This window comes from Mesorhizobium sp. C268A (assembly GCF_040324475.1).
Lineage (GTDB): Bacteria > Pseudomonadota > Alphaproteobacteria > Rhizobiales > Rhizobiaceae > Mesorhizobium.
Genome location: NZ_JAMYVX010000001.1, coordinates 2,954,942 through 3,402,588, shown reverse-complemented (window position 1 = coordinate 3,402,588; position 447,647 = coordinate 2,954,942). Strand labels below are relative to the sequence as shown.

Annotated in this window: 441 protein-coding genes, 3 tRNA genes, 10 pseudogenes and 1 riboswitch (2 of these 455 running past the window's edge); of the genes and pseudogenes, 258 read left to right on the top strand and 196 right to left on the bottom strand. The window is 63.5% G+C overall.

The window, feature by feature from the left end:
* Both NKL06_RS16480 and NKL06_RS16475 read right to left on the bottom strand, forming a co-directional pair.
* Positions 1–530: the 5' portion of a cytochrome d ubiquinol oxidase subunit II gene (locus NKL06_RS16480; protein WP_023681260.1), read on the bottom strand. It extends 475 nt beyond the left edge of the window; 530 of the gene's 1,005 nt are visible here — the first part of the coding sequence; its start codon is at positions 528–530; its stop codon lies off the left edge, out of view.
* A gap of 108 nt (positions 531–638) precedes the next feature.
* On the bottom strand, positions 639–2,000 hold the full coding sequence (locus tag NKL06_RS16475) for a cytochrome ubiquinol oxidase subunit I (protein ID WP_023692969.1): 1,362 nt from the start codon (positions 1,998–2,000) through the stop codon (positions 639–641).
* 269 nt (positions 2,001–2,269) lie between these two features.
* On the opposite strand from NKL06_RS16475, the gene NKL06_RS16470 reads away from it, so the two are divergent.
* A complete protein-coding gene (locus NKL06_RS16470; protein WP_023692970.1) occupies positions 2,270–3,196 on the top strand; it encodes an ABC transporter ATP-binding protein in 927 nt (308 codons plus the stop codon).
* Positions 3,193–3,954 (top strand): ABC transporter permease, encoded by a 762-nt coding sequence (locus NKL06_RS16465; RefSeq protein WP_023681263.1) that lies wholly within the window; start codon positions 3,193–3,195, stop codon positions 3,952–3,954. Before NKL06_RS16470 ends, NKL06_RS16465 begins: the two co-directional genes overlap by 4 nt.
* 34 nt (positions 3,955–3,988) lie before the next feature.
* Here NKL06_RS16465 and NKL06_RS16460 read toward each other — a convergent pair whose 3' ends face one another.
* Entirely contained in the window at positions 3,989–5,020 is a 1,032-nt protein-coding gene (locus tag NKL06_RS16460) for a phosphatidylglycerol lysyltransferase domain-containing protein (protein WP_023692971.1), read from the bottom strand.
* A gap of 132 nt (positions 5,021–5,152) precedes the next feature.
* Here NKL06_RS16460 and NKL06_RS16455 point away from each other — a divergent pair, with 132 nt between their 5' ends.
* The 5 genes from NKL06_RS16455 (at position 5,153) to NKL06_RS16435 (ending at position 7,907) form a co-directional block, all read left to right on the top strand.
* Positions 5,153–5,584 (top strand): FAD-dependent oxidoreductase, encoded by a 432-nt coding sequence (locus tag NKL06_RS16455; RefSeq protein ID WP_155927226.1) that lies wholly within the window; start codon positions 5,153–5,155, stop codon positions 5,582–5,584.
* Positions 5,578–6,045, top strand: a complete 468-nt coding sequence (locus NKL06_RS16450; RefSeq protein WP_196814106.1) for an NAD(P)-binding domain-containing protein — start codon at positions 5,578–5,580, stop codon at positions 6,043–6,045. The genes NKL06_RS16455 and NKL06_RS16450 overlap by 7 nt, the downstream gene beginning before the upstream one ends.
* 29 nt (positions 6,046–6,074) lie before the next feature.
* On the top strand, positions 6,075–6,350 hold the full coding sequence (locus NKL06_RS16445) for an NAD(P)/FAD-dependent oxidoreductase (protein ID WP_155927222.1): 276 nt from the start codon (positions 6,075–6,077) through the stop codon (positions 6,348–6,350).
* Positions 6,351–6,744: 394 nt separating this feature from the next.
* Positions 6,745–7,230, top strand: a complete 486-nt coding sequence (locus NKL06_RS16440; protein WP_023692972.1) for a MarR family winged helix-turn-helix transcriptional regulator — start codon at positions 6,745–6,747, stop codon at positions 7,228–7,230.
* Entirely contained in the window at positions 7,227–7,907 is a 681-nt protein-coding gene (locus NKL06_RS16435) for a GNAT family N-acetyltransferase (protein ID WP_023692973.1), read from the top strand. Before NKL06_RS16440 ends, NKL06_RS16435 begins: the two co-directional genes overlap by 4 nt.
* A gap of 15 nt (positions 7,908–7,922) precedes the next feature.
* On the opposite strand, the gene NKL06_RS16430 is transcribed toward NKL06_RS16435, so the two are convergent.
* Entirely contained in the window at positions 7,923–8,147 is a 225-nt protein-coding gene (locus tag NKL06_RS16430; protein WP_023687518.1) for a hypothetical protein, read from the bottom strand.
* Between the two features lie 230 nt (positions 8,148–8,377).
* On the opposite strand from NKL06_RS16430, the gene NKL06_RS16425 reads away from it, so the two are divergent.
* Together NKL06_RS16425 and NKL06_RS16420 are read left to right on the top strand one after the other, a co-directional pair.
* Entirely contained in the window at positions 8,378–8,719 is a 342-nt protein-coding gene (locus NKL06_RS16425; protein ID WP_023681268.1) for a hypothetical protein, read from the top strand.
* A gap of 4 nt (positions 8,720–8,723) precedes the next feature.
* Complete coding sequence (locus NKL06_RS16420; protein ID WP_023692974.1) at positions 8,724–9,434, top strand: phosphatase PAP2 family protein; 711 nt, start codon at positions 8,724–8,726, stop codon at positions 9,432–9,434.
* Positions 9,435–9,450: 16 nt separating this feature from the next.
* Here the strand turns inward: NKL06_RS16420 and NKL06_RS16415 are convergent, their stop codons facing one another.
* Positions 9,451–9,642: a hypothetical protein gene (locus tag NKL06_RS16415; RefSeq protein ID WP_031210574.1), complete on the bottom strand. Its 192-nt coding sequence runs from the start codon at positions 9,640–9,642 to the stop codon at positions 9,451–9,453.
* A gap of 79 nt (positions 9,643–9,721) precedes the next feature.
* Between NKL06_RS16415 and NKL06_RS16410 the strand changes: the two genes are divergently transcribed.
* Together NKL06_RS16410 and NKL06_RS16405 are read left to right on the top strand one after the other, a co-directional pair.
* On the top strand, positions 9,722–9,991 hold the full coding sequence (locus NKL06_RS16410) for a helix-turn-helix domain-containing protein (RefSeq protein ID WP_023673276.1): 270 nt from the start codon (positions 9,722–9,724) through the stop codon (positions 9,989–9,991).
* 79 nt (positions 9,992–10,070) lie between these two features.
* Entirely contained in the window at positions 10,071–11,792 is a 1,722-nt protein-coding gene (locus tag NKL06_RS16405; protein WP_023692975.1) for a SulP family inorganic anion transporter, read from the top strand.
* A gap of 18 nt (positions 11,793–11,810) precedes the next feature.
* Here NKL06_RS16405 and NKL06_RS16400 read toward each other — a convergent pair whose 3' ends face one another.
* Complete coding sequence (locus NKL06_RS16400; protein ID WP_023692976.1) at positions 11,811–12,668, bottom strand: NHL repeat-containing protein; 858 nt, start codon at positions 12,666–12,668, stop codon at positions 11,811–11,813.
* 116 nt (positions 12,669–12,784) lie between these two features.
* On the opposite strand from NKL06_RS16400, the gene NKL06_RS16395 reads away from it, so the two are divergent.
* Positions 12,785–13,585, top strand: coding sequence for a helix-turn-helix domain-containing protein (locus NKL06_RS16395; RefSeq protein ID WP_023681272.1), 801 nt, complete (start codon positions 12,785–12,787; stop codon positions 13,583–13,585).
* A gap of 174 nt (positions 13,586–13,759) precedes the next feature.
* A complete protein-coding gene (locus tag NKL06_RS16390; protein WP_023681273.1) occupies positions 13,760–15,136 on the top strand; it encodes an adenylate/guanylate cyclase domain-containing protein in 1,377 nt (458 codons plus the stop codon).
* A 50-nt stretch (positions 15,137–15,186) separates the two neighbouring features.
* Here the strand turns inward: NKL06_RS16390 and NKL06_RS16385 are convergent, their stop codons facing one another.
* The 3 genes from NKL06_RS16385 to NKL06_RS16375 form a co-directional block, all read right to left on the bottom strand.
* Positions 15,187–16,014 (bottom strand): C40 family peptidase, encoded by an 828-nt coding sequence (locus NKL06_RS16385; RefSeq protein WP_023692977.1) that lies wholly within the window; start codon positions 16,012–16,014, stop codon positions 15,187–15,189.
* Between the two features lie 41 nt (positions 16,015–16,055).
* Positions 16,056–16,994 (bottom strand): CHAD domain-containing protein, encoded by a 939-nt coding sequence (locus NKL06_RS16380; protein ID WP_023692978.1) that lies wholly within the window; start codon positions 16,992–16,994, stop codon positions 16,056–16,058.
* Between the two features lie 85 nt (positions 16,995–17,079).
* On the bottom strand, positions 17,080–17,577 hold the full coding sequence (locus NKL06_RS16375) for a CYTH domain-containing protein (RefSeq protein WP_023681278.1): 498 nt from the start codon (positions 17,575–17,577) through the stop codon (positions 17,080–17,082).
* Between the two features lie 92 nt (positions 17,578–17,669).
* On the opposite strand from NKL06_RS16375, the gene NKL06_RS16370 reads away from it, so the two are divergent.
* The 4 genes from NKL06_RS16370 to NKL06_RS16355 are packed head-to-tail and all read left to right on the top strand — an operon-like array spanning position 17,670 to position 21,374.
* A complete protein-coding gene (locus NKL06_RS16370) occupies positions 17,670–18,374 on the top strand; it encodes a CerR family C-terminal domain-containing protein (RefSeq protein ID WP_023681279.1) in 705 nt (234 codons plus the stop codon).
* Positions 18,371–19,324, top strand: a complete 954-nt coding sequence (locus NKL06_RS16365; protein WP_023681280.1) for an HlyD family secretion protein — start codon at positions 18,371–18,373, stop codon at positions 19,322–19,324. The genes NKL06_RS16370 and NKL06_RS16365 overlap by 4 nt, the downstream gene beginning before the upstream one ends.
* On the top strand, positions 19,321–20,241 hold the full coding sequence (locus tag NKL06_RS16360; RefSeq protein ID WP_023681281.1) for an ABC transporter ATP-binding protein: 921 nt from the start codon (positions 19,321–19,323) through the stop codon (positions 20,239–20,241). Before NKL06_RS16365 ends, NKL06_RS16360 begins: the two co-directional genes overlap by 4 nt.
* On the top strand, positions 20,238–21,374 hold the full coding sequence (locus NKL06_RS16355; protein ID WP_023681282.1) for an ABC transporter permease: 1,137 nt from the start codon (positions 20,238–20,240) through the stop codon (positions 21,372–21,374). The genes NKL06_RS16360 and NKL06_RS16355 overlap by 4 nt, the downstream gene beginning before the upstream one ends.
* A gap of 4 nt (positions 21,375–21,378) precedes the next feature.
* On the opposite strand, the gene NKL06_RS16350 is transcribed toward NKL06_RS16355, so the two are convergent.
* The 3 genes from NKL06_RS16350 to NKL06_RS16340 are packed head-to-tail and all read right to left on the bottom strand — an operon-like array spanning position 21,379 to position 23,362.
* A complete protein-coding gene (locus NKL06_RS16350; RefSeq protein ID WP_023692979.1) occupies positions 21,379–21,978 on the bottom strand; it encodes a DNA-3-methyladenine glycosylase in 600 nt (199 codons plus the stop codon).
* A 17-nt stretch (positions 21,979–21,995) separates the two neighbouring features.
* Positions 21,996–22,376: a nuclear transport factor 2 family protein gene (locus tag NKL06_RS16345; RefSeq protein ID WP_023681284.1), complete on the bottom strand. Its 381-nt coding sequence runs from the start codon at positions 22,374–22,376 to the stop codon at positions 21,996–21,998.
* Between the two features lie 8 nt (positions 22,377–22,384).
* Complete coding sequence (locus NKL06_RS16340; protein ID WP_023673293.1) at positions 22,385–23,362, bottom strand: threonine ammonia-lyase; 978 nt, start codon at positions 23,360–23,362, stop codon at positions 22,385–22,387.
* Positions 23,363–23,559: 197 nt separating this feature from the next.
* Between NKL06_RS16340 and NKL06_RS16335 the strand changes: the two genes are divergently transcribed.
* On the top strand, positions 23,560–25,581 hold the full coding sequence (locus tag NKL06_RS16335; protein ID WP_023692980.1) for a hydantoinase/oxoprolinase N-terminal domain-containing protein: 2,022 nt from the start codon (positions 23,560–23,562) through the stop codon (positions 25,579–25,581).
* A gap of 377 nt (positions 25,582–25,958) precedes the next feature.
* A complete protein-coding gene (locus NKL06_RS16330) occupies positions 25,959–28,130 on the top strand; it encodes a malate synthase G (protein ID WP_023692981.1) in 2,172 nt (723 codons plus the stop codon).
* Positions 28,131–28,335: 205 nt separating this feature from the next.
* Here the strand turns inward: NKL06_RS16330 and NKL06_RS16325 are convergent, their stop codons facing one another.
* Both NKL06_RS16325 and NKL06_RS16320 read right to left on the bottom strand, forming a co-directional pair.
* Entirely contained in the window at positions 28,336–29,868 is a 1,533-nt protein-coding gene (locus tag NKL06_RS16325; protein ID WP_023692982.1) for a YifB family Mg chelatase-like AAA ATPase, read from the bottom strand.
* Positions 29,869–30,118: 250 nt separating this feature from the next.
* A complete protein-coding gene (locus tag NKL06_RS16320; protein WP_155927220.1) occupies positions 30,119–31,183 on the bottom strand; it encodes a glycosyltransferase in 1,065 nt (354 codons plus the stop codon).
* Between the two features lie 184 nt (positions 31,184–31,367).
* Between NKL06_RS16320 and NKL06_RS16315 the strand changes: the two genes are divergently transcribed.
* On the top strand, positions 31,368–32,441 hold the full coding sequence (locus NKL06_RS16315) for a glycosyltransferase family 2 protein (RefSeq protein WP_023673180.1): 1,074 nt from the start codon (positions 31,368–31,370) through the stop codon (positions 32,439–32,441).
* A 92-nt stretch (positions 32,442–32,533) separates the two neighbouring features.
* Here the strand turns inward: NKL06_RS16315 and gshB are convergent, their stop codons facing one another.
* The 3 genes from gshB to NKL06_RS16300 form a co-directional block, all read right to left on the bottom strand.
* Positions 32,534–33,487, bottom strand: a complete 954-nt coding sequence (gshB, locus tag NKL06_RS16310; protein ID WP_023673181.1) for a glutathione synthase — start codon at positions 33,485–33,487, stop codon at positions 32,534–32,536.
* A gap of 134 nt (positions 33,488–33,621) precedes the next feature.
* Positions 33,622–33,996: a GtrA family protein gene (locus tag NKL06_RS16305; protein WP_023673182.1), complete on the bottom strand. Its 375-nt coding sequence runs from the start codon at positions 33,994–33,996 to the stop codon at positions 33,622–33,624.
* 4 nt (positions 33,997–34,000) lie between these two features.
* A complete protein-coding gene (locus NKL06_RS16300) occupies positions 34,001–35,005 on the bottom strand; it encodes a glycosyltransferase (RefSeq protein WP_023673183.1) in 1,005 nt (334 codons plus the stop codon).
* 127 nt (positions 35,006–35,132) lie between these two features.
* Between NKL06_RS16300 and NKL06_RS16295 the strand changes: the two genes are divergently transcribed.
* The 9 genes from NKL06_RS16295 (at position 35,133) to NKL06_RS16255 (ending at position 44,313) form a co-directional block, all read left to right on the top strand.
* Positions 35,133–36,929 (top strand): GtrA family protein, encoded by a 1,797-nt coding sequence (locus tag NKL06_RS16295; protein WP_245267129.1) that lies wholly within the window; start codon positions 35,133–35,135, stop codon positions 36,927–36,929.
* A 100-nt stretch (positions 36,930–37,029) separates the two neighbouring features.
* Entirely contained in the window at positions 37,030–38,379 is a 1,350-nt protein-coding gene (locus NKL06_RS16290; RefSeq protein WP_023681311.1) for a putative bifunctional diguanylate cyclase/phosphodiesterase, read from the top strand.
* A gap of 169 nt (positions 38,380–38,548) precedes the next feature.
* Positions 38,549–39,316 carry an SDR family NAD(P)-dependent oxidoreductase gene (locus NKL06_RS16285; protein ID WP_023692985.1) on the top strand — a complete coding sequence of 256 codons (768 nt, stop codon included), beginning with the start codon at positions 38,549–38,551 and terminating at the stop codon, positions 39,314–39,316.
* A gap of 5 nt (positions 39,317–39,321) precedes the next feature.
* Positions 39,322–40,266 carry a 2-dehydro-3-deoxygalactonokinase gene (locus tag NKL06_RS16280; RefSeq protein ID WP_023692986.1) on the top strand — a complete coding sequence of 315 codons (945 nt, stop codon included), beginning with the start codon at positions 39,322–39,324 and terminating at the stop codon, positions 40,264–40,266.
* A gap of 22 nt (positions 40,267–40,288) precedes the next feature.
* Entirely contained in the window at positions 40,289–40,930 is a 642-nt protein-coding gene (locus tag NKL06_RS16275) for a 2-dehydro-3-deoxy-6-phosphogalactonate aldolase (protein ID WP_023692987.1), read from the top strand.
* Complete coding sequence (locus tag NKL06_RS16270) at positions 40,930–41,805, top strand: SMP-30/gluconolactonase/LRE family protein (RefSeq protein ID WP_031208463.1); 876 nt, start codon at positions 40,930–40,932, stop codon at positions 41,803–41,805. Before NKL06_RS16275 ends, NKL06_RS16270 begins: the two co-directional genes overlap by 1 nt.
* A 103-nt stretch (positions 41,806–41,908) precedes the next feature.
* The gene (locus NKL06_RS16265) at positions 41,909–42,970 is read left to right on the top strand and encodes a D-alanine--D-alanine ligase family protein (protein WP_023692989.1); all 1,062 of its coding nucleotides are present in this window, start codon (positions 41,909–41,911) and stop codon (positions 42,968–42,970) included.
* A 90-nt stretch (positions 42,971–43,060) separates the two neighbouring features.
* Positions 43,061–43,246 (top strand): hypothetical protein, encoded by a 186-nt coding sequence (locus NKL06_RS16260; protein WP_245267135.1) that lies wholly within the window; start codon positions 43,061–43,063, stop codon positions 43,244–43,246.
* A complete protein-coding gene (locus NKL06_RS16255) occupies positions 43,243–44,313 on the top strand; it encodes a low temperature requirement protein A (protein ID WP_245276555.1) in 1,071 nt (356 codons plus the stop codon). Before NKL06_RS16260 ends, NKL06_RS16255 begins: the two co-directional genes overlap by 4 nt.
* 18 nt (positions 44,314–44,331) lie before the next feature.
* On the opposite strand, the gene NKL06_RS16250 is transcribed toward NKL06_RS16255, so the two are convergent.
* The 4 genes from NKL06_RS16250 to NKL06_RS16235 all read right to left on the bottom strand — a co-directional run bounded on the left by NKL06_RS16250 (position 44,332) and on the right by NKL06_RS16235 (position 46,670).
* A complete protein-coding gene (locus NKL06_RS16250; RefSeq protein ID WP_023692990.1) occupies positions 44,332–44,619 on the bottom strand; it encodes a DUF1330 domain-containing protein in 288 nt (95 codons plus the stop codon).
* Positions 44,620–44,632: 13 nt separating this feature from the next.
* Complete coding sequence (gene pyrF, locus NKL06_RS16245) at positions 44,633–45,346, bottom strand: orotidine-5'-phosphate decarboxylase (protein WP_023692991.1); 714 nt, start codon at positions 45,344–45,346, stop codon at positions 44,633–44,635.
* Positions 45,343–45,945 (bottom strand): NADPH-dependent FMN reductase, encoded by a 603-nt coding sequence (locus NKL06_RS16240; protein ID WP_032905888.1) that lies wholly within the window; start codon positions 45,943–45,945, stop codon positions 45,343–45,345. The genes pyrF and NKL06_RS16240 overlap by 4 nt, the downstream gene beginning before the upstream one ends.
* Positions 45,946–46,058: 113 nt before the next feature.
* The gene (locus NKL06_RS16235) at positions 46,059–46,670 is read right to left on the bottom strand and encodes a LysE family translocator (protein ID WP_023687486.1); all 612 of its coding nucleotides are present in this window, start codon (positions 46,668–46,670) and stop codon (positions 46,059–46,061) included.
* Between the two features lie 121 nt (positions 46,671–46,791).
* Here NKL06_RS16235 and NKL06_RS16230 point away from each other — a divergent pair, with 121 nt between their 5' ends.
* Positions 46,792–47,700, top strand: coding sequence for a LysR family transcriptional regulator (locus NKL06_RS16230; protein WP_023681320.1), 909 nt, complete (start codon positions 46,792–46,794; stop codon positions 47,698–47,700).
* Positions 47,701–47,795: 95 nt separating this feature from the next.
* Here NKL06_RS16230 and pmtA read toward each other — a convergent pair whose 3' ends face one another.
* The 7 genes from pmtA to NKL06_RS16195 all read right to left on the bottom strand — a co-directional run bounded on the left by pmtA (position 47,796) and on the right by NKL06_RS16195 (position 55,805).
* Complete coding sequence (gene pmtA / locus NKL06_RS16225; protein WP_023687484.1) at positions 47,796–48,401, bottom strand: phospholipid N-methyltransferase PmtA; 606 nt, start codon at positions 48,399–48,401, stop codon at positions 47,796–47,798.
* A gap of 117 nt (positions 48,402–48,518) precedes the next feature.
* Positions 48,519–49,649 (bottom strand): molecular chaperone DnaJ, encoded by a 1,131-nt coding sequence (dnaJ, locus tag NKL06_RS16220; RefSeq protein WP_023681322.1) that lies wholly within the window; start codon positions 49,647–49,649, stop codon positions 48,519–48,521.
* A 219-nt stretch (positions 49,650–49,868) separates the two neighbouring features.
* Positions 49,869–51,785: a molecular chaperone DnaK gene (gene dnaK / locus NKL06_RS16215; protein WP_023673200.1), complete on the bottom strand. Its 1,917-nt coding sequence runs from the start codon at positions 51,783–51,785 to the stop codon at positions 49,869–49,871.
* A gap of 371 nt (positions 51,786–52,156) precedes the next feature.
* On the bottom strand, positions 52,157–53,155 hold the full coding sequence (locus NKL06_RS16210; protein WP_023673201.1) for an LLM class flavin-dependent oxidoreductase: 999 nt from the start codon (positions 53,153–53,155) through the stop codon (positions 52,157–52,159).
* 22 nt (positions 53,156–53,177) lie between these two features.
* Entirely contained in the window at positions 53,178–53,381 is a 204-nt protein-coding gene (locus NKL06_RS16205; protein WP_023681323.1) for an arylamine N-acetyltransferase, read from the bottom strand.
* 82 nt (positions 53,382–53,463) lie between these two features.
* Positions 53,464–54,633, bottom strand: coding sequence for an AI-2E family transporter (locus tag NKL06_RS16200; RefSeq protein WP_023681324.1), 1,170 nt, complete (start codon positions 54,631–54,633; stop codon positions 53,464–53,466).
* Between the two features lie 110 nt (positions 54,634–54,743).
* Positions 54,744–55,805, bottom strand: coding sequence for an LLM class flavin-dependent oxidoreductase (locus tag NKL06_RS16195; RefSeq protein ID WP_023681325.1), 1,062 nt, complete (start codon positions 55,803–55,805; stop codon positions 54,744–54,746).
* A gap of 234 nt (positions 55,806–56,039) precedes the next feature.
* Here NKL06_RS16195 and NKL06_RS16190 point away from each other — a divergent pair, with 234 nt between their 5' ends.
* Positions 56,040–56,468: a DUF6481 family protein gene (locus NKL06_RS16190; protein ID WP_023673205.1), complete on the top strand. Its 429-nt coding sequence runs from the start codon at positions 56,040–56,042 to the stop codon at positions 56,466–56,468.
* A gap of 85 nt (positions 56,469–56,553) precedes the next feature.
* Here the strand turns inward: NKL06_RS16190 and sugE are convergent, their stop codons facing one another.
* Together sugE and NKL06_RS16180 are read right to left on the bottom strand one after the other, a co-directional pair.
* Positions 56,554–56,868 (bottom strand): quaternary ammonium compound efflux SMR transporter SugE, encoded by a 315-nt coding sequence (gene sugE / locus NKL06_RS16185; protein WP_023681326.1) that lies wholly within the window; start codon positions 56,866–56,868, stop codon positions 56,554–56,556.
* Positions 56,869–57,081: 213 nt separating this feature from the next.
* On the bottom strand, positions 57,082–57,207 hold the full coding sequence (locus NKL06_RS16180; RefSeq protein WP_006200611.1) for a hypothetical protein: 126 nt from the start codon (positions 57,205–57,207) through the stop codon (positions 57,082–57,084).
* 213 nt (positions 57,208–57,420) lie between these two features.
* Between NKL06_RS16180 and NKL06_RS16175 the strand changes: the two genes are divergently transcribed.
* The 4 genes from NKL06_RS16175 to NKL06_RS16160 all read left to right on the top strand — a co-directional run bounded on the left by NKL06_RS16175 (position 57,421) and on the right by NKL06_RS16160 (position 60,664).
* Positions 57,421–58,230 (top strand): transglutaminase-like domain-containing protein, encoded by an 810-nt coding sequence (locus NKL06_RS16175; protein WP_023687480.1) that lies wholly within the window; start codon positions 57,421–57,423, stop codon positions 58,228–58,230.
* Positions 58,231–58,340: 110 nt separating this feature from the next.
* Positions 58,341–59,375 carry a cation diffusion facilitator family transporter gene (locus NKL06_RS16170; RefSeq protein WP_023692993.1) on the top strand — a complete coding sequence of 345 codons (1,035 nt, stop codon included), beginning with the start codon at positions 58,341–58,343 and terminating at the stop codon, positions 59,373–59,375.
* Positions 59,372–59,776 (top strand): GFA family protein, encoded by a 405-nt coding sequence (locus NKL06_RS16165; RefSeq protein ID WP_023692994.1) that lies wholly within the window; start codon positions 59,372–59,374, stop codon positions 59,774–59,776. The genes NKL06_RS16170 and NKL06_RS16165 overlap by 4 nt, the downstream gene beginning before the upstream one ends.
* 81 nt (positions 59,777–59,857) lie before the next feature.
* The gene (locus NKL06_RS16160; RefSeq protein WP_023692995.1) at positions 59,858–60,664 is read left to right on the top strand and encodes a class I SAM-dependent methyltransferase; all 807 of its coding nucleotides are present in this window, start codon (positions 59,858–59,860) and stop codon (positions 60,662–60,664) included.
* 61 nt (positions 60,665–60,725) lie between these two features.
* Here the strand turns inward: NKL06_RS16160 and NKL06_RS16155 are convergent, their stop codons facing one another.
* On the bottom strand, positions 60,726–61,979 hold the full coding sequence (locus tag NKL06_RS16155) for a DNA recombination protein RmuC (protein ID WP_023692996.1): 1,254 nt from the start codon (positions 61,977–61,979) through the stop codon (positions 60,726–60,728).
* A 104-nt stretch (positions 61,980–62,083) separates the two neighbouring features.
* Here NKL06_RS16155 and def point away from each other — a divergent pair, with 104 nt between their 5' ends.
* The 4 genes from def to truA are packed head-to-tail and all read left to right on the top strand — an operon-like array spanning position 62,084 to position 64,840.
* Positions 62,084–62,614 carry a peptide deformylase gene (gene def, locus NKL06_RS16150; RefSeq protein WP_023673213.1) on the top strand — a complete coding sequence of 177 codons (531 nt, stop codon included), beginning with the start codon at positions 62,084–62,086 and terminating at the stop codon, positions 62,612–62,614.
* A 5-nt stretch (positions 62,615–62,619) separates the two neighbouring features.
* Complete coding sequence (gene fmt / locus NKL06_RS16145) at positions 62,620–63,570, top strand: methionyl-tRNA formyltransferase (protein WP_023692997.1); 951 nt, start codon at positions 62,620–62,622, stop codon at positions 63,568–63,570.
* Positions 63,567–64,073, top strand: a complete 507-nt coding sequence (locus tag NKL06_RS16140; protein ID WP_023692998.1) for a GNAT family N-acetyltransferase — start codon at positions 63,567–63,569, stop codon at positions 64,071–64,073. The genes fmt and NKL06_RS16140 overlap by 4 nt, the downstream gene beginning before the upstream one ends.
* 11 nt (positions 64,074–64,084) lie before the next feature.
* Entirely contained in the window at positions 64,085–64,840 is a 756-nt protein-coding gene (gene truA / locus NKL06_RS16135; protein WP_023692999.1) for a tRNA pseudouridine(38-40) synthase TruA, read from the top strand.
* On the opposite strand, the gene NKL06_RS16130 is transcribed toward truA, so the two are convergent.
* Positions 64,837–65,442 carry a hypothetical protein gene (locus NKL06_RS16130; RefSeq protein ID WP_023673217.1) on the bottom strand — a complete coding sequence of 202 codons (606 nt, stop codon included), beginning with the start codon at positions 65,440–65,442 and terminating at the stop codon, positions 64,837–64,839. The two genes, truA and NKL06_RS16130, sit on opposite strands and share 4 nt — an antisense overlap.
* A gap of 2 nt (positions 65,443–65,444) precedes the next feature.
* On the bottom strand, positions 65,445–66,635 hold the full coding sequence (gene dapE / locus NKL06_RS16125; RefSeq protein WP_023673218.1) for a succinyl-diaminopimelate desuccinylase: 1,191 nt from the start codon (positions 66,633–66,635) through the stop codon (positions 65,445–65,447).
* 115 nt (positions 66,636–66,750) lie between these two features.
* Between dapE and NKL06_RS16120 the strand changes: the two genes are divergently transcribed.
* Positions 66,751–67,764 carry a 2-dehydropantoate 2-reductase gene (locus NKL06_RS16120; protein WP_023693000.1) on the top strand — a complete coding sequence of 338 codons (1,014 nt, stop codon included), beginning with the start codon at positions 66,751–66,753 and terminating at the stop codon, positions 67,762–67,764.
* Between the two features lie 58 nt (positions 67,765–67,822).
* Here the strand turns inward: NKL06_RS16120 and NKL06_RS16115 are convergent, their stop codons facing one another.
* The 3 genes from NKL06_RS16115 to dapD are packed head-to-tail and all read right to left on the bottom strand — an operon-like array spanning position 67,823 to position 69,870.
* On the bottom strand, positions 67,823–68,593 hold the full coding sequence (locus NKL06_RS16115; RefSeq protein ID WP_023693001.1) for a hypothetical protein: 771 nt from the start codon (positions 68,591–68,593) through the stop codon (positions 67,823–67,825).
* A 21-nt stretch (positions 68,594–68,614) separates the two neighbouring features.
* Positions 68,615–69,019 (bottom strand): DUF805 domain-containing protein, encoded by a 405-nt coding sequence (locus NKL06_RS16110; RefSeq protein ID WP_081725464.1) that lies wholly within the window; start codon positions 69,017–69,019, stop codon positions 68,615–68,617.
* The gene (gene dapD, locus NKL06_RS16105; RefSeq protein WP_023673222.1) at positions 69,016–69,870 is read right to left on the bottom strand and encodes a 2,3,4,5-tetrahydropyridine-2,6-dicarboxylate N-succinyltransferase; all 855 of its coding nucleotides are present in this window, start codon (positions 69,868–69,870) and stop codon (positions 69,016–69,018) included. Before dapD ends, NKL06_RS16110 begins: the two co-directional genes overlap by 4 nt.
* Before the next feature lie 148 nt (positions 69,871–70,018).
* Here dapD and NKL06_RS16100 point away from each other — a divergent pair, with 148 nt between their 5' ends.
* On the top strand, positions 70,019–70,864 hold the full coding sequence (locus tag NKL06_RS16100; RefSeq protein ID WP_023681343.1) for an LOG family protein: 846 nt from the start codon (positions 70,019–70,021) through the stop codon (positions 70,862–70,864).
* 64 nt (positions 70,865–70,928) lie between these two features.
* On the opposite strand, the gene NKL06_RS16095 is transcribed toward NKL06_RS16100, so the two are convergent.
* On the bottom strand, positions 70,929–71,648 hold the full coding sequence (locus tag NKL06_RS16095; protein ID WP_023681344.1) for a pyrimidine 5'-nucleotidase: 720 nt from the start codon (positions 71,646–71,648) through the stop codon (positions 70,929–70,931).
* 175 nt (positions 71,649–71,823) lie between these two features.
* Between NKL06_RS16095 and NKL06_RS16090 the strand changes: the two genes are divergently transcribed.
* The 3 genes from NKL06_RS16090 (at position 71,824) to NKL06_RS16080 (ending at position 74,369) form a co-directional block, all read left to right on the top strand.
* On the top strand, positions 71,824–72,585 hold the full coding sequence (locus NKL06_RS16090) for a GGDEF domain-containing protein (protein WP_023693002.1): 762 nt from the start codon (positions 71,824–71,826) through the stop codon (positions 72,583–72,585).
* Positions 72,586–72,762: 177 nt separating this feature from the next.
* Positions 72,763–72,933, top strand: a complete 171-nt coding sequence (locus tag NKL06_RS16085) for a hypothetical protein (protein ID WP_023681346.1) — start codon at positions 72,763–72,765, stop codon at positions 72,931–72,933.
* Entirely contained in the window at positions 72,930–74,369 is a 1,440-nt protein-coding gene (locus NKL06_RS16080; protein ID WP_023693003.1) for a GMC oxidoreductase, read from the top strand. Before NKL06_RS16085 ends, NKL06_RS16080 begins: the two co-directional genes overlap by 4 nt.
* A 196-nt stretch (positions 74,370–74,565) precedes the next feature.
* Here the strand turns inward: NKL06_RS16080 and phhA are convergent, their stop codons facing one another.
* Entirely contained in the window at positions 74,566–75,402 is an 837-nt protein-coding gene (gene phhA / locus NKL06_RS16075; protein WP_023693004.1) for a phenylalanine 4-monooxygenase, read from the bottom strand.
* Between the two features lie 139 nt (positions 75,403–75,541).
* Here phhA and NKL06_RS16070 point away from each other — a divergent pair, with 139 nt between their 5' ends.
* From NKL06_RS16070 to NKL06_RS16060, 3 genes and pseudogenes are all read left to right on the top strand, one after another.
* Entirely contained in the window at positions 75,542–76,018 is a 477-nt protein-coding gene (locus tag NKL06_RS16070; RefSeq protein WP_023687465.1) for an Lrp/AsnC family transcriptional regulator, read from the top strand.
* Between the two features lie 111 nt (positions 76,019–76,129).
* A pseudogene (locus NKL06_RS16065) lies at positions 76,130–76,462 on the top strand (cobalamin-dependent protein); the annotation flags it as partial.
* Positions 76,463–76,775: 313 nt separating this feature from the next.
* Complete coding sequence (locus NKL06_RS16060; RefSeq protein WP_023693006.1) at positions 76,776–77,174, top strand: RidA family protein; 399 nt, start codon at positions 76,776–76,778, stop codon at positions 77,172–77,174.
* Positions 77,175–77,216: 42 nt separating this feature from the next.
* Here the strand turns inward: NKL06_RS16060 and argB are convergent, their stop codons facing one another.
* Positions 77,217–78,110, bottom strand: coding sequence for an acetylglutamate kinase (gene argB / locus NKL06_RS16055; RefSeq protein ID WP_023693007.1), 894 nt, complete (start codon positions 78,108–78,110; stop codon positions 77,217–77,219).
* A 77-nt stretch (positions 78,111–78,187) separates the two neighbouring features.
* Positions 78,188–78,529 carry an amidase family protein gene (locus tag NKL06_RS16050; protein WP_023693008.1) on the bottom strand — a complete coding sequence of 114 codons (342 nt, stop codon included), beginning with the start codon at positions 78,527–78,529 and terminating at the stop codon, positions 78,188–78,190.
* A 301-nt stretch (positions 78,530–78,830) separates the two neighbouring features.
* On the opposite strand from NKL06_RS16050, the gene NKL06_RS16045 reads away from it, so the two are divergent.
* The 5 genes from NKL06_RS16045 to NKL06_RS16025 all read left to right on the top strand — a co-directional run bounded on the left by NKL06_RS16045 (position 78,831) and on the right by NKL06_RS16025 (position 83,278).
* Positions 78,831–79,370 (top strand): sigma-70 family RNA polymerase sigma factor, encoded by a 540-nt coding sequence (locus NKL06_RS16045; protein WP_023693009.1) that lies wholly within the window; start codon positions 78,831–78,833, stop codon positions 79,368–79,370.
* On the top strand, positions 79,367–80,089 hold the full coding sequence (locus tag NKL06_RS16040; RefSeq protein ID WP_023693010.1) for an anti-sigma factor: 723 nt from the start codon (positions 79,367–79,369) through the stop codon (positions 80,087–80,089). The genes NKL06_RS16045 and NKL06_RS16040 overlap by 4 nt, the downstream gene beginning before the upstream one ends.
* Before the next feature lie 224 nt (positions 80,090–80,313).
* On the top strand, positions 80,314–80,871 hold the full coding sequence (locus NKL06_RS16035) for a fasciclin domain-containing protein (protein ID WP_023693011.1): 558 nt from the start codon (positions 80,314–80,316) through the stop codon (positions 80,869–80,871).
* Positions 80,872–81,083: 212 nt separating this feature from the next.
* Positions 81,084–81,578: a peptide-methionine (R)-S-oxide reductase MsrB gene (gene msrB / locus NKL06_RS16030; RefSeq protein ID WP_023693012.1), complete on the top strand. Its 495-nt coding sequence runs from the start codon at positions 81,084–81,086 to the stop codon at positions 81,576–81,578.
* A gap of 152 nt (positions 81,579–81,730) precedes the next feature.
* Positions 81,731–83,278, top strand: a complete 1,548-nt coding sequence (locus NKL06_RS16025; protein WP_031208456.1) for an FAD-dependent monooxygenase — start codon at positions 81,731–81,733, stop codon at positions 83,276–83,278.
* A 117-nt stretch (positions 83,279–83,395) separates the two neighbouring features.
* On the opposite strand, the gene NKL06_RS16020 is transcribed toward NKL06_RS16025, so the two are convergent.
* On the bottom strand, positions 83,396–84,997 hold the full coding sequence (locus NKL06_RS16020; protein WP_023693014.1) for a DHA2 family efflux MFS transporter permease subunit: 1,602 nt from the start codon (positions 84,995–84,997) through the stop codon (positions 83,396–83,398).
* A 21-nt stretch (positions 84,998–85,018) separates the two neighbouring features.
* The gene (locus tag NKL06_RS16015; protein WP_023693015.1) at positions 85,019–86,200 is read right to left on the bottom strand and encodes an HlyD family secretion protein; all 1,182 of its coding nucleotides are present in this window, start codon (positions 86,198–86,200) and stop codon (positions 85,019–85,021) included.
* 146 nt (positions 86,201–86,346) lie between these two features.
* Here NKL06_RS16015 and NKL06_RS16010 point away from each other — a divergent pair, with 146 nt between their 5' ends.
* Complete coding sequence (locus NKL06_RS16010; RefSeq protein ID WP_023693016.1) at positions 86,347–87,090, top strand: TetR/AcrR family transcriptional regulator; 744 nt, start codon at positions 86,347–86,349, stop codon at positions 87,088–87,090.
* Positions 87,091–87,156: 66 nt separating this feature from the next.
* Here NKL06_RS16010 and yihA read toward each other — a convergent pair whose 3' ends face one another.
* The 6 genes from yihA to rpmH form a co-directional block, all read right to left on the bottom strand.
* Positions 87,157–87,816 (bottom strand): ribosome biogenesis GTP-binding protein YihA/YsxC, encoded by a 660-nt coding sequence (gene yihA / locus NKL06_RS16005; protein ID WP_023673242.1) that lies wholly within the window; start codon positions 87,814–87,816, stop codon positions 87,157–87,159.
* Positions 87,813–88,451 carry a CatB-related O-acetyltransferase gene (locus NKL06_RS16000; RefSeq protein WP_023673243.1) on the bottom strand — a complete coding sequence of 213 codons (639 nt, stop codon included), beginning with the start codon at positions 88,449–88,451 and terminating at the stop codon, positions 87,813–87,815. Before NKL06_RS16000 ends, yihA begins: the two co-directional genes overlap by 4 nt.
* Before the next feature lie 320 nt (positions 88,452–88,771).
* Entirely contained in the window at positions 88,772–89,338 is a 567-nt protein-coding gene (locus tag NKL06_RS15995) for a fasciclin domain-containing protein (RefSeq protein WP_023693017.1), read from the bottom strand.
* A 337-nt stretch (positions 89,339–89,675) separates the two neighbouring features.
* On the bottom strand, positions 89,676–91,490 hold the full coding sequence (gene yidC, locus NKL06_RS15990; protein ID WP_023807654.1) for a membrane protein insertase YidC: 1,815 nt from the start codon (positions 91,488–91,490) through the stop codon (positions 89,676–89,678).
* Positions 91,491–91,504: 14 nt separating this feature from the next.
* The gene (gene rnpA, locus NKL06_RS15985) at positions 91,505–91,858 is read right to left on the bottom strand and encodes a ribonuclease P protein component (RefSeq protein WP_023693018.1); all 354 of its coding nucleotides are present in this window, start codon (positions 91,856–91,858) and stop codon (positions 91,505–91,507) included.
* A gap of 16 nt (positions 91,859–91,874) precedes the next feature.
* A complete protein-coding gene (rpmH, locus tag NKL06_RS15980) occupies positions 91,875–92,009 on the bottom strand; it encodes a 50S ribosomal protein L34 (protein WP_008833937.1) in 135 nt (44 codons plus the stop codon).
* Positions 92,010–92,310: 301 nt separating this feature from the next.
* Between rpmH and NKL06_RS15975 the strand changes: the two genes are divergently transcribed.
* The 13 genes from NKL06_RS15975 (at position 92,311) to NKL06_RS15915 (ending at position 102,688) form a co-directional block, all read left to right on the top strand.
* Positions 92,311–93,843, top strand: coding sequence for an ATP-binding protein (locus NKL06_RS15975; RefSeq protein ID WP_023672265.1), 1,533 nt, complete (start codon positions 92,311–92,313; stop codon positions 93,841–93,843).
* A 195-nt stretch (positions 93,844–94,038) separates the two neighbouring features.
* A tRNA-Arg gene (locus NKL06_RS15970) sits at positions 94,039–94,115 on the top strand.
* 23 nt (positions 94,116–94,138) lie between these two features.
* Positions 94,139–94,951, top strand: a complete 813-nt coding sequence (locus NKL06_RS15965) for a hypothetical protein (RefSeq protein WP_023693019.1) — start codon at positions 94,139–94,141, stop codon at positions 94,949–94,951.
* A 91-nt stretch (positions 94,952–95,042) separates the two neighbouring features.
* Positions 95,043–95,240, top strand: coding sequence for a helix-turn-helix transcriptional regulator (locus NKL06_RS15960; protein ID WP_031210576.1), 198 nt, complete (start codon positions 95,043–95,045; stop codon positions 95,238–95,240).
* Positions 95,237–95,434, top strand: a complete 198-nt coding sequence (locus tag NKL06_RS15955) for a hypothetical protein (protein ID WP_023693021.1) — start codon at positions 95,237–95,239, stop codon at positions 95,432–95,434. The genes NKL06_RS15960 and NKL06_RS15955 overlap by 4 nt, the downstream gene beginning before the upstream one ends.
* Positions 95,431–96,354: a hypothetical protein gene (locus NKL06_RS15950; protein WP_023693022.1), complete on the top strand. Its 924-nt coding sequence runs from the start codon at positions 95,431–95,433 to the stop codon at positions 96,352–96,354. Before NKL06_RS15955 ends, NKL06_RS15950 begins: the two co-directional genes overlap by 4 nt.
* A complete protein-coding gene (locus NKL06_RS15945; RefSeq protein WP_023693023.1) occupies positions 96,354–97,226 on the top strand; it encodes a helix-turn-helix domain-containing protein in 873 nt (290 codons plus the stop codon). Before NKL06_RS15950 ends, NKL06_RS15945 begins: the two co-directional genes overlap by 1 nt.
* A 221-nt stretch (positions 97,227–97,447) precedes the next feature.
* Positions 97,448–97,732 carry a hypothetical protein gene (locus NKL06_RS15940; protein WP_023693025.1) on the top strand — a complete coding sequence of 95 codons (285 nt, stop codon included), beginning with the start codon at positions 97,448–97,450 and terminating at the stop codon, positions 97,730–97,732.
* A 75-nt stretch (positions 97,733–97,807) separates the two neighbouring features.
* Positions 97,808–98,329 carry a hypothetical protein gene (locus tag NKL06_RS15935; protein WP_023693026.1) on the top strand — a complete coding sequence of 174 codons (522 nt, stop codon included), beginning with the start codon at positions 97,808–97,810 and terminating at the stop codon, positions 98,327–98,329.
* Between the two features lie 151 nt (positions 98,330–98,480).
* Positions 98,481–99,134 (top strand): ATP-dependent Clp protease proteolytic subunit, encoded by a 654-nt coding sequence (locus tag NKL06_RS15930; RefSeq protein WP_023693028.1) that lies wholly within the window; start codon positions 98,481–98,483, stop codon positions 99,132–99,134.
* A gap of 130 nt (positions 99,135–99,264) precedes the next feature.
* Entirely contained in the window at positions 99,265–99,612 is a 348-nt protein-coding gene (locus NKL06_RS15925; RefSeq protein ID WP_156939150.1) for a hypothetical protein, read from the top strand.
* Positions 99,609–99,764, top strand: a complete 156-nt coding sequence (locus NKL06_RS15920) for a hypothetical protein (RefSeq protein WP_023693030.1) — start codon at positions 99,609–99,611, stop codon at positions 99,762–99,764. Before NKL06_RS15925 ends, NKL06_RS15920 begins: the two co-directional genes overlap by 4 nt.
* A 188-nt stretch (positions 99,765–99,952) precedes the next feature.
* Entirely contained in the window at positions 99,953–102,688 is a 2,736-nt protein-coding gene (locus NKL06_RS15915; protein ID WP_023693032.1) for a phage tail length tape measure family protein, read from the top strand.
* A 12-nt stretch (positions 102,689–102,700) separates the two neighbouring features.
* Here the strand turns inward: NKL06_RS15915 and NKL06_RS15910 are convergent, their stop codons facing one another.
* Together NKL06_RS15910 and NKL06_RS15905 are read right to left on the bottom strand one after the other, a co-directional pair.
* Positions 102,701–103,018, bottom strand: coding sequence for a hypothetical protein (locus tag NKL06_RS15910; RefSeq protein WP_023693033.1), 318 nt, complete (start codon positions 103,016–103,018; stop codon positions 102,701–102,703).
* Positions 103,019–103,030: 12 nt separating this feature from the next.
* Positions 103,031–103,412 (bottom strand): annotated as a pseudogene (locus NKL06_RS15905) (sunset domain-containing protein).
* 609 nt (positions 103,413–104,021) lie between these two features.
* Between NKL06_RS15905 and NKL06_RS15900 the strand changes: the two are divergent.
* Together NKL06_RS15900 and NKL06_RS15895 are read left to right on the top strand one after the other, a co-directional pair.
* Positions 104,022–104,450: a hypothetical protein gene (locus NKL06_RS15900; protein ID WP_156939151.1), complete on the top strand. Its 429-nt coding sequence runs from the start codon at positions 104,022–104,024 to the stop codon at positions 104,448–104,450.
* Entirely contained in the window at positions 104,447–104,896 is a 450-nt protein-coding gene (locus NKL06_RS15895) for a DUF3102 domain-containing protein (RefSeq protein ID WP_023693037.1), read from the top strand. Before NKL06_RS15900 ends, NKL06_RS15895 begins: the two co-directional genes overlap by 4 nt.
* A 696-nt stretch (positions 104,897–105,592) precedes the next feature.
* On the opposite strand, the gene NKL06_RS15890 is transcribed toward NKL06_RS15895, so the two are convergent.
* Positions 105,593–105,817 carry a hypothetical protein gene (locus tag NKL06_RS15890; protein ID WP_023693039.1) on the bottom strand — a complete coding sequence of 75 codons (225 nt, stop codon included), beginning with the start codon at positions 105,815–105,817 and terminating at the stop codon, positions 105,593–105,595.
* Between the two features lie 84 nt (positions 105,818–105,901).
* On the opposite strand from NKL06_RS15890, the gene NKL06_RS15885 reads away from it, so the two are divergent.
* The gene (locus NKL06_RS15885; protein ID WP_023693040.1) at positions 105,902–106,762 is read left to right on the top strand and encodes an ATP-dependent DNA ligase; all 861 of its coding nucleotides are present in this window, start codon (positions 105,902–105,904) and stop codon (positions 106,760–106,762) included.
* Positions 106,763–106,778: 16 nt separating this feature from the next.
* Positions 106,779–107,153 carry a hypothetical protein gene (locus NKL06_RS15880; RefSeq protein ID WP_352580554.1) on the top strand — a complete coding sequence of 125 codons (375 nt, stop codon included), beginning with the start codon at positions 106,779–106,781 and terminating at the stop codon, positions 107,151–107,153.
* Positions 107,154–107,181: 28 nt separating this feature from the next.
* Here NKL06_RS15880 and NKL06_RS15875 read toward each other — a convergent pair whose 3' ends face one another.
* The 4 genes from NKL06_RS15875 to NKL06_RS15855 form a co-directional block, all read right to left on the bottom strand.
* A complete protein-coding gene (locus NKL06_RS15875; protein WP_023693042.1) occupies positions 107,182–107,307 on the bottom strand; it encodes a hypothetical protein in 126 nt (41 codons plus the stop codon).
* A gap of 337 nt (positions 107,308–107,644) precedes the next feature.
* Complete coding sequence (locus NKL06_RS15870) at positions 107,645–108,058, bottom strand: hypothetical protein (protein ID WP_156939152.1); 414 nt, start codon at positions 108,056–108,058, stop codon at positions 107,645–107,647.
* A 159-nt stretch (positions 108,059–108,217) separates the two neighbouring features.
* Positions 108,218–108,388 (bottom strand): hypothetical protein, encoded by a 171-nt coding sequence (locus tag NKL06_RS15865; RefSeq protein ID WP_023693045.1) that lies wholly within the window; start codon positions 108,386–108,388, stop codon positions 108,218–108,220.
* 87 nt (positions 108,389–108,475) lie between these two features.
* Positions 108,476–108,610 carry a ribbon-helix-helix domain-containing protein gene (locus NKL06_RS15855; RefSeq protein WP_023693046.1) on the bottom strand — a complete coding sequence of 45 codons (135 nt, stop codon included), beginning with the start codon at positions 108,608–108,610 and terminating at the stop codon, positions 108,476–108,478.
* 148 nt (positions 108,611–108,758) lie between these two features.
* Between NKL06_RS15855 and NKL06_RS15850 the strand changes: the two genes are divergently transcribed.
* The 3 genes from NKL06_RS15850 (at position 108,759) to NKL06_RS15840 (ending at position 110,255) form a co-directional block, all read left to right on the top strand.
* Positions 108,759–108,974 (top strand): hypothetical protein, encoded by a 216-nt coding sequence (locus NKL06_RS15850; protein ID WP_156939153.1) that lies wholly within the window; start codon positions 108,759–108,761, stop codon positions 108,972–108,974.
* A 133-nt stretch (positions 108,975–109,107) separates the two neighbouring features.
* Complete coding sequence (locus NKL06_RS15845; RefSeq protein WP_352581210.1) at positions 109,108–109,575, top strand: antitoxin Xre-like helix-turn-helix domain-containing protein; 468 nt, start codon at positions 109,108–109,110, stop codon at positions 109,573–109,575.
* Positions 109,572–110,255 carry an RES family NAD+ phosphorylase gene (locus tag NKL06_RS15840; protein WP_023693049.1) on the top strand — a complete coding sequence of 228 codons (684 nt, stop codon included), beginning with the start codon at positions 109,572–109,574 and terminating at the stop codon, positions 110,253–110,255. The genes NKL06_RS15845 and NKL06_RS15840 overlap by 4 nt, the downstream gene beginning before the upstream one ends.
* A 2-nt stretch (positions 110,256–110,257) precedes the next feature.
* Here the strand turns inward: NKL06_RS15840 and NKL06_RS15835 are convergent, their stop codons facing one another.
* On the bottom strand, positions 110,258–111,526 hold the full coding sequence (locus NKL06_RS15835) for a tyrosine-type recombinase/integrase (RefSeq protein WP_023693050.1): 1,269 nt from the start codon (positions 111,524–111,526) through the stop codon (positions 110,258–110,260).
* Between the two features lie 245 nt (positions 111,527–111,771).
* Between NKL06_RS15835 and NKL06_RS15830 the strand changes: the two are divergent.
* A pseudogene (locus NKL06_RS15830) lies at positions 111,772–111,924 on the top strand (LysR family transcriptional regulator); the annotation flags it as partial.
* A 97-nt stretch (positions 111,925–112,021) separates the two neighbouring features.
* Here the strand turns inward: NKL06_RS15830 and NKL06_RS15825 are convergent.
* Positions 112,022–112,564 carry an autotransporter gene (locus NKL06_RS15825; protein WP_023693051.1) on the bottom strand — a complete coding sequence of 181 codons (543 nt, stop codon included), beginning with the start codon at positions 112,562–112,564 and terminating at the stop codon, positions 112,022–112,024.
* Between the two features lie 146 nt (positions 112,565–112,710).
* On the opposite strand from NKL06_RS15825, the gene NKL06_RS15820 reads away from it, so the two are divergent.
* A complete protein-coding gene (locus NKL06_RS15820; RefSeq protein ID WP_031198350.1) occupies positions 112,711–113,439 on the top strand; it encodes a GntR family transcriptional regulator in 729 nt (242 codons plus the stop codon).
* A gap of 30 nt (positions 113,440–113,469) precedes the next feature.
* Here NKL06_RS15820 and NKL06_RS15815 read toward each other — a convergent pair whose 3' ends face one another.
* Positions 113,470–114,360: a sigma-70 family RNA polymerase sigma factor gene (locus tag NKL06_RS15815; protein ID WP_023693053.1), complete on the bottom strand. Its 891-nt coding sequence runs from the start codon at positions 114,358–114,360 to the stop codon at positions 113,470–113,472.
* Between the two features lie 33 nt (positions 114,361–114,393).
* Positions 114,394–114,702, bottom strand: coding sequence for a hypothetical protein (locus NKL06_RS15810; RefSeq protein WP_023681378.1), 309 nt, complete (start codon positions 114,700–114,702; stop codon positions 114,394–114,396).
* Positions 114,703–114,849: 147 nt separating this feature from the next.
* On the opposite strand from NKL06_RS15810, the gene NKL06_RS15805 reads away from it, so the two are divergent.
* Together NKL06_RS15805 and NKL06_RS15800 are read left to right on the top strand one after the other, a co-directional pair.
* Positions 114,850–115,215, top strand: a complete 366-nt coding sequence (locus NKL06_RS15805; protein ID WP_023693054.1) for a VOC family protein — start codon at positions 114,850–114,852, stop codon at positions 115,213–115,215.
* Between the two features lie 106 nt (positions 115,216–115,321).
* Entirely contained in the window at positions 115,322–116,125 is an 804-nt protein-coding gene (locus tag NKL06_RS15800) for an alpha/beta hydrolase (RefSeq protein ID WP_023693055.1), read from the top strand.
* 86 nt (positions 116,126–116,211) lie between these two features.
* Here NKL06_RS15800 and NKL06_RS15795 read toward each other — a convergent pair whose 3' ends face one another.
* From NKL06_RS15795 to NKL06_RS15780, 4 genes are all read right to left on the bottom strand, one after another.
* Positions 116,212–117,198, bottom strand: a complete 987-nt coding sequence (locus NKL06_RS15795) for a Gfo/Idh/MocA family protein (RefSeq protein WP_023693056.1) — start codon at positions 117,196–117,198, stop codon at positions 116,212–116,214.
* A gap of 78 nt (positions 117,199–117,276) precedes the next feature.
* Positions 117,277–117,852 (bottom strand): YceI family protein, encoded by a 576-nt coding sequence (locus NKL06_RS15790; RefSeq protein ID WP_023681381.1) that lies wholly within the window; start codon positions 117,850–117,852, stop codon positions 117,277–117,279.
* A 68-nt stretch (positions 117,853–117,920) separates the two neighbouring features.
* A complete protein-coding gene (locus NKL06_RS15785; RefSeq protein ID WP_023693057.1) occupies positions 117,921–118,499 on the bottom strand; it encodes a cytochrome b in 579 nt (192 codons plus the stop codon).
* Positions 118,500–118,649: 150 nt separating this feature from the next.
* Positions 118,650–119,540 carry a LysR family transcriptional regulator gene (locus NKL06_RS15780; protein ID WP_023687444.1) on the bottom strand — a complete coding sequence of 297 codons (891 nt, stop codon included), beginning with the start codon at positions 119,538–119,540 and terminating at the stop codon, positions 118,650–118,652.
* 96 nt (positions 119,541–119,636) lie between these two features.
* Between NKL06_RS15780 and NKL06_RS15775 the strand changes: the two genes are divergently transcribed.
* Positions 119,637–120,632, top strand: coding sequence for an aldo/keto reductase (locus tag NKL06_RS15775; protein WP_023693058.1), 996 nt, complete (start codon positions 119,637–119,639; stop codon positions 120,630–120,632).
* A gap of 219 nt (positions 120,633–120,851) precedes the next feature.
* Here the strand turns inward: NKL06_RS15775 and NKL06_RS15770 are convergent, their stop codons facing one another.
* The 8 genes from NKL06_RS15770 to infC form a co-directional block, all read right to left on the bottom strand.
* A complete protein-coding gene (locus NKL06_RS15770; protein ID WP_023693059.1) occupies positions 120,852–121,454 on the bottom strand; it encodes a nucleotidyltransferase family protein in 603 nt (200 codons plus the stop codon).
* A gap of 136 nt (positions 121,455–121,590) precedes the next feature.
* Complete coding sequence (gene pheT, locus NKL06_RS15765) at positions 121,591–123,999, bottom strand: phenylalanine--tRNA ligase subunit beta (protein WP_023693060.1); 2,409 nt, start codon at positions 123,997–123,999, stop codon at positions 121,591–121,593.
* On the bottom strand, positions 123,999–124,448 hold the full coding sequence (locus NKL06_RS15760; RefSeq protein ID WP_023672279.1) for a GFA family protein: 450 nt from the start codon (positions 124,446–124,448) through the stop codon (positions 123,999–124,001). Before NKL06_RS15760 ends, pheT begins: the two co-directional genes overlap by 1 nt.
* On the bottom strand, positions 124,445–125,542 hold the full coding sequence (gene pheS, locus NKL06_RS15755) for a phenylalanine--tRNA ligase subunit alpha (RefSeq protein WP_023693061.1): 1,098 nt from the start codon (positions 125,540–125,542) through the stop codon (positions 124,445–124,447). Before pheS ends, NKL06_RS15760 begins: the two co-directional genes overlap by 4 nt.
* Positions 125,543–125,793: 251 nt before the next feature.
* A complete protein-coding gene (rplT, locus tag NKL06_RS15750; RefSeq protein ID WP_023672281.1) occupies positions 125,794–126,195 on the bottom strand; it encodes a 50S ribosomal protein L20 in 402 nt (133 codons plus the stop codon).
* A gap of 39 nt (positions 126,196–126,234) precedes the next feature.
* The gene (gene rpmI, locus NKL06_RS15745) at positions 126,235–126,438 is read right to left on the bottom strand and encodes a 50S ribosomal protein L35 (protein WP_006201248.1); all 204 of its coding nucleotides are present in this window, start codon (positions 126,436–126,438) and stop codon (positions 126,235–126,237) included.
* A gap of 184 nt (positions 126,439–126,622) precedes the next feature.
* Positions 126,623–127,261 (bottom strand): methyltransferase family protein, encoded by a 639-nt coding sequence (locus NKL06_RS15740; protein WP_023681388.1) that lies wholly within the window; start codon positions 127,259–127,261, stop codon positions 126,623–126,625.
* Positions 127,262–127,393: 132 nt separating this feature from the next.
* Positions 127,394–127,930 carry a translation initiation factor IF-3 gene (gene infC / locus NKL06_RS15735; RefSeq protein ID WP_023744911.1) on the bottom strand — a complete coding sequence of 179 codons (537 nt, stop codon included), beginning with the start codon at positions 127,928–127,930 and terminating at the stop codon, positions 127,394–127,396.
* 247 nt (positions 127,931–128,177) lie between these two features.
* On the opposite strand from infC, the gene NKL06_RS15730 reads away from it, so the two are divergent.
* From NKL06_RS15730 to NKL06_RS15715, 4 genes are all read left to right on the top strand, one after another.
* Positions 128,178–128,948, top strand: coding sequence for an alpha/beta hydrolase (locus NKL06_RS15730; RefSeq protein ID WP_023693062.1), 771 nt, complete (start codon positions 128,178–128,180; stop codon positions 128,946–128,948).
* Positions 128,949–128,954: 6 nt separating this feature from the next.
* Complete coding sequence (locus tag NKL06_RS15725; RefSeq protein ID WP_023693063.1) at positions 128,955–130,097, top strand: benzoate/H(+) symporter BenE family transporter; 1,143 nt, start codon at positions 128,955–128,957, stop codon at positions 130,095–130,097.
* Between the two features lie 117 nt (positions 130,098–130,214).
* Positions 130,215–130,700: a DUF2852 domain-containing protein gene (locus tag NKL06_RS15720; protein ID WP_023693064.1), complete on the top strand. Its 486-nt coding sequence runs from the start codon at positions 130,215–130,217 to the stop codon at positions 130,698–130,700.
* Between the two features lie 198 nt (positions 130,701–130,898).
* Positions 130,899–131,657 carry a M48 family metallopeptidase gene (locus NKL06_RS15715; protein ID WP_023693065.1) on the top strand — a complete coding sequence of 253 codons (759 nt, stop codon included), beginning with the start codon at positions 130,899–130,901 and terminating at the stop codon, positions 131,655–131,657.
* Between the two features lie 18 nt (positions 131,658–131,675).
* Here the strand turns inward: NKL06_RS15715 and NKL06_RS15710 are convergent, their stop codons facing one another.
* Positions 131,676–131,894 (bottom strand): hypothetical protein, encoded by a 219-nt coding sequence (locus NKL06_RS15710; protein WP_023672288.1) that lies wholly within the window; start codon positions 131,892–131,894, stop codon positions 131,676–131,678.
* A gap of 109 nt (positions 131,895–132,003) precedes the next feature.
* Between NKL06_RS15710 and NKL06_RS15705 the strand changes: the two genes are divergently transcribed.
* The 6 genes from NKL06_RS15705 (at position 132,004) to NKL06_RS15680 (ending at position 137,709) form a co-directional block, all read left to right on the top strand.
* Entirely contained in the window at positions 132,004–132,663 is a 660-nt protein-coding gene (locus NKL06_RS15705) for a phosphoribosylanthranilate isomerase (protein WP_023693066.1), read from the top strand.
* A 90-nt stretch (positions 132,664–132,753) separates the two neighbouring features.
* A complete protein-coding gene (gene trpB, locus NKL06_RS15700) occupies positions 132,754–134,004 on the top strand; it encodes a tryptophan synthase subunit beta (protein WP_023687439.1) in 1,251 nt (416 codons plus the stop codon).
* Between the two features lie 2 nt (positions 134,005–134,006).
* A complete protein-coding gene (gene trpA / locus NKL06_RS15695; protein WP_023693067.1) occupies positions 134,007–134,846 on the top strand; it encodes a tryptophan synthase subunit alpha in 840 nt (279 codons plus the stop codon).
* A gap of 101 nt (positions 134,847–134,947) precedes the next feature.
* The gene (accD, locus tag NKL06_RS15690) at positions 134,948–135,874 is read left to right on the top strand and encodes an acetyl-CoA carboxylase, carboxyltransferase subunit beta (protein WP_023672292.1); all 927 of its coding nucleotides are present in this window, start codon (positions 134,948–134,950) and stop codon (positions 135,872–135,874) included.
* A gap of 62 nt (positions 135,875–135,936) precedes the next feature.
* Entirely contained in the window at positions 135,937–137,262 is a 1,326-nt protein-coding gene (locus tag NKL06_RS15685) for a bifunctional folylpolyglutamate synthase/dihydrofolate synthase (protein WP_023687436.1), read from the top strand.
* Positions 137,263–137,289: 27 nt separating this feature from the next.
* Positions 137,290–137,709: a VOC family protein gene (locus tag NKL06_RS15680; protein WP_023693068.1), complete on the top strand. Its 420-nt coding sequence runs from the start codon at positions 137,290–137,292 to the stop codon at positions 137,707–137,709.
* Between the two features lie 370 nt (positions 137,710–138,079).
* Here NKL06_RS15680 and NKL06_RS15675 read toward each other — a convergent pair whose 3' ends face one another.
* The 14 genes from NKL06_RS15675 to NKL06_RS15610 all read right to left on the bottom strand — a co-directional run bounded on the left by NKL06_RS15675 (position 138,080) and on the right by NKL06_RS15610 (position 157,273).
* Positions 138,080–139,072 carry an IS481 family transposase gene (locus NKL06_RS15675; RefSeq protein ID WP_352580539.1) on the bottom strand — a complete coding sequence of 331 codons (993 nt, stop codon included), beginning with the start codon at positions 139,070–139,072 and terminating at the stop codon, positions 138,080–138,082.
* Between the two features lie 125 nt (positions 139,073–139,197).
* Positions 139,198–139,479 carry a cupin domain-containing protein gene (locus tag NKL06_RS15670; protein WP_023681396.1) on the bottom strand — a complete coding sequence of 94 codons (282 nt, stop codon included), beginning with the start codon at positions 139,477–139,479 and terminating at the stop codon, positions 139,198–139,200.
* A gap of 130 nt (positions 139,480–139,609) precedes the next feature.
* Entirely contained in the window at positions 139,610–139,933 is a 324-nt protein-coding gene (gene trxA, locus NKL06_RS15665) for a thioredoxin (protein ID WP_023672297.1), read from the bottom strand.
* A gap of 72 nt (positions 139,934–140,005) precedes the next feature.
* Positions 140,006–143,527: a double-strand break repair helicase AddA gene (gene addA, locus NKL06_RS15660; RefSeq protein ID WP_023694612.1), complete on the bottom strand. Its 3,522-nt coding sequence runs from the start codon at positions 143,525–143,527 to the stop codon at positions 140,006–140,008.
* Positions 143,524–146,661, bottom strand: coding sequence for a double-strand break repair protein AddB (gene addB, locus NKL06_RS15655; protein WP_023694613.1), 3,138 nt, complete (start codon positions 146,659–146,661; stop codon positions 143,524–143,526). Before addB ends, addA begins: the two co-directional genes overlap by 4 nt.
* Positions 146,658–147,362 (bottom strand): nucleotidyltransferase family protein, encoded by a 705-nt coding sequence (locus NKL06_RS15650; RefSeq protein ID WP_027049083.1) that lies wholly within the window; start codon positions 147,360–147,362, stop codon positions 146,658–146,660. The genes addB and NKL06_RS15650 overlap by 4 nt, the downstream gene beginning before the upstream one ends.
* Before the next feature lie 14 nt (positions 147,363–147,376).
* The gene (gene tsaE, locus NKL06_RS15645) at positions 147,377–148,888 is read right to left on the bottom strand and encodes a tRNA (adenosine(37)-N6)-threonylcarbamoyltransferase complex ATPase subunit type 1 TsaE (protein WP_023672299.1); all 1,512 of its coding nucleotides are present in this window, start codon (positions 148,886–148,888) and stop codon (positions 147,377–147,379) included.
* Positions 148,889–148,896: 8 nt separating this feature from the next.
* Positions 148,897–151,461, bottom strand: coding sequence for a sensor histidine kinase (locus NKL06_RS15640; protein WP_023687430.1), 2,565 nt, complete (start codon positions 151,459–151,461; stop codon positions 148,897–148,899).
* Positions 151,462–151,770: 309 nt separating this feature from the next.
* Positions 151,771–153,171, bottom strand: a complete 1,401-nt coding sequence (gene ahcY, locus NKL06_RS15635) for an adenosylhomocysteinase (protein ID WP_023681401.1) — start codon at positions 153,169–153,171, stop codon at positions 151,771–151,773.
* A 206-nt stretch (positions 153,172–153,377) separates the two neighbouring features.
* A complete protein-coding gene (locus NKL06_RS15630) occupies positions 153,378–153,668 on the bottom strand; it encodes an HPr family phosphocarrier protein (RefSeq protein WP_023672303.1) in 291 nt (96 codons plus the stop codon).
* Positions 153,665–154,066 carry a PTS sugar transporter subunit IIA gene (locus tag NKL06_RS15625; RefSeq protein ID WP_023672304.1) on the bottom strand — a complete coding sequence of 134 codons (402 nt, stop codon included), beginning with the start codon at positions 154,064–154,066 and terminating at the stop codon, positions 153,665–153,667. The genes NKL06_RS15630 and NKL06_RS15625 overlap by 4 nt, the downstream gene beginning before the upstream one ends.
* A gap of 164 nt (positions 154,067–154,230) precedes the next feature.
* Positions 154,231–154,692, bottom strand: coding sequence for an HPr kinase/phosphorylase (locus tag NKL06_RS15620; protein WP_023687429.1), 462 nt, complete (start codon positions 154,690–154,692; stop codon positions 154,231–154,233).
* 12 nt (positions 154,693–154,704) lie between these two features.
* Positions 154,705–156,486, bottom strand: coding sequence for a sensor histidine kinase (locus tag NKL06_RS15615; RefSeq protein WP_023672307.1), 1,782 nt, complete (start codon positions 156,484–156,486; stop codon positions 154,705–154,707).
* A gap of 85 nt (positions 156,487–156,571) precedes the next feature.
* The gene (locus NKL06_RS15610; RefSeq protein ID WP_010912942.1) at positions 156,572–157,273 is read right to left on the bottom strand and encodes a response regulator transcription factor; all 702 of its coding nucleotides are present in this window, start codon (positions 157,271–157,273) and stop codon (positions 156,572–156,574) included.
* 346 nt (positions 157,274–157,619) lie between these two features.
* Here NKL06_RS15610 and NKL06_RS15605 point away from each other — a divergent pair, with 346 nt between their 5' ends.
* The 5 genes from NKL06_RS15605 to NKL06_RS15585 all read left to right on the top strand — a co-directional run bounded on the left by NKL06_RS15605 (position 157,620) and on the right by NKL06_RS15585 (position 162,909).
* A complete protein-coding gene (locus NKL06_RS15605) occupies positions 157,620–159,230 on the top strand; it encodes a phosphoenolpyruvate carboxykinase (protein WP_023694616.1) in 1,611 nt (536 codons plus the stop codon).
* 86 nt (positions 159,231–159,316) lie between these two features.
* Complete coding sequence (gene arfB / locus NKL06_RS15600) at positions 159,317–159,751, top strand: alternative ribosome rescue aminoacyl-tRNA hydrolase ArfB (protein WP_023672309.1); 435 nt, start codon at positions 159,317–159,319, stop codon at positions 159,749–159,751.
* A 153-nt stretch (positions 159,752–159,904) separates the two neighbouring features.
* Positions 159,905–160,543: an alpha-ketoglutarate-dependent dioxygenase AlkB gene (locus NKL06_RS15595; protein ID WP_023755485.1), complete on the top strand. Its 639-nt coding sequence runs from the start codon at positions 159,905–159,907 to the stop codon at positions 160,541–160,543.
* Positions 160,544–160,622: 79 nt separating this feature from the next.
* Positions 160,623–161,711: a phosphatase PAP2 family protein gene (locus tag NKL06_RS15590; RefSeq protein ID WP_081725589.1), complete on the top strand. Its 1,089-nt coding sequence runs from the start codon at positions 160,623–160,625 to the stop codon at positions 161,709–161,711.
* Positions 161,712–161,769: 58 nt separating this feature from the next.
* Complete coding sequence (locus tag NKL06_RS15585) at positions 161,770–162,909, top strand: phosphatase PAP2 family protein (protein WP_023694619.1); 1,140 nt, start codon at positions 161,770–161,772, stop codon at positions 162,907–162,909.
* Here NKL06_RS15585 and coaA read toward each other — a convergent pair.
* The 9 genes from coaA to hisB form a co-directional block, all read right to left on the bottom strand.
* The gene (coaA, locus tag NKL06_RS15580; RefSeq protein ID WP_023672313.1) at positions 162,896–163,855 is read right to left on the bottom strand and encodes a type I pantothenate kinase; all 960 of its coding nucleotides are present in this window, start codon (positions 163,853–163,855) and stop codon (positions 162,896–162,898) included. The genes NKL06_RS15585 and coaA overlap by 14 nt on opposite strands.
* A gap of 132 nt (positions 163,856–163,987) precedes the next feature.
* Positions 163,988–164,311: a phosphoribosyl-ATP diphosphatase gene (locus tag NKL06_RS15575; RefSeq protein WP_023672314.1), complete on the bottom strand. Its 324-nt coding sequence runs from the start codon at positions 164,309–164,311 to the stop codon at positions 163,988–163,990.
* 8 nt (positions 164,312–164,319) lie between these two features.
* Positions 164,320–165,126 (bottom strand): imidazole glycerol phosphate synthase subunit HisF, encoded by an 807-nt coding sequence (gene hisF, locus NKL06_RS15570; RefSeq protein ID WP_031210748.1) that lies wholly within the window; start codon positions 165,124–165,126, stop codon positions 164,320–164,322.
* A complete protein-coding gene (locus NKL06_RS15565; RefSeq protein WP_023694621.1) occupies positions 165,123–165,959 on the bottom strand; it encodes an arginase family protein in 837 nt (278 codons plus the stop codon). The genes hisF and NKL06_RS15565 overlap by 4 nt, the downstream gene beginning before the upstream one ends.
* Positions 165,956–166,702 carry a 1-(5-phosphoribosyl)-5-[(5-phosphoribosylamino)methylideneamino]imidazole-4-carboxamide isomerase gene (gene hisA, locus NKL06_RS15560; protein WP_023694622.1) on the bottom strand — a complete coding sequence of 249 codons (747 nt, stop codon included), beginning with the start codon at positions 166,700–166,702 and terminating at the stop codon, positions 165,956–165,958. Before hisA ends, NKL06_RS15565 begins: the two co-directional genes overlap by 4 nt.
* A 3-nt stretch (positions 166,703–166,705) precedes the next feature.
* Complete coding sequence (locus tag NKL06_RS15555) at positions 166,706–166,996, bottom strand: DUF1330 domain-containing protein (protein WP_023694623.1); 291 nt, start codon at positions 166,994–166,996, stop codon at positions 166,706–166,708.
* Between the two features lies 1 nt (position 166,997).
* A complete protein-coding gene (gene hisH, locus NKL06_RS15550; RefSeq protein ID WP_023681413.1) occupies positions 166,998–167,648 on the bottom strand; it encodes an imidazole glycerol phosphate synthase subunit HisH in 651 nt (216 codons plus the stop codon).
* 1 nt (position 167,649) lies between these two features.
* A complete protein-coding gene (locus tag NKL06_RS15545) occupies positions 167,650–168,126 on the bottom strand; it encodes a DUF2628 domain-containing protein (protein ID WP_023694624.1) in 477 nt (158 codons plus the stop codon).
* 4 nt (positions 168,127–168,130) lie between these two features.
* Complete coding sequence (gene hisB / locus NKL06_RS15540) at positions 168,131–168,730, bottom strand: imidazoleglycerol-phosphate dehydratase HisB (RefSeq protein WP_023672321.1); 600 nt, start codon at positions 168,728–168,730, stop codon at positions 168,131–168,133.
* A gap of 236 nt (positions 168,731–168,966) precedes the next feature.
* Here hisB and hslV point away from each other — a divergent pair, with 236 nt between their 5' ends.
* The 5 genes from hslV to NKL06_RS15515 all read left to right on the top strand — a co-directional run bounded on the left by hslV (position 168,967) and on the right by NKL06_RS15515 (position 173,188).
* Positions 168,967–169,518 (top strand): ATP-dependent protease subunit HslV, encoded by a 552-nt coding sequence (gene hslV, locus NKL06_RS15535; RefSeq protein ID WP_023672322.1) that lies wholly within the window; start codon positions 168,967–168,969, stop codon positions 169,516–169,518.
* Entirely contained in the window at positions 169,508–170,035 is a 528-nt protein-coding gene (locus tag NKL06_RS15530; protein WP_023694625.1) for a GNAT family N-acetyltransferase, read from the top strand. The genes hslV and NKL06_RS15530 overlap by 11 nt, the downstream gene beginning before the upstream one ends.
* Positions 170,036–170,039: 4 nt before the next feature.
* Positions 170,040–170,639, top strand: coding sequence for a DUF2585 domain-containing protein (locus NKL06_RS15525; RefSeq protein WP_023694626.1), 600 nt, complete (start codon positions 170,040–170,042; stop codon positions 170,637–170,639).
* A 4-nt stretch (positions 170,640–170,643) separates the two neighbouring features.
* Positions 170,644–171,957, top strand: a complete 1,314-nt coding sequence (gene hslU / locus NKL06_RS15520; protein WP_023672325.1) for an ATP-dependent protease ATPase subunit HslU — start codon at positions 170,644–170,646, stop codon at positions 171,955–171,957.
* 274 nt (positions 171,958–172,231) lie between these two features.
* Entirely contained in the window at positions 172,232–173,188 is a 957-nt protein-coding gene (locus NKL06_RS15515; RefSeq protein ID WP_023694629.1) for a DUF1402 family protein, read from the top strand.
* Positions 173,189–173,315: 127 nt separating this feature from the next.
* On the opposite strand, the gene NKL06_RS15510 is transcribed toward NKL06_RS15515, so the two are convergent.
* The 3 genes from NKL06_RS15510 to NKL06_RS15500 all read right to left on the bottom strand — a co-directional run bounded on the left by NKL06_RS15510 (position 173,316) and on the right by NKL06_RS15500 (position 176,053).
* Entirely contained in the window at positions 173,316–174,533 is a 1,218-nt protein-coding gene (locus NKL06_RS15510; RefSeq protein WP_023694630.1) for an NAD(P)/FAD-dependent oxidoreductase, read from the bottom strand.
* 16 nt (positions 174,534–174,549) lie between these two features.
* The gene (locus tag NKL06_RS15505; RefSeq protein ID WP_023672328.1) at positions 174,550–174,864 is read right to left on the bottom strand and encodes a MocE family 2Fe-2S type ferredoxin; all 315 of its coding nucleotides are present in this window, start codon (positions 174,862–174,864) and stop codon (positions 174,550–174,552) included.
* A gap of 85 nt (positions 174,865–174,949) precedes the next feature.
* Positions 174,950–176,053: a fatty acid desaturase family protein gene (locus NKL06_RS15500; RefSeq protein ID WP_352580526.1), complete on the bottom strand. Its 1,104-nt coding sequence runs from the start codon at positions 176,051–176,053 to the stop codon at positions 174,950–174,952.
* A 174-nt stretch (positions 176,054–176,227) separates the two neighbouring features.
* Here NKL06_RS15500 and NKL06_RS15495 point away from each other — a divergent pair, with 174 nt between their 5' ends.
* The 12 genes from NKL06_RS15495 to NKL06_RS15440 all read left to right on the top strand — a co-directional run bounded on the left by NKL06_RS15495 (position 176,228) and on the right by NKL06_RS15440 (position 185,725).
* On the top strand, positions 176,228–177,259 hold the full coding sequence (locus NKL06_RS15495) for a LacI family DNA-binding transcriptional regulator (RefSeq protein WP_023694632.1): 1,032 nt from the start codon (positions 176,228–176,230) through the stop codon (positions 177,257–177,259).
* 375 nt (positions 177,260–177,634) lie between these two features.
* A complete protein-coding gene (locus NKL06_RS15490; protein ID WP_023684065.1) occupies positions 177,635–178,576 on the top strand; it encodes a sugar ABC transporter substrate-binding protein in 942 nt (313 codons plus the stop codon).
* A gap of 107 nt (positions 178,577–178,683) precedes the next feature.
* On the top strand, positions 178,684–179,760 hold the full coding sequence (locus tag NKL06_RS15485; protein ID WP_023694633.1) for an ABC transporter permease: 1,077 nt from the start codon (positions 178,684–178,686) through the stop codon (positions 179,758–179,760).
* A gap of 2 nt (positions 179,761–179,762) precedes the next feature.
* On the top strand, positions 179,763–180,545 hold the full coding sequence (locus NKL06_RS15480) for an ATP-binding cassette domain-containing protein (protein WP_027049093.1): 783 nt from the start codon (positions 179,763–179,765) through the stop codon (positions 180,543–180,545).
* 113 nt (positions 180,546–180,658) lie between these two features.
* Positions 180,659–181,654 carry an inositol 2-dehydrogenase gene (iolG, locus tag NKL06_RS15475; protein ID WP_023672333.1) on the top strand — a complete coding sequence of 332 codons (996 nt, stop codon included), beginning with the start codon at positions 180,659–180,661 and terminating at the stop codon, positions 181,652–181,654.
* Between the two features lie 30 nt (positions 181,655–181,684).
* Entirely contained in the window at positions 181,685–182,479 is a 795-nt protein-coding gene (locus NKL06_RS15470; RefSeq protein WP_023672334.1) for an SDR family oxidoreductase, read from the top strand.
* 71 nt (positions 182,480–182,550) lie between these two features.
* Complete coding sequence (locus NKL06_RS15465; RefSeq protein ID WP_023694635.1) at positions 182,551–182,814, top strand: type II toxin-antitoxin system Phd/YefM family antitoxin; 264 nt, start codon at positions 182,551–182,553, stop codon at positions 182,812–182,814.
* Entirely contained in the window at positions 182,811–183,233 is a 423-nt protein-coding gene (locus tag NKL06_RS15460) for a type II toxin-antitoxin system VapC family toxin (protein ID WP_023694636.1), read from the top strand. Before NKL06_RS15465 ends, NKL06_RS15460 begins: the two co-directional genes overlap by 4 nt.
* 257 nt (positions 183,234–183,490) lie before the next feature.
* The gene (locus NKL06_RS15455) at positions 183,491–183,616 is read left to right on the top strand and encodes a hypothetical protein (RefSeq protein WP_280940138.1); all 126 of its coding nucleotides are present in this window, start codon (positions 183,491–183,493) and stop codon (positions 183,614–183,616) included.
* An 89-nt stretch (positions 183,617–183,705) separates the two neighbouring features.
* A complete protein-coding gene (locus tag NKL06_RS15450; protein ID WP_023672337.1) occupies positions 183,706–184,797 on the top strand; it encodes a 3-deoxy-7-phosphoheptulonate synthase in 1,092 nt (363 codons plus the stop codon).
* A 75-nt stretch (positions 184,798–184,872) separates the two neighbouring features.
* The gene (locus NKL06_RS15445) at positions 184,873–185,232 is read left to right on the top strand and encodes an ArsR/SmtB family transcription factor (protein ID WP_023672338.1); all 360 of its coding nucleotides are present in this window, start codon (positions 184,873–184,875) and stop codon (positions 185,230–185,232) included.
* Positions 185,210–185,725 (top strand): SRPBCC domain-containing protein, encoded by a 516-nt coding sequence (locus tag NKL06_RS15440; protein WP_023672339.1) that lies wholly within the window; start codon positions 185,210–185,212, stop codon positions 185,723–185,725. Before NKL06_RS15445 ends, NKL06_RS15440 begins: the two co-directional genes overlap by 23 nt.
* A 115-nt stretch (positions 185,726–185,840) precedes the next feature.
* On the opposite strand, the gene NKL06_RS15435 is transcribed toward NKL06_RS15440, so the two are convergent.
* Positions 185,841–186,476, bottom strand: coding sequence for a LysE family translocator (locus tag NKL06_RS15435; RefSeq protein WP_023672340.1), 636 nt, complete (start codon positions 186,474–186,476; stop codon positions 185,841–185,843).
* Positions 186,477–186,602: 126 nt separating this feature from the next.
* On the opposite strand from NKL06_RS15435, the gene NKL06_RS15430 reads away from it, so the two are divergent.
* Entirely contained in the window at positions 186,603–187,301 is a 699-nt protein-coding gene (locus NKL06_RS15430; protein WP_023672341.1) for a helix-turn-helix transcriptional regulator, read from the top strand.
* Positions 187,302–187,312: 11 nt separating this feature from the next.
* Here the strand turns inward: NKL06_RS15430 and NKL06_RS15425 are convergent, their stop codons facing one another.
* A complete protein-coding gene (locus tag NKL06_RS15425) occupies positions 187,313–188,422 on the bottom strand; it encodes a Gfo/Idh/MocA family protein (RefSeq protein ID WP_023687403.1) in 1,110 nt (369 codons plus the stop codon).
* 213 nt (positions 188,423–188,635) lie between these two features.
* On the opposite strand from NKL06_RS15425, the gene NKL06_RS15420 reads away from it, so the two are divergent.
* The 9 genes from NKL06_RS15420 to phnN all read left to right on the top strand — a co-directional run bounded on the left by NKL06_RS15420 (position 188,636) and on the right by phnN (position 198,554).
* A complete protein-coding gene (locus NKL06_RS15420) occupies positions 188,636–189,481 on the top strand; it encodes a MurR/RpiR family transcriptional regulator (protein ID WP_023672343.1) in 846 nt (281 codons plus the stop codon).
* 152 nt (positions 189,482–189,633) lie between these two features.
* Positions 189,634–191,568 (top strand): bifunctional 5-dehydro-2-deoxygluconokinase/5-dehydro-2-deoxyphosphogluconate aldolase, encoded by a 1,935-nt coding sequence (locus NKL06_RS15415; RefSeq protein WP_023808065.1) that lies wholly within the window; start codon positions 189,634–189,636, stop codon positions 191,566–191,568.
* A 33-nt stretch (positions 191,569–191,601) separates the two neighbouring features.
* On the top strand, positions 191,602–193,452 hold the full coding sequence (gene iolD, locus NKL06_RS15410) for a 3D-(3,5/4)-trihydroxycyclohexane-1,2-dione acylhydrolase (decyclizing) (RefSeq protein WP_352580518.1): 1,851 nt from the start codon (positions 191,602–191,604) through the stop codon (positions 193,450–193,452).
* 145 nt (positions 193,453–193,597) lie between these two features.
* Positions 193,598–194,515, top strand: a complete 918-nt coding sequence (gene iolE / locus NKL06_RS15405) for a myo-inosose-2 dehydratase (RefSeq protein ID WP_023808067.1) — start codon at positions 193,598–193,600, stop codon at positions 194,513–194,515.
* Between the two features lie 9 nt (positions 194,516–194,524).
* Positions 194,525–194,773, top strand: a complete 249-nt coding sequence (locus NKL06_RS15400) for a hypothetical protein (RefSeq protein ID WP_023694642.1) — start codon at positions 194,525–194,527, stop codon at positions 194,771–194,773.
* A 191-nt stretch (positions 194,774–194,964) separates the two neighbouring features.
* A complete protein-coding gene (gene iolB, locus NKL06_RS15395) occupies positions 194,965–195,777 on the top strand; it encodes a 5-deoxy-glucuronate isomerase (protein ID WP_023694643.1) in 813 nt (270 codons plus the stop codon).
* 254 nt (positions 195,778–196,031) lie between these two features.
* On the top strand, positions 196,032–196,739 hold the full coding sequence (locus NKL06_RS15390) for a DUF1045 domain-containing protein (RefSeq protein WP_023694644.1): 708 nt from the start codon (positions 196,032–196,034) through the stop codon (positions 196,737–196,739).
* Between the two features lie 34 nt (positions 196,740–196,773).
* Positions 196,774–197,928, top strand: a complete 1,155-nt coding sequence (locus NKL06_RS15385) for an alpha-D-ribose 1-methylphosphonate 5-triphosphate diphosphatase (protein WP_023694645.1) — start codon at positions 196,774–196,776, stop codon at positions 197,926–197,928.
* Positions 197,925–198,554 carry a phosphonate metabolism protein/1,5-bisphosphokinase (PRPP-forming) PhnN gene (gene phnN / locus NKL06_RS15380; protein ID WP_031208993.1) on the top strand — a complete coding sequence of 210 codons (630 nt, stop codon included), beginning with the start codon at positions 197,925–197,927 and terminating at the stop codon, positions 198,552–198,554. The genes NKL06_RS15385 and phnN overlap by 4 nt, the downstream gene beginning before the upstream one ends.
* A gap of 2 nt (positions 198,555–198,556) precedes the next feature.
* On the opposite strand, the gene NKL06_RS15375 is transcribed toward phnN, so the two are convergent.
* The 3 genes from NKL06_RS15375 to NKL06_RS15365 form a co-directional block, all read right to left on the bottom strand.
* On the bottom strand, positions 198,557–199,543 hold the full coding sequence (locus NKL06_RS15375) for an ABC transporter permease (RefSeq protein WP_023684050.1): 987 nt from the start codon (positions 199,541–199,543) through the stop codon (positions 198,557–198,559).
* A gap of 44 nt (positions 199,544–199,587) precedes the next feature.
* Entirely contained in the window at positions 199,588–201,126 is a 1,539-nt protein-coding gene (locus NKL06_RS15370; protein ID WP_023672351.1) for a sugar ABC transporter ATP-binding protein, read from the bottom strand.
* A gap of 122 nt (positions 201,127–201,248) precedes the next feature.
* Positions 201,249–202,211 carry a sugar-binding protein gene (locus tag NKL06_RS15365; protein ID WP_023672352.1) on the bottom strand — a complete coding sequence of 321 codons (963 nt, stop codon included), beginning with the start codon at positions 202,209–202,211 and terminating at the stop codon, positions 201,249–201,251.
* Positions 202,212–202,791: 580 nt separating this feature from the next.
* Here NKL06_RS15365 and NKL06_RS15360 point away from each other — a divergent pair.
* Together NKL06_RS15360 and NKL06_RS15355 are read left to right on the top strand one after the other, a co-directional pair.
* Entirely contained in the window at positions 202,792–203,895 is a 1,104-nt protein-coding gene (locus NKL06_RS15360; RefSeq protein ID WP_023694648.1) for a LacI family DNA-binding transcriptional regulator, read from the top strand.
* Positions 203,896–204,113: 218 nt separating this feature from the next.
* On the top strand, positions 204,114–204,296 hold the full coding sequence (locus NKL06_RS15355) for a hypothetical protein (RefSeq protein WP_196814136.1): 183 nt from the start codon (positions 204,114–204,116) through the stop codon (positions 204,294–204,296).
* Between the two features lie 358 nt (positions 204,297–204,654).
* On the opposite strand, the gene NKL06_RS15350 is transcribed toward NKL06_RS15355, so the two are convergent.
* The 10 genes from NKL06_RS15350 to NKL06_RS15305 form a co-directional block, all read right to left on the bottom strand.
* Positions 204,655–205,248 carry a hypothetical protein gene (locus tag NKL06_RS15350; RefSeq protein ID WP_286461242.1) on the bottom strand — a complete coding sequence of 198 codons (594 nt, stop codon included), beginning with the start codon at positions 205,246–205,248 and terminating at the stop codon, positions 204,655–204,657.
* Between the two features lie 546 nt (positions 205,249–205,794).
* Positions 205,795–206,706, bottom strand: a complete 912-nt coding sequence (locus NKL06_RS15345) for an ABC transporter permease (RefSeq protein WP_023695009.1) — start codon at positions 206,704–206,706, stop codon at positions 205,795–205,797.
* Positions 206,703–207,803, bottom strand: coding sequence for an ABC transporter permease (locus tag NKL06_RS15340; RefSeq protein WP_023695008.1), 1,101 nt, complete (start codon positions 207,801–207,803; stop codon positions 206,703–206,705). The genes NKL06_RS15345 and NKL06_RS15340 overlap by 4 nt, the downstream gene beginning before the upstream one ends.
* On the bottom strand, positions 207,800–209,323 hold the full coding sequence (locus NKL06_RS15335) for an ABC transporter ATP-binding protein (RefSeq protein WP_023695007.1): 1,524 nt from the start codon (positions 209,321–209,323) through the stop codon (positions 207,800–207,802). The genes NKL06_RS15340 and NKL06_RS15335 overlap by 4 nt, the downstream gene beginning before the upstream one ends.
* 3 nt (positions 209,324–209,326) lie before the next feature.
* On the bottom strand, positions 209,327–210,424 hold the full coding sequence (locus NKL06_RS15330) for a BMP family ABC transporter substrate-binding protein (RefSeq protein ID WP_196814159.1): 1,098 nt from the start codon (positions 210,422–210,424) through the stop codon (positions 209,327–209,329).
* A gap of 26 nt (positions 210,425–210,450) precedes the next feature.
* Positions 210,451–211,830 carry an amidohydrolase gene (locus NKL06_RS15325; RefSeq protein ID WP_023695006.1) on the bottom strand — a complete coding sequence of 460 codons (1,380 nt, stop codon included), beginning with the start codon at positions 211,828–211,830 and terminating at the stop codon, positions 210,451–210,453.
* Position 211,831: 1 nt separating this feature from the next.
* Positions 211,832–212,491 carry a glutathione S-transferase family protein gene (locus NKL06_RS15320; protein ID WP_023695005.1) on the bottom strand — a complete coding sequence of 220 codons (660 nt, stop codon included), beginning with the start codon at positions 212,489–212,491 and terminating at the stop codon, positions 211,832–211,834.
* Positions 212,488–213,333 (bottom strand): aromatic ring-hydroxylating oxygenase subunit alpha, encoded by an 846-nt coding sequence (locus NKL06_RS15315; protein ID WP_023695004.1) that lies wholly within the window; start codon positions 213,331–213,333, stop codon positions 212,488–212,490. Before NKL06_RS15315 ends, NKL06_RS15320 begins: the two co-directional genes overlap by 4 nt.
* A complete protein-coding gene (locus NKL06_RS15310) occupies positions 213,330–213,983 on the bottom strand; it encodes a Rieske 2Fe-2S domain-containing protein (RefSeq protein ID WP_023808453.1) in 654 nt (217 codons plus the stop codon). Before NKL06_RS15310 ends, NKL06_RS15315 begins: the two co-directional genes overlap by 4 nt.
* Before the next feature lie 158 nt (positions 213,984–214,141).
* Positions 214,142–214,408, bottom strand: a complete 267-nt coding sequence (locus tag NKL06_RS15305) for an acylphosphatase (protein WP_031209248.1) — start codon at positions 214,406–214,408, stop codon at positions 214,142–214,144.
* 337 nt (positions 214,409–214,745) lie between these two features.
* Between NKL06_RS15305 and NKL06_RS15300 the strand changes: the two genes are divergently transcribed.
* Positions 214,746–215,933 carry a helix-turn-helix domain-containing protein gene (locus NKL06_RS15300; protein ID WP_023727784.1) on the top strand — a complete coding sequence of 396 codons (1,188 nt, stop codon included), beginning with the start codon at positions 214,746–214,748 and terminating at the stop codon, positions 215,931–215,933.
* 39 nt (positions 215,934–215,972) lie between these two features.
* Here NKL06_RS15300 and NKL06_RS15295 read toward each other — a convergent pair.
* The 3 genes from NKL06_RS15295 to NKL06_RS15285 all read right to left on the bottom strand — a co-directional run bounded on the left by NKL06_RS15295 (position 215,973) and on the right by NKL06_RS15285 (position 218,507).
* A tRNA-Arg gene (locus tag NKL06_RS15295) sits at positions 215,973–216,049 on the bottom strand.
* Between the two features lie 162 nt (positions 216,050–216,211).
* Positions 216,212–217,120 (bottom strand): DUF1003 domain-containing protein, encoded by a 909-nt coding sequence (locus NKL06_RS15290; protein ID WP_023723419.1) that lies wholly within the window; start codon positions 217,118–217,120, stop codon positions 216,212–216,214.
* 418 nt (positions 217,121–217,538) lie between these two features.
* Positions 217,539–218,507 carry a D-alanyl-D-alanine carboxypeptidase family protein gene (locus NKL06_RS15285; protein ID WP_023693070.1) on the bottom strand — a complete coding sequence of 323 codons (969 nt, stop codon included), beginning with the start codon at positions 218,505–218,507 and terminating at the stop codon, positions 217,539–217,541.
* Positions 218,508–218,773: 266 nt separating this feature from the next.
* Between NKL06_RS15285 and NKL06_RS15280 the strand changes: the two genes are divergently transcribed.
* The 4 genes from NKL06_RS15280 (at position 218,774) to NKL06_RS15265 (ending at position 223,261) form a co-directional block, all read left to right on the top strand.
* The gene (locus NKL06_RS15280) at positions 218,774–220,585 is read left to right on the top strand and encodes a methyl-accepting chemotaxis protein (RefSeq protein ID WP_023693072.1); all 1,812 of its coding nucleotides are present in this window, start codon (positions 218,774–218,776) and stop codon (positions 220,583–220,585) included.
* Positions 220,586–220,821: 236 nt separating this feature from the next.
* Positions 220,822–221,913, top strand: a complete 1,092-nt coding sequence (locus tag NKL06_RS15275; RefSeq protein ID WP_023693073.1) for a hypothetical protein — start codon at positions 220,822–220,824, stop codon at positions 221,911–221,913.
* Positions 221,914–222,183: 270 nt separating this feature from the next.
* Positions 222,184–222,804, top strand: coding sequence for a nucleoside triphosphate hydrolase (locus NKL06_RS15270; protein ID WP_023671222.1), 621 nt, complete (start codon positions 222,184–222,186; stop codon positions 222,802–222,804).
* An 85-nt stretch (positions 222,805–222,889) separates the two neighbouring features.
* Positions 222,890–223,261 carry a hypothetical protein gene (locus tag NKL06_RS15265; protein WP_023671223.1) on the top strand — a complete coding sequence of 124 codons (372 nt, stop codon included), beginning with the start codon at positions 222,890–222,892 and terminating at the stop codon, positions 223,259–223,261.
* Positions 223,262–223,286: 25 nt separating this feature from the next.
* Here NKL06_RS15265 and NKL06_RS15260 read toward each other — a convergent pair whose 3' ends face one another.
* The 3 genes from NKL06_RS15260 to NKL06_RS15250 form a co-directional block, all read right to left on the bottom strand.
* The gene (locus NKL06_RS15260; protein WP_023693074.1) at positions 223,287–223,991 is read right to left on the bottom strand and encodes a glutathione S-transferase family protein; all 705 of its coding nucleotides are present in this window, start codon (positions 223,989–223,991) and stop codon (positions 223,287–223,289) included.
* Between the two features lie 153 nt (positions 223,992–224,144).
* The gene (locus tag NKL06_RS15255) at positions 224,145–225,353 is read right to left on the bottom strand and encodes a beta-ketoacyl-[acyl-carrier-protein] synthase family protein (RefSeq protein WP_023671225.1); all 1,209 of its coding nucleotides are present in this window, start codon (positions 225,351–225,353) and stop codon (positions 224,145–224,147) included.
* Between the two features lie 5 nt (positions 225,354–225,358).
* Positions 225,359–225,613 carry an acyl carrier protein gene (locus NKL06_RS15250; protein ID WP_023671226.1) on the bottom strand — a complete coding sequence of 85 codons (255 nt, stop codon included), beginning with the start codon at positions 225,611–225,613 and terminating at the stop codon, positions 225,359–225,361.
* Positions 225,614–225,848: 235 nt separating this feature from the next.
* Here NKL06_RS15250 and NKL06_RS15245 point away from each other — a divergent pair, with 235 nt between their 5' ends.
* The 5 genes and pseudogenes from NKL06_RS15245 to NKL06_RS15225 all read left to right on the top strand — a co-directional run bounded on the left by NKL06_RS15245 (position 225,849) and on the right by NKL06_RS15225 (position 228,204).
* Entirely contained in the window at positions 225,849–226,670 is an 822-nt protein-coding gene (locus tag NKL06_RS15245) for an urease accessory protein UreD (RefSeq protein ID WP_081725398.1), read from the top strand.
* A 30-nt stretch (positions 226,671–226,700) separates the two neighbouring features.
* A complete protein-coding gene (locus tag NKL06_RS15240) occupies positions 226,701–227,003 on the top strand; it encodes an urease subunit gamma (protein WP_023693076.1) in 303 nt (100 codons plus the stop codon).
* A gap of 10 nt (positions 227,004–227,013) precedes the next feature.
* Positions 227,014–227,267, top strand: a pseudogene (locus NKL06_RS15235) (DUF1272 domain-containing protein).
* A 29-nt stretch (positions 227,268–227,296) separates the two neighbouring features.
* On the top strand, positions 227,297–227,890 hold the full coding sequence (locus NKL06_RS15230; RefSeq protein WP_023693078.1) for a HupE/UreJ family protein: 594 nt from the start codon (positions 227,297–227,299) through the stop codon (positions 227,888–227,890).
* 8 nt (positions 227,891–227,898) lie between these two features.
* Positions 227,899–228,204, top strand: a complete 306-nt coding sequence (locus tag NKL06_RS15225; RefSeq protein ID WP_023693079.1) for an urease subunit beta — start codon at positions 227,899–227,901, stop codon at positions 228,202–228,204.
* Positions 228,205–228,230: 26 nt separating this feature from the next.
* Here NKL06_RS15225 and NKL06_RS15220 read toward each other — a convergent pair whose 3' ends face one another.
* Positions 228,231–228,728: a hypothetical protein gene (locus NKL06_RS15220; protein WP_023693080.1), complete on the bottom strand. Its 498-nt coding sequence runs from the start codon at positions 228,726–228,728 to the stop codon at positions 228,231–228,233.
* 123 nt (positions 228,729–228,851) lie between these two features.
* Positions 228,852–229,214, bottom strand: a complete 363-nt coding sequence (locus NKL06_RS15215; RefSeq protein WP_023671233.1) for a hypothetical protein — start codon at positions 229,212–229,214, stop codon at positions 228,852–228,854.
* 174 nt (positions 229,215–229,388) lie between these two features.
* Between NKL06_RS15215 and ureC the strand changes: the two genes are divergently transcribed.
* From ureC to NKL06_RS15175, 8 genes are all read left to right on the top strand, one after another.
* Entirely contained in the window at positions 229,389–231,101 is a 1,713-nt protein-coding gene (ureC, locus tag NKL06_RS15210) for an urease subunit alpha (protein ID WP_031207718.1), read from the top strand.
* Between the two features lie 92 nt (positions 231,102–231,193).
* Positions 231,194–231,787: a hypothetical protein gene (locus tag NKL06_RS15205; protein ID WP_023693082.1), complete on the top strand. Its 594-nt coding sequence runs from the start codon at positions 231,194–231,196 to the stop codon at positions 231,785–231,787.
* A 42-nt stretch (positions 231,788–231,829) separates the two neighbouring features.
* Complete coding sequence (locus NKL06_RS15200) at positions 231,830–232,435, top strand: glutathione S-transferase family protein (protein WP_023683600.1); 606 nt, start codon at positions 231,830–231,832, stop codon at positions 232,433–232,435.
* Entirely contained in the window at positions 232,432–233,034 is a 603-nt protein-coding gene (ureE, locus tag NKL06_RS15195) for an urease accessory protein UreE (protein WP_023683599.1), read from the top strand. The genes NKL06_RS15200 and ureE overlap by 4 nt, the downstream gene beginning before the upstream one ends.
* On the top strand, positions 233,027–233,698 hold the full coding sequence (locus NKL06_RS15190; protein ID WP_023693083.1) for an urease accessory protein UreF: 672 nt from the start codon (positions 233,027–233,029) through the stop codon (positions 233,696–233,698). The genes ureE and NKL06_RS15190 overlap by 8 nt, the downstream gene beginning before the upstream one ends.
* Entirely contained in the window at positions 233,695–234,135 is a 441-nt protein-coding gene (locus NKL06_RS15185; RefSeq protein ID WP_023671239.1) for a DUF3995 domain-containing protein, read from the top strand. The genes NKL06_RS15190 and NKL06_RS15185 overlap by 4 nt, the downstream gene beginning before the upstream one ends.
* A 13-nt stretch (positions 234,136–234,148) precedes the next feature.
* Positions 234,149–234,781: an urease accessory protein UreG gene (ureG, locus tag NKL06_RS15180; protein WP_023671240.1), complete on the top strand. Its 633-nt coding sequence runs from the start codon at positions 234,149–234,151 to the stop codon at positions 234,779–234,781.
* A gap of 109 nt (positions 234,782–234,890) precedes the next feature.
* Positions 234,891–235,658 carry a class II aldolase and adducin N-terminal domain-containing protein gene (locus tag NKL06_RS15175; protein WP_023671241.1) on the top strand — a complete coding sequence of 256 codons (768 nt, stop codon included), beginning with the start codon at positions 234,891–234,893 and terminating at the stop codon, positions 235,656–235,658.
* An 81-nt stretch (positions 235,659–235,739) separates the two neighbouring features.
* On the opposite strand, the gene NKL06_RS15170 is transcribed toward NKL06_RS15175, so the two are convergent.
* Positions 235,740–236,372 (bottom strand): HAD family hydrolase, encoded by a 633-nt coding sequence (locus NKL06_RS15170; RefSeq protein WP_023693084.1) that lies wholly within the window; start codon positions 236,370–236,372, stop codon positions 235,740–235,742.
* Positions 236,373–236,591: 219 nt separating this feature from the next.
* On the opposite strand from NKL06_RS15170, the gene NKL06_RS15165 reads away from it, so the two are divergent.
* The gene (locus NKL06_RS15165; protein ID WP_023671243.1) at positions 236,592–237,551 is read left to right on the top strand and encodes a sugar-binding transcriptional regulator; all 960 of its coding nucleotides are present in this window, start codon (positions 236,592–236,594) and stop codon (positions 237,549–237,551) included.
* Positions 237,552–237,586: 35 nt separating this feature from the next.
* Here the strand turns inward: NKL06_RS15165 and NKL06_RS15160 are convergent, their stop codons facing one another.
* On the bottom strand, positions 237,587–237,772 hold the full coding sequence (locus NKL06_RS15160) for a hypothetical protein (RefSeq protein WP_023671244.1): 186 nt from the start codon (positions 237,770–237,772) through the stop codon (positions 237,587–237,589).
* A 110-nt stretch (positions 237,773–237,882) separates the two neighbouring features.
* Between NKL06_RS15160 and NKL06_RS15155 the strand changes: the two genes are divergently transcribed.
* The 10 genes from NKL06_RS15155 to NKL06_RS15110 all read left to right on the top strand — a co-directional run bounded on the left by NKL06_RS15155 (position 237,883) and on the right by NKL06_RS15110 (position 248,361).
* Positions 237,883–238,791, top strand: a complete 909-nt coding sequence (locus tag NKL06_RS15155; RefSeq protein WP_023693085.1) for a LysR substrate-binding domain-containing protein — start codon at positions 237,883–237,885, stop codon at positions 238,789–238,791.
* 112 nt (positions 238,792–238,903) lie between these two features.
* Positions 238,904–239,245, top strand: a complete 342-nt coding sequence (locus NKL06_RS15150; RefSeq protein WP_155923262.1) for a hypothetical protein — start codon at positions 238,904–238,906, stop codon at positions 239,243–239,245.
* A 242-nt stretch (positions 239,246–239,487) separates the two neighbouring features.
* On the top strand, positions 239,488–240,798 hold the full coding sequence (locus NKL06_RS15145; RefSeq protein WP_023671248.1) for an ABC transporter substrate-binding protein: 1,311 nt from the start codon (positions 239,488–239,490) through the stop codon (positions 240,796–240,798).
* Positions 240,799–240,917: 119 nt separating this feature from the next.
* The gene (locus NKL06_RS15140) at positions 240,918–241,790 is read left to right on the top strand and encodes a carbohydrate ABC transporter permease (protein WP_023671249.1); all 873 of its coding nucleotides are present in this window, start codon (positions 240,918–240,920) and stop codon (positions 241,788–241,790) included.
* An 11-nt stretch (positions 241,791–241,801) separates the two neighbouring features.
* Positions 241,802–242,626, top strand: a complete 825-nt coding sequence (locus NKL06_RS15135; protein ID WP_023693086.1) for a carbohydrate ABC transporter permease — start codon at positions 241,802–241,804, stop codon at positions 242,624–242,626.
* Positions 242,627–242,676: 50 nt separating this feature from the next.
* Positions 242,677–243,681, top strand: coding sequence for an ABC transporter ATP-binding protein (locus NKL06_RS15130; protein WP_023689168.1), 1,005 nt, complete (start codon positions 242,677–242,679; stop codon positions 243,679–243,681).
* Positions 243,678–244,448, top strand: a complete 771-nt coding sequence (locus NKL06_RS15125; protein WP_023693087.1) for an L-iditol 2-dehydrogenase — start codon at positions 243,678–243,680, stop codon at positions 244,446–244,448. The genes NKL06_RS15130 and NKL06_RS15125 overlap by 4 nt, the downstream gene beginning before the upstream one ends.
* A gap of 46 nt (positions 244,449–244,494) precedes the next feature.
* On the top strand, positions 244,495–245,973 hold the full coding sequence (locus tag NKL06_RS15120; protein ID WP_023693088.1) for a mannitol dehydrogenase family protein: 1,479 nt from the start codon (positions 244,495–244,497) through the stop codon (positions 245,971–245,973).
* 11 nt (positions 245,974–245,984) lie between these two features.
* Positions 245,985–246,644 (top strand): HAD family hydrolase, encoded by a 660-nt coding sequence (locus NKL06_RS15115; RefSeq protein ID WP_023693089.1) that lies wholly within the window; start codon positions 245,985–245,987, stop codon positions 246,642–246,644.
* 130 nt (positions 246,645–246,774) lie between these two features.
* Positions 246,775–248,361, top strand: a complete 1,587-nt coding sequence (locus NKL06_RS15110; RefSeq protein WP_023693091.1) for an FGGY-family carbohydrate kinase — start codon at positions 246,775–246,777, stop codon at positions 248,359–248,361.
* A gap of 54 nt (positions 248,362–248,415) precedes the next feature.
* Here the strand turns inward: NKL06_RS15110 and NKL06_RS15105 are convergent, their stop codons facing one another.
* From NKL06_RS15105 to NKL06_RS15075, 7 genes and pseudogenes are all read right to left on the bottom strand, one after another.
* Positions 248,416–249,510 carry an ABC transporter ATP-binding protein gene (locus tag NKL06_RS15105; RefSeq protein WP_023693092.1) on the bottom strand — a complete coding sequence of 365 codons (1,095 nt, stop codon included), beginning with the start codon at positions 249,508–249,510 and terminating at the stop codon, positions 248,416–248,418.
* A gap of 2 nt (positions 249,511–249,512) precedes the next feature.
* Entirely contained in the window at positions 249,513–250,559 is a 1,047-nt protein-coding gene (locus NKL06_RS15100) for an NAD(P)-dependent alcohol dehydrogenase (protein WP_023693093.1), read from the bottom strand.
* A gap of 15 nt (positions 250,560–250,574) precedes the next feature.
* A pseudogene (locus NKL06_RS15095) lies at positions 250,575–251,386 on the bottom strand (carbohydrate ABC transporter permease).
* An 11-nt stretch (positions 251,387–251,397) separates the two neighbouring features.
* On the bottom strand, positions 251,398–252,264 hold the full coding sequence (locus NKL06_RS15090) for a carbohydrate ABC transporter permease (RefSeq protein ID WP_023683583.1): 867 nt from the start codon (positions 252,262–252,264) through the stop codon (positions 251,398–251,400).
* Positions 252,265–252,361: 97 nt separating this feature from the next.
* Positions 252,362–253,633: an ABC transporter substrate-binding protein gene (locus tag NKL06_RS15085; RefSeq protein ID WP_023693095.1), complete on the bottom strand. Its 1,272-nt coding sequence runs from the start codon at positions 253,631–253,633 to the stop codon at positions 252,362–252,364.
* Between the two features lie 229 nt (positions 253,634–253,862).
* Positions 253,863–254,780 carry an AraC family transcriptional regulator gene (locus tag NKL06_RS15080; protein ID WP_023671262.1) on the bottom strand — a complete coding sequence of 306 codons (918 nt, stop codon included), beginning with the start codon at positions 254,778–254,780 and terminating at the stop codon, positions 253,863–253,865.
* Between the two features lie 94 nt (positions 254,781–254,874).
* On the bottom strand, positions 254,875–255,684 hold the full coding sequence (locus NKL06_RS15075) for a helix-turn-helix transcriptional regulator (protein WP_023693096.1): 810 nt from the start codon (positions 255,682–255,684) through the stop codon (positions 254,875–254,877).
* 113 nt (positions 255,685–255,797) lie between these two features.
* Here NKL06_RS15075 and NKL06_RS15070 point away from each other — a divergent pair, with 113 nt between their 5' ends.
* The 6 genes from NKL06_RS15070 to NKL06_RS15045 all read left to right on the top strand — a co-directional run bounded on the left by NKL06_RS15070 (position 255,798) and on the right by NKL06_RS15045 (position 262,196).
* Entirely contained in the window at positions 255,798–256,934 is a 1,137-nt protein-coding gene (locus NKL06_RS15070; protein WP_023693097.1) for an ABC transporter ATP-binding protein, read from the top strand.
* Positions 256,915–258,078: an ABC transporter substrate-binding protein gene (locus NKL06_RS15065; RefSeq protein ID WP_023693098.1), complete on the top strand. Its 1,164-nt coding sequence runs from the start codon at positions 256,915–256,917 to the stop codon at positions 258,076–258,078. The genes NKL06_RS15070 and NKL06_RS15065 overlap by 20 nt, the downstream gene beginning before the upstream one ends.
* A gap of 61 nt (positions 258,079–258,139) precedes the next feature.
* The gene (locus tag NKL06_RS15060) at positions 258,140–259,003 is read left to right on the top strand and encodes an ABC transporter permease (protein ID WP_023693099.1); all 864 of its coding nucleotides are present in this window, start codon (positions 258,140–258,142) and stop codon (positions 259,001–259,003) included.
* Positions 259,003–259,815 (top strand): ABC transporter permease, encoded by an 813-nt coding sequence (locus NKL06_RS15055; RefSeq protein ID WP_023693100.1) that lies wholly within the window; start codon positions 259,003–259,005, stop codon positions 259,813–259,815. Before NKL06_RS15060 ends, NKL06_RS15055 begins: the two co-directional genes overlap by 1 nt.
* Positions 259,816–259,843: 28 nt before the next feature.
* Positions 259,844–260,605, top strand: coding sequence for an SDR family NAD(P)-dependent oxidoreductase (locus NKL06_RS15050; protein WP_023693101.1), 762 nt, complete (start codon positions 259,844–259,846; stop codon positions 260,603–260,605).
* A 187-nt stretch (positions 260,606–260,792) separates the two neighbouring features.
* A complete protein-coding gene (locus tag NKL06_RS15045) occupies positions 260,793–262,196 on the top strand; it encodes an MATE family efflux transporter (RefSeq protein WP_023693102.1) in 1,404 nt (467 codons plus the stop codon).
* A gap of 232 nt (positions 262,197–262,428) precedes the next feature.
* Here NKL06_RS15045 and NKL06_RS15040 read toward each other — a convergent pair whose 3' ends face one another.
* Positions 262,429–262,863, bottom strand: a complete 435-nt coding sequence (locus NKL06_RS15040; protein WP_155927176.1) for a MerR family transcriptional regulator — start codon at positions 262,861–262,863, stop codon at positions 262,429–262,431.
* A 69-nt stretch (positions 262,864–262,932) separates the two neighbouring features.
* Between NKL06_RS15040 and NKL06_RS15035 the strand changes: the two genes are divergently transcribed.
* Positions 262,933–265,194 carry a heavy metal translocating P-type ATPase gene (locus NKL06_RS15035; RefSeq protein WP_023693104.1) on the top strand — a complete coding sequence of 754 codons (2,262 nt, stop codon included), beginning with the start codon at positions 262,933–262,935 and terminating at the stop codon, positions 265,192–265,194.
* Between the two features lie 150 nt (positions 265,195–265,344).
* Here NKL06_RS15035 and NKL06_RS15030 read toward each other — a convergent pair whose 3' ends face one another.
* The 8 genes from NKL06_RS15030 to speB form a co-directional block, all read right to left on the bottom strand.
* A complete protein-coding gene (locus NKL06_RS15030; protein ID WP_023693105.1) occupies positions 265,345–266,148 on the bottom strand; it encodes an ABC transporter permease in 804 nt (267 codons plus the stop codon).
* The gene (locus tag NKL06_RS15025) at positions 266,145–266,999 is read right to left on the bottom strand and encodes an ABC transporter permease (RefSeq protein ID WP_023693106.1); all 855 of its coding nucleotides are present in this window, start codon (positions 266,997–266,999) and stop codon (positions 266,145–266,147) included. Before NKL06_RS15025 ends, NKL06_RS15030 begins: the two co-directional genes overlap by 4 nt.
* Positions 266,996–268,033, bottom strand: coding sequence for an ABC transporter ATP-binding protein (locus tag NKL06_RS15020; RefSeq protein WP_023693107.1), 1,038 nt, complete (start codon positions 268,031–268,033; stop codon positions 266,996–266,998). Before NKL06_RS15020 ends, NKL06_RS15025 begins: the two co-directional genes overlap by 4 nt.
* 77 nt (positions 268,034–268,110) lie before the next feature.
* Positions 268,111–269,199 (bottom strand): ABC transporter substrate-binding protein, encoded by a 1,089-nt coding sequence (locus tag NKL06_RS15015; RefSeq protein WP_023671275.1) that lies wholly within the window; start codon positions 269,197–269,199, stop codon positions 268,111–268,113.
* Between the two features lie 68 nt (positions 269,200–269,267).
* Entirely contained in the window at positions 269,268–269,915 is a 648-nt protein-coding gene (locus tag NKL06_RS15010; protein WP_023683572.1) for an amino acid ABC transporter permease, read from the bottom strand.
* A complete protein-coding gene (locus tag NKL06_RS15005; RefSeq protein ID WP_023683571.1) occupies positions 269,912–270,568 on the bottom strand; it encodes an amino acid ABC transporter permease in 657 nt (218 codons plus the stop codon). Before NKL06_RS15005 ends, NKL06_RS15010 begins: the two co-directional genes overlap by 4 nt.
* Positions 270,569–270,574: 6 nt before the next feature.
* Entirely contained in the window at positions 270,575–271,369 is a 795-nt protein-coding gene (locus NKL06_RS15000) for a transporter substrate-binding domain-containing protein (RefSeq protein ID WP_023693108.1), read from the bottom strand.
* 83 nt (positions 271,370–271,452) lie between these two features.
* Positions 271,453–272,514, bottom strand: a complete 1,062-nt coding sequence (gene speB, locus NKL06_RS14995) for an agmatinase (RefSeq protein WP_023683569.1) — start codon at positions 272,512–272,514, stop codon at positions 271,453–271,455.
* Between the two features lie 212 nt (positions 272,515–272,726).
* On the opposite strand from speB, the gene gcvA reads away from it, so the two are divergent.
* The 8 genes from gcvA to NKL06_RS14955 all read left to right on the top strand — a co-directional run bounded on the left by gcvA (position 272,727) and on the right by NKL06_RS14955 (position 281,716).
* Entirely contained in the window at positions 272,727–273,695 is a 969-nt protein-coding gene (gene gcvA / locus NKL06_RS14990; protein WP_023671280.1) for a transcriptional regulator GcvA, read from the top strand.
* Between the two features lie 169 nt (positions 273,696–273,864).
* Positions 273,865–275,169, top strand: coding sequence for a nicotinate phosphoribosyltransferase (gene pncB / locus NKL06_RS14985; RefSeq protein ID WP_023683568.1), 1,305 nt, complete (start codon positions 273,865–273,867; stop codon positions 275,167–275,169).
* Positions 275,170–275,360: 191 nt separating this feature from the next.
* Entirely contained in the window at positions 275,361–276,803 is a 1,443-nt protein-coding gene (locus NKL06_RS14980) for a hypothetical protein (protein WP_023693109.1), read from the top strand.
* Between the two features lie 152 nt (positions 276,804–276,955).
* A complete protein-coding gene (locus tag NKL06_RS14975) occupies positions 276,956–278,260 on the top strand; it encodes an ABC transporter substrate-binding protein (RefSeq protein ID WP_023693110.1) in 1,305 nt (434 codons plus the stop codon).
* A 159-nt stretch (positions 278,261–278,419) separates the two neighbouring features.
* Positions 278,420–279,301, top strand: a complete 882-nt coding sequence (locus NKL06_RS14970) for a branched-chain amino acid ABC transporter permease (protein WP_023671284.1) — start codon at positions 278,420–278,422, stop codon at positions 279,299–279,301.
* Positions 279,298–280,260: a branched-chain amino acid ABC transporter permease gene (locus NKL06_RS14965; RefSeq protein WP_023689192.1), complete on the top strand. Its 963-nt coding sequence runs from the start codon at positions 279,298–279,300 to the stop codon at positions 280,258–280,260. Before NKL06_RS14970 ends, NKL06_RS14965 begins: the two co-directional genes overlap by 4 nt.
* Positions 280,257–280,982, top strand: coding sequence for an ABC transporter ATP-binding protein (locus tag NKL06_RS14960; protein WP_023693111.1), 726 nt, complete (start codon positions 280,257–280,259; stop codon positions 280,980–280,982). The genes NKL06_RS14965 and NKL06_RS14960 overlap by 4 nt, the downstream gene beginning before the upstream one ends.
* Positions 280,979–281,716: an ABC transporter ATP-binding protein gene (locus NKL06_RS14955; RefSeq protein ID WP_023693112.1), complete on the top strand. Its 738-nt coding sequence runs from the start codon at positions 280,979–280,981 to the stop codon at positions 281,714–281,716. Before NKL06_RS14960 ends, NKL06_RS14955 begins: the two co-directional genes overlap by 4 nt.
* A gap of 125 nt (positions 281,717–281,841) precedes the next feature.
* On the opposite strand, the gene NKL06_RS14950 is transcribed toward NKL06_RS14955, so the two are convergent.
* Both NKL06_RS14950 and pncA read right to left on the bottom strand, forming a co-directional pair.
* Complete coding sequence (locus tag NKL06_RS14950; protein ID WP_050587082.1) at positions 281,842–283,209, bottom strand: sodium:proton antiporter; 1,368 nt, start codon at positions 283,207–283,209, stop codon at positions 281,842–281,844.
* An 85-nt stretch (positions 283,210–283,294) separates the two neighbouring features.
* Entirely contained in the window at positions 283,295–283,909 is a 615-nt protein-coding gene (gene pncA / locus NKL06_RS14945) for a bifunctional nicotinamidase/pyrazinamidase (protein WP_023683560.1), read from the bottom strand.
* Between the two features lie 283 nt (positions 283,910–284,192).
* Here pncA and NKL06_RS14940 point away from each other — a divergent pair, with 283 nt between their 5' ends.
* The 6 genes from NKL06_RS14940 to NKL06_RS14915 are packed head-to-tail and all read left to right on the top strand — an operon-like array spanning position 284,193 to position 291,488.
* Complete coding sequence (locus NKL06_RS14940; RefSeq protein ID WP_023693114.1) at positions 284,193–285,056, top strand: FAD binding domain-containing protein; 864 nt, start codon at positions 284,193–284,195, stop codon at positions 285,054–285,056.
* An 11-nt stretch (positions 285,057–285,067) separates the two neighbouring features.
* Positions 285,068–288,031 carry a molybdopterin-dependent oxidoreductase gene (locus NKL06_RS14935; RefSeq protein ID WP_031207703.1) on the top strand — a complete coding sequence of 988 codons (2,964 nt, stop codon included), beginning with the start codon at positions 285,068–285,070 and terminating at the stop codon, positions 288,029–288,031.
* The gene (locus NKL06_RS14930; RefSeq protein ID WP_023693116.1) at positions 288,028–289,569 is read left to right on the top strand and encodes a hypothetical protein; all 1,542 of its coding nucleotides are present in this window, start codon (positions 288,028–288,030) and stop codon (positions 289,567–289,569) included. Before NKL06_RS14935 ends, NKL06_RS14930 begins: the two co-directional genes overlap by 4 nt.
* Positions 289,569–290,453 (top strand): UPF0280 family protein, encoded by an 885-nt coding sequence (locus NKL06_RS14925; protein WP_023693117.1) that lies wholly within the window; start codon positions 289,569–289,571, stop codon positions 290,451–290,453. The genes NKL06_RS14930 and NKL06_RS14925 overlap by 1 nt, the downstream gene beginning before the upstream one ends.
* Positions 290,446–291,030, top strand: coding sequence for an amino acid synthesis family protein (locus NKL06_RS14920; protein WP_023693118.1), 585 nt, complete (start codon positions 290,446–290,448; stop codon positions 291,028–291,030). The genes NKL06_RS14925 and NKL06_RS14920 overlap by 8 nt, the downstream gene beginning before the upstream one ends.
* Positions 291,027–291,488 carry a MarR family winged helix-turn-helix transcriptional regulator gene (locus tag NKL06_RS14915; RefSeq protein ID WP_023671294.1) on the top strand — a complete coding sequence of 154 codons (462 nt, stop codon included), beginning with the start codon at positions 291,027–291,029 and terminating at the stop codon, positions 291,486–291,488. Before NKL06_RS14920 ends, NKL06_RS14915 begins: the two co-directional genes overlap by 4 nt.
* Position 291,489: 1 nt before the next feature.
* On the opposite strand, the gene NKL06_RS14910 is transcribed toward NKL06_RS14915, so the two are convergent.
* Both NKL06_RS14910 and NKL06_RS14905 read right to left on the bottom strand, forming a co-directional pair.
* Positions 291,490–292,602, bottom strand: coding sequence for an aminomethyl transferase family protein (locus tag NKL06_RS14910; protein WP_023693119.1), 1,113 nt, complete (start codon positions 292,600–292,602; stop codon positions 291,490–291,492).
* A gap of 70 nt (positions 292,603–292,672) precedes the next feature.
* Entirely contained in the window at positions 292,673–293,443 is a 771-nt protein-coding gene (locus NKL06_RS14905) for an ABC transporter substrate-binding protein (RefSeq protein ID WP_023693120.1), read from the bottom strand.
* Between the two features lie 197 nt (positions 293,444–293,640).
* Between NKL06_RS14905 and NKL06_RS14900 the strand changes: the two genes are divergently transcribed.
* Complete coding sequence (locus tag NKL06_RS14900; protein ID WP_023689203.1) at positions 293,641–294,531, top strand: SGNH/GDSL hydrolase family protein; 891 nt, start codon at positions 293,641–293,643, stop codon at positions 294,529–294,531.
* 22 nt (positions 294,532–294,553) lie between these two features.
* Here NKL06_RS14900 and NKL06_RS14895 read toward each other — a convergent pair.
* Positions 294,554–296,238, bottom strand: a pseudogene (locus NKL06_RS14895) (hydantoinase B/oxoprolinase family protein).
* Between the two features lies 1 nt (position 296,239).
* Positions 296,240–298,324, bottom strand: a complete 2,085-nt coding sequence (locus NKL06_RS14890; protein ID WP_023693121.1) for a hydantoinase/oxoprolinase family protein — start codon at positions 298,322–298,324, stop codon at positions 296,240–296,242.
* 221 nt (positions 298,325–298,545) lie between these two features.
* Here NKL06_RS14890 and NKL06_RS14885 point away from each other — a divergent pair, with 221 nt between their 5' ends.
* The 5 genes from NKL06_RS14885 (at position 298,546) to NKL06_RS14865 (ending at position 305,254) form a co-directional block, all read left to right on the top strand.
* Positions 298,546–299,373 (top strand): ferredoxin--NADP reductase, encoded by an 828-nt coding sequence (locus NKL06_RS14885; RefSeq protein ID WP_023693122.1) that lies wholly within the window; start codon positions 298,546–298,548, stop codon positions 299,371–299,373.
* A 217-nt stretch (positions 299,374–299,590) separates the two neighbouring features.
* Positions 299,591–300,640, top strand: coding sequence for a deoxyribose-phosphate aldolase (gene deoC / locus NKL06_RS14880; RefSeq protein ID WP_023693123.1), 1,050 nt, complete (start codon positions 299,591–299,593; stop codon positions 300,638–300,640).
* A 225-nt stretch (positions 300,641–300,865) separates the two neighbouring features.
* On the top strand, positions 300,866–303,238 hold the full coding sequence (locus NKL06_RS14875) for an aldehyde dehydrogenase family protein (RefSeq protein WP_023693124.1): 2,373 nt from the start codon (positions 300,866–300,868) through the stop codon (positions 303,236–303,238).
* A 292-nt stretch (positions 303,239–303,530) separates the two neighbouring features.
* Positions 303,531–304,262 carry an SDR family oxidoreductase gene (locus NKL06_RS14870; RefSeq protein WP_023693125.1) on the top strand — a complete coding sequence of 244 codons (732 nt, stop codon included), beginning with the start codon at positions 303,531–303,533 and terminating at the stop codon, positions 304,260–304,262.
* Between the two features lie 146 nt (positions 304,263–304,408).
* Positions 304,409–305,254, top strand: coding sequence for a fumarylacetoacetate hydrolase family protein (locus NKL06_RS14865; protein ID WP_023693126.1), 846 nt, complete (start codon positions 304,409–304,411; stop codon positions 305,252–305,254).
* A gap of 81 nt (positions 305,255–305,335) precedes the next feature.
* Here the strand turns inward: NKL06_RS14865 and NKL06_RS14860 are convergent, their stop codons facing one another.
* Together NKL06_RS14860 and NKL06_RS14855 are read right to left on the bottom strand one after the other, a co-directional pair.
* Complete coding sequence (locus NKL06_RS14860) at positions 305,336–306,355, bottom strand: LLM class flavin-dependent oxidoreductase (RefSeq protein WP_023683546.1); 1,020 nt, start codon at positions 306,353–306,355, stop codon at positions 305,336–305,338.
* A gap of 82 nt (positions 306,356–306,437) precedes the next feature.
* Positions 306,438–306,635 (bottom strand): hypothetical protein, encoded by a 198-nt coding sequence (locus NKL06_RS14855; RefSeq protein ID WP_155927084.1) that lies wholly within the window; start codon positions 306,633–306,635, stop codon positions 306,438–306,440.
* Positions 306,636–306,699: 64 nt separating this feature from the next.
* On the opposite strand from NKL06_RS14855, the gene msuE reads away from it, so the two are divergent.
* Genes msuE through NKL06_RS14830 form a run of 5 tightly spaced genes read left to right on the top strand, consistent with a single transcriptional unit; the run spans position 306,700 to position 311,393 of the window.
* The gene (msuE, locus tag NKL06_RS14850) at positions 306,700–307,257 is read left to right on the top strand and encodes an FMN reductase (RefSeq protein ID WP_023683545.1); all 558 of its coding nucleotides are present in this window, start codon (positions 306,700–306,702) and stop codon (positions 307,255–307,257) included.
* A gap of 58 nt (positions 307,258–307,315) precedes the next feature.
* Entirely contained in the window at positions 307,316–308,692 is a 1,377-nt protein-coding gene (locus NKL06_RS14845; RefSeq protein ID WP_023693127.1) for an LLM class flavin-dependent oxidoreductase, read from the top strand.
* A gap of 24 nt (positions 308,693–308,716) precedes the next feature.
* Entirely contained in the window at positions 308,717–309,565 is an 849-nt protein-coding gene (locus NKL06_RS14840; protein WP_023693128.1) for an ABC transporter permease, read from the top strand.
* 40 nt (positions 309,566–309,605) lie between these two features.
* Positions 309,606–310,604 (top strand): ABC transporter substrate-binding protein, encoded by a 999-nt coding sequence (locus NKL06_RS14835; protein WP_023693129.1) that lies wholly within the window; start codon positions 309,606–309,608, stop codon positions 310,602–310,604.
* Between the two features lie 24 nt (positions 310,605–310,628).
* Positions 310,629–311,393, top strand: coding sequence for an ABC transporter ATP-binding protein (locus tag NKL06_RS14830; RefSeq protein ID WP_023683542.1), 765 nt, complete (start codon positions 310,629–310,631; stop codon positions 311,391–311,393).
* A gap of 49 nt (positions 311,394–311,442) precedes the next feature.
* Here the strand turns inward: NKL06_RS14830 and NKL06_RS14825 are convergent, their stop codons facing one another.
* The 3 genes from NKL06_RS14825 to NKL06_RS14815 all read right to left on the bottom strand — a co-directional run bounded on the left by NKL06_RS14825 (position 311,443) and on the right by NKL06_RS14815 (position 312,576).
* Positions 311,443–311,778 carry a hypothetical protein gene (locus tag NKL06_RS14825; protein ID WP_245260320.1) on the bottom strand — a complete coding sequence of 112 codons (336 nt, stop codon included), beginning with the start codon at positions 311,776–311,778 and terminating at the stop codon, positions 311,443–311,445.
* Positions 311,779–311,934: 156 nt separating this feature from the next.
* Positions 311,935–312,010, bottom strand: a tRNA-Ala gene (locus tag NKL06_RS14820).
* 173 nt (positions 312,011–312,183) lie between these two features.
* Positions 312,184–312,576 carry a TIGR02300 family protein gene (locus NKL06_RS14815; RefSeq protein WP_023683538.1) on the bottom strand — a complete coding sequence of 131 codons (393 nt, stop codon included), beginning with the start codon at positions 312,574–312,576 and terminating at the stop codon, positions 312,184–312,186.
* Between the two features lie 206 nt (positions 312,577–312,782).
* On the opposite strand from NKL06_RS14815, the gene aroA reads away from it, so the two are divergent.
* The 5 genes from aroA to NKL06_RS14790 all read left to right on the top strand — a co-directional run bounded on the left by aroA (position 312,783) and on the right by NKL06_RS14790 (position 318,342).
* Positions 312,783–314,141 (top strand): 3-phosphoshikimate 1-carboxyvinyltransferase, encoded by a 1,359-nt coding sequence (gene aroA / locus NKL06_RS14810; protein ID WP_023693131.1) that lies wholly within the window; start codon positions 312,783–312,785, stop codon positions 314,139–314,141.
* A 59-nt stretch (positions 314,142–314,200) separates the two neighbouring features.
* Positions 314,201–314,704 carry a hypothetical protein gene (locus NKL06_RS14805; protein ID WP_023693132.1) on the top strand — a complete coding sequence of 168 codons (504 nt, stop codon included), beginning with the start codon at positions 314,201–314,203 and terminating at the stop codon, positions 314,702–314,704.
* Positions 314,705–314,730: 26 nt separating this feature from the next.
* The gene (gene cmk, locus NKL06_RS14800) at positions 314,731–315,375 is read left to right on the top strand and encodes a (d)CMP kinase (protein ID WP_031195781.1); all 645 of its coding nucleotides are present in this window, start codon (positions 314,731–314,733) and stop codon (positions 315,373–315,375) included.
* A 205-nt stretch (positions 315,376–315,580) separates the two neighbouring features.
* On the top strand, positions 315,581–317,278 hold the full coding sequence (gene rpsA / locus NKL06_RS14795; RefSeq protein WP_023671316.1) for a 30S ribosomal protein S1: 1,698 nt from the start codon (positions 315,581–315,583) through the stop codon (positions 317,276–317,278).
* 242 nt (positions 317,279–317,520) lie between these two features.
* The gene (locus NKL06_RS14790; protein WP_023693134.1) at positions 317,521–318,342 is read left to right on the top strand and encodes an MOSC domain-containing protein; all 822 of its coding nucleotides are present in this window, start codon (positions 317,521–317,523) and stop codon (positions 318,340–318,342) included.
* 135 nt (positions 318,343–318,477) lie between these two features.
* On the opposite strand, the gene NKL06_RS14785 is transcribed toward NKL06_RS14790, so the two are convergent.
* The 4 genes from NKL06_RS14785 to NKL06_RS14770 all read right to left on the bottom strand — a co-directional run bounded on the left by NKL06_RS14785 (position 318,478) and on the right by NKL06_RS14770 (position 322,461).
* Positions 318,478–319,185, bottom strand: coding sequence for an SDR family NAD(P)-dependent oxidoreductase (locus tag NKL06_RS14785; RefSeq protein ID WP_023693135.1), 708 nt, complete (start codon positions 319,183–319,185; stop codon positions 318,478–318,480).
* A gap of 188 nt (positions 319,186–319,373) precedes the next feature.
* A complete protein-coding gene (locus NKL06_RS14780) occupies positions 319,374–320,954 on the bottom strand; it encodes a 5-guanidino-2-oxopentanoate decarboxylase (protein WP_023693136.1) in 1,581 nt (526 codons plus the stop codon).
* Positions 320,951–321,619, bottom strand: a complete 669-nt coding sequence (locus tag NKL06_RS14775) for a TetR family transcriptional regulator C-terminal domain-containing protein (RefSeq protein WP_023693137.1) — start codon at positions 321,617–321,619, stop codon at positions 320,951–320,953. Before NKL06_RS14775 ends, NKL06_RS14780 begins: the two co-directional genes overlap by 4 nt.
* Positions 321,589–322,461 carry a dimethylarginine dimethylaminohydrolase family protein gene (locus NKL06_RS14770; protein WP_023693138.1) on the bottom strand — a complete coding sequence of 291 codons (873 nt, stop codon included), beginning with the start codon at positions 322,459–322,461 and terminating at the stop codon, positions 321,589–321,591. The genes NKL06_RS14775 and NKL06_RS14770 overlap by 31 nt, the downstream gene beginning before the upstream one ends.
* Here NKL06_RS14770 and NKL06_RS14765 point away from each other — a divergent pair.
* The 8 genes from NKL06_RS14765 to NKL06_RS14730 all read left to right on the top strand — a co-directional run bounded on the left by NKL06_RS14765 (position 322,388) and on the right by NKL06_RS14730 (position 328,982).
* Positions 322,388–322,543 (top strand): hypothetical protein, encoded by a 156-nt coding sequence (locus tag NKL06_RS14765; protein WP_196813600.1) that lies wholly within the window; start codon positions 322,388–322,390, stop codon positions 322,541–322,543. The two genes, NKL06_RS14770 and NKL06_RS14765, sit on opposite strands and share 74 nt — an antisense overlap.
* 144 nt (positions 322,544–322,687) lie before the next feature.
* Positions 322,688–323,503: an ABC transporter ATP-binding protein gene (locus NKL06_RS14760; RefSeq protein WP_023693139.1), complete on the top strand. Its 816-nt coding sequence runs from the start codon at positions 322,688–322,690 to the stop codon at positions 323,501–323,503.
* Between the two features lie 54 nt (positions 323,504–323,557).
* Entirely contained in the window at positions 323,558–324,358 is an 801-nt protein-coding gene (locus NKL06_RS14755) for a transporter substrate-binding domain-containing protein (RefSeq protein WP_023671323.1), read from the top strand.
* Between the two features lie 139 nt (positions 324,359–324,497).
* Complete coding sequence (locus tag NKL06_RS14750) at positions 324,498–325,211, top strand: ABC transporter permease (RefSeq protein WP_196814080.1); 714 nt, start codon at positions 324,498–324,500, stop codon at positions 325,209–325,211.
* Positions 325,211–326,020 carry an ABC transporter permease gene (locus tag NKL06_RS14745; RefSeq protein WP_023693141.1) on the top strand — a complete coding sequence of 270 codons (810 nt, stop codon included), beginning with the start codon at positions 325,211–325,213 and terminating at the stop codon, positions 326,018–326,020. Before NKL06_RS14750 ends, NKL06_RS14745 begins: the two co-directional genes overlap by 1 nt.
* A 105-nt stretch (positions 326,021–326,125) precedes the next feature.
* Positions 326,126–327,127 carry an Ldh family oxidoreductase gene (locus NKL06_RS14740; RefSeq protein WP_023693142.1) on the top strand — a complete coding sequence of 334 codons (1,002 nt, stop codon included), beginning with the start codon at positions 326,126–326,128 and terminating at the stop codon, positions 327,125–327,127.
* A gap of 317 nt (positions 327,128–327,444) precedes the next feature.
* Entirely contained in the window at positions 327,445–327,897 is a 453-nt protein-coding gene (locus NKL06_RS14735) for a DoxX family protein (protein ID WP_023689223.1), read from the top strand.
* A 104-nt stretch (positions 327,898–328,001) separates the two neighbouring features.
* Positions 328,002–328,982, top strand: a complete 981-nt coding sequence (locus tag NKL06_RS14730) for a complex I NDUFA9 subunit family protein (protein WP_023693143.1) — start codon at positions 328,002–328,004, stop codon at positions 328,980–328,982.
* A 15-nt stretch (positions 328,983–328,997) separates the two neighbouring features.
* Here NKL06_RS14730 and NKL06_RS14725 read toward each other — a convergent pair whose 3' ends face one another.
* The gene (locus NKL06_RS14725) at positions 328,998–330,368 is read right to left on the bottom strand and encodes a cytochrome P450 (RefSeq protein ID WP_023693144.1); all 1,371 of its coding nucleotides are present in this window, start codon (positions 330,366–330,368) and stop codon (positions 328,998–329,000) included.
* A gap of 217 nt (positions 330,369–330,585) precedes the next feature.
* Here NKL06_RS14725 and NKL06_RS14720 point away from each other — a divergent pair, with 217 nt between their 5' ends.
* The 3 genes from NKL06_RS14720 to gyrB all read left to right on the top strand — a co-directional run bounded on the left by NKL06_RS14720 (position 330,586) and on the right by gyrB (position 336,479).
* A complete protein-coding gene (locus NKL06_RS14720; protein WP_023683526.1) occupies positions 330,586–331,155 on the top strand; it encodes an NADPH-dependent FMN reductase in 570 nt (189 codons plus the stop codon).
* A 76-nt stretch (positions 331,156–331,231) separates the two neighbouring features.
* Positions 331,232–333,862: a caspase family protein gene (locus NKL06_RS14715; protein ID WP_023683525.1), complete on the top strand. Its 2,631-nt coding sequence runs from the start codon at positions 331,232–331,234 to the stop codon at positions 333,860–333,862.
* A gap of 145 nt (positions 333,863–334,007) precedes the next feature.
* Positions 334,008–336,479: a DNA topoisomerase (ATP-hydrolyzing) subunit B gene (gyrB, locus tag NKL06_RS14710; RefSeq protein ID WP_023671333.1), complete on the top strand. Its 2,472-nt coding sequence runs from the start codon at positions 334,008–334,010 to the stop codon at positions 336,477–336,479.
* A gap of 36 nt (positions 336,480–336,515) precedes the next feature.
* Here the strand turns inward: gyrB and NKL06_RS14705 are convergent, their stop codons facing one another.
* A complete protein-coding gene (locus NKL06_RS14705; protein ID WP_023703663.1) occupies positions 336,516–337,961 on the bottom strand; it encodes a hypothetical protein in 1,446 nt (481 codons plus the stop codon).
* Positions 337,962–338,292: 331 nt separating this feature from the next.
* On the opposite strand from NKL06_RS14705, the gene NKL06_RS14700 reads away from it, so the two are divergent.
* Positions 338,293–339,210 carry a membrane protein gene (locus tag NKL06_RS14700; RefSeq protein ID WP_023693145.1) on the top strand — a complete coding sequence of 306 codons (918 nt, stop codon included), beginning with the start codon at positions 338,293–338,295 and terminating at the stop codon, positions 339,208–339,210.
* A 91-nt stretch (positions 339,211–339,301) separates the two neighbouring features.
* Here NKL06_RS14700 and NKL06_RS14695 read toward each other — a convergent pair whose 3' ends face one another.
* The 8 genes from NKL06_RS14695 to NKL06_RS14660 form a co-directional block, all read right to left on the bottom strand.
* The gene (locus tag NKL06_RS14695) at positions 339,302–340,699 is read right to left on the bottom strand and encodes an NAD(P)(+) transhydrogenase (Re/Si-specific) subunit beta (protein WP_023671337.1); all 1,398 of its coding nucleotides are present in this window, start codon (positions 340,697–340,699) and stop codon (positions 339,302–339,304) included.
* 6 nt (positions 340,700–340,705) lie between these two features.
* Positions 340,706–341,131 (bottom strand): proton-translocating transhydrogenase family protein, encoded by a 426-nt coding sequence (locus NKL06_RS14690; RefSeq protein WP_032885960.1) that lies wholly within the window; start codon positions 341,129–341,131, stop codon positions 340,706–340,708.
* Entirely contained in the window at positions 341,131–342,408 is a 1,278-nt protein-coding gene (locus tag NKL06_RS14685; protein WP_023671339.1) for a Re/Si-specific NAD(P)(+) transhydrogenase subunit alpha, read from the bottom strand. Before NKL06_RS14685 ends, NKL06_RS14690 begins: the two co-directional genes overlap by 1 nt.
* A gap of 101 nt (positions 342,409–342,509) precedes the next feature.
* Positions 342,510–342,734: an aa3-type cytochrome c oxidase subunit IV gene (locus NKL06_RS14680; RefSeq protein ID WP_023671340.1), complete on the bottom strand. Its 225-nt coding sequence runs from the start codon at positions 342,732–342,734 to the stop codon at positions 342,510–342,512.
* 166 nt (positions 342,735–342,900) lie between these two features.
* Positions 342,901–343,050 (bottom strand): DUF3096 domain-containing protein, encoded by a 150-nt coding sequence (locus NKL06_RS14675; protein ID WP_023671341.1) that lies wholly within the window; start codon positions 343,048–343,050, stop codon positions 342,901–342,903.
* A 104-nt stretch (positions 343,051–343,154) separates the two neighbouring features.
* Entirely contained in the window at positions 343,155–343,922 is a 768-nt protein-coding gene (locus tag NKL06_RS14670; protein ID WP_023671342.1) for an N-acyl amino acid synthase FeeM domain-containing protein, read from the bottom strand.
* Between the two features lie 167 nt (positions 343,923–344,089).
* Positions 344,090–346,432 (bottom strand): putative bifunctional diguanylate cyclase/phosphodiesterase, encoded by a 2,343-nt coding sequence (locus NKL06_RS14665; RefSeq protein WP_031205657.1) that lies wholly within the window; start codon positions 346,430–346,432, stop codon positions 344,090–344,092.
* Positions 346,433–346,544: 112 nt separating this feature from the next.
* Complete coding sequence (locus NKL06_RS14660; RefSeq protein ID WP_023693146.1) at positions 346,545–350,015, bottom strand: indolepyruvate ferredoxin oxidoreductase family protein; 3,471 nt, start codon at positions 350,013–350,015, stop codon at positions 346,545–346,547.
* Positions 350,016–350,213: 198 nt separating this feature from the next.
* Here NKL06_RS14660 and NKL06_RS14655 point away from each other — a divergent pair.
* Positions 350,214–351,409 (top strand): annotated as a pseudogene (locus NKL06_RS14655) (IS256 family transposase).
* Between the two features lie 173 nt (positions 351,410–351,582).
* Here the strand turns inward: NKL06_RS14655 and NKL06_RS14650 are convergent.
* A complete protein-coding gene (locus NKL06_RS14650) occupies positions 351,583–352,113 on the bottom strand; it encodes a hypothetical protein (RefSeq protein ID WP_023694704.1) in 531 nt (176 codons plus the stop codon).
* Positions 352,106–352,714: a CGNR zinc finger domain-containing protein gene (locus NKL06_RS14645; protein ID WP_023694705.1), complete on the bottom strand. Its 609-nt coding sequence runs from the start codon at positions 352,712–352,714 to the stop codon at positions 352,106–352,108. Before NKL06_RS14645 ends, NKL06_RS14650 begins: the two co-directional genes overlap by 8 nt.
* 89 nt (positions 352,715–352,803) lie before the next feature.
* On the opposite strand from NKL06_RS14645, the gene NKL06_RS14640 reads away from it, so the two are divergent.
* The 4 genes from NKL06_RS14640 to NKL06_RS14625 all read left to right on the top strand — a co-directional run bounded on the left by NKL06_RS14640 (position 352,804) and on the right by NKL06_RS14625 (position 357,349).
* Entirely contained in the window at positions 352,804–353,709 is a 906-nt protein-coding gene (locus tag NKL06_RS14640) for a branched-chain amino acid ABC transporter permease (protein WP_023808226.1), read from the top strand.
* Positions 353,710–353,906: 197 nt separating this feature from the next.
* Positions 353,907–354,512 (top strand): TRAP transporter small permease subunit, encoded by a 606-nt coding sequence (locus NKL06_RS14635; RefSeq protein ID WP_023683517.1) that lies wholly within the window; start codon positions 353,907–353,909, stop codon positions 354,510–354,512.
* Positions 354,509–356,287 (top strand): TRAP transporter large permease, encoded by a 1,779-nt coding sequence (locus NKL06_RS14630; protein ID WP_023694708.1) that lies wholly within the window; start codon positions 354,509–354,511, stop codon positions 356,285–356,287. Before NKL06_RS14635 ends, NKL06_RS14630 begins: the two co-directional genes overlap by 4 nt.
* Before the next feature lie 33 nt (positions 356,288–356,320).
* Positions 356,321–357,349 carry a zinc-dependent alcohol dehydrogenase family protein gene (locus NKL06_RS14625; protein ID WP_023694709.1) on the top strand — a complete coding sequence of 343 codons (1,029 nt, stop codon included), beginning with the start codon at positions 356,321–356,323 and terminating at the stop codon, positions 357,347–357,349.
* A gap of 251 nt (positions 357,350–357,600) precedes the next feature.
* Here the strand turns inward: NKL06_RS14625 and NKL06_RS14620 are convergent, their stop codons facing one another.
* A complete protein-coding gene (locus NKL06_RS14620) occupies positions 357,601–358,710 on the bottom strand; it encodes a TRAP transporter substrate-binding protein (protein WP_023671351.1) in 1,110 nt (369 codons plus the stop codon).
* Between the two features lie 294 nt (positions 358,711–359,004).
* Here NKL06_RS14620 and NKL06_RS14615 point away from each other — a divergent pair, with 294 nt between their 5' ends.
* Entirely contained in the window at positions 359,005–359,778 is a 774-nt protein-coding gene (locus NKL06_RS14615) for a gamma-glutamyl-gamma-aminobutyrate hydrolase family protein (RefSeq protein ID WP_023703661.1), read from the top strand.
* A 10-nt stretch (positions 359,779–359,788) separates the two neighbouring features.
* Here the strand turns inward: NKL06_RS14615 and NKL06_RS14610 are convergent, their stop codons facing one another.
* The 5 genes from NKL06_RS14610 to NKL06_RS14590 all read right to left on the bottom strand — a co-directional run bounded on the left by NKL06_RS14610 (position 359,789) and on the right by NKL06_RS14590 (position 364,318).
* Complete coding sequence (locus tag NKL06_RS14610) at positions 359,789–360,199, bottom strand: hypothetical protein (protein ID WP_023683514.1); 411 nt, start codon at positions 360,197–360,199, stop codon at positions 359,789–359,791.
* Between the two features lie 82 nt (positions 360,200–360,281).
* Positions 360,282–361,265, bottom strand: coding sequence for a 2-hydroxyacid dehydrogenase (locus tag NKL06_RS14605; protein ID WP_023671354.1), 984 nt, complete (start codon positions 361,263–361,265; stop codon positions 360,282–360,284).
* Entirely contained in the window at positions 361,262–362,284 is a 1,023-nt protein-coding gene (locus NKL06_RS14600) for a LacI family DNA-binding transcriptional regulator (protein ID WP_023671355.1), read from the bottom strand. Before NKL06_RS14600 ends, NKL06_RS14605 begins: the two co-directional genes overlap by 4 nt.
* Positions 362,285–362,349: 65 nt before the next feature.
* Positions 362,350–363,234 (bottom strand): DMT family transporter, encoded by an 885-nt coding sequence (locus tag NKL06_RS14595; RefSeq protein ID WP_032906353.1) that lies wholly within the window; start codon positions 363,232–363,234, stop codon positions 362,350–362,352.
* Between the two features lie 181 nt (positions 363,235–363,415).
* On the bottom strand, positions 363,416–364,318 hold the full coding sequence (locus NKL06_RS14590; protein WP_023694713.1) for a LysR family transcriptional regulator: 903 nt from the start codon (positions 364,316–364,318) through the stop codon (positions 363,416–363,418).
* Positions 364,319–364,445: 127 nt separating this feature from the next.
* On the opposite strand from NKL06_RS14590, the gene NKL06_RS14585 reads away from it, so the two are divergent.
* On the top strand, positions 364,446–365,234 hold the full coding sequence (locus tag NKL06_RS14585) for an alpha/beta fold hydrolase (RefSeq protein WP_023694714.1): 789 nt from the start codon (positions 364,446–364,448) through the stop codon (positions 365,232–365,234).
* On the opposite strand, the gene NKL06_RS14580 is transcribed toward NKL06_RS14585, so the two are convergent.
* Positions 365,231–365,638 carry a DUF2000 family protein gene (locus tag NKL06_RS14580; RefSeq protein ID WP_023694715.1) on the bottom strand — a complete coding sequence of 136 codons (408 nt, stop codon included), beginning with the start codon at positions 365,636–365,638 and terminating at the stop codon, positions 365,231–365,233. The genes NKL06_RS14585 and NKL06_RS14580 overlap by 4 nt on opposite strands.
* Before the next feature lie 47 nt (positions 365,639–365,685).
* On the opposite strand from NKL06_RS14580, the gene NKL06_RS14575 reads away from it, so the two are divergent.
* On the top strand, positions 365,686–366,549 hold the full coding sequence (locus NKL06_RS14575) for an AraC family transcriptional regulator (RefSeq protein ID WP_023694716.1): 864 nt from the start codon (positions 365,686–365,688) through the stop codon (positions 366,547–366,549).
* 26 nt (positions 366,550–366,575) lie between these two features.
* Here NKL06_RS14575 and NKL06_RS14570 read toward each other — a convergent pair whose 3' ends face one another.
* Entirely contained in the window at positions 366,576–367,046 is a 471-nt protein-coding gene (locus tag NKL06_RS14570) for a MarR family winged helix-turn-helix transcriptional regulator (RefSeq protein WP_023694717.1), read from the bottom strand.
* Between the two features lie 419 nt (positions 367,047–367,465).
* Between NKL06_RS14570 and NKL06_RS14565 the strand changes: the two genes are divergently transcribed.
* The 7 genes from NKL06_RS14565 (at position 367,466) to NKL06_RS14535 (ending at position 376,095) form a co-directional block, all read left to right on the top strand.
* The gene (locus tag NKL06_RS14565; protein WP_023694718.1) at positions 367,466–368,521 is read left to right on the top strand and encodes a CobW family GTP-binding protein; all 1,056 of its coding nucleotides are present in this window, start codon (positions 367,466–367,468) and stop codon (positions 368,519–368,521) included.
* Between the two features lie 249 nt (positions 368,522–368,770).
* On the top strand, positions 368,771–369,745 hold the full coding sequence (locus NKL06_RS14560) for a WD40 repeat domain-containing protein (protein ID WP_023689246.1): 975 nt from the start codon (positions 368,771–368,773) through the stop codon (positions 369,743–369,745).
* The gene (locus NKL06_RS14555) at positions 369,742–370,173 is read left to right on the top strand and encodes a hypothetical protein (protein ID WP_023694720.1); all 432 of its coding nucleotides are present in this window, start codon (positions 369,742–369,744) and stop codon (positions 370,171–370,173) included. Before NKL06_RS14560 ends, NKL06_RS14555 begins: the two co-directional genes overlap by 4 nt.
* 182 nt (positions 370,174–370,355) lie before the next feature.
* Complete coding sequence (locus NKL06_RS14550; protein ID WP_023808230.1) at positions 370,356–371,738, top strand: aspartate aminotransferase family protein; 1,383 nt, start codon at positions 370,356–370,358, stop codon at positions 371,736–371,738.
* Between the two features lie 35 nt (positions 371,739–371,773).
* Positions 371,774–373,159 (top strand): glutamine synthetase family protein, encoded by a 1,386-nt coding sequence (locus NKL06_RS14545; RefSeq protein ID WP_023683505.1) that lies wholly within the window; start codon positions 371,774–371,776, stop codon positions 373,157–373,159.
* Between the two features lie 231 nt (positions 373,160–373,390).
* On the top strand, positions 373,391–374,626 hold the full coding sequence (locus NKL06_RS14540) for a putative DNA modification/repair radical SAM protein (protein WP_023694722.1): 1,236 nt from the start codon (positions 373,391–373,393) through the stop codon (positions 374,624–374,626).
* Between the two features lie 2 nt (positions 374,627–374,628).
* On the top strand, positions 374,629–376,095 hold the full coding sequence (locus NKL06_RS14535) for a UdgX family uracil-DNA binding protein (protein ID WP_023694723.1): 1,467 nt from the start codon (positions 374,629–374,631) through the stop codon (positions 376,093–376,095).
* Between the two features lie 138 nt (positions 376,096–376,233).
* On the opposite strand, the gene NKL06_RS14530 is transcribed toward NKL06_RS14535, so the two are convergent.
* From NKL06_RS14530 to NKL06_RS14515, 4 genes are all read right to left on the bottom strand, one after another.
* Positions 376,234–377,514 carry a glycerate kinase type-2 family protein gene (locus NKL06_RS14530; protein WP_031209106.1) on the bottom strand — a complete coding sequence of 427 codons (1,281 nt, stop codon included), beginning with the start codon at positions 377,512–377,514 and terminating at the stop codon, positions 376,234–376,236.
* Between the two features lie 159 nt (positions 377,515–377,673).
* Positions 377,674–378,180 (bottom strand): heme-degrading domain-containing protein, encoded by a 507-nt coding sequence (locus NKL06_RS14525; RefSeq protein WP_023694725.1) that lies wholly within the window; start codon positions 378,178–378,180, stop codon positions 377,674–377,676.
* A 312-nt stretch (positions 378,181–378,492) separates the two neighbouring features.
* Positions 378,493–379,809 carry a guanine deaminase gene (gene guaD, locus NKL06_RS14520; protein WP_023694726.1) on the bottom strand — a complete coding sequence of 439 codons (1,317 nt, stop codon included), beginning with the start codon at positions 379,807–379,809 and terminating at the stop codon, positions 378,493–378,495.
* Positions 379,810–379,811: 2 nt separating this feature from the next.
* A complete protein-coding gene (locus NKL06_RS14515; protein ID WP_023694727.1) occupies positions 379,812–381,029 on the bottom strand; it encodes a urate hydroxylase PuuD in 1,218 nt (405 codons plus the stop codon).
* 135 nt (positions 381,030–381,164) lie between these two features.
* On the opposite strand from NKL06_RS14515, the gene NKL06_RS14510 reads away from it, so the two are divergent.
* From NKL06_RS14510 to NKL06_RS14500, 3 genes are all read left to right on the top strand, one after another.
* Complete coding sequence (locus tag NKL06_RS14510) at positions 381,165–382,085, top strand: LysR family transcriptional regulator (protein WP_023671373.1); 921 nt, start codon at positions 381,165–381,167, stop codon at positions 382,083–382,085.
* 107 nt (positions 382,086–382,192) lie between these two features.
* The gene (locus tag NKL06_RS14505) at positions 382,193–383,134 is read left to right on the top strand and encodes an LLM class flavin-dependent oxidoreductase (RefSeq protein WP_023703647.1); all 942 of its coding nucleotides are present in this window, start codon (positions 382,193–382,195) and stop codon (positions 383,132–383,134) included.
* Positions 383,131–384,390, top strand: coding sequence for an LLM class flavin-dependent oxidoreductase (locus tag NKL06_RS14500; protein ID WP_023694729.1), 1,260 nt, complete (start codon positions 383,131–383,133; stop codon positions 384,388–384,390). The genes NKL06_RS14505 and NKL06_RS14500 overlap by 4 nt, the downstream gene beginning before the upstream one ends.
* Here NKL06_RS14500 and xdhC read toward each other — a convergent pair.
* The 4 genes from xdhC to uraH form a co-directional block, all read right to left on the bottom strand.
* Positions 384,387–385,409: a xanthine dehydrogenase accessory protein XdhC gene (gene xdhC / locus NKL06_RS14495; RefSeq protein ID WP_023709629.1), complete on the bottom strand. Its 1,023-nt coding sequence runs from the start codon at positions 385,407–385,409 to the stop codon at positions 384,387–384,389. The two genes, NKL06_RS14500 and xdhC, sit on opposite strands and share 4 nt — an antisense overlap.
* A gap of 74 nt (positions 385,410–385,483) precedes the next feature.
* A complete protein-coding gene (gene xdhB, locus NKL06_RS14490; protein WP_023694732.1) occupies positions 385,484–387,850 on the bottom strand; it encodes a xanthine dehydrogenase molybdopterin binding subunit in 2,367 nt (788 codons plus the stop codon).
* Positions 387,850–389,331: a xanthine dehydrogenase small subunit gene (gene xdhA, locus NKL06_RS14485; protein WP_023694733.1), complete on the bottom strand. Its 1,482-nt coding sequence runs from the start codon at positions 389,329–389,331 to the stop codon at positions 387,850–387,852. Before xdhA ends, xdhB begins: the two co-directional genes overlap by 1 nt.
* Before the next feature lie 3 nt (positions 389,332–389,334).
* Positions 389,335–389,709 (bottom strand): hydroxyisourate hydrolase, encoded by a 375-nt coding sequence (gene uraH, locus NKL06_RS14480; RefSeq protein ID WP_023694734.1) that lies wholly within the window; start codon positions 389,707–389,709, stop codon positions 389,335–389,337.
* Between the two features lie 184 nt (positions 389,710–389,893).
* Here uraH and puuE point away from each other — a divergent pair, with 184 nt between their 5' ends.
* The 13 genes from puuE (at position 389,894) to NKL06_RS14415 (ending at position 404,428) form a co-directional block, all read left to right on the top strand.
* Complete coding sequence (gene puuE / locus NKL06_RS14475) at positions 389,894–391,312, top strand: allantoinase PuuE (protein WP_023739642.1); 1,419 nt, start codon at positions 389,894–389,896, stop codon at positions 391,310–391,312.
* Between the two features lie 32 nt (positions 391,313–391,344).
* Positions 391,345–392,202 carry a bifunctional allantoicase/(S)-ureidoglycine aminohydrolase gene (locus NKL06_RS14470; RefSeq protein WP_444849050.1) on the top strand — a complete coding sequence of 286 codons (858 nt, stop codon included), beginning with the start codon at positions 391,345–391,347 and terminating at the stop codon, positions 392,200–392,202.
* On the top strand, positions 392,199–392,699 hold the full coding sequence (locus NKL06_RS14465; protein WP_023694737.1) for an ureidoglycolate lyase: 501 nt from the start codon (positions 392,199–392,201) through the stop codon (positions 392,697–392,699). The genes NKL06_RS14470 and NKL06_RS14465 overlap by 4 nt, the downstream gene beginning before the upstream one ends.
* Positions 392,700–392,702: 3 nt before the next feature.
* The gene (locus NKL06_RS14460; protein WP_023694738.1) at positions 392,703–393,296 is read left to right on the top strand and encodes a nucleoside deaminase; all 594 of its coding nucleotides are present in this window, start codon (positions 392,703–392,705) and stop codon (positions 393,294–393,296) included.
* A gap of 97 nt (positions 393,297–393,393) precedes the next feature.
* Positions 393,394–395,379, top strand: coding sequence for a CocE/NonD family hydrolase (locus NKL06_RS14455; RefSeq protein WP_023694739.1), 1,986 nt, complete (start codon positions 393,394–393,396; stop codon positions 395,377–395,379).
* 154 nt (positions 395,380–395,533) lie between these two features.
* Positions 395,534–397,120 carry an ABC transporter substrate-binding protein gene (locus tag NKL06_RS14450; protein ID WP_023671387.1) on the top strand — a complete coding sequence of 529 codons (1,587 nt, stop codon included), beginning with the start codon at positions 395,534–395,536 and terminating at the stop codon, positions 397,118–397,120.
* 16 nt (positions 397,121–397,136) lie between these two features.
* Positions 397,137–398,096: an ABC transporter permease gene (locus NKL06_RS14445; RefSeq protein ID WP_023694740.1), complete on the top strand. Its 960-nt coding sequence runs from the start codon at positions 397,137–397,139 to the stop codon at positions 398,094–398,096.
* Positions 398,097–398,105: 9 nt separating this feature from the next.
* Positions 398,106–398,930, top strand: a complete 825-nt coding sequence (locus NKL06_RS14440; protein WP_023671389.1) for an ABC transporter permease — start codon at positions 398,106–398,108, stop codon at positions 398,928–398,930.
* Positions 398,930–400,585, top strand: coding sequence for an ABC transporter ATP-binding protein (locus NKL06_RS14435; protein WP_023694741.1), 1,656 nt, complete (start codon positions 398,930–398,932; stop codon positions 400,583–400,585). Before NKL06_RS14440 ends, NKL06_RS14435 begins: the two co-directional genes overlap by 1 nt.
* Positions 400,586–400,649: 64 nt before the next feature.
* Positions 400,650–401,489 carry an alkaline phosphatase family protein gene (locus NKL06_RS14430; RefSeq protein WP_023694742.1) on the top strand — a complete coding sequence of 280 codons (840 nt, stop codon included), beginning with the start codon at positions 400,650–400,652 and terminating at the stop codon, positions 401,487–401,489.
* Positions 401,490–401,776: 287 nt separating this feature from the next.
* Positions 401,777–402,343, top strand: a complete 567-nt coding sequence (locus tag NKL06_RS14425; RefSeq protein WP_023683483.1) for a sigma-70 family RNA polymerase sigma factor — start codon at positions 401,777–401,779, stop codon at positions 402,341–402,343.
* A gap of 14 nt (positions 402,344–402,357) precedes the next feature.
* Complete coding sequence (locus NKL06_RS14420) at positions 402,358–403,026, top strand: hypothetical protein (RefSeq protein ID WP_023711315.1); 669 nt, start codon at positions 402,358–402,360, stop codon at positions 403,024–403,026.
* Positions 403,016–404,428: a S8 family serine peptidase gene (locus NKL06_RS14415; RefSeq protein ID WP_023711314.1), complete on the top strand. Its 1,413-nt coding sequence runs from the start codon at positions 403,016–403,018 to the stop codon at positions 404,426–404,428. Before NKL06_RS14420 ends, NKL06_RS14415 begins: the two co-directional genes overlap by 11 nt.
* Positions 404,429–404,451: 23 nt before the next feature.
* On the opposite strand, the pseudogene NKL06_RS14410 reads toward NKL06_RS14415, so the two are convergent.
* Together NKL06_RS14410 and NKL06_RS14405 are read right to left on the bottom strand one after the other, a co-directional pair.
* Positions 404,452–405,797, bottom strand: a pseudogene (locus NKL06_RS14410) (NAD(P)/FAD-dependent oxidoreductase).
* 166 nt (positions 405,798–405,963) lie between these two features.
* Positions 405,964–406,986: a substrate-binding domain-containing protein gene (locus NKL06_RS14405; RefSeq protein ID WP_023684299.1), complete on the bottom strand. Its 1,023-nt coding sequence runs from the start codon at positions 406,984–406,986 to the stop codon at positions 405,964–405,966.
* A 363-nt stretch (positions 406,987–407,349) separates the two neighbouring features.
* Here NKL06_RS14405 and NKL06_RS14400 point away from each other — a divergent pair, with 363 nt between their 5' ends.
* The 5 genes from NKL06_RS14400 (at position 407,350) to NKL06_RS14380 (ending at position 413,974) form a co-directional block, all read left to right on the top strand.
* Positions 407,350–408,705 carry an ABC transporter substrate-binding protein gene (locus NKL06_RS14400; RefSeq protein WP_023690253.1) on the top strand — a complete coding sequence of 452 codons (1,356 nt, stop codon included), beginning with the start codon at positions 407,350–407,352 and terminating at the stop codon, positions 408,703–408,705.
* Positions 408,706–408,955: 250 nt separating this feature from the next.
* Complete coding sequence (locus NKL06_RS14395; protein WP_023668891.1) at positions 408,956–409,969, top strand: carbohydrate ABC transporter permease; 1,014 nt, start codon at positions 408,956–408,958, stop codon at positions 409,967–409,969.
* Between the two features lies 1 nt (position 409,970).
* Positions 409,971–411,125, top strand: a complete 1,155-nt coding sequence (locus NKL06_RS14390) for a carbohydrate ABC transporter permease (RefSeq protein ID WP_023668890.1) — start codon at positions 409,971–409,973, stop codon at positions 411,123–411,125.
* 5 nt (positions 411,126–411,130) lie between these two features.
* Positions 411,131–412,795, top strand: a complete 1,665-nt coding sequence (gene bglA / locus NKL06_RS14385) for a beta-galactosidase BglA (RefSeq protein ID WP_031198273.1) — start codon at positions 411,131–411,133, stop codon at positions 412,793–412,795.
* 66 nt (positions 412,796–412,861) lie between these two features.
* On the top strand, positions 412,862–413,974 hold the full coding sequence (locus NKL06_RS14380; protein WP_023668888.1) for an ABC transporter ATP-binding protein: 1,113 nt from the start codon (positions 412,862–412,864) through the stop codon (positions 413,972–413,974).
* A 72-nt stretch (positions 413,975–414,046) separates the two neighbouring features.
* Here the strand turns inward: NKL06_RS14380 and NKL06_RS14375 are convergent, their stop codons facing one another.
* The 3 genes from NKL06_RS14375 to NKL06_RS14365 form a co-directional block, all read right to left on the bottom strand.
* Positions 414,047–414,280, bottom strand: a complete 234-nt coding sequence (locus NKL06_RS14375; protein WP_023694259.1) for a DUF680 domain-containing protein — start codon at positions 414,278–414,280, stop codon at positions 414,047–414,049.
* A 71-nt stretch (positions 414,281–414,351) separates the two neighbouring features.
* Entirely contained in the window at positions 414,352–414,555 is a 204-nt protein-coding gene (locus tag NKL06_RS14370; protein WP_023668886.1) for a DUF680 domain-containing protein, read from the bottom strand.
* A 66-nt stretch (positions 414,556–414,621) separates the two neighbouring features.
* Positions 414,622–414,828: a DUF680 domain-containing protein gene (locus NKL06_RS14365; RefSeq protein ID WP_023668885.1), complete on the bottom strand. Its 207-nt coding sequence runs from the start codon at positions 414,826–414,828 to the stop codon at positions 414,622–414,624.
* A 499-nt stretch (positions 414,829–415,327) separates the two neighbouring features.
* Positions 415,328–415,529: riboswitch (cobalamin riboswitch) on the top strand.
* Between the two features lie 117 nt (positions 415,530–415,646).
* Between NKL06_RS14365 and NKL06_RS14360 the strand changes: the two genes are divergently transcribed.
* From NKL06_RS14360 to NKL06_RS14325, 8 genes are all read left to right on the top strand, one after another.
* On the top strand, positions 415,647–416,894 hold the full coding sequence (locus tag NKL06_RS14360) for an aromatic ring-hydroxylating oxygenase subunit alpha (protein WP_023668884.1): 1,248 nt from the start codon (positions 415,647–415,649) through the stop codon (positions 416,892–416,894).
* Between the two features lie 37 nt (positions 416,895–416,931).
* Positions 416,932–418,032: an FAD-binding oxidoreductase gene (locus NKL06_RS14355; RefSeq protein ID WP_023690258.1), complete on the top strand. Its 1,101-nt coding sequence runs from the start codon at positions 416,932–416,934 to the stop codon at positions 418,030–418,032.
* Between the two features lie 161 nt (positions 418,033–418,193).
* Positions 418,194–418,616, top strand: coding sequence for a PqqD family protein (locus tag NKL06_RS14350; protein ID WP_023684294.1), 423 nt, complete (start codon positions 418,194–418,196; stop codon positions 418,614–418,616).
* A 152-nt stretch (positions 418,617–418,768) separates the two neighbouring features.
* On the top strand, positions 418,769–419,818 hold the full coding sequence (locus tag NKL06_RS14345) for a hypothetical protein (protein ID WP_023694258.1): 1,050 nt from the start codon (positions 418,769–418,771) through the stop codon (positions 419,816–419,818).
* Entirely contained in the window at positions 419,815–420,558 is a 744-nt protein-coding gene (locus tag NKL06_RS14340) for a glycosyltransferase family 2 protein (protein ID WP_023668880.1), read from the top strand. The genes NKL06_RS14345 and NKL06_RS14340 overlap by 4 nt, the downstream gene beginning before the upstream one ends.
* A gap of 33 nt (positions 420,559–420,591) precedes the next feature.
* Positions 420,592–421,344: a glycosyltransferase family 2 protein gene (locus NKL06_RS14335; RefSeq protein ID WP_023668879.1), complete on the top strand. Its 753-nt coding sequence runs from the start codon at positions 420,592–420,594 to the stop codon at positions 421,342–421,344.
* Positions 421,329–422,021, top strand: a complete 693-nt coding sequence (locus tag NKL06_RS14330; protein WP_245260052.1) for a glycosyltransferase family 2 protein — start codon at positions 421,329–421,331, stop codon at positions 422,019–422,021. Before NKL06_RS14335 ends, NKL06_RS14330 begins: the two co-directional genes overlap by 16 nt.
* Positions 422,021–423,487, top strand: a complete 1,467-nt coding sequence (locus tag NKL06_RS14325; protein WP_023694257.1) for a nucleotidyltransferase family protein — start codon at positions 422,021–422,023, stop codon at positions 423,485–423,487. Before NKL06_RS14330 ends, NKL06_RS14325 begins: the two co-directional genes overlap by 1 nt.
* Before the next feature lie 46 nt (positions 423,488–423,533).
* Here NKL06_RS14325 and NKL06_RS14320 read toward each other — a convergent pair whose 3' ends face one another.
* The 6 genes and pseudogenes from NKL06_RS14320 to NKL06_RS14295 form a co-directional block, all read right to left on the bottom strand.
* Positions 423,534–424,274: an FAD-binding oxidoreductase gene (locus NKL06_RS14320; RefSeq protein ID WP_023694256.1), complete on the bottom strand. Its 741-nt coding sequence runs from the start codon at positions 424,272–424,274 to the stop codon at positions 423,534–423,536.
* Entirely contained in the window at positions 424,271–424,882 is a 612-nt protein-coding gene (locus NKL06_RS14315; protein ID WP_023694255.1) for a molybdopterin-dependent oxidoreductase, read from the bottom strand. The genes NKL06_RS14320 and NKL06_RS14315 overlap by 4 nt, the downstream gene beginning before the upstream one ends.
* Positions 424,883–425,016: 134 nt before the next feature.
* Positions 425,017–425,241, bottom strand: a pseudogene (locus NKL06_RS14310) (PDZ domain-containing protein); the annotation flags it as partial.
* Between the two features lie 21 nt (positions 425,242–425,262).
* Entirely contained in the window at positions 425,263–426,027 is a 765-nt protein-coding gene (locus tag NKL06_RS14305; protein WP_031210693.1) for an MBL fold metallo-hydrolase, read from the bottom strand.
* The gene (locus tag NKL06_RS14300) at positions 426,027–427,193 is read right to left on the bottom strand and encodes a diphosphate--fructose-6-phosphate 1-phosphotransferase (protein ID WP_023694252.1); all 1,167 of its coding nucleotides are present in this window, start codon (positions 427,191–427,193) and stop codon (positions 426,027–426,029) included. Before NKL06_RS14300 ends, NKL06_RS14305 begins: the two co-directional genes overlap by 1 nt.
* Positions 427,194–427,292: 99 nt before the next feature.
* Positions 427,293–428,060, bottom strand: a complete 768-nt coding sequence (locus NKL06_RS14295; protein ID WP_023668871.1) for a L,D-transpeptidase — start codon at positions 428,058–428,060, stop codon at positions 427,293–427,295.
* A gap of 228 nt (positions 428,061–428,288) precedes the next feature.
* Here NKL06_RS14295 and NKL06_RS14290 point away from each other — a divergent pair, with 228 nt between their 5' ends.
* From NKL06_RS14290 to xylB, 3 genes are all read left to right on the top strand, one after another.
* Positions 428,289–428,912 (top strand): LysE family translocator, encoded by a 624-nt coding sequence (locus tag NKL06_RS14290; RefSeq protein ID WP_023694251.1) that lies wholly within the window; start codon positions 428,289–428,291, stop codon positions 428,910–428,912.
* A 24-nt stretch (positions 428,913–428,936) separates the two neighbouring features.
* On the top strand, positions 428,937–430,262 hold the full coding sequence (locus NKL06_RS14285) for a tetratricopeptide repeat protein (protein WP_023694250.1): 1,326 nt from the start codon (positions 428,937–428,939) through the stop codon (positions 430,260–430,262).
* Positions 430,263–430,343: 81 nt separating this feature from the next.
* Positions 430,344–431,798 (top strand): xylulokinase, encoded by a 1,455-nt coding sequence (gene xylB / locus NKL06_RS14280; RefSeq protein WP_023694249.1) that lies wholly within the window; start codon positions 430,344–430,346, stop codon positions 431,796–431,798.
* A 191-nt stretch (positions 431,799–431,989) separates the two neighbouring features.
* On the opposite strand, the gene NKL06_RS14275 is transcribed toward xylB, so the two are convergent.
* Positions 431,990–432,352 carry a nuclear transport factor 2 family protein gene (locus NKL06_RS14275; protein WP_023689938.1) on the bottom strand — a complete coding sequence of 121 codons (363 nt, stop codon included), beginning with the start codon at positions 432,350–432,352 and terminating at the stop codon, positions 431,990–431,992.
* A 113-nt stretch (positions 432,353–432,465) separates the two neighbouring features.
* On the opposite strand from NKL06_RS14275, the gene xylA reads away from it, so the two are divergent.
* Positions 432,466–433,791, top strand: a complete 1,326-nt coding sequence (gene xylA / locus NKL06_RS14270; RefSeq protein WP_023684279.1) for a xylose isomerase — start codon at positions 432,466–432,468, stop codon at positions 433,789–433,791.
* A 205-nt stretch (positions 433,792–433,996) separates the two neighbouring features.
* The gene (locus NKL06_RS14265) at positions 433,997–434,200 is read left to right on the top strand and encodes a hypothetical protein (RefSeq protein ID WP_023668865.1); all 204 of its coding nucleotides are present in this window, start codon (positions 433,997–433,999) and stop codon (positions 434,198–434,200) included.
* Positions 434,201–434,261: 61 nt separating this feature from the next.
* Here NKL06_RS14265 and NKL06_RS14260 read toward each other — a convergent pair whose 3' ends face one another.
* Positions 434,262–435,242 carry a GlxA family transcriptional regulator gene (locus NKL06_RS14260; protein WP_023668864.1) on the bottom strand — a complete coding sequence of 327 codons (981 nt, stop codon included), beginning with the start codon at positions 435,240–435,242 and terminating at the stop codon, positions 434,262–434,264.
* Positions 435,243–435,320: 78 nt separating this feature from the next.
* Here NKL06_RS14260 and bcoG point away from each other — a divergent pair, with 78 nt between their 5' ends.
* The 7 genes from bcoG to NKL06_RS14225 all read left to right on the top strand — a co-directional run bounded on the left by bcoG (position 435,321) and on the right by NKL06_RS14225 (position 443,070).
* Positions 435,321–436,244, top strand: coding sequence for a 3-dehydrocarnitine:acetyl-CoA trimethylamine transferase BcoG (gene bcoG, locus NKL06_RS14255; RefSeq protein WP_023668863.1), 924 nt, complete (start codon positions 435,321–435,323; stop codon positions 436,242–436,244).
* A gap of 14 nt (positions 436,245–436,258) precedes the next feature.
* Positions 436,259–436,882 (top strand): HD domain-containing protein, encoded by a 624-nt coding sequence (locus NKL06_RS14250; RefSeq protein ID WP_023694248.1) that lies wholly within the window; start codon positions 436,259–436,261, stop codon positions 436,880–436,882.
* 2 nt (positions 436,883–436,884) lie between these two features.
* Positions 436,885–437,979: a carnitine 3-dehydrogenase gene (locus tag NKL06_RS14245; RefSeq protein ID WP_023694247.1), complete on the top strand. Its 1,095-nt coding sequence runs from the start codon at positions 436,885–436,887 to the stop codon at positions 437,977–437,979.
* A gap of 5 nt (positions 437,980–437,984) precedes the next feature.
* Positions 437,985–439,148, top strand: a complete 1,164-nt coding sequence (locus NKL06_RS14240; protein WP_023694246.1) for an acyl-CoA dehydrogenase family protein — start codon at positions 437,985–437,987, stop codon at positions 439,146–439,148.
* Positions 439,149–439,151: 3 nt separating this feature from the next.
* Entirely contained in the window at positions 439,152–441,230 is a 2,079-nt protein-coding gene (locus NKL06_RS14235) for an acetate--CoA ligase family protein (protein ID WP_023694245.1), read from the top strand.
* Complete coding sequence (locus NKL06_RS14230) at positions 441,223–442,005, top strand: carnitinyl-CoA dehydratase (protein ID WP_023694244.1); 783 nt, start codon at positions 441,223–441,225, stop codon at positions 442,003–442,005. Before NKL06_RS14235 ends, NKL06_RS14230 begins: the two co-directional genes overlap by 8 nt.
* Positions 442,006–442,128: 123 nt before the next feature.
* Positions 442,129–443,070 carry an alpha/beta hydrolase gene (locus tag NKL06_RS14225; RefSeq protein ID WP_023694243.1) on the top strand — a complete coding sequence of 314 codons (942 nt, stop codon included), beginning with the start codon at positions 442,129–442,131 and terminating at the stop codon, positions 443,068–443,070.
* 5 nt (positions 443,071–443,075) lie between these two features.
* Here the strand turns inward: NKL06_RS14225 and NKL06_RS14220 are convergent, their stop codons facing one another.
* Positions 443,076–443,330: a hypothetical protein gene (locus NKL06_RS14220; protein ID WP_023694242.1), complete on the bottom strand. Its 255-nt coding sequence runs from the start codon at positions 443,328–443,330 to the stop codon at positions 443,076–443,078.
* A 202-nt stretch (positions 443,331–443,532) separates the two neighbouring features.
* On the opposite strand from NKL06_RS14220, the pseudogene NKL06_RS14215 reads away from it, so the two are divergent.
* Positions 443,533–445,789: pseudogene (locus NKL06_RS14215) on the top strand (hypothetical protein).
* A 10-nt stretch (positions 445,790–445,799) separates the two neighbouring features.
* Positions 445,800–447,647, top strand: the 5' end (the start) of a protein-coding gene (locus tag NKL06_RS14210; protein WP_023694240.1) for a DUF7929 domain-containing protein. 2,010 nt of this gene lie beyond the right edge of the window; 1,848 of the gene's 3,858 nt are visible here — the first part of the coding sequence; its start codon is at positions 445,800–445,802; the stop codon falls past the right edge of the window.

The window sequence follows — 447,647 nt, the reverse complement described above, 5'->3', positions numbered from 1 at the left end:
GTCTTGTAGATGACCCAGGCCGCGCCCATCGCTGCATAGGCCGCCGACAGGCAGAGCGCCACCAGCGCGCCGAAAGCGATGCCACCAAAACCGACATCGAGGCCAAGCACATAGACGCCGAGCATATAGCCTTGCGCCACCGAGGCGATGACGGAACCGAGGAAGAAAATGCGGTTCCAGCGATGCTTCTTGCCGGCCGGCACCTTGGCGCGGAAATCAAAGGCGACGCCGCGCAGGATGAGGCCAACCAAAAGCACGAAGACCGGAATGTAGAGCGCGGTGAGGATGACGCCATGCGCCAGCGGAAAGGCGACCAGGAGCAGGCCGACGGCCAGCACCAGCCAGGTCTCGTTGGCATCCCAGAACGGGCCTATTGCCGCGATCATGGTGTCCTGCTCGGCATCTTCGGCGACCGAGAACAGGATGCCGATGCCGAGATCGAAACCGTCGAGGATGACGTAGATCAGGATGGCGAGGCCCATCAGGCCGGCGAAGATCAGGGGCAGCGCGGTTGGCCAGTCGAAGGTCATCGGTCTGTCATCCCTCTCATCAACGGTTCTGCCCTTCGCTATGGCTCCGGGCGTTCGTCATTCGAAAAGCCAAATCGTTGGCTTTTCGTCCGCTACGCGGACCATTCCTCACTTCGCTGCGGCCGGTTGCGACATCGCCGTCTTCATGACGCCCGGCAGCGGCGAGGTATCGCCGTCCTTGGCGGCCTTCAGCGCCAGGTGCACCAGCACGCCAAGATAGGCGATCAGCAGCAGCACATAGAGGATGAGATAGATGGCGAGCGTCAGCGCGACATGGCTGCCGGCGACCGGGCCGATAGCGTCGGCGGTTTTCAGCACGCCGGTGACCAGCCAGGGCTGGCGGCCGATTTCGGTGGTGTACCAGCCGGCCAGCGTCGCCAGCCAGCCCGACAGCGCCATCGGCACCATCAGCATGGCCAGCGGCCTCGGCAGGCTGTGGCGGCGCTTGAGGAAGAAGGTCGCCGACCACGAGACGATGAGCATCAAAATGCCGGTGCCGACCATGATGCGGAAGCCCCAGAACACCGGGAAGACCGGCGGATGCAGGCCGGGATAGTCGTTCAGCCCCGGCACGATGCCGCTGGTGGAATGGCGCAGCACCATGCTGGCGCCGTCGGGAATGGCGATCTCCAATTTGTTTTCCTTCGCCGCCTCGTCGGGCAGCGCAAACAGCACCAGCGGCACGTTGGGGCCGGTGTTCCAGTTCGCCTCCATGGCAGCGATCTTCTGCGGCTGGTGCTCCAGCGTGTTCAGCCCGTGCTGGTCGCCGGCAAAGATCTGGATCGGGATCAGGATGGCGGCGGTGAAGACCCCGGTGCGCAGCGCCTTCCACATCGATTCCGACCGGTCGCCGGTGAGATAGCGCAGCGCCGACAGGCCGGCGATCAGGAACGACACCGTCAGGCCGGAGGCAAGCAGCATATGTGTCAGACGGTAGGGCATGGACGGGTTGAAGACGATCGCCCACCAGTCGATGGGATGCGCCTTGCCGTCGATCATCTCGAAGCCGGCCGGCGTCTGCATCCAGGAGTTCAGCGCAATGATCCAGAAGGCCGACAGCGTGGTGCCGCCGGCGACCAATACCGTCGCCAGCGTGTGGACGCGGTTGGAGACGCGGCGGAACCCGAACAGCATGATGCCGAGGAAGGCCGCTTCGAGGAAGAAGGCGGTGAGGATCTCGTAGGCAAGCAGCGGCCCGGCGATGTTGCCTACATGCTCCATATAGCCCGGCCAGTTGGTGCCGAACTGGAAGCTCATGGTGACGCCCGAGACCACGCCCATGGCGAAGGACAGCGCGAACACCTTTACCCAGGTGAAATAGGCGCGCATCCAGGCGGAATCGCCGGTGGCGTTGTAGCGGAGCTTGAAGAACAGCAGCACCCAGCCAAGCGCAATCGTGATGGTCGGAAACAGGATGTGGAACGAGATATTCGCCCCGAACTGCATTCGCGACAGGATGAGCGGGTCCATGCGGGCTCCGGCTGCTGTTTGTTGGCGCAGAATAGGCGGCGGATGCGGTCCGGTCAAAGCGGCTTGGCGTCACGCGGGGCGCGTTGTCGCAGCAGATGGGATCAATCCGTCAGTGCCCCGATACCCCCATGACGAAACGGCAAAGGGGAACGTTTGTCCACAATTGTCAGCAGCGGCATTGACTTCCCGCCGTGCGCACCGACATTCAGCGCAATAATAATCCCCGCCTCTTTCAAACAGTCGTTTTCGGCCTCATGTCTTCCACTAATTTGCCTTCCATCATTTCGATTTCCGGGGTCACCAAGACCTACGCCACCGGCTTCAAGGCGCTGAAGGAAATCAACCTCGACATCGAACGCGGCGAGATTTTCGCGCTGCTGGGGCCGAACGGCGCCGGCAAGACGACGCTCATCTCGATCGTCTGCGGCATCGTCAACCGTTCGTCGGGAACGGTGACCGTCGACGGCCACGACATCAACCGAGACTACCGCGCCGCGCGCAGCCTGATCGGGCTGGTGCCGCAGGAGCTGACCATCGACGCGTTCGAGAGCGTCTGGGCAACCGTAACCTACAGCCGCGGCCTGTTTGGCAAGGCGCCCAATCCGGGCTTCGTCGAAAAGGTGCTGCGCGACCTGTCGTTGTGGGACAAGAAGGACGCCAAGGCGATCACGCTGTCGGGCGGCATGAAGCGGCGGCTGATGATTGCAAAGGCGCTGTCACATGAGCCGCGCATCCTGTTCCTCGACGAACCCACGGCCGGCGTCGACGTCGAACTGCGCCAGGACATGTGGGCGATGGTGCGGCGGCTGCGCGACGATGGCGTCACCATCATCCTCACCACGCACTATATCGAAGAGGCCGAGGCGATGGCCGACCGTGTCGGTGTCATCAACCGCGGCGAGATCATCCTGGTGGAGGGCAAGGCCGAACTGATGCGCAAGCTCGGCCGCAAGCGCCTGATCGTCGAATTGCGCAACCCGCTCACCGCCATTCCCGATGCATTCTCGCACTACGCCTTGGAGCTGTCGGGCGATGGCACACAGCTGACCTACACCTATGACAACCAGAGCGAACGCCCCGGCGTCGCATCGCTGCTGCGCGAACTCGAGACGGCCGGCATCCAGTTTCGCGACATGGACACGCAAAACAGCTCGCTCGAGGAGATCTTCGTCAATCTGTTGAGGCAAGAGCCATGAATTGGCGAGCAGTATGGGCGATCTACCGGGTCGAGATGGCGCGTGCGTTCCGCACCGTGCTGCAGAGCATCGTCTCGCCGGTGATCTCGACATCGCTTTATTTCGTCGTCTTCGGCTCGGCCATCGGCTCGCGCATCACCGAGATCGACGGCATCAGCTACGGCGCCTTCATCGTGCCCGGCCTGATCATGCTGTCGCTGTTGACGCAGTCGATCTCCAACGCCTCCTTTGCCATCTATTTCCCGAAATTCGTCGGCTCCATCTACGAGCTCTTGTCGGCGCCGGTGTCGTATCTGGAGATCGTCATCGCCTATGTCGGCGGCGCCGCGACCAAGTCGATCATCCTCGGCTTGATCATCCTGGCGACGGCCTCGCTGTTCGTGCCGCTCACCATCCAGCATCCGTTCTGGATGCTGGCCTTCCTTGTCTTGACGGCGGTGACCTTCAGCCTGTTCGGCTTCATCATCGGCATCTGGGCGAAAAGCTTCGAGCAATTGCAGCTGGTGCCGCTGTTGATCATCACGCCGCTGACCTTCCTCGGCGGCAGCTTCTATTCGATCAACATGCTGCCCGAGACCTGGCGCACGGTGACGCTGTTCAACCCGGTCGTCTACCTGATCAGCGGTTTCCGCTGGAGCTTTTACGGCAAGTCCGATGTCTCGGTCGCCGTCAGCCTGGGCATGACGATGGTGTTCCTCGCCATCTGCATCGCCATCGTCGCTTGGATCTTCCGGACCGGCTACCGGCTGCGCAACTGACCCGCGCCGCCCTAAAGCGCGTCGCGTTTTCTTGCTAGATCGCCTTGATGAGGCGCAGCAACCCCAGCATCTCGATCAGCCTGCCCTCGCGGAAGGCGATGTAGGTCGGTTCTTCGATGCCGTGGAAGCGGCGCTTGAACGCCGCCTGGCCCTTGAGGTTGAACTTGCTGCGGTTGACCCAGGGCGACTCATAGGCCCGCGCGAAGGCGTTGCGCCAGAAGCTCGATTCGGCAAAGCTGTTGGCTCCGACATCGAGCATCGGCGACAGGCCGAGCGTGACGACCGAAATGCCCTCATTGCGAAAGCGGTCGACGGCGAATTTGGTCAGCCCGATTTCGGCATGCGGCGAGGCATCGATGTGCTTGCGCTTGAACGAGGTGGTGTAGCCGATCACCTTGCCGCCGCTGAACATCGGATCGAAATCGAGCAAAGCGACGAGCTCGCCTTCCGGGCTGTAGAGCACGAAACGGCGCATATCGATGCCGAGATGATCGGCAAAGGGGCGGTTGAGGAAGGCCATCTCCCAGCGCTTGACGATGCGGTCGGCCCGCCAGTTCTGCGACAGGCGCTGGACCTCGTCGAGATAGACCGCTCCTTCGCCAAAGGAAAACCCCTTCTTCAAAAGCCAGCGTTCGGAATAGCGCACGGTTTCGTTGCGCTTGCCGGAAAAATCGTGAGCCGGCAGCTCCAGCCGCGTGTCGACGCCGAGGCGGTTGACCTGGTAGCCGAGCCCGGCCAGAACGTGCCCCGTCGGTTCGCCGATCTGCACGAACCACGGGCTGTCGGCGGCTTCGACAAAGCGCCTGATATAGTCGGGCCGATCGGCCGGATGGGCCACCGGGTCACCGAGCGCGAAATGGTGCTTCATCTTGGTCCCGAAGGCGATGTAGCCGTCGGCGTCGCCGAAATAGGACAGTTTTTGCTGCACGGCGGTCGAATAGGCCAGCGAGAAGTCGCCGTGGTGGCGGACAAGCGCCAGCCGCTCGACGTGCGAAAAATCCTGGCGCGGCACCTTGGCTGCGGCGCCCTCCAGCAGTCTGTCGAGAAAGATGCGCAAGGAGGGCATGGTCGAGCTTCCGCGTGCCGATGATAAACAGAGGCTTGCCCCCAGGGCCTCGAATCAGTCGCATTGACGCGACCTCATTATCGATCATATCGCCCCTGTGCCATATGCGACGTGCCATATAGGACGGTCCCCATGGCGCACCTGAAAGGGAATCTCGACCGAATGGCGGCTACGACAAGCGAAACGATGCCTATCGTCCTGGGGCCGAAAGGACCCGACTATACGGTTATCGTCATCGGCGCCGGAGCGGCGGGGCTGGCGGCCGCCGACGCGCTTGGCCGGCGCGGCGTGCGGGTCGTCGTGCTTGAAAAGGAGCCGCGGATCGCCGAACCGTGGCGACGGCGGCACGAGAAGCTGACCCTCAACACGCATCGCGCGCTATCGGCCCTGCCCGGCCTTGCCTATCCGCCACGCACCGCCGCCTTTCCGAACAAGGATGCCATCGTCGGCTATCTCGAGGATTTTGCCCGCGCGCGCGGCATAAGGGTCGAATTCGGCACCGCCTCGATCGGATCGAGCGCAGCGGCAATGGCTGGCTTGTTCATACCGGCCAAGGAGTGCTGAGCACCCGCAATGTCATCATCGCTACCGGCCGCGACCGCTTGCCATGGACGCCGGACTGGCCGGGCAAGGCCTCCTTTTCGGGCAAACTGATCCACGCCGCCGACTTCGGCACGGCGGACGACTACGCGGGCAAAAAAGTGCTGATAGTCGGGGCCGGAAATTCCGGCTTCGACGTCCTCAACCACCTCGCCCGCGCCGACGCGAAAGCCGTGTGGCTGTCGGCCAGGCAAGGTCCATCGCTGATGCCCAAGCGGATCGGCAAGGTTGCCGTGGCGCGCTTCGGCGGTTTCATGGCGATGCTGCCGACGTGGATTGCCGATGCCGCGATTGCCGCGACGCAGCGGCTGGTGTTCGGCGACCTCACCCGCTTCGGCCTGCCGCCAGCGCCGAAGGGCGGCGCCAGCCGGCTCGGCGTCGAGCAGATCGCTATTGCTGTGACGACAGCGCCGTCGCAGCGCTGAAGGCCGGACGGATTTCGGTGGTGGCGCCGGTGGCGGCTTTCGAAGGCGCCGCCGTGCGGCTGAACGACGGCACGGTGCTCGAGCCGGATGTGGTGATCGCGGCAACCGGCTATCGCACCGACCTGGAGGCCATGCTGGGCGATCTCGGCGTGCTCGACAAGGGCGTGCCGAAGGCCAATGGCGGCACCCCGAGCGGCCAGCCCGGCCTGTGGTTCATCGGCATGCGGCCAAGCCTGACCAGCTATTTCCACAGCGCCGGCCTGCAGGCCGAAGCGATTGCCCGTCAGATCGCCAAGGGGTTGTAGACGAGCGCTTCTGGACGGAGAACCACCGCACTTCGGGCTGCTGCTGTGGCGCGGACTGGTGGTTCAACGCATCTGCAAGACGGGATCGAATATCCTGGCGATTGGGCGAAACGCCATCCCGTCGTCATCCACGGGCGAAGCAAGGAGCGTAGCGACGCGGCGCAGACCCGAGGATCCATGCCGTGACTTCTGAGCTACGCTGCGTTGCAGGTTCTGCTCCGCTGCTTCCACGGCCAAGGCATGATCCCTGGGTCTCCGCGACGGAGCTTCGCTCCTGCTTCGCCCAAGGACGACGAAGTTGAGATGCTTGCAACCAACCTCCAAAGCAGGCGCTTGAACTCGTTCATTGCATCATTATATAACATGTTATACTTATCCAGGAGACGGACCACCCATGGAAGACATCATTAGATCCCTTGGCTACCTCACCCTCGGCAGCAGGCTGAAGCGTATCGGCGAGCAGTTGCAGGCCGATACGCAGCGCATGCTCGATGGGCTGGAGGTGCCGGTGCAGTCCAGCCAGTATCCTCTGCTGGCCGCGCTCGACCGGCTCGGGCCGCTGCCTGTCGGCGAGCTGGCGCAGTCACTGGGGATCACCCAGCCGGGGGTGACGCGCAGCGTGGCGCTGCTGGCCGAGTTGGGGCTGGTCGAGGCCGCGCCATCGAACGACGACCAGCGCCGCAGGATGATCTCGCTGACCGCGAACGGCCAGCGCCTGGTCGATAAGGCGAAGCGGGACGTTTGGCCGCGCATCGAGAACGCCGTTGCCGACTTGTGCAAAGGCCTTGCAGGGCCGCTTCTCGAACAACTCTCGGCAATAGAGGACGGCCTGGCGGCGGCCCCGCTCGACTGTCGTGTGAAACAGGATGTCGCGCCATGAGCCATGTCCTCGATCGTCCGGTCTGGAGCGCGCTCGACACGCGGCATCGGATCTTTGCGTATGGCGACAGGCTCGCCAGGCGCTATCCCTCCTCGATCGTCCCCTTCGCGGCTTCCGGGGCAGACGACGCTGAGAGCCTGCAGGCGCTCGCAAGCCTCATTCCTGCAGGTGAGAGCGTGTTCATGCTCCAGGCGGACCCCATTGCCTTGCCGCCGGAACTGACCGCGACCGTGACCGCCTTCGGCGTTCAGATGGTTGCCGAGGCGCCATTGCCTTCCGTGTCGGACGAGCGTGTACAGCAGCTGACGCAGGACGACGCGGCCGAGATGCTTGCTTTGGCGTCACTGACCAAGCCCGGCCCGTTCACGCTCAAGGCGCTGAGCCTCGGCGAGTTCTGGGGCGTGAAGATCGACGGCCGGCTGGCGGCGATGGCCGGCGAGCGCATGAAGCAGCCCGGCTACAGCGAACTCAGCGGCGTCTGCTCGCATCCCGAATTTCGCGGCAGCGGCCTCGGCCGGCTGCTGTCGGTGTTCGTGGCCAACCGAATTTTTGCGCGCGGCGAAGTTCCCTACCTGCATGCCTATGCCAGCAATGCCGGCGCGGTTGGGTTGTACGAATCCATCGGCTTCAGGCTGCGGACAGAGATGAATGTGGCCGTCGTGCAGCGCGCCGGATAGGCCGCCTTGCAGGCCTCAGGCTGATTTCGGCTCCAACCGGCGAAAACCCACGGTTTCCATAAGCATATCTTCCTCGACCATGCCGGCATTGTGCAGCGCAAGCAGGTTCAGCGCGATCTCCCGCGCATCCGCGGAATCGGGATGCACGTCGCGCCTGCGGCAGGCTTCGTCGAACACGCGTTGCAGCCTGGCGATGTCGTCGGGTTTCAGCAGGCCACGGTCATACACGGACTTTGGCATCGCAGTCTCCTCCAGAAGACGTAGGACGCCATGTTTAAAAGTCCATTCTTTTCCAATGCTTGAGCGCAGCTGCCTGGGTTTGCACGAATCCGACCGAGCGTGGCAGTCAGACCGCGATCGCGCTGCCATTCATTCAGCACCTCGGCCGTGGCCTGTTCCGCCGCAGTCTGCTTGACGTGCCGCCACGCTTGCGAAACAAGAGCTGCCACAAACGACAGCGAGGCACAAAAGTGAGTTTCTGGGGACTGGCGCAGCTCGTCATTTCGACGGTGATCTTCCTGCTGGCGGCCATCGCGGCCAAGCAATGGGGGCTGGCGCCAAGCCTTGGCAAGATCGTGCTGACACTGGCGCTCTATACGGCGGGCAATCTGATGATGCTGCGGCTGGTTCGTGAGTTCGGCATGTCGGTCTCGTTCAGCCTGTCGGCGGTGATCCAACTGGTGGCGGTCAATGTGGTGGCGCTGGTGTTCTTCGGCGAACGCGTCAATGCCTTGCAGGCGACCGGCATCGTGCTGGCCATCGCGGCGGTGGTGCTGATCTCGCTCGGGCCTTACCTGCAGGGGCGACTGTAATCCGATGAAGACCCCGCGTGCGTTCACCAACTGGCTTGAATTTCCGGTGCTGCTGGCCGGGCTGGTGATAGCCGCCGGGCTGTGGGGCTTCGAGGAACTGATGGAGGTGGCGCGGGCCACCACGCCGCACGCTTTCGATACTGAGATCCTGCTCGCTTTCCGAAAAGTGGGTCAGCCGGATGTTCCCGTCGGCCCGGCATGGCTGGAAGGCGCGATGCGCGACATCACCAGCCTCGGCAGCTCCAGCGTGCTGGTGCTGATCGTAACGGCGGTGATCGTCTACCTCCTGCTGATCCGCAGGCCGAGGACGGCGCTGCTGATCTTTGTCGCGGTGGCCGGCGGGCAGCTGCTGTCGACCTTGCTCAAGGCCGGCATCGACCGGCCGCGCCCCGATCTTGTCTCGCACCTGGCCAACGAGACGTCGCTGTCGTTTCCCAGCGGCCACGCCATGCTGTCGGCGGTGACCTATCTCACGCTGGGCTCGCTGGCAGCGCGCTTCCTGCCGGGACGAACGACGAAAATCTATGTCCTCAGCCTGGCGGTGCTGATAACGCTGCTGGTCGGCGTCAGCCGCGTCTATCTCGGCGTCCACTGGCCTTCCGACGTGCTGGCGGGATGGTGCGCCGGCTTCACCTGGGCGACGCTGTGCTGGCTGGCGGCGCGAATGCTGCAGCGGAACAAGGCGGTGGCCGATGGCAACGAGCCCGAAGACTGACGATCCGGAGCGACATTCAAATCAGCCGGTTGATCAGCCCGTGTCCGCAGCCTGCCAGCAGAAAAACCGCCGACAGCAAGGCTGCCGAAGTCGTCAAGGTCCTGAAAATCTTCAACTGATATTTCCCCGCCAGTAAGAGCCAAGGCGGTAGCGTAGCATGCTCATCCCGTATCCCGTCATCCGGCTTTGTGGAGAGATCATGTTTCATGTATGCTTTATGATGGTTGAAACATCACTATGATTGTATTACACGTCGTCTCCGCAGACTCAGACGGGGGTTCCGACCGATGATCACTGCCGCGCAGATGCGCGCCGCGAGGGCGCTGGCCGGCATCGATCAGAAGACGCTCGCCGAGCGTGCCGGCGTTTCGCTTCCGACAATCCAGCGCATGGAAGCGAGTGACGGCGTGGTCAGGGGCGTGGTCGATACGCTGATGAAGGTTATCCAGGCTCTCGACGAGGCCGGGGTGGAGCTCATCGGCGAGAACCAGACCAGCGAGCGCGGCGGCCGGGGCGTGCGCCTCAAGCCGGTCGCGCCGCCGAACCCGCAAGGCTGAGCCGGCATATAGTCGCGACGGCGACCGCCGACAGTCCTGCCGACGATCCCGCCGCCTTCACGCAAGCGGAAGGCAGTCCATGGATCAGATCCGGCGGGCAGTGCATCAACCGGCCCAGAAGTCGGCAAAGCCGACATTTTCAGAGCTGTTCACGCCCAAGCTGGTGACGGTCTGGCGCGAAGGTTACCGCCTGCCGCAGTTCAAGGCCGACTTCATGGCCGGGCTGACCGTCGCTATTGTCGCGTTGCCGCTGTCGATGGCGATTGCGATTGCTTCGGGCGTGACGCCGGAGCGCGGCCTGTTCACGGCCATTGTCGGCGGCTTCATCGTCTCGGCGCTCGGCGGCAGCCGCTTCCAGATCGGCGGCCCGGCCGGCGCCTTCATCGTGCTGGTGGCGGCGACGGTGCAGCGCGAAGGCGTCGACGGACTGCTGCTGGCGACGATGATGGCCGGCATTTTCCTGCTCGCCATCGGCTATCTCCGGCTCGGAACCTATATCAAATTCATCCCTTACCCGGTGACGGTCGGCTTCACCGCCGGCATCGCAGTCATCATCTTCTCCGGCCAGATCGTCGAACTGTTCGGGCTGAGGCTTGCCGGGCCGGAGCCCGGGCCGCTGCTGCCGAAGCTGATGGCGATCGGCCACGCGGCCGGCACGCTCAATATCTCGGCAACGCTGGTGGCGGCGCTGACCATCGCCACCATCGTGGGGGTGAAGCGCTGGCGGCCCGGCTGGCCGGGCATGCTGATCGCCGTCGGACTGGCCTCCCTTGTCGTGGCGCTGCTTTCGCTGCCGGCGGAAACGATCGGCACCCGCTATGGCGGCATTCCGCGCAGCCTGCCGTTGCCGGCACTGCCGGCACTCAACCTCGACAAGGCGCTTGCGGTGCTGCCGGATGCGGTGGCTTTTGCGCTGCTCGGCGCCATCGAATCGCTGCTCTCGGCCGTGGTCGCCGATGGCATGACCGGGCGGCGTCACCGTTCCAATTGCGAACTGGTGGCGCAAGGCTTTGCCAACATCGCGTCTGCCCTGTTCGGCGGCATCTGCACCACCGGCACCATCGCCCGCACCGCCACCAATGTGCGGGCCGGCGCGCATGGGCCGGTTTCCGGCATGCTGCATTCGCTTTTTCTGCTGGTCTTCATGCTGGTGGCCGCACCAATGGCGAGCTACATCCCGCTTGCCGCCCTTGCCGGGGTGCTGGCGGTTGTCTGCTGGAACATGTTCGAGAAGCAGGCCTTCGCCACGTTGCTGCGCGCTTCGCGCGGCGACGCCCTGGTGCTGATGGCAACCTTCCTGATCGTCGTCTTCCGCGATCTCACCGAAGGCATCGTCGTCGGCTTCGCGCTAGGCTCGATCCTGTTCATCGACCGCATGGCCAAGTCGATCGCCGTGGAGGCGGATTTGCCGCTGGTGCAGGACGATGTCGCCGACAGCAGCGGCCGCGCCTACGATGCAAGCGAGGCAAGCGACGCCGACACCGTCGTCTATCGCATCTCCGGCGCCTTCTTCTTCGGCGCCGCCTCGACTGTCGGCACGGTGCTCGACCGCATCGCCGACCAGCGCAAGAACTTCATCCTCGATTGCTCGGCGGTGCCGTTCTTCGATTCCACCGCGGCCAATGTCATCGAGGGCGCGGCGCACAAGGCGAAGCGCGCAGGGGTGCGTTTCATCATCGCCGGTGCCTCGCCGCAGACACGGCGCATGCTGATCAACCACGGCGTCAAGCGGCCGCTGGTGACCTTTGCCGCCTCGATCAAGGATTCGCGGGCGCAACTCAAAGCCGCGCCCGCTGGCTGAGCCGGCAAGTGTGCGCCGTCAGTCCAGGCTCAGCACCGCGATCTCGCCCTCGTTCATCAGCGGCACGAAGATCCGCGTGCCGTCTGTGCCGATATCGGCGCTGCCCGGCTTGAACTGCTCTACAGCCTTCGGCGCCTCGCCGACTTTGTACCGATAGAGCGTGCCGGTCATGAAGGCGGTGGCGTAGATGCTGTCGCCGATGGCGACGACGCCGTCGAGGTCGGCAAAGTTTTGTGCGCCAGGCAGCGGCGTCACGGCTTTCGTCGCGAGATCGACCGACAGCAGGCCCCCGGGCGCGGCAGTGCTGAAGTCCGGCTTGATGCCCTTGCCCCAGGACGCCACGATCAGCCGATCGCGATCGGCAAAGATGCCGTTGGGTGCGGCGAGCTTCGCATCCTTCACGAACAGTTCCGGCTTGTCGCCGTCAATGCGGTAGATCGCATCGGCCAGCATGTCGGTGACATAAACCTTGCCCGAACTGTCCGATGTCACGTCATTGAGGAAAACGGCGCCGGGCACATCGATCGTCGAGATGAGCTTGCCGCTGGCGAGATCGACGATGCGCACCTTGGTGATGTCGGCGACGTAGAGCTTGCCGCCAGAGATCGCCGAGCCCTTCGGTGCATCCATGCCGGCGGTCCAGTGCCGGCTAACGACCTTGCCGTCCAGCGACAGCACCGAGAGATAGCCGTTGCCGTCGGCCTCCCCGGGATTGCCGACGATGTTGGAGACGATAATGCGATTGTTGGCGGCATCGAACAGCGCCGATTCGGGTTGCTCGAAGCCCGAGGCGCGCCAGAGTTCGGCGGCCTCGGCCGCAGGCACGAGCGCGATACCGAAGGCGGCGAGACAAATAGAGGGGATGAGGGTTTTCACGGCCAGGTCTCCTGTGGTGGATGGCGGAGAGCTAGAGATGTCGATACTTTTCCGGAAGGGCGATTGCCGCTAGTATCGAAACGCGATACCAAACCGCGAGAAAAGAGGTGCATTCCATGAACGGCCTGATCTTCGAGGCGCTGAAGCGGACGCTGAAGGCCAAGGGCGTCACCTATCGTGAGCTAGCCGGGCGTATGGGCATTTCCGAGCCGACGGTGAAGCGCATCTTCCACGAGCGCAACTGCAAGCTCGACCGTCTCATCGGGATCTGCGCTGCCGCCGGCGTCGAGCTGGAAAACGTGCTGGGGTCGATGAACCGGGGGCCGGGACCGGTCAATCGCATCGCGCCGGAGATCGAGCGCAAGCTCGCGGGACGGCCGGCGCTGCTGTTCATCTTCGTCATGCTGTCGGAGAAGTTCACGCCCGAAGGCGTCATGCGCTCGCAAGGCTTGAGCGAAGCCTCGATGTTCCTTTATCTGCGCGATCTCGAAGCGATCGGCCTGATCGCATTGGGCAGCGGGCTGTCGGCACGGCTGCTGGTCGACACACCGATCCAGTGGAATTTCGAAGGGCCGCTCAGGCCGCTATTCGAGATGACAAACAAGAATTTCATCGGCTGGGCGATCACCCATCTGGAGCGGGAAGCGACCTTCGTCTCTTTCTCCAGGCGGATGCGGCCGGAGACGGCGGAGATGGTGAAGCGCGAGGCGGAGGAACTGGCCGAGCGCGCCAAACTGCTCGCCCATCACGACCAGCACACGACGCCGGAAGACGGGCTGACCGGCTACAAATGGACGTTTGCTTTTGGCGCAACCCCGTTTCCGGCGATCATGCCGATCGGCCCGCACCCCAGGGATGCCGGTGCGTCCGACCGGCCCACCGCTCCGGCAAAGGGACGCCGCCCGTTGCCGGCCTGACTGGGCCATCATCCGAGCAGGATTGCATCTGGCGGCTGAGCTTGTCGCGCTCCAGTCCGGAGGTGCTTCAAAAATGAAGCCACATTCATGATAGAGTTCGCGCGCTGATTTGCCAGACTGTACGGGGCGGGTTTGCCGAATGCGTGACCGTCCCCGCAAAATCGAAGTGATCCTATGCCGACCGCGCCAACACTTGAACTTCGCCGCTATTCGCGCCTGAAAAATTTGCGGGAGCGCGCAGAACGCCAGGGTGCTGCATTGCAGTTCTGGGCGCGCACGGCATCGCTCGCCGTGATCTCCTGCTTCTTTTCCTTGATCAGCCGCTGGGATGCCTCGCTGCTCTTCGTGCTGGCGGGCCTCGCGCTGTTCCAACTCGTCGGCCTGATCCAGTTTCGCTTTGCGCGCCGTCGCAACGCGCCATGGTGGATCGGTTACCTCGTCGGTACGCTGGACATCATTCTGTTGACCGTTCTGCTGGTAACGCCCAACCCGTTTTCCCTCGAGGTCGCGCCGGCCGCGATGCAACTGCGCGAGGGCAGCTTCAAATTCCTGCTGATTTTCGTATGCCTTGGCGCGCTGACCCTTTCGACACGATTGGCGCTCTATCTCGGCGCGCTCGCGGCCTTGACGTGGACGATCGGGGTGGGATGGGTGGTTTTTCATGCGGGAACCGTCATTCCGGCAACGAACCTCTATTCGCTGCCGCTGACAGAGCGACTGAATCTCTATCTCAACCCCAATTTCGTCGATACGTTCGCGCAGGCGACCAATGTGTTGGTTGTGCTGATTATCGGCGCGATCATGGCGCTGGTCGTCTCTCGTTCCCGACATCTGTCGGAAGACTATGTCAAGGCGGAGCGCGCCCGCGCCAATCTCGCCCGGCATTTTTCGCCCAATGTCGTCGACCAGCTCGCCACGGATGACGAGCCCTTCGGCCCGGTCCGCCGGCAGGATATCGCGGTGCTGTTCGCCGACATCGTCGGCTTCACACACTATTCCGAGGATCATCCGGCCGAAGCAGTGTTCGAACTACTGCGTCAGTTCCACCGTCGCATGGAGCAGGTCGTCTTCGACCACCATGGCACCGTCGACAACTATATCGGCGATTGCATCATGGCGACCTTCGGGGTTCCGCAAGCCAGCCATGACGACGCAACCCGGGCCATCCGGTGCGCTGAAGCGATGATCGCCGCTATCGAAGACTGGAATGTCCAGCGTGTGTCCAGAGGATATCCGCCGCTGGACGTTCGGATCGGTGCACAATATGGCGCCGTCGTCCTCGGCGCGGTCGGCAGCGAGCGCAACCTGTCCTTCGCGGTGGTGGGCGACACCGTCAACGTCGCCAGCCGTTTGCAGGCGCTCTGCCGGGAGCTTCAGGCGAATATTTGCTTTGGGTCACGACTGATCGAGGCCGCGAAGGCGGAATCGCTCGGGACACAGCTGAATGCGCGCGACCATGGGCCGGTGAGCATCCGCGGCCGGGACGAACCGGTCCATGTCTGGGTCGAACACAGGGCCGAAAACCAGGGCGCCATTGCGGTTTCGGCGTGATGCAGGCCGCCATGTGAGACGCCTGAACCTCATGACTCAGGCCGAAGCCATCACGTGTCTGAGGCGATTGCGCCAGCCTTCGCGGCTGCGGCGTCGGTGCCTGCCTTGTCCTCCCAGGTCACCGCCCGGTAGTCGAAACCATATTCCAGCGTCGGTTTGACGATGCGGAAGAATGGTGACAGGTCGAAGTCGCGCGGCGTGTAGAGCGAGTGGTGGCGGATGTGCAGGATTTCGCGGCGCGAATAGTTCGACTGCGCCGAGGCGCGGCCGGGCGCGCGGGTGATCTCGGGCAGGATCGGGTAGCGGATCTCGCCATAGGCTTCGGCGATCAGCGTCGAGCAGATGGCGCGGGTCGGATCGCCGGAACCGAAAGCCAGCATGCGGCGGCGCCAGCGCACCGGCACCGGTGGCGTCGGCAGGAAAAAGCGCAGCATGTCGAAAATGTTCTTGAGATCGTATTTCAGGCCGAGCTTGCCGATCATGAAGGCGACGACATGGTCGCGGTCTTCCGGGGTCAGCCCGCTCGCCCGGCAGATACGGGTATTGTAGGTGCGGTAGCGCGACAGCGGCACGGCGACACAGCCTTCGCCGAGCGTGACTTCGATCAGCCGACGCCGTTCCGATCCGTCCTCCGGCTCGGACAAGGCATCGCCGGTATAGAAAGCCGCATGCGACCAGGTCGACTGTGTCAGGTATTTGATTGCCGCCGAGATCTTCTGGTTGCCTTCGATGAGCAGGATGTCGCCGGGCTCGAGCGTGCGCCGCAACGTCTCGGCGTCGGACGGCGTGTAGGGCTCATAGCCGGAGGATTCGTCCTGCAGCCGGCCGGCAAGCCAGCGGCCAAGGCGGTCGAGAAGCGTGTCGCGCGGCGCGGTCATGGCAAAGTGTGACTAGCACGAGGTGACGTCCTCGGCCATGATCAACCGACCGGGACCTCTTCCGACGATGCCGGGCCGGCGAGGTCGTCGCGCGCATTGCGCGCGAGTTTCTTCGTCGAGCGCTTGGGGCTGTCGCCGAACAGCTCGGCCGCTCCGGCAAGGCAGCTCTTCTTCAGGCTTTTTTCCGAGCGCTTCAAAAGCTTGCCAAGAAGCCTTGTGTCCTGCGCATCGCCGAGCGGCTCACCGTCGGCCTCGAGCAACACGCGCATGACGAAGACGTCGTGCAGTTCGCCGAGTTTTTCGCCAAGTTCATCAACTGCCTTGCACCGCACCTTGATCGGCGTCGGCCACAGCCGGCCGAGCAGCGACAAATGCATCGAGTGGGTCTTGGCAGCCTTGCGCAGATCGTGGAAATCCTCTGCTTCGCCGCGCGATCCCGCCCGGTCCAGCGCCTTCCTGGCCCGGCGCAAGGTCTTGCGAGCGCCTTCCGCAAGCACATCGGCTGCATGCTCAGGCAGATCGGGGAGCAGCAGCCGCTCGATCCGGATCAGGCCTTCCTCGCAGGCGGCCGTGGCCGCGCCTATGGCGGCGTCGAGACCAGCCCCGGCATGCATTTCATGCTGGCGAGCGATAAGCCGGTCGCGCACGCTGTCGAGGCCGCCGCCGGCAACCTGCTCGGGAAAGGCGGCTGCCAGCCGGTCGACGGTCTCGACCAGCGCGGTCGCCTCGCGCGGCCCGGCAAGCAGCGCCGCCACCTGACGGTAGCATTGGTTCTCAGTCCGACAGAATGTTTCATTTCCGGAACGGACCAGCCGCAGCAAGGCGCGCGCGCTCTTCAGCCGCTTGCGGCATTTGTGCAATGCCTGCTCCGGCTGGTCGCGCGCGACGGCCAGATGGGCAAGCGCCTTGCCGATCTCCTCGCCAAGGATACGCCTGACCTCGCCGGTCAGCGGCAGGCGCGGATCGATGCGAAAGCTCATGCGGCGATCTCCGGAATCCCCCTAGAGCATGATGCCGAAAAGGTGAAGCGGTTTTCGGACGACATCATGCTCCATCTCTTTTGATTTAGAGCCGGATTCCGATTTTAGGTCGACCCGACCTAAAATCATCCGGCTCTAGGGCGAGCGACGCGTTGTAAAATCTCTGCTCGCCGGTCACTTCGCGGCCGAGCCAATCAGGCAGCATTTCGTCAGGTACATCCTCCGGCGTCTCCAGTTCGGCCACCACAAGGCCGGCTAGGATCCCGCCGAAAACATCGACTTCGTAGAGATAGCCGCGATGCCTAACATGGTGGCGTGTCTTCTCGATGACATGTCCGATGGCGAAGGCCAGCATCTCCTCGGCATCAGTCAGAGGAATTTCATATTCGTATTCGTCGCGCTCGCGGATCTTGCTGCCGAATTTAAGCGTCAGCTTCGCCGAACTGCCGTCGCTGATGCGTACGCGCACGGTGCGGCCAGGTGCTGCGGCAAGGTAGAACTGGCGAATGCGTATATTCGCCTCGGCCATTTCTAGCCATTCGGCGCTGGAGACCAGGAACTTGCGTTCGACTTCCTTGCCCATGGCCGCGCACTAAAGCGTCTGCGGCTCGACATGGCAAGCGGCCGTAGATAATCAATTTGACTTTAATCAATCGATTGATTAAAGAGGCCGACATGATCAAATCCGCGCCCGACAAAATGCCCCGCCAGGAGACATCGCCCGCCGAGCAGACGCGCGCCGCACTGGTGCTGGCCGCGCTCAAACTGTTCGGGCGGCAGGGCTTCGACGGCACCTCGACGCGCGAGATCGCGGCGGAGGCGAAGGCCAACATCGGCTCCATCGCCTATCATTTCGGCGGCAAGGAAGGGCTCCGCGGGGCCGCCGCCGACCACATCGTCGAGACCATCCAGGCGGTTGCTGGCCAGGCGCTCGGCGGCATGCAGCTGCAAGGTCAAGCCAGTTCAGAGACGGCGCGGGCGCAGCTCTCGACCGCATTGGAGCGGATGGTAGGATTTATCGTCGCCCGGCCGGAGGCGGGCGATATCGTACAATTCGTACTTAGAGAGTTGTCGCATCCGACGGCCGCCCTCGACCGCATCTATGACGGGGTGTTCGAACCGACGCATCGCCGCCTCTGCCAGATCTGGGAACAGGCGACGGGCGAGCCGGCCGAAAGCGAGGCCACCAAGCTCGTGGTCTTCACGCTGATCGGCCAGGTCATCTATTTCCGCATCGGCCGCGAAGCAGTGATGCGTCGTATGGGCTGGCGCGAGATCGGTAACGCCGAAGCCGCCAAGGTGGTGGCGGCGGTCACAAGCAATCTTGGCGCCATACTGGCGGCCCGAAATCCGGTCGCCCGCAAGGAGGGCAAGCGATGAGTTTTCTCTGTTCCCTGCCGCTCGCGGCCCAGCTGTTCGGCGCCTGCGCGCCGGCAGCGCCGCTTGCCGTCGGCTATGTCGAGGGCGACTATGTCTTGCTGGCGCCGATCGAAGTGGCGCAGGTCGAGACCGTCGCGGTCAAGCGCGGCGACCGTGTTGTATCAGGCACGCCGGTGGTGACTCTCGAAAGCGCCGACGCAAAAATCGCCGTCGCCCAGGCAGAGGCCGCGCTCGCCCAGGCGCAGGCGCAGCTTGCCGACCTGCAGATCGGCAAGCGGCCGGAGGAGATCGCGGTGCTGAAGGCCGAGGTCGACATGGCCAAGGCCCAGGCCACGGATGCCAAGCGCAAATACGACCGCGCCGCCGACCTGTTCAAGCGCGGTGCCGGCACGCAGGCCGACTACGACACGGCCGCCGCGACGCTGGAGACCGCCAATGCGCAGGTCGGCCAGGCGCAGGCCAACCTCGCCGTCGGCGGTCTGCCTGCGCGTCCCGAAACGATCAAGGCGGCAGACAATCAGGTCAAACAGGCGCAGTCGGCGTTGGAACAGGCTGAGTGGCGGTTGTCGAAGCGCGTGCTGGCGGCACCTTCGCCCGGCCGCATCAATGACGTCATCCGCAATTCCGGCGACACCGCCGGTCCGACCGCGCCTGTCATTTCGATGTTGCCGGACGGTGCGGTGAAGCTCAGCGTCTATGTCCCGGAAAGTGCGTTCTCGTCGATCAAGGTCGGCACGCTGCTTGTCGTCCATTGCGACGGCTGCGGGCCGGAGGTGAAGGCGCGCGTCAGCTATGTCTCGCCCGACCCGGAATTCACCCCGCCGGTGATCTACTCGCTCGAGAACCGGCAGAAGCTGGTCTACCTCGTCGAGGCGCGGCCTGAGGGCAAGGCGCAAGCGCTGCAGCCGGGACAGATCGTCGATGTCGAGCTGGCGGCCTCCGCAAAATGAACGCCATCGACGTTCATGGCCTGGTCAAGCGTTTCGGCGACAAGACTGTCGTCGACCATGTGACGATGACGGTGGCCGAGGGCGAGATCGTCGGCTTTCTCGGGCCCAACGGGTCCGGCAAGACGACGACCATCCGCATCATGTGCGGCCTGCTGACGCCCGACGAGGGCGAAGGTAGGGTGCTGGGTTTCAACATCCGCACCGAGTCGCTCCGCATCAAGCGCGAAGTCGGCTACATGACGCAGAAATTCTCGTTCTACGAGGATTTGACGATCGGCGAGAATCTCGAATTCGTGGCGCGGCTCTACCGGCTGAAGTCGGTCGAGGAGCATGTGTCGAAAACGCTGGAAGAGCTTGGCCTGACGAGCCGCCGCAACCAGCTCGCCGGCACGCTGTCGGGCGGCTGGAAGCAGCGGCTGGCACTGGCCGCCTGCATCATGCACAAGCCGAAGCTGCTGCTGCTCGACGAGCCGACCGCCGGCGTCGATCCGAAGGCGCGGCGCGAATTCTGGGACGAGATCCACCGGCTGGCGAGCGGCGGTCTGACCGTGCTGGTGTCCACCCACTACATGGACGAAGCCGAGCGCTGCCACCGCATCAGCTACATCTCCTACGGCAAGATGCTGGCCACCGGCACGGTGGACGAGGTGGTGACGAATGCCGGTCTGACCACCTTCGTGCTGCAGGGACCGCGCCTCGACCAGGTCGCCGATGCACTCAGGGACCGGCCCGGCGTCGACCAGGTGGCGCCGTTCGGCGCGACGCTGCATGTCGTCGGCTCCGACAAGGCAAAGCTCGAAAAGGCGCTCGCCGATGTCGAGAAGGAGCACAAGGGCGTCAGCGTAAAACCCGGCGAGACCAGCCTCGAGGACGTCTTCATTCAGTTCATGTCCGGCTCGAAGGACAATATGGCATGAACAGCGTCTTCTCCTTCGCCAGGCTCGGTGCGCTGCTGATCAAGGAATTCATCCAGATGCGGCGCGACCGCATCACCTTCGCCATGATGCTGGGCGTGCCGCTTTTGCAGCTGGTGCTGTTCGGCTACGCCATCAACAACGATCCCAAAAGCCTGCCTGCCGCACTGGTGGCGACCAGCAATGACCCCTACACCCGCGCCATTGTCGCGGCCCTGCAGACGACCGGCTACTACCGCTTCGACCATGTTGCGCAAAGTGCCGAGGCTGCCGAATTCCTGATGGCGCGCGGCGATGTCGCCTTCGTCGTCACCATCCCGGCCGATTTCGGCCGCCGGGTGGAGCGCGGCGACAATCCGCAGATACTCATCGAGGCCGACGCCACCGACCCGGCCGCCGCCAGCGGCGCCATCTCGACGCTAAGCAAAGTGGCCAGCCAGGCGCTGCTTCGGGCGCAAGGCATGCAGGAGGCGGCGAGTGAGGCCGCCAGGGGCCAGCTCGATGTGGTGGTGCACCAGCGCTACAATCCGGAAGGCATCTCGCAATACAACATCGTGCCCGGCCTGCTCGGCGTCATCCTGCAGATGACCCTGGTGATGATGACCTCGATCGCGCTGACCCGCGAGACCGAGCGCGGCACGATGGAAAACCTGCTCGCCATGCCGTCCAGCCCGTTCGAGATCATGCTGGGCAAGGTGCTGCCCTATCTTGTGGTCGGTGGCGTCCAGGTGGTGGTGGTGCTGGCGGCGTCGAAGCTCTTGTTCGCCATCCCCTTCACCGGTTCCATGTCGCTGCTGCTTACAGCGGTATTGGTGTTCGTGCTGGCGCTGGTGCTGCTTGGCTACACCATCTCGACCATCGCCCGCACGCAGATGCAGGCGCTGCAGCTGACCTTCTTCTTTTTCCTGCCGTCGATCCTGCTGTCCGGCTTCATGTTCCCCTATCGCGGCATGCCGGGCTGGGCGCAGACCTTCGGCGAGATTTTTCCGCTGACGCATTTTCTGCGCATCACCCGCGCGGTGATGCTGAAGGGCGCCGAACTGCCGGCGGTTGCGGGCGAGATCGCCTGGCTGGTCGGGTTCGTGGCCTTGTTTGCCGGCGTCGCATTGGTGCGGTTCAGGCGCACGCTCGACTGAGCGTTCAGGAATTGAGCGATCGCGGACCGCTGACGAACGGACTGCCCCTGACATAGAACCGCAGCGGGCGATCCGCATCCTTCGTGATGCCGATGCGGATGCCTTGGCCGATGTCGCCGGGCTCGTGCTCGTCGGCTGCCAGCCATAGCGGGCCTTGGCGGCACAGATCGAGGCCGTCCAGCGAACGGTCGATCCGCAATGCCTGTGCGAGCCGTCCCGGCCCGCGCGCCACGTCGCGCAGGCGTTCGACGCCCCGGTTCTGCCGCATGATGGCAATGCCTTCGAGCGGCTCCAGCGCCCGGATCAGCACACCGGTGCCGGTCCCTGGCCCCTCGCTCGAAACATTGAGCATCCAGGAGACGCCATAGGCGAGATAGACATAGGCGTGCCCGGCCTCAAGAAACATCGAACGGTTGCGCGGCGTCATCCCGCGATAGCCGTGACCGGCGGCGTCGCCGGTGACATAGGCCTCGGTCTCGACGATACGGCCGCCGACGATGCCTTCCGGCAGCTCCCGCACCACGAGCTTGCCGATGAGATAGCGGGCGAGATCGGCCGTATCATCAGGCAGTTCGGCACGATCGAGCGGATGGTGGCCGGTCATGCTACCGCCGCCGTGTTTCAAGGTATCCGTTCGACCCATTGCGCGCGCGACTGCCCCGGCTCGAACGGATCGCCGAAATACTGGGTCTCGCGAACCACTTTGCCATCGACGAACTCCATGATGCTCACCGTATAGGACGGAATCCCGTCATAGGTCAGGACATATTCGGTGATCCAGAGGTCGCCTGACCCGGTGATCCGCCGCACGGCAAAGCGCTTCCGGTTGGGCTGCGTGGCGCGCGACGACTGGATGTTGTGCCGTCCGCTGATGCGCTCGCCTGATTGCGGATAATCGAGCACCGCGTCCTCGCGATAGATCTGATGCTCCGTCTCGAGATCATTGGCATCGGAGGCAGCCCAATGGCGATCGAGAGCCGCCCTTATCTCAGCGTCTGCCATATCGGTTCTCAGGCCGCGGCCATGATCTCGGCATAGGTGGTGAAATCGACATTGCCGCCTGACAGCACGACGGCGACGCATTTGCCCGACAGTTCGATCTCGCCTGACGAGAGCGCCGCCAGCGCCACGCAGCCGCCGGGTTCGACCACCAGCTTGAGATGGGCCATGGCGTCGCGCACCGCCTGTGCGGCCGCCTTGTCGGAGACGGCGATGGCGCCGGCGAGGTTCTTGCGGTTGATCTCGAAGGTGATGGCACCGGGCTCTGCGGTGAGGATGGCATCGCAGATCGAACTGTGGCCGGGCTCGTTGGAAACCCTTTTTCCTTCGATCAGCGAGCGGCGGGTGTCGTCGAAATGCTCGGGCTCAACGGCCCAGACTGCTGTGGCCGGCGAGGCATCCTTGACGGCGATCGAAATGCCGCTCGTCAGGCCGCCGCCTCCACAGGGAATGACGACCGCATCGAGGCTGACGCCGAGCGCTTTTGCCTGGCGCATCAGTTCGAGACCGATCGTGCCCTGGCCGGCGATGATGGCCGGATCGTCGAAAGGAGGCACCAGCACCATGCCCTTGTCCATGTAGGGTCGCACCACCGTCATGCGGTCGTCGCGAAAGCGGTCGAACGGCACCACTTCTGCGCCCATCTTGCGAACATTGGCGATCTTCATCGCCGGCGCGTCGGCCGGCATGGCAATGACCGCCTTGACGCCGAACATGGCAGCCGCCGCGGCGACGCCCTGAGCATGGTTGCCTGAGGAGAAGGCGACGACGCCGCGGCTGCGCTCTTCTTCGCTCAGCGAAGACAGTTTGTTGTAGGCGCCGCGGAATTTGAACGAGCCGGTGCGCTGCAGCGTCTCCGGCTTGAACAGGATGCGGCCGCCGAAGCGTTTGTTGAGTTCCAGCGATTCGATCAGGGTCGTTTCGGCGATCAGGCCGGAGAGCCGCGCGGCGGCGGCATGGATGTCGGCGATGCCGGGAAGCGTGGTCATGGCGAAGTCCTGAAAGGGATGAGATCGGCGCATGGTGCACGCAAAGGCAGGCCACGCACCAATGAAAAAATGTGACCGTTACAAAGTTTGGGGGGCATGAGCGGCGACGAGGGTCAAACTGGCCCACCCCTCCCGCCTTTATCCGCCGGGCCGTATCGGCTAAGGGCGGGGGGAAGCAGAATTCCGGACCGCCAGAAATGACCGCCAAGCCAAAACCCCTGTTCCTCGGTATCGACACCGGTGGCACCTATACCGATGCCGTGCTGTGGTCGGAACAAGGCGGGCCAAAAGGCAAGGTGCTGGCCAAGGCCAAGGCGCTGACGACGCGGCACGATCTTGCCGTAGGCATTTCCGGCGCGGTCGATGCGGTGCTGGAAAAATCGGCCACTGATCCGGCCGCCATCAAACTCGTGTCGATGTCGACGACGCTCGCCACCAATGCGCTGGTCGAGGGCCAGGGTGGGCGTGTGGCGCTCATCATGATCGGCTTTACCGGGGCCGACCTTGCGCGCGACGGGCTGAAGACGGCGCTCGGCACCGATCCGGTGGTGTTTTGTCCGGGCGGCCATGACGTGCACGGCAATGCGGCCAAGCTCGATCTGTCGGGGCTGGAAGCAGCACTCCCTGAACTCGGCGCCTCGGTGTCGGGCTTTGCCGTCTGCGCCTATTTCGCCACCCGCAACCCGGCGCATGAACTCGCCGCGCGCGACCTCATCCGCGAAAAGACCGGCCTGCCGGTGACCGCCAGCCATGAATTGTCGGCCAAGCTCGGCGGTCCGCGTCGCGCGCTCACCACCTTGCTCAACGCCAGGCTGATCTCGATGATCGACCGGCTGGTGGCGGCAACCGACGGATTTTTGGAAGCCCGCAACATCGCAGCGCCCCTGATGGTGGTGCGCGGCGATGGCGCGCTGGTTTCGGCGGCGTTTGCCCGCCAGCGGCCGATCGAGACCATCCTCTCCGGCCCGGCCGCCAGCCTGGTCGGCGCCCGCCACATGACGGGCCTGGACAACGCCATGGTGTCCGACATTGGCGGCACCACCACCGATGTCGCCGTGCTCGATGGTGGCCGGCCCCGGCTCGACCCCGAAGGCGCCACCGTCGGTGGCTTCCGCACCATGGTCGAGGCGGTCGCCATGCGCACCTTCGGCCTCGGCGGCGATTCCGAAGTGGCGCTGGAAGATGGCGCGCTCAACCCGAAGATCCTGCTCGGGCCGCGCCGCCTGGTGCCACTGGCGCTGGCCGGCATGATGCATGGTGTTTCCGTGACATCGGAGCTCGAGCGCCAGCTCAGGGCGCCCAACCCCGGCCGCATGGACGGCCGCTTTGCGTTGCGCACCGGCGTGCCGGACAGGCTCGCCGCCGGCCTGACCGCGCCCGAGGCGAAACTGTATGAACTGATTGGTGCCGTGCCGCTCGCCATCGACAGGCTGCTCACCTCGAACGCCCAGAACGCCACGCTGAACCGGCTGGTCTCGCGCGGTCTTGTGCATATCTCGGGCTTCACCCCCTCGGACGCCGCCCATGTGCTCGGCAAGCAGGCCAACTGGGACCCGCTTGCGGCCCGGCTCGGCGCCGAACTGTTTGCCCGCAAGCGTGATGGGCGAGGCCAGTACATCGCGCCGTCTCCGGAGGTGATTTCCGAACGCGTGCTGCTGACGCTCACGCGCTGGTCGGCCGAATACATTCTGGAGACAGCCTTTGCCGAGGATGGGCTGGATGGCGCCGCCACCGTCGCGCATGCGCTGGTGCAGCGCGCCGTCGATTCCCATCCCGGCATCGCAAGGCTCAGCGTCGCGCTCGATCGTCCGGTCATTGGCCTCGGCGCCTCGGCGCCGCTGCACTATGCCGGCTTGGCCGAGCTGGTCGGTAATGAGTGCGTGGTGCCGGAGGATACCGACGTCGCCAACGCGCTCGGCGCTGTCGTCGGCCAGGTCCGCGTCTCCGCCGAAGCCCGCGTCAGCCAGCCCAGGGAAGGTTTGTTTCGTTTGGCGTCGGGGCAAACGGTGCGCGACTTCACGGACGAGGCCAAGGCGATCGCGGCAGCGGAGGCTGATGTGCGGGCGATCGTAGCCGAGCGGGCGAAGGATGCCGGCACGGATAATGCCGAGATCGACGTTTCGACCGAGTTCAAGGTGTCTACCGTTGAGGCCCAACGGATGTTTATCGAAGCGCATGTGGTGGCGGTTGCATCGGGTCGGCCGAGGATTGCGGTTTAATGCATGTCGCCCAGAAGTGTGCCGCGGTTCTGGGACAACGACATGCATCAAAACAAAGACTTAAAGCGCGTCGTATGAATCCGTTCAGCGCGACGCGCTTTAGGGTAATCTCCCCCCTTGTGGGGGAGATGGCCGGCAGGCCAGAGGGGGGCGCTGTCCCGCCGACCTCTCATCGACGCTCACCCCGCGACTCGGCCTGTTTCGATCGGTCATGGAAAGGTTTGCGTTCCTTCGCGCCCCCCTCTGCCCTTCCGGGCATCTCCCCCACGAGGGGGGAGATCAGCAGCTTCAAATTCCCCGCCTTCACCCTAAGCTGAATTGACCCTTCACCCCTGACATGCCAAAGGCCGCAAAGCCTTTCATCTGGAGAAGCCCTGATGACCGATCGCGTCGAGATCGCCGGATTGCGGATTGCCCGCGAACTGCATGACTTTGTCGGCGAAGCGCTGCCGGGTACCGGTATTGCCGCCGACGCCTTCTGGAACGGCTTTTCGTCCATCGTCCATGATCTCGCGCCGAAGAACCGGGCGCTGTTGGCCAAACGCGACGCCATGCAGGAACAGATCGACGCCTGGTACCGCGCCAATGGCGCGCCCATCGACATGGAGGCCTACAAAACCTTCTTGCGTGAGATCGGCTATCTCGTGCCCGAAGGGCTGGCCTTCTCCGTGTCGACCGACAATGTCGACCCCGAGATCGCCAGCGTTGCCGGGCCGCAGCTGGTGGTGCCGGTGATGAATGCGCGTTATGCGATCAACGCCGCCAATGCCCGCTGGGGCTCGCTCTACGATGCGCTCTACGGCACCGACGCCATTGCCGAGACCGGTGGCGCCGAGAAGGGTAAAAGCTTCAACCCCGTGCGCGGCGCCAAGGTGGTTGCCTGGGCGAGGAGTTTTCTGGACGAGTCCGTGCCGCTCACCTCGGGCAAATGGGCCGGCGTGAACGGGCTGACGGTTTCGGGTGGCACCTTGCGGCTCGGCGCCGGCGCCGGCGGCACCACGCTGGCCAACCCGAAACAATTTGCCGGCTATCGCGGCGACGGTGCCAACCCGGAAGCCATCCTGCTGGTCCAGAACGGCCTGCACATCGAGATCCTCATCGACCGCACCAACCAGATCGGCCGCACCGACCCGGCCGGCATTGCCGACGTGATCCTGGAATCGGCGCTGACCACCATCCAGGACTGCGAGGATTCGGTCGCGGCGGTGGATGCCGAGGACAAGGTCATCGTCTACCGCAACTGGCTCGGCCTGATGAAGGGCGATCTGGCGGAGGAAATCAGCAAGGGCGGCAAAACCTTCACGCGCAAGCTCAATCCGGACCGCGCCTGGACCGCGCCCAGTGGTGGCGCGCTGAGGTTGCCTGGCCGCTCGCTGATGCTGGTGCGAAACGTCGGTCACCTCATGACCAATCCGGCCATCCTCGACCGCGATGGCAACGAGGTGCCGGAAGGCATCTTGGATGCGGCGATGACGGCGCTGATCGCGCTGCACGATGTCGGCGCCAACGGGCGTCGGATGAATTCCCGCGCGGGCTCGATGTATGTGGTGAAGCCGAAGATGCATGGGCCGGAGGAAGTCGCCTTCGCAGTCGAGATTTTCGACCGCGTCGAAGCGCTGCTCGGTATGGCGGCAAACACCATCAAGATGGGCATCATGGACGAGGAGCGGCGCACCACCGTCAACCTCAAGGAGGCGATCCGCGCCGCCAAGGAACGCGTCGTGTTCATCAACACCGGCTTCCTCGACCGCACCGGCGACGAGATCCACACCTCGATGGAAGCCGGGCCGATGATCCGCAAGGGCGACATGAAGCAGGCCGCCTGGATCTCCGCCTATGAGGCGTGGAATGTCGATATCGGGCTCGAATGCGGGCTCGCCGGTCATGCCCAGATCGGCAAGGGCATGTGGGCGATGCCCGATCTGATGGCGGCGATGCTGGAACAGAAGACCGCGCATCCCAAGGCCGGCGCCAGCACCGCCTGGGTGCCGTCGCCGACGGCGGCGACGTTGCACGCCACGCACTATCACAAGGTCGATGTCCATGCCGTCCAGGCGGCGCTCAAGAGCCGGCCGAAGGCGAAGCTCGATGATATATTGTCGGTGCCGGTGGCGGTGCGGCCGAACTGGACCCCCGACGAGATCCAGCGCGAACTCGACAACAATGCGCAAGGTATTCTTGGCTATGTCGTGCGCTGGATCGACCAGGGCGTCGGCTGCTCGAAAGTGCCCGACATCAACGATGTCGGCCTGATGGAAGACCGCGCCACGCTGCGCATCTCCTCGCAGCACATCGCCAACTGGCTGCACCACAAGGTGTGCTCGCAGATCCAGGTGATGGATTCGCTGCGGCGCATGGCAGCGATCGTCGACCTCCAAAATGTCGGCGACCCGCTCTACCGCCCGATGGCCACCGATTTCGACAATTCCATCGCCTTCCACGCCGCCTGCGACCTGGTGTTTAGAGGCCGCGAACAGCCGAATGGCTATACGGAACCGGTGCTGCACGCACGGCGGCTGGAGCTGAAGGCGAAAGAGCGGGCGAATTAGCGCCTGCATTTCCCTCCCCCTTGAGGGGAGGGTGGCCCGAAGGGCCGGGTGGGGTCCTGCGTGAAGTGCGGCGACTCCCTTCGGACGACACTACAAGCAATGTCATTGCAGAGGCCCTTTCTCGGCTCGGCTCCAAAAAGATCGACCATTCTTCGGCGACCCCCACCCTGCCGCTTCGGGGCCACCTTCCCCTCAAGGAGGAGCGTTACGCCGCCTGCGCCACCCGCTCCGACATCATGCGGTAGGAAATCGCCTCGGCCAGGTGAATGCGGCCGACGGTTTCTCTCGCTTCGAGATCGGCCAGCGTGCGCGCCACTTTCAGCACCCGATGATAGGCGCGCGCGGAAAAGCCGAGCTTTTCGCTGGCGTCCTTCAACAGAGACAGGCCGGCGGCATCCGGCATCGCGATGTCCTCGATAACAGAAGGCGAGCAATGCGCGTTGGTGGTCGCGCTGGTCACGCCGAGCCGCTCGAACCGTTCGCGCTGGATGGTGCGGGCGCGCGCGACGCGCTGCGCAACGGCGGCACTTTTCTCCGCCCGATCCGGCCGGATCAGATCGGCGGCCGAAACCGCAGGCACCTCGATCCTGAGATCGATGCGGTCGAGCAGCGGGCCGGAAATGCGCGCCTGGTAGTCGGTGCGGCAGCGCTCACCGCGCAGGCAGCGATAGCCGGGCTCGCCGGCCATGCCGCAACGGCACGGGTTCATCGCCGCCACCAGCTGGATGCGCGCTGGATAGGTGACGCGGTGGTTGGCGCGCGCGATCATGCAGTCGCCGGTCTCCAGTGGCTGGCGCAGCGCATCCAAGGTCTGCGGCGTGAATTCGGGAAACTCGTCGAGGAACAGCACGCCGTTATGGGCAAGCGATACTTCGCCCGGCCGCGCCCTGATGCCGCCGCCGACCATTGCCGCCATCGAAGCCGAATGGTGCGGGGCGCGGAACGGCCGCCGGTCGGTGAGCTTGCCTTCGCCGAGCTCGCCGGCCACCGAGGCGATCATCGAGACTTCAAGAAGTTCCTTGGGCGCCAGTGGCGGCAGAATTGAAGGCAGCCTCTGCGCCAGCATCGATTTTCCCGAGCCGGGAGGCCCGACCATCAACAGATTGTGGCCGCCGGCCGCCGCCACTTCCAGCGCCCGCTTGGCGCTTTCCTGGCCCTTGATGTCGCAGAGGTCGGGCAGGTCGCGGGCCGAGACATGGATGCCGGGCTCGGGCCGCGACAGCACCTGCGTGCCGCGAAAATGATTGGCGATGGCAATCAGGCTGCGCGGCGCCAATATGTCGAAATCCTTGCCCGCCCAGGCCGCTTCCGGCCCGCAGCCGAACGGGCAGATCAGGCCCTTTCCCTCGGCATTGGCGCCGATCGCCGCCGGCAGCGCGCCGGCGACCGCGGCAATGGTGCCGTCGAGCGACAATTCTCCGAGCACGACATAGGAGGCCAGCATGTCGCCCGGAATGGCGCCGAGCGCGGCCATCAGGCCGAGCGCGATCGGCAGGTCGTAATGGCTCCCTTCCTTGGGAAGATCGGCAGGCGCCAGGTTGACCGTCACCTTCTTCGACGGCATCGACAGCCCCGACGCATGCAGTGCCGCCTGCACGCGCTCGCGGCTTTCGGCCACCGCCTTGTCGGCCAGCCCGACGATCTGCATGCCGACCTTGCCCGGCGCGATCATCACCTGGACATCGACCGGTACGGCCTCGATGCCCTGGAAAGCAACCGTGCGAACCCGCGCCACCATCTTGCTCTGCCCCCGGATATCGGCTCGCCTCGGCCTTGTGGTTCAGACCGCGAGCGACGTCAGGACAAGACAACCATAGATTTCAGGCCAAGGCAAGAACATTACAGGAACATGCATTCGTGGTGGCTGCAGCGCGCTGTGCCGGTTGCAAAAAAGGAAGATGGTCAAGCAAAATGGAACGGCTGCTCCGCCTCCTCGACCGCGTTTAACAAGGGCGACTAGGCCCTTCGGCGATCTGAGGGTGTTGCTTCTAAGCGGTGATGAAGGCATCGACCGAACCTGAAAGCGATCGATCGATCGCGACCTGCGGTGGAAGCCACTCCATGACAGGATATCTGAAAGGCCAAGGCAGGGCGATCCGGCGCGAAGAGCCGCTCTCCAGAAAAATCTCGTTTACAAGGTCTATGAACCGCCCGCGGTCTCGTTCGATTCGTTTCAAAGTTTGCGAACGAATGTAATCCCGGGGAATTCGTCGCTCCTTCAGCGCTAAGACAGCCTCCGCGATGGATCGAGGATCGGGTGGAACTGTGAGCGAATAGTCGTCATCCAGATAAAGGTCTCGGCCGCCATGGTTCGGCGTCGTGACCACTGGAAGGCCCGCGAGAAGATATTCCGTGCTGGCGAACATTGGTCCTTCCAGGTGAGAGAGACAGATTCCCACGGCTGCACGATTTAGATGCGTGTTCACCTGAGCCGGTGCCAATCGGACAGGCTTGCCGGTGCCGTCAAACTCGTTGATAAAGACGTGATGCGGCGCGAGCTCCCTATGCCGATTTATTCGCGCTCTTTCCGACTCCGTCGTGGAGGATCCGCTTGAATCTCGATAGAAGACAAATGCGCAACGCTGGATGCCAAGCGACAAGTCATGGCGCTTCCACGGAGCCAGTTGCGCATTGTAGATTGCATCAAATTCTACAGGGACGTCATCGAGAGGCCTGAATATGTGTTCGGAGGTTGTTGACGTCTTGTTGTGCAGGACGGCGGCCTCGCCGGACTGATTCAACAGATCAGTCTCGGCCTGAGTGTTGGATAGGAAGATTAGCGAGTGACGGGGGTTCTTGAGTCTATGCAGAACGGCATAGGTCCGGATGGTTTTGACGCTAGCACTGTTTTCGATGGACCAGGTTGGCGAGATGAGAAACCAGGCGCGGTGGCCGCGTGGACGGAAAGGCATATGACTTGCTAATCCGAGCGGCGTACCGGACATTCCCGAATAGGATATGAACGGATCGTCCGACAGCAAACTGGCCTGAAGAGCAGGTTGCGACTTCGCGGAAGGGTGCCCTTTTCTGAGGTTGTGGCCATGACGCAGCATGGCTCTGACAATCTCGAATTTGGTAGGAGGGCGATACCCGTGCTGTAGGGTCAACATGCGGCAATTGCGATCTTGAGTGCGGAGAAAAACTCGCTTCGATAGAGAGAAATTTGGCAAAGAAACACCGCCATTTGATCGACGGAATATCTCAGGCGATCAAATCTGGTGTACGGAGAAGCGCCTCTTGAAAGAAAACATCGTCCCAAGCGGAGCTGGTTCTCACATCGCGCTACCAACCGTATCCGTTTGCGTAGGCTGTTTCAATCAAGAGGCATTCATCGACACTGCGATCCGATCCGTAGCGGCGCAGACATACACTGCGTTCGAATGCGTGGTGGTCGATGATTTTTCGACCGACGGTTCCCGCCGAAGGATTGAAGAGTGTCTGTCCCAGCTTGGCGACAGTCGTTTCCGCTTTCTGCCCCGACTGCAAAATGGCGGGCAGTTGACAGCAATGATGACCGGGCTTGACGCGACAGCCGGGCCCCTGATCTCCTTTCTTGACGGTGACGATGCTTGGCATCCTGACTTCATAGAATGCCATGTGAGAGCGCATCTCAGCCAAACCCGTATCGCGGCAATGTCGAGCTCCGATGAGGTGGTGATAGATACGGCCGGCAACCTGCTTGCGGGCGGTCATCCCGTATTCCACCTGAACGACCCGCGATCGATGCCGAAAATGAGCGGCTACCTGCATGTCGACACCGAAGCTGACCCGACATTATTATTTATTGATCGGGGTACCGTGGGTTGGTTTTGGTCAACCACATCGGGGATGATGTTTCGTCGAGCTCCGCTTGAAATCATGCGTCCATCCGATCCGGACGAAATAAAGATATGTGCCGATGGTTATATGGCTCGTGCCGCCCATATGATCGGCGGAACCGTGAGGATTGGGCGGGCTCTTGGCAGTTATCGGCTTCACGGCGGCAATGGCTGGGCGGACGGGCGCATCCTGGGTACCGGAGTTGGCCTCGGCAGGATGTCGCCTGATACTGAAATAGCGATACGGCGGGCACTGGCCAATCGTTGGTGCGAAGTGGCGCCGGGACTGGCGCATTTAATCTCCCGCCACTCAATGCGCAGGACCTTGGTCGACCTGATCGGACTGTCTGCGGCTTTTGCATTGCTGGAAAAGAACTCCGATGCGGGTTTTCTGCTGAAAGACTGGGCAACACCACAGCGAAAATTGCAGACCAGACTTATCGGTCTCCTTCCTCCGAAACTGAGGCCTCGGCGCTTCCGGGACATAGTTTGATTTGATGAGCCGCTTGCTCGGCAGTCTTACCCGATAAAGAGCATCTTTCGATGCTTCTCTGGACCCACCAAAGTCCTCCGTAGCAACGCACACTACGCGGCCAAATTCCGCCGCTTCGCCTCTACCGCGTCCCAGAACAGGCTGGCGATATCCGCGCCACCAAAGCGTTGCACTTCGCGCACGCCGGTTGGCGAGGTCACGTTGATCTCGGTCATGTAGTCGCCGATCACGTCGATGCCGACCAGGATGAAGCCGCGCTCTTTCAGCGACGGGCCGATGCGGGCGCAAATCTCGCGTTCGCGCTCCGTCAGCTCAGTCTTTTCGGCGCGGCCGCCGACATGCATGTTGGAGCGAGAATCGTGGTCGGCCGGCACGCGGTTGATGGCGCCGACCGCCTCGCCGTCGATCAGGATGATGCGCTTGTCGCCCTTGCGCACATCCTTCAGATAGCGCTGGACGATATACGGCTCGCGTGACAGCTGGGCGAACATTTCGAGCAGTGAGGCGAGGTTGCGATCGTCTTCCTTGAGATGGAAGATGCCGGCGCCGCCATTGCCATAGAGCGGCTTGACGATGATGTCGCCGAATTCCTTGCGGAAGGCCGCGACCTCCTGGGGATCCTTGGTGATCAGCGTTTCGGGCATCAGATCGGGGAATTCGGTGACGAAGATCTTTTCCGGGCTGTTGCGCACCCAGGCCGGGTCGTTGACGACCAATGTCTTCGGGTGAATGCGCTCCAGAATATGCGTGGTGGTGATGTAATTCATGTCGAAGGGCGGATCCTGGCGCAGCAGGATCACATCCATCTCCGACAGGTCGGTGCGCACCTTGTCGCCCAGCGTATAATGATTGCCCTTCTCGTCGCGGAGCTTCATCTCTTCGATGCGGGCAAACACCTTGCCGCCCAGCATCGACAGCCGGTCGGGCGTGTAGTGGAACAATTGGTGGCCGCGCCGCTGCGCCTCCAGCGACAGCGCAAAGGACGTGTCGCCGGCGATCGAGACGGTGGAGACATGGTCCATCTGGACGGCGATCTTCAGGGTCATCTTCTGGTCTCCAGCGGGTCGAGCAAGTCCAGGAAAAGTGCGTAGTGGTTTTCCGTCCGGAATTGCGGCAAGGCAAGTCGCCGATATACGGAACTTGGCGGCTTCTGCCAATCGCGCTTGCTTGGCCCAGACCTTTACCGGTCGAAGACCAGCCGGGAGTAACCGAGGAAGGACAGCGCCATGGCGACCAGCGAGGCGACGGCAAGTGCCGCCAGCGGCGGCATTGCCGGCAGCGCGAACAGGATGGCGCAGTAGACGAGATAGTTGACAATGCTGGTGGCGATGCCGACGCCGCCATAGCGCGCGCCCTCCTGCGCCACGCCGCGGCTCGACGGCGAAAAGGTCAGGTGCCGGTTGATCTGCCAGGTGACGCACAGCGCAAAGCCGATCGACAGGACACGGGCGACGAAGGGACCGAGCGGCGTCACCGCCAAGAACAGCCAGAGCACCGCGGCATCGGCGACGAAACCAACGCCGCCGGCCAGGACGAAGCGGGCGAGCCGGCTCACGGCCTCAGGCGGCCCGGGGCGTCTTGCCCGGTTCGGCCTTCGCTGTTTCGCTCGTGCGTTCGCGCCGTTCGACCCGGCCCGACGGGACGGAGAGATAGAAAATGCGCTTCTGCTCGGCGCGTCCGCGCGATACCGAATCGAGGATCAGTCCGGTCACCATCGCAAGCATCGACAAGAGCAGCAGGCCGACCGACAGCACCCAGGTCGGCATGCGCGGCACGAGGCCGGTCTGGGCGAATTCGATCAGCACCGGCGTCATCAGGGTAAGGCTCGATGCCAGGAAGAAAATGGCGAAGGCGCCGAAGAAGCGCAGCGGCTGCGTCTCCTTCATCAGCATGGCGAACATCCACAGGATCCTGGCGCCGTCGCGATAGGTCGACAGCTTCGACGACGATCCCTCAGGCCGGCGGCCATAATCGAGCGCGATCTCGCTCACCGGCAGTTTCAGCTGCGAGGCATGCACCGACATTTCGGTCTCGATCTCGAAGCCGCCGGAAACGGCGGGAAAGCTCTTGACGAAGCGCCTCGAGAAGACGCGGTAGCCGGAGAAGATGTCGGTGAAGTCGGCGCCGAACAGCCGCTTGTAGAGGCTATTGAAGATGCGGTTGCCGAAGGCATGGCCGGAACGGCCGGCATCGTCGGTGACGCCGCGCCTGGTGCCTACCACCATGTCGCAGCGCTCGGTCTGCAGGATGTTGATCAGCAGCGAGGCATCTTCCGGCGCATAGGTGCCGTCGCCATCGGCCATCAGATAGATGTCCGCATCGATGTCGGCGAACATGCGCCGCACGACATTGCCCTTGCCCTGGCGCGGCTCGCGGACGACGATGGCGCCCGCTGCGCGGGCCTTTAATGCCGTCAGGTCGCGCGAATTGTTGTCATAGACATAGATGTCGGCCGATGGCAGCGTCTCGCGAAAGCGCCGCACCACCTCGGCGATGGTCAGTTCCTCATTGTAGCAAGGCAGGAGCACGGCAATGGCCGGCTCGTGGCGGACTTCGTGCGGCATTTCCGTCTCCCGACACCCGGCGGAGCCTCCGGCCGCGCTCATATGCGGACTCGCTCAGGCGACTTTACTATTTATTGAAGCTGTTAAGGCTAGGTTTAAGGCCGCAGTCTTTCCGACGAAGGTCATGATGATGAACGCAGCCAAGGCGGGTGCTTCCTCCTGGAAGTCCGATATGACGCTGGCGCTGCTTGCCATGCTGGTGGTGCTGGCCGTCAATGCCGCCACGGGCTTTCGCGAATTGAGCAATGCCGGCGGCGACAATGACAGCCTGCTGCGGCTGGTCGAGGTTCGCGACATGCTGGCCGGCCAGGGCTGGTTCGACCTGCATCAGTACAGGATGGGGCCGGAAGGCGGTTTCGTCATGCACTGGTCGCGGCTGGTCGACGCACCGCTCGCCGCCATCATCCTCGCCGCCTCGGCGCTGACCGGCAGCATGGCCATGGCCGAAGTGATCGCACAGGTGCTGTGGCCGTCGCTGCTGTTTTGCCTGGCGGTGTTTTTTACAGCCCGTGCGGCACGCAGCTTCGCCGGCGTCGGCGCCGTGCTGCCCGCTATCGTCATCGGCGCGGCGGCGCTGCATTTCATCGGCATTTTCTTGCCGGGTGCGCTCGATCATCACAATGTCCAGCTGACGCTGACCATGGCCAGCCTCAGCCTGCTGCTCGAGGCGCCGACGCGTCGCTGGGCGGCCCTGACTTCCGGCCTGTGCGCGGCCCTGACGCTGGCCGTCGGCATGGAAACCGCGCCCTATGTCGCCACCATCGGCGCCTGCATCGCTTTGCTGTTCGTCGTCGATCCCGGCGGCGAACGCCGGATCGCCAGGGATTTCGGTCTCGGCTTTGCCGGGAATTCAGCCCTGGTCTTCGTCAGCACCATCCCGCCATCGGCCTGGGGCCAGGCGCAGTGCGATGCCTTCTCGGCCGTGCAATTCGTCGTCGCGGCAATCGCCGGACTGGGCCTTGCCGCCGTGACGTCGCTCAAGGTGTCCAACGGCACGGCCGGACGCCGCCTGATTTCGCTCGGCCTGCTCGCGCTTGTGCTGGGCGCCGTTGTCGCGGCGCTGTTTCCGCAATGCCTTGCGGCTCCCTACGCAACTCTCGATCCGCGCCTCAAGGAATTGTGGCTCGATCACATCGACGAGGCGCAGTCGCTGTTCAGTATTGCCGTCAATGAGCCGGCCTCGCTGGCGGCGCGCTATGTCACGCCGCTGGTGGCGACCGCGCTGATGGCGCTTCGCCTGCGCGGACCATGGCGCCGCCAGGACAGCCTCCTCGGCGCCTTGCTGGTCGGCGCCTTCATCGTCAGCGCCTGGCAGGTCCGCGGCTCGACATTCTCGATCGCCTTTGCCGTCATCCCGCTGTCGGCCTGGATCGCAAGCTGGCGCGAACGGGCGAGGATCAGCCCTGCGCGCAGCGTATCGCTGCGCATGGCGGCGGTCTGGGTGGTGTCGGTGAATGCCGTCTGGGCCGGTGCTGCCGCCGCGACGTCGAGCGTATTCGAGGCCAACAAGGTCTCGGTCGAGGCACAGGACACCGACAGCGATCCGTCCTGCGAGCGCAAGGCCTCCTTCGCGGCGTTGGCCCGGCTGCCGGACACCACGGTGCTTGCCATTTCCAATCTCGGCTCGCCCATCCTGGCCTATTCCGGGCACCGCGTCTTTGCCGGCCCCTATCATCGCAACATCGCCGGCGATCTGCTTGCGCTCGATGCCTTCCTCGGATCGGCGGACCAGGCGAGGATGATCGCGGCGGCTCACCACGTCGGCCTGATGGCGCTCTGCCGCGGCAGCGCCGAAAGCAAGATGCTTGCCGCCAAGGCGCCGCAAGGCTTCCTGGCCAGGCTGATGCAGGGAAGCGTCCCCGATTGGCTCGAACCGGTGGCCGAAACGCGCGGAACCCCGGTCGAACTCTACCGCGTCCGCTAAAGCATCATTCGCCAGCGAAAAATCGATTTCGCGATACGCTTCCTAAACGCTTTGCTGCCAGTCTCAGCCTAAATTTCGGGCGTCACAAACAGGGATACCGATGCAAACGACGTTTGGCACCGGGCAGGCAAGCAGGGAAAACTCGGATCTGGCGTTCACCGATGCGCTGACCGGGCTTGGCAACCATCGCCGCTTCTTCGACAAGGTCGATCGCCTGATCAGCGACCGTGCAGACGATCCCGCGCCGTTCACGGTCGGCATTCTCGACCTCGACGGCTTCAAGCCGATCAACGATCTGTTCGGCCACAAGGCCGGCGACGACATATTGATCCAGGTGGCGATGCGGCTGCGCGCCTCGATGGACAGCCACTCCACCGTCTGCCGCATCGGTGCCGACGAATTCGCCTTCCTCTACCCGATGGTGTTCTCGGAGGAGGCGGCGGCCGAGAAGTCGCGCATGATGATCGAAATCCTGTCGGCGCCCTACGATGTCGGCGAACGCACCGCCAGGCTTTCGGCCTCGGTCGGCTGCTCGCTGTTTTATTCCGGCGACGAAACCACGGAAATCCTCGTCAACAAGGCCGAAACGGCGCTCTACCACGCCAAGCGTTCGGGCCGTGGCCGCGTCGTCGTCTACACCCGCGAAATGGAAGAGGCGGCCAAGCGCGTCACCCGCATCGAACAGGCGCTGCGCCGTGCCGTCTCGGCCGGTGAGGTCGAACCGCATTTCCAGCCCATCGTCGATTTGACCACCCGCCGCACCATCGGCTTCGAGACGCTGGCGCGCTGGACCGATCGCGACCTCGGCGTGGTGCCGCCGACCGTGTTCATCCCGATCGCCGAAGAGCGCGGCATCATCGGCCCGCTATCGCAGCTGGTGCTGCGCAAGGCGACCGAAGCGGCGCGCAGCTGGCCGAAGGACCTGTTCCTGTCCTTCAACCTGTCGCCCTCGCAACTCGTCGACCAGAACACCGGCCTGCACATATTGTCGATCCTCGACCGCACCGGCTTCGATCCGCGACGGCTGGAGATCGAGATCACCGAAACCGGCCTGATGAACGATCCGGCCTCGGCCGAGAAGATCGTCGAGGACCTGCGTCGCGTCGGCATCCGAGTCTCGCTCGACGATTTCGGCACCGGCCAGTCCTCGCTCGGCCGCTTGCGCGAATTCCATTTCGACAAGCTCAAGATCGACCGCGCCTTCGTCTCCTCGATCCTCGACGACCGCCCGTCGGAACACATCATCCGCGCCATTCTGGCCATGTGCGAAGGGCTCGGCATGGATGTCGTCGCCGAAGGCATCGAGGAGGAGGCGCAGGCCGACCGCCTCGTCCAGTTCGGCTGCGCCGGCGGCCAGGGCTATCTCTTCGGCAAACCGGTCGACGCCGACGCCACGCTCGGCTACCTCCGCGATTCCTATCGCGGCGCCCTCTACGCCAAGGCAGTCTGACCGGCGGTCTTGCCTGCGTCGAGCAAGTCAGCGGTGCGAGCCAAGATCGACTGTGGCCGCCATCTTGCGTCCTTTTGTCTGACATAAGCCAAACAAATCGCCGTTTTCGCCCTTGCTCCCCGGACTTGGCTGGATAGGATGCGCGCCGACCGGATCGGGAGAGAAAAATATGATGCCATCGGCCGATTTTGCCGACCTCAGGGGAGCCTCGGTGCTGATCACCGGCGGCGGTTCCGGAATTGGTGCGGCACTGACCGAGGGCTTCGTTCGCCAGGGCGCCCATGTCGCCTTCATCGACATCGCCGATGGCCTAAGCACGCTGCTTGCCGACCGCGTCGAAAAAGAACTTGGCCGGCGACCGCTCTACCTCAAGACCGATTTGCGTGACGTCGAGGCGTTGCGCGCTTCGGCCGCCAAAGCGGCTGAGGCGCATGGCGACGTCACCGTGCTGGTCAACAATGCCGCCTGGGACGAACGCCACGAGGTCGCCGACGTTACCGTCGAGTTCTGGGACAACAATCTCGCCGTCAATCTGCGCCCGCATTTCTTCACCGCACAGGCGGTCGCGCCGGGCATGAAGCGGGCCGGCGGCGGGTCGATCATCAACTTCACCTCAACCTCCTATCTCATCAACCACCCCGATATGCCGGCCTACACCGCCGCCAAGGCCGGCATACTCGGCCTCACCAAAGGTCTCGCGGGCAAGCTTGGGGTCGACGGCATCCGCGTCAATGCGATTGCGCCGGGCTGGGTGATCACCGAGCGGCAGCGGGAACTCTGGGTCACCGAGGAGAGGCTCGCCGCCCATGTCGCCAAGCAATGCATCAAGCAGGTCATGCAGCCCGACGACATCGTCGGCACAGTGCTGTTCCTGGCCTCCGACGCCGCGCGTATGCTGACGGCGCAGATGTTGATCGTCGACGGGGGTTTCCTGTGAGTCCGGTGAATCAAAATCCGGCAAAAGGCACGCCGGCAGTCGCCGCCGTCGACTGGGGCACGACCCGCATGCGGGTCTGGCTGGTCGACGGGGCGGGCGGGGTGCTTGCCGAGCGTCGCGGCGATGATGGGTTGATCACCGCGCAGCAAAAAGGCTTTTCGACCATCCTCGAGGGCCATCTGGCGGCGCTCGGCGCACCTGACACACTGCCGGTCATCATCTGCGGCATGGCCGGCTCGCGCCAGGGTTGGCTGGAAGCGCCTTACGTCACCGTGCCGGCGCCGCTCAGTGCCATTCTCGCGGGGGCCGCCCGCATTCCCGGCCAGAGCCGCGACATCCGCATCGTGCCTGGCCTGGCGCAGCGCCTGGAAGATGCGCCGGACGTAATGCGCGGCGAGGAAACCCAGCTTGCCGGCGCCGGTTTGCCGGCAAAAGGTCGCCATCTCGTCTGCATGCCCGGCACCCATTCGAAATGGGTTCTGGTCGCAGACGGCGCGGTCGACGGCTTCTGCACCTGGCCGACCGGCGAGCTGTTTTCGGTGCTGGCCACTCACTCTATCCTGCGCCATTCGCTGGGCGAGAGCCCGAAGCCGGTCACTCCGGACAATCCGTTCTTCCAGGAATGGTGCCGCAAGGCTTTGGCGGAGGGCGGCGATGTCACCTCGCGGCTGTTCTCGATCCGCGCCGCCGGCTTGCTGCAGAACCTCAAGGCCGACGATGCCGCCGCTTGCCTGTCCGGCCTGCTGATCGGCGGCGAGATCGCCTCGGCGGGCCGCCGCTATGGCGAAAGCACCACCGCAATCGTGCTGGTTGCGTCCGGCTCGCTAGCAGCCCTCTACCGCCAGGCGCTAGACCTTGCAGGGCTTGCCGTCAGGACGGTCGACGCCGACGAGGCGGTGCGTGCCGGCCTTATCGAGGCAGCGCGGGAAAATGGCATGATCGCCAAATGACTCACCAGAGTGGAGTAACAGCGTGACCCAGACCGCACCTTTCCCGAAGCTGAAGCGTGGTCTTGTCGCCATTCTGCGCGGCCTCAAACCCAGCGAGGCGGTTGCCATCGGCCAGGCGCTGTTTGACGCCGGTATCGAAGCCATCGAGGTGCCGCTCAATTCGCCGGAGCCGTTTTCATCGATCGCCAGCATTGTCACCGCATTGCCCAAGACGACGCTGGTCGGCGCCGGCACGGTGCTGACTTCAGCCGATGTCGACGCCTTGGCCAAGGCCGGCGGGAGGCTGCTGGTCAGCCCCAACATCGATGCCGACGTCATGGCCCGCGCCATGCACCACGGCATGGTGACGATGCCAGGCGTGTTCACCCCCACCGAAGCTTTTCAGGCGATTAGGCTTGGGGCTTCGGCGCTCAAATTCTTCCCGGCAAGCGTGCTCGGGCCTAGCGGCATTTCGGCGATGCGGGCCGTGCTGCCGGCCGATACCGTGGTCGGCGCCGTCGGCGGCGTTTCCGAGAAAGACTTTGCCGGCTACAAAGCCGCTGGGGTGACCGCTTTCGGTCTTGGCTCCAGCCTGTTCAAACCCGGCATGAGCGTCGACGAGGTGGCCACGCGTGCCCGGGCGGCGGTAATGGCCTGGGATGCGGCCTTCGGCGGAGCGGCATGATGGACAACGTTTCGGTTTTCTCGGACCATGTCTGCGAGCTCGGCGAGGGGCCGAGCTACGATCCCGCCACCGATACGCTGTTCTGGTTCGACATTGTCAACGGCCTGCTGCTGGAGCAGGGTGTCACGTCCGGCGCGCGGAAAGTCCATGAGCTCGGTCAGATGGCCAGCGCCATCGCCATTGTCGATGGCAATCGCCAGCTCATCGCCACCGAGACTGGCCTGCATGTCCGCGACGTCTCGACCGGCAAGCTGACGCTGCATACGGCCATCGAGGCCGACAATGCGCTGACCCGCTCCAACGATTCGCGCGTCCACCCTTGTGGCGCCTTCTGGGTCGGCACCATGGGCAAGGGTGAGGAGAAGGGCGCCGGCTCCATCTACTGGTTCTTCAAGGGCGAGCTGCGCACGCTTTACACCGGCATCACCGTGTCGAACTCGATCTGTTTCTCGCAGGATGGAACGATCGCTTACTACACCGATACCGCGACCGGCCTGTTGATGCGCGTCGCCTGCGATCCGGCAACGGGTCTGCCGATCGGCGAGTCCAAAGTGTTCGTCGACCATCGCTCGTCGAAGGGCTATGTCGATGGCTCGGTCGTCGACCGCGACGGCGTGCTGTGGAACGCGGTCTGGGGCGGCAAGGCGGTGAAGGCTTATGCGCCGGACGGCACATTGTTGCGCGAGATTGCCACGCCGGCGGGGCAGTCCTCGTGCCCGGCCTTTGTCGGCGCCAAGGCCGATCGGCTGGCGGTGACCTCGGCCTGGAACGGCAAGGACGACAAGCAGCGCAAGCTTGACCCACAGGCCGGCATGACCTTCCTGCTCGACATCCCCGTCAACGGCCGCTTCGAGCCGCGCGTGCTGATCGCCTGAGCGTACCGGTTGTCGTGCAGGCGTCGGGCGCGGGTCGATTTCGCGCAAGCCGATCGCATTGGCCGTGCGATGGTGTGGCTGCATCACCGAGAAGCTTTGACCCATGCCGCGCCCGACCTTGATCCTCGTCCACGAGCCGGAAAAGGCCTGTTTCGACAGGCTGGTCGCCGACGGCTTTCCCGCCGAGCGCGCCTTGGAAATCTCGTCTTATCTGGCGCAATCGACCGATCTCGCGCCCGAATTCGATGAAATCACCGCCGCTTGCGGGCGGCGCGGCCTCGCCTTTATGCCGGTTGCATTCGACGATGCGGCAAGCGCGCTGGCGAAGGCCGATCCCGCAACCACGCTGGTCTGGACGCTGACCGACGGCATTGCCTATTTCCGCGGTGCTGCAGCGCCCGCACTTGCCAGGCTGAATGGGCTTAGAACCATCGGAGCCGACGATGCGCTGTTCGCGCTTTGCCAGGACAAGTTCCGTTCCGGCGCCGTGCTTTGCGCGCTCGGCCTGCCGGCGCCGCAGGCAGGCCTGGCCCGCGACGGCCGCTGGCTGGCCGACCCGCCAGCTTCGGAAGCCGGCTGGTTCGTCAAGCCGAACCGGCTCGGCTCCAAGGTAGGCATCTGGCCGGATTCACGCTGCAACGACCTGGCCCATGCGCTGGAGCTTAGCCGGCGGGTCTATGCCGCTTATCGCGACGATGTCGTCGTCCAGCCCTATGTCGGCGGTCGCAATGTCCGCGCCAGCTTCCTTGGGCTGCAAACGGATGCCGGGGCGGAAGCGCTCGGCGTTGCATTCGTCGACTCCGGCGGCGATTTCCAGACCATGGCGGACTCGATGGCGCTTTACGGCGACACCGGCGAGGCCGCCAAGGCGGCTGGACTATACAGCGAGCCGGTGCTGGAGGCGGTTGCCGACACCCAGCCGGCAGCCGCGGCAACCATCCGCCGCATCGCCGAGCGGCTGGTCAGCGGGCTCGGCCTGCGAGACGTGTTTTCCCTCGATTTCAGGGTCGAGGCTAACGACCATGTCCACCTCATCGAGTTCGAGGTCTGTCCCGGCCTGCCCTGCTTCGATTTCCGCGCCTATTGCCTGATGCAATGGGGCATGACGCTGGCCGATGCGGTTGCCGAGACGGCGGCGAACCGACTGAACCGACAGGCGATCTGAACGGTCGAGGGACCAGCGCGACCTACCGCGCCTTGACGGCTTTTGCTCCACCTTTAGTGTCGCGGGACAGTCCTCAGGCAAGGCCGCGCGATGAGCACACCAGCAAGCTCCCTCCACCATCACATCAGGCGCATGGCCGGGCGCGATCCGCACGAGGCGCATCGCGTCGCCACGCCGCTCGAGCTGCTGTTCGATCTGACCTTCGTCACCGCCTTCAGCCTTGCCGCCGCGCAACTGGCGCACGCCTTGCCGAGGGCAACTACGCGGCGGCGCTGATCGGCTTCGGCTTTGCCAGCTTCGCCATCTGCTGGGCGTGGATCAATTTCTCCTGGTTTTCCTCCGCCTATGACACCGACGATTGGATCTTCCGCCTCGTCACCATGGTGCAGATGATCGGCGTGCTGGTGCTGGCCATCGGCCTGCCGCGCATGTTCGCCTCGATCGAGCATGGCGAACACCTCAACAATTCGGTCATGGTGCTGGGCTACGTCATCATGCGCGTCGCCATGATCTTCCAATGGCTGCGCGCGGCGCGGCAGGACCCTGGGCGGCGGCGTGCCTGTCTCACCTATGCCATCGCCATCGCGATCGCCCAGATCGGCTGGGTGGTGCAGATCCTGGTCGATTTCTCGCTGGCGACGAGCCTGGCTTTCGGCGCGGTCCTGCTTCTCATCGAGCTGGCCGGACCGGTCATCGCCGAACGCCGGGATGGCGGCACGCCCTGGCACGCGCATCACGTCGCCGAGCGCTACAGCCTCTTCGCCATCATCGCGCTGGGCGAAGGGGTGGTCGGCACGCTGGCGACGCTGTCGGCCGTGGTCGAGGAGCAGGGCTGGAACCTCGATGCCGCCTTGATTGGCATTGCCGGAATGGGTCTCACCTTCGGCATGTGGTGGGTCTATTACATGCTGCCCTCGGGGACGGTGCTGCACCAGCACCGCAATCGCTCTTTTGTCTGGGGCTATGGCCAGATGCTGATCGTGGCGGCCATCGTCGCCACCGGCGCCGGGCTGCATGTCGCGGCCTATTTCATCGAGCACAAGGCCCATATCGGCCCGGTAGCGACCCTGCTCTCGGTCGCCATTCCGCTAGGCGTGTTCCTGGGGGCGATCTACGCGCTGTATTATTATCTCGTCCAGCGCTTCGATCCCCTCCATGTCTGGCTGCTGGCGGGAACGGCTGCGGTCGTCGCACTTGCCATCATCGCCGCCCTTGCCGGCGTCGACATGGCGGTCTGCCTCATCTTACTCACGCTAGCGCCGGCCGTCACCGTTGTCGGCTATGAGCTGTCGGGGCACCGCCATCAACTGGAGGTGCTGGCGCAGGAGGAAGCGCCGCACTGAGCAGAGCAGCTTCGCGCGTCAGATACCCTCGACCAGCACGATCTCGCCATCGGCTACTTTCTGACGGATGGCGACGGCGCGCTGGTACTCCGGCGAGTGGTAGCAATCGTGCGCCGCGCTGAGCGATTCGAACTCGATAATGACATTGCGGGCGCGGCCAGGCCCCTCGGCCTTTTCATGCTCACCGCCACGGGCAAGGAACTTCACGTCGAAACGGTCGAAAGCGAGCTTGGCGGCAGCGACATAGTCCTTGTAGCCTTCGACGTCGCGCACATCGACGCGGGCCACCCAGTATCCCTTGGGCATTTTCTTCTCCTCGTTACGCGGCGCGCATCTCTTCCAGTATGGCTTCCGCCGCCGCGCGCCTGTCGCTTGCCGCCACGATTGGCCGGCCCACAACAAGATGGCTGGAGCCGTTGCGGATCGCCTGGCCGGGCGTCATCACGCGTTTCTGGTCGCCATGGTCGCTGCCCTTGGGCCGTATCCCCGGCGTCACCACCGCCAGGTCGGGTCCGACGATGCGGCGCACCGCTTCCGCCTCCTCGGCCGAGCAGACGACGCCGCCCATGCCTGCATGCAGCGCCTGTTCGGCGCGCCTCAGCACCAGCGTGTGCGGGTCGTATTCATAGCCGGCGTCGATCACGTCCTGCTCGTCCATCGAGGTCAGCACGCTGACCGCCAGCAGGCACAGGTCGCTGCCGCGCGACGCTTCCACAGCTGCCTTCATCGCCTTGGGATAGGCATGGATGGTCAGCATCGTCATGTCCATGCGCACGATGTTCTCGACACCCTTCGCCACGGTGTGGTCTATGTCGAGCAGCTTCATGTCGAGGAAGATCTTCGTGCCGCCGCTGGCCAACTCCCTGGCGAAGTCGAGCCCGCCGGCGAAGGCCAACTGATAGCCGATCTTGTAGAAGGAGACGACGCCGTCGAGTTCGCGCACCGCCTGTTCGGCCTCTTTCACCGTCGGCACGTCGAGGCCGACGATCAGCCTGTCTCTCATCGTATGGGCCTGCATGGCTGTGGAAATCATGCCCCGGTCCGGGTCGACAGCATGCGCGAGGTTTCGATCAGCGTGCGGCATAGGTGCTCCATCGATTTGGTCAGTCTATCATCCCTGAAATTGCCGTCGCCGTCGAAGGCATTGCCGCCATCGGATACCGAGCATTCCGGCGTCACCATCTCCAGCTGGCAGCGCACCAGCACGGCGCGCAGATGGTTGATGCAGCGGATCCCGGCGAAATGTCCGTTGGAAGACGAGCACAGGCCGGCGACCTTGCCGACAAGCGGCCTCACCGGCCGGCCGCCATCCAGGCGCACCCGGCTCACCCAGTCGATCGTGTTCTTGAGCAATGGCGGGATCGAGCCATTATATTCGGGCGTCGCGATCAGCAGCCCGTCATTGGCGGCGATCAGCCGGCCAAGCTTCACGGCGTTGTCGGGAACGCCTTTTTCCTTTTCGAGGTCCTCGTCGATGATCGGCAGCGGATAGTCGGCCAGCGAAATGCGCGTCACCTCGGCGCCTTGCATGGCCAGCTCCTTCTGCGCCACATCGGCGGTCCTGCCGCTGAAGGCGCCGCTGCGCACCGAGCCGGCAAAGACGAGGATTTTCGCGATCACAGCATTGGCCACTCTTGTTCCCGGACAGGTACAGCCAGAGGCTGCGCAAATCAACGCACTGGCTCAAAAAACGGAAACGATCGGGGGGCAAGCGCGCGAAGGTGTGCCGAGCAGCTGGGCTATTGCTAGTGGGTGACCGCAATTCTTGCACTCAGCGCGATGAGTGCAACTCCGAGCAAGGCATCTATCGGCCTGCGGACGCTGCCATATACCGACCGAACCCTTCTTGTGGAGAACATCAGCGCGACAAGCCCAAACCACGCCATCGCGACCAGCCCGATTATGGCCAGCGACACTGCCTGGACCCAGATCGGAGCCTGCATCGGCAATACCGATATGAACAGGCTCGCGAAGAACGCGGCCGTCTTCGGATTTGTAATTCCGACAACGAATCCGCTTCGCCAAGGAGCCGTAGTCTCTGCGCCACCGACGGCCAGCGGTGGCCGCGCCTGCCAAGCCGACAAAAGGATCTTGCTGCCCAGGTAACCGAGATACACGGCACCGGCGATCCGGACGGCAAGGTGAGCCCATGCAATCTGCGTCAGTACGAGGCCCAGGCCACACATCGCGAGAGCCGCCCACACCATGATCGCTGCGGCAATGCCAAGCGCCACATGGAACCCCGCGCGACGGCTGATCAGCGCATGGGAAGTCACGGCTACGAAATCGGGTCCTGGGCTCATGGCGCCGAGCAGGAAGACCGAAGCAAGGGTCAGGAATTGCGGAAGGTAGCTCATGCGATACTCCAGTTTCAGTCTCGTCGTACCGCACGCCTGCATGCCGGAGAGGCCAGTAAAGCCGCTCGCCGATTTCGAGGGTCGTTTCCCTCACCTTCACAAACCTACAGCGCTCTTTAATATGAGCGAAATGAAAGATATTTCGGCAGCCATGAACAAAGCTAATATCAACATCACGATGGTGCGCGTCCTGACATCGCTCAGCGAGACGCGCAGCTTCACCAAAACCGCCGAGCGGCTCTGTCTTTCTCAATCGGCCATAAGCCATGCAATGAAGGCGCTGGAGGAGATCGTTGGCGCGCCCCTCGTCATACGTGATCGGCGCGGTGTCGCTTTCACCGCAACCGGCGAGGCGGCTTTGGACGCGGCGCGCGCCGCTTTGCATGCTTTAGGCCGTCTTGTCGGCCTACGGGAACACTCCATCAAAGGCAGAGTACGGCTCGCGCTGGTCAGCAGCGCCTCGGTAAAGATTGCTCCATATGCGTTGAACATTACTTCCGTCCGGCACCCGGAGCTTGCTGTCGAACTGCTCTTGGGCACGGATACCGAGGTGGCGGAGTGGGTCGATCGCGGTGCCGCCGATATTGGACTGTCCTACATCGCCGGCAATTGCCAAGCCGAGGAACTTGTCGACGACGAACTCTTTGTGGCGTCATCGCAAAAGAACTCAGTCCAAGGGGGGTCATTTCCGATCCGCGCTCTCGACGGCCAGCCATTCATCATGTCGAGCGGCGGCTGCGGACCAATGCTTGCCGAATTGTTCCAGGATTTTGGCGTTGCGCCAGTTGTCATCCTGTCGGCGAGCGATATGGCGGCGCTGCTTGCTCTGGTTGGGGCCGGGCGCGGTTTGTCGATTGCGCCAGGCCTGGCGTTTCCGGCCGATTGGCAGCGAACCGTCGCGAGGCGTCCTCTTGAGCCGCGTGCGCGTCGGCCTCTGCTGCTTCTGTTCTCCAGCAGCGCCGAAGCAACGGCCGTGCGGGCCATGTGCGCGGCGATCAGAGAGGTCGCCACGAGTTTGCGAGGCGGATAACAGTCAAGGATGTGGATCGACCCTCAATCGAGCTTCCTTCGGGAGACGTCGATCCTCTACAAGGCGCCAGAGACTTCTCCCGCCCCCAATACCAGCTAATGCGCTTCGCGCCGGTAGATCCACAGCTGCGTCGGCGGGATGTTGCGGAAGATGAAGTCGAAATGCTTGACCGTGTAATTGCCGCGGCCGGGCGGGATCGGCGACAACGGCCCATAGGTCAGCTGCACGATCGGCCGTCCAACCGGGATGCGGTCTAGCAGGCTTTCAATATAGGCGATCCGCTGTGCGACCGGAAAATTGAGCAGCGGCACGCCGGAGACGACGGAATCGAAAACCATCCCGCTCTTCTCGCCAAGCGTGGCGTTGAGATTGAAGGCATCGCCCTCGATGACGTTGACGCCGGGATAGAGCTGGCGCAGATGGCGCACGAAATCGGTGGAATATTCGACCGCGTACAGGTTTTCGGGCTTAACGCCCTGGGCGAGGATTGCACGGGTGATGACGCCTGTGCCGGGTCCGACTTCAAGCACCGGCAGGCCGGACTTCGGATTGACGATGGAAGCCATCTTGCGGGCGGTGATAGAGCTTGTCGGCACGATCGAACCGACCGACTTCGGCTTGTCGATCCAGCCTTTGAAGAATTTGAGTTCGTCGTCGAACTTTTCCGCCAGCGCCTTCCGCAATCCCGGACCACGTGCCATGCAAGTTCTCCTCAACACTCCCCGAACGCTACTTAGCAGCTAACAGGTCCAAGGCAAGGCGCGATCTGGCATAAGATGTTGATGACGTTCGGGAAGCGTGGCGGCCTTGGCTTGGGTTCAGTGCTCGCCGAAGGATTCGAAAAAGTCCTTCATGCGGGCGAAAAAGCCGCTCGACTGGGGCGAATTGTCCTTCGACGACAGCTGCTCGAACTCTTCCAGCAACTCGCGCTGGCGGCGCGACAGGTTTTGCGGCGTTTCGACCGCGGTCTGGATATAGAGGTCGCCGACATTGGGCTGGCGCAGCACCGGCATGCCCTTGCCCTTGAGGCGGAACTGGCGGCCGTTCTGCGTGCCTTCGGTCACTTTCACCTTGGTCTGACTGCCGTCCAGCGTCGTCACCTCGAACGAGCCGCCAAGGGCGGCCGTCGTCATCGATATCGGCACCTTGCAGTAGAGATCGGCGCCGTCGCGCTGGAAGAATTCATGCGGCTTCACCGCCAGGAAAATATAGAGGTCGCCCGATGGGCCGCCGCGCAGGCCCGCCTCGCCCTCATTGGCAAGCCGGATGCGGGTGCCGTCCTCGATGCCGGCCGGGATATTGACCGACAGCGAGCGTTCCTCGGTGACGCGGCCCTGGCCGGCGCATTTCGGGCACGGGTCCTTGATCGTCTGGCCGCGGCCTTGGCATTGCGGGCAGGTACGCTCGATCGAGAAGAAGCCTTGCGTCGCTCGTACCTTGCCGTGGCCATGGCACATCGAGCAGGTCACCGGCTGGGTGCCGGGCTTGGCGCCGGTCCCGGAGCATTCCGTGCATGAGATCGAGGCCGGCACGCGGATTTGCGCGGTCTTGCCGGCAAACGCTTCTTCCAGCGTGATTTCCATATTGTAGCGCAAATCGGCGCCGCGTTCGCGGCCGCCCGACGAGCGGCGCTGGCGCCCGCCCATCATGTCGCCGAAAATATCTTCGAAAATGTCGGCGAAGCCGCCGGCGCCAAAACCTTGCGCGCCGCCATTCATGCCGCCCTGCTCGAAGGCGGCGTGACCGAAACGGTCATATGCCGCGCGCTTCTGCGGGTCCTTCAGCGTTTCGTAGGCTTCGTTGATTTCCTTGAACTTATGCTCGCATGAGTGATCGCCGGGATTGCGGTCGGGATGGAACTGCATGGCCAGCTTGCGGAAAGCGCTCTTGAGCTCCTTCTCGTCGGCGCCCTTTTGCACGCCCAGCGTCTCGTAGAAATCAGCTTTCATCTTTTCCCGCAGTCCGGATGCTCAACGTCTTGATGCATGTTGCGTCGTTTGCCGGCACGTTGTCTCGATTTAGGAGCGGTGCTGCCCGGATGCTAGGGCCGGCGCGCTTGTGCCTGTGTTTTTCAGTGACTTTTTCGGCAAGGCCCGCACTTTTTCAGCGAGGGTTGCAAAAAAGCCCGGCTTTGCGCCGGGCTTTCCGCTTTATTTGCCGTCAACCGGTCAGGCCGACTTCTTCTTCTCGTCGTTTTCGTCGATTTCCTCAAAATCGGCGTCGACCACATCGCTATCCTTGGCCGCGTCCGCCTTGGCGTCGGCTTCCGCCGCTTCCTTCTGCGAAGCTTCGTACATGGCCTGGCCGAGCTTCATGGATGCTTCGGCAAGCGTCTGCGACTTGGCCTCGATGTCGGCGGCATCGTCGCCTTCGGCAGCAGCCTTCAGCGCCGTGATAGCCTCCGATATCGCCGTGCGCTCGGTTTCCGAAACCTTGTCGCCATATTCCTTCAGCGACTTCTCGGAGGAGTGCACCAGCGCCTCGGCCTGGTTGCGGGCCTCGACCAAAGCACGCCGCTGCTTGTCGGTCTCGGCATTGGCTTCGGCGTCCTTGACCATCTTCTCGATGTCGGCGTCCGAAAGGCCACCAGAGGCCTGGATGCGGATCTGGTGCTCCTTGCCGGTGCCCTTGTCCTTGGCCGAAACGTTGACGATGCCGTTGGCGTCGATGTCGAAAGTGACCTCGATCTGCGGCACGCCGCGCGGCGCCGGCGGAATGCCGACCAGGTCGAACTGGCCGAGCGCCTTGTTGTCGGCAGCCATTTCACGCTCGCCCTGGAAGACGCGGATGGTCACGGCCGACTGACTGTCTTCAGCGGTCGAGAACACCTGGCTCTTCTTGGTCGGGATGGTCGTGTTGCGTTCGATCAGGCGGGTGAACACGCCACCCAGCGTCTCGATGCCGAGCGACAGCGGCGTCACGTCGAGCAGCAGCACGTCCTTCACGTCGCCCTGCAGCACGCCGGCCTGGATGGCGGCGCCGAGTGCGACGACTTCATCCGGGTTGACGCCTTTGTGCGGCTCCTTGCCGAAGAACTGCTTCACGATCTCCTGGATCTTGGGCATGCGGGTCATGCCGCCGACCAGGACCACTTCGTCGATCTCGCCAGCCTTCAGCCCGGCATCCTTGAGCGCCGCCTTGCAGGGCTCGATGGTGCGCTGGACGAGATCGTCGACCAGCTGCTCGAACTTGGCACGGGTCAGCTTCAGCGTCAGGTGCTTGGGGCCGGTCGCGTCGGCGGTGATGAAGGGCAGGTTGATTTCCGTCTGCGTCGTCGACGACAGCTCGATCTTGGCCTTTTCAGCCGCCTCCTTGAGGCGCTGCAGCGCAAGCTTGTCGTTCTTCAGGTCGATGCCCTGTTCCTTCTTGAACTCGGCCGCCAGGTATTCGACGAGACGCATGTCGAAATCCTCGCCGCCGAGGAAGGTGTCGCCATTGGTCGACTTCACTTCGAACACGCCGTCGCCGATTTCGAGCACCGAAATGTCGAACGTGCCGCCGCCAAGGTCATAGACGGCAATGGTCTTGCCATCCTTCTTGTCGAGGCCGTAGGCAAGTGCTGCAGCCGTCGGCTCGTTGATGATGCGCAGCACCTCAAGGCCGGCGATCTTGCCGGCGTCCTTGGTGGCCTGGCGCTGGGCGTCATTGAAATAGGCCGGAACGGTGATGACCGCCTTCTCGACCTTCTCGCCGAGATAGGCCTCCGCCGTTTCCTTCATCTTCTGCAGGATCATGGCCGAGATCTGGCTGGGCGACTGCTTCTTGCCGCCGGCCTCGACCCAGGCATCGCCATTGTCGCCCTTGACGATCTTGTAGGGGACAAGCTTCTTGTCCTTCTCCGTCACCGGGTCGTCATAGCGGCGGCCGATCAGGCGCTTGACCGCGAAGATGGTGTTTTCAGGATTGGTGACCGCCTGGCGCTTGGCCGGCTGGCCGACGAGACGTTCGCCGTCGCCCGAGATGGCGACGATGGAAGGCGTCGTGCGCGCGCCTTCCGCATTTTCAATGACCTTGGGCTCCTTGCCATCCATGATGGCGATGCAGGAGTTGGTGGTGCCGAGATCGATACCGATTACTTTTGCCATTTTTCTAGTCTCTCCGCTAAGCAGGCTCTCAGGACCCGTAAGGCGTTCCGACGAAAGCCCCTGTTCACAAGAAATTCCGCTCCGGCAACCGGCATTCCGGCACTGGGCGGCTTGGCGCGTATATAAGAACAGGCGGCATCGGGCGCAAGCATTCTGCGCATGGCATCCACCGCGCCGCGCTTGGCGCCTTTGAACAGCCGCCCGGCGGCCCGGATGTGCTCAAACCGCGCTCAAAACCCCAGGATCTGCGCGATCCCCCGGCGAAGCGCCCAGTCAGGGCTTCGAAACCACAAGAAAACGTCACCTATGCGTGAGAGAGGCGGCTCCTGGCTGAGGAAGGCGCCTGCCCACAGCAGACACAGGCAAAAGCGTCACGCGGCCTGCGACAGCGATTTATGCGCCTCGGCCAGGATTTCGAACGAGCGCACGCGTGCCGCATGGTCGAAGATCTGCGCGGTCACCATCAGCTCGTCTGCGCCGGTGCGGCGCACGAACGCGTCTATGCCTTGCCGGACGGTTTCGGGGGAGCCGACGACGGCGCAGGACAGCGCCTGCGAAATCATGGTTTTTGCCATCGGCTCGAGCGTCTGGTCATAGCCCTCGACCGGCGGCGGCAGGCGGCCGGCCCGCCCCGTGCGCAGATTGACGAAGGCCTGCTGCAACGAGGTGAACAGCAGTTTGGCCTCTCCATCGGTCGGTGCGGCGAAAACGTTGAGGCCGAGCATGACATAGGGCTTGTCCAGCTGTTCCGAAGGCTGGAAGCGCGAACGGTAGATCTCCAGCGCATGGTCGAGTTCGGCCGGCGCGAAATGCGAGGCAAACGCATAGGGCAGGCCGAGCATGGCGGCGAGCTGCGCGCCATAGAGGCTGGAACCGAGGATCCAGACCGGCACCTTCTGGCCTTCGCCGGGCACGGCGTGGATACGCTGGCCTTCCGCGGCCGGCTGGAAATAGCCCATCAGCTCGACGACATCCTGGGGGAAATTGTCTGACGCCTCGAGATTGCGGCGCAGCGCGCGCGCTGTTCCCATATCGGTGCCGGGCGCGCGGCCGAGGCCGAGGTCGATGCGGCCGGGGTGCAGTGCCGCCAGCGTGCCGAACTGCTCGGCAATCACCAGCGGCGCATGGTTGGGCAGCATGATGCCACCGGCGCCAACGCGGATGGTCTTGGTGCCGCCGGCGACATGGGCGATGACCACGGCGGTCGCCGCGCTGGCGATGCCCGGCATGTTGTGGTGCTCGGCCAGCCAGTAGCGCCTGTAGCCGAGCCGCTCGGCATGGCGGGCCAGGTCGAGCGAATTTGCCAGCGATTGCGAGGCGTCGCTGCCTTCGACGATCGGCGACAGGTCGAGAACGGAAAGTGCGGTCATGGGCCTCAAGCCTTTACGATGTTCAACTGCCTGACCCTGGTTTCGAAGGCGCGGTCGGGAATGACGATGTCGAGCTGGCACCAAGCAACGGGTCCAGATTCTCGAACGGGATCGCCTGCGGATGCTGGCGATGCAGCGCGCTCAGCGTGTCGAGCGACGCATCGATCGGACCGCGATAGCCGATGCGGTCGAAATAGGAATCGAGGTCGAAGGAGGCATCGTTCATCGCAGGGTCCGGCTTGACCGGCTCGATATAGGCACTCCGCCTGAAGACAACAAATGCGGGATGACGGACAGGCGCGGCAAGCTTATGGCGCGGCCTTTCCGTTCTCTTCGGCCGCTTCCTCCTCCACCACGGCCGTCTGCTGTGCGGCGAGAAAATTGCCGACATGGCTGAGGCCATCGAAATGATCGCAGAACACTTTGACGACGACCAGCAGCGGCACCGCCATCAGCGCGCCGACAAAGCCCCAAAGCCAAGACCAGAAGGCGATGGCGATGAAGATCGCCACGGCGTTGATCTCGAGGCGTCGGCCGACAACCATCGGCGTAACGAACTGGCCTTCGACGATGTCGCACAAAAGCACGAAGCCCGGCGCCAAAAGCGCGTAGGTGATCGAGTCGAAGCTGATCATCGCAATGACGCTGACCAGCACGATGGTGATCAGCGCGCCGACATAGGGCAGGAAGTTGAGCAGCGCCGCCATCGTTCCCCAGACGAGCGGGTTGGGCATGCCGAGCGCCCACAGGCCAAGGCCGATAACCGCGCCGAGACCGGCATTGATGACGGTGACGGTGAGCAGATAATGCGAGATTTCGCGCTCGACGTCATAGACGACGCGCAAGGCCCGCTTCTTCTCACTGAGGCTGGCGAAGGACTGGATGATCTTCTCATAGAACATCGTGCCTGACGCCAGCAGGAACAGCGACAGCACGAAGATAATGGTCAGGCTTGTCCCCGCCGACAGGACGTTGCTGGCGGCGGCCGACAGGACGCCGGACTGCGCCATCGCCACCTTCTGGATGCCCGGCTCCTGCGAGGTCTCCGTCATCTGTTCGATCTGATGCGAGATCTGCATGATCCTCTCGAGCGGACGCCGTAACTGCGCCAGCCGTTCGGTAAGTTGTTGGCCGATCGACGAGGTGTTGTTGAGAAGGTCGATGACCGGGCCGCTGAGCAGATAGCCGGCAACGCCGAAGACGCAGATCGACAGCACGACCAACATTGTCGCCGAAACCACTTCCGGAATGCCGCGCTTGCGCAGGAAGCGGACGATTGGTGTCAGCGTCAGCGTCAGCAGGAAGGCGAGGATGACCGGCATGAAGAAAGCACGCGCGAAATACAGCGCGTAGATGGCCATGAACAGGAAGATCCCGATGAGCAGCGAACGCATCAGATGCGTGTCGGCACGCGCCACAACTCTCGCCTCTTCGGTCTCGGCAAGGCCAGCACCCAAAGCGGCGGGTTCGGCTTTCATGATTTTCCCTCAGCGGCGCACCGCAATTGGTGCATTCCCCTGACGGAAACGCCTCTGCAAGCCCAAGGTTCCGTTAGCCGGCAAGGCCCTCAATCCGGGCCGCCCGTCGCTCAGGCGGCTGGCGCTGCGACGGCGACGCCGGGCTTGGCGGTCTCCTTGCGCACGATCGGCGCCACCTTGGTGCCGTACAGTTCGATCGCCTTCATGATCTTGGCGTGCGGCATGGCGCCGATCGCCATCTGCAGCAGGAAGCGGTCATTGTTGAAGATCTTGTGCTGGGCGACGATCTTTTCCGCCACCTGCTCCGGATTACCGACAAACAGCGCGCCGTTCGGACCACGCGACTGATCGAAATGCGCCCGCGAGGTCGGGCCCCAGCCGCGCTCGCGGCCGATGCGGTTCATCACTTCGGCCTGCGGGCCGTAGAAATCGTCGGCCGCCTGTTCAGTGGTCCCGGCGATGAAGCCGTGCACATTGATGCTGGTGGCAAGGCCCGAGGGGTCGGTACCGGCCCGCCTGGCGGCATCGCGATAAATGTCGAACAGCGGTGCAAACCGCGCCGGCTCGCCGCCGATGACGGCCAGCGCCAGCGGCAGGCCGAGCACCCCCGCGCGGGCCGCAGACTGCGGCGTTCCACCTATTGCGATCCAGATCGGCAATTTGTCCTGCAGCGGCCGCGGATAGACGCCGCGGTCGTTGATGGGCGCGCGCAGATTGCCGGACCAGGTGACCTTGACGCTGTCGCGTATGGCCAGCAGCAGGTCGAGCTTTTCGGCGAACAGCTCGTCATAGTCCTCGAGATTGTAGCCGAACAGCGGGAAGGATTCGATGAACGAGCCGCGCCCGGCCATGATCTCGGCCCGGCCGCCCGACAAAAGGTCGAGCGTTGCGAACTGCTGGAAGACACGCACCGGATCATCGGAGGACAGCACGGTGACCGCGCTGGTCAGCTTGATGCGCTTGGTGCGTTCGGCGGCAGCGGCCAGCGCCACCACCGGCGCGGACGCGGCATAGTCGGGGCGGTGATGTTCGCCCAGACCAAAGACGTCGAGGCCGACCTGGTCGGCCAGCTCGACCTCCTCGATCAGATTGCGTAGTCGCTGATGCGGGCCGATCGCGCCGGGGCCGGGCTCCGGGCTGACGTCGGCGAAAGTGTAGAGACCGAGTTCCATGGCATGTCATCCAAATGTTCTGATTTGCCGCTAGAGGTAGCGGCGAGCCGCCCCGGCCGCCAGAGGGGCGGATGGTGAACAGTGCATGTCGGTTTCGGCCGGCTTTGTTTCAGGGGAAACGCGTCTCCCGGCTGCAACAGCATAAACTTTCATGGCTGGCATACCGTTTTGGCGCTTGAACTCTCGGTTTTCGCGCGTATGTAAGCGTCGCGAATTGACTTCAGGGAAGTGGACTTGGCTATCTACAGGGAAAAAGACATTTTCGAGCGGCGCAATGCCGCGAACGAGGCAAAGAAGGCGCTTCTGGAGCGCTTCAAGTCAAAGCCGGCGGCTGATGATCCTGCGGTTCTGGCCAAACAGGCCGAACGCAAGGCGATTCTTGAGGCTCGCGAGATACGCGAGGCCGAAAAGGCCAGGCTGAAGCAGGAAAAGCTGGCACGCGAGGCGGTCGAGAAGGCCGAGCGCGAGGCAGCAGCCGAAGCGGCGCGTATTGCGGCCGAAGAGGCAGCGCAGGCTGAAGCGAAGATCAAGGAAGCCGAAGAAAACGAGCGCATCGCCCGTTTGCTGGCCGACGAAGCCGAACGCAAGGCCAAGCGCGACGCACGCTATGCGGCGCGCAAGCAGCGTACCGGCAGGACGCCTCCGGGCTTCTCCGCCCGCTAACGCTTCGATCGAAACGATCGGACATCAGGGTCGCCTTCAAGCGGCCCTGAATGTGTTTGTGCGTCGATTTCCTTGGTTGCTTTGCTCAGGCGGCGAGCTTCAGCCCCATAATGCCGCAGACGATGAGCGCAATGCAGGCGAGCCGGATGGCCGTCGCAGGCTCGCCCAGCAGCCAGATGCCAAGCAGCGCCGTGCCGACCGTGCCGATGCCGGTCCACACCGCATAGGCCGTGCCGACGGGCAGCGTCTTCAGCGCCAGGCCCAGCAGGCCCAGGCTGATGATCATCGAGGCGACGGTTAGCACCGTCGGCAACGGCTTCGAGAAGCCGTCGGTGTATTTGAGGCCGATCGCCCAGCCGATTTCGAACAGACCGGCGAAGAACAGAAAAATCCACGACATCGGGATGCACTCCTTCCATGAGGATGGCGGGGCGTCCCGGCCGGACTTTTGAGAAAGGCGCGAGGTCGTCCTCGCCGCTTCGGTATAAGCGGCTGCGCCGGTCCGATCAACAAAACACCGGCAGCATCGTTCATGCCGCCGGTGTCAAAATCTGCGCCGAAACGGTTTGCCCGGATCTCAACCGTCCCAAGATATTGACGACCTAAGGCGGGCTCACTTTTCCTTGAGCCTCATCGCCTTCACGGGCGGCGCCTTCAGCGCCGGAGCCGCGGCGGGCTTCTTGGCGTCTTTTTTCGGCTTCCGAGCTTCCTTGCCCGCCTTCATCGCACCTTTAGCCATGATTCGTTCCTCCAGTTGCTGGGAGGCCAAGTGAAACAAGAGAAACGCCGGACTGCAAGGGGGCGGGCGTCCGTCGCCGGCGCCGGCGGGCCGCTTTCAACCGGTTTCTAATTTGCTCGTAAACCATTCCGGTCCGTGCCATGGTTGCCTTCGCACTGCAGCATCGGCCATGCCTTCGCCCGGCGATGATCAGGAAGTGCGGTCAGGACGACAATGCGAATCCGCATCGGCAGCGAGATGAGTTTCGATTTTCCGCAGGAAACGCCGCTGATCGCGATGCTCAATGTCCACTACTCCAGGGCCTCCGATCTCGAGCGCCCGGATTTCCTGACCTCCAACCCGCCGGTGCCGATCCAGAGCTACCGCGACAGTTTCGGCAATTGGTGCAACCGTTTCGTCGCCCCGCCCGGTCGCTTCACCTTCGGCACCGATTCGGTAATCCGCGACCCCGGCACGTTCGAGATGGGCGACCTGATGGCCTGGCAGCACGAGGTGCGCGATCTGCCGTCGGACACATTGCTCTTCCTGTTGCCGAGCCGCTTTTGCGAGAGCGATCTGCTGGCCAGCGAAGCCTGGCGGCTGTTCGGGCATACGCCGCTTGGCATTGCGCGCGTCCAGGCGGTCTGTGATTTCGTCCACAACCACATCGTCTTCAGCTACGGCAATGCGCGGCCGACCCGCACCGCGGCGGAAGCCTATCGCGAGCAAAGCGGCGTCTGCCGTGACTTTGCCCACCTCGCCGTCACCTTCTGCCGTGCGCTAAACATCCCGACCCGCTACTGCACCGGCTACATCAGCGACATCGGCCTGCCCAAACCTTGGGCGAGCATGGATTTCGCAGCCTGGATGGAGGTCTATCTCGGTGGCCGCTGGCATGTCTTCGATCCGCGGAACAATTCGCCACGCATCGGCCGCATCCTGATCGCGTCGGGTCGCGACGCCGCCGACGTGCCGCTGACCCACATCTTCGGACCGGGCACGCTGGCTGGTTTCAAGGTGTGGACGGACGAGATCATCGAATAGGGGCGTGTTTCCGCAAGCTGGCCTACAAGACCCTGAACGACCGGGCGATTCGTGCGTTGTGATGCCTGTGGAGCTCAGGGGCGTTACATCAGGTTCCTTGGAGGGACAGCATGGCAGCACATGGCGGGTCGAAGACGGTCATCTACGCGGCGCTCGCCGGTAATCTCGCTATTGCTGTGACCAAATTCGTCGCCGCCTTCTTCACCGGCAGCTCGGCGATGCTGTCGGAAGGCGTGCACTCGCTGGTGGATACCGGCAATGGCGGGCTGCTGCTCTACGGCATGCACCGCGCCGCCCGTCCGCCGGACCGCACGCATCCGCTCGGCCATGGCCGCGAGCTTTATTTCTGGAGCTTCATTGTCGCCCTGCTCGTCTTTGCGCTCGGCGCCGGCGTGTCCTTCTATGAAGGCGTCGTCCACATCATGGCGCCTGAGCCGGTCGCCAATCCCAAAATCAACTACATTGTGCTGGGCCTCTCAATGCTGTTCGAGGGCAGCTCCTGGTACGTGGCGCTGAAGGAGTTCCGCCAGCAGAAGGGCAAGCAAGGCTGGCTGCAGGCTGTGCAATCGAGCAAGGATCCGAGCGTCTACACGATCCTGTTCGAGGACAGCGCCGCCCTGCTCGGTCTGTTCGTCGCCTTCGCCGGCATATTGGCGGCCGAACTCCTCGACATGCCCGAACTCGACGGCGTCGCCTCGATCGGCATCGCGATGATCCTCGGCGCCACCGCCATCTTTCTGGCGCGCGAAAGCAAGGGATTGCTCATCGGTGAGCCGGCGTCGCCGGAAGTGCAGGCCAAGGTGCTGGCCATCGCCCAGCAGGATCCGGCGGTGCAGCGGGCCAACGGCGTTCTCACCGTCCATCTCGGCCCGCAACAGATCGTCGCTGGGCTGAGCATCGAATTCGAGGACCATCTGACGGCGCCTGAGATCGAAGCCTGTGTCGAGCGCATCGAGGCGCTCTTGAAAAAAGAAATACCGGAGATCACCAGACTGTTCGTCAAGCCGCAGACGACCGGAACCTGGGAGCACCGGCGCAAGCAGGTCGAGGCGGCGTCGGACTCGTTCTGGACCAGCAGTCCACCGTTGGCCCCGTCGCCTGGTCCCGCTAAGATCACCCGACGGATTTCGGAGAATCAACCATGAAAATCGATGGTGGGTGCCATTGCGGCGCCATAACTTATGAAGCAGACGTCGACCCGGAAAAGACCTCTATCTGTCATTGCACCGACTGCCAGCAACTGACCGGTACCGCCTTTCGTGTCACTGTTCCCGCGCCTGAGGATCATTATAGGATCACAAAGGGCACACCGAAGGTTTATATCAAGACGGGATCGAGCGGCGCCAAGCGTGCCCAGGCGTTCTGCGGCGACTGCGGTTCGCATCTTTACGCAACGTCGGTTGGCGACGGGCCGAAGGTCTATGGGATCAGGGCGGGGACCGCGCGGCAACGCGAGGATCTCGTTCCGACCCAACAGAAATGGCACCGATCGGCCCTGCACTGGCTTCCGGATTTCGAGGGCGTAAGCATCGTAGAGGCGCAGTAGCACCTGCCTCCCGGTTAAACGCGGCCCAAACCAGCCAATAATGTGCTAGGCTAGCCATCAAACGGATGGCGGGGGATAGCAATGTCGGAAACGGACAAAGTGTTTGCCGGCTCGATTCCGGAAAACTACGACCGCTACATGGTGCCGCTGATCTTCGAGCCGTTCGCCGCGGATTTGGCACGACGGGCAGCGTCCTTGTCGCCCGGCGCCGTCCTGGAAGTCGCCGCCGGCACCGGCGTTGTCACCCGCGCATTGGCTCCAAAACTGTCTCCCGGCGTAAGCTATGTCGTGACCGACCTCAACCAGCCTATGCTCGACTACGCGGCCTCGCGACAAGCTCCCGACAGTCGTATACAATGGCGTCAGGCGGATGCTCTGGCGCTGCCGTTCGAAGATGCGGCTTTCGATCTCGTTTGCTGTCAGTTCGGCGCGATGTTCTTTCCCGACCGAGCCGCCGGCTATCGCGAAGCAAAGCGGGTCCTGAAGACCGGCGGCCATTTCCTGTTCAACGTGTGGGATCGCATCGAAGAGAATGTATTCGCCAATGATGTGACGAATGCTCTTGCGGAGATTTTTCCGAACGATCCGCCCCGCTTTCTCGCCCGCACGCCGCACGGCTACAATGACATTGCATTGATCCGCGGCGAGTTGGAAGCCGCAGGTTTCTCCCGTGTGGTGATCGACACGAGGGCCGAACAAAGCCGTGCCTCCTCGCCGCGCCTTCCGGCGGTTGCCTATTGCCAGGGAACTCCGCTTCGCAACGAAATCGAGGCTAGAGGAAAACTGGAAGCCGCAACCGATCACGCCGCGTCCGTGATTGCAGCCAGACACGGCAGCGGCGAGGTTGCGGCCAAGATCCAGGCGCACGTGATCGTGGCTACGGTCTAATGCATGGCGCCCAGAAGTGTGCCGCGGTTCTGGGACAACGACATGCATCAAAACAAAGACTTTAATCGTCGCCTTCGACGACACGTAGCCTGAGCTGCCCCGTCTTGGAATCCGCCACCCGCACCCCGGCTTCGGCCTTGGCGGGTCCGCCACCGCGCACTTCGGCTTCGCTTTCGCCAAACTCCAGCGCTTCGATCTTTTGGCCGCGCTTGGTCACCTTCGAGGTCGACACCAGTATCTCGTCGATATCCTTGGCCGACTGGCCAAAATGCGTCTGCAGCCGGCGCACGCGTTCGTCGACACGCGCGACGTCCTCCATCAGCCGGATCACCTCGCCCTGGATCAGATGCGCCTGTTCGCGCATGCGGGCGTCCTTGAGGATGGCCTGGATGACCTGGATCGACAGCATCAAAAGCGACGGTGAGACGATGATGACACGCGCCCGGTGCGCCTTCTGGACCACGGCGTCGAAATTCTCGTGGATTTCGGCGAACACCGATTCCGACGGCACGAACATGAAGGCGGTGTCCTGCGTCTCGCCCTGGATCAGGTATTTTTCCGAGATATCGCGGACGTGAATTTCGATGTCGCGGCGGAAAGCCTGGGCCGCGATCTTCTGTTGTTCGGCGCCATCGGCGGCGCGGATGGCGTTCCAGGCTTCCAGCGGAAACTTGGCGTCGATGGCAAGCTGCGGCGCACCGTTCGGCATCCTGACCAGGCAGTCGGGACGGCTGCCGTTTGACAGCGTTGCCTGGAACTCGTAGGCGCCCATCGGAAGGCCGTCGGCGACGATCGCCTCCATGCGCGACTGGCCGAAGGCGCCGCGCGTCTGCTTGTTGGACAGGATCGCCTGCAATTGCACGACCTGGCCGGCCAGCGACTGGATGTTGCCTTGCGCGGTGTCGATGACCGCCAGCCGTTCCTGCAGTTTGGCGAGGCTCTCATGCGTCGATTTGGTCTGTTCGGTCATGGTTTGACCGAGCCTGCCGGTCATGGCGTCGAGGCGCTGGCCGATCGACTGGTTGAGTTCGGCCTGCCTTGCGCCGAACACGTCGGCGATGGCGCCCATGCGGCCCTGCATCTCGGCCTGGCTTTGCAAAATGCCGGCCATCCGCGCCTCGGCGTCGCGGGCGTGGTCGGCGGCTTCCGCCGCGGCGATGGTGCGCGCCTTGGCCGATCGCCACAGCGCCACGACAAGCGCCAGGAACAGGCCGAGAAACACCAGCGCACCGAGGGCCAGTGCATGGCCGAGCGTGATCGTCGTGGCGCCAAGCCGGGCAACGGGTTCGGAAAGGATGGTGCTCAGGTCGTTCATCCCGCCAGCATAGCCGATTCGCAGACCTGGCACAGATCAAAACGTGAACGAGACCGATTCGCACCGGTTGACGCTTCTCCTGCGACGTTTTAGGTGAGGGCGCCATGTCGATCAAGCCGCTCATCATCCTTCCCGATCCTATCCTGCGCCAGGTTTCCAAACCGGTCGAACGCGTCGACGCGCCTTTGCGCAAACTGGCCGACGACATGCTGGCGACGATGTATGATGCGCCGGGCATCGGCTTGGCCGCAATCCAGATCGGCGAGCCGCTGCGCATGCTGGTCATCGACCTCGCCAAGGAAGACGAGCCGCCGGCGCCGCATGTCTTCATCAATCCCGAAATCCTCGAAAGCGCCGACGCTCGCTCGGTCTACGAGGAAGGCTGCCTGTCGATCCCGGACTATTACGCCGAGGTCGAGCGTCCCGCCTCGGTGCGCGTGAAATATCTCGACCGCGACGGCAAGCTGCAGGAGATCGAGGCCGAAGGCCTGATGGCGACCTGCCTGCAGCACGAGATCGACCATCTCAACGGTGTGCTGTTCATCGACCACATCTCGAAGCTGAAGCGCGACATGGTGGTCAAGAAGTTCAAGAAGCTCGCCAAGGACAAGGCGCCGGGCAAGCTGGTGGGATAGGGAAGATGCCGCTTCGCGTCATCTTCATGGGCACGCCGGAGTTTTCGGTGCCGGTGCTGCGCTCGATTGCCGAGGCCGGGCACGAGATAGCAGCCGTCTACACCCAGCCGCCGCGCGCCGCGGGCCGCCGCGGGCTGGAGCTGACACCGTCGCCGGTGCAGCGCGAGGCTGAGCGGCTGGGAATCGAAGTGCGCACGCCGCTGTCGCTGAAGGGCGAGGCCGAGCAAGCTGCTTTCCATGCGTTGCGTGCCGATGTCGCGGTCGTCGTCGCGTATGGTTTGCTGTTGCCGAAGGCTATTCTGGAGGCTCCGCGCCTCGGCTGCCTCAATGGCCACGCCTCGCTTTTGCCGCGTTGGCGTGGTGCAGCTCCCATCCAGCGAGCCATTATGGCCGGCGACGTCGAAACCGGCATGATGGTGATGCGCATGGAAGAGGGCCTGGACACCGGTCCGGTGGCACTGGTTGAAAAATGCGCCATAGAGCCCGACATGACGGCCGGCGATCTGCACGACCGCTTGATGAATATTGCTGCCACGCTGATGGTGGAAGCGCTGTCCCGATTGGAGACAAATACCCTGGCATCGACTTTGCAGGCGGCTGACGGGGTGACCTACGCCAGGAAAATCGATAAGTCGGAGACACGTGTGGACTGGACGCGCCCGGCTGCGGAGGTCCACAATCACATTCGCGGCCTGTCGCCATTTCCCGGCGCCTGGTGCGAGGCCGACATCGGCGGCCGCACGGAACGGCTGAAACTGCTTCGCTCGACGCTTTTGGAAGGCACGCTTTCTGAAAGCATGGGCGAGTCGGGAGGAATTCTCGATGACCGGCTGACGGTCGCCTGCGGGTCGGGCGCGGTCAGGCTGGTCGAAGTTCAACGGGCGGGCGGAAAGCCCGCTGCCGCGCAGGAGTTTCTGCGCGGGGCCAAGATCGAAAAAGGAATGAAGTTCTCATGAGCATGATGTCGATACGCGGCGCGACGCCGCGGGACCGCGAGGCCATACGCCTGGTCGAGGAACACGCATTCGGCCAGCAGGCGGAGGCCGGGCTGGTCGACGCTCTGGTCACCGGCGGCGACGCCGTTGTCGAACTGGTGGCGGAAGAAGACGGCCAGGTGGTCGGCCACATCCTGTTTTCCAGGCTGTTCGTCCAGAACGGCGGCAAGCAGTTCGCAGCCGTGGCGCTGGCGCCGTTGGCGGTGGAACCTTCGTTCCACGGCTCGGGCATTGGCGGTGCGCTGATCCGCGAGGCGCATATCCGCCTCAGGGATGGCGCCGAGACGCTCGCCGTTGTGTTGGGCGATCCGGCCTATTACGGCCGCTTCGGCTACAGCCATGCGCGCGCCGAAAAGTTCGAGAGCGAATATCAGGGCGAAGCGCTGCAGGCGCTGGCCTGGGGTGACGCACCCGAAAAAGGCAAACTGGTCTACGCCCAGGCCTTTACCGCACTCGCCGCCTGAACGAAGGGTGTATGCCGCGTTTTCGTCTCGATATCGAATATGACGGCAGCCTTTTCGCCGGCTGGCAACACCAGGCGGATCAGCCTTCGGTGCAGCAGGCGATAGAGCAGGCGATCGAGAAATTCTGCGGTGAGGCGGTGCGGATACGCGCCGCCGGCCGCACCGACGCCGGGGTGCATGCGACCGCCCAGGTGGCGCATGTCGACCTCGCCAAGGCATGGCCAAACGACAAGGTGCGCGACGCCGTCAACGCGCACCTGCAGGCGGCAGGCGCGCGCATCGCCATCCTGCAGGCGACGGTTGTCCCCAATGAGTTCGACGCCCGTTTCTCGGCCACCGGACGGCACTATCTCTACCGCATCCTCAACCGGCGCGCGCCTGCAGCGATGGAAAAGGGCAAGGTCTGGTGGGTGCCGAAGCGGCTCGATGCGGACGCCATGCACGAAGCGGCGAAAGTCCTGCTCGGCCGACATGACTTTACCACCTTCCGCTCGACGCAATGCCAGGCCAACAGTCCGGTGCGGACGCTGGAGCGGCTCGATGTAAGCCGCCAGGGCGACCTGATCGAAGTCAGGGCCTCGGCGCGCTCTTTCCTGCACAACCAGGTGCGCTCCATGGTCGGTTCGCTGAAACGCGTCGGCAACGGCGGCTGGACCGCCGCCGACCTCAAGGCCGCGCTCGCGGCGCAAGACCGCGCCGCCTGCGGCCAGGTGGCGCCGCCCGACGGGCTTTTTCTCGTCGGTGTAGACTATCCGGAAAAGTTCTAGGCCGGAGCGGCGGTCGGCACCGTGATGCCGAGCAGCGCCACCAGGCCGAACAAGACGGCCAGAGACACCACCAACATGCCTGCGAACACGGCGCTGCCGACAGCCGCGCCCTTGCCGATCGCGGCGTTGGTCATCCGCCAGGAGAGTACCAGCGACAGCACCACCAGAACCAGCCACACCAATTCGGCAACCGGGTTGCCGGACGGCAGGAAAAGCCTGATCAGCGCTGAAGGCAGCAGCATCCAGGCGGTGATCGCCGACGCCCAGTTGCTGGCGACGACATAGTGGACGAAGCGGTCGCCGATGCCGGCGCGCGATGCGACCAGGGCAAGCACAACCAGGGGCAGCAGCCACGAGCCGAGGTCGACGGTCGCCAGGCGAATCAACATGCCCAGCCGGCCGGCGAACGCATTGGGATCGCCGATCTCGTTGGCCGTGCCGACCCAGCCGACGATCATCGCCGGCGCGGCGACGACGATGGCGAAGAAGGAATTCCAGAAGCCGTCCGCCGACAGGTCGAGCAGCCGCAAGCCGTCGGCCTTCCCGAGCATCAGCCGCCAGGCGCCGTTAAGCGATGAAGAGGTCTCGTCAACCGAAAGCATGATCAGCCCTGCTCGAACCAGTCATCGATGAAGCGCTGGTAGATTTGGGTCAGCGTCTCGAGGTCGGCCAGTGCGACGCGCTCGTCGACCATGTGCATGGTCTTGCCGACCAGGCCGAACTCGACCACCGGGCAATAGTCCTTGATGAAACGCGCATCCGAGGTTCCGCCCGAGGTGGACAGCGCCGGCTCCTTGCCGACCGTCGCCTTGATCGAGCCGCGCAGCGTCTCGATCAGCTTGTCGTCGCGCGTCAGGAAGACATGGCTCGGCCGGTCGCGCCAGATCAGCTCGTAGTCGACCGGCGTCTTGCCGGTCCGGTATTTCTTGCGCTTCGCCGCCTGGTCGAGGCGGTTATGGATCTCGGCCTGCACCGTCTCGGCAGTCCATGTGTCGTTGAAGCGGATGTTGAAGGTGGCTGTCGCCTTGGCCGGAATAACATTGGTCGCCGGGTTGCCGACATCGATCGAGGTCACTTCCAGATTGGTCGGCTGAAAATCCTTCGTGCCCTTGTCGAAGACGGGCGACAGCAAGGCGTCGACCAGGCTGATCAGGCCGCGCACCGGATTGTCGGCGAGCAATGGATAGGCGACATGGCCCTGGCGGCCGTTGACCGTGACACTGCCCGACATCGAGCCACGCCGGCCGATCTTGATCATGTCGCCGAGCGTGTCCGGATTGGTCGGCTCGCCAACGATCGCGGCGTCCCATCTCTCGCCCCTGGCCGCCGCCCAGTCGAGCAGTTTTGTCGTCCCGTTGATCGCCGGCCCCTCCTCGTCGCCGGTAATCAGCAGCGAGACCGAGCCTTTCGGACCACCCTTTTTCTCGACATGGCGCGCCACGGCGGCGATGAAACAGGCGATGCCGCCCTTCATGTCGACGGCGCCGCGGCCATACATCTCGCCCTTGGCGATCTCGGCGGCGAAGGGCGGATGCGTCCACGACGCCTCGTCGCCCGCCGGCACCACGTCGGTATGGCCGGCAAACATCAGATGCGGCCCATTGCCGGAGCGACGCGCGTAGAGGTTCTCGATGTCGGGGGTGCCGTCTTCGGAAAACACCGGGCGTTCGACGGAAAAGCCGAGCGGCTTCAGCATGCCTTCCAGGGCAGCCAGCGCGCCGCCCTCGGCGGGCGTTACGGAGGCGCAGCGTATGAGGGTCGCGAGGTTGGCGGCGGGATCGGTCGGCAGTTTCATGGGCAAAGCGATAGTCGAAAGCGAAAGGCCTGTCACGGCCAGAGATGATGACCGGTCCTGCCGCCGACATTATGGTTTTCCTGTCGTATAGTGCAGGCCAACACGAGATAATCGCATGGCCAACGCCGAAAAGACCATCGTCATTGCCGGCGCCGGCAGCATAGGCTGCTATGTCGGCGGCTGCCTGGCGCTGGCCGGACGCAAGGTGGTGTTTTTGGCGCGGCCAAGCATCGCGACGGTCTTGCTGGACGGCGGCCTGCGCATCACCGATCTCGATAATCGCGACCGATCCATCCGGCCGGAGTCCGTCACCACTGATCCCGCCGCTGCCCTGGCCAGTGCCGACGTGGTGCTGGTGACGGTCAAGAACGGCGCTACCGAGGAGATGGCGTCGCTTGTTGCCGGACATGCGCGCGGCGAAGTCGTGGTGGTCAGCCTCCAGAACGGCGTCGGCAATGCCGACCGGTTACGCGCCGGGCTCGGTGGACGGACTGTGCTCGCCGGCATGGTGCCGTTCAATGTCGTCCAGTCGGCCATAGGCAATTTGCCGCTTCACGTGCATCGCGCCAGCAACGGCAAGGTCATGATCGAAGATGGCGTGACCGGCCTTGCCGGCCTTCTCGATGTCGAAGGGCTTGGCGTGGAAACCCATCCCGACATGAAAGCCGTGCAGTGGGGCAAGCTGCTGATCAACCTCAACAACGCGCTTGTCGCCTTGTCCGGCCTGCCGCTGGCGAGCGAACTTGCCGACCGCCGCTGGCGGCGGATCCTGGCCGGTCAGATCGACGAGGCCCTGGCGGCGATGAAGGCGTTACATATCGCGCCGGCACGAATCGGCGGCTTGCATCCCGTCCTGCTGCCGAAACTGCTCCGGCTGCCGGACTGGCTGTTCCGGCTGGTCGCCCGCCGCATGCTCGCCATCGACCCGCAGGCGCGTTCGTCGATGTGGGACGACCTCCAGCGTGGTCGGCCGACCGAGATCGGTGACCTGCAGGGGGCCGTCCTGAGCCTCGCCGAAAAGGCCGGCACGCCGGCGCCTCTGCTGAAGCGGGTCACCGTGCTGGTGCGGCAGGCCGAGCGGGAAAAGCGCGGCTCACCCGGGCTGACGCCGGAAACCGTCACTGGATAGTCTACTTGCCGCGAGCCTCGGGCGTTGGCCCGCAAAATAGGCGCGTGGGCCCGCCGCGTCACAGCTTTGGTGCGCGCCTCGGAGCCGGCGCTTTGCTCGCCGAGCCTGGCGCCGGCAGGGGCTGCGCAGCCGGGTGGTTCTCGATCAGCGTGATCTTCTGCCAGATCTTGCGCGACAGGTTGGACGCCAGGTTCTCGACGTCGTTGACGCCGTCGATGACCACATCGTCATTGACCGACTGCGCAAACAGCGCCGCGATCTTGCCGGTGATCGACAGCATCTCCGAGCAATAGTCGAGGTAGCGCGCCAGGTCGGCGGCATTGGTGATGCGCGCCGGCGAATGCGCGGTCGGCCTGAAATTGGCGGACAATGCTGCCGGATCCTTGGTCAGCTGGTGCATGTCGATGACATGGATCAGCGATCTCAACCCATGCAGCTGGCGAAACACCCGCTTGCGCTTGATGCGCTCCTCGGTGCGGATCAGCGCCAGCAGGCCGAGCACGGCAAGGATCATCATGTTGATCGTGGCTTCGATGCCTTGCACCGACTGCACCGCATCGTCGGCCTGCGAGATATGGATGAGCGGCAGGATGGTGCCGACGAACAGGAAGATCAGCGCGCCGGCGGCAACAGCGGCGACAATGGCGCCGCGCAGCCACCAGATCGGCGCTTCCAGCGCCTGCGCCGCCTTGGCCAGGTCGCGCGACAGCGACACCAGTTCGGCGGTGACGCCGCGCAGGCCGGCATCGGGAAAACGCTCGGCGACGCGCTCTTCCAGCCGCTCGGCGGTGTCGATGATCAGTTTCGGATCAAGCGTGCGGTAGCGCATGGCGAGATATCCGGTCGGCGCTCATGGTTCAGCCGGCGCGTTGCTGCGTTTGCCGTAGCGGTTCGGACCGGGGTCACCGCGGAAACACGCTAGAACGATGAGAAGAATGGGGCCGATGATAAGAGAGATCAACGCGTAATAAGTCGGCTTGCCGAAATCATGAAACCGCTTTGCGGTTACCGCAAAGCTCGACCATGTCGAGATCAGCAAAACGACCCAGAACACAAGTGCCCAGTTCTGGCTGGTTGCGGTGCCGGGTTCCAGTCTCGACAACTGGTAGAGCGGGAAAAACTGTGCAAGCACCAGCAGCAGCCCGGCGAGCACGTAGGCACTTGGGCTGACGCGCCCTGAGAGGCTGAAGAAAAGCCAGGGAAGTGGTGGTGTGTTGGGCAATCTGGAGCGCTCTGGTTGCTCGGACAGGATCAATCACGCAGCAGTTCGTTGATCGAGGTTTTCGACCGGGTCTTGGCATCGACGCGCTTGACGATGACGGCGCAGTAGAGGCCAGGGCCCGGCTCGTTGTTCGGAAAGGCCTTGCCCGGCATCGAGCCGGCGACGACGACCGAATTCGGCGGCACCTCGCCATAAAACACTTCGCCGGTGGCGCGGTCGACGATCTTGGTCGACTGGCCGATGAACACACCCATTCCGAGCACCGAGCCTTCGCGCACGATGCAGCCCTCGACCACTTCGGAGCGCGCGCCGATGAAGCAATTGTCCTCGATGATGGTCGGGCCGGCCTGCATCGGCTCCAGCACCCCGCCGATGCCTACGCCGCCCGAGAGGTGCACATTCTTGCCGATCTGGGCGCAGGAGCCGACCGAGGCCCAGGTGTCGACCATGGTGCCGCTATCGACATAGGCGCCGACATTGACGAAGGACGGCATCAGCACCGCGCCCGGCGCGACATAGGCCGAGCGGCGCACGATCGAAGACGGCACGGCGCGGAAGCCTGCCTTCTCGAAATCGACCGCGCTCCAGCCGTCGAACTTCGACGCCACCTTGTCCCACCAGACCGCCTGGCCGGGGCCGCCCTTGATGATCTCCATCGGATAGAGCCGGAACGAGAGCAGCACCGCCTTCTTCAGCCATTGGTTGACATGCCATTTGCCATCGGCCTGGCGCTCGGCAACGCGCACGGTGCCACGGTCGAGCAGGTCGAGTGAGGACTGGATGGCGTCGCGCGTTTCGCCCCGGGTCGCGGTCGAAATCGTGTCGCGCTCCTCGAAGGCCTTCTCGATCGTCTTTTCGAGGCTGGCCAGATCAGGCTTCGACATGAATTCGCTCCGTTACCACGCTGTTAAGGCCGTCGGCCTTAACCTTGTTTTGAAAGTCGCGCGGACCCTATGTTAAGGCGTATTGGGGGTCAATCGCGCGTGCGCCATGGGACGGCGCAAGTGAACTGTTGGGACGGGTAGAAAGCATATGACTCCTATGGAAAAGGCGGGATGGACGCCGCTGCCGCATTCGGACGAGGATCTGGAGCGCTCGAAAAGCGTTCCCGACACGCCGCAGACTCGCGCCGAAACCTACCGGCTGGCCTGGAACGATCCCGACTTCATGACGCGCCGGGAGTTGCGCGCTGTGCGCTTGCAGCTTGAGCTCTTGAAACCCGAAATGATCCTGGCCGAGCGCGGCATCCGCTCGACGGTGATCCTGTTCGGCGGCGCGCGTATTCCCGAGCCCGGCGGCGAGGCCTGGGCCGCCAAGAACGAGACGCAGAAGAAAAACCTCGAGGAAAACAGCAAATATTACGAGGAGGCGCGCAAATTCGCCCGCCTCTGCTCACAGCAATCGGCCACGTCCTACTACCGCGAATTCGTCGTCGTCACCGGTGGCGGTCCAGGCGTTATGGAGGCGGGAAATCGCGGCGCCGACGATGTCGGCGCGCCGTCGATCGGCCTCAACATCGTCCTGCCGCACGAGCAGGCGCCGAACGCCTATGTAACCCCGGAGCTGTGCTTCAACTTCCACTATTTCGCCATCCGCAAGATGCATTTCGTGATGCGCGCCAAGGCCGTCGCGGTGTTTCCGGGCGGCTTCGGCACCATGGACGAATTCTTCGAGACGCTGACGCTGATCCAGACCGGCCGCATGGAGCGCGTGCCGGTGATCCTGTTCGGCAAGGCGTTCTGGCAGCGCGCGATCGACCTCGATTTCCTGGCCGAACAAGGCACCATCACGCCCGGTGACCAGGATATCATCGACTTTGTCGACACCGCCGACGAGGCCTGGGGGATTATCAGCCGCTTCTACAAGTTGGGGGAGTAGGGGAACCGGGAATTGAAGAACTGAAGAACCGGATCGGTCTCCCTTTCACCAGTTCTTCAATTCTTCAGCTCCTCAATTCCTCTACCCCCTCCACTATCCCCGTCAGAAACGTCGCCAGATCGTCGGTGACGAAATCGACGTCGTCCTCATTGGCCGGATCGCGTTCCCAGATCTCGGCAAAGGTCGGCTCGAAATTGCGCGGCACCACCAGCACCGTGGTCATGCCCAGTGATTTCGGCACCTCGAGGTTGCGGGCGAGATCCTCGAACATCACCGCATTGTGACCGGTGACGGCGTGCAGTTCGGCAAACTTCTCATAGGTCTGCCGCGACGGCTTCGGCGTCAGCCCGGCGGCGACGATATCGAAAATGTCATCGAAATGGTCGAGTATGCCGAGCTGGCGCGCGGTGCGCTCGGCGTGCCTGCGGTCGCCATTGGTGAAGATGAACTTGCGGCCGGGCAGCTGGCGGATGGCGGTGCCCAGCACCGGATCCGGCACCAGCCACGAATAGTCGATGTCGTGCACCTTTTCGAGAAAATCGTCGGGGTCGATGCCGTGGCGCGTCATCAGCCCGTTCAGCGTCGTGCCATATTCCTGATAGAGTTCCTTCTGCAGCTTGCGCGCTTCCTCGCGCGGCAGCGTCAGCAGTTCTCCTACATAGGCCGTCATCTTGACGTCGATCTGCGAAAACAGATTCGAATGGTGCGGATAAAGCGTGTTGTCGAGGTCGAACACCCAGTCGGTGACATGGGCGAAGCGGGCGGGATCGGGCAGCGTGGTCATGGCGTCCTTATGGCATGAAATATCTGCCGTTCGAACCCCTTTCTGATGTAGAGCTTATCCACAACCTATGTGCATCTAGAGTTGTAAAAATGGGCTCACCATTCAAATTTTAGCCATCACGGAAAGGTGGCCTTCAGGGCTTGCTGGCACAGAGACGGTTCAGTGGGAGCCAGCGATGAGTCGCATAGTTTTAAAGTCCGCCGCCGTCGCATTCGGCTCGGTAGGCATCTCGCTTTTGCTGACGCTGATAATCGTTCCGGCCATGGGTTTTCCGGTCGACCGCACTGTCTGGCTGACATCGACGGTGTGCCCATTGGCGCTCGCCTGGATCGCCTGCGCCAGCACCTTCTGGCAGAGCGACCGACTGAAAAGCGCGCATCGCGATCTCGCCCGCGCGCATGCCCAGCTCGCCGCCGCGCATCGGCGCCTGTCGGCGAAGGCGAGCCGCGACGACATGACCGGCATGCTCAACCGCGAGAGCTTCTTTGCCGCGCTCGACGGTTCACGACGCAAATCCGATCGCGGCGCGCTGCTGATCATCGACGCCGACCATTTCAAGGCGATCAACGACAATTTCGGCCATCTGACCGGCGATGATGCGCTGCTATTGATCGCCAGCGCCATCGAGCGCGGCGTCCGCAGCGGCGACGTGCTCGGCCGCATTGGCGGTGAGGAGTTCGGCGCCTTCCTGGTCGGCGCTACGGAAGCCGAAGCCCGGCGCGTGGCCGAGCGCATCCGCCGTGAAGTCGAGCTGGTCCGCTTTCGTCCGGTCGACGAGCGCACGGTGCCGCTGACCGTCTCGATCGGCGGCATCACCTGTGCGCAAGATGCCGATGTCTCGGACCTGATGCGCGCCGCCGACCGCCGGCTCTACGAGGCCAAGCACCGCGGCCGCAATTTGTCGATCCTCGACCGGGACATTTCCGAAGCTGCCTAGGTGTTGGTGGTGGGGCTGTTAACGGTTCGCCAACATTGTTTCCACGCAACTGCGCCGTTTACCGGGTTGTAACTCGTTTACAGGCAAGGCTTGGCACGGGAATGGCATGTCTGGCCGGTACCTGTGCCGTTCAGGGAACGCCATGCGTGGATCGAAGCCCCCATCCAGAGACGTGTCATGAGTTTCTTCATCAGGAAAATATCGCGCCGCACCATCGTGCAGGCGCTGATTGCGATGCCGGCGCTACAGCTTTTTCGCAAGCAGCCTGACAGCGACCGCCCCCCGGCCGATCCCGACGAGATCGTCGTGGTCAATGGCTGGATCCTGAAGCGGAGCGACCTGGCATGATCTTCGACAGCTATGAGGCGTTTCGAGCCTCGGATTTCAAGCCCAAGGTCTGCATTCTCGGCTCCGGGCCGGCCGGCACCACCATTGCAAGAAAGCTCGGCGCCGCCGGCATTCCGGTCGTGGTGCTGGAGGCCGGCGCACGCGAATTCAGCGACGAGTCGCAGGATTTCTACCGCGGCTCCACGGTCGGCGATCAATATTTCGATCTCGACATCACCCGGCTGCGCTTCATGGGCGGGTCGTCGAACCACTGGGCCGGCTGGTGCCGCGTGCTCGACAAGCAGGACTTTGAGCCCAAGGCATGGGCGCCGGACACCGGCTGGCCAATCGCCCGGACCGACATCGAGCCCTATCTGTCCGAGGTGCACGACATACTCGAGCTTCCCGACTTCAAGCCCGATGTGCCGATTTCAGACGACATACGCTGGGTGCAGCTGATCAAGAGCCCGGCCGTGCGCTTTGGCGAGAAATTCTCCGACGAGCTCGACAAGAGCAAGAACATAGCGCTCGTCCTCAACACCTATGCCACCGAACTTGCCGGCGACGGCAAGCGAGTGACCGGCGCCAGGCTGTGGTCGAACGGCAAGGATGCTGGCGCTTTCAGCGCCGATTATTTCATCGTCTGCGCCGGCGGGCTGGAGAATTCGCGGCTGCTTCTATGGTCGAACCAGCGCTCGAATGGCGGCGTGGTGCCGAACGCCACGGCACTTGGCCGCTACTGGATGGAGCACCCGACCTTCGAGGGCGGCAATGCCATCCTGGCCGATTACAGCGAGTTCGAGGTCGATGCCGTCAACGAGGCGTTCTTCTCGCCGACGCTCGCCGCCATGGAGCGGCTGCAGATCATGAATTTCGGCATACGCCTGATCGAGACGCCCTATGCCGGCGTCAAGAGCCTGATTGCCGACCTTGCCTGCACCGCGCCCGAGGCCGCCGAATGGGTCGCCTACCAGCTCAGCCAGAACCTGCGCTGCGCCGCCCAGCTCTACGTCGCCTGGGAACAGGCGCCGCTGGCCTCGAACCATATCGAATTGTCGAAGACCGATGTCGACCGTGCCGGCGTGCCGCGCATCGAGCTGCACTGGAAGAAGTCGCCGTTGGAGCGCCGCACCATCCTCGAGGGGCTCAAGCTGTTCGGAACGACGCTGATCGAGAAGGACCTCGGCCGCGTCCGCATCATGGACTGGCTGACCAATGGCGAGGACTACCCGACGGATGAGGAACTGGCCGGCCACCACCACATGGGCGGCACGCGCATGGGCACCGATGTCGTCAAGAGCGTGGTCGACGCCAACTGCAAGGTGCACGGCATGGATAATCTCTATGTCGGTGGTTCCTCGGTATTCTGCACCTCTGGCGAATGCAATCCAACGACGACGATCACAGCGCTTGCCTGCCGGCTAGGCGACCATCTGACCAAAGTAATCACGGTGTGACGAAGTCATCCACGGTGTGACGAAGTCATTACCGTCTGATTGTCAAAAAAGCGAACGGCGCGACAGGATTGCTGCCGGCGCTACCCATGCCTTGGTGTCGAAACCCTCGGAAATCAGCGCCAACGAGATCTCCGTCCTCCTTTGTGGGGAGGGATTAAGGGTGGGGGTAGGTGCCGCGCAAACCCTTCAGGATTTGCTAAACCGTCGCTGGATCCAGCGCCGGCTGCCCCTTGCGGCGGGCGACGATCGCCTTGAAATCGGCGGTCCGGAACGCATCGCGCAACACGTCGAAGGACGGCAGCACGAAATAGGCGCGCTGGAACTTGTCGATCTCGTAGCCGGTGCGCATCACCGTTTCGAGGTCGAAGGGCACGTGGTGCGCGTCCGGGCTCGCGACGGCGAACTGCAATTCGGTGAACGACGACATCAGCCCGGCGCCGAAAGCTTTCCGCTTCTGGCCCTCCTCCTGTATCAGCCCGTATTCGGCGGTGTACCAGTAGAGCCGGGTGATCATCTCGTCACCGCCCAGTGCAATCACGCTCTCGGCCTTTTCGCCATACAACTGCATGAAGTCGGCAAACACCGGCTGTGTCAGGATGGGCACATGGCCGAAGAAGTCGTGGAACATGTCGGGTTCGACGATGTAGTCGAGCTCGTCCTTGGTGCGCAGCCAGTTGGTCACCGGAAAGCGCCGGTTGGCGAGATGGTCGAAGAAGGGCGCGGCCGGGATGAGGCCAGGCACTGCGACGATTTCCCAGCCGGTCAGCTTGCGCAGCTTGTCTGAGACCGCGCCGAAATCCGGGATCTTGTCGAGCAGGCCGAGTGCGGCGATCCCATCGAGATAGGAATGGTGCGCCAGCTTCTGCGTCAGCTTGGTCTGCCGGTCGCACAACGTGCGCCACACCGCCTGTTCGTCGGCGCTGTAGTTGTAGCCCTGCGCCACGGTGAAGTCGGAACGGCACACTGAATAGTCGCCACGCAGGCCTTGCGCCGCGCAATCACGGGCATATTCGGCAACGCTCATCGTCGTCATGGCTCTTCTCCCCTGATCGTGACACTTGAATCTGTCCGCAGAGTCTAGCGGCGGCCGGCGAGGCAATTCAGCTTTGATGATGGCTTGGGTCCATGATTTGAGGTAAAAATCACCAAGCAGAAGCTGAAAGAGAGTGAAAATGCCTCAGTTCGACGATTTCGAGATCAAGATGCTGGATGTTCTTCAGCGCGATGGACGCAAGCCCGTGTCCGAACTGGCGCAGGAGATCGGCCTGTCGACGACGCCTTGCGCCCGCCGCTTCGAGGCGCTGCAGGAGGCCGGCATCATCAAGGGCTTTGCCGCCGTGCTCAACCGCCGCGCCGTCGGCCTGATGGTCGAGGTGTTCATCCAGGTGCGCCTCACCAGCCACAGCGACGGTTCGCCCGAAACCTTCATCGCCGCCGTGCAACGCATGGACGAAGTGTCGTCATGCTGGACGATGACCGGCGACCACGATTTCCTGCTGCACGTCATGGTGCCGTCGGTCGACGAACTCAACGCCTTCGTCATGCACCGCCTGATGCGCCTTGCCGGCGTGCGCGACGTTCACACCCAGCTGGTGCTGCAGAACATCAAGGGCCCGGGCCACGTGCCGCTCGCCCACCTCAGGCGGTAGGACACGCATCGCCATTTCTGCGGAAAAGCTGCACGCAAACTGCTGAACGGAGCCCAAATGCGAAACTGAAACGCCGGCCACGCCATGCGGACCGTCGCTCAAAGGTCCGTCATGAACATCGTGCTGATCAATCCGCCGCACACCGCCATCGGCAGCCGCGTGCCCGATGACCATCTGCCACCGCTCGGCCTGCTGGCACTGGGCGGCCCGCTTATCGACGCCGGCCATAAAGTCCGGCTGGTCGATGCCGAATTCGGGCCGATGCCGTTGGAAACGCTGGTGCGCGATGCGCTCAGCGGCCAGCCCGATTGCATCCTGATCGGCCACTCCGGCTCGACCTCGACGCATCCCACCGCGCTCGCGATCGCCCGCATGGTCAAGGCGCTCGAGCCGGCGACGCTGGTGATCTATGGCGGCGTGTTCCCGACCTATCACTGGCGCGACGATGCGCTGGTACACGCAAATGGGCCGCCGCGTCTGGTTCCGCGAGGTCTGGGGTTTTCTGGCCCGCGACCGCCGCCTCAAGGATGGTCCGACGCTGGCTGAGTTCGGGGGCGCGCCGCAGGATGCCGATGAGGAATCCATGGTCGTCATGCGCCCGCCGCTCAAGCCGGCCGAAGCGGCTGTCGCGATCTCGGCCGGCGCCTGACGGGCTCGCTGCCCTTCATACCTACCGTATGCGTATTGACATACGCAGCGTATGTACCCACCTCATGCATACGGGACGTATGTGAGTGCCCCGGACAATGGAGTGAAAATGACCAAACGTGACGCGATCTTTCCTGCCGGCCGGCAGGCTCTCTACGAGATAAATCGCTATTCTGCTGCAATCCGATCAGGCGATCTTTTGTTTGTCTCGGGCCAGGTCGGCAGCCGCGAGGACGGGTCGCCCGAACCTGTCTTCGAAAAGCAGGTCCAGCTTGCCTTCGATAATCTCGCGGCAGTGCTGAAAGCAGCGGGCGCCACGTTCGACGATATAGTCGACGTGACCACCTTCCACACCGATCCGGCAACGCAATGGCCCGTGATCGATGCCGTTCGGCTGAAGGTGTTCGGTGAACCGCCCTACACCAATTGGACGGCGGTCGGCGTCAACTGGTTAGCCGGCTTCGACTTCGAGATAATGGTCATCGCGCGCCTGCCCCAGCCTGCCTAAGGGCTGGCCAGCCGACCAACTGGCCGCCAAGCCAGTTGCCGATCAGGGCACGATTAGCGTGCCGGCGCCGTGTTCGGTGAACAATTCCAGCAGCACCGCATGCGGCGTCTTGCCGTTGAGGATGACGACGCCTTCGACGCCGCGCTCGATCGCCTCGATGCAGGTCTCGACTTTGGGGATCATGCCGCCCGACACCGTGCCGTCCTTGATCAGCGCCTTGGCTTCGGCCACCGTCAGCTCGTCGATCAGCTTCTTGTTCTTGTCGAGCACGCCGGGCACGTCGGTCAGGAACAAAAGGCGCGTCGCCTGGCAGGCGCCGGCGATGGCGCCGGCAAAGGTGTCGGCATTGATGTTGTACGTGTGGCCGTCGCGGCCCGGCGCCACCGGCGCCAGCACCGGGATCATTTCCGAGCGTGCCAGCAGGTCGAGCAGGGTGCGGTCGACCTCGACCGGCTCGCCGACGAAACCGAGATCGAGCACACGCTCGATGTTGGAGTCCGGGTCGATCATGGTCCTGCGCGCCTTTTCGGCGAACACCATGTTGCCGTCCTTGCCGCACAGGCCGATCGCCCATTCGCCCTCGGCGTTGATCAGCGCGACGATCTCCTTGTTGATCGAACCGGCCAGCACCATCTCGACGATCTCGACCGTCTTCTGGTCCGTGACGCGCAGCCCGCCTTCGAACTTGGATTCGATTCCCATCTTGGCCAGCACGGCGCCGATCTGCGGCCCGCCGCCATGGACGACGATCGGGTTGACGCCGGACTGCTTCAGCAGCGCGATGTCACGGGCGAAAGCCTTGCCGAGCTCGATATCGCCCATGGCATGACCGCCATATTTTACCACCACCGTCTTGTGCTCGTAGCGCTGCATATAGGGCAGGGCCCGCGAGAGCAGGGCGGCCTGCATTTCGGCGGTGGCGGTGATCTCCGTCATCGGCATGGTTCCCTGGATGTGGGTAAGGACGGCGGCGTCTTAGCGGGAATTGGCGCAGGCCGCAAACAGCTTTGCTATCACGATGATGAAATCTGCCGGATCAGGCCGGCACCTTGAGCGGCGCCCGCCGCGTCAGTCACCCGGAAATCTTCTCCATCTGCGCGGCGAGCGACAAAAGCGTCCTGCTCGTCGCCGGGGCGGCCGACGGCCTGGATGCCGAGCGGCAGGCCGGCATCGGTGACATGGACCGGCAGCGCGATCGACGGCTGGCCGCTGACATTCTGGATCGCCGGCCGGTGGGTGAACCACAGGCTCTTGTCCATCAATTGCCCAAACAGGGATCTGATCTCCAAGAGACGGGTCAAATGCAATTTGTCGAGCAGGTTTTCGATGAGCTCGTCGGCCCCCTTCGGGTCCATGGCGCCTCAGGCAAGCGGCGGATGCGCAATGATCGGGTTGCCTCGGCGCGCGCGATCGCAGCATCGACAAGGTCCGGCGGCGAGATCTCGCCTCTATGCACCAGCTCCGCCAAGCCGGTTGCATCGTTCTCCCACAGCATCTGTTCGGCCGACATTGCTGTTCCCCTTTCTGCGGAGGCTAACGACAGCCGATTTCCTTGGCACCGACCGGCGATTACTGGCGATCGGGCGCGGACATCGTTTGCGTGGACAACAAGATTTCTGCCTTTGCAAATAAATCGTGATCGCTTAGCTTGTCCGTATGACGCCGCAGGATATCTCCACCCTGATTGTCCGGACCTCGATGAAGGATCGGACTGCGTTCGATCTGCTTTACCGGCAAACCAGTGCGAAACTTTTCGGCGTGTGCCTTCGTGTATTGAAGGATCGCGGAGATGCGGAAGAAGCGCTGCAAGAGGTCTTCGTCAAAGTATGGACGAAGGCGGACCGTTTCGCTGTTTCCGATCTAAGCCCAATCTCCTGGCTGGTGGCCATAGCACGCAATCATGCGATTGATCGCATCCGCTCGCGACGCAAGCCTGCTGCCGATATCGATGCCGCGCTCGACGTGGCTGACCCCGGTCCGGGGCCAGAGGCTATGGTTGTTGCGGGTGGTGAATCCGAGCGCATCTATCAGTGCCTTGAAGAGTTGGAACAAGACCGGGCGCAAGCCGTTCGGGGTGCTTATTTGAACGGCGAAAGTTACGCCGAGCTCGCGGTACGTCACAAGGTTCCGCTCAACACGATGCGGACATGGCTGCGCCGCAGCCTGTTGAAACTTAGAGAATGTCTGGAAAGATGACCCTGGCAGAAGAAAATGGACCGGAACGTGGAGGCGACGACCTGCTCGCAGCCGAATACGTTCTCGGCGTGCTGCCGGCGGATGAGCGCCAGATAGCCTCCGGACGCATCGACGCGGAGACCGGCTTTGCCAGTCTCGTCGATTCCTGGGAAGTGAACCTCTCGCCGATGGCTGCCGCTTATGCTGAGGTAGAGGCGCCGGCCACCATCAAGCCGGCTATCGATCGCCGGCTGTTCTCCTCCACCGCGGCGTCGACGACGGCCCCGAGCGGCAGCCTGTGGTCCAGCCTTAGCTTCTGGCGCGGCCTCACCGCAGCGGCTCTCGCGGCCCTGGTGCTCTATGTCGCCGTGCCTTACGTCAGGTCGCCGGTCGTCGTGCCGCAGGAGCGCCTCGTCGCCTCGCTGGCTGCCGAAGGCAGCGATGTCAAATACCTTGTCGTCTACGACGCTTCCCGCCGCGATGTCGGCCTGTCACTGGTTTCGGGCGAACGCGCCGCCGGCAAGGACTTCGAACTGTGGATGATCGAAGGCAAGAATGCGCCGGTCTCGATGGGCGTCATTCCCGCCGGCCAGGTCACGCACATTCCGGTTACCCCGGCAGTGCAGCAGAAGCTGGCGCAAGGCGCCGTGCTCGCCGTCAGCGTCGAGCCGACGGGCGGTTCGCCGACCGGACAGCCGACCGGACCGGTCGTTGCCGCGGGCGACCTGAAGGGCATCTGATAGATCGTAAAACCATGACGTGATAATGAAGGCAGCGGAAGTACATCTTCCGCTGTTTTCGTTTTGGATACGCTGCTGGAGATTAGAGATTCGATCTCCGGAGATAGTTCGCCGACAAGATAAAGGATAAATTTTTCCCGGCGCGCGGAAACTCAGGCAGTTCTATTCCGTATCTCCTCATGTTCCCGAAAGAGGAAACAATAACCCCGAGGAGTTCGAACACTATGCGTAGAATCGCCACCCTTTTGCTCGCCGGTACCATTGCCGTCTCCGCCCTCGCCACAATCGCCTATGCCGAGAATCCGATGGTTGGCGGCGCCGCCATGTACGCCAACAAGAACATCGTTGAGAACGCCGTCAATTCGAAGGATCACACGACACTGGTCGCCGCCGTCAAGGCTGCCGGCCTGGTCGAGACGCTGCAGGGCGCTGGCCCCTTCACCGTCTTCGCACCGACCAATGAGGCCTTCGCCGCGCTTCCGGCTGGCACGGTCGAGTCGCTGCTCAAGCCCGAGAACAAGGACAAGCTCACCAAGATCCTGACCTGCCATGTCATCGGCGCCAAGGCGATGGGCGCCGATGTCGCCTCGATGGCCAAGGCCGATGGCGGCACCCATAAGGTCAAGACGGTTGGCGGCTGCGAGCTGTCGCTCAAGGCTGACGGCGGCAAGGTCACCGTAACCGACGAGAACGGCAATGTCGCCAATGTCACGATCGCCGATGTCGAGCAGTCGAACGGCGTCATCCACGTCATCGACAAGGTCCTGCTGCCGAAGATGTAACAAAGCCCCTGCCGCCGACGAACAGGCGGTAAGCTCCTGCAGATTGCGCGGCCCCGCCCCCGTGGGCCGAGCAAACGACCGAGCGCTCCATCCCGTCCGCAACAAGCGCGGAGCCGGTGTGGAGCGTTCGTTTGCAGGACAACCGTCACCGGCTTTTGATTTTCCAGTGGCGGCCAGATCTGGCAAAAACAACCCGCAGGAGGATTTCTGTCATGAACCGTCGAGATTTGCTTTTGAGCGGCGCCGCCATCGCTGCCGTGGCCGGCGCGGCGGCAACGTTGCGCATGGGCGGGCCGGCTAAGGCTGCCGAAACCTTCGAGGTCACCAAGACCGACGCCGAGTGGCACGCCATCCTGTCCGACGAAGCCTTCAACGTGCTGCGCAAGGAAGGCACCGAATATCCCGGCACCAGCCCGCTGCTCAACGAGCACCGCAAGGGCATTTTCGCCTGCGCCGGCTGCGACCTGCCGGTCTATTCCTCAGAGACCAAGTTCGATTCCGGCACCGGATGGCCGAGCTTCTGGCAGGAGATCGCCAACGCCGTCGGCAAGACCGAGGACCGTTCGCTCGGCATGACCCGTACAGAGGTCCACTGCCGCCGCTGTGGCGGCCATCTCGGCCATGTCTTCGACGATGGCCCGCCGCCGACCGGCCTGCGCCACTGCATCAACGGCGTTGCGCTCAGCTTCAAGCCGGCCACTGCCTGACCGTTCGGCGTCTTTAGCGGGGTGGGGATTTGGAGCCGGCGTGACGACCGCCTCTTATCTCTTGAAATGGGGCGAAAACAGTCAACTTCAAGAATTGGCAGACGGCTTTTTATGCGTAGATTCCGCAGCCCTTAACGAGAGGGCCAGAACCTATGCAACGAACTGAAGCACGGGCTCGCGACGGCGAGCCCAAATCGACCGCCAAATCGACCGACGGTGTTGATGCGGACCGGCCGCGAATATCCCATTCCGTGGTGATCGCCGGCGGCGGCCCGACCGGGTTGATGCTGGCCGGCGAGCTTTCCCTGGCCGGCATCGATGTCGCCATCGTCGAGCGGCGCGAGAACCAGGATCTCGCGGGCGCGCGCTCGGGCGGCCTGCATTCGCGCACCATCGAGATTTTCGACCAGCGCGGCATTGTCGATCGGTTCCTGTCGCAAGGCCAGACCGCCCAGGTCGCGGGTTTCGCCGGCGTTTCGCTTGACATCAGCGACTTTCCCACCCGCCACAATTACGGGCTGGCGCTGTGGCAAAAGCACATAGAGCGCATCCTTGCTGACTGGGCCGAGGAGCTTGGCGTCACGGTCTACCGTGGCCGCGAGGTGACTGGCTTGGTGCAGGATGGCGGCGGCGTCGATGTCGCGCTGAGCGATGGCAGGTCGCTTCGTGCCGATTATCTTGTCGGCTGCGACGGCGGCAGAAGTCTCGTGCGCAAGGCGGGGGGCATAGAGTTCCCCGGTTCCGAGCCGACAACCAGCAATTTGATCGCCGAGATCGAGGTAACAGAAGAGCCGCAATGGGGTATCCACCGCGATGCCATCGGAATTCACGGCCTCAGCAGACTGGAAGACGGTACGGTACGGGTGCTGGTGACCGAGCGCGAGGTCGGGGCTGGCGGCGAGCCAACTTTGCGCGATCTCAGCGAGGCGCTCATTGCCGTCTACGGCACCGATTATGGCGTCCACAATCCGACATCGCTGGCCCGCTTCACCGACATGACCCGGCAGGCAGCCGCATACCGCAAGGGGCGGGTGCTGCTGGCAGGCGACGCCGCGCACGTGCATCCACCGGACGGTGGACAGGGGCTGCAGACCGGCGTGCAGGACGCGGTCAATCTGGGCTGGAAACTTGCCCAGGTGGTCACGAAAACAGCGCCGGAAAGCCTGCTCGACACCTATCAGGCAGAACGCCACCCGGTTGCCGCGCGCGTGTTGAAAAACACCATGGCGTCAGTCGCGCTGCGTCGCGAAGACGAGCGTACCAAAACGTTGCGCGATACAGTGTCGGAACTGCTCGCTATGGAAGAGCCGCGCAAGCGTTTTGCCGGGATGTTGTCCGGCCTGGACATCCACTACGATCTTGGCGAGGGGCATCCGCTGCTGGGCCGTCGCATGCCGGATCTCGACCTCGTCACCGCTGCCGGTCCGCTGCCGGTTTTCGCGCTGCTGCACGACGCCCGGCCGCTGCTGCTTAATCTTGGTGAGCCCGGCGCTTTTGATATCGGCCCGTGGGTGGAGCGGATTCAGCTGGTCGACGCCAGGTACGATGGCGCATGGGAGCTTCCGGTGCTGGGGGCAGTCGAAGCTCCACGCGCAGTGCTGGTCCGGCCTGACGGTTATGTGGCCTGGGTCGGCGGCCCTGAAGCAGCCGGGCTTACCGACTCGCTGACCAAATGGTTTGGGTCGCCTGCCGCAGCATAGCGCGCCGGGTGTTCGACCAAGGAGCTTGATAACGATCGATGCTTAAGCGTGACCCCGGAAATCGGGGGTGATTTCCGGGGTCACACATGAGGGCGCCAGGCGGGGGGTCCGGCGCGCTCAATGGCCTCCGCCACCGCTGCCCGCGGGCGGCGCCGGCTTGGCGATGACCAGGGTGAAGACCGCCATGGTCGCGAACAGCACGGTCAGCATGGTGAACACATCCATGAACGACAGCAGCGACGCCTGCTGCTGGACCATGCCCGACAGTTTGGAGATCGCCGCCTTGGTGGCGTCGAGACCAGGCGTCTGCTGGAAGTCGAGCGTCATGTTCTGCAGCTTGGCCTGCGCCGCCGCACTGCCCCATTCCACATGCTCGGCCAGCCTGGCGTAGTGGAAGGCGCTGCGATCGATCAGCACGGTGTTGATGACGGCAAGGCCGACCGCACCGCCGAGGTTGCGGGTCAGGTTGAACAGGCCCGACGCGTTCTTCAGCCGGTCCGGCGGCAAGGTGCCGAGCGCAATGTTGTTGATCGGCACCATGCACAGCATCATCGAGCTGCCGCGCAGGATCTGCGGGATCAGCAATTCCCAGAAATCCCAGTCGGCGGTCAGATGCGTCATCCACCATGTGCCGGCAGCGAAACCGAACAGCCCGATCATCATCATGATGCGCAAATCCATCTTGCTCGACAGGATGCCGGAAATCGGCGCAGTGACGAACATCGCCAGGCCGCTGACGAACAGGGCTTCGCCGATCATCAAGGAATCGTAGCCGCGGATGCGTCCGAGGAACACTGGATAGAGATAGGTCAGACCGTACAGGCCGATGCCGATGACGAAGGAGAACAGCGAACCGAAGGCGAAATTGACGTTGGTGAAGGCCCTGAGATCGACGATAGGCTCCTCGGCGGTGAAGGCACGCCAGAAGAACAGCGCCGCACCGACAACCATGATGATGGCGCAGATGAACACGGCCTGTTCCTGCAGCCAGTCATGGTTAGGACCTTCCTCGAGCACATATTCCATGCAGCCGAGAAACGCCGCCATACCGGCAAGGCCCCACCAGTCGAACTTGCTGAACAGGCCGAGATTGGGCTTGTCGAAATCGATCAGGGTCCAGGTCGTAACCGTCACCAGAATGCCTGGAATGACATTGATGAGGAACAGCCAGTGCCACGACATGGCATGGCTGATATAGCCGCCGACGGTCGGGCCGATGGTCGGCGCCAGCGTCGCCACCAGGCCGATCATCGGCGACACCATGGCGCGGCGCGACGGCGGGAAGATGGTGAAGGCGGCGGCGAAAACGCTCGGGATCATGCCGCCCCCGATAAAGCCCTGGATGGCTCGGTAGACGATCATCTGGTCGATGTTGGTGGCGGTCGCGGCCAGCGCGCTGGCCGCCGTGAAGCCGGCCGCGGCGCCTGCAAACAGCACGCGCGTCGACAGCATCCGGCTGAGGAAGCCCGACAGCGGGATCATCACCACTTCGGCGATCAGATAGGCGGTCTGCACCCATGGGATTTCATCGGAACTGGCGCTGAGGCCGGCCTGGATCTCGGCCAGCGAGGCTGAGACGATCTGGATGTCGAGGATCGCCATGAACATGCCGAACACCATCGCCAGGAAGGCGATGAGGCGGCGCGTCGAGATGGTCGTCGGTACCGCCGGCATGGCAGGCACCGGCGCCGCTCCTGCTGTTATGGTTGCGGTTGCCATGGCTTTGCTCCCGGCGTTCGCTCAGTTAGCCGCGGCCGGAGCCGTGCGGCTGTCGACGGCGACAACGACGCTCAGGCCGGCGCGCAGCCTGCCTGCCTTCAGCACATCGGCCGGCACGTCGATGCGAACCGGGATGCGCTGCACCACCTTGGTGAAGTTGCCGGTGGCATTTTCCGGCGGCAGCAGCGAGAACACCGCACCCGAAGCCGGCGCCAGCGACGACACCGTGCCTTCGAAATCATGGCCGTCCGTGGCGTCCACCGAGACCCGCACCTTCTCGCCGGGCACCAGCTTGGCCAGCTGCGTCTCCTTGAAGTTGGCAACGATGTAGAGCTTGTCCAGCGGCACCACGACGGCGAGCTTCTGGCCGGGGCTGACGAGGTCGCCCTGCTCGACCGAGCGGTTGCCGACGACGCCGTCATAAGGCGCCTTGAGCACGGTGAAGGACAGATCGCGCGCGGCCTTGTCGCGGTTCAGCCGCAGCGAAGCCAGCGTGCTGGCCGATTCGGCGCGCTGCGCTTCGAACACGCCGATATTGGCCTGTGCGGCTGCAATCTGCGCGTCGGCGCCGACAAGGGCTGCATTGGCCTGGTCAAGAGCGGTCTGGGCATCGTCCAATTGCGCCTGCGTGCCGACATGCGTCTTGACCAGTTGCGCGGCGCGCTGCTGGGCGCGAGCGGCGTTGTCGGCTGCCGCCTGGTCGGCGACCTTCTGCGCCTGCGCCTGTTGCAGCGAAGCTTGCGCCGCCTTGGTCTGCGCGTCGATACGGTCGAGCGTCTTGGCCAGCGTGGCGATCTGCGCCTCCGCCTGGGCAACGGCTATTCTGTAGTCGCCGTCGTCGATCGTCAGCAGCGGATCGCCGGCCTTGACCTGCTGGTTCTCCGAGACCTTGACTTGATCGACATAGCCGGAAATCTTCGGCGAGACGAACGACATGTCGGCCTGGACATAGGCATCGTCGGTCGAGATCAGGAACCGGCCGTCGGTCCAGTAATTATAGCCATACCAGGCGCCGGCGCTGAGCAGAGCGAGGCCGATGATCGGCAGCATGAACGAGCGAGCCGACCGCTTTTTCTTGGCCGGCGCCTCGGCCAAAACTTCGGCGGCAGGCTTGATGGGCGCTTCCGGCGCTTCGATAACCGGCGAGACCTTGGCGTTGGGAAAGGGGCGGACTTCGGCGGTGGTTGGCGTGTTCGAGGACATGATATCTCGCTACCGTAGCTACATAAGGAAAATGTGTTATACTGAACCGTTCGGTTCGATGCGAACGTTGACATAGCGCTAAAGCAGGCCCATATCAAGAGCAATCGAACCGCTCGGTTCGAATTATTTCGCGAGGTGTGACTTTAATGGCCGACACGTTACCCGACGTCGAAAATGATCGGTGCGATGTGCTGGATAGTGCGCGTCGCGGCCGCCCGGCGGCGGGCCAGGATCCGGTCAAGCGCAGCCAGATCATTGAGGGCGCGCGGCGCGTGTTCATCGACAAGGGCTTCGAAGCGGCGTCGATGAACGACATTACCCGCGAGGCCGGCGTCTCCAAGGGCACGATCTATGTCTACTTCGCCAACAAGGAAGAGCTGTTCGAGGCGCTGATCGAGGAAGAGCGCGGCACCATCTTCAAGAACATGTACGACATGCTCGACCGCGCCGACGATCTGCGCCAGACGCTGGTGGAATTCGGCAAGGTGCTGTCGATGAAGATCACCTCGGCCAAGGTCATCCAGGCGCAACGCACCGTGATCGGCGCCTCCGACAGGATACCGGACATGGGCGCGCGGTTTTACGAACGTGGCCCCAAACGCGGCCACGACAAGGTGGTCAAGTTCCTCAATGCAGCCATCGAACGCGGCCTGCTCAAGATCGATGATGTCGATCTTGCCGCCTATCAATTCACCGAACTGTGCCTCGCCGGCCTGTTTCGCCAGTGCATCTTCGCCTACCGCACCACGGCGCCGAGCCAGGATGAAATCGACCACATCGTGCGGTCGGGCGTCAGCCTGTTCCTGAAGTCCTACGGCACCGAAAAGCTTGCCGAGGAAGAAAGCCATCAGATGATCGCGCTCGAGGCGAAGTCCAAGGCAAAGGCCTAGTTAGCCAAAGGTCTTTTTTCGCAACTCCGGACGGAAAACCGCTTCACACTTTTCCCGGAGTTACTTTTAACCGCCATTGGCCGCCAGCACGATCGCCGCGCGCAGTTCGTCCAGACCCTCGCCCTTTTCCGACGACGTGGCGAGCACGAACGGAAACGCCGCCGGCCGCTTCTTGATCTTCAGTAATGTCTCTTCGATCAGCTGCGGCACGCCGGCGGCCTTGATCTTGTCGGTCTTGGTCAGCACGATCTGGTAGGACACCGCCGCCTTGTCGAGCAGCGACAGCACTTCGTCGTCCTTGGCTTTGATGCCATGGCGGGAATCGATCAGCACATAGACCCGCTTCAGCGTCACGCGGCCCTTGAGATAGTCGAAGACCAGCTTGGTCCAATCGTCCACCTTTTCCTTCGGCGCGCTGGCATAGCCGTAGCCCGGCATGTCGACCAGCGCCATTGGCGGCAGGTCGGTGCCTTCGCCGGAAAACCCGCCCGGCACGAAATAGTTGAGCTCCTGCGTGCGCCCCGGCGTGTTGGAGGTGCGCGCCAGCCCGTTATGGCCGACGAGCGCATTGATCAGCGACGACTTGCCGACATTGGAGCGGCCGGCAAAGGCGATCTCAGGCGGCCCCTCCGGCGGCAGGAACTTCATCGCCGGCACGCCGCGGATGAAGATCCACCCCTTGGTGAACAGGTCGGTGCCGATGACGGTGTTGCCCAGCGCGTTCAAATTGCTGCCTCCAGCCTCGAAATATCGGCGCCCCGGATGGCGTTGAGGTTGCGGCCGATCTTGTCCACCGGCCAATTCCACCACGCCACAGCCAGCAACCGCCGCACCGTCCTGTCGTCGAAACGCATCTTCACCACCTTTGCCGCATTGCCGGCGACGATCGCATAGGCCGGCACGTCATGCGTCACCACCGATTTCGCCGCCACGATGGCGCCATTGCCGACCGACACGCCGGGCATGATCACCGCATCCATGCCGATCCATACATCATTGCCGACCACCGTGTCGCCGCGCACTTCCTGTGACCACGTCTTCGGGTCGAAGCCTTGCTCCCAGCCATGACCGAAAATGTTGAACGGATAGGTGGAAAAGCCGGACATGGCATGGTTGGCGCCGTTCATGATGAAGCGCGCGCCCTCCGCGATGGCGCAGAACTTGCCGATGATCAGCTTGTCGCCGATGAAGGGATAATGATGCAGCACGCATCGCTCGGCGAATTTGTCCGGTCCGTCAGGATCGTCATAGTAGGTGAACTCGCCGATCTCGATATTCGGCGCGGTGACCAGGGGCTTGAGGAAGCCGACGCGGGTGTGCATCGGGATGGGGTGTTTGATGTCTGGGTTGGGTCCGTCCATGGCGAGATCCGTCGAGAGTGGCGCAAATTTAAGCCGCCATTCTAGATGGCGTGATCCGCCCTATAGCACCAATCGCCCGATGAGCGAGCCCTGCTGGGCTTCGATGTTCAGTTCGTGCCGCGGCAGATCACGATCAGGTCGACCGCCGCCGTCGGCTAAGGCGCCCTGAAACCCAAAAAAAACGGGGCCCTGCGAAGGACAAGCAGGACCCCGGTGGTGTCGAAGACGGCTTCAAAAGAATGGCACCTCCTCGTGAGGTGGGGAAGGCAGACCGAGAAAGCCCGTCGCAGCCCGCCGTCATTCCCCGTTGCGTAAAGCCGTTACTTCGGCAACAGCACCTTGTTGACGACGTGGATGACGCCGTTCGACTGGTTGACGTCGGCGACCGTCACCTTGGCGGCGCCGCCGGACTCGTCGACGATGTAGAGCGAGCCGCCCTTGACCTCGGCGATCAGCGTGTCGCCGCTAACGGTCTTCATCTCATACTTGCCGCTCATCGCCTTGGCCTTGGTCATCATCTCCTTGGCCGAGATCTTGCCGGCCACGACATGGGCGGTCAGGATCTTGGTCAGCTTGTCCTTGTTTTCGGGCTTCACCAGCGTGGCGACGGTGCCGGCCGGCAGTTTCTTGAAGGCGGAATCGGTCGGCGCAAACACCGTGAAGGGTCCCGCGCTTTCCAGCGTGTCGACCAGGCCGGCGGCCTTGACGGCGGCAACCAGCGTCTTGTGGATCGGCGAGTTGAGGGCGTTCTCGACGATGTTCTTGGAGGTCAGCATCGCAGCGCCGCCAACGGCGGGATTGGCGAGCGTATAGGCCGTCGTAGCTGCGAGGCCCGATAGAGCCAGGCCGGCGGAAAAGCAGAATGCCTTGAGGATGGACTTTGCCATTGGAGAACCCTTCTGGTGCGACAATTGTTGATTCGATTGTCGGGAAGAGTTACGCGGCGATTGCGGGAAAGTTTCGGTGCAGAGTAAAAAACGATAATGATAACAAACACTTAAAGGCGAATGCCCATTCCACGCGCCGCCCCGCGATGGACATGACGGGGTCACGGATCAAAAACAGCGGTCTTCGGATTAGAGCTGATCGGTGTTGATCGGCCTTGGCGGTACAAGCAGCAGCCACGCCGGTTGCACGCCGCAAGTTTCGCGCCTCACGGGAACGTGATGCGCGCCTCGTCCACAAAAAACACCGGACGAGCCGGGGCGTTGATTGCCACGCCGTTTATTCAGCCGGCGAGGGTTTCTTTCGGAACAATGCCGTCAGATTGTCCCACAATTCGATCTTGGCGCCCTGGCGCTTCATGATCACGCCCTGCTGCAGGATCGACAGCGTGTTGTTCCAGGCCCAGTAGATGACGAGGCCGGCCGGGAAGCTGCCCATCATGAAGGTGAAGATCACCGGCATCCAGGTGAAGATCTGCGCCTGCGTCGGATCCGGCGGCGTCGGGTTCATGCGCATCTGCAGGAACATGGTGATGCCCATGACCACCGCCCAGGCGCCCATATGCGGCAGGAATGCCGGCGGCGCGAAGGGCAGCAGGCCGAACAGGTTGAAGACCGAGGTCGGATCGGGCGCGGCCAGATCCTGGACCCAGCCGAAGAACGGCGCGTGCCGCATCTCGATGGTGATGTAGAGCACCTTGTAGAGCGAGAAGAACACCGGGATCTGCAGCGCCACCGGCCAGCAGCCGGCGAGCGGATTGATCTTCTCGGTCTTGTACAGCTCCATCATCGCCTGTTGCTGCTTCATCTTGTCGTCCGCGTATTTCTCGCGGATCTCGAGCATCTTGGGCTGCACCTTCTTCATGTTCGCCATCGACGCATAGGATTTGTTGGCGAGCGGGAAGAAGAGGGTTTTGACGACGACCGTGGTGGCAAGGATGGCCAGACCGAAATTGCCGAAGAATTTGTACAGCGTGTCGATCAGGTAGAACATCGGCTTGGTGATCCAGATGAACCACCCCCAATCGATCAGCCGGTCGAACAGCCTGATCTGCCGGTCCTGGGCGTAGGCGTTGATCTTGTTGACTTCCTTGGCGCCGGCGAAGATCTCGGTCTCCACCGTCGCCGACTGGCCGGCGGCAATGGTGATCGGGTCCGTGAGGAAGTCCGACTGGTAGCGCGGGCGGCCATTGTCGTAATAGGCATAGTGCGGCTGGAACGGCTGCTTCTCGGTCGGCACCAGGGTGACCGCCCAGTATTTGTCGGTGATGCCAAGCCAGCCATCGGTCGATTTGCTCGGCGTATAGAGCTTGTTCTTCTCGATGTCGGCGTATTTGTGCTCCTGCAGGCCTTCCGAGCCGGTGACGCCGATCAGCCCTTCATGCAGCACATAGGAGCTGGCGACGGCCGGCTTGTCGAAACGGATGACGCGGCCGTAATTGGACAGCGTGACCGGGGCCGAGCCTGAATTCTGCACCGCATCGGAAACGGTGAACATGTAGTCGCCGTCGACGGAGATCGTGCGCTTGAAGGTCAGGCCCTTGTCGTTGGTGAAGGTCAGCGTCACTGGCGTCGCCGGCGTCAGAGTCGCATTGCCGTCGACGCTCCAGACCGTTTCCGGGCCCGGCACCGTGCCGGTCGTGTCGCTGCCGACAAAGCCGATCTCGGCATAATAGCCGGTGGGCAGCGCCTGCGGATTGAGCAGCTGAATCTGCGGCGATGTCTTGTCGACCGTCTCGGTGTAGTGCTTGAGCTTGAGGTCGTCGAGACGGGCGCCGGTGAGGTTGATCGAGCCCGACAGGCTCGGCGTGTCGATGTTGACGCGGGCCGTCTTGGCCACTTCCTGCGCGCGGCCTTCCGGCGTCGTAACATAGGTGCCGGGCGCGTTTGGAATGGCGCCGGGCGCTGCGGGCGCCGGCGTGCCGCCGGGATTGGCGGCCTCGGCCGCCTTCTTCTGCTCAGCCGCCCGCTGCTCTTCGATGCGGGCCGCCTCGCGCTGCTGTTCGCTGCGCGGCAGCACATAGAAATATTGCCACAGCCCGAGGATCAGCACCGACAAGACGATGGTGATGTAGAAGTTCCGGTTGTTTTCCATCGAAAGCCCTTGGCCTATCGTGTTCCGCTGAGACGGCGGGAGAGTTCGGCCTTCAACTGGCCGAACGGAATGGTGAGCACGTCTTCACGCCCGACGATGACATAGTCATTGCCGGGCGCCATGTCACTTGCGGCATGGGTGCGCACGGCTTCTTTCAGCCGCCGCCTGACGCGGTTGCGCACAACCGCATTGCCGACCCTCTTGGTGACGGTGAAGCCGACGCGCGGCGGCAGACCGTCTTTGCGGTCGAGAACTTCAACGAGAAAAAGCCGCCCGCGCCGCTTTTCACCGCGGCGGACGGCCAGGAATTCCGCACGTTTCAGAAGCCGCTTGGGGTTTGGTCCCACTGGCTTGCCGGTTGCGGGCAACGATCTCGTCTTCCGTTCAGGCGCTGAGCCGCTTGCGGCCGCGGTTGCGGCGAGCTGCGACGACGCCGCGACCACCCTTGGTGGCCATGCGAGCACGGAAACCGTGCCGGCGCTTGCGGACGAGTTTGGACGGTTGGTAGGTACGCTTCATTTGTTTTAATACCGCGGGGTGCGGCCCTTCTTGATTCTGTCACTGTGTAACAGGAGCTTTGCCGGGCCGGCATTGGCGCGATCGAAACCGCGCCGGGACGAATGGCCCGAGCGTGAGCGGCTTATAGAAAGAAGGGTTTTGGGAGTCAATCCAGCGCGAACTATGAGTTCGTCGCAGCGAGAACACCCAGTTCGAGGCGGTCTTTTATTGCTGGCACCATCGTCCAACGAAGGATGAAATTGGCAAAAAAGCCGCAATCGCCTAATCTCAACCGATCAAGCGTTTGTGAAGACAGGCCTTAATGAGCGAAGTTGCATCAGCGGATGAAGGGAGCGGCCCGGCGACAGCCGATGCCAGCCCGGCGACCGTTCGCCCGGTTGCGAGCCGTTCGGTGCCCAATCGTTCAGTGCCCTTGGCGCGCGGCCTGTCGACCAAGCTGCTCTTGCTCACCATTGTCTTCGTGCTCCTGGCCGAAGTCCTCATTTTCCTGCCCTGGATCGCCAGCTACCGCCTGGCCTGGCTGAAGGAGCGGCTAAGCACCGCTGCCGCGGTGTCGATCGTGCTGGTGCAGGGCGAGCCCAATTCGCTCTCCCGCGCCGCCCAGAACGACGTGCTGATGGCAATCGGCGCCAAGGCGATCGCGGTGCGCGACGGCGGCGTGTCGCGCCTGCTGGTGGTGGCCGAGATGCCGCCGCAGGTCGACGAGCATATCGATATCGCCAATGTCGGCATGATCAAGGGCATGACCGGGGCGCTGGATACGCTGTTCTTCGGCGGCAAGCGCATGCTCAGGGTGTTCGGCCCGGTCGGCGACAGCGACAAGGAATTCGAGCTGATCATGCCCGACTATTCCCTGCGCAACGCCATGCTGCGCTATTCGCGCAACGTCGCCTTCGTCTCGCTGCTGATCTCGTTGTTCACCGCAATGCTGGTCTATGCCGCGATCGACCTGATCATGATCGGCCCGATCCGCACCATGACGCGCTCGATGCTGTCCTTCTCCGAGGCGCCCGACGATCCAGGGCGCATCATCCACCCGGCCGCCCGCGCCGACGAGATCGGCGTTGCCGAGCGCGAATTGTCGCAGATGCAGGAACGGCTGCAAAAGATGCTGTCGGAGCAGAAGCACCTTGCCGACCTTGGCCTCGCCGTCTCCAAGATCAACCACGACATGCGCAACATCCTGGCCTCGGCGCAGCTGATGTCGGACCGCCTGCGCCTGGTCAAGGACCCGACGGTGCAGGCCTTCGCGCCAAAGCTGTTGCGCGCGCTCGACCGCGCCGTCTCCTATTCCGAAGGCGTGCTCCACTATGGCCGCACGCAGGAGCCGGCGCCCTCACGCCGCCGCTTGCGGCTGCGCCAGCTGGTCGACGACGTCCACGGCCTGCTCGACATCGAGGACGGCATCGAATTCGTCAATGCCGTCGAGCTCGCCTTCGAGGTCGATGCCGATTCCGACCAGCTGTTTCGCGTGCTCACCAATCTCTGTCGCAACGCGGTCCAGGCGATGGCGGCCGACGCCGAGAGCGCGCTGGTGCGCCGGCTCGCCGTATCGGCCGAGCGCATAGGCAGCGTAAGCCGCATCATTGTCACCGACACCGGTCCCGGCCTGCCGGCGAAGGCTCGAGAAAACCTGTTCGCGGCGTTTCGCGGCTCGGCCCGCAGCGGCGGCACCGGCCTTGGCCTGGCCATCGCGCACGAACTGATCCGCGCCCATGGCGGCACGGTCGAGCTGGTCGAATCGATCGGCGGCCGCACCACCTTCGCCGTCACCATCCCCGACCAGCCGGTCCGCCTCGACCAGGCCCGCAACGGCCTGCGCCGCCCTGCCTGAGCTGTATTTGATATTCAGCCGAAGCCGGACTGAGCTGAATCTCAGCACCCCTTGATCGGCACCGTCGAAAGCAGCTGCGACAAAACTTTTGCCGGATTGGCTTGCTTTTCGGAAATTCAGTCGCTAGGGAACACGTCTTGTCGCGGCCGGTCGTCAGGATCGGTTAGCGGGGCTATGTAAAGCATGGCCTGTTGCGCGCCCGTAGCTCAGCTGGATAGAGCACCAGACTACGAATCTGGGGGTCAGGAGTTCGAATCTCTTCGGGCGCGCCATTGTTTCCAAGGGGTTGAGGCGAATGGCCAAGCGCAGCCTAAACCTCGGGGGCACGCTGGGGGCACTTTATCCAAGTGGGTCGCTCGCCGCGGATTTGGCCGTCCAGTTCACGTTTGATGCCGATGCGCTGGCACAGATCAATGATCTAGCACCGCCTACTCAAGAGTGGCTGGCGCTCCAACGCGACATCACTTTTGACGAAAACTACGGCCCCGAGCAGGCTTTCACCATGGTCGCTCGTCGTTTTCTTAGACGCAAGATTGAGCGCATCAGCCGAGCCGAGCAGAGCGATTACCTACGGGCTCTCGATGCTAATTTGACTACACTGATGCATCTGCTGGTTGCTTATCCGCAGTTCAATCACACGGCCGCTGACCCACTCAAGTTCCTCGAAGAACTGGCGCGACGCCAAGGCAAGCCGGCTAGGCGCCGCGATCAGATATTGTCCGACTTGGCCGCACCGCTGATGGAGCTTCGAGCATTTGCGAAGGTCCACTTACATTCTCTTGGAAACGAGCCCAAGGAACAGCCGGAGGCGATCAGACGCCGAAAGGAGTTTCCACGGCTGGTGCTGATTGCCGATATCATAGCCACCTATCAACGCGTCACCGGGCAAGAACCGATGGCGACGGCGTCTGACGATGGGCACTTGCATCCAGCCGTGAAGCTGGTGACGGTGCTTGGCCCGCCAGTTCTTAAAGCGGCAAGGGTTGTCAAAACTCAAATCAACCCGCAGACCGCGAGAATTGAAATCGCCACCGTAAAAAGACTCTGGGCCGAGGGCAGACGGCCCGAGCAGGCGGGCGTCCTATCAAGCTGGGCGGAGTTAGGATAAACTTTTTATCCGATTTCGCGCAGAACAAATTCCTATTATCCGTGACGCCTCCGCCCTCTAATGCGCACCATCGCATAGGAGGCGAAGCAGCATGTCGATCCGTATCCTCCCGATTGAGCAGGTGCTCGACCGCACCGGCCTGTCGCGTCGGACCCTCTACACGGAAATATCTGAGGGCCGTTTCCCCAAGCCGGTCCAGTTGACCGCGCGCCGCGTCGGCTGGCCGGAAGCCGATGTCGAGGCTTTCCTCACCAGTAAGATCGCTGCGCGCGACGGGCTGGCTGCATGACCGCCGCCGACCTCACGCCGGCCGAGCACGAGACTTCCGCGATCGTCGATGAAGCGGCCGCTTGGTATTTTTCCAATTTCCGGACATGCGAGCGGCCGATCGTGCCGGCGCTTCGGCAACGGTTTGGCATGACAAGTCACCAGGCCATTTGCGCGATTCGACAGGTCACATTGATGCGGGCACGCGCCGCATGACTGAAATCACGTCTAGCCGTAAAACTGGTAGACCAAAGGGTTACATCGCCAATTACCAGCCTCAGACCAAGACGCTGGCGCTGCTCGATGCGGTCGACATGGTTCTCACCGAATACCGGGAACACTGGCCGCTCACGATCCGCCAGGTCTTTTATCGGCTGGTCGGCGCCTACGGTTATCCGAAGGACGAGTCGTTTTACTCGAAGCTGATCGACCATATCGGCAACGCGCGCCGCGGCCAGGTGATCCCGTTCGATGCGATCCGCGACGATGGCGTGGTCACGCACCGCATGGACCATTTTGACGACCAGGACCACTTCCTGCACCATGTGCGCGTGCTCGGCGAAAACTACCACCGGAACATGCTCGCCAACCAGAACCTGCACGTCGAGGTCTGGTGCGAGGCCGCCGGCATGCTCTCGCAGCTCTTCAAGGTCAGCCGGGAGTTCTCGGTGCAGGCCTACTCTTCCGGAGGCTTTGACAGCCTCACTGCAAAGAAGGATCTGGCCGACCGGATATGCGAGATCGCCAAGCCGACGGTGATCCTGCACCTGGGCGATTATGATCCGAGCGGCAAGTCGATGTTCGACGTCATTGCCGAAGACGTGTCGGCCTTTGTGCTGGCCGATCGCCCTTGGCAGTCGGTGACGGTCGATTTCAGGCGCATCGCCCTGACCGCCGACCAGGTGCTTCGCTATTACCTGCCGACTGTGCCGCCGAAGAAGACCGACAGCCGCACGGCGCGTTGGGAGGGCGGGACATGCCAACTCGAGGCGCTGTCTCCCGACAACATCGCCCATATCTTGCGAACGAACATCACTGACTTGTTCGACGTCCACCAGTTCCATGAGGACTTGGACGTCCAGGCGCGCGAGCGGCAACTGATCACCGCGGCTCTGCCGGCGCCGCGGAGTGTGTGATGAGCGAAGAATTTCACACCATCACCTTGCTGCCGCGCAATTTTGAACAGGTATCGAAAGGCATGACGCAGGCCGATGCTGACAAGGAATACGCCCGGCTGCGCAAGCAATTCTATGCCGACAAGGGGGAGTTTGCGGCATGGATCCGGAAGGACCGCGACTCCCGCATGGACGCCACGGCGAAGCTGGTTGCCACCTATCTGGTGGAATGCCTCAACTTTGAAACGGGCCGCTGTGACCCTTCCTATGAGGCGATCTCCGACGAGCTCGGCCTGAGTTATCGGACGGTTGAGCGTGTGGTGCCACGCATAGCAGCGGCTGGCTGGGTGGATAGAACCAGGCGAGGCAAGACGACCACGAACTTCTATACCATCCGGGTCGCTGTCTCGAAGGTGAAGGCGCTCGAGGAGCTTGTTGCCGGCCTTCGTCAGTTGCGCTCAGACAAGCGAGCGGAACGCCGCCAAGGCCCCAATAGCGACAGGAGTGACCTACGCGATTTGGCGGGTCACTCCCACAATGACCCGACACAGCCTGTAGGTCATGACCCGACACAGCCTGTAGGTCATGACCCGACACGGATGGGGGGTAAACCTATGAAGGGAACCTATGAAGCTGAACCTCTCAACGAGATTCTCAGCACTGACAGTGAAGGTATGGCTCTAGGCGGGTATGGAGCAGATCGAACTGACGAGCGGCACATACCGTTCACGATGCCGCAAACCGACGACGAGGCGGAGGAGATGGTGATGGCTTGGCTTGATGGCCGGCCGCCGCGAACCGTGATGGCGCTCTTCGACGATATCCGTGAACGCCTGTCCAGTGGTACACTCACGCCCGCTGAATTGGAGAAGTTGCTGCAGGTGGCTGCATGAAGTCGGAGCAACTTGACCTTTTCGATTGGGCTCAAAACAGGCCGATCGCCGAGGTGATCAACTTCATCCCGCATGTGGTCCGCCAGATTATTCGGCAGCGCGGCCAGCCTCGGATTGATCGCGGCGGAACGCTGGTCGACTTCCCGCGTGCCATGTCAATCACTCGGAGGTCGGCATGAAGCGCTGCATGACCGCCATCTCGGAAGGGGGCGACGATCGGCATGACCGACAACACCGACTGGGCGGATATCGAGCGACTGCTGCAGGAGCTGCGCGCCCGCGGCGCCTTCGTTGGCCCACTGACGATGTCGGCCGCGACACGCCAGACCACATGGCGAGCGCGTCAGCGGCGAAAGGAGATCGTGGTGCCCGTGGCCATAAACCTCGACGTTGTCGCTTGGCTGATTGAGACGGGCCGCATCGACGCTGTATGCAGCCGTGATGCCGTCCTGGTCGGTGAGGCCTTGCGCACTTTGGTGATCGAGCGTGTCGCAGCAAAGAAATAGTAACGCGTTACGGCCGGAAGCGCATAGGCCGCTGTATTCTCTTGGTGATCCACCGCCGACCAGGAGAGCCCCCCAATGCTCGCAAGAGTTCTTCCGACAAATGAGACGCCAGAGGCCAAGGTCGACCGACTTTGCGAAAGCCTGGTGCTGCCTCCGAAACCCAACCTTCTGAAGCTGGCCGAGTCAGGCGTCGAACAGGTCCGCACAAAGCGTGCTGAGCTGAAAGCCGACATCCATGCCGCTGTCCTTTCGGGCGGTTCGGAGAATAAGGGCCTCGTCCAGAAACTGACGGCCGAACTCGAGGCGTTGGAGCTCGGCGCCGGCCGCAAGGCCTTCGAGGAGCGCACCCGCCGGCGTGAGGAGTTCAGCAAGTGCGCCATGGCCAAGCTTGGTTCGGCCGTTGCCCAGTATCGCCAGGAGATGAACCGGCTGATCGATGAGATGGAGGCGTTGAACTCTGCAGCCGTCGAACTAATGGCGACCTCAAACGCGAATGGTATCGAGCCACTTTCAGGAGTCAGAGCATCACTGCCGGTGGCCAACCAAATCCGCCATCTGCGTCAGACGATCAGCAACAACGGATCGATGTACCTCTGATGACCGCCACACAAATCGTCGACGGAGAGGCGGCTCGCTTGGTCGCGCGCCAATCCGACGGCCGATCGCGCATTTTCGCGCGCGCGTCTGGGGCGGCGGCTCGTGCTGATGCCGCCGCCCCATTCAACCAAATTTCAGCGGGGCTGAGCTAATGGCCCATCGCCCCAACATTGCAGCTGCAAAGCGCATGATGGCCAAGATGCAGGCGGGTGCGCCCATCGCCGTCAAACGTGGTGACACGCTCTGGATGGATCTCGAGGGGCCGATAGGTGAGATCGATCGACGGACCGGCAAAGGCATCTTTGCTGATGATGTTGAGGCTGCGCTGAAGGCAAACGAAAACGTCAGATTCATCTCCGTGCAAATCGACAGTCCCGGTGGTCATGCCGGCCAGGCGGTCCGAATCCATCAAGCGCTGCGAAGGCACCGAGCCCATGTGTGCGTGACAGCCGGCGACACATGCGCGTCGGGTGCGAGCCTGATCCTGGCTGCCGGAGATTTGCGGATGTGTTACCGGCACACCAAGCTGCTTTTGCACGCGGTCTCGAACGATGCGCCCGCCAATGCGAAGCGTCGCTGGACAGCGGCCGAGCATGAGGGTCTCGCGAAGCACCTGCAGGCATTCGACAAAAAAATGGTCGACTTCTACACGGCCGCCGCCGGCGAAGGCAGCCGCGGCCACTTCGAGCGAGAGATCAAAAACGAGGCGCCGTTGCCCATCGGCGTTGCGATTTCATGGGGCTTGGTCGATTGCCTTGCCGGCGAAGAGCCTCGGCACGCCTACAGCGTCAAGAGGCGCACATGACCATGACCGGGCAGGGGGGTAGGTCGATCTCTGGGGGCCAACGGACACGTAGACCGCTCCGGGGTCACGGACAGATTTTTTATCGCTGGCCCGAATTTTTCGGCTGCCAAGGCTGTTTTGAGGGGATCTGATGGCTAGAGCGCCCGCAAAGCCGCGGAAAACCGCCACTTCGGACGCTCCGGCATGGATGAATGCCGCGCAGAAACGCGCGTTTTCGGCCATTTTGGCGATCGAAAAGGCATGGAAAGGCTATGCCACCGGCGTCGATAAAGCGCGATTTGCTGATTACCTCGACCTCCGCACCAGGATCGATGGTCTTCGGAAGATGATGCGGGCGGCAATGCGCGAGAAGGACGTCAGCCTCGCCATTTCCCTGAACGGCCAGATCAATGCCACCGTCGACAAAGCCCAGCGGCTCGAGCACGCCCTTCAACTTCACGATCGGCAAAAATCCACATTGGAAAGACAGAGACAATGACCGCCGCCCGGCACTTGCTCGCCGCTGCGCACGACCGCATGACACCGGCCGAGATCGCCGAGCACGCGCTCAAGATGGCCGACGAACTCGAAGCACTGGCGCGGATGATCACCAGTCAGAACGCCATCGTGGCATCTGTCTGCACGATCTAGCGCACGCAAACCAATACCATCCGTACGATCAACGCCATGCACCTCGCCGGCAGGAAGCGTGAGGCGCGCCGTGCGCTCGCGGCGGTTGCGGCGACTCCCGACCTTGAGCCTATGCCCGTCGCGACGATCACAATGGAGTGGTCGGCAGCCATGTTCAGCCCCACCGAAGCGCAGGAGGCGCGCCACTGATGGCCGACCAAGTCCTTGTTACAGAATTGACCATCGACGCTCGGCCAGCCGAGGCCGGTTCGGCAGCCTACGTCAAAGCCATGGCGAAAGCGGAGGCTGCCCAAGCCAAGTTCGTTGACCAGGAACAGGCGGCGGCTAAGGCGATCGAGAAGCAGGCCGGCGCGCTGACCATGCAGTCCGGCTCGATCTCTGCTACCGCGAAAGCATGGGAGCGATTGAAGGCGTCCGCCGACCCAGCCTATCGCGCGACCCGAGATATGGAACGCGCGATGATCACGGCCGATGCTGCGGCGCGCAAACTCGGCATAGATGAGGTCGAACGGGCGAGGGTTCTCGATCTTGTCAGACAGAAGACCGATGCTGTTTCCGCGTCCACGCGCGCCGGGGTGACCCATATCGCCAGCGTGGGGACCGCAGCCAAGCTAACGTCGAACCAGATGCTCAATCTATCGCGGCAGGGCAACGACGTCATCACCATGTTCGCGCTCGGCGCACCGCCGATGCAGATTTTCGCAAGTCAGGCGGGCCAGATTTTCGATGCGCTGGAAAGCGGTCCAGCGGGTGCGCTTGGCTCGCTCAAGGCAATCGGCGCAGGTCTGCTCAACTTTGTCGCCACGCCGCTTGGCGGCATCGTTGCCGCTGCTGGGCTCGCGGCCGGCGCCATCGCCACGTATGCCTTGGCCACGCGCGAGGACATAAAATCCGCTGACGAAGTGCTGAAGGGCCACAAGGCGCTGATCGACGGGATTGCCGCCGCTTACCCGGCGGCCGCAGCGGCGGCAAAGAAGTATGAGGATCAGGCCTCGCAATTGCCCAAGTCGGTGATCGCCGCTGACACTGCAGACAACAATGCGGACGCCCAAAAGACGCTCGCTAGAATCTTGAATGATACCCGCCGACAGCTGGATTTGCTCAATACCGGCGACGGAGATTTTGCCAGGATCGGCAAGGCAGGGCTCGATGCATTTGCGAACCTCTCGAAGGAACTCAAATCCAACGCGATCGATGCGGTTGATCTGCAAAGCGAGCTCGGCAGGATTCGCCTCGATCCGACCCTTTCGAAAAATGCCCACGACTTCGCCAAGGGTCTGCAGGACACTGCGGCTGAGGCGGCTAAAGTGGCGGCTGCGATTCCTGCCAACAAGGCCATAAAGGACATCGCCGTCGACGGCCAGAAGGCCACCAAGACGCTCGCCGAAGTCGCCGCAGGGCTCAAGAATGTCACCACCAACGCCGGCACGGCAGACACGACGATTTCCAACCTGTTTGGCAACATGAGCGGCGGCGGATCGGATGGTTTCGGCGTGACGCGATCTCTTCAAGGCGTCGTCGGCCAATTCGAACAAGCCGGCCAGGCCATCCAGAACATGCGGCGCGAGCAGGTGCAGAGCCAGCTGGACCTGACCGCGCAGTTCCGGGACACCACGACCCAAGTTGCTGAGCTCAAGCAGGCTATCGCCGGCGCCGCAAAGGACAGCGTCAAAGACTTCTTTGGCGGCGACGTCTCCAACATCGCCGGCGCCAATGCCGAACTGCAGCGGTCGGTCGATATCGTCAACAAGCTGTTCGACGCCCTAAGCACCGGCAGCACCAGCGCCAGCGCCGTTGCGACCGGCGTCGACATGATCCGGCAGACTCTGGTGCAGGACGGCTTTGGCGTTGATGCGGTCAATAAGTTCATCGACTCGCTGGTTCGCGCTCGCATGATGTTGGACGCCGACACTGCCAAAGTTCACCAATTGGGCGCGGCGGTAAACGCGCTGCGTGACAAGACAATCACGGTCACCGTCATGACCCGTCAGGTCGGAACCGGCACCCAGACGCAGTATCAAGTGCCGACCCATGATGGAAGTGGAACCGCAACCGTCGGTGTCACCCGCTATTCGTCAAATGGCCCAGCGGTCTCCTCGACCCCGATCTTCAACACCTCCACCAATTCGTGGGGCTACACGCAGCCCAAGACCTATCAAGACCCGAGGGTGCTTGCGCAGGTTAATGCCATGTACCCGCAGCGCGCGGCAGGCGGCCCAATCTCGCGGAACTCGCCCTATTGGGTTGGTGAAAAGGGTCCGGAACTCGTCCTGCCGCAATCGGCGGGGACGGTTGTTCCGCACGCGCAATCAATGGCGCTCGCAACGTCGTCCCAAACCACGGCAGATCAGGACAAACTCACTGCCGCGATCACCGATACCGCGGTGAACACCAAGAAGACGGCTCAGCTGCTTGATGACATCAAGACTTCTGGATCCGCTTCATTCGGTGGCGGCCCGTCGTCTGGTGGTGACTCGACTTCCTCGGGTGCCACAGAGCGCGACCCACAATATGCCGCTTACTTGAAAGCGCTCGCGACGGCAAAGTCTAACGCCCATAACGTCAGCGGCATCATCGGCTATGGCGCTCAGGGGCTATCCGCGACGCCGCAGCAGATCGCCCATCGTGCGGTCTACGGCTTCTCCACCGGCGGCATGATCGGCGGCGGACCCGGCGACACACAGAAGGTCGAGTTCTTCAAGAAGCCGCGCGAACACGTCATCATCGCCGACACCGACCAGATCAGCGATCAGCGCAGCGGCGGGTCGTCAAAGTCAGGCGGCGGCGATAGTCGGCCTGTGCAGGTCAACGTCAACGTCAAGGTCGAGGGCGGCACGACGATCTCAAAGGACAGCATCTCGGAAATGCGTCGCCAGATGGCGCTTGCCGGCCGGGACATGCAGAGATCGATCAACGGGCGATAGCCGCGCGGCGGGTCAAGGCATGCCGAAATAGTCGCGGGCGCGAGCCTCGCTCTCCTTGCGTGCCTGTTCCTCGGCAGGGGTGTACTCACCCATGAAGAGCCGACCACTTCGGCGCCCGTAACCAATGACGATCAACGCCAAACATAGCAACAATGCTGCCGTTGCGACGATCGCGGACAACAGATCGATTGAACCGCAAAACGCTATGAGGGAGCTCAAAAGGATGAACCCAGTCAAGGCCAGAGGGCCTGGCCTGAAGAACCATGAGCAAAACAAAACTGCCAAGTAGAGGAGGACTAGGGGAAGTGGATAGTAAACGTAGAGCCACATGGGACGTTCCTCCTACCTTCTCGCCTTGCGCCAACCCGCCGTCCGCGCTTCGGCCTCGCTGCAGAACCAGCGCTCACCGTACTGAGGACTGATCTTCGTCTCCCAATAGTGCCTCCTGCCCTGGGACGTGATAAATCCGCTCGCCGGTATTGATGGAAATGTTGCCCTTAATATCGCAGCTACCCGCGCCGGCCGTGCGGGTGCCACTCAGCCAGCCAGCTGGGACGAGCCCGACGACCTTATCGAGAGCTTGTGGGTTCACGGTGAAAAACGCCGTCAAGGGAACCATCACCAGCGCCGGCAGGTATTGCCATCGCCACAACCGCCGCCGCTTGGCGTTCTTGCGCCAGCGGTCGGCCTGGTTAGCCCCTCCATGACGCTGGACTTTGCCCACGCCCTCTCTCCCCCGTGGAAAGAATGCGTCCATTCCACGGTTGAGTCCATACATCAGAAGCCGCTAAACTTCGGGTGTTGTGCACGATCCGAGCTAGGCCATGAAAATACTTCGACCGAGAAACAAGCCAAAGAAGGCTTACCCGAACAGCGATAGATTCGGCGAGGACGGGCGGCGCATTTACAGCGCATATGCCGCTGCGGACGGGAAGAAGCCTGTCAATCGGCGCAAACAGCACCGCCGCCTCATGCTCATAGCCGGGGCATCAGTGGCTGCGGTTCTTAGCGCATTGTTTTACCTGATCGGGGCTGGCTAACCCGCGATCGCCATTGCGACGCCAACGCCCAGGCCTATGCGGCCCAGCTTGCCGGCCCCAGCATGGTCCCAATTTGGGACGAACATGTTGGCACCCATATTGCACCGAAATCTTCGCCGGCTTGATCCCCGGTCCTGATCGCGTACTCTGATCAGGTGTAGGCTCGCCGGGCTCGAGGTAGTTGGGGTCTTCGCCCGGCGAGTTGTCCACCAGCACGGAACGCACTGGCCGAGGCCTTGCCTATAAGCCGCGACTTATGCAATATCCGCGCACTCTCCACAGCGAGGCGCGGCATGCTGGCACGGACAGATCGTCATCCCTGCGATATCCACGCCATTGCCCGCACATGCGGCGTCACCCTGCACGACAGCGCCGATAATCGCTCGACCGGCCGGAAGCCTGGTCACTGCTACTGCAAACCCGCGGTCCGCGACATAGGGCGCCGGTACGGGGAATCTCACCTGGCTTTGGTGCTGAAGCTCATCAACTCGACGGGCAATGGCCTCGAGCTCCATGCAGCCACGCTGCAGGCAGTTTCCTATCTGGTCCGCATCGAGGTCATGCCGATCGGCTCGGGCTTGTTCGAGGCCTTCGACAGGATCGACCTTGGCCACGTCCGTCGGCTTGCCAGGGCGATGCCAGGCAGCACGGCAAACAACATGGTGGCGATGCTGTATCCGATGCTGGCCGGAACGTCGCTTTTCGATAAGGTGGCCGCATGAACGAGATCGAGGTCGAGGGCGTCGGCACCTATCGCCTTCCCAATCAATGGCAGGGGCAGCGGCTGAGGCGCCTTCGAGGCGATGAACGCCATACCGCTGTGCTGGCGATCGGTTGCGGGATGACCGTCAGGCAGTTCAACAAGCTCCCCGCCGACAAGCAGCAAGAAGTGTACAAGGCTTATCTGGCGCTGATGTCGCCATCCAATGTCGTGCCTCTGGCGGAGCCGGCGCCGGCCGCAACACGCGCCATCCCCCGCGGGCATCTATCCGACGGCCAGAAGCTCGCCATCGGCCGCTGGCTGCTGCACCACAAGGCCTCTCTGCCGCATGGGCACTTCGGGCCATGGGTGGCCAAGCAGGACGGGCTTTCCCAAAGCATGGCCCAGCAATGCATGCGGCTGGCGACAGGCGGGCGTCAGGACGCGCGGGGTGCTTTGGCGGCGTAAGACAGCGGCCGGCGGAAACGCGTGCTGGCGGGCTTCTGTGAGGCACCCACATTCAAAGGCGACAGGGCACCTGTTAACGAGCACATCGCCGCATGAGGTACGCAAAATCCTCGAACCGTTCTGTGAATTCTTTCAACGGCCCGAGCGCCTGATCTCTGGCGGCCACCATCGCGTCGAAAGCTTCAAGCTCCGTGCCGTGCAACTGGGGCCGCGCAGAGGCGTAGTCCACGCTTTCGAGCGCTTGAACAAATTTGCGGCTACCTCCAGCCGCCTCGTCCGACGGTCCAGCGAGGGCTTCACATATCCAGGTATCGGTCTGTGCGGCGGCGGCAGATAAGCCGGAAGCGACAATCAGAATTGCTGCTAGTATAGACGTCTTCATCCTATGCGGCACAGTAATACCCCTCCCGTTATTTCCCCGCTTCAGCATCGCGCAACTGGCAGGCGCGCGCAAGCGTCGCCTCGAAACACTTCGGGCGGTCGCACTGTTCCCATATCCGTGTCTCCCAAAACTGCCCACTACCTCAACGGTTGGTGGGCTTTTTTGTACATTAGCGGAACCTGAAATTTGGGGGCTTGTTGATAGAACGGCAGCGAGTGGGTGATCGCTGCTGGTCGAGGTCCCGCAAGACTCGGCCGGGCTCGCATCACCTGCCCCGGTCGGTGCGAGCCCACTGTTGGGACCTGCATCCGCCCCTATTTGATACTAGGGGACGGTGGTTTCACCATCACGCGCAATTGCATCTGGTCGATCGTTGCGACGATGGCAGCCGCCAGCGCTTCCGCCTCATCCATGAGCCCCGGCCCATAGAGACCGTTCACCGCTTCCTCGCTGGGCAGCACGCCGGGCGGGCAGTGATCCTCGATTGTGCGCCGGATGAGCGTCAGCGCTGCCCGGCATTCGTCGGCTTCGATCTTCATAACCATTGAAACATGCATTTGAGCTAAAATGTTCCGGAACCGATTTCGGGCTCGCGGCTTGAATCGCCGGGTGTGGGTCAGTGCATGCGTTTGAAGTTCATCGAGCCTTTGATGCCGACCTTGGTGGAGAAGCCTCCCGAGGGCGATGGATGGACTCACGAGGTGAAGTTTGACGGCTACCGTTCCCAGATGGTCATCGATGAGGACGGGACGCGGATCTACACCCGCCGCGGGCTCGACTGGACAACCAAATATCGCGATATCGTTGCGGCCAGCGCGGAGCTCGGCGCCGAGAGCGCAATCATCGACGGGGAGATCGTCGTGTTGAACGATGCTGGCCTGTCGGACTTCGGCGAACTGCGCAAGGCGATCACACGCAGGCAGCACGACCTCTATTTCGTCGCCTTCGATCTCCTCCACCTCAACGGCCACGATCTGCGCGACATGGCCCTGCAGGAACGGCGCGAGATCCTTGAAAGCATGATCCCCGCCAACATTCGCATCCAGTTCAGCCAGGCGCTGCCCGGAGACGCTAAAGCCATATTCCACCTGATCGATGATGCCGGCCTTGAGGGCATGGTGTCGAAGCGACGTGACAGCAAATACCGCAGCGGTCGGTCGACAGCCTGGCTGAAGATCAAGAGCTACATGGTGGAGGAATACGACCTGCTTGGCGTCGAGCGTGAACCCGGCAAGCCGGCCTTTGCGCTGATGGCCGACCGGAAGACCGGCCAGTATGTCGGCTCAGCGTTCATCAACTCCAGCCGACCAATTCGCGAACGGCTATGGAAGCGCGTCCAGGAGCACGCCGGGCCGGCGCCCAAGGGCATGAAGCGGCCGGCCACCCAATGGGTAAAGCCGGGGCTCATTGGCCGCGTGAAGCACTTGCGCGGCGAGGAAGACCTTAGGCATGCCTCGCTGCAGGATTTCCGCGAGGAAGATTGAACGCTATATCGGAGCCATGCCAGCAGATCGCCTTACCGTCCGCTTCGCCTATCAAATCGGCTTTCAGGTCCTCGACGGAAGCGCGATCCTCCAGACGTTCGAGAAACAGGACGAGGCGTTCAAGTTCGTGCTCGGCCGGGGTGCTCGCGTTTGGCTGGCGTGGTCGCGGACCGTCATAGGAGGGCAGACGGCGCCCTTCGATTTCGCCGCAGCATTCCAGCAGGAAAAGGTCGGCCGCATCATGAAGACGATGCACGGCCCAGCCGCAGGCACTTGGTTCTGGACCTGCCATGACGGCGGCGCGCGCGGAACAGTCCAAACGAAGGATGAGGCTGTTGCTGGGGTCGAGCGGGCATTCACGCGGCGCATCGCCGGGGCGGATCTACGCTAGCCGGCCAGTGCCATTCCAAAACCAACACCTAGCCGATAGCGAGGCCTAGGAACAGCTTGCCGGCAACATCGAGGGCGAAGGCGCGGACAGGTCGCCACGCGTCCTGGCGGGGCTCTCTGAGGGCGTTGGCGATATCATCGAAGATCGCTTCCATGGCATGATTCTAGATCGAACGGCGTTCCCCTTGGAACATTGTAGCCTCGAAACACTTCGGGCGTTGCACTGCCCCATCAGTGCACCGTTCCCTTCTGTTGGAACTGGCCGGCTGCCGAAAGGTGGCCGGCTTTTTCGAGCTTTTGGGAACACAGCGGGCCTTTTGCCGTTTGGTGCCATGGAACAGCTTCGCAGCCAGATGCGGGTATTCGCCGATCCGGGCATGTGGGTCGCCTTGGCGGCAGTGCTGATCCCTTATGCGATCGGTGTCGCACTGCTTCTGAGGGTAGCCGGTTGACCCTTCATCCCCGGTTGTTCACGGGGGCAGCCACTGCGGTTCATGGGCTCATGTAGTTGCCGTCAACGACGGAACCGAGGTTCTCGTTTAAGCTTCCCTTGATGATTGCCACGCCCTTACCCTGCGCGTCGGCGGCATCGCAATACGCGGCGATCGCAATGCTCAGTTGCCCATCGTGACCGGCAGCCTTCCACCTTTCGGTCGAGACTTGTACGAACATCGCAGGCCCGCTGAAATCGGTGGCGCCGGTGCGTCTTATGCTGTTGATCGTGTTATCCCATGAAACAAGCACGGCTTTCGCGTTGATCATGGGGCAGCCTTGGTGGACTGCAGCATTGACGCTCGAAGCGGTTGCAGATCCGTCGCTGCTATTCGTGCCCTCAGGGCCTTTGAACATCCAAACGAAGCCCATCGCGACGACAGCGACGGCCCCAATTCTTGCCCTTTCGCCCACTCTCCCAACTCCCCTTTTGGGGCAGAACATCACCTAAGAGGCGCACGCGCAAGCCGGCTCCGTTCGGGAGTGCTTGACCATTTCAGCGAATAAGCGGCTGATAGACCTGCCAGCGCGAAGCAAATCCGAGAGCGCCGAATTTGCGCACCCTCGCAAATTTCACAAGAACAGCTTGGCTACTTGGATCGCAAACCAAACAACAGCTAAAACTGTGCCCATCACGCCAAGCAGCATCGGACCGTATGGATAGAGGCGGCGACCCACCACTATCGGAAGAAACACCATGGCGACCAGAGCAAACGTGACCGCCAGTTCGATGTGATTAAGCACGGTTCCGCAACCTCACTCCGGCACCGCCGCCATTCTCGGGGATGAACTCGACACCGGCGAATTCGAGGGCCGAATGTCGGCCGTCTTTCACTCACCCTTCAACACCTGGTGTCTGATCAGCCAGTCACGAATGATCAATCGAACGGCTTCAGGTCGCGAAACATCGTGCTCAGCAACAAATTGATCAACGCCCGCGAGCATGTCGGGTTGAAGGCGAACCATGATCGGCAAGCCCTTTCCGGTGGGGGCTGGTCCCCGCCGTTTCTTTGATACCACGGTTTCTTGCTTTGCCATAAAAACCGTGATATCAGAATTCCCGTTCTTGCGGAAGCGCTAGAGCCATACACAAACCGAATTGGAGAAGAATCCGATGCCGAACAACCACGTTCCGGCGGCCGGCGAAGCTATGCCTGGCGCCGTCTCAGCAGCGACAGCGCCGAGCAACGACATGATCGTCATGCCGTTCCACCACGCTTATCGCAACGACTTCGGCATGATCCCTGTCCGCTCTGACGAACGCTTCATGCTCGTCTCGTCGACCAGCTACGACCCTGAGCACTATCCGCCGGGCTCTTGCATTCAATAGGAGCCGCCGACTGATCAAACCTGCAAACTTGCAGGATTTGCCCGCTGCCTCTCGGTGGCGGGCCTTGGCAGCAATTTTAACCAAGTGGTCACCTTTCTGGTTGCAACTTCTGCCAAATGGCAGCATTTGTAAGGTGATTCGCACTAGGGACAGGGAGGTCACAGTGCACATTGCTACACCATCGCCCGCCCCATCAGCCACTCCACGTCACATTCCTGACCTGAGTTTGGAAGGAACCCGGGCCGGCCTAACTGAGGCAGCACTGGAAGCTTTCGTCCGCCTCGCTGACATATGGCGGCTGACCAGTCGTCAAGCGAGCGCCTTGCTTGGTGAATCCGAACGGACTTGGTTCCGTATCAAATCGCGGACCTGGACAGGGGTGCTATCGCAAGACGCGCTTACTCGTATCAGCGCGACTGTTGGCCTGTACAAGGGCCTCCACCTGCTGTTCTCTGACCCGTTAGCGGACGAGTGGGTTCGACGCCCGAACACCGAAACAGTTTTTGGCGGGGATAGCCCTGTCGACTTCATGATCAAAGGCGGCATTCCAGCAATGCTGGAAACCAGAGGTTACGTCGACGCTCTTCGGGGCGGTCTTTGATCGATCTTAAACTGATATCCATAAGGGAGCGGACGGTCCGGCTCATCGCGTCCGCTCACCACAAGCCTCCCGTGCTCGAACCGCTTGCATCCTCCTTCGGCGCCAGAACGCTTCTGGAAGATCTGGAAAGCGTTACGAGCGGTAGACAAGTCGCGCAGCAAGTTGGCATCCCAGGGGTGGGGCCAGAGGCGCTGGCCCAAGGCTACGGCTACACGTACATCAACGCCGCATTTGCTTATCCGCGGCACGCCGGCAACCGGTTCAATTCCAAGGATTGGGGCGCCTGGTATTCAGCATACTCTGTCGATACCGCTCTTCAGGAGGTTGCTTTTCACCTCACTCGAGCGCTTGAAAGCGCTGGTGGAGAATATGACAACACCACCCAATACGTTGAACTTTTCGCCACGTTTCAGGCAGAGTTTCACGACATGCGCGGTTGCGAACCCAAGCCCGACTGCTTGGACCCCGATACATCAAAGGCATATCCGTTGGGGCAAAGCCTAGCCAGCGAATTGCGTGAGGCTGGGTCAAACGGGATCATCTATCCGTCGTGCAGATGTTCCAATAGCGGCTCTTGTTTGGTCGCCTTCTGGCCTGGCTTGGTCCAAGAGTTCCAAAAAGGACACACGTGGGCGCTTACCTGGGCCGGCAGTCCAACGCCGACAATCACAAAAACATAGGCCTAAGGCCGAACTATGCTGACCAACAGATCAGCCCATGCGTCGAGAGCGCGGCGTTTCTCGGGCAGATAGTCGTTGTGGTCATAGTGCTTGCCGGTGACCGCTGCCGCTCCGCCAGTGTCGCCGGCGTGGGCGATGATCTGAGACACGATGAAGCGAGGGAGGCCGATCCGCTCGCTGGTCAGCAGCGTGGCGCCGGTGCGCCGCAAGTCGTGCGGTGTGGCCTTGCCGATCTTTGTCGCCTCGACCAGCCGTTTCATCGCCCTTGAGAAAGCCCGACGGTCGAGCGGCTGGTCGTCTTCCGATCGTGGCGAGGGAAACACATAGTCGCTGCCGTTACCCTCGACCTCGGCCTGGGCCTCGTCGAGCAGCGCGATGGCCGAAGGGCTCAGCGGAACCATATGCGGTTTCTTCCCCTTCATCCGCTCGGCTGGGATGAGCCAGGTCTTGGCAACACGGTCTATCTCGGCCCACCGCATCCCGACCACTTCGCCGCCGCGCTGCAGGGTCACAGCGGCCATTCTAAGCGCGAGGCCCATCAGCACCGACATTGCGAGGTCTTCGATGTCCTGCGGCCTCTGGCAAGCCCGCCAGAAGGTTTTCAGATCATCATCCTTGATCACCGTCGTTCCGACCGACGGCATTGCCACAGCGATGTCGTGCGCCGGGTTGTAGTCGATGACGCCTTCCCGGACCGCGAAGCTCAACAGTTGGCGAATGATGTTTCGACAATGCCGACCATTGGACTTGGCGGCTCTGGCCTGCTTGGCCACAAAATCCCGTATCTCGATCCGCGTGATATTTGCCACGGCGCTCTCGCCGAACTTGGGCTTGACCAGCTTTTCGAATATCCGCTTTTCCTCGGCGATCGTGGTTGCGCGCTTCGGCGCCGCCTTCGGGCCGCCCTTGTGCGTTCCATCTGCTGCCGCAATGAAATAGGCATCGGCCAGCCCAGACAGCTTGTGGAGATGCTTGCGGCGCTCCTCTGCCTTGGTGGCTTTCTCCACGGCCACGACGTCGACCTTGGCCGCCACCGCTCCCTTTGCCTTCCGAGCCTCTTCCCGCGCCTTGGCAAGGCCGACAGAGGGGAATACGCCGAGGTTCTTCCGACGGTGCTCCCCGGCAGCGTTGCGGTAGCGAACCGACCATGAGCGAACGCCCTTTTCAGTGACCCGGAAAATCAGCCCAGCCTCAACGTCGTCGCGCAGCTCCAGCCGCTTGCCAGCCGCAGGCATTGCGTTCTTGACGACGTCGTTTGTCAGTTTCGCCATCGGGGGCAATATTCTCCGGGGGCACATCGGGGGCACAGAACAGTTGCGCTTTAGCGCGTTCTCTCGCACATTGCCGCACGCAAAGCAAATCAGAGAACGACCGGAATGCAAGGGTTTTGGAGAGTTACGGAATGTCCTCGCACAAACCCGCACGAAAGCTGTCCCAGACTACGAATCTGGGGGTCAGGAGTTCGAATCTCTTCGGGCGCGCCATTCCCGCCGAAACTGTGATTTCCTGCGATCCGCTAGCCGGTCCTGGGCTCGCATATGAAGAGCATGTTGCTGAGCACCGCCTCATCCGAGTGCTGGAGAACTGGACGCCGCCTATTCCGGGCTTCTTCATTTATTACCCCAGTCGTCAGCCTGACTGCGCTATAAACTCGCTGCGATGTTCTTGAAATGGCCGGTACGCGGGGACTGCTATCTGGGCGCGGCGACGCAGAACGCTCGCTCGCGCCGCCGCTCAGCAGGCTCACTTTTCTTCCGCTTTCCCGGTCAGGGCCCAATCGGCCTCGCCCCAGCCAGATACCGCTCATTGTCGAACGGCTCGGCGTGGGTGCTGTCCGGGCTCCACATGTGGCGGTGGGTCTCCGTCAGATTGCCGAGATAGACATGCAGTGCGCCCGAGCGGGCGCTGCCGGTGTTGGCCACCGCGTGCACAGTATCAGGGGTCATGTGCACCACCGCGGGCGCCGCGATGTCGTGGCGCTCCGGCGCATCGATCTCGCTGCCGTCGACGGGATAGATGAAGTTGGTCTCGCTGCCCTTGTAGATGCCGATCAGCGCATCCATCAGATGGTTGTGCGGCGGGTACTGCAGGCCGGGCGACAGCGTGATGTGGTAGATGGTCAAGTCAGGGCTGGCATGCAGCAGCACCTCATCGTCGTCTTCCTCATGCGCGAGCACGCCTGATGCATGGAAGCGATCGGTGTGTTCGCGCAGCACCGCCTTGACCCGTTCGAAGGCATGAGCACCTTTGGCTGCGTTGACGATACCGGAGGTTACGGCGTAGAGAGGCGAGTTGGCGGCAAGAGACATTTGTCGTCATCTCCATTGGGAAGCTCAACCAATACAACTGAGATGCTCAGGCTAGCGAATGCCGGCAGACCCGTCAACCGGATGGTCGAACGGGCAAGCAGACTACGCGGGCAGACCACGCGGGCAGACCACACGGGCAGGCAGATATGGCTCCTCCGAAATCAGTGTCACCGTCCGCCGTCAAGGCGCCGTCGACCGCCGACATATTGCGCAGCGAGGAAGCTTATGAGCAGCTGAAGAGCGACATCGTCGCCTGCGTCCTGCAACCCGGCGAAAGCCTGACCGAAAAGCAGATCGGCGACCGCTACCAGATCAGAAAGGCGACGATCCGCTCGGCTTTGGCCCGCCTGACGCAGGAAGGGCTGATCAAGAGCGAGCCGCGCCGCGGCTATGTCATCGCACCGCTTAGCCTGCGCGACGTCAACGAGATCTTCGACGTCCGCAGCCTGATCGAACCGGAAGTGTTCCGGGTGGCCGCGGCAAACCTCACCGAACGCGGGCTCGACGACATCAGGCTGGCGGCGCAGAAGGTGCTGAAGCCGGAGACGCTGCGCAGCCATGTCGCCTTTCTGGCGGCCGACCGCGCCTTTCGCCTGGCCCTGGCCGAACTCTCCGGCAATCTGCGCCTAGTTCGCCTGCTCGACCAAACGCTCGACCAGTCGGAGCGTGTCCTCCATCTCGGCTTCAAATCGCGCGACTTCACGCAAGCGATCATCGGCCAGCAGAAGGAGTTGGTGCTTGCCTGCGAGCTGGCCGAGGTCTCGGCCATCGCAAAGCTTGCCCGCTCGCAGTGCCTGTCGCTCAAGAAGCAGGTGCTCGAGACCTTGCTCGCCGGCTCCAAGCTGCAGGACGCCAATTTGCAAAGCTTCGCCTGAGGCGCGAAGCCTGCGCTCTCTGGCCGATGCTTACCCGTCGATGAAGCGGATGTCCGCATCGGCAAGGCAATAGGGCGCGTAGCGGAAATCGCGGATATGGCTGACCTTTCCATCCTGCCAGTCGACCAGCATGAAGCCGCGCACGGCGTCATCTCCCGCTTGCGGGTTGCGGATCAGGATGGCCGGCCTGCCGTCGACGAAGCCGAGCGACAGCGCCCAATCCTGGACACGGTCGTAATTGCCGAAATAGTTGGAAACCTGCGCTTTGCCGCGCATGCGGGTGCGGTTGACGACTTCAAGCTGGATATCCTCGGCGATCAACGCGCGCACGGCGTCGAAGTCGCGCGCGTTGAACAGGTCGACATAGCGGCGCAGGCGCCGCTCGTCACCGGCGTCGAGTTTTAGGGCAGGCGCCTGCTCGTCCTGTGACGCCAGCATGCGCAGCTGCGACCGCCCGCGATGTAGCGCTGCCTTGGTCGCGGCCAGCGTCGCGCCGGACACTTCGCAGGTTTCGTGCAGGCTGAGGCCAAGCACGTCGACAAGGATCACGGCGCTGCGCTGCACTGTTGCCAGCTGCATGAAGCTTCGCAGGCTGGCGGCGGTGGCGAGCCTCGCATCGGCGCTTGCGGAAGGGTCTTCGATCGTCGTCATATCGGTCTCGCTCATGCGCGCCTGCTCCCGCTGGCGCCGGCGCAGATGATCTTGCGCGGCATTGTGGGCTATGCGGAACAGCCATTGCTCCGGACGCTCGACGGCGGCGTCGCCGTCGATGGCCTGCAGTGCCTTGATCAGTGTCTCCTGGACGATGTCCTCGCCATCGATCACCGAGCCGGCCATGCGGGCGCAGTAGCGGTGCAGCTTCGGTCGCAAGGAGCCGAGCATCGCCTCCAGGGCAACGCGGTCGAGTTTCGCTGTGTTCATCCTGTCCGTTCCCAAAAATGCCGGTCTTTGCATTCAAGCAGGCACGACCTCGCCGGCCAGCATACGATAATTGCCGACGATCTTTGCCGGCGATCTGGCAAGCGGCGTCGAGCGGCGCCCGGCATGATCGGCGCTGAAGGCCTTGAAGGCTGCGAGCCCGGTCAGGCCGTCGCCATCCTGGCTGACAAGATGGATGAACTCGCCATTCTCCAGTTCCAGGACGAGGTAGCGCACGGATTGCGGCTTCGTGTCGTCGAGTGCCTCGAACACCTGTGCAACCAGCATACGGTTCTCGGCGATGCTTTCGTCCTTCACGCCGTAGCGGATGAGATTGTAGCCCATTGTCGTCTCCTGTTTTTCAACTCTGCACGGAGAAGACGTTTCGCGACCTCGAAAAGATTCGTCGCCCGGCGAATCTTTTCGATCATCCGGATCGTCTTTCCCGTGGACGGCTGCGCGGCAGCCGTCCAGGAGCAGGAGAGACCCATCATGCACATCCAGTTTGCCGAATTGCCGGTGTTCGACCAGGACCGCGCCAAGGCCTTCTACACCGGCCATCTTGCTTGCCAGGTGGCGGAGGACCAGCTGATGGGCGACAGCGGCTGGCGCTGGATCGAGCTGACATTTCCCGGCGCCGTCACCAATTTGCATTTCGTCAAACGCCCCGATGACACGCCGGGCACTGAGCCCGTGCTGGTGCTCGTTGATGGCGATGTCGAGGCAACGGTCGCGGGCCTGAAGGCGCGCGGCGTCGAAATCATCACCGAGCCGCAGGAAGCGCCTTGGCAGCGGGGCCGCACGGTCGCCGAATTCCGCGACAGCGAGGGCAACCGCATGGTTGTCACCGGCAAATGATCGGACCCGGCGCAAAGCCGAACTTTGACATGAGAACAACAGGAGAGATGGACATGACCCCCAAACGTCGACGCGGAAAGTACCGGGCGCCAGCCTCTATTATGAGATGCGCGGTTCCGGCCCCGTACTGTTGATAATCCCCGGCGGACCGCAGGACGCCGGCGTCTTCGCCGATGTCGCGGGCCACCTCGCCGACCGCTACACGGTGGTCGCCTATGATCCGCGCGGCAATTCGCGCAGCACCTTCGACGGAGAGCCGCAAGAGCAGGACCTCGACGTCGATGGCGACGATGCTGCGCGATTGATCGAGGCGCTTGGCGCCGGACCGGCCTATGTGTTCGGCACCAGCGGCGGCGCCCAGATCGGGCTCAACCTCGCCGCCCGCCATCCCGGCCGGGTTCGTGCGCTGGTGGCGCATGAGCCGCCCAGCATGATGCTGCTCGACGACCCGTCGCCGTCACTGGCCGGCATGCGCGACCTGCACGACACCTATCGCAGCCAGGGCGTCGAGGCGGCGATGCAGAAATTCTTCAGCGAGAACGGCCTGTCGGAAGGGCCGGACCAGGGTGAAGCCGGACCGCACGAGCCGCAAGACGGACCGCCTTCGTTCGAACCGTCGCCCGAGGAGGCCGAGACCTTTGCCAGGGTCAGCGGCAATTTCGAATACTGGCTGGCGCATGGCGTCATGCCGCTGTCGCTCTACCGTCCTGATATCGAGGCGCTGCGCGGCCGCCCGGTCGTGGTCGGCATCGGCGAAGAGTCCATCGGCCAGCCGATCGACGGCATGGGCAAGGCGCTGGCCGACAGGCTCGGCAGCAAGCGCGCCGCCTTCCCCGGCGACCATATGGGCTTTGCGCCCCATCCCGACCGCTTCGCCGAGACCTTGCACCTGACGCTCAGAGGCGCGTGAGATCGTCAGTCCAATAGGAAAGGAGCGTCCGCATGCACAATGCGGACGCCCTTCTCCCATGAAATCAACCGGCTAAGATTGCTGTATCAGACAGCCTCCCAGCCTTCCTTGCCGCCGGCGCGGAAGATGGCGTCGATGACCTTCTGGTTGAGCACGGACTCCTCCAGCGTGAAGACACGCTCCTTGCCGCCCTGTGCCGCCCTGGCAAACGTCTCGACCTCGCGCCGGTATTGCTGAGTGCCGGGAAAGCGGAACACCTGCGCCTCCGTATGGTTCTGGTTGTGCAGTTCGATGCGGTGATGGTCGTAGAGCCCGGCATTGAACGGCGAGAACACCTCGATGAAACCTTTCTCGCCGTGAAACACCATCACCTGCCGCGCCGCCATCTGCGTCGAGAGGTAGAAGGACAGTTCGAAGTCGCCGAAATCGGCGCGGATCGAGGAGTAGATGTCAGTGCCGAATTTTTTGTCGCGCTCGATCGTCGCCTGCACGCGGAGCGGCTCCTTGCCGGTTGAAAACCGCGTCGACACCGTCGGATAGACGCCGATATCAGGCAGCGCGCCGCCGCCGAGATCGAGCTGGTTGCGCATGTTGGTGGGATCGACATTGTAATAGGAGAAGGCGCCCTGCACATGGCGCAGCCGGCCGATGGCGCCATCGGCGATGAGATCGCGCACCTTGATCCATTGCGGGTGGTAGATGACCATGAAGGCCTCGCAGACCAGCACCTTCTTCTGGTCGCGCAGCTTGATCAGCGGCGCGATGTCCTTGGCGTCGAGCGCCAGCGGCTTCTCCACCAGCACATGTTTTCCCGCTTCGATGGCCTTGGCCGTCCATTCGACATGCTGCGAGGTCGGCAGCGGGATGTAGACGCCGTCGACGTCTTTCGAAGCGAGCAGCTCCTCATACGAACCAAAGGCATGCCTGGCGCCGAACCGCTCGCCCAGGGCCTCGGCCTTCGACAGGTCGCGGCTGGCGATCGCGGACAAAACGCCATTCTCGGCCTCGACGATTGCCGGCAACAATTGCTCGCGGCCGATCTTGGCCGTCGACAAAACACCCCATCGGAACATCAGGCTTCTCCTATCGATTTACAGGCGAGGAGGTTTGCCCGAAATTGCGGGAAAAGCCAATGCGGATCGCTGGTCCTGCTAGCCTCGCTTGCCCGTCAGCGTCATGTCGAAATTGACGATATTCGAATAGATCGGCGTGCCGACATCCATGCCGTACCGGGAGCGCAGCACCTTGCCGGTGACGTGGAATTTAATGACGCCGCCCTTCAGCCCGCCGAGCTCGGCAGTGAACTTTTCCGCAAACGTCTTGCCGCGCGCCGTCAGCCGGCCGCTGACCAGCGCCGTGGTGTCGCTGGTTCGGGTTACGCTGGTCGAGCGGAACTGGATTTCGGGGCTGTTGGCCACGTCGAACACCGCATCGGAGCGCAGGAAGGCGTCGATGCGGCCCTGGCCGGTGCCGACGCTTTCGGGATAGATGGTGAAGTTGACCGCGGAACGGCCGACATCGCTGTTGTCGATGCGGATGGAGCCCTTGAAGCGGCCAAAGGCGCCGTCGAGGCCGCCGCCACCGACCTTGCCGATGGAGAAGCGAATGCTGGAGCTGGCCGGGTTGACCGTGTAGCTGCCGGCGGCGTCGCCGAGGTCCACAGCGGCGGAGACAGGCATGGCAAGGCAAGCGGCAACAGCCGCCAATCCGAAGATGCGCGCATACATGGGTTTTGTCCTTCTGGGGCAGGCGAAGTGTTGCGCCCTCACTCCAATGAACGAATGCGCGGCGCGCGCTATTCCATGTCCTGATCTGACGAAGGCGTGATCATGTGCGTGAGCACGCTGTCGCGCAGCCAGAAATGATGCCGCAGCGCCGCCAGCGCATGCAGCGCAACCAAGGCAATGCCGGCATAGGCGAGATACCAGTGTGCTGCCGCCCAGAAGTTTTCCGCCGCATCGGACACGCCGAGCGGCAGGTTCGGCATCACGAAAAGGTTGAACGGCATGCTGGGGATCTCCAGCATCGACACCGAAACCAGTGCCCAGCCGGACAGCGGCACCGCGAGCTGGAAGCCATAAAGTGCCAGATGCGCCAGCGGCGCCGTCCGACGCTCCAGGCCTCCGACCGAGGCCGGCAAGGCCGGGGCCGCATTGCCGAGCCGCCAGGCAATGCGCAGGATGAGGAGGCCGAGCAGCAGGAAGCCGAAGGATTTGTGCAGCTGGATCAGCTCGAAGGCGGTGCGCTGGCTGGTCAACCGCACCATGATGAAGCCGAGCATGAACTGGCCGATGAACAGGATGCCGATCAGCCAGTGGAGGACGATCGCCGCCCAGCCGTAGCGGGTTGAGTTGTTGGTGATGAATGCCGGCATGGCTGGTGAACGAATTGCAGCTGGGCTTTCTTCCACCCTCCCCCTTGTGGGGAGGGTCGGCGCGAAGCGACGGGGTGGGGGGTAGCGCCCTACGAAGACTCCCACCCCGATCCGCTACGCGGATCGACCCTCCCCACTAGGGGGAGGTGGCTAAGCACCGACCTTGAAGAAATCCACAAACGCCCGCAGCGCCGGGCGCATCTGGCGGCGGCTGGGGTAGTAGACGAAGAAACCGTCGAAGGGCGGACACCAGTCTTCCAGCACGCGGATCAAGCGACCGTCGGCGAGCGGCGCGCGCACATAATCGTCGAAGACGAAGGCGAGCCCAGCGCCGTCGACCGCCGCCTGGGCGATCAGATGGTCTTCGTCGAGGATCAGCGGCCCTTGCGCCGCGATCTCGATCTCTTCGCCATCCTTCTCGAATTCCCAGCGGTAAAGAATGCCGCTGGAAAAACGGAAGCGGATGCAGCGGTGGTCGGCAAGATCGCGCGGATGACGGGGTCTTGGCATGGTCGCGAAATAGGATGGCGCGCCGACCACGGCGCCGCGAAGGTCCGGTCCGATGCGCACCGCGATCATGTCGCGCTGCAGGCTCTCACCGAGCCGCACGCCGGCATCGAAGCCGCCTTCGACGACGTCGGTGAAGCGATCCTCGATGACGATTTCCAGCACGATGTCGGGATAGGCCGCGGCAAAGCCGCCGAGCCTGGGCGTCAATGCCAGGTGGGCCGCGGTGCGCGGCACGGTCAGCCGCAGGTTGCCGGCCGGCCGGTCGCGCGCCTCGATCGCCGTTTCCAGCGCCAGATCGATCTCGGACAGCGCTGGTCGCAGCCGTTCGAGCAACTGCGCGCCCTCTTCCGTTGGCGCTACGCTGCGGGTGCTGCGCGCCAAAAGCCGCACGCCGAGCCGCGCCTCCAGGCTGGACACGGCATGGCTCACTGCCGAGGGCGCGATGGCCAGTTCGCGCGCCGCGCCACGAAAACTGCCGCATTGGGCGACTGTTGCCAGTACAGCGAGTTGAGAAAGATGCGCTCGGTTCATTGCTCTATTTTATAGAACAGCCCGTGCGAATGACAGCCAATTATCGAACGCCAGGCTAGGCGCTATCTCTCTTTCATCGCAACAAGGAGACGCGCCATGAAAACCCGCAAACTTGGTACTGAACTCGAAGTCTTCCCCGTCGGCCTCGGCTGCATGGGCATGAGCTTCGCCTATGGCGGTCAGGCCGAAGCGGACGCAATCGCCACGCTGCGCCGCGCTGTCGAGATCGGCGTGACGTTTTTCGACACCGCCGAAGTCTATGGTCCCTTTGAGAACGAGATCCTTCTCGGCAAGGCGTTGAAGCCGGTGCGCGACAGGGTGACGATCGCCACCAAATTCGGCTTCAAGATTTCCGAGGAAGGCTCAGGCCTCGAACGTATGGTTGGCGTCGATAGCCGCCCGGAGCGCGTCAAGGCAGTGGCGGAAGCCTCGCTGAAACGGCTCGATACCGATGTCATCGACCTCTACTACCAGCACCGCGTCGATCCCGGCGTGCCGATAGAGGACACGGTCGGTGCCATGGCCGAGCTGGTGCGCGATGGCAAGGTGCGGGCGCTGGGCCTGTCGGAGGTCAGTGCCGCCACCATCCGCCGGGCGCACGCCGTGCATCCGATCGCTGCCGTGCAGAGTGAGTACTCGCTTTGGAGCCGCGACCCCGAAGACGAAGTGTTCGATGTCTGCCGCGAACTCGGCATCGGCTTCGTCCCCTACAGCCCGCTCGGTCGCGGCCTGCTCACCGGCACCATCGCCAAGCCCGAGGCCCTCAGCGACGACGATTGGCGCCGCACCTTGCCGCGTTTCCAAGCCGACGCCATGGCGGCAAACGCCAAGGTCGTTGCGACGCTGGAAAAGCTGGCGGTGGAAAAAGGCGTCACATCGGCGCAGCTGGCGCTGGCTTGGGTGCTGCACCAGGGCGACTTCATCGTGCCGATCCCCGGCGCAAGAAAGATACGCCATCTCGAGCAGAACACGGCGGCGGTCGGGATCGAGCTGAGCGCGGCCGAGGTGGCGGCGATTGGCGACGCGCTGTCGCCGGATAAGGTGGTTGGCAAGCGCTATACGGAGGAACTGTTGGCGCTGGTGAATGGGTGAACAAGCGGGGGAGCTTGGCGCCCTGAGAAGTCAGCGCGCGGCACCCCCCTCTGTCCTGCCGGACATCTCCCCCCGCAAGGGGGAGATCGGCTGTCGTCGCTGTTTTCGCCAATCACCAACGTTGCAGAAAGTGCGCCAACGACGAAGGTGCCAATCTCCCTCCTTGCGGGGGAGATGGCCGGCAGGCCAGAGGGGGGTGCCTCGCGCCGCCATTTCGTATCACCAAGGCACCACCGTAATCTCCGGCCAGCACGCCTTCGCCCTCGCCCCCTTGGCCTCATGCGTGCGCCTGTTATCCATCAGCCGGTTGGGCGTGATGCGAAACGCGAAGAGGTCATCCAGCCCGAACGGCGCCACGACCTCAAGCTGCCCATCGGCATCGTATCGCACCCCGACCGCATGCGTCTTCGAAGCAAAATAGCTCACCGACTCGCTGGAACTCGTATAGCGCGGGCAGGGCTGGCCGAATTTCTGCGGATACCACAGATGCACCCGTGCCTGGTTGCGCACCTCGGCCGGCAGAGCCAGCCCCTCGAAATGCTGCGCCGCCCGGCGGATGACCGCGTCCTCGGCCTCGTAGGACAGGTCGCTGTTATCGAAGTAGAAGAGATCGACATCCTTGATGCCGTAGCCCGGCGGCTTGCCGGTCAGGTGGTTCCAGACGCTGTTGTAGAGCGCACCGGACACCACCAGCCAGTCCGGCAACGCCAGCGTCCGTGCCCGCTCCAGCGCGTCGCTGACGAGCGCATCCGCCAACACGATGGCGAGAAACGCTTCGCGCTGGGCTTCGAACGGCAGACCGGAATAGCGCAGATGGTCCATCGCCCTTTGGAGAGCGATTCGCCACCTGTCGGCAATCCTCAGAAGCAATTCCAGGAAAAGTGTGTAGCGGGAAAGCGCGCCGCGCTTTCCCTAAGAATTGCGTGAAGTCGAAATACGTAGGGCGGCGTTAGCCGCTCTACGTTCTCAGCATGCCGCCCGTTTGCTTGCCAACATTGTCGACGATGCGCTTGGCCAGCGCCTCGAAATCCTCGTCGGTGAGCGTCTTTTCAACCGGCTGGATAGATACTTCGATGGCAATCGACTTCTTGGCGGTCCCGAGAGATGCCCCCTCGAACACATCGAACACCGAAACGCCGGTGACCAGCTTCTTGTCGGCGGCGAGCGCCGCGCGCACCAGCGCGCCGGCCTCCACCGTCTTGTCGACGACGAAAGCAAAGTCGCGCTTCACCGCCTGGAAGGCGGACAGCTCCAGCTTTGGCTTGGTTTTCGTCGGCTTGGCCTTCGGCTCGGGCACGGCGTCGATATAGACCTCGAAACCGCAGATCGGTCCGGAAACGTCCAACCCCTCCAGCGTCTTCGGGTGGAACTCGCCGAAGGTGCCGAGCACTGTCTTCGGGCCGAGCTTGATCGTGCCGGAGCGGCCGGGATGATACCAGGCCGGATCGCCTGGCTCGATCTGCAGCCTGTCGACCGGCGCGCCGCAGGCTTCCAGCGCTGCAATCGCGTCGGCTTTGGCGTCGAACACGCCGACCGGACCGGAATTGCCGGCCCAACTGCGGCCGGAACCGTCGAGCTTGGCGGTGCCGCGGCGCACACCGGCGGCAACGCGCCGCTGCTGGTCGGGGCCGTCGCCCTCATAGGTACCGGAGACCTCGAACAGCGCGACATCGCCGATGCCCTTGTCGGCATTGCGCTGCGCGGCGACGATCAGGCCGGGCAACAGCGAGGGCCGCATATCGGACATGTCGGCTGCAATCGGATTGGCGAGCTTCAGCGCCGTCTGGCCGCCGCCGAACAGTTCGGCGTGTTTGGCCGGGATGAACGACCAGGTGAGAACCTCCAGCATGCCCCGCACGGCGAGCGAGCGCTTGGCAGTGCGGGTGCGAACCTGCAGCGTCGTCAGTATCTTGGAGTTGACCGCGTCATGCGCGCCGAGCGGCTGCGGCGCGATGTTGTCGACGCCGTGGATGCGCATCACTTCCTCGACCAGGTCGGCCTTGCCGTCGACGTCAGGACGCCAGGACGGCACAGCGACATCGACGACGTCGCCCGAGCCTGACGGCTTGAAGCCGAGGCGGGTCAGGATGTCGAGGCTTTCCGCCTTCGGCACCTCGATGCCGGTCAGCCGCTTCACTTCCGAGATCGGGAAGGAAACGATCTTCGGCTTGTAGCCGGCATAGCCGACCACCTCCGTCTCGGTCGGCTCTCCGCCGCAGAACTCCAGCACCAGCTTTGTCGCCAGCTCGACGCCGGGCACCATGAATTCCGGGTCGACGCCACGCTCGAAACGGTAACGGGCATCGGTGATGATGCCGTGCGTACGGCCGGTGCGGGCCGTGGTGATCGGATCCCAAAGAGCGGATTCGATCAGCACGTCCGTGGTGTTCTCGTCGCAGCCGGAATGCTCGCCGCCCATGACACCGGCGATCGATTCGACGCCATTGTCGTCGGCGATCACGCACATCTGCGGCGTCAGCGTGTATTCGCGCCCGTCAAGCGCCAGCACCTTCTCGCCGTCGCGTGCGCGGCGCACGACGAGATTGCCGGCGACCTTCTTGGCATCGAACACATGCAGCGGCCGGCCACGGTCGAAGGTGACGTAGTTGGTGATGTCGACCAGCGCGCTAATCGGGCGCAAGCCGATGGCGATCAGCCTTTGCTGCAGCCATTTCGGCGACGGCCCGTTCTTCACGCCTTTCACCAGGCGCAGCGCGAAACCGGGGCAGAGCTCCGGCGCCTCGATGGTCACCTTGACCGGTGTTTCACCTTTGCCAAGGACCGCTTCGACCGGCGCGGTCTTGAGCCGGCCAAGCCCGCTTGCCGCCAGGTCCCGGGCGACGCCGTAAATGCTGGTCGCATCCGGCCGGTTCGGCGTCAGATTGATCTCGATCACCGGATCGTCGAGATGCGCGTAAGCCGCGAAGCTGGTGCCGACAGGCGCATCGGCCGGCAGGTCGATAATGCCATTGTGCTCATCCGACAGCTCCAGCTCGCGCTCGGAACACATCATGCCATGGCTCTCGACGCCGCGGATCTTGCCGACGGTCAGCGTCACGTCGATACCGGGCACATAGGCGCCGGGCGCGGCGAAGGCGCCGATCAGGCCGGCGCGGGCATTCGGCGCACCGCACACCACCTGGACAGGGGCTGCGCCATTGCCGGTGTCGACGGTCAGCACCCGCAGCCGGTCGGCGTCGGGATGCTGCACCGCCGTCAGCACCTTGGCGATGACGAACGGCTTCAGGCCGGCCTTGTCGTCGACATGCTCGACTTCGAGGCCGATCGAGGTCAGCCTCTCGACGATCTCGTCGAGCGTGGCGTCGGTGTCGAGATGATCCTTGAGCCAGGAAAGGGTGAGTTTCATCACTGTGTTCCGTTTTGTCTGTACCCGCCCGGACCTTGTCCATCGGGTCTGGGCACGCTTGTCTTCAAATGGCGCGGCAAGTCGTCGGGCATATGCACGAAGGGCAGCTGCTCGCGCACATAGGCATGGTGCGTCGGCCGGAAATAGGCCGGCATGTCCATGGCGCCCAGCATGAAATAGATGTGGTCTTCCAGCCGCTCGTCGACATAGGCGATAGGCGAGCCGCAAATGCCGCAGAACGAGCGCGTCACCGGCCCGTTCTCGTACATCTTCAGCGCCTTGCCGGTGAAAGCCACCTGCTCGGTCAGGAAGCCGACAAAGGCCGACACCGGCGCGCCGCTGGCGCGCCGGCAATCGCCGCAATGGCAATAGCTGATATGGTGCGGTTCGACTGATGCCTCGAACCGTACCGCGCCGCAGCGGCAGCCACCCGTGTGCGGCGCCGTCATGCGGAAAGACCTCCGAACAGCGTCGGCATCTCGAGCGGCCTGAAACCGTAATGCGACAGCCAGCGCACATCGGCGTCGAAGAAGGCGCGCAGGTCCGGCATGCCGTATTTCAGCATGGCGATGCGGTCGATGCCCATGCCCCAGGCAAAGCCCTGATATTCGTCGGGATCGAGCCCGCCGGCGCGCAGCACATTGGGGTGGACCATGCCGCAGCCGAGGATCTCCATCCAGTCGGAGCCTTCGCCGAATCGCACTTCGCCGGGCCGCGAGCGGTCGCACTGGATGTCGACCTCGAGGCTGGGCTCGGTGAACGGGAAGAAGGACGGCCGGAAGCGCATCTTGACCTGCGGCACCTCGAAGAAAGCCTTGCAGAATTCTTCCAGCACCCACTTCATGTTGGCGACATTGGCCGATTTGTCGATCACCAGCCCCTCGACCTGATGGAACATCGGCGAGTGGGTAGCGTCGGAATCCTGCCGGTATGTCTTGCCGGGAATGACGATGCGGATCGGCGGCTTCTGCTTCTCCATGGTGCGGATCTGTACCGGCGAGGTGTGCGTGCGCAACAGCTTGCGCTCGCCCTTTTCGTCCGGCTGGAAAAAGAAGGTATCGTGCATCTCGCGCGCCGGATGCCCTTCGGGGAAATTCAGCGCGGTGAAATTGTAATAGTCGCTCTCGACATCGGGACCTTCTGCGATGGCAAAGCCGAGATCGCCGAAGATCGCCGCGATCTCGTCGATGACCTGGCTGATCGGATGGATGCGGCCGCGCTCGGCCGGCGATTGCCGCACCGGCAGCGTCACGTCGACCGTCTCGGCGGCAAGGCGCGCCGTGACCGCCACATCCTTCAGCTCGGCCTTGCGTGTCGTCAGCGCTTCGGTGACGCGGTTCTTCAGGCCGTTGATCGCGGGGCCCTTGACCTGGCGCTCCTCGGCGCTCATCGCGCCCAGTGTCTTCAGCAATTCCGAGATCGACCCCTTCTTGCCGAGAGCCGCGACGCGCACGGCTTCGATAGCAGCCTCATCGGCGGCCGACGCGACGTCGGCAAGCAGGGAGTTTTCGAGAGTATCCAAGCCGGTAGCTATGTCGTTCACGGTCAAACTCGCTGTGTTGGGAGTCAACTTTGAGGTGAAAGTCACTTTCAAGTTGAAAGTTCAGCCATAAGAAAAACCCGCGCCAGCCGTGCCAGCGCGGGTTCCCCAATCAGAATTGCGAATGCTGGGAAGCGCTGGGCTCGGAGCCCGATCCCGAAAAGTTGCAGACTTTTCGGAAAGATCGCGCTCCTCGCTAAATTTCCCTGAGCATGATGTTGTCCAAAAAGTCAGCAACTTTTTGGCATCATGCTCTAGGCGACAGCGCTTTCAAAAGCATTCGGGGTGGTGTTCTTCAGATATTCGAGCGCGACCTTGGCCTTGGCCACGAGTGCGGCGAACGCCTGCGGTTCATGGATGGCCATGTCGGACAGGATCTTGCGATCGATCTCGATACCGGACTTGTTGAGGCCGTCGATGAAGCGGCCATAGGTCAGGCCATGCTCGTGCGTCGCGGCGTTGATGCGCTGGATCCACAGCGCGCGGAACGAGCGCTTGCGGTTCTTGCGGTCGCGATACGCATACTGCATCGACTTTTCGACCGCCTGCTTGGCGATGCGAATGGTGTTCTTGCGGCGGCCGTAGAAGCCTTTCGCGGCTTTCAGGACCTTCTTGTGCTTGGCGTGCGAGGTGACGCCTCTTTTTACGCGTGCCATGTCATGATCTCCTTAAACGCTGTTCCTGAAACCGAATGCTCAGAGGCCGTTCGGCAGAAAATTCTTGATGACCTTCTTGCCATCCGGTTCAGCCAGAACCATCGTGCCGCGGGCATTTCGAATGAACTTGTTGGAACGCTTGATCATGCCGTGACGCTTGCCGGCCGCAGCCGACAGGACTTTACCCGTACCTGTGATCTTGAACCGCTTCTTGGCGGCCGATTTGGTCTTCATCTTGGGCATTTTGCTACTCCGTATTGGTGGCGCACAATCGCGCTTCTTGTTCGCTTCGGGCGGACCAAAAGCCCGAAAAGCAAATGAAACCGCCACGGCATGCCCTGCCGGGCGGTTTTCTTGGAACGGCGGTCCTATACGTCAAAGCGGGCTGGCGCGCAACACCCGAGCGGCTGCGACGCTCTCTCCGCGATCAGGGCAGCCTAAACAGCACCGGCAGAATGCCCGATTGCTGGGCACCATCGATGGTCTCGAACACCGGCAACGCCACCAGAAACACCAGCCCGTCGAGCAAGGTGGTCAGCAAGAGGCGCGGCTTGAAGCTGCCGGTGTCGCCTTCCTGGTAGAGCGACAGCTGGGGGAAGAAACGCGGCACCCGCGCCAGATAGGCTGTGTAGGGCGCGCCGAGAACCTCCTTGAGATACCGTTCCTCGCGCAGGATGACGATGTGGAAGGCGCCGGCGCACAAAAGCGCAAACAGGACGATGCCGGAGAACGAGCCGATCTGCGCCCCGACGCCGGCGGCGGCAACGGTCGAGAACACGTAGAGAGGATTGCGGGTGATCGAATAGGGTCCGCCGGTGACCACTTCGGAGGATTTGCGCCCCCCGATATAGAGTGTCGACCACAAGCGGCCGACGACGCCAAGGAAGATCAGCAGCACGCCGACCATCTCGATCGTTTCATGCACCGGGGTATCGGGCGGGAAGGTCGACTGGCCGAACAGCAGTGCCGCAAACAGCACCACCACCAGCACCGCAAGCACCATCCGGCGCATGTGCTGGTAGCCGCCCAGCTCCTTGATGGGCGCAGGGTTGATTTCATTGGCCATGTCGGGAATCCGATCGTCGAGAAGCTTTGCCGGCGATCGCGGCGTCTGGACAGGAGAATCGGCGTCCCGCCGATCGCCGGGACGCCATGAGACAGGATTCAGGCGGATTTAGAGCGCAACGCCCGAACTGATCTAGCGCGGGGCCAGCACCATCATCATCTGGCGGCCTTCCAGCTTCGGCTCGGCTTCGACCTTGGCGATGGTAGCCGTCTCCTCGCGCACCTTGTTCAGGAGCTGCATGCCGAGTTCCATATGCGCCATCTCGCGGCCGCGGAAGCGCAGCGTCAGCTTGACCTTGTCACCTTCCTCGAAGAAGCGCCGCACGGCCTTCATCTTGGTTTCGTAGTCATGGCTGTCGATGTTCGGGCGCATCTTGATCTCCTTGATCTCGATGACCTTCTGGTTCTTGCGCGCCTCGGCCGCCTTCTTCTGGTTGGCGTATTTCAATTTGCCGAGATCGAGAATTTTGACGACAGGCGGCACCGCATTGGGCGAGATCTCGACCAGATCGAGCCCTGCCTCTTCGGCGAGCAGCAATGCGTCGTTGATGGAAATATCGCCGCGGTTCTGGCCATCGGCGTCGATCAGTTGGACCCGGGGAACCCGGATATCACGGTTGGAGCGCGGGCCATCTTTGGTGGGCGCCGCTGCTTTGAAAGGTCTGCGAATGGTCGTGGTCTCCTTGGCCGTTTCGTTCAGGGTTTCAATCTAGAAATGTTCAGGACGCGCCAATGTGGTGAGCGCGCGGGCGGAGTCAATAGCACAGCGCTGACAGAAAATCACCCTGATCGCAGGCCTGCACCAAACAAAGGATGTCGCGAGCACTTTCCGCCTCGCCTGTGCCTGTGTCAAAAGACCGGCGAGTAAAATCAGGCTCCCGCAATCAGGCCCCCAGAACCAGGATTGATCCACAGCCATGACCGCGACCACCCCAACCCTGCTGGATGTCGACGGCATTGATATCGCGGTTCGCCATTCCTCGGGCGCAACGCCCGGCATCGTCTGGCTCGGCGGCTATAAATCCGACATGCTGGGCACGAAGGCGCAGACGCTATCGGATTGGGCGGCAAGGGAAGGCCGCGCGTATCTGCGCCACGATTATTCCGGCCATGGCGAATCCGGCGGCGCCTTTGCCGACGGCACCATTTCGAAATGGCTTGGCGAGAGCCTCGCCGTCTTCCGGCGTTTCACCGAGGGCAAGCAAATCCTGGTCGGCTCGTCGATGGGCGCCTGGATCGCGCTGCGCATGGCGCAGGAACTGCGCAAGGCGGGCGACAGCAATGTGGTTGGCCTGGTGCTGCTCGCGCCGGCGCCGGATTTCACCGCCGAGCTGGTCGAGCCGGCTCTGACGGAGGAACAGAGGCGCGACCTCCGGGAGAAAGGCTTTTTCGAAGAACCTTCGGACTATTCCGCCGAGCCTTACATCTACACAAGCGCGCTGATCGAGGACGGCAGGGCGAACCGGGTCATGACCGGGCCGATCGATACCCATTGCCCCGTCCACATCCTGCAGGGCCTGGCCGATGCCGATGTGCCGGCAAGCCATGCGCTGAAGCTGGTCTCGCTGCTGCCGGCCGACGACGTCACCTTGTCGCTCATTCCCGACGGCGACCACCGGCTGTCGCGGCCGCAGGATCTCGACATGCTGCTGAGGGCGGTGGGCGACATGGTTCAGCGGGCGGGGTAGGCAAGAATGCGCATTTCCATCCCGATATCCGCCTTTGTCGCGGCAATCGTCGGCTTCGGCGGCACGCTGGCCGTCGTCATTGCCGCCGCCAAGGCGGTTGGCGCCACGCAAGCCGAAACCGCGAGCTGGGTGACGGCAGTGTGCGTGGCGATGGCGATCGAATGCTTGTGGCTGTCCTGGCGCACGAAAATACCCATCATCACCGCCTGGTCGACACCGGGCCTGGCGCTGATGGCGGCATCGAGCGGGTTTACCATGGCTGATGCGGTCGGCGCCTTCATCGTCACCAGCTTGATGTTGATCGCCACCGGCCTGTTCAAGCCGCTGACCCAGCTGATATCAAGGATACCGGCGTCAGTCGCGTCCGGCATGCTGGCGGGCATCGTCGTCACCTTCGCGCTCAATGCCGTCAAGACCATTCCGGTCGATCCCTGGCTGATCCTGCCGCTGATCGCGGCCTTCTTCGTCATTCGCCTGTTCAACCCGGCGCTGTCGGTGCTGGCGGTGCTGATCGGCGGCGGCATCGCCGCATTCCTGACAGGCCGTGTCGGCGGACTGCCGGCGCCGGAACTGTCGACGCTGACGCTGATTGCCCCGCATTTCAGCGCCGCAGCTGTCATCGGCCTGGCGCTGCCGCTCTACCTCGTCACCATGGCGTCGCAGAACCTGTCGGGTCTCGCCGTCTTGCGCGCCGCCGGCTATCACCCCGAACCCGGCCCGCTGATCGGCGTCACCGGCCTGTTCTCGCTGCTGTCGGCGCCGTTTGGCGGCTCGACCACCAATCTGGCCGCGATCTCTGCGGCGATCTGCACCGGGCCGGACGTCCATCCCGACCCGGCCGAGCGCTGGAAGACCGGACCCTTCTATGCACTTGCCTATCTGATTTTCGCGGTTTTCGGCGCCTCGCTGGTGGCGATCTTCGCAGTGCTGCCGCAGAGCCTGATCGTTCTGGTCGCCGGCCTGGCGCTGATGGGATCGCTCGCCAACGCGCTGTCGATCGCGCTCAAGGACGAGGACCAGCGCATGGCGGCTACTGTCACCTTCGTTGTCACCGCGTCGGGGCTGACTTTGTTCGGCGTTGGCGCCGCCTTCTGGGGCCTGGTCGCCGGCCTCCTTGTGCTTTTCCTCGAAGCGCTCAAAAAGCGATAATCATTTCAGGCTGTTGTCCGGTTTTGGCGGGCGTTGTCTTGAATCGCCGTTTTTCTCATCCCATTTCGAATCCACGCAGCCGCTCTTGGCTGTCTCGAACCGAAGGAATGGGAGAAAATGAACACATCCGCATTGATCCGCCCGGCCTGGACGCCGGCGACCATCGCGTTGATGGTGATCGGCTTCATGGTGTTCTGGCCGCTTGGCTTCGCCATGCTCGCCTACATCATCCGGGGCGACCGGCTTGACGGCTTCAAGCGCGACGTCAACCGCGCCACGGACGGCATCTTCGCCGGCTGCCGCCGCGGTTCCGACAAGGCCGCGCGCTGGGGCCACGGTTCGGCCCGCACCGGCAATGTCGCTTTCGACGACTGGCGCGAGAAGGAACTCGAACGCCTCGCCGAAGAGCGTCGCAAGCTCGACGAGATGCTGAGCGAGTTCGATGAGTACGCCCGCGAATTGCGCCGCGCCAAGGACCAGGACGAGTTCGACCGCTTCATGGCCAACCGCAACAAGTCGACGGCGCCTGCGAAAACAGGCTCGGCCGAAACGGCCAAGCCCGCGACCCCCAAGCGCAAGGGCCCGAACCTGCTTGACGACTGAGGCTGCGCGCATGACCCCGAAAATCGGAACCGATTTTCGGAAAGGTTCATGCGCCAAATTAGAGTGCTACAGCGTCCTGTGCGCGTCAGAGACGCGCGGCGCTGTAAGACAGGCCTTGGCATGATGGACGGCGTCGCGCGAGCGGCGCCGTTTCTTTTTTGTTCTGGTCGTTTTCCTCGAATCGCGTATCGTTCAGCCATGTCCTTCGGCTTTTTCCGCAACCTGACCAAACCAAAACCCTCGCCTGTCGAAGAGCGAGAGCACGTCGTTGCCGGCCGCACACTGCCGCTCAGGATCGTCGAGAGCGCCCGCGCACGGCGGCTGACGCTTCGCATCGATTCGGGCGGCCAGGGGCTGCGCATCACCGTGCCGCCGGGCCTGCGCCGCGGCGAGGTGGAGAAATTCCTTCACCGCCACCAGGGCTGGCTGGAGCAGCGTCTGGCCAAGGTCCCGACACGGCCGCAAGTGCGCCCCGGCATCAAGATCCCGATACGCGGCGTCGCGCATCGCATCGTCCACGAACCGTCGAAACGCGGCACCGTCACCGTGTCGCGCGACGAGCGCGGTCCGCTGCTGATCGTCCATGGCGAGCGCATACATTTGCCGCGCCGCATCGCCGATTTCCTCAAGCGCGAGGCCAAGAAGGACATCGAGAAGCTGGTGGTCAAGCATACCGAAGCCATCGGCAAGCGCGCCAAGGCGATCCGCTTCAAGGACACGTCGAGCCGCTGGGGCTCCTGCACTTCCGACGGCAATTTGTCCTTCTCATGGCGCATCATGATGGCGCCGACGCCGGTGATAAACTACCTGGTCGCGCATGAAGTGGCGCATCTCAAGGAGATGAACCACGGCCCGAAATTCTGGAAACTGTGCGAGCAGCTCTGCCCCGACACCGACCGCTGCAAGGACTGGCTGAAGAGGAATGGTGGGGCGTTGCAGGCGATTGTGTTCGATTAGCCTGCGCCAGCGCCGCGCTCAATCATCATTGGCCGCATTAAGCTCTTCAGGCCGCAGCCCTTCGTCGCCATGGCGCGGCCATGGCAGGAAATTCTGCTCGAACGCATCGCTGCCGAAATAATCCAGGACCCGGTGCGCTTCTGCCCCGTCGAAGGCGGCCTTTTGCATCAGATGCGCGATGACGTCGCGCGCTTGCGCGATCTTCTGCCTGAGTTCGGCTATGCTCTGGTCGGCCATTCGTCTGCTCCGCCTTGCTTCTCCCATCAATAGGTAGCGCCTTTGGCGTTGCCGGCAAACAGCATGCTTTTTCTCGACTCTTGGCCGGTTTCGTGCCAAGCCCCGCGCCATGGCGCTCGATATCAAGATCTGTGGATTGAAGACCGATGAGGCAATGGCCGCGGCATTGGCCGGCGGCGCCAGCCATGTCGGCTTCATCTTCTTTGCTAAAAGCCCGCGCTATGTCGAGCCTGCGGCAGCCGGCCGCCTGCGCGAGGCGGCAATCGGCAAGGCCAGGGCGGTCGCCGTGACCGTCGATGCCGATGACGCGTTCCTGGATGAGATCGTCGCCAAAATGCGCCCCGACATCCTGCAGTTGCACGGCACGGAGACGCCCGAGCGGGTGGCAGAGGTGAAAGCTCGCTACGGCCTGCCTGTCATGAAGGTGTTCTCCGTCAGTGAGGTAGCCGATCTCGAGCGGCTAAAGCCGTTCATCGGCGTTGCCGATCGCTTCATGTTCGATGCCAAGCCACCAAAGGGCTCGCAACTTCCGGGCGGCAATGGCGTCGCCTTTGACTGGCGCATCCTGGCCGGCCTTGACGCCGGGCTCGATTACATGCTTTCCGGTGGGCTCAACGCCGCCAATATCGGCGACGCCCTGATATCAGCCAATCCGCCCGCGATAGACATTTCGTCGGGGGTGGAAAGCGGCCCGGGCGTCAAGGATCCGGCGCTGATCGAGCAGTTTTTCCGGGCCGTCAGGGCCGCGCGCGACGACCGCGCTGCCTGAGGCACTTCTTTCGAACCCGAGCATGTTCCGGAGAAGTGGGAACCGGTTTTCCGATAAGACATGCTCAGAACCAAGACCAGGAGATCGGCGATGAACAAGCCGGCGACACCCAATTCCTTCCGCACGGGACCCGACGAACAGGGCATGTTCGGCATCTTCGGGGGCCGCTTCGTGGCCGAGACGCTGATGCCGCTGATCCTCGACCTCGAGCGGCACTGGAACGAGGTCAAGAACGATCCGGACTTCAAGGCCGAGTTGACCAATCTGTCGACCCACTATGCCGGGCGGCCGTCGAAGCTGTATTTCGCCGAAGGCCTGACCAAGCATCTTCGTGAGGTTTCCTCGGCGAAGGGCCTCGGGGGCGGCGCCAAAGTCTACTTCAAGCGCGAGGATTTGAACCACACCGGTTCGCACAAGATCAACAACTGCCTCGGCCAGATCCTGCTGGCCAAGCGCATGGGCAAGAAGCGCATCATCGCCGAGACGGGCGCTGGTCAACACGGCGTTGCCGCGGCCACGGTCGCGGCGCGCTTCGGCTTTCCCTGCGTCGTTTACATGGGCGCCACCGATGTCGCCCGCCAAAGCCCCAACGTCTTCCGCATGAAGCTGCTCGGCGCCGAAGTGCGGCCGGTGACCGCCGGTCACGGCACGCTGAAGGACGCCATGAACGAAGCGTTGCGCGACTGGGTCACCAATGTCGAGGACACTTATTATCTGATCGGCACCGCCGCAGGTCCGCATCCCTATCCGGAGCTGGTGCGCGACTTCCAGTCGGTGATCGGCATCGAGGCGCGCGCCCAGATCCTCGAACAGGAAGGCCGGCTGCCCGACACCATCATCGCGGCTGTCGGCGGCGGCTCCAACGCCATCGGCCTGTTCCATCCTTTCCTCGACGACAGGCAAGTCCGCATCATCGGCATCGAAGCCGGCGGCCGCGGCCTCGACGGCATCGAGCATTGCGCCTCGATGAATGCTGGCGCGCCAGGCGTCCTGCACGGCAACCGCACCTATCTCCTGCAGAACGCCGATGGCCAGATCATGGACGGCCATTCGATCTCGGCCGGCCTCGACTATCCGGGCGTCGGCCCCGAACATTCCTGGCTGCGCGATTCCGGCCGCGTCGAATATGTGCCGATCCTCGACGACGAGGCGCTGGAAGCCTTCAAGCTGACGACACGCGTCGAAGGCATCATCCCGGCGCTGGAATCCGCGCACGCCATCGCGCATGCGGTCAAGATCGTGCCGGATATGGACAAGGACCAGATCGTCATCGTCAACCTGTCGGGACGCGGCGACAAGGATGTGCACACAGTGGCCTCGATGCTGGGCATGGAGATCTGATCATGGTGACCCGCATCGACCGCCGCATGGCAAAACTGAAAGCCGAGGGCCGCCCGGCGCTCGTCACCTATTTCATGAGCGGCGACCCCGACTATGACACCGCTTTGTCGATCATGAAGGCGCTGCCCAAGGCCGGCGCCGACATCATTGAAATGGGCATGCCGTTTTCCGATCCGATGGCCGATGGACCGGCGATCCAGGCCGCTGGCCTGCGGGCGCTGAAAGGTGGCCAGACCCTGGTCAAGACGCTGAAGACGGCGGCTGATTTCCGCGCCACCGACAATGAAACGCCGATCGTGCTGATGGGCTACTACAACCCGATCTACATCTACGGTGTCGATCGCTTCCTCAAGGACGCCATCGCCAGCGGCATTGACGGGCTGATCGTCGTCGACCTGCCACCGGAGATGGACGAAGAACTCTGCATTCCGGCGCTGAAGGCCGGCATCAACTTCATCCGCTTGGCAACGCCGACCACCGACGACAAGCGCCTGCCCAAGGTGCTGCAGAATACGTCGGGCTTCGTCTATTACGTGTCGATGACCGGCATCACCGGCTCGGCTTTGGCCGACACCGGCAAGGTTGCCGCCGCGGTCAAGCGCATCAAGGGCCACACCAACTTGCCAGTCTGCGTCGGCTTCGGCGTCAAGACCGCCGAGCAGGCGCGCATTATCGGCGCCAATGCCGATGGCGTCGTCGTCGGCACCGCGATCGTCAACGCGGTCGCCAATGTGTTAGGACCGAAGGGCGAGAAGACCGCCGACCCGGCCGAGGCCGTCGCCACCCTGGTCAGCGGACTGTCTCAGGGCGTGCGTTCGGCCCGCCTTGCTGCTGCCGAATAGTTTCCCTACTTAGGCCTTGTGCAAGTCGTTATCCCAAAACCGGTTCCCACTTTTGGGCGACATGCACGAGCCAACTCTTCGTCAGGACAGGAGCCGAAGCGATGAACTGGATCACCAATTACGTTCGCCCGAGGATCAATTCGATGCTCGGCCGGCGCACCGACATGCCCGAGAATCTCTGGATCAAGGATCCCGAGACCGGCGAGATGGTGTTTCACAAGGACCTGGAATCCAACCAGTTCGTCATCCCGTCATCGGGCCATCACATGAAGATTTCGGCCAAGGAACGGCTGAAATTCTTCCTCGACGACGGCAAATACGAGCAGCTTGAGAACCCCAAGGTCATGCAGGACCCGCTCAAGTTCCGCGACGAGAAGCGCTACACGGACCGGCTGAAGGACGCCAAGGCCAAGACCGGCCTGGAAGACGCCATCATCAACGCGCTGGGCACGGTCAAAGGCCTGCCGGTTGTGGTGACGGTGCAGGATTTCGCCTTCATGGGCGGCTCGCTCGGCATGGCCGCGGGTGACGCCATTGTGCACGGTTTCGAGGTCGCCTTGCAGCGCAAGCGGCCGCTGATCCTGTTTGCCGCCTCCGGTGGCGCGCGCATGCAGGAAGGCATTCTGTCCCTGATGCAGTTACCGCGCACCACGATCGGCGTCGACCGGCTGAAGGAAGCCGGCCTGCCATACATCGTCGTCTTGACCAATCCGACCACCGGCGGCGTCACCGCCTCCTACGCCATGCTGGGCGACGTGCATATCGCCGAGCCCGGCGCGCTGATCGGCTTCGCCGGCCCGCGCGTCATCGAGCAGACCATCCGGGAGAAACTGCCGGACGGTTTCCAGCGCTCCGAATATCTGATGGAGCACGGCATGGTCGACATGGTGGTGTCGCGGCTGGAACTGCGCGAGACGATTTCCCGGCTGTTGAAAATCCTGCTCAAACTGCCGCAGGAGCAAAAGCCGCTGGAGCCGGAAATCCTGCCGCCGTCGGTCATCCCGACGGAAGCCCGCCCGCAGGCTTGAGACGACATTTCTGGCCGCAAACCGCGATTGCGTGCACCTGCGCGCATGCGTAGGATTCGCTCATGACCACGCTTGCCGCAGATCGTGAAATCGAAGCCCTGATGGCGCTGCATCCGAAAGGCTTCGACCTTTCGCTCGACCGCATCACAAGGCTGCTCGAACGCCTCGGCAATCCGCAGGAGCGGCTGCCGCCGGTCATCCATATCGCCGGCACCAACGGTAAGGGCTCGTGCGCGGCCTTTTCGCGCGCGCTGCTCGAAGCCGGCGGCCACCTTGTCCATGTCCACACTTCGCCGCATCTGGTGAACTGGGCCGAGCGCTACCGACTGGCGGCCGAGGGCGGCGGCCGGCTGGTCGACGACGAGACCTTCGCCGAGGCCATCGCCCGCGTCGCCCGGGCTAATCAAGGCCAGAAGATCACCGTCTTCGAAATCCTAACCGCCGTCACCTTCATCCTGTTTTCCGAACATCCGGCTGCCGCCGCCATCATCGAGGTCGGCCTTGGCGGCCGCTTCGACGCCACCAATGTCGTTGCCCGGCCGGCGGTGTCGGTGATCATGCCGGTGTCGATGGATCACGAAGCCTATCTCGGCGACCGGGTCGAACTGATCGCCGCCGAAAAGGCCGGCATCATGAAGCGCGGCTGCCCGGTGGTCATCGGCGCGCAGGAGAGCGAGACGGCGCTGCAAGTGCTGATCGAAACCGCCGAGCGGCTGGATTGCCCGACCTTCGTCTACGGCCAGGATTTTCTCGCCTTCGAGGAAAACGGCCGCATGGTCTATCAGGATGAGGACGGGCTGATGGACCTGCCGCCACCGCGCCTGCCCGGGCGCCACCAGTTCGCCAATGCGGCGGCAGCGATTGCCGCCGTCAAGGCCGCCGGTTTCGAAATCAGTCATCGCGCCACTGAGAAGGCGATGGCGAGCGTCGCATGGCCGGGCCGCATGCAGAAATTGGCACAGGGCCGGCTGGCGGACCTCGCTCCCAAGGGCGCCGACATCTGGCTCGATGGCGGTCACAATCCGGGCGCCGGCGTGGTGGTGGCGGAAGCCTTGGCCGAGCAGGAGGAAAAGAACCCGCGGCCGCTGTTTTTGATTGCCGGCATGATCAACACCAAGGACCAGAGCGGCTATTTCCGCGCCTTCAAGGGCCTGGTCCGCCATGTCTACACCGTGCCGGTGAGCATGAGCGACGCCGGTGTGCCGAATGACGAACTGGCGATCCGGGCGACCGAGGCCGGCCTCACCGCCGAGCCGGTCAGCTCCGTCGCCAGCGCGCTGATGCTGCTGCGCGACACCTGGGACGGCCCGGCGCCGCGCATCCTGATCGGTGGTTCGCTGTATCTCGCCGGTGCGGTGCTGGCCGAAAACGGCACGCCACCGACCTGAATCCACACTTTCGCGAGGGAGCCGGTGATGATCAAGGTGAAGCAACTCGCCCATGTCTGCATCTTCGCGCATGATCTGGAAGCGACGCGGGCCTTCTACCGCGACGTGCTCGGCCTCGACACGCAGTTCAACTTCCTGCGCGACGGCAAGATCTTCGGCTTCTACCTCAATTGCGGCGATCGCAGCCATGTCGAGGTGTTCCAGAAGGACGGCACCAGCCATAGCGAGCTCAACCAGATCAACCATTTCTGCCTTGAGGTGGAAAACATCGATGCGGCGATCGCCCACATCAAGTCGAAAGGCATTGATATCACGGCCAAGAAGCATGCCTGCGACGACACGTTTCAGGCCTGGATCCGCGACCCCAACGGCGTGAAGATCGAGCTGTTCGAATACACCGCAAAAAGCGCGCAATTCACCGGCGGGGATCGCATCGCCGACTGGTAGTATTTTGGCCCGGGGAATCTATCGGGCGGTTGCCCCTCGGGCAGAAGCCCCGATATGCTTGGCGAAGCATGGAGGCAAGCTCGAATGGTTGTGAAGTGTCTTGTTACCGTCGACAACGACCCGCCGGAGGAGCTGATATTTGAATATGCTCCGCGGGTCGGCGATCATGTGATGTTACCGGGAGCCATCGAGCCACCGCACCCAATTGTTCGAGTGGCCCACAGACCGACGCGCCCCAATGATGCATCCGGCCAGCCCAGTGTCGCGTATTTCGTAAGCCGAGAGACGTTTCTCTATCGTGTGTATACGGGCGCTATAGAGGGATATGGGCAGGTCCTGAAGCCCGCGACCGGACGGAAGCCCGGCAAGCCTAGGTGTTTAGTCCCAAGGTTTGATGGGTTGGATCGAGCCTGAATCGTTCGGGCTCTTTTGTCCAGATTTTGCAGATGTATTCAAAGGGCGTGAGGCCCTTGAGGGTCTTCAGTCGACGGCCGAAATTATAGGCTAAGACGAAATCGGCGAGATGCTGGCGCAGTTTGTCATGGCTCTCGTAGTAGAAGCGTTTGACGGTCGCATCCTTGATCGTGCGGTTCATGCGTTCGACCTGGCCGTTGGTCCATGGGTGCCTTGGCTTTGTCGTTCGGTGGTCGATATCGGCCTTGGCGCAAGTATGTTCGAAGGCGTGCGCCCATATGATTTCTCCCGCCGCCATGGCTTCCTTGATCAGCGGAACGGCCGAGCCGCCGGCACCTGGGGTCGTGAACTGAATGCCGTTGTCGGTAAGCACTGTGTGGATCTTGTAAGGGACAGCATCAAGAAGATGGCGCAGGAAATCGGCGGAGACCGCTGTCGTTGCCTTCTCGTGCAGCTCGACGAAAGCGAACTTCGAGGTCCGATCTATGGCCACGAACATATGCAGCTTGCCCTGCTCGGTTCGGACCTCGGCGACGTCGATATGGAAGTAGCCGATTGGATAGGCCTTGAACTTCTTCCTTGCCGGCTTGTCGCCCTCGACATCCGGCAACCTGCCTATCCCGTGACGCTGCAGGCAGCGATGCAAGGATGACCGCGACAGATGCGGGATCGTCGGTTGGAGAGCATAGAGGCAATCGTCCAGTGGCAGCAGCGTATAACGCCGAAAGGCGACGATGACCGCCTCTTCCTCAGTCGATAGCACTGTCGACTTCGGATCTCTGGGGCCAGTCGGAAGATCGGCGGCCGACGTCCGGTTCCTCCACTTCCTAACCGTCTTCTGATTGATGCCGTAGCGCTTCGCCAGCGCCCTCAGGCTCTCTTGACTATGCTGTATCGCTCGACGGATCGCCTCTGTCGTCGTGGCGCTCCCATGAAGAACCTGGCCCATAGCGCATCCTTTGATTCGGACGAAAAGTATGCGCCATCAAAGCCTGGGATCAAACACCTAGGCAGGCCAAAAAAACCGTGGCTCAAACTAAATAGACATCGGCGGCCGCGGCACCAGTCTGAGGCCTATTTCAGCTCGATCTCGATGAAGGCGTATTCGCCGTCATTGGCGCTGATGACGTCGTGCTCGACGCCTTCCTTGCGGAAGTAGGGCGCGCCCTTCTTCATTTCAGCAAAACTCTCGCCGTCCTTGGTCACCAGCTTCACCTTGCCGTCCATCAGCGGCACCACGACGTAGTCATGGCCATGCCGGTGCCAGCCGGTGTTGTCGCCGGGCTGGAAGCGGTATTCGGTGACGATGACGCGCTCATTGTCGATGAAGACGGTGGCCTTGGCGGATCCGGTCATTCTGTTTCTCCTGTCCAGCCTCAGCAGAAGACATGGAGGCTTCAGGCGCGAGTGCCAGAGAGGTCAGGCGATAACGCCAAAGAAAAGCCCGGCGCGAGGGCCGGGCTTAACGTCTGAAATTTCTACAGGATCAGGCGAGGCTGCCATTGATCCAATGCGACAGCGCGGTCTTCGGGGCGGCGCCGACCTTCATGTCGGCGACTTCGCCGCCCTTGAAGATCATCAGCGTCGGGATCGAGCGCACGCCGAACTGGGCGGCAAGCTCGGGGTTCTCGTCGATGTTCAGCTTGGCGATCTTGATCTTGTCGCCGAGTTCGTTGGCGATCTCTTCCAGCGACGGACCGATCATCTTGCAGGGGCCGCACCATTCGGCCCAGAAATCCACGACGACGGGCTGCGAGGCGTTGAGCACATCGGCCTGGAAATTGCTCTTGTCGACCTTGACGGTGGCCATGCGAAATCCTTTCGAAATTTATCTCGCACCAAATGTGGTGGTTGAGCAGCCCTTCTTCAAGCAGAACTTGTGTCACGCTCCCGTGAGTCGGGCAAGGGCGTCATCCATCGCCTGCGCCGGCAGTTCGATAAGCCTCGGTGCCTCGGTGAACAGCAGTGCTGCCGTCACCGCGCGGCCGGGGTAAAGCGGCTGGAGCAGCGCGCGGTAGAGCGCCAGCTGCAGTATATAGGCCGGCGGCACCTGGGCCAGGCCTGCGGGCGCCGGCCGGTTGGTCTTGTAGTCGACGATCGATACGCGCCCGGGCGTCACCGCCAGCCGGTCGATCTTGCCGGAGATCGAGCGCAGCCTGCCCTTGACCTCGATACTGCCCATGACGGCCACTTCGGCGCGGGACGACGGCGAAAACAGCCCGGCAAAACGCGAATCTCTGAGGATCGCCATCACCGAAGCCAGCGCCTTGTTGCGCTCGGCCTCCGGCCAGTCGGCGCCGGCTCGAATGAGATACTGCGCCGCCGCGCCTTGCCGTTCGTCTTCGGCAAAACCGGGCAGCATCTGCAGCAGCTTGTGCAGCGCCAGCCCGCGCATCACGGCAAAACCGGGCTCCGCTTCGCTGTCCAGCACCGGCGAACGCGTATCGACGACCGCCTCCTTGCCCTCGTCGATCAGCGCCGAAGCGCCGGAAGGCGATAGCGGGCGCGGCAGTTCTTCATAAGGCGGCAAAGGGCGAAACAGGTTTGCCGGCAAGAACGGCAAAAGCGGTTGCGGCAGCCGCGCCTCGTCGGCGGCTGCCAGCGCCACCGGCGGCAGCTTGGTGATGACGAAGCGATGCACCGGCTCGCCGCTGGCGGGATGATGGCGCTCCGTGCTTTCCGGCGCTGCCAGCAGCGCGCGGCTGACGATCGAATGCCAGGTGCCGGTGCTGGGCTGACGCTTGCCGTGATAGCCGCAGACGATCAGCCGGTCCTCGGCGCGTGTCATGCCGACATAGAGCAGCCGCCGGTATTCGTCGTCGGCAAGCTCCCGCGCCCTGGCCGAGGCTGCCTTTGAGAAGCCGTTGGCGACATCGGCGGCTGAGCGCCAGAGATAGCCCTTGCCGTCGAAATTGCGGCCCGAAGCGTCGAACGGCATGAGCCGCGGCAGATGCTGGTCGCTGAACGGCGCCGACCCGCCATCGACCAGGAAGACAACAGGCGCTTCCAGGCCCTTGGCGGCGTGCACGGTCATCACGCGGACCTCGTCGCGCGTCTGGTCCATCTCGCGCTTGATCTCCGGGCCGGTGTTCTCCAGCGTCGCCAGAAAGGCTTCCAGCCCCGGCAGTCCGGTGCGTTCCTCGGCCAGGCAGAAACTCAGGAATTCGTCGAGGATGTCGCCGGCTTCCGGTCCAAGCCGGGCGATCATCTTCTTGCGCAGGCCGTCGCGCGCCAGCACCCCGGCGTAGAATTCGAACACGGGCCGGAACGCCGCCTCGTTGGCCCAGCCGTCGAGCCGGGCAACGACATCGGTCAGCGCGGTATTGTCGCCAGCATGCTGGCGTAGTGAGGCGATCAGCGATGTTCCGGCTGGCCGTCCGGCGCCAAGCGTAAAAAGCGTCTCCTCCGACACGTCGAAAACCGGGCTGCGGAGCACGGCGGCGAGCGACAGATCATCCTGCGGCTGGATGAGGAAATGGCCGAGTGCGATCAGGTCCTTGACCGCGATGTGGCCGGGCAGGCTCAGCCGGTCGGCGCCGGCGACGGGAATATCGCGGTCCTTCAGCGCGCGCGACAGCGCATGGACGAAGCGGTCGCGCTTGCGCACCAGCACAAGAATGTCGCCGGCCCTCAGCCTGCGTCCCTTGCCCTCGATGATCTCGCGGTCCTTGAGCCAGGCCTGGATGGTCGCAGCCACGTGCTCGGCCACCCGCACAGCCGGCGCGCTGGCATGATTGACCGGCAACGTCCAGTCGTCGGGCTCCTCGACGGCGTCAGCGCCGAGCGACGGCCAGACCTCGACATAGCCAGGCGCGTCGTTGCGGATCGCCTTGTGGTCAAGCGGATCGGGGTCATGGCTGATGCCGCGCCGCACGCCCGGATCGGCAAAGACGCGGTCGACGGCGGCAAGCACGTCGTCGGTCGACCGGAACGACCAGGTCAGTTTCAGGTCGGCAAACGAAGCATTGGCGGCGTTCACGCGTCCGGAAAACAAGAGCCGGCTGTCGGCGAAGGAATCCGGCGCGGCACCCTGAAAGGAATAGATCGACTGCTTTTCGTCGCCGACGGCGAACACCGTGCGATTGGTCGTGCCGCGCTGGCCGTGGCCGGCAAAGAACTCCTCCGCCAGCCGCTTCACCACCTCCCATTGGTCGGGGCTGGTGTCCTGCGCCTCGTCGAGCAGGATGTGGTCGATGCCTTGGTCGAGCTTGTACTGCACCCAGGGGCCGGCATCCGGCCGCGCCAGAAGGTTGACCGTGCGGGTGATGAGGTCGTTGAAGTCTAGAAAGCCGCGGCCGCGCTTCAGGCGCTCGTAACGCCCGATCAGCCAGTCGGCTATGGTCAACGCCGCGACCGTGCCTTCCAGCATTCGGAACAGCGCCAGCCGGTCGGAAACCTCTGATATCGCCTTGACGGCCGCCAGATAGCGCTCGGGAAGGTCGGGCAGCCGGTCGAGCAGCGCCTTCTTGAATGCCTTTGCCGGATCATAGGGGTCGCCATCGGCCTTGAGGAAGGCTTTGCCGAGCATCTGCAGCCGGCGGATCGGGTCCGTCTCGGCAAAGGCCAAGCGGGCATAGGGCAAGAGATTATTGAGCACGGTGCGGGCGTCGGCAGCTTCCGCGGCACTGGCGAACGCGGCAAAGAAATCCGGCGGGAAACCAGGCAGCGGCCACACCGATGCCGCTATGTCTTCGGCGCTCTGCCCGGGGCGGAAATGGAATTCGTCGAACAGGGCCTGAAAGCCGGCGCCGTCGCGCCGGACCGCATCGATGAAGCCGCGTAAGCCGTCGCGCTTGCGCACGATTTCGGCGAGCAGCGCATCGAGTCCGTGTTCGCCGCCGCGCTCCAGCACGGTGGCAAAGGCCTCGGCCAGTCCGGTGTCTCCGGCTGACGTGCCCGAAATCATGTCCCGGCGGGCGCCAGCAAACAGCGAGGCCTCCATCTGCGGATCGAGCATTTCGAAATGCGCCGGGATGTTGGCCTCCAGCGGAAACTGGTGCAGCACCGATTCGCAGAAGGCGTGGATGGTCTGGATCTTCAGCCCGCCCGGCGTTTCCAGCGCTTCGGCAAACAGCCGGCGCGCCCGCCGCATCGTGTCGCGGTCGGGTCGGCGGCCGTCCACCGCCTCAATCTTTGTGGCAAGCTCGGCATCGCCGAGCGCCGTCCATTCCGACAGGGTCGAGAACACGCGGTTCGACATGTTGGCGGCGGCCGCCCGCGTATAGGTCAGGCACAGGATCTTCGACGGATCGGTGCCGTTGAGCAGCAGCCGGATGACGCGCTGGGCCAGCACATGCGTCTTGCCCGAGCCGGCATTGGCGGACACCCAGGCCGAGTTCTTCGGGTCGGAGGCGCGCGCCTGGCTGGCGGCGGTTTCGCTGGGGATGGGATAGGCTTTTTTCATGCCTCCCCCGCCTCGTCATCGCTGTCGCCGCCGGCCGACCATTCGAGCACGCGCGCCAGATGGTCGTAATCGCCATCGCTCTCGCCCTCGCGAAAAGGCAGCGCCCGCGACAGATAGCCGGTCGTCGGATCGGCATAGTGGACCAGCAGCTTTTCCAACCGCGCCCAAGCCTCCTCGGCGAGGTCTTCGGCGGTCCGAGGCTGGCGGTTGTAGTCGAGGATGGATTCCTCGAACACTTCGCCATTCGGCTTCAGCCGCACGAATGCGAGCTGGGAGGGCTCGCGCGCGCCAAGCCCCTTGAAGGCGCCGCGCCGGAGCAGCGCCCCTTCGAGCGCCAGCTGTGGCGCCAGCAGCGTGTGGGCCTGCGCCTTGGACGGGGACGAGCCGGTCTTGTAGTCGAGAATGTCGGCCATGCCACCGGCCAAAAGGTCGACGCGGTCGGCATAGCCGGACAGCGTCACGCCGGTGCGGCCGACAGCGGTCTTTTCGGCGCGCTCCTCGGCATGCCGCCGGGCGACGGCGGGAGCGCGGCCGCGCTCCCATTCGATGATGTTGGCGGCAAGCTTTTCGAAGCGCGGCCACCACACAGCCTCGACATCGGCGGGCAGGGCGATCTCGGCAAAGCAGGTCCGGCCGGCGGCGATAAGGCGCTCCAGGGCTTCCGGCGCGCGCGGGTCCGCAACCTCTGTCGAGAACAGATGCAGGATGTCATGAAACAGCGTGCCGCGCTCGGCCGCGCCGGGATCGCGGATCACCGGCTCGAGCGGCAGAAGGCTCAGAATACGCCTTGCATAGACCGCATAGGGGTCGCGTCGCAACGTCTCGATCTCGGTCACCGAGAAGTGGGTGGGCCGCATGCTCAGCGGCGGTTTCGGCTGCGGTCGCGGCGCGAAATGCTGCCGCTCGCCGGCATCGAGCGCGCGCGCCCAGGCAAGCAATTCGTCGCCGCGTCCGCGCAGTGCGGCTGCAGGATCCTTGCCGATGAAGGTGAGGATGCGCTGCAGCCAGCGCGAAGGCACCGCCGGTGCGTCGCTGGCGCGGGCGGAGCGCGTCAGCACCACCTTTTTCGCCCCCATCGCCATCTGGAAGTCGTGGGCGGCAAGGCCGATACGGCGCTCTGGCGGCTCGAGATCGATGCCGGTCTTCATCAACCGCGACATGAAGCGATCGCTTTCCGGCTTGCGTGGCCACACGCCTTCGTTCAGCCCGCCAATGACAAGCGTGTCGACATTCTGCAGCCGTGCCTCCAGCGCGCCCCATATCGCGATGTTGCGGTCTGTGCCTTGCCCCGGCTTGACCGTTTCCGGTGCTACCAGCGCGTCCATCACATCAGGCCATTCGTCGGCCGGGAAGTCGAACGATGCAGACGCGGCGACCACACCGCGCAGCAGCTCGGCGAGTTTCTCGCCGGCGTCGCCGGCATAAAATTCAGCCAGGCTGCCCTCCGCCGTGCGGCCGAGATTTTCCAGCGCGGCGACGCTCGCTCTGGTCAACGCGACGAGATCGGCATTCTCTTCACCGCGAAAGGCGGTCAGCGGCGCCAGCGCCGCCACAAGCCGGCTCAGCAGCTCGCGGGCATCGTCGATGCCGCGCACGCTCAGGCGCGAAAACCAGAAGGGCTGGCGCTTGTCCCCGCTCAGCCCGGCGAGACGCTCCTCGAACAGTGCTGGCAAGGCGGCGATGTCGGGGCGTCCGGTGCCGCCGCGCAGCGCCACGAGTTCGATGAGCTCGGCGGCATGGCGCACGCCGGTGCGCTCAAGTCCGAGCCCGAGCAGCGGATGCTTGAGCAGCGACAAAAGGCCGACGGGATCGCCCGGCCGGAATACCGCGTGAAGTGTGAGCCGCAGCAGGCTGGCTGCAGGCGTGTTGGCGAGCGGCGTGCCGCCGGAATCGTCGGCGATCACGCCGAAGCGCAACAGCTCGGCCGAGACGCGCCGCGCCAGCCCGCGGTCTCCGGTAACGAGCGCTGCCCTGTGCCCCGGCTGTTCCACGGCGGTTTTCAGCGCGATGGCGATCGCCGCCGCCTCGTCGCGTTCGCTGGCGGCTTCGACCAGCGTCACGTCGGCGAAGGCCTCGGCGATGTCTACGGCGTTGAAGCATATGCGGGTCTCGGCCCATAATTCCGTGGTCTCGGCCGGCCGCAGCGCCTCGCCGACAAGGGCCGCGCGGAGCGCCAGTGCGGGCTCGGCGGAGACCACTTCCTCGACATCGCCACGCAGCACGCCAATCTTGCCGATCAGCTTGGCCATGCCGTATTGCGGGTGGCCAAGCAGTGCCGGCCGCGCACCGGGCGCCCCAATCGCGGCAAAAGACGGTTCGTCCAGCATCCCATCGAGCCCGGGCAGCACCACGGCGCCGTTGGGCAGGCTGGCGACCGTGGCAAGCAGTTCGGCCGTGGCGGGAATAGAGCCCGTCGAGCCGGCGGCGATCACCGGGCCTTTGGGCGGGTTGCGTTCCAGCCGCTTCGCCTCGCGCCGGATCAGCGCATTGCGGTGCGCGGCCGCGTTGGAGCGGTCGCGCTCCTCCAGCAATTTCGGCCAGGCCTCGGTGACGATACGGAGGAAATCGAGCGTCACAAGCCACCATCCGGCAAGATTGCCGGTGACCAGATCGGCAAGCCTGGTCCAGTCCGTGCCTTCGGTTTCGATCTCGTCCATCAGCCGGGCGAGGTCGCGCGCCAGCCAGATCGCATCGGCGGCGGAGGCCGGCACGACGATCTCTTCGTTGAACATATCAAGGACATGCGCCGGCAAGGTGCGCTTCCAGGCCCGCACCAGCGGCGCCAGTAGCAGCAGGCGTTCGATGGCTGCGATCGGCGGCGCCATTTCAAGCTCGGTCGGCGTGCCGGCGTCGAAGGCGGCTTCGTCCTCGTCGAACTCTCCGAGCGGGCGGATGACCGGCAGGATCGCCGAACGGCGGCTCCCCCCCGGTCCCGAAAGCGCGTCGACAAAAGCGCCGCGCAGCGCACGGGCCGCGCGCCGTGTCGGCACATAGATGGTGACATCAGCCAGCGCCAGCGGATCGCCGTCGAACCGGAAGCCGGGCACCAGCCGTCCGGCCAGCAAGGCCTCGGCCAGAGTCGGCAGGAATGGCGCTCCGGGCGGGATCGAAAGAACGCGGCGCGCGCCGCTCATACCACCTTCGCGAGAGCTTCGGCGGCGGCCGCTTCCGCCTGCGGAATGGCGTCGGGAGTGCCGACGGTGATCCAGCTTCCGCGCATCTGCATGCCGAACAGACGGCCAGAGGCGATTGCCTTGTCGAAATGGGTGTTGAGCGAATGCGCCCCGGCCGGCGCATCCCTGAAGATGGCGGGATTGACGATTGCCGCTCCGGCATAGATCAACCCGGCCGGATCGCCTTTCGAGCGCCGCAGGCCGCCATCCGGCGCCATCAGGAAATCCGTGCCGACACCGTGTCCGGTGGCCGAGTCGAGATCGGTAAGCATCAGCAGAATATCCATTTTCGCGCCGTCCCATGCAAGGGCAAGGCGCTCGAGGCTGGGCTGGCCGCTGTCGATCCAGAACGTATCGGCGTTGATGATGTAGAAGGGGTCGCTGCCCAGCAGCGGCAATGCCTTGACGATGCCACCCGCCGAATTCAGCAGTGCGTCGCGCTCGTCGGAAATGACGATCTTTGGCGCCCGCCTGTGGGCGATATGGGCGACGATCTGGTCCGGCAGATAGTGCACGTTGACGATGGCTTTCTCGACGCCGGCCGCTTCGAGACTGTCCAGCCCCCAGTCGAGCAAGGTCCTGCCGGCGATCCGCACCAGCGGCTTCGGCATGGTGTCGGTGATCGGCCGCATGCGCTTGCCAAGACCAGCCGCCAGCACCATCGCTGTGGTCAAGGTCACGGGAGCCGTTCCTCCAGCAGGCCATGTGCCATGTAAAACTCCTTCAACTGAGCCAGCGCCGGGTGCGCCAGCGCCCGCCTGAGATAATCGCGGATGCGCGGCAGGTGTCGGAGATAATAGGGCTTGCCGTCGCGCTTTTCGAGCCGCACGAAAATGCCGAGGATCTTCGAATTGCGCTGCGCCGCCATGATCGCATAGGCCGCGCGGAAGGCGTCCTCATCGAAGCCGCCGGCGGCGTGGCGCGCAGCGACATAGGCGTCCACGGTCCGCTGCTCGATATCGGGCGAAACGGTGACGCGGGCATCCATGGCCAGCGACGCAACGTCATAGGCCGCCGGACCCATCAGCGCGTCCTGGACATCGACGATGCCCAGCCGGTCGTGGCCTTTGCGGTCACCGCGCCAGATGATGTTGGGCGAATGGAAGTCGCGCAGCATCAGCGTGTATTCCTGTGTGTCCAGCCGATCGAGAACCGCGTTCCATTCCCTGTGATAGCCGGCGCGTAAAGCCTCGCTTGCCGGGCTGCCGGTCACCATCGGCACATACCAATCGACCAAGAGATCGGCTTCGATCAGCATGGCGGCGCGATCGAAGGGCGGCACCTCGTGGAAGACGCCCGGCACGGCCTCCATGCGCTGCGGCCAGGTCTTCCCATGCATCATCGCCAGCAATTCGGCCGCTGCCGCGTAGCGCTCGGCCACCGGCTCATCATTGCCGTCGAGAAAACCTTCCGAGCCCAGATGCTCCAGCAGCAGAAAGCCCCGTTCGAGATCCTCGGCATGGATTTTTGGGACACTGACACCTTGCGCCAGCAGCGCCTTGTCGATGGCGACGAAAGCGGTGACCGACTGCGCCGTGTGGGCGATCACGGCATAGGGCTTGCCGTCGCGCACCGGCGGCCCCAGCACCAGCCTTGGCGAATTCATCAGCACGCGCGGCGCAAGGCCGGCGAGCGAAACAATCTCGTAAGAGCGCGCCGAGGCGTCGCCGACGAAATGGCGCCGCGCGGCGTCGCCCCAACCGGCCGTTTTGAGGAAATCGCGCATCGCCAGCGATCGCGCCACGCGTTCGAAGGCAACGCCTTGGCCCGATAGTTTCGCCAATCGTCCTTCGTCCTGATGGACGAGTTCGATCCAGATCGACGTTCTCGGAAGAGCGGCCTCCGCCCGTTCCGGCCACTCGACAAGGGCAGCGCCCTGCAGCAGCGCCTCGTCGAAACCCAGCTCGTCCATCTCGCCGGCCGAGGACAGGCGATAGAGATCGAAATGGTGCACGGGGATGCGCGTGTCGTAGCTTTGCACCAAGGTGAAGGTAGGGCTCGGCACATCGAGGCCGGCATCATCGGCCAGCGCCCTGATCAGGGCCCGCGCCAGCGTCGACTTGCCGGCGCCGAGATCGCCCTTGAGCGCCAGCACGTCGCCCGGCCGCAGCGCCATGGCCAGGTCTTCGCCGAGCCTTGCGGTCGCAGCCTCGTCGGCGAGAAAACGCTCCAGCACAACAACAGTCATCGAGCGCGCTACTCGGCCGCGGCGCGGATGCCCGACGGTGCATCGGGGAAGGTGCAGATGACGGTGGTGCCCTTGTCCTTGCCGGTCTCGATGCGCACGCTGCCGCCGTGCAGCTCGACAAAGCTCTTGACGATCGACAGGCCTAAGCCCGCACCGCGCCGGCGCCCGCCATTGGTGCGCGGCTCGAAGCGGCGGAACACCGAATCGAGCAGGTCCGGCGGCATGCCGGGGCCGTTGTCATGGACGGAGAATTCCACACCTTGCTCCAAATGCCGGCAGGCAAGCGTGATCGTGCTCGCCTCCGGCGCGTAATTGGCGGCGTTGCTGAGCAGATTGTAGAGGATCTGGCGAACCCGGGTCTCGTCGCCGTGAAAACTCTTCGGCGCCGCAGCGGCGTCGATCCGGAGCTTGATCGAATGCTCTTGCAGCCGGTCGGCGACCAGTTCGGCCGCGGCCTCGATGGTGCGCTCGACGCTTACTTCCGAAATGTCGAGCTGCATGATACCGGCGTCGACGGTGGCGAGGTCGAGTATGTCGTTGACGATGGTGAGCAGCACCGAGGATGACGAGCCGACATGCTCGACATATTCGCGCTGCTTTGGGCTGAGCGGCCCGGTCGCCGGCAGCGACAGAAGCTCGGTGAAGCCGATGATGTTGGTCAGCGGCGAGCGCAGCTCGTAGGAGACATGCTGCACGAACTCGTTCTTCAGCTGGTCGGATTTCTGCAGCGCTTCGTTCTTGTCCTTCAGCGCGCGCTCGACATTGACGCTGTCGGTGACGTCCACAAAGGTCATCATCACCTGGCCGTTGGGCAGCGGGATGACGGCGTAGCTGAGCACTGTGCCGTTCTTCAGTTCGGTCTGGCCATGGCGGTCGCGGCGCTCGTCGTCGAAACCGGTGATGGCGGCGACGAACCCGCCCCACGGGCTGTCGACGGCGCGCTGGTCGCTGAGATCGCGGATCGCCGAGACATGGACGTTGGGCTTGATCACATCCTGGCTCAGTCCCCACAGCGCGACAAAGGCCGGGTTCGACAGGCGCAGCCGCCCGTCGGGACCGAACACGGCGACGCCTTCGGCCAGATTGTCGAGCGTTTCGCCCTGGACCCGCACCGCCGTCTGGTAGCGGCTTTCGAGGTCCATCTTCTCGGTCAGGTTCTCGAACACCCAGGTCACGCCGCCCTTCGGCTGGGGGTTGGCCACCACGCGGATGGTCTTGCCGTCGGGCAAATGCCACCAATGCTCTTGCGATTCCACCGCGCGGTAGGCGCCAAGCAGGCCTTCTTTCCAACGCCGCCATTCCGGCTGCTCGGCGATCTTGCCTTCGCTGCGCAGCCGGTCGAGCAGCAGCGCATTGTCGGGCGCGCTATGCAGGAAGCCCGGGTCCAGCCCCCACAGTTTCTGGAACGCCTGGTTGAAGAAGCGCAACTTCTCGTTGGCATCGAAGATCGCCACCGCCGTGTTGAGCTGGTCGAGCGTGTCGGCATGGCTGCGCACCGTGCGCTCATATTCGCCGCGAATGGTTTCGGTGGCGCTGGTGTCGCAGGCAAGGCCGGCCGAGCCGTCCGCACCGGCGAAGTCGGTGACGGCGAACACGCGGCGGTCGCCCTCGATCACTGTCGACAGCGTTTGTTCGAAGATTGGGCGCGATTTGTGCTGCGCGGCGATCTGTTCGCGCGCTTGGGCGCCGAGGAATTCCTTGGCTTCGCGCACGGCGGTCTCGGCGTTCGGTGCCTCGACCGCTCCGGCATAGGCACGGTTGACCCATTTCAGCCGCCCGTCGGTGGCGCGCAGCCAGGCCGGCATCGGCAAGGCGTCGAGCAGGCCGATCATGGTCTCGTAGTCGGCGGCCAGACGCTGGTTCTCGATCTTCAGCCTGGCTTGGCTCCTCTGAGTTTCCGACAGCGAGACGAAGCGCACCAGCACATGCGCGGCGCTCTTGCGGCCATGCACTTCAAGCGGCGCCCCGGCCTGCGATTCGATCACGAGATCAAAGGGTTTCGCTTTCTCGCGCAGACCAGCGACGGCATTTTCGAGCGCCGCCGCCGAGCGCGGCATCAGCCAGCGGCCGAAGGCGAGGAAGGCTGCACGGTCGTCCGGCGCACCGCTTTCCAGCGGCAGCGTGCCGATCAGCTCCGGCTTCTTGTTCTCGGACGCCCAGACGATGACGCGCTGGTCACGCAGATTGAGCAGCGCCTCGGAGCGCTGCAGCGCCGCATTGATGTCGGCAATGCGGGCTCTGAGTTCGACATTCTGCGCCGAGGTGCGGGCTCTTTCGCGGATCAGGAAGATGGCCGAGACCAGTGCCGCGCCCATGACGCCGACGAACATGGCGAGCTGGATGACTTCGACCGCGCTGACCGACAGTCCGGCCTTCTGCGCAATGGCCGGCTCGGCATGGGCTGCAAACGAGGTGAGCGGGCCGGCAAGAGCTGAGGTGGCAAGAAAGCCGGCGGTGCGGGCGCCGACACGCCTCTTCAGGCCACCGCCTGTCGTGACGGAGCCAGTGCTATCGGAATCGTCATGGCCGCCGGAAACGGCCGATCCCGCGCGAGGCGGGTTTTCCCCCGGCATGTCTTGGTCCTCTTCGCCGCCTGAATGCAAGACCGCCCAGATCAGGATCACGTTTGGTAGAAACGCCCTTCTGACCTAACTCTCTCTTGAAGAGCATGATCTTTTCCGAAAACCGCTTCCCACTTTTCGCTGACGCGGTCCTTCGGTTCGAATCATGCTCTCGATGCGTACGCCGGCCCTCGTCCCCGGCCCACGAATCAGCACAATAGCGCGTGCTGGAATCGGCGTGAAGAATCATCCGCGCAAAAAAGAAGTCGGGCGAAAAGTCAATCGCCCGGCTTCAATATCTAGTGGTAAACGCCGCTTTGGCTAATAGCGGTAGTGTTCCGGCTTGAACGGACCCTGCGGGGTCACGCCGATATAGGCGGCCTGTTCGCCGGACAGTTCGGTCAGGCGGGCTCCGAGCTTGTCGAGATGCAGACGCGCCACCTTCTCGTCGAGGTGCTTGGGCAGCACATAGACCTGGTTCTGGTACTGGCCGGGCTTGGTGTAGAGTTCGATCTGCGCCAGCACCTGATTGGTGAACGAGGCCGACATCACGAAGCTCGGATGACCGGTCGCGTTGCCGAGGTTGAGCAGGCGCCCCTCGGACAGCAGGATCATCCGCTTGCCGTCCGGGAAGGTTATCATGTCGACCTGCGGCTTGACGTTGGTCCATTGCAGGTTGCGCAGCGACGCGACCTGGATCTCATTGTCGAAGTGGCCGATATTGCCGACGATCACCATGTCCTTCATCGAGCGCATGTGGTCGAGGGTGACGACATCCTTGTTGCCGGTGGTGGTGATGACGATGTCGGCGGTTGGTGCGGCATCTTCCAGCGTGACGACTTCAAAGCCGTCCATCGCCGCCTGCAGCGCGCAGATCGGATCGACTTCCGTGACCTTGACGCGGGCGCCGGCGCCCTTGAGCGAAGCCGACGAGCCCTTGCCGACGTCGCCATAGCCGCAGACGACCGCAACCTTGCCGGCCATCATGGTGTCGGTGCCGCGGCGGATGCCGTCGACCAGCGATTCCTTGCAGCCATATTTGTTGTCGAACTTCGACTTGGTGACCGAGTCGTTGACGTTGATCGCCGGGAAGGGCAGCAGGCCCTTCTTCTGCAACTGGTAGAGCCGGTTGACGCCCGTCGTCGTCTCTTCGGTGACGCCGCGGATGGCTTCCTTCTGCTTGGTGAAAAAGCCGGGCGAAGCCTTCAGGCGCTTCTTGACCTGGGCGTAGAAGTATTCCTCTTCCTCGCTCTGCGGGTTGGACAGCACGTCCTCGCCGGCTTCGGCGCGGGCGCCGATCAGTATGTACATCGTGGCGTCGCCGCCATCATCGAGGATCATGTTGGAGAGGCCGCCATCGGCCCACTGGAAGATCCTGTCGGTGTAGTCCCAGTACTCCTCGAGCGACTCGCCCTTGACGGCGAACACCGGGATGCCGGCCTCGGCGATGGCCGCGGCCGCATGGTCCTGGGTCGAGAAGATGTTGCACGAGGCCCAGCGGATATCGGCGCCAAGCGCCTTCAGCGTCTCGATCAGCACCGCCGTCTGGATGGTCATGTGCAGCGATCCGGTGATGCGCGCACCTTTCAACGGTTTCTTGTCGCCGAATTCCTCGCGGCAGGCCATCAGGCCCGGCATTTCGGTTTCGGCGATATCGAGTTCCTTGCGGCCCCAGCCGGCAAGCGAGATGTCGGCGACCACATAGTCCTTGCTACCTGTCATGGCAGTGCTCCGGTGTGATTTGTCTTCAGAATGCGCCTGCGCCACACGGCGCGTCGAAGGGCGCGGAATGCCGGCCTGACTAGCAGATCGCCGCCAAGACGACAATGGGATATAAAGAAATCTTTATGCGCGTATGTGTTTACGGGGATGCATGCCGCCCAAAAGTATCCGGCGGTTTTGGGACAACGGCGTCCAAAGCAAAAACTTCAGCACTCTTCGCCGAAGCGCGAGGCGACCAGCTGCTCCAGCGCGTCCATCGCCGCTGCGGCTTCAGCGCCGCTGGCGGTGACGCGGATCGAATAACCGGGGCTCGCCGCCAGCATCATCAGCCCCATGATCGAGGTGCCGCCGACCTTGAGACCATCCTTCTCGACATGGACGGTGGCGTCGAAGCCGCTGGCGACCTGGACGAACTTCGCCGAGGCGCGCGCATGCAGGCCGCGCTGGTTGACGATCGGGAACTCGCGCACGATCTCACCGGGCGACAGCGCGTTCATTTGCTGCTCAGCAGCTGACTTGCGACGTTGATGTATTTGCGCCCCGCGGCCTGCGCCTCGTCGAGCGCGGTCGCCATGTTGTCGCCCTTGCGGATCGACGACAGCTTGATCAGCATCGGCAGGTTCATGCCGGCGATGACCTCGGTGCGACCGGATTCCATCACCGAAATGGCGAGGTTGGAAGGCGTGCCGCCGAACATATCGGTCAGAACGATGACGCCGGTCCCGGTGTCGACGCGGCCGACGGCGTCGACGATATCGCGCCTACGCTGCTCCATATCGTCGTCGGCGCCGATTGCCACGGTTTCGAAATTGTCTTGTGGCCCCACGACATGTTCCACGGCATGGCGGAACTCGGCGGCCAGTTGACCGTGCGTTACAAGCACGAGTCCGATCATTCTATGGTGGCTCCCGTCATCGCCGCTTCACAGGCGCTTTTTATGCTCGCCGGCCATCCCAGGCGGCGGGAGCGCTATCTTGTCGACGCGCGGCGCGTTGACAAGCCCAAAATTGCGTCGGCCATGGCCAATTTGACGCATTGCAGCAAAAAACCGGCGGCGGATCATACGAAAGGCGCAATCGCCAGCCGCGCCATTACCGCCGGCAAAGCCGCAGTGACGTTGCGCTGAACGAGGTCGATGCGCGGCACCACACAGCCGGCAATGGTCGCGCTCGACTCTTCCTGGAAACGCTCCACAGCGTTAGCGGCAACCAGCTGGATCGTAAGGTCGATGACTCCCACAGATTGGAACAAAAGCGGCTTCGGACCAAGTCCGGGCACCTCTGCGAGGCCGGCAATGCTGGCGGGCGCATGGCAGACCAGCCGCCCGAAACGCGCCGCGACAAACAGCTGGTCGTCGCCGATCAGCCGCGCAAACAGCCCGAGCCGGCTGAAATGGTCGATGAGCGCCAGCGCCAGCGTTGTCTTGCCCGAGCCGGACGGCCCGGTGATCAGGACGCCCCGCTCGCCAATCAGGACTGCGGTGGCATGGATGTTCTCGGGTTCCGCGGTGGGATCGGGCATGCGCAGCCGCGATCAGCCTTCGGCCGGCAGCGTAACGACGAAGCGCGCGCCCTTGATGTCGCCGGGCTTGGTGCCGGGGATGTTCTCGGCGGTCAGCGTGCCGCCATGGGCTTCGACGATCTGCCTGGATATCGACAGGCCAAGCCCCGAATTCTGGCCGAACGCCTCGCCGGCCGGGCGGTCGGTGTAGAAGCGCTCGAAGATGCGGTCGATGGCGTCGGCGCGGATTCCGGGGCCGTTGTCGTCGACGGTGACGATGTTGACCTTGCCCGAGCGTGCCAGGGAAATGGCGATATGGCCGTGGTCCTCCGGCACGAAGGAGCGGGCATTCTCGATCAGATTGGTGATGACCTGGCCGATCCTCAGATCATGGCCGGTGACGAAATAGCCTTTGACGCCTTGCGGCAGCTTGGCGGCCTTGAATTCGATCTCGACAGCCTTTTTGTTGCGCGTCGCTTCGCGCGACACGGCGACGAGATCGGTGATGAATTTCTTCAAATCGACCGTGGCGGCATCCTCACGCGCCAGTTCGGCGTCTAGGCGCGAGGCATCGGAAATGTCGGTGATCAGCCGGTCGAGACGCCGGACATCGTGCTGGATGATCTCCATCAGCCTGCCGCGTGAATTGTCGTTCTTGGCAAGCGGCAAGGTCTCCACCGCGCTGCGCAGCGAGGTCAGCGGGTTCTTCAGCTCGTGCGAGACATCGGCGGCGAAGCTTTCGATCGCCTCGATGCGGGCATAGAGCGCATTGGTCATGTCGCGCACCGCGACCGACAAATTGCCGATCTCGTCCTGGCGGTCGGAAAAGTCGGGGATCTCCTCGCGGCTCTTGACGCCGCGCCGCACCCGCACTGCCGCCGCCGATAGCCGGCGCAGCGGATTGGCGATGGTGGATGCGAGCAGCATCGACAGGATGGCGGTGACCAGGGCGGCGATGCCGAACACGCGCAAAATAGCCTTGCGCTCGGCGGCGACGATCTTGTCGATGTCGCCGCCTTCCGTCGACAGCATCAGCACGCCGAGAACGGCGCGGAAGCGCTGGATCGGCACCGCCACCGAAACGATCTGCTCGCCCTGTTCGCTCACCCGCACGATCGTCGACGGACTGCCGGTCAGCGCCTTGACCACTTCCGGGAAGGCCGCACCGTTGCCGCCGGGCTGCTCATGGTAGACGGGCAGGTCCTTGTTGCGGAAGAAGTCGAAGACGAATTTCTGCACGCGCTCCAGCATATCCGGCTGCTCGTCCTCGACCGGAGGCAGGTCGTAGCGCAGGATCTGGCCGCGCGAGTAGAGATGGCGCGAATCGAGCAGCAGATTGGCGTCGCGGTCATAGATGCGGGCCCGGGTGCGCGTCGGCGAAATCAGCCGCCGCAGCACCGGCGCGACGCGCTCGGGGTTGATCGGGAAATCCAGATTGTCGAGCTGGTCTGAGCCCGGCCCCAGGCTTTCACCGGCCTGCAGTTCGAGTAGTTTTTCCGGATCGATGCTGATCGAATCGGTCTCGACCGTTGCCGACGCGGCAATGGCGCCGGCGATGATCTCGCCCTGCGTCATCAGGCTTTCGACGCGGGCGTCGATCAGCCCGTCGCGGAAGGTGTTGAGATAGAGGATGCCGGTGACCAGCACGGCGAGGCCGGCCAGGTTGAGGAACAGGATGCGCCGGGTCAGGCTGGAAAAGATGTGGTGGCCGAGGAAGCGGCGCATCGGCACCGTCAACCTCGACAGGAATGCGGGCAGAATCCGCGACCGCCTGACAGCGCTCGTTCGTCTGCTCCGCTGTACATCCACTGCCATCGAATAGCAGCTCCCGCCTAGTCTTTGGTTTTATGCATGTCGTCGTCCCAAAAACCGCGACCACTTTTGGGCGACATGCATCAACTCAAGCTTCGCGGAACCGGTATCCGACTCCGTAAAGGGTTTCGATCATTTCGAAGTCGTCATCGACGGCTTTGAACTTCTTGCGCAGCCGCTTGATGTGGCTATCGATGGTGCGGTCGTCGACATAGACCTGCTCATCATAGGCGGAATCCATCAGCGCATCACGGCTTTTTACCACGCCTGGGCGCTGCGCCAACGAGTGCAGGATGAGAAATTCGGTGACCGTCAGCGTCACCGGCTCGCCCTTCCAGGTGCAGGTATGGCGTTCCTGGTCCATGACGAGCTGGCCGCGTTCCAGCGAACGGGCCTGCTGGCTGGGCGCCTTTGCCGCAGCTTCGCGGGCGCTGGCGCGGCGCAGCACGGCGCGCACCCGCTCGACCAGCAGGCGCTGCGAGAACGGTTTGCGGATGAAATCGTCGGCGCCCATCTTGAGGCCGAAAAGCTCATCGATCTCATCGTCCTTCGAGGTCAGGAAGATCACCGGCAGGTCGGACTTCTGCCGCATCCGGCGCAACAGCTCCATGCCGTCCATGCGCGGCATCTTGATGTCGAGGATGGCGAGATTCGGCGGCCGCGCCGCCAGGCCTTCCAGCGCCGACGCACCATCCGTGTAGGTCTCGACGCGATACCCCTCGGACTCGAGGGCGATCGACACCGATGTCAGAATGTTGCGGTCGTCATCGACAAGCGCGATTGTTGCCATTTCAAGCGGCTCCCTCATGAGCTGTCCCTTCTGTCTTAGAGAAGGGGCTTTTGCAGGACAAATTAGGTACAAAATGTGGCACAGGCTCCACCCGCTGTCGCGGACGGCTTGCCGGCGGCCCCATCGGAACCTCTACACGGGTTGGACGAACACTGTGTGCCAATCCTTTGGGCAACCACCGTGATTTTTTGCACATATAAACGATTTAAACAACTTTCAAAATTTTTAAATCGATTAATGATTTGATATCATTCGAGTTTTCTGGTTCTCACCGTCTCAGCCCCTAACGCGGGCTCGCCGGAAACGCGCCGGCAAAGTGCGGCGAATCCAGAAGAAGGGACCCTTGATGTCGGAAGTCGGCAAACGCAATTCTGCTTGCGCGATCGATCGTATCGGCCTGAAAACCACCGGCACGGTGCATTATAATTTTGGTGCGGCCGCCCTTTATGAGGCAGCGATCCGTCGTGGCGAGGGCCGGTTGACCGCCGGCGGCGCGCTGCTTGCCGAGACCGGCCAGCACACTGGCCGCTCGCCCAAGGACAAGTTTGTCGTCCGCGATGGCGCCACCGAGCCCCATGTCTGGTGGGACAACAACAAGGCGATTTCGGCGGGCCAGTTCGAAATGCTGCTCGCCGATTTCCTTGTCCACGCCGCGAATAGCGATCTCTATGTGCAGGACCTCGTCGGCGGCGCCGATGCCGAGCTGAAGCTGCCGACGCGGGTCATCACCGAATTCGCCTGGCACTCGCTGTTCATCCGCAATCTTTTGATCCGCCCGCAGGCCGCCGAGCTCGAGGATTTCTTGCCGGAGATGACGATCATCGACCTGCCGTCCTTCCGCGCCGATCCGGCCCGCCACGGCAGCCGCACCGAAACGGTGATTGCGGTCGATCTCACCCGCAAGATCGTGCTCATCGGCGGCACTTCCTATGCCGGCGAGATGAAGAAATCGGTGTTCACCATGCTCAACTATCTGCTGCCGGAAAAGGGCGTCATGCCGATGCACTGCTCGGCCAATGAGGGCGCGGCCGGCGACGCGGCGATCTTCTTCGGGCTTTCCGGGACGGGCAAGACGACGCTGTCGGCCGATCCGTCACGTACGCTCATCGGCGACGACGAGCACGGCTGGGGACCGCACGGCATCTTCAACTTCGAAGGCGGCTGCTACGCCAAGACGATCCGGCTGTCGGCCGAGGCCGAGCCGGAGATTTTCGCCACCACGCAGCGTTTCGGCACGGTGCTGGAAAATGTCGTGCTCGACGCCGACCGCGTGCCGGACTTCAACGACGGCCGGCTCACCGAAAACACGCGCTGCGCCTATCCGCTGGATTTCATCCCCAATGCCTCGAAGAGCGGACGGGCCAGCCACCCGAAAAACATCATCATGCTGACCGCCGATGCCTTCGGCATCATGCCGCCGATCGCACGGCTGACCCCGGCGCAGGCGATGTACCACTTCCTCTCCGGCTACACCGCCAAGGTGGCCGGCACCGAGAAGGGCGTTACCGAGCCGGAAGCGACGTTCTCGACCTGCTTCGGCGCCCCGTTCATGCCGCGCCACCCCAAGGAATACGGCAATCTGCTGCGCGAGCTGATCGCCCGCCACGGCGCCGATTGCTGGCTGGTCAACACCGGCTGGACCGGCGGCGCCTACGGCACCGGCAAGCGCATGCCGATCAAGGCGACGCGCGCCTTGCTGGCCGCAGCGCTTGACGGTTCGCTGAAGGCGTCCGGTTTCCGCACCGACGCCAATTTCGGCTTCGAGGTGCCGGTTGCTGTGCCTGGCGTCGACAGCGCCATTCTCGACCCGCGTTCGACCTGGGCCGACAAGGCAGCCTATGACCGGCAGGCAGCGCGATTGGTCGGCATGTTCGCCGTCAACTTCGAGAAATTCGAGAGCCATGTCGATGCCGTCGTGCTCGGCGCAGCACCCCGCCTGCAGGAAGCTGCGGAATAGTCGAGGCGTCTTCACCGAAGCATCCTTGAAAGGCGCGATCTCGATCGGGCCTTTTCTTTTTTGGTCCGCCGCGCCATGACTGCGGCATGCCTATCGACGACATCATCATATCAGACGAAGCCGTAATCCATCCGGGCGACCTGCACGAGGATTTCATCCGCTCGTCGGGTCCCGGCGGCCAGAACGTCAACAAGGTGGCGACCGCCGTCCAATTGCGCTTCGACGCCGCCAATGCGGCTGGCCTGTCCGAACGCGTGCGCGCGCGCACGATCAAGCTCGCCGGCCAGCGCGCCACCAAGGACGGCGTCATCGTCATCGAGGCCGGCCGCTTCCGCACCCAGGAGCAGAACCGGGCCGATGCCCGGGCAAGGCTGACGGCGCTGGTCGCCAAGGCCGCGGAACCGCCGCCGCCGCCGCGCAAGAAGACCAGGCCGTCGAAAGGCTCGGTGGAGCGGCGGCTGCAAAGCAAGGCAGGGCGCGGCACGATCAAAAAGCTGCGCGGCCGGGTAGAGAACGACTAAGGACCGCGCCGACTGCGTGCATAAAGCGGCCTCCCCTGCCGCAGCCGCAAGGTTTCACCATTGCCACAGAAAGGGAGGCCGACAACGGTGGCTTTCGGGTCGCCGTTTCTGATTGGCGGTGGCATGGTTTCAGTATCAACCGGAGGCGAAGTCATGCTCGTTCTGCCCAAAGGCGTCCGCCACATGCCTGGTTATCTGTCCCGCGCGGCGCAGGAAGCGCTGGTCGAAGAGGTGAGGACCATTGTACAGCGGGCGCCGCTGTACGTGCCGGCGATGCCGCGGACCGGCAAGGAGATGAGCGTGCGCATGACCAATTGCGGCACGCTCGGCTGGGTCACTGACAAGGAGCTGGGCTATCGCTACCAGCCAACGCACCCACTCACCGGAGAGCCATGGCCGCCGATCCCGGACGCGCTGCTGCAATTGTGGCGGGAGGTCGCCGCCTATCCGAATCCGCCGGAGGCCTGCCTGGTCAATTTCTATACGCAGGACGCCAAAATGGGTCTGCACCAGGATCGCGACGAAGCCGATTTCTCGGCCCCAGTGGTCTCGGTGTCACTTGGCGACGATTGCCTGTTCCGGGTCGGCCAAGTGACGGGCAGGGGGGCCACACGCGACGGCGGTACCAAATCGTTCCGCCTGAAAAGCGGCGACGTCGTCGTGCTCGGCGGCGAAGGCCGGCTCTGCTTCCACGGCGTCGACCGCATCTATCCGTCGACCTCGGCGCTGCTGAAAAATGGCGGCCGGATCAATCTGACGCTGCGGCGGGTCAACCGTACCCTGGAGCAGTAGAGGTATTCTTCGACTTACTGTTTGTTAAAGTATAGGTGCGACACAAAGGAATGTTCTCAAAAAGATTGGGGCCGTTCCTATGGCTTCCTCTGAAATCGTGCAAAGTCCTTCGCATGTGGACCGGTTTCCCGCATGGCTCGCGCGTGAGGGCCGCCGCAGTGCAATGATCTTCGCATTTGTCGTGTTGACCTTTCTCATCGCGACAATCAGGGGCGATTCGATCCTGCCCCATATTGTTGAATATACCGGTCGAATTGTGCGCTTTTTGCCTTTGCTGGGCTCTATCCTTGTTGCCGTGGTTGGTTCCTGCGCGCTCGTTCAGGGTCGCCATGGGTCACCAGTCAGCATCGCGGTCGCTTCCCTCGGAGGCATGTCGAATACCCTTGCGCGGGGTTTCTGCGCTAGCGTCGTGTTGGCTCTCTTCATGGCGGCATTCCTCTACAACAAAATGATGATTCCGATTGTCGCCCCCTTCCAGTGGGACGAAACTTTCTCCCACTGGGATGCAAATCTCCTGGGTGGGAATCAGGCGTGGCAAATCATTCAGCCGGTCGTCGGCATGCCTTGGGTAACTCGCCTGTTGGACATAGTGTACACTCTGTGGATGCTGCTGGTGTTCTTGTTCTGGGTGGGGTTGCTTGTCAGTCCGCGCGTGCCTGAGCGGATCCGCCTTCGCTACTGGCGGGCGACGGTCATTTCGTGGATCCTGATCGGCCTGGTCATAGCAACGTTGTTCTCCTCGGCAGGACCTTGTTACTTTGCGGAAATGGTGCCGGGCGCACCCTCGCCATATGCCGATCTGATGCGCTATCTCGACGAGGTTGCCTCGATCTATCCGCTGTCGTCATCCTTGACACAGGATTTTCTTTGGGAGGTCTATACTGGCCGTGTCGATTTGCCCGGTGGCATTTCGGCCATGCCCAGCATGCACAACGCGCAGGCGGCGCTGTTTGTGGCTGTCGCGTACTCAATTGATCGCAGGTTCGGTCACGCCATGCTGGCCTTTGGCGTCTTGTTGTTCTTCGGCTCGATTCACCTCGGGTGGCACTATGCCGTGGACGGAATTGTCGGCATTGCCGCGGCGCTCGCCATCTGGTGGGGCTGTGGCAAATTGGGGCTGGCGAATGACGACGCTTTCTTGAGCGAGCGCGTCCTCGCACAGCACTAACCGATTCTACAGATTTTCCTTATAAAGTGCCCGGACATTGCAACGTCGGCTCGGGACAATGACAAAGAGCAGTGTGGTTTTCCGTCAGTTGTGGGCAGTCATCAAACAAGCGATCCCGCTGATTCGCCGGGATTCAGGCGTTTATCTGTTCATCGTCGTCTACACATTGGCCGGACTGGTTTTTCTGTATGCAATAGGCGCGGCCGACCGCAGCGCGTATTCGATATATTTCGGGCGGTGGATATTGTTGAACGGCCTGATGCTGCCGACCTTCGCCATTATTGTTGACATAAGCCTGCTTATACATCGCACCGACATCAGGCGCCGTCTGGCGGCGAAATATGTGTTCTCGACATCGCGGCTGGCATATTCGCTCTCGGGTCTATGCCTCCTCATGGCGCTCATGATCTTTCAAGGCACATTCACCTCGGTGAAGAACGGAATGCCGGTCTGGCAGGACGGCTTTCCATTTGACGTGCTGCATGCCGACATCGATGCGTTCCTGCATTTCGGCGCCGATCCGTGGCGCTGGCTCTATCTGGTGGCCAAAAACGATTTCGTGCGGGCTGCCATCGAGTGGAATTACAACGTATTCTGGTTTGTCCTCAATTTTGGCGCCTTGTTCTTCGTCGCGACATCGCCCCGGACGGCGTCGGTTCGAACGCGCTATGTCATCTGCTTCATGGTGGTTTGGATCGTCGTCGGCAACATATTGGCTGGACTGTTCCTGTCGGCTGGTCCGGCGTTTTACGGGATGGTCACGGGCGACACGGCGCGGTTTGGCGAACAGCTCGCATTCTTGGCCCGCGGCGCCGAATCCTCCAATTCCGCTGTTTCCTACCAGCAATATTTGTGGAGGCTTCATGAGGCCAGGCAGACCGGTTTCGCGTCAGGCATTTCGGCCTTTCCCAGCGTGCATGTCGGCTTGGCGATGCTCAACGCACTTTTTGCATGGGAGTACAATCGCCGTCTCGGCGCTGTAGCGTTTGTCTATGTGGCCTTTGTTGCCGTCAGCTCGGTTTATCTGGCGTGGCACTATGCAATCGACGGCTATGCCGCAGCTGCTGTCTCGGTGATTGTCTATGTCGCGGCGCGCAAACTCGTCCCGGCCGACCGGCGCTATGTCCGGCGACCGGCGCAGGATACGCAATCGGCCGATATCGCGACCAGCCCGGAGGCGGCGGTCACAGTTTCCTGAGCGCCACTTCCTCGACCAGATGATTGGCGCCCTTGCGCAGGATGAGGTCGGCGCGCGCCCGTGTCGGCACGATGTTCTCGCGCAGGTTTTTCAGGTTGATGTTGGCCCACAAGCCTTCCGCAATGGCGCGCGCGGCGTCTTCCGAAAGCTGCGAATAGCGGTGGAAGAAGGAGTCCGGATTGCGGAAGGCCGTCTCGCGCAGCCGCATGAAGCGGGCGATGTACCATTGGTGGATCAGCTTTTCGTCGGCGTCGATATAAATGGCGAAATCGAAGAAATCCGACAGGAACGGCACTATCTTGCCGTCCTTCGGCAATTTGCCGGGCTGCAGAACGTTGATGCCTTCGAAGATCAGAATGTCGGGCCGGTCGATGGTGACGAACTCGCCGGGAATGACGTCATAGGTCAAATGCGAATAGACGGGCGCGCGGACATTGCGCTGCGCCGACTTGATGCCCGAGAGGAAACGCAGCAGCGCACCGACATCGTAGCTGTCGGGAAAGCCCTTGCGCTCCATCAGATTGTCGCGTCGCAACACCTTGTTGGGTAAGAGAAAACCGTCGGTGGTGATGAGATCGACCTTGGGGCTCGACGGCCAGCGCGCCAGAAGCTCCTTCAGCACGCGCGCCGTGGTCGATTTGCCGACCGCAACCGAACCGGCAATGCCGATGATGAACGGTGTCTTGACCACATCCAGCGCGTTGAAGAAGGCCTGGCGCTGGCGAAACAGCAACTGGCTGGCCTCGACATGCGCCGAAAGCAGCCGCGAGAGCGACAGATAGATGCGCTTGACTTCTTCCAGGTCGACCGGATCGTTCAGTGAGCGCAGACGGTTGATCTCGTCTTCGCCCAGCGTCATCGGCGTGTCGGCGCGGAAGTTCGACCATTGCTCGGCCGAGAAGAAACGATAGGGGGAATATTTCTCGGTCGGAGCGAGCTGGTCCATCGAGTTTCCTGCCCTCTAGAGCATGAGGCCGAAAAGTGTGAAGCGGTTTTCGGGCGACATCATGCTCCCTCTATCAATTTAGAGACGGATTCAGATTTAAGGCCTCGGCCCGAAATCATCCGGCTCTCGCGGTCAGCCTTTCGGCCGGGATGCCTTTTCAGTGACGCCCGAACGGCCGGTACGGCCCTCAAGCTCCTTCAGCACCTCGCCCAGCGAAACGCCGGCCATGCCAAGCACGACGAGCCAATGATATATGAGATCGGCACTTTCGGAAACGAGGGCATTTTTGTCGCCCTTGACGGCGGCAATGACGGTCTCGACTGCCTCTTCACCAAGCTTCTGCGCCGCCTTGTCGATGCCTTTGGCGAACAGTTTTGCCGTCCACGAGTCCGGGTCGCCGGAACGGGCGCGTTCGCCAATGATCGTTTCCAGATCGGACAGCGAAAATTCAGCCATGGCGCAGCCTACAGCCTTTGTGGAGTGGATTGAACCGGGTAGTCCAGCCGCATCGGTAGCCCGGCCTCGGCCATATGCGCCTTGGCTTCCGCAATCGTGTAAGTGCCGAAATGGAAGATCGAGGCCGCGAGCACGGCGCCGGCGTGGCCGTCGCGAATGCCCTCGACCAGATGGTCGAGCGTGCCGACGCCGCCCGACGCGACGACCGGCGCGCGCACCGCATCCGCTATCGCGCGGGTCAGCGCAATGTCGTAACCGGCCTTGGTGCCGTCACGGTCCATCGAGGTCAAAAGAATCTCGCCGGCGCCGCGATCGACCATTTTTCGCGCAAACTCGACCGCATCGATGCCGGTCTTTTCACGGCCGCCATGGGTGAAGATCTCCCAGCGGTCGGCTTCATTGGGTGCCGACACCTTCTTGGCGTCGATGGCGACGACAATGCACTGGTTGCCGAACTTGTCGGCGGCTTCCGCGACGAAATCGGGGTTCTTCACCGCCGCAGTGTTGATCGACACCTTGTCGGCGCCGGCCAGCAACAGTTTGCGAATATCGGCCACCTGGCGCACGCCGCCGCCGACGGTCAGCGGCATGAAGCATTGTTCGGCGGTGCGGGCGACGACGTCGAAGATGGTTTCACGGTTGTCGGACGACGCGGTGATATCGAGAAAGCAAAGCTCGTCAGCGCCGGCCGCGTCATAGGCTTTGGCCGCCTCGACCGGATCACCGGCATCGATGAGGTCGACGAAATTGACCCCCTTGACGACGCGGCCGTTCTTGACGTCGAGGCAAGGGATGACTCGGGCCTTCAGCATCAGCCCTTCTCCATCGTCGCCAGCAACTCGCTTAACAGTTCGCCGACCAGCGGCGGAACCTCGGCCTGCGCATCGAACGCCGGATCATAGGCGGAAATGGTAATGCCGGAAATCGGCAGCAGGCCGGCCATGCCGCAGACAGCCTGGCGCAGCTGTTTCGGCTCCGGGCCGCCGGGCGTGGTGTAGCGGTTGGCCTGCAGCGCCCCGGGGTCGTGCACGTCGAGATCGAGATGCAGGTGCACCCGCTTCGCGTCCGGCGCCTTCAGCCTGTCGCAGGCCGTGGCCCAGTCCGGGCATTCGGTGCGGATGACCGGCAAAGTCTTCAACAGCTCCGTTTCGACCGGATCGAGATCGCGCGCGTTGACCAGCACGCAGCGCGCCGGATCGATCGGCCTGAAGCCGGGGATGGCCGAGGCCATCGGCTTCCAGCACAGGCCGAGAACCGTGGCCAGCGCCATGCCGTCGAGAAAGCCGAAGATGGACGTCTCCGGCGTGTTGAGATCGCCATGCTGGTCGGCCCAGATGATCGCATCGGCATCCTCGCCGGCAACCGCACCGGCCGATGTCAGGCAATTGCCGGCCAGCACGATGGGAAACCGGCCGCGGTCTATGGCGATGCGGACCTCGCCGGAGACGGCACCGCACACGGCAAAGCCGGTGGCGATCTCGCGCTGTTGTTCGTCGCCAACCCTGCCGATATCGGTGACGACGACGTCATGCCCGGAGAGCGTCAGCGCGTCGACAAGCCCGCCGGCGATGAGTGCATCCGGGCCTCGGCCCATGCCGCCGTGATAGTGGCCGCTGTCATAGGAGGCCAGGATGATGGAGATTTTCACGGCCGGGTCTCCATCGCCTTGCCCTGCAGCACCGCCAGCGCCTCGGCCGGGTCGATGCGCCCGTCATAGAGCGCGCGGCCGGAGATGGCGCCTTCGAGTTTCTTCGCATCGGGCATGGTCATGCGCACGATGTCGGCGATCGAAGCCAGCCCGCCCGAGGCGATGACCGGGATCGAGACCGCGTCGGCGAGATCGATCGTGGCATCCCAGTTGATGCCGGTCAGAACGCCGTCGCGGTCGATATCGGTGTAGATGATGGCGGCAACGCCGGCGCCTTCGAATTTCCGCGCCAGTTCGATGACGCCGAGGCTGGAGGCCTCGGCCCAGCCTTCGACCGCCACCTTGCCGCCCTTGGCATCGATGCCCACGGCGATCTTTCCAGGAAATTCCTTGCAGGCTTCCCGGACCAGGTCGGGATCGCGCACCGCCACCGTGCCGAGGATGACGCGGGCCAGCCCGCGGTCGAGCCAGTCCTCGATCTGCGCCAGCGTGCGGATGCCGCCGCCGAGCTGCACCGGGTTTTTCGTCGCCTTGAGGATGGCGCCGACCGCCGCGCTGTTGACGCTCTGGCCCTTGAAGGCGCCGTTGAGGTCGACGACATGCAGCCATTCAAACCCTTGCTCTTCGAAGGCCTTGGCCTGGGCCGCAGGGTCGTCATTGTAGATGGTCGCGGTCGCCATATCGCCGTGCTTCAGCCGCACGCACTTGCCGTCCTTGAGGTCGATGGCCGGAAACAGGATCACCGTTCAGACCCCTTCCACAATGGCGAAATGCGAGGTCGAATAAGCGCGCCGGAATTTCACCGCTGCCTGGTATTCGGGGGAATGGAAGCAAGCCAGCGCGACCTCGTAGCTTTCGAACTCGACGATCACATGGCGATTGCCGGATGGCCCTTCCGGGCTTGACGACTGACCGCCTCGCGTCAGGAATTTCGCGCCGTATTTGTCGAACGCCGCTTTGTTGGCGGCGATGTATTTCGGATAGTTTTCCGGATCGGTCACATCGACCATCGCCATCCAGTAGCCCTTCTTGCTCATCTCAAGGCCTCCAGCGCAGGAAGTTGGTGATCAGTGCCAGGCCGAGCGCCTGGCTCTTTTCCGGATGGAATTGCGTGCCGGCAAGGTTACCGCGCGCGACCGCCGCCGTTACCGGGCCGCCATAATCGGCGACGGCCAGCACTTCGTCCGGCCTTGTCGCGTCGAGATGGTAGGAATGAACGAAATAGGCGTGCAGACCCTTAGGCCCGGTCGCAATACCCGAAAACAGCGGGTGCTTGCGCTCCAGATCGATGGTGTTCCAGCCGATTTGCGGGATCTTCAGTGCCGGATCGGCGGGCGTGATCTCCTTGACGTCGCCGGCAATCCAGCCGAAGCCCTTGGTCACGGTCTTTTCCAGGCCGCGCTCCGACATCAGCTGCATGCCGACGCAGATGCCGAGGAACGGCCGCGCCTTGGCGATCGCTACCTCTTCCACCGCTTCCCACATGCCGGCGACGCCGCGCAGGCCCGCCGCGCAATCGGCATAGGCGCCGACGCCGGGCAAAACGATGCGGTCGGCGCTGCGCACACGCTCGGCATCGGCGGTCAGCTCGATGGCAGCCGCAATGCCGGCTTCATGCGCGGCGCGCTCGAAGGCCTTGGTGGCCGAGCGCAGATTGCCCGACCCGTAATCGATGATCGCGACCCGCATCTCAGGCTTTTCCCGGCGTATGGCTCAGGCCCAGCGTCAGCCCGGTCTGCGCCGGCCGGGCCAGGCTGGCGTCCGGCACGATGCGCGGCAGCGGCGCCGGCTCGTCGGCAAGCGCCTCGGCGTCCAGTGTCTGGCGGATGTCGGCATCATCAGGATTGTCGGCTTCGACGACGCCCCATTCATGCCAGCCGCGGCGGCGCAGCGCTGCGATCCGCAGCCCTTGGCCTTCCAGCCCGATATAGAGCGAGACCAGTAAAGACAGTGCGGAGCCGGCCCAGTCCAGTCCCAGCCATTGGCCGAGCACCGAGATGAGCCCCATGGCGACGAAGGCGAGCGCCGCCTCGATCCAAAGCCGGTGCCAAGCGAGCCACAGCGGCGCCACCAGGAAAGCCAGCCAGGAAAAACCGTCGCGGACAAAAATGGTTGCGTCGGCCGCCTCGGTGCGGACTGGCGATTCCATCACGACATAGATGGCCATCAGCCTACCCTTTCAGAGATCCCTTGGTGGAGGGAACCGCTTCCGGCTGGCGCGGGTCGCGCTCCAGTGCGAAACGCAGCGCGCGCGCCACCGCCTTGAAGCAGGTCTCGGCAATATGGTGATTGTTGGCGCCATAATGGTTGGTTACATGCAGCGTGATGCCGGCATTCTGCGCCAGCGCCTGGAAGAATTCACGCACCAGTTCGGTGTCGAACGTGCCGATCTTGGGCGACGAGAAGGCGACATTCCAGACCAGGAACGGACGGCCCGACACGTCGATCGCGGCCCGCGTCAGCGTCTCGTCCATGGCAAGGTCGACAGAGGCGTAGCGCATGATGCCGCGCCGCTCGCCCAGCGCCTTGGCCAGCGCCTGGCCGATCGCAATGCCGGTGTCCTCGACCGTGTGGTGGTCGTCAATGTGCAGGTCGCCCTTGGCCTTCACCGTGATGTCGATCAGCGAGTGGCGCGACAGCTGGTCCAGCATGTGGTCGAAGAAGCCGACGCCGCTCGACATGTCGGATTTTCCGGTGCCGTCGACATGGACCGAGACGCTGATCTCGGTTTCCTTGGTCTTGCGGCTGACTTCGGCGGAACGGGACGCCATTACCTTGTCCTTGGCTGAGGGGTTCGAAACTCAAGACGGGGTTCCAAGCTGTCATTTGCTTGAAAACGAGTGCCTTCTAGCAGCATGAACCGGCGATTGCCAGTTGCGATGCGGACAGCCACCGGCCATGGCGGACGCCGTTTGCAATCACCCGCCCCATGCATACATATGGCCAATCGAATCACTCGTACCGCGCGCCAATCGCCTTATCGGGATCGCGCGAATCGGAGCTAAAAATGTCGAATGAACTGAGCATGCACGCCACGACCATCGTGACGGTGCGCAAGGGCAACAAGGTGGTGATCGCCGGCGACGGCCAGGTCAGCCTTGGCCAGACCATCATGAAAGGCAACGCCAAAAAGGTGCGCCGCATCGGCAAAGGCGGCAATGTCATTGCCGGTTTCGCCGGCGCCACGGCGGACGCTTTCACCCTTCTGGAGCGGCTCGAAGCCAAGCTCGAACAATATCCCGACCAGTTGACGCGCGCCTGCGTCGAGCTCGCCAAGGACTGGCGCACCGACCGTTATCTGCGCCGGCTGGAAGCGATGATGCTGGTGGCCGACAAGTCGGTTTCGCTGGCGCTGACCGGCACCGGCGACGTACTGGAGCCCGAATTCGGCGTCATGGCCATCGGTTCCGGCGGCAACTATGCGCTGGCCGCTGCCCGCGCGCTGATGGACAGCGACAAGGATGCCGAGGAGATCGCCCGCAAGGCGATGCAGATCGCCTCCGACATTTGCGTCTACACCAACAACAACTTTGTTGTCGAAACGCTCGATGCCGGCTAACCCGCCGGTGCTCTATGATTTTCGACCGGTTGCCGAAAAAGACCTGCCCATGATCGCCGGCTGGCTGGCCGAGTCGCATGTCGCCGAATGGTGGGACGATCCGGAGACGGAAATCGCCGAAATCCGGGAGCACATCGACTCTATTTCTGTAGAGCCGCTGATCGTCGAGCTCGACGGCAGGCCGATCGCCTATCTGCAGAGCTACGATCCGCATCTGGAAGACGGCCATCCCTATGCCGACCAGCCGTTCGGCACGCTCGGCATCGACCTGTCGATCGGCGTGCCGGACCTGGTCGGCAAAGGTCATGGCTCGGCTATCGTCAGGCAATTCGTCGAGCAACTGTTCGAGGAAGGCGCGCCGCGCGTCATCATCGATCCGCATCCCGACAATGGTCGCGCCATCCGCGCCTATGAAAAGGCGGGCTTCAGGGCTATCGATCGCAGGCACTCTAGATATGGGGACGTCGTGCTGATGGCTGTCGGTGCCAAAGAGAGCGACGCGGAAGAAGGGGAATGAGTTGATGGCGACACCGGGCACTGCCAAAAATTACTCGGCCTACGAAGACAGCTGGCGCATGGGGCTTCTGCTCGTGCTCGCTCTGCTCATCTTCCAGGCCGGCGCGCTTTACGGCATGGGCCGCACGCCGATCTGCACCTGCGGTTACGTCAAACTCTGGCACGGTGTGGTGAACAGTTCGGAGAATTCCCAGCATATTTCCGACTGGTACACGTTCTCGCACATCATCCACGGCTTCCTGTTCTACGCCTTGGCCTGGTTCCTCTTCCCGCGCTCGCCAATCGGTCTGCGCCTGGCTTTCGCCGTTGTCATCGAGGGCGGCTGGGAACTCCTGGAAAACAGCCCGTTCATCATCGAGCGCTACCGCGCCGGCACCATTTCGCTGGATTACTATGGCGACTCGATCATCAATTCGGTGTCCGACACGCTGGCCATGGTGCTGGGGTTTGTGATGGCCAGAAAGCTACCTATATGGGTGGTCGTCGGCCTCGCCCTCATCTTCGAACTGGGTGTCGGCTACCTCATCCGGGACAATCTGACGCTCAACGTGATCATGCTGCTGCATCCGTTCGAGTCCATCAAGCAGTGGCAAAGTGGAATCTAGTGATATGACCACCTTCTCTCCCCGTGAAATCGTTTCGGAACTCGACCGCTTCATCATCGGCCAGAAGGACGCCAAGCGCGCCGTGGCCATTGCCTTGCGCAATCGCTGGCGCCGCCAGCAGCTGGAAGGCCAGATGCGCGAAGAGGTGATGCCGAAGAACATCCTGATGATCGGCCCGACCGGCGTCGGCAAGACCGAGATCTCGCGCCGCCTGGCGCGACTCGCCGGTGCGCCTTTCGTCAAGGTCGAGGCCACCAAGTTCACCGAAGTCGGCTATGTCGGCCGCGATGTCGAGCAGATCATCCGCGATCTGGTCGAGATCGCCATCGGCCTGGTGCGCGAGAAGATGCGCGAGGACGTCAAGGCCCGCGCCCATCTCAACGCCGAGGAGCGCGTGCTGGAAGCCCTGGTCGGCAAGACGGCTAGCCCGGCGACCCGCGATAGTTTCCGCAAGAAGCTGCGCGACGGCGAGCTCGACGACAAGGAGATCGAGATCGAGGTTGCCGACACCGGCACCGGCGGCATGCCCGGCTTCGAGATCCCCGGCATGCCGGGCGCTAATATCGGCGTGCTCAACATCAACGACATGCTGTCGAAGGCGATGGGTGGCAAGAAGACCAAGGCGCGCAAGACGACGGTCAAGGAGTCCTACGCGCTGTTGGTCAACGACGAGTCCGACAAGCTGCTCGACCAAGACGAGGTGGTGCGCCGGGCGCTCGACGCGACCGAAAATGACGGCATCGTCTTCCTCGACGAGATCGACAAGATCGCCTCGCGCGAAGGCGGCATGGGCGCCGGCGTCTCGCGCGAAGGCGTGCAGCGCGACCTGCTGCCGCTGATCGAAGGCACGACGGTGGCGACCAAATACGGACCGTTGAAGACCGACCACATACTGTTCATCGCCTCGGGCGCCTTCCATGTCTCCAAGCCGTCCGACCTGTTGCCGGAATTGCAGGGCCGCCTGCCGATCCGTGTCGAGTTGCGGGCGCTGGAGAAGGACGATTTCATTCGCATCCTCACCGAGACCGAGGCCAGCCTCATCAAGCAGTATATCGCGCTGATGAAGACCGAAGGCGTCGACCTCACCTTCACCGACGATGCCATCGATTCGCTGGCCGGCATCGCTGTCGACCTCAACGCTAGCGTCGAAAACATCGGAGCGAGACGCCTGCAGACGGTGATGGAGCGCGTGCTGGACGAGATCTCCTACGACGCGCCCGACCGCAACGGCACCAGCGTCGCCATCGATGCCGCCTATGTGGAAAAGCATGTCGGCGACCTCTCGCGAAACACAGATTTGTCGCGATTCATCCTTTAAACGAGGGCGCCGGTTCATCCGGCGCCGGTATTAGAGCGCCGCGCGTCCTTTGGACGCGCAAAGGTCGCTCTAGCAGTATTGAATCGACGTATCGGACTTTCCAAAAATCGGTTTCGATCTTTGGGCCGATGCTTAGGCAACAATCCGGCTAACAGGTTGATGTGTGGCCGGATGGTATCATCGGACCACCTTTCGTCTTGCCGGCTGCAGGGGCGCTCTCGACTCGACCGGGAGCTTTACCTAGTTTGCGCGGCAATTCTCTAGGCGGCGGCGCATGAAAAAACTGATCCTGCTCATTCTCGGCTTGACGCTGGCGGCGACGCTGTTCGCGGCTGACGCGGCGACATTGGTGCCGGCGGGCAACCGCAATGCCGTGCAACCTGACATACCGGGCGCCTCGAGCCGCCGCACCCAGGCGACCAACACCACTTTCCAAGCCAAATACCGCAAGGTCTACGCCTTGCTTCAGAACGACGCCGAACTGCGCGCCAAGATCAGGAAGGCCGCCGCTGCCTACGGCATCAATCCTTTGCACATCGTCGGCGCCATCGTCGGCGAGCACACCTACAATGTCGACGCCTACGACCGGCTGCAGACCTACTACGTCAAGGCGATCTCCTACCTCTCCAGCAAGCTGTCCTTCGCCTATGACGGCGAGGACATCACCGATTTCGTGCAGCGGCCGGAATTCAAGAAATGCACGATGTCGGACAGCTACGACCTGTGGGAATGCCGCGAGCAGGTGTGGAACCGATCCTTCCGCGGCAAGACGGTCGGCGGCACAAGCTTTCCCAACGACCGCTTCGGCGCCACCTTCTTCCAGCCCTATTATGCCGGCCAGACCTTTGGCCTCGGCCAGCTCAACCCGCTGACCGCGCTGCAGATGAGCGATCTCGTGCACAAGGTGTCGGGGCTGCCCGAACTCGATGTCGGCGATCCCAATGGGGTCTACAAGACCATCATGGATCCGGATCTGACATTGCCCTACGTCGCAGCGACGATCAGGAAGTCGATCGACGCCTACAAAAACATTGCCGGCTTCGACATCTCAGGCAATCCGGGGCTGACCGCCACGCTCTACAATGTCGGCAATCCCGAGCAGCGCGCCTATGCGCTGAAAGCAGAGAACGACAAGCGCCGCGCCGCGGGTGAGACGGTCAAACTGCCCGAGGAGAATTATTACGGCTGGCTGGTCAACGACAAGCTGGACGAGCTGAAGGCGCTGTTTTAGCGGGCTTAGCTCAGCCGTCTACCTCCCCCTTTGTGGGGAGGTCGGACCGCAGGTCCGGGTGGGGCCGGTGCCGCACCCCCGCCCCGCTGCTTCGCAGCGACCCTCCCCACAAGGGGAAAGGTAAAACTTACGCTGCCAGCAACGACTTCAGCTTCACATCCGGCGACCCCAACGCCTCCGGCGCCGGCCTAGCCCGCTTGGCGATCAGCATCTCGGCCAGCCTGATGTCGCGCGCCACGGCATTGCCCGTACCGAGGCCGCTCGCCGCCACCAGCCTGCCATCCTCGGCCAGATGAAACAGAATAAAAGCACCGTCGCCGAGATCGCGGCGGACCGTGCTTTTGCCCTCGTCCGAAAGGCCGGCGATCTGCAGCGACAAACCATACTGATCCGACCAGAACCATGGCACCGCGGCATGCGCTTCGCGGGCGCCCAGCATGTTCTTCGCGGCCAGCGCACCCTGTTCCTGCGCATTGCGCCAGGCTTCCAGCCGCACCCGCCGGCCAGCATAGACAGCGAGCGGAAACGAGCAGCAATCGCCGGCGGCGAAGATGTTGGGATCGATTGTTTGGAGTTCGCCATTGACGGCGATGCCGTTATCGACGGTCAGGCCCGCTTCCGCGGCAAGCCCGGTCACCGGCACGGCGCCGATGCCGATGACGGCGAGATCGGCGACGATGTCCTGCCCATCGGCGAGCATGATGTGCACCTCAGCGCCGTCGTCGGCGATATCAGCGATGCCCTGACCGGTGAGCACGGTCACGCCTTCGGCCTCATGCGCCTGATGGATGATTTCAGCGATCTCCGCCGGCACCCCGCGCATGAGGATGCGCGGCTGCGCCTCAATGACCGTGACGCTGGCCCCGAGCTTGCGCGCCGAAGCGGCGAGCTCCAGGCCGATAAAGCCACCACCAATGATGGCGATGCGGTTTGCCGGGCTGAGGTGGGCGCGAATGGCCAGCGCGTCGGCAAAGGTGCGGAGGTAGACGCAGCGCGACCCCAATCCCGGCATCGGCAGCTTGCGCGGTGTCGAGCCGGTCGCCAGCAGCAGCTTGTCGTAGGGCAGGGCCGAACCGTCCGACAGCCGCACCATATGCGCCGGGCGGTCGATCGCCACCGCTTGAACGGAATGGATATGCCGGATCGATTTCTCGGCCAGAATTTCGTCGCTGGCGATCGTCTTGATCTCGGCCGCGTCGCTCGTCATTGCGTCCTTGGACAGGGGCGGCCGCTCATAGGGCAGATGGGGTTCGTCACCCACCAGCGTCACCGGCCCGTCATAGCCCAGTTCGCGCAGAGCAAGGGCTGCCCGCCCGCCGCACTCGCCGGCGCCAATGATGACCATTCCCGCCTGCATGGTCCTACCCGATCTGGATCAGCACTTTGCCGGCCTCGACCTTTACCGGATAGGTGGCGAGATTGACGCAAACCGGCGCGCCGCGTGCCGCCCCCGTCTTGTAATTGAAGCGGCCATTGTGCTTGGGGCACTCGATGATGTCATCCATCACCAGCCCGTCGGCCAGATGCACCTTTTCGTGCGTGCACAGGCCATCGGTGGCGAAGTAGTCGTCATCGGGGCTGCGATAGATGGCGAAGGTGCGGCCGCCATGATCGAAGCGCATCACATCTTCTTCGTCGATGTCGCCGGCAGCACAGGCTTCGATCCAGTCGCTCATGTGTTCCTCCCAAAAGCAATTCCAGGAAAAGTGCGTTGCGGTTTTCCGTTCGGAGTTGCGTCAAAACAAAAGCTTGATCGCGCGATCATTCCGCCGCGGCGGCGACGGCGTCGTTGTGGAGTTCCTCGCGGTACGGCCGCGCCGTCGGCGGCAGTTCGCGCTTGAGGAAATAGTCCTCGTTGCGCAGCTGGCGCAAAAAGGCCGGGATCATCTCGCGATAGCCCGCCAGGATCGACGGCGTCGGCGCCGGCAGATCGTGCTTGATCAGCGCATGCAGTTTAGGCAGCGCATGATAGGGCACCATCGGGAACATGTGGTGTTCGACGTGATAGTTCATGTTCCAGTAGATGAAGCGGCTGACCGGGTTCATGTAGACGGTGCGGCTGTTCAGCCGGTGGTCGACGACATTTTCCGCGAGCCCGCCATGCTGCAGCAGGCCGACCATGACATGATGCCAGGCGCCGTAGAGCCGGGGCAGCCCGACCAGCATCAGCGGCAGCCATGAACCGAAATACAGTGCGATCGCGATGGTGACGGCATAGATGGCCGTCCAGATTCGGGCGATGCGAATGGCTTTAGGCTGCTCCTGTTCGGGGATAAAAGTTTTTTCCGCCGCGCTGATATTGCCGGCGGCGTTGCGCAGCATGTCCGACATCGCCTTCCAAGCGTCGATCACGCCGACGAAAGCAAGCGCGACGCGCAACAGGTCCGGCGGGCGCATCACCGAGATTTCCGGGTCGCGGCCGACGATGATGGTGTCGGTGTGGTGGCGGGTGTGGCTCCAGCGCCAGGTCACCGGATTGCGCATGATCATGAAGCAGGCGATCTGGTAAACCGCGTCGTTCATCCACTGGGTGCGGAAGGCGGTGCCGTGGCCGCATTCGTGCCAGCGTGAGTCGGTGGAGGAGCCGTAGAGCACGCCATAGACGAAGAAGAACGGCACGCACCACCAGCTGCCCCAGAACCAGGCGCCGCCGGCGGCACTCAGGATCAGCGCGGCCAGCCAGATCGTGGTGTCGCGGATCGCCGGCCCATCGGAGCGCTGCATCAGCTCCTTCATCTGCTTGCGCGGAATATCGGTGTGATACCACTCGGCCGCCGACAGGCCGGTCTCGACGGCGAGCTTGGCGTCGCGGCCGATCAGGCTGTAGTCGCGCCGGGACGGTGGTGTGGATAGTGTCGCTTCCATAGGGGCTGCCTCCGTCGGCCACAGCATCCGTCAGGATGGATATGTCCATTACAGGCGCCTGTGTCCGAGCGCAAAATAGCGCCATGCGGTGATAGTCTCAATATCACAAAGATAGTTTCTATCATTTTGCATCAGAACGATGTAAGCAGTTGCAGGCACTCATGCGGGACAGTCATGGCAAAACGGCCAACCATCACCGATCTGGCGCGCATCTCCGGCGTTAGCGTCGCCACTGTCGACAGGGTGCTGAACAACCGGCTGCCGGTGCGCGAGGAAACCGCGCGCCGCGTCTATGAGGCGGCGACCGGCATCGGCTACCACGCCGCCGGGCTGATCAAGCGGCGCATGCGCCAGGAATTGCCGGAATATCGCCTCGGCTTTCTGTTGCTGCGGGGCAATGATGTTTTCTACGGCGATTTCGCGCGGGAGCTCGAAATGGCGTTCTCGCAATCGCAGCGCTTCCGCGGCGTCGCCACCATCGATTTCGCCAGCTCGCTAGCCGCCGACGAGATCGCCGCCCAGATGCGCAAGCTGGCAGCGAAATCCAGAGCAATCGCCGTTGTCGGTCCGGACCATCCGACGCTGACGGCGGTCGTGGAGTCGCTGAAAGCGAGGGGGCAACCTGTCTTCTCGCTGCTGTCCGACTTTGCCGCTGGCATCCGTGAGGGATATGTCGGCCTCGACAATCGCAAGGTCGGTCGCACCGCGGCCTGGATGATCGCCAGGGCGGCAAAGAACCCCGGCAAGGTCGCCCTTTTCGTCGGCAGTCATCGCTTCCACGGCCATGAACTGCGCGAGATCGGATTTCGCTCCTTCTTCCGCGAACATGCGCCGGACTTCACGGTGATGGAAACGCTGGTCAATCTGGAAGCCAACCAGGTCACCCACGATGCGATGATCGATCTCCTGGTGCGGTATCCGGATCTTGCCGGCTGCTATGTCGCCGGCGGCGGCATGGAAGGCGCGGTCTCGGCGCTGCGGGCTGCGAAGCCCGCAAGCATGCCGGTGGTCGTCTGCAACGAGATCAACGCCGAATCGCGCGCGGCACTCGCCGACAACATCCTGACTATGGTGATCTCGACGCCGCTCGCCGCCTTGTGCCGCGAGCTTGTCGACCTGATGGCGCATTCCATCGAGGCCGGCGCCGCCAACGCGCCGGGCCAGACCTTTCTGCCCTTCGACATCTATCTGCCGGAAAATATCTAACGCGTTCTGCCGCGCCGACCCGTTCGGCGTGGGCTCTCCCGGCGATGATAGAATCTATCAGAGTCTGCCTTCAGACTCGGCCTGGGCCGCTGTCGGCCTTGATTCGACGTGAAATTGCGGCGCGGCGACCGAAAATCCGCTTTCCGACTTAGGAATCGCTCTTGACGTCTCGCGAAAAAATGGAATAAATATTTCATCAGATTGGTATTTTGGTTCTTTCGTTCCGGAACATCTGTTTCAAACCGGGAGCTTGGCGTTCCATCCCTTGGACAAAACGCCATACGGAACAGGAAGGCATCAGGGAGAGATTCCTCGGGCTATCGGGGATTCCGGGTAGATCGGTGCAGCCGGACACCAATGTGGAGGAGAAACACAATGAAGAAACTGATTTTGGGCGTCGCCTTTGCGGCGCTGATGAGTTCGTCCGCTTTTGCCGCCAAGGTCGGCGTGTCGATGGCCAAGTTCGACGACAACTTCCTCACCGTGCTGCGCAACGGCATGATCGAGCAGGCCAAGGGCATGAGCGGCGTGGAACTGCAGGTCGAGGACGCGCAGAACGACGTCGCCAAGCAGCTCGACCAGATCAAGAACTTCGCCGCCTCGGGCGTCGACGCCATCATCGTCAACCCGGTCGATACCTCGGCCACGCAGGCGATGTCGGACGCCGCCGCAGCCGCCAAGATCCCGTTGGTCTATGTCAACCGCCAGCCGGTCAATGTCGACACGCTGCCGGACAACCAGGCCTTCGTCGCGTCGAACGAGGCCGATTCCGGCACGCTCGAGACCAAGGAAGTCTGCCGCCTGTTCACCGAGGCCGGCAAGAAGGAAGCCAATGTCTATGTCATCATGGGCGAGCTTTCCAACCAGGCCGCCGTGCAGCGCACCAAGGACATCGAAGAGGTGATCGCCACGCCGGAGTGCAGCTTCATCAAGATCATCGACAAGCAGACTTCGAACTGGAACCGCGACGAAGCGCAGAACCTGATGACCAACTGGCTGTCAACCGGCAAGCCGTTCGACGGCGTCATCGCCAACAATGACGAAAGCGCCATCGGCGCCATCCAGGCGATGAAGGCCGCCAACATCGACATGAAGACGGTTGTCGTCGGTGGGGTCGACGCCACGCAGGACGCGCTTGCCGCCATGCAGGCCGGCGACCTCGATGCCACCGTGTTCCAGGATGCGGCCGGCCAGGGCGCCGGCGCTCTGGACGCAGCGCTGAAGCTCGCCAAGGGCGAGAAGGTCGAGCACAAGGTCTACGTGCCCTTCCAACTCGTGACGCCAGCCAACATCGACAAGTTCCTGAAGAAGAACTGAGCCGGCAACTCGTTCGACTAACGGAGCGGCGCATCAATCGCGCCGCTCCTGTTTCCCTCACCGCCCTTACGTGCGGGAGGGCAAATGCCGCCTCACGGAGGACAGACATGTCACAGACATCTCATGGCGTCGGCGGGGTCAGCTATGACGCGAAGAGGCGGACATGGCCGGCCGAATTCAACGTCTTCCTGGCGCTGGTCATTCTGGTCGTCATCTTCGAACTGATCGGCCGCATCTTTCTTGGCGACAGCTTCCTGTTCAACACGCGCGACAACGTCGCCGGGATCTTCAATGAGGCCCGCCTGCAGATCATCATCCTGCAGGTGTCGATCGTCGGCATCATCGCCATCGGCGTCACGCAGGTGATCATTTGCGGCGGCATCGACCTGTCCTCGGGCTCGATCGTCGGCGCCACCGCCATGATCGCCATGAGTTTTGCCCAGGTGGCGACGGTCAACGGTAACCCCAACCCCAAGGCGATGTTCCTGGCGCAAGGCTGGACCGACCTGCCGGTGATCGTGCCGGTACTGGTCGCCATCGGCTGCGGTCTGCTCGCCGGTCTCGTCAACGGCTCCTTGATTGCCTATACGCGCATTCCACCGTTCATCGCCACGCTCGGCATGATGGTGACCGCGCGCGGCATTGCCAAATGGTGGTCCAAGGGCCAGCCGATCTCGTTCCCGACCGAAAGTTTCGCTGGCATCGGCAAGGGGCTGATGCCGGTCATCATCTTCCTGTCGCTGGCGGTGCTGTTCCAGCTGATCATGACCTACACACGCTACGGCAAGCACTGCTACGCCATCGGCTCCAACGAGGATGCCGCGCGCATGTCGGGGATCAAGATCGCCAACCACAAGATCCTCGTCTATGTCATTGCCGGCATCCTCGCCGCGCTGGCCGCCGTCGTGCTCTCCTCCAAGAACCTGACGGCACAGTCCGGCATGGGCGTCATGTACGAGCTCGACGCCATCGCCATGGCGGTCATCGGCGGCGTCTCTTTGTCGGGCGGCCGCGGTTCGATCGTCGGCACGGTGATCGGCGCGCTGATCTTCGGCGTCATCATTTCCGGCTTCACCTTCCTGCGCCTCGACGCCTACTATCAGGAGATGGTGAAGGGCGTGATCATCGTCGGCGCGGTCGTTCTCGACCAATGGCGCCAGCGCATGCGGGCATTGAGGGCTTGACCATGCCAGATATCTCCACGACAGACATCGTCCTGAAGACCGAAAACCTGACCAAACGCTATGGCGGCGTGCACGCGCTGGAAGGCGCCAATTTCGAGCTGCGCAAGGGCGAGCATGTCGCCATCATGGGCGACAATGGCGCCGGCAAATCGACCTTCGTGCGCCAGATCACCGCCGTCGAGCAACGCACCAGTGGCCAGATCTGGTTCGACGGCAGGGAAGTGAATTTTGCCGGGCCGATCGAAGCGCGCACGGCGGGCATCGAGACCGTGTTCCAGAACCTGGCGCTGGCCGACGATCTCGACGTGCCGTCGAACCTGTTCCTCGGCCGCGAAAAGGTGCTTTTCAATCTCGGGCCGTTCTCGATCCTCGACCGCAAATACATGCGCAAGGCGACCGAGGCGGCGCTGATCCGCACGGCAGTGAAAATCCCCAATTTGTCCAACACCATTCGCCACATGTCGGGCGGCCAGCGCCAGTGCGTTGCGATCGCCCGGACCGCGACCTTCGCCTCCAAGCTGATCATCATGGACGAGCCGACGGCAGCCCTTGGCGTGCAGGAGACGGCGCAGGTCGAGAACATCATCCGCACGCTGAAGGACAATGGCGAGCCGCTGATCCTGATCAGCCACAACATGCGCCAGGTGTTCGACCTGTGCGACCGCATCGTCGTCTTCCGGCGCGGCCGCATCGTCGCCAACCTGCGCAAGGAAAACACCGACGGCAACGACATCGTCTCCTACATCACCGGCGCCAAGACCGGGGAGGCGGAACTCGCGGCCTGAACAGGATGGTCATCCTGTTTTCTGGCGTGCTCGAAAAATTATCTTGCCACCTTTCTCAAAAGGAAGGTGGAGACACAACTCTCTCGAACCCATCCCCCTAGAGGAAATACCCCATGACTGTTCGTTTCGCCCTCCTCGGTGCCGGCCGCATCGGCAAGGTCCATGCCCGCGCCGTCGGCTCCAACCCGCAGGCCAGACTGGTGGCCGTTGCCGACGCTTTTGAAAAGGCGGCGACCGAACTGGCAACCGCCTATGGCGCCGAAGTGCGCACCATCGACGCGATCGAGAAGGCCAAGGACATCGACGCCGTGGTCATCTGCACGCCGACCGACACCCATGCCGATCTGATCGAGCGTTTCGCCAAGGCCGGCAAGGCGATCTTCTGCGAGAAGCCGATCGACCTCGACGTCAAGCGCGTCGAGAAGTGCCTGGCCGTGGTCGACAAGGCCAAGGCGACGCTGATGGTCGGCTTCAACCGCCGCTTCGATCCGCACTTCGCCGCCGTGCGCAAGGCGATCGACGACGGCGCCATCGGTACTGTCGAGATGGTCACCATCACCTCGCGCGATCCGGGCGCGCCGCCGGTCGATTACATCAAGCGCTCGGGCGGCATTTTTCGCGACATGACCATCCACGATTTCGACATGGCGCGCTTCCTGCTCGGCGAAGAGGTGGCGGCGGTCAGCGCCCATGCTTCGGTGCTGGTCGACAAGAAGATCGGCGAGGCCGGCGATTTCGATTCGGTCAGCGTCATCCTCGAAACCGCGTCCGGGAAGCAGGCCGTCATCTCCAATTCGCGCCGCGCCACCTATGGCTACGACCAGCGCATCGAGGTGCATGGCTCCAAAGGCATGGTCGCCGCCGAAAACCAGCGGCCGGTGTCGATAGAGGTCGCCAACGAGAAGGGCTATACGCGCCCGCCGCTGCACGATTTCTTCATGACCCGCTATCTCGACGCCTACGCCATCGAGATTGCCGCTTTCATCACTGCTGCAACCTCGGGCAAGAAGGCATCGCCGAGCGGCGCCGACGGCCTCGTGGCGCTGAAGCTGGCCGATGCCGCGCTGAAGTCGGCGACATCAGGCAAGACCGTCCGTCTCGACAAGTAAGAACCGGAACCAAGGCACAGGAGCAGAGCGATGAGCACATCCGCCGATCGCAATTCGAACACGCGCGCCATCGTCACCGGCGGTGCGCAAGGCATCGGCTTTGCCGTCGCCGAAGCGCTGGCCGACGAGGGCTGCAAGGCGCTGGCGCTCATCGGCCGCTCGCAGGAGAAGGGCGACAAGGCGGTCGCCCACTTCAAGAAGGCCGGCGTCGATGCGATCTTCATCAGCGCCGACGTCTCGAAAGTGGCGGACTGCAAGCGTGCGGTGGCAACCGCGATCTCGCATTTCGGCACCATCAACGCGCTGGTCAACGCCGCCGCCACGTCCGCGCGTGGTTCACTTGTCGAAACTTCGGAAGAGGTGTTCGACCAGATTTTCCACACCAATGTGCGTGGTCCCTTCTTCCTGATGCAGGGCGTGGTGGCGCATCTGCTGGACAAGAAGGCGCCGGGCTCGATCGTCAACGTGCTGTCGATGTCGGCACATTGCGGCCAGTCGTTCCTTGCGCCCTATTCCTCGAGCAAGGGCGCGCTGGCGACGCTGACCAAGAACGTCGCCAACGCCTATCGTTTCAACCGCATCCGCTGCAACGCCGTGCTGCCGGGCTGGATGGACACCGAGGGCGAGGACATCGTGCAGAAGAAATGGCACGGTGCCTCCGACGACTGGCTGGCAAAGGCAGAGGCCGGCCAGCCCATGGGCCAACTGGTGAAGCCCGACCAACTGGCGCGGCTGATCAGCTACATGGCCAGCCCGCAATCCGGTGTCATGACCGGCTCGCTGGTTGACTACGACCAGAACGTCGCGGGGACCTCGCCGGAGTAGCCTCAAACCCTGTTGCAGCAACATCGCCATTCCCACATAGTCCTGATAGTCAGGCTAGTCACGAGCATGCGATGCTAACGTCATCCAAAGACACCAACTGGACGGTTGCCGGGGCAAAAGCCCGGCTCTCCGAGGTCATCGAGCGCGCACAGTCCTCGCCGCAGACGATCACCAAGAACGGCAAACCAAGCGTGGTTGTCGTCTCGGCCGAGGAATGGCAGCGCAAGATCGCACGCAAGGGTACGCTTGCCGAGTTCCTGCTGGACTCGCCGCTGCGCGGCGCCGATCTCGAGCTTGAACGTCAGCGCGACGAACCGCGTGACCTGCCGCAGTGAGACTGCTGCTCGACACGAATGTCCTGTCCGAGGTGACGAGGCCAGCGCCTGACGCACGTGTCCTGGGCTGGCTGGACGAGCTTGATGAGGACCGCTCCTTCATCAGCGTAGTGTCGATCGCCGAGATCTGGCGCGGCGTCTCTCTGATGGATGAGGGCCGCAAACGCGAGGCGCTGGCCGAATGGCTCGCCCGGGACCTGCCCCAGCGCTTCGAACAGCGGGTTTTGCCGGTGGACGATGCGGTTGCCTTGGCCTGGGGCGACCTGATGGGTCTTGCGAAGCGCCGCGGTCGTGGTCTGTCGTCGATGGACGGCCTGATCGCAGCCACTGCGATTGCGCACGAGCTCACCTTGGCAACGTGCAATACGAAAGATTTCGAAGGCTTTGGGCTTGAACTCTTCGATCCCTGGACCGCATGAGCCGCTCCGCGTTATACGTGTTGGCGATTGGCGAACCGCCGGCACTTCGTCATCCACGGGCGGAGCAAGGAGCGTGGCGACGCAGCGCAGACCCGAGGATCCATGCCGCGACTTCAGAGCGCTGCTACGGTCCAGAATTCTGCTCTGCCGCACTCCACGGCCCAGGTCACGGAATGGATCCCAGGGTCTCCGCGACGGAGCTTCGCTCCTGCTCCGCCCAGGGATGACGAAATCGCGAGGATTCGGCCCATCCCGAATTGTCTCCGCATACCCCACGTGACAAGCGCCTCGGCATCGACTATACGAACCTCATGATCAACCTGACCGCCACCTATTGGTACTTTACGAGCTCGCTGGCGGCGGGAGGATTGCGCTCGATCTGAAGATTGCAGCAACAAGTCCGAACAGCCGCCAGACCTGGCGGCTTTTTTGTATCAGCCGGCAGGTCTCCTAAAAACAGGAGCAGAAAGCCGTGTTGACCACCACAGACGATCTTCGGGTCAAGGAAATCCGAGAATTGAGTACGCCGGACGAGGTGATGCGGGAGATCCCGCGCACGCTGACGGCAACGCGCACCGTGAGCGCATCACGCAACGCCACCCATGCCATCTTGAACGGCACCGACGACCGGCTGCTTGTCATCGTCGGCCCGTGTTCGATCCACGACCCGGTCGCGGCCGTTGACTATGCCAGCCGGCTAGTGGCGCTGCGCGAGACCCTGTCCGACCGGTTGGAGATCGTCATGCGGGTCTATTTCGAAAAGCCGCGCACGACTGTCGGCTGGAAGGGCCTTATCAACGATCCCGATCTCGACGGCAGCTTTAACATCGACAAGGGGCTGCGGATGGCGCGCAACGTGCTGTCGGCGGTCAACAATCTCGGCCTGCCCTCGGCCACCGAATTTCTCGACATGACGACGCCGCAATACATTGCCGACCTCGTCGCCTGGGGCGCCATCGGCGCGCGCACCACCGAGAGCCAGATCCACCGCGAACTGGCTTCCGGCCTGTCCTGCCCGGTCGGCTTCAAGAACGGCACCGACGGCAATCTCAGGATCGCCGCCGAGGCGGTGAAATCCGCCGCCCAGCCGCATCATTTCATGGCGGTGACCAAGGGCGGACGCAGCGGCATTGCGACTACTACCGGCAATGAGGACTGCCACGTCATCCTGCGCGGCGGCGTTCAGCCGAATTACGATTCGGCGAGCGTCGAGGCGGCCTCGGTCGAACTTGCCCGCATCGGCGTCGCCCCCCGTCTGATGATCGATGTCAGCCACGCGAACTCGAGCAAGAAGCCGGAGAACCAGCCGAAGGTGGCGGCCGATGTCGCCGGCCATGTGGCAGCAGGGGACGAGCGTATCATCGGCGTCATGATCGAGAGCAATCTCGTCGCCGGCCGGCAGGACGTGGTATCAGGCAAGCCGCTCGTCTATGGCCAGAGCATCACAGATGGCTGCATCGACTGGGCGACCACAGAGACGGTGCTGCACGGCCTCGCCGGCGCCGTAGAATGGCGCCGCTCAGCCCGCCGCGCCATGATGGAGAACCGGCCGGGCGCCGCCTGATACGAGGCGATGCGCGGGAAGGACGCTGCGGCTCCCCTTGCACCCCGGCAACCGGTCTGCTAAATACTGAACCGTATGGTTCAGTATACCGACTTGGATTCCTCGTTCGCCGCGCTCTCGGACGCCACCCGGCGTGGCGTTCTGGAGCAGCTCGGACGCGCAGACGCTTCGATCACCGAGCTTGCCGGAAAGTTCCACATGACCCTCACGGGCATGAAGAAGCACGTCGGCGTCCTGGAGCAGGCGGGGCTCGTCACCACGCAGAAGGTTGGCCGCGTGCGGACCTGCAAGCTCGGCCTGCGCGGACTGGAGGAAGAGGCGGCCTGGATCGAGCGGCACCGCCTGCTCTGGGACGCACGCTTCAACGAGTTGGACAAGGTTGTCGAGGAATTGAAACGGAAGGAGAAAGCCGATGCGCCAAAGAACCGAGAGTGAGCCCACGAACAGCCGCACCACGGTCGAACGGAAGTCCGAACGGGAGCTGGTCGTCACGCGAACGGTCAACGGTCCGGCGCGCATCGTGTTCGAGGCGTGGACCAAGCCCGAGCTGTTCAAGCAGTGGTGGGTGCCGAAGTCGATGGGCATGTTCCTGCGTTCATGCGAGATGGATGCTCGTACCGGAGGCACGTACCGCCTGGTGTTCGGCCACGACGCCTCGGACCTTCACGAATTCTTCGGCAGGTATATCGAAGTGACACCCCACTCACGCCTCGTCTGGACCAATGAGGAAGGTGGTGACGGTGGACCCGTCACCACGCTGACCTTCGAGGAAAAGGGTGGCAAGACGCTGCTGGTCATGCACGAACTCTATCCCTCGAAGGAGGCTCTCGACGCGGCCGGTACCGGGGCGGCGGATGCGATGGGCGAGACGTTCGAGCAATTGGACGAGCTTCTCGTCGTCTTGGGCGAGGGCGTGAGGCGGTCATGACGTCATCGGTCTCGCGGACGGGGTAGCTGCCGCCCTCGACGACGAAAAGACCGGGACAGTGATCCGCAAGCGCCGCACCGAGGCGAAGAAACGCGGCGTCATCGCTTGATCGGGATCACGCTGCCCTCAACCCTTCCCATGCCGTAAACACCGAGACAGCAAACAGCAGCAGTCCGGCCGCCCGGCCCGCAAAAGCGGTCGCCCGCGGATTGGCCACCAGCAGATTGCGGCTGCGGCCGGCGGTGATGGCGAGCCCGCCATAGATGGCGGCCTGCGTCAGCATCGTCAGCAAGCCCATGACCGTCGCCTGCATCCAGATCGGGCCGTAATCCGGCTTCAGGAACTGCGGATAGACGGCAAATATGAAGAGATAGGCCTTCGGGTTGATCAGGCAGGTCACCAGTCCCTGGCGAAAGGCCTTCCAGGCCGTACGGCTGCCGGCGGGCCCGTCGTGGCCGACGGTGATGGAACTGCGCATCAGCGAGATGCCGATGAAGGCCATGTAGGCGGCGCCGGCTATCAGCAGCGGCTTGTACAGGATCGGTACGAAATGCATCAGCAGGCCGACGCCGATGGCGCCGTTCAGCGTGTGCACGATGCCGCCGACCATGATGCCACCGGTGGCGGCGAGGCCCCGGTCGCGGCCGCCGGTGAGCGCATTGGCAAGCACGAACAGCATGTCCATCCCGGGTACGATGATGATGCCGGACAGCAGGATAAAGAACAGCCAGAGATTTTCCGCGTAGCTCATGTCAGTTGCCTGTCGCTTCCTGCTGGGGTGCCGTGGAGGAATTTGTTGATTTTCAACCCGATAGGCAGTCCAATAAATCATCCCAACTGACGGGGATGTGTCAGTAGCGTTCATCAGGGAGAGGAAATGCGCAAGGCGTCGCGGCTGTTCGAGATTATCCAGATCCTGCGGCTGGCGCGGCAGCCGGTGACGGCAGCCATGATCGCCGGGCAGCTGGAAGTCACGATGCGTTCGATCTATCGCGACATCGCCGCACTGCAGGCAATGCGCGTGCCGATCGAAGGCGGGCGCGGTATCGGCTACATATTGCGGCCCGGTTTCGACCTGCCGCCGCTGATGTTTTCGATCGAGGAGATGGAAGCGATCGTCCTGTCGCTCGCCCTGCTGGAGCGCACGGGAGACAGCGAACTCAAGCAGGCGGCCAAGCGCGTCAGCGCCAAGATCGCCAGCGCCGTGCCGCCGCCGTTGCGCCAGGCGTTCGACGCCAACGCGCTGCATGTCTGGGGGTTCGCAGCACCGGCAATCGGCACCATCGATCTGGCGCTTGTGCGCCGCGCCATCCGCGACGAGGAAAAGCTCGACCTGTCCTATCGCGACGAAATCGGCCGCGCCTCCGAGCGGCTGATCCGTCCAATCGCGCTGATCTACTATTCAGAAACCGCCAACATCGTCGCCTGGTGCGAATTGCGCCAGGCCATCCGCAATTTCCGCAGCGACCGCATCGCGGATTGCCGGGCGACCGGCCTGCGCTTCAAGGGCGAAGGCGATCGCCTGCGCCAGGTCTGGGTCAGTGGCTGGGAGGCGAACGCTGTCGCTGGCGGCTGAAGCGAGCGGGTTTACCGCACATCCACCCAGCGCTCTTCCTCGAACGACCTCGCCATCGCGTGCACGGTGCGCTCGATCTCCAGCCCTTCGGCAAATTCGATGACCCGTGCCGGCTTGCCGGCAAGCCGCGTCAGCAATTCGTGGCACTCGATGATCTTGAGGTCGTTGAAACCGAGCCCATGGCCCGGCGCCGGGAGGAAGGCGTCGTAAGGCTTGTGGTGCGGCGCCACCAATATGGTGCGGTAGCCCTGTTCGGTCGGGCGATCGGCGGTGACGTAGAGCTGGATTTCGTTCATCCGCTCCTGGTCGAACAGGATCGATCCCTTGGAGCCGAAAATCTGTATGGCGATGCGGCCCTTGCGGCCCCAGGCCGAGCGGTTGACCAGCAGCGTGCCGGCAATGCCGTTTTCCAGATGCATCAAAACGCTGGCGATGTCGTAGGTCTCCACCGCACGGCGGCCGCCGCTGGCCAGCTTGCGGTCGACATAGGGTTTGGCCATGTCGCAGATGACTTTTGCGACGCGGCCGAACAGCGTCGAGACCAGCGACAGCGGATGCACGGCGAAATCGTCGAGCGCGCCATAGCCGGATGCGGCCTCATGCTTCCAGAAGAACAGCGCTTCGGGGTCGGCCATGAAGTCCTCGTCCATCTCGATGCGCAGATGGTTGACCTCGCCGATGATCTTTTCCTCGAGCAGCGCGCCGATGTGGCGGATGGCCGGGCTCTGTATGTAGTTGTAACCAAGCGCTGCGACCTTGCCGGACTTCTTCGCCGCGGCCGCCATCGCCGCTGCTTCGGCAAAGCTCGGCGCCATCGGCTTCTCGCACCACAGATGTTTGCCGGCTTCGAGAATAGCGATGGCCATCTCCGGATGGAACTGATTGGGCGTGGTCAGCGAGACGATATCGACCTCGGGGTCGTTGACGACGGCACGCCAGTCGCCCGACGCCTTGGCGAAGCCGAACTCACCGGCCTTGCGCTTGGCCAGCTCCTCGTTGACCTCGCCGAGATGGACCAGCTTCGGCTTGGCGACATCGGGAAAGACGGCGCCGACGGCGCTCCACGCAATGGCGTGGCATTTGCCCATGAAACCCGTGCCGATAAGACCAACGCCGACCATTTCTTTCTCCCAATACCTGAAGCGATCGATGGATGAATTAGTCCATTTCTTCTCCGAATGGAATGTCTGCCTCATTTTTTATGGCCTTCTTGCGCAGGCTCGCTATGATGGGGCAGAGAGGACGTCACTTGAGTTAAAGAGAGCATGATGTCGTCCGAAAACCGCTGCACACTTTTCGGCATCATGCTCTAGATGAGCTTGGACGGGGCGACGATGGACGAACGGGTACCTCGCGACTTCGAGACGCTGCGCGCCACGATCCTCGATCGCCGTGAAACCTTGCCCAAGCGCATCGCCCAGATCGCCGCCTATGCGCTCGACAATCCCGATGACATCGCCTTCGGCACCGCCGCCAGCATCGCCGCTTCGGCGGGCGTGCAGCCGTCCACCTTGATCCGCTTTGCCCAGCAACTAGGCTTCGACGGCTTCACCAGCCTGCAGCAGGTGTTTCGCGAGCGGCTGCGCGAGCGCAATTCCTCTTATGACGAACGCCTGCAGGCGCTGCGCGCCAAGGCCGATGCGGGTGCTGGACACCGCGCCATCTTCGACGGCTTCGTCGCCGCCGCCAGCACTTCGCTCAACGACATCTCACGCTCGCTGGACGAGGCCCATCTGGAAGACGCAATTGCGCTGCTGGCCAAGGCCGAGACCATCTATGTCCTGGCCAAGCGCCGCTCCTATCCGGTGGCGAGCTACATCGCCTATGCGCTGGGCAAACTGAAGATCCGCAACCAGCTGATCGAATCCGCCGCCGGCCTCAATGCCGAAATGGTCGCCTTCGCCACCCCGGCGGACGCCGTCATCGCCATCAGCTTCTCGCCCTACGCACCGGCCACCATCGAGGAGGCCCGCACCATTTCCGAACAGGGCGTGCCGATCGTCGCCATCACCGACAGTTCGTTTTCGCCACTCGCCCAGTTCGCCAAGGTCTGGTTCGAGGTCGCCGAGGCCGATTTCGCCGGCTTCCGCTCGCTGTCGGCCACCATGGCGCTGGCCATGGCGCTCACCGTCGGCGTCGGCGAGAAGCGGCGCAGCACCGGAAAGAAGCGTAAGGCCTAGGCCGGCGCCCGGCGCTCGAATTCGCGGAGGAATGCTCATTCCATATTGACTATGGATTGGAATTATTATTTCATATTCCCGGCGCCACGCTGCCGCTCGCGCGTGTCCCCCAACTACGTTGCTCAAGACAACAAGACCGACGGGAGGTTCCAATGAGCGAAGCCATGGACGCCAAACAGGCGACGCTCGATGTCATCACCATCGGTCGCGCTTCCGTCGACCTTTACGGCCAGCAGATCGGCTCGCGGCTGGAGGACATCACCTCCTTCGCCAAATCGGTCGGCGGCTGCCCGGCCAACATCTCGGTTGGCACGGCGAGACTAGGCCTGCGCTCGGCGCTGCTCACCCGCGTCGGCGACGAGCAGATGGGCCGCTTCATCCGCGAGCAGCTCAGGCGCGAAGGCGTCAATGTCGATGGGCTCAAGACCGACCAGGAACGGCTGACGGCCCTGGTGCTGCTTTCGGTCGAGAGCGAAGGCGTCTCGCCAATGATCTTTTATCGCAGCGACTGCGCCGACATGGCGCTCGCCGAAGAAGACATCGATGAAGCCTTCATCGCCTCGGCCCGTTCCATCGTCGTCACCGGCACGCATTTTTCCCGGCCCAACAGCGACGCCGCCCAGCGCAAGGCGATCCGCATCATCAAGGCCAGGGGCGGCAAGGTGGTGTTCGACATCGACTACCGCCCCAACCTCTGGGGCCTCGCCGGCCATGCCGAAGGTTTTGAGCGCTATGTCAAATCCGACCGCGTCTCAGCCCAGCTGAAGACGGTGCTGCCCGATTGCGACCTCATCGTCGGCACCGAGGAAGAGATCATGATCGCCTCGGGCGCCGACGATTGCCTGAGCGCGCTGAAGACGATCCGCGCGCTGTCCAAGGCAACCATCGTACTGAAGCGCGGCGCCATGGGCTGCATCGTCTATGACGGGCCGGTCAGCGACGATCTGGAAGACGGTATCGTCGGCAAGGGCTTTCCGATCGAGATCTACAATGTGCTCGGCGCGGGTGATGCCTTCATGTCCGGTTTTCTGCGCGGCTGGCTCGGTGGCGAAAACCTGGCAACGGCGGCGACCTGGGCCAATGCCTGCGGCGCCTTCGCCGTGTCGCGGCTGCTCTGCGCGCCGGAATATCCGACCTTCGAGGAATTGCAGTTCTTCCTCAAGAACGGCAGCAAGCACTTAGCGTTGCGCAAGGACGAGGCGATCAACCACATCCATTGGGCGACGACCCGCCGCCGCGATATCCCCTCGATGATGGCGCTCGCCTGCGACCACCGTGTGCAGCTTGAGGACGTCGCGGCAAAGACCGGCGCCGATCCGGCGCGCATCCGCGATTTCAAGGTGCTGGCGGTCAAGGCTGCGGCGAAAGTCGCCGCCGGCCGCGACGGCTATGGCATGCTGATCGACGAGAAGCATGGCCGCGAAGCGATGTTCGAATTCGCCCGCCACCCCTTTGCCTGGCTCGGCCGTCCCGTCGAACTGCCGGGCTCGCGGCCGCTGCGCTTCGAGTTCTCGCAGGACATCGGCTCGCAACTGGTGGAATGGCCGGTCGACCACTGCATCAAATGCCTGTGCTTCTATCACCCCGACGATCCGGCAGCGCTCAAGGATGAGCAGCAGCAGAAGCTGCGCTCGCTGTTCGAAGCCGCGCGGAAGGTCGGCCGGGAGCTTCTGGTCGAGATCATCGCCGGCAAGCACGGCAAGCTCGACGAAACGACCATCCCGCGCGCCCTGGAAGAACTCTATGCGCTTGGCATCAAGCCGGACTGGTGGAAGCTCGAACCGCAGGCGTCGGCCGGCGCCTGGGCCAAGATCGAAGCGGTGATCCTGAAGCACGATCCCTGGTGTCGTGGCGTCGTGCTGCTGGGTCTCGAAGCGCCGCAGGACGAACTGGAAGCGGCCTTTGCCGCCACCGCCAAGGCACCGATCGTCAAGGGCTTTGCCGTCGGCCGCACCATCTTCGTCCACGCCGCCGAACAATGGCTGGCGGGCAAGATGACGGATGACGAGGCTATCGCCGACATGGCCGCGCGCTTCGAACAGTTGACCGAAGCGTGGCTTGCCGCGCGTGGCCGTAAAGCAGCATAAAGGCGCGGCAAGAGGACTGCGGAGGAAAACACCATGAGCAAGACAATCCGCCTGACGATGGCGCAGGCGCTGACCCGCTTTCTGAGCAAGCAGATGACCGAGATCGACGGCAGACGAGTGCCCATCTTCGGCGGTGTGTGGGCGATCTTCGGTCACGGCAATGTCGCCGGCATCGGCGAGGCGCTGTACCAGCTGCGCGACGAATTGCCGACCTTCCGCGCCCACAATGAGCAGGCGATGGCGCATGCGGCGATCGCCTATGGCAAGGCCAATTTCCGCCGCCGCTTCATGGCCGCGACCTCTTCGATCGGCCCCGGTGCGCTCAACATGGTGACGGCGGCGGCGCTCGCCCATGTAAACAGGTTGCCCGTCCTGTTTTTGCCGGGCGATGTCTTCGCCAACCGCATTCCCGACCCGGTGCTGCAGCAGGCCGAGGACTTTTCCGACGGCACCGCGACGGTCAATGACTGCTTCCGTCCGGTGTCGCGCTATTTCGACCGCATCACCCGTCCCGAGCAGATCATCCCGGCATTGGCGCGGACCATGCAGGTGCTGACCGATCCGGCGGAATGCGGCCCGGTGACGCTGTCGCTCTGCCAGGACGTGCAGGCCGAGGCCTATGACTATCCCGAGAGCTTTTTCGCCGAGCGCGTCTGGCACCAGCGCCGTCCGCGTCCGGACCGGCATGAATTGGCGGCGGCGGTCACCGCGCTGAAGGGTGCGAAAAAACCGCTGATCATCGCCGGCGGCGGCGTGCTGTATTCGCAGGCTTCGGATGAACTGGCGAAATTCGCCGAGAGCGCCGGCATTCCGGTCTGCGAGACGCAAGGCGGCAAATCCTCGCTGCCCGACACACATCCGCTCAACATGGCGGCGGTCGGCGTCACCGGCACGTCCGCGGCCAACCGGCTGGCGGAAGAAGCCGATGTCGTGCTCGCCATCGGCACCCGCCTGCAGGATTTCACCACCGGCTCGTGGGCGCTGTTCAAGAACTCCGGCAAGACCATCATCGGGCTCAACGTGCAGCCTTTCGACGCCGGCAAGCACCGCGCGCTGCCGCTGGTCGCCGATGCGGCCGAAGGGCTCGCCGAACTCGGTGCTGCGCTGGGGAAGTGGAAAGCACCGGCGACATGGACCGACAATGCGACCCAAGGCAAGAAGGCCTGGCAGGTTGACGCCGGCAAGGTGACGGCGTCGACCAACGCCGCCTTCCCTTCGGACGCGCAGGTGATCGGCGCCGTGCAGCGCGCCCTGGGCTCAGGCGTGACGCTGCTGAATGCGTCGGGCGGCCTGCCGGGCGAGTTGCACAAGCTCTGGCAGGCAGGCGCGCCCGGCTCGTACCATGGCGAATATGGCTTCTCGACCATGGGCTACGAGATTGCCGGCGGGCTCGGCGCCAAGATGGCCAAGCCCGACCAGGAGGTCGTCGTCATGGTCGGGGACGGCTCCTACCTCATGATGAATTCCGAAATCGCCACGTCGGTGATGCTTGGCCTGAAGCTGACCATCGTGGTGCTCGACAACAGGGGTTATGGCTGCATCAACCGGCTGCAGATGGCCACCGGCGGCGCCAACTTCAACAACCTCCTGAAGGACGCGCGCCACGAGATCCTGCCCGACATCGACTTCGCCGCGCATGCGGCCAGCATGGGCGCTATTGCCGAGAAGGTGCCGTCGATCACCGGCCTGGAGACCGCGCTGCAAAAGTCGAAAACCAACGACCGCACCACCGTGCTGGTCATCGACACCGACCCGCTGATTTCCACCGATGCCGGCGGCCATTGGTGGGATGTCGCGGTGCCGGAAGTCTCCGCACGGCCGCAGGTCAACGCAGCCCGCAAGGCCTATGACGAAAAGCGGCAGATGCAGACTATTGGCGATTGATGCTAAGTCAGCGCTGCCCCTACCTCCCCCTTGTTGGGAGGTCGGACCGAAGGTCCGGGTGGGGGTCTGGCGCCGCACCCCACCCCGCTGCTTCGCAGCGACCCTCCCCACAACGGGAGGGTGAACAAGAAACCGGAGCTAAAACTTGAAAGCCAAACTGGGCATGTCCCCCATTGCGTGGTGGAACGACGATCTTGCCGAACTCAGCGACGACGTCTCGCTGGAAGAGTGCCTGCGCCAGTCGCGCTCGGCAGGCTTCACCGGCATGGAAATGGGCCGGCGTTTTCCAAACGACCCCGAAATCATGCTGCCGATCCTGAAGCAGGCCGACGTGACGCTGTGCGGCGGCTGGTTCTCCGGCACGCTGGTCGATGAGGACATGGGCAAGAACAAGGATCGCATCCAGCCGATGATCGACCTGTTCAAGGCGGTGAATGCGCCTTGCATCGTCTATGGCGAGGTCGGCCGCTCGATCCAGGGCGATCGCTCCAGGCCTCTCGCCACCAAGCCGAAATTGTCGAATGACGAGATGAGGGCCTATGCCAGGCGCCTCACCGAGTTCGGCGAATGGTGCGCCGAGCAAGGCATGCCGCTGTCCTATCACCATCACATGGCGGCGGTGGTCGAGACAGAGCCGGAGCTCGATACCTTCATGCGCCATTCCGGCGAAGGCATTCCGTTGCTGCTCGATGCAGGGCATCTCGCCTTTGCCGGTGGCGACGTGCTGCGCGCCATCGACAACCACCACAAGCGCATCAGCCATGTCCATGTGAAGGATGTGCGCATGGGCGTGATCGACGGGCTCGACCGCACAAAGCAGTCCTTTCTCGACGCCGTGGCGCTCGGTGCCTTCACGGTGCCTGGCGACGGTTCGCTCGAATTCGGCGCCATCGTGCAGCGCTTCGCCGACCATGGCTATGAAGGCTGGTTCGTCGTCGAGGCCGAGCAGGACCCGAAAAAGAACCCGCCGCTGAAGATGGCCCAAGTGGGTTACAAGGAGCTGATGCGGGTGATGACGGCGGCCGGCTACACGGTCGAGACGCAAGGCTTTCCCAATGCGTAAGCCGGTCCGATGAAGGATTACGAGCACCCGTTCTTCCGGCCGCTGTGGCGGCGCGTTGCCGTCGTCGCCGTCTGCGTGATCTGGGCCGGAATAGAATTCGCCTCCGGCACCCCGTTCTGGGGCATCATTGCGCTCGGCTTTGCCGCCTACGCCGTCTGGCAGTTCTTCTATCTTTACAAGCCGGTGGAGGAGAGCAAGGCTACGCCTGATCGACCGAAGACCGGCGAAGCGAAGGCGGACGCCGAACCGAAGGAATGAACGGCCGTGGCTCGGAAGGGCTTGCGGGTCGGACACTCGACACCTGGCGTATCGCCTACGTCGGTGATTGGCCGGAATGTCCCTCGCTTCGTCATCCTAGGGTCTTCGCGACGGAGCTTCGCTCCTGCTTCGCCCTAGGATGACGAAGTTGAGAGGCCGACCTCGAAGACATGCGATAGGAGAGACAAAACATGTCGAAACTGCTCGTCAAAGCCGACAAGGGCCATGGCCGCGTCGCGCATGTCACGCCCAACAGCGCCGGCTGGACCTATGTCGGCTTCGACCTGCACCGTTTGAAGCCCGGCGAAAACGCCTCGGGTAAGACGGGCGGTCGCGAAGTCTGCCTGGTGTTCGTCACCGGCAAGGGCACGGCCAAGGCCGGCGGCCGGGAACTTGGCCTGCTCGGCGAGCGCATGTCGCCCTTCGAGGGCAAGCCGTGGTCGGTCTATATTCCTGAGGGGTCGGATTGGTCGGTCACCGCCGACACCGATCTCGAGCTCGCGGTCTGCTCGGCGCCGGGCCTGGGCGGCGGCTTGCCCGTTCGCGTCATCGCACCCCACGACCTCGGCCAGGAGACTCGGGGCAAAGGCACCAACACGCGCTACGTCACCAACATATTGCCCGAGGGTAAGCCGGCCGACTCGCTGCTGGTGGTCGAGGTCATCACGCCCGGCGGCCACACATCGAGCTACCCGCCGCACAAGCACGACCAGGACAATCTGCCCGCCGAATCCTATCTTGAGGAAACCTACTACCACCGCCTCAACCCGCCACAGGGTTTTGCCTTCCAGCGCGTCTACACCGACGCCGACAAGACCGGCGCCCGCGAGCTGGACGAAGCCATGGCGATCGAGGACGGCGATGTTGTGCTGGTGCCCAAGGGCTATCACCCCTGCGCCGCCTGCCACGGCTACGACCTCTATTACCTCAACGTCATGGCCGGGCCGAAGCGGACGTGGAAGTTCCACAACGCGCCCGAGCACGAATGGCTGATGAAGGCCTGATCGGCCTTCACTTGCGGCGGAAGCTGTTGGTCAAGCAGGAAAAAATCGTCGGCTAACGATCCATGGGGTCGATTTGCCTTCGAAAACCCGCATAAGCTTCGTCAATCCGTCATGGAAATCACCTATGGCAGCGGGCCAGTGCATGTCGCCCAAAAGTGCGCAGCTTTTTTGGGATGACGACATGCAGCAAATTAAAGACTTAAAGCGCGTCGCGCCATCGGTTCGGTTTCGGCGCGCTTTAAGGAGGATTTTCGATGCGCTACGCCATCTATTTCACCCCAAGGCAGGACGAGCCGTTGGCGCGGATCGCCGCCAACTGGCTGGGCCGCGACCCCTTTGGCGCCGCCACCAGGCCGGTCGAGGCGGTGGGCGAGCTGTCGGCGGCCGAAGTCGCCTTTCACACCGCATCGGCGCGGCGCTACGGTTTTCATGCGACGCTGAAAGCGCCCTTCCGGTTGGCCGCCAACGAAACCGAAAGCTCGTTGCGCGCGGCGCTGGACGCCTTTGCCGAAGCAACGCCGACGGTCACCATCCCGCGCCTGGTCGTCAGCCAGATCGATGGTTTCTTCGCTTTGGTGCCGGAAGGCCCGCTGCCGCCGCTCAACCGTTTCGCCGATTATGTCGTGCTTAGCTTCGACCGTTTTCGCGCGCCGCTCACCGAGGCCGAGATCGAGCGGCGCAGCCTGGATTCGCTGAAGCCGGCCGAGTTCCGCAATCTCTGCCAGTGGGGCTATCCCTATGTGTTTGAGACCTTTCGCTTCCACATGACACTGTCCGGCCGGGCCGGGCCGCAGGAAAGCCAACGTCTGCGCGCGGCAATTGACAGCCTGTTCGCCGATGTGCTGCAGCAGCCGGTGCTGGTGGATGCGCTGACGCTGTTCGTCGAAACCGAACCGGGCGCTCCGTTCATGGTGCTTTCGCATCATGCGCTCGGCCGCCGCGCTGCCCGAAAAACCGCCTGACCGCAATTCGTCCGAGTAAGCAAGGACTGCCTGAATGACCGCCGAAACTGTTCTCCACAACGCCCGCATCGTGCTTGCCGACGAGATCGTCGAAGGGTCGCTCGTGCTGCGCGACGGTTTTATCTCCGGCGTCGACGCCGGCACCGGCCACACCGGCGGGAGCATGGGCGGCGAGGACATGGGCGGCGACTACATCATTCCCGGCCTGGTCGAGCTGCACACTGACCATCTCGAAGGCCACTATGCGCCGCGCCCGAAAGTGCGCTGGAACCCGATCGCCGCCGTCCTTGCCCATGACGCGCAGGTGGCCACCGCCGGCATCACCACCGTGCTCGACGCTTTGCGTGTCGGCATGGACGAGGACGCGGATATTACCTCCGACGACATCCGCAAGCTCGCCGGCGCGATCGAGGACAGCGTCGCGAAAGACCGGTTGCGGGCCGACCATTTCTTGCACCTGCGCTGCGAGGTCTCGGCGCCGGATTGCTTGCGGGCTTTCGCCAATTTCGATGGCGACGAGCGGGTCAAGCTGGCCTCGCTGATGGACCATGCGCCGGGACAGCGTCAGTTCGTCAATCTCGAGACCTACGCCCATTACTATCAGCGCAAGCTGAAATTGACCGATCGCGACTTCCAATTGTTCTGCGAAAAGCGGATGTCGGAATCGGCGAAGAATTCGGGACCGAACCGGGTGGCGATATCAGCCGCCTGCAACGAGCGGGGCATTGTGCTGGCGAGCCATGACGACGCCACATCAGGCCATGTCGACGAGGCGATCGAGCAGGGCGTGCGCGTCGCGGAATTCCCGACCACGCTGGAAGCCGCCAAGGCCTCGAAGGATGCCGGGCTCGGCGTACTGATGGGCGCGCCCAACGTCATGCGCGGCTCCTCGCATTCGGGCAATGTCTCGGCCCGCACGCTGGCCGGCGACGGCCTGCTCGACATATTGTCGTCCGACTACATTCCCTTCAGCCTGATCCAGTCGGCCTTCTTCCTCGGCGACGTCGTCGAGGGCATTTCCCTGCCGCAGGCGGTTGCGATGGTGTCGAAGAATCCGGCCGAGGCGATCGGCCTCAACGACCGCGGCGTCATCGAACAGGGCCGCCGCGCCGATCTGGTGCGTGTGCGCGTCGACGACCATGTGCCGGTCGTGCGCACTGTCTGGCGCCAAGGGCGCCGGGTCGCCTGATGGTCTTGGCGTCGATCGACCGCGAACTCAGCAGCGAGGCCTTTCCGCTCCGCAACGGCGTGTTTGTCGCCGTCGTCGGCCCGAGCGGCGCCGGCAAGGATACGGTAATCGGCTATGCCCGCACCTTGTTTGCCGACGAGACGAGGCTGGAGTTCGTCCGCCGGGTCATCACCAGGCCGAGCGACGCCGCAAGCGAGGATCACGACACGCTGGCCGACGCAGCCTTTGCCGAAGCCGAGGCCGACGGCGCCTTCGCCATTTCCTGGGAGGCGCACGGGCTGCGCTACGGCATTCCGGCCGATGTCGACTGGTCGATAGCCAATGGCCATGTCGCCGTGGCCAATGTCTCGCGCGCAGTCATCCCGGTGCTGCGGGAGCGCTATGCCAATCTGGCTGTCGTCGAGATCACCGCTTCGCCGGAAATCCTCGCCGAGCGTCTCGCCCAGCGCGGCCGCGAATCGCGCGGCGAAGTGCTGGCTCGGCTTGCCCGCAGCGCCAATATCGCTTTGTCCGGCTCCGGCGTCACCTCGATCGACAATGGCGGCCGGCGCGAAGCCGCCGGAGAACGCTTCGTCGAGGTGCTGCGCAAGGCGATGGCCTTCTCGGATATATCCGGCGTGATGTAGCGCTACTCCGCCGCGACAGTCTTCCGGCTGGCATCGAGCATCAGCCGCCTTGCGCGGAACACGCCCCATTGCTGGTCGACCAGCACGCCGATCAGGATCACGCCGCCCATCACCGCGAAGTTGAGCGAGGACGGGATGCCGAGCAGATTGACCAGGTTCTGCAACTCCTGCAGCAGCACGGTGCCCAGGATGACGCCGACCAGCGAGCCTTCGCCGCCGCGCAGCGAGAAGCCGCCGAGAACGGCGGCGGCAATGGCGTAGAGTTCGTAGAACTGGCCGTGGCTGGCCGGCGAGATCGAGCGCGTGTACATGGCGAAATAGATCGCCGACAGCGCCGTCAGAACGCCGCAGATGACATAGGCGGCCATCACGACGCGGCCGGTGCGGATGCCCGAATATTTAGCCGCCTCTTCGTTCTTGCCGATGGCATAGAGGTAGCGTCCGAACACCGAGCGGTGCAGCACCACCCACATGACGATCGAAATGACGATCAGTGCGATGAAACTGTTGGGCACGCCATAGCTGCGGCCCGCGGTGAGGAATTCGAGCTCGGGAAAATTCTGGCCGAAGGCGAAGCCGGCGGTGCCGTCGGCGGTATAGAAACGGGCGACCCCGCGATAGATCAAAAGGCCGCACAGCGTCACCACGAAGGGCTGCAATTTCAGCCTTGTGATCAGCCAGCCATGCGCCAGCCCGATGATGCCGCCCAGCACCAGGATCAGCGGCAGCGCCACCGGCCATGGCATGTCGCGCACAGCGATGAAATCGATGAATAGCGTGCCGAGCAGCGCCACCAGCGACCCCACCGACAATTCGATGCCGCCGGTGATGATGACGAAGGCCTGGCCGATGGCGAGGATCCCGAACAGGCCGATCAGGTTCGAGGTGTTGGCGAGGTTGATCGGCAAAAGGAAGCGCGGGTTGATGGCGGTCACCACGGCGCCGACCACCAGGATCAGGATCAGCAGGCCGAGATCTTTTTTGCTCATCGTCTTCTCCCCAATGCGCCGGACCGGCAATCGCCTGAAGCCCGCTAGTTTGCCGGCTTGCCGACCGCCAGCAACAGCACGTTTTCCTGGCTGAATTGTTCCTTGTCGAGAATGCCCGAGATCTGGCCCTCATGCATGACGGCGATGCGGTCGGACACGCCGATCACCTCTTCCATGTCGCTGGAAATCATCAGCACGGCGACGCCGGCGTCGGCCAAGGCTCGCATCAGCCCGTAAATCTCGGCCTTGGCGCCGATATCGATGCCGCGCGTAGGCTCATCGAGGATCATCACCTTCGGGTTCATCGCCAGCCATTTGCCCAGCACCACCTTCTGCTGGTTGCCGCCCGACAGCGTGCCGGTTCGCGTCTGCACCGACGGCGCCTTGATGCCGAGATTGCTCTTCTGCTTCTCGGCGGTGGCGGTCTCGGCGCTTGCCGACACCAGTCGACGCTTCGCATGCGCCGGCAGGTTGGGCAGCGAGATGTTCTGCGCGATCGACAGGTCAAGCAAAATGCCGGTCAGCTTGCGGTCTTCCGGAACCAGAAAAATGCCATGCGCGACCGCATCGGCCGCCGAACCCAGCACAAGCGGCTTGCCGTCGAGTTCGAGCCCACCGCCAAGCGTGCTGTCTATGCCGAAGAACACCCGCGCCAGTTCGGTGCGGCCGGAGCCGACAAGGCCGGCGAGGCCGAGGATTTCACCGCGCCTGATGTCGAGGTCGACCGGCCGGGCAGGGTAGGCGGGGGTGCGGATGGCTTTGGCCGAGAGAGCCGTGGCGCCCGGCGCCCGCGCCGCCTCGGAGGCCTTCTCGCGCTCCTTCAGCATGCGGCCGATCATCAGCTTGACCATCTGGTCGTGGTTGATGGCGCTCTTCGGCAAGGTGCCGGCCAGCATGCCGTCGCGCAGCACCACGACGCGGTCGGCGACGCGCTCGACCTCATGCAGCCGGTGCGAAATGAAGATGACGCTGATGCCATCGGCCTTCAGCGCCTTGATGACGTCGAGCAGCTTGTCGGTTTCGGCAAGCGGCAGGCTCGATGTCGGCTCGTCGAGGATGACCAGCCGTGCCTTGATCGACAGCGCCTTGGCGATCTCGACCATCTGCTGCTGGGCAAGCGACAGCGAGGCAACCGGCGTATCGGCGGAAAAGTTGGCGCCGACACGCTTCAGCAGCGGCGCCACCATTTCGCGCAGCTTGGCGCGGTCGACCAATCTCAGCGGCCCGCCGCGCAACGGCTCGCGGCCGAAGAAGATATTGGCGGCAACATCGAGGTTTTCGAATAGATTGAGTTCCTGGTGGACGAAGGCGATGCCCGACCCCAGGCTGCCTTCGACGGTGAGCCCGTCATGCGCAACGCCGTCGACGGTGATGGCGCCGCTGTCCGGCCTGGTGACGCCGCCGAGGATCTTCATCAAGGTCGACTTGCCGGCGCCGTTTTCGCCGACCAAGCCGATCACCTCTCCCGGCCTGACCTCCATGGAAAAACCATCCAGCGCCACCACGCCCGGATAGGTCTTGCGCACGTTCTCGAGGCCGAGGAACGGGGTGGTTGCGACGATGGATGGGTCGGAATAATTCATCACGCCATATTTGATCAGGCTTGCCAGCAGCCGGTGGGCTACAGACTGACGGGCCTTGGCCGGCCCGTCAACACGATCGCCGGCTCAAGGCGAACCCTGAGCCGGCGCAACTGCTCGTGGTCTCAGTTTCCGGACATCGCCTTCAGATTGGCGGCATAGGTGTCGACATCGTCCTTACCGATGATCTTGGTCGGGATAATGATCAGGCCGCCTTCCGGAATGCCTGATTTGTCGCCCTTGAGATAGGCGGCCATCAGCTTCATGCCCTGATAGGCCCATTCGAAGGGCTGCTGCACGACGGTCGCCGCCACGGTGCCTTCCTTGACGCCGCCCAGCGTGATCGGATCGTCATCGAAGCCGACGACCGTGATCGAGCCGAGCTTCCCGGCGTCGCGCAGCGCTTCATAGATGCGCGGCGTGTTGTAGGAATAGAAGCCGACCATGCAGGTGATGTCGGGGCTGGCGACCAGCGCGTCCTCGACATTCTTCTTGGCGCGCGCCTGGTCGATGTCGTCGCCGCGCACGTCCACCAGTTCGATCTTGCTGCCGGCGAGGCCGTCCTTCATGCCCTGGATGCGTTCCTTGGCATTGTCGGCGCCGAGCAGGCCGACGAAGCCGAGGCACTTGCCGCCGTCCGGCATCGCCTTCTTGGCGATCTCGGCCGCCTGCTTGCCGGCGTCGACATTGGACGAGCCGATATAGGCGACGCGCTTGGTCTGCGGGGCATCGGAGTCGGTGGTGAACAGCGCCGTTTCCGACGCGATCTTGTTCAGACCGTCGGTCGAGGTCTTGGGGTCGACGGCCGAGACCATGATGCCCTTGACGCCGGCGGTCACCAGATCGTCCATCAGCCGCTGCTGGATGGCGACCGAGGACTGCTCGGGATATTTGAGTTCGAGATTGTAGTCGGGCAATTCGGCCTGCGCCTTCTTGACGCCGGCTTCGGCGGCCTTCCAGAAATCGGAAGCGCCGTTGACGACGAAGGCCAGCGTCGGTTTGTCGTCGGCGCGCGCAATGGCTGTCGCGGTCAGGCCAAGCAGCAGGGCTGCGGTGGCCACGGATGCATGTCGTATCAAGGATTTCATGTTCAACCTCCCGTTTTGGCTCAGTCGTCGGACTGAACCGATCTTGCATTCACTGACTTGCCGCTCGCGATTTGGACGCCCTCCTCCTCAGGGGTTCCCGGCGCTGAAGAATGGCGTCGTCGGTCGCGATCACGGACTTTAGAGACTCATCCCGTGCTCGTAAATAGTCTGATTTGTCTGACATATCACATGTCCGAGACCAGGCTTGCGGAGGCAAACCCCGCTCGCCATCGGGCCATTCACGTGCACTTCTCGCCGCACGGGGTCCCACCTGACCGGACACGGCGGATTGACGTTACAGCGTCGTTTTGTATTAGTAAACACTATTAGCAGAGGTCTCGCGCGGACACTCGGCGTGGCCCTAGGTCTAGTTTGCCCGAACAGGTGCAGCACGGCTTCGCGCAAGCAGATGCCTTGCAGTCCTCGAATTTCACGCGGCCCGAAGCGGCATGGCGGCGAACTTCAAAGCTGCTAATAAAGATAAACGCCTTCGACTATTTCCATTGGTCGACGGCGCCACACCATCTTGTCGGTGTGGCAGGCTTGCGACTAGACAGGCTGGGGATTGGGACGCAATGCCATGAGCGAGACGAGGGATCCGGACGACACGGCGAAGCGGCGCAAGGCGCCGGCGAGAGCCGCCAAGGGCGGCCGCGTCACCATGACCGACATCGCCAGGGCAGCCGGTTGCTCGCAGGCGACCGTCTCTTTCGTGCTCAACGATTCGCCCGGCATCCGGCTGTCGCAGCAGACGCGCGAGCGGGTGATCGACGCCGCGCGCTCGCTCGGCTACGCAGCACCCGCCTTCTCGGCGCTGCGCAAACCTGTTCCCGCCTTCGATGGACTTGACGGTGTCATCGGTTTCGCTGTCGACCAGCTGGCGACAAGCCCGGAAGCCGTTGTCGCCATCGAGGGCGCGCGCCAGGCGTCGTGGAACGCCGGCAATGTGTTGCTCGTGGCGCAGACGATGGGCGACTCCGTCATGGAGCCGCGCGCCATTGCGGCGCTCACCAGGCGCGGCATCTCGGCGCTGGTCTACATGACCATCTTCACCCGCGAGATCACGGCACCGGACTTCCTCTACGGCCTCGACATCCCGGTCATCCTGCTCAACTGCTACACGGCCGATTATGCCTTCCCGGCCGTGGTGCCGTCCGAGATCGCCGGCGGCCAGAACTCGACCCGGCATCTGATCGGCCACGGCCACCGCCGCATCGCCACCATCACCGGCGAGCCGTGGATGCAGGCCGCGCAGGACCGCCTCAAAGGCTACCGCAGGGCGCTCGCCACCGCCGACATCCCGTTCGATCCCGAACTGGTGGTCGAGGGCGACTGGTCGGCGAGCGCCGGCTACGCGGCGACCGTGAAGCTTTTGGCGCTGAAAGAGCGTCCGACCGCTATCTTCTGCCAGAACGACCGCACGGCCATCGGCTGTTACGAAGCGCTGAAGGAGGCGGGCCTGCACATCCCGCAGGACATCTCCGTCGTCGGCTATGACGACGAGGAGATCGCCCGTCACCTGTTCCCGCCGCTGACGACATCGATCCTGCCGCACATGGCGATGGGCCAATGGGCGATCGAACAGCTCGAAGTGCCGCCGCCTGCCGGCCGCGGCCGCTATCCCATCACCAAGCTGGAATGCCCGCTGGTGCAGCGGGAGTCGGTGGCAGCTGTGGCTGGATAAAGTTGAACCAGCCCATCCCGATGCAAATCGGGATGGGTCTGTTTGGTGTTTGCGCCTCAGGGCAGGGTCTATCCGGGAACGTGCCGCGGTTAGAACCGCAAGACGACAAAGGAGCGCCTGCGATAGCAGCGCCGGCGCAACCGGCCATGCCGCCAGAACGTGCGGCAGTGCCGTCTCCAGACATGCCGCCTGTGGTGGCGACGATGGTGCCATCGCCGATGCGATATCTGCTCGACATCGCCCGGGCCTTCGTCGTCATCAAACGAATTGGCATCCTGCTTGTCGAGTTCATCGAGAATGCCGTTACCGACATTGGGAACCCCGGCCACGGCCTCGAGAGGCCGAACCGCGGTAGCAAGCGCCGCGGCCCCCGCAACGCCAAACAATGCTGTCAAGAATGATCGCCGATCCATCAAAACCTCCATCAGCAAGACAAGGCTAACATGACGAGCCTAACACAATGCAGCTAGAGCGGGTGATACAAAAGGCCAGAGGCGAATCTTCGAGCCGGCCCAAACGGGTGACCGGACGGACGGTAGAGGTCAGATTAAGGCCGCAACCGGGCGGCGCGCTTCCTTCGGATCGGTGACCGAGCCATGCAGAATGCCGCCGATGAAAGCGCACAGCCTGACCGGTTCCGCCTTTCCGCGAAACGCTGAACCGCTCGGCAAAGCTCTCTCCCTAAGAATGCCCGCCACCTTCCGGCATTGGGGCTGGCTGAGAGACTGATGCACCACGGCACATGCGATGTTGCGGTACTCAGCGCCGCGCCAATATCCGGCAGAGCTCCTTCAGGTCCCGGTCGTAGGTGCCCTTGCCGCTGAGCACGCTGGCGCAGCGTTTCTTCATCTTGGCGATCTGGCCGGCCGACATGGCGCTGATGGCAACCACCGCCGGTCGCGTCGGCACCGCCGGCGTGTTGGGATCCCGAGGGCTGGTGGGCGCGGTCGGTGCGCCAATGCCGACCCCGACCCCGGCCGTCACCCCATTGCCCACCCCGACACCGGCGCCGACCCCGACACCGCTGCCGACGGTTGCGCCGACCCCGACCCCGACGCCCGTGCCCACCGATGCGCCGACGCCGGCCGCAACGCCGCTGGTGCCGCCAACCGTAGCGCCGACACTGGCGGTGGTGCCGCTGGTGCCGCCGACCGTTGCGCCGACATTGGCGCCCTTGCTGCCGCCGACCGAGACGCCGACGCCAAGCCCGCCGCCACTGCCGCCGACCGAGACGCCCACCCCACCGCTGCCGCCGATGCCCACACTGAGCCCGCCCGCGCCAGCCGGAAAGCACAAAGCCACGGCAACAGCGCCACCGGCCAAGGCCTTTGTTAAACTTTTAAAGAAATCCATAATGACGCTCCCCGTGTTGGTTGCCTGTACGCAGGTTGAACAGCATCCGTTACCAATATGATTACGCGAGTGTAGCGTTTTTAGTTTCTGCGAGAATAGGTAGTATTGGAAATCGTTGTTATGGCTGCTTGCGGCGATCGGAATATATATTTTGGAATTGGCGGAAAAAATCGAGGATTTGCGGTTAGACTCGGAACCTTAGACAGGCAGGACGAGTGCTCGCATGCGGGAATTTACCGGGCGCATGCCTCAGGCCATCTTGCGACGCCGCTTCGCTAGGCTGCGGTGGAGAATGGACCTCGAGAATGGGGCTCGTACTGCAGAAAAGGGGACGACCCAAGAAACCCGCGACGATCTCCACCGATGTCGGGCGCGTTGTGCGTCACATCGTTCCGCTGCTCGCAGTCGACGGCGTCAGCGCTACCCTTGCGGGCATACCTTCGCCCCGTTTGGCGTTTCTGCCCTTTGGATCGGATGCCGATCGTCCGCTGGCGTTTCGAATCTCTTCAACTTACGCCGAGTTTCGCAAATCCACTTTCATCCCGGCTAACGTTCGAAGGGTTCGCCAAGCGAGGCGACACCGTTCAGCCTGAGCAAGCGGCGGTCCGCCGAGATGACACCGAGCACGACGATCGTAACGAGATAGGGAAGGCTGGAAAGCAGTTGCGATGGCAAGTCCAGACCGGTCGCCTGGGCGGCGAGGCTCATCAGCGAAACCGCGCCGAAGAGGCAGGCACCCAGGAAGATGCGGCCAGCGAGCCACGTACCAAAGACAACGAGTGCGATCGCGATCCAGCCACGTCCGGCAATCATACCGTCCGCCCAAAGGGGCGTGTACACCGCCGCCGCATAGGCGCCGGCAAAACCCGCCATCATGCCACCAAAAGCTATGGCCGCGACACGGATAGCGATGACCGGATAGCCGATGGCGTGGGCTGCCTTGGGATTCTCGCCGATTGCCCTCACGACAAGGCCGACTCTCGTATAGGCAAACATCGCCCAGATCGCAAACGTCACGGCAAGGGAAAGCCATACGACGACGTCCTGGACAAACAGCCTGCCGAATACCGGGATTTCCGAGAGGCCGGGAAAGACAAGTTTCGGGAGCCCCTTCACCGTCAAGCTCTCGTAGCTTTTGCCGAACAGCGCCGAAAGGCCTTGGCCGAGAATGCCGATCGCAAGGCCTGTCGCGACCTGGTTTGCCCGGAATCCGAGTGCCAGCACTGCAAAGACGAGGGACAGGACGGCGCTACCGAGGCCGGCGGCAACGAACCCCAGCAGGTGTCCACCGCCGTGGTAGACGACGATGAACGCGAGCACCGCGCCGAGGGCCATCAGGCCCTCTACGCCGAGGTTAAGAACACCGGCGCGCTCGACCACCAACTCGCCGAGTGCGGCAAGGAGAAAGGGGGTTGCCGCTGCGAGCATGCCCGAAATAATGAACTCGACGGCGTTCATGGCTGGCTCAGGTGATGGGGGCGGCGCCACTCGATGCGGTAGCGCACGAAGGCCACAGCGCCGAGATAGGCGAGCAGCAAGCTGCCTTGGAAGACGCGGACGGCGGCGATCGGCAGGTTTGCCGACACCATCGCATTGTCGCCGCCGATATAGAGGACAGCCATGAAGAGCGCGGAAAAGATGATGCCGACTGGATGCAAGCCGCCGAGATAGGCGACAATGATGGCCGCATAACCGTAGCCGGTCGAGATCGAGCGCTGCAGCTGGCCGAGCGGACCCGCGACTTCCGCCGCGCCTGCCAGTCCCGCCGCCATGCCACCGATCAGAAGCGATAGCCAAATCGCACGCCCTTCGCTGAAGCCGGCGTAACCGGCCGCGCGCGGGGCAAGGCCGCCGACCTTGAGCTTATACCCCATGAAGCTTCGCTGCATGAAAACCCAGGCCACCAGCGAGAGCGCAAGTGTGATGAGCAGCGAGACGTTGACGCGGGTACCGGTGATCAGGGTCGGCACCATCGCGTCGTTCTGAAACATGACGGACTGTGGGAAATTGAAGCCGGCCGGGTCCTTCCATGGGCCGAGCAGCAGGTAGTTGAGGACTTGCGCCGCAACGAGGCTCAGCATCAAGGAGACCAGGATCTCGTTCGCATTGAGCCTGACGCGCCAGAAGGCGGTGATAGATGCCCAAAGTGCACCGCCGAGGGCACCGAGAAGCAGCATCAGCGGCCAGATCCACTGCCCGGTCGCCTGCGGAAACCAGACGGGGATCGCCGAGGCGAAAATAGCGCCCAGGATAAACTGGCCCTCCGCGCCGATGTTGAACACTTTTGCGCGGAAACCGATCGCCAGCCCCTGAGCAATGAGGAGAAGAGGCCCCGCCTTCAGCAGCACCTCCGCGAACGATGCCCAGGAGAGGAACGGCTCGAGAAGCATCGCGTACAGGACGGCCGCCGGATCTCGGCCTATCAGCACATAAAGGCCCAGATTGAGGATGATCGCCATGCCAAGCGCGACAGCAGGGGCCAGCATGGCCGCGACGAGCGAGGCATGCTCCCGGCGGACGAGCGCGGGGAGGAACGTCGCGGCCCAAACGCTCATGCAGGAACCTTCTCTGGCGAGGCATGTGCTCCGATCATGTATCTGCCGATGTCTTCGGGGCGCGTGTCCCGCGTGACCAGAGGCGGACTCAGCATTCCATGATGCAGCACCTGGATGAAATCGCAGAGTTCGAAAAGTTCCTCGAGTTCCTCGGAAATTACGAGGATCGCCACGCCCAGGTTGCGCAACGCGATGAGCCGCCTTCTGATGGCGGATGCAGCGCCAATGTCTACACCCCAGGTCGGCTGCGCCACGAAAAGCAGTTTTGGCGACAGCATCATCTCGCGACCGACGATGAATTTCTGCAAGTTGCCGCCGGACAGCGAGCCCGCTTCGGCATCCGGGCCGGAGGCGCGGACGTCGTACCGACGGATGCATTCGCTGGTGAAAGCCGTCGCTCCGGCGCTGTTGATGAGGCCGCGCCTCACGAGATCGAAAGGATGGGCGGTAAGAACGGTGTTGAGCACGAGCGACATTTCAGGGACCGCGCCGCGTCCCAGCCGGTCTTCGGGCACGAAGGCGAAGCCAAATCTCCTGCGCGCGGCCGCATCGAGTGTGCCTACGTCGCGGCCCATCATGTAAATCCGGTCGCGTTGTTCCTTCAGCAGCATCGCTTCGCCCGAGATGAGCGCGGCAAGCTCGCCTTGGCCATTGCCCGATATTCCGGCTATGCCAAGGATCTCGCCTGATCGTACCGTGAGGCTGATGCCGGAGAGCGGCGTGGCAAAGGGGTCGTCCGGCGTGTAGTCCATGCCGATTATTTCCAGCCGCTTCTCCCCCTCGGGCATGGCCAACGCGGGCATCACCTCGGGCATGTCGCGGCCGATCATCATCCGGGCGAGGTCGTGCGCATCATAGTCGCGTGGGTCGACGGTGCCGATAACGCGCCCTCCACGCAGGACGGTCGCCTGGTCACAGATCGTGCGAATTTCCTCCAGTTTGTGCGAGATGAACAGGATGGACACGCCGCGGTCGCGAAGGCGCCTGAGCGTGTCGAACAACTTCTTCACCGCCTGCGGCGGCAAGACCGAGGTCGGCTCGTCGAGAATGAGCAGCTTCGGGTCCGTCATCAGGCAGCGGATGATCTCCACCCGCTGCCGTTCGCCGACCGAGAGCGCGTGCACATCGGCGAGAGGATCTACTTCAAGGCCAAAATCCTGGCCGAGGCTGCGGATGCGCCCCGCCAGCTCCGCCTTGCCGCCGGGGACGACGAGCTGGATGTTCTCGACGACAGTCAGCGTCTCGAACAGCGAGAAATGCTGAAAGACCATGCCGATGCCCCTGCGCCGTGCCTCAGCGGGCGAGGCAAGGCGCAGAGGCTCTCCGTTCCAGACGACGGTGCCTTCGTCCGGCTGTTCAACGCCATAGATGAGCTTCATCAGCGTCGATTTGCCCGCCCCATTCTCCCCGAGAATCGCATGGATCGATTGGTGCGCCACGTCCAGATCGATGGCTTGGTTGGCCCGGATCTGGCCGTAGCTCTTCGAGATGCCGCGGAGCGACAGAAGGGGCGGGGTCATGACTTACTTCGGCAGTGGTGTGGTGACACCCTTGACGTGCCAGTCCATCGCGACGATCTCGGGATCCGCTATCGTCGCACCGGCGGCGGCGGCTTCGCTGCCGTCGGCCTTGGTGATTGGACCTGTGAAGGGCGAGAAGCTGCCGTCGGCGATCTTCGCCGCCACTTCCTTGATCTTCGTCATCGTGTCGGCTGGGATATCTGAGTTCCAGTCCACGACCTCCACCACCTTTTCGGCGACGCCGAGGAAGGTGTTGGCGCCCTTGAAGGTTCCGGCCAGATGGGCATCCACGGAAGCCTTGAAGAAGGGCGACCAGTCCGTCGCGATGCAGCCGAGATATTTCTTCGGTGCATATTTCTTCATCGACGAATTGAGGTTGAACGCGTAGACGCCAGCCTCCTCGCAGGCCGAGATCACGGAGGGTGTGTCCTGCGCGTTCGAGAAGATCACGTCGCAGTTCTGTGCCATCAGCGCCTTGGCGGCTTCCTGTTCCTTGGCCGGGTCGAACCAGGAGTTCACCCAGACGACCGATACCTCGATATCGGGATTTACGGTCTGTGCGCCGAGCGTAAATGCGTTGATCGAGGTGATCAGCTCCGGAATGGCGAAGGCCGAGACGGAGCCGACCTTGCCGGTCTTGGAAAGAGCTGCGGCGGCTATGCCGAGCAGGTAAGTGCCCTGGAAATACTTCGCCGCGAAGGGCGAGAAATTCGGCGCGGTCTGGAAGCCGGAGGCATGCAGCACGGTGACCGCAGGATCGCGGCGGGCGATCTGTAGTGCACCATTCTGGTAGCCGAATGAGCCGGCGATCAGGAACTTGTTACCGTCGGCGACGGTCTTGTTCATGATCCGGTCGGCGTCCGGCCCTTCGGCGATGTTCTCGATGACGGTGATCTTCACCTTGTCGCCGTATGCGGCCTTGACCGGCTCGAGGCCGGCGGCGAGCGCATGGCCCCAGCCGACATCGCCGACCGGCGACGGGAGCACGAGCGTGATACCGAGCGGCTCGTCGGCCGCAAAGGCGGGACGGCTGCCAAGCGCGCCGGCAAGCCCTGTTGCGGCAAGGCCCTTCATCAGAGTTCTGCGGGTCAGATAGTTCAGCATGTCAGTTCCCCTGTCTTAAGTTGTTAGAATTCCACCGCGGCAAAAGCGGTTTCCGCGTCCGCAGCAAGCCGGGCCTCGTTCAGCCCGGTAAACGCACCCTTCTCCCAGACGATGCGGCCGTTGATCATGGTCATGTCGGTGGGCATGCCGATGCCGACCTTGGCGATCAGGCTCAATGGATCGTGGCGCGTGCCGACATAATCCATGCGGCGCGTGTCGATCGCGAAGAGGTCGGCGGCCATGCCGGGCGACAGTCGGCCGATGTCATTGCGGCCCAGAAGCGCGGCCCCGCCCGTTGTCGCATAGCCGAGGAAATCGACCGGCGCAGGCACGGGATGAGCGCGCGTCGAGGCCGCCAGGCATTGCAGCATGTAGGCGGAATGGATGCAGTGCATGAGGTTGGAATTGTCGTTCGAGGCAGCACCGTCGCAGCCGAGACCGACGCGCAGGCCAAAGGCGGACATGGCGGGAATATCAGTCACCTCCGCGCCCACCAGATAGACCGGCTCCGGGCAATGCGAGACACCGGTGCCGCTCGCCGCCATCAGCCGCAGTTCGTCATGCGTCAGCTCCCAGCAATGGGCATAGAAAGTGTCTCGGCCGGCAAATCCGAGGTCCTCGAGATAGTCCACCGTACGCATGCCATGGCGGGCCTCGATGATCGGGCTTTCGCCCTCGCCGACATGGGTGTGCATCCGCACCCCGCGATCACGCGCCAGCGAAACCGATTCCACGAAGGTCTCGCGGTAGCAGTTGACCGGCTGGCAGGGAGCGACCACGACCTGACGCATGCTGAAGGGACTGGTGTCGTGATAAGTGTCGATGAGGCGTGCGCAGTCGGCAATGAATTCGTCCGTGGTCTCCAGCATCTCGTCTGGAATGGTCGAGCCTTCCGATTTTGGCAGCGTGTTGCCGCCGCGGCCGGCGTGGAAACGCATGCCGAGAAGGTCGGCCGCTTCGAACTGCCGGTCGATGAGCCGTTTTCCGGCATGGAGCGGAAAATTGTACTGGTGGTCGAAGGCCGTCGTGCAACCGTGCTTTATCAACTCTGCCATCGCCGTGATCGAGGCGTGGTAGAAACAATCCTCGTTGAGCCGGGAGAAGATCGGATAGATCCGGTCGAGCCATTCGATGACCGACAGCTTCGTCCAGTCGAGGTCGGCACGGTTGCGCACAAAGCACTGAAAGAAGTGATGGTGCGTGTTGACGAGGCCGGGATAGACGAACCAGCCGTCGGCGTCCTGCACGATAGTACCGGCCGGCAACTCGCTTCTGTGCAGGCCTTGCCCGATTGCCTCGATCTGCGGGCCATTCGTCAGCACATCGACATTGCGCCGGACGCTCGGACCCCTGCCCTCGTCGGTGATGACCGCTGCGCAATTCTTCAGGAGATAGCCGGTCACCTCACGCCTCGTCCGGTATGGGTGGCGGTTCGGGCTTCAACTCGTGCAGCCGGTGGATACCGGGCATCTCGATGAAATTGTCGAGGCTGCGGAGCGCTCGCGACCAGAGCCGGATCGTGGGATACGGATCGAGGGAAACGCCACCGTCGGGCGCGAGCGCGACATAGGGAAAGCAAGCAATGTCGGCAATCGTCGGCCGGTCGGATGCGAGAAACCGATCGCCACGCATTTTTTGTTCGAAGAGGCCGGCTTCCAGCTCACGTAGTGCCGCTATGCCATTGGCCTGAAGCGCACCGATGTCACCGGGGCGCAGCAGCATCTCATGCAGGCGCGCGCCGCCGAGATTGGCGGTCAGCCTGTGCGAGAAGGAAAGCCATTGCTGGATGCGCGCCGTCTCCTTGGGGGCGCCGCTGCCGAGCCAGGCCGGTGCTGCCTTCGCGGCGAGATAGCCAAGCATGGCGGAAGACTCGGTCAGGATCAGGTCGCCGTCTTCAAGGATCGGGATGGAGCCTCCCGGATTAAGCGCCATAAGCTCGGGGCCACGATGCTCGGCGCCGGGATGGAAGTCGACCGGGCGGATTTCGAGCTTCACACCTGACAGCGTGGCCATCAGGCGCACCTTGTAGCAACTTGGGGAGAGGATGTAGTCGTAAAGCTTCATTGTGCCACCAATTGCGCGCCGTAGGTATAATTGTGGCGCTTCAGCCAGCGGCGATAGGCGACCGAGGTCAGGTCGGCGCGCGTGGGGATTTCCATGCCGGGATCGAGCGGCAGAAGACGCGGGATCTGGTTTTCGAGGATCGAGCGGTCCTGCAGGAAAATCGTCTGCTGGAAATGGATGAGGTCGGTCTGTGGCGTCTCGTCATCGAAAAGCGCCATCCATGGCCAGACGTCGCAGAGATCTTCGGCAAGCGGCTGGACGAATAGCGTAATGACATCCCATTCGCCCGGGCGCGGCGGGCAGGTCTTGTAGAGGACTGAGCAGGTCGGAGCCGGCACGCGGTACATGTATTCCGTCGTGATACCTCCGCTCGCGGATTTCGCCGCCTGCGGCTGGTAGAACTTCACCTGGGTCGCCCAGACCTCGTCCTCCTCCTCGCGGATCTCGACCTTGTAGTTTTCGACCTCGGTATGCGGCTCCGAGCCGAGGATGTCGGTATGGACGAAGGGGAAGTGTGCGATGTCGAGGAAGTTCTCGACGGCGCGGAGCGGCGAGCAGCGCACCCGCACCACGCCGACATCGACGAAGCGGCGCCCGGGCTGGTCTGCCTCGGGAATCGGGAAGACCGGTTTCTTCGGTTCGCCGAGCGACGACCAGATATGGCCATAGCGCACCGAAACCGGCAGCACGCGCCCGTTTTCGCCTGTCACTTTCGTCGCGCCATCGGCGTCGAGCGCAACCTTGATCGGCTCGTCCATCAGGGTGGTCTCGCGCCCATAGCGGTCGAGCCGGCTGAAAAGCCCGACCGGATACCATTCGTCGCGCATCGCATCGTCGATCATGGCACAGCCCCTTTCGCCTCGATCCCTTCGGCCATGCGCCGAAGGCTCTCGGCGGCTCGCGAGGCGGCGATGCGCTCGGACGCATCGCAATCGGCTGGAACAAGGACGTGGATCAGCGTCTCGCCGGCTTCCTGCGGGATAGGCAGCAGGCGGATTGCCGGCGCGCCGGGCGCCTGCCAGACGTATCCTTCAACGGTGGCCTTCGTACCGGCAGCGACCGAGAGTGCCGAACATCCGGCGCGGGCCGTCAATGAACGGAGCGGCACGTAACCCTCAAAAAGGGGTGGGTTGCCGTCAGGCTCTCCATCAGCGACCCAGATGATCCCGCCGGCCTCTTCGACCAACCGGGTCGCAACGCGAATCGTCTCCGGCGGCGTGAGGCTGGGATGGGCAGGAATGCGCAGGCACTGACCGGCCTGCGAATAGGTCCAGCCGTGATAGATGCAGGAGAGCGCCTCGCCGCGCACGAAGCCATGGGAGAGGCGCATGCCGCGATGCGGACAGCGATCCGCCGATGCCGCCAAGCGCCCCGATTGGCTTCGCCAGAGGGCAATGGGACCGGCGGGCGTCCGCGCCGGCATTACCTGTCCTGTTGGCAGATCCTGGGTAAGGGCGACCGGCACCCAGGTGTCCGTCTTGTCGGACAGCATGACCTTACTTTCCGTACTGATACTACTGTTTCCCGACCAGAGAGATGCCGGCGCAAGGAGTTGGCGAACCGCTCGATGCGGCTGACGTATGCATAATTATTTCGCAATTGCAATATTGGTTAAATTAAGTGCAAAACGGACGGTAACCACACGCAAAGCTATATGTTTTTTTGCTCGACAGGCGCGCGGTCGATCGTCTCTACCCAGACCTCAATGGGCCCAAGCGAACATCCCATCTCCATCATGTCGATCAGTTCCGGCGCACCGGCAATATCGAGTTCGATGCGATCGGTGCTTGCATGAGCGATGTGGTGCGCGAGACCGAGCTTGGCCGCATGGCGCATGATCCAGGGCACGAAGGACGCGGGTTCGAGGTGGCCGCGAATGGTCATCCGCTCATGCAAGCGGTGTTGACTTTGCTTCATCACGAACGGAAACGCGCGCCTTGGTGTCACGGTCAGCAGCATAGCGTCTGACTGAACGGGCGGAAGTGGTAATCGACGCGCCCAATAACACCGAATATCGACTGATCGCCCGTGCCTAGACCCGGGCACTCATGCATGTCGCCCAGAAGTGCCGCGGTTGTGGGACAACGACATGCATTAAACAAAGACTTTGAAGCGCGTCGCATGAATCCGTTTCAGCGCCACGCGCTTTTGGGTTATCTAAGCTAATGTAATACATCTGCCCTTCCCGAGAGATGGGTGACAGTTCATTCCGGAGACATGGGTTACACTTTCGGCCCTTTGCAAGGAGAGCAAGGTGCCTTGGAAGGAGTGTAACGTCATGGAAGAGCGGCTGAAGTTCATTGCCCGGCTGCTGGACGGCGAGAAGATGGCGGTGCTTTGCCGTGAGTTCGATATCTCGCGCAAGACCGGCTACAAGATCCTCACACGCTACAATGACAGTGGCCTTGAGGGGCTGACGGATCGATCACGCCGACCCTACCGCCACGCCAATCAGCTTCCGTTTCAAATCGAGAAGCTGATTGTGCGCCTCAAGCAAGACAAGCCGACCTGGGGTGCGCCAAAGATACGCGAACGGTTGGCCCGGCTGTATCCTGACGTTCACCGGCCTGCGATCTCGACGGTGCATGCGGTTCTCGACCGCCATGGCCTGGTCGAGCGCCGCAAGCGAAGGCGCAACAGGGCGATGGGAACACCACTTTCAAACGGCTATCGGCCCAACGATCTGTGGTGTGCCGACTACAAAGGCGAGTTCATGCTCGCCGATCGGCGCTATTGCTATCCGCTGACGATCACCGACTTCGCCAGCCGCTATCTCATCGCCTGCGAGGCGTTGTCGACTACCAAGGAAGCCTATGCCTTCACGGTGTTCGAGAGCGTTTTCAAAGAGTTCGGCCTGCCCAGCGCCATCAGGACCGACAATGGCGTTCCCTTTGCCAGCCCAAACGCGCTGTTCAATCTCAGCAAACTGTCGGTCTGGTGGCTGCGCCTGGGCATCGACATCGAGCGCATCCAGCCGGGCTGTCCGCAGCAGAACGGGCGCCATGAGCGCATGCATCTGACTCTCAAGAAGGAAACCACCAAACCGGCTGGCGCCAATTTCCTGCAGCAGCAGGCCAGGTTCGATGACTTCATCAATGAGTTCAACTCAGAACGCCCACATCAGGCGCTCGACATGGCCTGTCCAGCCGAGCGCTACACGCCGTCACCGCGCATCTATGCCGGCCTGCCGGATCTCGATTATCCGTTTCACGACAAGGCCGTCACCGTCACCACCTGCGGCCGCATCTGCTACAATCGCAAGAAGATCAACCTCAGCCTCGTCTTTGCCGGCCAGACCGTCGGCATCAAACAGGTCGAGGACCATATCTGGCTGGCTTCCTTCATGGATTATGATTTGGGCTACTTCGATGATGAGACATGCAGGCTCGAACCACTCCAAAACCCCTTCGGGCCAAAAGTGTTACCCATGTCTCCGATATAAACCGTAACCTATGTGTCCGGAATGGACCCATCGGTAAGTTGGCGCACCCGACAGGATTCGAACCTGTGACCTCTGCCTTCGGAGGGCAGCGCTCTATCCAGCTGAGCTACGGGTGCCTTCAAGGAACCTGAAAACGAACCAGCCGATAGGCCGGCCAGCCACGGCTTCTTAGCGGAAGCCGCGCCGGGCTTCAACGGGCAATTGGCGTGGCGATATTTTTGAAGCCACGTCGCGCGGCCTGGCAAGTTCGCGTCCGCCCTGCAGCCTCAGCCCGGGACTCACCCCGCCACCTCCACCTTCGCCACCCGCCTGCGCACCCTGCGCGGCGCCCGCTTCGCCTTCTTCGCGCCCGTCAGCTCATGCATCGCGTCCAGCTGCATCTGCTGCATTTCAGCCAGCCGCGTCCATTGGCGCGAGATCAGATAGTCGAGCTTTTCGTGTAAATGGCGCACTTCCAGCTCGGCTTTCAGGTTCACCCGGTAGTCGTTGAACGAGCGCAGGCGGTCCTTGGCCTCCGTCCGTCTCTGGCTCATCATGATGATCGGCGCCTGGATGGCGGCGATACAGGAGAGCAGCAGGTTGAGCAGGATGAAGGGGTAGGGGTCGAAGGCGCTGCTCACGCCCGCGATCAAATTGATGCCGATCCACACCGCAAGCACGCTGCCGAACGAGATCAGGAACCACCAGCTGCCGCCGAAAGCCGCCATGTTGTCGGAGACGCGGTCGGCGAACGAGCGGTGCTCCTCGAACTCCTCTTCCGAGTTTTCCGAAATCGTGTCCTGCCTGGCGATCGATTCGACCACCTGGCGGTCGAGCTCGGAGAATTCGCCATGCTCCTGCTGCAGCAGCTCCTCCATGTAGCGCATGCGGTAGCGGCCGAGCTCCTCGCGGCTGATGCGGGCGCCGCGCGGCAGGTCCGGATGATCGGAGCGGATGCGGTCGGCCAGGCTTGGCCTGAGGTCGTCGATGCGCACCAGGTCACGCTTGCGGAATTTGCGGCCCGATATCGCCGACGGCTTTCGCTTCGGCTTCAGGCGGCCATGCGGTTCGGAGTCCGGCACATCGGGCGCTTCCAGCGCCTCGTCGGCAACCAGCTCGGCGTCATGATCGCCGATGGGCGGCGCCTCGAAATACTCGCCGCCGCTGTCGTTTTCATTGGCGGCCTGTTCGGATGGTTTTGGGCTCATGATGCCGGCTCCTGCTGTCGCGCCCACGATACGCCAAGGCGAGGCGGCATAGCCACCGCCGCGGTGAAGATTGGGGGCTTGTGCAAGCGCTTGTGATGAATGCCTGCTGCAATTGCCTGTGGCGGCGCAGCCCCCCGGGGCCTCGCTCGCCTGCTGCTCGGCAACCAGACCGCCGAAGTGCTGTTGCGCCTGCTGCAGAGTTAAGATGAGGCAGCGATCCTTCACGACCCCCCTCTGTCCTGCCGGACATCTCCCCCTCAAGGGGGGAGATCAGATGTCGCCATGGCTTCGCCAAACACGAAAAAGAGGCGAGACGCCGAAGCTGCTAATCTCCCCACTTGAGGGGGAGATGGCCGGCAGGCCAGAGGGGGGTGCTGTCCCGCCGGCGTTTCAGAGTTCCTCCACCCAACGACGGGTTCTATTGCGGCGGTAAACCAGGCAACTGTGACCCCTGCGCCGGCAAACCAGGCGGCGGCAGGCCGGGCGACGCGGCCGGCTGATCTCCCGCAAACATCAGCCGCGTCTTCGTATCGGCCAGCGTCGGCGAAAGACTGCGCTGGATCAGCGCTTCGACATGGTCGTTGCGCTGGCGTGCGCTGTCGGCGCCCATCACCACGACGATCAGATGCCGGCCGTCGGCATTGTAGGACGTGACGATATTGTAGCCGGATGCCCTGATATAGCCGGTCTTGATGCCGTCGACGCCGCGCACCCGGCCGAGCATGTCGTTGTGGCCGCGCACCAGCCGACCGCGGAACATGAAGTCGCTTTCGGAGAAATAGTGGAACTGCTGCGGGAAGCGGGCGCGCAGCGCCATGCCGAGCGTCGCCATGTCGCGCGCCGATGTGTGCTGGCCATCGTCGGGCAGGCCCGATGCATTGCGGAAGGCGGTGCTGCTCATGCCGATCTGGCGCGCCTTCGAGGTCATCATGGCGGCGAACTGGTTCTCCGAGCCGCCGAGATATTCGCCCACCGCCACCGCCACGTCATTGGCCGACTTGACAACGATCGCCCGGATCGCCGAATCGACATCGATGCTCTCGCCGCGCTTGAAGCGCAATTTGGTCGGCGGCTGCCGGGCGGCATTCTCGGAGACCGGGATCTGCGTTTCCTTCGAGACACGGCCGGACTCCAGCGCCTCGAACAGCAGGTAGAGCGTCATCATCTTGGTCAGCGACGCCGGATAGCGTTGCGCCCTCGAACTGACCTCGAACAGCGTCTTGCCACTGCCGGCATCGATTACGATGGCGGCATATTTCTCCTGCGGCGCCGGCACCGCCAGCACGCTGTCGGGCGGCGCGGTGGTGCTGCAGCCGGCAACGAAGACGAGCAGCAGCAAGGCCGCGACGAATTTTTGTTTGAGGGAGGGGAAATGGAAGTTTGGCAAGGCAAGTCCGGCGTTGCTGAGAGGGCCGGAACCTAGCCTAACCCATTGTGTTCGTCCATTTGGTTAACGGCGGAGCTGCCGATGACGCTGCCAATCTCCCCCGCAAGGGGGGAGATCAGATGTCGCTTCGGCTTCGCCAACCATCGGCGCTGAAACGGCAACCTCGACATCCGCCCACCCGCCCCGAAATCGCCTGCTTCCTGTCCTGTTTTGCCTGCGGGGTCGCGGTGCTGCTATAGAGGCGGCAATTGCTTGGGGATTTGACAATGACCGGTGACATCGGCGCGGCTGCGCCAACTCTTATCAGGGCTTCGCTCAGCCGCACCGGCAAATGGGCCGGCAGCGTCGCTTTCATCGGCGGCGCTGCTTCCGACATCCTCAATCCGCTGGCGCCGTTCGCCGCCTATATCGCGCTGGTCGCTTCGGTTGCCGCCGCCATCATCGCCATTGCCATCGTTCTGCGGCTGGTGCTGGCCGCCAAGGCGCTGCCGGCGCTGATCTTTGCCACCAGCGCTGCCGCCGTCGCCGGCGGCGTCTATGGCCTGCAGCAGCAGACCAATTCGCAGAACGGTGTGATCGCCGGCCTGGTGCCGGCCATCGCCCAGTTGCAGCAGCAGATGGGCATCGTCTCGGCCAGGGTGGCCAGGATCGAGCAAACGGTAACCGAGACGAAGCTGGCGGTCGACCAGGTCAAGCAATCGACCGACGCGGTGGCGAAGAAGACCGAGGAAATTGCGTCGACCCAGCAGCAGCAGGCTGAGCAGGGCGCGCAGACGCAAAAGTCGGTAGAGGCGGTCAAGCAGACGACCGAAACGCTCGCTGCCGGCCAGCAGAAACAGGCCGAGCAGGCGGATAAGCTTCAGGCGACCACCGAGCAGATCGCCGCCTCGATCGACACCATCGCCAAGGGCTTTGCCGCATTGGCCGCGCAGGGCGGGACGATCGCCGGGCCGAAGCGGCCGGACGAATTCTATCACAATGCCCGCGTCTACGAGCTTTCCGGCGACATGCTGAATGCGCGGCGCTCCTATCTCGCTTTCGCCGGTTTCGACGTCGACGCCGTCGATCCCTACACACGCTTCGCCACCCTGCTGCGCGTGCAGGACGGCAAGGCCGGCGCCCGCGAAGTGTTCGGCGCCCTGGCCGACAAGGCCAAGGCGCTGTCGATCAAGCTGGTCCATATCCTGCAGTTCGACGATGCCCAACGTCTCGACAAGCTCAACGCCTTCATCGCGGCCAATCCGGATTTCGCACCGGCCTATTACCTGCTCGCGCAGGAGTTTTCCGAGGATCGCCTCGGCGTCCAGTCGCTGTCCGACAAGCGCAGCGAGGCCGAGGCGCTGACCAGGTTCGTCTCCTATGAAAAGGAAGGCGGGCTGCTCAAATATTTCGTCGACCAGACGCAGCTCGCCGACTGGCTCGACCGCAGCCGTACCCGCCTGACGGCGCTTGGCGACGTGCTCGACCCAGCACGCTTTGCCCCGACGCTGACGCCGATGCGCTCCAATGCCGGCTGGACGATCTCCATCTCGCTGCCTGAGGCCGCGACCGGCATTTCCTGGCGCATGGGTGTGTCAGGTCCGTTCACCGACACCGGGCTGATGGCGATGAACGACCAGCGCACCGGCAAGCCGATGCCCAATCCGAGCTTCGAATTGCCCGACAGCACCACGGCCACCACCATCGGGGTCAAATATCTCGATCTCAGGGGCCGCGAGACCGGGCCGTTCGACATAAGTTTCGATCCGGACGCGGCGCTGCAACAGGGCAACAAACAGATCCTCGACCAGTTCTGGACGTCGTGGATCGCCTTCGACGCCAGCGGCAATCACGGCCTGGTCTATTTCTCCCAGATGCTGTCATTCCGCTGCGGCATCAAGGAGGTGCGCTACAGCCTGAACGGCACGGCGCTCGACAAGGAGATCAAGCTGCCGCCTTGCGACAAGAAGGACCCCTACGCCATTCCTTATGACTACCAGCCTTACTTCAAGGTCGCCGACAACGTGACATCAATGGCGGTGCAGGTCACCTACACCGACGGCACCAAGTCGCCGGTCCGGGAGTACAAACGGCAGTAGGCGTCCACCCTCCCCCTCGTGGGGAGGGTCGATCCGCGTAGCGGATCGGGGTGGGGGTCCTTGTAGGGCGCTACCCCCGCCCCGTCGAACAATCTCCGCTTCGCGTCGAGCGCTCGCCGACCCTCCCCACATGGGGGAGGGTAAAAATCGCCCTGATGCAAAATGCCGGTCGCTGTGCTTGCGCATCCGTCGCGGAGCGGGTTTGTTCGCTGCCATCGGAATCAGCAGGTGCGCGGATGGATACGGTCACGATCAAGGCAAAGGGCATTTCGGTCACGCTCGATCTCACTGTCGGCCATATCGCCGACATGACGGTCGACAGCGATGGCCGCCAGCTGAAGCCGCTGCACCGCGCGCCCTGGATCGATGCCGGCGAGACGCTGCCGCCGGACCTGCCTGAAGGCACGGTGCGGCTGTCTGGCGATTTCCTATGCGCACCGTTTTCGGCCAGCGACATCGAGGCCGCACCGCTGCATGGCTGGCCGGCCAACAGCGCCTGGGATGTCACGGCCAGCGAAGCGACATCCGACGGCTGGCGGGCCGTCTTCCGGTTGCGCCGCACGGTGATGGGCGCGACGGTCGACAAGATCTTCACGCTCCGCAACAGTCATCCCTTCCTCTATCAGGAGCATGTCTTTTCCGGCGGTTCCGGCGCTGTCTCCGCCGCCCACCATCCGATGGCGGCGATGCGCGATGGCGGCCGGCTCGCCTTTTCGCCGAAGCGCTTTGCCGGGACACTGGGCGCACCGCTGGAGCCCGATCCGGCCCGCGGCCGCTTCAAGCTTTCCTATCCCGCCCGCTCGACCGATCTGACGCGCTTTCCAGCCACTGGCGGCGGCACGCTCGATCTCACCGACTACCGCATGGAGGATGAGCGCGAGGATTTCATCACCCTGGTCGAAGCCGATCATGGCGGTCCGGGCTGGACGGCGCTGGCGCGCCGGGCCGAACAGGATCTGGTGCTGGTGCTGAAGAACCCGGCGGAGCTGCCGGTCACCATGCTGTGGTTCAGCAATGGCGGCCGCGACTACGCGCCGTGGAGCAGCCGCCATCGCGGCGTGCTCGGCATCGAGGACGGCCGCGCCGCCATCGGCCATGCCGCATCGATCGGCGACAATTGGCTGAAGCGCGAAGGGGTCGCGACCGCTTTTACCCTCGGCGGCGAAGTCTCCTTCCGCCATGTCATCGGCACGCTGCCGCTCACGAGCGGCGAGCCGCCGCGCGATATCGGGCCAGCCTCAGGTCACATGCGTCTCACCGGAGCCGATGGTTCGACCCGCGATGTCAGGTTCGACAGCGATTTCCTGCGGATCGGCCAGCCCGGCTGATTTTCGAACGCTGGCCCTGCCCCTCACCTGCCTGCCGGCATCCTCGACACACGGCACATGGAGCTTGTCCGCCGCATCGCCGCGCCAACCAATCTGCTTGGCGCTGCGGCGGACGCATTGGGAGGAGAAGTGTTACCCATCTGTCGGCTGGACACCGGCAGGGCGACGAGGGGCAGCGCTGACGTGGCGGATGTCGTGAGATTGCCCAAATCGCGGTTTGAAATTTCCTCGAACTGCCGACAAGATGCAAAGCATAACTGGAAGCGCCCAATGTCCGAAATCGCCCACCTCGCCGCCACCATCTTCAAGCGCGCCGGCAAGGCGAAACGCTTCATCGTCGCCATTGCCGGCCCGCCCGGCGCCGGCAAGTCGACGCTCTCGGCCGGCCTGCATGATCTGTTGCCGGAGGGCGCGGCTGAAGTCGTGCCGATGGACGGCTTCCACTATGACGACATCGTGCTCGACCAGCGCGGCCTGCGGTCAAGAAAGGGCGCGCCGGAGACTTTCGACTTCGCCGGCTTCGAGACGCTGTTGAAGCGCATCCGTTCGGGCGAGCCAGACATCGCCATTCCGGTGTTCGACCGCAGCATGGAATTGTCGCGCGCCGCCGCCTCCATCGTTGCCGCCGAGACCAAGTTCATCCTGGTCGAAGGCAATTACCTCCTGCTCGACGAGGAGCCGTGGTCGCGGCTGGCGCCGCTGTTCGACTTCACCATCTTTGTCGATGTGCCGCGGGCCGAACTCGAGCGCCGCCTTCTGGTGCGCTGGCACGAGCATGGCCGCTCCGACGAAGACGCCCGCGCCTGGATCGCTTCCAACGACATGCCCAACATCGATCGCGTGCTCGGCCGTCGCAGGTCCGCCGACCTGGTTGTTGGCGATCCCGCATAGTTCGCTGGACTTCGGAACGGGAACCTTAAGACTTTCAGGTCGTTATCTCTCATCGGCAATCGTGCCGCCGTGAGGGAACCGTCAGATGGCAACCAAGGCAAAAACACCCGCCAAGAGCAAGACCGCTCAACCCAAAGCCAGGCAGGCAAAGGCCACGCAGGCCAAGGCAGGCGCCGGCCCGGCGATCGCCGAGCGGTCCAAGGACGCAAAGCCGGCTTTCGGCAAAGCGGCGCCAAAGAAGGTAGAACCGGTCGCGACGGCGAAGGTGGCGGCGAAAACCGCCAAACCCAAGAAGCCGGCAAGCCGCGGCTCGATGGCCGGCGGGGCCATGCGCACGGTCAAGGCGACCGCCAATGTCGCCGCTGGTGCGGTGGCGGCGACAGCCAGGGGCGCCGCGTCGCTCGCTGCGTCCGTCATCGGCAAGGGCGGCTCGAAAAGCAAGGCCAAGGCGAAATAGACCTGGTTGCTTCGGCCGGCCGAGGTCAATTTCTGGCGGGAATGGTCAGGCCGCGCTGCACCGCGGGCCGCGCCAGCCCGCGCTCCAGCCATGCCGCGACGGTGGGGAAGTCGTCGAAGCCGACGAGTTCTCGCGCCTCGTAGAAGCCGATCAGATTGCGCACCCAGCCCAGCATCGAAATGTCGGCGATCGTATAGTCGCCGTCCATGATCCAGGTTCGACCCTTCAGCCGCGTCTCCAGCACCCCGATCAGCCGCCGCGATTCATTGCGGTAGCGATCCAGCGGCCGCTTGTCGGCGATCTCGCGCCCGGCGAATTTATTGAAAAACCCGACCTGTCCGAAAATCGGTCCGATCGCCGCCATCTGGAAGAACACCCATTGGATGGTCTCGTAGCGCCGCGCCGGATCGGCCGGGATCAGCTTGCCGGTCTTGTCGGTGAGGTAGAGCAGGATGGCGCCGGATTCGAACAGGCCGAGCGGCTTGCCGCCCGGCCCGTCGGGGTCGATGATCGCAGGTATCTTGCCGTTCGGGTTCAGCGACAGGAATTCCGGTGTCCAGCTCTGGTCCTTGCCGATATCCACCAGATGCGCCTCGTAGGGCAGGCCGAGTTCTTCCAGCGCGATCGAGACTTTCACCCCATTCGGCGTCGTCGCGGAATAGAGCTGCAGACGGTCGGGGTGGCGGGCCGGCCAGCGCTTGGTGATCGGAAAGACGGACAGGTCGGTCATCGAAAGCTCCGGTCGGGAATTTGGCGCGGTCTCGCGCCGTTTGGCGGGTTGCGAAGGATTATCCTCGGCGTCTTTGCCGATCAACCGGCCGACGGTGCGCACACCGTCTTCGCAGTCATTCAGGGCCAGTCGCTCAGGGCCAGTCGCTTGCCGTCAGACCGCCTTGAACGCCACCACGGCATTGGTGCCGCCGAAGGCAAAACCGTTGCTGATCGCCGCGCGCACCTTGCGCTCGCGCGCCACATTCGGCGTGATGTCGAGATCGCAGTCGGGGTCGGCCTGCCGGAAATTGGCCGTCGGCGGCACGATGCCTTCGCGGATCGCCATCACGCAGGCGATCATTTCCAGGCCGCCCGAGGCGCCGAGGCAATGGGCATGCATCGACTTGGTCGACGACACCGACAGCTTGTAGGCATGGTCGCCGAAGACGCGCTTGATTGCCGCCGTCTCGATCTGGTCGTTGGCCTTGGTGCCGGTGCCGTGGGCGTTGAGATAATCGACGTCCTCGGGATTGAGCCCGGCGTCCGCCAGGCAGGCGCGCATCGCCGCCGTCGGTCCCTCGACTGTCGGCGCGACGATATCGGAAGCGTCGGCGGAAAGGCCGGCGCCGGCAAATTCGGCCAGAATGGTCGCGCCGCGCGCCATGGCGTGTTCATAGGTTTCCAGCACCGCCATTCCAGCACCTTCGCCGAGCGACAGGCCCTGGCGATCGGCTGAGAACGGCCGGCAGGTATCGGGCGCCAGCACCCGCAGGGCTTCCCAGCCTTTCAGGATGCCCCAGAGCAGCGGCGCGTCGGTGCCGCCGGCGACCATGACATCGGCGCGGCCGAGCCGGATCTGGTCGACCGCCGAGGCAAAGGCGTGATTGGACGAGGAGCAGGCCGAAGTGACGCCGAACACCGGCCCGCGCAGGCCGAGATTCATGCTGACATGGCCGGACGCCGCACTCGGCATCACTTTCGGCACGGTGAAGATGCCGGCCCGGTTCTTGCCGTCGACCAGGATGGCGCGATAGTTCTCCTCGATCGCCTCCCAGCCGCAGACGCCGACGCCGACAACCGCGCCCATCCGGTAGGTGGTTGCTTCAGTCGATGTCAGGCCGGCATGCTGCATGGCTTCGCGCGCGGCAATCGTCGCCAAAAGGCTGAAGCGGTCCATCGACACGGTCTGCTTGTGGCTGATGCCATGGTCGGGCAGCGTCTTGATTTCGCAGCCGACCTTGACCTTCAAATCATGCAAACCGGGATTGCTGATTTGACCGATGGCCGATCGGCCGGCCCGCATTTCGTTCCAGATTGCAGGCGCATTGGCGCCGAGCCCGCATATGCCGCCGATGCCGGTAATGACGACGCGCTTTTGCATTCAGCTCAGGCTTTTTTCGCAATCAGCGCGCGAACAGCCTCAACCATATCGCCGACATTCTTGAGATTGCTCCAGGCATCGACCGTGTTCATCTCGATCTCGATGCCGTACTGCTCCTCGAGATCGAAGATGATCTCGGTCAGTTCCAGGGAATGGATGCCAAGCGCGGTCAATTCCGTATTGGTGGTGATCTCTTCGCCACCGGGCTCCGCATGTGCCCTGATCTTGGCGATGATTTCCGTTGCCAGCTCGTCAGCCATTCGATTCCTTCCCCAATTTTATAACGTCGCGGTGCCGATTGGTTGGCGCCCCTGTTGCCTGGACTGAAATCGCCGTCGCCTTCAAAAACCCGCCAGGCGCAGCATGACCGTTCCAAAGAGGCTCCCTCTATAGAAACGGAAACGCTGTCAAGCAACAAGCTATATCAACAAGCACCATATCGACAAAGCGCCGGGAGTGCTTAACGTTAGCGCCGTGGATACGTTGCAGCATGTCTTGATCCCAGCTCTTCCGGCCCAGCGCGCGGCCGGGGCGGCCCGGCTTGCGTGCGGCGTCAGGGATGGACGCACCCGGCTTTTGCGCCTCTATCAGGACGGCTCGGCCAAAATCCGCATGCCGGCCGTTGCGGCCGATCCGCTCGAAGCCGTGCTCATCAACACCGCCGGCGGTCTGACCGGCGGCGATCGGCTCGGCTGGGAAATCGATGTCGGGCCAGGTGCCTCCGCCTCGATAACCACCCAGGCCTGCGAAAAGATCTATCGTGCCGCTAGCGACCGCGCCGAAGTTCGGGTGAAGCTCAGCGTCGGCGCGGGCGGGCGTATCGCCTGGCTGCCCCAGGAAACCATCGTCTTCGACCGCTCGGCCTTTGCCCGCACGCTCGAGGTCGAGCTTGCCGCAGGCGCCGAGGCGTTGCTGCTTGAAGCCACCATATTCGGCCGCCTCGCCATGGGCGAAGAGGCCGCGCACGGCCATTTCCACGACCGTTGGCGTGTCCGCCAGGATGGTGCGCTCGTTCATGCCGAGGATTCCCGCATCGGGCCGGCTATCGCGGCGGCACTTGGCCGCCCGGCGGTCGCCGGCGGCGCCATTGCCGCTGCGACGCTGCTGATGATTTCGCCGCAGGCCGAAGGCTTGCTCGATGCGGCCCGCGACATCATCGGCGCCGACGGCGATGCCAGCGCCTGGAGCGTCAAAAAATCTGGCAAGCTTCTTGCGAGGCTGTTTGCCGAGGACGGCTACCAGCTGCGCAAGCGGCTGGTTCCGCTCGTCGAACTGCTCAACGGGCGGGCGGGTCTGCCCAAATTATGGTCACTCTGAGCCAAATCCAGGCCAAATCCAGGAAAGCGCATGAACCTGACGCCGCGTGAAAAGGACAAGCTGCTCATCGCCATGGCGGCGATCGTGGCGCGCAAGCGGCTGGAACGCGGCGTCAAGCTCAATCACCCCGAAGCGATCGCGCTGATCACCGATTTCGTCGTCGAGGGCGCCCGCGACGGCCGCCCGGTCGCCGAACTTATGGAGGCCGGCGCCCATGTGGTTACCCGCGCGCAGGTGATGGAAGGCATCGCCGAGATGATCCACGACGTGCAGGTCGAGGCGACCTTTCCCGATGGCACCAAGCTGGTGACCGTGCACGAACCGATCAGGTGAGGAGAAAACGATGCTGGAACTGCGACCGAATTGCGAATGCTGCGACAAGGACCTGCCGCCGGAAGCGGCGGACGCGCTGATCTGCACCTTTGAATGCACCTTCTGCGCTGACTGCGCTGAACATGTGCTGGGCGGCGTCTGCCCGAACTGCGGCGGCAATTTTTCCGCACGCCCGATCCGCCCAGTGGAGAAACTGGTGAAATATCAGCCTCGACCCAACGCGTGCTCAAGGCCGAGGGCTGCGGCCCGCGCAAGGCTGCGTGATTGTTTTCGTGACTTCGAAGGGAAGACCGATGATCTCTGCTTCAACCAAACGCACCACGCTTGCAGCGATCCTGCTGCTGGCGGCGGCGATGCCCGCTTATGCCCATGTCGGCATCGGCACCACCTCGTCCTTCGCGGCGGGCTTCGCGCATCCGCTGTCCGGCCTCGACCATATGACCGTCATGGTCGCCGTCGGCCTTTGGGCGGCGCTCAAGGGCGGCAAGGCGATATGGGCCTGGCCGCTGGCCTTTGTCGGCGTAATGCTGGTCGGCGGTGCGCTCGGCATGCTCCACGTGCCGGTGCCTTTCGTCGAACCGGGCATCCTTGCCTCCGTCGTCGCGCTTGGCTTTCTGGTGGCGTTGGCGGTCGATCTGCCGGTCTCGGCCGGAGTCGCCATCATCGGCCTGTTCGCGCTGTTCCATGGCCATGCCCATGGCACCGAAGTGCCGGAAAATGCAGGTGGGCTTGACTATATGGCCGGCTTTGCCGTTGCCACCGCACTTCTCCATGCCATGGGCATCGCTGCCGGCCTTGGCCTCGGCATGCGCTTTCGCGGGCTTGCCCGCGCCGCTGGCGCCGCTTGTGCTGCAGTCGGCGGCGGCCTGGTCTTCGGCGTTTTGTGAGGCTAACGATGATTCCCGGCGAAATCATCACCGCAAGCGGCGACATCGAGCTCAACAAGGGGCTGCCGACGGTGACGCTGAAGGTCGCCAACAGCGGCGACCGGCCGATCCAGGTCGGCAGCCACTACCATTTCTTCGAGACCAATGAGGGGTTGAAATTCGACCGCGACAAAGCGCGCGGCATGCGTCTGGACATTGCCGCCGGCACCGCGATGCGCTTCGAACCGGGACAAGAGCGGGACGTCACGCTGGTGCCGTTCGGAGGAAAACGCCAGGTCTACGGTTTTCAGCAGAAGATCATGGGCAGGCTGTGAGATCGACGGGGTCGGGCGCCCTGAGGTCAGTTCGACGGCCTGGCCGCCGCGTAGATGACGATTCTTGCCGAGCCGTCGAATTCCACCGCAAGGACGTCTTCCGTAAGCACGCGCCGCGAATCGATGGCGTTGAACAGCAAGGCGTTGGCGTCGATCTCCTTGCGCAGTTCTGCAATGTCGTCCTGATGCTGTTCGACCTTGCTCTCGACGGCCGGCGGCGGGCCGCCTTCGCTGCGTGCCGCGTCCGTGAGGAAGACGATATCTACTGTATCGAGCTTGGACGTCTTGCGCACGGCGCCGATGTTCTCACGCGTCCGCTCGATCGCGGTGATGATCTTGTTGGTCTGTGGTTCCGTCCGCGCCTCCTCCTGCCGGACATCGGAGCCGACGATCCTGTTGACGGTGTCGGCCCGGTTGACGGCGTCAGCGCTTTCAAGACCTTGCGCGGGTTGCGGGCCGAAAGCTGCGAGAAATGCGCAGGCAGCAAGGCTCTGGAGCCATCTGGTGTCGGCAAAGACAGGCATTGCTCGCTCCTGGTGGACTTTTCTGTGCAACGCCGTTCGGCGCCAAAGGGACGAAACGCCTCCTGTCGGGCGAAGGTTCCCTGTGGGCTGGCGGGCCGGGTGCCGGCCCGCCAAGCGCTTCTTTCAGCTTGCCTTCTTGGTGACAAGGGTCAGCGCGCCATCGGTGGTCATGCTGGCGGCGACCACCTGTGCCGAGGTGAGCCCCTTGGCTTCGAGCGCCGACTTGATCTGCGGCGTCGCGTCGATCGAAGAGCGCAGTTTCTGCAGCCCGGCATCGCCACGCTGGGCGATCACCTGATTGACCTGCGTCTGGGTGGCTTTGGGCAATTCGCTGATATCGACGATGTTGACCTTCTGGATCGCCGGCGCCGCCGGCTGAGCGCTGGGCGCCGCCGGCTTCGGTTGCGGCGTGGGCTGCTGCTGGGCGCCGGCTACGGTTGCGGAGGCCAGCGTGGCTGCGGCTGCAAGAACGATGATTTTGCGCATGTATTTTCCTTTCATCGATTTGGCCAAGGGTTTGGCAAACGGGCGGTTTGGGGTGGCACCGCCACCTCAACGGCCAAATGGGATCAGAAGGTGTCGCCGAGCGGGTCATTGCATGACCATTGGATGGCGACGATGTGGGGCTGCGGCCGGACTGCGTTTGGGGAGCATTGACTGATGGCTAGAATTACCCGCGCCGCCTACGCGCAGATGTATGGCCCGACGGTCGGCGACAGAGTGCGCCTGGCCGACACCGAGCTGTTTATCGAGGTCGAAAAGGACCTCACCGTCTATGGCGAGGAGGTGAAATTCGGCGGCGGCAAGGTCATCCGCGACGGCATGGGCCAGAGCCAGGTGTCGCGCGCCGGCGGCGCGGTCGACACGGTCATCACCAACGCGCTGGTGGTCGATGCCACTGCCGGCATCTTCAAGGCCGATATAGGTCTCAGGGACGGCCGCATCGCGGCGATCGGCAAGGCCGGCAATCCCGACACGCAGGACGGTGTCACCATCATCATCGGCCCCGGTACCGAGATCATCGCCGGCGAGGGCAAGATCCTGACCGCCGGCGGCTTCGACGCGCACATCCACTTCATCTGCCCGCAGCAGATCGACGAAGCGCTGATGTCGGGCATCACCACCATGCTCGGCGGCGGCACCGGCCCGGCGCATGGCACGCTGGCCACCACCTGCACGCCCGGACCCTGGCACATGGCGCGCATGATCCAGTCCTTCGACGCTTTCCCGATGAACATCGGCCTGTCCGGAAAGGGCAACGCCTCGCTGCCGGCAGCGCTGGAGGAAATGGTGCTGGGCGGGGCCTGCTCGCTGAAGCTGCACGAGGACTGGGGCACGACGCCGGCGGCCATCGACTGCTGCCTGTCGGTTGCCGACGATTACGACGTGCAGGTGATGATCCACACCGACACGCTGAACGAATCCGGCTTTGTGGAGAACACCGTCGCCGCCATCAAGGGCCGCACCATCCACGCCTTCCACACCGAAGGCGCCGGCGGCGGCCATGCGCCCGATATCATCAAGGTCTGCGGCCTGCCCAACGTCATTCCGTCTTCGACCAACCCGACCCGGCCCTACACCGTCAACACGCTGGCCGAGCATCTCGACATGCTGATGGTCTGCCACCATCTGTCGCCGTCGATCCCTGAAGACATCGCCTTTGCCGAAAGCCGTATCCGCAAGGAGACCATCGCGGCGGAAGACATTCTGCACGATATCGGCGCCTTCTCGATCATCTCGTCGGACTCGCAGGCCATGGGCCGTGTCGGCGAGGTGGCGATCCGCACCTGGCAGACCGCCGACAAGATGAAGCGCCAGCGCGGGTCATTGCCGCAGGAGACCGGCAACAACGACAATTTCCGCGTCCGCCGCTACCTCGCCAAATACACCATCAACCCGGCCATCGCGCATGGCCTGTCCAGGGACATCGGTTCGATCGCGGTCGGCAAGCGCGCCGATCTGGTGCTGTGGAACCCAGCCTTCTTCGGCGTCAAGCCCGACATGGTGCTGATCGGCGGCATGATAGCCGCAGCCCCGATGGGCGACCCAAACGCCTCTATCCCGACACCGCAGCCGATGCACTACCGCCCGATGTTCGGCGCCTATGGCAAGGCCAGGACCAACTCGTCGGTGACGTTCGTTTCCAAGGCGGCTCTGGACTCAGGCCTGCATGGCCGGCTCGGCGTCGACAAGCAGTTCGTGGCGGTGGAAAACACCCGTGGCGGCATCGGCAAGCACTCGATGGTGCTCAACGACGCTACGCCGCATGTCGAAGTCGACCCGGAGACTTACGAGGTGCGCGCCGATGGCGAGCTACTGACCTGCGAGCCGGCAAGCGTGCTGCCGATGGCGCAGCGGTATTTCCTGTTTTGAGGCGAGGGGCGATTTGATCGACCCGGCAAATTCCGTTGCGACCCGGTCGGTCCCGCCGCAATATGCGGCTCAAAGAAACCGCGTAGCAGGTCATGGCCACCGAAATAGCCTCCGCCCACGACATCTTCCCGCATATCCGCATCGTCATGGGCATGGTGATCGGACTTGGCGTCGCTCGCCTGCTGTCGGGGGTGGCGCGGATCGTTCAGCATCCGGGCCAGTACAGGCTCTATCCAGTGCACCTCGGCTGGGTCGCCTCCATGCTGTTGCTGCTGGTGCATTTCTGGTGGTGGGAGTTCGGCCTCTACACCATAGAGGTCTGGACTTTCGGCAAGTACCTGTTCCTGATCTTCTACGCCATCACGCTGTTCCTGCTGTGCGCGCTGCTGATTCCGGATTCGATGCTCGACTACACCAGCTATGAGGATTTCTTCTATTCGCGTCGCGGCTGGTTCTTCGGCCTGCTGGCGACGACCTATCTGCTCGATGTCGTCGACACGCTGCTGAAAGGTCCCGAGCATTTCGCCCGCTACGGCAATGAATATCTGTTCCGAACGCCGGTTTTCGTGGTGTTGTGCATTGCCGCCATACTGGTGCGTGACCGCCGTTTCCACATCGCCTTCGTCGTGGGCACGCTGATTTACCAAATATCGTTCATCCTGCGGCTCTTCGACACCATCGTCTGAACAGTGGCTATGGTTTAGGGTCGCAGGAAAGAGGGTTCAACCATGTACAAGGCCATCGGATCGCGTGGATCCCGCGTCAGCCGCGTTCTGTGGATGCTTGAGGAACTCGGGCAGCCCTATGAATTCGTCGAGGTCAAATTGCGCTCGCCGGAAGCCTATGCGCTCAACCCGTCGGGCAAGGTGCCGATCCTGATCGATGGCGAACTGACGGTGACGGATTCGGCGGCGATCTGCGTCTATCTCGCCGACAAGCACGCCGACAAAGGCATGGGCGCCAATCCAGGTGTGGCCGGACGCGCCGAAATGGATTCCTGGATGCATTTTGCCCAGTCCGAGTTCGAAGCGCCGCTGTGGAACAAGCTGCGCCACCGCTTCCTGTTGCCGAAGGACGTGCGGGTCGATGTCGGCCCCGCCGCCGCCTACGATTTCGCCTCGGAGGCCAAGGCGCTCGACGGTCGGCTGGGGGATCGGGAGTTTGCGCTGGGCGACCGGTTTTCCGCCGTCGACGTGCTGTTGGGCGACATGGGCGGCTGGGCCCGCGCCGGAAAATTCCCGATCGAATCCGAGCGCGTCAACGCGTATTTTGACCGCGTCCTGGCGCGGCCTGCCCGTGCGAGAGCCCAGGCTAACGGTGGAGCCATGCGATGAAACTCAACCTGAACACCGACTTCACCAAGTTCCCCCGGGCCGTCTCGGTGGTGCCTGCCGGCACTGCCGGAACTACGCCGCCATCCGGCCGTGCCGTCCTGCCCCATGACGAGCGTCATTTGCGCCGCCGCGCCATTGAGCTTGCCGACGGCAGCAAGGTGCTGGTCGATCTGCCCGAGCCCGTGACCTTGAACGATGGCGACCGGCTGGTGCTGGAGGATGGCGGCCAGGTCGAGATCACCGCGGCACCCGAAGAGGTCTATGATATCCGCGCCCGCGACGCGGTGCATCTGACGGAGCTTGCCTGGCATATCGGCAACCGCCATCTGGCGGCAGCGATCGAGCCCGGCCGCATCCTGATCCTGCGCGACCATGTCATCAAGGCTATGCTGGAAGGGCTGGGCGCCACGGTCCGCGAAGTCTCCGAACCGTTCAAGCCGGTGCGCGGCGCCTATTCCGCCCAAGGTGCGCATGGTCACGATCATGGCCATGCGCATGCGCACGCCGAAGCGCATTCCCATGATGGACGTTCCCACGCACACAGCGAGTCGCATTCGCACAGCCATTCCCATGACGGGCACCATCACGATCATGACTGACCAGCCATCAGGCATCGCTTTGCTGCGGCTCATGGCGTGGCTGTCGCCGGCCTTTCCGGTCGGCGGCTTTGCCTACAGCCATGGCCTCGAACGCGCCGGGCAAGACGGGCTGGTTGCCGATACCGCCAGCCTCGCCTTCTGGCTGGAGACGCTGGTCGAGATGGGCTCGGGCTGGAACGACGCCGTGCTCTTCACGGAAGCCTGGCGCCGCGCCCGCGGCGGCGGCGATCTCCATGAAATTGCCGATCTCGCCGAAGCGCTGGCCGGCTCGCGTGAGCGTCACACCGAAACCATGCTGCAAGGCGCCGCCTTCCTGAAAGCGGCAGCGGCTTGGGCGAATCCGGTGTTGGGCCGCCTGCCGGCCGAATGCGCCTACTGTGTCGCCGTCGGCGCCGTTGCCGGCGGCAACGGCATCGCGCTTCAGGACGCGATGTCGGCCTTCCTGCAGGCCTTCTTCTCCAACCTCGTCCAGGCGGCGATCCGACTCGGCATCGTCGGCCAGACGGACGCTATGGCCTTGCTCGCCGGCTTCGAGCCGTTGGCGCTGTCGACGGCCGCGCGCGCCGCCGGCTCGACATTGGACGATCTCGGCGGCTGCGCCTTCATCTCCGACATCATGGCGATGAAGCACGAGACGCAGTATTCCAGGCTGTTCCGCTCATGATCGTCCTCGCCTTCGCCCTCTCGGCCGTCCTGCTGCTGATCACCGCGCTGCATGTCTATTGGGGCCTTGGCGGCATCTGGCCGGGCAGGGACGGCGTCTCCTGCGCCCACGCCGTCGTCGGCTTTCGCGGCGTCGACGAGATGCCGACGCCGTTTCCCTGTTTCGCCGTTGCCGCGTGCCTGTGCCTCGCAACCCTGTGGCCGCTGGCGCTGACCGGGGTCTTCGCCTCCCCCTTTCCAAGGGAGGGCCTTGCCGCCACAGCGCTGCTCATCGGGCTCGTCTTCCTCGGCCGCGGCATTGCCGGCTTCACGCCGTGGTGGCGCCGTCTGGCGCCGGAACAGCCTTTTGCGCGGCTCGATATCAGCTTCTATTCGCCGCTCTGCCTGTTGATCGGGCTCAGCTTCGCCATCCTCGCCATCACGGAGTTTTCGGCATGACGGAGTTTTCGGTATGACTCAGGCAAACGGTCCCCTGCGTATCGGCATCGGCGGTCCCGTCGGCTCCGGCAAGACGACGCTCACCGAAAAGCTCTGCAAGGCGCTGCGCGACGATTTCTCCATCGCCGTCGTCACCAACGACATCTACACCAAGGAAGACGCCATGATGCTGGCCCGCCTGCAGGCGCTGCCTGAGGACCGCATCGTCGGCGTGGAGACCGGCGGCTGCCCGCACACCGCCATCCGTGAGGACGCCTCGATCAATTTGCAGGCGATCGCCGGACTGAACAGGAAATTCCCCGATCTCGACATCGTCTTCATCGAATCCGGCGGCGACAATCTTGCCGCCACCTTCTCGCCGGACCTTGCCGACCTGACCCTCTATGTCATCTCGGTTTGCCAGGGCGAGGAAATCCCCAGGAAGGGCGGGCCGGCGATCACCCGTTCCGATTTCCTGGTCATCAACAAGAGCGATCTGGCGCCCTATGTGAACGTCAACCTCGATGTCATGGAGAGCGACGCCGCCCGAATGCGGGGCAAGCGCCCGTTCGGCTTCACCGACCTGTCGCGCGGCAAGGGACTGCAGGAAGTCATCGACTTCATCGTCGAACATGGCGGGCTGCAGTCGGCTCGCTCGGCGGCGTAATGCATGTCGCCCAAAAGTGCGTAGCGGTTTTGGGACAACCTGACCCACCAGTTTGCGGTTGCTGGCCACGGCTGAGCGCGGCATTCTCTTAAAAACGGAGGTTTTTCGGATGAGCATCGCCCGCCTGCAAAAGGAAACGCTGACCAACCTGCCCTACTATGAGGAGCGCGTCGATCTGGCCGCCGCCTTCCGCTGGACGGCGCGGCTCAACATGCATGAAGCCGTGGCCAATCACTTTTCGCTGTCGGTCAACGAGGACGGCAGCAAATTCCTGATGAACCCCAACCAGGTGCATTTCTCGCGCATCAAGGCGAGCGACCTTTTGCTGATCGACGCCAATGATCCCGAGACATTGTCCGGCCCGAATGCGCCCGACCCGACCGCCTGGGGTTTGCACGGCGCCATTCACCGCAACGTGCCGCATGCGCGCTGCGCCATGCATGTGCATTCCATCCACGCCACCGTGCTGGCATCGCTGGCCGACTCGACCCTGCCGCCGATCGATCAGAACTCGGCCATGTTCTTCAACCGCCACGTCGTCGATGCCCATTATGGCGGGCTGGCCTTCGAGGAAGAAGGCGAGCGCTGCTCGCAACTGCTCACCGACCCGAAGGTCAAAGTGATGGTGATGGGCAATCACGGCGTCATGGTCATCGGCGACACCGTCGCCGACGCCTTCAACCGCATGTTCTATTTCGAACGCGCCGCCGAGACCTACATCAAGGCGCTGTGGACCGGCCGGCCGCTGCGCACGCTCTCCGACGCCATTGCCGAAAAGGCCGCCAGCGAAATGGACGACTATCCCGGCCAGGCGGAGCGTCACCTTGCCGAGCTGAAGGCGATCCTCGACGAGGAGGAGCCGGTGTACCGCAGCTGAATGAGTTCACCCTTCTCCCCGTTCACGGGGAGAAGGTCCCGGCAGGGGGATGAGGGGCAGCGCCGACGTTCATAGGCTCACTCAGAGTCCCAACTGAGCCCGCAACTCTTCCGCACTGTTGATCACGACAGCGCCCTTCGGTCCTGCCATCGGCGCTTCCGGCCAGAAGATCGTCCGCATCCCCGCGGCCAGGCCTGATGTGGCGCCGGTAACGCTGTCGTCGACGGCCACCGCGTCTGCGGGATCGACGCCGGCCAGCCATGCGGCGCGCAGGAACGGTTCGGGATGCGGCTTGCCTTCGCGCACGTCGTTTCGGCTGATCGTGCGCATGCCGGGATAGATCAGGCCGACGGCGCTCAGATTTGCATCGACGATCACCCGGTCGGAATTGGACACCACCGCCTGCTGCACGCCGAGCGCGCGCAATTCGTTGAACACTTCGATCGCGCCGGGGCGCGGCTTCAGCGTCTCGGCCATCGGCATGTAGTGATCGTATTTGCGCACGATCCAGTCGTCGAAGGGCAGGTCGAGGCCGAACTCGCTGCGCAGCATCTCGTAGACCGGTGCGGCGGCGACGCCCAGCACCCGCTCATGCAGGTCGGCCGGCGGCGTGATACCGACGCTGCGCAGCGCCGCCACCAAGGCCGCCTCATGCAGCGGCTCGCTGTCGACCAGCGTGCCGTCCATATCCCAGAAAACCGCTTTCGGCGTCATGCGAGGCTCCTTTGCCGATCCCCTTAAAGCGTTTGTATCAGGAGATAAACCGCCGAGCCCGTCCGCTGGCGATTTTCGCTTGGTTGGTTGCCGCGCGGCGGCCGGATCGAAGCAGCAAGCAATTGCCCTGCCGATAGACAATTGCGCGCCGACACATTCCCTGCAAGACTATGACGCTTCGCCTAAGGGCGGGCAAAGGGGCAGGGCTGGAGGCACATTTTGAATTCGCGGCAAGACGGCGGCAGCAGCAGGCTGGACGAGGCAGCGCGCGCCGGCTGGCTTTATTATGTTGCCGGCAACACCCAGGACCAGATCGCCGCCACGCTCGGCATTTCCCGGCAGACGGCGCAGCGGCTGGTGTCGCTGGCGGTGTCGGAGGGGCTGATCAAGGTTCGCGTCGATCACCCGATCGCCAATTGCCTTGATCTCGCAGCTAGACTGAAGTCACGCTTCGCGCTCGACCTCGTCGAAGTGGTGCCGAGCGATCCAACCTCATCCTCGACCACGATCGGCATTGCCGAGGCGGCTGCGGCCGAGATCGAGCGGCGGCTGCGGTCACCGACGCCCATCGTCTTGGCCATCGGCACCGGCCGCACGCTGAAGGCGGCGATCGAGCAATTGCCGCCGATGGAATGCTCGCAGCACAAGGTTGTGTCCTTGACCGGCAACATCTCGCCCGACGGTTCGGCCGCCTTCTACAACGTCATCTTCACCATGGCCGACCGGGTCAAGGCGCGCTCGTTCCCGATGCCGCTGCCGGTCATCGCCTCGTCGCCGGAAGAGCGCGAGATGCTGCTTGCCCAGCCGATGATCCAACCGACGCTGGCGCTGGCCGCGGAAGCCGACGTGACCTTTGTCGGCATCGGCGATCTCGGCCCGAAGGCGCCGCTCTACGAGGACGGTTTTATCTCGGAAAGCGAGTTGAAGGCGTTGCAAAAGGCTGGCGGCGTCGCCGAGATCGTCGGCTGGGTGTTCGATCGGGAAGGCCGCATGATCGAGGGCATCACCAACGACCGGGTATCGTCGGCAGCCTTGCCGTCACGCGAAAAGTCGCTGGTCATTGCGCTCGCCATGGGCGAGCGCAAATTGCCGGGCATCCTGGCCGCGGTGAACCGCCGGCTGGTCAATGGCCTCATCACCGACGAGCGGACCGCCACGGCTTTGCTCGACGGTTCCTGATAGATTAAGCGGCCCATCGATAAAATCCAACACGTTTATTTGCAGCGCCCGGACGGGTCGTTGCCGTCGAGAAAACCCATGTCGCGCTGCAGATGCGGCGACAACTCCCGGACGTCGACGTAGCCGCGCCGGCGGTGCACAAGCAGGGAAAATTCATGCACCAGCAGGGAAAACCAGCTCTGCGCCGGGGTCGAATGGAGCTTTTGCTGTACCGTGGTCATGATCTTCAGCCTCCGCTATGCTTGAACTTGATTGATCGTTGACACCAGATATCGGCCTGATTGGCTCTTGCCGCCAATCAAACGTCGATCACGACCCATAAGGAGGGCTTATGCCCGATCTCAAGGCACCACAGCTCGCCCAGTTGCCGCCGCTGCAGGCCATCAGGGTGTTCGAAGCCGTCGCGCGGCATCTCTCCTTCACCAAGGCCGCGCAGGAACTCGGCATGACGCAGGCCGCCGCCAGCTACCAGATCAAGCTTCTGGAAGAGCGCATCGGTTCGCCGCTGTTCCTGCGCCAGCCGCGCCAGATTGTGCTGACGGAACCCGGCCAGCGCCTGGCGCCCGCCGTCAGCGAGGCGTTCAGCCTGCTCTCAAGCGCCTATTCCGCCGCGCGTGGGGGCGCCGATGGTGTGCTGTGCGTCTCGACGCTGCTGACCTTTGCCTCGAACTGGCTGGCGCAGCACCTCGGCTCCTTCCAGGTCGCGCATCCGTCGCTGGCGGTGCGCGTCGATACCTCGAACAGGGTGATCGATTTTGCCCGCCAGGACATGGACATCGCTATCCGCTCCGGCAGCGGCAAGTGGCCTGGAGTGGAGACCCATCTTTTGTTCAAGGCCGATTTCACCCCGGTGCTGAGCCCGGCACTCGCTGCCACCATAGGTGGCGTCCACGAACCCGCCGACCTGTTCAAGCTGCCCATTCTCGATCCCGGCGACATCTGGTGGCGGGAATGGTTCGCCCTTGCCGGCGTCCCGGCGGACGAACTTGCCAGACGCACCGGCACCAGCATGGGCGCGCAGGCCTATGAGGCGAACGCGGCCATCGCCGGCCATGGTGTGGCGATCCTGACCACCGCATTGTTCAAGACCGAGCTCGCCGCCGGCCGCCTGATCCAGCCCTTCGACCTGGTCGGCGACGACGGCCACGCCTATTGGCTGGTCTACCCGACGGCGCGTCGCAACGTGCCGAAGATAAAAGCCTTCCGGGACTGGATCCTGGCCGAGATCGCCTGCGCCTGAGGGCGAGCGACTCGCGGATTGATTTCCGAGATGCAAAGCGAGCCCTGGATCCGCGACGAATCCTCGCTTTCGCGGACAAACAGCTGCGATCGGGCCACCCGGTTAACCAAGCTTGACAAAAACGCTGTCGATATCACTCGCCCGGCATAGGCTTGTGCTTGTGACGACCCAATTGAGCAGGATCAATCGTCTGCAGATTGAAACAGGGTCGATCAGCCGGCTGATGAAAGTCTATCGCGTCGAAGAAATCGAAAACAACACCGTGCGCACGACGCAGGTGATCGAAGCATTTACGCCGTTTCAAGCTGCCGTGAAGGCAATCGGCCGGGAAGTTAGGCTGCGCAAGGACGAGCCCAGCTGGATCCAGGTGACGGAAGTGCTGACCAGAGCCAAGCAAACACGCGACGGCAGGGTTTTCGAATATTCCGTCGGAAGCTACCCGTCCCACGGCTGACGGGCTGGGCCCTATCGCTCCCTTGGCGCCATGATTGGGTTGCGATGGGTCGGCATCAACCCGCTCTCACATCCCGTGCAAACAGCTTCCCAAATCCATTCAATATCCTCTACGCGCGCAACGCCGCGCTCCGCCTTGCGTGCTGCGCTGCAGCATCGAATCTGGCTTGACATAATTTATGCCAAGTGAGTAATTGCCCATTACCAAGGCAAATGCTCATCTTGGTTCATGGGAGGAATTTGATGAAACTGCGCACGCTCACTTTGGGCTTGTTGTCGGCCAGCGCTTTCGCTTTTGCCGCACACGCCGAATCCATCACCATCGCCACGGTCAACAATGGCGACATGGTCCGCATGCAGAAGCTGACGGACGACTTCACCAAGGCGAACCCCGACGTCACGCTCAACTGGGTCACGCTCGAAGAGAACGTGCTGCGCGAGCGCGTCACCACCGACATCGCCACCAAGGGTGGCCAGTATGACGTTATGACCATCGGCACTTACGAGGTTCCGATCTGGGCCAAGCAGAACTGGCTGTTGCCGCTCGACAAGCTCGGCGACGACTATGACGCCAAGGACATCATCCCGGCCATCGCCGGCGGCCTGTCGGTAGACGGCAAGCTCTATGCCGCGCCCTTCTACGGCGAAAGCTCGTTCGTCATGTACCGCAAGGACCTGATCGAGAAGGCCGGGCTGAAGATGCCCGACGCCCCGACCTGGGACTTCATCAAGCAGGCCGCCGACAAGATGACCGACCGCGCCAATGGCGTGAACGGCGTCTGCCTGCGCGGCAAGGCCGGCTGGGGCGAGAACATGGCCTTCCTCACCGCCATGTCGAACTCCTTCGGCGCCCGCTGGTTCGACGAGAACTGGAAGCCGCAATTCGACCAGCCGGAATGGAAGAACACGCTGCAGTTCTATGTCGACCTGATGAAGGCCGACGGTCCCGAGGGCGCCTCGTCCAACGGCTTCAACGAAAACCTGGCGCTGTTCCAGCAGGGCAAGTGCGGCATGTGGATCGACGCCACCGTCGCCGCATCCTTCGTCTCCGACCCGAAGAACTCGACCGTCGCGGACAAGGTCGGCTACGCACTGGCCCCCGACAATGGTCTGGGCAAGCGCGGCAACTGGCTGTGGGCCTGGTCGCTGGCCATCCCGGCCGGCACGCAGAAGGGAGACGCCGCACAGAAGTTCGTCTCCTGGGCGACCAGCAAGCACTACGCAGAACTGGTTGCTTCGAAGGAAGGCTGGGCCAACGTTCCTCCGGGCACGCGCTCCTCGCTCTACGCCAATGCCGAGTATCAGAAGGCGGCTCCGTTCGCCAAGATGACGCTGGACTCGATCAATGCCGCCGACCCGACGCATCCGACCGTCAAGCCGGTGCCCTATGTCGGTGTGCAGTTCGTCGCCATTCCTGAGTTCCAGGGTCTTGGCACCACGGTCGGCCAGCTCTTCTCGGCGGCGCTCGCCGGCCAGACCAGCGTAGACGACGCGCTCAAGCAGGCGCAGGACGCCGCCACCGCGACCATGACCGAAGGCGGTTATATCAAGTAAGGCTCCTCCCGGTGCCGAATGCCGGTCGCCTCCTTGGCCGGCAACGGCCGCCCGAATCCCAGTTCGGGCGGCCCCTTTCACACACCTGAAAATTTGGCTGACCTTGAAGGGTGACCGTCATGGCTACTCAGCAGACCCGTTCGCTTGCCCGCTTTATGTTGGCGCCATCCGTGGTGCTGCTGTTCGTCTGGATGATCGTGCCGCTGGCACTCACGATCTGGTTCTCCTTCCAGCAGTACAATCCGCTCAATCCGATCCGCGACGGGTTTGTCTGGTTCTCGAATTACTCGCTGTTCTATTCAAACCCGGCATTCCTGCAGTCGATCCTCAACACGCTGGTCCTGGTGGGCAGCGTGCTGCTGATCACCGTCATCGGCGGCATCATGCTGGCGCTGTTGATCGATCAGCCGATGTGGGGACAGGGGATCGTCCGCATCCTCGTCATCTCTCCGTTCTTCGTCATGCCGCCGGTGGCTGCACTTGTCTGGAAGAACATGATCATGCACCCGCAATACGGCGTCTTTGCCGACATTGCGCGCTTCTTCGGGGCTCAACCGATCGACTGGTTCGGGCAGCATCCGATGCTTGCCATCATCATCATCGTCGCCTGGCAATGGCTGCCCTTCGCAACGCTGATCCTGCTGACCGCATTGCAGTCGCTCGACGGCGAGCAGAAGGAAGCCGCCGAGATGGACGGCGCCGGCTTCGTCAGCCGCTTCATCTATCTGACGCTGCCGCACATGTCGCGCGCCATCACCGTCGTCATCCTGATCCAGACCATCTTCCTGCTGTCGGTCTATGCCGAAATCCTGGTCACCACCAATGGCGGACCCGGCTATGCCTCCACCAACCTGCCCTTCCTCGTCTACCAGAAGGCATTGCTGGAGTTCAAAATCGGCCAGGCATCGGCCGGCGGTGTCATCGCCGTCATTCTCGCCAACATCGTCGCCTTCTTCGCCATGCGCGCGGTCGGCAAGAACCTGGACAAGTAAGGGAGGATACGATGGCACGTGCAGTCACCACTCAACACAAGGTCATTGCGACAGGCGCCGCCTGGATGGTCGCGCTGCTGATCTTCTTCCCGATCCTCTACACGATCATCACCTCGTTCAAGTCGGAGCAGGAGGCCATCCAGGGCTTCGCGCTGATCCCGTCGGGGACGTTCGAGAGCTATACCGAGGTCCAGGCGCAGAGCGGCTACTTCAAGTTCTTCTTCAACTCGGTGTTGCTCTCGGTCGGCTCGACCATCCTGGCCCTGATAGTCGCGGTTCCGGCCGCCTGGTCGATGGCCTTCTCGCCGGGCAAGTGGACCAAGGACATCCTGATGTGGATGCTCTCGACCAAGATGATGCCGGCGGTTGCCGTGCTGTTCCCGATCTACCTCATCTTCCGCGATGCCGGACTGCTCGACAGCCGCATCGGCCTGATGATCATGCTGATGCTGATCAACCTGCCGATCGTGATCTGGATGCTCTACACCTACTTCCGCGAAATCCCCGGCGAAATCCTGGAGGCGGCACGCATGGACGGCGCCACCCTGTGGGGCGAGATCGTCTATGTGCTGACCCCCATGGCCGTGCCCGGCATCGCATCGACCATGCTGCTCAACATCATCCTAGCGTGGAACGAAGCCTTCTGGACCATCCGCCTGACCACCACCGAGGCAGCGCCGCTGACGGCCTTCATCAGTTCGTTCTCGAGCCCGCAAGGCCTGTTCTGGGCCAAGCTTTCGGCGGCCTCGACGCTGGCCATCGCCCCCATCCTGATCATGGGCTGGTTCAGCCAGAAGCAGCTGGTGCGCGGCCTGACATTCGGCGCGGTAAAATAACGGACGTTGCCTGAAGCAATCCGGCCAAATAACCCCTCGGGGAGGAAACCATGGGAAACATCACGCTCAAGAACGTCTCCAAGCATTTCGGATCGACGGTCATCATTCCAGGCCTCGACCTGGTCATCGAGAATGGCGAGTTCGTCGTCTTCGTCGGGCCGTCGGGTTGCGGCAAGTCCACGTTGCTGCGCCTCATCGCCGGGCTCGAGGACACCAGCGGGGGCACCATCAACATCGATGGCCGTGACGTCACCGGCGAGGCGCCGGCCAAGCGCAAGCTGGCCATGGTATTCCAGTCCTATGCGCTCTATCCGCATATGACGGTGGCCAAGAACATCGGCTTCCCGCTGAAGATGGCGGGCGAGGATGTGGCGACGATCGACAAGAAGGTGAAGGACGCAGCCCGGGTCCTCAACCTCACCAACTATCTCGAACGCCGGCCTGGCCAGCTCTCCGGCGGCCAGCGGCAACGCGTCGCCATCGGCCGCGCCATCGTGCGCCAGCCCTCGGCCTTCCTGTTCGACGAGCCGCTGTCCAACCTCGATGCCGCACTGCGCGGCACCATGCGGCTCGAAATCAGCGAGCTCCACCATCAGCTCAAGACGACGATGGTCTACGTCACCCACGACCAGATCGAAGCTATGACCATGGCCGACAAGATCGTCGTGCTCAACGCCGGCAACATCGAACAGGTCGGCTCGCCGATGGAACTCTACAAGTCGCCGAAGAACCTGTTCGTGGCGGGCTTCATCGGTTCGCCGAAAATGAACCTGATCGAAGGTGCGCCGGCGGCCAAATACAACGCCAAGACCATCGGCATTCGTCCTGAGCATATGGGGATATCGACCACAGCGGGTGACTGGAAAGCCCTTGTCGGCGTCGCCGAGCATCTGGGCTCCGACACCTTCCTGCATGTCCAGGCCGACGGCGTCGGTCCGCTGACGGTACGCGCCGATGGCGAACTGGCCGTACGCCACGGCGACACCATCTATTTGACGCCCGACAAGGTCCGCATGCATCGCTTCGGCCCCGATGGAAAGGCGCTGACGCAGTGAGACTGAAGGGTAGATCGGCGCTGATCACCGGCTCGGCGCGCGGCATCGGCAGGGCTTTTGCCGAAGCCTACACGCGCGAGGGCGCCACGGTGGCCATTGCCGATATCAATCTGGCGGCTGCCGAAAAGACGGCCGCCGAGATTGGCGCCGACGCCTATCCGGTCAGGCTCGACGTCAGCGACCTCGCTTCGATCGAAGCGGCGGTCAATGCGGTCGAAACAAAGACCGGCGGCCTCGACATACTGATCAACAACGCTGCTTTGTTCGACCTGGCGCCGATCGTCGAGATCACCAAAGCAAGCTACGACAAATTGTTCTCCGTCAATGTCGCCGGCACTTTGTTCATGCTGCAGGCAGCGGCGCGTTCGATGATCGCAAGGGGCAAGGGCGGCAAGATCATCAACATCGCCAGCCAGGCAGGACGGCGCGGCGAGCCGCTGGTCGCCGTCTATTGCGCCACCAAGGCCGCGGTGATTTCGCTGACCCAGTCCGCCGGGCTCGACCTGATCAAGCACCGCATCAACGTCAATGGCATCGCGCCCGGCGTCGTCGACAGCGATATGTGGGATGAGGTCGATGCGCTGTTTGCCAAATATGAGAACCGGCCGAAGGGCGAGAAGAAGCGGCTGGTCGGCGAGGGCGTGCCCTATGGCCGCATGGGCAAGCCGGAGGACCTGACCGGCATGGCGGTGTTCCTGGCCAGCGACGACGCCGAATACATTGTCGCCCAGACCTACAATGTCGATGGCGGCCAATGGATGAGTTGATGGGCCGGGATCACGCAGGCCGCAGCCCGGCCAAAAGGGTAGAAAAATGACCGTGAAACTCTCCTCCTCGATCCTCTCGGAACTCCCCGCCAAGGTCGCCGGTCCGAAATACGACCGCGCTGCGCTCAAACCCGGTATCGTGCATTTCGGCGTCGGCAATTTCCATCGCTCGCATCAGGCGGTCTACCTCGACGATCTCTTCAATGCAGGCATCGGCCGTGACTGGGCGCTGGTCGGCGCCGGGGTCTTCGAGGGCGAAAAGCTCGGCCGTTCCAAGCTGCAGGAGCAGGACTGGCTGACGACAGTGGTCGAGCAGGATTCCGATCATATGAGCGCCCGCGTCACCGGCGTCATGATCGACTTCCTGACGCCCGGCGATGCGGATGCGATCATCGACCAGCTCGCCGATCCGGCGATCAAGATCGTCTCGCTGACCATCACCGAAGGCGGGTATTTCATCGATCCGGCCTCGGGCAAGTTCAACCCGACCCACCCCGACATCGTCGCCGACGCACAGGCAGGCACGACGCCGAAGACGGTGTTCGGCCTCATCCTGGCCGGGCTGAAGCGCCGCCGTGCCGACGGCATCGTGCCGTTCACCGTCATGTCTTGCGACAACATCCCTCACAACGGCCATGTCACCTCGGATGGCGTCATCGGCCTCGCCCGCCTGATCGATGAGGATCTGGCGAACTGGGTCAGCGACAATGTCGCCTTTCCCAACGGCATGGTCGACCGCATCACCCCCGCCACCTCCGACCGCGAGCGCGGTATTCTCGCCTCGGAGTTCGGCCTCGAGGACAACTGGCCGGTGTTCTGCGAGCCGTTCAAGCAATGGGTGCTGGAAGACCGTTTCACCGACGGCCGCCCGCCGCTGGAAAAGGTCGGTGTGCAATTCGTGAGGGATGTCGCGCCCTATGAGCTGATGAAGATCCGCATCCTCAATGGCGGTCATGCCACGATCGCTTATCCCGCAGGGTTGATGGACATCCATTTCGTCCATGAGGCGATGCAGGAGCCGCTGGTGCGCGGCTTCCTCGCCAAGCTCGAGCATGACGAGATCATCCCGACCGTGCCGCCGGTGCCGGACACCGTGCTGGAGGATTATTACCAACTCATCGAGCACCGCTTTTCCAACCCGAAGATCGGCGACACCATCCGTCGGCTTTGCCTCGACGGTTCCAACCGGCAGCCGAAATTCATCATCCCGACCATTGCCGACCGGCTGAAGGCCAGCAAAGGCGTCGCGGGTCTGGCGCTCGAGTCGGCGCTGTGGTGCCGCTACTGTTTCGGCACCACCGACAGCGGCGCGGTCATCGAGGCCAACGACCCGAGCTGGGACCGGCTGCAGGCAAGCGCGAAGGCGGCGAAGGACAGGCCCGGTGCCTGGCTTGCGATGGAGGATATCTATGGCGGTGTCGGCCGCTCGGCGCCGTTCGCCGAGGCCTTTGCCCATGCGCTCAACGTCTTGTGGGCGAATGGCACGCGCGCGACGCTGACGCGCTACATCTCCGGCAAGCTCTGACGCCAGCCGCAATGACGCCCGAACTGGTCATCTTCGACTGTGACGGCGTGCTGGTCGACAGCGAGGCGCTGTCGGTTTCGGCTCTGCTCGGCATGATCTCTGCCGCCGGGGGCTCGGTCAGCGAAGATACCGCCTACGAGCATTTCCTCGGCAAGAGCATGAAGAGCGTGCGCGAGATACTTCTTCGCGATTTCACCATCGACATCACCGACGTGCATCTTACCGACATGCGGGTCGAACTGATGCGCAAATTCCGCGAGGAGCTGAAGCCGATTCCCGGCATCGGCGACATCCTGCCGAGGCTGGGCGTGCCCTGCTGCGTCGCGTCCTCCGGCACGCTCGACCGGATACGCTACGCGCTCGACGTCACCGGTCTGCTCGGCCTGCTCGAGCCGCATCTGTTCAGCGCCGCCATGGTCGCGCGCGGCAAGCCGGCGCCGGATCTTTTTCTCCATGCCGCCGCCGCCATGGGCGCGCATCCCGGTAATTGCATCGTCGTCGAGGACAGCCCGGCCGGCATCGCCGCGGCGCGTGCCGCCGGCATGCGCGTCTTTGCTTTCACCGGCGGTTCCCACGCCGGCAACCCGGCCTTGAAAGCGCGGCTTGCGTCGAGTGAACCGGACTTTATATTCGCGGACATGCGGCAATTGCCCGATCTGATTGCAGGCTAGAGCATGATGCCGAAAAGTGTGAAGCGGTTTTCGGACGACATCATGCTCTACTTCTTTGATTTAGAGACGGAGATTTCGGGTCGAACAGACCTGAAATCATCCGGCTCTAGGGAGCGAGAGTAAAAGCATCTTGACGAAAAGCTTCGTTTGCGCGGTCGATGTCGGCACCGGGAGCGCCCGTGCGGGCATTCTCGACATGTCAGGCACCTTGCTCGGCCGCGCCGAGCATCCGATCGTCATGAACCAGCCGAAGGCCGATCACGCCGAGCACAATTCGCAGGATATTTGGTCGGCTGTGTGCATTGCCGTCCGTGCCGCGCGCGAAAAGGCCGGTGTGTCAGCCGACGATATTGTCGGCATGTCGTTCGACGCCACCTGCTCGCTGGTGGTGCTGGACAGGAATGCCGGCCAGCTCAGCGTCTCGGTGACGGGCGAACGGCGCTGGGACACCATCGTCTGGCTCGACCATCGCGCCATCGCCGAGGCAGATGAATGCACCCATAGCGGCCACGCCGTACTCGACTATATCGGTGGCGTCATGTCGCCGGAAATGGCGACGCCGAAGCTGATGTGGCTGAAGCGCAATCTGCCGGGAACTTGGCATGAAGCCGGCTACCTGTTCGACCTCACCGATTTCCTGACCTGGAAGGCGACCGGGTCGCTGGCGCGCTCGCAATGCACGCTGACCGCCAAATGGACCTATCTGGCGCATGAGGAAACCGGCTGGCGCCGTGACTTCTTCGACAGGGTCGGGCTTGGCGATCTGTTCGAACACGGCAGCCTGCCGGAGAAGGCAAGTGCTGTCGGCGCAGACATCGGCACGCTCACCCCTGAAGCGGCGGCGGAGTTGGGCTTGAGCGAAAACTGTCGGGTCGGCGCCGGCGTCATCGATGCCTATGCCGGCGCGCTTGGCGTGCTCGGCGGCTTTGCTGGCGACGAGCAGAATATCGGCCGCCATCTGGCATTGATCGCCGGCACCTCGTCCTGCGTCATGGCGATGTCGCCCGACCCGCAGCCTTTCGCCGGCGTCTGGGGTCCATACTATGGCGCCGCACTGCCAAAGCTCTGGCTGTCGGAAGGCGGACAGTCGGCCACTGGTGCCTTGCTCGACCACATCATTCGCTGGCATGGCGCCGGCGGCGAGCCGGATGCGGCCATGCATGCCAAGATCGCCAGGCGCGTCGCTGAACTGCGCAGCACCGAAGGCGACAAGCTGGCGGCGAGGTTGCATGTACTGCCGGATTTCCACGGCAACCGCTCGCCGCTTGCCGACCCGCATGCCGTCGGCGTGGTCAGCGGGCTGACGCTGGATTCCTCCTTCGACAGTCTGTGCAAGCTGTATTGGCGCACCGCCGTCGGCATCGCACTCGGCGTGCGCCATGTGCTGGAGGCGCTGAACGAGAACGGCTATCTCATCGACACGCTGCATGTCACCGGCGGCCACACCAAGAACCCGTTGCTGATGGAGCTTTATGCCGACGCGACCGGCTGCGCGGTGATCGAGCCGCTGGCCGACGAAGCCGTTCTGCTCGGCACCGGCATGGTCGCCGCCACCGCGGCCGGTCTGTTCCCGGACCTGAATGCCGCTTGCGTCGCCATGCAGCAAGGCGGCAGGGCGCGCACCTCGAACCCGGCCGCGTCAGGCCGCTTCGACCGCGACTACAAGATTTTCCTCGAAATGCACCGCCAGCGGCAGGAGCTCGACGCCATCAGCTAGAGCAATTCCAGGAAAAGTGTGAAACGGTTTTCCGTCCGGAATTGCGTACCAAATCTAGGCCTCCTCTCGCCGGCGCAAGGATGCGCCGGTCGCCGCGTCGAACAGATGCACGCTCTCCTCCTCGAATGTGTAGCGCACAGGCGCGCGCAACGCCGGGCATTCACGGGCCGATACCAATGCGCCGACCTCCTTGCCGCCGCAGGCGAACGTCACCAGCGCGTCATTGCCATGGAACTCGATGAGGTCGGCGGTGCCTTGCAGAAGATTGATGCTCTGAGCGCCGGCGGTCTTCAGGTCCGGCGGTCGGATTCCAAGCACGGCGCGCTGGACGCCGCGTAGATCGAAGCCCGAGCCTTCTATGGAGAAGCTCGAGCCGCCGGCTGTCAGCGTCCAGCGTTCGTCCTTCCGCCCGACGGCCACGTCGATGAAATTCATGTTCGGCGTACCGATGAAGCCGGCGACGAACAGATTGCCCGGCTGGCGATAGATCTCGGCCGGCGAGCCGATCTGTTCGATGACGCCATCCCTGAGCAGCACTATCCGGTCGGCCAGCGTCATCGCTTCGAGCTGGTCGTGGGTGACATAGACGGTAGTGGTCTTCAGCGACTGGTGCAGGCGGGCGATTTCGACCCGCATATGGTTGCGAAGTTTGGCGTCGAGATTCGACAGCGGCTCGTCGAACAGGAACACTTTCGGCGTCTTGATCATGGCGCGCGCAATCGCCACGCGCTGCTGCTGTCCGCCGGAAAGCTCGGTCGGTTTGCGGGCGAGATAAGGCTCGAGGCCCAGCGTCTCTGCCACCGCTTGGACCCGCTTCTTTATCTCGGCCGCCGAAACCTTCTGCCGCTTGAGTCCGAAGGCGATGTTGTCGAAGATCGTCATATGCGGGTAGAGCGCATAGTTCTGGAACACCATGGCGATGCCGCGCTCGCCGGGCTCGAGATCGTTGACCACTCTGCCGCCGATCGACACTTCGCCGCCGCTGATATCCTCCAGCCCGGCCAGCATCCTGAGCAAGGTCGACTTGCCGCAGCCGGATGGGCCTAGGAACACGACGAACTCATGCTCCTCGATCGAGAGATTGAGATCGCGGATGACGGTGGTAGCCCCATACGCCTTGTCGACATGGGAGCAAACGATCGCGGACATGGTCAGCCCTTCTCGCCGGTAAGCAGGATTTGCAGCTTGACGTCTTGCGGCTTGCCTTGCGCCGCCCGCTCGAAGGCCTTGATGCTGTCGGAGAAATCATAAGTGCCGGTGATCAGCGGCTTGAGGTCGACCTTCCCCGAGGCGATCAGCTGCAGCGCCCGGTCGAAGATGTTGGCGTAACGGAACACCGTCTCGATGCGCACTTCCTTGGAGATCGCCGCCGGAACGTTGAGGCTGACCGGTTCGACCGGCAGTCCGACCAGCACCACCGCGCCGCCCGGCCGCACGACATCGAACAGGTCGGCGAATGCCTTCGGGCTGCCGCTCGCCTCGAACACGATATCCGCGCTCCAATTGTCGGTCGCGGCGGAGACTGCGTCGACCAGCGATTGCTCGCTGATATTGACCGGCACGATGCCGGGATATTGTGCGGCAATCTCGAGCTTGGGTGCGGAAAAATCGGAGATCAGCACCTTCGAGCAGCCGCCGGCCAGCGCCGCCAGCGCGATCATGATGCCGATCGGGCCGCAGCCGACGACGACGGCGACGTCGCCAGGCACGATGCGGGCGCGGCTCGCCGCCTGCATGCCGATGGCAAAGGGTTCGACCATCGCGCCTTCGGCGAAGGTGACATTGTCCGGCAGTCTGTAGGTGAAGGCGGCCGGGTGCACCGCATAGGGCGCCAGCACGCCATGCACCGGCGGTGTCGCCCAGAAGCTGACATCGGGATCGACATTATAGATGCCGAGCCTCGTCGCGCGCGACGACAGGTTCGGCACGCCCGGCTCCATGCAGACGCGGTCGCCGACCTTCAGCGTGCCGACATTGGCGCCGACCTCGACGATCGTTCCCGCGGCTTCGTGGCCAAGCACCATCGGAGCCCGCACCACATAGCTGCCGATCGCGCCATGCGTGTAATAGTGCACGTCGCTGCCGCAGACGCCGACCGTGTGGATGGCTATCTTGACATCGCCCGGTCCGACGTCGAGCGGCAGCGCGATCTCGCGCAACGACAGTTCGCCTTTTTTCTCAAGCACCAGTGCCCGCATCGGTAAGTCCTCGCATCAAGTCTTTTTTTGCCGGAAAACGGAATTCAGGAAGCCGCTGAGCACGCCCAGGAACAGCAGCGGCGGTAGCGACAACAGCACGACCGAGGCGTTGAGGATTCCCCACGGCACGTTCATGCCTTGCTGTGAAAGTTCGGAAGCGACGATCGGCAATGTCTTGGCGTTGGAACTGGACAGCATCAGCGCGATCAGGAATTCGTTCCACACCAGCACGAAGCTGAAGGCGACGGCGCCGATCAGCGAGCGCGCCGCTACCGGCAGCGCAATGCGCCAGAACACCGAGTAAGCGCCGTAGCCGTCGACGAAAGCGGCTTCCTCGATTTCCTTCGGCACGGCCTGGAAGGCGGGAATGGCGAGCCACATGATCACCGAGATGGTGAGCAGCGAATAGGTGACGATCAGCGCCGGCAAGGTGTCGTAGAGCCCGATCTGCAGCCAGATCACCATCAGCGGAATGGCGACTGCCACCGGGGCAGGAAGCGCAGCGACAACACGAAGAACTGGATGTCGCCAGCGAAGCGATTGGGATAGCGCGCCACCGCATAGGCTGCCGGAAGGCCGAGCATGACGCCGATCAGCACGGCGACGCCGCAGGAAATGACCGAGTTATAGAGACCGGCCATGACGCTGTCGCGGCCGATGATGTAGCTGATATTGTCGAAGGTCGGGGTAAACACCAGGCGCGGCACGCGGGTGATGATGTCGACATTGTTCTTCAGCGAATTGACCGCCGTCCAGGCGAGCGGAAACACCGCCATGAAGCCGGCGAAGGCCAGGATGATCTTGCCGATGAGGCGGCCCGGTCTCATGCGATACGGCCTCATGCCTGCACCCGCTTCCACAGCATGGTGAAGGTGATGACAGTCGCGATCATCATCAGCACCGCCATGGCCGAGGCATAGGACACCTTGCCGGATTCGATGAAGCCTTGCGAGAAGGCGTACATGTCGAGCGTCTCGGTCGCCACGCCCGGCCCGCCGCGCGTCATCACATAAATCAGGTCGAAGGAGCGCAGCGATTCGATCATCTTGACGAACATCAGGCTGATCAGCGGCGCCTTCAGCATAGGCAAGGTCACATAGGCATGGATCTGCCAGCGTTTGGCGTGGTCGAGCCGCGCCGCTTCGATCGGCTGCGGCGGCAAGGTCTCCAGAAGCTTCAGCACGATGACCGCGAAGAACAGTCCCCACTGCCAGACATCGACCGAGGCGACGGCAAACAGGGCCGTCGACGGCTTCGACAGCGGGTCGAAGATCAGCCCGCCGGTGATCAGCCTGTAGGGATAGGTGGCGATGCCGTAGAGCGGATGATAGGCAAACTTCCACACGAAGGCCGCCGAGACACGCGGCAACAGCACCGGGATGATGAACAGCAGGCAGTAGATGTTGCGCAGCCGCGGCGACGCTACTTCGAACATCAGCACGCCGAGCCCGATCGCCACCATCATCGTCGCCACCACGGTGACGATTTCCCACTTCACCGAAACCCAGACCGCGTTGAGGAAACGCCGGTCGGCGAACAGGTCGATGAAGTTCGACAGCCAGACCCAGGAATAGTCCGACGAGCTCAGCTCGCGGTTCTGCAGCGCAATGACGATGGCGTACAGCGTCGGCACCATCGACAGCACCAGAAGAATGGCGAGCGTCGGAACCAGAAACGTCACGGGCAGGGAAGAGCGTCGGCGCATTGCCTATCCTCGGGCTGTGCCTTTTGGGGAGAACCCGCGGCGCACAGGTCCCGGCATCCGGTCGAATGCCGTGGACCGCGCGCCGCGGGCGGGAGGATTACTTCTTCTTCACCAGCTCGTTGGCGTAGGCCTCGAGTTCGTCGAGGCCGCCCTTGACGTCGGTGCGCGTGCCGGTGACCAGCTCTTCCAGGATGATGCCCCAGCGGTCGCCGAGATCCGGCCAGCGCGGATCCTGCCAGAAGTTCACCGCCGTCACCTTGCCGGTATCGGCAAGCGCCTGGCCGAGATCGGCGCCGTAAATGTCGGCGAACTCCTTGCTGGACAGCACGCTGGTGCGGTTGAGCTCGCCGAATTGGTGCGCGTCGAGCCGGCGCTTCTCGTTCTCCTTCGACGTCGCCCAGGCGATGAACAGGCCGGCGCATTGCTTCGCGGCGTCATCGGCATTGGCCTTGGCGGCGATGGCGAGGCCGTGGCCGTAGCCGCCGCCGGTCAGTGGCGAGGGCGGCGGCAGGAAGCCGATCTTGCCGACCACTTGCGAGGTCTTCGGGTCGACCGCCATGCCCGACAGCGGCGTCGATTCGACCAAGATGGCAACCTGGCCCGACAGGAAGGCGCCGGTCGATTCATCCCAGCTGCCGGTCTGCGTGCCGGGCGCTGAATCCTTGAACAGTTTAAGATACGTCTCGGTCGCTTTGACCGCGGCCTCGGAGTTGAAAGCCGGCTTGTCACCGTCGAACCATTTTCCGCCATAGGCCTTGAAGAACGGCATCCAGCGCCAGACATTGGCGCCCGAGCCACGCGCGCCGCGCAGCGCGATGCCGTACATGCCCTTGTCGGGATCGGTCAGCTTCGGCACGTCGGCGATCAACTCGTCCAGCGTCTTCGGCGGCTGGATGCCGGCGGCTTCCAGAATGTCCTTGCGGTAGACCATCAGGTCGCCGCCGCCGGTCAGCGGCGCGAACCACACCTTGCCGTCATAGGTGGCGACCTTCTGCCGGCCCGGGTCGAAATCGGCGTAGTCGTAGTCAGCCGGGTAATAGTCGGTGAGCGGCACGATCCATTTCGACGAGGCGAACAGCGCGACATTGGCTTCGTCGACATAGTAGACGTTGTAGTTGCCGACCGTGGACGCATCGGCGCGCGACTTTGCCCGGCGGTCGTTCTCGTTGAGATAGTCGATCTGGAAGCTGGCGCCGGCCAGTTTCTGGAACTCGTCCTTGGACGCTTCCAGCAGCGTCAGCCCGTCACGCGGTTGCGCCAGCACCTTGACCGGCGCCGAGCAGACCGGCGCCGCCAGCGCCATGGTCGAGAGGGTCGTGGTAAGCATGAAAGCTGCGCTTATGCTCGCAGCGAGCCGAATTGGTTTCATTGATTTACTCCTCCAGGAACAGTCGCAGGAAGCGGAAGTCTTCGGTTGCGCGATCCTCGCCATCGCCCGAGCGACAAGCCACCCATCGCCAAAATGAGGAGTTGCTAAAGGCCGCGCTAGAAGCCCCGTTGCAGCAGACCTGTACTTTTATGCATTGTGCGCTGCAAAATCCGGCCCGCCTGCACGGCCTCTGTCACATGAGTACCGATGGAGTGAGGAAGGCCGGTTTTCAGGCGCGCATCGTCATCCGCTGCTTCGACAGCTTGCGGTAGGATGACGGCGTCATCCGGTGCTTGCGCAGGAAGGCGCGGTTGAAGTTGGAGATGTTCATGTAGCCGACCTGGAAGCAGATATCGGTGATCGGAATATCGGTGTCCGCCAGCAGCTTGCAGGCTTGCCAGAGCCGGAGCTTGGCGATGTGGTCGCTGAAACTGTTGCCGGTGTTTTTCTGGAAGAAGCGCGAAAACGTGCTTTCGCTCATCCCCGCCAGCTCCGCCGCCTCCGGCAGCTTCAGGTCCTCGGCGAAGTGCTGGAAGAGATAGGTCAGCGTGCGCTGGATGATGTCCAGCGAGGTTGCGTCGAGCGCGGGTGAGAAATCCGGCGAGGACAAAAGCTCGTATTCGTCGGTCCTGGCCAGCAGATCGACCAGTTCGAGGAAGAGGCAAAACCGGGCGAGCCCGTGCACGGTGCCCATCCTTTCCATCAGCGCAGCGCCGTCGAGCGCGGCGCGGCCATGGAAGACGATGCCGCGCAGCGATCGCTCCAGGAACGGTTCTAGTTCGCGCAGCTCCGGCAGCAGTCCCGCCGAGCCGCGCAGCCGCTGCGGATCGAATTGCAGCACGATGTCGCGTCCTTCGATCAGCTCGCCGGGTTGCACCGATGTCACCCAGTCATGCGGCAGCCCGCCGCCGACGATGCTCAGGTAGCCCGGCCCGAATTCGCCGATGTGATCGCCGACCAGCGCGACCCCGGAAGACTTCCTCAGGAGATGGATCTCGTATTCCGGATGAAAATTCCAGACATTGCGCTCCCAGGGATAGTCGTCGAGCCGCCACAGGAAACTGTCGCTCGCCTCGGTGACGATGTGCTCGAAAGCCGGCACCGTGCGAGGGATCGCGGCCGTGTTCTTTCTGCGCCTGAATGCCATCGTCTGCTCTCCGGGGCGTATGAGGAAGCGACTGGTTTCGGGTAATCCGTAGCAGTCTGTTGCCCGCAAGTGAACGATGTCTGCCTCAGCGATTTCAACGCCGGCTCTCGATGATCTCGATGAAGCGGGCGAACAGCCCGGCCTGGGATTTGATGCCGAGTTTGCGATGGATGTTGCGGCGATGAACCTTCACCGTTCCCGGCACGATGCGCATGGCTCTCGCGATCGACTCGGTGGAATGCCCCTGCAGCACCAGATCGACGACATGCTTTTCGCGCGGGGTCAGCGACAGGCTTTCCCAAATGTGGGCGCGGTCGAACTCGTTGACGGCGGCGATCGTCTCGCCCTGCTCCGCTTCGTCCTGCTCCTCGGCCGCAAGTGCGGGCCAGCGCAACCGGGCGAAGTTGATGACCGCCGGCGCCATGTCGCGCAGCAGCCTGGCATCGGCGGTGCCGAAGGGACCCGAGGCGTGCAATCGCATCAGCGACAGCACCAGGGCATCCTTGCCGGGCAGCGGCACGAAGAAGCCGACCTCCTCGGCCAGCCTTGTCTGGCTATAGTAGGTGCGAAAATACTCGCTGGCATAGAAGCGGTCGGGCGCCAGTTCGCGCATGCGCCAGAACCCCTCCTTGCGCTCCACCGCCGCGTGATGAAATGGGTCGAGCAGATAAGGTCCTTCCTGATAGAGCGTGACGAAGACATGGCTCTCGGCCGGCGAGAAGGTTTCGAACAGCAGCGGCGGTCGCGAGGCGCCGCGGTAACCGAAGATCACGCAGTGGTCGAAGCCGACATGCTGGCTCAACCAGCCGACCATTGCCTTGCCGAATAGGTCGCCGCTCGTCTCCCGTGTCGCCGCGACAAGGGCTGCGAGCCGGCTGTATTCGTCGCTGCGGGACGCACTCAATCTATACCCCCTCAAACGAGAAAATAGATCAGATATACCACCAGCGAGGTATATACTAGACGCCATTGGCTCTGGTAGCGTCCTGGAATAGCCCTGTTGCTGGAGCCAGCACTTTGACCGCAGTGCCCGACATCGAGTTTCGCGGCGTCACCAAGCGCTATGGCGCCGTGACCGCTGTCAGCGGCATCGATCTGGCTGTGCCGCCCTCCGCCTTTGTCGCCCTTCTCGGACCGTCCGGCTGCGGCAAGACCACATGCCTGCGCATGATCGGCGGCTTCGAGCAGCCGAGCGAAGGCCAGGTGTTCATCCGCGGCCAAGACATGGCCGGCACACCGCCCTATCGCCGCCCGGTCAACATGGTGTTCCAGCAATATGCGCTGTTTCCGCACCTCGATGTCGAAGCCAATGTATCCTACGGGCTGCGCCAGGCACGGCCACGCCTGTCGTCGCAGGAAATCGGCCGTCGCGCCGGCGAGGCGCTCGAAATGGTGCGGCTCGCCGGCTATGGCGGCCGCAAGATCCACGAACTGTCCGGCGGCCAGCAGCAGCGCGTCGCGCTGGCGCGCGCACTGGTCAACAAGCCGGCCGTGCTGTTGCTCGACGAGCCGCTGGCGGCGCTCGACAAGAAACTGCGCACCGATATGCAGATCGAGTTGCAGAACCTGCAGCGCGAGATCGGCATCACCTTCGTGCTGGTCACCCACGACCAGGAGGAAGCGCTGTCGATGAGCGACTTCGTCTGCGTCATGAATGGCGGCCGCATCGTACAGCTCGGCCAGCCGAGCGAGATCTATGACGAGCCGGCCGACCTGTTCGTCGCCGACTTCGTCGGCAAGACCAATCTGTTGAGCGGCAAGGTTGCCGGGCATACAGGCGATCTTGTCAATGTGGCGCTGGCGGACGGAACCGTTATTGCCGCGCGCAAACGAACCGCCTTGCAGCAGGGCGAGACCGTTTCTATCAGCCTGCGTCCTGAATCGCTAAGCCTCGGCGCCACCAAAGGCAGCCCTTTCAAGGGCATCGTGCGCAACCGGATCTTCTTGGGCTCGACGGCGGAATACGCCATCGAGGTGCAGGGCATCGGAACGCTGCTGGCCAAGGCCGACCATGTGATCGGCCATGGCAATCTCTTCAAGCCGGGCGAACCCGTCGCCATCGGCTTTGCCTCTGGGACGCCGCTGGCGTTTCCGGAGAACAAGAACAACGGGACCAACCAGAGGGTAGCAAAAAATGTCGAAATCATATCGTGACGGACTGCCGATTAGCCCCGAGAACTTCGTCGACCAGCTGATGCGCCTGAAGCGCGGCTCGATCGGCCGCCGCGATTTCCTCGGCCTCACCGGCCTGGGCATCGCAACCGCGGTGATGGCGCGCGAGCTCGGCATCATGCCGACGCCGGCCTTCGCCGCCGAAAACCTCGGCGACCGCATGTCGATCGCCACCTGGCCGAACTATCACGACCCGCAGACCTTCGAGAATTTCAAGAAGGACACCGGCGTCGCCGTCGAGGTCAACGTGTTCGGCTCCAATGAGGAGATGCTGGCCAAGCTGCAGGCCGGCGCCTCGGGCTGGAGCCTGTTCGTGCCGACCAACTACACGATCTCGACCTACAAGAAACTCGGCATCATCGATCCGCTCGACATGGCCAAGCTGCCGAATTTCGACAGCTCCCAGGAGGACCCGCGCTTCACCTCGGAAGGCACGATCGACGGCACGACCTACGCGGTGCCGAAGAACTGGGGCACCACGGGCTTTGCCGTCAACACCAAGAAGCTGGCCAAGCCGATGACGAGCTGGAAGGAGTTCTGGGACGTCGCCATGGCTGAGGGCGATGGCCGCACCATGGTCCACGACTACCAGCTGACCACAATCGGCAACGCGCTGAAATATCACGGCTATTCCTTCAACTCGCTGAAGCAGGACGAACTCGCCAAGGCCGAGGAGCTGCTGCTCAAGGTCAAGCCGCATCTGTTCGCGGTCTCGTCCGACTACCAGCCGGGCATGCGGGCGGGCGACGCCTGGATGACCATGTGCTGGACGAATGACGGCGCACAGCTGCATCGCGATATCCCGGAGATCGCCTATGTGCTGGGCAAGGAGGGCGGCGAAATCTGGACCGATTTCTACGCCATCCCGAAGGACGCGCCGAACAAGCCGGCCGGCTATGCCTTGCTCAACTATCTGATGACCCCTGAGGTCGCGGTGAAGGAGCATCTGGCCAACGGCGCGCCGTCGACCGACGCACGCGTCAACAAGCTGCTGCCCAAGGAAGTGCTGGACAATCCGATCCTCTATCCGGCGGCCGACCTGTTGACACCGCTGGAATTCGGTGCGGCGGCGACGTTGACCGATCCCGGCCGCGCCGAGCTGATGGCGCGCTTCAAGTCGGCTTGAGGCCGGCCTGACGCAAACGGAAACCGGTGGGCCTATGTCCGCCGGCATCGGGGCGGTTTCCATGCACGGCAACAGATTTCGGTATAACATCCTGACAGCGCTGCTGCTCGCTCCGGCTACAGCGTGGCTGGTGGTGTTTCTGGTGTTGCCGTTCGTCGCCATTGCCGTGTTCAGCGTCGGCGAGCGGGCGCCGGAGGGCGGCTACCAGGCCGCCTTCACGCTGGCGCAATATGCCAACCTCCCGGCGCGGGCGACTGCCTTCTGGAACACGATGATGCTGGCGCCGGTGGGCGCGCTTGCCTGCCTGCTCGTCGCCTACCCCGTCGCCTACTACCTTGCCCTGAAGGCGCCGCAACGCTGGCGGCTGATCCTGCTTGCGCTCGTCGTCATTCCGTTCTGGACCAGCCTTTTGATGCGCACCTACGCCTGGATGTACATTCTGGGCGGACGCGGCATTCCCGCACTGCTGGCCTTTGTCGGCATCGAGGATGTCAGGTTGATCAACACGCCGGGCGCCGTGCTGCTCGGCATCGTCTATGGCTATTTGCCCCTCATGATCCTGCCGATCTATGTCAGTCTCGAGCGGCTCGACCGAAGGCTGCTGGAAGCCTCCGCCGATCTCGGCGCGACCCCGCTCTCAACCTTTCTGGGGGTGACGCTGAAGCTGTCGCTGCCGGGCGTCATGACCGGCTTCTCACTGGTCATGATCCTGCTGCTTGGCGAATACCTGATCCCGACCCTGCTTGGCGGCGGCAAGGTGTTCTTCATCGGCAACGCGCTGGTCGACCTGTTCCTGCAGTCGCGCAACTGGCCGTTCGGATCGGCCATCGCCATCACGCTGGTGGCGGTTTCGGTGGTGGTGCTGATCGCGGCAAACCGCATTTCGACACGGGTGTCGGGCGCCCGCAGGGTGGATCTGATCTGATGCGCGCCTTCGTCACAGCCGTCTTCGCCTTCCTCTATCTGCCGATTGCGTTGGTCGTGCTGTTTTCCTTCAACGCCGGCCGCCATGCCAGCGAGTTCACCGGCTTTTCGGTGCAGTGGTACGGCACGGCGCTGTCGAACCCGTTCCTGGTCGAGGCATTGAAGAACAGCCTGTTCATCGCCACCACCAGCGCGCTTCTGGCGGCGGTGTGCGGCACGGCAGCCGCACTCGGCCTGGCGCGGGTCGGGCCCAGAACCCGCGCCGTCTTCGACGCGCTGATGGGTGCCGCGATCGTCGTTCCCGGCGTCGTCATCGGCATCTCGACGCTCGTCGCGCTGGTCCAGTTGTTTGGCGTGCTCAACCCGTTCCTCGCCTCGATCTGGCCAAACGACCAGCCGCCACGCCTGTCGCTCGGCTATGGATCGATCATCGCCGCGCATGGCCTGTTTTCGATGGCGCTGGTAACGATGATTGTCGGCACGCGTCTCGCCAGCCTCGACCGCAACCTGGTCGAGGCCTCGAGCGATCTCTACGCCACGCCGCTGACGACGTTTCGCTCGATCGTGCTGCCGCAGATCATGCCGGCGATGATCGCCGGCTTCCTGCTCGCCTTCACCTTCTCCTTCGACGATTTCATCGTCGCCTTCTTCGTCGCCGGCGCGCAGACGACGCTGCCGATCTATGTCTTCGCCTCGATCCGGCGCGGCGTGACGCCGGAAATCAACGCCATCGCCACCATCGTGCTCGTCGCCTCGGTTCTTCTGGTGGTGCTTGCCCAATGGCAGCTGCGCCAGCGCCAGCCGTCAAACTGAACAAGCCATCCAGCTGAAAGACAAATTCATGATCCTTAGAGACCGCATCGCCGTGGTGACGGGCGCCGGTTCCGGCATCGGCCGCGCCGGCGCCATGATCATGGCCAGGGAAGGCGCTGTGGTGGTCATCGCCGACTGGGATAAGGCCAGCGGCGAGACGACAGCGGCGGACATCCGGGCAGTGGGCGGGCAGGCCGAGGCGATTGTCACCGACGTCTCTGACGACGCGGCGGTCGGACAGCTCATCACCGGCACGCTCGGCAAGTATGGCCGCATCGACATCCTGCACAATCACGCCGGCATCCAGGTCGGCGGCACGCTGACCGAGGTCGAGGTCGATGGCATGGATGCGTCCTGGCGCATCAATGTACGGGCGCAGTTCCTGGCCGCGCGGCTGGCCATGCCGGCGATGGTCGCGCAAGGCGGCGGCGTCATCCTCAACACGGCCTCGAATTCCGGCGTGTTCTACGACCGCGAGATGATCGCCTACGCGACGTCGAAACATGCGGTGGTGGCGATGACCAGGCAGATGTCGCTCGACTATGCCCGGCACAATGTGCGCGTCAACGCGCTCTGCCCGGGCTGGGTCGACACGCCTTTCAACGAGCCGTTCATCGCCCAGATGGGCGGGCGCGAGGCGATCGAAACCTATGTCCGCACCAGGATTCCGATGGGGCGCTGGGCGAGCGCCGAAGAGATCGCCGAAGCGATCCTGTTCCTCGTCTCCGACCGCTCATCCTTCATGACCGGCCAGGCGCTGGTGATCGACGGCGGCGAAAGCATCGGTTGATCCAAGGGCGGTCGGCAGGAATGGTTCCCGCCTCTGGCTCAATCGCCGGCTGCCCGTCCTCCCTTGCCTTCATGTCGCATTTCGTCCAATAGAACGACGCAAACGCCGCGAAACCGAAGGTTTTGCCGTTTGGAAGTGCGGCTTCCGGCCTCGTTGCCGACGCGCCGCAACCGGAAAGAGCAGGACAATGTCTGCGATCGAAGCCGGCGCTCGTGCGCCGGAAAATCTTTGGCGTCAGGAAATCAGGGCGACGCTGGCGCTGGCCTGGCCGATGGTGCTCACCAATCTCGGCCAGACCGCGATGACCGCCACAGACGTCATGATGATGGGTCGTCTGGGCGCCGATACGCTGGCCAGCGGCGCGCTCGGCGCCAACCTCTATTTCATGCCGCTGATCTTCGGCCTCGGCCTGATGCTGGCGACCTCGCCGATGATCGCCACCGAGCTTGGCCGCCGGCGCTATTCGGTGCGCGATTTGCGCCGCACCGTGCGCCAAGGCCTGTGGCTGGCGATCCTGATCTCGATCCCGATCTGGGTCGTGTTGTGGCATGGCGAGGCCATTCTGCTTGCCATGGGCCAAGAGCCGGCATTGGCGCATCAGGCCGGCATCTATCTGCGCTGGTTGGAATGGGCGGTGCTGCCTTTCTACGGCTATATCGTGCTGCGTTCCTTCATCTCGGCGCTGGAGCGGCCGGGCTGGGCGCTGATCATCGTCTTCGTCGCCGTCGCCTGCAACGCCTTCTTCAACTGGGTGTTCATGTTCGGCAATCTCGGCGTCACCTCGATGGGCATTGCCGGTTCGGGGCTGGCGACGACGCTGTCGAGCACGCTGATGTTCTGCGGCCTGGCAGCCGTGGTGATGCTGGAGAAGAAGTTCCGCCGCTACCGCCTGTTCGGCCGCTTTTGGCGCTCCGACTGGCCGCGTTTCAAGGGTCTGCTGCGGCTCGGCATGCCGATCGCCGGCATCCTCGCCTTCGAGGTGACGATCTTCAACGCGGCAGCCCTGCTGATGGGCCTGATCGATGCGGATTCGCTGGCCGCGCACGCTATCGCAATCCAGATCGCCTCGATCTCCTTCATGGTGCCGCTCGGTCTCAACCAGGCCGTCACCGTGCGCGTGGGGCTGGCCCACGGCGCCGGCAATCCGGCAGGCGTTTCGCGCGCCGGCTGGACCGCCTTCGTCATCGGCGTCTCGTCCATGGCGCTGATGGCGCTGGTGATGGTGCTGTGGCCGCATCTGTTGATCAGCGCCTTCATCGATATGACCGATCCGGCGAACGCCAGGGTGATCGCGCTGGCCGTGTCGTTCCTGGCCTTTGCCGCGCTGTTCCAGATCTTCGACGGCGCGCAGGCCGTTGCCGCCGGCATGCTGCGCGGCCTGCACGACACCAAGGTGCCGATGATCTATGCCGCGATCGGCTATTGGGGCATCGGCCTGCCGCTCGGCGTGCTGCTCGCCTTCCATTTCGGCCTGCACGGCGTCGGCATCTGGATCGGCCTTGCGTCGGGGCTCGCCGTGGTGGCGGTGCTGCTGTTAGCGCGCTGGCTGCGGCGCGACCGCATCGCACCGCCACTTGTCTTTGGGCATTGACGGCGAACCAAGCGGTCCGCCAACTGCCCGAAGCAGTCACTGCAGAGCAGATGTCTGGTATCGCTTTGGGCAGAAAGCTGCCGGTCGGCTTGCGACGCGCAGGTTAAATAGCGGACCATGCGAAAACGCCCCTGGCAGAGTACTTCAACGGCGGAACTCCTGAAATTGCGTCAGTCGCAATCGAGGTCTTCCCATTGTTGGAAATGGAGACCAAGGTGGCCACATGGAGCACTTAAATACGCAAACATTTGTGCTCGTGTCGACATTGATCATGGTCGGCCAAAACCTCGATCACCCGGCATTCGCCGACTCTACCATGGCGGCAGCCTTCAACCATCAGCTCGAGCTCGGCCTGCAAGGCTTTCAGGCTGCGGATACGCTGCGCAACGTCGGCGAGCCGTGCTTGGGCAATGGCGTCAGCCGTTGCACAAGGCTGTAAAGGGTTATCCTGCAAATCAAGTAGAGTGCAGATCGCTTCGATATCGAAGCCCAGTTCGCGGGAATGGCGAATAAACGCTAACCGGCGCAAGTCGCCACCTTCATATTGACGGCGGTTGCCGTCACTTCGCGCTGGCGCGGCAAGCAACCCTATCTGCTCGTAATAGCGAATGGTCGGTACTTTCACGCCGCTTTGGCGGGCGGCTTCGCCAATGGTCACTCCATTCAGCATATTTCGCTTGCTCCTCTAGTCGCTAGAGGATGTAGCGTCGCAGTCAAACGATACAAGAGGAATGTTATGACCGCGCTTCAAGCACAAACCCGTTATCGCGTCGAAGGCATGGATTGTGCCGGTTGCGCCACCAAAATCGATAAGGCGGTACGTCGCATCCCTGGCGTCGAAGATGTCAGCGTGTCCGTCACCGCCGGCACCATGACGGTCAGGCACACGCCCGAGAGTGACCTCGCCGAACTTGAAAAGAAGGTGACTGGCCTCGGCTACACGGTTGCCGAACTCAAGGTAAAGGGAAAGGTCGGGCTGGACGGGGCAGAGCACCATCACAATGACCACGACGATGCGGGCGACTACCATGCGGGCCATGCTCACGCCAGCCACGATCAGGTCAGCGAAAGTCAAGATGACCGCGAGGAGGGAATAGAGGGCCTTCACGGGCACGACCGCGCGCCAACCTCGGGGCCGTGGTGGAAGAGTCCCAAGGGTCGCCTGACGATCGCCAGCGGCGCCGCGCTGGTCCTTGCGTTTGCCATTCACTATGTGTGGCCGGCGTCCGGGGTGTGGGTCTTTATCGCGGCCATGCTGGTTGGCCTGGTGCCTATCGCCAAACGGGCCGTCATGGCCGCCGTCGCAGGCATTCCCTTCACCATCGAAATGCTCATGACCATAGCGGCCGTCGGTGCGGTCATTATCGGCGCCGGCCAGGAAGCTGCCACTGTGGTCTTCCTGTTCCTTGTCGGTGAGCTTCTCGAGGGCGTTGCCGCCGGAAAGGCGCGCTCGAGCATTCAAGCGCTGACCACGCTGGTCCCGAAAACGGCCTTCATTGAAAAGGGCGGCAAGACGCGCGAGGTGCCGGCCGAAAGCCTTGAAGTAGGCGCCATGATCATGGTGCGGCCGGGTGACCGGATTCCCGCCGATGGCGAGATCACCGAGGGTGAGAGCGCGATCGACGAATCCCCGGTGTCAGGCGAGAGCGTGCCGGTGCGCAAATGCGTCGGCGACAAGGTTTTCGCCGGCACCATCAATGGCGACGCTGTTTTGCGCATCAAGGTCACCGCCGTTGCCTCCGATAACACCATCGCGCGCGTCGTCAAGCTGGTCGAGGAAGCCCAGGAGAGCAAGGCGCCAACTGAGCGGTTCGTCGACCGCTTCTCGCGCTGGTACACGCCTGCTGTGGTCGGCGTGGCCGCGATGGTGGCCGTGGTTCCACCTCTCGTTTTCGGCGGCAACTGGAACGAATGGATCTACAAAGGCCTCGCCCTGTTGCTCATCGGCTGCCCCTGTGCCCTGGTCATCTCGGTCCCGGCGGCAATCGCCGCGTCGCTCTCGGCTGGCGCCAAGCGCGGCCTACTGATGAAGGGCGGGGCGGTCCTCGAGGTTCTCGGCAAGGTCACCGCCGTGGCGCTTGACAAGACCGGCACGCTCACGCTCGGCAAGCCCCAGGTCACCGACGTGGTTTCTTTCGGAAAATCGGAGGCCGAAGTGCTGCGTCTTGCTGCCGCCTTGGAGACCGGCTCAAGCCATCCGCTTGCCATCGCCATCCTCGCAAAGGCGTCTGCAGACAAGGTTCAGGCTCCGGCCGTGTCCAAAGCGCAGGCTCTAGGTGGCAAGGGGGTCAAGGCGAACGTGGAAGGCACCGAAGTTTTCCTTGCATCGCCACAGGCGGCCGAGGATACGGCGAAGCTCACTGAGGTTCAAAAGTCTCAAATCGCCGCGCTCAATGACGAAGGCAAAACCGTTTCGGTCGTCCTCGTCGACAACAAGGTGGCGGGCGCCATTGCAATGCGTGATGAACCGCGCCCGGACGCTTTCGCTGGTCTCAAGGCGCTGACGGATTCCGGCATTAAGACCATCATGCTGACGGGCGACAACAAGCGGACAGCTGCCGCGATCGGCAAGCAACTCGGCATCGAGGTCCGCGCCGCGCTACTGCCAGAAGACAAGCAGCGTATTGTCGGAGAGCTGAAGGGAGAGGGCCTCATTGTGGCCAAGGTCGGCGATGGCATTAATGACGCGCCAGCCCTTGCGGCCGCCGATGTTGGTATTGCGATGGGCGGCGGCACTGACGTGGCTCTCGAAACCGCTGATGCAGCGGTGCTGCATGGCCGTGTCGGCGACGTTGCCGCGATGATTGCGCTGTCGAAGGCGACCATGGCCAACATCAAACAGAACATAACCATGGCGCTCGGCCTCAAGGCCGTCTTCCTCGTGACCACGGTCTTGGGAATCTCCGGCCTGTGGCCGGCGATCATGGCCGATACCGGCGCGACCGTGCTGGTGACGGCCAATGCCATGCGCCTCCTGCGCTGGAAAGGGGCAGCGTGACGGCGGCGCCGCACCATGTGCTAGACTTGCGAAATGGCTGGTGCACACCGGCTTCGCCGCACCAGCCATATCGCTGAAGATCAAGCAGGCCTGGCCGGGACGGCCCGTACAGGCGACGCGATCAAGGGGTGCTGTTACAAATGATTGCGCTCAGCTCCCGTCCGACGACATCGCGCCGAGCAGCCTGCGTATATCGCCAAATCGCGCGATCGAGCCGAACACCAGTGCCGCCACCGCGACGAAGAACACCGACACCGAAGCCATGGTCGGCGTGTAGCCATAGCGCAGCGCGTTGAAGATCTTGATGGGCAGCGTCTCGGTGGTGAAGCCGATCGTCATGTAGGCGACGATGTATTCGTTGAGCGACAAGACGAAGGCGAAGGCGTAGCCCGAGACGAGGTAGGGCAGGATCAGCGGCAGCACCACGGTCTTCAGCACTGTGCGGTCGTTGGCGCCCATGGTGGCGGCGGCCTCGACCAGCGAGCGGTCGATCGAGGCAAAGCCGAGCGACAGCGTCACCAGCGGCAGCGTCACGAAGAAAATGGCGTGGCTGATGATGGCGGTGAAGAACTGGCCGAACAGCCCGACCGTCGCCCAGAAGGAGAGGAAGCCGAGCGCGGTGATGACCGGCGGCAGGATGAAGGGGGCAAGCCCCAGCACCTGGAAGATGTTTGCCCAGGGCGCGATGCGCCGCCACAGGAACCAAGCCAGCGGCAGCGCCACCGCCACGGCAATCGCCGCCGAGCAGACGGCCAGCGTCACCGAATGGATCAGCGCCAGCCGCCATTCCGGATCGGTGAAGATCTGGGCGTACCAGGCGAGCGAGAAGCCGACCGGCGGGAAGCTGAGCTCCTGGCGCGAATTGACCGACACGCCGGCGACGACGATCAGCGGCGCCGCCAGGAACAGGGCGACGATGGTGAAGTAGACACGGCGCAGCAAGGTCGCGGTCATAGGGCGTTCTCCCTTCGTCCGACGAGCAGCGTCAATCCGACCAGCGCCAGCGAGATCAGCACCAGGAACACCGCCATTGCGGCCGCGAACGGCATGTTGGACTGGTAGATCGCCTGGTCGGTGATCAGCACCGACAGCGTCCAGTGTTGCGGCCGTCCTAGAATCTGCGGCAAAAGATACGAGCCGAGGGCGAACACGAAAACCATGATCAGCGTCGCCACGATGGTGTTTCTGAGCGCAGGCGCGACGACGTTGAAGAAGGCGCGGATCGGCGAGGCGCCGAGCGTGCGCGCTGCCTCGAGCAATGTCGGATCGAGGCGCACGAGGGCGGGGTACAGCACCAGGATCGTATAGGGCAGCGCCTGGTAGACCATGCCGGTCAGCACCGCGCCAAAGGTCGGCAGCAGCGCCACCGGCTTGTCCATCAGCCCGATCGCCACGAACAGATTGGTGATGCCGGCGGTGCGCGAAAACAGCGTCGACCAGGCAAAGCCGATAATGACTTCCGACAGCGACAGCACCGACAGGAGGCCGACCAGCCACAGCGTCTGCACGCGGCGCGGCCGACGGGTCAAAAGGTAGGTGAAGGGGAATGCGATGGCGACGCAGCAGACGGCGACTAGCACCGCCAGCATCAGCGAAAAGCCGAGCACGCCGCCGAAGAACACCGACAGGAAGCGGGCGTAATTGTCGAACACGAAGTCCGGCGTGTAAAAACCGGACGGGTTGCGCTTGAAGAAGCTCACCGCGATCATCGTCGAGAACGGCACGACGAAGAAGACGATCAGCATCAGCGCCGGAAAGAACAGCGGCGTGTAGTCGGCTACAGACTTCGGGGCTTCGCGTCTCATGCGCCGAGCACCACGCAGCTTGCCGGCGGCAGTGTGACGCCGACCTTGGCGCCGACCGGCACGTCATGCCGCTCGCGCGGCGTCGTCACCGCAATGATGCTGGTGCCGCCGACGTCGACGAAGGTCTCGATGGTGCCGCCGAGATCGCGCACGAAACTCACCTCGCCGGTAATGGCCGAGCCGCCGGGGCTGCCGAGATGCACGTCCTCCGGGCGGACCGAAACAGACGCTTTGGTCTGACCCGCCGGCATGGAAAGACCTGGAATGGCTGTGCCCAGAATGGTGGTACGCCCGGTGCTGTCGATCTCGGCCGGCAGCAGATTGGTGATGCCGATGAAGTCGGCGACGAAGGCGTCGGCCGGCTTGCGGTAGATCTCGATCGGCGGCGCCGCCTGCAGGATTCTGCCGTGGCCCATGACGACGACCAGGTCGGCCATGGTCATGGCTTCGCGCTGGTCGTGGGTGACGACGATGGTGGTGATGCCCAACCGCTGCTGCAACTGGCGCAGTTCCACCTGCATGGCCTCGCGCAATTTGGCGTCGAGCGCCGACAGCGGTTCGTCGAGCAGGAACAGCTTTGGTGACAGCGCCAGTGCCCGGGCGATCGCCACGCGCTGGCGCTGGCCGCCCGACAGTTTGGCCACCGGACGGTCGGCAAAGCCGGTCAGATGGATCAGGCCCAGCAACTCGTCGACCCGCTTCTTCTGCTCCTCCTTCGAGGCGCCGCGAATGCGCAGCGCATAGGCGATGTTGTCGCCGACGGAGAGATGCGGAAACAGCGCCAGCGACTGGAACACCATGCCGAGATTGCGCTTGTGCGTCGGCAAAGGCGTGATGTCCTCGCCGTCGAGCACGATGGCGCCGCTGGTCGGCTCCTCCAGTCCGGCAATCATGCGCAGCAGCGTGGTCTTGCCGCAGCCCGACGGGCCGAGCAGACACACGAACGTGCCATGCGGCACGTTGAGCTGGACATTGTCGACGGCGGCGAAGTTGCCGAATTTTTTGGTGACGGCGTTGATGTCTAGTCCGGACATGCTCATCCCTTGGAGGGTTTGCTAAGGGGCCGCCGGACTATGCCGGCGGCCGCTGTGGTTCAGACGGATCGAACGGCTCAGCCGACGATCAGCTCGGTCCACTTCTGGTTGATCCAGTCGGCCTTCGATGTATAGAGGTCGTAGCGCGGGATGATCGGATCGATATCCGACGACACCGCGGCGAACTCTTCCGGCTTGAGGTCGAGCACCTCCTTCTTCAGCGTAGGCGTGGTGCCGACCTTGCGCGACATCAGACCCTGCATCGACGGCTGGCTCATATAGTCGATGAATGCATGCGCCTCGTCGACCTTGGTCGAGGCGCGCGACAGCACCCAATTGCCGGAATCCTGGATGCCGCCTTCCTTCGGGAAGGTCGAGCGGACATGGAAGCCGTCGGCGACCGCGAGGCCGGTGACGTCGTGATAATACTGGCCCATCGGGATCTCGCCCGACTTCAGCGCCTGCTCGAACTGCGCCTCGTCGCGATACCACAGCCGGACATTCGGCTTGAGCTCGGCGAGCTTTTCGAATGCCTTGTTCAGTCCGTCCTCGGTGTCGAGCGCATTGGTGCCGCCCATGAAGGTCTTTGCCGTCACTTCGAGCAGGAACGAGTTCGAGGCAAGTGCCAGAAGGCCAAGCTTGTCCTCATTGGCCTTGTCCCACAGCGTCTCCCATGAGGTCGGCGCATCCTTGTAGACGTCGGTGTTGGAGACCAGCGTGATCCACCAGGCGACGGCGCCGATGCCGGCGACCCGGCCATCCGGATATTTGTTGACGAAGCGCGGCAAGAGGTCGTTGTAGTGCTTGAACTTCGACGTATCGAGCGGCGTCCATAATTCGGTCGACTGGCCCTTCAGCGTCGAGGTCTGCGACATCATCGAAAGGTCGGCCGGCGCCTGGCCTGCCTTGGACGCCTGTTCGAGCTGCACCAGCCAGGCTTCGCCGGTCGGCTCGGCGACCGATTCCACTGCAATGCCGGTGGCCTTGGTAAAATCGGGGAAGACGTGCTCGTCAAAGGATTTCTTGAAATAGCCGCCATAGACGCCGACCTTCAGCGACTTGTCCTGCGCGCGCAGGATCGACGGCATGGCGAGCACGCCGGCTGTAGCGAGGCCCGCACCAAGCACGCCGCGCCGTGTCAGGGATTTTCCAATCAGTCTGTTCATCTGGTTTCTCCTCAGTTGATGCCGTTCTATTCCGGCAGGTTCCCTTCACGCACTGTCGCCGCCTGGCGTCAGTGGGCCGCCGCTCGTTGTTCGAGCGTACGGGCGTATTGCGTCAGTGGAAAGCACATGACGAAGAAGATCAGCGCCACCAGCCCGTAGACCTTGAACGGTTCGAAGGTGGCGTTGTTGATGGCGTTGGAGGTTCTGACCAGCTCCTCGAAGCCGATGATCGAGGTCAGCGCCGTCGATTTGATCAACTGCACCAGGAAGCCGACGATCGGCGCCCTAGTGATCGAGAACGCCTGCGGCAGGATGATCAGCCTGAGCTCCTGCAGACGGTGCAGGCCTAGGCTGGCACCGGCGTCCCACTGCCCGCGCGGCAGCGCATCGACGCCGCTGCGCCAGATCTCGGCCAGATAGGCGCTGGCGAAGAAGGTCAGGCCGAGCACCGCTGCCGTCCATGGTTCGATGCGCAGGCCGAGCATCGGCAGGCCGAAGAACATCAGGAACAGCTGCATCAACAGCGGCGTTCCCTGGAACAGGGCGATGTAGCCGGAAGCGATGCGCCGGCTCCATTTATTCTCTGCGATCCTGAAGAACAGCACGATCAGCCCGACCAGCGCGCCGCCGACAAAGGCCGCCAGCGACAACAGCACCGTCCAGCGGGCGGCGAGCAGCAGATTGCGAACGATGTCCCAGAAGGTGAATTCGATCATGTGACACCTGCCCCCAACACGCGGCGCCCGCCTGTGACCAGCAGCCGGCGCAAGGCCATGGACAGGACGAGGTAGACCAGGGTCACGACGAAATAGGTTTCGAAGGACCGGAAGGTGCGGGCTTGCAGCATGTCGGCCTCATAGGTCAGCTCGCGCACGGCGATCTGCGACACCACGGCCGATTCCAGCATCATGATGACGATCTGGCTGGTCAGCGCCGGATAGATCACCTTGAGCGCCTGCGGCAGCACGATCTTGACAAACACCTGGCGTGGCCGAAGCCCGAGTGCCAAGGCGGCTTCCGTCTGTCCGCCGGGCACGGCATCGAGACCGGCGCCGACGATTTCAATCGTGTAGGCCGCCATGTTGAGCGTCATTGCCAGCATGGCGGCCAGGATCGGATCGAGCCTTATGCCGAGGCTGGGCAGGCCGAAGAAGATGAAGAACAGCTGCACCAGGAACGGCGTGTTGCGCATCACCTCGACATAGACCGCGATGGCGCGCTTCACGAATACCGGGCCGTTGCGCCGGCCGGCAGCGCCCAGGATGCTGAGCAGCGTGCCCACGAGCGTGGTCACGACGATCAACAGGATCGTCGTGGCCGCGCCGCGCGCGATGTCGCCCACAGCACCTGGGAGCCAGGCAAAGGCCACGAGAACTCAATCCTTGAGGTTGTCGGGATTGAGCGGCGTCTTCAGCCAGGCCTTCGAGCTCTCGTCGAGCTTGCCGTTGGCCAGCATCTTGGCAACCGCATCATTGACCGCCGTCTTCAGCCGGTCCTCTTTCTTGTTGAGGCCGATATGCGAAGGCGAGGTCAAAAGCTGGAACTTCTGCTCCGGCTTCAGCGCGTCCTGCTTGGCCAGCACCTGCGCGCCGACATCATTGCCGACCACCATCAGCTGGGTCTGGCCGGAGATGAAGGCCTGGATGACGGAATTGTAGTTGTCGAAGCGCTTGATGTCGGCCGATGACGGCGCCGCTTCGGTCAGCGACGTATCCTCCAGCGTGCCGCGATTGACGGCGATCGACTTGTCGGCGAGATCTTCCTTGCCTTTGATCGAAAGCGCTGCTGGACCGATGACGGCGATGTAGTAGGGCGCATAGGCGGCGGCGAAATCGATCACCTCCTCGCGCTCCTTGGAATAGCCGACGCTCATCAGGATATCGACGCGCTTGTCGGTGAGATACGGGATGCGGTTCTGGCCGGTGACGCTGACCAGATTGAGCTTCACCTTGAGTGAATCGGCGATCGCCTGCGCGACGTCGACGTCGTAACCCTTGATGCTCATATCGGCGCTGGCCGAGGAGAAGGGCGGAAAGTCGGAGAAGATGCCGACATTGATGGCGCCGGCCTTGGTGATGTCGTCGACGGCATCGGCATGGGCCTGGGAGGCGAAGCCGAGGCCGGCGAGCATCAGCGCGGCGGCGATGGTTGATTTCATATGGATTGTCATTGGTATTCCCCTTCTGGAAGCTTGTTTGTTTTGGAAACGGCCGCCGGCTCCAGCGCGGCGGCCGCCTTTGCATGTGAAATCCGTCAGGCCCCCTTGCCGGTGATCGCCGGGCTGAACACCATCAGGCTCAGGATCTCGAACAGGACCTGGGCGCCGACATGGGCGGTGTTGGTGGTCGCGTCATATTGCGGCGCCACCTCGACGACGTCGCCGCCGACGATGTTGAGGCCTTTCAAGCCGCGCAGCAGTTCGAGCACTTCGCGCGTCGTCAGGCCGCCTATTTCCGGCGTGCCGGTGCCTGGCGCGAAGGCCGGATCGACACTGTCGACGTCGAAGGAAATGTAGGTCGGGCCGTCGCCGACGATTTTGCGCGCCTTCTCGATGATGGCGGGGATGCCGAGACCCGTCACCTCTTCGGCATGCACGACCGTCATGCCGGATTCGTAGGTGAACTCCCACAGATACTCCGCCGAGCCGCGGATGCCGATCTGGATGGTGCGGGTGGGGTCGAGCACGCCGTCCAGCACCGCGTTGCGGAACGGTCCGCCATGATGGAACTTGGTCATGTCGAACAACCCGCTTGTGTCGCAATGGGCGTCGATATGGATCATGCCGACCGGCGCCTTTTTGCCGACCGCCTTCAGGATCGGATGGCTGATCGAATGGTCACCGCCGACCGAGAGCGGCAGCACGCCGGCATCGACGATCTGGTTGGTGCGGCGCTCGATGTCTTCGTGGCTGACCTCCAGCCGGTAGCGGCTGCGGAACGGCGTATCGCCGATGTCGGCGACGCGCAGCTCATGCGTCGGCGCGCATTCCAGCACATGATTGTAAGGGCCGATGCGCTCGATGGCGCGCAGCGCCCTGGGTCCAAAGCGCGAGCCGGGCCGGTTGGTGACGCCGAGATCCATCGGCACGCCGATGATCGCCACCTGCAAATCGCCGAAATCCGGATTGTCGGCAGCGATTTCACGGTAGGGCGCGGCGAGGAAGGTGGGGATGCCGGCATAGGGCGCCAGCCTTGTGCCGCTCTTGGAGAAGATCTTGTCGGCGACCTTGCGGAACTTCGGGTCGAACATCTCGCCGCCATGGCTCTCGCCATACTTGCGGCGCAAGGCTTCCAGCTTGCCTCTGTCATAACCCATGTCGGTCTCCTCCTGCGGGCTGATGCATGCGACCGTGGCGACATCTGCGAACTGACCATCATCCGGCCGGGTCGCTGTCCCGCTGGCTGCCTGTAGATTTCACGTCATTGATGCTGTTGACCTGCCAAAGTGTCCGGCAGCCGCATTGAAAAATCAATTGATATTGTTACGGTGCTGATTGTGAGAAAATCTCACAGAGTATCCGGTTGCTCATGGCCAAGCGTCTGCCCCCCTTGAATCCCTTGCGCGCCTTCGAGGCGACGGCGCGGCATGCCTCGCTGACCAAGGCGGCGAGTGAGCTCAACGTCACCCACGGCGCAATCAGCCACCAGATCAAGGCGCTCGAGCAATCGCTCGGCGTAAAACTGTTCGAACGCACCGGACAGCGGGTAAAGCTCACCCCGCACGGCGCCGAATTGCTGCCGGCGGTCTCGACCGCCTTCGACGGCATCGCCGCCGCCACCCAGCGCATGACCAGGCCAGCCAGCGCCGGTACGCTGTCGGTCTCCTGCGTGCCGGCGCTGCTGCTTCTGTGGATGACGCCGCGGCTCGGCAGCTTCATGGCGCAATATCCTGATATCAGGTTGACGCTGATCCCGTCCAACGACCCCAAGGACATCCGCGCCCCACAGGTCGATGTCTGCGTGCTCTATGGCGACGGCAGCTGGACCGATTGCTGGATGCGCAAATGGTCGGGCCTCGAACTGTTCCCGGTGGTCAGCCCGACGCTGATCAACAACCGGCCGCTCCGCATCTGCCGGGATCTTGCTGGCCATGTCATCCTGCATGGCGATGATGGCCGCGAATGGCACACCTGGCTGGCCGCCGCCGATGGGCTCGACCTCGAACGTGGCCGCCGCCACCATCTCGGCGACGCCCGCACCGCGATCGAAGCCGCGGTGCACGGCCACGGCGTCGCGCTCGGCGATTCCGTCACCGCCAGCATGCTGCTCGCCAGGGGCCTGCTGGTGGCGCCGTTCAGCCTGTCGGTGCCGGCGGTCGACGATTTCTACGTCGTTTGCCGCAACGAGATGCGTTCGGCGCCGATCGTGCAATTGTTCGTCGACTGGCTGTTTGCCGAAAAGGAACAAGCCGACAGCCGCGCCGACGCGCCGGTGGCCGGCCGCATCGGCAGCCGCCGGAAGCGTCCGGCGCTGCGGGTGGTGGGCGCCAAGAGTTGAGGCTGGACCGGAGCGACTGCTTTTTGTCGGGCCAGCCCGGAAAGCGGGAGGCGCTTTCAAAAATTCAATGCTAATAAGCTCTTGCCAGGCAATTCCAGGAAAAATGTGCGGCGGTTTCCCGTCCGGAATTGGGTAAGACGGACGTGAGCAGCGAAGGCGACGGCAGGACATGGCAAGAACTGATATAGCGCGGCGCGTCTACAACCACACCTGGAAGCTGGACCCGATCGTCCGCAGCCTGCTCGACACCGATTTCTACAAGCTTCTGATGCTGCAGATGATCTGGGGCATGTACCCCAAGGTCGACGCCACCTTTTCGCTGATCAACCGCACCACCTCGGTGCGCCTGGCCGACGATATCGACGAAGGCGAACTGCGCGACCAGCTCGACCATGCCCGCACGCTGCGCTTCTCCAAGAAGGAGATGATCTGGCTCGGCGGTAACAATTTCTATGGCCGCAAGCAGATCTTCGAGCCGGAATTCCTCGCCTGGCTGGAAGGTTTTCGGCTGCCCGACTACGAGCTCTCCAAGCGCGACGGACAGTACGAGCTCTCCTTCAGTGGCCCCTGGATGTACACCACGCTGTGGGAAATTCCGGCGCTGGCGATCATCAATGAGCTTCGTTCCCGCGCGGCCATGCGCGCCTTCGGTCCCTTCGCGCTTGACGTGCTCTATGCACGCGCCAAGGGGAAGATGTGGGCCAAGACCGAACGCTTGAAGGCGCTGCCTGGCATCCGCATCTCCGATTTCGGCACCCGCCGCCGCCATTCCTTCCTGTGGCAGCGCTGGTGCGTCGAGGCGCTCAAGGAAGGCATTGGCGAAGCCTTCACCGGCACCTCCAACGTGCTGCTGGCCATGGACAACGACCTCGAAGCGCTCGGCACCAATGCGCATGAGCTGCCGATGGTTTTTGCCGCCCTTGCCAAGTCGGAAAAGGAATTGAAGGAATCGCCCTACAAGGTGCTGCAGGACTGGCAGCGCTATTACGGCGGCAACCTGCTGATCGTGCTGCCCGACGCTTTCGGCACCGCATCCTTCCTGCGCGACGCCCCGGACTGGGTCGCCGACTGGACCGGCTTCCGCCCCGACAGCGCGCCGCCGATCGAAGGCGGCGAAAAAATCATCGACTGGTGGCGCGAGAAGGGCAAGGACCCCAGGCAGAAGCTGCTGATCTTCTCCGACGGTCTCGAGGTCGAAACCATCGAGGAGACCTACAGGCACTTCAAGGGCAAGGTGCGCATGTCCTTCGGCTGGGGCACCAACCTCACCAACGATTTCGAAGGCTGCGCGCCGACCGAAACCAACAGCCTCGATGCGATATCGCTTGTCTGCAAGGTGACGGAGGCCAATGGCAGGCCGGCGGTGAAGCTGTCGGACAATCCGGCGAAAGCGACGGGCGACAAGAAGGAGATCGAGCGCTATCTCCGGATTTTTGGGGCGAAGGACCGCGTGGAGCAGCTGGTCAAGGTTTGAGGGTCGGCGGGTGCCTTGCTGGACGAAATGGAAATCGCGATAGCGTGAGTTCCCGCCCACCCCCCTCTGTCCTGCCGGACATCTCCCCCGCAAGGGGGGAGATTACCCCGTCATCTCCGCCTTCGCTAATCTCCGACGTTGCAAAGGAAGCGCCGGCAGGGCAACTGCCAATCTCCCCCCTTGAGGGGGAGATGTCCGGCAGGACAGAGGGGGGCGTCGTAGAGCGCGGCTGTCACCGGCCAACCCTTATCACCACCACCCTCACACTCCTCCCCACCCCTGCCTTCGCCCACGCCTCCGACCGCGGCCACGTCCTCCTCCTCCCGACCGGCTACTACATCGCCGGCGGCGCGCTTGCCGTCGCGGTAAGCTTCCTCGTCCTCGCCCTGCTGCCACCCGCAACCCTCGACCGCTTCTGGCGCCGCCGCCTGCCGCTCTTCCCATTCGCCGACACCGCCCGCACAATCATCAGCCTCATCTCCTTTGCCGGCTTCGCAACCCTCATCGCCGCCGGCCTGTTCGGCAGCCGCGACCCGCTCTCCAATCCGCTGCCCCTGATCATCTGGACGCTGCTCTGGGTCGGCCTTGCCATCGCCCAAGGCCTGTTCGGCGATCTCTGGTCGTGGCTGAATCCATGGTATGGCCCGTGGCGGATCGTAAGCCGCCTGTTCAAGCTTCGTGGCGGTGAGGGACAGAAATCGCGTTTGCCTTCATGGCTCGGCCGCTGGCCGGCCGTTATCCTGTTCTTCGCCTTCGCCTGGTTCGAGCTGATCGACCCGGCGCCCGACGATCCGGCGCGGCTGGCCTATGCCGCCGGCCTCTACTGGTTGCTTACCTTCATCGCCATGCTCGCCTTCGGCTACCGCAATTGGAGCCGGCGCGGCGAATTCCTGACGATCTTTTTCGCCATGGTGGCTCGTTTCGCCATCGTCGAGCGCGATGAACACGGTCGCCTCGCTCTCTGCTGGCCGGGCTCAAAACTGCTCGGCGCAGCGCCCCTGCCGGCAAGCGGTATGGCCGTCCTGCTGCTCAGCCTGTCATCGGTGTCCTTCGACGGCCTGTCGAAAACCTTCTTCTGGCTCGGCCTGTTCGGCATCAACCCGCTGGAATATCCCGGCCGCACGGCGCTCATCGGCATAAGCAGCTTTGGCCTCGTGCTGACCTTCGTCCTGCTCGCGGCGGCATTCCTGCTGGTCGTCATACTCGGCCAGCGCCTTGCCGGCAGCCGACATTCCCACGGCGAGGCCGCCGGGCTGCTGGTCTGGTCGATCGTACCGATCGCGCTCGCCTATCATGTCGCGCACTATCTGACGGCGCTGCTGGTCGACGGCCAGTATGCGATTGCCGCTTTGTCCGACCCGTTCGCGCTGGGATGGAACCTGTTCGGCGCCGCCGACATGCAGATCGAGGCCGGCATCGTCGCCGGGGCCCACTCCGCCTGGTGGCTGTGGAACCTGCAGGCCGGCATCATCATCGCCGGGCACATGCTGGCGGTGCTCGTTGCCCATGGATTGGCCTGGCGACTGCACCAGGTGCCATCGCGCACCGCCCTCAGCCAGTTGCCGCTCACCATGCTGATGATTGCCTACACGATCTTCGGCCTGTGGTTGCTTGCCACGCCGACGGCCGGATGAGACAAGCTGATCCACATGCCTTTGCGGAAAGCCCGCTTGCAAGCTCTGTGCTTTGGTGATTTAGTTTGTACACATGCAATTTCTGCCCCTCCTGCAAGGGAGTGGCCTTGCCTCGTTACAGACAGTCAAAACTCAAAAACAGGGGAACTGCCGTGACTGACAAGAATGGGTTTTTCGATCTCTCCAAATCCACCCTTAGCCGCCGCACCGCGCTGAAAGGTCTCGCCGCCGGCGCCGGGCTGACGCTCGCGCCCGGCTTCGTCCGCTACAGCCAGGCGCAGAGTTCGGCGCCAATCAAGATCGGCTTCCAGTCGCACCGCACCGGCATCGGCGCCGCCTATGGCCGCTGGTATGAAAAGACCAGTGCCGCCGCGGTCAAGGCGATCAACGACGTCGGCGGCATCAATGGCCGACCTGTCGAACTGGTGATCGAGGATGACGGCACCGATCCCGGCCGTGGCGCCGAGGTGGTCGGCAAGTTCGCCACCCAGCACAAGACCGACATCGTCTTCGGCACGCTGTTCTCGCATGTGGTGATCGGCTCGGCGCCGGCCGCCGGCGAAAACAAGATCCCGTATTTCGTCGTCAGCGAAGGCCACCACGTCGCTTCGACCAAGCTCAACCGCTACGTCTTCCAGCCTGGCATCACCGATGTGAAGAGCCAGATCCAGTCGATGGCGCCGTGGATCGCGGCCAATGCCGGCAAGAAGGTGACGCAGATCTTCCCGGATTTCGCCTTCGGCTACGACCATCGCGACTACCTGCCGCCGGCGCTGAAGGCGCAAGGCGCCGAGGTCATCGCCCAGATCGCCATCCCGCCGACAGAGTCGTCTTTCACGAAATACTTCCCGCAGATACCCGCCGAGACCGAAGTCATCTACCACGTGATGGTCGGCCCGGCCGTGCTCACCTTCGTCAAGGAACTCGGCGAGTTCTACGGCTCCAACCGGCCGCAACTGTTCGGCTTCATCGATTCGCTCGAAGCCACCGACATCAACAGCCCCGGCCTCGAATTTTTGGACGGCAGCCATTTCTGGGAAGGTTCGCCGCGCTATGCGCAGGCCAATGACTCGGCCGCCCAGAAAGCCTACCGCGCCGCTGTCGGCATCGACGACAATGGGGCTGCCGTCGGCGACCCCAAGGACGTCTCCACCGCCGCCCACATGTTCGGCTGCTGGGAGACGCTCTATGTCGTTAAGAAGGCGATGGAAGATGCCGGCTACAAGGGCCCGGAAGACCGCGCCAAGCTGGTCGAGGCGACCGAGGCTCTGACTGAATTCGCCGAAGGCCCGGAGCATCCGCAAGGCCCCAAGACCTTCAACGGCAAGATCCACCAATGTTTTGGCATCCAGAACATCTCCAAGGTCGAAGGCGGCAAGATGAAGGTCGTCCACAAGACCAAGATCGAGGACGGGCTTTACGAGGCCGAAGGGGATTATACGACGCAGGCGCTGTGAGGCGCCTTACCCTCCCCCTTGTGGGGAGGGTCGGCACGCAAGCTTCGCACTTTTGCGAAGCTTGCGAGACGGGGTGGGGGTCGCGACGGCCCGTGCCCAACCCCCACCCGACCGCTGCGCGGTCACCCTCCCCACAAGGGGAGGGTAAGGGCGCCCTGAATGCATTTCGGACCCCACCTCCTCCTCGCCGCCCTCGAAGGCCTTGTCACCTCCGCCGTGTTGGCGCTGACGGCGCTTGGGCTGTCGCTGGTGTTCGGCGTCATGCGCGTCGTCAACGTCGCCCATGGCGAGTTCTTCATGCTGGGCGCGGTGCTGGCCTGGGCGATCTCGACGGCGATACCCGGCCATCCCACGCTCGGCTTCCTGGCGGCGCTGGTGATTGCGCCGCTGATCGTCGGCGCCATTGCGCTGGTAGCCGAGCGGCTTGTGCTGCGCCGGCTCAATTACAATCCGGAAGCCACCATCGTCGCCACGATCGGCATGCTTTACATCATCCAGCAGCTGGCGTTGAGCTTCTATGGCCCGGAAGCGCGCCCGGTGGAGCCGCCCTTCAGCTACCGCATCCTTTTGCCCTGGTTCGGCTATTCCGGCTACAAGCTATCGATCATTGCCGCTTCGGCCCTTCTGCTCATCGCCACCTGGCTGGTGCTGACGCGCACCAAGATCGGCCTCATCATGCGCGCCACCCAATATGACAGCGAGACGGCGCAGGCCTTCGGCATTCCGGTCGACCGCGTCTATGCCGGCGTCTTCGGGCTCGGCGCCATGCTGGCGGCCATCGCCGCCGTGCTGATCGTGCCGATCAGTCAGGCGCATTATCTGATGGGACAGGACCCGCTGCTGTTGTCCTTCATCGTCGTCATCATCGGCGGCCTCGGCTCGCTGCGCGGCACCGTCGTCGCCGCCGTGCTGATCGGCCTGTCCGACGGCATCATCTCGGTGTTCTTTTCGCCGACTTTGGCCAAGATCATCGCCACGCTGCTGGTGGCCATGGTGCTGGTATTCCGGCCGCAGGGCCTGTTCGGGCAGGCGTCGCGATGAGCGAAGCTTCGCCGGCAAAAGCCTATGCATTGCATCTCGGCGTCATCGCGCTACTGTTTGCGCTGAGCTTCGTCCTGCCCGACTACCATCATGGCCTGCTGGCCCGAATCATGGTGCTGGCGGTGTTCGCCATGGGCTACAACATGCTGTTCGGCTATGTCGGCCTGCTCAGCCTCGGCCACGCCATGTTCTTCGCCGCCGGGCTCTATGGCGCTGGTCTCGCCGTCATCCATCTCGGCTGGAGCGTGCCTTTGGCTTTCCTCGCCGGCATCGCCTGCGGCGCGCTGCTGGCACTCGTGATCGGCCTGCTGGCGCTGCGCACCACCGGCGTCGCCTTCATGATCGTCACCATGATGTTCGCGCAGGTGTTTTACCTCGTCATCCTCTATTTCGCCGCCTGGACCGGCGGCGACCAGGGTCTGGTCGTGCCGCAGCCGGCGCGGGTTCTGGCCTTCGGCGCGACATCGCTCGACCTAACCAACCCGACCGTGCGCTACATGAGCGCGCTGGCGCTGTTCTCGGTCGTGCTGCTGATCACCCTCGCCATCGTCCGCTCCCGCTATGGCCGCGTGCTGGTCGCGGTGCGCGAGAACGAGGAGCGCACGAAAATGCTGGGCTACGACACCTTCTCCAACAAGCTGATCGCCGTCGTCGTCTCCGGCACCATCTGCGCCGCCTCGGGTGCGGCCTATGCGCTGCTGTTCGGCTATGTCGGCTCGAGCTTTGCCTCGGTGCAGTATTCCATCCTGCCGCTGCTCTGGGTGCTGCTCGGCGGCGCCGCCACGACGCTGGGCGCGCTGCTCGGCACGGTGTTCATGTACTATGTCATCGACACCGCCAGCGGCTACACCTCCGCCTATCTCCTGATCGTCGGTATTGCGCTCATCCTGCTGGTGCTGTTTTTCCCCAAAGGCATTCTGGGCACCATCCGCCAGCGCTGGCTCGGGTGGCTCCCATGATGCCGTTGCTGACCACGAAAGGCCTGGCGCGCAGTTTCGGCGGCCTGCGCGCCGTCGACGGTGTCGATTTTCAGCTGATGCCGGGCGAGATCCGCGCCGTCATCGGCCCCAATGGCGCCGGCAAAACCACCTTCGTCAGCCTGGTCAGCGGCCGCATTCAGCCATCGTCCGGCATGATCGTCTTCGACGGCGCCGACATCACCAGCCAGCCGGCCTATCTCAGGGTGCGCCGGGGCATCGCCTACACCTTCCAGATCACCAGCGTCTTCGCCAACCTCTCTGCCTACGATAATGTCGCGTTGCCGGTGCAGCGCACGCTGACCGATGGCCGCTCGAAAGGTGCGGTGCGCACCGGCGTCATGGCCGCGCTGGAACGCACCGGACTTGCCGGCCGCGCCCATATGCCGGCCGGCCAGCTTTCCTACGGCCACCAGCGCCTGCTGGAAGTCGCGATGGGCCTGGCGCTTAAGCCGCGGCTTTTGATCCTCGACGAGCCGACGCAGGGGCTGGCCGACAGCGAGATCGACAATTTCATCGGACTGGTGCGCGAGATTGCCAAGAGCGCCACCGTGCTCCTGATCGAGCACAACATGCCGGTCGTCATGCAGCTGGCCGACCGCATCACGGTCTTCAACGCCGGCAGGATCCTGGCCGAAGGCACGCCCGAACAGGTTCGCGCCAACACACAGGTGCAGGAAGCCTATCTGGGGACGGCGCCATGAGCGAAGCCCCCAAGACTGAGGCCCCCAAGACTGAAGCGCTGACCATCTCCAGGCTCGATTGCTTCTATGGCGAGGTTCAGGTGCTCTACGAGCTTGATCTCGTGCTCAACAAGGGCGAGGTGCTGTGCCTGTTCGGTCGCAACGGCGCCGGCAAGACGACGGCGCTGAAAGCAATCATGGGGCTGGTTCCGTCGAGCGCCGGCTCGATCCGGCTCGCCGGCAAGGAATTGACAGGCCTGCCGGCGCATGAGGTGCCCAAGGCCGGCGTCGCCTATGTACCGCAAGGCAGGCGGCTGTTCGCCGAGATGACGGTGGCGGAAAACATCGAGATCGGTCTGATGGCGCGCGGCAAGGGCAGAGCGACGCGCGAGAGCGTGCTCGATCTCTTCCCGCTGCTGCGCCAGCGGCTGCGCCAGCGCTCCGGCACTTTGTCCGGCGGCGAGCAGCAGATGCTGGCCATGGCCCGTGCGCTTTGCCTTGAGCCGCAGGTGCTGTTGCTAGACGAGCCGACGGAGGGGCTGATGCCGTCGATGATCGCCAAGATCCGCGAGACGGTGGTGAAGCTGCGTGAGCTAGGTGTCTCCACCATTCTGGTCGAACAGCGCGTCGACGCCGTGCTGTCCGTCGCCGACCGCGTCTGCTTCATCGAAAACGGCCGTAACCGCGAGACGGTGGATGTCGAACAGCTTCGCGCCGATCCGTCGGCGGTGCGCCGATATGTAGGCGTCGGCTAAGATTACCCTCCCCCTTGTGGGGAGGGTGGCTGCGAAGCAGCCGGGTGGGGGCGGCACCGACCCCCACCCGGACCTTCGGTCCGACCTCCCCACACGGGGTAGGTAAGGGCCCAGCGCCCTTCGCATCACGCAAAGAACAAAAAACCCGCAATCAGGAAAACCGGGATCAGCACCAGGCCCGACCACGCCATGTAGCCGAAGAAGCCCGGCATCTTCACACCGCGGTGTCGGGCAATGGCGTAGACCATGAAGTTGGGTGCATTGCCGATATAGGTGTTGGCGCCCATGAACACCGCGCCGGCCGAGATCGCGGCCAGCGTCGAGGCCGCCTCCGTCATCAGGTGCCGCGCGTCGCCGCCTGCGAGTTCGAAAAACACCAGATAGGTCGGCGCATTGTCGAGGAAGGACGACAGCCCGCCGGTCAGCCAGAAATAGGCGAGATCATTGGGCTGGCCGGTGGGTGACGTCACCAGCGCCACCAGCGGCGCCAGCGCGCCGTCATGGCCGGCGCGAAGGATGGCAATGACCGGCACGATGCAGATGAAGATGCCGGCAAACAGTTTTGCCACCTCCGCGATCGGGCCCCAGGTGAAGCCGTTGGCCTCGCGATGGCTCTTGAGGGAAACGACAAGCGACAGCCCGGCGAGCGCCAGGATGATGGCATCGCGCACCAGGTTCTGCAGTTCGAGGCCGACGCCGAGGATGGAGAAAGTCACGCCCGGCTTCCAGGCAGCTGAAAGCAGGATCGCGGCAATGACGCCGGCCAGCAACGGCAGATTGGCCAGGCCGCGAAGGCGCACCTTCGTATCCGGAGTCGGATCCTTGATCTTCGGCGCGCCGCCTTCACGGCGATGCAGCATGATGTCGATGGCCAGGAAGACAAGCAGCACCAGGCCGCCGGTAAACAGCGTCTCGAGCCAGAGGTTCGCCGACGTCCAGAAGAAGTCGACGCCGCGCAGGAAGCCGACGAACAATGGCGGGTCGCCCAAGGGCGTCAACGAGCCGCCGATGTTAGACACCAGGAAGATGAAGAAGATGACGACATGGGCGTTGAACTGCCGGTTGTCGTTGGCGCGCAGCATCGGCCGGATCAGGATCATCGAGGCGCCGGTGGTGCCGATCACCGAGGCCAGCATCGCCCCGACGAGCAGCAGCCCGGCATTGACCAGCGGCGTGCCATGGATGTTGCCGGCGACAAGGATGCCGCCCGAAATGGTGTAGAGCGCGAACAGCAGGATAATGAAGGACATGTATTCGGTGAGCAGCGTGTGCAGCACGGCTTCACCGGCTACCGGAACGCCGAATGCAACCATCAGCGGGATGACCGCCAGCGCTCCCCAGCCGGCGGCGATCTTGCCGTAATGATGCTCCCAGACATGGTGGAACAGCAGCGGTCCGGTGGCGATCGAGAGCAGCAGGCCGGCGAAAGGCAGCGCCCACCACAGCGACATGGCAGCATCGGGCAGGCCGCGGGTCTCGGCCGCGAAGGCCATTTGCGGAGACACAGCGGAAGCGAGTACACCTGCCGCGAAAGCCTTCCCCAACCGTGTGCAGCCCCCTCGATGCGTCACGATCCAGTCACTCCGAGATCGGGTCTTCGAGCTTCACCCCGGCATCGCGCATCCTCTTCAGCATCGCCTCGACCGAACCGTTTAGATCGATGCCGCGGCACGCGTCGAGCCGCACCGTCGTCTTGAAGCCTTGCTTGACCGCGTCGAGGGCCGAAAAGGCAACGCAGAAGTCGGTCGCCAGGCCAACCAGGGTCACACTGTCGATGCTGCGCTCCTTGAGGTAGCCGGCGAGCCCCGTCGGCGTCTTGTGGTCGTTCTCGAAGAAGGCGGAGTAGCTGTCGATATCAGGGCGAAATCCCTTGCGGATTACCAGCTCGGCCTTGGTCCAGGCGAGCCCCGAGTGAAAATCCGAGCCGAGGCTGCCCTGGATGCAATGGTCCGGCCACAGCGTCTGCGGCCCATAGGGCATCTCGATCGCGCTAAAGGGCTGCGCCCCCGGATGGCTGGAGGCAAAGCTCGAATGTCCGGCCGGGTGCCAGTCCTGCGTCAGCACGACATGCTCGGCATGCCGAATCAGATCGTTGACCAGCGGCACGATTTCGTCGCCGCCGGCAACCGCCAGTGCGCCGCCGGGGCAGAAGTCGTTTTGCAGGTCGATGACAACAAGCGCTTCGTCGGCCATGGCGCCTCTCCTCTTCTACGTCTCGAACGGGGGATCGAGTGAAATACGCCGCTGATGCGACCGGATGCTGAAACTTGACCGGATGGCCGCCTGCGTCAACCTCTGCAAGCGTAAGAAATGCTTGGCGGCCGGGTTCCCTTAAACTCCGGCTTTGACAATTTCCGCCAGCTTGATATCATTTGCATACGAATGAATTTGGCCTGATCAGACATTGGCGGGGTTCGGGAAGACCCCACCTTTTGAAGGTCCCAATGGGAAGGCCTATTTTTTTGGAAGGCAAAGCGTGATCCGTTACGCGAAACCCGCCACGCTCGACGAGGCGCTCGCTCTGCTGGGCGAGGGCGCCTGGCGCGTGCTTGCCGGCGGCACCGATTTCTATCCGGCGCAGGGCGCCAAACCGTTCCGCGACAATGTTCTCGATATTAACGGCCTGGCCTCGCTGCGCGGCATTGCCGAGACCGAAACCCATTGGGTTTTGGGCGCCCGCACCACCTGGACCGACCTTGTCCGCCATCCATTGCCGGCGGCTTTCGATGCGCTGAAGCAGGCCGCGCGCGAAGTGGGCTCGCTGCAGATCCAGAATGTCGCCTCGATCGCCGGCAATCTCTGCAATGCTTCGCCTGCTGCCGATGGCGTGCCTAGCCTGCTGGTGCTGGACGCCGAGGTCGAGCTGCGCTCTGCAGCCGCGACGCGTCATCTGCCGCTGCAGGAGTTCATTCTCGGCAACCGCCGCACCGCGCTGCTACCGGGCGAGCTGGTTGCCGCCATCCGGGTGCCGAAGCCCAGGGCCACCGGCACGTCGGCCTTCGTCAAGCTCGGTGCGCGGCGCTACCTCGTCATCTCCATCGCCATGGTGGCGGCGCGCCTCGTTGCCGAGAATGGCATGGTCATGGAAGCCGCTGTCGCGGTCGGGTCCTGCTCGGCCGTCGCCAGGCGGCTCGCCGCTGTCGAAGCGGTGCTGGTGGGCAAGCCTGTCGGCCCGGCACTCGCCGATGCGCTCCTGTCCGCGCCGATGGCCGAGCTCTCGCCGATTGCCGACGTGCGCGGCAGCGCCGAATACCGGCTCGACGCAGCGCGCGAGCTTGTCGCCCGCGCCGTGCTGAGGGCTTGCGGGCTGACGAACGACAACAGCATGGTGGCGGCATGAGCCACTCTGAGATGATTGAAGCCCTGCCCGACCTCGTGCCGGGCCTCGGCATCGAGCGCGCCGAGATCGCCTTCGCCGTCAATGGCGCCGCCGTCTCGGTCAATGTGCCGCCGCTGCGCCGGCTGTCGCAGGTTTTGCGCGACGAATTGCAGCTGACCGGCACCAAGGTTGGTTGCGATGCCGGCGATTGCGGCGCCTGCACGGTGCTGGTCGACGGCGACGCCGTCTGCGCCTGCCTGATGCCGGCGGCCTCCGCAGCCGGGACGTCCGTAACGACCGTCGAAGGCCTCGCCGATGGCCGGCTCTCGGCTCTGCAGGCGTCCTTCCTGGCGCATGGCGCCGCGCAATGCGGCATCTGCACGCCGGCGCTGCTGGTCGCGGCAACGGCGCTGCTGGATGGCACGCCGAATCCGACCGAGACCGAGGTGCAGGATGCGCTGGGCGGCATCCTCTGCCGTTGCACCGGCTACAGAAAGATCATCGCGGCAGTGATGGATGCGGGACGGTTCGAGACGTCGACCGACGGCGCTGCCCCTCATCCGCCTGCCGGCACCCTCACCCCGTATAGTGACGGGGAGAAGGGAAGTGCTCCAGCGCCAACGCTCCCCGCTCCCCGTTCTTCACGGGGAGAGGGTAAGGGTGAGGGGCAGCGCCAACGTCATTCGTTGGAATTCAACTTTGAACGTAGAATGCCAACCACAGGGAATGCTGTAGGCGCCTCCCCGGTCCGGCTCGACGGCGTGCCAAAAGTCACCGGCGCTGAAAAATTCGGCGGCGATGCCTTTCCCGCCGATGCGCTGGCCGTGCTGGTGGTCCGCTCGCCGCATTATCATGCCGGCTTCGCCTTCGGCGACCTGGAGGGCTGGGTGAAGTCGCATCCCGGCATCGCCGGCGTCTTCACCGCCGCCGACATCCCGGGAAAAAACTGTTTCGGCGTCATCGGGCCGTTTGCCGACCAGCCGGCGCTGGCCGAAGGCTTTGCGCGGCTGCGCGGCGAGGCAGTGGCGCTGGTCGCCGGCGAGCGCGAGGCCATGCTCGATCTCGACCTCCAGGATTTCCCGGTCCGCTGGACCGAGCTGCCGCATTTTCTGCAGCCCGGCGACGCGCAGGCAGAAGGGGCGGCGCTCATCCACGCGAACCGCCCGGCCAATTTGTTGACCAAGGGCTTTGTCGAGCGCGGCGACCCCGAGGCGGCGCTTGGCGAGGCTGCTTACACGGTGTCCGGTGCCATCGACACCTCCTATGTCGAGCACGCCTATATCGAGCCGGAAGCCGGCCATGCCTACATGGACGGCGACACGCTGGTCGTCGTCGCCTGCACCCAGGCCCCCTATATGGACCGTGACGAAACGGCAAAGGTGCTCGGTCTTGCCGTCGACAAGGTGCGCATCGTGCCGACCGCGACCGGCGGCGGCTTCGGCTCGAAACTGGACGTGTCGCTGCAGCCGCTCATCGGCCTTGTGGCACTGAAAACCGGCCGGCCGGCGGCGCTTGCCTACACCCGCACCGAATCGATGATGTCGACCACCAAGCGCCACCCCGCCGAGATGAAGGCGACCATCGGCACTGACGCCGAAGGCCATGTCACCGGCATGATCTTTTCCGGCGATTTCAACACCGGCGCCTATGCCAGTTGGGGGCCGACTGTCGCCAACCGCGTGCCGGTGCATGCCTCCGGTCCCTATGCGACGCCGAATTACCGCGCCGAAGGCCGCGCCATCCACACCCACGGGCCGATTTCCGGCGCCTTCCGTGGCTTCGGCGTGCCGCAGGCGACGATCATGCAGGAGACGCTCTATGATGAGCTTGCCGGCAAGCTCGGCATGGACCGGCTCGATTTTCGCCTGAGAAACTGCCTTCGGAACGGATCCGAAACGGTTACCGGACAGCGACTGGAGTCGGGAGTCGGTATCTTCGAGTGCCTCGACTCCTTGCGGCCGCATTGGGCTCGCGCGAAGGTCGACGCAGATACATTCAACAATGCCAATACGAGCAAAAGGCGCGGCGTCGGCATCGCGTCCTGCTGGTATGGCTGCGGCAACACCTCGCTGCCCAATCCGTCGACCATAAGGGTCGGTATCTCGCCGGAGGGCGAGGTCATCCTGCACCAGGGCGCCGTCGATATCGGCCAGGGCTCCAACACCGTCATCGCCCAGATCTGCGCCGACGCACTCGGCCTGCCGCTGGAAAAATTCAAGCTGAAGAGCGCCGACACCGCGATCAGCCCCGACGCCGGCAAAACATCGGCCTCGCGCCAGACTTTTGTCACCGGCAAGGCGGCCGAGAAGGCCGGCCGCGCCTTGCGCGAAAAGATCCTGCGTTTTGCCAATGTCTCGGAGAACGCGAGCCTGCAATTGGACGGCCCGGCGATCGTCATTCGCGAGGGCGAAGCCACTCGGCGCATCGATCTCCCCGCCCTCGATGTCGATGCGGACGGCTACGTCTTCCGCGCCGAGGAAACCTACGACCCGCCGACGCTGCCGCTCGACGCCAAGGGCCAGGGCAAGCCTTACGCCGTCTATGGCTATGGCGCGCAGATCGCCGAACTGGAGGTCGACCTCAAGCTCGGCACGGTGAAGCTCTTGAAAATCACCGCCGCGCACGATGTAGGCAAGGCGATCAACCCGCTTCTGGTCGAAGGCCAGATCGAGGGCGGCATCGCGCAAGGCATCGGCATGGCGCTGATGGAGGAATACATCCCCGGCCGCACCGAGAATCTGCACGACTATCTCATTCCGACCATCGGCGACGTGCCTGAGATCGAGCACATATTGATCGAGGTTCCCGATCCCGAGGGGCCGTTCGGCGCCAAGGGCCTGGGCGAGCATGTGCTGATCCCGACCGCACCCGCCATCCTCAATGCCATCCGCCACGCAACCGGCCTTCTCATCACCAAGGTTCCGGCGACGCCGACGCGCATCCGCGCCGCCATCCGCGAAAAAGATGGCATCGACGACAAGGAGGCACGCCGATGAGCGAGCTTGCCGAACGCTTCGAAACCCACGATCCCGGCGAAAAGCTGGTGGCGGAAAAGATCCGCTGCGATGCCTGTCCGGTCATGTGCTACATCGCCGATGGCCGCACCGGGGCCTGCGACCGCTACGGCAATGTCGGTGGCCGCATCGTGCGTATGGACCCGCTGACCATCCTCGACCATGCGGCAGAGAGCGGCGCCGCGGTCGTGCCTTTCACTGCCGAGGGCGAGCAATGGGACGGCGAACTGGTCAACACCGGCCGCCGCTTCGTCACTGCAATCGGCGCCGGCACCACCTATCCCGACTACAAGCCGGCTCCCTTCATCGTCAGCCAGGAGGTCGAGGGGGTCGATCTGGTGACCGTGGTCACCGAAGGCATTTTTTCGTACTGCGGCGTCAAGGTGAAGATCGACACGGACCGTCATCTCGGCCCCGAAACGGCAATCGTGCGCGCGCAAGGCGAGCCGATCGGCCACGTCACGACAGGCGAATATGGCTCGCAGATGCTGTCGCTGGGCGGCGTGCATCATCTGACCGGCGGCTCCAAGGCCGAAGGCCGGGCAACCTGCGACGCGATGCTCAATCTGTGCAACCGCAAGCCTGTCGAACTGACCATCGACGGTGGCGCCACCATCATCGTCGAAGCCGGCAAACCACCTGTCATCGACGGCAAGCAGGAACATCGCATGCGCGTCGGTTGCGGCTCGGCCACCATCGGCATGTTCGCCACGCAATGGCGCGGCCTGGTCGACGAAGTGGTGGTGGTCGACGACCACATCACCGGCGTCGTGTCGGAGCATCAAGCCGGCAAGGTGCTGGGCTGGCAGGATACGGGGATAAAAATCATCGGCCGCCGTTCGACGCCGGGCCGCTACTTCAAGGTCTCCGAGCCCGGCCTCGGCTGGGGCGGCACAAGCATTTCCGACCCGCTGTCGATCCTCGGCGAATGGAATTCCAAGAAGGGCGCGCGTCCTGGCCTGTCGCTGTTGATGGTGTCGACCACTGGCGAGCAGTTCGCCTATTACGAGCTCGACGACGAGTTGAAGCCTGTGGAAAAACCGTTCCCGGACCGGTTGCAAAAATCGGTCGGCCTGATCGAGGACAATTGCGAACCGGCGCTCTGCACCGTGCTGTTCATCGGCGGCGCCGGCGGGTCGCTGCGCGCCGGGGTCACCGAAAACCCGGTCAATCTCACCCGCTCGGTGCAGGGCTTGAAGACCTATGTCACCGTCGGCGGCGCGCCGGTCTATGTCTGGCCGGGCGGCGGCATCACGCTGATGGTCGACGTCACGCGCGTGCCGGAAGGCGCGTTCGGCTATGTGCCGACCCCGGCCCTGGTGGCGCCGATCGAGTTCACGCTGCGCCGCGACGACTATGTCAGGCTGGGCGGCTACGAGGCCGAGATACGCAGCGTCGAGGATATTGTTGCCAAGGGCGGCGAATACCTCAATCCGCGTCGCGGCTCCGGGGCTGCCTGTCAAAATCCATGGCCGCCGCTGGCGCAGTTGCGCCGCGCCGGCTCGAACGGGGCCGCGTGATGCAAGGCCCGCAAGTCCACTGGCTGCAGGACGGCAAGCGGCTGCACCTCAACCACGGGCCGATCGACCTGATCGTCGAGGCCTTTGGTGAGGCGGCTGAGTGTCGTGCCGCCTACGATCAGGCGATCGAGCGCTTCCAGACGATCCTGATCGAGTTGGTCGAGGAGCTTCCCGAATTGCGGCTGCCGGCATTTTTCCTGGCGCCGCGCACCTTCGCCGGCCCGACCGCGCGGCGCATGGAAGCAGCCGTCATGCCCTTGGCGGAAAGCTTCATCACGCCGATGGCCGCCGTCGCCGGATCGGTAGCCGACGAAATGCTCTCGGCATTGCTTGCAGGCCGCAGACTCGACCGCGCCTATGTCAACAATGGCGGCGACAGCGCACTCCACATCGGCAAGGGCCAGTCGATGAACCTGGCGATCGCCGGCACCGGCAACGGCTTGGCCGACCGTCTCACCATTCGCTCGGCGGACGGCGTGCGCGGCGTCGCCACGAGCGGCTGGCGCGGCCGTTCGTTCTCGCTTGGCATTGCCGACGCCGTCACCGTGCTCGCGCGCACCGGCGCCGAGGCCGATGCGGCCGCGACACTCATTGCCAACGCCGTCGACCTGCCCGGCAATCCCGCCATCAAGCGCATTCCCGCGCAGGACTTGGTGCCCGACAGCGATCTCGGTGCACGGCTGGTGACACAAGCCGTCGGCATGCTCGCGCGTGGCGATGTGGAGCGGGCGCTGGACAATGGCCTTGCCGTCGCCGAAGATTTTCGCCGGCGCGGCCTGATTGCCGCATCGGCGCTGTTTCTAGGCGGGGAAGCCCGCATCAGTGGTTCCATGGCGCTTGCCGCGCCCAACAAAAGTCCAGGGAAGGAAGTTGCCCATGCCTGAGTTTCCGATCCGCAAGATCGCGGTTCTTACCGAAGAGATCTTTCACGATGGCGGGCCGGTCGCTGCTCTGCCGCGCCGCCGCGCTGCAGCCGTGGCGCTGGTGAAGAACCCGTTCGCCGGCCGCTACGTCGAAGAACTGCAGAGCGCCATGGACGATCTGAAGCCGCTTGGCCTGCTGCTCACCGACAAGCTCATTGCCGCATTGGGCGGCGACATCAAGCAGATCGACGCCTACGGCAAGGGCACCATTGTCGGCTCGTCGGGGGAGCTGGAGCACGGCGCGCTGTGGCACGTTCCTGGCGGCTACGCCATGCGCGAGCGGCTGGGCGACGCCAAGGCGATCGTGCCGTCGGCAACCAAGGTCGGCGCCTTCGGCTCGCGGCTTGACGTGCCGCTCGGCCACACCAACGCCGCCTATGTCCGCAGCCATTTCGACGCCATGGAGGTCGGCCTCAGCGACGGGCCGCGTGCCGACGAAATCCTGTTTTGCCTCGCCATGAGCTGCGGCCCGCGCGTGCATGACCGCATGGGCGGCCTGGCTGCAGGCGACATCAAGGTCTGGGATGGCTTGCGATGAGCGGCGGGGACAATCTGCTGAAACTGGTCGAGGCCGAAGAGCCCGACGAACATGATTACCGCCTGCAGGAGCAGGTCGGCTTCATCCTGCGCAAGGCGCATCAGCGCCATGTCTCGATCTTTGCCGCCCAGATCAGCGACCTGACGCCGCCGCAATTTGCTGCACTTGCCAAGCTGCACGATGTCGGCGAGACCTCGCAGAACCAGTTGGGCACGCTGATCGCCATGGACGCGGCGACGGTCAAGGGCGTCATCGACCGGCTGAAGGCGCGAGGCCTGGTAGACCTGACCAAGCACGAGGTCGACAAGAGGCGGCTGCTGGTCAACCTCACGCCAGAGGGACGCGAGGCGATCGAACGGCTGATCCCGTTGGCCCGCGCCATCACCCAGGAGACACTGGCGCCGCTGACGGCCAAGGAAGCGGCCACGTTTATGCGGCTGCTAGCGAAGTTAGCCTGATTTAGGCCCGCAGCCGAGCGCCTTCAGGATCGAAGAATGGCATCGGCGCCACCACCGCGCGGGTCGGCTTGCCGTCAATGTCGATGCTGAGTTCGGTCCCGATGGCGGTGAACGGCAGCCGCAAATGCGCCGTCGCCAGAACTTTGCCTAAGGAATAGCCGTGATCGCTGTAGGTGACGACGCCGGCATCCTCGCCGTCGGCGAAAACCCTGGCATCCGCGGCCGGCTTGTCACCGTCGAGAATCAGCCCGGTCCAGCGTTCGTCGAGCCCCTTGTCGCGAATTTTGAGCAATGCCTCGCGGCCGATGAACTCGCCCTTGTCGAACTTGATCCAGCGATCGAGCCCGACATGGAAGGGCGTACGGCTCTCGTCCATGTCGATGCCATGCGCCGGATAGGCCTTTTCCAGCCCGAGCGTGAACATGGCCAGCACGCCGTATGGCTTCAAGCCGAAATCGCGGCCGGTCCGCATCAGCGCGTCCCAGACGGAAGTCGCCTCGTCCGCCGGCACGAACAGTTCGAAGCCGAGCTCGCCGGTCACCCCGGTGCGTGAGATCAGGACTTTGGTCTCGCCGACGCGCCCTGAAGTGAACGCCCAGCGTTTCAACTCATCGAGATCGGCATCCGAAACCAGTGCTTGCAGCAGCTCGCGTGAGCGCGGCCCCTGTATGGTCGGGAAGGCGACGGCCGCGGTGATGTCGGTGACATAGGCCTTTCGCGCTTCAGCATGATGCTGCAGCCAGGGCAGCATCTTCAGCCGGTTGACCGAACCGGTCACCAGCATGAAATGCTCCGATCCCAGCCGGAACACGGTGAGGTCGTCCATGATGCCGCCATCGTCGCGGCAGACGGTGGAATAGCGCACCTGGCCGGGGCTCATCGCGGCCGCATCGTTGACGATAACGTGGTTGACCAGCGCCTCCGCTTCCGGCCCCTTGATGTCCATCTTGCCCATGGTGCTGAGATCCTGCACGCCGACTTTCTTGCGCGTGTTCAGATGCTCGTCGGCGATGCCGGAATAAGTTTTGGCCGAGACGAAGTCGCCGCCGACTCGGCCCATCGTGGCGCCGAGGCCAACGATGCTGGTGTAGAAAGGGGAGCGCCGCTCAACCAAGAAACTTCTCCGTCATCTCATGAAAACGGCAGCGCCTGATGGCGCTGCCGAGGTAGGAGCGGTGAAGGGGTTAACTTCCGTAGACGTCGAACGAGAAGTATTTGTCGTTGATTTCCTTGTACTTGCCGTTGGCACGCAGGGCGTCGATGGCGGCATTGAACTTGTCGGCCAGTTCCTTGTTGCCCTTTTGCAGGGCGATGCCGACGCCGGGTCCATGAATGGCCGGATCAGCGGTGAGCGTGCCGAGCAATTTGCAGCAGGCGCCATCGGGCTTCTTCAGCCATTCGGTCAGGATGATCGAGCCGTCCATCATCGCGTCGAGCCGGCCATTGGCCATGTCGGTGCGGGCGTCGTCGCCGGTCGGATACGCTTTCACGGTCGAGCCGGAGTATTTCTGCTCGGCGAAATTCTGGTGGATGGTTGCGCTCTGCACGCCCAGCACCTTGCCCTTCAGATCGTCCGGCGATGTGCCGGCGATGGTCGAATCCTTCGGCACGGCGATGGCCGGCGGCGTCTGGTAATATTTGTGGGTGAACTCGACCTTCTCGGCCCGTTCCGGCGTGATGGTGATGTTGATGATGGCGTCGAACTTGCCGGCCTGCAGCGCCGGAATGGAACCATCGAAATCCTGTATGGAGAATTCGCACTCGGCCTTCATCTCGGCACACAGCGCCTTGCCGAGGTCGATGTCGAAGCCGCCCAGCGTGCCGTCCGAATTGGCATAGTTGAAGGGCGGATAGGCGCCCTCGGTCCCGATCCTGAGTTTCTCGGCGGAGGCAGCACCGGTCCCAAGCAGCAGGGCGGTGGAAGCGGCAAGCACGAAACGACCGAAAAGATGCATGTTCTGGTTCCCCGTTGATAGGCGAAGTTTATGGGCTTTTACTGTTGCCACGGAGACGGAAGCGACATGCTCTGCGGCGATCACGGCGCGGCAAGCCGTCCTTCCCCAGGAATCTTACTGTGATCTAAATTACAGACCGATCATGGACATGGGCGCATGCTCAGCTGGAAGTAGACGGTCGTGGGAGGGACCTGGGGATGGACCAGCAGGAATTCGTGCAGGAAGCCGCGCAGCGGCGCATAGACGACGACATCGCCAAGCGCATCAGGGTTCACCAGGCCAACATCGAGCGGCTCGAAACCGCAAGGGAAAGCGCCGGCAATCTCGAGGCGGCCGTCGCCAACCGGCCGCTGGTGATGCTGGCGCAGGGCGATTCCTGGTTCGACTATCCGCTCACCGGCAACGGCTTTCCGTTCGTCGACACCGACGTGATCGCGCAGCTGCGCCGCATCGGCTCGATGCCGCCGACCATCCTCAACCTTGCCCATCATGGCGATGCGGCGACCGACGAGATGTCGCTGCCCAAGCAGCAGCGCATGATCGCCGCCCTGCGCAACAAGGCCAACTGGCTGGACGGCAAGCCCGATGCCATCCTGTTCTCTGCCGGTGGCAACGACATTGCCGGCGACCAGTTCTGCATCTTCCTCGACTTCAATGACGGCCACGCCCCCGGGCTGAACAAGAACCGCTTCACCAAGGCGCTCGGCATGGTCGAGGCCTGCTATCTCGATTTGTTCGCGCTGCGCGACCGCGTCGCGCCAGGCGTGCCGATCTTTGGCCATTGCTATGATTTCCCGATCCCGAACGGAGCGCATCCGTCCTGTGTCGGCCCGTGGCTGAAACCGTCGCTCGATTTCTGCAACTGGACGGTCGCCAAGGGCACGGTCATCGTTCACGACGCGCTGGCGGCGTTCCGCGATGTGGTGAAGCGCCTGGCCGACGATCCCAACAACAATTTCCATCTGGTCGACACGCAGGGAACGTTGAAGGTGGCCGACTGGGCCAACGAACTGCATCCCGATCCCGCCGGCTTCAAGAAGATCGCGCAAAAATTCGCCGATGCGCTGAAGGCCAAGCTGCAGACCTGACGCGGCTCGGGCCTGTCGGCTGTCAGGTTCCGAACAGCTCTTTGGCTTGTTCATCGGTGTAGTAACCAAGTCTGATGTCTTCGGCGACCAGTTTCGGGTCGCGCTGACGCGGATCGCCATAGCCGCCACCGCCCGGCGTGCCGACGCGCACGCGGTCGCCGGCCTTGAGCGCGATGTCCTGCTCCTTGGACAGATGCGGCGGCACATGTGCCTCGCCGTCGCGGAATACGGTCACCGTGTTCACCGCGCCGTCCTTGCCGCCGAGCGCGCCTTGCGGGCCGAAACGGCCATGGTCCATGACGAAGGACGCGCGCGCTTCGCCTCGCAAGATCTCGACCTCATAGGCGAGGCCGAAGCCGCCGCGCTGCTTGCCGGCGCCGCCCGAGCCTTCGCGCAAGGCATAGTGGCGGTAGAGCACAGGAAACGCCTGCTCCATGATCTCGACCGGCGGCGATTTGGAAATGCCGATGGTCGAGCAGCCATTGGTCAGGCCGTCATGGCCTGAATTGCCGCCATAGCCGCCGCCGGAGATCTGATACACATCACATAGTCGCGGCCGCGCGCCGGATCGTTGCCGCCCAGCGCGAAATTGCCGCTGGAGCCGGCGGGCGCGGCCGTCACCTTTTCCGGCAGCGCCTGCACCATCGCCGCGAACACCGCCTCGGCGATGCGCTGCGAGACTTCAGCCGCACAGCCGGAGACGGGACGCGGGTATTTGGCGTCGAGGAACGTGCCTTCCGGCCGCTTGACGATCAGCGGCTCGAAAGCGCCGGCGCTGATCGGCACATCAGGGAAAATATGGCGCATGGCGAGATAGACCGACGACAATGTCGTCGCCAGCACGCTGTTCATCGGCCCGGCACAGGGTTTTGACGAACCTGTGAAATCGAAGGTCAGCGTATCGCCCTTCTTCTCCACCGCGAGCGCGATGGTCAGCGGCTCGTTGACCACGCCGTCCGAGTCGACAAAGGCCTTCGAGCTGTAGGTGCCGTCGGGAATGGCGGAGATGTTGGCGCGCATCTGCTCGGCGGCGCGGCGACGCAGTTCGGCGATCGCCCCGACGACGGTTTCGTCCCCGTAACGATCGAGGATTCCATTGAGCCGGTCCTGACCGATCAGCAGTGCCGCGGCTTGCGCCCTTATATCGCCGATGCGCTGGTCGGCGACGCGGATGTTGGAGCAGATGATGGCGTAGATTTCGGTGTCGAGCACGCCCTTCTTGAACAGCTTGACCGGCGGCAGCCGCAGGCCTTCCTGCTCGACGGCTGTGGCGGAGGCGGAGAAGCCGCCCGGCACCGAGCCACCGATATCGGGCCAGTGGCCGGTATTCGATAGCCAGCAAAATATCTTGCCGTCGCGGTAGACCGGCATGGCGAAGCGCACGTCCATGAGATGCGTGCCGCCGAGATAGGGATCGTTGACGATGTAGATGTCGCCCGGCTCAGGCGGCAGGCAACGGCCGTCGGCGATCATCTCGATCACCGTTTTGGTCGAATACTGCATGACGCCGACGAACACCGGCAGGCCCTGGCTGCCTTGTGCGATCAGCGAGCCGTCGACGGCCGAGTAGATGCCGTCGGAGCGGTCATTGGCTTCGGCGATGACCGGCGAGAAGGCCGCGCGGGAGAAAGTGAGATCCATCTCGTCGCAGACCTGCTGGAGGGCAGCCTGCAGGACCGAAAGCGTGATGGCGTCGAGCTTTTGCATCTCAGGCCTCGCCGATATCGATGATGATGTTGCCGTCGGCGTCCGATCTTGCGCGGTCGCCGGGTTCGAGCACGGTGGTCGCATCCATCTGTTCGAGGATCGCCGGCCCTTCGATGACGGCATCGAGCGGCAGCTTTTCACGCGCATAGATCGGCGTATCGTGCCAGCGTCCGGCATACCAGACCGGCCTGATCTCGCGCCGTGCCTCGTCAAGCGTCTTTGTACGTCCGGCCGGGTCGATCAGCCGTGACAGATCGATTGCCGGCCGCACGCCCGTCACCGACGTGTTGAGGTTGACCAGATTGGCGCGGATCTCCGGCAACTCGACCTTGAAGCGGGCGAAATAGGCTTTTTCGAACAGCGCCTGCAACTCTTGCCTTGTCACCGATGAAGACGGCAGCGCCACGTTGATGATGTGGGTTTGGCCGACGAACTGCATGTCGGCAGAGTGCGTGACGCGGATCGTTTCCGGCTTCACCGCTTCCTTGCCGATCAGTTCCTCGCCTTCCCCGCGGTGACGTTCCAGCACCTCGCGAAGCCTGGCTTCATCGAGCACGGCGACCGGCTGGTTGATGGTGTTGACGAAGTCATGGCGCAGATCGGCCACGACGCAGCCGAGCGCATTGGTGATGCCCGGACGCGCCGGCACCAGCACACGGGGCAGGCCGAGTTCGCGCGCCAGGGCGGAGGCATGCAGCGGCCCGGCGCCACCGAAGGCGAACAGCGCGAAATCGCGCGGATCATGGCCGCGCGACACCGAGACCATGCGGATGGCGCCGGCCATCTTCATGTTGCCGAGGCGCAGCACCGCGCCCGCCGCTTCGACGCCGGAGAGGCCGGCGGCCTTGCCTATTCTGTCTTCGAAGATCCCGGTGACCCGCTCGACGGTGACCGGATTTTCGACCGCCAGCAGCTTCTTCGGCGCCAGCCGGCCCAGCACCAGATTGGCGTCGGTGATGGTCGGCTCGGCTCCACCACGACCGTAGCAGATCGGGCCGGGATTGGCGCCGGCACTTTCCGGGCCGATCTGGATCAGCCCGGCCGCATCGACCCGGGCGATGGAGCCGCCGCCGGCACCGACCGTATGCACCGCCACCATCGGCACGTGGATCGGCATCGCATATTCGATCTCGATCTCGTTCGAGACGGCGGGCTCCGCATTGCGGATCAGCGCCACATCGGTCGAGGTGCCGCCCATGTCGTAGGTGACGAGGTTTTCAAAGCCGGCGCGCTTGCCCGTATAGGCGGCGGCGATGACACCCGAGGCTGGTCCGGACATCACGGTCTTGGCCGATTCCCTGGTGACGAAACGGGCCGAGATCATGCCGCCATTGCCGTTCATGATCAGGAAGTCGCGGGCGTAACCTTTGGCGGCCAATTCCTTGCGCAGCCGCTCGACATAGCGCTCGAGGATCGGCTGCACCGAGGCGTTGACCGCGGCGGTCACGCCGCGCTCGAATTCGCGGGCTTCCGACAGCAGCGCATGGCCAGTCGTGATGTAGCCGTTCGGCCAAAGCTCGGCGGCGATTTCGGCCGCGCGCCGCTCATGCGAAGGGTTGGCGTAGGAATGCAGGAAATGGATGACCAGGGACTCGCAGCCGGCCCCGATAAGCGTCTTCACGGCGTCGCGCATCTCGGCCTCGTCGAGCGGCGTGCGCACCGCGCCGGATGCTTCGACGCGCTCCGAGACTTCGAGCCTGAGATCGCGCGGGATGATCGGAACGAAGGTGCCTGTCATGCCATAGGGCTGCGGTCGGGTCCGCCGTCCCAACTCGATCACGTCGCGAAAACCGCGTGTGGTGATCATGCCGGTTTTCGCCAGCCGGCGTTCCAGAACTGCATTGGTGGTGGTGGTCGTGCCATGCACGATGAGGTCGATGCCGTCTATGGCAAAGCCGGTGGCGCCCAGCGCTGAAACCACGCCGAAAGCCTGGTTGTCGACGGTGGTCGGCGTCTTGGCGATATGCACCTTTCCGCCATCTTTGCCGTCGATCAAAATGAGGTCGGTGAAGGTTCCGCCAACATCGATGCCGGCAACGACGTGACCCAGGGAATCCGGTTGTTGCACCGAAAAATTCTCTTTCATTGTCGAAATCCGAAATGGCGGAACTACGAATATGCCGCAGTTTGGAAAGCTGTTTTAGCGTGGTATCTTGACACAAATATCGTTTGTATACTAATAAATTTGGGACACAAGAGCTCACTGCTTTGGAGTGTGTGAACGGCACGCCGGGACCTGAATGGTCTGGGCGCGCAGGAAACGGTTTGGCGCCCGCGTAGTGGCTTGGGCAAGACAGAGTTGGATCGATGAACACCACATCCGCACTCAACACCGCCGGCGCCCGTCCGCTGCAGTTCCCGATTCCGGCCAATGTCTATGCCGAAACCGTCGTCTCGGTGAAGCATTACACCGACCGCCTGTTCTCGTTCCGCATCACCCGCCCGCAGTCGTTGCGCTTCCGCTCCGGCGAGTTCGTCATGATCGGTCTGCCCAATGCCGAAAAGCCGGTGTACCGCGCCTATTCGGTGGCCAGCCCGGCCTGGGACGAGGAGCTGGAATTCTTCTCGATCAAGGTGCCGGACGGCCCGCTGACCTCCGAACTGCAGAAGATCCAGGTCGGCGACACCGTCATCATGCGCCAGAAGTCGACCGGCACGCTGGTTGTCGACGCGCTGACCCCGGCAAAGCGCCTGTTCATGATCTCGACCGGCACCGGCATTGCGCCCTTCGCCAGCCTTCTGCGCGACCCCGATACCTACGAAAAATTCGATCAGGTCATCCTGACCCACACCTGCCGCGACAATGCCGAACTGACCTATGGCCAGGAGCTGGTGGCCGCGCTCAAGAACGATCCCCTGATCGGCGAACTGACCGGCGGCCGCGTCACCCTCTACAATTCGACGACCCGCGAAGAGTCGGCGCGCATGGGCCGCATCACCGCGCTGATCGGCTCCGGCAAATTCTACGACGACCTCGGCATCGAGAAGCTCAATCCGGAGACGGATCGCATCATGATCTGCGGCTCGATGCATATGCTGAAGGACGTCAAGGAAATGGCCGAAAGCCTCGGCTTCCATGAGGGCTCGCTCAGCCATCCCTCGACCTTCGTCGTCGAGCGCGCTTTCGTCGGCTGACATCAGCCGGCGCCTCGGCGCCACGTCTTGAATTGACGTTTTGACCATGTGGTCAAAATTCAGCTGCTTTTGCCGCCTTTTTCCGTTATGAGCCCTTGAAGGACTCGTGAAGCATCGATTCACGGGCTATCTTCGGCGTGTGTCGCCCAAACCGTGATGCGGTTCGGGAGCAACGACACGCACCGCGACGTAAAATCGTCGAGCGAAAGGGCAGGAGATGAGCAGCACAATCCGCGAAGCCGATCTCGGCGCGTCCAAGGTCACGCCGCTGCCGGCACGTTTGGCCGCCAATACGCCCGTGCCGCAAAGCCACGGTATTGCCCGCAACACCGGCATGCGGCTCGATCTCGGCTTCATGGAATCGGTGCGCTCGGTCAACCGCTCAGCGCTGGAACGCAGGGTCGCCAGCCTCACAAAGCGGCGCTCGATCAAGGCTGACAACCAGGCGGCATGGCTGCTGCGCGCGGTCTCCTGCATGGATTTGACGACGCTGAATTCCAACGACACCGAAGAGCGGGTGCGCCGCCTGTGCGCCAAGGCGATCAACCCGTTCCGCCGCGATATCGCCGAGGGCCTCGGCATCGAGGGCGAAAAAATCCGGCCGGCAGCGGTCTGCGTCTATCATCCCTTCGTCGCGACGGCTGTTGATGCCGTGCGCGGCACCGGCATCCATGTCGCCGCCGTCTCCACCGCTTTCCCGCACGGCCTTGCGCCGCTGTCGACCCGCCTGCAGGAGATCGAGGCATCGGTGCGCGACGGCGCCGACGAGATCGACGTCGTCATCCCGCGCGGCCTGGTCTTCGGCGCCAAGTGGCAGGAGCTCTACAACGAGATCGTCTCGATGCGCGAAGCCTGCGGCGATGCGCATCTCAAGGTCATTCTCGGCACTGGCGACCTCGCCACGCTGCGCAATGTCATGCTGGCCTCCATGGTGGCGATGATGGCCGGCGCCGATTTCATCAAGACCTCGACCGGCAAGGAAAGCGTCAACGCCACGCTGCCCGTCGGCCTTGCCATGGTGCGCGCCATCCGAGCCTATTTCGAGGAGACCGGCTTTCTCATCGGCTTCAAGCCGGCCGGCGGCATCTCTACAGCCAAGGCTTCGCTCGACTGGCTGGTGCTGATGAAGGAGGAGCTCGGCCGGCCATGGCTGGAGCCAGACCTGTTCCGCTTCGGCGCCTCGAGCCTGCTGACCGATATCGAGCGCCAGCTCGAGCATCATCTGACCGGGCATTATTCGGCCAACCACCGCCATGCGATGGCGTGAGGCGGAGAAGGCCTTGAACGTCGAGTTCCTTCGCGCCCCCCTCTGTCCTGCCGGACATCTCCCCCACTTGGGGGGAGATTGGCTAACGTCGGCGATTTCGCCAATTGTCGACGTTTCAGAGCCGACAGGCGCGAAGGCTAATCTCCCTCCTTGTGGGGGAGATGTCCGGCAGGACAGAGGGGGGCGCCACAGAGCGCCTGCCAAGACGATTATCTGGAGCGCGTCATGAACATTCTCGAACGCTATCACGCCATGGAATACGGCCCGGCGCCGGAAGCCCGCACCGAGGCCGATGCCTGGCTTGCCGGACGCGATTTCGGCAAGGCGCTGTTCATCGACGGCGGCTGGAAGGCAGCAGGCGGCGGCAAGACCTTCGAGACCAGCGAACCCTCATCCGGCAAGCTGCTGGCCAAGATCTCCGATGCCGGCGCCGCCGATATCGACGCAGCCGTCGCCGCAGCCACCAGGGCCTTACCGAAATGGTCGGCATCCTCGGGCTACCAGCGCGCAAAAGTGCTTTACGCCATTGGCCGCGCGATGCAGCGTCATCAGCGCCTGTTCGCAGTGTTGGAATCCATCGACAATGGCAAGCCGATCCGCGAAAGCCGCGACATCGACGTGCCGCTGGCCATCCGCCATTTCATCCATCACGCCGGCTGGGCGCAGGCTCTAGACAAGGATTTCCCCGGCCACAAGGGCGTCGGTGTCGTCGGCCAGATCATTCCGTGGAATTTCCCGCTGCTGATGTTGGCCTGGAAGATCGCGCCGGCGCTCGCCGCCGGCTGCACGGTGGTGCTGAAGCCGGCCGAGTTCACGCCGCTCACGGCCATCCTGTTCGCCGAGATCTGCGAGCGCGCCGGCGTGCCGAAGGGAGTCGTCAACATCGTCCAGGGCGGGCCGGAAGCGGGCGTCGCCATCGTCAACCATCCCGGCATCCAGAAGATCGCCTTCACCGGCTCTTCGGAGGTCGGCAAGATCATCAGGAAAGCCACGGCTGGATCGGGCAAGAAGCTGTCATTGGAGCTTGGCGGCAAATCGGCCTTCATCGTCTTCGAGGACGCCGATCTCGACAGCGCCGTCGAAGGACTGGTCGACGGCATCTGGTTCAACCAGGGCCAGGTCTGCTGCGCAGGCTCGCGGCTTCTGGTGCAGGAAGGCATTGCCGACGCGTTGATCGCCAAGGTCAAGGTCAGGATGAGCCGGCTTCGCGTCGGCAGCCCGCTCGACAAGAACACCGATATCGGCCCCCTGGTCGACGCCACACAGCTCGACCGCGTCAAGGGCCTGGTCGCAGAAGGCGCCAGACAGGGCGCCGTCTGCTGGCAGCCCGATGCGGTGCTGCCGTCTTCCGGCTACTACCACCTGCCGACGCTCGCCACCGGTGTTTCGCCGGCAAATATATTGGCGCAGGAAGAGGTGTTCGGTCCGGTTCTGGCCACCATGACCTTCCGCAACACCGAGGAAGCGATCGAGCTTGCCAACAACACGCGCTATGGGCTGGCCGCCTCGGTGTGGAGCGAAAACATCAATCTCGCGCTGCATGTCGCGCCGCAATTGAAGGCCGGCGTCGTCTGGGTCAACGGCACCAACATGTTCGACGCCGCCTGCGGCTTCGGCGGCTATCGCGAAAGCGGCTTTGGCCGCGAGGGCGGGCGCGAGGGCATGTTCGAGTATCTCTCGGCAAAGCTACCGCTCGGCCCGGTGATCAAGCCGACGGCGTCTTCGGCGCAGCCGGTCGAGCAATCGGATGGCGGCGCCATCGATCGTACCGCAAAGCTGTTCATCGGCGGCAAGCAGGTGCGGCCCGACGGCAATTATTCGCTGGCGATAGCCACTGCCAAGGGCAAGCTCGCCGGCGAAGTCGGTCTCGGCAGCCGCAAGGACATCCGCGACGCCGTTGCCGCCGCCCGCGCCTGCAAGGCGTGGCCGGAGGCTACCGCCTACAATCGTTCCCAGGTGCTCTACTACCTCGCCGAAAATCTGTCCGGCCGCACCGGCGAATTTACCGCACGCTTGACCGAACTGACCGGCGCCAACGCCAAGGCCGCGCGGGAGGAAGTGGAACAATCGATCGAGCGCCTGTTCCTCTATGCCGGCCTTGCCGACAAGTATGAGGGCAGGGTGCATCAGCCACCGGCCCGCGCCGTCACGCTCGCTTTGCACGAGCCGGTCGGCGTCGTCGGCATCGTCGCCCAGGACAGCGCGCCGCTGCTCGGCTTGATCTCCCTGATCGCACCTGCGCTTGCCACGGGCAACACAGTGGTCGCCGTGCCGTCGGAAAAATACCCGCTGCTCGCCACCGATCTCTACCAGGTGATCGAATATTCCGACGTTCCGGCAGGCGCCATCAACATCGTCACCGGCCGCACGGCGGAGCTTGCCGGCGTGCTGGCCAAGCATGACGATGTCGACGGGTTGTGGCTGTTCGCCGATGCCGACACCTGCGCCAGGGCGGAGGCCGATTCCATCGGCAATCTCAAGCGCGTCTGGACCGGAAACGGCCGCAGCCTCGACTGGGCCTCCGACGAGGCCGCCGGCGATGCCCTGCTGCGCCGCACCGTCGAAGTGAAGAACGTCTGGGTGCCATACGGCGACTAATGCCGCCTGAAGCGCGCTGTGCTTGAGTGAACCATGGCAGCGCGACTCGTTGCCCGGTTGTCATACATGTTGTTGCATCAGAGCAAGCGATGTGCATTACATCAGCCGTCGCGAAGGTGATCGCGTTCGGGCTTGACGCCCGGACATGTGTTCTTTAACCAGAAAAAACATTTGTTGTTTATGGACTGATGGATTGTGCAGGCCGCATAGTCGCGCCTGTCTGGCACAGGACGCCCCGGTCAGCCCGCATTAAATCGGGCCGAGAAGTGGCCAAAGAGGCGAGGAGAAACGCATGGCGGATCTGGCAGGCAAGGTCGTTGTCGTCACGGCGGCGGCGCAAGGCATCGGCAGGGCGAGCGCATTGGCCTTCGCCAAGGCAGGCGCCGTCGTGCACGCCACCGACATCAACGAGGCGCTGCTGGCCGAACTCGCCAAGACCTCCGGCATCAAGACCCGCAAGCTCGACGTCCTCAACGATGATGCCGTCACGTCGGGCTTCGCCGAAATCGGCCGCGTCGACGTGCTGTTCAACTGCGCCGGCTTCGTTCATTCCGGCTCGATCCTCGAGATGAAGGATGCCGATCTCGACTTCGCCTTCAATCTCAATGTCCGCGCCATGATCCGCACCATTCGGGCCGTGCTGCCCGGCATGCTGGAGCGCGGCGACGGCTCGATCATCAACATGTCGTCCGTCGCCGGCGCCGGCAAGGGCGTGCCCAACCGCTTCGCCTATGGCGTCTCCAAGGCGGCCGTGATCGGTCTCACCAAGGCGGTTGCCGCGGACTATGTCGCCAAGGGCATTCGCTGCAACGCCATCTGCCCCGGCACTGTCGAGAGCCCGTCGCTGCAGGACCGCATGCATGCGCAGGGCGATTACGAGGCGGCCCGCGCAGCCTTCATTGCCCGCCAGCCGATGGGCCGTCTCGGCACGCCCGAGGAAATCGCCGACCTTGCCGTCTACCTCGCCGGCGCCACGTACACCTCAGGCCAGGCCTATAATATCGACGGCGGCTGGTCGATCTGAGCAATAGCCTCGATCCGCAGGTCCAGGCTCGAACAGTTCTAAAGTCCGGCTTGCCCTAGGTCGGGTCCGATAGCCAGAGTCCGCCCAGTCATCGCTTGGCGGAGCGAGTTTTGAAAACGGCCTTGGGCCGCAATTTGGAGAGCAAGATGAAACTGCTGCGCTATGGCGAGATAGGGAGCGAACGCCCCGGCCTGCTCGATGCGGATGGAACGATCCGCGATCTTTCGGGTCATGTCACCGACATTGCTGGCAAGGCGCTCGATCCGGCGTCGCTCGAGACATTGTCGAAGCTCGATCCGAACTCGCTGCCGGCGGTTTCCGGCAAGCCGCGCCTCGGCGCCTGCGTCGCCGGCACGGGCAAGTTCATCTGCATCGGCCTGAATTATTCCGACCATGCCGCCGAAACCGGCGCCACCGTGCCGCCGGAGCCGATCATCTTCATGAAGGCGAGCTCGGCCATTGTCGGCCCCGACGATGATGTGCTGATCCCGCGCGGCTCGGAAAAGACCGACTGGGAGGTTGAACTCGCCGTGGTCATCGGCAGAAAAGCCAAATATGTCAGCGAGGCCGATGCGCTGGATTATGTCGCCGGCTATGCCGTTGCCCATGACGTGTCCGAGCGCGCCTTCCAGGCCGAGCGCCAGGGCCAGTGGACCAAGGGCAAGAGCTGCGACACGTTTGGTCCGACCGGGCCGTGGCTTGTCACCAAGGACGAGGTTGCCGATCCGCAGAACCTCAAAATGTGGCTGACGGTCAACGGCAAGACGATGCAGAACGGCTCGACCAGGACCATGGTCTACGGCGTCGCCTATCTCGTTTCCTATCTCAGCCAGTTCATGTCGCTCCACCCCGGCGACATCATCTCCACCGGCACGCCACCCGGCGTTGGGCTGGGCATGAAGCCGCCGGTGTTCTTGAAGGCTGGCGATGTGGTGGAACTGGGCATCGAGGGGCTCGGCCAGCAGAAGCAGACCTTCAAGGCGGATGCCTAGCCGCCTCTTCCCTTAGAGCGTTTCACCGTTTGCCGGCGAAACGGTCTATCTCTTTGTTTGCCCGGCGGCTGGCGCCTCTTGTCAGCGCCAGCCGAGAGCTGGCGCGACGTGCTTCAGGATCGCCTCGATGACGTGGGCGTTGTACTCGACGCCGAGCTGGTTGGGGACGGTCAGAAGCAGCGTGTCGGCCTCGGCGATCGCTTCATCCTCTTTCAGCTGCTTGACCAGCACATCGGGCTCGGCGGCATAGGAGCGGCCGAAGACGGCAAGCTTCTCAGGCTCGATATAGCCGAAATGATCTTCGCTGCTGCCGCCGCCGAAATAAGCGCGGTCGCGGTCGTTCACCAGCGCAAAGATGCTGCGGCTGACCGACACGCGCGGCTCGCGTGTATGGCCGGCTTCCTTCCACGCCGCACGATAAGCGCGGATCTGTTCGGCCTGCTGGATGTGGAGCGGCTGGCCGCCCTCATCGAACTTCAGCGTCGAACTTTGCAGGTTCATGCCGAGCTTGCCCGCCCATTCGGCGGTGGCGTTGGTAGCGGCGCCCCACCAGATCCGGTCGCGTAGGCCGGCCGAGAACGGCTCGAGCCGCAGCATTCCCGGAGGATTGGGGAACATCGGCCGCGGATTGGGTTGCGCGAAACCTTCGCCGCGCAGCACGTCCAGAAACACCTCGGCATGGTTGCGCGCCATGTCGGCATCGCTTTTGCCGTCCTGCGGCACGTAGCCGAAGTAGCGCCAGCCGTCGATCACCTGCTCCGGCGAACCGCGGCTGATGCCAAGCTGCAGCCGGCCACCGGCGATCAGGTCGGCAGCACCCGCATCCTCGGCCATATACAGCGGATTCTCATAGCGCATGTCGATGACGGCGGTGCCGATCTCGATGCGGCTGGTGCGGGCGCCGACCGCGGCCAGAAGCGGAAACGGCGAAGCGAGCTGGCGGGCAAAATGATGGACGCGGAAATAGGCGCCGTCCGCGCCCAGCTCCTCGGCGGCGACGGCCAGGTCGATCGACTGCAGCAGCGCGTCGGACGCCGAGCGCGTCTGCGATTGCGACGAGGGCGACCAATGGCCGAAGGAAAGAAAGCCGATCTTTTTCATGCGCGCATCCTGTTCTTTGATTCCAGTTGCCTACTTCGTCGCCCACGCGATCGGGTTCAATCGACACTCACACAACGCAGTGTCAATGCCGCCGGCCCTTGACGGTTTCGCAACGATACCCATCGGTGCGCAAAGGACCAAGGCCATGGTCCCCGGCGATGCCTTGCGCGACCGCGTCAGCATCTGTCGCGGCGCTTTTGGGGCCAAATGAACCAACCAAAGGCGATGTACCGCAAACTCCATTCGCTTCAGAGCCCGGTTTTGAAATCTTCTCGCTCATTTAATTCTACAAAATCGGTAGGCTTAATGCGGATAGATAGTGCGTCTGCGAGAAGGAGCCTCGGATGTCAAAAAAGCTGGTGGTGGGGTTGTCCGGCAACCTGACCCGTCCGTCCAAGACGAAGGCATTCGTCAGCCACATCGCCGGGGAGGTGGCGAGCCGGGCCGGCTCGGCTTTGAGCGTTTTCGACATCGAGGATCTCGGCCCGTCCTTTGCGCCTGCAAGACAGCTTGGCGATCTCGATCCGGCGGCGCGCGGTATTATCGAGCAGCTGCTCGGCGCCGACGTGCTGGTGGTCGGCTCCCCGACCTTCAAGGGCAGCTACACCGGGCTGTTCAAGCACTTCTTCGACCTGCTCGACCCGTCGTCGCTGCGCGGCAAGCCGATCATCCTGGCGGCAACAGGCGGCGGCGAGCGTCATTCGCTTGTCGTCGAACACCAGTTGCGGCCGTTGTTCGGCTTCTTCGAGGCGCAGACCCTGCCGACCGCGATCTACGCCTCGGACAAGGACTTTGCAGATGGCGTGCTGGTGTCAGAGGCAGTCAAGGCGCGAGCCCGGCAGGCGGTCGCCGAGGCATGCCGGGTGGCCGGCGTGCCCTACAGCGTCGTCCTTGCCGCCTGAAAACCAACGATCCGCGACGCAATATTCCATCCCGCATAGACCAGAAGGACGCCTGCAAATGACTCGAGCCAGCAAGTCCGATAGCAAACCGCGGCAGATCAAGCTCGGCGCCTTCCTGCCCGGCGGCGGACAGCATATTGCCGCATGGCGTCATCCCGATGCGCCGGCCGACGGCGCCACCAATTTCGAGTTCCACAAGCAACTGGCGCTGACCGCCGAGCGCGGCCTGTTCGACGCCTATTTCCTGGCCGACAACCTGACCGTCGGCCTCGGCGCCCGCGAGGGCGGCAACGCCAAGATCGCCGGCTTCGAGCCGGTGACGCTGTTTGCGGCGCTGGCGCCGCTGACGACGCATATCGGTTTCATCGCCACGGCCTCCACCACCTATGAGGAGCCCTACACGCTGGCGCGCAAATTTGCTTCGCTCGACCTGTTGTCGAACGGCCGCGCCGGCTGGAACGTGGTGACCTCGGCCGGCGACGAAACGGCACGCAATTTCAACCGCGACGTCCAGCCCAGCCATGCCGAGCGCTATGCCAGGGCGCATGAGCATGTCGAGACGGTCAAGGCGCTGTGGGACAGCTGGGAGGATGACGCCTTCATCCGCGACAAGCAGTCGGGCCGTTTCTACGACAAGGACAGATTGCACGACATCGACCACAAGGGCGAGCATTTCAGCGTCAAGGGTCCGCTCAACGTGCCGCGCCCGGTGCAAGGACATCCGGTTGTCGTACAAGCGGGGCAGTCGGAAGACGGCCGTGGGCTTGCCGCGCACTCGGCCGAGGTCATCTTCACCGCCCATCAGAAGCTCGAGACGGCGCAGGAATTCTACCGCGACATCAAGGCGCGCGTGGTTGAAGTCGGCCGCGATCCCGATCAGGTGCTGATCATGCCGGGCGTCGCGCCCTTCGTCGGCCGCACCGAGGACGAGGCCCGTGCCAAATACCAACAGCTCAACGACCTTATCCTGCCCGAGGACGGTGTCGCCCTGCTCAACGGGCTCGCCGGCCAGACGCTCGACATCAGGGGCTATCCGCTCGACGGTCCGTTGCCGCCGAGCAAGGAAACCGAGGGCATGAAGAGCCGCCAGGCGCTGATCCGGCAGATCGCCGACGAGCACAACTTCACCATACGCCAGCTTTACCAATGGGTAGCGACGGCGCGCGGCCACTACACTATCGTCGGCAGCGTCACGCAGGTCGCCGATCAGCTGGAGGAATGGTTCACCAGCGAGGGGGCCGACGGCTTCAACATCCTGCCGCCCTGGCTGCCCGGCGCGCTCGACGATTTCGTCGACTTGGTCATTCCCGAGCTGCAGCGGCGCGGCCTGTTCCGCACGGCTTACGAAGGCCGCACGCTGCGCGAGAATCTCGGCCTCAGGCGCCCGGAAAATCCATGGACCGTCGCCCGCTCGACCGTCCTTGCCGCCGAATGACCTTAGCATCGAAGGGGTGAAGCAATGACGTTGCAGCACATCGATCGGCAAATCACGGTTCGCCGCAGTGGTGGCGAAACCGGGCTCGGCACCGACTTTCTGCGCCTCGGCGGCCGGGCTGCTGTTCGCTTCCTGAAGCGCTACGGCGTGCTTGCCGGCTTCCTGGCGCTCTGGCAGGTGGCGAGCAGCGTCGGATGGGTCAACGCGGCGGTGCTGCCGCCGATCGACATGATCGTCGAAGCGCTCTGGAAGGGGCTTGCCGGCGGCAGCCTGCTCGGCGACATCGCCATCAGCCTGCAGCGCGCCGGCATCGCCTTTGCCGCAGCCGTCGCCGTCGCCATTCCGCTCGGCCTGTTCATGGGCCAGGTGCGCCCGGTCGAAACCGCGCTCGATCCGATCCTGCAGGTGTTCCGGCAGACCTCTGCACTGGCGCTCTACCCGGTGTTCATCCTGCTCTTGGGACTTGGCGAGACCTCGAAGATCTTCGTCATCTTCTGGGCGACGCTGTTTCCGCTGCTGCTCAATACCACTAGCGGCGTCAAGGAAGTCGATCCCAAGCTGCTTGAAATGGCGCGCGTCTATGGTGCGAGCCGGCTCACCGCGTTTCGCCGCGTCGTACTGCCGGGCGCCGTGCCGTCGATCTTCGTCGGCTTGCGGCTGAGCGCCACCACGGCGCTGCTGCTGCTGATCGCGTCCGAGATGATCGGTGCCAACAAGGGCATCGGCTTCCAGGTGATGAACGCGCAGTACAATTTCCAGATCCCGCTGATGTTTGCGGCAATCGTCATCCTCGCCGGGCTTGGCCTGATCGCCAACCAGGCATTGGTCACCCTGCAGCGGCGGCTCTGTCGCTGGAGCAATCCTGTCAACTGAGCAGTCCGCCCCTCACCGTTTACCTCACAAGGACCCGATCATGAAAATCACCCGCCGTTCGCTGCTTGCCGGCGCGCCGCTTGCCGCCGGCCTCATCGCCGCCGGCCTGCCGCGCCTGGCCTTTGCGCAAGCCGCAGCCGTCAAGTTCCGCTACCTCGCCAGCCGTGGCAGCATCTCCCCGCATGAGCTGGCCGACGAGCTCGGCTACTTCAAAGGGCTCGGCGTCGAGCTGGAGAATGTCGGCTATTCCTCGGGTGGACCGGAATCGCTGTTTGCGCTGTCTTCCGGCAGCGTCGACATCGGCTCGGCCGCCACCGCGGCGGTGATCAACTCGATCTCGGGCGGCAACGACTTCGTCGCGGCGTATCCGAGCAACGGCATCAACAAGGATGTGAAGAGCGTCTTCTACGTGCTGGAAGACAGCCCGATCAAATCGATCGCCGACATTGCCGGCAAGACCATCTCGGTCAACACGCTCGGCGCTCATCTCGACTATACGGTGCGTGAGGCCCTGCACAGCGTCGGCCTGCCGCCGACCGCCGCCAACCTCATTGTCGTGCCCGGCCCGCAGCTTGAGCAGACGCTGCGCTCGCGCCAGGTCGACATTGCCGGCCTCGGCTACTGGCAGGCGACCTTTGCCGGCGCGCTGGTCGCCAACGGCGGCGTGCGCGGCGTGTTCGACGACACGCAGGTGCTCGGCGAACTCGCCGGCGGCTTCGTCGTACTCAGGCGCGACTTCATTGCCGCCAACCCGGATGCGGCGCGCAACTTCGTCGAACAGTCCGCGCGCGCCTCGGACTGGTCGCGCCAGAACCCGGACGAAGCCCGCAAGGTGCTGGCCACTATCCTCGACAAGCGCGGTGAAAACGGCGATCTCGCCCGCTACTGGACCGGCTTTGGTCTGCGCGAAGGTGCGCAGGCGACCGACCGCGACATCGACTTCTGGGTCGCCGTGCTGGAGCGCGACGGCCGTCTGGTCAAGGGCAAGCTGAAAGCCGCCGACATTCTGTACCGGCCCGGCGAAACCAAGATCAACTGAGCTCTGAAATAGCTGGGAGATGAGATGACCGGTTCCAACCGCGGCGGGGAGGTCTCGATCCGCGACCTGTCCAAATCCTTCAGCCTCGGCGGGCGCCAGCTTGCCGTGCTGCGGACGCTCAACCTTGACATTCGTTCGGGGGAATGCCTGGTCATTGTCGGCGCCAGCGGCTCCGGCAAGACCACGCTGCTGCGTATTCTGGCCGGGCTGGAGGCGGCCGACAGCGGCGGTGTCGCGATCGACGGCCAGCCGGTGCATGGCGTCGGCGCCGAGCGTGCCGTGATCTTCCAGGAGCCGCGGCTGCTGCCGTGGCTGAGCGTGCTCGGCAATGTCGCGTTCGGCCTCGAAGTGCGCGGTGTTCCCAAGAGGCAGGCCGAGGAACGCGCCCGCTTCTACGTCGCGCTGGTCGGCCTTGCCGAATTCGCCGATGCTTTTCCGAGCCAGCTTTCCGGCGGCATGGCGCAGCGCGTCGGCATCGCCCGGGCGCTCACCGTGCAGCCCGAGATCCTCCTGCTCGACGAGCCGCTGGGGGCGCTGGACGCCATGACCAAGATCGGCATGCAGGAGGAACTGGCGCGCATCTGGAGCGAGGAGAACGTCACCATGGTGATGGTCACCCACGATCTGGAGGAGGCGATCTATCTGGCTGACCGGGTGCTGATCCTGCCCAAGGAGAAAGGCGGCGCGGCGCGGTTGATCGACATCGACCTGCCACGCCCGCGCGAGCGCAGCGAGAGCCGCTTCGTGCGCTATCGCGAAGAACTGCTGCGCGAATTCGGCCTGCATTGATCAAGGGAAGGAGCCAGCCGTGGCTTCCCCGGAAGATTAGCTCTCGCGATTACTGCTTGGTGAACGTGCCCGTATAGGTGCGGTCGGCAAGCCCATAGGTGACGGCCAGCGTTCCGTCCGCCTGAATGACCGCGCTGACGTCCGCGCCATTGGGAAGGCGCCGCAGTTTCAACGTGTTGCCGAAAATCTTGCCTTCGCCGTCGGCCACGCCCGGTTTGTTGTCGCCGACATCGCCCCAGGCATAGGTGGCGGTGACATTGCCGCCGCGCGTAATCGTCAGCACAGCGAGCTTGCCATCATACATCCCGTCCAACTGTCCGCCCCATATGCCGGAAAACGCGACATATTTGGCCGGGACGCCTTCGCCGGGCGGCATAACCCGCACGGATGGATCGAGGACCGCCGCACCATCAGGAGCAGAGATCGCGGCAGGCGCCATGGGCTGAGGTGCGGGCGTTGGCGGCGGCGATGATGGTTCAGGCGCCGACTGGCAGGCGACAAGCACGAATGCCGCGAAACCGAGCGTCGGAAAAAGACTGTTTGGTGGAGCCAATCGGGATCGAACCGACGACCTCTTGAATGCCATTCAAGCGCTCTCCCAACTGAGCTATGGCCCCACTCCGGCAGTCAGCCGTCGCCGTTGCCGGCGAGAGGTCCGGCGCGGGTATCAGGACCGCGCCGTTTAGTGCAGGCGGCTTCTAACCCCGCCTTCCCTGAAGATCAAGCCTTCGAGGGCCGCTTTTTCGTCATAGCCCGTGAACGCCGCTAAATGCATGCGTTCGAAGCGTTCCTAGACTTCGTCGTCGTCGTCGCCGACGCCGATCATGTCGGCGACGTCGTCGTCTTCTTCCTCTTCGTCGGCAAGGAAAGTATCGTCCTCATCGTCGCCTAGATCGACATCGTCCTCGTCGTCGCCCAGGTCGGGAAGCTCGTCGCCGGCCTTGACGTCTTCGTCGGCCTCTTCAAGCGAGACGACTTCAACGCCTTCTTCTTCCTCGGCGTCCACTTCCTTCTCGGCCACTTCCTCTTCCTCTTCGAGGGCGGCGATCTTGCCGTCCTCGAAATAGGAACGCGGATACGTCTTGCCCGTATAGGGCGAGACGATAGGGTCCTTGTTCAGGTCGTAGAATTTTCGGCCCGTTTCAGGGTCGACACGCTTTGTGCCAAGTTCGTTTTTTGCCACGTCAAGCCTCGTCAGTAAAAGAGTGGTCCCCTTAACCACAGTTTACCGCGCTGTCAAAGCGAAAAGCCGGCGTCACAAAACCAAGCACTGAAAGGCCTCGCGCCAAGCGACGACCATGGGGATGACCATTCGTGCCCGCCGTGATACGAGACCGCCGCAACAAATGAAAAGCGCCGGCGCGCCGGCATTCCGTCCAGGGAAATTCCATGTCTCACGCCGCCGCTGCCAAGCCGGCCACCGCCCGCAAATCATCCGCCCTTTCCGGCACCGCTCGCGTGCCGGGCGACAAGTCGATTTCGCACCGTTCCATGATGTTCGGCGGCCTTGCCTCCGGCGAAACCCGCGTCACCGGCCTGCTCGAAGGCGAGGATGTGATGCGCACGGCGGCCGCCATGAAGGCGATGGGCGCGCATGTCGAGAAGCGCGGCGCCGAGTGGGTGATCCGCGGCACCGGAAATGGCGCGCTGCTGCAGCCGGAAGGCCCGCTCGATTTCGGCAATGCCGGCACCGGCTCCCGCCTCACAATGGGCCTCGTCGGCACTTACGACATGGAAACGACCTTCATCGGCGACGCATCGCTGTCGGGACGGCCGATGGGCCGCGTGCTCGAACCCTTGCGCCAAATGGGCGTGCAGGTGCTGAAGGCGACGCCGGGCGACCGCATGCCGATCACGCTGCATGGGCCGAAACACGCCGCACCCATTACCTACCGCGTGCCGATGGCCTCGGCGCAGGTGAAGTCGGCCGTGCTGCTGGCAGGCCTCAACACGCCCGGCATCACCACCGTGATCGAACCGGTGATGACGCGCGATCATACCGAAAAGATGCTTAGGGGATTTGGCGCCAATCTCTCGGTCGAGACCGACGAGCGCGGCGTGCGCCACATCTTCATCGAGGGCCAGGGCAAATTGACGGGGCAGACCATCGCCGTGCCCGGCGACCCCTCCTCGGCCGGCTTCCCGCTGGTCGCGGCACTGATCGTGCCGGGTTCGGACATCGTCATCGAGAACGTGCTGATGAACCCCACCCGCACCGGCCTGCTTCTAACGTTGCAGGAAATGGGCGGCCAGATCGACATCTTGAACCCGCGCAATGCCGGCGGCGAGGATGTTGCCGATCTGCGCGTGCGCTACTCCGAGCTCAAGGGCGTCACCGTGCCGCCCGAGCGGGCGCCGTCGATGATCGACGAATATCCGGTGCTGGCGGTTGCCGCGAGCTTCGCCGAGGGCGAGACGTTGATGCAGGGGCTGGAAGAGCTGCGGGTGAAGGAATCCGACCGACTGGCAGCGGTTGCCAATGGGCTGAAGCTCAACGGCGTCGACTGCACCGAAGGCGAAGCTTCGCTCGCGGTGCGCGGAAAGCCCGGCGGCAAGGGGCTGGGCGGCCATCCCAATGGCCAGGACACGACGGTGCAGACGCATCTCGACCATCGTATCGCCATGAGCTTCCTGGTGATGGGGCTGGCAACGGAAAAGCCGGTAACCATCGACGACGCCGCAATGATCGCGACGAGCTTCCCGGAGTTCATGGGGCTGATGACGGGGCTGGGCGCGGAGATTGGGTGATTTTCCCTGTCTCAATGTGCAGTATTCGTGCATGAGAGTGCAATGTCGGAATCGCGGCAATGATGGGCAGGCAGGTCAATTTCTGGTTGTCAGACAAAGATCAAACTGAGCTTCAGTCCCTCGTGCTTTCAAAGGGGGTATTCGCGGTGATCAACAGCCAGTCGAAGACCCCCGCACCCTCGCTGAAAGAAAAATTTGAACGAGTGCACCCGGGCCGTAAGGTCGAGGGCTTTCATCTCGTTCCCAAGGCACTGAGGGAGGAAATTGTTTGGAACCACAATCCATACAACGATACGTATGATCCCGATCTCAGCCGCTCATCTGTGATACAGTACAACCCATCCCGGACCGAAGGCAGTTCAATTTTTCAGGGCCGATTTTATTTCCAAGCGCGCGACTTCGACGATCTTGGGCAGTTGATAGAGAAGCATGCGGCATTCACCAAGATTGGCGACGCGCTGCTACGCCTGGTGCGGAAAAATCTAAATCATCTGCACAGTGGCTTTTACGCTGGAAATGAAGCTCTGAAGCTGAAAGATGCGGGTTTCCAGTTTCGATCCTGATAGCAGCAAATCTTCGAGGTCGCGAATTGCCGTTCACCATCGCCATCGACGGCCCGGCCGGCGCCGGCAAGGGCACGCTGGCCCGCCGGCTGGCCGACCACTACCGTCTCAACCTGCTCGACACCGGCCTCACTTATCGCGCGGTCGCCCATGCGTTGATCCGGCACGCGCTGCCGCTCGACAATGTCTCGGCCGCCGAAACCGCTGCCCGCCAGGTCAATCTAGCCAAGCTCGACCGGGCGGTCTTGTCGGCGCATGCTGTCGGCGAAGCGGCTTCGAAGGTAGCGGTTTACCCTACCGTTCGGCGCATCCTGGTCGAAAAGCAGCGCGATTTCGCCAAAACGCCGCCGGGCGCGGTGCTCGACGGGCGCGACATCGGCACGGTCGTGTGCCCTGACGCCGACATAAAACTCTATGTGACGGCGAGTGCGCAGGTGCGGGCGCAGCGCCGGCTGGCGGAAATCGAGAGCATCGGCGGCACTGCCAATTTCGCCGAAATCCTTGCCGATATCATGCGCCGCGACGAGCGCGACATGGGCAGGGCCGACTCGCCGCTGAAGCCCGCCGCCGACGCGCACTTGCTTGATACCTCCGAAATGGCTATAGAGGCCGCGTTTCTGGCGGCCAAAGCGATCATCGACGACGCCTTGGCCAAGAGAGATAAAGCCTGATCCAGGGTTTTCCCGCTGCCACCGATTGCCGGAAGCGAAGAAAATACCCATATCGGGCACGAACCAGCCTGCCAGCATTCTTCATGCGCCGGAATTGCCGCTTAGGCGGCCCAGGGCTTTTGTAGCCCGGAACGCCGGCAGGCCAACGCAACGCTAACCCACGGCGCCCGTCCCGCTTCAGATGCGGGGCACTCCAGGAGAAAATATGTCAGCTGCAAATCCCACTCGCGACGATTTCGCGAGCCTGCTCGAAGAATCATTTACCACCGGTCACTCCGGCGAAGGTCAGGTCGTCAAGGGCACGATCCTGGCGATCGAAAAAGACATGGCCATCATCGATGTCGGCCTCAAGGTCGAAGGCCGCGTGCCGCTGAAGGAATTCGGCGTCAAGGGCAAGGACTCGACGCTCAAGGTCGGCGACACGGTCGAGGTCATGGTCGAGCGCATCGAAAACGCGCTGGGCGAAGCCGTCCTGTCGCGCGACAAAGCCCGCCGCGAAGAGAGCTGGGTCAAGCTCGAAGAGAAGTTCACCAAGGGTGAGCGCGTCGAAGGCGTCATCTTCAACCAGGTCAAGGGCGGCTTCACTGTCGACCTCGACGGCGCCGTGGCCTTTCTGCCGCGCAGCCAGGTCGATATCCGCCCGATCCGCGATGTCTCCCCGCTGATGCACAACCCGCAGCCCTTCGAGATCCTCAAGATGGATCGCCGCCGCGGCAACATCGTTGTGTCGCGCCGCACCGTGCTCGAGGAAAGCCGCGCCGAACAGCGTTCGGAAATCGTGCAGAACCTCGAAGAGGGCCAGGTTGTCGAAGGCGTCGTCAAGAACATCACCGACTACGGTGCGTTCGTCGACCTCGGCGGCATCGATGGCCTGCTGCATGTCACCGACATGGCGTGGCGCCGCGTCAACCATCCGACCGAAATCCTCAACATCGGTCAGACGGTCAAGGTGCAGATCATCCGCATCAACCAGGAAACCCACCGCATCTCGCTCGGCATGAAGCAGCTCGAGAGCGATCCGTGGTCCGAGATCGGCACCAAGTTCCCGATCGGCAAGAAGATCAAGGGTACCGTCACCAACATCACCGACTACGGCGCGTTCGTCGAGCTGGAGCCGGGCATCGAAGGCCTCATCCACGTTTCAGAAATGTCGTGGACCAAGAAGAACGTGCACCCCGGCAAGATCCTGTCGACGACGCAGGAAGTCGACGTTGTGGTGCTCGAGGTCGATCCGGCCAAGCGCCGCATCTCGCTCGGCCTCAAGCAGACGCTGGAAAACCCGTGGCAGGCTTTTGCCGCGAGCCATCCGGTCGGCAGCCAGGTCGAGGGCGAGGTCAAGAACAAGACCGAGTTCGGCCTGTTCATCGGCCTCGAAGGCGACGTGGACGGCATGGTGCACCTCTCCGACCTCGACTGGACCCGTCCGGGCGAGCAGGTCATCGAAGAGTACAATCGCGGCGACATGGTCAAGGCGCAGGTGCTCGACGTCGACATCGACAAGGAGCGCATCTCGCTCGGCATCAAGCAGCTGGCCAAGGATACGGTCGGCGAAGCCGCGACTTCAGGCGAACTGCGCAAGAACGCCGTCGTCACCTGCGAAGTCACCGGCATCAAGGATGGCGGTCTGGAAGTGCGGCTGGTCGACAGCGGCATCGAGACCTTCATCAAGCGCAACGACCTCAGCCGGGACCGTGACGAGCAGCGCCCCGAGCGCTTCTCGGTCGGCCAGAAGCTGGACGCCCGCGTCATCGCCTTCGACAAGAAGACCCGCAAGCTGCAGGTCTCGATCAAGGCGCTGGAAATCGCCGAAGAGAAGGAAGCCGTCGCACAGTACGGCTCTACCGACTCCGGCGCTTCGCTGGGCGACATCCTTGGCGCCGCGCTGAAGAAGCAGGGCAGCTAAGCCGCTTCGCGCGCAGCGCGTAAGCCGCTTCGCGCAAGCTAGGCCTCGGCTGCGCCTCGCGCGCAGCCTGAACAAGAAAACCCGCGGGCCGCAAGGCTCGCGGGTTTTTCATGCTCGGCTGCGCGATTGGCACAAGACTAAGACCGTGCAACCCCTTCAATTCCGCACGCGCGGTTGTAGGCTCGGCCGTCGTTGCAGACGTAAACACGGAAGGCCCTTCGGGCAACAGAGAAGCATGCGGGATGAAGGTCGTCGAACTCTATCGCTATCCGGTCAAGAGCCTGCGCGGCCATGCCGTGCCGAGCGCCGACATCGAGACAATGGGCATGGAAGGCGACCGCCGCTGGATGGTCGTCGACAAGGATGGGCAGTTCCTCACCATTCGCCAGATACCTGATATGACGACGATCGACGTCGAGCATCGCGAAACGGGCATCCTGTTGAAACATGACAGGCATGGCTCGCACTTCGTCGAGGCTCCGGCTCCCGGCACCGCGCTCCGGCAAGTCAAGATCTGGAAGGATATGGCTGCCGCGCGGCCGGGCGATCCGGCCGCCGGCGCCTATCTCTCGGCTATTCTTGGCCGGCCCGTCGATCTCGTCTATTTCGACGATCCGCAAAACCGGCCGGTCGATGCGGAATTCGGCCAGCCCGGCGATTTCGTCGGCTTTGCCGACGGTTTTCCGCTGCTGATCGCCACGACAGGCTCGCTGAACCATCTGAACAGCCATCTTGCCAGGCCCATCGAGATGGCGCGGTTCCGGCCAAACATCGTCGTCGACGCAGACGGCGCATGGCTCGAAGACAGCTGGAAGACGATCCGCATCGGCGCTGTCGAGTTGTGCATCGCAAAGCCTTGCTCGCGGTGCGTCATCACGACCCGAGATCCGTTGAGCGGCGAGCAGCCGGACCCGCGCGAGCCGTTGCAGACGCTTGGCAAAATCCACCGCTCCGCCAAGGGCGGCATCATCTTCGGCCAGAATGCGATTCCCAACAACGCCGGCGCGATCGCCATCGGCGACGCAGTCGAGGTCGTGGAAGCGGGCGTCTCGAACCTGACGTAGTCGCAGGCCTTCTAATGCCGTGGAGGCGTCGGCGGTCGCCATGATTGAATGGCTAACCTCCGCTGTAGATCAGGCGAGGTCGGCAAAGGCCGCCATCGGAAGCCAAACCAAATGAGTCGCCTGCGCGGCGGAACTTCAGGCGCGGCCGTAAAGTGGCGCCAGCGTTCCGCTCATTGCCAGATTGGCCGGTGATGCCAGATAGGCGATTGCCTCGGCGGCGGCTTCGAGGCTGACCCATTTGCCGAAATCGGAATCCGGCATGTCGGCGCGGTTGGCCGGCGTATCGAGCGTCGAGGGCGCTACCGCGTTGACCAGTATGCCTTTGTGCTTCAGCTCTTCCGCCATCGCCACGGTCATCGCCGCCACTGCCGCTTTGCTGGCGGTATAGGCGACCATGCCGGCGCCTCTGCGCGGGTCGAGCCCGGCGCGTGCCGTGACATTGACGATGCGGCCCGCTGTGTTCGAGCCCAGCATGGAGCGTACTGCCGCGCGGCAGCACAGAAAGGCGGTGCGGGCGTTGGTGTCCATCATTTCGGCAAAGGATGCGGATTCGATTTTCTCGACGGGGGCCATGGCAAAGCCGCCGGCCAGATGGATGGAGGCCCACAATTCGGGAACGCTGTCATAGAAGGCATCGACCTTGGCAGGATCGGCGAGATCGACATTATGCGCCAGCCGGACGCGATCATGGGCCGCGAAGGGGAAATGCGTGGGGGCCGACGCGTGGGCATTGGGCACATGGCAGATCGCACCGTCCGCCAGCAATTTGCCGACGACCGCGGCACCCAGCGCCCCGGTGCCACCGGTCACCACGATATGCTTGCCCTGAACTGTTTCCGTCATCCTGAACGCTCCTGTCGTTTCTTATGATTATGTCGCTTGTCGTGCCGCGCCGACGCAGAGCGTCGCGCCTTTTGCACGATCACTCAACCGACATCTCGACATGGCAGTTGTTGCGTCTTTGCATCGCTCGAAGCCGCCGACCGCCCCTTCCGACCCCCGCGCATGGACGTACGGCGCGCGGCCAGGCGTCAGTCGATGGTGATTTCGATGACGTGCGGCAGTCTGGTTGCGCGTGCGCGTTTGAGCGCATCGGCGAGACCGGCAGTACCGGCAAGCCGCTCGGCTGATATGCCGTAGGCCTCGGCCAGCTTGCAGAAATCCGGCGGCGCCGGGGACACGCCGACCGGCTCGACGCCGACATCGAGCATCGACGTTTCGATCTCGCGATAGCCTCTGTTGTTCCAGACGACGAAGATGACCGGTGCGGGTGCATCGAGCGCCGCGCCTAGCTCCGGCAAGGTGAACTGGAAGCCGCCGTCGCCGGTCAGGCAAACCACCGGCACGCCGGGCATGGCGAGCGCTGCGCCGATCGCCGCCGGCGGCCCGTAGCCGAGCGCGCCGAAACCGGTGGCGGCGTTGAACCAGCCGCCTGGCCGGTCATGGTCGTAATAGAGATTGGCGGCGTAGATCGGCTGGGTGGAATCGCCGACGATGATGGCGCCCGGCAGTGCGTCGCGGATGGTTTCCACCGCACGCACCTGCGCGGCATAGGCCGGGCTGAGCTCGGCAAAGGCCGCCTTTCTCGACGCGGCTGCGCGGCTCTCGCCGTCCTTCGCTGCGGCATGATCAGGGTGGAGCGCGCCTAGCAGTGCACCAAGCACCTCCGCGCAATCGGCCTGGATGCCGACGCTCACCGGGCGGCGGGCGAGCTGGTCGGCGCCGATATCGATGCGGATCAGATTGGCGGGCAGCACGAAGCCGCCGTCGCTGTAACCGTCATAGTCGGTCGGGCCGAATTCGGTGCCGGCGGCGATGACCAGATCGGCGTCTGCCATCAGCGCACGCACCGCCTTCAGGCTGGGGCTGGCCGGCACGCAAAGCGGATGCGCGTGCAGCAGACCGCGCGCATTGGCGGTCTGGACGACAGGTGCGCCGAGCCGCTCGGCCAGGCGCTGCAGTGGCTGTTCGGCGCGCTTGGCGCCGCCACCGGCAAGGATCAGCGGTCGGCGCGCGGCTGCGATCAGTTTGGCTGCCTCGGCAATGGCTGCGCCATCCGGCGCCGGCGGCGCCGCATTGGTGAGCGAAGCAGCGATGCCGTCGGCCGGTTTGACCATGACGTCGGTCGGGATCTCGATATGGACGGGGCCTGGCCGCGACGACGAAAACAGCGCAAAGGCCCGCGCCAGAGCGCCCGGCAATTCGCTGGCCTCGGTGACACGCTGCGAAAACAGCGCCACCTTCTCCATCATGCCGCGCTGGTCCGGCAGTTCGTGCAGGAAGCCCAGCCCCTTGCCCAGCGTCGGCATCGCGTTGACGCCCGAAATCACCAGCATCGGCACCGAATCGGCGCGCGCCTGGCCCATTGCGGTGATGGTGTTGGTCAGCCCCGGTCCGGTGATGACAAAGGCAACGCCCGCCCGGCCGCTGGCGCGGGCATAGCCGTCGGCCATGAAGCCGGCGCCCTGTTCGTGACGCGGCGTGACATGGCGTATCTTTGAACGCGCCAGCCCGCGGTAAAGCTCGACAGTGTGGACGCCAGGAATGCCGAAAACGGTGTCGACGCCATGCGCTTCGAGCAGCGTGATCAGCGCTTCGCCGATGGTGGTCATGGCTTCTCTCCCTTTTGCGGCGCGAGGCCGAGCTCGGCCTCTATGGCTTTGACGCCGATCGCCGCCAATTCGCCAGGCGAGAACATCTCTGCGGCCAGACAGCCTTCGATCCAGAGCCCGTCGATGATCGCGTTGATGGCAATGGCATGGCGGCGCAGTTCATTTGCGTTTGGCCTGCGCTGCTCGGCGCCGAGCACTTCGGCAACGACTGCTTCCACCTCGTTGCGAAAGCCAAGATAGCCTTCGCGGTGGGCGCGAGCCAGGCTCGGATCCGCGCCGGCGCGGCCGATGAAGGTTGCCCACAGCGAAAACACGCGTGCATCGATGATCGGCGCGTTGAGGTTGGCGGTAACGAAGGCCGCAAGGCGCTGGCGCGGCGAGGCGTCTTCCATGAGCAATGCCGCCTTCGCCCGCTCGGTCATGCGGCCCATCAGCGCCGCGTACGTTTCCTGCAGCAAGTCTTCCTTGCCGGGGAAATAGTGCCGGATCAGCCCGGCGGTGACACCGGCGCGCAGTGCGATGGTGCGCAGGCTGGCGCCCTCCAGCCCATGTTCGGCCACGCTGTCCAGGGTCGCGTCAATCAGATCCTGCCGCCGCCGCTCCTCGCCCTCGCGGCGGAACTTGCGGCGCTCATTCATTGCCGCAGGATGGGCCGCGTCAGGCATGTCGGCCCACCTTCGCAGGCGATGCAGAGGGCATCCGCCTCGAAGATTTGAACCGTGCAGCCGGCGGCTTCCATCGCGGCCTTGGTCTTGGGAAAGCCGGCGACGGCAATGACCTTATGCGGGCTGGTCGGCAGCACGTTCAGGCTGAGGCCGTTGGACGCGGCAAACTCTTCGGCGTCGCCTTCCACCAGCCGGATGCCGCGCGCCTTCAGCAACTGATAGAACGGCGCCGGCAAAAGCGGTGAATAGACCAGGGCCAGGTCGTCGGCCAGCGGGCTGATCACCGACATCAGATGCAGGCACGCCTCCTCGCCCTGCCACAGCGGCAGATCGAAACCGTAGACGGAAATGCCGAGCGGCGTCAGCAGATTGGAAACCTGCTGTATGCCTTCCTGGTTGGAGCGCACCCCGCGCCCGATCACCAGCGTGCTGGCATCCAGCCATACGCAATCGCCGCCTTCTACCTGGCCGGGAGCCTGGACGCGGCCGAGGATGGGAATACCCAGGCGTGTGTAGGTTTCCTCATGCAGCGATGGCTCCCGGGCGCGCAATGGCTTGCCCATGGACAGGATCAGCGCGCCGCGGTCGGTCATCAGCGACGGGTCGTGGGTGAATACGGAATCCGACAGCCCGTCGGCCTTGTCATCGATCCATTCGATTTCGGCGCCGGACGCCGCCACCAGCTCAGCGAGAGCCGCGTGCTGCGCCGCCGCTTTCGCCGGGTCGAAACCCGGGCCATAGTGCCAGGTAGCCCGGTCGGCACCGCGCATGGCATTGGCCGCCGACCGCATCAGCACGCGCCGCAACGGCGCCGCCATGGATTGTGATCCGAAAGCGCTCATCAGTGCCCTTTTCAATGCCGTGTTCAAGGTGAAAAAAATGGAAAAAATTTCATCGGAGGCTATTTATACACTTGCACAATAAGGCCGCAAGTGCCGTAATGAGCGGGATTGACGGGCTCGCGCTGTTGGGTCCATGCTGAAGTCTGGAGTGGGCATTACAGCGTATGTTGATTAGCCGGATAGACGTTCGACGATCTGCCGTGGACCCTGTGGCAGAGGTTCCCCGGTGAGCGCGGCGGGAACCGCCGCAGTCCAATCCGGCAAGGCGCAGGACGGCGCCGCCGAAGCCATCCATGTCGAGAACCTGCACAAGAAATTCGGCCAGCTGCATGTGCTGAAAGGCGTTTCGCTGTCGGCGCGCGACGGCGAAGTGATCGCCATTATCGGCGGCTCGGGTTCCGGCAAGTCGACGCTGCTGCGCTGCATCAACTGCCTGGAAAACCCGACCAGCGGCATCATCCGCGTCAATGGCGAGGAGATCAAACTCAAGGCCGACAGCCACGGCCACACCGTGCCCGCCGACCGCCGGCAGATCGAACGCATCCGCGCCAAGCTCGGCATGGTGTTCCAGAACTTCAACCTGTGGAGCCACATGACGCTGATCGAGAACGTCATCGAGGTTCCGGTGCATGTTCTGGGCGTAAGGCGCGACGTGGCGATCAGGGAAGCCGAAAAGCTTTTGGCGCGCGTCGGCCTCGCCGAAAAGCGCGACGTCTATCCGGCCTATCTCTCCGGCGGTCAGCAGCAGCGCGCGGCGATCGCCCGCGCCCTGGCCATCAACCCGCGCGTCATGCTGTTCGACGAGCCGACCTCGGCGCTCGACCCGGAGCTGGTTGGCGAGGTGCTGAAGGTGATCGGCGACCTGGCGCGCGAGGGCCGCACCATGGTGCTGGTCACGCATGAAATGAAATTCGCCCGCGAGGTCGCGACCCATGTCGTCTACCTCTGCAACGGGCTGGTCGAGGAAGAGGGGCCGCCGGAGCAGATATTCGGCGCACCGAAATCCGAAAGGCTGAAGCAGTTCATCCGCAACATCGGCTAGGACAAGCCGGGACGGAAGAAAACCGGGAACCAACAACAAACTGGGAGTCGTGACATGAAGACTGTTCTGAAAACATTCGCCGCAGCGCTGCTGCTCGGCGTCGCCGCCATGGGCGTGGCCAAGGCCGATCCGGTCAAGATCGGCGTCGCCGCCGAGCCCTATCCGCCCTTCACCTCGCCGGACGCTTCCGGCAAATGGGTTGGCTGGGAAATCGAGTTCATCGACGCCGTCTGCGCCGAGGAGAAGCTCGACTGCGTCATCACGCCTGTCGCCTGGGACGGCATCATCCCGGCGCTGACGACCAAGAAGATCGACGTCATCGCCAGTTCGATGTCGATCACTGCCGAACGCGAGAAGACCATCGACTTCTCGGATAAGTACTACAACACGCCGACCGCCATCATCGGGCCGAAGGACCAGAAATTCGGCGCCACGCCGGACGATCTCAAGGGCAAAGTGCTCGGCGTGCAGGTGTCGACCACCCATTCGGCCTATGCCAAGAAGCATTTCGGGCCCACGGCCGCCGAGATCAAGGAATACCAGACGCAGGACGAAGCCAACAACGATCTGGCCGCAGGCCGCCTCGACGCCGTCCAGGCGGATTCGATCGCGCTCGACGCATTCCTGAAGTCGGACCAGGGCAAGGCCTGCTGCGATCTGAAGGGCATGGTGGCTCCGGACGATGAAGTGCTCGGACCGGGCGTGGGCGCCGGCGTGCGCAAGGAAGACACCGACCTTAAGGCCAAGATCAACGCCGGCATCAAGGCGATCCGCTCGAACGGCAAATATGACGAGATATCGAAGAAATACTTCGATTTCGACATTTACGGTGGTGGCGGCGCGCAGTCGAACTGACGATCCTCGCATGAGCTAGGGGGCATGGCGTCAGCGCCATGCCTCCCTGCCCCCGCCGGCGCTGCCGTCGGCGGTGGTTGAAGCCAGCAATCCGGGGGCGACGCTGATCGACGCACTTCTTTCGGCCTCGGCGGCCGGCATCATAGAGCTCCTTTCGCCCAATCCGCCGGGCTGGGGCGGCACGCTCTTGCTTGGACTGCTCCATTCGATCGAGATCGCGCTCGGCGCCACGGTCCTCGGTCTCCTGATCGGCACCGGTGGCGCCTTTGGCAAGCTTTACGGCGGTCCGGTCGTGCGCGACCTGCTGGCGGTTTACACCACCATCGTGCGCGCCGTGCCCGAACTGGTGCTGATCCTGCTGCTCTATTATGCCGGGACGGACCTGATCAACCAGGCGCTGACGGCAATGGGCTACCAGCGCGTCGACATCAGCGGCCTTGCCGCGGGCATCGCCGTGCTCGGCTTTGTCCAGGGTGCCTATTCGACCGAAGTGATCCGCGGCGCCATCCTAGCCATACCGCAGGGCCAGATCGAAGCCGCCCGCGCCTATGGCATGTCACCCGGGCTCATGCTGCGGCGCATCACCTTGCCGGCGATGCTGCCCTTCGCCATACCCGGGCTCGCCAATCTGTGGCTGATCGCCACCAAGGATACGGCCCTTCTGGCGGTCGTCGGCTTTTACGAGCTGGCGCTGGCGACGCGGCAGGCTGCGGGGGTCACCAAAGCCTATTTCACCTTCTTTTTCGCCGCGGGCGTGCTCTATCTCATCTTGTCGCTGGTCTCCAACCTGCTCATCGGCCGCGTCGAGGCCTGGTCGCGGCGCGGTATGCCGTCGCTCAAGGATGCGCGCTGATGGCCGGAGAAGCGATCATCATCAACGCTGCCGCGCGCACGTCGCTGTGGCTGCAGCCGCATCGCATCGTGCTGATCCTGATCGCGATCGGGCTGGTGCTGAGCGCCGCCTTCTTCATGCGCTGGGACTGGCTGCCGCAATATTATGAAATGGGGCTTCTCGGCATCTGGCGGTCGCTGTGGATCCTGGCCGTCACCTGCTTTCTCGGCTTCCTGCTCGCCGTGCCGCTCGGGCTGGCGCAGGCCGCCGGCCCGTTCTGGCTTTCCGCCCCCGCCAGGACATTCTGCACCGTCATCAGGGGCACGCCGCTGCTGATCCAGCTCTGGCTGCTCTATTACGGGCTCGGCTCGCTGTTTCCGCAATATCCGTGGATCCGCGAGTCCTGGATGTGGCCGTATCTCAGGCAAGCCTGGCCCTATGGCGTGCTGGCGTTGACCTTGTCCTTCGCCGGTTACGAGGGTGAAGTGATGCGCGGCGCCTTTGCCGGCGTGCCCAAGGGGCAGCTCGAGGCAGCCCGCGCCTTCGGCATGAGCCGCTGGAAGATTTTCCGCCGCATCTGGCTGCCGCAGGCCATCTACCGGGCGCTGCCGACGCTGACCGGCGAAACCGTGCTGCAGCTGAAGTCGACGCCGCTGGTGGCGACGATCAGCGTCATCGACATCTTCGCCGTCTCGTCCAAGGTCCGGCAGGACACCTACCTCACCTACGAACCCTTGCTGCTTTTGGCGCTGATCTACATGATCATCACCGGCATACTGGTGTTTGCATTCAGCAAGATCGAGGCGCGGATTCCGAACAAGGTGGGCTAGTGAGTAGGCAGTAGTGAGTAGTCAACATATGACCGGGAAACCGCTTGCTTTCGCTACTCCCTACTGACTACTCCCTACTCACTCACCACCAATCGGGTCCGCACCATGCAACTCTCTCTCGACCAGGCAACAGGGCTGTGCCGGATGGCGGCACTCGGCGCCGGCGCCAATGAGGAGGCGGCGCGGTCGCTCACGGCCTCGATCATTGCCGCCGAGGCGGAAGGGCTTTCGACCGTCGGGCTGACCCATTTCATCGATTACCTCGAAGCGCTGGAAGCCGGCCGCATCGACGGCAATGCCGATCCCGTGATCACCAGGCCGGCGCTCGCCGTCTATAAATCCGATGCGCGTGGCGGCCTCGCCCATACCGGCTTCGACCGCACCATCGATGACCTTGCCAAGGCGGCAAAGCTGTTCGGCGTCGCCATCTTCTCGCAGAAGAACGCTTATACCTGCGGCGCACTAGGCTATTTCACCGGGCGTCTGGCGCAATTGGGATTGGTCTCCTTCGCCGCCACCAACGGGCCGGCGGTGCTGGCAGGCTCGGGCTCGGTCAAGCCGGTCTATTGCACCAACCCGATGTCGTTTGCGGCACCCGCCGCCGATGGCGCGCCGCTGGTCATCGACCAGTCGTCGAGCGCCACCGCGTTCGTCAACATCCGCAAGGCGGCCGAGGACGGCAAGAAGATCCCCGAAGGCTGGGCGCTGGACGCCAGCGGCAACCCGACCACCGATCCGGCCGCGGCCATGAAGGGCGCCATGCTGGCCTTCGGCGGCCAGCGCGGCGCCAACATCGCGCTGATGGTCGAAGTCCTGGCTGCCGGCCTGTCGGGCGCCAACTGGTCGCTCGACGCGCCCTGGTTCTCCGGCGGACCGGACAGCCCGGGAACCGGCCTGTTCGTGCTCGCCGTCGAGCCCAAGCTGCTTGACCCGGATTTCGAGCAACGCATGAAGGACCAGCTCGACCGGCTGCGCCGGCGCTTTGGCGTGCACGTGCCGGGCCGGGCGCGGGCCGAAGCGGCCGAGAAGGCGCAGGCGCGCGGCATCAATGCCCCCAAAGCCGTGGTGCAGCGCATTTCCGAGTTCGCCGAGCGCTATTCGGGCTGAAGCGGTCCTGCGACAACGCGACCTGGCTGAACCTTTCTACCGATCGCAACGACCAATAGCTGCCGGGTCGGGTTTGCCCGGTCGGTGTCTTCTGTCGGATACGTCCAGGGCCCGGGCGGGCGTATGCCGTCTCAGCTTATCCGCCCGGTTGCGCTCTGTCTCGACCGTTGCGTCACCCGGAAAACCCGCTTCGGCGGGGTTTTCTGCGTTCGTGCTCTGTGTGCTAAAACATGATGGCGGAAGTTAACTTTTGTTAACTTGACTTGCCGGGAACCATCGGGCGTTTGCAAGGGATCGTCACAACAACAGGAGCTACGATGTCCGCAACCACCGACGCTTCCCGCGGCAAACTTATCGTTCCGGTGTTTGGCCGCCTGTATTCGTCGCTGCATGATGGCGCCGAAACCCTTCTGCGCGTCGTCGCCGGCGGGTTTCTCACCATTCACGGCTCGCAGAAGATCACCAACCCTTTCGGCGCCGCCGAGATGGTCGAAGGCCTCGGCTTCTATCCCGGCGCGTTCTGGTCGTTGCTTTTGTCCTGCACCGAATTCTTCGGCGGCATTCTGATCGCCATCGGCCTGTTGACTCGGCCCGCCGCCTTTGCCGGCATGATCGTGCTGCTGGTCACCGTCTGGTTCCACTGGATCACTGTCGGCCAGGGCTTTTCCGGCGCTGAAAAGTCGCTTCTATGGGCGGCGATCCTGCTGTTCTTCGTTATCCGCGGCGGCAACCGCCAGTCGGTCGACGCGCGCATCGGCAAGGCGTTCTGAAGGGTCTATAAGAGGGTGGCAGCGACGACGCGTCACCCTTTGCCTTTGGCCCAAAACGGACTATGAAACGGCTTCAGCCAAGCTTTCGAGCGCCGGAGCCAGCCATGACCGAAATCCTGCAGATCCCCAAGCTCGTGGTCGTCTTCGGCGGCTCCGGCTTCGTCGGCCGCCACATCGTGCGGGCGCTGGCCAAGCGCGGCTACCGCATCAGGGTGGCGGTGCGCCGGCCCGATCTCGCGGGACATCTGCAGCCGCTCGGCAATGTCGGCCAGATCCAGCCGGTGCAGGCCAATGTGCGCGTGCGCTGGTCCGTCGACCGCGCCGTGCAGGGCGCCGACCATGTCATCAATCTGGTCGCCATCCCGCATGAAAGCGGCCGGCAGAAATTCAACACCGTGCACGAATTCGGCGCCCGCGCCGTCGCCGAAGCCGCGCGCTCGGTCGGCGCAGGACTGACCCATATTTCGGCGCTTGGCGCCGACCTCAACGCCGAGTCCGACTATGCCCGCACCAAGGCGCTCGGCGAAAAGGCCGTCCTGGAGACGATCCCGGACGCCGTCATCTTCCGTCCGTCGATCAATTTCGGACCCGAGGACAGTTTCTTCAACCGCTTCGCCGACATGGCGCGCTATTCGCCGGTGCTGCCGCTGATCGGCGGCGGCCAGACCAAGTTCCAGCCGGTCTATGTCGGCGATGTCGCCGAAGCGGTGGCGCGTTCGGTCGAGGGCAAGATCAAGGGCGGCCAGATCTATGAACTCGGCGGGCCGCAAGTGCTCACCTTCAAGCAGTGCATGGAAGAGCTGCTGACCGTCATCGAGCGCAAGCGGCTCCTGGTACCGGTGCCGTGGTGGATGGCCAATCTGCAGGCCTCGATCCTCGGCCTGCTGCCCAACCCGTTGCTGACCAAGGACCAGGTGCTGCTGCTGCGCCAGCCCAACATCGTGTCGGAGGAGGCCAACAAGGCCAACCGGAACCTTGCCGGCCTCGATATCCAGCCGCAGTCTATCGGCACCATCCTGCCCAGCTATCTCTGGCGCTTCCGCGCCGCAGGCCAGTTCCAGCGCAAGCCCGCCGGCATCGCGTAACGAGGCGTTGCGCCGTTAAACGCGCCGCGTCACCTGCATCGGCAGGCCGCCCTGCGGCTGTGTCGTCAGTTTCTGCACCGGCCACGGTTTGGTCTCGGCGGTCACGTCGAAGCGGAAGCGCGACAGCATGATGGCCAGCGCAATGATCGCCTCCTGCATGGCGAAGCTGGCGCCGATGCAGATGCGCGGACCGGCGCCGAATGGCAGATACTGGAAGCGGTCGATCTTCTCGCGGTTTCCCGGATGGAAGCGTTCGGGCATGAAGGCATCGGGCATGTCCCACAGTTTTCTGTGGCGGTGGACGACCCAAGGCATCACCAGTACGGCCGCGCGCTTGGGGAGCACCAGATCGTTCCAGGTCTCCGTCTCGATCGGCTCGCGGTTGATCGACGGCGCCGGCGGATAAAGCCGCAGCGCCTCCTCGAGGGCGGCGCGGGTGAACGGCATTGCGTCGAGCCATTTCGTTGGGTCGGGTTCGCGCGCCAGCACGGCCTCGATCTCGCGCTCGACCTTTTCACGCTCCCACGGCGCTTCGGCGAGGCAGTAGATCGTCCAGCCCAGTGCCCGCGCGGTGGTCTCGTGGCCGGCGCCGATGAAGGTGATGATGTTGTCCTCGACTTCCGCCCGCGTCAGCCCGTCGGGGCCTTCGGCGCGCAGCAGAAGCGTCAGGAAATCCTGCGGCGCGGTGTCGGGGTCGCGCTTCAGCCGCTCCTCGCGCATCTTGACTGTATCGGTGACGATCTTGCGGAAATAGGCCATGGTCTTGCGGCCGCGGATGCGGGTCAGCCGCGGCAGCCATTCGGGCGCGCGCAACAGGTCGAGCGGATCGACACGGCCCATGGTTTCGAACAGGCGGTCGATTTCCTGCGCGAAACTGCCGGGCTCGCCCGCAATCTCGCCCGAAAACAGCGTTTCGGCCAGGATATCGTAGGTGAGCAGCGTCATGTCGTGGGCGACATCGGTCATGCCGCCCTCCTCGTAGCGGGCGACGAACTGCATCGTGCGGCGCAGCATCGGCTCGGCAAAGCCGAAGATATGCCGCGGCGTGAACACCGGCGCCATCGCCTTGCGCGACCGCTTCCACACCTCGCCTTCGGCGGTCAGCAGCCCGTCGCGCAGGATCGGCCGCAGGATCATCTGGCGCACCGTTGCCATCTTGTAGTTCTTGGCGTTGTCGATCAGCACGTGGCGGATGAGGCCGGGATCGTTGGCGACGATCAGATGCCCGCCGACGCCATTCGCCGAAATCCAGGGCTCGTTGTAGGTGTGCTCGCCCCACAGTTCGAGCGGATTGCGGTAGACGATCCGCATCATCTCCAGCGTCGAAGGCGGCGTCGTGCGCGGCCTGGGCGCCGGCGGCACGAAGGGGACGGGCTGCGTGTCCATGAGGTGCTCCGCTGATAGCTCAGATGTAGTGGCTGGCAATCCGGGCGTCCATGTGACCGAACGGCAAACTGAAACGCTGCAGCGCCCGGTGTGCCCGACAGACGGTGTGTTCATCGGATCGTGACCGCCGGTGAAACGGTTGCGGCTTGTCCGGTTGGACACTCTGCCATAGGTGACAGTTACCAACAGCTACTGCCAATCGCCCAGGAGAGTCCGCTTGAAGCACAAGCTGAACATCATAATCGGCAGCACGCGGCCGGGCCGCGCCGGGCCGGTCTTCGCCCACTGGCTGGAGGATTTTGCCCGCGAGCACGGCAAATTCGAACCGGTGCTGACCGACATTGCCACGTTCCATCTGCCGGTTCTGGACGAGCCGCATCACCCCAGGCTCGGCAATTACCAGAACGACCACACCAAAGCCTGGTCGAAGGTCATTGATGCCGCCGACGCCTTCGTGTTCGTGGCGCCGGAGTACAATTATTTCGTGGCGCCTGCGATCGTCAACGCCATCGACTACCTTGCGCGCGAATGGAAATACAAGCCAGCCGCCATCTTCAGCTATGGCGGCATTTCCGGAGGCCTGCGCGCCGCGCAGGCGCTGAAGCCGCTGCTGACCGCGGTGGGCGTCATGCCCATCTCGGAAGGCGTCGCGCTGCCGATGTATCAGAAACTGCTGGAGAGCGACGGCTCCTTCCAGGCTAGTGAGCAGGTAGAGGGTGGGACCAAGACCATGCTGGACGAGCTCTCGCGCTGGAGCGGGGCGCTGAAGCCGATGCGGGCTACGTAACGCAGCCGGCCCCGGCTTGCTCATGCCATAAAGAGGTGGAATGGTCGGCAGGTGACTGAGCCGGGGGCGGTTCGATTTGCGCCTGTTGTTTGCCTTGCTGTTGATGCTTGCGACCACCGCCACAGCGGTGGCGGAGCGGCGCGTGGCGTTGGTCATTGCCGAGGACGACTACCGGCTGGTGCGGCCGCTGGCCAATCCTGTCAATGACGGCGAGGTGATGGAAGTGGCGCTGAAGAAGCTCGGCTTCGAGGTCGTGGTCGAGACCAATCGTGATCTCAGGCGCATGCGCCGGGCTCTCGACGATTTTCGCGAGGACGCCATGGGCGCCGACGTGGCGCTGGTGTATTTCTCCGGCCATGGCGTCGAAATCTCCGGCGACAACCGTCTTCTGCCGGTCGATGCCGATGCCTCCTCGCTCGACCAGCTGGAGAAGACCAGCCTGCCGTTGGAGGAAGTGCGCGATGCGGTTGCCGCCACGGCGAAGGTCGGGCTGATCGTGCTCGACGCCTGCCGCAGCGATCCGTTCACAGGCGGCAACGGCGACGGGCGTGGCGCCACATCGCTGATCAAGGACCTGGTGGACAAGATCAAGCCGGGCCTCGGACGCGTCGGCAAGGCGGAAAACATCCTGTTCGCCTTTTCGGCGGCGCCCGGCGAGACGGCTGCCGACGGTACCGGTGCGAATTCGCCCTTTACAGCGGCGCTGATCAAATACCTCGGCACCGACGGGCTCGAAATCCGCTCGGTGCTGACGCTGGTGCAGCAGGAGGTCTACGACCTTTCGCGCGGAAAACAGCTGCCCTACGTCGAGAGCGGGCTGCCGAAGCTGTTCTTCGCCTCGGCGGCCAAGGAACAACTGCCGGAGCGCGAGCGGCTGTTGCTTGCCATGGCCGATGTGACGCCGGAAATGCGCGGCGCGGTCGAACGGGTCGCCAGCGATGCCGACATGCCGCTGGCGCCGCTCTATGGCGCGCTGATCAGTTCCGACACCAGCCATCTCTCCGGCGAAAGCCTGGACGCCAAGCTGCGCGAGGCGGCCGACGCCTTCGTCAAGGTGCGCGGCGAGATGAAGACGCTGGCCGCCGACGACCCGCAGGTGACCGAACTGCGCCGCCAGGCCGAGGAACAGTTGGCGCTCGGCGCTTTCGATGGTGCACGCGTGATCCTCGCCAAGGCCGCCGACGTCGACAATGTCTCGCGCCAGGCGTTGAAGGCCAATTTCGTCAGCCGCACCCTGTCCGAAGCCGCGACGCGATTTCTCTCGGGCGGCGCGGCGCGTGCCACCCTGGACTATGCAACCGCCATCAAGGACTATGAAACGGTGCTGGCGCTCTATGGCGAAGCCGGGCAGACCTCGCTCAGCCTGGAACAGGCCGACCGCCAAAGCCGCACGCTGGAAGAGCTCGGCATCCTCTACACAACGGTCGGCAACACCGACGCCGCCGGCCGCGCCTTTGCGGCGCTGGTCGCCAATCTTGAGCAGCGAGCGCGCCAGGAAACCGATCCGAGCGTCAAGCGCGACCTCGCCATCGGCCATATCAAGTTCGCCAACATCAAGATGGCGCAAGGCGATCTGCCGGCCTCCCTGCAAAACTATGAGGCGGCCAGGGACATGTTGCAGGGCCTGACCACAGACGTGCCGGACAAGAAGGACTGGCTCGGCGATCTCGCCATGGCCAATGACAAGATCGGCAATGTGCTGGCCACGCAAGGCGACCTGGGTGCGGCAGCCCAGGCCTACCAGCAAAGCCTGTCCATCAAGCAGCAATTGGCCGATGCCGAGCCGAACAGCGTCTATCTGCTGCGCGACCTGACCATTACCTACGACGAAATCGGCGGTCTTGCCCGTACCGCCGGCCAGCTGGATGGCGCCCAGACTGCATTCGAAGAGAGCCTGAGAATTCGGCTGGCGCTGGCGCAGAACAACCCCGACGACCCCAGGCATCAGCGCGCCGTCTCCGTCAGCTACACCAGGATCGGCGACGTCCTGCGCGAGCGTGGCGACGCTGCGGGCGCGCTCGACGCCTACAACAAGAGCCAAATAATCGCCGAAGCGCTGGTGCGCCGCGACTCAAACGACACCGATTTGAAGCGCGACCTGTCGGTCGGTTACGCCAAGATCGGCAATGCTTACGGCGACCAGAAGGACTGGCCATTCGCGTTGGAGGCCTACCAGCAGGCGCTGGCCACGGCGCGAGACCTTGCCGCCAGCGACCCAGGCAACACCGATTGGCAGCGCGACCTGTCGGTCTGTCTGGAAAAAATTGCCGGCGTGTTTGATGCCCAGGGCGATATCGCCGGTGCTTTGCAGAACTACCAGGACAGTCTCGTCATTGCCGACCGGTTGGCAAATCTCGACCCGGGCAATTCCGACTGGCAGCGCGACCTGTCGATCACGTTCGAGGAAATAGGCCTGCTGGAGACCAAGCAGCGCCACTATGAGGGCTCGAAGAAGGCCTTCGAAGCCAGCCTGGCCATCCGCCAGCGGTTGGCCCTGTCCGATCCGGACAATGCGATCTGGCAATTCGATCTGGTACAGGCCTATATCAACTATGCCTATGTGGCGAAGAATCCGAAGGCTGTGTTGTCGCAGGCGCTAGACCTGACGCTGGAGCTTGACCGCACAGGCAAACTGGCGCCGAGGGACAAACCCACGATCAAATATCTGCGCCGTCTTCTGGCCAAATTGAAAGCCGCGAAAAAATAGCCGGCTGCCAGCTCGGGATTCAGCCCTGAAATGCCCGCAAACCTTGGAAAAACCGCCTTTTGCGCCTATATCTAGGACATCAAAGCGGCGTGATTCGAAGCCATTTTTTCGCGCTGAGCATGCGGCATCAATCAGACAGGTTTTCATGAGCGATCAAAGCGACAACGCCAACGGCGCTGAGGCCGAATACGGCGCCGATTCCATCAAGGTTTTGAAGGGGTTGGACGCTGTCCGCAAGCGGCCGGGCATGTATATCGGCGACACCGACGACGGCTCGGGCCTGCATCACATGGTCTATGAGGTGGTCGACAACGCCATCGACGAGGCGCTGGCCGGCCATGCCGATCTGGTCACGGTGACGCTCAATCCCGACGGTTCGGTCACCGTTATCGACAATGGCCGCGGGATTCCGACCGATATTCACACTGGCGAAGGCATTTCGGCGGCCGAAGTGATCATGACGCAGCTGCATGCCGGCGGCAAATTCGACCAGAATTCCTACAAGGTGTCTGGCGGCCTGCACGGCGTCGGCGTCTCGGTGGTCAACGCGTTGTCGGCCTGGCTGAAGCTGAAAATCCGCCGCAACGGCCAGATTTTCGAGATGAGCTTCACGCATGGCAATGCCGATGCGCCGCTCAAGGCGACCGGCAGCTATGAGCAGAACAAGCAGCCCGGCACCTATGAGGGCCGCAGCGGTTCCGAGATCACCTTCTTTCCGTCGTCCGAAACCTTCACCATGGTCGAGTTCGACTTCGGCACGCTGGAGCACCGGCTGCGCGAACTCGCCTTCCTGAATTCCGGCGTACGCATCATCTTGACCGATGCCCGCCATGCCGATCTCGTGCGCCACGAACTGCACTATGATGGCGGCCTGGAAGAGTTCGTCAAATATCTCGACCGGGTCAAGAAACCGCTGATCGACAAGCCGATCGCCATCAAGGCCGAGCGCGACGGCATTACCGTCGAAGTGGCGATGTGGTGGAACGACAGCTACCACGAGAACGTGCTGGCCTTCACCAACAACATCCCGCAGCGCGATGGCGGCACCCATCTGGCCGGCTTCCGTGGCGCGCTGACGCGCCAGATCACCGGCTATGGCGAATCGTCGGGCCTGACCAAGAAGGAAAAGGTGGCGCTGATCGGCGACGACTGCCGCGAAGGCCTGACGGCGGTGCTGTCGGTCAAGGTTCCCGACCCGAAATTCTCCTCCCAGACCAAGGACAAGCTGGTCTCGTCGGAAGTCCGCCCGGTGGTCGAAGGCCTGGTCAACGAGGCGCTTGGCACCTGGCTGGAAGAACACCCGACCGAGGGCAAGGTGGTCATCGACAAGGTGATCCAGGCGGCCGCGGCGCGCGAAGCCGCGCGCAAGGCCCGAGACATCACCCGCAAAAGCTCGCTCGGCGTCACCTCTCTGCCTGGCAAGCTTGCCGACTGCCAGGAACGCGACCCGGCGAAATCCGAAATCTTCATCGTCGAGGGTGACTCGGCCGGCGGCTCTGCCAAGGGCGGCCGTTCGCGCCAGAACCAGGCAATCCTGCCGTTGCGCGGCAAGATACTCAATGTCGAGCGGGCGCGCTTCGACCGCATGCTCGGCTCCGAGATGATCGGCACGCTGATCACCGCGCTCGGCACCTCGATCGGCAAGGACGAGTTCAACGCCGACAAATTGCGCTACCACAAGATCATCCTGATGACCGACGCCGACGTCGACGGCGCCCATATCAGGACCTTGCTGCTCACCTTCTTCTTCCGCCAGATGCCGGAGCTGATCGAGCGCGGCCATCTCTACATCGCCCAGCCGCCGCTCTACAAAGTGACGCGCGGAAAAAGCTCGCAATACATCAAGGACGAGAGCGCCTTCGAGGAGTTCCTGATCGGCTCCGGGCTGGAGGAGGCGTCGCTGACGCTTGCCTCCGGCGAGGCGCGGGCCGGACAGGATCTGCGCGGCTCGATCGATGATGCACTGGCCGTGCGCCAGCTCATCAACGGGCTGCACACGCGCTACAACAGGGGCGTGGTCGAACAGGCGGCGATCGCCGGCGCGCTCAACGCCGATGTGCTAAACGACCTCGGCCGCGCCAATGCCATGGCCGAACGCGTCGCCCAGCGCCTTGACATCATTGCCGAGGACACCGAGCGCGGCTGGACCGGCCGGCTGTCGACCTCCAATGAAGGCGTCGGCGGCTATGTGTTCGAACGCACGGTGCGCAGCGTCAAGGAATTCGCGCAGCTCGATGCCGGGCTGATAAATTCGGCCGACGCACGCCAGCTCGACCGCTATGCCCCGCGCCTCATGGAAGTCTATGGCGAGCCGCCGGTGCTGCGCCGCAAGGATGTCTCCGAAACCATTTCGGGGCCGCTGGCGCTGCTCAACGCGGTGTTTGCGACCGGCCGCAAGGGCCTGACCATGCAGCGCTACAAGGGCCTCGGCGAGATGAATGCCGAGCAGCTCTGGGAAACCACGCTCGACCCGAATGTGCGTTCGCTGCTGCAGGTCAAGGTCAATGACGCCACCGATGCGGATTCGCTGTTTTCGCGGCTGATGGGCGACGAGGTCGAACCGCGGCGCGAATTCATCCAGGACAACGCGCTGTCAGTTGCCAATCTGGACATTTGAGGGCTGGGGGCCTTGCCGCCGGAGCTCCACTCCGGGTCAGGCCTTTGGCTCCAGCTTCCGACCAAGGTCCACCGCGTCGCGCAGCACTTGCAGATGCGAGCGCGGCGCGGTGCCCGCCGGCAGGGCGATTTCGACGCCGTTTGCCGTCGATGACCAATAAAGCGTGTGGGTGAAGATACGGCCAAGTGAGCTGCGAAGCTCGATCTGGATGTTCTCCACACCGGGGCCGAAGTTTTCCGTCATCGGACCGGAAATCGGATCGCCTGTCGCCCAGCCATTGCCGCGGTCGTAGACGTTCGTCCAGCGCGTTGCCGCAAACACCGCGCCATGATGCACCGCGCGCTGCGCCTTGCCTTGGCTGTGTCCTTCCCGGTAAAGCACGGTGCCGCCGGGGCGCCCGTCATCGGCAATCGGCGGGCAAGCCGAGAACAGGCGCTCGGCAAGGCCACGCCTGAATTCCGCGAGATTGTAGGTCACCAGGAATTCGCTGTGGGAGAGCGGACTGCCAAGCGTGACGAAATCGCTGATCTTCCAGGGCAGCGGGTGGTCGGCGTCCTTGGTCCGAAGCTGCTGGTAGAGCGCCCATTGACCGCGCCGGAATCCGGCGAGGTCTTCAAGGTTCTTTGGCCACGCTGACCCATCAGAGCCGAGCGTTGCCTTGTCGACGGCCTCGACCGCCGCCAGTTTGGCCTTGTCGCGGACCGCTTCCAGCCTTCGCGGCCGGAACTCGGCCCACAGGATCTGCAGCAAATCATAGGCGATGATCGACCCAAGGCTGTGCGAGACCAGCACGATGCGGTCGTAAGCATCGTCCTTCATCAGCGTCTTGAGCAACGTCAGGCCTCTGTCGCGGATCAGCGCACGCTTCTCGATCGTCGCCGCCTCGGCGCGCACATAAGCGGCGACGTCACCGAAATAGGGCAGGGCGAACTGATCCACCGCCCAGATGACAAAAGAAGCGAGGGTGGTGATCATCAGGCCGGTCGTCAAGGTAACGGCCTGTTGCCAGACCGATGTTGCCAGCACGAGTGCTGCGCCCAGAATGACGATAACGATCAGAAGTGTGGCGACGTAAAGCTTGCGGGCGTCGAGCGGAATGTCGGCGGGCTTGCGCCACAACAGGTTCGTCACCCAGGCGGCCAGCCGGCCGCGCGTCGTGCCTTGCGTGATGTCGGCCCAATAAAGCTCGTAGAAATCGGTACGGCGGCCATCGACGTCGTAGGGCGTGGTGATGCGGCGCAGCTCGTGTGACTTGGTCCGGCTGTCGGGCGTGATCCAGCTCTGGTTGATCGTGGCGCCGGAAACGGCCGGATCGGGAATCTGGGCGTAGGGTGGAGCACGGGTGGGATCGCTGCTCCAGACCGCCTGGACGAATCCCCTCAGCGTACCCATCGGCCGCTGCTCGCCCATGCCGTGCACGATCACCACCGCCTGGCCGGGCTGCGCCTTTTTGTAAGCCAGCGATGCGACAGTCTTGGGCATCAGCGTCTCCGTTGACGACATCCGACGGCGGGATCGCTCATGCTACCCCCGGCTCACCGAGCCAACAATACACGGCAGCCCATGTGGAACTCCGTGAACCAATCCACAGTTTCGCAGTTGTGCCTCGGGCCGCGCGGAAAATAGTTCCGTTCCCGGCAAGCAAATCATTTCATTGCCCTTCGGAACGGAAATCGCTCAGGAACATTGTGACGACATCGATCAATTTCTCGCAGGGAGGCTCTTTATGGGACGCGGTATTTTGCTCTGGTTGCTCGGTATTCCGATCCCGATCATCATTCTCATCATGCTGTTCGTACGGTAGGAGGCGTCGATGCAGTCCACCGTATCGGCTGTCGACGTATCCGCCTCAACGGAATCCTCCGCCCCGGCCGTCAGCTGGGGTCCGATCATCGCCGGCGCCTTCGCGGCCTCGACGCTGACCTTCATCCTCATGCTGCTCGGTTCGGGGCTGGGGCTGACCATGGTCTCGCCGTGGTCCGGCGCCAGTGCCTCGCTGACCACCTTCGCGGTGTCCGGCGCCATCTGGCTCATCATCGTGCAATGGCTGTCCTCCGGGGTCGGTGGCTATCTTACCGGACGCCTGCGCACCAAATGGGTCGGCATCCACACCGACGAGGTCTATTTCCGTGACACCGCGCACGGCCTCCTCGCCTGGGCGCTGGCGACATTGCTGGTCGTCGGCATTCTCGGGTCGGCGCTGTCGGCAGTGCTTGGTTCAGGCGTGCAGGCGGCTTCTACTGTTGCCTCAGGCGCCGCCATGGGTGCTTCGGCCGGCGCGTCCGCCAATGCCGGCAGCGCACCGGCCGACAATGCAACGTCCTATCTCGTGGATACGCTGTTCCGTCCGGCTGATGCCGCCAGGCTCGCGGCGGCCAATCCGGACAGCGATGCGGCTGCGGCCGGGCAGGCTTCGCGCATCCTCATCGCCAGTGCGGCGGCAGGCGAAGTTTCGGCTGACGACAAGACCTATCTGTCGCAGCTGGTCGCCGCCCGCACCGGGCTTTCCGAGGCCGACGCCAAGGCGCGTGTCGACGCCCTGGTGGCCAGGGTCGAGGACGCCAAGGTCAAGGCAAAGCAGGCCGCCGACGCCGCGCGGAAAGGCAGCGCCACCTTCGCCCTGCTTGGCGCCCTGTCGCTGGTTATCGGCGCCTTCATCGCCAGCGCTGCGGCAGCCCTGGGCGGCAGGCAGCGCGACGACGAGGAAGCGGTTTTCCTGACCAGCCGCTGAACCGGTCTTCAACATCAAAAAGCCCGGTCGAACCGGGCTTTTTTGTTTCCGATGATGGACCGACAACCTTCCAGTGGAAGGTTGCGGCGGCTTAGTGATCCATGGCCTTGACGATTTCCTCGGTCATCTTCTTGGCGTCGCCGAGCAGCATCATGGTGCCGTCCTTGTAGAACAGCGTGTTGTCGATGCCGGCGTAGCCCGAGCCGAGCGAGCGCTTGACGAACAGGCAGGTGCGGGCCTTGTCGACGTCGAGGATCGGCATACCGTAGATCGGCGACGACTTGTCGTCGCGGGCGGACGGATTGGTGACGTCATTGGCGCCGATGACATAGGCGACATCGGCCTGCGCGAACTCGGAGTTGATGTCTTCCAGTTCGAACACTTCGTCATAGGGAACATTGGCTTCGGCGAGCAGCACGTTCATGTGGCCGGGCATGCGGCCGGCCACGGGGTGGATGGCGTATTTGACATCCACGCCATTGGCCTTGAGCTTGTCGGCCATTTCGCGCAGCGCGTGCTGGGCCTGGGCGACCGCCATGCCGTAGCCCGGCACGATGATGACCTTCTGTGCGTTCATCATCAGATAGGCAGCGTCGTCGGCCGAGCCCTGCTTGACCGTGCGTTCGATGCCGTCATCGGCAACCGCCGCGGTCTCGCCGCCGAAGCCGCCGAGGATGACCGAGATGAACGACCGGTTCATGCCCTTGCACATGATGTAGGACAGGATGGCGCCGGACGAGCCGACCAGCGCGCCGGTGATGATCAACGCCAGATTGCCAAGCGTGAAGCCGAGTGCCGCGGCGGCCCAGCCGGAATAGGAATTCAGCATCGAGACGACGACCGGCATGTCGGCGCCGCCGATCGGGATGATCAAGAGGACGCCGAGCGCCAGCGAAGCCGCGACGATCAGCCAGAACACCAGCTTGGCCTCGGTGGTGACCAGAAGCACGATCAGCACGATCAGCGCGATGCCGAGGACCGCGTTGATGATGTGACGGCCGCCGATCATGATCGGCTTGCCCGACATGCGGCCATCGAGCTTGAGGAAGGCGATGACGGAGCCGGTGAAGGTGATGGCGCCGATGGCAACGCCAAGGCTCATCTCGATCAACGCCTGGGCGTGGATGTCGCCATTCGTGCCGATGCCGAAACTTTCCGGCGCGTAGATGGCGGCTGCCGCTACCATGACGGCGGCAAGGCCGACCAGCGAGTGGAAGGCGGCGACCAGCTGCGGCATCGAAGTCATGGCGATGCGGCGCGCTGTAACGGCGCCGACGCCGCCGCCGATGGCCAGACCAAGCACGATCAGGCCGAAGCGCCCGGCGGACGGAGTCGCCAGCGCCAGCGTGGTGGCAATGGCAATGCCCATGCCGATCATGCCGTAGAGATTGCCTTGGCGGCTGGTGGTCGGATGCGACAGGCCGCGCAGCGCCATGATGAACAGGACGCCGGAGACCAGGTAGAGGAAGGACGCGAAGTTGGCGTTCATGGCTCTCTACCGGTCCTTCTTCTTGTACATGGCCAGCATGCGCTGGGTGACCAGGAAGCCGCCAAAGATGTTGACCGAGACCAGCATCAGCGCGACGAAGCCGAAGCCGGTGGCAATGCCGGAGGCCGAGATGCCGACGGCCAGCAGCGCGCCGACGACGATGACCGAGGAGATGGCGTTGGTGACCGCCATCAGCGGCGTGTGCAGCGCCGGCGTCACCGACCAGACGACGTAGTATCCGACGAATATCGCAAGTACGAAGATGGCGAAGCGGAAGACGAAGGGATCGATGGCGCCGCCGGACAGTGCGTGCGCGGCATCGCCCGCCGCATCGGCGCCACCGGGCGCGTTGGCCAGGTTCTGCACAGCCAGCCGGACGGCGGCACTTGCCTGGTCGAGCTGATCGAGGGCTTTCTGCAAGGTCTGATCCATCACGCGATCCCCTTCGGCTTGGCGGCGGACTTGCCGGCAGTGGCTTTGTCGGACGCCTTTTTCGGTGCAGCCTTCTTCGGCGTGGCATCAGCCACCATGGTCTCGGCCGGAATGGCCGCCGGTTCGATATGGGGCTGTTCCGCCGCCTTGGCGAAGGCCGGATGCACCACGCGGCCAGCGTCGGTCAGCATCGTCGCCTTAACCAGATCGTCTTCGCGGTTGATGGCGAGCGTCTTGCTGGTCTTGTCGACCAGCGTCTCGAGGAAGGCGAACAGGTTCCTGGCGTAGAGCAGCGAGGCCGATGCGGCGACGCGGCCGGGCACGTTGAGGTGGCCGACGATCTTAACGTTGTTGGCCGTCGTCACCACCTGACCCGCAACCGCGCCTTCGACATTGCCGCCGCGCTCGACGGCGAGGTCGACGATCACCGAACCCGGCTTCATCGAGGCGACCATCGCCGCCGACACCAGCTTCGGCGCCGGCCGGCCGGGGATCAGCGCCGTGGTGATGACGATGTCCTGCTTGGCGATGTGCTCAGCGGTGAGCGCTGCCTGCTTCGCCTGGTACTCCTTCGACATTTCCTTGGCGTAGCCGCCGGCGGTCTCGGCCGCCTTGAACTCCTCGTCCTCGACGGCGAGGAACTTTGCGCCAAGCGACGCCACCTGTTCCTTGGCGGCGGGACGAACGTCCGTGGCGGTGACGACAGCGCCGAGACGGCGCGCCGTGGCGATCGCCTGCAGGCCGGCAACGCCGACGCCCATGATGAAGATCTTCGCCGCCGGCACGGTGCCGGCCGCAGTCATCATCATCGGCAGCGCGCGGTCATACTCCGATGCGCCGTCAATCACGGCCTGGTAGCCGGCGAGATTGGCCTGCGACGACAGCACATCCATCGACTGGGCGCGGGTGATGCGCGGCATGAATTCCATCGAGAAGGCGGTGACCCCAGCCTCGGCAAGCGCCGCGACCGCGGCATCATTGCCGTAGGGATCCATGATGGCGATGACCGCCGCACCCGATTTGTAGCCCTTCAGCTCGGCGTCGGTCGGCCGGCGCACCTTCAGCACCACATCCGCCCGTCTCGCATCCGAAGCCTTGCCGATCGCGGCACCCGCCTTGGCGAACTCCTCATCGGGAATGCGCGACCTGGTGCCGGCGCCCGTCTCGACGGTGACGTCGAAGCCCAGCGCCGCCAGCCGCTTCACGGTATCGGGCGAGGCCGCGACACGAGGCTCGCTGGCATCGAGCTCGCGAGGGATGAAAACCGTCTGTCCCACCGCATGATCCTTTCGGCTGGAACCTGTTTGCGCAAGAGTGCGGCTTTGCGAAAGAGTGCGGCCGGATGTCCGGCTACGCCCTTGGCAAGGGTCTGAAGAGACTATCGGAGAATGAAGGCGCCGAGGGCGAGGATCAGCACGAACAGGATGGTCGCGGAGAAGAAGCCGCCTGCGAAGAAGCCGAAAGCCATGGCCAGGAGCAGGGCGCCGCAGAACAGCGAGCCGTATTTGGCCAGCGCCAGAAAGCCATGATAGGTGCGGTCATGTTCGGCATAGTCCATCTTCGCGCCCAGTTCGACAGGACCGGTCGGCGTGTGATCAGCCATAGGAATACCCCTTCGAAGACATCTTTGAGGCACATAGCGAAAAGCTGGACCAAGAGCAATGGCGCTATTGCCGCACGACCAGCGACAACAGCCTCAAAGAATGTTGAAAGCCGGCGGTATGGGCTCTTGTCGCCGGCCTAACGTCGAACGTTGAGGGTTTTGCGTTTCAACCGGCTAGATGCGGAAACAGCCCGAGCAGCCCAATGACGATCAGATAGAGCGCGACGATGTAGTTGAGCAGCCGCGGCATCACCAGGATCAGCACGCCGGCAATCAGCGAGATCAGCGGGGTCAGTGCTAGCTCGGGAATATGCATGTCGGTTCCTTTCTATGGCCGCGTCGGGGTCGTGACGTCCAGAACGCCGAAGCGGCCGGAAAGCTCCTCGCACCGGGCGCTAAAGTGCGCCGGCTTTGCCGACATTACGCTGCTTCGCGAAAATATTTAGCGGTGGGCAGGATGGTCAGCGGCGCGAGCTCGCCGGCCGGCGCCTTGGCAAACAGCATACGCCGCTCCAGCGCCGTCGACTGGAAGAAGGGAAAGCGCTCCAGCGTCGGGGCCATGTTCTGCTCGCAGATCGATTCATAGAAGAAGATCGGCATGGTGAAGGGCGGGTAGAGGCGCGGCTCGCCGACCTGCACCGATCCGAAGATGCGATGGTAGAAGGCCGTGTGCTCCTCGCGGATCATCGAAATGCAGCTGGTGGCGTTGAAGAAGGTGTTGGCGATAACCGCGAGCCGCAGCGTGACATAGGGCAGGGCGCGGTTGGCCGACGACATTTGCGGATCGATCGCCAACCGGCTCGGGTCGATGAAGGTTTCACCGCGCGCCAGCCGCAGCAGCAGCCGGTCGCCGAAAACGGTCATGATCGGCGCTTCGGGGGTCTCACGGGTCAAATGGTGGAGCCTGACGGTGCTGACCAGCTCGCCATCCATGAAGACGCCGAAACAGTAGCAATTGCGCACTTCGTCAAGGTGATCGACGAGCTTCTGTTCGGTAATGGTGTCAAGCAGGCCGTGTGTATGAAAGGCCTTGTAGCGCAGCCGGTAGACCGCTTCGAGATCCTCGCCGCTTTCGCAGCGCCGGTATTCGACACGCTCGAGGACGTCGAGGACGTTGCGGGCGAACAGGGAAGGCGGGCCAGATTTGACTGCCGCACCCGAAAGCACACCTGACTGATGCGTGTCCATTACTTCCCCTCGTACCGCCGCAGGAGAACAATACCGGACGACCGAAGGAACAAGAAGATGAAACTCTAATCGTCTGTGTTTACCGATCATTAACCTTAACAATCAGTTAACGTCTAGACAATACAACGCTTTTTAGACGGGCTTTTCAAGCGCAATTTAATGACGGGTCAGGGCGTGGCGAGTTTTGCCGCCGGCCGCAGCTCGGCGGCGAAAGGCCAGGTCACGTTGGACATGGTCTCTATGCCCGAGGCACTAAGTGCTGCGCCAAACAGGAAGCCCTGGACGAGGTCCGGCTTGACCGAATGCACCAGGATCTTCAGCTGTTCGAAGGTTTCCACACCTTCGATGGTGACGGTCAGCCCGAGCACGCGGGTCAGGTCGACGATGCCCTTCAACAAGTCGAGCGAACGCTTGTTCTGGGTCACGTCCATCAGGAACGAACGGTCGATCTTGATCTTGTCGAGCGGCAGCTTGTGGAGGTAGCTCAGGCTTGAATAGCCGGTGCCGAAATCGTCGAGCGCAATGCGCACGCCAAGCTGCTTCAGTTCCTCGATATACTGGCGCGTTAGCGATTTGTCGTCGAGCAGCGCGGTTTCGGTGACTTCGATCTCGAGGCGGCCGGCGGCGAGCCCCGAAGTGGCAAGCGCGTCGCGAACCTTCTGGACAACGTCGCGGTTGCGGAAATCCTTGGCCGAAAGGTTGACCGAGACGCTGGTCTGGCCCGGCCATTTGGCGCATTCGGCGCAGGCAGCCGCGAGCACAAAAGTGCTGATCTCGGAGATGATGCCCATTTCTTCGGCCAGCGGAATGAAGATGCTGGGCGAAACCGGCCCGAGATCGGGATGATCCCAGCGGCACAGGGCCTCGCAGCTGGCGATGCGCATGGTGTTCATCGCCACGATCGGCTGATAGACCACCCGCAGCGCCTTGCCTTCGACCGCCGTGCGCAGGTCGGCCTTCATCAGCTGGCGGTTGCGGAACGCCGCATCCATCGCTGCCTCGAACAGCCGCCAGTTGTTCTTGCCGAGTTCCTTGGCCTTGTAGAGCGCCAGATCGGCCTTGACGATCATGGCGTCGACATCGGTGTCGTCGACCCTGGACAGCACGGCGCCCGCGCTTGCCTGGATGCGCAGACCGTGGCCTGCGACGTCGACCTCGCCCTGCAGATCGGCAAAGATCTGGTCGAGCAGGCCCGTCAGATGGCTTTCATCCTCGACGCGGTCGAAGAAGATCATGAACTCGTCGCCGCCGAAACGGCTGACATTGACGCCTTGCCCGGCGACGGCCGCCAGCCGCTCGGCAACGGCATAGATAAGTCCGTCGCCGACCGGATGGCCGAGGGTGTCGTTGACGCTCTTGAAATCGTCGAGATCGAGCACCGCCAGGGCGCACAGGCGGTCGCGGCTGCCCGACGCCATGGCTTCACCGACCAGCTCATGGAAATACGCGCGGTTCGGCAGGCCGGTAAGGCTGTCATAGCGCGCCATGAAGCGGATTTTTTCCTCAGCCTCGACGCGGGCGGTGACGTCCTCGAAGGTGATGACACCGAGATCCTGATTGCCTTCGCGGGCCGAGAACTCATAGTGCTGGCCATTGGAGAAGGAGACCAGCACCTTGCGGTCGCGGCCCTCGCGCAAGGCGCGCGTCAGCTGCGCTTCGACATAACGACAGTCTTTCGGCGCCAGCATGCCTCCGGCGACGCCGCGCAGGAGCAGCGAATGGATCGACCGCCCGAGCAGTTGGTCAGGCGAGCGCAGCGACATCAGATGCGCGGCTTCGGCATTGCCGACCACGACCTTGCCGTCGGGGCCGAGCATGACCAGGCCATGCGACATGGTGTTGAGCGCGCGGTTGAAGCGCTCGGCGAGCCTGGCGGCCGTCTTGCGCTCCGAAATGGCGTTGAACAGCACGGTGCGGACGTGGCTGGCCATCCGGGTGATGATGAAGATGAACGGCACGATGTAGAGGCCGAGGATGAAATCGCCGAGATGTCCCTTGAGCATCAGCCCGACCGCGATCGGCAGCACGACCGTGAAGGCCTGCACCGCAACCATGGTCTTGGAGCCGTAATTGCGGCCGACAATGGTCACCGTCGAGCCCATTATGACGGCGATGGCGGCGCTTTCCCCGAAGACATCGGGAATGAGATAGATTGAGGTGAAGCAGAAAAGCCCCATGAAGAAAGCCTGGATGGTGCCGCCAACCAGGTAGTAGCGTTCCCACTTCTTGGCTTGTTCATAAGTTTCGAAACTGCCTATGCGCAGGCCTTTGCGGATGCCGTAGTAACGGTAAAGCCCCGCCGCAAGCATAAGCGCGGCCAATGCAAGATAGGCCGGATGCCCCGAGGTAAAATAAACCAGAATGCCGATGAGGCCATGGCAAAATGCGCCAATCAGCAGGATCCCGGGATCGTTGAACAACGATCGCACGAACCCAGCATAGACGTCCTCACCTATCTCTGCGGCTTTGTTTTCTTGCATGGCCTGCGGTGTCGCACGAACCGCAGTCATGTCACATTCGCCTTAAGAAAGGTTTAGAGATGCCGTTCCGACGCCTGGCGTCAAGTCGGCTCCATCGGCGTAAACCGCGAAAATTCGTGTTCAGGTAAACAAGGCGTATCGATCACTCGGCGGCCTGAAGTTCAGGCCGCGCCGGCGTGTTGGCCAGCCGCTCGACAAGCCTTGTGCGCTCGCCCGCCGCCTTTTCGGCGCTGGCCTGCCTCACATGGCCGTAGCCGCGAATGAGCGCCGGCACCGAGGCAAGGGCGATGGCGGCCTCGATCCTGCCTGGCGCAAGTGCCTTGGCGACAAGCTCCAGATCGGCCTCATAGCGGGCCAGAAGCTGCCGCTCGATGCGCCGCTCAGTGCTGTAGCCGAACACGTCGAAGGCCGTGCCGCGCAGGCCTTTCAGCGCCGCCAGCAGGCGAAATCCCTTCATCATCGACGGGCCGAAGCTCGATTTCCTCGGCTTGCCGTCATTGCCGCGCCTGCCCATGATCGGTGGCGCCAGATGAAATTCGAGTTTGTCGTAGCTCTGGAATTGTTTTGAGAGCTCCATAGCGAAGGAGCCGTCGGTGTAGAGCCGCGCCACCTCATATTCGTCCTTGATCGCCATCAGCTTGAACAGGTTTCTGGCGGCGGCCTCGGTCACCGCGGTCGAGCCAGGCACGGCCTTGGCCTCGGCAGCACGCAAAACCGCCAGCTTCTCGGCGTAGCGCCTGCCATAGGCGGCATTCTGATAGGCAGAGAGGAAAGCGACGCGGCGGGCGATGATATCGTCCAGCGTCTTGGCGATCTCAGTGGCCTTGCCCGGCTGGGCGACCAGGCCGCGCACAAACTCCGGCTGATGCGCGGCGCGCCGGCCCCAGCGGAAGGCGGCGATGTTCATCGCCACCGCCTCGCCGTTCAATTCGATTGCTTTTTCAACGGCTTGCGCCGACAGCGGCAGCCCGCCATGCTGGAAGGCGAAGCCGAGCATGAACATGTTGGCGCCGAGTGAATTGCCGAACAATTGGGTGGCGGTGCGCGTGGCGTCGAAGAAATGCGTCTTGTCTTCGCCGGCGGCAGCACGGATCGCCTTCTTCAGGCGCTCGATCGGCAGCGAGAAATCGGCCGAACGGGCGAATTCGCCGGGCATGATCTCGGCGGTGTTGGCGAGGAAGATGGTATGGCCTTCGCGCACTGCGGCCAGCACCTTCTTGGCGCCCGAGACGACGAGGTCGCAGCCGAGCACCAGGTCCGCCTTGCCGGCCGAAACGCGGATCGCGTGGATGTCGTCCGGAGTGCGGGCGATGCGGACATGGGTGAACACCGAGCCGCCCTTCTGGGCGAGGCCGGCCATGTCGATCATGCCGCAGCCCTTGTCCTCGAGATGGGCGGCCATGCCGAGCACAGCACCTATGGTGACGACGCCGGTGCCGCCGACGCCGTCGATGATCGCCGCCCAACCCTCGCTACCGAGCGGGAATTCGGCCGGCACCGGCACGCCGTCAAGCGGGTCGGAGCGGCCGGCAATGCCTTCGGCCTTCCTGATCTTGGCGCCGTGCACGGTGACGAAGGACGGGCAGAAGCCGTTGACGCAGGAGAAATCCTTGTTGCAGCTCGACTGGTCTATTCTGCGCTTGCGGCCGAACTCGGTCTCGACCGGCTGGATCGAGACGCAGTTCGATTGCACGCCGCAATCGCCGCAGCCCTCGCAGACCAGTTCGTTGATGAAGACCCGCTTGTCGGGATCCGGGAAGGTGCCGCGCTTGCGGCGGCGGCGCTTTTCGGCGGCGCAGGTCTGGTCGTAGAGCAGCACCGAGACGCCCTTGACGTCGCGCAGCTCGCGCTGGACGAGGTCGAGGTCGTCGCGGTGGTGGATGGTGGCGCCGGAGGGGAATTCGGCCTTCCCCGCATATTTCTCCGGCTCGTCGGTGACGATGGCGATGCGCTCGACGCCTTCGGCGCGCACCTGCCTGGCGATCATGTCGACAGTCAGGCCGCCCTCATGCGGCTGGCCGCCGGTCATGGCGACGGCGTCGTTGTAGAGGATCTTGTAGGTGATGTTGGCATCGGTCGACAGCGCGAAGCGGATCGCCAGCGTGCCGGAGTGATTGTAGGTCCCGTCGCCGAGATTCTGGAAGATGTGGCCGCGCTTGGAGAATGGCGCCTGGCCGACCCATTGTGCGCCCTCGCCGCCCATGGCGGTGAAGCCGACCGTGTTGCGGTCCATCCACAGCGCCATGAAATGGCAGCCGATACCGGCGGCGGCGATCGAGCCGTCCGGCACCTTGGTCGAGGAATTGTGCGGGCAGCCGGAGCAGAAGAACGGCGTGCGCGAACCGATATCGCTGGTGTCGGCAAGCATCGCCTGGAACTGGCGCAGCTTTGCCACCTTGGCAGTGATCTCTTCCGAAGGGCCGATTGTGCGCAGGATGCGCTCGCCCAGCGCAATGGCGATCTCGTTGGGGTCAAGCGCGCCCTTGGCCGGGAACAGCCAGTCGCCGCGCTCGTCCTTCTTGCCGACGATCGCCGGCTGGGTGGCGGTGCCGTAGAGGTTTTCGCGCAGCTGCACCTCGATCAGCGAGCGCTTCTCCTCGACGACGACAATGGTGTCGAGGCCGCGGGCGAATTCGGCGATATGCTGCAGGTCGAGCGGCCATGGGCAACCGACCTTGAACAGGCGGATGCCGATGCGGCCGGCGGCGGCCTCGTCGATGCCGATATCTTCCAGCGCCTGGCGGACATCGAGATAGCTCTTGCCGAGCGTGATGATACCGAGCTTCGGCGCGCGGCCGCCCGAATAGACGATGCGGTTCAGGCCGTTGGCATGGATGAAGGCGGATGCAGCGGCGCGCTTGTATTCATGCAGCCGCTCCTCCTGGCCGAGCATGTCGATCTCATCGCGGATGTTGAGGCCGCCGGGCGGCATATCGAACTCCGGCACGACGATGTTCAGGCGCTCGAGCGCGGCATCGACGGAGGCCGTGGATTCGATGTTGTCCTTGACGCATTTGATAGCCGCCCAGGTGCCGGCGAAGCGCGACATGGCAAAGCCGTAGAGGCCGTAGTCGATGATCTCCTGAACGCCGGCCGGGTTGAGGATCGGCACCATGGTGTCGACGAACAGGAATTCGGTGGCGTGCGCATTGGTCGATGATTCGGCCATATGGTCGTCGCCCATCAGCGCAAGCACGCCGCCATACTTCGACGATCCCGCGAGGTTGGCGTGGCGGAAAACGTCGCCGGAGCGGTCGACGCCCGGACCCTTGCCGTACCAGACCGAAAATACCCCGTCATGCTTGCCTTCGCCCAGCAATTCCGTCTGCTGAGAGCCCCAGCAGGCGGTGGCGGCAAGCTCCTCGTTGAGGCCGGGCTGGAAAACGATGTCGGCCTGCGCCAGCTGCTTTTTCGCCCGCCACAGCTGCATATCGAGGCCGCCGAGCGGCGAGCCGCGATAACCGGACACGAAGCCGGCCGTGTTGAGGCCGGCCCGGCGGTCGCGCTCGCGCTGCATCAAAAGCATGCGGATGACCGCCTGTGCGCCGGACAGGAAGATGCGCTCCTTACCGAGATCGAACTTGTCGTCGAGCGCGACGTCGTGCAGCGTCATCAGGCATTTCCTCGGCGGAGGCAGCACCGGGGGGCGCGCAGCCAACGTAGGAGTGAGATGGCGCAGTCTTTCTCCGCTTGCAAGGCAGGTCAAACGAAATCGGGTAGTGTGCTGAGAGTTCTGCAAATTCGCTGAGAGAGGGCGGTCATGGCAGGCTGGTGATGTTCAACGTCACCGATTCCTGGAAGGAACGCCACCATGACCAAGACAGAAGGTAAATCGACCAGCGCTGCCGTCAAAGACATTCTGCTTTCGAACCCGGAGGGGCTGCACGAAGTGATCCGTGCGGTAATGCAGGAGGTTCTCGAGGCCGAGATGGAGGAGGCGCTGGGTGCTTCGAAGGGCGAACGCACGCCTGAGCGCCTTGGGTATCGCTCGGGTTACTACGGCCGCACCCTGGTCACCCGGGTGGGCAAGCTTGAGCTGCGGGTTCCACAGGACCGGGCGGGTCACTTCTCCACCGAGCTGTTCGAGCGCTACCAGCGTTCGGAGCGGCCTTGGTGGCGACGCTTGCGGAGATGTATGTGCAGGGCGTGTCGACCCGCAAGGTCAAGGCGATCACGGAAGAGCTGTGCGGTCATGCGTTCTCGGCTTCGTCGATCTCGGCCATCAACAAGCGCTTGGACGAGAGCCTGAAGGCGTTTGCCGAACGACCGCTTCAGGAGCCATTCCCCTACCTCATTCTCGATGCCCGCTACGAGAAAGTGCGCGAAGCCGGCATCGTGATGAGCCAGGCGGTGCTGATCGCGGTCGGCATCGACTGGGACGGGCGCCGGCAGATCCTGGCCGTGGAGATGGCCAATCGCGAGAGCCGCTCGGCCTGGAAGGACTTCCTCGTCGGCCTCAAGGCGCGCGGCCTCAAGGGCGTCGAGTTGGTTGTGTCCGACGACCATGCCGGCCTGGTCGCGGCGATCGGCGAGGTGATCCCGGAAGCAGCATGGCAGCGCTGCTACGTCCACTTCCTCAGGAACGCGCTCGATCACCTGCCCAGGAAGCACGGCGACGATTGTCTGCAGGAACTGCGCTGGCTCTACGACCGGCGCGATCTCGCCGAGGCCAAGGCCGATCTCGCCGCGTGGCTGTCCAAATGGTCCGCCCGCTACCCGCGGCTGACCACCTGGGCGGAAGAAGCCATAGAACAGACGCTGACTTTCTTCCGGCTGCCGCGTCAGCATCACAAGCACCTCAAGTCCACCAACATGCTTGAACGGCTCAACGAGGAAATCCGCCGGCGCACCTATGTCGTGCGCATCTTCCCGAACGCCGAAAGCTGCCTGCGCCTGGTCAGGGCGCTGGCCGTCGAAACCAACGAAAACTGGATGGAGGCCAACCGCTATATCAACATGGATGATCTGCGCGAGCACAAGAAGCTCGCTCTACGCCAAGCCGCATGACCAGTTTCATGATCGCCCATTTTGCAGAACTTGACGCACACAACCCGAAATCGAAAGTGCCAGGCAAAGCGCAACGAACGATCCGCTGCCGTCGCGTATCCGGCACGAAATCGGTCCGCGGCGGTTGTCCGGCGACCGAAAATTTCCACGCAGTCGCGCCCGGCAAAGACGCGTCAGCCTTTCGAGCAATCCGGCTTCGGCTCACCCGGCAGCTTGCCGTCGGGATGGCCGGCAAGATCGGGATTGGCCGTATAGAGCTGGTCGACCACCAGCGGCCGGTCGGGAAGGATCGACTGGTCCTCGCTCGACATCAGCGTCGTGTCGATCTTCTGCAGGAACGTGCCGTCAGGACCCCTGATGCTGATGGAGATCGCATAGGGTTTGTCCTTGACGATGCAGGTGAGCGCCGGGCTCTCCAGGCTGACCTTGTCGAGCTTCGGCCAGACCTTCTGCTCGACTACCAGGGGAGGGCCGCCGGCCGGATTCTGGAAACTGGCGACCGCCACCTGGCCTTCGCCCATCGGCTGCAGGGGCCGCAGCGTCACGACATAGGTCGCCCGGGCTAGACGGTAGTTGAAGACGACGACCTTGCCGGAAACCTCGAACAGCTTGCCGTCGCCGCCGGTGTCGCGGCAGGCGCCAAGCGCAACGGCTGCAATGAGCGCAGCACCGACAAGGATTGAACGAAAAACAACCCTAAGCATTGTTGACCTCATGTGCCGCCGTGCGGCGGCGATAGTGACGGCTTGCTTTCTGGCGGTTGCCGCACACAGCCATATCGCACCAAAGGCGGCTGGAATTGCGGCTCCTGTCGAGAAACAGCCAGCTGCAATTGGGACAGATCCTGAGCCTGGCGACCGTGTCGTCGCGCAGCAGCGACAAGGCCGAAACCGCCAGCGCCGCCTCGAACGCGATCGGCGTCGATGGATCGCCGAACGGTCTACCCGGTGCGCCGATTTCGGCAGGGCTCCGATCGAGGCCGTTGGCGCAGGCCTTGAGAAAAGCGGCGAGGTCGCCGGCGGCAAGCGCACCTTTCGACACCGCGCCGCGAAACAGGCGGTCGGTCGTCTCGCGGATCGCCAGCACCACCGGCGCGATGCTGTCCGGCGAGGTCGCCTCTAGCGGTCTGCCGCCAAGCTCGGCACCGCGAAAGCCGGTTGCGGCGTTGGCGAAGCGCGCGATCTCGGCCGGATCGGCAAAACGGTCGAAAGTCTTTTCCGGATCGTTGCGCAACACCACGGTGTTGGCCGTATCGAGCGCAAGAATGCCGCCGGTGAAGCGATGTGGGCTCCAAGATACTGTCATATCAGAAATCTAACCGATAAATCGCGTTTGACAAGTTAGATTTTACGATGCAAACCTTGGCGCGGGCTCCGGCGCCCGGAAAGCTGTCTATGCTCTATTTCTTCCAGCAGGTGCTGAACGGGCTGCATTCCGGCGCGCTCTATGCGCTGCTTGCCTTCGGCTACGTGCTGACCAATGGCATCCTGCACCGGACCAATCTCGCCTATGGCGCGCTGTTCGCCTTTTGCGGCCAGACGATGATCCTGACCGTGGCCTTCGGCTATCAGGTATTGTGGCTGACCTTGCTGGCGGCAGTGGTGCTCGGCGTCGTCACGGCTTTCCTTTATGCCGCGCTGATCGGCCACGTGCTGTCGCGCAGCGTCTTCGAACCGCTGGCCGACCGCACGCCCAATGCCATTGTGGTGACGACGCTCGGCATCCTGCTGGTGCTGTCGGAAGCAAGCCGTATCGCCGCCGACACGCATGATTGGTGGCTGCCGCCGATGCTGGCGCAGCCCATCGTTTTTGCTCAGGATGCCGGCTTCCAGGCGACGCTGACGCTGATCCAGCTCATCGATTGCGCGGTGGTTCTGGCGGCAATCATGCTCGCCGCATGGGCGTTCGCCAGCTCAGGCTTCGGCCGCCGCTGGCGAGCCGTCTCCGACGATCCCAAAGCGGCTGCCATGTGCGGCGTGGACGTGCGCGCAGTGTTCCGGCATGCGGTGTTGTTTGGCGGTTTCTGCGCCGCGCTGGCCGGAATCATGGCCGCCCTTTACTACGGCAATGTCAGCTTCGGCTCGGGCCTCGTTTACGGGCTGAAAATCCTGTTCGTGACGGCGGTGGGCGGCTATCTCTCTCCGCCTCGGGCCGCGCTCGGTGCGGCCGCCTTCGGCATGGCGGAGTCGCTATGGGCCGGCTATTTCCCGGTCGAATGGCGCGATGGCTGGATGTATCTGTTCCTGGTCGCGGCACTTGTGCTGATCGGTCCTGGCCGCGACCAGCAGAAGATCGCCTGATCGCCGCATCCGCTGTCAGACTTTGGTTGCATGACGCAGCAGCCGGTCGGCACTTTATCCCCTGCCTCCCGTCACGACGGCGTTGATCGCGCCATGCCATGTTGACCCGCCGAACCACGCACGGCATACCGTTGGGCCACAGCGGCGCGACGGAAAATAGGGGAGCCGGCGCGCCTTCGACCTGAGGGAGGAAATGCATGGCAGGGCTGCTCGCTCTATCGAGAACGATTGACCGTATGAACGAGTTCATCGGCAGGTGGATATCGTGGCTGATCCTGCTGGCAATCCTGGTCAGCGCCGCCAATGCCATCATCCGCAAGGTCTTCGACGTCTCGTCGAATGCCTGGCTGGAACTGCAGTGGTACCTGTTCGGCGCCGCCTTCATGCTGGCCGCCGCCTATACGCTGAAGCAGAATGACCATATCCGCATCGACATCGTCTACGGCATGTGGTCGCGCCGCGTGCAGCACTGGATCGACCTGCTCGGCCATGTCTTCTTCCTGATGCCGTTCGTGACGCTGATGGTGATCTATTTTGTCCCCTACGTGTCGCTGTCGTTCCGCAGCGGCGAAATGTCGAACAATTCCGGCGGCCTGATCATCTGGCCGGCCAAGGCGATCCTGCTCGTCGGCTTCTTCCTGCTGGCGCTGCAAGGCATCTCCGAGATCATCAAGAAGATAGCCATCATGCGCGGCGACATGGACGATCCCAATCCGTTCATCTCGGTGCACGAACAGGCCGAGCTCGAGGCTAAAGCCCTTGCTGAAGAGGCCAAGGCGCTCGCCCAGGAGGCGCGCCCATGATCGAGTTCATCGCCCAGAACATGGCGCCGATCATGTTCGCCTCGCTGATCATCTTCCTGCTGATCGGCTATCCCGTCGCTTTTTCACTCGCCGCAAACGGCCTGATGTTCTTCTTCATCGGTGTCGTGCTGTCGCCCTATTCGGGCGGCTCGATCAACCTGGCGTGGCCGCTGCTGCATGCGCTGCCCGACAATTTCTACGGCAGCCGGGTGATGTCGAACGACACGCTCTTGGCAATCCCGTTCTTCACCTTCATGGGCATCGTGCTGGAACGATCGGGCATGGCCGAGGACCTGCTCGACACGATCGGCCAGCTGTTCGGCCCGGTTCGCGGCGGCCTTGCCTATGCGGTGATTTTCGTCGGCGCGCTGCTTGCCGCTACCACGGGCGTGGTCGCGGCTTCGGTCATCGCCATGGGCCTGATCTCGCTGCCGATCATGCTGCGCTACGGCTATGACCGACGACTGGCGTCGGGCGTCATCGCGGCATCCGGCACACTCGCCCAGATCATCCCGCCGTCGCTGGTGCTGATCGTTCTGGCCGACCAGCTCGGCCGTTCGGTCGGCGACATGTATGCCGGCGCGCTGATCCCCGGCCTGGTGCTGACCGGCCTTTACACGCTCTACATCCTGATCATGTCGATCGTCCGGCCGAACTCGATGCCGGCGTTGCCGCTGGCGGCCCGCACGCTTGGCCACGGCGTGCTGTCGCTGCTCGCGGCACTGCTGGTGGCAGTCGCGGCTTCCTATGCGGCCTATCGCTACCTTGCGCCGGCGCATGGCGACAATGCCGATATCCTTGGCGCCAGCATCGGGGTGATCCTGATCTATATCGTGGCGATCGCCGACAAGGGCCTGAACATCAACATGATGTCCAGGCTGGCGCAGCAGGTGATCATCGTTTTGATCCCGCCTCTGGCACTGATCTTCCTGGTGCTGGGCACCATCTTCCTCGGCATCGCAACCCCGACGGAGGGCGGCGCCATGGGCGCGGTTGGCGCCCTGGCGATGGCGGCAATGAAGGGGCGGTTGTCGCTGGAGGTCATCAAGCAGGCGCTGGCTTCGACGACCAGGCTTTCCTCCTTCGTGCTGTTCATCCTGATCGGCGCGCGGGTGTTCTCGCTGACCTTCTACGGCGTCAACGGCCACGTCTGGGTCGAGCATTTGTTGACGTCGCTGCCGGGCGGCGAAGTCGGCTTCCTGATCGGCGTCAACATCCTGGTCTTCGTGCTCGCCTTCTTCCTCGATTTCTTCGAGCTCGCCTTCATCATCGTGCCGCTTTTGGCGCCGGCAGCCGATAAGCTCGGCATCGACCTGATCTGGTTCGGCGTGCTGCTCGGCGTCAACATGCAGACCTCCTTCATGCACCCGCCTTTCGGCTTTGCGCTGTTCTACCTGCGCTCGGTCGCCGCGCGCGTGCCCTATCTCGATCGCCTCACCGGCAAGCAGATCGCGCCGGTGACCACCGGCCAGATCTATTGGGGCGCCGTGCCCTTCGTCTGCATCCAGGTGATCATGATCGGGCTGACCATCGCCTTCCCGCAAATGGTCATGCGCTACAAGGGTGCGGCCGTCGATCCGGGAACGATCGAGATCAACTTGCCTGATATGCCAGGCCTTGCGCCTCTCGGAACACCACCACCAGCCAACGGTGGCCCATCACCCGCGGCGCCACCGTCGAACGATCTCTCGCAGCCGCCGAATTTCGGCGAGACGCCGCCCGCCAAGCCGGCGGCGCCGGCGACCGACCTGTCGCAGCCGCCGAACTTCAACTGATGTGTGAACACTGAGAACCTGAGTGAGGATGTCATGAGAGCCGTGCGCCTGGAAGCCGTGGGCAGCATTGCGCTACGGGAGGTCGACAAGCCTGTTGCGGGACCGCAGGACGTTCTGGTGCGCGTCGAAGCCTGCGGCGTTTGCGGCACCGACCGTCACCTCCTCCACGGCGAATTCCCTTCGAGCCCGCCGGTGACGCTTGGTCACGAATTCTGCGGCATCGTGGAGGCTGTCGGTGATGCGGTTTCCGGCATCGCCATCGGTGACCGTGTTACCGGCGATCCCAACATCTTCTGCGGACGCTGCAGTCATTGTCGGGCTGGCCGGGTCAATTTGTGCAGCAATCTCAGGGCCATCGGCATCCATCGCGACGGCGGCTTCGCCGACTACGTCGTGATGCCGCAGAGCCAGGCCTTTCTTCTGCCTGCGAACCTCAAGCCAACGCATGGCGCCTTCTGCGAGCCGCTGGCCTGCTGCCTGCACGCTGTCGACCTCGCCGGAATCAGACCCGGCGCTGCCGTGGTGGTGCTTGGTGGCGGCGTCATCGGCCTGCTTACCGTGCAATTGGCGAGGCTCGCAGGAGCGGCGACCATCATCCTGTCGACGCGGCAGGCCTCCCGCCGGGCGCTCGCTGAAGAACTCGGTGCAACGGCGACGGTCGACCCAAACGCGGTCGACCCGATCGAGGCGATCGCCGGCCCAGCCGGTCTTGTGCCCGGCGGGGCCGACGTGGTGCTCGAATGCGCCGGTGTCCCCGATACCGTCGAACAATCGATGCGGCTGGCGAAGTCCGGCGGCTCGGTGGTGATCGTCGGCGTGATGCCGCAAGGCGTGAAAGTGCCCTTCGAACCGTTCGACATCCTGTTTCGCGAACTGAAGGTTCTCGGCTCGTTCATCAACCCCTTCACCCACAGGCGGGCGGCGGACCTTGTCGCGTCCGGCGCAATCGAGATCGACAAGCTCATCTCAAGGCAGGTCGGCCTGGAGGAAGCCGCCTCGGTGATCGCCAATCCGGCAGCGCCCGGCGAGGTCAAGGTGTTGGTGGTGCCGGGCATGGAATGAAGGGCAGCCTCAATCCTGCGGCGTTGGCGATTGGCGAAACGGCGATGACCGCGCCCCTCTCCCCGTCACTATACGGGGACAGGATGCCGGCAGGCAGGTGAGGGGTAGCGTCAACGCTCGGAAAAATAAGCTATAATTTCGGGGCGGCTACCAAGCCCAAGGCGATCGATCGCCGAAGTTTGCGCCGCCCCTCATCCACCTGCCGGGACCTTCTCCCCGTATAGTGACGGGGAGAAGGGACAGATCCCAGCCTACAGTTTGCCGTTGCGCTGCTGGACCATCATGAAGGTGTCGTAATTGTACTCGGCCACCTGCGCCCACAGATAGTGCTCCTTGCGGAAGCCCTTGATCGAGTCCCAGATCTTCTTGAACGGTGCGTTGGTGGCTTCCATTTCGGTGTAGACCTCATTGGCCTTCTCGAAACAGGCGGCCATGATGTCCTGGCTGAACGGGCGCAATTTCGCGCCGCCGGCCACCAGCCGCTTCACCGCCGCAGGATTGAGAAAATCGTATTTCTGCAGCATGTTGGCGTCCGCCGCCTGCGCGGCGGTGTGCACAAGCGACTTGTAGGCGGGCGACAGCTCCTCGTACTTGGCCTTGTTGAACAAGAGATGGACGGTCGGGCCGCCTTCCCACCAGCCGGGATAATAGTAGTAGGGCGCGACCTTGTAGAAGCCGAGCTTCTCGTCGTCATAGGGGCCGACCCATTCGGCGGCGTCGATCGTGCCTTTTTCCAGCGCCGGATAGATGTCGCCACCGGCGATCTGCTGCGGCACGACGCCGAGCTTCTGCACCACTTTGCCGGCAAAGCCGCCGATGCGCATCTTGAGGCCGGACAGGTCGGCGACGGTGTTGATCTCCTTGCGGAACCAGCCGCCCATCTGCACGCCGGTGTTGCCGCCGGGCAGGCCGAAAAGACCCTGCGTGGCAAGAAACTCGTTGAACAGGTCGATGCCGCCGCCATGATAGTGCCAGGCGTTCATGCCGCGCGCGTTGAGCGAGAACGGCACCGCCGCACCGAGCGCCCATGTCGGGTCCTTGCCCCAATAATAGTATGACACCGTGTGGCAGGCCTCGACGGTGCCGGCAGTGGTGGCGTCGGCGGCCTGCAGGCCGGGCACGAGTTCGCCGGAGGCGAAGACCTGGACCTGGAAATTGCCGTCCGTCGCCTCAGACAGCATCTTGGAGAAGACTTCGGCGCCGCCATAGATCGTATCGAGTGACTTGGGAAAGGATGACGCCAACCGCCACGTCACTTTCGGATTGGACTGGGCGATTGCCGGTGCGGCTAGCGTAGCGGCAGCCGCCGCTGCGCCCACGCCGGTGACCCCGGCCTTGCGGATGAATGAACGACGATCCATGCAGTTCCTCCCTATTGGACCAACAACCGATATCAGGGACATCTCCTCACGTCCGGTATCGATTTGCCCGAAACAATACACGGGCAAAAGGTCGAGTCCAGCATGGTGGCGGGATTTGACGGCGGCGCTGGCGACAAATCCGCGGGCCGGCCGGCCAGCCTGCAACTATAGTCTAACGTTCGCCGCGTGGCCCATGCGAGATGGCGAAACTTGCCATGGAAAAGCGCCTTCGGATCGCCTATTTTGCAGGCACAATAGCTATTCGCTTCGCGCCAAATGGAATCCGGACCCAAAATGCACCAGCCGCTCGTCGCCATATCAACCGACGTCCGTCAGTTCGACAACTACACCTGGCATGCCGTCCCGCAGCAATATATCGAGGCAGCACTTTCCGGCGCCGGCGTGTTCCCGCTTTTGGTGCCGTCATTCGGTGACCGGCTCGACTTCGACGAGCTGTTGTCTTCGGTCGACGGTGTCATGGTCACTGGCTCGAAGTCCAACGTGCATCCATCGCTCTATGGCGGCGACGCCAGCGAAGCCAACGGCCCCTACGACCCGGCGCGCGATTCCACCACGCTGCCGCTAATCCGCAAGGCGATCGAGCGCGGCGTGCCGCTGCTTGCCATCTGCCGCGGCATCCAGGAGTTGAACGTTGCGCTGGGCGGCACGCTTGGCACCGAGATCCAGGAGCGCGAAGGCTCGCTCGACCATCGCGCGCCGGTGAGCGACAACCAGGACGAACGCTTCGCCATTCACCAGACCATTTCGATCAAGCCGGGCAGCTGCCTGGCCGGCGTGTTTGGCGCCGGCGACATCAAGGTCAACTCGCTGCACCGCCAAGGCATCGACCGGCTCGGCTCGAAGCTGCAGGTCGAGGCGGTTGCCGGCGACGGCACGGTGGAGGCAGTTTCGGTGAAGGACGCCCGCGCCTTCGCCGTCGGCGTGCAATGGCACCCCGAATACTGGGTCAAGTCGGACGGCAACTCGGCCAAGATCTTCCGCGCCTTCGGCGATGCGGTGCGCCTGCATGCGGCGGCGAAGGCCGGCGCGCGGGCGGCGGCGGAATAAATCCCGACGATCAATTGCCGGCGGATTGATCCCGTTCGCCGGTTGTCGCCAGCGAAAGCAGCGGCGTGGCCGGAGCGTAGGATTCGTAGCCGTCGCCATCCGCAACCGAGAAGGTGACGATCGGGTCGGTGCCGTCGGCGCTGAACGCGATCGTGCCGTCCTCGCCCTCTCGCCAGAATTTTGCCCGCTCGATCCCCGGCAGCAGCCCGCGGCAGTTCGGCGCCACGGTCAACAGCGACAGGCCATCGTCAATCGCGGCGCCGCGGCTAACCGCGCAGTCGCCTTCGTCGCCATTGGCGACCAGCCTGAAGGTGGTTGCCGGCCTTGCTTCATTGGCCGAACTTTCACTGCTGCCGCCGTGAAACAGCTGAAAGCCGGCGAAAAGTGCCGCTGCCGCAATCAATGCCGGAAGTTTCGTCATCTTGCACTCCGCGCCCCCCGGCGCAGATGCAGAATGATTCCAAAGCGTTAAGCCGACGTTAACGAGTGTGGCAGACAGCCGCTCAGCTTCGTGGCTTGACTTGCGCCGTCTCCGGCACCGGGGTCAGTGGCCGGCGCTCGCTGAACCAGGATACCAGATTGTCGACGCACAGATCCGCCATGGCGCGGCGCGTGTGGTGCGAGGCCGAACCGACATGGGGCAAAAGCGAGGTGTTGGGCGCCTCCAGCAAAGCCTTGGGCACATTCGGTTCATCGGCGAAAACATCGAGCCCGGCCGCGGCGATGGTGCCGTTGGCAAGCGCTGCGGCGAGGTCTGCCTCGTCGACCGTGCTGCCACGGCCGATGTTGACGAAAACGCCGTTGGCGCCAAGCGCCGCCAGGATTTCGGCATTGACCGCCTTCTCCGTGGAAGCGCCGCCCGGCACTACGGAAATCAGCGTATCGACCGCTTCGGCAAGGCCCTTCAGCGTCGGGTGGTATTCATAAGCCAGACCTTCGACCTTGCGCCTGTTGTGGTAGGCCACCGGCAGCCCGAACGCTTCCAGCCGGCGCGCAATGGCAAGGCCGATGCGGCCCATGCCGAAAATGCCGACATGCCGACCGCGCAAGGTCAGCCGGCTCAGGGGATAGTTGCCCTTCTTCACCCAACTGCCGTCGCGCAGCCATTTCTCGGCGTTGTAAAGTTCACGCACGGTGTTGAGCAAAAGGCCGATCGTGGTGTCGGCGACCTCCTCGGTCAAAACATCGGGGGTGTTGGTGACCATGATGTTTTTCTTGGCCGCATGGCCGGCATCGACCGAATCATAGCCGACGCCGAAGGAGGCGATGAGTTCGAGGTTGGGCAATGCATCCATCAATGCCGCATTGACGCCGGCAAAGGACGCAATGGCGCGCACGTCATGGCGCATCTCCTCGGTGACCAGGGCGGGATCGGCTCGCTCTATCTTGACCCGCTTGAAGGTGCGGTCGATGCGCTCGACCGCATGGTCGTTGAAATGTCCTGGCACCAGAACGGCGACGGTCTGCAACGCATCAGTCTTGGTCATGCACGCTCCACCGGCTTGCCGGTCGACTGGCGCACATGCAGTTCCGGCTTGATCAGTTCCTGTGACGGCCGTACCGCCTGTCCGTTCAGCTTGTCGAGCAGCGCGCTGGCGGCACGGCGGCCGACCTCGCGCTGGCCATTCCAGACCGTGGTGAGCGCCGGTGTCGCGATTGCCGCCTCCTCGAGATCGTCATAGCCGGTCACCGAGATGTCGGCGCCCGGCACCAGGCCGGCGCGGGCAATGCCGTTCATCAGGCCGATGGCGACCAGATCATTCCAGCAGCAAGCGGCGGTTGGCTTGTCTTTAAGCGCCAAAAACTGTCCAGCCGCCTCGAATCCGCCCTGCTTGGTGCGCGGCCCGGCGATGCGCCAGGATGGCCTGACCTCAAGCCCGGCGGCCTCCATGGCGTTGAGATAGCCCTGGTAGCGGTCGCGCCCGGTCGAGGTCTGGTCGGTGCCGCCGATCATGGCGATGCGCTTGTGCCCGAGCGAGATCAGATGATTGGTGGCAAGTGCCGTGCCATAGGCATCGTCACCACGAAACACCGGCACGTCGGCGCCTTCCACGCTGCGTGCAATCAGCACCGCAGGCAGGCCGTTTTCCTCGGCCATGACGATGTCGGAGGCCGGCGTGCCGATGGCCGGCGACATGATGACGCCGTCGGCGCCGAGCTGCAGCAGCGTGTCGATGAAGGTGCGTTGCTTTTCCAACTGGTCATAATGGTTGGACAGGATGAAGGTCTGCCGGCTGCGATCGAGTTCGCTTTCGATCGAGCGCAGGATCTCGGCGAAGAACGGGTTCATGATGTCGTGCACAACGACGCCGACAATCCCCGAGCGCGAGGTGCGCAGTGAGGCGGCGCGGCGGTTGTAGATATACCCGATGGCCCGCGCATGTTCCTTGATGCGGTCACGCGTGGCGCCGGCGACCAGCGGGCTGTCGCGCAAGGCGAGGGAGACGGTGGCCGTGGAGACGCCAAGCGCATCCGCGATCGTCGAAAGCTTGATCTTTTGTGCCAGCCCTTCGCTCCCCGAGTTTTTTAAATTTTTTAAATGCGGCGTTATGCCATCGGATTCGGAGCAAATCAAAGTTTTTTCGCCAGCGCCTCCGCCTCGGCATCGACGGTCGTGCGATTGTGCAGCTGCAAACGGTGCTCGCGATGGATGATGTAAAGGCCGCTGGCGACGATGATGGCAGCACCTACGAGCGTCCAGCGGTCGGCGAACTGGTGGAAGATGATCCAGCCGGACAGGATCATCCAGACCATCTGCGAATAGGGGTACGGCGCCAGCGCCGTGGTGGTCGCCAGGCGGTAGGCCTGCACCAGCAGCCAGTGGCCGCCGGCGCCGAACACGCCCAGCATCACCAGTATGAACCAGTGCCAGCCATCCTGCGGCAGGCCATGCGAGAACGGCAGCATCGGCAGAAGCAGCACGGCCGGCGCCAGTGCCGAAAACAGGATCAGGCTTTCCGAGGTTTCGCTGGCCGACATCCGGCGCGTCATGATGACGTAAAAACTGTTCGACAGCATCGAGCCGAGCGCGAAGAGATGGCCGATGCCGAACACGCCGACGCCCGGCCTTGTAATGACGAGCACGCCGACAAAGCCCGACAGGATTGCCAGCCAGCGCCGCCAGCCGGCCCATTCACCAAGCAGCGGTCCGGCAAGGGCGGTGATCACCATCGGCCCGAAGAAGTAGATCGAGGTGGTCTCGGCCAGTTGAAGCGTTTTGAGCGCCATGACGTTGCACATCGTCGAGCCGAACAGCAGACCGCCGCGCAGGATGTGGGCCGGCAAATTGTTGGCGCGGAAGCGCGACGGCTCGCGCCAGCCGCGCAGGAAGACGCCGACAAGCAGGACATGGACGGTGAAGCGGGCCCAGGCGACGATCAGCGCCGAGACGCCGGCCAGCACCAGATATTTGCTCGAGGTGTCGAGAAAGGTGAAAAAGACATAGGTCGAAAGCATGAACAGCATCGCCGCGGGCGGCGTTGCGCTTTCGTCTGATTTTGCGGGAACGTTCAATGTCAGGCCGGGCAGGGAGGATCAACGCTTAACCTTTGCGGCAATCGCCTGCGCCCGGCAAGCCAAAAGCGACTGGCACAACAGGAGCCGCGCGCAGGCTCAGCGCGGGCCGATCCTATGCCGGCTAAAGCGCCTCGCCGGATGCCACTTGCGCCTGGAGATGAAGCCACAACGCCTGGGCGACGGGTCCGTGCGGTCGGTCGCGCCGGCGCACCGCCGCCAGGGTCTCCGTCCGGCCGGGCAGATGTGCACCAGCGATCGAGATCAGCCTCCTATCCCGCAGTTCGTCCTCGATCAGCCATGCCGGCAGATGGCCCCAGGCCAATCCGTGAAGGATCAGTTCCTTCTTCATCAGATGATCCGGCACCGAGCACTGATGCGCACCGTCGACGAGGAAATAGCTCTCCGGCGACGGCCGCCGCGCCGTGTCGCGGATCACGCACTGGGTGAAGGGCCGCATCTGCTCCGGCGCAATCTCGCGGCCAGGCGCGAACGGAAGGAACCCAGGCGCCACCACCGGCACGAGGGGCACCGCGCAGAGATGGATCCGCTCGAGATGCGGATCGGAAGGATCCGCGCGATGGAAGATGAGGTCAGCCTCGCCTTCCATCAACCGTTCGAGCGGACCGCCGACCGCCTCGTACTCCAGGTGCAGGCGTGTCCCGGTGCGTTCGGCAAAGAAGCCGCTGAGCATAGGCAGGATTTGCGGTCGCGGGCACAGATCACCCACGACCACACGCAGGACCGTCTCCTCGCCACTCGCCAACTGGCCCGCATAGGTTCGCAGATGGTCGAGCTCGCGCAAGGTCAGCTGCGCTCGCGCGTGAAACTCGCGGCCCGCCTCCGTCAGCCCCACCCGATATCCGCTGCGGTCGAGAAGTGTGAGCCCGAGCAACTGCTCGAGGCGTGCGACAGCGGCGAAGACGGATGGATGCGATCGGTTCAAGGCAAGGGCGGCCGCCTGGAAGCTGCCCTCGCTTGCCACGGCGTCAAAGCACCGTAGGTCGTGGAGTTTCAGACCATTCATTATCGCCAAAACCTACTGAGATTGTCCAATCATAGTAATTTCCTGGATAATTACGAGGCCTAGGGTGGCTCATTCAAAGGGCGGCGGGAGCATCGAACTCCTTTCGCCAGGGTGAGATGAGGACCAGATGACTGACACGCTTTATTTTACGACGGGCGACGGCTGCCGGATCGCCTATCAGCTGGCGGGGGCCGGCCCTGTACTTGTGCTCTCGAATTCCATTGCGACGAACCTGCATATGTGGGACCGGCAGCTTGCGGAATTTGCCGGATCTTTCCGGGTGCTGCGCTATGATCTGCGCGGCCACGGCAGTTCCGATGCTCCGGCCGGAGCCTATTCGCTCGATCGGCTGGGCCGCGACGTCCTTGAGCTGCTGGATGCGCTTCAGATCGCCCGCGTGCATTTCTGCGGGCTGTCGCTGGGCGGCTTCGTAGGGCAGTGGCTGGGTATCCATGCCCCGGACCGCATCGAGCGTCTCAGCCTTTCCAACACCTCGCCACATCTCGGGCCGGCTTCTTACTTTGACGGGCAGATCCGTACTGTCCTTGCTGCGAGCAACATGTCGGCCGCCGCGGACATGTTCATGCACAACTGGTTTCCCGCCTCGATGCTTGCCGGCCCAAACGAAACCGTCGACGCGTTCCGCGCGATGGTCCTGGCGACGCCGCCCCAAGGTCTCGCGGGATGCTTCGCCGCCGTACGCGATTGCGATCTGCGCCGGACTGTCTCCCTCATTACCGCCCCCACCCTGGTGATCGGTGGAGAAGACGACAAGGTAACGCTGGCAAGCCACAGCGAGGCGATCGCAGCCAGCATCCCCGGCGCCACGCTTACACTGCTTCCGGGCGTCCATATGCTGAACGTCGAGCGGCCGACTGAATTCATGAGCGCCGTTACACGCTTCCTGCTGAATTAGGCGTGCATGCGGGCGCCCTTGGTGATCTTGTCGACGAGTTTCTTGTCGGCACGCAGCGCGATGCCGACGATCTTGGCGTCCTCAGGGCCGAACTCGGCGAAGACGGCGCGGTTGGCCGCATCGAAGCCGGTGGCAAACATCTCCTCGACATAGGCTGACGCCGTCACGCCCCGCTCCAGCGCCTTCCGGTGGATGGAGTTGAGCGTCGGCCCATCGGCCGAAAGCACGATGACCGGCTGGATCGACAGAGGATTGTAAAGGTTGCCGGCGCGGTCGCGGTAGGGTTCGCCGATAATGTCGGGGAATTGCGCGACGACGCCGCTGGTCAGGAAGGCCGTGACGTTGAGCTTTTGCCAGACGGCGAGATCGTCCCGCAGCACGATTGCAAATTTCGTATCGAACACCAAAATGAGGACTCCGGAGCACGCCCATGAAGGGGCAGGGATAGGTGATGACGCACGATCTAGACGGTGAGGCGACGCAGGGTCTTGAACGTTCGTGCGCGGATGAGGACCGGATCGTGTCGGCGCCTGTTACCGCTGGCATCGAGCGCATCGAGGCGCATTTCCATGGCAACGCCTTCGACCTGCACCGTCATGATACACTTGCCGTCGGCGTGACGCTTTCCGGTGTGCAGCGCTTCCACTACAGGGGCACTGTCAACCACAGCCTGCCCGGCCAGGTTATCGTGCTGCATCCCGACGAAGTGCACGATGGCGGCGCCGGGACCGAGGATGGTCTGCGCTACCGGATCCTCTATCTGGAACCGTCTCTGCTGCTCGACTGCCTCGACGGCGCGCCGCTGCCTTTCGTCAGGGATGCTGTGGTCAGCGATCCCGCCTTGCGTGGCACGCTGCTTTCGGCCCTGTCGCCGCTCGATGAGGAACTGAACGAGCTGTTCGTCGCCGATTTCGTTGCGGAGCTGGCGCGGCATCTGGGGCGTCATGCGGGACAGAAGGCAAAGCCGATGGGGAAGTCGGCCTCGCGTGCGGCAGCGCTGGCGCGCGGCTATCTCGAGGAGAATGCCGAGCGGTCCGTTCGTTCCGATGAGCTGGAAGCCGTCACCGGGCTCGACCGCTATGCGCTGTCACGCCATTTTCGCGCGACCTATTCCACCAGCCCGCATCGTTTCCTGCTGATGCGCCGGCTGCAAAAGGCAAGACGGATGATCGAGATCGGCGAACCGCTGGCCGAGATTGCCGTCGGCGCCGGCTTCAGCGACCAGAGCCATTTCAACAGACATTTCAAGAAAGCATTCGGCCTGACGCCCGGCCGCTGGTCGGCGCTGGTGCGCGGCCCTTCGGTGGCGGCCTAGCTCAAGACACGCGGCCGCCGTGCCGGTCAGTCGTCGATGTCGGCGTCGTCGTCGACGAGCACCAGCTCCTCGTTCGACAAATTGGCCTCGATGCGGGCGAGCAGCTTGAACAGCGTCTTCTGTTCTTTCTTGTCGAGGCCCTTCAACGCCTGCTTCTCGGTCTTCTTAACCGACTTCTCGATGGCGTGGATGATCTCGCGGCCGGTGTCGGTGAGAAAGATATGCGCCTGGCGTGCATCCGCGGAAGAGGCGCGCTTTTCCAAAAAGCCCTGGGCCTGCAGCCGGTTTATGGTCTTGGTGATGGTCGGCGGGCGCACGCCGAGGCGGCCGGCGAGATTGCCGGGCGTCTGGCCGTCCTCGCGGTCGAGCGTCAGCATGATCTGGTCCTGGCCGGCATAGAAGCCATGCGCCAGAAGCCGCGCCGCCAGCGCGGTCCTTGCCAGCCTTGCCGCCGAATGCAGCCGGCTCATCGTTGCAGTCTTGTCCGCCTTGGCCATGGTGATCCCTCTTCGGCCGTACCGGTGCGTGCAGCATAGACGCAGCCGGCCGGTTGGCAATCGACGATCCAAAAGATTCCGGCTTTCGAAACAGCTTTGCCGGCAAGCATTTGTGGTGCTCGAAATGGTGATGCCAGATGTTTATTTCAGTTAGATGACAAACGAGTTTCCGCCAAGGCGATTGCAACGGTTTGACGCGGCGCGGCTCAGCAAAGGTCAACGAAGAGGCGTTTCCGGCGACACGTTGATGGTCGGCATCCCTCGCACTCGGCCTCTCGGTCTACCCACCCGCTTCGTCAACCTGGGTCAAACACCCAGGCGGTTTGCCTCGTGCAAAAGGCCGGCACACATCCTATATCAGGCCAACAATCCCTTCTTGCGGCCCGCAATTCCGTGGCCCAGCCATTTCGAGGCAAGATATGAGCGAAGCACAGACGCAAATCCCCGTGACCGTTCTCACCGGCTATCTCGGCGCCGGCAAGACGACGCTGCTCAACCGCATCCTGTCGGAAAACCATGGCAAGCGTTATGCCGTCATCGTCAATGAATTCGGCGAGATCGGCATCGACAATGATTTGATCGTGGAATCCGACGAGGAAATCTACGAAATGAACAATGGCTGCGTCTGTTGCACGGTGCGCGGCGACCTGATCCGCGTCGTCGAAGGCCTGATGCGCCGCCCGGGCCGCTTCGACGCCATCGTCGTCGAGACCACCGGCCTTGCCGATCCGGTGCCGGTGGCGCAGACCTTCTTCATGGACGACGACGTGCGCTCCAAGACCAGGCTCGACGCTGTCGTGGCCCTGGTCGACGCCAAGCACCTGCCGCTCCGGTTGAAGGATTCCAAGGAAGCCGAGGACCAGATCGCCTTCGCCGATGTCGTCGTGCTCAACAAGACCGACCTGGTGACGCCCGAAGAGCTGGCCAAGGTCGAGGCCACCATCCGCGCCATCAACCCGGCGGCCAGGATCCACCGCACCACGCGCGCCGGCGTGGCGCTGTCCGAAGTGCTCGACCGCGGCGCCTTCGACCTGTCGCGCGCATTGGAGAACGACCCACATTTCCTCGAGGCGCACGATCATGATCACGACCACCATGACCATGACGGGCACGATCACCACGACCATGATCACGACCATCATCATCACGATCACGCGCATCCCTCCGACATCCATGACGTGACCGTGCAGTCGGTGTCGCTGCGCGGCGGCGAGATGGACCCGAAGAAATTCTTCCCGTGGATCGAGAAGATCACTCAGATGGAAGGTCCCAACATCCTGCGGCTGAAAGGCATCATCGCGCTCAAGGGCGACGACGAGCGCTATGTCATCCAGGGCGTGCACATGATCATCGAAGGCGACCACCAGCGCGCCTGGAAAGACGGCGAAAAGCATGAGAGCCGGCTGGTGTTCATCGGCCGCGAGCTTGACGCCGAACGGCTGAAGAAGAGCTTTGACGCCTGCCAGGCGGCTTGATTTCCGGACTCTATGGCGCTAGCGCTGCCCGCTCTTCCTTCTCCCCTTGTGGGAGAAGGTGGCCTCGCGAAGCGAGGTCGGATGAGGGGTGCTCCAGCTCGGCACCGACGGCGATCCGTTCAACACCCCTCATCCGTCTCGGCGCTGCGCGCCGATCCACCTTCTCCCACAAGGGGAGAAGGTTGACGCCAGGCCTGGCCGCCTCAGTGGCTTCCCGGGAGTGGTGACAGCTTCATTGGAATGGTCCTGATGCCCACAGTTGCCCCCCTTGACCTGGAAGGTCACTGCCTTGCCGCCGTCTTCCTCGACAACGTGCCGCATTTTGCGCTGGCCGATGGGACAGTTCATAGGCTCGACAACGGCCACAAGGCAATTCAGGCCAATGACGGCCTGCTCTCCACGTTCCATGACGCCGCCAACGACCGCCTGATCACCGGCGGCGAGGACGGCAAGATTTTTGCTGTCACCGCAGGTGGCACCGTCGGCGAATTGGCGAGCGCCGGCAAGAAGTGGATCACCAGCGTCGCCGCCGGGCCGCAAGGCGCTATCGCCTATGCCACAGGCAAGACTGCCTTCGTGCGCTTTGCCGACGGCAAGACCAAAGAGTTTGCCCATCCGCGTTCGGTCGAGGGGCTGGCCTTCTCCCCCAAGGGCATACGCTTCGGCGTCGCCCGCTACAATGGCGCGACGCTGCATTTCCCGGCCGCCGAGGGCAAGCCGGTGGAGCTGGAATGGGCCGGTGCCCATACCGGCGTCACCTTCTCGCCGGATGGCGCCTTCCTCGTCACCACCATGCAGGAAAACGCGCTGCATGGCTGGAAGCTCGCCGACGGCAAGCACATGCGCATGACCGGCTATCCCGGCAAGGTCAAAAGCCTGTCGTGGAGCGTGAAGGGCAAATGGCTGGCGAGTTCCGGCGCGCCGGCGGCGATCGTCTGGCCGTTTTCGGGCAAGGACGGCCCGATGGGCAAGGCGCCGCTGGAGCTCGGCACGCGCGGCAACGCCATGGTGACATCGGTTGCCTGCCATCCGAGCCAGGATGTCGTCGCCGTCGGCTATGATGACGGCATGGTCATGGCGGTGCGCTTTACCGATGCCAAAGAGGTGCTGTTGCGCCGCCCGGGCAAGGGCGCCATCACCGCGATGATGTGGGATAAGGAAGAGCGCCGGGTCGCCTTCGGCAGTGCCGCCGGCGACTGCGGCGTCATCGATATCTCGGCGTGACCTATTCGGCTCCGCACGACACCTTGCCGGTCAATTCTTTCGGCTTGCCGTCCTGTTCCGTGTCGGGCGGCGTTGTCGTAGACGGCAAGCGTGTACCGGCCGTCATAGACGCCCTCGTCACTGGTCTTGGTCAGGATCGTCAGTTCGACAGAGTTGAATTTATCTCCGAGCTGATGCTCGTGGTAGACGTTCAGCCGCAACTCCTTGTCGTCCAGCCAGTACTGGGTGAGGTCGGAATCCTCAAAGACGGTCTTGCGCAGACTGTCGCCTTCCGGCCGGCCAAGTATCTCGAGATCGCCGCGAAAATTGAAGGTCGGGCCGCCCATACCTCTGGTGACCCCGGCGCCGACCTCGAATTGCACCGCTTTGTCATCGACGGAACACCAGACGCCGCCCGATGCGGAAGCCGCAGCGGCCGACAAGAGTAGCGCAATAGCGCAGATGATCGTCCGCATTTTTCTCCCCAAACCACAGACCCGATCGCATTGGCGCCCGACTGCGCCGGAAGGTCAAGTCTGCCGAACTTGCTGCTGACCCAATGCAGGGCACCAACACGGCCAATTGCGGTTGCCGTCGCCAATTGGGTAGTGTGCCGGCCGAGAGGGATTTCATGCACAGCACGAACAGTTCAAAAGCATCCATCGGCGGTATCAGCCGTGACCGCATCGCTGCATTGCGGACAAGCGAGGCGAACACCTTCCGCAAGGCGCGGCCGAAATCGCAGGCCAAGGTCGGTAACGGCCTGCCAGGCTTCTTCGGCGGTGTGCCGATGCACTGGATGAACGACTGGCCGACGCCATTCCCGATCCTGGTCGAAAGCGCCAAGGGCGCCGCCATCACGGATATCGACGGCAACAGGCTGGACGATTTCTGCCTCGGTGACACCGGCTCGATGTTCGGCCATTCGCCGCCGCCGGTGGCGCGCGCCATCCGCCGCCAGGCCGGGCGCGGCCTGACCTATATGCTGCCTTCGGAAGATGCGCTGGCCATCGGGCCGCTGCTCACACAGCGTTTCGGTCTGCCGTTCTGGCAGATCGCCACCACCGCCACCGACGCCAACCGCTTCGCGCTGCGCGTCGCCCGCGCCGTCACCGGCCGCGAAAAGATACTGGTCTTCAACGGCTGCTATCACGGCTCGGTCGACGAGACGATGGTCCGGATGGTCGACGGCAAGCCCGTGAATCGGCCGGGGCTGGCGGGTGAGTTTCGCGACCTGACCAAGACGGCGAAGGTCATTGAATTCAACGATGTCGCCGCGCTGCAAGCAGCGCTCAAGGACAAGGATGTCGCCTGCGTCATTGCTGAGCCGGTGCTGACCAATTCCTGCATGGTGCTGCCCGATCCGGGTTTTCACGACGCCTTGCGCAAACTGACGCGCGCGGCCGGAACGCTGCTTCTGATAGACGAGACGCACACGATTTCGACTGGACCCGGCGGCTACACCAGGAAATTCGGGCTGCAGCCCGACCTGTTCGTGCTGGGCAAGCCGATCGCCGGCGGCGTGCCGGCAAGCGTGTGGGGCATGAGCGACGAGGCCGCCTCGCGCTATGCCGACTACAATCGAACCAAGGAGCCGGGCTATTCCGGCATGGGCACGACGCTGTCGGCGAACCCGCTGCAGTTCGCAGCCATGCGCGCAACGCTCGAAGAGGTGATGACGCAGGAGAATTATCCCCGGATGGATCGCCTCGCCCTGCGGCTCGATGCCGGGCTGACCGGCGTCATCGATCGCTACAATCTGCCCTGGCATGTCGCCCGCGTCGGCGCCCGCGTCGAGTTCATCTGCGCCCCTGGCCCGCTCAGGAACGGCGCCGAAGCCGAGACTGCCCATGCGCCGGAGCTTGAGGCGGCTATCCATGTCGCGCTGGTCAACCAGGGCGTGCTGATCGCGCCCTTTCACAACATGATGCTGATCTCACCGGCCACCACCGGCGCCCAGGTCAACCGGCTGGTCACCGCCTTCGCCACGGTTGCGGCAAGGCTGACGGCATGAGACAAGCTGCCAAGCCAAACTCGAGTACACTAATCATGACTTCACCTTCGGGCTCGACGCCCGCCGAGGCGCAAGCCTTTCTCGACGCCCATCCCGAAATCGAAGCCTTCGACATCGTCTTGACCGACGCCAACGGGGTCGGCCGCGGCAAGATCGTGCGCCGGCATGAGCTGAAAAGCATCTTCGAGGGCGGCCGCCACATGCCGATCTCGATCCTCGGCCTCGACATCACCGGGGAGGATGTGCACGAAACCGGGCTGATCTGGACGACTGGAGACGGCGATCTCAGGGCATGGCCGATCCCCGGCACGCTGGTGCCGCTTTACGGCACGAACCCGCCGCGCGGCCAGTTGCTGATGGCGATGTACCATCTCGAGGGACAGCCTATGTCGTCGGACCCACGGCTGGCGCTGGCCAGGCAGGTCGACATCTTGGCGGCCAAGGGCCTCTATCCCGCCGGGGCCTTCGAACTCGAATTTTTCCTGCTTGCCAATGAGCGTGACGCCGACGGCAAGGTAAAGCCGGCGGACGCCGTGCTCGACGGCCGCCGCTCGGCCAAGACGGAAGTCTATTCCGTCGACCATCTGCACGGCATGGAGCCGCTGTTTTCCGACATCTATGCCGCGGCTAAGGCGCAAGGCATTCCGGCCGAAACGGTGATTTCCGAATACGCGCCCGGCCAGTACGAGCTGACGCTGAATTACCGCAAGGATGTCATGCGGGCGGCCGACGACCTCGTCATGTTGAAGCGGCTGGTGCGGGCGCAGGCGCGCCGCCATGGTGTTACCGCCTGCTTCATGGCCAAGCCGATCGAAAAATATGCCGGCTCCGGCATGCATTTCCATGTTTCGCTGCAGGACAAGAACGGCCGCAACGTTTTTGCCGAAGCAGGCGGCGAAAGCTGGTCGCTGCCGCTGCTGCAGGGGCTCGGCGGGCTGATCCAGACCATGGCCGAATCGATGCTGGTGTTTGCGCCGCACGCCAATTCCTGGCGGCGCTTCGTCTCGCAGTCCTATGCGCCGGTGGCGCCGACCTGGGGCGTCAACAACCGTTCGGTGGCGCTGCGCGTGCCGGCCGGCGACGCCAAGAATCGGCGCATCGAGCACCGGCCGTCGGGCGTCGACGCCAATCCCTACCTGATCGCGGCAACGGTGCTGGCCGGCATCATCAAGGGTCTGGACGAAGGCCTCGACCCCGGCCCTGAAACCACTGGGAATGGCTATGAAGCCGCTGTCACGCGCACGACCATGCCGGTCGACTGGCGCGCCGCGATCGAGGCGGCGCGGGCCTCGAGCTTCCTGAAAGAGGCGCTTGGCGAGGATCTGCATCGCACCTTCGTGGCGATCAAGCAGTCGGAGTATCTGCGCGTCGCGCGTACGGTGAGCGAGCTGGACTACCACCTCTACCTGCACGAGGTCTGAGAGACCGTTTCGAAATTCTACTCCGGCGGCCATCGATGGTGGTTTCTGCGCTTCCGATGCTCACGGACCAAATGTCCGCTGCGCTTCGGTTCTCGAAACCACCACCATATGACTCGCCAGAGCGAATTTCGAAACGGTCTCTGATTGCCCTGACGGCGGGCGGCGATCACTTTTTCGCCGCCTGCATCAAATGAGGTGGCGCTGCAGCCTTCAAGAACATATCATGAACGGATGAGCGCGCCCACCGTCCGTGAAAAGCTGGCAATCCTGTCTGACGCCGCCAAATACGACGCCTCCTGTGCTTCGTCCGGCTCGGCGAAGAAGGATTCGCTCCAATCCGGCGGTATCGGCTCCACAGAAGGCATGGGCATCTGCCATTCCTACGCGCCGGATGGCCGCTGCATTTCGCTCCTGAAAATCCTGCTCACCAATTTCTGCATTTACGATTGCAGCTACTGCATCAACCGCTCGTCATCGAATGTGCGCCGCGCCCGCTTTAGCATCGACGAGGTGGTGAAGCTGACCATGGACTTTTATCGGCGCAACTACATCGAAGGCCTGTTCCTGTCCTCCGGCGTCATCCGTTCGCCCGACGAGACCATGGCCGAAATGGTGGAAGTGGCGCGGCGGCTGCGGCTGGACGAAAAATTCTCCGGCTATATTCATCTGAAGACCATTCCGGAAAGCTCGGCCGAACTGGTCGAGCAGGCCGGGCTCTACGCCGATCGGCTGTCTATCAACGTCGAACTGCCGACCGATGAGGGCGTCAAGAAACTGGCGCCGGAGAAGAAGCCGGAAACGATCCGGCTTTCCATGGCGAACCTGCGCCGGAAGATGGAGGAAAAGGCCGAGCCGACGCTGAGGACCAAGAAGCGCGAACGCTTTGCGCCCGGAGGTCAGTCGACGCAGATGATTGTCGGCGCCGACAAAACATCCGACGACGGCATTTTGCACACCAGCGCGCGGCTCTATGGCAGCTATCACCTGCGGCGCGTCTATTATTCCGCCTTCAGCCCAATCCCGGATTCGTCATCGTCGCTGCCGCTGCAAAAACCGCCGCTGATGCGCGAGCACCGGCTCTATCAGGCCGACTGGCTGATGCGTTTCTACGGCTTTTCGCAGCCGGAAATCCTCGCCGGCAGCAGCGACGGCATGCTCGATCTCGCCATTGACCCCAAGCTCGCCTGGGCTTTGCGCAATCGGGCGAGGTTTCCCGTCGACATCAACCGCGCCGATCGGGAAGCGCTGCTGCGGGTTCCGGGTCTGGGCACCAAGGTGGTGGCGAAGATCCTTGAAACCCGCCGCCACCGACGTATGCGGCTGGAAGATGTCGGACGGATCTGCCATTCGATCGCCAAGCTGAGGCCCTTCATCATCGCCGAAGGCTGGTCGCCGGGCGGACTCACCGACAAGACAGGCCTGCGCGATACGATCGTAAAGTCCTGCGAACAACTGTCGCTGTTTTGACCATGCAGCCGGCCCAGCTCGACCTTGCCCGATACACCGTCCGGCTAGCGAGCCAGACCGATTTCGCCGGTTGGCGCGATGCGGCACGGCGTCTGGCGCTGAATGAGGTCCGGCCTGAGGATATTAGTTGGGGTGTCGGGTCCGACGCCAATGATCCTCAAGATGCCTTGCCGGCGGTGCCAGAGGGCGCGCAGCTTACCGTCCCGCGCGAGTTCATCGCCCATGCAGAAACTGCCTTCTGCCACTCCGACCCCGGCCGGTTTGCCTTTCTCTACCGGATGCTTTGGCGCCTTCGCACCGAGCCGAAACTGCTGGCGATCGCATCCGATCCCGACACCAGGCGGCTCGAAGCCATGGAAAAGGCGGTGCGGCGCGACAGCCATAAGATGCATGCCTTCGTACGCTTCCGGAAGATCGGCGACGGCGAGAACGAGCGCTACGTCGCCTGGTTCGAGCCGGAGCATTTCATTGTCGAGCGCAACGCGGATTTCTTCGTCCGGCGGTTCACCGGCATGCGCTGGACCATCCTGACGCCCTATGCCTCCGCCGACTGGAACGGCGAAAGGCTGGCGATCGGGCCGGGTGCGGCCAAGGGCGATGCACCCGATCAGGACGACACCGAGGCGTTGTGGCTGACCTATTTCGAAAACATCTTCAACCCGGCGCGGCTCAAGGTGAAGGCGATGCAGAAGGAGATGCCGAAGAAATATTGGCGGAACCTTCCCGAGGCCTCGCTCATTCCAGATCTGATCGCAGGAGCGGACGAGGCCGCCAGGGATATGATTGCCAGACTGCCGACAATGCCGGCGCCGCACCACGCCAAGCTGCAGGCGAAACATTGGCCGAAGCGCGAGCCGGCCGAGGCGCCGGACGATGACGCCAACACCATTTCCGAGCTACGCGAAGCCGCGAAAGGCTGCCGCCGCTGCCCGTTGTGGCGCGACGCGACACAGACCGTGTTCGGCGAGGGGCCGGATGACGCCAAAGTGGTCTTCGTCGGCGAACAACCTGGCGATCAGGAAGATCTCGCCGGCAAACCTTTTATCGGGCCAGCGGGCAAAGTGTTCGATGCAATTCTCGATGACGCAGGCGTCGACCGGCAAAAAGTCTACGTCACCAACGCCGTCAAGCACTTCAAGTTCGAGCCGCGCGGCAAGCGCCGCATCCACTCGAAGCCAAATACCGGCGAAGTCCAGGCCTGCCGCTGGTGGATCGGCCGGGAGCTTGAGCTGATCAAGCCGGACCTCGCCGTGGCGCTTGGGGCAACGGCGGCGTTGTCGCTGCTGGGCAAGGCCATTGCCGTGACGAAAATGCGCGGCCAGTTGATCGAACGCGAGGATGGCTTGCGCGTGTTCATCACCATCCACCCGTCCTTTATCCTGCGCATTCACGAGCCGACGGACAAGGAGGCTGAGCGCGAGCGGTTCCTAAAGGATATGAAAGAGGTGAAGCGGCTGATGGGGTCGTGAGATGAGCGAAAGCCTCAGCGACATCGTCATCCGCGGGCGGAACAAGGAGCTTCGCTCCTGCTTCGCCCAGGGATGACGAAGCTGAGTGGCTTCACGGTCGTGAATCCAACGTTGGAAACTTCGGCCGCCACGGCCGAATTAACTGATCAGGATTGCCCTCAGATCATTCACATTCGTACCCGTCGGCCCCGGCACGAACAGATCGCCGATCGCGTTGAACGCCGTCCAGGCATTGTTGCCGGCCAGCATCGCCTTGGCGCCGACGCCGGCGGCACGCATGCGCGAGACGGTCGAGCCATCGGCAAAGGCGCCGGCATTGTCTTCCGAGCCATCGATGCCGTCGGTATCGGCGGCCAGTGCATGAATACCTTCCGCGCCGCTGATGCCGATGGCAAAGGCGAGCAGGAATTCGGAGTTGCGGCCGCCCTTGCCCCTTTTTCCGTCAACAGGGGCCCGCAAGGTCACGGTCGTCTCGCCGCCGGACAGGATCAGCACCGGCTTTTTGAACGGCCGGTTGCGCGTCGCCACTTCGCGCGCAATGGCTGCATGCACGCCACCGACCTCGCGCGCCTCGCCCTCGATGGAATCGGAGAGGATGACGGCTTCGATGCCCTGCCGTTTTGCCTCAGCGGCTGCCGCTTCCAGCGACACGCCAGCCGAGGCGATCAGGTGCACTTCATTGCGTGAAAAGCGCTGGTCATCCGGATCTGGCGCATCGGCCTCTGGCGAGTTGATGTGCGCCATGACGGCGTCGGGCAGTTTCATGCCGTAGGCCGCTATCGAGGCCAGCGCATCGGCGCGGTTGCCGGAGTCGGGCACGGTCGGGCCGGAGGCCACCAGCGCCGGGTTGTCTCCGGGAATATCAGAGACAACCAGTGATACCAGTTTGGCCGGCCAGGCGGCAGCTGCCAGCCGGCCGCCCTTGATGGTCGAGAGATGCTTGCGGATTGTGTTCATCGCCGCAATCGGCGCGCCGGAGGCAAGCAGCGCCTCGTTGACGGCGATTTCGTCGGCGAGCGTCAGGCCGGGGGCAGGCGACGGCAGCAGCGCCGATCCTCCTCCCGATATCAGCGCCACTACCAGGTCGTCCGCAGTCAGCCCTTGCACCTTTTCGAGCAGGCGCCGCGACGCCTCAAGACCGGCAGCGTCCGGTACCGGATGTGCCGCCTCGATGATTTCGATGCGCTCGCATCTGGTGCCATAGCCGTAGCGGGTGACGACCAGCCCTTCGATCGGCCCGTCCCACACCTTCTCGAATGCCGCCGCCATCTGCGCCGATCCCTTGCCGGCGCCGATGACGATGGTGCGGCCACTGGGCCTCGCCGGCAGATGATTCCGGATGGTCCGTTCAGGATCGGCAGCGGCAACAGCGGCATTGAAGATCGAGATGAGAAAGGATTTTGGGTCGAGCACGGTTATCCTTGGCCGTAACTGGCGGTTTTCAAACTGAGCAAACGTTGGCGCTGCCCCTCTCCCTTATCCTTTCCCCGTGAAAGACGGGGAGAGCGGGCTTGTCCCTTCTCCCCGTCACTATAGGGGGAGAAGGTGCCGGCAGGCGGATGAGGGGCAGCGGTAGCGTCACGATTTATCTTCCGGCGGCAGCGCCAATTGTGTCCGATCGAGGCCGAGATGATCGCACAGTGCATCGACGACGACGCCGTGGTCCTGGCGTTCCGGCAGGCCGGAGACGGCGATGACGCCGATCACGCCAGCCCCCTTTACAGTCACCGGAAACCCGCCGCCGGCCAGTACGTAATCAGCAATATCCAGCCCCTCGCCGACCTTGAAGGTGCGGTCCGGTCGCTGCTGCTCCAGCACCAGGCGATAGGTGCTCCTGAGGTAGCGCTTGACCACATTGATCTTGCGTCGCGCCCAGTCGGGGTTGGAGGCGTTCGAACCCGGCAGCGCGGCATAGAACAGCGGCCGATCCCACAGCCTGATATCGATGATGATGGGCAGCTTTTCGGCCAGCGCCCGCTCGCGGATCGCCGCGCCGACCTTGAACGCGACGGCCTCGTCGAAGGCCGGGAAGACCAGCGTCTCTTCCTGTTTCTGGATCAGAGCGATGTCGTCCGCGGCGGCCATTTTTGTTCTCCGAAATCGTCACAAATCGTGTGTACGACAAGCTCCGCCCGGTCAAGGTCTCGTCGCGGTGGTGGTCTTGCCCCGCCAGGATCGCCCCCCACTCCGTCGAGCTTCTCTCGACACCTCTCCCCCGATCGACGGGGTAGAGGAAGGGCGCAAAGCTGTCCGAACCGGCGCCCGTCCTCCGAAGCAAAGGCTCCCTTCCTCTCCCTCCGGAGGGGGGAGAGTTGGCGCCGCGAAGCGGCGACGGAGTGGGGGAACCTCTTGGCAACCAGGCGCAATCATCATCTTGTCCCGCGCGGATGATGAGTCCTAACCCGCGATCATATCACTCTTGGCCGGCCGCCCCGCGACATAGACCTCGCGCACGGCACGGTCGTCGCCCAGCGTCTGCAGCAGGAACAGCTCCTCCGCCAGCGTCTCCACAGTCGCCATCCTCAGCCGCATCGCCGGCGTGGCGCGGGCGTCGAGCACGGTGATGTCGGCATCGGTGCCTTCATCCAGCGTGCCGACCTTGTCCGCCATAGACAGCGCCTCGGCATTGCCACGTGTTAATTGCCAGAAGGACTGGAACGGGTTCAGCTTTTCGCCAGTCAGCGCGATCACCTTGTAGCCCTCGTCCATGGTGCGCAGCATCGAATAGTTGGTGCCGCCGCCGACATCGCTGGCCGCGGCGATGCGCAGCGGCTTGTCGCGGCGCCGAAAGCGCTGGTAATCGAACAGGCCGGAGCCGAGGAATAGGTTCGAGGTCGGGCAGAACACCGCCACCGAGCCGCTGTCCGACAGCGCATCGGCCTCGCGTTCCAAGAGATGGATGCAGTGGCCGAACAGGCTCTTTGGCCCCAGCAGGCCATACTGCTCGTAGACATCGGTGTAGTCGCGCGCCTGCGGATAGAGTTTTTGCGTGAAGGCGATTTCGGCGTGGTTTTCCGACAGATGCGTCTGCATATGCAGATCGGGATGCTCGCGGCAGAGCGCGCCCGACATCTCCAACTGTTCGGGCGAAGAGGTGATGGCGAAGCGCGGCGTGATCGCATAAAGCTGGCGGCCCTTGCCGTGCCATTCCGCAATCAGTGCCTTCGTATCGTCATAGCCGGATTGCGGCGTGTCGAGCACGCCTGCCGGCGCGTTTCGATCCATCATCACCTTGCCGGCAATGTTGAGCATGCCGCGCGCATGCGATTCGGCAAAGAACGCTTCGGCAGACGCCTTGTGCACCGAGCAGTAGGCGGCGACCGTCGTCGTGCCGTGGCGCACCATCTCGTCCAGGAACAGCCGGGCGATGCGGCGGCCATGCTGGGCGTTGGCGAATTTGGTCTCTTCGGGAAAGGTGTAGGTGTTCAGCCAGTCGAGCAGTTCGGCGCCGTAGGAGGCAATGACCTGCATCTGCGGGAAATGCGCATGCGCATCGATGAAGCCGGGCAGCAGCAGATGCGGCCGATGATCGATCCTTTTCGCACCGTCGCCCGCTTGCTTTTCGACTTCCGTGTAGCTGCCTGCGGCAACGATCCGGCCGTCGCGGATCAGCAGGCCGCCATCCTCCTCATAGCGCCAGGCGGCATGGTCGTCGATGGCTTCGGGCCAGCGCAAGAAGCTCAGCGTGCGGCCGCGCAGAAGTGTGGAGGTCATCCCTATTTCCCTGCGCCTTCGAACCAGGCGACCAGCAGCGCCCGTTCCTTGTCGCTGATCTGGGTGACGTTGGCGGGCGGCATGGCGTGGCTGCGCCCGGCCTGCAAATAGATTTCACGCGCATGCTCGGCAATGCCGGCGTCGGTGTCGAGCATCACGCCCTTCGGCGCATGGTAGATGCCTTCATAGACCGGCTCGGCCGTATGGCACATCGAGCAGCGGCCAAGCACGGTGTCGCGCACCGCCGGGAAATGCGACGAGGCGATATAGACTTCGGCCGCGGCGGATGCCTTGAGCTCGCCGGTCAGTATTTTCGGCGCTGTCGACAGCCACATGATGATGACGAACAGCACCGCAGCCGCCATCCAGGTCCAGTGCGGGTTGCCGGCACGCTTGTGCACGGTGTTGAAATAGTGCCGGATCAAGACGCCGATGATGAACACCAGCGAGGCGATGACCCAGTTGAACTCCGTCGCAAACGCCAGCGGATAGTGGTTCGACAGCATCAGGAACAGCACGGGCAGCGTCAGGTAATTGTTGTGCAGCGAGCGCTGCTTGGCGATCTTGCCGTATTTCGGGTCGGGCTTGCGGCCGGCAATCAGGTCGGCGACGACGATCTTCTGGTTTGGAATAATCACCATGAAGACATTGGCCGACATGATCGTGGCGGTGATGGCGCCCAGATGCAGGAAAGCGGCGCGGCCGGTGAACAGATTCGTCAGCCCCCAGGCGATGAACACCAGCACGCCATAGAGCACCAGCATCAGTCCGGTGTCACTTTTGCCGAGCGGCGACCGGCAGAGCAGATCGTAGACAACCCAGCCGACGCCGATCGTCGCCATCGACAGCAGGATGCCCACGGGAACCGACATGGACAGAACATTGGGGTCGATCAGGAACAAATCGGCGCCGGCATAGTAGACCACGCACAGCATGGCGAAGCCGGACAGCCAGGTGGCGTAGGATTCCCATTTGAACCAGGTCAGGTGTTCCGGCATTTCGGCCGGCGCCACCAGATATTTCTGGACGTGGTAGAAGCCGCCGCCATGCACCTGCCATTCCTCGCCGAATGCGCCGGCCGGCATGCCGGGGCGCTGGCGCAGGCCAAGGTCGAGCGCGACGAAATAGAAGGACGAGCCGATCCAGGCGATGCCGGTGACGACGTGCAGCCAGCGCACGGCGAAACTCAGCCAGTCCCAGAAAATCGCGAAATCCATCATGTGAAATCGTCCCTGCCGATCGGCTGACTTTACGGTGTGGGGCGCAAACGAAAAGAGGCGAGGTGTACGATGACTTTCAAAAAAAAATGGAAAATACTAGGCTGACCACGTACGCCGCCACATAAAGAGCCACGAATGGCCTATCTCGACAACATCGCCGTCTTCGTCCGCGTCGTCGAGCTTGGTAATCTCTCGGCGGCGGGCCGCGACATGCGCATTTCGCCGGCGGTCGCCTCCAACCGCATCAAGGAGCTGGAAAAACACCTCGGCGTGCGGCTGTTCAACCGCACCACACGGCAATTGATGCCGACGGAGCATGGCACGGTGTTCTACTCCGGCGCCAAGCAGGTGCTGGAGGCGATCACCGAGGCGGAAGCCGCGGTCTCGGCTCTTTCCGGCCAGCCGCGCGGCACCATCAAGGTGACCGCCCCGCTCGGCCTTGGACGGCGGCTGGTGGCGTCGGGCATTCCGGATTTCCACGACAAATACCCCGATATCGAGGTGCGGCTGAGGCTCTCCGACCACAATATCGACATCATGAAGGAAGGCATCGACGTCGCCTTCAAGCTCGGCATCATTGAGGATTCCAGCCTGCGGATGCGCGGCATCATGGAATGTGAACGCGTGCTGGTGGCGGCACCGAAATATCTCGAAGCGCGCGGCGAGCCGGTGGAGCCACAGGAGCTGATCGGCAAGAAGCACGACTGCCTGATGCTGCGCTATTCCGGGGCGCGCGAATATGTCTGGACGCTGCAGACGCCGTCCGGCCCGCAGAAATTCGAGGTGCACGGCCCCTACGACACCGACGATGGCGATGTGCTGACCGGCTGGGCGCTGTCGGGCCGCGGCATCATCAACAAGCCGCGCTTCGAGGTCGAACCCTTCATCCGCGACCGGCGGCTGCAGGTCATCCTGGCCAGCACGCCGCCAACGCCGGTGCAGTTCGCCGCCGTCTATCCGCACAAGAAGCTGCAGGACCCGAAGGTGCGGCTGTTGCTCGACTTCATGGCCGAGCGTTGCCAGCGGCTGATCAAGGATTTGCTAGCCGGCAAGTGAGGGGCTGTTGGCCCAGTCGCCAGGGTTGTCTTACAAGCAGGTGACCTTAGGTTCGCATACGCCGCCCTATGATCGATGGTCCCATGCCGACTGACCAGCAAGCCACAATGCATCTTGCCGTTTCGCTCAACATTACTTCCGGGCAGCCGCTCGGGTTCAGCGACCTGGCCGGCTTTGCCAAGCAAGCGGAAGCGGCGGGGCTGGACATGATTGTCCTCGATGATTCCGCGCCGAACAGCGCCGGGTCGAGTTCTTTCGAAGCGACGACCTTGGTGGCGGCGCTGGCGACGGTGACAAGTCGGATCGGCCTTGTCGCTGCAGCCTCGACGGTGGCTCACCAGCCGTACAATCTGGCGCGCCGTTTTGCTTCGCTCGACATCATCAGCCATGGCCGCGCCGGCTGGCACGCGACCATGGCGCAGGCGCCACGGGAAGCCGCCAATTTCAGCCGGCCGGATGGATTTTCCGACGATGTGTTCCGCCGCCGCACGCAGGAATACATCGGCATCGTTCAGCGCCTGTGGCAGGGCTGGGATGCCGGCGCGCTGCTGTTCGACAAGGCCGGCGGCCGCTTCCACGATCCCGAAAAAATGCACCTGCTCGACCACAAGGGCGAATTTTTCTCCGTGCGCGGGCCGCTGAACGTCGCGCGCTCGCCGCAGGATACGCCGGTGCTGGTGCTGTCCGGCCTGTCCGAGGCCGACCTGGATATCGCCGCCCGCACCGCCGATGTCGTCCTGCTGGACAGACCCACAGAGGACGCCAAGGCGCGCCATGACGATCTCAAGCGCCGCGTTGTGGCCTGCGGACGCGATCCGGGTGCGGTCAAGCTGCTGCTGAACGTTGGCGCAGATGTCGCTGCTAACGCGCTCGAAACATTGTTCAGCTCGCAAAGCTGCGACGGGTTCAACATCGCAATACCGCCTGCCGCGATTGACGGTTTCATCGGCCGCGTGCTGCCGGAATTGCAGCGCCGCGGGCTCGTCCGCCCGGATTATCCCGGCACCACCTTGCGCTCGCATCTCGGACTTGCCGGAGGAGCGCAATGACCCGCCAGATGAAGCTTGGCGCCTTCCTGTGGGCGACGGGCCACCACATCGCCGCCTGGCGTCACCCCAAGGCGTATGTCACGGCAGGCATCGACATCGATCATTACATCCGGCTGGCGCGCACGGCGGAGGCGGCGAAGTTAGACATGGTGTTCTGCGAGGACGCCGCCGGTCTGCGCGAAGCCAATGTCGGCACCGCCAGCCAGACCTCACGCTCGATCGGCTTCGAGCCGATCAGCCTGCTGTCCGCGCTCGCCGTGCAGACCAGCCGCATCGGCCTCGTTTCGACGGCGTCGACCAGCTACAACGAGCCCTACGGTCTGGCGCGCACCTTTCTGTCGCTCGATCATCTGAGTGGTGGCCGGGCTGGCTGGAACCTGGTGACATCGGCCAGCCCCATCGAAGCAGCCAATTTCGGCGCGACGGGCCTGAAACCCCATGCCGACCGCTACGAGCGGGCGCGCGAATTCGCCGAGGTGGTATCAGGACTTTGGCAAGGCAGTGGCTTTCACGGTCACAACGGCCAGAGCTTTTCGGTGCGCGACTCGCTCGACCTGCCGCGCTCGCCGCAGGGCGCGCCGGTGATGGTGCAGGCCGGCGCCTCGGATGTCGGCCGCGACCTTGCCGCCCGCACCGCCGACGTCGTGTTCACGGCGGCGCAGACCCTCGAGGAAGCCAAGGCCTTTTACGACGACCTCAAGGGCCGTATGGCGGGCTATGGGCGGGAACCCGACGACATCAAGATCATGCCCGGCGTCTCCCCGGTGGTGGCAGACACCGAGGCCGAAGCGCGGGAGAAAAAGGAGGAATTGCAGGCGCTGATCCCCGACGATGTCGGCGTGGCGCTACTGTCCAGCTATCTCAGCATCTCCGATCTCGGGAGCTATCCGATCGACGGACCGATGCCCGAACTGCCGGAGACCGAGGGCATGAAAAGCCGCCAGGCGCTGGTCATCCAACAATCGCGCCGCGACGGCCTGTCGATCCGCCAGCTTGCGCGCCATTTCGCCGGCGCACGTGGCCATTGGCGTATCGTCGGCACGCCGGCGCGGATCGCTGACGAATTGCAGGCGCGGTTCGAGGGCGGCGGCGCGGACGGCTTCAACGTCATGCCGTCATACTTCCCCGGCGAGCTCGATGCCTTTGCCACGCTGGTGGTGCCGGAACTGCAGCGGCGCGGACTGTTCCGTCGGGAATACGAAGGCAGCACCTTGCGAGATCATCTTGGCCTGAAGCGGTCGGATAAAAAAGATTAGCCGGCTACCTCTTGGCCTTGCCGCGCCTGCTGGCTTACCGCCGGTGCCGCGCCGTGCGCGACCAGCGCCGTCATGATCTCGGCCGCGGCCAGCGCAGCTATGACCGGTGGGCGCTTGTCCTTGACCGCATCGCCGCCGATCGGCGAGACGAGGCGGGCGAACTCAGCCTCCGTGCCCTCCGCCGATTTCAGGAACCAGTTCCTGAACGTCGCTCTCTTGGTTTTCGAGCCGATCATGCCGACATAGGCCGCGTCGTCGCGCTTCAGCGCTTCGGCGACGATGAGGAAATCCAGCGCATGGTCGTGGGTGAGGATGGCGAAGGCGGTGCCGGCGGGGGCGTTTCGCACCTCGGCCTCGGGCATCGGCGTCAGCCGCGTCTCGACGGTTTCCGGCATGCCTTCCAGCGCTTCGGCCCGCGTCTCGATGACGACACCATGCACGGGAAGAAGTGCTACCGTCGCGGCCAGCGCCCGGCCGACATGGCCGCCGCCGAAGATATAGACATGCGGCAGGTGGGCTTCCTCGGCTTCTGCGGCCGCGATCAGCTCGGCAGTAAGCGCGGCATCGACGACACGGATCAAGACTTCGACGCGCCCGCCGCAGCACTGGCCGATCTCGGGGCCTAGCGGCACGTCAAGCGTGGCGCAGACTTCGTCGAAGCCGATGCGGGCTTCTTTACCCTCCCCCTTGTGGGGAGGGTCGGTGAGCGGACGCCGTGTGGCGGCGTCAGCGAAACGGGGTGGCTTGGCACGATCGTCCGCACCCCCACCCCGGCCGGCTTCGCCGGCCGACCCTCCCCACAAGGGGGAGGGTGAAGACCCCACCATCTGCCTCGCCTTGTCGATCGCCATGTACTCGAGCTGACCGCCGCCGATCGTGCCAAAAATCGCCGCCTGCGATACGAGCATGAAGGCGCCCTTCTCGCGCGGGGTCGAGCCTTTGGTGCCGGCCACTTCGACCAGAGCAAGCCGGCCGGCGCTGGCGAGAAAAGCTCTGAGCCTTTGCACTTTCGACTTCATATTTCGCATTCCCGTACGGGAAATATAGGGTTTTTCAGTCTGAATTGCACGTTTTGCCAGAATCCAGGTCAGAGTCAGGCGCTATTCTTGGCTTCACCCTTCAGCCGTTCGATCGCCATCAGCACCCGTTCTGGTGTTGCAGGAGCGTCGAGACGCGGACAGACCTTATGATCGGCCACACTTGCCACCGCGTCCGACAGCGCATGCAGCACAGACATGCCGAGCGGGAAGGGCGGTTCGCCGACCGCCTTGGAACGGTGCACCGTCGGCTCGTTGGCCTCCGGCCAGTCGGCCAGCGTGACGTTGAATATCTTCGGCCGGTCGGACGCGAGCGGGATCTTATAGGTCGACGGCGCATGCGTGCGCAGCCGGCCCTTGTCGTCCCACCACAGCTCCTCCGTCGTCAGCCAGCCCATGCCCTGGATGAAGCCGCCCTCGATCTGGCCGAGATCGATGGCGCGGTTCAGCGAGCGGCCGGTTTCATGCAATATGTCGGTGCGCTCGACGACATATTCGCCGGTCAGCGTGTCGACCGAGACTTCCGAGCACGAGGCGCCATAGGCGAAATAATAGAACGGACGGCCCTCGCCCTTGTCACGGTTCCAGTGGATTTTCGGCGTCTTGTAAAAACCCGCCGCCGACAGTTGGATGCGGGCCATATAGGCCTGCTTGACAAGGTCGGTGAAGGCGATCTCCTGGTTGCCGATGCGCACCCGGTTGGGCAGGAAAAGCACCTGCTCGCGCGGCACCTGGTATTTTTCGGCGGCGAAGTCGGTCAGCCGTTCCTTGATCTGGCGGGCGCCGTTCTGCGCCGCCATGCCGTTGAGGTCGGTGCCGGACGACGCCGCGGTGGCCGAAGTGTTGGGCACCTTGCCGGTGGTCGTCGCGGTGATCTTGACCTGGTCGAGGTCGATCTGGAACTCTTCCGCCACCACCTGCGCCACCTTGACGTAGAGGCCTTGCCCCATCTCGGTGCCGCCGTGATTCAGATGCACCGAACCGTCTGTGTAGACATGCACCAGCGCGCCGGCCTGGTTGTAGTGGGTGGCTGTGAAAGAGATGCCGAATTTGACCGGCGTCAGCGCCAGGCCGCGCTTGATGAAGCGGCTGTTGGCGTTGAAGGCCTGGATGATGCGGCGGCGCCCCGCATAGTCGGCGCTCGCCTCCAGCTCGGCGACGATGCGGTGGATGATGTTGTCCTCGACCGTCTGGTGATAAGGGGTGACGTTGCGGCCCCCGTCTTTATCACCACTGGTGCCATAAAAATTCTGCTTGCGGATTTCGAGCGGGTCCTTGCCGACGGCAAAGGCAACCTCGTCGATGACCCGTTCGGCGCCGACCATGCCCTGCGGGCCGCCGAAGCCGCGAAACGCCGTGTTCGACACGGTGTTGGTGTAAAGCGGCGCCGATTGCGCATGCACCGCCGGCCAGAAATAGGTGTTGTCGCAATGGAACAGCGCGCGGTCGGTGACCGGTCCGGACAGGTCCGAGGAAAAGCCGCAACGCGCCGCGAACATGAAATCGACGCCTAAAATGTTGCCGTCGTCGTCGAAGCCAACGTCGTAGTCGACAAGGAAATCATGGCGCTTGCCGGTGGCGATCATGTCGTCGTCGCGGTCGGGCCGGATTTTTACCGCGCGATGGTGTTTCTTGGCGGCGATCGCCGCCAATGCCGCAAACTGGTTGCCTTGCGTCTCCTTCCCGCCGAAGCCGCCACCCATGCGGCGGATTTCCACTGTGATGGCGTTGCTCGGCACGCCCAGCGCATGGCTGACCATATGCTGCACTTCGCTCGGATGCTGGGTCGAGGAATAGATGGTGACGTCCTGGTCCTCGCCGGGAATGGCCACGGCGATATGGCCTTCCAGATAGAAATGCTCCTGGCCGCCGATGCGCATCTTGCCCTTCAGCCGGCGCGGCGCCGCCTTGATCGCGGCAGCGGCATCGCCACGCTTCAGCGTGAGCGGCGGCGTGACCAGCTTGTCCTTGCGGGGGTCGAGGTCGCCAATGTCGGTGACGAAAGGCAATGGACTGTATTCGACCTTGGCCAGCCGGGTGGCGCGGCGCGCCTGTTCGCGCGTCTTGGCAATGACGCAGAAGATCGGCTGACCATAAAACTGCACCTTGTCGTCGGCCAGCACCGGCTCGTCGTGGCGGCCGGTCGGCGAAATGTCATTTTCGCCCGGAACGTCCTTGGCCGTCAGCACATCGACGACGCCCGGCGCCGCGCGCACCGCCGACAGATCCATTTTGCTGATCGTCGCATGCGTCGCCGTGGACAGGCCGAGGCAGCCATGCAGCATGCCCGCCGGTTCCGGCATATCGTCGATATAGACCGCGCTGCCGCTGACATGCTTGTGCGCGGAATCGTGGCGCTGGTCGGCGGCGACGCCACCGGAAATCTTCTGCGCCTTGAGATCTGGAGAGGCGTGCTTGTTCATCAGGCCGCCTCGTTGCGTGACACCTGGAACGGCGCCTTGCTGCCGCTGGTTTCGGCAAAAAAGCGCAGCAGCAGGTTCCTGGCCGCCAGCGCCCGGTATTCGGCCGATGCCCGCATATCGGTCAGCGGGGTGAAATCGCCGGCATATTCAGCCATGGCCGCTTCCACCGTCGTCTCCGTCCACGGCTTGCCGAGCAGCGCTTTTTCGACACCGAAAGCCCGCTTTGGGGTCGCCGCCATGCCGCCATAGGCGATGCAGACATCGGCCACCGTGCCATCCTTGGCCAGGTCGAGGAAAAAGGCGCCAAGGGCTGCGGTGATGTCCTCGTCGCGGCGCTTGGTGATCTTGTAGACGGCAAACTTCGTGCCCTTGGCCGGCACGGGAACGTGCACGGCCTCGACGAATTCGCCTGGCTGCCGGTCCTGCTTGCCATAGGCGATGAAGAAATCCTCGAGCGCGATGGTGCGCCGCTTCTTGCCGCGGCGCAGCGTCAGTTGCGCACCAAGCGCGATCAGGGGCGGCGGCGTGTCGCCGATCGGCGAGCCATTGGCGATGTTGCCGCCGATGGTGCCCATGTTTCGTACCTGTTCGCCGCCGATGCGGTCGAACAATGGCCCGAGCGCGGGGATGCGCTTGGCCAGTGTCGCGAAGGCGTCGGTGTAGGTAACGCCGGCTCCGATGGTGATGACGTCATTGTCTTCGGAGATCGCGCACAGCCCCTCGAGATTGCCGATGAAGACTACCGGTGAGATGTCGCGCATGTGCTTGGTGACCCACAGGCCGACGTCGGTCGAGCCGGCGACAACAGTGGCGTCGGGTTCCTTATCCAGTACAGCGGCGAAATCATCGGCGTTGGCCGGGACGACCAACCTCAGCTTGCCGGCGCCGATTTCGACGCGGGCACCGTCATGCATAGCCTCGAGCCTGGCGGTGATCGCCTTGCGCTCGGCCGCCAGCGGATCCTTCGCCGCCTTGCCGTAGCTGGAGATGGCACGCGCGGCGCGCATGATTGCCTCATAGCCGGTGCAGCGGCAAAGATTGCCTTGCAAGGCCTTCTCGATCGCCGCATTCGACGGGTCCGGCGACTTCATCCACAAGCCGTAGAGCGACATGACGAAGCCCGGCGTGCAGAAGCCGCATTGCGAAGCGTGGAAATCGACCATCGCCTGCTGCACCGGATGCAATTGGCCAGGCGCGCCGCGCAGATGCTCGACGGTGACGACATGGGTGCCGTCGAGCGAACCGAGGAAACGGATGCAGGCGTTGACGCTTTCATAAACCAGCTTGCCGGCGGACAATTTTCCGACCAGGACCGTGCAGGCGCCGCAATCGCCCTCGGCGCAGCCTTCCTTGGTGCCGCGCAGCGAGCGGTCGAGCCGCAGCCAGTCGAGCAAGGTCGCGTCGGGCGCCACCGACGACAGCGCGACATCCCTGCCATTGAGGATGAAGCGGATCTCGTTGCGTATTGTGATCTTGGCCATGCGTCAGCTCCCCCTGTAGGTCGAGTAGCCATAAGGAGAGATAAGCAACGGCACATGATAATGCACGGATTCCGCCATGCCGAAGCGGATCGGCACACTGTCGAGGAAGGCCGGTTCCGGCAGTTTGGTGCCCTGGCCGCGTAGATAGTCACCGGCGGCGAACACCAGTTCGTATTCGCCGAGGCGGAATTCCGCTCCTGCCAGCAGCGGCGCATCGCAGCGGCCGTCGGCATTTGTGACGACGGTCTTCAAATGTATCCGCGCGTCGCTCTCAAGATGATAAAGCGCGATCGACAGGCCCGCCGCCGGCTTGCCGGTCGCGGTGTCGAGCACATGCGTCGTCAGACGTCCGCCATCGGCTTTCGACGTTTCTGCCACTGGCGCCTCCCATTTCCGATACAGCCGAACAAAGCAGTGAATTGTGCGCCAATTAAAGGCGATGCATAAGTCCCGGTCGAGCGGAGTGGCACAAAAACACTTTCAAAAATTTCGGGGGAATGCGCGAGCAACCCTTTCGACTATCCTGATCACAACTTCCGGCAGCGTCCGGCGGGGAGGGGCAATGCGTTACTCTAGAGACATGCGCGGCTACGGAGCCAATCCGCCGGATCCGAAATGGCCGGGCGGTGCGCATGTGGCCGTCCAATTCGTCGTCAACTACGAGGAAGGCGGCGAGAACTGCGTGCTGCACGGCGACAAGGCCTCGGAAGCCTTCCTGTCGGAAATCGTCGGCGCCGCGCCCTGGGTCGGCCTGCGCCACTGGAACATGGAATCGATCTACGAATATGGCGCGCGGGCAGGCTTCTGGCGGCTGCTGCGCCTGTTCAGCGAGGCGCAAGTGCCGGTGACCTGCTATGGGGTCGCCTCAGCATTAGCCCGGTCGCCCGACCAGGTGGCGGCGATGCAGGAGGCCGGCTGGGAAATGGCCTCGCACGGCCTGAAATGGATCGACTACCGCGACCACAGCGCCGAGGACGAGCGCCGCGACCTCGAAGCGGCGATCAAGCTGCACTACGAGGTGACGGGCCAACGGCCGACCGGCTGGTACACCGGCCGCACCTCGGTCAATACGGTGGGGTTGGTGGCCGAAGAGGGCGGCTTCGACTATGTGTCGGACACTTATGACGACGAACTGCCCTACTGGTTCGAGCACAGCGGCGGCGCGCAACTCGTCATCCCCTACACGCTCGATGCCAACGACATGCGTTTCGCCACGCCGCAGGGATTCAATTCCGGCGACCAGTTCTTCGCCTATTTGAAGGACAGTTTCGACACGCTCTTTGCCGAGGGCAAAGCGGGCCGGCCGCGGATGATGAACATCGGCCTGCATTGCCGCCTCGTCGGACGTCCTGGTCGGGTGGCGGCGCTGAAGCGCTTCGTCGACTATGTGAAATCGCACGACAAGGTCTGGCTGGCGCGGCGGATCGATATCGCCAGGCACTGGCAGAAGAACCACCCCTACCAGCCGGCGGCGCTCAAGCCGTCGAAGATGGAGTTCGAAACCTTCGTCGACACTTTCGGCGGCGTGTTCGAACATTCGCCCTGGATCGCCGAACGTGCCTATGAGCTGGAGCTTGGGCCGGCGCATGACAGCGCCGGCGGCCTGCACAATGCGCTCTGCCGCGTCTTCCGCGCCGCCAGCGAAACCGAGCGGATCGGCGTCCTCAACGCCCATCCCGATCTCGCTGGCAAACTGGCCGAAGCGAGACGCCTCACTGCGGAATCCACACGCGAGCAGGCCTCCGCCGGCCTCGACGCGCTGACCGACAAGGAGCGCGAGCTGTTTTCCAAGCTCAACGCCGCTTACGTCACCACCTTCGGCTTTCCCTTCATCATCGCGGTGCGGGGCAAGACCAAGGAGGAGATCCTCGCCGAGTTCGAGGCGCGCATCGGCAACAGCCGTGGCGTAGAACTCGATACCGCCTGCAAACAGGTCGAGCGCATCGCGCTGCTCCGCCTGAAAGACATGCTCCCGCTCTAATGAAATGACTGAGGGGTCAGGACCCAATGGATATGATCAAGACTGACCAGAAAACCTATTATGCACCGCATGGCGGCCATCCCGGCCAAAATGAGCTTTTGACCGGCCGCGCCGTCTTCACCGAAGCGTATGCCGTCATCCCCAAGGGGGTGATGCAAGACATCGTCACCAGCCCACTGCCGTTCTGGGACGAGACCAGGGCCTGGATCATCGCGAGGCCGCTGTCGGGCTTTGCTGAGACATTTTCGCAGTACATCGTCGAGATCCTGCCTGGCGGCGGCAGCGACCGGCCCGAGCCGGACGCCGGCGCCGAGGGCGTGCTGTTCGTGGTCGAGGGCGAGTTGACCGTTTCGCTGGCCGGCAAGAAGCACGTGCTTCAAGCCGGCGGTTTTGCCTTCCTGCCGCCGGCCAGCGGCTGGACGGTGCGCAACGAAAGTCGCGACGCCGTACGCTTCCACTGGATCAGGAAGGCCTATGAGGCCGTCGACGGCATCGGCGCGCCGGAAGCCCTGTTCAGCAGTGACCAGCAAGTGGCGCCGACGCCGATGCCCGGCACCGAGGGCCGCTGGGCGACCACCCGTTTCGTCGATCCGGCCGACATGCGCCACGACATGCATGTCACCATCGTCACGCTCGAGCCCGGCGCCGTCATCCCGTTTGCCGAGACGCATGTCATGGAGCACGGGCTCTATGTCTTGGAAGGCAAGGCGGTCTACCGCCTCAACCAGGACTGGGTCGAGGTCGAGGCCGGCGACTTTATGTGGCTGCGCGCCTTCTGCCCGCAGGCCTGCTACGCGGGCGGCCCAGGCAAATTCCGCTATCTCCTTTACAAGGACGTCAACCGGCACGCCAAGCTCGGCGGGGCGGGCATTGGCGGTCGCGCGCGGTGACCCGCATCACAGCGCGGCCGCTGACCCGCGAAAGCTTTGCCGGCTTCGGCGATGTCATCGACATGGGCGGCGGCAATCACTACCCGATCAATGGCGGCAAGACCGAGCGCTACCACAATCTCGCCACCGCTGAAGCCGCGGGACCGAATGCCTGCGTGCTGATCTCGATGGCGCGCGGCACGCCTTACGACCTGCCGCTGAAGCTGACCATGGTCGAGCGCCATCCCTTAGGCAGCCAGGCGTTCATCCCGCTGTCGCCGCGGCCTTTCCTGGTCGTCGTCTGCCATGACGGCAAGGACGGTCCGGGCGAGCCGCACGCCTTCATCACCGCACCCGGGCAAGGCGTCAACTATCCGCGCAATCTCTGGCACGGCGTGCTGACGCCGCTCGGCGAAGCGCAGGATTTCGTCATCGTCGACCGCGGCGGTGACGGCTCCAACCTCGAAGAGTTCCATTTCTCGCACCCCTACGAAATCCATCTCCCCAACGAGACCTGAGACATGACCGACATATCGCTGATCGACCGCCTGCTCGATGTCATCGAGCACGACATCGTGCCGAAAACGGCAGAGGGCGTGGCCCATGGGAACAAGCTGTTCGGCGCCGCCATCCTGCGGAAGGGCGACCGCTCGCTGGTGCTGGCCGAAACCAACAACGAGATGGAAAATCCGCTCTGGCATGGCGAGGTGCACTGCCTGAAGCGTTTCTATGAAATGCCGAAAGCCGAGCGCGTCGACACCAAGGACGCCATCTTCATCGCCACGCATGAGCCCTGCTCGCTCTGCCTGTCGGCGATCACCTGGACCGGCTTCGACAATTTCTACTACCTCTTCAGCCACGAGGATTCACGCGACAGCTTTGCGATCCCGCACGATCTGAAAATCCTGAAAGAGGTCTTCACTCTTGATCCCGGCGGCTACAATGCCGAGAACACTTATTGGAAGAGTTTTTCCATTCGCAGGCTGGTGCGGGCGCTGCCCGAGGCCGAGCGCGGCCGGCTTGAGGCAAGGATCGGCAATATTTCCACCCGCTACGACGCGCTTTCCGGCGTCTATCAGGACAGCAAGGCCGAAAACGAGATTCCGCTGAACTGAGGTCGTGAAGCAGGCTGCGGCCAGGTCGCATTTTTCACTGCTCCAGTCGCGAATGGCGATTGAAAGTCTTGGCATAGCGGGGCGTTATGAGCCCCGCATGAAAACCATCACCGAATTTCCCCGCAAGGTCGTCGAATTCCCCGATATGGGCATCGTCATGCCGGATGGTTGCCGGCTGTCGGCGCGGGTTTGGATGCCGGAGGACGCCAGCAGCGATCCGGTGCCGGCGATCCTCGAGCACCTGCCCTACCGCAAGCGCGACGGCACCATCTTTCGCGATCAACTGACGCATCCCTATTTTGCCGGCCACGGCTACGCCTCGATCCGCGTCGACATGCGCGGCAATGGCGATTCCGAAGGCCTGATGGACGACGAATATTCCGAGCAGGAATTGCAGGACGCCTGCGATGTGATTGCCTGGGCGGCAGCACAGCCCTGGTGCAACGGCAGTGTCGGTATGATGGGCATTTCCTGGGGCGGCTTCAACTGCCTGCAGGTGGCGGCCAAGCAGCCGCCGGCGCTGAAGGCGGTGATCAGCCTGTGCTCGACCGTCGACCGCTACGCCGATGACATCCACTACAAGGGCGGCTGCCTTTTGACGGAAAATTTCGGCTGGGCCTCGACCATGTTGTCCTATTCGTCGCGACCGCCGGATCCGCTGATTGCGGGCGACAACCGCTGGCGCGACCTCTGGCTGACGCGGCTGGAGAACCAGTCTTTCCTTCTGCCGCTCTGGCTCAGCCATCAGCATCGCGACGCCTATTGGAAACGCGGTTCGATCTGCGAGGATTTCTCCGCGGTCAAAGCCGCCGTGCTGTCGATCGGCGGCTGGCATGACGGCTACCGCAACACGATTTCGCATCTGGTCACCAACATCCAGGCGCCGGTGAAGGGCATTGTCGGGCCATGGATCCACAAATACCCGCATTATGCCGAACCCAAACCCGCCATCGGCTTCCTGCAGGAGGCTTTGCGCTGGTGGGACAGCTGGTTGAAGGGCGTCGACACCGGCGTCGAGGCCGACCCGGACTACCGCGCCTATGTCATGGACAGTGTGCGGCCGGCGCGCTGGCACCCGGAGCGGCCGGGCCGTTGGGTGGCCGAACAGGAATGGCCGTCTCCCAACATCAAGGTCGGGGCGATCGAACTCATTGCTGACGGCGTCAGGCCGGCGATCGTGGCGACCCCGCAAAGCTGCGGGCTCGCCGGCGGCGAATATTTTCCCTTCACCTTTGGCCCGGAACTGCCCGGCGACCAGCGCCCGGACGATGCGCTGTCCGTCTGCTTCGATCAGCCTGTGCTTGCCGAGGCACTCGACATCGTCGGCGCGCCGGAGCTTCTCATCCGGGTGTCGTCCGATCGCCCGCAGGCGAACATCGCGGTGCGGCTGTGCGACGTGCACCCCGACGGCGCCTCGGAACTGATCTCCTACGGCGTGCTCAACCTGACGCATCGCGCTTCGCACGAACAGCCGCAAGCGCTGGTGCCGGGCGAAACGGTTTCGGCGCGCGTTATTCTCGACCAGTGCGCCTACCGCGTGCCGGCCGGACACCGCCTGCGCATCGCTGTTTCCAACGCTTACTGGCCGATGATCTGGCCGTCGCCGGAGCCGGTGCGGCTCGACCTTTCAGCGGCGACGCTGAGGCTGCCGCTGCGCCCGCTCGCAACAAGCGACGAGACTTCATTCCAGTCTCCCGAAGGCGCAACACCCTGGGCAACCGCGACAGTTCGTGCAGCGAATTCCGAGCGTCACGTCGATCGCGATGAGAAGACCGGCATCGTCACGCTCTCGATCACGGATGATTTCGGCGAAGTGCGCGATCTCGCGCATGGACTGGCCAATGGCAGCATTGCCCGCGAGAGCTGGACGATCCATCCCTACGACCCGCTGTCTGCCTCGGGCCGGACGCACTGGACGCAGACCTTGTCGCGAAACGGATGGTCGGTGCGCACCGAGACATCGGCTGAAATGCGCAGCGACGCGCAAAACTTCGTCGTCAGCGCCAGAATCGAAGCCTATGAGGGCGAAACGCTGGTTTTCGAACGCGATTTCGAAGAGACGATCCCGCGCGACCTGCTCTGAGCGTCCACGCGACTGGTCCAGTTGCGACGCACGATTTACGCCACGGCATGTCGCATTCCGTCTTGCTTACCGCTTTGCCTTCCGGTCAATATCCCTTTGGTAACAACAAGCAAAAAACGACCATAAGGTCGAACCAACAGAGTGAGGAACTCAAATGTCCAACGAACTCGAATATCTGAGCCGGCGCGTTGCGTCCGGCAAGCTGAGCCGTCGTGATTTCCTCGGCCGCGCCGCAGCACTCGGCGTCACAGCGCCCTTCGCCAATATGCTGCTTTCCAGTGCGGCTCGCGCGGAAGGCCCGGTCAAGGGCGGCACGCTGAAGGCCGGCCTCGTAGGCGGCGAATCCACGAACAGCCTGGACCCGGCTTTGTTCATGACGCAAGTGCCGTTCGCCTTTGGCAAGATGTGGGGCGAGCTGATCGTCGAGCTGTCCCCGGAAGGCAAACTCGAGAACCGCATCGCCGAAGAGATCGGCTCGTCGGACGACGCCAAGGTGTGGACGCTGAAAATCCGCGACGGCGTCGAATTCCACAACGGCAAGACGGTGACCGCTGAGGATGTGGCGGCAACCCTCGAGCGCCATTCCGATGAAAAATCGAAGTCCGGCGCGCTGGGCTACATGAAAGGCATCGACAGCATCAAGGCCAGTGGCAAGGAAGTCGTCCTGACGCTGAAGGAGGCCAACGCCGACCTTCCCTATCTCCTCAGCGACTACCACCTCATCGTCCAGCCCAACGGCGGCAAGGACAAGGCGGATGCCGGCATCTCGGCAGGACCCTACAAGGTCACCACCAACGAGCCCGGCGTGCGCCATGGCGGCGAGCGCTTCGCCAATTACTGGCAGGCCGACAAGATGGGCCATGCCGACCAGATCGAGATCATCGTTATCAACGACGCGACCGCGCGCACGGCGGCCCTGCAGGGCGGCCAGGTCAACATGATCAACCGCGTCGAGCCGAAGATCGTCGACCTGATCAAGCGTGTACCGGGCGTCACCATCCGCAACCATGCCGGCCCCGGCCACTATGTCTTCATCATGCATTGCAACACCGCGCCCTTCGACAACAGCGACCTGCGCATGGCGCTGAAGCTCGCGATCGACCGTGAGGAGATGCTGAACAAGGTGCTGCGCGGCTACGGCTCGCTCGGCAACGACTTCCCGATCAATTCGTCCTATCCGCTGTTTTCCGAGATCGAGCAGCGCAAATATGATCCCGACAAGGCCAAGTTCCACTACAAGAAGTCGGGCCATGACGGCACCGTGCTGCTGCGCACCTCCGACGTCGCCTTCCCGGGCGCGGTCGACGCCTCGCAGCTCTTCCAGCAGAGCGCGGCCAAGGCCGGCATCAAGATCGAGCTCAAGCGCGAGCCCGGCGACGGCTACTGGAACGAGGTCTGGAACAAGCAGCCCTTCTGCGCCTCCTATTGGGGCGGCCGCTCGACCCAGGACCAGATGTACTCGACCGCCTATCTGTCGACCGCCGACTGGAACGACACCCGTTTCAAGCGTCCGGACTTCGACAAGCTGGTGCTAGCCGCACGCGCCGAACTCGACGAGACCAAGCGCAAGCAGATGTACCACGACATGGCCGTGCTGGTGCGCGACGAGGGCGGCCTGATCCTGCCGATGTTCAATCAGTTCATCGATGCGACAGGCGCCAAGGTCGGCGGCTGGGTAGACGATCCGCATCAGGAGCTGATGAACGGCTACGCGCTGGCGAAGTGCTGGCTCGAAGCCTGAGCCCGGCTTTGCGGATATGTCCTCACCCGTCGTGAAACTTGTGGCCCAGCGCGTTGCGCTGGGCATCGTCCTCTTGCTGGCCGTTTCGGTCCTGATCTTCGCCGGCACCCAGATCCTGCCCGGCGACGTCGCGCAAGCCATTCTCGGACAGTCGGCGACGCCGGAATCGCTCGCCAATTTGCGCGAGCAGCTCGGCCTCAATCAGCCGGCTTACGTCAGGTATTTCCATTGGCTCGGCGGTGCACTCACCGGCGACCTCGGCACGGCGATGTCGAGCGGCCAGGATATCGCGACCTCGATCAAGGGGCGGCTGTGGAACACGCTGTTTCTCGCCTTCTGGGCTGCGATCGTGGCCGTGCCGCTGGCCATCATCCTCGGCCTGATCGCCGTGCGTTACCGCAATGGCTGGGTCGACAAGCTGATCTCCGGCCTGGCGCTCGCCTCGACATCTTTCCCGGAATTCTTCATCGGCTATGTGCTCGTCTATTTCTTTGCCGTGAAGTATCAATGGTTCCCGGCCATTTCCACGGTCTATGACGGCATGCCGTTCGGTGAGCGCATGCAGGCGATCGCGTTGCCAGCCACCGCGCTGACGCTGGTTGTGCTGGCGCATATGATGCGCATGACCCGCGCGGCCATCCTCAACGTCATGCAGTCGGCCTATGTCGAGACGGCAGAACTGAAAGGCCTGTCGGCCTTCAACGTCATCCGCAAGCATGCTTTCCCCAATGCCATAGCGCCGATCATCAACGTCGTCATGCTCAACCTCGCCTACCTCATCGTCGGCGTCGTCGTGGTCGAGGTGATCTTCGTCTATCCCGGCATGGGACAATATCTGGTCGACCACGTCACCAAGCGCGACGTGCCGGTGGTGCAGGCGGTCGGCCTGGTCTTCGCCGCCGTTTATATCAGCCTGAACATCATTGCGGACATCGGGGCGATTGTCGCCAATCCGCGCCTCAGACATCCGAAATAGGCGGCGGGCATGCTCGACATCAAACGCATCCCCATCCCCGCGCTGATCGGCATCGTGCTGACGGCTATGTTCGTGCTGGCGGCAGTTTTCGCACCGTTGATCGCACCGTACGGCAATGCCGAAATCGTCGGCGATGTCTGGGAACCGATGACGGCGGCACATTTGCTGGGCACCGACAATCTCGGTCGCGATCTTCTGTCGCGCATGATCTACGGCGCTCGCATCACGCTGTTCATTGCGGTGCTGGCCACCGCGCTGTCATTCTCGCTCGGCGCCATCCTCGGCTTTTCGGCGGCGGTGTTCGGCGGCTGGTTCGACACGCTTCTGTCGCGCCTTGTCGATCTGCTGATGTCGATCCCGACCCTGATCATGGCGCTCGTCGTGCTTTCGGTGCTGCCGACCAATCTGGTGACGCTGATCCTGGTGATGGGCGTCCTCGACTCGACCCGCGTCTACCGGCTGTCGCGCGCGGTGGCCGTCGACATCAACGTCATGGATTATGTCGAGGCCGCCAAGCTGCGGGGCGAAGGCAGCGGCTGGATCATCTTCCGCGAGATCCTGCCCAACGCGCTGTCGCCGCTGGTCTCGGAACTTGGCCTGCGCTTCATCTACGCGGTGCTGTTCTTGTCGACGCTGTCCTTTCTCGGGCTTGGCGTGCAACCGCCGGATGCCGACTGGGGCGGCATGGTCAAGGAGAACAAGGACGGCATCGTCTTTGGTATCGGGGCGGCACTCATCCCCGCCGCGGCGATCGCGGCACTGGCGATTTCGGTCAATCTGGTCGCCGATTGGGTGCTCAACCGCACGACAAGCCTGAAGGGAGGACGCGGGTGATGGCTGACACAAAAGCAAAGCCCGGCCTGCTGCTCGATATCCGCAATCTGCGCATCGAAGCGACAGTGTTTCCGCCCGGCGAGGCGCCGAAGAACATCGTTTTGGTCCACGATGTCTCGCTGACGCTGGAAAAGGGCAAGGTGCTCGGCCTGATCGGCGAGTCCGGCGCCGGCAAGTCGACCATCGGCCTGTCGTCGATGGGCTATGGCCGTGGCGGCGTGCGCATCACCGGCGGAGAGGTGCTGCTCAACGGCCGCGATATCCTCAAGGGCGGCAAGGAAGGTTTCCGCAAATTGCGCGGCCGCGAGGTCTGCTATGTCGCGCAGTCGGCGGCCGCCGCCTTCAACCCGGCGCACAAGCTGATGGACCAGGTGGTGGAAGCAACGCTGCTGCACGGCACGGCGACACGCGCCGAGGCCGAGAAACGTGCCGTGGCGTTGTTCAAGAAGCTCAGCCTGCCAAACCCCGAAATCATCGGCGAACGGTTCCCGCACCAGGTCTCCGGCGGCCAGTTGCAGCGCGTGATGACGGCGATGGCGCTGTGTTCGGAACCCGACCTGATCGTCTTTGACGAGCCGACCACGGCGCTCGACGTGACGACGCAGATCGACGTGCTGGCGGCGATCAAGGACGCCATCCGCGACACCCATGTCGCGGCGCTCTACATTACCCACGATCTTGCCGTCGTCGCCCAGGTCTCGGACGAGATCATGGTGCTGCGCCATGGCAGGCTGGTCGAATGGGGCGGCACTCGCCAGATCATCAAGGAGCCGCGCCAGGAATACACCAATGCGCTGGTCTCGGTGCATGAGATCGAGCATGCCGAGCAGAAGCCCGGCGCCGCGCCGTTCCTGTCGGTCAAGAACGTCACCGCCGCTTACGGCGGCAGCCACGTCAAGGTGCTGAAGAACGTCTCGGTCGACATCTTTCCGGGACAGACGCTGGCTGTCGTCGGTGAATCCGGCTCCGGCAAGTCGACGCTGGCGCGCGCCATCACCGGGCTGTTGCCGCCGGAAGAAGGCACCGTCACCTTCGACGGCAGGCCGCTCGCCAACAGGCTTGCCGACCGGCCGAAGGAGGATCTGCGGCAATTGCAGATGATCTACCAGATGGCCGACGTGGCGATGAACCCGCGCCAGACCGTCGGCACCATCATCGGCCGGCCGCTGGAATTCTACTTCGGCATACGCGGTCGCGAGCGCGACAAGCGCGTCGCCGAACTGCTCGACGAGATCGAGATGGGCAAGGGCTTTCTCGATCGTTATCCGGCCGAACTCTCCGGCGGCCAGAAACAGCGCGTCTGTATCGCCCGCTCGCTCGCTGCCAAGCCCAAGCTGATCATCTGCGACGAGGTGACATCGGCGCTCGACCCGCTGGTGGCCAACGGCATTCTCAAGCTGCTGCTCAACCTGCAGCAGCACGAGAAGGTCGCCTACCTCTTCATCACCCACGATCTGGCGACGGTGAAGTCGATCGCCGATTCGATCGCGGTGATGTACCGCGGCGAGGTGGTGCGCTACGGCGCCAAGAGCAAGGTGCTGACGCCGCCCTTCGACGCCTATACCGACCTGCTGCTGTCGTCCGTTCCCGAGATGGAGATCGGCTGGCTGGAAAAGGCGATCAAGGGACGGCGCATGGCGAGCGCGGGGAATTAGTAGGGAATTCGCGGCCTTTGTCGCGAAAACTTCCTTCAACGGCAAAAGCTTTCCGGAGCCGCCCATGGCGCTCAAGACCAAACTGCTGCTCATCATTTTCGATGGCGTGCCCTACCGGAACTGGCGCCGGCTGATGGGCAATCTCGAAGGCTGGGTGCAATCGGGCGAGGCGCAGGTGTGGAAGATGCGCTCGGTGCTGCCGTCGACCTCGGCCTGCTGCTATGCCTCGATCCACACCGGCGTTTCGCCGCAGGAGCACGGCATCCTATCCAACGAGAACCGTTTTCTCGTCAACAAGCCGGATATTTTCTCCGAGGTCAGCAAGGCCGGCGGCAAGACCGGCGCGGTGACGCATTCCTACTGGTCGGAATTCTTTCGTTCCTATCCGTTCGATCTGGTCGAGGACATGGAGTATGACGAGCCCAACGGACCGATCGCGCATGGCCGCTTCCACACCATGACCGGCTACAATGCCCGCAACCAGATGACGCCGAGCGATGTCGACCTGTTTGCGACGCTGACCATGCTGACCCGACGCCATGCCATCGACTACGGTATCCTGCACACCTGCACTCTGGATTCGATGGGCCATCGCTTCGGCCATGACTGCCACGAAATGGACCATGCCTGCTATGCGATGGACGGCATGCTGGCAGCCTTCCTGCCGGGCTGGCGGCAGGCCGGTTACGAGGTGATCGTAACCGCCGACCACGGCCAGACAGACCGCGGCCATCATGGCGGCCGTGACGATGAAATGCAGGATTTCGCGCTGTATTATTTCGGAGCCGGCAAAGGGCCGGATCCGGACACGCTGCTTGATCAGCTGCAACTGGCGCCGACGGTGCTGAAGCGGCTGGGTGTGCCGGTGCCGGAGACCATGAAGGCTAAGCCGTTTTTGGGGTGACGGAGGTCGTCGCTGAGCCGCCGTTCGCTACCCCCTCTCCCCGTCACTATACGGGGAGAGGGTAAGGGTGAGGGGCAGCGCTAACATCAAAATAAATACCCCAACGCCGGCGCCGCCCCTCATCCGCCTGCCGGCACCTTCTCCCCGTATAGTGACGGGGAGAAGGGAGACGCTCTGGCAACACTCCCTCTCTTCGGTTAGCTTCGCCAAAATTCCTTGGCGGAAGGATGAACCTTTTTGAACCTATCGGCGACAGAGCAGACAGGAGCCAGGCGGCTCGACCGGCCATGACGGCAGCGACCGAGACTGATCGCGCGCTTGTCGACCGGGTCGCGAAGGGCGACCGTGCCGCTGTTCGGCTGCTGTTCATGCGTCACCACGCGCGGGTCTACCGCTTCGTGGTGCGCCAGACGGGATCGGAAATGATGGCCGACGATATCGCAAACGAGGTCTTTCTCGAGCTGTGGCGCCAGGCGCCCGGTTTCGAAGGGCGCTCGGAAGTCTCGACATGGCTGCTCGGCATCGCCCGGTTCAAGGCGCTGTCGATGCTTCGCAAGAAAAAAGAAGACTGGATCGATGACGATGATGCGGCGCAGGTTCCCGACGGCGCCGACACGCCGGAAGTCGCCACCATGAAGGAAGACAAGGGCGCCGCTTTGCGGCGCTTCGTCGATGCCTTGCCGGAGGAACACCGCTCGGTGATCGACCTTGCCTATTACCATGGACAGTCGGTGACGGAGATTGGCGAGGTGCTCGGCATCCCGGTCGCCACCGTCAAGACCCGAATGTTCTACGCCCGCAAGAAACTCGGCGAAGCCCTCAAGGCCGCCGGTTACGACAGGGGGTGGCCATGAGCAATCCTGAAGACATGAGCGCCGCTGAAAAAATGTCGCGCCGTGACGAAATGGAAACGCTGCTGCCGTTCTACCTGAACGGCTCGCTGGAAGGCTCGGACCTCGAAGCCGTCGAGGAATGGCTGGCGTCCGATCCGGCGGCGACGGCGGCGCTTGGCGAGGCTGAGGCGGAATTCTCCGGCGCCACCGCCGCCAACGAGGCGATCCGGCCACCGGCCGATGCGCTCAGCCGCTTTGCCAGGGCGCTCGACGCCGAAGCCGGACCGGTCCGCGCTCCCGCGGGCCGTTTCTGGCTGGCGCAGGCACTCGGCCGTTTCATGGCGGTGCCGGTCGGTGTCGCCTGGGCGGCAGCGGCGGTGCTGCTGGCGTTGGTCGTGGTGCAGTCCTACGTGCAGACCGGCGGCAAGAGCCATGATTTCGAGATTGCCGGCGCCGAGGATGATCTGGCGAAACTGCCGTTCGCGCTGGTCAAGTTCAAGCCGGATGCGAAGATGTCCGACATCGCTGTCTTCCTCGACCAGAACGCGCTGAAGATCGCCGGCGGGCCGGCCGCCTCGGGCGTCTTCCGCATTGCCATCCCGGTCAAGACCGGAGCAGACTACACCAGGCTCGTCGGCCTTATTGCCGCCCAGCCGTTCGCGGAGACTGTGATCGAGGGAAGGAAACCGGTTGATGGCAGCTAGGGCGGTCATTCGATTTGCGGCGATCCTGGTGGCGGCGACGACAATCGTCGCCGTGCCGGCGTCGGCGCAGACCAATGATCCCAATGCCGGCCGGGCCGACTGCACCGACGCGGCCGGAGCGGCGGCTGCCGACTGCCCGAAAGACGGCAATGAGGCCAACGTCGGCGGCGAACCAGGCGCAGTTACCCTTCCGGCCCTGATCGTCGACCTGTTTCCCAACCCACCGGCTCCCGTAGCGCCCGTGCCGACGCCGCGGCCGTCAGCGCCGCCTGCCGACACGCAGGCCGGGCCACCCGCCGGTGGGGCGATCGTTTCGCCGACCGATCTTGTCGCGACCGCGCCGCGGCGTGCCATCGCCGGCGAGTTCGTGCCCGACGAGGTGCTGGTGACCGTCGACGGCGATGCCGGCGCCGTCCAGCAGATCGCCGCCTCCTTCGGCCTTGAAGTGCGCTCGCAGCGCCAGTCGCGGCTGCTCGGCACCACACTGGTGCGCTTCGGCATTCCCGACGGCCGCCCGGTCGGCGCCGTGCTGGCGCAGCTGGCCGCCGATGGCCGCACCCTGCGGCGCGAGCCAAACCATATCTACTCGCTGCAGCAGGCGGCCGGCATCGTCAACTATGCCTTCGAGCGCATTCAGCTCGACAACAAGCAAGCCAGTGGCGAAAACGTGCGCATCGCCGTCATCGACACCGGCATAGACGACACCAATCCGGCGCTGTCCGGCGTCATTGCCGACCAGTTCGACGCCATGCCCAACGTGCCGGTCGAAAAGCGTGATCACGGTACCTCGGTCGACGGGCTGATCGCCGGCGTCGGCGCGCTCGAAGGCATGGCGCCCGGCGCCAGGATCTATCACGCCCGCGCCTTCGAGGACGGCAGGTCGACCATGGATGTCATCCTGTCGGCGCTCGACTGGGCGGCGGACCAGAATGTCAGCATCATCAATATGAGTTTCGTCGGCCCCAAGAACGATCTGCTCGCCACCGCCTGCCGCAATGCGCGCGGGCTCGGCATCATCCTGGTCGCTGCTGCCGGCAACAACGGGCCGAAAGCGCCCTATGGCTACCCCGCCGCCTATGACGGCGTGATCGCGGTCACCGCCACCGACGCCAAGGACGGGCTGATGCAGCAGGCCAATCGCGGCGCTTATGTCTTCATCTCGGCGCCCGGCGTCGAGATGGTGGCGCCGAGCGGCGCCGGCTCTGACGTCGTCACCGGCACCTCATTTGCCGCCGCGATCGTGTCCGGCGCAATCGCCAACCTGATCCACGCCTCACCCGAGCGCTCGGCCGACGATATCGAAAAGGCGCTGGCCGCCACCGCCAGGGATCTCGGTCCGAAGGGACGGGACAATGATTTCGGTTATGGGCTGCTGGATACGAAGGCGGCGGCGAACAAGTAAACCGGAATTTCGCGCCACCCAATTCAGAGCGCCGGACCCAGCCGGACAGGGCTGCCATCATGGAAGCGCGACAGCCGGAAGCGGCTGAGGTCGTGCCCGGTCTGGTTTCCCTGGATCATGTCGGCAACGACCCGGCCTATGCCAGGCCCGATACCGAAGCCGTGACCGCTCATTCCCGTCGCGACGAAAAGACCGCCGACGGCCTGCACATGATCCACGATGGGGACGACGTCCGGCATGGCGTCGATCATGCCGCCCCAGCCTGCCTTCAGGCGAACCCTCTCGAACTGCGGAAAGAGGTGCTTGAACTTGCGTTCTATCGAACGCAGACGGGCCGGTTCAGGGGCCGGGTCGAGCACCCGCATTCTCTCGAAAGGGCTGTGCGAATCCGGCGCCCAATCGCGCGGCGTCGACCAGGCATCGGGGTAACCTGACGGCGCGAACGGAAAGTAGCGTGTCCCCAGCGGATTGTCCCTCAGCGCAGGAAGATATTTGGTGGCGTGCCGGAAGGCGTCAGGTCCCAGGTAATGCAGATGGCTGCCGCCCGCGGCGAGCGTATACCCGCCATCCTGCCGGCGCCTGAAAGCGATGTGTTCGTCAGTCGCCGCCCCTGCATAGATTTCAGCCAAGGGGTCCGTTGCGGCTGCGGTTACCCTGACGCTGAGCTGGGGGATGGAGACGCCGTGTCTTCTCAGGAACAAGGATGACCAGGCACCTCCCGCGACCAGCACGCTGGAGGCCTCGATATACCCCGTCTCGGTCCACAGCCCTTGACCTTGCCGCCTGAGATTTCGAGGGTTCGCGCTGCGCAATTCTCGACGATTTTGACGCCTTTTCGCACGGCGAGCCGGGCAAGTGCGGGCACCGCCAGCCAAGGCTCCGCCCGCATGTCGGAGGGCGTCGTCATCGCGCCCTTGAATTTGCGCGACATGCCTTTGATGAGTGCCGCGGTTTCGTCTGCATCCAGGAGACGGGTGTCGAGCGCATGCGTCGCAGCGATCTTCATGAATGCTTCGAAGCCGGCCATGTCCTTGTCGGTCTTCGCCAGGTAGGTCACACCTGTCTGGGTCAGGCCGATGTCCTCGCCGCATTCCTCAGCCAGTTGCCGCCACAGGCGAATAGCCTCTATGACGATGGGCAACTCGTCGGCGTCGCGTCCCTGCTTCCGGATCCAGCCCCAATTGCGGGACGACTGTTCGGCCGCAATGCGTCCTTTTTCCAGCAGCGTCACCGGGATGTTCCGCTGTGCCAGGAAAAGCGCCGTCGTCACACCGATGATGCCGCCACCGACAATGACCACCTCCGACGTTTTCGGCGGTGGGCCAGGATGCCGGATTGGATCCGTTTCGGAGAACGGGAATATGGGCAAGTGGCGCACCCTGAGGACTGGTTGATGGCTCTGGCTTACTGGTTGCCACCCACTCGAAGCCAAATCAAGGACAGGTCCAGGCAGACCGTTGTCCCAACGAAGTCAATCTATCTGCGGGCAACATCCACATGGGTGAACTTGCCCAGCGGAGCAATTGGATTAATCCCTAAACCGGCGCGCCGGCGACCGAGCCTCTCACCACCAGGTCGACAGGCCAGACCTCGCCTCGCGCCCCTTCTTCCAAGCCGGAAATGCGCGCTGCCAGGCGTTCGGCGATGCGGGCGCCGGCGAGGCGGATCGACGAGCGCGTCGTCGACAGCGGCACGGAAAAATTCTCCGGCTTCAGCCATGGAAAGACGTCGTCATGGGCAATCAACGACAGGTCGCCGGGAATGGTCAGGCCAAGGTCGCGCACCGCGCGCACGACGCCGAGCGACATGATCAGGCTGGAGCAGGCGATCGCCGTCGGCCGCTCGCTCTGTTCGAGCAGGCGCCTGGCGGCGCGGTAGCCGTTCTCCTCGGTCATGGTGAGTGAACAGACATGGCGCTCGCCGAGCGTCAGGCCGCTCGCGGCCAGCGCCCTGCGCATGCCGCGCTCGCGGTGGATGGCGAAGGTCTCGCGGTCGTCGCCATTGATCAGCGCCAGCCGGCGGTGGCCGAGCTGAACCAGCAGCCGGGCGGCGTCGTGGAAGCCGCCCTCATTGTCGATGTCGGTGAAGGGGTAGTCGAAATCGAAGCCTTCGCTGCGGCCATGGACGATGAAGGGAATGCCGAGCGTGTTGACCAGCGCCACCCGCCGGTCGGCCGGGCGCGGCGAGGAGATGTAGACGGCGTCGACCTGGCGGTTGGCGACGATGCGGCGATAGGTGGTTTCCTGGTCGTCGGCATCGGCCGGCGACAGCACCAGGTCGAGCTCGTGCGAGCGGGCATAGTCGCCGAGACCCGACAGGAACTCGACGAAATGCGGGTCGATGTCGACGGAGGCGCCCGTCGGCAGGACATAGCCGATCATGCCGGTCTTGCCGGTCGCCAGCCGGCGCGCGCTCGGGTTGGGCCGGTAGCCGTGGCGCTTGGCGGCATCCACCACGCGCCGGCGGGTTTCCTCGTTGACCTCCGGATAGCCGTTGAGCGCACGGCTTACCGTTGTCTGCGACAGGGCCAGCATATGAGAGAGCTGCTTCAGGTTCACTGGGAGGCCTCCAAGCCTCAAAGCGCTTTTAATTTTTAAGCCACGCGGACCACAATGGGCGCGGCCGAGCTGGTCGACCATACGCACTGGTCCGGCCAGTTTGAAGCTTAATACGCTGCTGCACCGCCGTAAAACTGTGCTGCAGTGCACTTCACCAAGTCTTGCGGCCCGAAATTAAATCGATTAGCCCACCGCCCTCTTGACTTCCAGCCGATTCAATGGCGAGATCAAAACGGCCAAAGCGCTTTGGAAGACTCTTCGAAAGGTTGCGGTTCCTTTCTGAACGAGTCACAGTCCTGCAGCGTCGGCGGGCGGAATGGAGGTTCCGTCCGGGTGTATGTGTCCACACTGGGAGGAATACCGATGAAGAAGATGCTTCTGCTTGGCGCAGCGTTTGCCACGCTCGCCTTGTCCCTGCCGGCGCAAGCCGAACTGAAGTTCAAGCCCGGGGAAGACAAGCGCTTCAACTGGGCCAATTACGAAGAGCTGAAGAAGGTCGATCTCAAGGGCGAGACGCTGACCATCTTCGGGCCCTGGCGCGGCGAGGACGAAGGCCTCATCCGCACTGTTCTCGAATATTTTCAGGAAGCCACCGGCGCCGAGATCAAATACTCCTCGTCGGAAAATTACGAACAGCAGATCGTCATCGATACCCAGGCCGGCAGCCCGCCCAATATCGCCGTACTGCCGCAGCCGGGCCTGATCCAGGATCTGGCGTCCAAGGGCCTTTTGACGCCGCTGGGCGACGACACCGCCAAATGGATCAAGGACAATTACGGCGCCGGCCAGTCATGGGTCGATCTCGGCACCTTCAAGGACAAGGACGGCAAGCCGGGCTTCTTCGCCTTCCCCTACAAGGCCGACGTGAAATCGCTGGTCTGGTATTCGCCCGACAATTTCGAGGAAGCCGGCTACAAGGTTCCCAAGACCCAGGAAGAGCTCGCCGACCTCGAGAAGAAGATCATCGCCGACGGCGGCACGCCGTGGTGCATCGGCCTCGGCTCAGGCGGCGCTACCGGCTGGCCGGCGACCGACTGGGTCGAAGACATCATGCTGCGCACCCAGACGCCCGACGTGTATGACAAGTGGGTAAAGAACGAGATCCCGTTCAACGATCCGGCGGTGGTCAACGCCATCGACATTTTCGGCAAGATCGCGACCGACGACAAGATGGTCGACGGTGGGGCCAAGGCGGTTGCCGCGACCGACTTCCGCGACAGCCCGAAGGGCCTCTTCTCGGTGCCGCCGAAATGCTACCTGCACCATCAGGCATCGTTCATCCCGACCTTCTTCCCGGAAGGCACAAAGGTTGGACAGGACGCCGACTTCTTCTACTTCCCGCCCTATGCATCCAAGCCCGAGCTGGGCACGCCTGTGCTCGGCGCCGGCACGCTGGCCATGATCACCAAGGATTCGAAGGGTGCACGCGCGTTCATCGAATTCCTGAAAATGCCGCTGGCACATGAAATCTGGATGGCCCAGGGCGGCTTCGTCACGCCGCTCAAGTCGGTCAACAAGGATGCCTATGCCAGCGACGCGCTGAAGAAGCAGGGCGATATCCTCGCCAATGCCTCGACCTTCCGCTTCGACGGTTCGGACCTGATGCCGGGCAAGATCGGCGCCGGCGCCTTCTGGACCGGCATGATCGATCTGGTCGGCGGCAAGTCGGCGCAGGATGTCGCCACCGACATCCAGAAGAGCTGGGACGCTATCAAGTAGTCAGCTGGCAAGCAGTCAGCTGGCAAGCAGTCAGCTGGCAAGTAACCACTGCCAAGTAATCAGCCGCTTTGGCGGCAAATTCAGGACTTCCTCCACAGACTGGATCCGGGCCGCTATGGCCCGGATCCGACCGGCGCCTTACGCCGGACCGATTTGCGTTCGTTCGTTTCAGAATAACTTAAATCGGCGCAGAGCCACATCGCCAGGGCTGTTCAAGGCCCGGCCGATCATGCGCAGGGAAGAGGGACCCATGGCTGCTCAGATCTTATCGGCCATTTTTGTCATCATCATCGGCGTCGGCGGCTGCGTCGCCTATTTCTGGGGCGCCAACAAGCTGGTCGACCTGATATTCCCGTCGCGCGGCGTGGCCGGGGCTGCGGCCATCGACAATCTGCGCCGGCAAGGACTGGTCCGTCCGTGGCTGTTCGTCGGCCCGGCGATGATCATCCTCACCGTCTACCTGATCTATCCGGTGGTGGCGACGCTCTGGCTGTCCTTCCTCGACCGCGGCGGCCAGCATTTTGTCGGCTTCGCCAACTATGAATGGGCGTTCGGCGACCGCGAGTTCCGCAACTCGATCCTGAATAACATCATCTGGCTGGCGGTGGTGCCCGCCGCCTGCACCTTTCTAGGGTTGATAATCGCCGTGCTCACGGACAAGATCTGGTGGGGCACAATCGCCAAGAGCCTGATCTTCCTGCCGCTGGCGATCTCCTTCGTCGGCGCCAGCGTGATCTGGAAATTCATCTACGAATATCGCGGCGAGGGCCAGACGCAGATCGGCCTGCTCAACGCCATCATCCAGTATTTCGGCGGCCAGCCGCAGGTCTGGATATCGCTGCCGTTCTGGAACAATTTCTTCCTGATGATCATCCTGATCTGGATCCAGACCGGCTTTGCCATGGTCATCCTGTCTTCGGCGTTGCGCGGCATCCCCGAAGAGACGCTTGAAGCCGCGGTCATCGACGGCGCCAATCCGTTCCAGATCTTCTGGAAGATCATGGTGCCGCAGATCTGGGGCACCATCGCCGTGGTCTGGACGACGATCACCATCCTGGTGCTGAAAGTGTTCGACATCGTGCTGACCATGACCAACGGCCAATGGAACAGCCAGGTGCTGGCCAATCTGATGTTCGATTGGATGTTCCGCGGCGGCGGCGATTTCGGCCGCGGCGCCACCATCGCCATCATCATCATGATCGCGGTCATCCCGATCATGGTCTGGAACATCCGCCAGGCGAACAAAGAGACGGGAGGACATTGAGATGGCCGTCGCGACCGGAAAGTCCTTTGCCAGCCGCTTCGGCGTCCACATCGCCGTGCTTGTCTTCGTCGCCGTCTGGACCGTGCCGACGCTCGGCATCCTGGTCTCGTCGCTGCGCGACAAGGACCAGATCATCGCCTCGGGCTGGTGGAACTCGTTCTCCAGCTCCAGCCAGACTGAAGCCGGCCGCCTGCCGCCGGCCTCGGCGCAGGTCGAGAAGGACGGCAAGTTCGTGCTTGCCGGCAATATCTTCGGCGACGGTGCTGCGCGCAACATCAGCGCCTTCGGCGTCAAGTCGGCGGCACCGACGCAATATCCGGCCGGCACCACTGCCGATCTCGGCGACGGCGTGACCTTGCAGCTCAATGCCGACGGAACGTTCGTCATGAGTTCGCCCAAGGCTTTCGAAGGCGACCGTGGCCAGCGCGTCTATTACGCCTCGTCGGCGCCACCGAAATTCACCACCGACAATTACAAGACCGTGCTGTTTTCGGAGGGCATCGGCCGCTCGTTCATAAACTCGCTGACCGTCACCATCCCGGCGACGGTCATCCCGATCCTGATCGCCGCCTTCGCCGCCTATGCATTGGCGTGGATGCGTTTTCCCGGCCGCGCCTTGCTGATCGCCACAATCATCGGCCTGCTGGTCGTGCCGCTGCAGATGTCCTTGATCCCGCTTTTGAAGATCTACAACGGCGTCGGCATCTTCTTCGGTGTGCCGTCGAAAACCTATCTCGGCATCTGGCTGGCGCATACCGGCTTCGGCCTGCCCTTCGCCATCTATCTCCTGCGCAGCTATATTGCCGGCCTGCCGCGCGAGATCATGGAATCGGCGCGCATAGATGGCGCCAGCGATTTCGAAATCTTCGTCAAGATCGTGCTGCCGCTGTCCTTCCCGGTGCTGGCGTCCTTTGCAATCTTCCAGTTCCTGTGGGTGTGGAACGATTTGTTGGTGGCAATGGTTTTCCTCGGTACCGAAGGGGACCAGATCGTGCTGACCGCGAAGCTCAACGCGCTGCTCGGCTCGCGCGGCGGCGACTGGGAAATCCTGACGACATCGGCCTTCGTCACCATTATCGTGCCGCTGATCGTGTTCTTCTCGCTGCAGCGCTATTTCGTCCGCGGGCTGCTGGCCGGCTCGGTCAAAGGAGGTTGAGACTTATGCAAGCCGCTTTGAAGGCGACCTCGAAGCCCGATCTCGCCGTCGATCGCGACTGGTGGCGGGGCGCGGTGATCTACCAGATCTATCCGCGCTCCTATCAGGACTCCAATGGCGACGGCATCGGCGACCTCAAGGGCATCATCCGCAGGCTGCCCTACATCGCCTCGCTCGGCGTCGACGCCATCTGGATTTCGCCCTTCTTCAAGTCGCCGATGAAGGATTTCGGCTACGACGTCTCGGACTATTGCGACGTCGACCCGATGTTCGGGACGCTCGCCGATTTCGACGCGCTGGTTGCGGAAGCCCATCACCTCGGCCTCAAGGTGATGATCGACGAGGTGCTGTCGCACACCGCCGACAACCATCCATGGTTCAAGGAGAGCCGCGCCAGCCGTAGCAATCCCAAGGCCGACTGGTATGTCTGGGCCGACGCCAGGCCGGACGGCACGCCGCCCAACAACTGGCTGTCGATCTTCGGCGGCTCGGCCTGGCAGTGGGACACCAGCCGCCAGCAATATTATCTGCATAATTTCCTGTCCGAGCAGCCGGACCTCAACTTCCACAATCTGGAAGTCCAGGACGCGCTGCTCGACGTCACCCGCTTCTGGCTGGAGCGCGGCGTCGACGGCTTCCGCCTCGACACCATCAATTTCTACTTCCACAGCCAGGGGCTGGAGAACAATCCGCCGCTGCCGCCCGAAGAGCGCAACGACCAGACAGCACCTGCGGTCAATCCCTACAACTACCAGGACCATATCTACGACAAGAGCCGGCCGGAAAACCTTGCCTTCCTCGAACGGTTCCGGGCGCTGCTCGACGAATATCCGGCGGCCGCCGCGGTCGGCGAAGTCGGCGATTCGCAGCGTGGGCTGGAAGTGGTCGCCGCCTACACCGCCGGCGGCAAACGCGTCCACATGTGCTATTCCTTCGATTTCCTGGCGCCGGAAAAGATCAGCGCCGCCAAGGTGCGCCAGGTGCTGGAAGCCTTCGGCAAGGTCGCCAGCGACGGCTGGTCGTGCTGGGCCTTTTCCAACCACGACGTGATGCGTCCGGCCTCGCGCTGGGCCGCCGACGAGGCCGACCCGGCCGCCTATCTGAAGGTTATCTCGGCGCTGCTGATGTCGCTGCGCGGTTCGGTCTGCCTCTATCAGGGAGAGGAGCTTGGGCTGGGCGAAGCCGAGTTGCAGTTCGAGGATCTGCAGGACCCCTACGGCATTCGCTTCTGGCCCGAATTCAAGGGCCGCGACGGCTGCCGCACGCCGATGGTGTGGGATGCAACCGCCAGCAATGCCGGCTTTTCGACGGCCAAGCCCTGGCTGCCGGTGCCGGGCAAGCACTTGTCGCAAGCGGTCAATGTTCAGCAGGGCGACGCGGCCTCGCTGCTCGAGCACTACCGGCGCTTTCTCGGTTTCCGCCGCCAGCATCCGGCCTTGGCCAAAGGCGACATCGAGTTCATCGAAAGCGAGGGCGACACCGTCGCCTTCACCCGCCGTGAGGGCAATGAGCAGATCGTCTGCGTCTTCAATCTGGCCAGCAAGCCGGCCGAGGTCGATCTCGGTGGTCAGGCGCTGCTGCCATTGGCCGGGCACGGTTTTTCGGGACAATCCGGCACAGGTTCCATCCGCCTCGGCGGCTACGGCGCCTGGTTCGGGCGCATCGACTGAGTTTTTGACGAAGCTGGATTTTTTGAGGAAATCCAGGTTCTCTAGGGAAATCACTGGGAGGAAATTATGGCCGATGTCACGCTGAGACAGGTGAAGAAATCATACGGCAATCTGCACATTCTCCACGGCATCGACCTCGACATAAAGTCGGGCGAGTTCATCGTCTTCGTCGGCCCGTCGGGTTGCGGCAAGTCGACCTTGCTGCGGTCCATCGCCGGGCTTGAGGAGATCACCTCCGGCGAGCTGAAGATCGCCGGCGAGGTGGTGAACGACGTGCCGCCTTCCAAGCGCGGCATTGCCATGGTGTTCCAGTCCTATGCGCTCTATCCGCACATGACCGTCTACGACAACATGGCCTTCTCGATGAAGATCGGCAAGGAAAGCAAGGCCGAGATCGACAAGCGGGTGCGGCAGGCCGCCGAAATCCTGCAGCTGACCAAATATCTCGACCGCCTGCCCAAGGCGATGTCGGGCGGCCAGCGCCAGCGTGTCGCCATCGGTCGCGCCATCGTGCGCAATCCGAAAGTGTTCCTGTTCGACGAGCCGCTGTCGAATCTCGACGCGGCGCTGCGCGTCGCGACCCGCATCGAGATCGCCAAGCTCAAGGAATCGATGCCTGCCACGACCATGATCTACGTCACCCACGATCAGGTCGAAGCGATGACGCTCGCCGACCGCATCGTCGTGCTGAAGGACGGCCATATCGAGCAGGTCGGCACGCCGATGGACCTCTACAAGAAGCCCGGCAATCTGTTCGTTGCCCAGTTCATCGGCTCGCCGGCCATGAACATCCTGCCGGCGACAATCGACAGGACGGGCAACCCGACAATCGTCAGCCATGTCGGCGGCCGCAAGGCAACGGTGCCGATCGCAACGCCGGCGTCAGCAAAGGGTGCGGCAGTCAGCTTCGGCGTGCGGCCGGAGGATCTGTCGGCCGCCACCGGCGCGGAATATCTTTTCGAGGGCGTGGTGGACTATGTCGAGCAACTCGGCGAGGTGCAGCTTGTCTATGTCGATATCGGCCGCGCCGACCTGCCGTTGGTGACCAAGCTGCCCGGCAATGTCGAGGTCAAGCGCGGGGCAAAGCTGCGACTGACCGCGGATGCCGGGGACCTGCACATCTTCGACGCCGATGGGCACTCCTTCTCGCTCAAGCCGGTGGAAGTGAAGGCGGCTTGAGATAGCTGCGTCGTACAGGCATGAAAAAAGAGCGGCGGGCCAGGCCCGCCACTCTTTTTTAAGCTTCGGCTGTTAGTTGTTGCCGAACCGATCCCTGTCGCTGCTCTGAGGAACGAACTTCTGTTGGTCGTCCGACGAGTTCAGCAGCTTGTAGACCGCCGAGTTGGTGCCGGTCGACGAAGTGCGGGTGGTGTCGACGGCAGCGGCCGGCTGGTTGGCGCCATTGGAGCCATAATTGTCGCTGCCGGCAAAGGCAGCGCTCGAAACAGCCAGAACGGCTGCGGTGGCGAGAACGATCTTCTTCATTTTAGTCTCCTGAATTTTTCTGATGCTGCCAGCTGCAGCGGATAAGCCCGCCACGTGCTGGAAACCGGCTTTTAGCGGCCGAAAAGGTTACGGTCGGCACCGTGGGCAGGCGCCTGCTCGGCTGGAGCCGACTTCTCAACCGAAGCCGTATGGCCACTATCGGTCGACGTAATCGCAGGCTGGTTGGCGCCGTTCGAACCGTAGTTGTCGCTGCCGGCGAAAGCGCTGCCGGAGATGGCCAAAACGGCGGCGGCAGCAAGGATGATCTTTTTCATTTCAAATACTCCTGAATTTTTTGGGATCCCGAGAGCGACGGGTTAGCCGCCCTTCTTTGGTCGGGATCAGCGATTGCCGTAGAGGTCGCGGTCGGCGCCCTGAACGACAGGCTGCTTGTCAGCGTGCGCCGGCTTCTGAATGGAAGCCGTATACGAGCTGTCGACCGAGACGGCTGGCTGGTTCGCACCATTGGAACCGTAATTGTCGCTACCGGCGAAGGCGCTGCCGGTGATCGCCAAAACGGCTGCGGCAGTGAGGATGATCTTTTTCATTTTTAGGACTCCAGTTTGTCTGTCCGTCTAGCGGCGTGTCTTGGGAGGAATTCGCGTCGTTCGGACAGCCCCGATGTGGGAAAGCCATAGGCTGGTTTCCAATCACGAAGTTGTTCCGTGTGGACCACGGTCCTGCACCTTGAAATTGTGCCAGGAAGTTCCTCTATGGTCATTTATCGCATTGTTTTCAGTTGCTTATGTCGAACCGAGTGGTTCGCTCCGGTGTCGGTTTCCGGGCCGTCGTTCACACCGTCCTGCACGCATTGTCAACAGAAACGAACCGTTCGGTTCGATTAGAGATTGCTAATAGTAACTTTTCGATACCGTTGAGCCCTTTTTGCCCCCGATCGGAACTGGATCCGCAGCGATTCGAAACGGCGATGATAGCGCCGCAAGACAGGATCTCAGCCCTTCGGTGGTCGGCGGGGCGTATGCCGCGCGTGTCGCGCCGCATGGATACGATGTCGCTTTCATGCCGACGTCGCGATCGCTGCCGTGATTAGATGATCGCATCTCAGGTGCCGCTTCGTGACGACGCAGCGGAGAATTGGGAAGCCGGTCAGAATCCGGCGCTGCCCCCGCAACGGTGGTGGAGTTGAAGTCGCAACGGGAGACCACTGGGCAAGAGCCTGGGAAGGTGTCGCGATGGTCCGCAAGGACAACTCCAGAGCCCGGAAACCAGCCCGAGATGCATAGACTCGACTGATCGCGGTGGGCGGTCAAGAGGTGGATAGTGCATGTCCGGCGCCGCGCCGGCCTGCGTCCGATCCTTCCTCCATCACCACCAAGTTCAGTCCTTAAACCACGAGGACAGAACTATGGATACGCGCAACGACATGCTGAGGCTCCTGAACGGCCGCAAGCAAGGCTTTTCGCTGGAACAGCCCTTCTACACCGACCCGGACTATTTCAAGCTCGACATGGAGCTTATCTGGTATCGCGACTGGCTGTTCATCGGCCATGATTGCGAACTGCCGAAGCCCGGCAGCTATATCACCGTGCAGATCGGCGATTATCCGGTGGTGCTGGTCCGCGACCAGAAGGGCAACATCAACGCCTTTCACAATTCCTGCCGCCATCGCGGCAGCCGTGTCTGCAACACTGAGAAGGGCATGGCGGCAAAGCTTGTCTGCCCCTATCACCAGTGGACCTACGAGCTTGACGGCCGGCTGCTGTTTGCCCGCCAGATGGCCGACGGTTTCGACAAGAGCCAGTTCGGCCTGAAGCCCGTCGCCTGCGAGAGCGTCGGCGGCTACATCTTCATCTGCCTGGCGAAAGAACCTGCCGACTTTGCGCCGATGCGCGCCATGATAGAGCCCTACCTCAAGCCGCACCGGCTGAATGAAGCCAAGGTCGCCTTCGAGAGCACCATCATCGAGAAGGGCAACTGGAAGCTGGTCTGGGAAAACAACCGCGAATGCTATCACTGCGCCGGCAATCATCCAGAGCTGTGCAAGACATTCCCCGAAGCGCCGACGGTGACCGGCGTGCAGGGCGCCGACAGCGATCCGGAGATGCTGGCGCACTGGGCGAAATGCGAGGCGGCGGGCCTGCCGAGCAAGTTCCGCATCGATCCGGCCGGGCAATACCGCGCCACCCGCGCGCCGCTGCTGCGCGATGCCGTCAGCTACACGATGTCGGGAAAGCGCGCGGTGACGAAGAACCTGTCCGACACTGTTGCCGCCGACCGCATCGGCACCTTGATGCACTACCACTATCCGACGACCTGGAACCACATACTGATCGACCATGCGGTCACCTTCCGGGTGCTGCCGATCAGCGCCACCGAAACCGCGGTGACGACCAAGTGGCTGGTGCACAAGGATGCGGTCGAGGGGGTCGACTACAACCTTGAGGAGCTCACCCATGTCTGGACCGAGACCAACGACCAGGACCGCCGCATCGTCGAGGAAAACGCCTTCGGCATCCTGTCTCCGGCCTATGAGCCCGGCCCCTATTCGGAGCTGCACGAGGGCGGCGTGATCCAGTTCGTCGAATGGTACGCGGCCTTCATCGGCCCGCGCCTTGCCGAAGGCGGCCGGCCGGCGCTACGCAGCGTCGCGTGAGCTGGAGCAGGCGAAGAGGGACCAGAGGATGAATGCGATGACGGATCTTGGGCTCTATCGCCATCTCGACCAGATGGCGCCGTGGAACGATAGGCTGCAGGTGCTGGAAGTGATCGGCGTCAGCGACGAGGCGCCCGACGTCAAGACCTTCACCTTCCGCTCCGACAACCAGACCTGGTTCCGCTACAAGCCGGGCCAGTTCCTGACGCTGGAACTGCCGACACCGGACGGGCCGCTGATGCGCACCTACACGCTGTCGTCGTCGCCATCGCGGCCGTTTTCGATCGCGGTGACGATCAAGGCGCAGGCCGGCAGCATCGGCACGCGCTGGATGTTCGACCATCTGGTGCCCGGTTCGCATGTCAAGGCCTACGGACCGGCCGGCGACTTCTCGTTGCACAGCCACCCGGCGGCCAAATACCTGTTCATTTCCGCCGGCTCCGGCGTGACGCCGATGATGTCGATGCTGCGCTGGCTGAACGACTGCGCGCCATGGACCGATGTCGGTTTCGTCAACTGCGCGCGGCGTGCCGAAGAGATCATCTTCCGCAAGGAACTCGAACTGCTCGGCGGCCATATGCCCGGCCTGTCGCTCGGCTTCATGATCGAGGAACGTTCCAGCCGCGAAGGCTGGTACGGCCATATGGGCCGCATCGACGCGATCCGGCTGCCCTTGCTGGCTCCGGACTTCCGCGAGCGCGAAATCTTCTGCTGCGGCCCCGATCCGTTCATGCGCGCCGTGCGCGGCATGCTGGATGCCGCCGGCTTCGACATGACGAAATACCATCAGGAGAGCTTTGCCGCGCCTGTGGTGGAGGAAATTCCGGCGCCGTTTGCCTCCCCGGTCGAGGACGGCATCGCTGCACCTGTCGAAGCCGTGACGCCGATCCGCTTCTCGCTTTCGGAGGTCGACGCCGGCTGCGTCGCCGGCCAGACCGTGCTGCAGACCGCGCGCAGCTCGGGCGTGCGGATTCCCGCCGCCTGCGAGTTCGGCCTGTGCGGCACCTGCAAGGTGAAGAAGGTCTCCGGCGAAGTCGAGATGAGCCACAATGGCGGCATCCTCGACCACGAGATCGATGACGGTTTCATCCTTGCCTGCTGCTCGAAACCATTGTCGGCGCTCGAAATCGAGGCTTGAGCCGGTCGACTTCGCCGCAACGGTCGCCGACGCAGGCGTTGTATTCGCGGGTCTTTGTCTTGCCAACCAACGGCCAAGTGATTTAGACGCACTTAGGAAGGGCTTGGCAGACCGTGAAGCCGGCGCATCCCTTCAGGGCGCATGGGACGGGGGACACAGCGATGCAACAGCGGGTCTACGCGGTCGCAAGCAAGGACATCGTTTTCGAATCATTCGATGGCGAAGCCGTCGTTCTCGATCTTTCGAACGGCAAGTATTTCGGCTTTTCCGATTCCGGCAGCCGGGTCTGGCAGGCTTTGTCGTCCGGCGTCGCCACTGAAGCGCTGGTCGGAGCTGCCGCGGGCGCCGCAAAAACAAGCCTGGCCGACCTCGAAAGCTTCGTTGCCCGACTGCTCGATTTCGGGTTGCTTGCGCCAGCCGAAACACCGGCACAACCGCTTTCGGGCGAGCTGTCGGCTGCGCTTGCTGCCAGCAATGAGCCGCTCAAGGTCGATGTCCATGACGACCTTGCCGATCTCATCATTGTCGACCCGATCCATGAGGTCGAGGAACCTCTCGGCTGGCCGGCGGTGAAACAGGCATAATCGTTTCCCTAAAGCGCGTCGCGTTTGAACGGACTCAGGCGACGCGGTTTAGATCTTTTATTTTATGCATGTCGTCGTCTCAAAACCGGGGCCACCCCGAGCGACATGCATCAGGCGACCCGGCGCAATTCTGGACGCTGAACAACCAACACATGCCTTTGATCACGCTGCAAACCCTGCCGGATTATGCCCGCCATGTGCTGGCGGCCGCGGAAAGCGCCGCCGCATTCTATCCCGTTACCGCCAGCGTGCGGTTGCCGGGACTGGAGCTGAGTGTCCACCTCGACCATGGCACGCTGGCGGAAGCCATGAGCCATGCCTTCATACCGGCCCCGGAAAATCCGTCTGCATCTGACGGCTGCCGCATTTTCGTCGCCCACCCGGGCATCGATGGCGTCCTCGCCCCGGCCACCTGGGGCCGAGGCGATTACAACCATCATGCCTTTGCCAACCGGCTGGAAGAGGCCGGATTGCGCGGCAGCTACTATCATGACCTCGATTTCTGGCAGTTCCATGATCCGCAACGCCATGTCGGGGCGCAGCTGATGATGTCGGCCGACGCCTTTCCGCCATGGGAACAGGCGGCGCCGCTGCGCGCCTTCCTGCATTGGGAATATGCGGCGCGCGGCATGCGGCTTACCCATGCCGGCACGCTGGGCATCGATGGCAAGGGCGTGTTGCTGGCGGGCTCCGGGGGAGCCGGAAAATCGGGAACAGTCGTCGCCGGCCTGCTCAATGGGCTCGATAGCGTCGGCGACGACTATGTGCTGATCGACCGGACCGAGGGCGTGACGGCCTATCCGCTGTTTGCCACGCTCAAGCAGGATCCGGAGGGCTTCAAGCGGCTGAAGCTGGAGGGTCGGCTAAAGTCGTACCAACCGCTGAACTGGCAAGGCAAGCATGCCTTTCGCATCGACGAGATCGCGCCTCGACCACCTCCTGCAAGTCTGGACATTATTGCTTTGATAGTGCCCCATATCAGGGGAGGTGCGAGAAGCTCGGTCATGCCCATATCGCGCAAGGATGCCATGATCGCCTTGGCCCCGTCAGGAATCGTGCAGATGCCGGGCGAGCGGGAAGCGGGCTTTCGCTTTTTCAGCGAGCTTACCCGCGATCTGCCATGCTACCGGCTGTCGCTGGGGACCGAGCCGCGCGAGATCGCCGGCACGATTGCGGATTTCGTCCTTCGGGGCGCTGCATGAAGTTGAGCATCATTGTGCCGGTGTACAATCGGGAGATCTATGTCGTTTCGACGTTGCGGTCCCTGCTCAGGCAACGCGACGATGCCGATCTCGATATCATCGTTGTCGACGACGGCTCGACGGACAGCTCCGTTGAAGCAGTCCGCGCCATCATGCGGGAAGCGTCGTGCATCCGCCTGTTCCAGCAGGCAAACCAGGGCGTGGCCAACGCGCGCAACACAGGGCTGAGGCAGTTGCTGCCGCAAACCGAACTGGTGTCGTTCCTGGATTCGGACGACGTCTCGCCGGCTGGACGATTCAAGGCTGGCCTACCCCTGTTCGCGGCCGACCCTGCGCTCGAGCTGACCTACTCGCTGATGACGCGCGTCGATCTCATGGACGACGAAACCCTGCAGCCGGCACGGGGCGGCGCAGGTCCCACCGTGCGCGGCGTCAGCCTTAGCGCCGGGATACTCCGCAGGGCACTCATCGACCGTACAGGTGCTTTCGACGAGGAGTTCCGGCAGGGCGAAGACGCCGACTATCTGCTGCGCATTTTCGAAACCAGCCCAAAGCACATTTTTCCCGACACCGTCGCGGTATACTACCGGCGCCACCCCGGCAATTTGACCAAGCAAAGGGATGTGGCGGTGCGCGAATATCTGCGTGTGATTCAGAAATCCTTGCGGCGGCGCAAGGCCGATCCGTCGCGGCGCCCGGTCGAGGGGCTTTTCGAGATCAAGCGCCCGGCAGAGTGGTGAAAGAATGAATAGATCACAGCCTGGAATGCGTGCGTGAAGCTGAGCGTGATCATGCCGGTCTACAACCGCGAACGCCATGTCGGCTCGGCGCTGCGCTCGCTGCTGAGGCAGCGCGATGCCGCCGATCTCGACATCATCGTTATCGATGACGGTTCGACCGACAGTTCGGTGGCGGTCGTGCGCTCGCTGATCGCGGAGGCGCCGTGCATTCGCCTTTTCCAGCAGCAGAATGCCGGGGTGACGCGGGCACGCAACGCGGGCTTGCGGCAATTGCTGCCGCAGACCGGGCTGGTATCGTTTCTCGATTCCGACGACATTTCCCCGCCGGGCCGCTTCAAGGCGGATCTGACCTGTTTCGACGCAGACCCCACCCTCGAGCTCACCTATTCGCGCATGACGCTGGTCGACGACATAGATGACGATACGCTGGAGCCGACAGCCGACAGCCACTCGATGACGGTTCGCGGCATTCACCTGTCTCCCGCTATCTTCGTCCGGCGGTTGGTCGAACGCATCGGCAGCTTCGACGAGGATTTCCACCAGGCCGAGGACACCGACTATCTGCTGCGCACTTTCGAAAGCGGTCCGAAATTCACGATGCCCGACACTGTTGCGCTCTATTACCGGCGCCATCCCGGCAACATGACCAGGCAGGCCGATGTTCCTTTTCGCGAATTCATGCGCGCCGTCTACAAGTCGATGAAACGGCGCGAGGCCGACCGCTCCTTGCACCCTGTCGACGGCATCTTCGATTTCAAGGAACTTGCGAATTGGCGTTTCCTGTGATGGCCAGCTACGGCGTCGTCATTCCGGCCTTCAACGCGACCGCCACCATCGCCGAGACGCTGCGATCGGTCGCGGCCCAGACGGTCCAGCCCGACGCCATAATCGTCGTCGATGACGGCTCGACCGACGATACGGTCGCGGTGGTCAATGCGCTGGGCATGCCGGTGCAGGTGTTGCGCCAGGACAATGCCGGACCAGGCAGCGCCACCACCAGGGGCATCGCCGCGCTGGCGACGCCCTTCGTCGCCACGCTCGATGCGGACGATCTGTGGCTGCCGACCAAGATCGAAAGGCAGCTGGAGCATTTCGAGCGGTTTCCCGCGACGGCAGGAGTCTTTGCCCACTGGCGGACGTTTCGCGATGACAAGCCCGATGTGCAACAGGACGTGGCCGTGGCGGGCTGGTCGCGCACGACGATGATGATCCGCCGGGAGGTAGCCGAGGCCGTCGGTCCGATCATCGACCCGCAAGGCGGTCGCGGCGACATGGTCGACTGGATCGCCCGTGTCCGCGAGGCGGGCTTTGCGCTTGCCATGCTCGACGATGTCCTGACCTTGCGCCGCATCCGGCCCGACAGCATGTCCTATGGACGCGACCCCGTGCGCGACCGCGGTTATGTCGAAGTCGTAAGGCTGGCCATGCAAAGGCGAGCAGCGAAAAAGGCGAGCGCCGACTGATGGCCAATGCCATGCGCCGTATCGGCCGTCGGTTTCCGGACTATGGTTGGTCATGGCCCACTGGCGGCCTCGACCAGTTGCTGAAGGCCGCATTGCTCCCCGATGAAGAGGCGGCCGGGGCCTATGCGGCGCGCTGGCTCGACGAGAACGATATCGACCATGCTGCTTTCCGCGAGCATCGGCTGCTGGCCGCGATCTCCGACAGGTTCGGCCGCAAGCTCGCTGGGCATCCGGCCTATCCACGTCTTGTCGGCCTGCAAAAGATGCTGTGGACCAAATCGCGACTGGCTGCGCGCGAGGCCGAGCCGGCGCTACAGGCCATGATCGACGCCGGCTGCGCGGTGATGCTTATCAAAGGCGCCAGCCGCATCGCCGTCAACGCGTCGGCGCAGCGCGGCCGGGTGGCGCATGACATCGACATACTGGTGCGCTCGCAGGCCATGATTGCCGCCTTCGATGTGCTTAGCGAACGCGACTGGCAGATCGCCACCGGCGTCAGTCCGCAATATCTGCGCACCAGGCTGGCGTCCTTGCGTTCGATGAATTTTTTCAAGGGCAGTTTCGGCGACATCGACCTGCACCAGCTCGCTTATGACGGGTCGCAGCAAAGCGCGGAAGATGATCTGGCGATCTGGCAGCGGGCGCTGTCAGCCGATTTCAATGGCGTCCGCGTGCTTGTGCCCTCTCCGGCCGACCGCATGGCGCTCGCCATCGCACATGGCGGCCTCGATGCCCACACCCACAGCGACTGGCTGGTTGACTGTGCGGTCGCCATCGAGAGTGGCGCAGTCGACTGGGGCGTGTTCGGCGACATCGTCGCCAAGCGGGGCCTCGCCGTCGCCGCGGCGGTGGCGCTCTCCTATCTCTGCCTGGAGATCGGCATTGCGGTGCCGGAGGCCGAACTTGCAAAGACGATTGAGTTGGCCGACCGCGCCGGCCTGTCGCGCTGGTCCTCGGTGCTGCAGGCCAAGCCGCGTACCGATTTCGGCGGCCTCGTTTGGCTGTCGCGCGGCTTTGCCAAGCAGTTGCGCCTCAAACGCAAAAAGGGCCGCCTGCAGCAGCCGACGCCCGCCGTCTGGCGCGGCAGGCCGACATTGCGCAAGGCAAGAGCGACGTCGGCGCCGTTTGCACTTTCCCAGCCCCTGCCGCGTCCGGACAGGACTGGAGCGATGGTGCTGGACGTCACCGTCAGGATCGTCGTTCCACCAATCCGGCGCCGCATTGAGATGGAAATCAATGCCGGCGGCGGCCATGTCGCCCGCCTGCGTTCCATGGTGATCAGCCGCGCCGGCGGCGGACGTGTGCTGCGCTTTCGCGGCAAGCTAACGGTGGACGACACCGGCCGGCCTCTGGTGATCGAGGCACGGCCATCGCGCCAGTTCCGCAACTGGGACAATGAGGCCGAAGTCGCCGCCTATGGCGCGCTGCCGTTCCAATTGCTGTCGGCAAGGTTTTCACCCACCTGAGAGCGGGTGGCTGTTTCAATGAAAACGGTGAACCACTGTGGCCCTCTCAGACGCCATAGCGCTCGGTGCGGATGATTTCCGCTGATATGCCGGCGTCGATCAGCGCCTGGGCAGCCGCCGAGACGAAGGCGTTCGACCCGCACACGAAGGCGAGCGCCGGCGGCCGCGGCAGCCGCGTGAGCGCCTGCATGACCATTGCCGTGTCGATGCGCCTCGAATAGTCGGACGGGCGCCGTGCCGCCTCGCGTGTCAGCGTCAGCACCAGCTCGAACCCGTCGCGGCGGTCGCCGAGACCGATCAGCTCGTCGCGGAAGATCACCTCGTCCCAGACCCGCACCGAAAACATCAGCTCCACCGGCACCGCCGATTTGCGCAAGGTCCGGTGACGCACCATCGCCATCAGCGGCACGACGCCGGAGCCGCCGCCGACCAGAAGCAGCGGCCCGCCATCCCCATCGGACCAGACGAAATGGCCGCCGAGCGGCCCGCGCACTTCGATCTCGTCATCGACCGCGGCGATGTCGTGGAAGAAGGGCGAGACTTCACCGTCGTCGAACTTCTCGATCGCCAGCTCGATCGTGGCGCCGCTCTCCGGCGCCGAGGCGATGGAATAGGGGCGGCGCGCCTGGTAGCCGTCAGGCGCAGTCAGCCTGACATCGACATGCTGTCCGGCGCGATAGGCGAATGGCCGTGACAGCGCGAAAAAGAAACTGGCAACGCGTGCCGTCCGCTTTTCGATCCGGGTGATTTTCGCCGTCTGCCAGGGAGATTGCGGCGCTTCGCTCATGGATCGCCGCTATAGCGCTGCTCGCGCCACGGGTCGCCATAGATGTGATAGCCGCGCAATTCCCAGAAGCCCGGCTCGTCGCGCTCGGTGAACTGCAGCCCGTTCAGCCATTTGGCCGATTTCCAGAAATAGAGATGCGGCACCAGGAGCCGCGCCGGGCCGCCATGGTCGGCAGTGATCGGCTTGCCTTCATAAAGGAGCGCCACCATCGCCTTCCCCGCTGTGAGATCCTTGGCCGGCACGTTGGTGGTGTAGCCGTCATAGCCATGCGCCAGCAGGAAGCCGGTCGGCGCTTCGATACCGGCATCGGCAAGGATGTCGTCGACCAGCACGCCTTGCCAGGCGGTATCGAACTTGGTCCAGGCGGTAACGCAATGGATGTCGCGCGTCGTCTTGGTCAAGGGCAGCGCGTTGAACTCGGCCCAGTTCCACTTCTTGATCGGGCGCGGCCCGTGCTTGAGCGTGAACGACCAGTCCTCGGTGCGCACCCGCGGCGTCGGCCCCGCCGACAGCACCGGAAAGCCCTGTTCGAGATACTGACCGGGCGGAATGCGCGCATCGGTCTCCGTCGGAGGCTTTCGACCGGAGGAAAAACCGCGAGTGACCATCGGACTGTCCGTTTTTAGCAGGCCATTGCCGGCCTGCCGTAATGTTCTCGAAGATGTCGCGGCGGGCAACAGGAATTTTGGCGGGGCCGTGCGGCAGGCCTGCCGATCGTTCAGCGAGCCCGCCGCATCATGTCTCAACCGGCGGCGAAGGGTACGGCGACGAAGATTTGCGCGTCGCCCCGGTCGACCAAAAGCAGCACCGACTTCCGGCCCGATCTGCCGGCCTTGGCGATCGCCTGGTTGGCTTGCCGCGCATCCCGCACGGGCGACCGGTCGACGGCGACGATGACGTCGCCCGGCTGCAGGCCGGCATTGGCAGCTGCCTTGTCCGGATTGACGCGCTCGACCACGGCGCCACGCTGGTTCCAATCACAATGTCGTCAGAGGCCTCCGGTGCGCCTGAGATAGGCTGTGGCGATCTCGCGCATCCGGTTGCCGTCGAAGCTCGGCCCATGGCCGCCATGGCCGAGGCGAACAGGCAGGTCAAGGAGCCGCTGCATGGTACGGCGATAATCAGGCCGGGAGGAATCCGGCAGGTCGTCGATCAGCGTGGAATCGTAGATGGCGTCGCCGGCAAAGAACAGGCCGTCTGCCTCGTCGAACAAAGCGATCGAATCCGGCGAATGTCCGGGCAGATGCAGGACGCGGAACTGCCGGTCGCCGAGGTCGACGATGTCGCCCTCGTCCAGCGTGCGCGTCAGCGGCGCCGGCGGGATCTTGTAGTCGGCCGCCGTCCAGCCCGGCGCCGGCAATTTCGAAACGGCGCCGTCGAGATTGTTGAACATGTAGGCGTAGGTCACCTGATCGTTCATGGTCTCGAAATGCTCGGCACTGTGCCGCGGCCCGGCGCGCAGCGGAAACTCGTGCAGCGAGCCGACATGGTCGAGATGGATGTGGGTGGCGACAACGATGAGCGGCTTGCCCTCGGGCGTGTCGATCTCAGGCGCCAGCGGGCAGATGCCCATGCCGGTGTCGACCAGCAGGTCGGCGTAGCGTCCCCTGAAATGCCAGATGTTGGCGCGCACGAAATCATGCACGAACGGCTCGGTCAGCATCGTCGTGCGGTCGTCGATGATCGTCTTGCCGAACCAGTCGCCGACAACGCGCTCGCCACCAAAACGGGTGCCGCCAAAACGGCCGCCCATCAGACGAAGGGCTTTCCCACCTTGTATTTTTCCGGCACCAGCCGCTTCAGGTAAGCCATGCCCGCTTCCGACAGCTGGTTGACATCGGGCTTCATGAAATCGTCGGGCATATGGCGCGTCTTGCCGGCGACGTTCTTCAGCGGCACCTTCTTCAGCACGGTTTTCGTGCCGTCATATTGCAGCGCCACCGAGCCACCGCCTTCGCTGGCAACGGCAACCGCGAAGGCGCCGGCGTCGAAAGCCTCCTGCGCGTCGACGGCGCTGATCGCGCCGACATAGCCGCGCGGCATGTAGCCAAGCGCATCGACGCGGGCGCGCTTGCCCGGGAGGCCTTCGGCGAGCGCACGTTCCAGAGCTGACGGCAGGTCGCTGCCCGACAGTTTGACGTTGCCATGCGCGTCGCGCTCGAGCTTGTCCGGCGGCACCAGGCTTTCGACCAGCGCCTTGCCGTCGGCGGTGCTGACTCCTTCGGAGACGGCGACGATGCAACGCTTGTGGCGGTCGAGCGTGGCGCGCACGTCGTCGATGAAACCGGCGGCGGAGAATGGCCGTTCCGGCACGTAGATCAGATGCGGGCCGCTGTCGGGATCGAGCTGCCAGGCTGCAGCCGCCGCGGTTAGGAAGCCGGCATGCCGGCCCATGACGATGCCGACATAGATGCCGGGCAATGCGCGGAAATCGAGATCGACGGACAGGAAGGCGCCGGCGACGAACTCGGCCGCCGAGATGAAGCCCGGCGTGTGGTCGTTTTCCTCGAGGTCGTTGTCGATGGTTTTTGGCGCATGGACGAAAGCGATGCTGCCGCCGGCTGCGTCGGTCAGGATCTGCTGCGTGCCCGACGTGTCGTTGCCGCCGATATAGATGAAGGCGTCGGCGCCGGCCTTCTTCAGGCCCTTGAGGATGACCTCGCAATAGGCAGCGTCGGGCTTGTCGCGTGTCGAGCCGAGCGCGGCACTCGGCGTGCCGGCGATCAGCCGCAGCCGGTCCTCTGGGATGGCGGAGAGGTCGACATAGTTGCCGTCACGAATGCCGCGCACGCCGTGGAGCGAGCCCAGCACCTTGGCGCCGGGATGGCGCTTGCGGACTTCCAGCGTGGCCCCGACAACCGTCTGGTTGATGACGGCGGTCGGGCCGCCGCCCTGTGCGATGACAAACGTTCCAGCCATGCTCGATCTCTCCCGGCGCTGTGGTTTTCAAGGCACCTTGGCCTAGCTTGCCGCATCGCGCAACGGGAGTTTCCAGCGGCGCCAAACCGCCGCACAGGATCAGACGACGACGACCGGGTTCTTCTTGGAAACGCGGCTGTAGAGGTCGATGATATCCTGGTTGATCAGGCGCACGCAGCCCGACGACATCGCCTGGCCGATGCTCGCCCATTCCGGCGAACCGTGTATGCGGTAGCCGGTGTCCTTGCCGTCCTGGTAGATGTAAAGAGCGCGTGCGCCGAGCGGGTTGGTGAGGCCACCGGGCTGGCCGTTTTGCCATTTCACCAGTTCCGGCTTGCGCTGGATCATCTCCGGCGGCGGCGTCCAGGTCGGCCATTCCTTGCCGTACTGGATGTTGGCGCGGCCGGACCAGCGGAAGCCGTCCTTGCCGATGCCGACGCCGTAGCGGATGGCGTCGCCGCCCTCCTGCACCAGATAGAGCTTTCGCTCCTGCAGATGGACGACAATGGTGCCGGGCGCCTCGCCGGTCTCGTTGACGACGATCTGGCGGCGGAACTCCGGCTTGACCTTCTGATAGGGCACCGCCGGCACTTCGAAGCCGCCATCGTTGAGCGAAGCGTACATGACATCGGGGCCGGTGACGTTCTTGTCGACGCTGATCGCCGGACGGATCGGCCGCACCGAGCCGGTGACCGTGTCATCCAGCTGGAATTGCGGCAGCTCGAGCGTCGAAGTGCTGCAGCCGGCCATGCCGAGTAGCGTCATGGCGCCGGCCCCTGACAGGACGAAGCGGCGGGAATAGAGATGTTCGGTCTCGTTTGCGTCGCCATTTGCTGGCGGCGTCACATTCTGCGGCAACTCACGCATGCACCCAACCCTACGCTGTCGGCGGGAAACACGGTCCGGCCGGATAGCAGGCAGTTTCGCCAAACATGGTTGAAAAAGGGTGAAGGCCCAACGACCGGCATTAAACTTGTGCCGCCAATAGCCGCAGCGGTCGGGCGAAATGGTCCGCAGTGCATTTTTGGGAGAGGGCTCTTTACATTCCTCCGCACACGAGGATTTATCCTTTTCTTTGCGCTCAAGGAGACAAAGATGTCGTTCGAAAACTGGGCCGCCTTCGCCGCCGCCTCGGCCGTGCTGCTCATCATTCCGGGCCCGACCATTCTTCTGGTCGTGTCCTATGCGCTGGGCCAGGGCTGGCGCACTGCCTTGCCGATGGCCGTCGGCGTGGCGCTGGGCGACTTCACCGCCATGACCCTGTCGATGCTGGGCATCGGCGCGCTGCTGGCCGCGTCGGCGACCGTGTTCACCATTCTGAAGCTGATCGGCGCCTGCTATCTGATCTATCTCGGGGTAAAACTGTTTCGCGCCGGCGGCGCGCTCAAAGCCGAACCACGCACAGATGCCGTCTCGGCCGCCAAGATGATGGCGCACGCCTGGCTGGTCACCGCACTCAACCCGAAGAGCATCACGTTCTTTGTCGCCTTCCTGCCGCAGTTCCTCAATCGGGAAGCCGATTTCTGGACACAGATGCTGATCTTCGAAACGACCTTCCTGGCGCTCGCCTTCGCCAATGCCTTCGGCTACGCGCTGATTGCGGCGCGCGCCCGCAACGTCGTACGCAACCCCAAGGCGATCCGCATCTTCAACCGCACCGGCGGCACGCTGCTGGTCGGCGCCGGGATCGCCACGGTGGCGATGCGCTCGGGCCATTAGGAACTGCGGAGCATCAGGGCCGATATGGCAGTAAGAGATCCATTCGGCCTAATGTTTTCGGGCGCGACCGAGGCCGGGTTTTCACCCTACAGCCAGGCCGTTCATGAATTGCAATGCTTCGTCGGCGACCCGGTCGGCTCCGTTGACCGCGCCATATCGGCGGATCCCGGTTTCGTCATGGCGCATGTCTTCAAGGGGTATCTGTTCGGCCTCGCCACCGAACGCGAGGCAACGGCGGTCGCCCAGGCATGCCATGCTGCGGCACTGCCGCTTGCCGCGACGCCGCGCGAACAGGCGCATGTGGCGGCCCTTGGCCACCTTGCCGAGGGACGCTGGCATGACGCCGCGCGCCTGCTCGAAGATATCGCCATCGACAACCCGCTCGACGCGGTGGCGTTGCAGGTCGGCCACCAGATCGACTTCTTCACCGGCAATGCCCGCATGCTGCGCGACCGTATCGGCCGCGCGCTACCGTCCTGGCAGAGCGGCATGCCAGGTTATCACGCCATTCTCGGTATGCAGGCCTTCGGTCTCGAGGAGATGGGCGACTATATCAGAGCCGAAAGTTTCGGCCGACAGGCGATCGAGATCGAGCCGCGAGACGGCTGGGCGCAGCACGCGGTCGCCCATGTCATGGAGATGCAGAGCCGGCAACGGGACGGCATCGCCTGGATGCGCGCCAATCCCGAGGCGTGGACCAAAGAGAGCTTCCTGCAGGTGCATAATTGGTGGCATCTGGCGCTGTTCCACTACGATCTCGGCGAGACCGACGAGGTGCTCAAACTCTATGACGGGCCGATCTATGGCGAGCGTTCGACGCTGGCGCTGAACATGGTCGATGCATCCGCGATCCTGTGGCGGCTTTATCTCGGCGGTGTCGATGTCGGCGACCGCTGGGCAGCGCTCGCCGCCAACTGGGCGCCAAAGGCTGGAGCCGGCAATTACGCCTTCAACGATGCGCATGCGATGATGGCATTCGTCGGCGCCGGGCTCGAAGCGTCGGCCAAGATCTTGCTCGAAGCCCAGCACGAGGCGATGCGCGGCAGCGACGACAATGCCGCCTTTACCCGGGATGTCGGCCAGCCACTGACGGAAGGCATCAAGGCATTCGGCGAGGGCAATTACAGCGAAGCGGTGCGCCTGATCCGACCGATCCGCGCCATTGCCCATCGCTTTGGCGGCAGCCACGCCCAGCGCGATGTGATTGATCTCACGCTGATCGAGGCGGCGTTGCGCGCCGGCGACACGGCGCTTGCCTGGGCGTTGACCGCCGAGCGCGCACTGGTCCGGCCGGACAGTCCGCTGTCGGCGCTGTTTTCGCAACGCGCCGCCAATTTGTCAGAGAATTGACCCGCGGCGGATCTTGTTTTAAAAACTGGCAAGCCAGATTTTTTCGAGACCCGAAAAAATTAATGGCAATGGGAGGAATGCATGTATCTCGGCCTCGATCTCGGCACGTCGGGCGTCAAGGCGCTGTTGATCGGTGCCGGGCAGAAGATCATCGGCTCCGGCCATGCTTCGCTTGACGTATCGCGGCCGCATCCCGGCTGGTCCGAACAAAACCCCGCCGACTGGATCCGCGCCTGCGAGACGGCCATCGCCGAGCTGAAAACCTCGCACCCGAAAGAGCTTGCCGCGGTCAAGGGCATCGGCCTTTCCGGCCATATGCACGGCGCCACCTTGCTCGATGCCGGCGACCAGGTGCTGCGCCCCTGCATCCTGTGGAACGATACGCGCAGCCACGCTGAGGCCGCGGCGCTCGATGCAGACCCGCGCTTTCGCCGACTCACCGGCAACATCGTCTTCCCCGGCTTCACGGGGCCGAAACTCGCCTGGGTGAAGAACAATGAGCCTGCCGTCTTCGCCAAAGTGGCGAAGGTGCTTTTGCCGAAGGATTACCTGCGGCTCTGGCTGACCGGCGAGCATATCTCAGAAATGTCGGACTCCGCCGGCACCTCCTGGCTAGATGTCGGCAAGCGGCGCTGGTCCCCCGAATTGCTTGCGGCGACATCGCTCGACGAAAGGCAGATGCCGTCGCTGGTCGAAGGCACGGAGAAGGCCGGAGCCTTGCGCGCCGAACTGGCCGCCAACTGGGGCATAGCATCAGGCGTCCCGGTGGCCGGTGGCGCGGGCGACAATGCGGCTTCAGCCTGCGGCATGGGCACGGTCGGCGCCGGCCACGCTTTTGTGTCGCTGGGCACATCTGGCGTGCTGTTTGCTGCCAACGCTTCCTACCTGCCCAATCCGGCAAGCGCGGTGCACACCTTCTGCCATGCCCTGCCCAACACCTGGCACCAGATGGGGGTCATCCTGTCTGCGACCGATTCGCTGAACTGGCTGTCGGAGATTTCAGGCAAGAAGGCCGGCGAATTGACCGCCGAACTTGGCGATGTGCTGAAAGCGCCGAGCGGGGTGTCGTTCCTGCCCTATCTCTCGGGCGAGCGCACGCCGCACAATGATTCCGCCATTCGTGGGTCCTTCACCGGACTGGCGCATGAGTCGAGCCGCGCGGTGCTGACGCAGGCCGTGCTTGAAGGCGTCGCCTTCGCATTCCGCGACAGTCTCGAAGCCTTGAAGACCGCCGGCACGGATTTGACGCGGGTGACGGCAATCGGCGGCGGCTCGCGCTCGCGCTACTGGCTGAAGGCGATCGCTACGGCGCTGCAGGTGCCCGTGGACATTCCGGCCGACGGCGATTTCGGTGCTGCCTTTGGCGCGGCGAGGCTTGGTCTGATCGCGGCGACAGGGGCTGATCCGCTGGCGGTGTGCACGGCGCCGAGGACGGATGCGACGATCGAGCCGGATGCTGCGCTTGGCGGGGCGTATGCCGATGCGTACCAGCGCTACCGGGCGCTATACCCGGCGATCAAAGGCATGACCGCGTGAGTCGGCGCGAGGCACCCCCCTCTGCCCTGCCGGGCATCTCCCCCGCAAGGGGGGAGATCGGCAGCGTCGGCGGGTATGCCAGTCTTGTAAGGTGGGTGATTAGCGAAGGCGTGGATGCCAGCCAATCTCCCCCCTTGCGGGGGAGATGCCCGGCAGGGCAGAGGGGGGTGTCTCGCGCCACCCTTAATCGATCACTGCGCCGGCACCTTGTCCAGAAACCCGGTGACGCTCTTCAGGCGCCCATTTTCGATAACACCGATATCGGTGCCTTCGATAACCGACGGCACGCCTTCCGGCCCAAGATTCCACGAGAAGCGGATGCGGTCGCCAAACCCGTCCGGCGTACCCTTCAGCGAGAACCGGAAGCCGGCGAAGCGCTGCTGTACGCCGTCGATCAGCCCAGCAACGCCGGCGTGGCCGTCGCCCTGCATGAGCGGATCGCGGTAGCTGACGTCTTCGGTGAAGGTGGCCTTGAGCAGTTCGGCACGGCGATCCGCATCGGCCTCGTTCCAGGCGGTGATGTAGTTCTGGGCGATCGTATTGAGGTCGGTCATGGTCTGTCTCCTTCGTTGAGTGGCTTTGACACGAGGCTTTTCACCCCAAGCGAGAGCGAAACCAATTACGCCTGAGGTAATCAGGGTGAACTATTCGAGAGAGGACGGAAATCATGAGCAGCGGATTTTTCGGCGACATCAAAGCGATCAAGTATGAGGGGCCGGATTCCACCAATCCGCTGGCCTACCGCTTCTACAATCCCGACGAGGTGGTGGCCGGCAAACGGCTGGAAGACCATCTGCGCTTCGCCGTCGCCTACTGGCATTCTTTCGCCTGGCCGGGCGGCGATCCCTTTGGCGGCCAGACCTTCGACCGGCCCTGGTTTCCCAAGGCTGGCGGCGTCGACACGATGGAACTGGCCAAGCTGAAAGCCGACGTCGCCTTCGAGATGTTCTCGCTGCTCGGCGCGCCCTATTTCTGCTTCCACGACGCCGACGTGCGGCCGGAAGGCAAGGATTTCTCCGAAAGTGCCGCGCGGCTCGACGAGATCGCCGACTATTTTGCCGCCAAGATGAAGAAGACCGGCGTCAAACTGCTCTGGGGCACGGCCAACCTGTTCTCCAACCGCCGCTTCATGTCGGGCGCCGCCACCAATCCCGATCCGGATGTCTTCGCCTATGCGGCGGCGACGGTGAAAAGCTGCATCGACGTCACGAAGCGGCTGAAGGGCGAGAATTATGTACTGTGGGGCGGGCGCGAGGGCTATGAAACGCTGCTCAACACTGATCTTGCTCGCGAGCAGGAGCAGGCCGGGCGCTTCCTCAGTCTCGTCGTCGACTACAAGCACAAGATCGGCTTCAAAGGCACGATCCTGATCGAGCCGAAGCCGCAGGAGCCGACCAAGCATCAGTACGACTACGACGTTGCCACGGTCTACGGTTTCCTCAAGCGCTTCGGGCTGGAGAAGGAAGTGAAGCTGAACATCGAGCAGGGCCACGCGATTCTTGCCGGCCATTCCTTTGAGCACGAGCTGGCGCTGGCCAATGCGCTCGGCGTCTTCGGCTCGATCGACATGAACCGCAACGACTACCAGTCGGGCTGGGACACCGACCAGTTCCCCAACAATGTGCCGGAGATGGCGCTGGCCTATTACCAGGTGTTGCAGGCCGGCGGCTTCAAGACCGGCGGCACCAATTTCGACGCCAAGCTGCGCCGCCAGTCGCTCGACCCGCAGGACCTGCTGATCGGCCATATCGGCGGCATGGATTCCTGCGCACGAGGTCTCAAGGCAGCCGCCAAGATGGTCGAGGACAAGGCGCTGTCGGGTCCGCTGGCCGAGCGCTATGCCGGTTGGAACACGGCCGAGGGCAAGGCGATGCTGTCGGGCAAGCGCTCGCTGGAAGACATCGCCGAGCGCGTGGTGAAGAAGAAGATCGAGCCGCAGCCACGCTCCGGCCGCCAGGAGTTGCTGGAAAACATCGTCAACCGCTACGTCTGAGGGCGGAAAGCCGATTCGTTGTGCTCAAGGGTGGCTGGATAACATTCCGGCCGCCCCGGAATGGGGTTTGCGCAAGACCCTATCCGACGACAAGGGTTTGCCCTTTGGCGCCCCTCAATGACCTCGCTCTTGCCTTCAAACTGCCGTCACGTATCTCGTATAAGGATGCGGTTGTGGCGGGTGAAAAGGAAGGAGGCGAACCGATATGCAGCATGAACGCGAAATCGACGCCCTGCTCTCATCCGGCGAGACCGGATCGATCATCGACCGGCTGATGGCGCTGCCGCGGCCGACCGACAGCGTGAAAAACGAATGGGATCGTGCTGTCAGCAGCCGATTTGAAGTCCGTCTGGCGAGGCAGATGCGCTCGCAGATGGACGCCGGCAGCGATCGACAGAACGCAGCCTGATCTCCCTTTGTCCGTGCATGTCGTAATCCCAAAACCGCGACACACTTTTGGGCGACATGCATCAACCTCGGCGCAGCCTGACCGGGGCTTCGCCGAACGCTCTTGAAAACGCTCTGGAAAATGCCGCGGCGGACGAGAACCCCGTCCGCCCGGCAATATCCGCCATGGCGATCCGCGTGTCGACCACCAGCCGCCGCGCCGCGCCCAGCCGCAGCCTGAGATAATATGCGCCCGGCGTCTCGCCGATCGACTTGCGAAAAATGCTCTCCAATGTCCGCGCCGTCACCCCGGCGCGTTTTGCCACCGCGTCGATGGTCAGCGGCTGGTCGACATGCGATTCCATCAGCCGGATAGCCTGCGCCAGACGCGGGTCGTAGCCGTCGAGCCGGCCGAGCGAGACCAGCGGCTGCGCGTCGGTCGCGGCGCGCGCCTGGTCGTAGATGAAGACGCTGGCGACATCGAGCGCGACGGCCATGCCGAGCCGGGTGCGGATCAGATGCAGCATCAGGTCGAAGGTCGGCGACGCCCCGCCCGAGGTGAACACCGGTCCGTCGATGACGTAGCGGTCCGGACGCACGTCGACGCCGGGAAAGGCGGAGGAAAAATCCTCCATGTCTTCCCAATGGGTGGTGGCGCTGCGGCCTTCGAGGAGGCCGGCGCGCGCCACCAGCCATGTGCCGGCCTCGACGCCGCCGCAGGCGCGAGCCGCGCGGGCCGCTCGCCGTAATCCGGAAAGCAGAGCCGATGTCGCGTAATTCTGGGTGCCGAAGCCGGCGACGACGACAAGCACGTCGGTCGGCTCGGCCGCATCGAAGCGGCCCCTGACCGCCACCGGCAGGCCGCATGTGGTGACCGGCGCCTCGCCGGTGACCGAGACCAGTTTGAAATCGAACAGCGTCTCGCCTGAGATGCGGTTGGCGGCGCGCAGCGGGTCGACGGTCGACGCCACGCACATGATGGACGAGCCTGAAAACACCAGCAGCGTCACCTTGAGCGGCGATCGCTCAGCGCGAAAGATGGTCGGTTTTTCGCTTTTGATCACGAGAGCTTCGTAAATTGCAAAACAGTTTCCGGCAAGTCGGTCATTGTTAGGGTCTGTTTCTATGGGGAGGAGATGTCCATGCCGCTCGCGATGAACCGTGAGGTTTTCATTACCTGTGCCGTGACCGGGTCCGGCGGCTCGCAGGACCGCTCCCCGCATGTGCCACGCTCGCCCAAGCAGATCGCCGATTCGGCGATCGATGCGGCCAAGGCCGGTGCCGCCATCGTCCACTGCCATGTCCGCGACCCCGAGACCGGCAAGCCGCGCCGCGATGTCCATCTCTACCGCGAAGTGACGGACCGCATCCGCGCGGCAGAAGTCGATGTGATCCTGAACCTGACCGCCGGGATGGGCGGCGACATGGTGTTCGGCTCACCGGAAGCGCCGCTGCCGCTCAATGAAAAAGGCACCGACATGGGCGGCGCCACCAACCGCATGGAACATGTGCGCCAGTGCCTGCCGGAAATCTGCACGCTGGATTGCGGCACCATGAACTTCGCCGAGGCCGATTATGTCATGACCAACACGCCCGGCATGCTGCGCGCAATGGGCGGCATGATGACGGCGCTCGGCGTCAAGCCGGAGATCGAAGCCTTCGATACCGGCCACCTCTGGTTCGCCAAGCAGCTGGTCGAAGAAAAGGTCTTGAATCCCGACGCGCTGGTGCAGCTCTGCATGGGTGTGCCGTGGGGGGCGCCGGACGACCTCAACACCTTCATGGCCATGGTTAACAACGTGCCGTCGACCTGGAACTGGTCGGCCTTCGCCATCGGCCGCAACCAGATGGCCTATGCAGCCGCTGCAGTGCTCGCCGGCGGCAATGTCCGCGTCGGTCTCGAAGACAATCTCTGGCTCGACAAGGGCGTGCTGGCCACCAATGCGCAGCTGGTCGAGCGCGCCGCCAGCATCGTCACCAATCTCGGCGCCAGGATTTTGGGGCCGGAGGAAGTGCGCAGGAAGCTCAACCTGACCAAGCGGGCGCCGATCGCAGCGGCTGCTTAAGACGGGAGCGGATCATGGCTACCGTCAAATTCACTGCGATGAAGGATGGCGACAGGCAAGACTACGAGTTCCTGACCGCCCATGAGATCGACTATGCCGCCAGGACCGGCGAGCGGCTGCTCGACGCACTGGTGCAACTCGACGAAGGCCTGTCGGGCTACAAGATCACCAGGCTCGGCCATTCGCTGCAGGCGGCGACGCGGGCCTGGCGTGACGGCGCCGACACCGACTGGATCGCCTGCGCGCTGCTGCACGACATCGGCGACATCTACGCTCCCTACAATCACGACGAATACGCCGCTTCGATCCTGAAACCTTTCGTGCGCGAGCAATGCACCTGGGTGGTGGGAAAGCATGGCGACTTCCAGCGGCTCTATTACGCGCATCATCTCGGCGGCAACCGCCATGCTCGCGACCGCTTCGCCGGCCATGCCTATTTCGACGATTGCGACCAGTTTTGCGAACGCTGGGACCAGTCGAGCTTCGACCCGGACTACGACACGCTGCCGATCGCATTCTTCCGCCAGTTCGTGCTCGAAGTCTTCGCCCGCAAGGCCTACGACCCCTCCGTGATCCGCGTCGGCGAGCGCGTGCCTCTCATCGACCCCGAAACCGCCAAGACAAGAACCGGAGCCTGACCATGAGCATCATCAACAAGGCAGCCGCCATTGGCGGCGGTGTCATCGGCGCCGGTTGGGTGGCGCGGTTGCTGCTCAACGGCATCGATGTGTCGATCTTCGATCCGGACCCGGAAGCGTCGCGCAAGGTCTCGGAAGTGATGAAGGGCGCGCGCCGCGCCTACAAGCAGATGGTTCCCGGCGGCCTGCCCAGGGAAGGCAGACTGACCTTTGCCAAGACCATCGCCGAGGCGGTGGCGGACGCCGATTTCATCCAGGAGAGCGTGCCGGAGCGGCTCGACCTGAAACACCGCGTGCTGGCCGAGATCGATCTCTACGCGCCGGCCAACGCCATCGTCGGCTCGTCTACCTCCGGCATCAAGCCGACCGACATGCAGGTGGCGATGAAGAAGCATCCGGAGCGGCTGGTTGTCGGACATCCCTTCAACCCGGTCTACCTGCTGCCGCTGGTCGAGATCGTCGGCGGCGAGCAGACGTTCCCCGAAGCGATCGAGGTTGCCAAGGAAATCTATGCCTCGATCGGCATGAAGCCGGTGGTGATCCGCAAGGAGATCGAGGCCTTTGTCGGCGACCGCCTGCTCGAAGCGGCCTGGCGCGAGGCGCTGTGGCTGATCAAGGACGGCATCTGCACGGTCGAGGAACTCGACGACATCATGCGCTATGGCTTCGGCCTGCGCTGGGCGCAGATGGGCATGTTCCAGGTCTATCGCGTCGCCGGCGGCGAAGCCGGCATGCGCCACTTCATGGCGCAGTTCGGGCCGTGCCTGAAATGGCCGTGGACCAAGCTTATGGACGTGCCGGAGTTCAACGACGAGCTGGTCGATCTTATTGCCACCCAGTCGGACGACCAGGCGCACGGCCTGTCGATCCGCGAACTGGAAAAGATCCGCGACGACAATCTGGTCGCGATCATGGATGCTCTGTCGAAACAGAACAAAGGCAAGGGCTGGGGCGCCGGCGCCTTGCACAAGGACTATACCAGGCAATTGGCCAAGCTGGCGGCGAAGAAGCCGGCCGCATCCAGGGCCGCAGAGAAGGCGAAGGCATCCAAGCCGGTAAAGAAGGCGGAAAAACCGAAGAAAAAGAAGAAGGGCTGAAGACCATGGATTTCGGGCTGTCGGAGGAACAGAAGCTCATTGTCGAGACGACGCGCGCTTTCGTCGAGAATGAGCTTTACCCGCATGAACGCGAGGTCGAGCGCACCGGCGTGCTGCGCCGCGAGTTGATCGAGGAGATCAAGGTCAAGGCAATCGAAGCCGGGCTCTATGCGGCCAACATGCCGGCCGATGTCGGTGGCGCCGGCCTCGATACGGTGACTTGGCTGCTCTACGAGAAGGAACTCGGCCGCGCCAACTATGCGCTGCACTGGACCTGCGTCGCGCGCCCCTCCAACATCCTGCTCGCCGGCACGCCCGAGCAGCGCGAAAAGTACCTGTTCCCGTGCATCCGCGGCGAGAAGTGGGACTGCCTGGCGATGACCGAGCCCGGCGCCGGCTCCGACCTGCGAGGCATGAAGGCGACCGCGGTGCAGGACGGCCACGACTGGGTCCTTAACGGCACCAAGCATTTCATCTCCCATGCCGATCTTGCCGATTTCGCGATTTGTTTCATGGCTTCGGGCGAGGAAGAAACGCCGCGCGGCAAGCGCAAGAAGATCACCGCCTTCTTCGTCGACAAGGGCACCAAGGGGTTCACCGTGCGCGACGGCTACCGCAACGTCTCGCATCGCGGCTACACCAACGCCATCCTCGAATTCGACGATTGCCGCCTGCCGGCAAGCCAGGTGCTGGGTGAGGTCCACAAGGGCTTCGACGTCGCCAATTCCTGGCTCGGCGCCACGCGCCTGCAGGTCGGCGCCACCTGTCTCGGCCGCGCCGAGCGGGCGCTCGGTCATGCCATCGAATATTCCGCGCAGCGCCAGCAGTTCGGCCAGCAGATCGGCAAGTTCCAGGGCGTGTCGTTCAAACTCGCCGACATGGCGACCGAATTGAAGGCGGCGGACCTGATGGTGTTCGAAGCCGGCTGGAAGTACGATCAGGGCACCGTCACCGATCAGGACATGGCCATGGCGAAGCTGAAGGCTACCGAAATGCTCGCCTTCGTTGCCGACGAAGCCATCCAGATCCATGGTGGCATGGGGCTGATGGACGACCTGCCGTTGGAACGCATCTGGCGCGACGCCCGCGTCGAGCGCATCTGGGAAGGGACGTCGGAAATCCAGCGCCACATCATTTCGCGGGCGCTGCTGCGCCCGTTCGGGGCATAACCCATGCACAAGCTTGAGCGTCTGTTGCGCCCAAAATCCATCGCGGTGTTCGGCGGGGCCCAGGCCGCCGCCGTCGTCGCCCAATCGATCAAGATGGGCTTTGTCGGCGAAATCTGGCCGGTGCATCCGAACAAGGACGAGGTCGCCGGCCGCAAGGCCTATCGCTCGGTCGCCGAATTGCCCGGGGCGCCCGACGCCGCCTTTGTCGGCGTAAACCGGCATCTCACCATCGAGGTGATCAAGGCGCTGGCTGAGCGCGGCGCCGGCGGCGCCGTCTGTTTTGCCGCGGGCTTTCTTGAGACCGAGGCCTATGACGATGACGGCGAGCGGCTGCAGGCCGAACTGGTGGCTGCCGCGGGCCAGATGCCGATCATCGGGCCGAACTGCTACGGCCTGATCAACTATGCCGATGGCGCGCTGCTATGGCCCGACCAGCATGGCGGCATCAGGCTGCCCGAAGGCGCCAAGGGCGTCGCCATCATCACCCAGTCCTCCAACATCGCCATCAACATGACGATGCAGAAGCGCGGCCTGCCGATCGCCTTCCTGATGACCGCCGGCAACCAGGCGCAGACCGGCCTCTCCGAAATGGCGCTCGGCCTGATCGAGGACGAGCGCGTCACCTCGCTCGGCCTGCACATCGAAGCCTTCGATTCGGTAGCCGGCTTCGAGAAGCTGGCGGCGCGGGCGCGCGAACTGAAGAAGCCGATCATCGCCATGAAGGTCGGCCGGTCCGAACAGGCGCGGCAGGCGACGGTCTCGCACACGGCATCGCTGGCTGGCTCGGACGCTGCCTCGGGCGCTTTCCTGCGGCGGCTCGGCATTGCCCGCGTCGATTCCATCCCCGCCTTTATCGAGGCGCTGAAGCTTCTGCATGTCACAGGACCACTGCCCGGCTATCGACTGTCATCGATGAGCTGCTCGGGCGGCGAAGCCTCTGTCATGGCCGACAGCGCCGAAGGCCGCTGGGTCAATTTCCCGGAGCTCACCAGCAAGCACCGCGCCCATGTCAAATCGACGCTCGGGCCGCTGGTCGCGGTCGCCAACCCGTTGGACTATCACACCTTCATCTGGAACAATGAACCGGCGATGACCGCCACCTTCACCGCCATGGTGTCGGGCGGTTTCGACCTCAACATGCTGGTGCTCGATTTCCCGCGCCCCGACCGCTGCTCGGTCACCGACTGGTGGGCGACGCTGCGCGCCTTCGAATCGGCGCTGAAGACCAACAAGGCGCATGGTGCGATCGTCTCCTCGCTGCCGGAGAACCTGCCGGAGGAATATACCGCCGAACTGATGGCGCGCGGCATGGTGCCGTTGTTCGGCATTTCCGAGGCCATGGACGCCGCAGGCGCGGCAGCCTTCATCGGCTGGGCCTGGGCCGAGCCGCAGGCGCAGCCGATCGACACATCGGCTGCCGGTGCTGCCGGCGGCGATCATGTCACCCCTGACGAGGCCGAAGCCAAGGCGCGGCTGATCAAGGCCGGCTTGCCGGTGCCGAAGGCAGAACGTGCCGCTAACGCTGTCGAGGCCGTCATCTCATCCATGGCGCTCGGCTTCCCGGTGGCGCTGAAGGCGCTCGGCGTCACCCACAAATCCGAGGTCGGCGCTGTCAGGCTCAATCTCAAGGACGCCGAATCGGTCAGCACGGCCGCGCATGATCTGCTGCCGCTCGGCACCGGCCTCTATGTCGAACGCATGGTGCGCGACGGCGTTGCCGAGTTGATCGTCGGCTTCACCCGCGATCCGATGTTCGGCGCGGTCATGACACTGGGCACCGGCGGCGTGTTGGTCGAGCTGTTGCGCGACAGCGTTACGCTCATGCTGCCGGCGACGCGCGACGACATCGAGGCCGCCCTGCTTGGCCTCAAACTGTTTCCGCTGCTCGACGGCTATCGTGGCCGGCCCAAGGCCGATGTCGGGGCTGCCATCGACGCCATCGCCGGCATTGCCGGCTTCGTGCAGACGAATGCCGGAGAGATCGAGGAACTCGACATCAACCCGCTGATCGTCTGCGCCGAGGGCAAGGGCGCCTGGATTGCCGACGCGCTGCTGGTGCTGGGAGAGAAGAAGAATGTCTGACGTCATTTCAACTCGCCGCGAAGGCACCATCCTCGAGGTCACGCTCGACCGGCCCAAGGCCAACGCCATCGACCTGAAAACGTCGCGGCTGATGGGCGAGACCTTCAAGGCGTTCCGCGACGATCCGGAACTGCGCGTCGCCATCGTCAAGACCGCCGGCGACAAGTTCTTCTGCGCCGGCTGGGATTTGAAGGCAGCCGCCGGTGGCGACGCGGTCGACGGCGACTATGGCGTCGGCGGTTTTGCCGGCCTGCAGGAGCTGCGCGACATGAACAAGCCGATCATTGCCTGCGTCAACGGCATGGCGGTGGGCGGCGGCTTCGAGCTAGCGCTGTCCTGCGACCTCATTTTCGCCTCCGACCATTCCTCCTTCGCCCTGCCCGAAATCCGCGCCGGCACGCTGGCTGATGCCGCGACGATCAAGCTGCCCAAGCGCATTCCGTACCATGTCGCCATGGACCTTCTGCTCACCGGCCGCTGGATGGATGTGGCGGAAGCGCATCGCTGGGGCCTGGTCAACGAAGTGCTGCCCAAGGACAAGCTCGAGGAGCGCGTCTGGGAGATCGCAAGGCTGCTCGCCAGCGGCCCGCCGCTGGTGTTCGCCGCGATCAAGGAGACGGCGCGGGTGGCGGAGGCGCTGACCTTCCAGGACGCGATGAACCGCGTGACGCGTCGGCAATTGGCGACGGTCGATGCGCTGTATGGCTCGGAGGACAATATGGAAGGGTTTCGTGCGTTCGCAGAAAAGCGCGACCCGGTGTGGAAGGGGAAGTAGCCTCTTTACCCTCCCCTCGATGGGGAGGGTCGGACCGAAGGTCCGGGGTGGGGTGATGCGCCACCACCCCCACCCGCCGCTTCGCGGCGACCTCCCCCATCAAGGGGGAGGTAAAGGAGCTGCATGACCGACTACAAAACCCTCATCGATGCCGAGACCTGGGCCTTCATCGAGCGGACCAATTCCTATTACCCGCCCGATACGATCGACTACACCATCGCCCAGCAGCGTGCGATTTATGACCGGATGTGCCGCGAGTTCTTTGCCGGCTATCCCAATGGTGTGACGGCGGAAACGACTTTCATTGCCAACCGATCACACGACATCCCGATCCGCATCTATCGCAGCGCTACCCCGAACACGGCGGCGATGGTGCTCTACATCCATGGCGGGGGTTTCATCCTCGGCGGCCTAGACAGCCATGACGATGTCTGCGCCGAGCTCTGCGCCCGCACCGGTTACGAGGTGGGTTCCATCGATTACCGGCTGGCGCCGGAGCATTTGCACCCGGCCGCTTTCGACGATGCTTTACGTGCCTTCGAATGGGCAGCCAAAACCTACGACCGCCCTATTCTGCTGTGCGGCGACAGCGCCGGCGGCAATCTCTGCGCGGCTGTTGCTCACGCAAGGCGTGGCCATGCCAAAAAGCCGATCGGCCAGGTGCTGATCTATCCGGGCCTCGGCGGCGACCGTTCGCAAGGCTCCTATTTGACGCATGCGGAAGCGCCGATGCTGACGGTGCGCGATCTCGACTTCTACAGGGATATCCGCACCGGCGGCGTCGATGGGACCGGCGACATCACTTTGTATCCAATGGCCGACGCAGATTTCATCGGCCTGCCACCGACAGTGCTGATCACCGCTGAGTGTGATCCACTGTCGTCGGACGGCGAGGCCTATCGCGACCGCGTCCTCGCTGCCGGCGGCCATGCCACCTGGTTCGAGGAGCCGGGACTGGTGCACGGCTATCTCCGGGCCAGGCACACGGTTGGCCGGGCCCGCGCCAGCTTCAACCGTATCGTCGAGGCGGTGTCGGTGCTGTGCAGAGGCGACTGGATCTGGTGAACGGCTCAGCCGCGGACAAAGGCGATCAGCGTCTCGGCCATGCGATCGGGGCGCACCTTGGTGGTGCCGGGCTCGAACTCGACCATGCGGTTGTAGAGAGCGGTGGCCGAGGCGTCGCGGGATCCGGAGGCGCGTGCGGGATCGAACGTATCGGGGCTAACCTCGGTGCAGTAGACCAAGGTCTTGGCTACGGATTGATGGACCGGCAACGCACATGGAAAAAGCGCCGCCAGCAAGAGAACGAAGTGCCTGCGTGTCATGATCCCCCCAGGGTTGGGAAGACGCTAGCAGAAGCCGGCACTGACGGTAAGTAAGCCGGCCGGTCTTTCGCGCGCCAAGACTGTTTTCCACCTTGAGTTGACACAAGGAATTAGCCGCGCCTCTGTGAAGTGGCGGACAGACCCGGCCGCCGTTTTGCATGAACCTTTCCGCTTCAGCCTGCGACTGACGACCAGGCGCCGCATGGTGCGGGCCGGAAAGGATGCCCCCATGACCAGGACCCCAGAGGCTCCACGGTCTCCGGGACCAACGCAAGCTCAGCGCGACCACCGCCTTCGGGATGGAGTCGATGCGCTGGGCTTTCGGCTGATTCCGTTGACCCTGCGCAGGAGCAGGCGTATCGTGAAGATGAGGAAAGCAGACAATTCGATCAGGGACGAACGTGCCGGAACGCCGCGCCTTGCCCTGTTTCGCGCGGCCGGACCGGATGTTCCTCCCGAAAACTTCGGGGGGAGTTTTATGTCCTGCGATCGCGGCGCGTCCATGTCGTCTCCAAGCGGCGGTTTGCGCCGTTCGCTCCATCTGGGCGGCGGTTTGCTTGCCCTGGCGCTGAGCGCCGCGCTCTGGTTGGGCACAGCCGCCCAAGCGCAGGAAACCCAGATCATCTATCCCGGCTCGATGGCGGTCACCGGATTTTCCGGCACCGTCATTCCCAATTTCGACTCTGCCGATTCCGAAAGGGGGGGGCTGCCGCCCGGCGTCGACCCGGTCGACGAAACCTTCATCGACACGACGCGCGCCACCTTGCGCGTCTTCGACGTTTCGGCGCTCGGCGGACCGGCTTCCGGCCAGCTCGTCTACACGCCGCCGCCTTTCGAGGTGACGGCCGAACAGATCGGCCAGGTATTCGCCATCACCTATGATGACGGTATGCGCGACGGCGTTCCCTCGGGCGTCCCCAATCTCTATGCCGGCGCGACCTCGCTGCACGGCATCCGTATCGTCACCCCGGACGACGATGCCGACGGTCGGCCCGAGCGACAGCGCCGCGGCACCGCAGGCGCCGTCTTCATGGACGGCCAGTTCGGCACCGAAAGCGGTGGCGGTCCGGGCACGATCTGGAAGATCGACGGCATCACCGGCGCGGTCTCCCAAATTCGCCGACATTGACACCAACAGCGGTTCCGGCATCGGCGACATCAGCTTCGACAGCAATCACCGCGAGTTCTTCGCCAGCGATCTCGACACCGGCCTCATCCACCGCCTCGACGCCAACGGCACGCTGATCGACACATTCGATCACGGCGTTGCCGGGCGGCCGGCGCATGGGCTGGCTCCCGTCGCCGATGACGGTGCGGTGATGGACATACAGGGTGCTGCCTTCGACTCGGAAGACCCCGACACATGGGGCTACACGCAGGACGAACGCCGCGTCTGGTCCGTCGCCTATCATGGCGGCCGGCTCTATTATTCGGTCGGCGAAAAGGCCGAGATCTGGTCGGTTGGCATTGCCCGCGATGGCAGCTTTGCCGGTGATCCGCGCTGGGAGCTGACAGTCAAGGCCGACAAGGACTACGCCGTCACCGACATCGCCTTCGACAACCAGGGTTTCATGTATCTGGCGCAGCGCGGCCCGGTCGAGAATCGCTACGATTACAGCCAGTTCGCCGATTCCGGCAGGGGCGAGGTCATCCGCTACTGGCGCGAAAACCCGGTCGATCCGGCGACGGAATCGGTCTGGGTGGAAGAGCCGCAGGAATATGCGGTCGGCTTCCCGCAAGGCAACCGGCAGTCGGCCGGTGGGCTCGACCTGCAATATGGCTATGACGCCGACGGCAATCTCGACACCGGCGTGTGCACCGACACGCTGGTCAACACCGGCGACAAGCTGCGCGACAGCCCGACACTTGCCGACCAGCTCGCCGCCGGCGGGCCGCTTGGCGTGCACGGCGTGCAGATCACGCCGACGCCGTTGGTCAAGCCGGCCAACGTGCCGCCTTTCGGCTCGTGGTTCGTCGACTTCGACGGCTATTTCGAAGACCCGGAAGTGGAAGGCCATGTCGGCGACGTCGAGGTCTGGCACCCCTGCGAAGGCCGGGCCGGCTATTATGAAGAGATCCCCGGCGATTATCTGCCGCCGTTCTATCCGCCGGACCTCCCACCGCCCGGCGATCTGCCTCCGTGCATCGATGTCGAGGATGTTCAGTTCTACTGCACGCCTCGCGGCCTCCAGGCCGACCTCTATCTCCATGACCATGCCGGCTTTGGCGGCGATTCGATCAAGGTCCAGTCCATGACACCAGGCGTCGGGGTGACATCACCCCAGTCGCATGCTCCCGGTAAGCCTTACACGGTCGACATCACCGGCCATTCTCCGGGCGACAGAGTCGATGTTGGACTTTGCTTCTACAGGCAGTCCGACAAGGACAAGGGTGGCTACTACCCTTGCTGCAAGATGACTTTGCCGCTCAGAACCCCAGCCGTCAGCTGCGAACGTTGAGGAGGGGAAGATGAAAAATCTCGCACTTTCCCCGACCGCGAACAGCAGTCAATCCAACGTCATGGAGACCATCATGAAACCCCTGTCATATGCCAGGCGCGGCGCGCGCTGGCTGATGGCGGCCGGTATCGCGGTCGCCATGTTCACCCCTGTGGCAAGCCACGCCGAAGATGCAGTCCCGATCACTCCGGAACTGCGGCTCGACCTCGACAATTCAAAAATCGTCAATCCGAGGCCGGAACGGATCGTGCCGTTCTTCACCAAAACAGGCACACAGAGGAGCTGCGACTACGTCGTCTACTCCCTGAGCTTTGGCCTGCGCGGCGACTCGCAAGGCTTTGCCGACCAAAGCTTTTCGGCCAGGCTGAAGAAACTCCAACTAGACTTCAAGGATCAGCTTCCGCACGGTCTTGCGATCGTCAACGTCAACGTGTCCGGCGACGGCACGGATGCGTCTGGCGGACCGCTGCCGGGTGCGACAATCAGCACCTCGGCTAATCCGAACGATACGGCAACGGTTTCCGATTTCCGGATTTCCACCACCGATCTCGACGGCGCTGGGGCTGGCAATGAACGCGTCATCAATTTCAAGATCACCGCCAAGATCGACCATGCGGCGTTTCCTTCGCCGACCATCGTCGACAACCAGGGCATGATCAAGGTGACGCCGGGCGTCGGCACGGGGGCCATCATCCCGTCGCAGGATCCGGGCAAGCCCGACGACGGCGACTACAAGACCGGGGCCAAGACCTCGATCAAGATCGACCTCACCAATTGTGACAAGCGGCCTCCGCCTCCCGACCGGGAATGTTTCAAGGTGGAGCGCGGCACGGTCGATTGCGTGCAAGGTGGCGGCGCGTTCATCTACCACATGCCTGTCGGCCCGGAGATGGGCGGCAAATGGGTGCAGGTATCGACGACGACCCCAGGCATCACCATCATCCCCGACACGCAATTGGTGCCGGCGGGCGGCGGTGTGCTGAACTGGAAGATCGTCGGTGCGTCGCCCGGCGACGTCATCCACCTCATCGTAACCGGCATCGAGACCTATGCCGGCCCGAAGGAGGGCTGGGGACTATGCTGCACGCAGACCATCGACATCGTCATCCCGCGTGACTTGAGATGTCCGCCCAAGGACAAGGAACCGGACCTCAAGGTCGAGAAACGCGCCGACGTGACGCGTTGCACGATGGGCGGCGGCTGCGACTTCACCATCAAGGTCACCAATGTCGGCGACGGGCCGTATCACGGCAAGATCGTGCTCGACGAGGTGACGCTGCCGGCCGGCTCGACTCTGGATTCAGGGCCCAATCCGCCCTGGGTATGCATGCCCGGCGTGACCCCGATGACGTGCACCTATCCGGTGACCACGCTCAATCCGGGGGCCTCCATCAACCTCAAGCTCGGCTTCAAGCCGGCGGGTGGTTGGCAAGGCAGCGCGCTGCGCAACTGCGCCACCTATAATTACGGCGCCAGCGGCAAGCCGCTGTTCGGCAGCCAGCAGAACGATCGCGGCTGTGCCTCGATCCCGATCTGCCGGCGTGGCGACCGCGACCGCGATTGCCGGCCCCCGGTCGACAAGAAGGTCGACCTGATCCTGAAGAAGCGTGCCCGCATCCCGGTCTGCACGCCCGACGGCATCTGCTACTTCGTGATCGACATCATCAACAATGGCAGCGTCCCCTATAATGGGCCGCTGACGGTTATCGACAATTACCCGGGCGGCGCGCCGGCCTCTTCGACCTTCGGCCCGTCTCCGCCCTGGACATGCGGACCGAACGGTCCCGGCCAGTTCCGCTGCGACAATGCAGGCATCGTGCTGATGCCGGGCGCCTCGACGCCGATCGTCGTCAAGGCG

What these genes read in the sequence shown, in the direction of transcription:
- NKL06_RS15430 (WP_023672341.1), top strand. Translation starts at nt 186,603, where the DNA reads ATGCGCAAGGCGTCGCGGCTGTTCGAGATTATCCAGATCCTGCGGCTG.
- NKL06_RS14565 (WP_023694718.1), top strand. Translation starts at nt 367,466, where the DNA reads ATGAGCGAAGCACAGACGCAAATCCCCGTGACCGTTCTCACCGGCTAT.
- NKL06_RS15105 (WP_023693092.1), bottom strand. Translation starts at nt 249,510, where the DNA reads ATGTCCGCGATCGTTTGCTCCCATGTCGACAAGGCGTATGGGGCTACC.
- NKL06_RS15385 (WP_023694645.1), top strand. Translation starts at nt 196,774, where the DNA reads ATGACCGCCGAAACTGTTCTCCACAACGCCCGCATCGTGCTTGCCGAC.
- NKL06_RS15795 (WP_023693056.1), bottom strand. Translation starts at nt 117,198, where the DNA reads ATGTTCCGATGGGGTGTTTTGTCGACGGCCAAGATCGGCCGCGAGCAA.
- NKL06_RS14960 (WP_023693111.1), top strand. Translation starts at nt 280,257, where the DNA reads ATGATGCCGTTGCTGACCACGAAAGGCCTGGCGCGCAGTTTCGGCGGC.
- NKL06_RS16000 (WP_023673243.1), bottom strand. Translation starts at nt 88,451, where the DNA reads ATGGACGGACCCAACCCAGACATCAAACACCCCATCCCGATGCACACC.
- NKL06_RS14235 (WP_023694245.1), top strand. Translation starts at nt 439,152, where the DNA reads ATGCACAAGCTTGAGCGTCTGTTGCGCCCAAAATCCATCGCGGTGTTC.
- NKL06_RS14550 (WP_023808230.1), top strand. Translation starts at nt 370,356, where the DNA reads ATGCACAGCACGAACAGTTCAAAAGCATCCATCGGCGGTATCAGCCGT.
- NKL06_RS14355 (WP_023690258.1), top strand. Translation starts at nt 416,932, where the DNA reads ATGACGGATCTTGGGCTCTATCGCCATCTCGACCAGATGGCGCCGTGG.
- NKL06_RS15680 (WP_023693068.1), top strand. Translation starts at nt 137,290, where the DNA reads ATGATCAAGGTGAAGCAACTCGCCCATGTCTGCATCTTCGCGCATGAT.
- NKL06_RS16350 (WP_023692979.1), bottom strand. Translation starts at nt 21,978, where the DNA reads ATGACCGGCCACCATCCGCTCGATCGTGCCGAACTGCCTGATGATACG.
- NKL06_RS14325 (WP_023694257.1), top strand. Translation starts at nt 422,021, where the DNA reads ATGGCCAATGCCATGCGCCGTATCGGCCGTCGGTTTCCGGACTATGGT.
- NKL06_RS15975 (WP_023672265.1), top strand. Translation starts at nt 92,311, where the DNA reads ATGAGCGAAGTTGCATCAGCGGATGAAGGGAGCGGCCCGGCGACAGCC.
- NKL06_RS15855 (WP_023693046.1), bottom strand. Translation starts at nt 108,610, where the DNA reads ATGGTTCGCCTTCAACCCGACATGCTCGCGGGCGTTGATCAATTTGTT.
- NKL06_RS16475 (WP_023692969.1), bottom strand. Translation starts at nt 2,000, where the DNA reads ATGGACCCGCTCATCCTGTCGCGAATGCAGTTCGGGGCGAATATCTCG.
- NKL06_RS15760 (WP_023672279.1), bottom strand. Translation starts at nt 124,448, where the DNA reads ATGACGGCGCCGCACACGGGTGGCTGCCGCTGCGGCGCGGTACGGTTC.
- NKL06_RS15085 (WP_023693095.1), bottom strand. Translation starts at nt 253,633, where the DNA reads ATGAAACCAATTCGGCTCGCTGCGAGCATAAGCGCAGCTTTCATGCTT.
- NKL06_RS15090 (WP_023683583.1), bottom strand. Translation starts at nt 252,264, where the DNA reads ATGCGCCGACGCTCTTCCCTGCCCGTGACGTTTCTGGTTCCGACGCTC.
- NKL06_RS16070 (WP_023687465.1), top strand. Translation starts at nt 75,542, where the DNA reads ATGCCTCAGTTCGACGATTTCGAGATCAAGATGCTGGATGTTCTTCAG.
- NKL06_RS15510 (WP_023694630.1), bottom strand. Translation starts at nt 174,533, where the DNA reads ATGGTCATCATTGGCGCCGGCGAGTGCGGCGGGCGGGCAGCCCTTGCT.
- NKL06_RS15775 (WP_023693058.1), top strand. Translation starts at nt 119,637, where the DNA reads ATGAAAACCCGCAAACTTGGTACTGAACTCGAAGTCTTCCCCGTCGGC.
- NKL06_RS14900 (WP_023689203.1), top strand. Translation starts at nt 293,641, where the DNA reads ATGGACCAGCAGGAATTCGTGCAGGAAGCCGCGCAGCGGCGCATAGAC.
- NKL06_RS16155 (WP_023692996.1), bottom strand. Translation starts at nt 61,979, where the DNA reads ATGAACGACCTGAGCACCATCCTTTCCGAACCCGTTGCCCGGCTTGGC.
- NKL06_RS15065 (WP_023693098.1), top strand. Translation starts at nt 256,915, where the DNA reads ATGTCGAAATCATATCGTGACGGACTGCCGATTAGCCCCGAGAACTTC.
- rpmI (WP_006201248.1), bottom strand. Translation starts at nt 126,438, where the DNA reads ATGCCCAAGATGAAGACCAAATCGGCCGCCAAGAAGCGGTTCAAGATC.
- NKL06_RS15725 (WP_023693063.1), top strand. Translation starts at nt 128,955, where the DNA reads ATGCGCATTTCCATCCCGATATCCGCCTTTGTCGCGGCAATCGTCGGC.
- NKL06_RS16405 (WP_023692975.1), top strand. Translation starts at nt 10,071, where the DNA reads ATGGATCAGATCCGGCGGGCAGTGCATCAACCGGCCCAGAAGTCGGCA.
- NKL06_RS16375 (WP_023681278.1), bottom strand. Translation starts at nt 17,577, where the DNA reads ATGGGCAAGGAAGTCGAACGCAAGTTCCTGGTCTCCAGCGCCGAATGG.
- NKL06_RS15820 (WP_031198350.1), top strand. Translation starts at nt 112,711, where the DNA reads ATGGCTCCTCCGAAATCAGTGTCACCGTCCGCCGTCAAGGCGCCGTCG.
- NKL06_RS14305 (WP_031210693.1), bottom strand. Translation starts at nt 426,027, where the DNA reads ATGGGCGGCCGTTTTGGCGGCACCCGTTTTGGTGGCGAGCGCGTTGTC.
- NKL06_RS15530 (WP_023694625.1), top strand. Translation starts at nt 169,508, where the DNA reads ATGCCGGCTAACCCGCCGGTGCTCTATGATTTTCGACCGGTTGCCGAA.
- NKL06_RS15925 (WP_156939150.1), top strand. Translation starts at nt 99,265, where the DNA reads ATGGCTAGAGCGCCCGCAAAGCCGCGGAAAACCGCCACTTCGGACGCT.
- NKL06_RS14745 (WP_023693141.1), top strand. Translation starts at nt 325,211, where the DNA reads ATGGCCGGAGAAGCGATCATCATCAACGCTGCCGCGCGCACGTCGCTG.
- NKL06_RS16390 (WP_023681273.1), top strand. Translation starts at nt 13,760, where the DNA reads ATGCCGACCGCGCCAACACTTGAACTTCGCCGCTATTCGCGCCTGAAA.
- NKL06_RS14300 (WP_023694252.1), bottom strand. Translation starts at nt 427,193, where the DNA reads ATGGCTGGAACGTTTGTCATCGCACAGGGCGGCGGCCCGACCGCCGTC.
- NKL06_RS15500 (WP_352580526.1), bottom strand. Translation starts at nt 176,053, where the DNA reads ATGGAAGCGACACTATCCACACCACCGTCCCGGCGCGACTACAGCCTG.
- NKL06_RS15495 (WP_023694632.1), top strand. Translation starts at nt 176,228, where the DNA reads ATGGCAAAACGGCCAACCATCACCGATCTGGCGCGCATCTCCGGCGTT.
- NKL06_RS16335 (WP_023692980.1), top strand. Translation starts at nt 23,560, where the DNA reads ATGACCGCCAAGCCAAAACCCCTGTTCCTCGGTATCGACACCGGTGGC.
- trpA (WP_023693067.1), top strand. Translation starts at nt 134,007, where the DNA reads ATGGTGACCCGCATCGACCGCCGCATGGCAAAACTGAAAGCCGAGGGC.
- NKL06_RS14840 (WP_023693128.1), top strand. Translation starts at nt 308,717, where the DNA reads ATGACGTTGCAGCACATCGATCGGCAAATCACGGTTCGCCGCAGTGGT.
- NKL06_RS15805 (WP_023693054.1), top strand. Translation starts at nt 114,850, where the DNA reads ATGCACATCCAGTTTGCCGAATTGCCGGTGTTCGACCAGGACCGCGCC.
- NKL06_RS16270 (WP_031208463.1), top strand. Translation starts at nt 40,930, where the DNA reads ATGGACAACGTTTCGGTTTTCTCGGACCATGTCTGCGAGCTCGGCGAG.
- NKL06_RS16380 (WP_023692978.1), bottom strand. Translation starts at nt 16,994, where the DNA reads ATGAGCTTTCGCATCGATCCGCGCCTGCCGCTGACCGGCGAGGTCAGG.
- NKL06_RS15515 (WP_023694629.1), top strand. Translation starts at nt 172,232, where the DNA reads ATGAAAAAACTGATCCTGCTCATTCTCGGCTTGACGCTGGCGGCGACG.
- NKL06_RS15850 (WP_156939153.1), top strand. Translation starts at nt 108,759, where the DNA reads ATGCCGAACAACCACGTTCCGGCGGCCGGCGAAGCTATGCCTGGCGCC.
- NKL06_RS14905 (WP_023693120.1), bottom strand. Translation starts at nt 293,443, where the DNA reads ATGCATCTTTTCGGTCGTTTCGTGCTTGCCGCTTCCACCGCCCTGCTG.
- NKL06_RS14660 (WP_023693146.1), bottom strand. Translation starts at nt 350,015, where the DNA reads ATGACGCTGCACGACGTCGCGCTCGACGACAAGTTCGATCTCGGTAAG.
- NKL06_RS14395 (WP_023668891.1), top strand. Translation starts at nt 408,956, where the DNA reads ATGGCTGCTCAGATCTTATCGGCCATTTTTGTCATCATCATCGGCGTC.
- NKL06_RS15715 (WP_023693065.1), top strand. Translation starts at nt 130,899, where the DNA reads ATGTCCTTCGGCTTTTTCCGCAACCTGACCAAACCAAAACCCTCGCCT.
- NKL06_RS14505 (WP_023703647.1), top strand. Translation starts at nt 382,193, where the DNA reads ATGCATCTTGCCGTTTCGCTCAACATTACTTCCGGGCAGCCGCTCGGG.
- NKL06_RS15955 (WP_023693021.1), top strand. Translation starts at nt 95,237, where the DNA reads ATGACCGCCGCCGACCTCACGCCGGCCGAGCACGAGACTTCCGCGATC.
- NKL06_RS15025 (WP_023693106.1), bottom strand. Translation starts at nt 266,999, where the DNA reads ATGAGACGCGAAGCCCCGAAGTCTGTAGCCGACTACACGCCGCTGTTC.
- NKL06_RS14540 (WP_023694722.1), top strand. Translation starts at nt 373,391, where the DNA reads ATGAGCGCGCCCACCGTCCGTGAAAAGCTGGCAATCCTGTCTGACGCC.
- NKL06_RS15605 (WP_023694616.1), top strand. Translation starts at nt 157,620, where the DNA reads ATGTCGGAAGTCGGCAAACGCAATTCTGCTTGCGCGATCGATCGTATC.
- NKL06_RS15935 (WP_023693026.1), top strand. Translation starts at nt 97,808, where the DNA reads ATGCTCGCAAGAGTTCTTCCGACAAATGAGACGCCAGAGGCCAAGGTC.
- NKL06_RS16130 (WP_023673217.1), bottom strand. Translation starts at nt 65,442, where the DNA reads ATGCTTTCGGTTGACGAGACCTCTTCATCGCTTAACGGCGCCTGGCGG.
- msuE (WP_023683545.1), top strand. Translation starts at nt 306,700, where the DNA reads ATGTCAAAAAAGCTGGTGGTGGGGTTGTCCGGCAACCTGACCCGTCCG.
- pmtA (WP_023687484.1), bottom strand. Translation starts at nt 48,401, where the DNA reads ATGGCACGTGGTCCGGGATTGCGGAAGGCGCTGGCGGAAAAGTTCGAC.
- NKL06_RS14885 (WP_023693122.1), top strand. Translation starts at nt 298,546, where the DNA reads ATGAACACCACATCCGCACTCAACACCGCCGGCGCCCGTCCGCTGCAG.
- NKL06_RS15965 (WP_023693019.1), top strand. Translation starts at nt 94,139, where the DNA reads ATGGCCAAGCGCAGCCTAAACCTCGGGGGCACGCTGGGGGCACTTTAT.
- NKL06_RS15480 (WP_027049093.1), top strand. Translation starts at nt 179,763, where the DNA reads ATGCCAGATATCTCCACGACAGACATCGTCCTGAAGACCGAAAACCTG.
- NKL06_RS14705 (WP_023703663.1), bottom strand. Translation starts at nt 337,961, where the DNA reads ATGCCCAAGACTGTCGCATCGCTGGCTTACAAAAAGGCGCAGCCCGGC.
- NKL06_RS16045 (WP_023693009.1), top strand. Translation starts at nt 78,831, where the DNA reads ATGACGCCGCAGGATATCTCCACCCTGATTGTCCGGACCTCGATGAAG.
- NKL06_RS14930 (WP_023693116.1), top strand. Translation starts at nt 288,028, where the DNA reads ATGAGCGAGCTTGCCGAACGCTTCGAAACCCACGATCCCGGCGAAAAG.
- NKL06_RS15815 (WP_023693053.1), bottom strand. Translation starts at nt 114,360, where the DNA reads ATGAACACAGCGAAACTCGACCGCGTTGCCCTGGAGGCGATGCTCGGC.
- NKL06_RS16325 (WP_023692982.1), bottom strand. Translation starts at nt 29,868, where the DNA reads ATGGTGGCGCGGGTTCGCACGGTTGCTTTCCAGGGCATCGAGGCCGTA.
- NKL06_RS15625 (WP_023672304.1), bottom strand. Translation starts at nt 154,066, where the DNA reads ATGATCGGACTCGTGCTTGTAACGCACGGTCAACTGGCCGCCGAGTTC.
- NKL06_RS16370 (WP_023681279.1), top strand. Translation starts at nt 17,670, where the DNA reads ATGATCAAATCCGCGCCCGACAAAATGCCCCGCCAGGAGACATCGCCC.
- NKL06_RS14285 (WP_023694250.1), top strand. Translation starts at nt 428,937, where the DNA reads ATGGCAGTAAGAGATCCATTCGGCCTAATGTTTTCGGGCGCGACCGAG.
- NKL06_RS14245 (WP_023694247.1), top strand. Translation starts at nt 436,885, where the DNA reads ATGAGCATCATCAACAAGGCAGCCGCCATTGGCGGCGGTGTCATCGGC.
- NKL06_RS15035 (WP_023693104.1), top strand. Translation starts at nt 262,933, where the DNA reads ATGACCGCGCTTCAAGCACAAACCCGTTATCGCGTCGAAGGCATGGAT.
- NKL06_RS15675 (WP_352580539.1), bottom strand. Translation starts at nt 139,072, where the DNA reads ATGGGCCAGGTTCTTCATGGGAGCGCCACGACGACAGAGGCGATCCGT.
- pncA (WP_023683560.1), bottom strand. Translation starts at nt 283,909, where the DNA reads ATGGCCGACGAAGCGCTTGTTGTCATCGACCTGCAAAACGACTTCTGC.
- ahcY (WP_023681401.1), bottom strand. Translation starts at nt 153,171, where the DNA reads ATGACAGGTAGCAAGGACTATGTGGTCGCCGACATCTCGCTTGCCGGC.
- NKL06_RS14915 (WP_023671294.1), top strand. Translation starts at nt 291,027, where the DNA reads ATGAGCGGCGGGGACAATCTGCTGAAACTGGTCGAGGCCGAAGAGCCC.
- NKL06_RS14510 (WP_023671373.1), top strand. Translation starts at nt 381,165, where the DNA reads ATGGCCTATCTCGACAACATCGCCGTCTTCGTCCGCGTCGTCGAGCTT.
- NKL06_RS15890 (WP_023693039.1), bottom strand. Translation starts at nt 105,817, where the DNA reads ATGAAGATCGAAGCCGACGAATGCCGGGCAGCGCTGACGCTCATCCGG.
- NKL06_RS14735 (WP_023689223.1), top strand. Translation starts at nt 327,445, where the DNA reads ATGTCCGCAACCACCGACGCTTCCCGCGGCAAACTTATCGTTCCGGTG.
- NKL06_RS14965 (WP_023689192.1), top strand. Translation starts at nt 279,298, where the DNA reads ATGAGCGAAGCTTCGCCGGCAAAAGCCTATGCATTGCATCTCGGCGTC.
- NKL06_RS15345 (WP_023695009.1), bottom strand. Translation starts at nt 206,706, where the DNA reads ATGAACGCCGTCGAGTTCATTATTTCGGGCATGCTCGCAGCGGCAACC.
- NKL06_RS14250 (WP_023694248.1), top strand. Translation starts at nt 436,259, where the DNA reads ATGGCTACCGTCAAATTCACTGCGATGAAGGATGGCGACAGGCAAGAC.
- NKL06_RS15825 (WP_023693051.1), bottom strand. Translation starts at nt 112,564, where the DNA reads ATGTCTCTTGCCGCCAACTCGCCTCTCTACGCCGTAACCTCCGGTATC.
- NKL06_RS15215 (WP_023671233.1), bottom strand. Translation starts at nt 229,214, where the DNA reads ATGCGCAAAATCATCGTTCTTGCAGCCGCAGCCACGCTGGCCTCCGCA.
- NKL06_RS15020 (WP_023693107.1), bottom strand. Translation starts at nt 268,033, where the DNA reads ATGTCCGGACTAGACATCAACGCCGTCACCAAAAAATTCGGCAACTTC.
- NKL06_RS14345 (WP_023694258.1), top strand. Translation starts at nt 418,769, where the DNA reads ATGCCTTTGATCACGCTGCAAACCCTGCCGGATTATGCCCGCCATGTG.
- NKL06_RS16175 (WP_023687480.1), top strand. Translation starts at nt 57,421, where the DNA reads ATGCGAATCCGCATCGGCAGCGAGATGAGTTTCGATTTTCCGCAGGAA.
- def (WP_023673213.1), top strand. Translation starts at nt 62,084, where the DNA reads ATGTCGATCAAGCCGCTCATCATCCTTCCCGATCCTATCCTGCGCCAG.
- NKL06_RS16140 (WP_023692998.1), top strand. Translation starts at nt 63,567, where the DNA reads ATGAGCATGATGTCGATACGCGGCGCGACGCCGCGGGACCGCGAGGCC.
- NKL06_RS15010 (WP_023683572.1), bottom strand. Translation starts at nt 269,915, where the DNA reads ATGATCGAATTCACCTTCTGGGACATCGTTCGCAATCTGCTGCTCGCC.
- NKL06_RS14360 (WP_023668884.1), top strand. Translation starts at nt 415,647, where the DNA reads ATGGATACGCGCAACGACATGCTGAGGCTCCTGAACGGCCGCAAGCAA.
- NKL06_RS15995 (WP_023693017.1), bottom strand. Translation starts at nt 89,338, where the DNA reads ATGGCAAAGTCCATCCTCAAGGCATTCTGCTTTTCCGCCGGCCTGGCT.
- NKL06_RS14875 (WP_023693124.1), top strand. Translation starts at nt 300,866, where the DNA reads ATGAACATTCTCGAACGCTATCACGCCATGGAATACGGCCCGGCGCCG.
- NKL06_RS14240 (WP_023694246.1), top strand. Translation starts at nt 437,985, where the DNA reads ATGGATTTCGGGCTGTCGGAGGAACAGAAGCTCATTGTCGAGACGACG.
- NKL06_RS14425 (WP_023683483.1), top strand. Translation starts at nt 401,777, where the DNA reads ATGACGGCAGCGACCGAGACTGATCGCGCGCTTGTCGACCGGGTCGCG.
- NKL06_RS16080 (WP_023693003.1), top strand. Translation starts at nt 72,930, where the DNA reads ATGATCTTCGACAGCTATGAGGCGTTTCGAGCCTCGGATTTCAAGCCC.
- NKL06_RS14535 (WP_023694723.1), top strand. Translation starts at nt 374,629, where the DNA reads ATGCAGCCGGCCCAGCTCGACCTTGCCCGATACACCGTCCGGCTAGCG.
- NKL06_RS14350 (WP_023684294.1), top strand. Translation starts at nt 418,194, where the DNA reads ATGCAACAGCGGGTCTACGCGGTCGCAAGCAAGGACATCGTTTTCGAA.
- NKL06_RS15155 (WP_023693085.1), top strand. Translation starts at nt 237,883, where the DNA reads ATGCCCGATCTCAAGGCACCACAGCTCGCCCAGTTGCCGCCGCTGCAG.
- NKL06_RS15120 (WP_023693088.1), top strand. Translation starts at nt 244,495, where the DNA reads ATGACCGTGAAACTCTCCTCCTCGATCCTCTCGGAACTCCCCGCCAAG.
- NKL06_RS16435 (WP_023692973.1), top strand. Translation starts at nt 7,227, where the DNA reads ATGAGCCATGTCCTCGATCGTCCGGTCTGGAGCGCGCTCGACACGCGG.
- NKL06_RS14560 (WP_023689246.1), top strand. Translation starts at nt 368,771, where the DNA reads ATGCCCACAGTTGCCCCCCTTGACCTGGAAGGTCACTGCCTTGCCGCC.
- NKL06_RS15770 (WP_023693059.1), bottom strand. Translation starts at nt 121,454, where the DNA reads ATGGACCATCTGCGCTATTCCGGTCTGCCGTTCGAAGCCCAGCGCGAA.
- NKL06_RS16430 (WP_023687518.1), bottom strand. Translation starts at nt 8,147, where the DNA reads ATGCCAAAGTCCGTGTATGACCGTGGCCTGCTGAAACCCGACGACATC.
- NKL06_RS14365 (WP_023668885.1), bottom strand. Translation starts at nt 414,828, where the DNA reads ATGAAAAAGATCATCCTCACTGCCGCAGCCGTTTTGGCGATCACCGGC.
- NKL06_RS16345 (WP_023681284.1), bottom strand. Translation starts at nt 22,376, where the DNA reads ATGGCAGACGCTGAGATAAGGGCGGCTCTCGATCGCCATTGGGCTGCC.
- NKL06_RS16230 (WP_023681320.1), top strand. Translation starts at nt 46,792, where the DNA reads ATGAGCGAAATGAAAGATATTTCGGCAGCCATGAACAAAGCTAATATC.
- NKL06_RS15435 (WP_023672340.1), bottom strand. Translation starts at nt 186,476, where the DNA reads ATGAGCTACGCGGAAAATCTCTGGCTGTTCTTTATCCTGCTGTCCGGC.
- NKL06_RS14860 (WP_023683546.1), bottom strand. Translation starts at nt 306,355, where the DNA reads ATGAAAAAGATCGGCTTTCTTTCCTTCGGCCATTGGTCGCCCTCGTCG.
- aroA (WP_023693131.1), top strand. Translation starts at nt 312,783, where the DNA reads ATGTCTCACGCCGCCGCTGCCAAGCCGGCCACCGCCCGCAAATCATCC.
- NKL06_RS15610 (WP_010912942.1), bottom strand. Translation starts at nt 157,273, where the DNA reads ATGGCAACAATCGCGCTTGTCGATGACGACCGCAACATTCTGACATCG.
- NKL06_RS14765 (WP_196813600.1), top strand. Translation starts at nt 322,388, where the DNA reads ATGGCATTGGCCGCCGACCGCATCAGCACGCGCCGCAACGGCGCCGCC.
- NKL06_RS14605 (WP_023671354.1), bottom strand. Translation starts at nt 361,265, where the DNA reads ATGACCAAGACTGATGCGTTGCAGACCGTCGCCGTTCTGGTGCCAGGA.
- NKL06_RS15910 (WP_023693033.1), bottom strand. Translation starts at nt 103,018, where the DNA reads ATGTGGCTCTACGTTTACTATCCACTTCCCCTAGTCCTCCTCTACTTG.
- NKL06_RS15505 (WP_023672328.1), bottom strand. Translation starts at nt 174,864, where the DNA reads ATGAGCGACTGGATCGAAGCCTGTGCTGCCGGCGACATCGACGAAGAA.
- NKL06_RS15140 (WP_023671249.1), top strand. Translation starts at nt 240,918, where the DNA reads ATGGCTACTCAGCAGACCCGTTCGCTTGCCCGCTTTATGTTGGCGCCA.
- iolG (WP_023672333.1), top strand. Translation starts at nt 180,659, where the DNA reads ATGACTGTTCGTTTCGCCCTCCTCGGTGCCGGCCGCATCGGCAAGGTC.
- iolB (WP_023694643.1), top strand. Translation starts at nt 194,965, where the DNA reads ATGTCGAAACTGCTCGTCAAAGCCGACAAGGGCCATGGCCGCGTCGCG.
- hisH (WP_023681413.1), bottom strand. Translation starts at nt 167,648, where the DNA reads ATGCGGGTCGCGATCATCGATTACGGGTCGGGCAATCTGCGCTCGGCC.
- NKL06_RS15465 (WP_023694635.1), top strand. Translation starts at nt 182,551, where the DNA reads ATGCTAACGTCATCCAAAGACACCAACTGGACGGTTGCCGGGGCAAAA.
- NKL06_RS16195 (WP_023681325.1), bottom strand. Translation starts at nt 55,805, where the DNA reads ATGGAACTCGGTCTCTACACTTTCGCCGACGTCAGCCCGGAGCCCGGC.
- NKL06_RS16035 (WP_023693011.1), top strand. Translation starts at nt 80,314, where the DNA reads ATGCGTAGAATCGCCACCCTTTTGCTCGCCGGTACCATTGCCGTCTCC.
- NKL06_RS16235 (WP_023687486.1), bottom strand. Translation starts at nt 46,670, where the DNA reads ATGAGCTACCTTCCGCAATTCCTGACCCTTGCTTCGGTCTTCCTGCTC.
- NKL06_RS16465 (WP_023681263.1), top strand. Translation starts at nt 3,193, where the DNA reads ATGAATTGGCGAGCAGTATGGGCGATCTACCGGGTCGAGATGGCGCGT.
- NKL06_RS15250 (WP_023671226.1), bottom strand. Translation starts at nt 225,613, where the DNA reads ATGGCTGACGAGCTGGCAACGGAAATCATCGCCAAGATCAGGGCACAT.
- sugE (WP_023681326.1), bottom strand. Translation starts at nt 56,868, where the DNA reads ATGTCGTGGATTTTTCTGTTCTTCGCCGGTCTGTTCGAAATCGGCTGG.
- argB (WP_023693007.1), bottom strand. Translation starts at nt 78,110, where the DNA reads ATGACGGAGATCACCGCCACCGCCGAAATGCAGGCCGCCCTGCTCTCG.
- NKL06_RS14640 (WP_023808226.1), top strand. Translation starts at nt 352,804, where the DNA reads ATGCTCTATTTCTTCCAGCAGGTGCTGAACGGGCTGCATTCCGGCGCG.
- NKL06_RS15785 (WP_023693057.1), bottom strand. Translation starts at nt 118,499, where the DNA reads ATGCCGGCATTCATCACCAACAACTCAACCCGCTACGGCTGGGCGGCG.
- NKL06_RS15595 (WP_023755485.1), top strand. Translation starts at nt 159,905, where the DNA reads ATGCTCGTTCTGCCCAAAGGCGTCCGCCACATGCCTGGTTATCTGTCC.
- NKL06_RS14370 (WP_023668886.1), bottom strand. Translation starts at nt 414,555, where the DNA reads ATGAAAAAGATCATCCTTGCTGCCGCCGCCGTTTTGGCCATCTCCGGC.
- NKL06_RS14755 (WP_023671323.1), top strand. Translation starts at nt 323,558, where the DNA reads ATGAAGACTGTTCTGAAAACATTCGCCGCAGCGCTGCTGCTCGGCGTC.
- NKL06_RS15590 (WP_081725589.1), top strand. Translation starts at nt 160,623, where the DNA reads ATGGCTTCCTCTGAAATCGTGCAAAGTCCTTCGCATGTGGACCGGTTT.
- phhA (WP_023693004.1), bottom strand. Translation starts at nt 75,402, where the DNA reads ATGACGACGATGAGCGTTGCCGAATATGCCCGTGATTGCGCGGCGCAA.
- NKL06_RS14665 (WP_031205657.1), bottom strand. Translation starts at nt 346,432, where the DNA reads ATGACTGCGGTTCGTGCGACACCGCAGGCCATGCAAGAAAACAAAGCC.
- NKL06_RS15415 (WP_023808065.1), top strand. Translation starts at nt 189,634, where the DNA reads ATGAGCGAAGCCATGGACGCCAAACAGGCGACGCTCGATGTCATCACC.
- NKL06_RS15190 (WP_023693083.1), top strand. Translation starts at nt 233,027, where the DNA reads ATGACTGACCAGCCATCAGGCATCGCTTTGCTGCGGCTCATGGCGTGG.
- NKL06_RS14935 (WP_031207703.1), top strand. Translation starts at nt 285,068, where the DNA reads ATGATTGAAGCCCTGCCCGACCTCGTGCCGGGCCTCGGCATCGAGCGC.
- dnaK (WP_023673200.1), bottom strand. Translation starts at nt 51,785, where the DNA reads ATGGCAAAAGTAATCGGTATCGATCTCGGCACCACCAACTCCTGCATC.
- NKL06_RS16210 (WP_023673201.1), bottom strand. Translation starts at nt 53,155, where the DNA reads ATGACCGCACTTTCCGTTCTCGACCTGTCGCCGATCGTCGAAGGCAGC.
- NKL06_RS16290 (WP_023681311.1), top strand. Translation starts at nt 37,030, where the DNA reads ATGCAAACGACGTTTGGCACCGGGCAGGCAAGCAGGGAAAACTCGGAT.
- NKL06_RS16040 (WP_023693010.1), top strand. Translation starts at nt 79,367, where the DNA reads ATGACCCTGGCAGAAGAAAATGGACCGGAACGTGGAGGCGACGACCTG.
- NKL06_RS14690 (WP_032885960.1), bottom strand. Translation starts at nt 341,131, where the DNA reads ATGGATCAGACCTTGCAGAAAGCCCTCGATCAGCTCGACCAGGCAAGT.
- NKL06_RS15170 (WP_023693084.1), bottom strand. Translation starts at nt 236,372, where the DNA reads ATGACGCCGAAAGCGGTTTTCTGGGATATGGACGGCACGCTGGTCGAC.
- NKL06_RS15350 (WP_286461242.1), bottom strand. Translation starts at nt 205,248, where the DNA reads ATGGATTTCTTTAAAAGTTTAACAAAGGCCTTGGCCGGTGGCGCTGTT.
- NKL06_RS14430 (WP_023694742.1), top strand. Translation starts at nt 400,650, where the DNA reads ATGGCGCTCAAGACCAAACTGCTGCTCATCATTTTCGATGGCGTGCCC.
- hisB (WP_023672321.1), bottom strand. Translation starts at nt 168,730, where the DNA reads ATGGCGTCCCGTTCCGCCGAAGTCAGCCGCAAGACCAAGGAAACCGAG.
- NKL06_RS15290 (WP_023723419.1), bottom strand. Translation starts at nt 217,120, where the DNA reads ATGAGCCCAAAACCATCCGAACAGGCCGCCAATGAAAACGACAGCGGC.
- NKL06_RS15200 (WP_023683600.1), top strand. Translation starts at nt 231,830, where the DNA reads ATGTACAAGGCCATCGGATCGCGTGGATCCCGCGTCAGCCGCGTTCTG.
- NKL06_RS15440 (WP_023672339.1), top strand. Translation starts at nt 185,210, where the DNA reads ATGCGCCAAAGAACCGAGAGTGAGCCCACGAACAGCCGCACCACGGTC.
- NKL06_RS15420 (WP_023672343.1), top strand. Translation starts at nt 188,636, where the DNA reads ATGGACGAACGGGTACCTCGCGACTTCGAGACGCTGCGCGCCACGATC.
- NKL06_RS15470 (WP_023672334.1), top strand. Translation starts at nt 181,685, where the DNA reads ATGAGCACATCCGCCGATCGCAATTCGAACACGCGCGCCATCGTCACC.
- NKL06_RS15240 (WP_023693076.1), top strand. Translation starts at nt 226,701, where the DNA reads ATGAACCTGACGCCGCGTGAAAAGGACAAGCTGCTCATCGCCATGGCG.
- NKL06_RS15525 (WP_023694626.1), top strand. Translation starts at nt 170,040, where the DNA reads ATGGCGACACCGGGCACTGCCAAAAATTACTCGGCCTACGAAGACAGC.
- xdhC (WP_023709629.1), bottom strand. Translation starts at nt 385,409, where the DNA reads ATGAAGTCGAAAGTGCAAAGGCTCAGAGCTTTTCTCGCCAGCGCCGGC.
- xylA (WP_023684279.1), top strand. Translation starts at nt 432,466, where the DNA reads ATGAGCAGCGGATTTTTCGGCGACATCAAAGCGATCAAGTATGAGGGG.
- NKL06_RS16460 (WP_023692971.1), bottom strand. Translation starts at nt 5,020, where the DNA reads ATGCCCTCCTTGCGCATCTTTCTCGACAGACTGCTGGAGGGCGCCGCA.
- NKL06_RS16015 (WP_023693015.1), bottom strand. Translation starts at nt 86,200, where the DNA reads ATGTCCTCGAACACGCCAACCACCGCCGAAGTCCGCCCCTTTCCCAAC.
- NKL06_RS15685 (WP_023687436.1), top strand. Translation starts at nt 135,937, where the DNA reads ATGACCACGCTTGCCGCAGATCGTGAAATCGAAGCCCTGATGGCGCTG.
- NKL06_RS15400 (WP_023694642.1), top strand. Translation starts at nt 194,525, where the DNA reads ATGAAGGATTACGAGCACCCGTTCTTCCGGCCGCTGTGGCGGCGCGTT.
- NKL06_RS15920 (WP_023693030.1), top strand. Translation starts at nt 99,609, where the DNA reads ATGACCGCCGCCCGGCACTTGCTCGCCGCTGCGCACGACCGCATGACA.
- NKL06_RS14865 (WP_023693126.1), top strand. Translation starts at nt 304,409, where the DNA reads ATGAAACTGCTGCGCTATGGCGAGATAGGGAGCGAACGCCCCGGCCTG.
- NKL06_RS16090 (WP_023693002.1), top strand. Translation starts at nt 71,824, where the DNA reads ATGAGTCGCATAGTTTTAAAGTCCGCCGCCGTCGCATTCGGCTCGGTA.
- NKL06_RS15730 (WP_023693062.1), top strand. Translation starts at nt 128,178, where the DNA reads ATGACCGCGACCACCCCAACCCTGCTGGATGTCGACGGCATTGATATC.
- NKL06_RS15810 (WP_023681378.1), bottom strand. Translation starts at nt 114,702, where the DNA reads ATGGGCTACAATCTCATCCGCTACGGCGTGAAGGACGAAAGCATCGCC.
- NKL06_RS14225 (WP_023694243.1), top strand. Translation starts at nt 442,129, where the DNA reads ATGACCGACTACAAAACCCTCATCGATGCCGAGACCTGGGCCTTCATC.
- guaD (WP_023694726.1), bottom strand. Translation starts at nt 379,809, where the DNA reads ATGACCTCCACACTTCTGCGCGGCCGCACGCTGAGCTTCTTGCGCTGG.
- NKL06_RS15360 (WP_023694648.1), top strand. Translation starts at nt 202,792, where the DNA reads ATGAGCGAGACGAGGGATCCGGACGACACGGCGAAGCGGCGCAAGGCG.
- truA (WP_023692999.1), top strand. Translation starts at nt 64,085, where the DNA reads ATGCCGCGTTTTCGTCTCGATATCGAATATGACGGCAGCCTTTTCGCC.
- NKL06_RS14845 (WP_023693127.1), top strand. Translation starts at nt 307,316, where the DNA reads ATGACTCGAGCCAGCAAGTCCGATAGCAAACCGCGGCAGATCAAGCTC.
- NKL06_RS14695 (WP_023671337.1), bottom strand. Translation starts at nt 340,699, where the DNA reads ATGAACGCCAACTTCGCGTCCTTCCTCTACCTGGTCTCCGGCGTCCTG.
- NKL06_RS14630 (WP_023694708.1), top strand. Translation starts at nt 354,509, where the DNA reads ATGATCGAGTTCATCGCCCAGAACATGGCGCCGATCATGTTCGCCTCG.
- NKL06_RS14970 (WP_023671284.1), top strand. Translation starts at nt 278,420, where the DNA reads ATGCATTTCGGACCCCACCTCCTCCTCGCCGCCCTCGAAGGCCTTGTC.
- NKL06_RS14645 (WP_023694705.1), bottom strand. Translation starts at nt 352,714, where the DNA reads ATGACAGTATCTTGGAGCCCACATCGCTTCACCGGCGGCATTCTTGCG.
- NKL06_RS15355 (WP_196814136.1), top strand. Translation starts at nt 204,114, where the DNA reads ATGCGATATCTGCTCGACATCGCCCGGGCCTTCGTCGTCATCAAACGA.
- NKL06_RS15055 (WP_023693100.1), top strand. Translation starts at nt 259,003, where the DNA reads ATGCGCGCCTTCGTCACAGCCGTCTTCGCCTTCCTCTATCTGCCGATT.
- NKL06_RS16440 (WP_023692972.1), top strand. Translation starts at nt 6,745, where the DNA reads ATGGAAGACATCATTAGATCCCTTGGCTACCTCACCCTCGGCAGCAGG.
- NKL06_RS15220 (WP_023693080.1), bottom strand. Translation starts at nt 228,728, where the DNA reads ATGCCTGTCTTTGCCGACACCAGATGGCTCCAGAGCCTTGCTGCCTGC.
- xylB (WP_023694249.1), top strand. Translation starts at nt 430,344, where the DNA reads ATGTATCTCGGCCTCGATCTCGGCACGTCGGGCGTCAAGGCGCTGTTG.
- NKL06_RS14890 (WP_023693121.1), bottom strand. Translation starts at nt 298,324, where the DNA reads ATGAAAGAGAATTTTTCGGTGCAACAACCGGATTCCCTGGGTCACGTC.
- NKL06_RS15545 (WP_023694624.1), bottom strand. Translation starts at nt 168,126, where the DNA reads ATGGCCATCTATGTCGTGATGGAATCGCCAGTCCGCACCGAGGCGGCC.
- NKL06_RS16085 (WP_023681346.1), top strand. Translation starts at nt 72,763, where the DNA reads ATGAGTTTCTTCATCAGGAAAATATCGCGCCGCACCATCGTGCAGGCG.
- NKL06_RS14220 (WP_023694242.1), bottom strand. Translation starts at nt 443,330, where the DNA reads ATGACACGCAGGCACTTCGTTCTCTTGCTGGCGGCGCTTTTTCCATGT.
- NKL06_RS15080 (WP_023671262.1), bottom strand. Translation starts at nt 254,780, where the DNA reads ATGGCATTCAGGCGCAGAAAGAACACGGCCGCGATCCCTCGCACGGTG.
- NKL06_RS15790 (WP_023681381.1), bottom strand. Translation starts at nt 117,852, where the DNA reads ATGTATGCGCGCATCTTCGGATTGGCGGCTGTTGCCGCTTGCCTTGCC.
- NKL06_RS15015 (WP_023671275.1), bottom strand. Translation starts at nt 269,199, where the DNA reads ATGAACAGACTGATTGGAAAATCCCTGACACGGCGCGGCGTGCTTGGT.
- NKL06_RS16025 (WP_031208456.1), top strand. Translation starts at nt 81,731, where the DNA reads ATGCAACGAACTGAAGCACGGGCTCGCGACGGCGAGCCCAAATCGACC.
- NKL06_RS14585 (WP_023694714.1), top strand. Translation starts at nt 364,446, where the DNA reads ATGACTGACACGCTTTATTTTACGACGGGCGACGGCTGCCGGATCGCC.
- gcvA (WP_023671280.1), top strand. Translation starts at nt 272,727, where the DNA reads ATGGCCAAGCGTCTGCCCCCCTTGAATCCCTTGCGCGCCTTCGAGGCG.
- NKL06_RS14780 (WP_023693136.1), bottom strand. Translation starts at nt 320,954, where the DNA reads ATGACCACCATCGGCGAAGCGCTGATCACGCTGCTCGAAGCGCATGGC.
- msrB (WP_023693012.1), top strand. Translation starts at nt 81,084, where the DNA reads ATGAACCGTCGAGATTTGCTTTTGAGCGGCGCCGCCATCGCTGCCGTG.
- trxA (WP_023672297.1), bottom strand. Translation starts at nt 139,933, where the DNA reads ATGGCCACCGTCAAGGTCGACAAGAGCAATTTCCAGGCCGATGTGCTC.
- dapD (WP_023673222.1), bottom strand. Translation starts at nt 69,870, where the DNA reads ATGTCGAAGCCTGATCTGGCCAGCCTCGAAAAGACGATCGAGAAGGCC.
- NKL06_RS14920 (WP_023693118.1), top strand. Translation starts at nt 290,446, where the DNA reads ATGCCTGAGTTTCCGATCCGCAAGATCGCGGTTCTTACCGAAGAGATC.
- NKL06_RS16200 (WP_023681324.1), bottom strand. Translation starts at nt 54,633, where the DNA reads ATGAAAGCCGAACCCGCCGCTTTGGGTGCTGGCCTTGCCGAGACCGAA.
- NKL06_RS15835 (WP_023693050.1), bottom strand. Translation starts at nt 111,526, where the DNA reads ATGGCGAAACTGACAAACGACGTCGTCAAGAACGCAATGCCTGCGGCT.
- NKL06_RS14700 (WP_023693145.1), top strand. Translation starts at nt 338,293, where the DNA reads ATGCAGTCCACCGTATCGGCTGTCGACGTATCCGCCTCAACGGAATCC.
- NKL06_RS16160 (WP_023692995.1), top strand. Translation starts at nt 59,858, where the DNA reads ATGTCGGAAACGGACAAAGTGTTTGCCGGCTCGATTCCGGAAAACTAC.
- NKL06_RS14870 (WP_023693125.1), top strand. Translation starts at nt 303,531, where the DNA reads ATGGCGGATCTGGCAGGCAAGGTCGTTGTCGTCACGGCGGCGGCGCAA.
- speB (WP_023683569.1), bottom strand. Translation starts at nt 272,514, where the DNA reads ATGGGTTATGACAGAGGCAAGCTGGAAGCCTTGCGCCGCAAGTATGGC.
- addA (WP_023694612.1), bottom strand. Translation starts at nt 143,527, where the DNA reads ATGAAAAAAGCCTATCCCATCCCCAGCGAAACCGCCGCCAGCCAGGCG.
- NKL06_RS15275 (WP_023693073.1), top strand. Translation starts at nt 220,822, where the DNA reads ATGGATACGGTCACGATCAAGGCAAAGGGCATTTCGGTCACGCTCGAT.
- NKL06_RS15620 (WP_023687429.1), bottom strand. Translation starts at nt 154,692, where the DNA reads ATGCCCGATCCCACCGCGGAACCCGAGAACATCCATGCCACCGCAGTC.
- ureC (WP_031207718.1), top strand. Translation starts at nt 229,389, where the DNA reads ATGGCTAGAATTACCCGCGCCGCCTACGCGCAGATGTATGGCCCGACG.
- tsaE (WP_023672299.1), bottom strand. Translation starts at nt 148,888, where the DNA reads ATGACTGTTGTTGTGCTGGAGCGTTTTCTCGCCGACGAGGCTGCGACC.
- rpmH (WP_008833937.1), bottom strand. Translation starts at nt 92,009, where the DNA reads ATGAAGCGTACCTACCAACCGTCCAAACTCGTCCGCAAGCGCCGGCAC.
- NKL06_RS15720 (WP_023693064.1), top strand. Translation starts at nt 130,215, where the DNA reads ATGAACACATCCGCATTGATCCGCCCGGCCTGGACGCCGGCGACCATC.
- arfB (WP_023672309.1), top strand. Translation starts at nt 159,317, where the DNA reads ATGCCTATCGACGACATCATCATATCAGACGAAGCCGTAATCCATCCG.
- NKL06_RS14380 (WP_023668888.1), top strand. Translation starts at nt 412,862, where the DNA reads ATGGCCGATGTCACGCTGAGACAGGTGAAGAAATCATACGGCAATCTG.
- NKL06_RS14455 (WP_023694739.1), top strand. Translation starts at nt 393,394, where the DNA reads ATGAAAACCATCACCGAATTTCCCCGCAAGGTCGTCGAATTCCCCGAT.
- pyrF (WP_023692991.1), bottom strand. Translation starts at nt 45,346, where the DNA reads ATGATTTCCACAGCCATGCAGGCCCATACGATGAGAGACAGGCTGATC.
- NKL06_RS15310 (WP_023808453.1), bottom strand. Translation starts at nt 213,983, where the DNA reads ATGCTGTCCGACAAGACGGACACCTGGGTGCCGGTCGCCCTTACCCAG.
- NKL06_RS16415 (WP_031210574.1), bottom strand. Translation starts at nt 9,642, where the DNA reads ATGAAACATGATCTCTCCACAAAGCCGGATGACGGGATACGGGATGAG.
- NKL06_RS16395 (WP_023681272.1), top strand. Translation starts at nt 12,785, where the DNA reads ATGAACGGCCTGATCTTCGAGGCGCTGAAGCGGACGCTGAAGGCCAAG.
- NKL06_RS16165 (WP_023692994.1), top strand. Translation starts at nt 59,372, where the DNA reads ATGAAAATCGATGGTGGGTGCCATTGCGGCGCCATAACTTATGAAGCA.
- NKL06_RS14955 (WP_023693112.1), top strand. Translation starts at nt 280,979, where the DNA reads ATGAGCGAAGCCCCCAAGACTGAGGCCCCCAAGACTGAAGCGCTGACC.
- NKL06_RS14265 (WP_023668865.1), top strand. Translation starts at nt 433,997, where the DNA reads ATGCAGCATGAACGCGAAATCGACGCCCTGCTCTCATCCGGCGAGACC.
- pncB (WP_023683568.1), top strand. Translation starts at nt 273,865, where the DNA reads ATGGCAAGAACTGATATAGCGCGGCGCGTCTACAACCACACCTGGAAG.
- NKL06_RS14575 (WP_023694716.1), top strand. Translation starts at nt 365,686, where the DNA reads ATGACGCACGATCTAGACGGTGAGGCGACGCAGGGTCTTGAACGTTCG.
- NKL06_RS16260 (WP_245267135.1), top strand. Translation starts at nt 43,061, where the DNA reads ATGAGCACACCAGCAAGCTCCCTCCACCATCACATCAGGCGCATGGCC.
- NKL06_RS14675 (WP_023671341.1), bottom strand. Translation starts at nt 343,050, where the DNA reads ATGCATATTCCCGAGCTAGCACTGACCCCGCTGATCTCGCTGATTGCC.
- fmt (WP_023692997.1), top strand. Translation starts at nt 62,620, where the DNA reads ATGCCGCTTCGCGTCATCTTCATGGGCACGCCGGAGTTTTCGGTGCCG.
- NKL06_RS14500 (WP_023694729.1), top strand. Translation starts at nt 383,131, where the DNA reads ATGACCCGCCAGATGAAGCTTGGCGCCTTCCTGTGGGCGACGGGCCAC.
- NKL06_RS14595 (WP_032906353.1), bottom strand. Translation starts at nt 363,234, where the DNA reads ATGCTTTCGACCTATGTCTTTTTCACCTTTCTCGACACCTCGAGCAAA.
- NKL06_RS16120 (WP_023693000.1), top strand. Translation starts at nt 66,751, where the DNA reads ATGGCCAACGCCGAAAAGACCATCGTCATTGCCGGCGCCGGCAGCATA.
- NKL06_RS15885 (WP_023693040.1), top strand. Translation starts at nt 105,902, where the DNA reads ATGCGTTTGAAGTTCATCGAGCCTTTGATGCCGACCTTGGTGGAGAAG.
- NKL06_RS16295 (WP_245267129.1), top strand. Translation starts at nt 35,133, where the DNA reads ATGATGAACGCAGCCAAGGCGGGTGCTTCCTCCTGGAAGTCCGATATG.
- NKL06_RS14950 (WP_050587082.1), bottom strand. Translation starts at nt 283,209, where the DNA reads ATGGCCTTCGCGGCCGAGACCCGCGGCCTGCCCGATGCTGCCATGTCG.
- NKL06_RS15555 (WP_023694623.1), bottom strand. Translation starts at nt 166,996, where the DNA reads ATGAGCAAGAAGGGCTACTGGATGGCGATGGTCGATGTGACCGATCCG.
- NKL06_RS14375 (WP_023694259.1), bottom strand. Translation starts at nt 414,280, where the DNA reads ATGAAGAAGATCGTTCTCGCCACCGCAGCCGTTCTGGCTGTTTCGAGC.
- NKL06_RS14470 (WP_444849050.1), top strand. Translation starts at nt 391,345, where the DNA reads ATGATCAAGACTGACCAGAAAACCTATTATGCACCGCATGGCGGCCAT.
- iolD (WP_352580518.1), top strand. Translation starts at nt 191,602, where the DNA reads ATGAGCAAGACAATCCGCCTGACGATGGCGCAGGCGCTGACCCGCTTT.
- bcoG (WP_023668863.1), top strand. Translation starts at nt 435,321, where the DNA reads ATGCCGCTCGCGATGAACCGTGAGGTTTTCATTACCTGTGCCGTGACC.
- NKL06_RS14460 (WP_023694738.1), top strand. Translation starts at nt 392,703, where the DNA reads ATGACCGACATATCGCTGATCGACCGCCTGCTCGATGTCATCGAGCAC.
- NKL06_RS14635 (WP_023683517.1), top strand. Translation starts at nt 353,907, where the DNA reads ATGGCAGGGCTGCTCGCTCTATCGAGAACGATTGACCGTATGAACGAG.
- yidC (WP_023807654.1), bottom strand. Translation starts at nt 91,490, where the DNA reads ATGGAAAACAACCGGAACTTCTACATCACCATCGTCTTGTCGGTGCTG.
- NKL06_RS15670 (WP_023681396.1), bottom strand. Translation starts at nt 139,479, where the DNA reads ATGACCGGATCCGCCAAGGCCACCGTCTTCATCGACAATGAGCGCGTC.
- NKL06_RS15115 (WP_023693089.1), top strand. Translation starts at nt 245,985, where the DNA reads ATGACGCCCGAACTGGTCATCTTCGACTGTGACGGCGTGCTGGTCGAC.
- coaA (WP_023672313.1), bottom strand. Translation starts at nt 163,855, where the DNA reads ATGGACCAGCTCGCTCCGACCGAGAAATATTCCCCCTATCGTTTCTTC.
- NKL06_RS15615 (WP_023672307.1), bottom strand. Translation starts at nt 156,486, where the DNA reads ATGGCAGTGGATGTACAGCGGAGCAGACGAACGAGCGCTGTCAGGCGG.
- NKL06_RS16320 (WP_155927220.1), bottom strand. Translation starts at nt 31,183, where the DNA reads ATGCTGCGTCATGGCCACAACCTCAGAAAAGGGCACCCTTCCGCGAAG.
- NKL06_RS16340 (WP_023673293.1), bottom strand. Translation starts at nt 23,362, where the DNA reads ATGACCACGCTTCCCGGCATCGCCGACATCCATGCCGCCGCCGCGCGG.
- NKL06_RS16180 (WP_006200611.1), bottom strand. Translation starts at nt 57,207, where the DNA reads ATGGCTAAAGGTGCGATGAAGGCGGGCAAGGAAGCTCGGAAGCCGAAA.
- NKL06_RS16385 (WP_023692977.1), bottom strand. Translation starts at nt 16,014, where the DNA reads ATGACCGCGCCGCGCGACACGCTTCTCGACCGCCTTGGCCGCTGGCTT.
- NKL06_RS15490 (WP_023684065.1), top strand. Translation starts at nt 177,635, where the DNA reads ATGAAGAAACTGATTTTGGGCGTCGCCTTTGCGGCGCTGATGAGTTCG.
- NKL06_RS16355 (WP_023681282.1), top strand. Translation starts at nt 20,238, where the DNA reads ATGAACAGCGTCTTCTCCTTCGCCAGGCTCGGTGCGCTGCTGATCAAG.
- NKL06_RS14925 (WP_023693117.1), top strand. Translation starts at nt 289,569, where the DNA reads ATGCAAGGCCCGCAAGTCCACTGGCTGCAGGACGGCAAGCGGCTGCAC.
- NKL06_RS15895 (WP_023693037.1), top strand. Translation starts at nt 104,447, where the DNA reads ATGAACGAGATCGAGGTCGAGGGCGTCGGCACCTATCGCCTTCCCAAT.
- NKL06_RS15370 (WP_023672351.1), bottom strand. Translation starts at nt 201,126, where the DNA reads ATGAATTATTCCGACCCATCCATCGTCGCAACCACCCCGTTCCTCGGC.
- NKL06_RS14515 (WP_023694727.1), bottom strand. Translation starts at nt 381,029, where the DNA reads ATGATGGATTTCGCGATTTTCTGGGACTGGCTGAGTTTCGCCGTGCGC.
- xdhA (WP_023694733.1), bottom strand. Translation starts at nt 389,331, where the DNA reads ATGGCCAAGATCACAATACGCAACGAGATCCGCTTCATCCTCAATGGC.
- NKL06_RS14435 (WP_023694741.1), top strand. Translation starts at nt 398,930, where the DNA reads ATGGCTGACACAAAAGCAAAGCCCGGCCTGCTGCTCGATATCCGCAAT.
- NKL06_RS15375 (WP_023684050.1), bottom strand. Translation starts at nt 199,543, where the DNA reads ATGAGCAAAAAAGATCTCGGCCTGCTGATCCTGATCCTGGTGGTCGGC.
- NKL06_RS16365 (WP_023681280.1), top strand. Translation starts at nt 18,371, where the DNA reads ATGAGTTTTCTCTGTTCCCTGCCGCTCGCGGCCCAGCTGTTCGGCGCC.
- NKL06_RS14275 (WP_023689938.1), bottom strand. Translation starts at nt 432,352, where the DNA reads ATGACCGACCTCAATACGATCGCCCAGAACTACATCACCGCCTGGAAC.
- NKL06_RS14440 (WP_023671389.1), top strand. Translation starts at nt 398,106, where the DNA reads ATGCTCGACATCAAACGCATCCCCATCCCCGCGCTGATCGGCATCGTG.
- NKL06_RS15335 (WP_023695007.1), bottom strand. Translation starts at nt 209,323, where the DNA reads ATGACCCCGCCCCTTCTGTCGCTCCGCGGCATCTCGAAGAGCTACGGC.
- NKL06_RS15145 (WP_023671248.1), top strand. Translation starts at nt 239,488, where the DNA reads ATGAAACTGCGCACGCTCACTTTGGGCTTGTTGTCGGCCAGCGCTTTC.
- NKL06_RS16300 (WP_023673183.1), bottom strand. Translation starts at nt 35,005, where the DNA reads ATGCCGCACGAAGTCCGCCACGAGCCGGCCATTGCCGTGCTCCTGCCT.
- NKL06_RS14525 (WP_023694725.1), bottom strand. Translation starts at nt 378,180, where the DNA reads ATGGCCGCCGCGGACGACATCGCTCTGATCCAGAAACAGGAAGAGACG.
- NKL06_RS15260 (WP_023693074.1), bottom strand. Translation starts at nt 223,991, where the DNA reads ATGACCGACCTGTCCGTCTTTCCGATCACCAAGCGCTGGCCGGCCCGC.
- NKL06_RS16360 (WP_023681281.1), top strand. Translation starts at nt 19,321, where the DNA reads ATGAACGCCATCGACGTTCATGGCCTGGTCAAGCGTTTCGGCGACAAG.
- hslV (WP_023672322.1), top strand. Translation starts at nt 168,967, where the DNA reads ATGTCGAATGAACTGAGCATGCACGCCACGACCATCGTGACGGTGCGC.
- xdhB (WP_023694732.1), bottom strand. Translation starts at nt 387,850, where the DNA reads ATGAACAAGCACGCCTCTCCAGATCTCAAGGCGCAGAAGATTTCCGGT.
- dnaJ (WP_023681322.1), bottom strand. Translation starts at nt 49,649, where the DNA reads ATGAAAGCTGATTTCTACGAGACGCTGGGCGTGCAAAAGGGCGCCGAC.
- NKL06_RS15050 (WP_023693101.1), top strand. Translation starts at nt 259,844, where the DNA reads ATGATCCTTAGAGACCGCATCGCCGTGGTGACGGGCGCCGGTTCCGGC.
- NKL06_RS15780 (WP_023687444.1), bottom strand. Translation starts at nt 119,540, where the DNA reads ATGAACCGAGCGCATCTTTCTCAACTCGCTGTACTGGCAACAGTCGCC.
- NKL06_RS14670 (WP_023671342.1), bottom strand. Translation starts at nt 343,922, where the DNA reads ATGGACACGCATCAGTCAGGTGTGCTTTCGGGTGCGGCAGTCAAATCT.
- NKL06_RS15575 (WP_023672314.1), bottom strand. Translation starts at nt 164,311, where the DNA reads ATGGCTGAATTTTCGCTGTCCGATCTGGAAACGATCATTGGCGAACGC.
- NKL06_RS15280 (WP_023693072.1), top strand. Translation starts at nt 218,774, where the DNA reads ATGACCGGTGACATCGGCGCGGCTGCGCCAACTCTTATCAGGGCTTCG.
- NKL06_RS14980 (WP_023693109.1), top strand. Translation starts at nt 275,361, where the DNA reads ATGTCCGGCAGGACAGAGGGGGGCGTCGTAGAGCGCGGCTGTCACCGG.
- NKL06_RS15900 (WP_156939151.1), top strand. Translation starts at nt 104,022, where the DNA reads ATGCTGGCACGGACAGATCGTCATCCCTGCGATATCCACGCCATTGCC.
- dapE (WP_023673218.1), bottom strand. Translation starts at nt 66,635, where the DNA reads ATGAAACTGCCGACCGATCCCGCCGCCAACCTCGCGACCCTCATACGC.
- NKL06_RS16205 (WP_023681323.1), bottom strand. Translation starts at nt 53,381, where the DNA reads ATGAACGATGCCTCCTTCGACCTCGATTCCTATTTCGACCGCATCGGC.
- NKL06_RS15630 (WP_023672303.1), bottom strand. Translation starts at nt 153,668, where the DNA reads ATGAACGCGCTGTCGCCCGGTGAGATCGTGCGCGAGTTCCCGATCGTC.
- NKL06_RS15230 (WP_023693078.1), top strand. Translation starts at nt 227,297, where the DNA reads ATGATCTCTGCTTCAACCAAACGCACCACGCTTGCAGCGATCCTGCTG.
- NKL06_RS15445 (WP_023672338.1), top strand. Translation starts at nt 184,873, where the DNA reads ATGGTTCAGTATACCGACTTGGATTCCTCGTTCGCCGCGCTCTCGGAC.
- NKL06_RS14420 (WP_023711315.1), top strand. Translation starts at nt 402,358, where the DNA reads ATGAGCGCCGCTGAAAAAATGTCGCGCCGTGACGAAATGGAAACGCTG.
- NKL06_RS14770 (WP_023693138.1), bottom strand. Translation starts at nt 322,461, where the DNA reads ATGAGCGCTTTCGGATCACAATCCATGGCGGCGCCGTTGCGGCGCGTG.
- NKL06_RS15915 (WP_023693032.1), top strand. Translation starts at nt 99,953, where the DNA reads ATGGCCGACCAAGTCCTTGTTACAGAATTGACCATCGACGCTCGGCCA.
- NKL06_RS15705 (WP_023693066.1), top strand. Translation starts at nt 132,004, where the DNA reads ATGGCGCTCGATATCAAGATCTGTGGATTGAAGACCGATGAGGCAATG.
- addB (WP_023694613.1), bottom strand. Translation starts at nt 146,661, where the DNA reads ATGAGCGGCGCGCGCCGCGTTCTTTCGATCCCGCCCGGAGCGCCATTC.
- NKL06_RS16330 (WP_023692981.1), top strand. Translation starts at nt 25,959, where the DNA reads ATGACCGATCGCGTCGAGATCGCCGGATTGCGGATTGCCCGCGAACTG.
- NKL06_RS15485 (WP_023694633.1), top strand. Translation starts at nt 178,684, where the DNA reads ATGTCACAGACATCTCATGGCGTCGGCGGGGTCAGCTATGACGCGAAG.
- NKL06_RS15930 (WP_023693028.1), top strand. Translation starts at nt 98,481, where the DNA reads ATGGCCCATCGCCCCAACATTGCAGCTGCAAAGCGCATGATGGCCAAG.
- pheT (WP_023693060.1), bottom strand. Translation starts at nt 123,999, where the DNA reads ATGAAACTCACCCTTTCCTGGCTCAAGGATCATCTCGACACCGACGCC.
- NKL06_RS15945 (WP_023693023.1), top strand. Translation starts at nt 96,354, where the DNA reads ATGAGCGAAGAATTTCACACCATCACCTTGCTGCCGCGCAATTTTGAA.
- NKL06_RS14775 (WP_023693137.1), bottom strand. Translation starts at nt 321,619, where the DNA reads ATGCCTGACGCGGCCCATCCTGCGGCAATGAATGAGCGCCGCAAGTTC.
- NKL06_RS16455 (WP_155927226.1), top strand. Translation starts at nt 5,153, where the DNA reads ATGGCGCACCTGAAAGGGAATCTCGACCGAATGGCGGCTACGACAAGC.
- NKL06_RS15640 (WP_023687430.1), bottom strand. Translation starts at nt 151,461, where the DNA reads ATGCCGGGGGAAAACCCGCCTCGCGCGGGATCGGCCGTTTCCGGCGGC.
- NKL06_RS15270 (WP_023671222.1), top strand. Translation starts at nt 222,184, where the DNA reads ATGTCCGAAATCGCCCACCTCGCCGCCACCATCTTCAAGCGCGCCGGC.
- NKL06_RS14415 (WP_023711314.1), top strand. Translation starts at nt 403,016, where the DNA reads ATGGCAGCTAGGGCGGTCATTCGATTTGCGGCGATCCTGGTGGCGGCG.
- NKL06_RS14785 (WP_023693135.1), bottom strand. Translation starts at nt 319,185, where the DNA reads ATGACGGAAACAGTTCAGGGCAAGCATATCGTGGTGACCGGTGGCACC.
- NKL06_RS16420 (WP_023692974.1), top strand. Translation starts at nt 8,724, where the DNA reads ATGAAGACCCCGCGTGCGTTCACCAACTGGCTTGAATTTCCGGTGCTG.
- NKL06_RS16095 (WP_023681344.1), bottom strand. Translation starts at nt 71,648, where the DNA reads ATGACCACGCTGCCCGATCCCGCCCGCTTCGCCCATGTCACCGACTGG.
- ureE (WP_023683599.1), top strand. Translation starts at nt 232,432, where the DNA reads ATGAAACTCAACCTGAACACCGACTTCACCAAGTTCCCCCGGGCCGTC.
- gshB (WP_023673181.1), bottom strand. Translation starts at nt 33,487, where the DNA reads ATGACCCTGAAGATCGCCGTCCAGATGGACCATGTCTCCACCGTCTCG.
- NKL06_RS16115 (WP_023693001.1), bottom strand. Translation starts at nt 68,593, where the DNA reads ATGCGCTACCGCACGCTTGATCCGAAACTGATCATCGACACCGCCGAG.
- NKL06_RS16020 (WP_023693014.1), bottom strand. Translation starts at nt 84,997, where the DNA reads ATGGCAACCGCAACCATAACAGCAGGAGCGGCGCCGGTGCCTGCCATG.
- NKL06_RS15875 (WP_023693042.1), bottom strand. Translation starts at nt 107,307, where the DNA reads ATGGAAGCGATCTTCGATGATATCGCCAACGCCCTCAGAGAGCCCCGC.
- NKL06_RS16250 (WP_023692990.1), bottom strand. Translation starts at nt 44,619, where the DNA reads ATGCCCAAGGGATACTGGGTGGCCCGCGTCGATGTGCGCGACGTCGAA.
- hslU (WP_023672325.1), top strand. Translation starts at nt 170,644, where the DNA reads ATGACCACCTTCTCTCCCCGTGAAATCGTTTCGGAACTCGACCGCTTC.
- NKL06_RS15425 (WP_023687403.1), bottom strand. Translation starts at nt 188,422, where the DNA reads ATGGTCGGCGTTGGTCTTATCGGCACGGGTTTCATGGGCAAATGCCAC.
- NKL06_RS15030 (WP_023693105.1), bottom strand. Translation starts at nt 266,148, where the DNA reads ATGACCGCGACCTTGCTGCGCCGTGTCTACTTCACCATCGTCGCCCTG.
- NKL06_RS15060 (WP_023693099.1), top strand. Translation starts at nt 258,140, where the DNA reads ATGCACGGCAACAGATTTCGGTATAACATCCTGACAGCGCTGCTGCTC.
- rpsA (WP_023671316.1), top strand. Translation starts at nt 315,581, where the DNA reads ATGTCAGCTGCAAATCCCACTCGCGACGATTTCGCGAGCCTGCTCGAA.
- NKL06_RS15225 (WP_023693079.1), top strand. Translation starts at nt 227,899, where the DNA reads ATGATTCCCGGCGAAATCATCACCGCAAGCGGCGACATCGAGCTCAAC.
- NKL06_RS14835 (WP_023693129.1), top strand. Translation starts at nt 309,606, where the DNA reads ATGAAAATCACCCGCCGTTCGCTGCTTGCCGGCGCGCCGCTTGCCGCC.
- NKL06_RS14400 (WP_023690253.1), top strand. Translation starts at nt 407,350, where the DNA reads ATGAAGAAGATGCTTCTGCTTGGCGCAGCGTTTGCCACGCTCGCCTTG.
- NKL06_RS15650 (WP_027049083.1), bottom strand. Translation starts at nt 147,362, where the DNA reads ATGGTGCTGGCGGCTGGTCTTGGCAAGCGCATGCGGCCGATCACCGAC.
- ureG (WP_023671240.1), top strand. Translation starts at nt 234,149, where the DNA reads ATGACTCAGGCAAACGGTCCCCTGCGTATCGGCATCGGCGGTCCCGTC.
- NKL06_RS16010 (WP_023693016.1), top strand. Translation starts at nt 86,347, where the DNA reads ATGGCCGACACGTTACCCGACGTCGAAAATGATCGGTGCGATGTGCTG.
- NKL06_RS15800 (WP_023693055.1), top strand. Translation starts at nt 115,322, where the DNA reads ATGCGCGGTTCCGGCCCCGTACTGTTGATAATCCCCGGCGGACCGCAG.
- NKL06_RS15585 (WP_023694619.1), top strand. Translation starts at nt 161,770, where the DNA reads ATGACAAAGAGCAGTGTGGTTTTCCGTCAGTTGTGGGCAGTCATCAAA.
- NKL06_RS15365 (WP_023672352.1), bottom strand. Translation starts at nt 202,211, where the DNA reads ATGAAATCCTTGATACGACATGCATCCGTGGCCACCGCAGCCCTGCTG.
- NKL06_RS14830 (WP_023683542.1), top strand. Translation starts at nt 310,629, where the DNA reads ATGACCGGTTCCAACCGCGGCGGGGAGGTCTCGATCCGCGACCTGTCC.
- NKL06_RS15340 (WP_023695008.1), bottom strand. Translation starts at nt 207,803, where the DNA reads ATGAGCGTTTGGGCCGCGACGTTCCTCCCCGCGCTCGTCCGCCGGGAG.
- NKL06_RS14805 (WP_023693132.1), top strand. Translation starts at nt 314,201, where the DNA reads ATGATGGGCAGGCAGGTCAATTTCTGGTTGTCAGACAAAGATCAAACT.
- NKL06_RS15160 (WP_023671244.1), bottom strand. Translation starts at nt 237,772, where the DNA reads ATGACCACGGTACAGCAAAAGCTCCATTCGACCCCGGCGCAGAGCTGG.
- NKL06_RS14855 (WP_155927084.1), bottom strand. Translation starts at nt 306,635, where the DNA reads ATGAGCGAGAAGATTTCAAAACCGGGCTCTGAAGCGAATGGAGTTTGC.
- NKL06_RS16100 (WP_023681343.1), top strand. Translation starts at nt 70,019, where the DNA reads ATGACTCCTATGGAAAAGGCGGGATGGACGCCGCTGCCGCATTCGGAC.
- NKL06_RS14230 (WP_023694244.1), top strand. Translation starts at nt 441,223, where the DNA reads ATGTCTGACGTCATTTCAACTCGCCGCGAAGGCACCATCCTCGAGGTC.
- NKL06_RS15100 (WP_023693093.1), bottom strand. Translation starts at nt 250,559, where the DNA reads ATGCGGGCACTGGTGCTTGAGAAAAAAGGCGAACTGTCGTTGCGCGAG.
- NKL06_RS14650 (WP_023694704.1), bottom strand. Translation starts at nt 352,113, where the DNA reads ATGCTTAGGGTTGTTTTTCGTTCAATCCTTGTCGGTGCTGCGCTCATT.
- NKL06_RS15255 (WP_023671225.1), bottom strand. Translation starts at nt 225,353, where the DNA reads ATGCAAAAGCGCGTCGTCATTACCGGCATCGGCGGCATATGCGGGCTC.
- bglA (WP_031198273.1), top strand. Translation starts at nt 411,131, where the DNA reads ATGCAAGCCGCTTTGAAGGCGACCTCGAAGCCCGATCTCGCCGTCGAT.
- NKL06_RS14450 (WP_023671387.1), top strand. Translation starts at nt 395,534, where the DNA reads ATGTCCAACGAACTCGAATATCTGAGCCGGCGCGTTGCGTCCGGCAAG.
- NKL06_RS15320 (WP_023695005.1), bottom strand. Translation starts at nt 212,491, where the DNA reads ATGAAGCTTTACGACTACATCCTCTCCCCAAGTTGCTACAAGGTGCGC.
- NKL06_RS15265 (WP_023671223.1), top strand. Translation starts at nt 222,890, where the DNA reads ATGGCAACCAAGGCAAAAACACCCGCCAAGAGCAAGACCGCTCAACCC.
- NKL06_RS15305 (WP_031209248.1), bottom strand. Translation starts at nt 214,408, where the DNA reads ATGAAGCAAAGTCAACACCGCTTGCATGAGCGGATGACCATTCGCGGC.
- NKL06_RS15880 (WP_352580554.1), top strand. Translation starts at nt 106,779, where the DNA reads ATGCCAGCAGATCGCCTTACCGTCCGCTTCGCCTATCAAATCGGCTTT.
- NKL06_RS14570 (WP_023694717.1), bottom strand. Translation starts at nt 367,046, where the DNA reads ATGGCCAAGGCGGACAAGACTGCAACGATGAGCCGGCTGCATTCGGCG.
- NKL06_RS14320 (WP_023694256.1), bottom strand. Translation starts at nt 424,274, where the DNA reads ATGAGCGAAGCGCCGCAATCTCCCTGGCAGACGGCGAAAATCACCCGG.
- NKL06_RS15205 (WP_023693082.1), top strand. Translation starts at nt 231,194, where the DNA reads ATGGCCACCGAAATAGCCTCCGCCCACGACATCTTCCCGCATATCCGC.
- NKL06_RS15135 (WP_023693086.1), top strand. Translation starts at nt 241,802, where the DNA reads ATGGCACGTGCAGTCACCACTCAACACAAGGTCATTGCGACAGGCGCC.
- NKL06_RS15390 (WP_023694644.1), top strand. Translation starts at nt 196,032, where the DNA reads ATGCGCTACGCCATCTATTTCACCCCAAGGCAGGACGAGCCGTTGGCG.
- NKL06_RS14625 (WP_023694709.1), top strand. Translation starts at nt 356,321, where the DNA reads ATGAGAGCCGTGCGCCTGGAAGCCGTGGGCAGCATTGCGCTACGGGAG.
- NKL06_RS14445 (WP_023694740.1), top strand. Translation starts at nt 397,137, where the DNA reads ATGTCCTCACCCGTCGTGAAACTTGTGGCCCAGCGCGTTGCGCTGGGC.
- NKL06_RS14290 (WP_023694251.1), top strand. Translation starts at nt 428,289, where the DNA reads ATGTCGTTCGAAAACTGGGCCGCCTTCGCCGCCGCCTCGGCCGTGCTG.
- NKL06_RS14620 (WP_023671351.1), bottom strand. Translation starts at nt 358,710, where the DNA reads ATGGATCGTCGTTCATTCATCCGCAAGGCCGGGGTCACCGGCGTGGGC.
- NKL06_RS14725 (WP_023693144.1), bottom strand. Translation starts at nt 330,368, where the DNA reads ATGGACACGCAGCCCGTCCCCTTCGTGCCGCCGGCGCCCAGGCCGCGC.
- NKL06_RS16170 (WP_023692993.1), top strand. Translation starts at nt 58,341, where the DNA reads ATGGCAGCACATGGCGGGTCGAAGACGGTCATCTACGCGGCGCTCGCC.
- NKL06_RS14545 (WP_023683505.1), top strand. Translation starts at nt 371,774, where the DNA reads ATGACTTCACCTTCGGGCTCGACGCCCGCCGAGGCGCAAGCCTTTCTC.
- NKL06_RS16060 (WP_023693006.1), top strand. Translation starts at nt 76,776, where the DNA reads ATGACCAAACGTGACGCGATCTTTCCTGCCGGCCGGCAGGCTCTCTAC.
- NKL06_RS15710 (WP_023672288.1), bottom strand. Translation starts at nt 131,894, where the DNA reads ATGGCCGACCAGAGCATAGCCGAACTCAGGCAGAAGATCGCGCAAGCG.
- NKL06_RS16050 (WP_023693008.1), bottom strand. Translation starts at nt 78,529, where the DNA reads ATGGACCCGAAGGGGGCCGACGAGCTCATCGAAAACCTGCTCGACAAA.
- NKL06_RS14680 (WP_023671340.1), bottom strand. Translation starts at nt 342,734, where the DNA reads ATGGCTGATCACACGCCGACCGGTCCTGTCGAACTGGGCGCGAAGATG.
- gyrB (WP_023671333.1), top strand. Translation starts at nt 334,008, where the DNA reads ATGAGCGATCAAAGCGACAACGCCAACGGCGCTGAGGCCGAATACGGC.
- NKL06_RS14730 (WP_023693143.1), top strand. Translation starts at nt 328,002, where the DNA reads ATGACCGAAATCCTGCAGATCCCCAAGCTCGTGGTCGTCTTCGGCGGC.
- NKL06_RS15315 (WP_023695004.1), bottom strand. Translation starts at nt 213,333, where the DNA reads ATGATCGACGATGCGATGCGCGACGAATGGTATCCGGTCGGGCTTTTC.
- NKL06_RS14390 (WP_023668890.1), top strand. Translation starts at nt 409,971, where the DNA reads ATGGCCGTCGCGACCGGAAAGTCCTTTGCCAGCCGCTTCGGCGTCCAC.
- NKL06_RS14610 (WP_023683514.1), bottom strand. Translation starts at nt 360,199, where the DNA reads ATGACGAAACTTCCGGCATTGATTGCGGCAGCGGCACTTTTCGCCGGC.
- NKL06_RS16285 (WP_023692985.1), top strand. Translation starts at nt 38,549, where the DNA reads ATGATGCCATCGGCCGATTTTGCCGACCTCAGGGGAGCCTCGGTGCTG.
- deoC (WP_023693123.1), top strand. Translation starts at nt 299,591, where the DNA reads ATGAGCAGCACAATCCGCGAAGCCGATCTCGGCGCGTCCAAGGTCACG.
- trpB (WP_023687439.1), top strand. Translation starts at nt 132,754, where the DNA reads ATGAACAAGCCGGCGACACCCAATTCCTTCCGCACGGGACCCGACGAA.
- puuE (WP_023739642.1), top strand. Translation starts at nt 389,894, where the DNA reads ATGCGTTACTCTAGAGACATGCGCGGCTACGGAGCCAATCCGCCGGAT.
- NKL06_RS14790 (WP_023693134.1), top strand. Translation starts at nt 317,521, where the DNA reads ATGAAGGTCGTCGAACTCTATCGCTATCCGGTCAAGAGCCTGCGCGGC.
- NKL06_RS14615 (WP_023703661.1), top strand. Translation starts at nt 359,005, where the DNA reads ATGCACCAGCCGCTCGTCGCCATATCAACCGACGTCCGTCAGTTCGAC.
- NKL06_RS14590 (WP_023694713.1), bottom strand. Translation starts at nt 364,318, where the DNA reads ATGAATGGTCTGAAACTCCACGACCTACGGTGCTTTGACGCCGTGGCA.
- NKL06_RS15185 (WP_023671239.1), top strand. Translation starts at nt 233,695, where the DNA reads ATGATCGTCCTCGCCTTCGCCCTCTCGGCCGTCCTGCTGCTGATCACC.
- NKL06_RS16410 (WP_023673276.1), top strand. Translation starts at nt 9,722, where the DNA reads ATGATCACTGCCGCGCAGATGCGCGCCGCGAGGGCGCTGGCCGGCATC.
- NKL06_RS15130 (WP_023689168.1), top strand. Translation starts at nt 242,677, where the DNA reads ATGGGAAACATCACGCTCAAGAACGTCTCCAAGCATTTCGGATCGACG.
- NKL06_RS14315 (WP_023694255.1), bottom strand. Translation starts at nt 424,882, where the DNA reads ATGGTCACTCGCGGTTTTTCCTCCGGTCGAAAGCCTCCGACGGAGACC.
- NKL06_RS15175 (WP_023671241.1), top strand. Translation starts at nt 234,891, where the DNA reads ATGAGCATCGCCCGCCTGCAAAAGGAAACGCTGACCAACCTGCCCTAC.
- NKL06_RS16265 (WP_023692989.1), top strand. Translation starts at nt 41,909, where the DNA reads ATGCCGCGCCCGACCTTGATCCTCGTCCACGAGCCGGAAAAGGCCTGT.
- accD (WP_023672292.1), top strand. Translation starts at nt 134,948, where the DNA reads ATGAACTGGATCACCAATTACGTTCGCCCGAGGATCAATTCGATGCTC.
- NKL06_RS15940 (WP_023693025.1), top strand. Translation starts at nt 97,448, where the DNA reads ATGACCGACAACACCGACTGGGCGGATATCGAGCGACTGCTGCAGGAG.
- rplT (WP_023672281.1), bottom strand. Translation starts at nt 126,195, where the DNA reads ATGGCACGCGTAAAAAGAGGCGTCACCTCGCACGCCAAGCACAAGAAG.
- NKL06_RS15950 (WP_023693022.1), top strand. Translation starts at nt 95,431, where the DNA reads ATGACTGAAATCACGTCTAGCCGTAAAACTGGTAGACCAAAGGGTTAC.
- NKL06_RS14740 (WP_023693142.1), top strand. Translation starts at nt 326,126, where the DNA reads ATGCAACTCTCTCTCGACCAGGCAACAGGGCTGTGCCGGATGGCGGCA.
- NKL06_RS14295 (WP_023668871.1), bottom strand. Translation starts at nt 428,060, where the DNA reads ATGCGTGAGTTGCCGCAGAATGTGACGCCGCCAGCAAATGGCGACGCA.
- NKL06_RS15740 (WP_023681388.1), bottom strand. Translation starts at nt 127,261, where the DNA reads ATGGCCAATGAAATCAACCCTGCGCCCATCAAGGAGCTGGGCGGCTAC.
- NKL06_RS14340 (WP_023668880.1), top strand. Translation starts at nt 419,815, where the DNA reads ATGAAGTTGAGCATCATTGTGCCGGTGTACAATCGGGAGATCTATGTC.
- NKL06_RS15000 (WP_023693108.1), bottom strand. Translation starts at nt 271,369, where the DNA reads ATGACAATCCATATGAAATCAACCATCGCCGCCGCGCTGATGCTCGCC.
- NKL06_RS15960 (WP_031210576.1), top strand. Translation starts at nt 95,043, where the DNA reads ATGTCGATCCGTATCCTCCCGATTGAGCAGGTGCTCGACCGCACCGGC.
- NKL06_RS15045 (WP_023693102.1), top strand. Translation starts at nt 260,793, where the DNA reads ATGTCTGCGATCGAAGCCGGCGCTCGTGCGCCGGAAAATCTTTGGCGT.